This is a genomic window from Krasilnikovia cinnamomea (assembly GCF_004217545.1).
Lineage (GTDB): Bacteria > Actinomycetota > Actinomycetes > Mycobacteriales > Micromonosporaceae > Actinoplanes > Actinoplanes cinnamomeus.
This window is the reverse complement of record NZ_SHKY01000001.1, coordinates 1-461,373: the sequence shown is the minus strand read 5'-3', so window position 1 is coordinate 461,373 and position 461,373 is coordinate 1. Positions and strand designations below refer to the sequence as shown.

The following is a 461,373-nucleotide window of genomic DNA, read 5'->3' as shown; positions in this document are numbered from 1 at the left end:
GCCGGAGGCGGTCGTGACGCACCAGGTCGACCTGAGCGCGTTCTCCGGGCGGCAGACCGTGCTGGCGGTGTGGAACATCGGTGACACCCCGATGGCGTTCTACAACTGCGTCGACCTCAACATCGGTGGCGGCGGATCCGCGCCCGCGCCGACCACCCAGCCGACGACACCGCCCACCACCGCGCCGACCACGCCGCCCCAGCCCGGCACCCCGACCCAGCCCGGCACCCCGACCCAGACCGGCAGCCCGAGCAAGCCCGGTGGCGGGGCGGCGGGCACCTGGGCCGCGGGGACGAGCTACCGCACCGGAGACGCGGTGACGTTCGCCGGCAAGCGCTACCAGTGCCGGCAGGGACACACCGCCCTGCAGGGCTGGGAGCCGTCGCAGTTCACCCTGGCGCTCTGGTTGCCGCTGTGAGGCAACGGAAGGGGTCGCGCCGGGCCGCCCTGCTGCTGGCCGTCGTCGTGCCGTGGACCCTGACCGCCTGCGGCACCGGGTCGGCCGACCGGCAGCCCGCCGGGTCGCCGACCAGCGAGGCCGTGGCGGCCGATCCGGCGACGACCGGGTCGGCGACCACGGTGCGCGCCGACGGCCCACACAACGACACCGACGTGATGTTCCTGCAGATGATGGTCGCCCATGGGAAGCAGGGCGTGGAACTGGCGCAGCTCGCCGGTGCCCGGGCGCAGCGGGAGGAGGTCCGGACGCTGGCCGCGGCCGTGGCGGCGACCCAGACCGACGAGGTCAGCATGATGACGTCATGGCTGCGCGGCTGGTCCAAACCGGTCGCCGTGGACACCGACCCGGCGGCGCATGCCAACCACGGTGGCCTGCCCGCGACCGGACCGGAGCAGATCGCGGCGCTGAAGAAGGCCAGCAAGTCCGAATTCGACGGTCGGCTCCTCAACCTCTTCATCGGCCACCAGCACAACGCGGTGGAGATGGCGACGAAGGAGGCCGCGGACGGGGCGAACGCCGAGACCAAGGAGTTCGCCCGCCGCGTCGTGGAGTCCCGTACCGGTCAGATCCAACAGATGTTGACGCTCCTCAACGAGTAGGTTCCCGGGTCGCCGTACCTGCCTGGAAGGCGGTGCGGCGGCCCGGCCACCATCGCGTCAGAGCCCGCCGTCCAGCGCGGTCATCAGCTCACCGCTCGCGGTGTCGCCCGACATCTCCCAGATCATCGCGCCGAGCAGCCCGCGTTCCCTGGTCCACGCCGTCTTGCGGGCCAGCGACCACGCGTCGTCGTACGTCCACCACTGTCCACCTGGGCCCGTGTAGCAGTAGGTGGACACCGACTGCGCGTCGTGGTGCACCACGCAACCGGGCACGGCGGCCAGCAGGTTGGCGTACCCGCGGGTGCCGGCCTCCTCCGGGAACTGTCCCGGTGCGGCGCCGGTCGCCGACTGCCACTCGCCGTACGCCGAACCGCCGCCCGGTGCCGTGCCGGCGGTGACGCCCTGCCAGCCGCGGCCGTAGAACGCGACGCCGACGGTGAGCTGCCGGGGGTTCACGCCCGCGTCGAGGTAGGTCTGGATCGCCCGTTCGACACTGAACTCGAACGGGTACGGGTCCTGCGCGTCGCGGTAGAGGTTGCCCTGATGGCCCGTGCGGTTCGGTTCCCACGAGTTGTCGCTGCCCGCGCCGTGGAAGTCGTACCCCTGGACGTTCGCGAAATCCAGGTACCGGAAGACACCGGAGGCGCCGATGTCCCAGCCGGCGGCGATCTTCGCGGGGTCCGCCGGGGTGAACGCGGTGAGCAGGTAACGCCGGCCCGTGGTGGCACCCAGCGCGTCGAGCTGCCTGCGGAACTCGGCCAGCAGCGCGGTGTTGTTCGCCTTGTCCTGCGCACCCCAGTGGTTGCCCGGGTGCCCCTCGGCGCCCGGCCACTCCCAGTCCAGGTCGATGCCGTCGAAGATGCCGGCGGCGCTGCCCGCGCCGCCCGCCCCGTTGTAGGCGGGCAGGTTCCCGCGCAGGTACATGTCCACGCAGGAGCGCACGAACTTCTCCCGGGCGGCGGGGGTCGCGGCCGCGTCGGAGAAGAACTTCGAGTACGTCCAGCCGCCGATCGACATGAGCACCTTCAGCCGCGGGTGCTTCGCCTTGAGCTTGCGGAGCTGGTTGAAGTTGCCGCGCAGCGGCTCCCACCCGGTGTCGGCCACCCCGTCGACGGACTGCGCCGCGCTCATCGGCCGGGCGTAGTCGGCGTCCGCGTCACCCGCGCCGGTGCCCTGGTCGGGGTCCTGCGGGTTCCCGGTGGTGCCTCTGGTGACCCCGTTCATGCAGGTGAGGTTCACCGGGTCGAGGTTGGTGAACGCGTAGTTGAGGTGGGTCAGCTTCGCCGCCGCGCCCGAGGTGTCGAGGTTGCGGACGAAGAACTGCCGGCCGTAGATGCCCCACTGCACGAAGTAGCCGACCTTGGCGTAGTTGCCGGTGCCGACCGCGTCGTCGGTCGTCACGGTCACCGCGGCGCTGGGCGGCGAGGCGTTGTCGTAGGTGTCGCGCGCCCGCACGGTGAACGTGTACGCGGTCAGCGGGCTCAGCCCGCCGACCGTGGCGGCCGTGACGGCGGGTCCCACCGTGGTGGCCAGCGTCGCGCCCCGGTAGACGTCGTACCCGGCCATGCCGCTGGCGTCGGTGACCGCGTTCCAGGCGAGGCTCACGCTGGTGGCGGTCCGTCCCGTCGTACGCAGGCTACCCGGCGCCGGGGGAGCGGTGGTGTCCTCGGCCGGGTCACGGGTGGTGGCCGAGACGGCCGCGCTGTCGGCGGACGCGTTGCCGCGGGCGTCCTTCGCCCGCACGGTGAAGGAGTACGCGGTCTTGGGCGCCAGCCCGGTCACCGTCGCGGCGGTGCCGGTGACGCTGGCGGCCAGGGCGCCGCCGCGATACACGTCGTACGAGGCGACCGGGAAGTCCCCGGCCGTGGCCGCCGTCCACGACAGCGCGACGGTCGTGGTGGTCCGGCCCGTCACGGCCAGCCCGGTCGGGGCCCCCGGCGCGCGGTCGGGGCCACCGTCGCACCGGTTGCCGTTGATCCGGCAGTTCAGGGGCGCGGCCGGGGAGCCGGTGGCGACGAACCAGAAGCTGTACGGCTCCGTGGTGCCGCCCGCCGGGACGGTGCCGTTGTAGTGGGCGTTGCCGACCGTGACGTGGCCGCCACTGGTGGTGGCCGTGCCGTTGTAGGCGCTGCCCATCGTGACGCCGGGTGGCAGGTCGAACTCGAGGGTCCACCCGGTGATCGACGCGGAGGTGGGGTTGGCGATGACGTACTTGTCCAGATACCAGGAGCCGTTGTCGGCCGAGGAGAACGTGGCGGTCAGTCCGGCCGCGGCGTGGGCCGGTGCGGCGACACCGACCGCGGCGCCGCTGGTCAGCAGGGCGGCCGCGAGCCCGAGCAGGGCGCGCCGTAGGGGAGTGGGGCGTCGTGGGGTCAACACCGGGACACCTCCGTACAGTTAATAATCCTAACTGAAGTTACAAAGATGTCCGTCGATACGTCAACCCGACGGGGCCCACGCCGTCGGCACTCCGCCGATATGATCAACAGCGGCGCTACGGCAAACGGGGAGGCAGCGTGCCGGATGGAGTGCAGATCGACACGGACGGTGTCGGCGATGTCGCGCACGGGATGCGCGGCCAGGCGAACGGCGGCTTCGCCGAGGCGGCGCAGCGGGGTACGGCACTGCACCGTCACGGCGTGGAGTTCGGTGCCCGGATCACCCCCAGCAGCGTGGTGACCGAGGCCAAGACCCGGTACGCGCAGGCCCTGGAGAACACCGAGGCGAACCTGCGCGCCTACCGCCTGGCGGCGGGCGTGCTGGCCGAGGCGGCGGACGAGATCGCTCGGATGTTCGCGTCGTCCGACATGAGTTCCGCGGCGGCCCAGCGCAAGATCCAGGATGTGATCGCCGGAGCGGTCCGCATGGCGAACGTCGCGATCGACCCGACGACTAGGGGGCCGCTGCTGTGAGCGCGACGAACTGGGACAACTACAACCTGCCGGCCATCGAGGACATGCTGAAGGGCGAGAACGCCTGCACCGGCGCCGACCGGGTGCTGGCCTGGGAGGGTCTGGCCTCCTCCGTGCGCGAACAGCACCGCCGGCTGGCCAAGGCCGCCGAGGACCTGGCCGCGGTGTGGCCGCCGGAGAAGAACGCGTCGGCGCTGGCGTTCCAGAAACTCATCGACGAACTCGGCGCGTCCATGGCCGAGACCCTGACCTGTGCGGAAGACACCCGGGCCGGGCTGCGCGGCGTGCTGGACGCGATCAGTACGGCGCAGACCACGATCCGGACCCTGTCGCAGGGCCGGGCCGAGGTCAGCGACGACCTGACGCCCCGCTTCATCGACCACGCCGAGGACGAGTACGACGAGCAGGCGCAGCAGGTGATGCGCGAGGCGGAGGCCGCGATCCGGGATCACAACCCGCAGATCCGGGCACCTCAGCTGTTCAGGATGGAAATCCGCAAGGGCGAGGACGGAGGCGACTTCCCCGTCGATCCGGGTGACCCGGGTAACCCGGGCGGCGGTTCCGGCCAGGCGGCGATACACGCGCGGCCGTTGCCGGTCGCCGTGCCGCACGATCCGGTCCTCGTCGGCGAGCCGCCGCACAGTGCGGTCACCGCGCCCGGCACGATGCCGGGACACGACCCGTCCCCCGGTGTCGGCCCCGGTCTCGCCGGATCCACCATCACCCCGGCCGGACCGCTGCCGGGCCAGGGCCTGGGCGGATTCCCGGGCGGATCGGCGGCCGGCGGCACCCTGCCGGGCGCGGTCATCGGCGGTGGTGCCGGAAACGCAGCCGCCGGCCTGATCGCGGGCGCGGGTGGCGCCGGAGCCCTCGGCATGCTGGGCGCCGGTGGCCTCGGGGCGTTCGGTGCTCCGGGCGCCGGTGCGATCGGCGGGGCGGCGGGTGGTGGCCTGGGCGTCCCGGGTGGCCTGGGTGTCTCCGGCGGGCCCGGTGCCGCCGCGAGCCGGCAGGCCGTGCCGATGCGCCGCGGGATGCCCTCGGGTGCGGTGATCGGCGCCGACGGACACGGGGCAGGCGGGCGGGGCCAGTCGCCGTTCGGTGTGCCGGGACAGCGCCCTGGCCGGCGTAGCGAGGACGGGGCCGGAATGCCGGAGGGCGAGGCCGATCAGCAGTGGGCGACGGCCGACGGGGTGCAGGCGGTGATCGTCCCGGACGCCACCCAGGCGAGGCACGATCCCGGGCCCGGTGTTCTCGGCTTCCCGCGGTGATCAGGCGTATCGCGGCCGGCGCGGTCACCGCGCTGGTCCTGATCGGGGTGTCCCCGGCGCCGGCCGCCGCCGATCGTGTCCGGGACGCGCAGTGGCACCTGTCGGACCTGAAGATCGCCGAGGCGCACCGGATCACCCGGGGCGAGGGTGTCGTTGTCGCGTTGATCGACACCGGCGTCGACGCGAAACACCGTGACCTTGCCGGGGCCGTGCTGCCCGGGCACAACACGCGGCGAGGCAAGTACGCGGGGGACCCCACCGGCCGGGATGACAGCGATGGACACGGCACCGAGATGGCGGGCCTCATCGCCGGTCGCGGGCACGGTTCCGGCGCGGGCGTGCTCGGCATCGCACCCGCCGCGAAGCTCCTTCCGATCAGCACGCAAATCGGCTCTTGGGGGAACGTGGACCTGAAGGGGGCGGTTGACTTCGCGATTGCGCACCGCGCCGGCGTCATCAACATGTCCTTCGGTGGTCCCGACGACGAGGCGAAGCACGAGGCGATCCGCACCGCCCTGGCCCACGACATCGTGGTGGTCGCTGCGTCCGGCAACCGGGGCCAGGGCGGAGGCGACTACCCCGGCATGTATCCGGAGGTGCTCACGGTCGGTGCGTACAGCGCCAACCGGAAGATCGCCGAGTTCTCGGTCACCGGCCCCCAGGTCGACCTGGTCGCTCCCGGGGACCGCCTCGTCACCACCGGCATCAGCGAGTCCGGGTACCGGCGGGTCGACGGCACCAGTGAGTCCACCGCCGTGGTCAGCGGCGCGGCCGCGCTGATCCGCGCCAAGTACCCGAGGATGAGCGCGGCCGAGGTGGTCCACCGGCTCACCGCGACCGCCGACGACGCGGGCGCACCGGGACGCGACGACACCTACGGGTACGGGCGGCTGAACGTCGTCCAGGCGTTGACCGCCGACGTCGCCCCGCTGCCCGAAGCGCCCCCCGTTTCCGCCGCACCGTCGAGCGCGGCGGCGCCGGCGGAACCGGAGGAGCCGGTCCGGGCGTCCAAGGTCGACCCCCGGGACCTGCCCCGGGCGACCAGCCCGCTGACGGTGTCTCTCATCGCGGCGGGAATCCTGCTGGCCGGTGCCGCCGTGCTCGCCGTGATCTTCTGGCGCCGCCGCCAGCGCTCCTGACCGTCCCCGCCCGTCGCCACGGTGCGGCCGCGCGCGCGTCACCGCCCGGCGATCGCCGCGAACAACAGGCGGTCGCGCCAGCGGCCCCGGACGTACAGATGGTCGTGGAGGTGTCCTTCGCGCCGCATCCCGATCTTCTCCAGGACGCGGCCGGACGCGAGGTTGCCCGGATCGCAGGTGGCGGAGATCTTGTGCAGGTCGAGTCGGTCGAAGCCCAGGCGCAGCATCGCCGCCGCGGCCTCGGTGGCCAGGCCCTGCCCCCACGCGGGCCGGGCCAGCGCGTATCCGGTGCTGGCCCGCCGATGCGCCGCGCTGGTGACGGACAGTTCGACCGAGCCGATCAGCGCCTGCCCGGCGCGGTCGAGCACGGCCAGCGCGAACCGGGTCCGGGGCTGTGCCCCGGCGTCGCGCGCGGCCTCGGCGAGGAAGGCCGCGGTGTCGTCTCGGGTCCGCGCGGCGGTCACCGCGGCAGGATCGTTATCAGGGGTGGCCAACGGTCGCGCCGGGCACCGGTGAGATCACCGGTGCCCGGCATCGATCGGCCGGGATCAGCCGAAGGAGTTGACCACGACCGAGGCGGTGTCCACGGCCGGGCCGTGACCCTGGTCGTGCGGTACGCCGACGGTCGCCGTTCCGGTGCAGGTGCCGCCCTTGCCGTCGCTGACGGAGTAGGCGATCCGGTACACCCGGCCGTCGCCGGTACCGGCGCGCTCGGCACGCAGCTGGACCTTGTCCTTGACGGCGGCGTTGACCCACGCGGCGTCGGGTCCGGTGTCGCCGTCACCGGTGCCGTTCAGCGCCTCGTCCTGGGTCACCCCGGTGATCGTGAGCGCGGTGGAGTCGCCGTCCGGATCGGTGGCGCCGCCCAGCGAGACGGTGACGAACTTGTGGTTCGGCGGCCACAGCGCGCCCTTGTCGGCCTTCACCGCGGTGCACACCGGCGCCTTGTTGATGATCGGCTTGATGGTGTTCTTCTCGACGAAGGCCGGACCGGCCGAAACGCCGTTGACCTGGAAGTCCACTTCGCACTTCAGGTCGGCGTCGCTGGTCACGCCGGAGTCGACGGTCAGCGTCTCGGTGAACGTCACCGAGTTTCCGCTGGGCACCGTCTTCTCCACGGCGTCGAAGGTGGCGGTCAGGCCGGCGTCGCAGGTCGCGACCGGCTTGACCGTCGCCGGCAGGTTGGACAGACCGGAGAGGATGGCCGTCGACACGTCGCCGGGGTTGACGTCCGTGAAGACCAGGCCGCCGGTGGCGCTGGCGATCCGGGAAGCCTGGCCGGGGGTGCCGCCCGGGGCGCCGCACACCCCGTACTCCGTGGACAGGCCCGGGTCTCCGTCGAGACCGTCCGGGGTACCGGTGGTGCTGGACACCGCGATCACCCTGATCCCGGCGGCCTGCAGCTCCGCGGTGACCGACGCCTCGGTGACGTCCGGATCGCCAGCGGGCTCACCGGAGATCGCCGAACACACCGGGTCGTGTCCGGGCGCGTCGCCGAACCAGACCACGATCTTGCTGGAGTCGGCCCGGAATCCGGCCTGGGTCACCAGCTTGTGCAGCGCGTACAGGTTCGCTTCCGGGGCGTCTCCGCCCTCGGCGGCGGACCAGGCGTTGATGGCCCCGTTCGCGGCGGCCCCGTTGTCGTCGGCGGCCGGGATCGCGACGTCGTTCTTGTACCCGAAACTCGACGAGGGGAAGTCGCGGTACTGGCCGGCGCCGAAGCGTGCGTCGGCGGCGCCGCCGTTGACCAGGCCCAGGATGGCACCGGCGTTGAACTGTACGTCGGTCAGCGCCGGGTCCATGCTGCCGGTCGTGTCAGCCAGGAAGTAGACGTCCGGCTTGGGCAGGATCTGCGGCGTGGTCACGGTCTTGGTGACCGTGGTGTGCTCGCCGGGCTTCAGCGACGCCGTGTAGGTCGCCGGCGTCACGCCGTCCGCGGCCAGGGCCGGGGTGGCCGGGGCCAGGACGGTGGCCACGGCCGCGCCGGCCGCCACGGCCCAACGCGGTACTGCTCGAACAGTTGACAATGCGGTCCTTTCGGGGGGCGCCAGGCATCGCCCGACCGGCCACGAAGGCGCGGTGGGGTGCGGGCTGCCGGCTCGGGTGATGTGGGGAACGTCCGGACCGGGAGCCGGGGAGGGTCCGGAGTGGTGTCGAACCGCGTTCAGCTCGACCGTGCGTGACCCTACAAGGGACAGTGAGTCAGCGCGCCCGCCGACACGCCGGCGCCGGACGGGTCACCCGTACGGTGCGGTGCGATCCGGCGGGGCCAGCAGCCGGGCGACGGCGTCGGTGGCCTTCAAGGCCGAGCCGGTCAGCACCGCCACGACCCGCTCGCCGGGGCGCAGCGCGCCACGGCGCACGAACTCGCGGATCGCCGGGAGCACGATCGCGCTGGTCGGCTCCGCGTACAGGCCGCGGTGGGCCAGTTCGGCGGTGGCCGGGCCGATGTCCGTCTCGGCGACCGCCGCCATGTCGCCGCCGCAGGCCCGGACGGCGTGCAGCACCTCCCGGTCCCGCACCGGCCGGGCGATCGCGGTGCCCTCGGCCACGGTCGCGCTCCACTGCCCGGGGCAGACCTCCGCGGCACCGGCCGCGAACGCCGCCACCAGCGGGGAGCAGTTGCGCGGCTGTGCGACCAGCAGCCGGGGCCGGGTGCGGATCGCGCCGGCGGCCAGCAGCTCGCCGAAGCCCAGGTGGCAGCCCAGCACCAGGCTGCCCGCACCGGCGGGCAGCACGACCGCGTCGGGCGCCGCGAACCCCAGGTCCTCCCAGATCTCGTACGCCAGCAACTTCGTGCCCTGCAGAAAGAACGGGTGCCAGTTGTGGCTGGCGTAGAACGTCGTCGCCGAGCGGCGCACCGCCTCGTCCGCGGTCGCCTGCCGGGGGCCGGGCACCAGCTCGACCGCCGCGCCGTGGAACCGGCTCTGCTGGATCTTGGCGGGCGAGGTCGCCTCCGGGGCGAGGATCGTGGCCCGGATGCCCGCGGCGGCCGCGTACGCGGCGACCGACGAGCCGCCGTTGCCGCTGCTGTCCTCCAGCACCGCACCGACCCCCTGCTGGGCCAGCAGCGAGATCATCACGGTGGTGCCGCGGTCCTTGAAGCTCGCGGTCGGGTTGTACCACTCCGGCTTGACCATCAGCTCCAGCCCGTCGACCGGGAGCGGGAGCAGCGGGGTCATCCCCTCGCCGAGGGTCACGGGGTGCCGGATGGACACCGGCAGCGCGGCGGCGTAGCGCCACTGCGACCGTACGGTGGTGTCGAGGTCGTCGCGGGTCAGGCCGCCGAGGGCGGTGACGGCCAGTGGTGAGCCGTCGTCTCCGCGCCAGCGCGGCTCGGCGAGCGGGTAGTGCCGTCCGCCCCGGTCGACCAGGGCCGGATCTCCGGTCATGCGCGCGCGTCCGGACCCGGCCCGGCCCCGGGCGTGGCGTCCGGCGCGGCCGGGGTCTCGCGGGCGACGCGGGCCGCGATGCGGGCCACCTCCTCCACGGTCAGCGCGATGATCGGGAAGTCCGGCCCGCCCGCCGCGAGGCCGCGCTCGGCGTGCTGGACGCTGATCTCGGCGCCGACGCGCTGGTCGAGCGTCTCGTGGAGCCGGGCGGCGATGCGCTGTGCGAGATCCGTCATCATGCGCACCACGGTAGAGGGGGCCGGGGCGGCACCGGAGTGCGCCACGAAATCGGCACAAGGCGAAACTCCGTTGTTCCGTCGCCGATCACACCGGCCGTGAGGGTTCAGCCGGTGCACCTGTTCATCGCCGCGACCGTGGTCGCCGCGGTGACCGCCGGCGCGACCGCCGGCGGATCCGTGGGCGACGCCGTCTACCTGCTCGCGCACGCGGGCATCTGCGTGACCGGGCTGGTGTGCGCGCTGCGCCCGCGTCGGCGCGCGGACCGTCGGCCCTGGCTGTGGATCGTGACCGGGCAACTGTGCTGGCTGGCCGGCAACGCCGCGTACCCGATTGCCCGGCTGCTCGGGCGGGCGGAACCGGCGGCGGCGGAGGCGGTGCTCTGGACCCTCGGGTACGTGGCGTACGGCGCGGCTCTGATCATCATGGCCCGCAGCCGGGCCGGGCGGTGGTTGCGCCCCGCGGTGCTGGACATGCTGACCCTGACCACCGCGATCGGCATCGCGATCTGGGTCGCGTTCATCTCGCCGTACCTGGCGGATCTCGTGGCCGAGCCGATGTACGCCTATCTGGTGATCCTGGGCCCGCTCGGTGACGTCGTCGTCACCGGCGGAGTGCTGCTGCTCGTGCTCTCGCCCGGAGTACGGGGTACCGCGACGCGGCTGCTGCTGGCCTCGGCCGTGGTGCGCATCGCCGCCGACCTCGGCACCACGTACATCCCGGACGACGCCGTGGCGATCATGGTCCCGACCGGGATCATCCTGCTCAGCAACGGGTTGCTGATCGCGTCCGCGCTGCATCCGGGCAGCGCCGAGCTGACCCAGCCCGCACAGGGCACCCGAACCCTGCACCCGGCGCGCATCTGGTTCCTCGGTGTCGGCCTGCTCACCGCGCCCACCATCACCTTCACCCGCCAGGGCTACGTTCCGGCCGAGCGGATCGCCCTGTTCACGGCCACCGTCATCACGCTGGTGTTCGTGTTCATCCGGTTCGCCAGCGCACTGCGCTCCCTGGAGCGTGCCGAGCGGCAGTTGAGCTTCCAGGCGTTGCACGATCCGCTCACCGGGCTGGCCAACCGGGCCGCCCTCAGCCAGGCGCTGGACGGCGCACCGCCGATGACCACGGTCCTCTACCTCGACCTCGACGGCTTCAAGGCGATCAACGACGCGGCCGGGCACGAGGCCGGGGACGCCATCCTGCGCGCGGTGTCGCAGCGGCTGAGCGCCGCCGTCCGCGACGGTGACACGGTCGCCCGGCTGGGTGGTGACGAGTTCGTCGTGGTGCTGCCCGGCCTCGATGAGGCGGCGGCCGTACCGATCGCCGAGCGCATCCTGCGTGACGTGGCCGCGCCGGTGGCGCACGACGGCGCGCTGCACTCGGTCGGGACGAGCATCGGCATCGCGGGCGCGGGCACCGGCCAGGCCGACGCCGCCTGGCGGCCCTCGGCGCTGTTGCGGGCGGCGGACGCCGCGATGTACCGCGCGAAGGGTCTCGGCCGGGGGCGCTTCGTCATCGCCGGCACCGCGGCGTAGGCATCGCGCCCGACGCCTCGGCATGGCGGCACGCGAACGTGTCGGGGCCGGTCAGACCACCTCGGAGCAGCCCGTTCGGCTATCGCGACCTGCCTGTTCGGCTTGGTAGGCTCCCGCGCGGATCATGGCCGGTGCCCCGGCCCGGGCCCGCCTCGGGTTTCCGCGGCGTGTCCGGATCCGACCCCGCGTCCGGCGCGCGCAGCCGCGGGCGACCCACATACGCATGGAGGTCCGCGTGACTGACAACCGGATGAAGGTGATCCTCGGGACGTCGCCCGACGGGGTGACCTCTGAGCACGTCCTGATGGCGCCCACCGCCGGGCACCCCAACCAGGCGTTGCAGGTGCTCACGCTCGCCCAGCGGACCGCCGAGGAGCACGTCGCCACGGCACACCGCCAGGCGGACAAGATCCGTACGGACGCGCTGGCCTCCGCCGAGCAGATCGCCCGCGAGGCCGAGCACCACGCGCACGCCGTGCGGCGTGAGGCCGACCATGTGCTGGCCGAGGCCCGCGCCACCGCGGAACACGGCGCGGTCGAGGCCCGGACCCGGGTCGAGGAGGCGCAGCGCAACGCCGAGCAGATCGTCGCGGACGCGCAGGCGCGGGCCGAGTCGATCGCCGCGGATGCCCGCGCCAACGCCGAGGAGCTGCGGTTGCAGGCCCAGCGCCGCTACGACGACGTGGTGGGCAGCCTCAGCGCGAAGCGGGAGGACCTGCAGGAGCAGATCGAGGCGCTGGAGCGTTTCGACCGCGACTACCGGGCCCGCCTCGCCGCCTTCATGCAGGGCCAGCTGCGCGCGTTGTGGCTCGATCAGCCCGAGGTGATCGGCGAACTGGAACTCCCGGAGGCGGAGGAGCCACGGCACGCCGCCGAGCCCGTGGCGACCGCCGAGCCGGTGCCGGCGGCTGAGCCGGTGGTGCCGGGCCCGCGGCGCAACATCGAGCCCGAGATGGTGCTGGCGGGGCCGCCGCACGGCGGGGAGCCCGAGGCGGTGCTGCGCGGTCTGGAACCCGAGGCGATGCCGCAGCGCGGTTACGAGGCGGAGCCTTCCGCGGCGGGTGGCGATCAACCCGCCTAGGCTGGTCGGGTGACCTGGCTCGACGCGATCGGCTGGGCCGGCTCGGCGCTGCTCGTCTGGTCGCTGCTGCAGAGCCGGCTCCTGCGCCTGCGCGCCCTCAACCTGCTCGGCTGTGTGGTGCTGCTCGGCTTCAACGCGGCGCTGGGCGTGTGGCCCATGGTCGGCCTCAACCTCGTGCTCGCCGTGATCAACATCTTCTACCTGTGGCGGATGCTGGCGACCCGGCACGACGAGCGGGCGTACCGGGTGGTGCAGGTGGGCTCGGACGACGAGATGCTCGAGTACGTGCTGGAGCGCCACCGCGACGACATCGCCCGGTTCAACCCCGGCTTCCGCCCGGCCAAGCCCAGCCCCGACCGCGCGGCGTTCCTCGTCGTCAACCGCGACGAGGTGGTCGGGGCGGTGCTGTTCCGGACCAGCGGCGACGGGGTGGCGCGGGTCGAGCTGGACTATGTGACCCCGCCGTACCGGGACTTCACGCCCGGGGAGTTCGTCTACCGGCAAAGCCAGTACTTCCTCGAACGCGGCTGCCGGACCGTGGTGACCCCGCCCGGCATGCTGGCGCCGTACTACGACCGGCTGGGCTTCCGCCGCTCCGGCGACTCGTACGTGCTGGATCTGCCCGCCTGACGGCGGTGATCGCCTCCCGGGCGCGTCCGCAGCGTGGACAACGCTAAGGACCCGCCCGTCCCGGTCGATGGCATGTGACATCGCGTCCGCGTCGAACGCCCGAGCCCACGGGAGGTCCCCACCGTGCTGCGCCGTCTCACCGCTGTGCTCGCCACCGCGCTCATCAGTGTCCCCCTCGCCGCCGCGCCGGCGTCCGCGTCGACCGGGTACTGCCTGCCGATCTCGGGCAGCGCGCGCTGCCAGGTCTGGACCGGCAAGGTGGCCTGGGTCGCCGACGGCGACACGATGCTGGTCGACATCTACGGCGACGGCACCAGGACCCCCAAGTCCGTGCGGATCATCGGCATGCAGGCCATGGAGCAGAAGGTCTACTCGCCGAACCCCAAGAAGCGGCGCGGCGAGTGCCACGCCCTGGCCGCCACGGCCCGGGCCGAGCAGCTGGTCAAGGCGGGCGGCGGCATCGTACGGATGACCGCCCTGCGCGCCTCCAGCAAGAGCAAGGGACGGCCGCTGCGGTCCATCTCCGTCAAGATCAATGGCCAGTGGCGGGACATCGGCGCCGACCTGGTGCGCCGCGGCCTCACGCTGTGGCAGCCGTTCGCGGGCGAGTGGGCGGCGGACAAGACGTACCGCCGGCTCGAGGCGCTGGCGGCGCGGGACCGGCTGAACCTGTTCGACACCGACAGCTGCGGACGCGGCCCGTACCAGAGCACCGCGCTCAGCGTGTGGGTCAACTCGGACGCCGACGGCGAGGACAGCAAGAACCTCAACGGCGAGTGGGTCCGCATCGGCAACGACTCGGGCGCCAGCATCCGCATCGACGGCTGGTGGGTACGCGACTCGGGGCTGCGGCGCTACACGTTCCCGGCCAACACCGTGGTGCCCGCCCATGGGGCGGTGTTCCTGCACGTCGGCCGTGGCCGCAACACCGCGACGCACAAGTACTGGGGTCTGACCGCGCCGGTCTTCGAGAACGTGGGTGCCGCCGCGCACGTGATCGGCGACGGGGCGTACCTGTTCGACCGCCAGGGCGACGTCCGCGCCTGGATGCAGTACCCGTGCCTGACGGGCTGCACCAGCCCGCTGACCGGCAAGGTGTCGCTGACGGTGCGCGAGCAGACCGTCGAGCACGTCAAGATCACCAACACCAGTGCCGCGGCGGTGGACCTGTTCGGGCACGTGCTGGTCAACAAGCCGTACCGGTACCCGTTCCTCAACCACACGGTGCTGCAGCCCGGTGAGACCCTGACGATGTACACCGGATCGGGTACCAACTCGGGGCTGACCCGGTACTGGAAGAAGACCGGCTCGATCCTCAACGACGACGGCGACGCCGTGTCGCTGCAGACCAAGGCCGAGTACATCGTCGAATGCGTGAAGTGGGGCGGCGTCAGCTGCTGAGCTCCCGGCCGCCGGATGGCGTACCGTTACCGATCTCCGTCGCCGTGTGCCGCGGCGCGGGCGGTAGCTTGTGACGGACGCGGACAAGGGAGCGTGGGCGCGATGACGAGCGGGCGCAACCGTTCGACGGGACGGCCCACCCTGGATCAGGTCGCGCTGCGGGCCGGCGTGGGCCGTGGAACGGTCTCCCGGGTGGTGAACGGCTCGGCGCAGGTCAGCCCGCAGGCCCGGCAGGCGGTGCAGGACGCGATCGAGGAGCTGGGCTACGTGCCCAACCGCGCGGCCCGGGCGCTGGTGACGCAGCGTACGGACTCGATCGCTCTGGTGATCTTCGAGTCGGGGGAGCGGTTCTTCGCGGAACCGTTCTTCGGCCGGATCGTGCAGTCGATCTCCTCGGCGCTGATCGTCCGCAACCTGCAGATGCTGCTCATGATCGCCCAGTCGGCGCAGGAGCGGCAGCGCCTGGAGGGCTACCTGACCCGGCAGCACGTCGACGGGGCGTTGCTGCTCTCGCTGCACGGCAACGACCCGCTGCCGGCCAAGTTGGAGGAGCGGGGCCTGGCCACCGTGCGGGCCGGGCGGGCGACCTATCCCGCGCGCGGCTGCGTCGTCGACGCGGACAACCGGGGTGGTGCCCGCGACGCCGTGCGCTACCTGCACCAGCAGGGCTGCCGCCGGATCGCCGCCATCGCCGGGCCGCAGGACATGGCCGCCGGTGTCGCCCGGCTGGAGGGCTTCCGCGACGTCGTCGGCCACGGCCCGGTGGCGGTCGGTGACTTCAGCGAGGAGAGCGGCGCCGCCGCGATGCGCTGGCTGCTCGAGCACTATCCGGACGTCGACGCCGTCTTCGCGGCCTCCGACATGATGGCGGCGGGAGCCATGCGGGTCATGCGGGAGCGTGGCCTGCGGGTGCCGGGCGACATCGCGGTCGTGGGCTTCGACGACTCCGTGATCGCCCGGCACACCGAGCCGCCGCTGACCAGCGTGCACCAGCCGATCGAGCAGATGGGCCAGGAGATGGTCCGGCTGCTGCTGGCCAAGCTCGACGGTGAGGACCTCGACGACTGCGAGATCGTCCTGCGTACCCGGCTGGTGGTGCGCGGCTCCGCCTGATCGGCCCGGTCAGGCGCGGGCGGCCCGGGCCAGGTCGGTGAGGCGGGACTGCAGGATCTCGGCCCGGTCGGCGGCGATGGCCCCCTCGCTCGCCCGCTGCGTCACCTTGCGCCGCAGGTCGGCGACCCGATCCGCGACGTCACCGGCCGCCGCCCCGGCCAGCGGCCGCAGCAGGTTCGCCAGGTCCGTGGCGACGTCGGGGCGGATCTGGCCGGCGGCCCGGCCGTCGCGCACCGCCGTGTCGACCCGGCGCAGCGCGGCGTCGAGGTCCAGCGGGGTCGGCGGCGGCGTGCTGCGCCGCGCGCGGGGGCTGGTCGCGGACGGTACGGGTGACGGCGGCGCCGCCACCGCCGGTGGTGCCGACGGCCCCGGCTCGTCCATCCGCAGCGCCGCCCCCAGCACCACGAACCCGGCCCCGGCGGCCACGGCCAGCCCGACCAGCGCGGCGCGCAGCGGTCGGCGGCGCCGGGGCGGCCGGGTCAGCGCGACCGTACGGGCCGGGGCGCGACCGGCGGCGAATCCGCCCCCGGTGCTGCCCGCGCCGCCACGCCGCGGCGGGGCCAGCGCGATCAGCCGGTCCCGGACCGGCCCGGCGCCCGGGCGTTGCGCGGGGTCCTCGGCCAGGCACTGCCGCACGAGTTCCCGCAACGGCGCGGGCAGCGTCTCGGGCAGCGGCGCGGGCGGGTGCCGCCGGGCGGCGTCCAGTTCCTCCCAGGTGTCCACCGGGTACGGCGGGTCGCCCGTCACCATCTCGTACAGCAGGACGCCCAGCCCGTAGACGTCCGTGGCGGGCTGGGCGGGACGGCCGTCGAGCCGCTCCGGGGACACGTACGCGGGGGTGCCGAAGGTCCGGCCGCTCTCGTCGTCGTCGGGCTCGCCGGTGGCCGCGCTGATGCCGAAGTCGAGGATCTTGACGCCGGTCGGGGTGAGCATCACGTTGCCCGGCTTGATGTCGCGGTGCACGACCCCGGTCGCGTGGGCCGCGGCCAGCGCGTCCGCGACCGCCGCCGCGACGGTCGCGGCCTCCCGCCAGGGCAGCACGGCGCGGTCCAGCCGGGCCGCGAGCGTCTCGCCCGCCAGCAGTTCCATCACGACGAACGGGGCCAGCGAGCCGTCCGGCCGGATCGCCTCGGTGTAGTCGTGCACCGCCGCCACGTTGGGGTGCGACAGCCGGGCCCCGGCGCGGGCCTCCTTCCAGGCGAGCTGCAGCAGCTCGGCGGCGGTGGAGGTGAGATTCGTGGGCAGCTTCAGCGCGACCGGGCGGCCGAGCAGTTCGTCGTCGGCGCGCCAGATCTCGGCCATTCCGCCGGTCTCCAGGCGGGTCGTGAGCCGGTACCGGGAGGCCAGCAGGGTGCCCGCGGTCGGCCAGTCGTCGCTCACCCGGCAAACCTACGCCGAACGGCGACCGGCGTGTCAACCGTTGCCGGCCGCCCGGCCCGGCCTGTTTGCGGCCTCTTGGCCCGCTCCCGTCCGGCCCGGACCCCGGCGTGGTCTACGCCCCGATCTGCCCTGGTCTACGCCGTGATCTTGCTGGTCGGATGCCGTGCCGACGTGGCGAGCGCCGCCATTTTCGCCCTTGCGGATCGTGGCCGGGGAGCCGACCATAGTCTGTCGCGGTCACCGTCGGCGTTCAGGGATTGGAACTGATGTCCACAGAGGAGGGCGCGCGGTTGCGCCAGGTCACGCTCACCGGCTCCGCCGTGCTGCTGGCCGTCGCGATCGCCGTACCGATGCTGCTGGTCCGCGAGACACGCTCCGCGGCACCCAGCCGCTTCATCGTGCCCTCGACCGCCGCCGAGCCGGTGAGCCCGGTCACCCCCGGGTCCAGCCACCCCGTCGCGGTGCCCGGCACCCGTACGGTCGCGCCGCCGCATACCACCGGCACCGTCGCGCCCGAGTCGCAAGACCCCGCCCGACCCGCGCACGCCACGTCCGCGACCGTGCCGGTGCCCGCCACCGCCACGACGACCGGCGCCACCGCGTCGACCGAGCCGCCCCCGCCCGCGCCTCCGTCGCCGGACGTTCCGGCACTGGTGGCCGGGGCGGTCATCGGCCTGGAGCCGGCCGCCAGGCCGGGGCACCGGCTGGGGCACGGCCGGGCCCACGCCTGGATCGGCACCGTACGGCCCGGCGACTCGGCCCCCGACCGCCTCGCCACCCGCTTCGTGGTCCGCCCCGGCCTGGCCGATCCGGCGTGCGTGTCGCTGGAGTCGGCCGCCCGTCCCGGTCACTTCCTGCGGCACCGTACGTTCCTGGTCCGGGTGGACCGGCAGCGGTCCAGCGACAGCACCTTCCCGGCCGACGCGACGTTCTGCCCGGTGCCCGACAAGCCGGGCGAACGGGTGACCCTGCGCTCCGCCAACTACCCCGACCGGTACGTGACCGTCCGGCGCGGGAAGCTGGTGCTGGCGCCGGCCTCCACCGGGGACGCGGCCACCTTCGTGGTACGCCCGCCGCTGTAGCCGCTCCGGTCACCCCGGCCGGCGGAAGATCGTGATGGAGTGGCCGACCGTGTCGACCGGCCGGCTGCTCTCGATCAGCTCCCGCAACTGTCTGCCGGGCCGGGCGATCCGCGAGTCCGACACCACCAGCAGCCCGCGCACCCGTTCCGGCGGGACGGCCAGCGGGTTGCCGGCGGTGATCCCGTACGCGGCCGGGACGCCACTGCCCTTGTAGACCAGCCACACCGGCTCGCCGGGATACCGCTCGCGCAGCCGGTCCGCCAGCCGCCCCAGGTCCTGCCCCCAGTCGACGTTCGAGTCGTGCAGCCGCAGGTGGGTCTTGGCGGGCCCGCCGAACGCCTCGTTCGAGTACGGCAGGTAGTACGGGAAGGTCCGCAGCGAGCTGGCCGCCACGAACACCACGAGCGCGGCCGCCGCGGCCGCTGCCCAGCGGGGACGGCGCAGGGTCACCACGGTGGCCGCCGCGACCGCCAGGAACATCGGCAGGAAGATCGCGTACCGGGTGCCGAAGTCGCGGGCCCCGGTCATCGCGAACAGCAGCAGCACCCCGGCCGGAAGCAGCACGTACGCGGCGGCGGGCCACAGCCGGCGGGTCGCCACCATCCGCACCGCCCCGGCCGCCCACAGCGCCAGCATGCCCAGCGGCGTCTTCACCAGCAGCGCCGCCGGCAGGTAGTACCACAGCGCGCCGCGGTACTGCCGCCCGAACAGGAACCCCCGGTACGTGTCGTCCTCGAAGCCGAACTGGATCCGCATCCCGTCCGAGTACGCCGCGGGCACCGGCAGCCAGTCCGCGACCAGTCCACGCAGCCCGCCGATGGCCGGTACGCCCGGCGGTGCCACCCAGCGCAGCCGGGGATCCACGGCCAGGTAGCTCGCCCACACCACCGCGATCGCGCACACCGCCACCACGGCCGCGGCCCCGGCGGCGCGCAGCACCCGCCGCGTCCGGTCCTCACCGGGCCCACCCGCCGCGCCCCGTTGCCGCGGGATCGCGCCCGCGTCCGCCGCCGCGTCCGCCGTGCGCCGGATCGCCGCTGCGTCCGCTGCCTCTCCTGTGCGCCGGGTCGCCGCTGCGTCCGCTGCCTCCGCTGTGCGCCGGGTCGCCGCTGCGTCCGCTGCCTCCGCTGTGCGCCGGGTCGCGGGCCAGGCCGACAGCGCGGCCAGCGCCAGCATCACCGGTACGGCCACGAGCGCGTTCATCTTCGTGGCCAGCGCCGCGCCGAGGGCCAGCCCGGCCAGCGGCAGGTACAGCCGCGGGCGTTTCCGGGCCCGCCACAGCAGCCACGCGGCGGTGAGCAGGAAACCCGCGACGGGCACGTCCAGGGTGGCCAGCGAGCCGTGCGCGATGACGTCGGGGGAGAAGGCGTACAGGGCGAGGGCCAGCAGGCCACCCCACCGGCCCGCCAGCTCGGTGGCGAACGCCAGCACCACCAGGCCGAACAGCAGCGTCAGCACGATCACCGGCAGGCGGGCCAGCAGCATCAGCCGGTACGGGTCGTTGCCGGAGGCGTACAGCAGGGTGCGTCCCAGGTTCTCCTGGGTGTCGCGCCGGGTGGGCGCCGCCAGATGCGGCTGGGCGAACGCCAGTCCGGCGCCGATCAGGAGTTTGCCGAGCGGCGGATGTTCGGGGTTGTACCGCAGGCTGTGCTGCTGCTGGTAGACGACCGCGGTCCCGACGTACACGGGCTCGTCGATGGTGGGGGTCTGCTGCACCGCCGTGGTGAGCATCGCGACCGCCATCTGGGCCAGCAGGGCCACCGCCGCCAGCACGAACGGCCATCGCCGCCGTCGCGTGCCGCCCGCCGCGGGCGGGGCGTCGGCCGGGTGTTCGAGGGTCGTCTGCTGGGTCATCGTCCGCGTGGTCGCTCGGCTGGCTGGGGGGCCGGGCCGCGCCGGATGCGTGGACCGTTGCGGTGACGGTACCCGGGCCGGGCCACGGCGAACCCAGACGCGGACCGGGCGAACGTCGGCCCGCCCGCGACAACCCGGGTGATCCAGGACGAACCGGGGTCCTAGCCGAGGGCCAGCAGTTCCACCGGCCGTTCCGGCCGCCAGGTCGACGGGACCACGGCGAGCGCGTCGGCCTGCGCCGCGTCACCCAGATGCCAGGGCGGGGCCGTGGCGTGGCCCAGCACGTACGCGCCCTGCTGGACGACCGGCAACAACCGGGTGGCGCGCGGGTCGGCGCGGACATCGCCCATGAGCAGCGCCTGCGCCGCCGGGGCGGGGGACCGGCCGGCGAGGCCGCCGAGCAGCGGCTCCAGCAGGGTGAGCGCCGCGACCAGCGCCGCGTACGGATCACCGGGCAGGCCGACCAGCCAGCGGTCGCCGAACTGGGCGAGCACCTGCCGCTCGGCCGGTCGGCAGGCCACCCCGTCGACGTGCACGCAGGCGCCGAGCAGGCGCAGCGAGCGGTGCAGCCCGTCGGCGGGTCCGGCCGACGATGCGCCGCACACCACGGTGACCTCGGCGTCGTGGACCGCCCCGGCGATGGCCGCGGTCCCGGCCATCGCGGGCTGGTCGGGGACGTACCGGGGCGCGGCGACCTCGGCACCCCAGCCGCGCAGCATCGGCGCGAGCATCGGCGCGACCGCGTCGCGGACGGCGCCGGGCGGCGGCGTGCCCGCCGCGACGATCTCGTCGCCGGTGACCAGCAGCCGCACCGAGGGGCGGCGGCGCACCGTCACCGTGTCCAGGCCGACCGCGGCGGCCAGGCCGAGGGCGGCGGGGGTGAGCACGGCGCCCGTGGGCAGCACCGGGTCGCCGGCCGCGGCGTACTCGCCGGTGCCGCGGATGTGCCGCCGGGCCGCCACGCTGGCCGTGCAGACCAGGTCACCGTCGCGCTGCGCCTCCTCGTACGGGACCACCCGGTGGGTGCCCTCGGGGATGGCGGCACCCGCGGCGATCTCCACGGCCTCCCCGGCGGCGACGGCGGCGGGGCCGCCGTGCCCGGCCAGGGCACGGCCCACCACGCGCCACGGTGCGATGCCGCGGACCGCGTACCCGTCCACCGCGGCGTCGTCCGTGCCCGGCAGGCTGGCGGCGGCCACGACCGCGGCGGCGAGCGTACGGCCCGCCGCGGCGTCCAGTGGTATCCGTTCCGGGGGCAGCGCCGTGGGCAGCCGCCGCGCCAGCGCGCGGGCCTGCGCCCACGGCGTCAGCGCCGGGGCGCTGCGGCGCAACCGCCGGGGTCGGGACGCCCGGGCGGTCCCGGCCGTCATCGGTGGACGGCGCTGCGGCGCCGGCGCTCGGATGTCCTCATGGCTCGCATGTCCTCATGGAAGGGACCTTCGACGTGCGGCACGCCACGGCCGTGGCGCCCACGGGAGGGAAACCCCCAGAGTCAGGCTCGCGCCCGGGGCCGGAAGGTCAGTAGGGACCTTCGGCCCCTTCGGTACGTCCGGCCCGGAGCCGGCCCCCCTCCTCAGCCGCCGCGACGGGTGGCTGTGGCCCGCCGGGTGGCCGGTACCAGGGGGGCAGGCCGGTGCCGGTGAGCCGCAGGCGGCCCCACGGATCGGGCTCGCCCAGCCGGACGGCGACCGCCGGGCCCGTCCCGATCAGCAGGGTGCCGTCGCGCAGGCCGGAGCGGAACCCGGCGTGCAGGTCGTCGCCGGCGCCGGCCCGGCCGGCCCACCGGTAGCGGCCCTCGACCGGCTCGAAGCGGGCGGACAGCCGGACGGTCACCGGGGTGTCCCGGCCGTCGACCCGCAGCACCGCGACGCCCGCGTACTGCTCGTCCACGCCGGACAGCTCGTGGAGGCCGGTCATCGCCCGGTCACCGCCAGCCCGCCCGGCAGGTCGGCCGCCGCCTTGATGCCGGATACGCCGCTCCACAGCAGCGTGGTCAGGTAGTCGCTGAGCGCCGCCCGGCTGATCGGCTTCTGCCGCCGCAGCCACCAGTCGGCCGTGGTCTGCACGTAGCCGACGACCCCGTACGCCCAGGGCAGGGCGGGCCCGGTGTCGAGGCCCAGGGCGCGCAGCCGGTCGCCGAGGATGCTGGCCAGGCCGCTGGCCACGGTGTCGATGACCTCGGCGACCACGTCGCGGGCGCGGGCGATGCCGGGCTGGTGCACCACGAACAGGTACAGGTGCGGGTCGGCCTCGATGTGCGCCAGGTACGCGTCGATCGCGGCGTGGATGACGTCGCGTTCCTCGCGGACCGCGGCCACGGCCGGCCCGATGGCCGCGATCGCGAATGCGGCACCCTGCTGGCCGACCGCCTGCCACAGCTGCGACTTGTCGGCGAAGTAGCGGTAGAGCACGGGCTTGCTGACGCCCGCGTGCGCGGCGATCGACTCCATGCCGATCTCGGGTCCGAGCTCCCGGATGGCCTCGATGGCGGCGGTGGTCAGCTCGGCGCGGCGCTGCTCGCGGTGATCGGCCCAGCGGCCCCGGCGGCCGTCGTGCCGGGTGTTGACGGAGGCATCGACCGAGTTCATAGTACTAGAAGTAACTGTTACTTCGGGTAACGTCAACCCCCGATCCCGGAGGCTCGTCATGGTGACCCCACCCCCCGCCCGCGACGTGACCGCCACCCGCCTGCTGCGTTCGTCCCCGCCGCACACGTACGACCCGGACGTGGAGATCGACTGGGATGCCCCGCTGGCGCCCGACCGCTACTTCGTCCCCCCGCACCGCTGCAGCCTCTACGGCACCCCGCTGTGGGACTCGCTGACCGAGGCGCAGCGGATCACGCTGACCCGGCACGAGGTGGCCAGCGTGGCCGGCCTCGGCATCTGGTTCGAGACGATCCTCATGCAGCTGCTGCTGCGCGACTACTACCGCCAGGACCCCACCCAGGCCCACGCCCAGTACGCGCTCACCGAGGTCGCCGACGAGTGCCGGCACTCGGTGATGTTCGGCCGGATGCTGTCCAAGCTGGGCTGCCCGGCGTACCGGGTCGGCATGGTCGACGACCTGCTGGGCCGGTTCCTGGCGGCGACCGCGACCGGCCCCCGGATGTTCGCGGCGATCCTCATCGCCGAGGAGGTCCTGGACGCGCTGCAACGGGAGTCCGCCGCGGACGAGTCGCTGCAGCCGCTGGTCCGCATGGTGTCGCGCATCCACGTCATCGAGGAGGCCCGCCACGTCCGGTACGCCCGCGAGGAGTTGGCCCGCCAGGTACGCACCGCCGGGCGGACCCGGCTGGCCTACGACCGGATGATCATCGCCCGGTCGGCGTACCTGACCGGCACCCAGATGGTGTCGCCGCAGGTGTACCGCTGCGTCGGGATCTCGCCCGAGGTCGGCCGCCGGGCCGCCCGGACCAATCCGCACCATCTGGCGACGCTGCGCTGGGCCGGCCAGCGAGTGGTCTCCTACCTGGACGAACTCGGCCTCATCGGCGGCCCGGGCGTCGCCCTGTGGCGCCGCTCCGGCCTCATCTGAGCGGGCGCCTCAGGCGGCCTGCGGGCGGGCGCTCAGGCCCGGCAGCAGGGTCAGGCCCGCGACGAACGGACCGGCCACCATCGCCAGGTACGCCAGCAGCACCACCGGCCCGACCTCGGCGGCCAGCAGCATGCCCCCGAACAGCAGCAGCATCCCGCACAGCGAAGGGGTGGCGGCCAGCACCCAGGCCGCCGCCTTCTGCGCGGGGGTCCACCGCGGTGATCCGCTGACCAGGGCCATCCCGGCCAGCGGCGCGACGAGCGGGAGGAACACCGCGCCGACGATGAGCAGGACGATCGCCACGTAGTCGGTGGTCCCGGCGGCGGGACCCGGGGCCGCGACCGGCATCAGGGCGGGCAGGCGCAGGTGCGGGGGCATCCGTCCCCGGCGTACGGCCGCGGCCAGATCCTCGGGCGGCCCCAGCCGCCGGATGATCCGCTCCGGATGCTCGCCGCCCGCGGCCCGCCGGCGGGCGACGTAGTCGGCCACCGTGGTCATCAGCTCGTCGCGCAGTTCCGGCGTGAGGTCCTCGGTCTCGGCCCAGAGCGCCGCGAGATAGTCCAGGACCAGGACGTCGGTGTGCGCGAGCGGTGCCGTGTCCGCCATCGTTGTCCCCCAGGGTGTCGGTGCGTGGTGGCCTTCCTCAGCCTGCTGGCGCCGGGCCCGGCCGGGTATCTGGCGCTCGGCGGGTTGGCGGGCGGCCGACTCCGCCTTTCGGTGGACCCCCTGACCGCCGAGCTCCACCCGGTGGCGAGCTCGCGGGTTTGCCCGGTGTGGCGCCTGCCCGTAGGCGACGCTGTTGGCGTGGTGGCGCAGCGCAGCGGGCGGCATCCGGAGAGCTGGTGGGCGCAGTTCCCGGCGGCGTCCGAGCGCTTCGACGCGGCGTACACGGTCGACGGGCTCGGTGAGCTGATCCTGCCGCACATCCCGTCGCCGCTGCTGCGCCGCGAGGCGGAGATCGCCACCGACATCGTGGTCCGGCGGCTGGAGCGGCCGAACAGTCCGGAAGCGGCCGAACGGGCGGACAACGCGCTGCAGCGGTTCGTCGCGACCCTGGACCGCATCGCCGACCGGTCGACCGGGACGGGCTCGATCGCCGAGGCAGCGGCCCTGTGCGACGCCCTGCTGGGCCGCTACCCGAAGGCGGCGTCCGCCTGCGAACCGTACGTCGGCACGGTGAAGCTGGCGAAGCTGTTCGTCACCGCGCTGCGCCTGGACTACTTCGACATCCCGCTGGCCCTGCGGTTGCTCGGAGGCGGTCAGGAGCCCGCCCAGGCGGTCCGGTCGGGCCTGCTCATCGGGCGATACAGCTGGTGGCCCGCGTGGCTGCTGAACGTCGTCACGGAACGGGCGCTGGCCGGCACCCTCGACGAGGAGACCATCACGGCGCTGGACAACTGCGCGTACGCGTCGCTCAGTCCCGCGCAGGCCCGGCTGGCGCGTCATCTGCTGGCCGGCGATGCCCGCCTGATCGGTACGGCCGTGACGCGCCTGGAGGTGCTGGGGGAGTCCGAGGCGGCCGCGCGGCTGCGCGAGGGCGACCTCAAAGCGGTGGCGCTGGCGGCCCGGCTCATGCCGATGTGACCGGCGTCGATGGTAAGGACCGGACGCCCCGCGCGGGCGAACGGTTGGTTAACGAGGCCGTCCATTCCCGCCAAACGGTCACCTCCTGTTACTTCACCGTCACTCAAACGAGGAGTTAGGGAAACACTAGGCAAACAAATGCGGAACTCCTTTACATGTGTGGTTCACCCACTGGATCAACGTGGCCCGGGCAGGTCACCATCGCCGCGTGACAACCACATCGGTGATCCTGGCGCTGGTGATCGTCGCCGCGCTCACGTTCGATTTCACGAACGGGTTCCACGACACCGCCAACGCGATGGCCACCTCCATCGCCACGGGCGCCCTGCGGCCAAAAGTCGCCGTCGCCCTGTCCGGGGTCCTCAACCTGATCGGCGCCTTCCTGTCCGTGGAGGTGGCCCTGACGGTCACCAACGCCGTCGTCAAGATCCAAGGCAAGACCGGCGCCCCGAAGCCCGAGTTGCTCTCCGACGGCGGCACCGCGCTGCTGCTGATCATCCTGGCGGGGCTGGCCGGCGGCATCCTGTGGAACCTGCTGACGTGGTTGCTCGGCCTGCCGTCGAGCTCGTCGCACGCCCTGTTCGGCGGCCTGATCGGCGCCACGGTCGCCGGCCTGGGCTGGGCCGGGGTCAACTGGGCCGGTGACGGCAGCAAGCTCGACGGCGTGATCGGCAAGGTCCTGCTGCCGGCCGTACTCTCGCCGATGATCGCGGGGATCGTGGCCGCGGCCGGGACCTGGCTGGTCTACCGCGCCAGCATCGGCGTGGCGCAGCGGTTCACCGACTCCGGTTTCAGGTGGGGCCAGATCGGCAGCGCCTCGCTGGTCTCGCTGGCCCACGGCACCAACGACGCGCAGAAGACCATGGGCGTCATCACCCTCGCGCTGATCGCCGCGGGGCAGTGGCACGACACCGCGAACATCCCGTTCTGGGTCAAGGTGGCGTGTGCGGTCGCGATCGCCCTCGGGACCTACCTGGGCGGCTGGCGCATCATCCGGACCCTTGGCAAGGGGGTCGTGGAGATCACCCCGCCGCAGGGCATGGCCGCGCAGTCCGCTGCGGCCACCGTCATCCTCGCCTCCAGCCACCTCGGCTTCGCGCTGTCCACCACGCACGTGGCCACCGGGTCCATCATCGGTGGCGGCGTCGGCCGGGCCGGTGCCTCGGTGCGCTGGGCCGTGGCGGGCCGGATGGTGGCCGCGTGGCTGGTCACCCTGCCCGCGGCCGGTCTGGTCGGCGCGGTCATGTGGTGGATCGGCCACCTGATCGGCGGCATGGGCGGCGCCCTGGCCATCTTCACCCTGTTGGTGGTCGGTTCCGCGGCCATGTACCTGTGGTCGCGGCGGGCCCCGGTGGACCACCACAACGTCAACGACGAGTGGGAGCCCGCCCCGGCGGTCACCGCCCCGGTCCCCGCCGCCGCGGCGAGCTGAGAAGGAGCCGTACGAGATGCACAATCTGGGTTTCGCGCTGGACGGCGCGTGGCGGGTCCTGCTGGCCGGTCTGCTGCTGGGTGCCGGGCTGCCGGCCCTGTTCACCCTCGGGGTGCGGTCGCTGGCCTGGGGCGGCGGCGGCGACGCCGAGGTGCACGAGACCGGCGTGACCGGGCCGACCCCGCGCCCGCTGGGCACCGCGCTCGGCTGGGTCTGCTTCGGGGTGGTACTGCTCGCCGTCGTCCTGGGTATCGCGTTCATCGTGGCCAGCGGGTTCGGCAAGACGATCAGCTTCGCGGACGTGTTCCCGACGATCGTCGACAAGTGAGGCCGTTCCGGTCCGCGGCGCCGCCGCGGACCGGGCATCCGCGAGCGCGCAACTTTAAGGGAGCCTGAAGAAATCCGGTGCGGTGAACGGTTATGGGAGCGCTCCCGTAACTATCGGGGAAGCCCGCTTCCCCGCACAGGAAGGTTCCTCGCCCTCATGTATACCTCCCGAACGAACGTACGTCGCTGGCAGATCGCCGGCGTCGCCGCAGTGGCCGTGGCAATGGTCGGCGTCGGGCTCGGCGTGGCCGCCGCCGACGAGACCGGCGCACCCACCGTCAACTGCCCCGGAGTCGCCGGCAAACTGCCCGCGGTGCCGGCTCAGGCGCGGGCGGAGATCTCGCGGAACCTGGCGCTGCTGAACACCCAGATCGCCGAGGCGAACCGGCGGCTGGTGACCAGCCGTGGTGAGGGTGGTCCGAACTTCGTGCAGAACGCGATCCTGGGGCCGCTGAAGGACAAACGCGTTGCGACGATCAACCGGATGGCCACGGCGATCGGGCGCAACGCGGCGCGTCCGCAGCTCGACGTGCAGGGGCTCGCCACCTGCTCGCTGAACCAGCAGGGCGGCGGCTCTGCCGCCGAACCCACCACGGTGGCCACCCAGGCGCCCGGCACGGTCGCGGCGCGGACCGTGAACTGCCCGCGCGTGGACGGTGCGCTGCCCGCGATACCGGCGCGGGCCCAGGACGAGGTGACCCGCAATCTGGCCCTGCTGGACACCCAGATCGGCGAGGCGAACCGGCGGCTGGCCACCAGCGTCGGCGAGGGTGGTCCGAACTTCGTGCGGAACGCGATCCTCGGGCCGCTGGAGGACAAGCGGGTCGCCACCATCAACCGGATCGCCACCGCCATCGGGCGGCATGCCGCCCGGCCGAGCCTCGACGTGGCGACCCTCGCGCCCTGTGCCCTCAACAACTGAACCAGGCTGACGGGGCCCGCCCCCCTCTTTCCCGTCAGCCGAACTGCGGTGTGGTCACCGACCCCGACCACACGCCGCCGAACGTCGCCGCCGTCGCCGCGTCGACCTCATAGCGGCACCGCAGCACGAGCGGGCCGGACGGCAACGGTGCACCCCCGTTGACCGGCCGGCCCGCCCAGTGCCGCAGATCGGCCGTGTGGGTCAGTGACTCCCCGGGCGCCAGCCGGGCCCGCTCGACCGCCGACTCGTCGCGGTCGGCGACGAAGCGCAGGCTGCGTCCGCCGTCGAGCAGCACGGTGTACCAGTCCAGGTGGATCTCGCCGACGTCCACGTGACTCAGGACGGTCAGCTGCGCCGGGCCCGCGTTCTGCAGCGTGAACGTCACCGTGTCGCCGTCGGCCGCACCGCCCAGCCGCAGCCCGGCCACCACCGGCGACCACGCCACCTCACCCACCCGTGCCCCCTCAGCGCTCGTAGCCGACCCGTACGTCGTAGTTGGCGTCGTCCATCGACGCCTTGTTCTTGACCGGGCCCATGGCCGGCGACCAGCGCATCGACACGATCTTGTCGTCCGCGTCCGGGGTGTCCTCGTCGAACACCTCGATCAGCACCTCCGACGCCAGCGGCAGCGTGGTGGTGAACGCCTCCAGCGGCACCAGGAAGTCGTGGCTGTCACCGTCGTTGAGCTTCTTCGCCTTCGTCCTGTGCTTCTTCTGGCCGCTGACCCGGACGTACACCTCGTCGGCGCCGGTCCAGTCCTCGGTGCCGCGCACCTTGACCCAGACCTCGACGTTGCGGTGCGCCAGCTCCCGCTCGTACGCGAGGCGGGTGAAGTCGCGCCGTACCCGGTCCGGGCCCGCGGGCAGGCGCGCGACCTCCGCGCGCAGCTCGACCAGCCGCCGGGCCAGGTTGACCGTGTCGAACATGTCGATGTCGTGGGCGATCGGCAGGTCTACCGTGTTGTACACCGTGCCCGTGGTCGGGTCGGTGAAGGTCAGCGCGTTCCACTTCACGGCCGCGTCGCCGAACGCCTCCGTCGGCGGACCCTGCCGCACCAGCGTGATCGCGGCCGGATCCAGTTTGGCCCGGCCCGCGTCGTCGGTGCGCCAGCCCCACGCCACGCTGCCGAGGTACATCCCCGCCAGCGGACCGTCGATGGCCAGCGCCGCGACCTCGAAGCTCTGCTCCCACTGCTGCCCCGCGAAGGCGGGGGTGCGCCCCGGGGTGTCGTCGAGCACCGCGTCGACCGCCGGGAAGAACGTGCCGTCCGGCTTGCGCCGGTGCACGCCCGTGGCGTTGTTCCCGCCGCTGGCGGCCACGTCACCCAGGGCGGCCGACACGACCGCCGGGGCGGCGCCGGCCGGGGCGACGTTGTAGACGCCGTACAGCGGGTTGGTGTTGGGGATCGTGCCACCGCGGCCGAAGTCGCGCCGGTCGATGCCGCGGCCCACGTCGCCCTCGCCGCGCTGCAGGAAGTCCGGCATCGTACGGGCGTTCGACGGCGTGTCCACGGCGCCGCCACGGGCCGTCGCCGACAGCGTCCGGACGCTCTGGCTCAGGCCGATCTGGGTCGCCTCGACCAGGTCGTTCGCGGTGAAGTGCAGCTCGATGTGCGCGCCGATCCGGCCCGGCTGGTTGACCGGCCGGTACGCCGAGGTCGTCCAGGACCCGCCCGCCGTGGCGACCAGCCGGTGAATCAGCGCGGGGGCCGCGCCGACCGACCGGCCGGTCGCTGCCCGCTCCGCCGCGGCCCGCTCTGTCGCTGCCCGCTCCGTCGCGTCGCCGGGGGAGCTCACCCCACTGGGCCGCTCCGGCAGGCTCGCCCCATCGTGTTGCAGGACGTGCGCCAGTTCGTGCGCGACAACCCCGGGGGCCGGGTGTGGGTCGGCGAACGCGATCCGGTTGCCGTACGTCGCGGCGTGCGCGCCCAGCGCCGCCAGCCCGGCCCGCGCCCGTTCGCCGCCCAGGTAGGCGTCGACGTGCCCGAAGTCCTGACCGAATGCCGCCTCCATCCGCGCGCGGTAGGGTACCGATCCCGCCTGGCCCGAGGTCGCCAGCGCAAACGCGTCGGCCGGCTCGCTCCGGTCCTGGTGCGGCGGGACCGTGGTGTCACGGACCAGCCGGTGGATCGCCGCGTTGCCCGCGACGAGGGCGGTCTCCAACGAGAACCGGTCGGGTGGCAACTGGTCCGGGGACAGGCGGCCGGGCCGCGGGGATGGCCTGGTGGGATGGGCAACCGGCACGATCGCCTCGTCGGCGTCACGCCGTGGCTCCAGCCTGGCTCGCATCGCCACCACCCGCTCTCGCCCGCTCATCCCACGGTAGCCAGAGCAGCCCCACCGCGATACGTCTCCCGACGACCGGCGAGTTTGGTGGGGACGGCAGATCTTGAAGAGTTCGGGTTCGGCGCTGACCCGAACGCTTCAAGATCTGCCAGGCGTGGGGTGGAGCCGTCAGAGGCGTAGCTGGGGCCAGTCGAGGAGGGTGGCGCCGAGGTCGCGGACCGTGGCCAGCAGGCCGAGGCGGGCCGCCCGCAGCGCCGGGTCCTCGGCCATCACGAACACGTCCGCGAAGAACGCGTCCACCGGCGCGACCAGCCGCCCCGCGACCCGGGTGAAGCCGGCCAGATCCGGGTCCGGGTCGAGATCGGCACGGACCGCCACGACCGCCTCGTGCAGGGCGACCTCGGCCGGTTCCTTCAGCGTCGCGGGATCGTAGGCGGCCGCGGTGCCCTCCGGCACGATGCGCCGGGCCCGCTGGATCGCCGCCGCGACACCCCGGAACGACTCGTCCTCGACGAGGGTGGCCAGTTCGGACAGCAGGTGGTCGGCGCGCGACGGGCGGTCCGCGTGCGGCAGCACCGCGCGGACCCGGTCGACCGGATGGCCCTCCTCGGTGAGCACCTGTTCCAGGCGGCGGGCCAGGAAGTCGGCGACGTCGCGGCGGACCGGCCCGGGGACCTCGACGGGCTGAAGCTTCGCCGCCTCGTCCAGCGCGCCGGTCAGGCTCAGGGCGCCCAGGGCGGGGTGGGCGCGGTGCACCGCGAGGGCGCCGAGCGCGGCCCGGCGTACCGCGAAGGGGTCGCTGCTGCCCGTGGGCAGGCCCACGGTGGCGGACAGGCCCGCCAGCAGGTCGAGCCGGTCGGCCAGTGACAGCAGCGCGCCGGGCAGGGTACGCGGCGGCGCGTCGCCCGCGTGCCGGGGCAGTTCCACTTCGTACAGTGCGGTGGCGACGTCGCGCGGTTGGCCGGCGTGCCGGGCGTAGTCGCGGGCCATCTCCCCGGCCAGGCTGGTCATCTCGGTCACCAGTTGGGCGCCCAGGTCGAACTTGACCAGTGGGGCGGCCCGGCGCAGGGCGGCCGTGTCGGCGGGGGACAGTTCGAGCGGGGCGGCGAGCGCGGCGGCCAGGGCGGCGATCCGGTCCGCCCGGTCGGCCATCGAGCCCAGCCGGTCGGTGAAGGTCAGCCGGGCCAGCCGCGCCCGCAGCGTGGCCGGGTCGGCGCGCCGGTCGGCGGCGTAGAAGAACGCGGCGTCGGCGAAGCGGGCCCGCAGCACGGCCTCGTTGCCCGCCCGCACCCGGTCCACGTCGACCGGGCCGTTGGCCACCGTCACGAACTGGGGCAGCAGCGCGCCGTCGGCGTCACGCACCGGCAGGTACCGCTGGTGTTTGCGCATCACCGTGGTGAGCACGGCCTCGGGCAGTTCGAGGTGGGCCTCGTCGAACGTGCCGAGCAGCGGCGTCGGCTGCTCCACCAGGTAGGTGATCTGGTCGATGAGGCCGCTCTCGGCGGCCACGTCGATCCGGCCGTCCGGGTAGACGAGATCCTGCGCGCCGGTCACCACGAGATCGCGCCGGTCGTCGGCGTCCGCGACGATGCCGTTGACCGCGATCAGCTCCGCGAACTCCTCGGCCGAGGGCACCGGCACGACCGGTTCGGCGGCGGTGCGCAGCAGGCGGGTGTGCCGTCCGGCGGCCAGCGCCGACACGGTGACCGGCACGACCTGCTCACCCCAGAGGGCCAGCAGCCAGCGGATCGGCCGAATGAAGGACAGCCGGGGATCGTTCCACCGCATGTTGCGGGCGCCGCGCAGCCCGGTGACCACGGGCGCGAGCGCGGCGGCCAGCACGGTGGCTGCCGCGCCGCCGGCCTCGTGCCGCCGCACCACCACATGGGGTACGCCGTTGAGCTCGGCGGTCTCCACGGACTCCACCGCGACGCCCTGGGCGCGGGCGAAACCGGCCAGCGCCGGGGTGGGCTGGCCGGCGGCGTCGTACGCGGCGGACGCGCGGGGGCCACGGACCGTGACGACCTGGTCCGGTTCGTGGGCGGCCACGTCGGCGACGGTCGCGATGAGGCGCCGCGGTGTCGCCGCCACCCGTACCTCGCCGTGCGTCAGCCTGGTCGCGGCCAGCCGCTCGGCGACCGCGCGGCGCACGTAGGCGCAGGCGGCGCGCGCCTCGGCGGGCGGCATCTCCTCGGTGCCGATCTCGAACACCAGGGTCCGGGCCCGGTCGCCGGTCACCTCGACGGCGGGCTGCGGCGTCGCGGGTGCGGGGGGCGCCGAAACCCCGAGCGGATGGTCCAGTTCCGCGCGGCGGGCCACCCAGAGCCGGGCGACGTCGCCGGCCAGGCGGCGCATCCGGGCGAACTCGGCCGCGCGGTCCGCGGTGGACACCGCGCCCCGGGCGTCGAGCACGTTGAAGGCGTGCGAGGACTTCAGCACGTACGTGTGGGCGGGCACTGGCAGTCCCACGTCGACCATCCGCTGCGCCTCGGCCGCGTACTCGTCGAGCAGGCGCCGGTTGGCGGCGACGTCCGCATCGTCCAGGTAGTACCGCGACATCTCGTACTCGGCCTGGCCGAACGCCTCGCCGTAGCTGATGCCGGGCGCGTACGTGATGTCCTTGAAGTGCCGCACCTCCTGCAACGCCATCATGATCCGCTCGATGCCGTAGGTGATCTCCACCGACACCGGGTCGAGGTCGAGGCCGCCGGCCTGCTGGAAGTACGTGAACTGGGTGATCTCCAGGCCGTCGAGCCAGACCTCCCAGCCCAGACCCCAGGCGCCCAGCGCAGGGGAGGCCCAGTTGTCCTCGACGAAGCGCACGTCGTGGGCGGCGACGTCGATGCCGAGGGCCGCGAGGCTGCCCAGGTACAGCTCCTGCGCGTCGCCCGGGTCCGGCTTGAGGATCACCTGGAGCTGGGTGTGGGTCTGCAGGCGGTTGGGGTTCTCGCCGTAGCGGGAGTCGTCGGGGCGCACGGACGGTTCCACGTACGCGACCCGCCACGGCTCCGGGCCGAGTACCCGCAGGAACGTGGCCGGGTTCAGCGTCCCGGCGCCGACCTCGGTGTTCATCGGCTGGACGGTCAGGCAGCCCTGCCGCGTCCAGTACTCGATCAACCGGGTGAGGGCGTCCTGCATGGCCAGCATGGGTCCGAAGTCTACGAGCGGGCGGGGTTGCCCCGTACTCAATTCGCCGCGTGGCTCAGAACGACAACATGCCGCTGATCAGAGCCTGCCAGGTCATCGGGCCGACGATGCCGTCCACCGCCATGGACGGGACGTCCGCCTTGATGGCCTGCTGGAAGTCGCGGACGAAGCGTTCCGTGACGGGCCCGAAGATCCCGTCGATCTGCGGCCCCTTGCTCGGGTCGCCGGACAGGTTGCGGAACTGGAACTCCTCCTGCACCGCGCGCACCGCGTCGCCCTGCGAGCCGCGCCGTACGGTGATGATGAGCGCGCCCCACGTCTGTGGCCCGACGACGCCGTCCACGGTGAGGTGCCGCTGGGTTTGGAAGGTGCGCACCGCGTTCTCGGTGCGCGGGCCGAAGTCACCGTCCACGGTGATGGTCTGCCCGCGTGCCCGCAGCAGGTACTGCAGGCTGGGTACCGGGTGGTCGGTGGCGCCGCGGCGCACGATCGGCCAGGGTGAGAGGGCGGCCATGTCGATCATCCCCTTCGGGCGGCGCTGCGGGGGCCGCCCCTGCCGCCATGGTGACCCGCTCGCGTTCGCCTGCCCACTGGGTGTCACCAGTGCGACACGGGGATCCCCCGTCCGCGTCAACGGCCGGGGAGCACGCCGCGCGTCAGCGGGCCAGGCGCACGCCGCCGCCGTCGCGCTTCGCGCGGTACATGGCCGCGTCGGCGCCGCGCAGCAGGCGGGGCACGTCGCCGGCGTCGTCGGGGAACATCGCGACCCCGATGCTGGCGCCGATCGTGACCGTCCGGCCCTCGATGTCGAACGGCTCGCTGAGTCGCTGGTGGATCCGCTCGGCGGCGGTGGCGGCCGAGGCGTGGTCCGGGTTGCGGGTCAGCAGGATGGCGAACTCGTCGCCACCCAGCCGCGACACCAGGTCGTTGTCGCGCACGGTTCGCAGCAGCCGGTGCGCCACGGCCTGCAGCAGGGCGTCGCCCGCGTGGTGCCCGGCGGTGTCGTTGACCTGCTTGAAGCCGTCGAGGTCGAGCAGCAGCAGGGCGGTCCGCTCGCCGGCGCGTTCGGCCGCGGCCACCGCCTGCTCCGCCCCCTCCAGCAGGTGGGAGCGGTTCGGCAGGCCGGTCAGGGCGTCGTGGAACGCCTGGCGGGTGAGCTCGGCGACGTGCTGCTGCTCGGCCTGGCGCAGCCGGGCGCTGTCGACGATCAGCGCGCCCTCGACCGCGAGCTGGCGGGCCAGGCCGTGGTCGTCGGCGCTCCACCGGCGGGTGTTGCTGGCGTCGCCGCACAGCACGATGCCCACCGGGCCGGTCGCGGACATCAGCGGCATGGCGATGAAGGAACGCAGCCCCATCGTGTGGACGAAGCCGCCCGGGGAGACCCCGACGGTTTCGACGTCGCTGACCAGCACCGGCGAGCCGTCCTGGACGGCCGCCCGCCAGATCGGCGAGTCGTTGGCCATCTTGCCGATCAGGTTGCGCTGCAGGGTCTCGGTGTTGTCGACCGTGGGGCCCACGCCCATGGCGTAGCGGATCCGGCCGTCGGTGTCGACGAGGTGCAGCCCGGAGAACTCGGTGCGGAACGCCTCGGCGGTGGCGCGGGCGACCAGCTCGGCGGCGGTCTCGACGCTGGTGGCGACCGTGCCGCGCTCGAAGAGGCGGCGGATCGTGGTGGTCGCGTTGGCGAGGAACTGCCGTTGCCGTTCCGCCTCGAGCGACTGCAGTGTGGCGGCCAGGTGCAGGCCGGCCGACGCGACGACGTCCTCGCGGACCCGGTCGAGGCGGCCGCCGGTCAGCACGAGCACGCCGACCGTCTGGCCGCCGATGCGCAACCGTACGGTCAGCCGGTCGCCGTTTCGGGTCGGCGGCGCACCGGCCGGAACGCGGAAGACCATGCCGGCGGTACGCAGTTCGCCGGGTTCCGGATCGCCGACGGTGGCGACCGGATAGAGTCCGCCGTCCTCCGAGCTGAGGGTGAAGACCGTGGCGCAGCGCAGTTCCGCGACCTCGCCCAGGTGGCGGTGGACGAGGTCGAGAACGTGCTCGATGACCGGTGTGTCCCGGGTCATGACGTCCACGAGGGCGGCAAGCAGGTCGGTCTGCACGTCGACCGCATGGGCCTGGCTGGGCACGGTGAACCCGTCCCGGCTACCGGCGAGGCGCACGCCACTGCTCACAGTCACGGACCTAAGGTCGGCAGCGACTCCCTGACCTTGAGCCTGGAACCATGGGGGTTTCCTGTGGGCCCCGGTGCATTACCGTGGCGGACCGGGTGCGGCGCAGCGCATCCAGGCGGCGGAAAGGGACACCAGCGATGAAGGTGTGTGTTGTCGGCACGGGGTACGTGGGACTGACCACCGGTGCGTGCCTGGCCTATCTCGGACACGATGTGACCTGCGTCGACCTGGACGCCGCGAAGGTGGAGTCGCTGCGGGCGGGCCGGTCGCCGATCTACGAGCCGCACATGGACGAGCTGCTGGCCGAGGCCGCCGAGCGGCTGCGCTTCACCACGGAGTACGCCGAGGCGGTGCCGGGCGCGGACGTCGTGTTCATCGCGGTGCAGACCCCCTCGCTGCCGGACGGCAACCCGGACCTGCGGTACCTGCGCTCGGCCGCCGAGACCGTGGGCGAGCATGTCGCCGGCCCGTTCACGGTCGTGGTGAACAAGTCGACCGTGCCGATCGGCAGCGGGAACTGGGTGGACGCGATCCTGCGGGAGTCCTTCGAGCGGGCTCACGGGCGGCGCCCGGACGGCGCGTTCGCGGTGGCGTCGAACCCGGAGTTCCTGCGCGAGGGCGTCGCGCTCTTCGACACCCTGTACCCGGACCGGATCGTGATCGGCTCGGACGACCCGCGCAGCCTCCACGTGCTCAACGAGCTCTACCGTCCCATCCTCAACCAGAGTTTCACCCCGCCGACGTTCCTGCCCCGCCCGGGTGAACTCGGCGCGGTGCCGATGGTCTCCACCGACCTGGCCTCCGCCGAGCTCATCAAGTACGCCGCGAACGCCTTCCTCGCCATCAAGATCAGCTACATCAACGAGATCGGCCGGCTGGCGGGCCGGGTCGGCGCCGACATCATGGAGGTGGCCCGCGGCACCGGGCTCGACGCCCGGATCGGGCCGCGGTTCCTGGAGCCCGGGGTGGGCTGGGGCGGCTCCTGCTTCGGCAAGGACACCGCGGCGCTGATCACCACCGCGGGGGAGTACCACCACGACATGCCGATCGTGCAGGCCGCCCGGGAGGTCAACGCGCGCCAGCGCCGCATGGTGGTGGATCGGCTCCTCGACGAGCTGCGCCTGATCAAGGGCCGGCGGATCGGCCTGCTCGGGCTCGCGTTCAAGCCGGAGACGGACGATCTGCGCGACTCTCCGGCGACCGACATCGCCGAGCAGCTGATCGCGCACGGGGCACGGGTGGCGTTGCACGACCCGGTGGCCGCCGAGCGCTTCCGCCGCGAGCGGCCGGACCTGGCCCGGCACCTCTGCGACAGCGCCGAGGCGGTGTTCGACGACAGCGACGCGGTGGTGCTGGTGACCAAGTGGTCGCACTACCTCGACCTGGACTGGGGCAAACTGCTGCCGACCATGCGTACGCCGGTGCTGCTGGACGGGCGGCACTGCCTCGACGCGGAGCGCATGCGCCGCCTCGGCTACCGCTATCTGTCGGTGGGCGGCTGACCGCCCGTCCACTGCGCCCGCTGCTCGCCCCATTCAAGCCTGCGCCCGCTCCCCCGAACGGGTTGGGGTTGGCCCCCCGATCGGCATCCGGGGTGCCCTGGACCGACGCGTCCAGGCGATGAACCGCTCAAAGACCTCCCCGAGCGGTCCGTCGTGACGGTCGCTGCAGTAGGTCTCAAGGTAGGTCCACATCAGTACGGCCAGCCTCGTGCCACCGCCGGTATCGGTCGCCAGCCGTTCTTGGGCCGGATCGCATGGCCAGGGCCTAGCGCACGCGGCGCAGTCCCAGGACGGCCGGGCCGCCTGGTGCTCCCCGCTCACCGGGCGAGCCCGCGGATGCGCTCGTACGCTGCGCGCCGCTCGGCTTCCTCCCGAGCGGCAGCCGCCCTCAGTGCCGCCCGGGCGCGGGCCCTTCCCGTCCTGAGCAATCGCATGGACAGCAACATCAATTCCACCTCCACCGTTGATCGGGGGAGACGGCGGGACTGATCGCGAACCATCGGGTACGGCCGCCGCCTCCCGCTCCGATCGTGGCGGCGCGATCACCGAGTGTGGAGGCGGGGACGTCCGAGCCTTGTCCACCTCCGGAAATGTGGACGCGGACGGAGCCGCGGACAGCCGTCCGCTACCGGGCGGCGCGAGCGGCACGGACCGCGTCCGTGTACAGCTCTGTGGTCAGCTCGCCTGCGGTGACGCCCAGTTCGCCGAGAAGATCCAGAGCTGCGGCGAGCGCCTTGTCGACCTCGTGCGCTTCGGCCATCGTCTCTACTTCGAGGAAGGTGCCAACGATCTCCGGCACCTCGACCACCGTGGCCAGAAAGTCACGGCCGAGGTGGGACAGCCGATAGTTCTCGCATTCCTTGATCAGCTCGACTATTGGGTGATACCCGAGCGAGCGCAGGAGGTGGTCGACGGCCCGCGGCGCTCCCACGGTCGACTCGTGCTCGGGCTTCGACCCGGAAACCTCGTCGACGGCCGGTTCCTTGAAGGTCAGCAGGTGGCTCCGAACTTCACCGGAGTCGACGCTGCGCAGCCGCAGTTCCCGCCCGGTGTGGTCGAGGTCCTCGCCCGCGGTGTCGTAGTAGGTGTCCTGGTAGATCTCGCGGGTCGGCGCTGCCCGGGCGGCCAGGGCGGCACGGACGGCTCCAGGGTTGCTCAGGCGGGCCTTGAGCTCGGCTTCGATCACCGTGGACTCCTCAGATGACGCGGCGGGCGTGGGCGGACATCTCGTCGAACTGTTTGCAGTAGCCTGACCAGAAGCTTCCGCGCGGTGTCTTGGGGATTTCGTAGATCGTCGACTCGTGGCCCTCCCAGCCAGGGGCGAAGCTCGACACCCAGAGGACATCGTCGACACGGATGGTGCGCCAGATCGGCTGGCTGGAGTACAGGGACACGGTCAGGTCGAGGTTCTCCGCGGACGCCGTCAGCTCCTCGAGCCGGGCGAGCGTGAATTTGATGCCGGAGGCGAACGCGGCGGGGTTCTCGCCGATTTCACCCGCCCGGGTGGCGGCCGCCTCGCAGCCGGGTTCGAGCAGCAGGATGCGCGCCTTCAACGGGCAGCCGCGTCGGGCCAGCGTGGGCCGTAGCAGAGAGTCGTTGAGGCCGAGGATGCCGAGGCCGCGAATTGCCAGCACGTCGACTTGCCCGGCGACCTCGGCGCGTCGTCTGATCTCGTCAGCGACCGGGCCCTGGTGAGCGAAGTGGCGGACGACCTCGGACGCGATCCGGTCCGGCGCGTTAGGCGGGCGGGTGGCTGCGGCTGCGGCGGCGAGTCGACCGCCGGCGTCGAGGAGGTGGTCGAGGCGCTTGGCGATGTCGGACGTTGGTACTTTGCGGCCGGTCTCCCAGTCGCCGATCAGGCTCTTCGAGTGGTTGGTGAGCGGCTGGAAGGCGCGCAGCGACAGGCCGCGTGCGAGGCGGAGCTGGCGTAGCAGTTCGCCGAAAGCCGGGGCAGGTCCGTCCACAGTGTCACCTTCCGTCGGCGGTCAGTGGGTCGGGCGGCTCCGATGGCCCTCGCGAAAGTTGAGTCTAGCCAGCAACTCGCACGGCGACGCCGGTCTCCGCCGGCGCGCACGGCGGCGTGATCGACTTCCACCAGTACCTCGGCCCGGCCTACCTGTCGCCCAGCGGCGAGCGGGTGGCCATCGACGGCGAGCACGGCGGCTTCGGCTTCAAGGTCGCCAACCACATGTGGTTCGGCGACGGGCACGCGTACGAGATGGAGCCCGGCGCGGCGACCCTGACCGGCAAGTACGTGGGACAACCAGGAGGACGTGCTCGCCCCGACGCGGGCGTGCGGCATCAGCGCGGCCGTGTACACCCAGCTCACTGACGTCGCGGGGAGGTCAACGGCTTCTTCACGTACGACCGGCGGGTGGCCAGATGGACCTCGACCAGGTCCGGGCGATCAACACCAGGATCATCGCCGAGGCGGACGGCTCGGCCGGTCAGGTGCCCCAGCCGGCACCCGGCACACCCGGGCTCACCGGGATCGCCATCTACCCGCTCGACGGCACGGGCGTGGCCGCTGCCGGTGGCCACGACGCGACCCCGGTCGGTGGCGCCGCCTTCGTCGCCGGTCACACCGGACAGGCCGTGGCCCTGGACGGCGCGACGCAGTACCTGGGCACCGGTGCGCCCCTGCTGAACACGGCATCGGACTACACCGCCGCCGCGTGGGTGAGGCTCGACAAGGCCGACGGCGCCTTCCAGACCGTGGTCAGCCAGGACGGGCCCAGCAACAGCGACTTCTACCTGCAGTACTCCGGGGCCGACCAGCACTTCACGACGAGCTTCGCCGGGGTGCGCGCTGGCGCCCCGGCCGGGCCGGAGCTCGGGGGACTGAGCGCCCCGGCGACCCCGGCCGACACGGCCGGGGTCGCCGGATCGGCCGCGATTAGTTGACCGGTGCGAAATCACCGACAGAACCGCAGGTCAGAGCAGGTTCCGGGGCTAGCGTGGGGCATGGCAGAGCTGCGGGTGGCCACGTTCAACCTGGAGAACTTCGACGAGACCGCGGCCGGGGAGCGGCCCAGCCTCGGCGAGCGGATTACCCTGATGCGCCCGCAGATCGCCCGGCTGCGCGCCGACGTGGTCTGCTTCCAGGAGGTCAACGGCCAGGAGCGGCCCGGCCGCCCGCGCGCGCTGCTGGCCCTGCGCGAGCTGCTGACCGGGACCGCGCTGGAGCGGGCCGAGCTGGTCAGCACCCGCCCGCAGGGCGACGAGGTGTACGACGAACGGAACCTGGTCGTCGCCACCGCCCTGCCCGTGGTGGCCCGCGAGCAGCTCAAACACCAGCTGGTGGCCGCGCCCCGCTATCAGCGGCTGACCGCGGTGCCCGCCGACGCAGCGCCGGTCGAGGTGAGCGTCGAGCGGCCGATCCTGCACGTCGAACTGTCCACCCCCGACGGTCTCCCGCTGCACATGATCAACGTCCACCTCAAGTCGAAGATCCCCACCCCGATCCCGGGGCAGACCGTGGACGCGTACACCTGGCGCGCGGCCGACGCCTGGGCCGAGGGGGTGTTCCTGTCCAGCATGAAACGGATGGCGCAGGCGGTGGAGGTGCGCCGCCTGGTCGACCGGATCCTGGACGCCGACCCGGCGGCGCGGGTCATCGTGGCGGGCGATTTCAACGCCACCCCCGACGACGTGCCCGTGCTGGCCATCCGGGGCAACGTCGAGGACACCGGCAACGGTGATCTGGCGGGCCGGGTCCTCGTGCCGATCGAGAACACGGTGCCGTTGTCGAACCGGTACACGCTGTTCCACCAGGGCCGGGGCGAGATGTTGGACCACCTGCTGGTGACCCGCAATCTGCTGGCCTACTACCGGGGCTCGGAGATCCACAACGAGGTGCTGCACGACGAGAGCGCGTCGTTCGCCACGGACCGCAAGTACCCCGAGTCGGACCACGCCCCGGTGGTGGCCACCTTCGACCTGCCGTAGCACCGCCGGTTACTCAGCTGTTTCCGAGTCGTCACAGAACGATTGCGCTGGGAGCGCTCCCATGCCATGCTGACGGGGCGGTCGCAGTGACCGATGTCCATGTGTCGATCACCGCCGACCGGCCCCGGGTGTCGGCAGTCGCGACCTCGCCGGTCAGCCCGGCCACACTGCCCGGTCGCGCCCCCACTCCATCCCCGAGGAGCCCCCACCATGAGATCCGATCCACCCACCCGGCGCTCACGCCTGGCACGCGGTGCCACCGCGGCCCTCGCCGCCGCCGTTTCGGGCGCCGGCGTCGTCGCGCTCGCCCCCGGCGCGCACGCGGCGGCCGGCTGCCGCGTGGCCTACTCCGTCAACCAGTGGAACACCGGGTTCACCGGGTCGATCAACCTGACCAACCTCGGCGACCCGATCACCGACGGCTGGACGCTGACCTGGGAGTTCGCCGGCAACCAGCGCATCACCCAGGGCTGGAACGGCACCTTCAGCCAGTCCGGCCAGCGGGTCAGCGTGGCCAATCCCGGCTGGTCCGCGTCGCTGGCCACCGACGCCACGGCGTCGCTCGGCTTCAACGCCGACTACTCCGGCACCAACACGGCCCCCGCCACGTTCTCGCTCAACGGCGTCGCCTGCACCGGCACGACCCCGACCACCCCGCCCCCGACCACCCCGCCCCCGACCACCCCGCCCACCACGCCCCCGACCTCGCCGGCCCCCGGGTCGCGGGTCGACAACCCGTACGTCGGGGCCAAGGGCTACGTCAATCCCGAGTGGAGGGCCAAGGCGGAGGCCGAGCCGGGCGGCAGCCGGATCTCGCAGAACCCCACCGCCGTGTGGCTGGACCGGATCGCCGCCATCGACGGCGCCACCGGCAGCGGTTCCAACGGCGCCATGGGTCTGCGCGACCACCTCGACGCCGCGCTCGCCCAGGGCGCCGGCTACATCCAGCTCGTCATCTACAACCTGCCCGGCCGCGACTGCGCCGCGCTGGCCTCCAACGGCGAACTGGGGCCCACCGACCTGCCCCGCTACCAGGCCGAGTACATCGACCCGATCGCCGCGATCCAGGCCGACGCCAGGTACCGCGGCCTGCGCATCATCAACGTCATCGAGATCGACTCGTTGCCGAACCTGGTCACCAACACCGCCGGCCAGGCCGGTGCCACCGCGATGTGCGACACCATGAAGAGCAACGGCGGATACGTCAACGGCATCGCGTACGCGCTGCGCAAGCTCGGGGCGATCGGCAACACCTACAACTACCTCGACGCGGCGCACCACGGCTGGATCGGCTGGGATTCCAGCTTCGGCCCCACCGCCGACCTGATGCTGCAGACCGCCCGGGCCTCCGGGGACGTCCGCAACGTCACCGGGTTCATCACCGACACCGCCAACTACTCGGCGCTGCGGGAGCCGCACTTCACGGTCGCCTCGACGGTCAACGGGACCTCCGTACGGCAGTCGAAGTGGATCGACTGGAACCAGTACGTCGACGAGCTGACGTTCGCCACCGCGTTCCGGAGCAAGCTCGTCTCGATCGGCTTCGACCCGGGCATCGGGATGCTCATCGACACCTCCCGCAACGGCTGGGGCGGCCCGAACCGGCCCACCCGGGCCAGCACGTCGACGGACGTGAACACGTTCGTCAACGAGTCGCGCGTCGACCGCCGCATCCACGCCGGCAACTGGTGCAACCAGTCCGGTGCGGGCCTGGGCGAGCGGCCCACGGCGGCCCCCGAACCGGGCATCGACGCGTACGTGTGGGTCAAGCCGCCGGGGGAGTCGGACGGCTCCAGCACCCTCATCCCGAACGACGAGGGCAAGGGTTTCGACCGGATGTGCGACCCGACGTACACCGGCAACGCCCGCAACGGCAACAACCTGACCGGTGCCCTGTCCGGGGCTCCCCTGTCGGGGGCCTGGTTCTCCGCCCAGTTCCGTGAGCTGATGGCCAACGCGTACCCGCCGCTGTCCTGACCGGGACCGGGCCCCCGCCGCTCCGGAGTGGCGGGGGCCCACCAGGTCACGGGGCCGGGTAGAACGAGGTCGGCATGGGGTGGCGTGCCGCCCGGTTGCGGGTACGCAGCCGCAGCAGCAGGCCCACCCCGGCGAAGACCAGCAGCGCCCCGACGATCAGGCCGGGCCCGAGCAGGCCGGAGGAGCCGTCCGAGGAGGAGGCGGCGTTGTCGGCCGCCGGGGCGGCCGCGCCCGGGTTCCGCCCGGACGGTTCCGTGGTGTCGCCGACGGCCGCGCCGCCGGTGTCGTCCGACTCGTCCGGTGACGGGCTCGGCTCGGCCTCCTCGGACTCGCTCGGCTCCGGCTGCGCACCCTCGCCCTGCACCGTGGCGGTCGTGACGGCGGCACCCAGCGCCCGCACACCCCCTTCGAACGCCTGCACCTCCAGCGTGATCCGGCCCTGCGGCGCGTCCTCGTCCACCGCGATCCGGTACCGCGCTGTCACGGTCTTGCCCCGGCACAGTTCACCCGGGTCGAACTGCACATCGGTCAGGCGGGCGGCGTCACCGGCGGCCTGCACCTGCACCGCGAAGTCGCCGTCGTCCTCGATCCGCTGCACGCGTACCTGATCGAGGCTGGGGCCCTCCGCCCGCAGCACCGCCGACCAGCGCACCTTGCGGCAACGGCCGCCGCGGTCCGTCGTGACGACGGCGGTGACCGTGTCCGCGTCCTCGCCCGCGTCGAGTGTCCGGGGTGCCTCGGTGATGCGGACCTCGGCCCCACCGGGGCCGGGCGCCGCCGAGGCGGCACTGGGCAGGACCAGGAACGCGGCCGCGGCCGCGACCACCGGCACCGCCAAGAGCAGGGCAGCACGATGCCGCACGGCGACCATCTCCTTACGCTCAGGCGTCAGCTTGCTCGCTCACGAGGTAGTTCGGGCGGCGCCGCCGAAAGGTTCACCACGTGTGCGGGATTACCCGCGCGGGGACCTTACTTTTCTCTTACCCGTCGGTTGCGCTCCGATGTCTTCGCAGCTCAGAGGCCATGCAAGCGGGTGCCCTAGCAGCCCGGTGCAAAGTTGCCGACAAAGAAGTTGCGGATCGTTCATCCGCACGCGGCCCGCACACGTAGATGGGGATTGGGCAGGGACTGGCCGCAACGCACGGTGAGAAAGGTAGGTCTGCGGCACCGCCCAACGGAATAGCGCGGGGCATCCCCCACGGGTGCCGGCGTCAAGGAAGGCCCGCCGAGACGCGACCGCTGCGGAGAACGAGGAGTCAATGGCCCGGACGAAGCTGAACCAACGATCCGCCAATCGTGGAAGCGTGCCGATGGACGCCACCGGTGGCCCCACCCCGCCGTCGAAGCTCGCGATCGTGACCCTCGCGGTCTCGATCATCCTGGCGATCTGGGCCGCCGCGATGCTCACGCCGGCCGGCCGTGTCCTGTACGTCTATGTCTTCGCCTATCTCGAGTACTACATGGGTGTGCTCACCCTGGTGTCGCTCTCGATCACCATCATGCTCGGCCTGGTCAGCACCGACCGGCTCGTGCTCTCCATCCGGCAGCGCGTGCTGCTGCAGTCCGCCCACCGCACCTTCGGCGTGATCGCCGTGGGCGCGCTCGGCGTGCACCTGTGGGCGAAGCTGATGGAGCAGCACATCGATGTGATCGACGTGTTCATCCCGTTCCTCCACGGGAACTTCTTCGTCGGCTTCGGCACGATCTCCGCGATCATCATGGTGGTGGTCCTGTGGAGCGGCATCGCGCGGGCCCGGTTCATCGGCCGCGGCAAGCCGTGGATGTGGCGTTCGGTGCACGCCAGCTCGTACCTGATGTGGCCGCTCGCGGTGGTGCACGGCCTGAACGCGGGCCGCCCCGGCGCGGTCTGGGTCATCGTCAGCTACGTCGTCTGCATCCTGCTGGTCGTCCTCGGCCTCGCCGTGCGCGTCTCCGTCAGCCTGAACCGCAAGAAGGACTTCGCCTCCCAGTCCGGCACCAGCACGGGCGCCATGAAGCCGGTCGGCAAGCTCGCACCCAGCGGCGCCGCCGGAATGAGGAAGCGCCGCGACGGCGACCGGTTCGGCTCGCGGATCTCCTCCAACCCGGGCCTCACCGAGACCGCCGTGCTGGAGCCCTGGGTCCCGGCCGCCCCCGCGCCCGCCGGAGACAAGCCGGCGGCCAAGGCGGACAGCGCCCCGCCCGCCAAGGCGGATGGCCGGTCCGAGTACGACGAGGAGGTGTACCGGCGCGAGACCCGGTCGCGCCGCGGCGCCGGCGAGGAGGACCGCGCGCCACGCGGCCGGCGCGAGGACGGGTACGAGGCACCGCGCTCGCGCCGCCACGCCGACTCCGACGGGCCCGCCCGGCGCCCGGCGCCCCGCTTCGACGAGGAGACCCGCGCGATGTCGCAGCGGGCGATCGAGTCGGGCCGGCGCCACTTCGAGGCCGAGGAGGAGCCGGCGCCGCGCTCGCGCCGCCGCACGGGCGAGCAGGAGCAGTACGTGCCGCCCCGCTACGAGCGCGAGACCCGCGCCGGCCGCTACGCCGAGGACGAGCCCGCCCCCCGGCAGCGCCGCGCCATCGAGGCCGCTCCGGCCCGTGGCTGGTACGCCGAGGACGAGCCCCGCCGCGCCCCGCGCGGCGACGACGAGCCCCGAGGCCGCCGGTACGCCGACGACCCGCCCCGCGGCCGCCGCTCCGCCGAGGACGACGGGTACGCCGACCCGCGGCCCCGCCGCGCCGACCGGTGGGCCGATCCCGGCTACGCGCCGGGCCTCCCGGAACCCCGCTCGACCCGGTACTCTGACGACCCCTCGCCCGCGCCCCGCTCCCGGCGCGACCGTGGGGATCGCGGTGGCGACGTCGACCGGGCCGACTCCGGGCGGCACAGCCGCAGCGAGTTCGTCGACCTCGGTGGCCCGCAGTACGACCGTCAGGCGTGGGGCCCCGACCTGGAGCCCGACGAGACGCCCACCCTCGTGGACATGGCGTCGCGGCGGGCCCGCCGGGCGGAACAGCCCGAATCCCCGCGCGGGGCGAGCCGGGGGGCTCGTCGCGGTCGGGGACGTAGCACCGACGATGTGGCCGACGACCAGTACTGGCGTCAGCTGCGAGGAGAAGCGCAGTGAACATGCACCACCACGGCAGGGGTGACGCGGGGCGGCGCCGGGGGGCGCGGCCATGAGCGCGTCCAAGGTTCCACCGGTCACCGCGATCGGGACCCCGCGCATCACCGCGGGTTTCGACGAGTACGGCCGCCTCGACCTGGTCGCCCACCAGGAGGTACACGGCGGCTTCGCGGCGCTCAGCTCGGGGGAGCTGATCGGGCTGGCGGACCGCATCGAGCTGCGCGGCCGCGGCGGGGCGGGGTTCCCGTTCGCCCGCAAGGTGCGCGCGGTGCTGGACTCCTGCCGCCGCCAGGACCTGCCGCCGGTCATCGTGGTCAACGCGACCGAGGGTGAGCCGCCGTCCTGGAAGGACAAGGCGATCCTCACCCGGGGCCCGCACCTGATCCTCGACGGGGCCGCGCTGGCCGCCGCCGCCCTGGACGCCGAGGAGATCGTCATCGGTGTCGCCGACGACGGCATCGGCCAGGACTCGCTCGCGGCGGCGCTGGCCGAGCGCAAGATGCCCGTACCGACCCGGATTGTCACGGTGCCGCACCGGTTCATCTCCGGTGAGGGTGGTGCCCTGGTGCGCGGCATCAACGGCGAGGCCCACATCCCGCCCGGGCGCAAGGTGCGCTCCAGCGACAACGGCGTGATGGGCCTGCCCACCCTGCTGTCCAACGCGGAGACGTACTCGCAGCTGGCCATCGCCGCGCGGCTCGGGCCGTGGGAGTACAACAGCGTCGGCATCCCCGAGGAGCCCGGCACGGTCATGCTGACCGTCGGCGGCTCGGCCACCGCGCCGGCCGTCGTCGAGGCCCCGACCGGGACCCCGCTCATGGACATCCTCACCATGTGCGGCGCGGACATCGGGCCCGGCATCCTGGTCGGCGGCTACCACGGCAAGTGGCTGTCCGCCGAGGCCGCGAAGACCGTCACGATCAGCCGCAAGGGCTTCGCCAAGGCCGGGGCCACCCTCGGCGCCGGCATGCTGCTGCCGATCGGGTCGTCCACCTGCCCGCTCGGCGAGGTCGCCCAGGTCACCCAGTACCTGGCCGGGGAGTCCGCCGGGCAGTGCGGGCCGTGCCGGCTCGGCCTGCCCGACCTGGCCCGCTCGGTCACCCTGGTCTCGCTGGGCGGCAACGCGCTGGAGGACGTGCGCGCCGCCGCGGGTGTGGTCAAGGGCCGCGGCGCGTGCAGCCACCCGGACGGCACCGCCCGGTTCGCGCTGTCCGCGCTGGAGATCTTCCACAAGGACGTCGCGGCGCACGCCAACGGCGAGGGCTGCGGCAAGCAGGTGCGCGGCATCCTGCCGCTGCCCTACCACCAGAATCAGGGCGTACGCAAGCTCGCCCTCGACTGGTCGCGGTGCGACGGGCACGGGCTGTGCTCCGCCGTCGCGCCCGAGATCATCCGGCTCGACGCCAACGGTTTCCCGGCGTTCCCGACGACGCCCCTGCCGCCATGGCTGGAGGACGGCGCCCGCCGGGCCGTCAACGTGTGCCCGGCGCTCGCGCTGCGGCTCACCGAGGCGGCCGGGAAGTGACCCGGCGGGCCGTGGCGGCGGCGATGGCTCTGGCGGTGGCGGCCGCCGGCCTCGCCGCCGCCACGGCCGGCTGTGCCGCCCGCCCGGCAGCCGAGACCGCCGCGAGCTCCGGCTCGGCGGCGAGCGTTCCGGCGAACCTGCGGTTCACCGGCCGCACCCTCGACGGGGCGGCGTACGACGCGGCCACCCTCGCCGGCCGCCCCACCGTGCTGTGGTTCTGGGCCCCGTGGTGCGCGACCTGCGCGGCTCAGGCACAGTCCGTGGCCGACCTCAAGGACACGTACGGCGACCGGCTCGCCGTGCTCGGCATCGCCGGGATGGGCGACAACACGGCGATGCACCGGTTCGTGGCGGACCTGACGGTGGGCACCGTGCCGCACCTGGACGACGGGCAGGGCGTCCTGTGGCGCCGCTTCGGGGTCACTGAGCAGAGCACGTACGTGCTGCTGGACCGCGCCGGGGCGGTGCGAATCTCGGGCTACCTCGACGACCTGCAGCTCACCGCCCAGATCAAGGCGCTGGTGGCCTGAGTCGTGCAGGTGCCGGTGCTCCTCGCCCTCACCGCCGGGATGCTCGGCGCCGTGAACCCGTGCGGATTCGCGCTGCTGCCCGCGTACCTGTCCCTGCTGGTGTCCGCAGACGGCGGACCCGCCGGGGCGGCCCCGGTGGTCCGCGCGCTGCGCTGCACCGCCGCCCTCACCGCCGGGTACGTCGCCGTGTTCGGCGCGTTCGGCCTCGTGGTCGCGCCGCTGGCCGCGCGGGTCCAGCCGCACCTGCCGTGGCTGACCGTCGTGCTCGGCACGCTGCTGGCCGCGATCGGTGGATGGTTGGTGGCCGGGCGCTCGCTGCCCGCGCTCGGCGCCCGGCTGCGCGCCCCCCGGCTGACCGGCTCGCTCACCTCCACTGCACTGTTCGGCGCCGGGTACGCGCTGGCCTCACTCGGCTGCGCCGCCGGTCCGTTCCTCGCCATCGTGGCCGCGTCCCTGCGCGCCGGAACCATCGGCGCCGGGCTGGCGCTGTTCGCGGCCTACGCGCTCGGCATGGCGATCGTCGTCGGCGTCGTCGCGGTCGCCGTGGCGCTGGCCCGGACCTCGGCCGTGACCCGGCTGCGGCGGGCCGCCGCCGTGGTGCCCCGCCTCGGCGGCGCGGTCCTGCTGATCTGCGGCGCATACGTCGCCTACTACGGCTGGTACGAGCTGCGCCTCGCCCGGGACCTGCGGGTCTCGGGACACGACCCGCTCGTCGCCGCCGCCACCGGCCTGCAGCGCCGGATCAGCGACCTGATCGGCGGCGTCGGCGCGGGCTGGCTCGCCGTGGCGCTGCTGGTGCTCGTCGCGGCGGGGCTGCGGTGGCAGCGCCGGGCCGAGCCGGCGGGCGCCGCTGGCGCGGTGGGAGGCGGGGCCCGATGAGTGCACCCGCCGCGCCCCCGGTGCAGGCCCTGCACCGCAACGACCCGCGCCGGCTGGGCCGGTACCGGCTCGTCGGGCGGCTCGGATCCGGCGGCATGGGTGTCGTCTACCTCGGCGAGGACCCCGATGGCGGCCCGGTCGCGGTCAAGCTGGTGCACGCCGTGCTGTCGCACGACCCGGAGTTCCGCCAGCGGTTCCGCAGCGAGGTGCAGCGGGCCCGCCAGGTGCCGTCGTTCTGTACGGCGGAGGTGCTGGACGCGGACCTCGAACACCAGCCGCCGTACCTGGTGGTCGAGTACGTTCCCGGGCCCAGCCTCGGCCAGGTGGTCGAGGAGCGCGGGCCGCTGACCGCCGCGAACCTGCACTCCGTGGCCGTGGGAGTGGCCACCGCACTGGCCGGCATCCACGGCGCGGGCGTCATCCACCGCGACCTGAAGCCGGAGAACGTGCTGCTGGCCCCGGGCAGCCCCAAGGTCATCGACTTCGGCATCGCCCGGGCGTTCGAGGCGACCAGCCAGCTCACCCGCACCGACCAGATGGTGGGCACGGTGGCGTACATGGCGCCGGAGCGGTTCTCCTCCGAGCCGGGCGTGCCGCTGACCGCCGCCGCGGACGTCTTCGCGTGGGGGTGCGTGGTCGGGTACGCGGGCACCGGGCGCACCCCGTTCCGGGCCGACTCGCCGCCGGCCACCGCCGCGCGCATCCTCACCCAGCCGCCGCACCTCGACGGGCTGGCCGAGCCGCTGCGCAGCCTCGTCGAGTTGTCGCTGGCCAAGGACCCGGCGGAGCGGCCCACCGCCCGCGAACTGCTCGACATGCTGCTCGGCGAGGCGCCGGTCCGGCGTCCGGCCGGCCCCGCGACACGCACCGGGCCCCGGCCGCCCCAGGCCCCGGCTCGGCTCGCCGGACCGCCTCCGGCGTATCCGGGCCGGGCGACCTCGGCGGCCCCGGTCCGCCCGCCCGGCGGCCCGGTCGCGTACGCCCGGCGCCCGCGCGGTGGCCGCCTGCTGGCGGCCCTGGCGATGCTGCTGGTCCTCGCCGGTCTCGGGACCGTCGCCGCGGTGCTGCGCCTGGACAGCCTGGCGCGCGACGCGCTCATCTCCGACTCCGGTCGCGGCGGCGACCCGGATGGCTCTGGCGGCGGCTCGAACGGCTCTGGCGCGGACGACGGCGCCGACGGTTCCGGTGCGGACGACGGCGCCGACGGTTCGGGTGCGGAGGCGGACGGCGGTGCCGACGGTTCGGGTGCGGACGCGGACGGTGGCAGCGCGGACGCGGACGGTGGCAGCGCGGGCGGGGACGGTGGTGGCCCGGGCGCCGCTCCGGTCGAGCCGTCCGGCGAGCCGGACCTGCAGGATTCGCTCGACTCGCCCGCCCAGTGGCGCGAGACCGCGCGGCGCGCCGACGGTGCCGGCTGCACCGTCCGCGGGGTTCTGCGCGCCACCCTCCCCGGCCCCGGCACCCTGCAGTGCCCGGGCCCGGCGGAGCAGTTCCCGGGCGACCTCGCCGTCGAGGTGAGCGTCACCCTGCTCAACGCGGGCGGCTGCGCCGCCGTCTGGTACCACTGGGATTCCGAGGCGGGCGGTCAGGTCCTGCGGGTGTGCCAGCGGGAGCTGTCGGTCGCCGCGGACGCCCCCGGGGACCAGCAGGTGTTCGGCACGGTGCCGCTGCCGCGCCCGATCCCGCTGGGCGCCGACACCCGGATCCACCTGGTCGTGCGCGAGGGGCGGGCCGAGCTGTTCCTGGCCGGGGAGTTCGCCGGTGCCCTCCCGCTGCCCGCCGACTCACCCCAGGACGGCCAGGTGGTGCTCGGCGCCAGCGTGGCCGCGCCGGCCGCCCGGGCCGCGACCTCGGTGACCTTCGCGGACGTCGCGATCCAGTCCCTCTGAGGCCCCGCCGCGATCACGGAGTGTCAGTTAGGCGGCAACGCGCGGCAGGGGGTTCGCAGGCACTGACATTGCCCGATAAGGTGCCAGTCGGCCGCGGGTCGGCGGCCGTTCGAGGGCTGGGATGGGCGTGGGGGCACGATGACGAACGAGCGCGCGGCACCGCTGTGGTCGCGTGACCCGCGCCAGCTGGGCAAGTACGAGGTCGTCGGCCGGCTCGGGCAGGGCGGCATGGGCACGGTCTACCTGGCCCGCGACCCCGGCGGGACGCTGGTGGCGGTCAAGGTGGTCCGGGCGGACCTGGCGCCCGACGACGAGTTCCGGCGGCGCTTCCGCAGCGAGGTCGACCGGGTCCGGCAGGTGCCGCCGTTCTGCACCGCGGAGGTGCTCGACGCGGACCCCGACCACGAGCTGCCGTACCTCGTGGTCGAGTACGTCGACGGCCCGAGCCTCGCCGACGTCGTGCAGGACCGCGGCCCGCTGACCTCCGCGAACCTGCACTCCGTGGCGATCGGCGTGGCCACCGCGCTCACCGCCATCCACGGCGCCGGGGTGATCCACCGCGACCTCAAGCCCCGCAACGTGCTGCTGGCGCCCGGCAGCCCCAAGGTGATCGACTTCGGCATCGCCCGCGCGCTGGAGGCGACCACCGGCCTCACCCGCACCGACCAGATGGTCGGGACGGTGGCGTACATGGCGCCGGAGCGCTTCGGCGACGACGTCCGGCACACCCTGACCCCGGCCGCGGACATCTTCGCCTGGGGCGGCGTCGTCACGTACGCGGGCACCGGGCGTACCCCGTTCTCGGCCGACTCGCCGACCGCGACCGCCGCCCGGATCCTGACCCAGCCGCCCACCCTGGACGGACTCTCCGGTCCCCTGCGCGACCTGGTCGCGCACGCTCTGGAGAAGGACCCCGCGAACCGGCCCACCGCCCGCGAGCTGCTCGACCTGCTGGTCAGCGGCGCCCGGCGGACACCGGCCGCGGCGGCCGCCCTGGCCGACCAGCCGGGGCTGCGGGCGGCCACCGAGGAGGCCCAGGCCGCCACCGGGTACGACACGAACCGCCAGCTCACCATGCTGAACCCGGCGCCCGAACTGGCCGGGATCGTCGACGGCGAGGCCGAGACCCGCCCGGTCGCCGCGTTGCGGTCGGCCCCGCCCGCCGAGCCGGACGGGGCGAAACGCGGGCCGGGCCGGGCCATCGCCGCGGCCGCGGCCGTGGTGCTGCTGGTGGCGGTGCTCGGCATCGCCACGCTGCTGGCGATCGGCCCGCCGTGGTACGCCGGCGCGGGCGAGCCCACCACGAGCGCGACGGTCACCGCGCCCGCACCCACCCCGCTCATCACCGACGCGCTGACGGTCCGGTCGTTGTGGCAGTCGACGTCGGACGCCAACGAGAAGGCGAGCTGCTCGTTCGAAGGAGCCCTCGTGGTGCGCCGGGAGAGCTCCGGGTCGTTCCGCTGCCGGGGCCCGCTGGATCAGGTCCCCAACGACCTGCGCACGGAGGTGGATCTGGAGCTGCGCACCCCGGGCAGTTGCGCGAGCATCTGGCTGCGGTTCAAGGCGGTTCGCGGCTACCAGGTGCGGTTCTGCGAGAAGGCCGTGTACGTGGGCGTGCACAAGCGGGCGAATCCGGACGTCTACAAGACGTTCCCGCTCGACGCCGCACCGATCGCCGTCGGTGGCCCGCCCACCCACGTCACGATCACCACCGTCGGCGACACCGTCGAGATCTCGCGCGACGGCACGGCGCTGGGCACGGTGCCGCTGCAGGACCGCGATCTCATCACCGACGGGCGCGTCGTGCTGGGCATCTTCACCGAGGAGGGTGTGCCCGCCGGGCAGGCCTACGAGGTGGCCTTCCGCAACGTCGAGATCTACTCCGCGAGCTGACCGGCCGGGGTGACGCGGCGCCGCGTCACCCCGGCTCCGGCGGATCAGTCCTTGGCCAGGCCCGCCCGCCGCAGGGCGTCCGCCATCGCGCCGCCGTTGAAGCTGCCGCCGGAACCGGAACCGGATCCGCCCGAGCGACCCCGCTGGCCACCCTGCCGCTGCTGACCGTCGCGCGGCTGGCCCTGCCGCTGCCCGCCCTGCCGCTGCTCGCCCTGCCGCTGCCCGCCCTGCTGGCCCTGGCGCTGCTGGCCCTGGCGGGGCCCGTCACCCTGGCGCTGCTGGCCCTGGCGCGGCCCGCCGCCCTGGCGCTGCTGGTCCTGACCGCCCCGGCCGTCGCGGGAGCGGCCGCCCGGCTCCCGGCGCGGGGTGTCCTCCAGCCGCATCGTCAGCGAGATCCGCTTGCGGGCCTCGTCGACCTCCACGACCCGGACCTTGACCACGTCGCCGGACTTCACGACGTCGCGCGGATCCTGCACGAACGTGTTCGACAGCGCCGACACGTGCACCAGCCCGTCCTGATGCACCCCGACGTCCACGAACGCGCCGAACGCGGCCACGTTCGTGACCACGCCCTCCAGGATCATGCCGGGCTTCAGGTCGGCGATCTTCTCGACGCCCTCGGCGAACGTGGCGGTGGTGAATGCGGGGCGCGGGTCCCGGCCCGGCTTCTCCAGCTCGCGCAGGATGTCCGTGACCGTGGGCAGCCCGACCTTGTCCGTGACGAACCGGTCCGGCTTGAGCCCGCGCAGCAGCGGGCTGTTCCCGATCACCGTGCGCAGGTCCGAGCCCGCCGCCGCGAGGATCGTCCGGACCACCGGGTACGACTCGGGGTGCACGCTGGAGGCGTCCAGCGGGTCGTCGCCGTCCGGGATGCGCAGGAAGCCAGCGCACTGCTCGAACGCCTTCGGACCCAGCCGGGCCACCTGCTTGAGCGCGGAGCGGTTGCGGAACGGCCCGTTCGCGTCGCGGTGCAGCACGATGTTCTCGGCCAGCCCGGCGCCGATGCCGGAGACCCGGGTCAGCAGCGGCGCGGACGCGGTGTTCACGTCGACCCCGACCGCGTTCACGCAGTCCTCCACGACCGCGTCGAGCGACTTGGACAGCTTCAGCTCCGACAGGTCGTGCTGGTACTGCCCGACGCCGATCGAACGGGGGTCGATCTTCACGAGCTCGGCGAGCGGGTCCTGCAGGCGGCGGGCGATCGAGACCGCCCCGCGCAGCGAGACGTCCAGGCCGGGCAGTTCCTGCGACGCGTACGGGGAGGCGGAGTAGACCGACGCGCCCGCCTCGGACACCATCACCTTGGTCAGCGTCAGCTCGGGATGCCGCTTGATCAGGTCGGCGGCCAGCCGGTCGGTCTCCCGCGACGCGGTGCCGTTGCCGATGGCGACCAGCTCCACGCCGTGCGCGGCGGCGAGCCCGGCCAGCTTGTGGATCGACTCGTCCCACTGGTTCCTGGGCACGTGCGGGTAGATCGTGTCGGTGGCCACGCACTTGCCGGTCGCGTCGACCACGGCCACCTTCACGCCCGTACGGAAACCGGGGTCCAGGCCCATCGTGGCCCGCGTGCCCGCGGGCGCGGCCAGCAGCAGGTCCCGCAGGTTGGCCGCGAAGACCCGGACCGCCTCGTCCTCGGCCGCCTGCCACAGGCGCAGCCGCAGGTCCGCGCCGAGGTGCACGAGGATCCGGGTACGCCAGGCCCAGCGCACCGTGTCGGCCAGCCACTTGTCCCCGGGCCGCCCGTGGTCGGCCACGCCGAAACGGGCCGCGATCCGCGGCTCGAACGACGACGCGTCCTCGGGCTCCGGCTCCATGGTCAGGTCGAGGACGTTCTCCTTCTCGCCCCGGAACACCGCGAGGATCCGGTGCGACGGCAGCTTCGTGTACGCCTCGGCGAAGTCGAAGTAGTCGGCGAACTTCGCGCCCTCGGTCTGCTGGCCGTCGCGCACCTTCGCGATCAGCCGGCCCTTGGTCCACATGAGTTCGCGCAGCTCGCCGATCAGGTCGGCGTCCTCGGCGAAGCGCTCGACGAGGATGGCGCGGGCGCCGTCCAGCGCGGCGGCGGCGTCCGCGACACCCTTGTCGGCGTCCACGTAGGCCGCCGCCTCGGTGCGCGGGTCGCGGGTCGGGTCGCCCAGCAGCAGCTCGGCGAGGGGCTCCAGTCCGGCCTCGCGGGCGATCTGCGCGCGGGTGCGCCGCTTCGGCTTGTACGGCAGGTAGATGTCCTCCAGCCGCGCCTTGGAGTCGGCGGCCAGCACCTGCGCCTCGAGGGCCTCGTCCAGCTTGCCCTGGGAGCGGATCGACTCCAGCACCGCCGCGCGGCGGTCCTCCAGCTCCCGCAGATAGCCCAGCCGCTCCTCCAGCGTGCGCAGCTGCTGGTCGTCCAGGGTGCCCGTGACCTCCTTGCGGTAGCGGGCGATGAACGGCACCGTCGCCCCGCCGTCCAGCAGCTCCACCGCCGCGGTCACCTGGCGCTCGCGCACCCCGAGCTCCTCGGCGATGCGCTGATGAATCGTGGTCGTCACTCGTTCACCTCTCGTAGGACTGCCGCGACGATTGTGCCCAAGGCCGCCGGGGGTTGTCGCGCCGCCCCGCTCATCGGTGCACGCTGGGGTGACGATCCGGGGTCCCGGCGCGGACCGCCCGCAGGGCCACCTCGGTGCGGGACGAGGCGCCGGTCTTGCGCAACAGGTTCGACACGTGCACCGTCACGGTGCGCACCGAGATCTCCAGGGCGCGGGCGATCTGCTTGTTCGACATCCCTTCGGCGAGGCAGCCGAGGACCTCCCGCTCCCGGGCGGTCAGCTCCTTCGGCGGCTCGGGAGCCGGATCCGGGCCGGCGTCGGGCCGCAGGTAGCCGGGCAGCGGCTCGTCGACCAGCGCCTGCGGGCCCCGCCCGGCCGCCATCGCCAGCAGCTCCGTCAGCCGGTACGGGTTGCCGCCGGTACGCCGCCACACCGCCGACGCCAGGTGCGCCGACGGCGCGTCGTCCGGGTACGCGTGCGCGATGATCTCCGCGACGTGCCCGGCGTCCAGGGCGCCGAGGTGCTGGCGTACCGCGCCGGGCACCCCGGAGAGCCGGGCCAGGCTGCGCGCGGCCAGTTGCGGGGAGACCGCGTCGTCGGGTGGGCGGCTGGTGACCAGCAGCAGGGTGGGCAGGTCCGTGGCGGCCAGCTCGCCGACCAGGTTCAGGCTGGCCGGGTCGAGCGCGTGCAGATCCTCCACCACGAGCACCGCCGGTCCGGTGCCGACCAGCGCCCGCACCGCGCCCACCGCCAGCCGCAGCAGCGCCTCGGGCGTGTACCGCTCCCGGGGGACGTCGGGATGCTGGGCCAGCCACGCGAGGGCGTCCGGCGGCACCGGCAGCGCGCTGGTGTCCCGCCCGGCCAGCACGGCGGCCAGCCAGTCGTACGGCGCGGGGGAGTGCAGCCGCGCCGCGCCCGCCAGCACCGTGCCCGCCCGAACGTCGCGCAACAGCGCCCCGACCAGGGCGCTCTTGCCGGTGCCCGGCTCACCCGTGAGCACCGCGGGCAGGCATCCGCCGCCGTCGTCGACCCGCTGCCACGCCCGCCGCAGCTCGTCGAGCGCGGCGGCGCGTCCCACCATTGGTACCGCCATCACCACCCAACACTACGTAGTAGGTACTACAGACACCGCCGCAGGTTCTTGGCAGTCTGGTGGCATGACGCTGGTGTTACGCGCCGTCACGGCCACCGATCAGGGACTCGTGCGCGACAACAACGAGGACGCGGCGTTTGTCGGCGCCCGGCTGCTCGTGGTCGCCGACGGCATGGGCGGCCTGCCCGCCGGGGAACTGGCCAGCGACATCCTGGTGCGCACGCTCGCGACCGTCGACGAACTGCCCGACTCCGGGGAGCCACTGCAGGACCTGATCACGGCGCTGGGCACCGCGAACGAGAGGATCGAGGCGGCGGTCGCCGACGACGGCGCGCGTGATGGCATGGGCACCACCGTGACGGCGCTGATGCTGACGGGCGACGCGATGGCCGCGCTCAACGTCGGTGACTCCCGCTGCTATCTCAGCCGCGACGCCGTGCTGACCCAGCTCACCCGCGACGACACGTACGTGCAGGCGCTCGTGGACTCCGGGGTGCTCACCCCGGCGGACGCGCGCCGCCACCCGCAGCGCGCGCTGGTCACCCAGGCGGTGCAGGGCGGCCCGCTGCGGCCTGCCGGGCGGATGGTGCCGGTGCGGGCGGGCGACCGGTTCCTGCTGTGCAGCGACGGGCTCTCCGACTACGTCACCGACGACGTGATCGCGTCGACGCTGCGGGACCACCCGGACCGGCAGGAGTGCGCGGCCGAACTGATCGCCCGCACCCTGGAGGCGGGCGCCCCCGACAACGTCACGGTCATCGTCGCCGACGTCGAGGAAGCCTGAGCTGCTCACCACCGAACGGCTGGTGCTGCGCCGCTTCTCCGGCGCCGATGCCGCCGCGCTGTCGGCGTACCGGTCCGATCCGGACACCGCCCGCTACCAGTCCTGGGACGCCCCGTTCCCGCTCGACGAGGCGCGCGCGTTCGTCGCCGAGATGGCGGTGTCCGACCCCGACGGCCCGGGATGGTTCCAGTACGCGGTCGAGCGCACCGCCGACCACGTCCTGGTCGGCGACGTCGCGGTCGGCACGCACCCGAACGGGCGGCAGGCGGAGCTCGGTTTCACCCTGGCGCCGGGGCACCGCGGCCACGGGTACGCCACCGAGGCCGTGACCGCAGTCCTGGATCACCTGTTCCGGGTTCGCGGACTGCACCGCGTCTCGGCCGAGTGCGACGCCCGCAACCTCGCCTCGGCCCGCCTGCTCGCACGCGTCGGCTTCACCCGCGAGGGGCTGCGCCGCCAGCACACCTGGGCCAAGGGTGAATGGACCGACGACCTGCTGTTCGGCCTGCTCGCCACGGACTGGCTGACCCGTCGTTGAGACCGGCGCGCAGGGTCACGCGGTGACGAGGATGCGGCCTTTCAGGCCGGTGGAGTCGTTGAAGTTGCGGACCCGGTCGAGCAGCTGCTCGGTGACGATCTCGCCGCGGGAGACCAGCAGCAGGTCGAGGGCGGAGTGCACGTCGTCGGCGAGTTCGTCGCCGATGGCGAGTTCCTCGGCGGTGACCTCGCGGACGGCCTGGTTCGGCAGCGCGACGCCGGCGTAGCCGGCCAGGGCGGCGACGAGTTCCGGGCGGTGGGTCTTCCGCATGGTGAGCGTGGCCAGGGCGAGGTCGGCGGGGGTGCCGCGGTGGATCAGCGCGTCGTATTCGCGGACCGCCTGCAGCACCAGCGCGCCGTGCGGGGCGTCGGCCGGTAGCGGCCACATCGGGTCGCGGTCCGTGCGTAGCTGGTGCTGGATGATCGTACGGACCGGTGCCAGGCCGGGCACGTGGATCAGCACCGCGGCGGCGCGGTCGAACAGGTCGGCCAGCACCCGCCCTTCCGCGTCGTTGTGCGGGATGCCGGTGATGACGGCCTCGGCGGTGGATTCCGGCAGCGTGACCGCGCCGACCATGGTCAGTTCGGCGGCCAGCTCGATCTGCCACGCGTGGGGCACCTGGAGGGTGGCGCAGACGTGTGCGGCGATGCGGCGCATCCGGTGTGCGCGTTCGACCAGGGCGGGTTGGGCCTGGGCGAGCGTGGCCAGTAGCGCCTGGACACTGCCGGCGAGGGCGGCCTGGGCCTGGCGCGGATCGGTGCGGGTCGCGGCCCGGTGCTGCACGGTGGCGGCGGCGACGGTGTTGTGTAGTTCGACCGGCGGGCAGGGCTTGAGCAGCAACTCGAAGACGCGTCCCTGGTTGATCGCCGCGACGGTGTCATTGAGGTTGATCTCGTCGGCGAGCAGGACCCGGGTGGTGTGCGGGGACACGGCGTAGGCCCGCTGGAGGACCGTGATGCCGCCGACGGTGGGCATGTTCATGTCCGCGATGAACACCTCGAACGGGTCGGCGGCGGCGTCGGCGAGCCGGCCCAGCGCGTCGCCCGGGTCGGTGGTGGTGACCACCTGGTAGCTGGTGCGCAGCATCCGTTCCAGCTCGTTCAACATACGGGGATCGTCGTCGAGGCACAGGACACGGGACGGGGCGGTCATCGGGGTCGATCCTCCATGTGTTCGGCCGGGCGGCGCTCAGCGAGCGGTGCCGGTGTGGTCGGGTGCCGTCCACGGGTGGACGAGGCGGGGTGGACGTGCCGGGCGGTGGCCTGGCGGATCGGCGGCACGGCGCGGATCATCCCCGGCGCCGCGCCGGGGCGGCCGAGGACAAGGGTGCTGATGATCCGTGCCGGGACGCCGTGACGTTGGGCCGCAGCGCGGCTCCGGGTTCCCATCGGCGTCCCCGGCGTGGCACTTCATAGGCCCGGCACGTGACAGGAATTACTGCCCGGGCTCACCGGCGCAGGGTCTGGCCGGGCTGTTCGCCGTAGATCTGCCGGTAGGCGCCGGTGAACCGGCCGACGTGGCCGAAGCCCCACCGGAACGCGACGTCGGCGACCGTCGTACCGTCGCCCGGCTCGGCGGCCCGCAACTGGTCGTGGGCGCGGGCCAGCCGGACGCGCCGCAGGTAGGCCATCGGGGTGGTGCCGAGGTGGCGACGGAAGGCGCGCTGAACGGCACGAACGGTGACCCGGGCGGCGCGGGCGACGTCGACCACGCTGATGTCGAGGTCGGCGTTGGCCTCGAGGAACCCGACCGCGCGGGACAGGGCGGCGACGGTCGCGTCCGTGCGATCGTAGTGGTGCGGCTCGGTCGCGCAGGTATTCGGGAACGTGGTGAGCAGGGTCGCGGCCAGCAGCCGGGCGAACGGGCCGACCAGCAGCGGGTGGGCGATGAAGTCGGGGGCGTTCTGCACGCTGTCGGTGACGTAGTCGACGACGTGCAGCCAGCGGCGGACGTCGGCCGGACGGTCCGGGCTCACGGCGGTGAAGCGCAGCGGCGGACCCGGACACTCGGGGTCGTTGCGGGCGACCTCGACGACGACCTGCGCGGCGATGCCGACCAGCGAGCCCTCCAGGGCCTCCTGCCGCACCCGGTGCAGCCGGCCCGTGTTGACGTGCAGGCCGAGGTCGCCGATGCCGTAGCGGATGCCGCGGTCGAGATCGGTCCGGCATCCACGGTGGACCCGCGTCACCATGATCGGCGTCTCGGTGTCGCACCGGTACTCGATCAGGGCGTGATGTTCCAGGGAATCCAGACAGAACGGGCCGACGCTGAGCCGCCGGTGCTTGAACCGGTAGGTGTCCGGGTGGCTGTGGATGGTGGTGGCCGAGCCGAACGCAGCATTGAGGTACGCCATGGCGCGTTCGGGGTCGGTGGTGGCGAACTCGATCCGGTGCCGGTCCTGGGCCTGGGAATCGTCCGTGAGGGGCACGCAGCCCGTCCGTTGTGGTGGGAGTCCTCGATCGGGATTCGATTCGGAATCTTACCGTGCGCCTGCCGGATCTCGCCGGACGACCATCGGACAGCCCGGCCCGGTCAGCGTTCGTGGCGGAGCCAGACGGCACCCAGCGGCGGGACCCGCAGTGACACGGAGAAGTCGAGGGCGTGCCACGGCTGCGGTTCGGCGGTGACCTGGCCGAGGTTGCCGACGCCGGAGCCGCCGTACAGTTCGCTGTCGGTGTTGATCACCTCGCGCCAGACGCCCGGCCGGGGCAGGCCGATGCGGTAGCCCTCGTGTGGTACGGCGGCGAAGTTGACCACGCACGCGAGGGTGTCGCCGCCCGGGGCGAAGCGCAGGAACGAGAACACGTTGTGTTGGGAGTCCTCGGCGCTGATCCAGCGGAAGCCGCTCGGCTCGGTGTCCTGCGTCCACAGCGCCGGGGTGTCGCGGTACACCCGGTTGAGGTCCTGGACGAGGCGCCGGATTCCGCCGCGCGCCGGGTCCTGCAGCAGATCCCAGTCCAGGCCGCGGGCCTCGTTCCATTCCCGCTCGTCGCCCATCTCGGCGCCCATGAAGATCAGGTGCTTGCCGGTGAACGCCCACATGAAGGCCAGCAGCGCGCGGGTGTTGGCCAGCTTCTGCCACCGGTCGCCGGGCATCTTGCCGGTCAGCGAGCCCTTGCCGTGCACCACCTCGTCGTGGCTGATCGGCAGGATGTAGTTCTCGCTCCAGGCGTACACCGTGGCGAAGGTCATCTGGTGGTGGTGCCACTGCCGGTAGATCGGCTCCTTCTCCATGTAGGTCAGGGTGTCGTTCATCCAGCCCATGTTCCATTTGAAGCCGAAGCCGAGGCCGCCCAGGTGGGTGGGGCGGGTGACGCCGGGCCACGCCGTGGACTCCTCGGCGATCGTCACCACGCCGGGGTTGCGCTTGTAGACGGTCGCGTTCATCTCCTGCAGGAAGCTGATCGCGTCCAGATTCTCCCGGCCGCCGTACTGGTTGGGGGTCCACTCACCGGAGTTGCGGGAGTAGTCCAGGTACAGCATCGAGGCGACCGCGTCGACGCGCAGGCCGTCGGCGTGGAACTCCTCGCACCAGTACAGCGCGTTGGCGACGAGGAAGTTGCGCACCTCGGTACGGCCGAAGTCGAAGACGTACGTGCCCCAGTCGGGGTGCTCACCGCGGCGCCAGTCGCCGTGCTCGTACAGCGGGGTGCCGTCGAAGCGGGCCAGCGCCCACTCGTCCTTGGGGAAGTGCGCGGGCACCCAGTCGAGGATCACCCCGATGCCCGCCCGGTGCAGCGTGTCGACGAGGTGGCGGAACTCGTCCGGGGTGCCGAACCGGGAGGTCGGCGCGAAGTAGCCGGTGACCTGGTACCCCCACGAGCCGCCGAACGGGTGCTCCATCACGGGCATCAGCTCGACGTGGGTGAAGCCGGTGTCCAGCACGTACTCGGTGAGCTGCTCCGCGAGCTCGGTGTACGACAGGCCGGGGCGCCACGAGCCCAGATGCACCTCGTAGATGCTCATCGGGTCCTGGTGCGGGTGCCGGGACGCGCGGGCCGTCATCCACTCGGCGTCGCCCCACTCGTAGCGGGACTCGTACACTACCGAGGCGGTCTGCGGCGGGACCTCGGTGTGCTGGGCCATCGGGTCGGCCTTCTCCCGCCACACCCCGTCGCGGCCGAGGATGCGGAACTTGTACCTGGAGCCGGGCGCGGCGCCCGGGACGTACAGTTCCCACACCCCGCTGGAGCCCAGCGAGCGCATCGGCCAGCCGTCGTGCGGACCCCAGCCGGTGAAGTCGCCCGCGACGCGCACCCCTTGCGCGCTGGGCGCCCACACCGCGAACGCCACCCCGCTGCCGCGGTGCTGCGCGCCCAGCACGGTCCACAGCTTCTCGTGGCGGCCCTCGCCGATCAGGTGCAGGTCCAGCTCGCCCAGGGTGGGCAGGTGCCGGTAAGGGTCGTCACACTCCACCCCGTCGACGTCGAGGCGGTAGTCGAGCACCGTGCCCGCCACGTCGACCGCGAAGATCCCGTCCGGGTGCACCTTGGTCATCGGCGCCTTCTCGCCGCCGAACAGCAGGGTCACCGCGGTGGCGCCGCGCCGCAGCGTACGGATCACGGTGCGCCCGCCGTGCGGGTGCGCCCCGAGGATCGCGTGCGGGTCGTGGGTGTCCCCGCTGATCACCGCGCGCATCGCCCGCTCGTCGGCGGCCGAGGAGGCCGAGGTGCTGTGCCCGATCATCGATTTCCTCCGCAGTCAGCCGACGAGCCGGGCGATGGCGCGCAGCGGGATCCGCGACCACCCTGGCCGGTGCCGGGCTTCATACACGGCCTCGTAGACCGCCTTGTCCAACTCGTACGCCGCGAGCAGCGGGGCCTGATCACGCGGGTCGATGCCTGCCGCCGCAGCGTACCCGTCGCAGAAGGCGGCCCGGTTGCGGTCCACCCACTCCCGGGCCCGCGCGGCGAGATGCTCCTGCTCGTCGTCGGTGTCCACGAGCAGCTGGTACGCGGCGTACTCGTAGGAGCGCAGCACCCCGGCGACGTCGCGCAGCGGCGAGTCGGGCAGCCGCCGCTCGTCGAGCGGCGCACCCGGCTCGCCCTCGAAGTCGATCAGCAGCCAGGCGGGCGGGGTCCGCAGCACCTGACCCAGATGCAGGTCGCCGTGGACCCGCTGGACGTTCACCTGAGCGCCGGTCAGCTCCCGGAAGCGCGCCTCGATGGCCGGTACGTGCGCGGCCAGCTCCGGCACGGCGGCGGCCGCGGCCCGCAGCCGGGCCAGCACCGCGTCCACCGGGAACGGCGACGGCCCGACGCCCAGCTGTTCGGCCAGGGTCCGGTGCACGCTGGCCACGGCCTCACCCAGCCGGTACGACTCGCCGGAGAAGTCGCCGCCCACCTCGTCGGCGTGCAGCTCCGCGTCCTCGGCGAACAGGTCCCGGGCGCTGGCGGTGGCCATCGCCCATCCTTCGGCCGAGTTGGCCGCGTACGCGGTGACCATGCCGAGGGCGCACGGCTCGCCGCTCTCGGTCGTCTCGAACGAGCCGAGCAGCCGCGCCACGTGCGGGTTGCCGGCGCGGCCGAGCACCCGGTTCAGCTCGATGTCCGGGTTGACACCGCTGGCCACCCGGCGGAAGACCTTGAGGATCGCCGCCTGGTCATAGACCACGCTGGTGTTGGTCTGCTCGGCGTCGAACACCCGGGGCGCCGCGTCGAACGGCAGGGCCACGCCGGGCTCCGGCTCGAACACGACGTCGCCGACCGCCTTGCCCGTGCCGAGCAGCGACAGCAGGTACCGCGTGGCCTCCGGGTCGTAGAGGGCGTCGTAGCCGATGCGCTCGCCGTCGGAGCCGATCGTGGCGATCGCGGCGTACTCGGGGATCGGGCCGGAGTCCCAGGCGACCAGCACCTGGTAGCGCTCCGAGCTCCCGTCGGTGTAGGTGACGTCGACCAGGATCAGGTCGAGGGCGTCGCGCAGCGCGGTGGACGACGCCGGTTTCGCGGACTCCAGGGTGCGGGTACGGCCCGCGTACCAGCGTTGCCGGGGCAGCCAGTCGGCGAACGGCAGCGTCATCACTTCTCCTCGGTTCCGCAGAGCTGGAACCAGTAGAACCCGTGTCCGGGCAGGGTCAGCAGGTACGGCAGGTGACCGATGCGCGGGAAGTTCACGTGCCCGGTCAGCTCGACCGGGGTGTAGCCGTTCCAGTTCTGCAGGTTCAGCTCGATCGGCTGCGGGAAGCGGGACAGGTTGTTGACGCACAGCACCACGTCGTCGCCGACCTCGCGCAGGTACGCCAGCACGGACGGGTTGGAGCCGCCCAGTTCGCGGAACGTGCCGACCGCGAACGCCTCGTGCCTTCGGCGTACCGCCAGCATGGTGCGGGTCCAGTTGAGCAGCGACGTCGAGTTGTCGCGCTGGGCCTCCACGTTGACCGCCTGGTAGCCGTACACCGGGTCCTGGTTGGCGGGCAGGTAGAGCCGGCCGGGGTTGGCGGTGGAGAAGCCCGCGTTGCGGTCCGGCGTCCACTGCATCGGGGTACGCACGCCGTCGCGGTCGCCCAGCCAGATGTTGTCGCCCATGCCGATCTCGTCGCCGTAGTACAGCACGGGGGAGCCGGGCAGGCTCAGCAGCAGCGCGGTGAACAGTTCGATCTGGTTGCGGTCGTTCTCCAGCAGGGGCGCGAGGCGGCGCCGGATGCCGACGTTCGCCTTCATCCGCGGGTCCTTCGCGTACTCCGCGTACATGTAGTCGCGCTCCTCGTCGGTCACCATCTCCAGGGTGAGCTCGTCGTGGTTGCGCAGGAAGATCCCCCACTGGCAGTTCTCCGGAATTGCTGGAGTCTGGGCCAGGATTTCGGAGATCGGGAAGCGGGACTCCCGGCGAACGGCCATGAAGATGCGTGGCATCAGCGGGAAGTGGAACGCCATGTGGCACTCGTCGCCGCCGGTCTTCGGGTCGCCGAAGTACTCGACCACGTCGGCGGGCCACTGGTTCGCCTCGGCCAGCAGCACCCGGCCCGGGTACTCGTCGTCGATGACCTTGCGGCAGTGTTTGAGGAACGCGTGGGTGGCGGGCAGGTTCTCGCAGTTGGTGCCCTCGGCCTCGAACAGGTACGGCACCGCGTCCAGCCGGAAGCCGTCGATGCCCAGGTCGAGCCAGAACCGCAGCGCGTCGAGCATGGCCTCCTGCACGGCCGGGTTCTCGTAGTTGAGGTCCGGCTGGTGGGAGAAGAAGCGGTGCCAGTAGAACTGGCGGCGTACCGGGTCGAAGGTCCAGTTGGACTCCTCGGTGTCTACGAAGATCACCCGGGCGTCGGCGTAGGGCTCGCTGGTGTCGCTCCACACGTAGAAGTCGCCGTGCGGCCCGTCCGGGTCGTTGCGCGACGCCTGGAACCACGGGTGCGAGTCGGAGGTGTGGTTCATGACCAGATCGGTGATCACCCGGATGCCGCGCTTGTGTGCCGCGTCGAGCAGGGCGACGAAGTCGTCGACCGTGCCGAAGTCGGGCAGCACCTTGTAGAAGTCGCGGATGTCGTAGCCGCCGTCGCGCAGCGGGGAGTCGTAGAACGGCGGCAGCCAGAGGCAGTCCACGCCGAGCCACTGCAGGTAGTCCAGGCGCTCGATCAGCCCGCGCAGGTCGCCCGAGCCGTCCGCGCTGGAGTCGTAGAACGCCCGGACCAGCACCTCGTAGAAGACGGCGCGCTGGAACCAGGTGCGGTCCGCGGGCAGCGCCCGGGCGTGGCCGAAGTCGTCCGCGTTGGGGTGCTCGACCACGCCGTGTTCGAGGTGACTGCCCTCCGCCGGGTCGACCTGACTCGCGTCGTCCATCGCTCCCACCTACCCCACCCGCAGGGACTCGAATCGCGTCAGCTCCGCGGCTGCACCACGAAAATGTGCGCCGGTTCGACGTACGGGTCGATGCGGACCGCGTTGTGCTGTCCCCACTCGTACGACGCCCCGGTGATCTGGTCGGTCACCGTGAACCGCTCGTGCCAGTCCATGCCCAGCGCCGGCATGTCGAGCGTGGTGTTGGCCCACTGCACGTTGTTCGCGTCGAACGAGCAGATCGCCAGGATGGTGTTGCCGTTCTCCGGGTCCCGCTTCGACCAGCACAGCAGCGAGCCGTTGTCGACCTCGTGAAAGTGCAGGTTGCGCAGCCAGTGCAGGGCGGAATTCTCCCGCCGTACCTGGTTGATCGTGGTCAGGTACGGCGCCAGGGTGCGCCCGGAGCGCGCGGCGCCCGCCCAGTCGCGGGGCTTGAGCTCGAACTTCTCGTTGTCGAGGTACTCCTCGGCGCCGGGCCGGGCCACGTGCTCGAACAGCTCGTAGCCCGCGTACATGCCCCACGACGGCGACAGCAGCCCGGCCAGCACCGCGCGGAGCTTGAACATCGGCGGGCCGCCGTGCTGCAGGGTCTCGTGCAGGATGTCGGGGGTGTTGGGCCAGAAGTTGGGCCGCATCCAGTCCACCGAGGCCAGCAGCTGGTTGAGGTATTCGCGCATCTCCCAGGCCGTGGTCCGCCACGTGAAGTACGTGTACGACTGGCTGAAGCCGATCTTGCCGAGGCCGCTCATCATGGCGGGCCGGGTGAACGCCTCGGCCAGGAACAGCACGTCGGGGTCGACGTCCTTGACCTTGGTGATGAGCCACTGCCAGAAGTTCAGGGCCTTGGTGTGCGGGTTGTCGACCCGGAAGATCTTGACGCCCTGTTCCACCCAGTGCAGGACGACCCGCAGCACCTCCCTGCGCAGGCCCTGGTAGTCGTTGTCCCAGTTCAGGGGATAGATGTCTTGGTACTTCTTGGGCGGGTTCTCGGCGTAGGCGATGCTGCCGTCGGCGCGGGTGGTGAACCACTCCGGGTGCTCGCGTACCCAGGGGTGGTCCGGCGCGGCCTGCAGCGCGAGGTCGAGCGCCACCTCCATGCCGTTGTCCTGCGCCGTGGCGACGAACGCCCGGAAGTCCTCCAGCGTGCCGAGCTCCGGGTGGATGGCGTCGTGGCCGCCCTCATCGGAGCCGATCGCCCAGGGGGAGCCGACGTCCTCGGGGCGGGCCACGAGGGTGTTGTTGCGGCCCTTGCGGTTGATCTTGCCGATGGGGTGGATGGGCGGCAGGTAGAGCACGTCGAAGCCCATGGCGGCGACGGCCGGGATGCGCTCGGCGGCGGTGCGGAACGTGCCGTGCTTGACCGGGACGGCGTCGGGACCCACCTCGGCGCCCTCCGAGCGCGGGAAGAACTCGTACCACGCGGAGAACAGGGCGCGCTTGCGGTCCACCCAGATCGCGTACGAGCGGGTCGTGGTGACCAGGTGCCGCACCGGGTGCTGCCAGAGCAGCGCCTCCAGGTCCAGCGCGGGGGAGACCCGCTCGTACAGCGGGCGCTGCTCGTCGCGCAGCGCGGCCGCGGCGGCCCGGACGCGTTCCTCCTCGGCCGCCGGGACGATCTTGGCGGCCAGGTCGAGGACCTCGGCGCCCTCGGCGAGATCGTTCGCCAGCTCGCCCGCGCCCTGACCCGCGCCGATCTTCTTGGTGACCGCGTTGCGCCACGTCAGGTACGGGTCGTCGAACGCCTCGATGGTGAAGGTCCACCGGCCGACCCGGTCCGGCTTGATCATCGCGTGCCAGGTGTCCAGCCCCGGCTCGCCCGGCCGCATGCGCGTGAACGGCTCGGGCTGGGCGCCCGGGCCCTGCCATACCACGTTGACGCCCAGCGCGTGGTGTCCTTCCCGATAGGACACGGCGGAGACCGGGACCAGCTCACCCACGACCGCCTTGGCGGGGTAGCGGCCGCAGGACACCGACGGCGTGACGTCTTCGATGGGAAAGCGACCGGTCATGATCTCCACCGTAGTCTTCAGGCGCGGGAACGGGCTCGGCGACCGGGAAATCCACGCCGTGCCCCGGGCCGCGTTTCCGCAGTGGAGCAACGGCGCGATCCGGTGGCGCGCGTCACGGCTCAACCTACCGGAGCGCGAGCGCCGGGGAGCCTCCTCGGGTGCGCGTCGGTTGCCATGCGGTGCCAACCGAGTGATCTTGCTTAGGCTGGGCGGCTCCCCGCCGAGGAACAGGGCGTGTCGCGCCCCGCCCGGGTCGCCTCGACCCTGGGAGGGCCACGTGGCCGGTCCGTCTGCCGCGCTGTCGCCGGTGATCGCCGCCAGCACGCATTGGCTGGCGCGGGCGTACCCGGCCACCGGCGAGGATCACCAGGCGGCCGCGCTGGCGGAGTTGCAGGCGCGCCAGGCCGTGACCGTCGCCGCCTGGCTGCGCTACCCCACGCCGGTGGACGCCGAACTCGTGGCGCTGGCCGGGCCGGGCGGCTCGGCCGTGCTGGACTGGCGGGCCGGCAGCGAACCGGTCGAGGAGTACGCCGAGGACGAGGCGTGGCGCACCTGGGTCGACGAGGTTGTGGTGAGCTGGGGCGCCTGCCTGCTGGCCGACCCCGTGCTCGCGGTGCGCGCCGTGTCCGCCGTCGCGGCGGCCGTGCCCGAGCAGGAGGACCACCGCCGGCCGCGCCCGCGCCGGGCGGGGGACCTGCTGGGGCAGTTCCGCCGGCTCACCACCCCTAACCCGCGCGAGCGCGCGGCCGCGGTGCTGCTGCGCCACCCCGACCTGCTGGACCCGGTGGCGGGCATGCACCGCGACGCGCTGCGCTACCTGCTCGGCGTCGAGGTGCCGAACCCCTGGCTGGGCATCAGCGGCTGACCGCCACCCGCCCAGCCCGCCCGCCCAGCCCGCCCGCCCAGCCCGGCCGCCTGCGCTCAGTCGGCCAGCCGGGCCGGGAATCCGCCCGTGGCAATCGGCCCCCAGCTCTCGATCGAGATCCGGATCAGCGACTTGCCCTGGGCGCGCATGGCGTCGCGGTACTCGTCCCAGTCCGGGTGCTCACCGGAGATGCAGCGGAAGTACTCCACCAGCGGCTCCAGCGCCTCGGGCAGGTCGAGCACCTCCGCCGTGCCGTCGAGGTGGACCCACGGGCCGTTCCACTCGTCGGAGAGCACGCAGAGCGACACCCGGGGATCGCGCCGGATGTTGGCCACCTTCGCCCGCTCCGGGTACGTCGAGATGACCACCCGGCCGTCGGCGTCCACCCCGCAGGTGTTCGGTGACGACTGCGGGCGCCCGTCGCGCCGCGTCGTGATCAGGATGGCGCGGTGCCGGGGCCGCAGGAATTCGAGCAGCTGCGCGCGGTCGGCGCTGGTGTTGGTGGCGATGCTCCTGGCCATGGCGGTTCAGCCCGGGTAGGCGCCGGCGTGGGCGGCGTCGACCGTCAGGGGGCCGGTGTGGCCGGCCGCCTGCGCGGCGGTCACGGCGGCGCCGATGATGCCGGCGTTGTTGAGCAGCGCCGCGGGCACCATCGGGGTGCGGATGTCGATCAGCGGGAAGTACCTGTCCGCCTTCTTGCTGACGCCGCCGCCGATGATGAACAGCTGGGGCGACAGCAGCATCTCCAGGTGCCGCAGGTACTGCTGCACCCGCTGCGCCCACCGCTCCCAGCTCAGGTCCTCCTGCTCGCGGGCGCGGTCGGAGGCGCGTACCTCGGCGTCGACGCCGCCGAGCTCCAGGTGGCCGAACTCGGTGTTGGGCATCAGCACCCCGTCGAGGAACAGGGCGCTGCCGATGCCGGTGCCGAAGGTCAGCATGACCGCGAGGCCGGCCTGCTCGCGCCCGGCGCCGAACGCGACCTCGGCGACGCCCGCCGCGTCGGCGTCGTTGAGCACCGCCACCGGCCGCCCGAGCCGCTGGGCGAACAGGGCCCTGGCGTCGGCGGCGAGCCAGGAGCGGTCGACGTTCGCGGCGGTGCGGATGACCCCGTCGACGACGACGCCGGGGAAGGTGAGCCCGACCCGGTCGTAGCCGGGGAACCGGCTGGCCACCTCGGCGACCGCCTCGACCACGGCGGAGACGTCCGACGGCTGCGGCGTGGGCACCCGGTAGCGCTCGTCGAGCAGCTCGCCACGCACCGGGTCGACCGGTGCGCCCTTCACGCCCGAGCCGCCGATGTCGATGCCGAGGATGACCATCCCTGATCCTGTCTGCCGTCCGATGGTGTTCCTCGCTGTGTATCACGCGGCACCGACGAACGCCCGGCGAGGCCACGGACGACGACGCAGTTCGGTAACGGTCCCCCCGGCGGCCACCCTAGGGGTCATAATTCCCAAAGGCACCACTTGTCCCGGTAGTGCCATCCGGTGCAACCGAGCCGCACCCGGGCTCCCCCTCCACCCGCAACGGCCCCCCGTGACTGTCGAACAGACGCCCGACGCCACCAGAGGGGACCGCTTCATGCTGCACACCGCCCGCCGGCTGCTCACCGCCCCGGCGCTGGCCGTCGTGATTGGCGCCGGTCTGCTCGTCGCACCGCAGGCGGCCGCCGCCGCGGGCGTCGCCGCCACGGTGGACGTGCGGGGCACGCTGCGGATCCGCACCGCCCCGTCGCTGGCCGCCCCGATCGTCGGCGCGGTCCACGACGAGCAGCGCGTCACGGTCGAGTGCGCCACCCGCGGCACCGAGGTGCGCGGCAGCCAGCGCACCACGGACGTCTGGGACCGGCTCGGCGCCGGCCGCTACATCTCCCACGCGTACGTGCGGCCGCTGGGCACCATCCCGTCGTGCGCCGCCGTGCGGGCGCAGGCCCAGCCGGTCAAGGTCCGCCCCGCGGCCGTCAAGACGGCGGCCGTGAAGTACACCGTCGGCCGGATCCGCAGCTCGGACGGCCGGGTCAACGTCCGCGCCGGCGTGTCGCTGACCTCCCCGGTCAGGGCCACCCTGGCCAACGGCGCCCGGGTCAACCTGGTGTGCGGGGTGGTCGGCGCCCGGGTCAAGGGCACCGTCCGCACCACGACCCAGTGGGACCGGCTGTCCAACGGCCGCTACGTCTCCCACGCGTACGTGGTGACGCCGACGTTGCGCCTGTGCCCGGGGGCGCCCCGGCCCGTGCAGACGCCCGCGCTGACCCCGGAGCAGTTCATCGCCCGCTCGGTGGCGGGTGCCCAGCGGGGCTGGCGCGAGTACGGCGTGCCGCCGTCGGTGACGATCGCCCAGGCCATCCTGGAATCCGGCTGGGGCCGCAGCGACCTGTCCGTCGCCGATCGCAACTTCTTCGGCATCAAGTGCTTCAACGGCAAGCACGGCCCGCTGGCCAACGGCTGCCACACGTACAAGACGCAGGAGTGCACGAAGGCCGGCAAGTGCTTCGTGACGACCGCGAGCTTCCGGACGTACGCGTCGCAGGCGAACTCGTACCGCGACCACGGCTACTTCCTGCGGGTCAACAGCCGGTACAAGCCGGCCTTCAAGTACACCCGCAGCGCGAACAAGTTCATCTGGACCGTGTGGAAGGCCGGGTACGCCACCGACCCCAACTACTACACCAAGATCACCGGCATCATGGCGCGGTGGGGTCTGTACCGGTACGACACCTGGAAGTGACGGTGATCGACACCCCAGGGACGGTAATCACGCGGCGCGCAGCGCCCGGGCCGCCTATCCTTGCTCCGCCATGTCGATGCCATCCCCGGACGCCGCCGCGCTGCGCCGTACGCTGACGACCCTGCTGCCCCGCGATGAGCACCGCCTCGGGCGGCGGCTGGAAGGCATCCGGCGCATCCGCGACGAGGGTGCCCGCGCCGTCGCGCTGGCCGAGATCGCCGAACAGGTCACGCAGGCGCAGCAGCGCTACGAGGCCCGGCTGGCCGCCGTGCCCAAGGTCGGCTACCCGGAGGAGCTGCCGGTCAGTGCCCGCCGCGACGACATCGCGGCGGCGATCCGCGACCATCAGGTCGTGGTGGTGGCCGGCGAGACCGGCTCGGGCAAGACCACCCAGTTGCCGAAGATCTGCCTGGAGCTGGGCCGCGGCGTCCGGGGCGCGATCGGGCACACCCAGCCGCGCCGGATCGCGGCCCGCACGGTGGCCGAGCGCATCGCCGAGGAGCTGGGCACCCCGCTGGGCGCCACGGTGGGCTACAAGGTGCGCTTCACCGACCAGGTCAGCGACCAGACCATGATCAAGGTCATGACGGACGGCATTCTGCTGGCCGAGATCCAGAACGACCGGGCGCTGCGCGCGTACGACACGCTGATCATCGACGAGGCGCACGAGCGCAGCCTCAACATCGACTTCCTGCTCGGCTATCTCAAGGAGCTGCTGCCCCGCCGCCCCGACCTGAAGCTGATCATCACCTCGGCGACGATCGAGACGGCCCGGTTCGCGCAGCACTTCGCGGGCCCCGCCGGACCGGCGCCGGTGATCGAGGTGTCCGGGCGGACCTACCCGGTCGAGGTGCGCTACCGGCCGCTGGTGGCCACCACCGGCGAGGGCGAGGACGAGGGCCGGGAGGAGCCGGTCGACCAGGTCGACGGCATCGCCGCGGCGGTCGACGAACTGGGGGCCGAGGGCGACGGCGACATCCTGGTGTTCCTCAGCGGCGAGCGGGAGATCCGCGACACCGCCGACGCCCTGAACAAGCGCGACCTGCGCAACACCGAGGTGGTCCCGCTGTACGGGCGCCTGAGCGCCGCCGAACAGCACCGGGTGTTCGAACGCCACACCGGGCGGCGGATCGTGCTGGCCACCAACGTCGCCGAGACCTCGCTGACCGTCCCCGGCATCCGGTACGTGATCGACCCCGGCACCGCCCGGATCTCCCGCTACAGCCACCGGCTCAAGGTGCAGCGGCTGCCGATCGAGCCGGTGTCGCAGGCCAGCGCGAACCAGCGCAAGGGCCGCTGCGGGCGTACCTCCGACGGCATCTGCGTGCGGCTGTACTCCGAAGAGGACTTCGCGCAGCGGCCCGAGTTCACCGAGCCGGAGATCCTGCGTACCAATCTGGCCAGCGTCATCCTGCAGATGACCGCGCTCGGCCTGGGGGACCTGGCCCGCTTCCCGTTCATCGACCCGCCGGACCGGCGCAACGTCACCGACGGCATCAAGCTGCTCGAAGAGCTGGGCGCGCTGGACGGGCGCAAGCTCACCCCGCTGGGCCGCCAGCTGGCCCAGCTGCCGGTCGACCCACGGCTGGCCCGCATGGTGATCGAGGCCGACAAGCAGGACTGCGTCGCCGAGGTGATGGTGGTGACGGCCGCGCTGTCCATCCAGGACCCCCGCGAGCGCCCCGCCGAGAAGCAGCAGCAGGCCGACGAGAAGCACGCCCGATTCACCGACAAGGAATCCGACTTCTTCAGCTACCTCAACCTGTGGCGCTACCTGCGCGAGCAGCAGCGGGAGCTGTCCGGCAACCAGTTCCGCCGCCTGTGCCGCGCCGAATTCCTCAACTATCTGCGGGTCCGGGAGTGGCAGGACATCTACGCGCAGCTGCGGCAGGTCGCCCGTACCCTCGGCCTGAGCGTGACCGAGCACGACGACGCCGAGCCGCCGGACGCGCAGCGACTGCACACGGCCCTGCTGGCGGGCCTGCTGTCGCACATCGGCCTGAAGGACACCGACAAGCGGGAGTACCTGGGCGCCCGAGGCGCGAAGTTCGCGATCTTCCCGGGCTCGGCGCTGTTCAAGAAGCAACCCCGGTGGGTGATGTCCGCCGAGCTGGTCGAGACCAGCCGCCTGTGGGCCCGGGTGAACGCCCGCATCGAGCCCGAGTGGGCCGAGAAGCTCGCCCCGCACCTGGTCAAACGCAGCTACAGCGAGCCGCACTGGGACCGCCGGCAGGGCGCGGTGCTGGGCTACGAGAAGGTCACGCTGTACGGCCTGCCGATCGTGCCCCGGCGCAAGGTCGGCTACGCCCGGGTCGACCCGGTGCTGGCCCGGGAGCTGTTCATCCGGCACGCCCTGGTCGAGGGGGACTGGGACACCCACCACGCCTTCTTCGCGCAGAACGCCAAGCTGCTGGAACAGATCGAGCAGATGGAACACCGGGCCCGCCGCCGCGACATCGCCGTCGACGACGAGACCGTGTACGCCCTGTACGACGCCCGCATCCCGGCCGACGTGGTGTCCGGGCGGCACTTCGACGCGTGGTGGAAGAAGGCCCGGCGCGCCGAGCCGGAACTGCTGACCTTCACCCGCGACCTGCTGGTCAACGCGGGCAAGGACGCGGTGGACCCCGGGGCGTACCCGGACGCCTGGCTGGCCGACGGGGTGCGGCTGCCGCTGAGCTACCAGTTCGAGCCGGGCGCGGCCGCCGACGGGGTCACCGTGCGCATCCCGCTGGCGCTGCTGAACAAGGTGGACGCCGAGGACTTCGGCTGGTCGGTGCCCGGCCTGCGCAAGGAGGTCGTGGTGGCGCTGATCCGGGCGCTGCCCAAGGCGCTGCGCACCCACTTCGTCCCGGTGCCGGACTGGGCCGAGGCGGTGCTGGCCCGGGTGCCCGCCCGGCGCGGACCGCTGCCCGACGCGATCGGCACCGAGCTGCGGCGCCTCACCGGCACCGTGGTGCCGCGCGACGCCTGGCGGCCCGACCAGGTGCCCGACCATCTCCGGATGAACTTCCGGGTGGTGGCCGAGGACGGCGCGGTGCTGGGCGAGGGCCGCGATCTGGAGGTGCTGCGCCGCAGCCTGGCCCCGAAGGTCCAGGCCACGATCTCCGCGGCGGCCGGGAACGTCGAGCGGCGCGGCATCACCACGGCGGAGATCGGTACGATCCCGCGCCACGTCGCCCAGAACCGCGGCGGCTACGCGGTGACCGTCTTCCCGGCGCTGGCCGACGAGGGCGACAGCGTGGCCGTACGGGTCTTCGAGACCGAGCCGCAGCAGCGCGCCGCCATGCGGGCGGGTACCCGGCGGCTGCTGCTGCTCACGTTGCCGCAGGCCGCCCGCTACCTGCAGGGGCGGCTGGACAACCGGGCCAAGCTGGAGCTGAGCCGGGGCAACCCGTACCGGTCGATCGCGGAGCTGCTGGACGACTGCGCGGGGGCGGCACTGGACCGGCTGGTCGCCGAGGCGGGGGGCCCGGCCTGGGACGCCGAGGCGTTCGCCGTGTTGCGCGACGCGGTCCGGGCCGACCTCGTGGACGCGGTCGCGAACGTGGTGACCCAGGTGCGGGCGGTGCTGGCCACGGCGTACGAGATCGACCAGCGGATCGGCGCCACGAAGGACCCCGCGCTGCTGCCGGCGCTGGCGGACATCCGGGCGCAGTTGCGCGCGCTGGTGCATCCCGGCTTCGTCACCCAGACCGGCTGGCGGCAGCTGCACCACCTGCCCCGGTACCTGAAGGCGATCGCGTACCGGCTGGACCGGCTGCCGGGCACCCTGGCCCGGGACCGGCAACTGATGGCTCAGGTCCACGAGATCGAGGCGGAGTACCGGGAGCTGCGCGCGGAGCTGGCCCCGGGCGGGGAGGCCGACGAGGGCCTGGACGAGATCCGCTGGATGATCGAGGAGCTGCGGGTCAATCTGTTCGCCCAGTCGCTGGGCACCGCGTACGCCGTGTCCGACAAGCGCATCTACCGGGCGATGGACCAACTGCCCGGCTAGCCCGTTCTGTCCTTTCCGCCCCCTTGTGCCCGACGGTCGTGCGACCGTGAGGAACGGGCGGAAGGGGGCCGCCGGTGGACCAGTCAGGGCGATCCGGGAGCGCAGCACGCCGGTGGTGGCCGTGGTGCCTGTGCGCCTGCGTGCTGCTGGCCGCGGTCGGCGCGGCCGCCGGGGGACCAGCCGGGCGGCTGGTCATCGGGCTCGCCGTCGGCGGTGCCATCGCGGCCGGGATCCAGCTGCACCGCCCGCCCCGGCCCACGCCGTGGTGGTTGCTGGTCGTGGTGGTCGGCGCGGCCACCGTGCTCGGCGTGACCGGGCAGGTGCTCGCCGGGCGGGACGGCACCCCACCGCCTGTCCTGGACTACTTCTACTACCCCGTCTACCTGGTACTGGCCGCGGCGCTGGCGATGCTCGGCCCGCGCGGCCGCGACGACCGCTCCACGGCCGGGGGGATGGCCGAGGCCGGGATCCTCACCTGCGGCGCGGCGGTGCTCTGGTGGATCCTGGTGATCGACCCGCTCAGCGACGCGGGCCGCCTGCCGGTGCACGGCCGCCTGCTGGCGTTCCCGCTGCTCGACTTCGCGATGCTCGCCCTCGCGGTGCGGCTGGTCCGCGGTCGGCGCAGTCCCTGGACCGTGCTGATCGCACTCGCCACGGCCATGCTGCTGGTGGCGGACACCGCGTACTTCGTGTCCGCGACCGGGAGCACTCCGCCGCTGAGCGCAGTCTGTTCGCTGCTGGCCAACCTGCTGCTCGGCGCCGCCGCCCTGCACCCGTCGATGGCCCGCGACGCACCGGCCGAACCGGCGCCGGCCGGGCCGCCGGAAGTGACGGCGACCGGGCCGGAGCAGGTCACCGCCGCGCCCATGTATCTGGTGATCGTCGTGCTGGCCCCGCTGGTCACGGCCACATACCTGATGTACGAGCGGATCGCCGGCACCATCCGGCCGGGCGACATCGGGGTGCCGTTGCTGATCACCACCCTCGCCGCGGCTCTGCTGCTGTGGCGCATCCAGCAGCTCAACGGCGTCGCCCGCCGCCACGCCGCCCGGCTCGAACAGGCCCTGCGCGCCGAGGCCGAGCTGCAGCGGGAACTGCGTCACCGGACCCAGCACGACGCGCTCACCGGCCTGCCGAACCGGGCGCTGCTGTATGAGCGGATCGACGCCGCGCTGGCCGCGGCCACCCCAGGCGCGCTGATCGTGCTCGACATCGACGACTTCAAGGACGTCAACGACCGGCTCGGGCACGCGGTGGGCGACGACCTGCTGGTCGCGGTCGCGGACCGGATCACCGGCATGCTGGCGGGCCGGGCGATGGTCGCACGGCTGGACAGCGACGAGTTCGCGGTGCTGCTGGAGGAGGCCACCGACCGGGAGGCGATCGGCTGGGCCGAGGAGCTGCTGGTCGCCATGCGCCGTCCGGTCACCGTGCAGCACCACGCGCTGTTCGGCGCGATCAGCGTCGGGCTGCGCGGGCTCGACCCGGACCTGCTCACCGCGGACATCCTGCGCGACGCGTACGTGGCGCTGCACGCGGCCAAGGCGGCCGGGCGCGACCAGCTCGCGACGTTCGATCAGCGGATGCGCGAGCAGCGGCTGGCCCGGGCGCGGACCGTGGAGCGGCTGCGCGGCGCCCTCGACCGCGACGAGTTGCTGCTGCACTTCCAGCCGCTGGTCCGGCTCGCCGACGAACGCTACGTCGGTGCCGAGGCGCTGCTGCGGTGGCGGCCCGCCGGGGAGGCGATGGTGCCGCCGGACGCGTTCATCCCCGAGGCCGAGGACAGCGGCCTGATCGTGCCGATCGGGTCGTGGGTGCTGCACGAGGCGTGCCGGGTCGCCGCCCCGTGGCACCGGGACAACGGCGCGGTGGTGTCGGTGAACGCCTCGCCGCGCCAGCTGCGCGAACCCGACTTCGCGACCCAGGTCCTCGACGCGCTGCAGCGGGCGCAACTGCCGCCCCAGGCGCTGATCCTGGAGATCACCGAGGGGGTGCTGGTGGGTTCCGGCCCCGTCGCCGAACAGGCCGTACGGCATCTGGGCGCGCTGCGTGAGCGCGGCGTGCGGGTCGCCGTCGACGATTTCGGTACGGGCTACTCGTCGCTGGCGTACCTGCGTGACCTCCCGATCGACCACGTGAAGATCGACAGGTCGTTCATGCCGGGACCGGGCGAACCGGATCCGACCGCACGAACCCTGGTGAAGGCGATCATCGACCTCGCGACCGCGCTGGGGCTGGGCACGATCGCCGAGGGGGTGGAGACCGCCGAGCAGGTGGCGCTGCTGCGTGCGCTGGGGTGCGAGCGGGCCCAGGGGTTTCACTTCGCCCGGCCGGTGCCCGCCGCCGAGGCGGGCGAGCTGCTGGCCCGCTCCCACCGCGAGGCCCGGGTGTGATTCGCGACTTTGGCCGTGCGCCCGACCGAGGGGTCGGCCGGGGCGCTCGGATAAAAAGGCCGAAACGGCAATAGGGGCACTTTGCTCGCCAAGAGCATCTAAGTAACTTCAAGCCCCATGAAGGTTCCTGCCAGACTCCTCACCCTCCTGCTGATCACGACCCCGGCCGTCCCTGCCCTGGCCGCGAGCGCCACGGCCGCACCCCGGACCGTCATGCGGTACACGTTCGACGCCGGCCCCACCGCGACCGGGCGGATCGCGGACACCTCAGGTGCCGGCGCGCCGCTGGTCAAGCGCACTGTGGACGGTGGCACCATCCGCTTCCTGCGCACCGCCACGGGCCGGTACGTCGGCTTCCCGGCGCCCTGCGCCCGTACCGCGACGAGGTGCCCGCGGGCCCTGTTCGAGGCGCCGGACGACAACGATCTCGACCCGGGCACCGCCCCGTTCCGCTGGGGCGCCACGGTCTACGTCAAGCAATGGCAGGTCCTCGGGTCGTCCAACATCATGCAGAAGGGGGTGTCGGACACCGAGAGTCAGTGGAAGCTGCAGGTCGGGGCGAACCGCGGCAAGGCGCACTGCGTGGTGGTCGGGCGCGGTTCCAGCCAGGCCTACGTCGCGCGCTCCACGATCTCGGTCGCCGACGGCGTCTGGCACCGGGTGCTCTGCCGCCGCTCCGGCGGCGTCCTGACCGTCTACATCGACGGGGTGGACCGCGGCCACGTCATCATCCCGCCCACCCTGGAGATCGGCAACAACATGCCGATGCGGATCGGCGGGCCGAACTTCAACACGACCTCCGACATGTACCACGGGTACCTCGACAACGTGGTCGCCGTCGCCGGATGAGCGAACGTGGCCCGGGACGACCGTCCCGGGCCACGCCCCTGCCGGCTCAGCTACGGCGGAACGCGTACGAGCGGCTCTGGCCGGACCGCGACGCCCGGCCGGAGCGGACCTGCTCGGAACGCTGGCGGGCGGCCAGCCGCGAATCCCCGGCGCCGTGGTGCGCTGCCGGGGAACCGGCCCCGGTCGGACGGCCGTCGCGCGACGCGGCGGCCATCTCCTGCCGGGCCAGATCGTCGCGGTCGACGTGCACGGTGAACGGTTGGTCAGGCATACGAAGTCCTCCTGAGTCGAGGAGCGAGAACCGTGGAAGGAGCGCCGCCACGGCGGCGCGCGGTCGGACGTCCCGGGCGGCGGGAAGGCGGTTCCACGGCAGACGACACCGCCGCGGCGCCCGGAACCGGAGAGGCCGGCGCACGGCCCGGGCCTGCTGGCCCGGGGGCGCGGAAGCCCGCGGAGCCGGACCGGCGCGAGGCACGGGCCCGGTGCGGGCGGCGACGTCAGGAGATCATGCGGGCACGCTACCGAGGCGGCGGCCCCGGGCGCCACCCCTTTTTCGCGGGACTTCGCGCGCGATCCGGTCTACCCGGCCACCGGATCGAGATCGACGACGATCGGCGCGTGATCGGACGGGCCCTTGCCCTTGCGCGCCTCCCGATCCACCACCGCGTCGCGCACCGCGGCCGCGACCGCCGGCGTGCCGTACACGAGGTCGATGCGCATGCCCTTGTTCTGGTGGAACATGCCCGCGCGGTAGTCCCAGTACGTGAACGGGTGGTCGCCCTTGAGCGGGCGCGGCACGATGTCGGTCAGCCCGACCGCCAGGATCTCGGCCAGCGCCTGCCGCTCCGGCGCGGTGACGTGGGTGGCGCCGACGAACAGCGCGGGATCCCACACGTCGTCGTCGGTCGGTGCCACGTTGAAGTCCCCGGCCGCGACCGTCGGGCCGGCGGCCACATCCGTGGCGAGGGCGTCCCGGAACGCCGCCAGCCACCGCAGCTTGTAGTCGTAGTGCGGGTCCTGCGGGGTCCGCCCGTTCGGCACGTACACCGAGGTGAACCGCACGCCGCCGCAGATCGCGCTGATCGCCCGGGCCTCCGGCTCGGGGAAGCCCGGCTCGCCGGGGAAGCCGTGCCGGACGTCGTCGAGGCCGATCCGGGACAGCAGGGCGACCCCGTTCCACCGGCCCTGGCCGTAGGCGGCGCATGCGTAGCCGAGCGCGGCGACCTCCTCGGCCGGGAAACCGTCCGCCGCGACCTTGGTCTCCTGCAGGCAGACGACGTCCGGCCCGGTGTCCGCGAGCCACTGCAGCAGGCGGGGGAGCCGGGCCTTGACGGAGTTGACGTTCCACGTGGCGAAGCGCATCTGCACAGCCTGCCCGATCCGGGCGGGCGCCGCCGCTACCGGCCGCGGCGTGGCCCCGGCGCGCCCGGCCCGCCGTCATCGGCTACGGTCGATCCCGCTGAACAGGGGGAACTCATGCGGGTGGATGTCGTGGCGGAGCTGCCGCCGACGTTGCTGGATGCGGCCTGGCGGTTCTATCACGACACGTTCGACGAACTGCGCACGCGCGCGGTGGCCCGGCACGTCATGTACCGCCACGAATTCGACGAGCTGATGGCCGACAAGCGCGTCATGAAGTACGTGGCCGGCGACGGCGACGCGATCGTCGGGCTCGCGGCGCAGACCGACGACCTGCACGCGGTCCCGCTGATCTCGCCGGAGTACTTCGCCCACCGCTGGCCCGACCGGTACGCCCAGCGCCGGATCTTCTACGCGGTGTTCGTCGGCGCCCGGCCGGGCCCGCGCGGCATGGGCGTCTTCGTGACCCTGCTGCGCGAGATGATGCGCCCGATCACGGCCGTGGCGGGCATCGTCACCATCGACGTGTGCACGCACAACGAGGCCGTGCACGCGCTGCCGCAGCGGGTGGAGCTGATCCTCGGCCGGATCGCCGGTGCGGCCCGCGCGCAGCGGGTCGACAGCCAGTCGTTCTGGTGCTACGAGTTCCCCGCCGCCAGCTGATCCCGGTTGATCGCCGACGCCACGGCGCGGACGCTCGCGACGAACTCGTCGGGCGCCATCGCGCGCCCCCACAGCCAGCCCTGGCCCTGCCGCACCCCGACCGCGGCCAGGGCGTCGCGCTGCGTCGGGGTCTCCACGCCTTCCGCGACGATGCTCAGCCCCAGGGCGCGGCTCATCGCGACGACCGCGCGGACGATCTCCTCGTCCTCCACGCTCTCGCCGAGCCCGGACACGAACGACCGGTCGATCTTGACCCCGGTGACCGGGAAGCGGCGCAGATACCCCAGCGCCGAGAATCCCGTGCCGAAGTCGTCGACCAGCAGGCGCAGCCCCAGCTCGCGAAGCTCGAACAGGACCTGGGAGGTCACGCTGGAGCCGTCCACCATGACCGACTCGGTCATCTCCAGCGCGAGGGCGCCGGCCGGGACGCCGTACCGCAGGAGCTCGGCGGAGACGATCAGGGGCAGGTTGGCGTCGGTGAGCTGGCGCGGGGAGACGTTGACGGACAGGTAGAAGTCGTCGGCCACGGTGCCGTCTGCCCGCCAGCGGGCCAGCTGGCTCATCGCCTGGTTGCGTACCCAGGTGCCGATGGAGCCGATCAGCCCGGCGTCCTCGGCGATCGGGATGAACGTGGCCGGCGAGATGTTCCCGCGCTCCGGGTGCTCCCAGCGGACCAGCGCCTCCGCACCCAGCGGCTGCCCCGTCTCGAGATTCACGATCGGCTGGTAGGCGACCCGCAGCTCGCCGCGCGCCAGCGCGGTGCGCAGCGCCGCCTCCAACTCGATGCGCTCGCGGACCCGGTTGTGCATCGAGACATCGAACAGGGTCGACCGGCCGGGCCCCTCGGCCTTGGACCGGTACATGGCCGTGTCGGCGTCGCGCAGCAGGGCCTCGGCGGTCACGGCCGGGTTGGGATCGCCCGCGGCGTGCGCGATGCCGACCGACGCCGTGATCACGACCTCGGTGTCGCGGACCGGTAGCGGCCGGGCGAAGCAGACCTGCACGTCCTCGACCATCCGCAGCGCGCCCGCCTGCTCACCCACGTACGCCAGCACGAACTCGTCGCCGCCGACCCGGGCCAGCGTGACGGTCGGGGGCAGGGCGGCCCGCAGCCGGGTCGCGACCTCGATCACGAGCTGGTCGCCGGTGTCGTGGCCCCAGGAGTCGTTGACCCACTTGAAGCCGTCCAGGTCCAGGTAGTACACCCAGACCCGGTGCGGCCCGTCCGGCGGGGTCTGTTCGACGAGGTGGGCGATCCGTTCGGAGATCATCCGCCGGTTCGGCAGCCCGGTCAGCGGATCGGTCACGGCCTGGTGCTCGGAGTGCAGCTCCGCCGCCACCTGGGCCTGGACCGCGGACACGGCCCGGGCCAGCAGCAGCACCACGATGGCGGCGCCGCCGACCGCGATGGTCAGCCGATGCCACGGCGAGCGCGCGCCGACCGCCACGAGCAGCACGAACGGCACGCAGATCGCGGGCGCCAGCAGCGCCATCCGGTGCCCGGACCAGGCCTGCACCGGGCGCCGGGCGGCCCGGCTCAGCTGCACCACCGACGGATGCAGCGCGGTCACCCCCAGCAGCACGTACGCCAGCAGGAACGGCACGTCCATCAGCGGTGAGGTGTACGTCTTACCGGCCACCCCGATGATCGCGTACGCCAGGTCGCCGGTCATCATCAGCACCATCGTGCCCAGCAGCGTGACCAGGCTGACCGGCCAGTTGGTGGCGGTGAAGGTCAGGTTCACCACGAGCAGCAGCAGCACCACGTCGAACAGCGGGTACAGGCCCGCCAGCACCGACTCGATCGGCGGGCGCCCGGCCACCGCCGCCGCGGGCGCCGCCAGCAGCAGCGCGCTGGCCAGCCCGCCGGCCAGGCAGACGATCAGCCCGTCGAGCACGGCGTGGCGTTCGACGCTCTGCCGGGCCCGCAGCAGGATCACGAAGAACACCCCGAGCAGCAGATACCCCGGGATGGTCGCGGCGTCGCCGAGCAGGTCCTGCGGGTGCGGCTGGGTGGCCGCCCATGGCCGGACCACGACGCCGACGAGGAAGGCCAGGCAGGCCGCGCCCATCAGCAGCCAGGCGGCGCGCGGTTCGGCGCCGAACCGCCGGGGGCCGGCGAAACACGCGGTGACCGCGCCGATGCCGATGACCGCGAACGCCAGCAGGCTCGCCGTCTCGGAGAGGTCGGCCACGTAGACCGCCGTGGCGGTGAGCCCCGCCACCGCGAACAGCAGCCATGGCGCGTACCGCCGACCGGTGGTCGGCGGAACCGTGGATTGCACCCCGATCGCCCCCTGGCAGGACCGTCTCCTGGCCGCCTGTGGCCGGTGGAGAACTTTGTTGCACGTGCGTTGCCAGGTAACCCTGCCAGGACCAGGTGGCACCTAGGGTCTCGCCAGGTGGCAATTAGGTCGCAGTCAGGAGGCCGGCACCCCCGCCGAAGGCACCGTACCCGCAGTGGTGTGCTCATTGGCAATGCCGCCGTGAACAAACAACGTGGGGCTCACGCATCGACGGAGCAGTTCGTGGGCCACCGGGCCGAGCAGTGGGCTGCCGTCGGCGCCGCGCGGCCCGACGATCACCATGCGGGCGTGCCGGGAGGCGCGGACCAGCTCGGCCACCGGATCTCCGGTCAGCAGCAGGACCCGGTGGGCGGGCAGTTCGGGTACGGCCGCGACGGCCGCGTCGAGCAGGCCCCGCGCGCGGGCCCGCGCCGCCGGGTCGGGCCGCTCCACCACGTGCGCCACCTCGACGGGCAGGTGCCGGCGGCGCGCCTCGGCGGCGGCGTGCCGCAACGCGGCCAGCGAGGCGGCGGAACCGTCCACCCCGGCCAGCAGCGGCCCGGTCGGCGGCCGTACGCCGCGGGCCACGACGACCGGGCAGCGGGCCCGGGACACCGTCTGCAGCAGCACCGAGCACTCCGTCAGGTGCGGCACCCTGGCCAGGTCGTCCTCGCCGAGGACCAGCAGCTGGGCGGCGCGGCTCTGCTGCAGCAGGACCCGTGCGGGGGGCCCGTCGACGACCAGGCCACGGACCCGGGGTGCCGGGGTCGCGCGCCGCGCGACGGTGACCGCGTGCTCGACCATCCGGGCCGCAGCGTGCCGCGCGGTGCCGTAGTCTTGGCCTTCCGGGTTCTGTCCTGGTGGGGCGGTTTCCGGCCACGTGAATGCGTGCACGATCCGTAGCGCGCACCCGCGGGCCACCGCCTCCCGGGCACCCAGCCGCACCGCGGCGAGGCCGGCCGCGGTCCGGTTCACGCCTACCACCACACCCGTCGAGCCCGGGGTCGCCATTGACTCCCACCTCCACAACCATTATCCAGCGGTGTGTTCTTCGTCGCACAGGTGATCAATGCCTCAGCAGGCGGGCAGCTAATGACCCATTCAGGTCGAGGGTTTACGGTGAAGTTCACGTTCTAGGGGACATCTGCCGGTGAAGCGAGGGAAATACATGACGGATGTCAAGCTTGACCACCCCGGTGGCCAGTTGACGATGCCGGTGCGCGAGGCGGTCGAGGGCCCCGGAGGCATCGAAGTCAGCGCGCTGCTGAAGGAAACCGGTTTCGTCACCCTGGACCAGGGTTTCGTCAACACGGCCTCCTGCTCGTCCGCGATCACCTACATCGATGGTGACGCCGGGATCCTGCGTTACCGCGGGTATCCGATCGAGCAGCTGGCGGGTCGGGCCTCCTTCCTCGAGGTGTCCTACCTGCTGATCCACGACGCGCTGCCGACTCCCACCGAGCTCGCTGACTTCGCCGACAAGATCCGGGTGCACACGCTGCTGCAGGAGGAGATGCGGACGTTCTTCTCCGGTTTCCCGCGTGACGCGCACCCGATGGCGGTGCTCTCCTCGGCGGTGACCGCCCTGTCGACCTTCTACCAGGACGCGCTCGACCCGACAGACCCGGATCAGGTCGAAATCTCCACGATCCGGCTGATGGCGAAGCTTCCGACGATCGCGGCGTACGCGTACAAGAAGTCCATCGGGCACCCGCTGCCGTACCCCGACAACTCCCTGGACTACGTCGAGAACTTCCTGCGCATGACGTTCGGCCTGCCTACGGTGCGGTACGACGTCGACCCGACCCTCGCCAAGGTCCTCGACATGCTGCTGGTGCTGCACGCCGACCACGAGCAGAACTGCTCCACCTCCACGGTCCGGCTGGTCGGCTCCAGCCAGGCCAACCTGTACGCGTCGGTCTCGGCCGGGGTGAATGCCCTGTCCGGCCCGCTGCACGGCGGGGCGAACGCGGCGGTGCTGGACATGCTGGAGCAGATCCAGCGTGCGGGTGGCGACGTCGACACGTTCGTCAACCGGGTGAAGAACAAGGAAAAGGGCGTCAAGCTCATGGGCTTCGGCCACCGGGTCTACAAGAATTACGACCCGCGTGCCGCGATCGTGAAGAAGGCCGCCCGGGACGTGCTGTCCACCATGGACAAGCCCGACCCGCTGCTGGACATCGCGTTCAAGCTCGAGGAGATCGCGCTCGCCGACGACTACTTCGTCTCGCGCAAGCTGTACCCGAACGTCGACTTCTACACCGGCCTGATCTACAAGGCCATGGGCTTCCCGACGAACCTGTTCACGGTGCTGTTCGCGCTGGGCCGCCTGCCGGGCTGGATCGCCCAGTGGCGCGAGATGACCGCCGACCCGACCACCAAGATCGGCCGGCCCCGTCAGCTGTACACCGGTTCGCCGGAGCGCGAGTTCATCCCGATCGACAAGCGCTGACCCCGCTCGCTACTCCGCCCCGTCGGCCCGGCCGGCGGGGCGGTGGTGTTTCCGGCGACCGTACCTCATTGTTTGCCTTGACGGTTATATAACGGCGGTGGAATAGTCGGGGTCGTGCCCGTCGACGCCCTCGCCGTACTGGCCGAACCGGCCCGGCGCCGCATCCTGGACGAGCTGCGCCACGCCGACCTCAGCGTCGGTGCCCTGGTCGGCGCGCTCCAGATGAGCCAGCCCGCGGTCTCCAAGCACCTGCGGGTGCTGCGCGACGCCGGCTTCGTCACCTGCCGGACGGCCGCCCAACAGCGCATCTACCACCTGGAGCCGGAACGCTTCCGGGCCCTGGACGCCTGGCTGGCGCCCTACCGCGCGCTGTGGACCCGGCACCTCGACGCTCTCGAACGCCACCTCGACTCCGAGGAGCAGCCATGAGACACCCCACCACCGATTTCGACCCCGGCCCGCCCGGCGACGCCAGCGTCGTTCCTGACGGTGACGCCTGGACCCTGGTGTTCGTCCGCGACCTGCGGCAGCCGCCCGAGCGGGTGTGGCGCGCCCTGACCGACCCCGGCGAACTCGACCAGTGGGCACCCTTCGCCGTCGCCCGTGACCTCGGCGCGCCCGGCGACACCACGCTCACCATGATCGACGGCGATACCCGCCTGGAGCAGCCCGTCACCGTGCTGCGCGCCGAGGCACCCCGCGTGCTGGAGTACACCTGGGGCGAGGACCGGTTGCGCTGGGAGCTCGACGCCGAGGGCGGCGGCACCCGGCTCACCCTGCGGCACACCCTGGCCCAGCCCGGCATGGACGCCATGGTCGCGGCCGGCTGGCACCTGTGCATGGCGGTGCTGCGGCGGCTGCTCGACGGCACCCCCGTCGGTGTCATCCGCGGCCGCGACGCCCTCGCGTACGGCTGGGACGACCTGCGCGACGGGTACGCGCGACGCCTCGCCCGCTGACTAGGCTCGGCGGCGTGACGTCGACTCTGGACGGGCGCCCGCCGTGCCTCGCGCCGCCCCCGGCCTGACACGTGGACGTCATCGTCGGCATCGACACCGGCACCACCGCGACCAAGGCGGTGGCCCTCGGCGCGGCCGGTGAGCCGAGGGCGCCCGCCAGCGTCGCCTATCCGCTGTCCGTACCCGCGGCCGGCCGGGCCGAGCTGGAGCCCGACGGCCTGCGCGACGCCGCGATCCACACCCTCGTCGACGCGGCCCGGCAGTCCCGCCAGCGCGGCGACCGGGTCGTCGCGGTCAGCCTCAGCGCGTTCCTGCACGGGCTCGTGCCGATGGATCCCGTGGGGCGCCCGCTCGGCCCGATGATCACCTGGGCCGACGGCCGCGCCGCGGCGCAGTCCGCGGCGCTCGTGGCCGCCGGGCGCGCCGGGGCCCTGCACGCCCGCACCGGCACCCCCGTGCACCCGATGTCGCCGCTGGCCAAGCTCGCCTGGTGGCGCGACACCCACCCGGCGACGCTGCGCGACACCCCGCGCTGGGGCGGGGTCAAGGAGCTGGTGCTGGCCGCGCTCGCGGACGCGCCGTTCGTCGTCGACCTCTCCGCCGCCTCCGGGACCGGGCTCTACGACATCCACCAGCGGCGCTGGGACCCCGAGGCGCTGGAGATCGCCGGGGTGCGGCCCGCGCACCTGGCCGAGGTCGTGCCGACCACCGCGCGGTTCACGCTGCGCCCGGACATCGCGGCCGCTGCCGGGCTGCCCGCCACCACGCCGGTGATCGTCGGCGCCACCGACGGGCCGCTGGCCACCCTCGGCGTGGGCGCCACCGCGCCCGGCGTGGCCGCGGTGTCCCTGGGCACCAGCGGCGCCCTGCGCACGGTCGTAGGCGCGCCCACGGTGGACCGGGCGGGCCGGCTGTTCTGCTACGCGCTCACCACGGACCGCTGGGTCGTCGGCGGGGCGGTCAACAACGCCGGGTCGGTGGTGCGCTGGGCGCGGCAGACCTTCACGGGCTACCCGGGGACCGACCGCGCCGAGATGGACCCCCTCGGGGCCGACGTGGGTGACGCGGCGCTGCTGGCCGAGGCGGGCCGTGTCCCGGCGGGCAGCGACGGCCTGCTCTGCCTGCCCTACCTGCTGGGGGAGCGGGCGCCGTGGTGGCGGCCGGGGCTGCGCGGCGCGTACCTGGGGCTGGGGCGCGAGCACGGCCGAGCCCACCTGGTCCGCGCCGCCGTCGAGGGGGTGTGCCAGCAACTGGCCCTCGTCCGCGACACCTTCGCCGACGAGGGGATCGCGGTCGCCGAGGTACGGGCCACCGGCGGCGCGGTCGCCTCCGCCCTGTGGGTGGACGTGCTGGCCGCCGCGCTGGACCTGCCGGTCGCGGTCGCCGGTACCCGCGAGGGCACCGCGCTCGGCGCCGCCCTGCTGGGCTGGCACGCCCTCGGCACCCTACCCGACCTGGATCACGCCGGGGCCCTTGTCGGCGTCGGCGAACCCACCCGGCCCGACCCGGACGCCGCGGCCCTGTACCGCCGGATGCGCCCGCTCGTCGAGCGCGCCGTCCACGCCGTGACCGACGTGCACACCGAACTGCGCGGGCTCACCGGCCGGTGAGGACGGCCGGCGCCGTGAAGGGCGGCACGTCACGTTGACGACCGGTGGCGTGGTAGGAAAGCATGACCGGCGAGCGGTAGCGGAGGAACCCGGTGCGAGACCGGGGCGGTCCCGCCACTGTGACCGGGGAGTGACCCGCGACGACGCCACGGCCGGAGACGGCCGGAAGGCCGCGGCGAGCGCCGATCCGGGAGCCAGGAGACTCCGGCCGCTCGTACCTTGAGGATGCGGGCGTGGACACCCGCGGAAGGGATCTGCCGCGTGCTGCCTGCGTACCCGTTCTCCGCCGTCGTCGGCCTCGACGACCTGCGGCTCGCCCTGTTGCTGACCGCCGTGTCACCGGCCGTGGGCGGCGTCCTGGTCCGAGGCGAGAAGGGCACCGCCAAGTCGACCGTGGTCCGCGCGCTCGCCGGGCTGCTGCCCGAGGTCGACGTGGTGCGCGGCTGCCGCTTCGCGTGCGATCCCGCCGGACCAGACCCGGACTGCCCCGACGGGCCACATGAGATCGACGCACCGCACGGGCACCGGCCCGCCACCCTTGTGGAGCTGCCGGTCGGCGCCACCGAGGACCGGGTGGTCGGCACCCTCGACATCCAGCGCGCCCTCGCCGACGGGGTCAAGGCGTACGAGCCCGGACTGCTGGCCGCCGCCCACCGTGGCGCCCTGTACGTCGACGAGGTCAACCTGCTCCCGGACCACCTCGTCGACCTGCTCCTCGACGCGGCTGCCATGGGCCGGGCACACGTCGAACGCGACGGCGTCTCCGTCAAGCACGCCGCCCGCTTCCTGCTGGTCGGCACCATGAACCCGGAGGAGGGCGAGCCCCGCCCCCAGCTGGTCGACCGGTTCGGGCTGGTGGTCACGGTCGCCGCGCCCCGCGACGCCGGGCAGCGCGCCGAGGTGGTGCGACGCCGCCTCGCGTACGAGGCGGATCCCGCCGGGTTCACGGCCCGGTTCGCGGACGCCGAGCGGACACTGGCCCACCGGATCGCCGAGGCCCGGGCCGCCCTGCCGGGCGTGGCGCTGCCCGACGCCGAGCTGGACCGGATCGCCCGGGTGTGCCTCGCGTACGGCGTCGACGGCATGCGCGCCGACATCGTGGTCGCCCGGTGCGCGGTGGCGCTGGCCGCCTGGCACGGACGCGACCGGGTGACCGGCGACGACGTCAAGGACGCGGCCCGGCTGGCGTTGCCGCATCGGCGCCGCCGCGACCCGCTCGACCCGCCCGGCACGGACGAGCAGCGCCTCGAGGAGGCCCTGGCCCAGGCGGACCCGGACGACGACCCGCCCACCCCGCCGGACGGCGGCGCCCCACCACCCGACGACGGCCCCGCGCCCGGCGACGGCCCTCACTCAGGGGACACCCAGGGCCCGCCGCCGGGCGACCGAGACCCGTCCGGCGCGGACGGTTCGTCGTCGCCGAGCCGGGCGCAGGAGCACCCCCCGGAGCCGGCGGCCGCCACCGACCGGCCCGGGCCGGCCGCCGGGCACGCACCGCTGGATCAGCCGGGCGAGTCGGCGTCACCCGGCCGCCCACGGTCGGGGACCGCGCGGGCCGGCGCCGCGTTCCGCCCGCGCACGCTGCGGATCGCCGCGCGCGGCGACGGCGGCCACGCGGGCCGCCGCTCCCCGGCGTACGCGCGTCGCGGCCGCGTGGTCGGGGCGCGGGCGCCGCACGGCCGCCTCACCGGCGCCCCCCACCTGCCGGCCACGCTGCGCGCCGCCCTGCACCGGGCCGCCGCGCACCGCACCGCCCGGCCCGGCGGCCTCGCCGTGCAGCCACGCGACCTGCGCCAGGCCGTACACGTCGGCCGGGAGGCCAACCTCGTCCTGTTCGTCGTGGACGCCTCCGGCTCGATGGCCGCGCGCCGCCGGATGACCGTGGTCAAGACCGCGGTGCTGTCCCTGCTGCGCGACGCCTACCAGCGGCGCGACCGGATCGGGATGATCACCTTCCGGGGTTCATCCGCGGATCAGGTGCTGCCGCCGACCTCCAGCCACGAGGTCGGGGTGCTGCGGCTGGCCTCGTTGCGCACGGGCGGGCGTACCCCGCTCGCCGCGGGCCTGCGCGCCGCGGCCGCGACCATCGCCACCGAGCGCCGCCGCGACCCCCGCCGGCGTCCCCTGCTGGTCGTGGTCACCGACGGCCGCGCCACCAGCGGACCCGACCCCACGACGCTGGCCGGCGTCCTGGCCGGGGTCGCCACCGTGGTGGTGGACTGCGAGTCCGGCCCGGTACGCCTCGGCCTCGCCCGCCGCCTCGCCGCCGCGCTCGACGCCGACCTCGTGCCCCTCGAGCACCTGGAACACACCACCACCCGGAGGGCCGCATGAACGAGCCCGCAGCGACGAGCGGAGCAGCCTGATGCCGCAGGGCAAGGTCACGACGGTGCCGGACGACGGCCTGACCACCCGCCAGCGGCGCCGCCAGGCGGTGCTGGCGGTGCACACCGGACACGGCAAGGGAAAGTCGACGGCCGCGTTCGGGATGGCGTTGCGGGCCTGGAGCGCCGGGTGGTCGATCGGGGTGTTCCAGTTCGTCAAGAGCGAGAAGTGGCGGGTCGGCGAGGAGACCGCCCTCAAGGCGCTGGGCGCGAGCGGCGGCCCGCCCGTGGCCTGGCACAAGATGGGGGAGGGCTGGTCCTGGATCCAGCGGGCCGGCACGGAACGCGACCACGCCGCCGAGGCGGCCGAGGGCTGGGCACAGATCAAACGGGACCTGACCGCCGAGACCCACAGGTTCTACGTGCTCGACGAGTTCACGTACCCGATGAAATGGGGTTGGGTCGACGTGGCCGACGTCGTGGCGACCCTGGCCGAACGGCCCGGCACCCAGCATGTCGTGATCACCGGCCGTGACGCGCACCCGGACCTCATCGCGGCGGCCGACCTGGTCACCGAGATGACCAAGCTCAAGCACCCGATGGACGCGGGCCGCAAGGGGCAGCCGGGCATCGAATGGTGAGCGTGCCCCGCCTGGTCATAGCCGCGCCGGCCTCCGGGCACGGCAAGACCACGGTGGCCACCGGCCTGCTGGCCGCGTTCGCGGCGCGCGGCCTCGCGGTCGCCCCGTTCAAGGTGGGGCCGGACTACATCGACCCGGGCTACCACGCCCTGGCCGCCGGGCGGCCCGGGCGCAACCTCGACCCGGTCATGGTGGGCGAGCAGCTGATCGGTCCGCTGTTCGCGCACGGTACGGCCGGTGCGCAGCTCGCGGTCGTGGAAGGCGTCATGGGCCTGTACGACGGCCGCACCGGCGCCGGCGACACAGGCTCCACCGCACACGTGGCGCGCCTGCTCGCCGCGCCCGTGGTGCTCGTGGTGGACGCCGCCGCGCAGGGCCGCTCGGTGGCTGCCCTCGTGCACGGCTTCCGCAGCTTCGGCGACGCCCGCATCGGCGGGGTCATCCTCAACCGGGTCGGCTCCGACCGGCACGAGCAACTGCTGCGCGAGGCGTGCGAGGAGGTGGGCACCCCGGTGCTGGGCGCGCTGCGCCGCGCCGACGCCGTAGCCGCTCCGTCGCGGCACCTGGGGTTGATCCCGGCGGCCGAGCGCCGCGCCGAGGCCGTCGCGGCGGTCGACGCGCTGGCCGCGCTCGTCGCGTCCGCCGTGGACCTGGACGCGGTGCTGGCGCTGGCCCGCGCCGCCCCGCCGCTGGCGGCCACCGCGTGGACCCCGGCGGCGGCCGAGCCCGTGCCGGGCCGCCCGGTCGTCGCGGTCGCGGGCGGCCCGGCCTTCACCTTTTCGTACGCGGAGACCGCCGAGCTGCTGGCCGGTGCGGGTGCCGAGGTCGTCACGGTCGACCCGCTGCGCGCCGAGGCCCTGCCCGCCGGCACCGGCGCCCTGGTGGTCGGCGGCGGCTTCCCCGAGGTGTACGCCGAGCAGCTGTCCGCCAACGAGCCGCTGCGCCGCGACGTGGCCGCCCGCGCCGCGGCCGGTCTGCCGATCGTGGCCGAGTGCGCGGGCCTGCTCTGGCTCTGCCGGGCCCTCGACGGCGCGCCGATGTGCGGCGTGCTCGACGCGGAGGCGGCCATGACCCCCACGCTGACCCTCGGCTACCGCGACGCCGCGGCGCTGACGGACAGCCCCCTGGCCGTGGCCGGGACCAGGGTGACCGGGCACGAGTTCCACCGTACGGTCGTGCAGCCCCGCTCCGGGCTGCTGCTTTCCCCGGCGGCCGGGGCGGCGTGGGGGTGGCGCGGCGCCGACCCGGAGGGCTTCGCGACCCCGAGCCTGCATGCGTCGTATCTGCACCTGCACTGGGCGGGCCAACCGGCGATGGCGCACCGCGTGGTCACCGCGGCCGCCGCCCGCGACGCGCCGCTGGAGCGTGCCCCGTGACGGCGCGCGGCCGGGATGCCGCTACGCCGTTCACCGAGGACAGTGGGGTCGTCGGCGCGGGTGACGACGTCCGGTGCGGCGAACCGGTGGCGGTTCACGGCGGGCGGGTGGCGGTGGGCGTCGGGGCGCGCAGCGACCTGCTCGAAGCGGAGCTGGACTGGGCGATCCGCGCCGCGCTGACCGCGGCGGGCCTGTCGCCCGGGGACGTCGGCGTGGTGGCCACGCTGGACCGCCGGGCCGGCGCGACGCTGAGGGCCGTCGCGGACCGTCACGAATGGGCGGTGCGGTCGTACCGGGCGGACCAGCTCGCCGTCGTGCCGGTGCCGCATCCGAGCGCGCGGGTCGCCGCGGCGGCCGGGACACCGAGTGTGGCCGAGGCCGCCGCCCTGCTGGCCGCCGGGCCCGGCGCGCGACTGATCCTGCCGAAGTCGGTGTGGTCAGGCCTCACCGTGGCGGTCGCGGATCGGGCCGTCACGACGGCCCTGCCCCGCACCGCTTCCGCGCAGCCGGGCGGAGAGGCCGGACAACCCGGCTAGCCGGGCAGCGGCCACTCGTGGACGGGTACGTTGCCGTGCATGAGCGGCAGGTACCGCTGCAGCATCTCGTGCAGGGCCTCGCGACGCTCCCGGCCGTCGGCCTCCAGCGCGTGCAGCGTGTCCACCTGCCACTGCGCCCCGTTGCGCCCGGCCAGGCAGCGGCGTTCGATGATGCCGAGCAGGCGGTCGCGTTCGGCGGCGGGCACTGCCCAGCGGTCCAGCCCGTCGTGGGCGAGCGGCAGCAGCCGGCGCAGCACCAGCTCCGTGACCGGGACGTATCCGAGGCCGGGCCAGAACACCGTCGCGGCGATGCCGTGCCGGGCACCGGCGTGGAAGTTCTCCTCGGCGGCGCTGAACGACATCTGCGTCCACAGCGGACGCTCCGCGTCGGCGAGGCTGCGCACGAGGCCGTAGTAGAAGGCCGCGTTGGCGATCGTGTCCACCACGGTGGGTCCGGCGGGCAGCACCCGGTTCTCGACGCGCAGGTGGGGACGGCCGTTGACCACCGCGTACACGGGCCGGTTCCAGCGGTAGACGGTGCCGTTGTGCAGGCGCAACTCGCTGAGCTCGGGAATGTCGCCGCGCTCCAGGTCCTGCTCGGGGTCGGCATCGTCGCAGATCGGCAGCAGGGCGGGAAAGTACCGTACGTTCTCCTCGAACAGGTCGAAGACCGAGGTGACCCAGCGCTCGCCGAACCACACCCGCGGGCGTACCCCCTGCGCCTTGATCTCCTCGCTGCGGGTGTCCGTCGCCTGTTCGAACAGCGGGATGCGGGTCTCGCGCCACAGCTCACGCCCGAACAGCAGCGGCGAGTTGGCGCCCAGTGCCACCTGGACGCCCGCGATGGCCTGCGCCGAGTTCCAGTACGCGGCGAACTGCCCCGGGCTGACCTGCAGGTGGAACTGGGTGCTCGTGCAGGCCGCCTCGGGCGCGATCGTGTCGGTGGTGACCGCGAGCCGGTCGATGCCGTCGATGCGGATGTCGAGGTCCTCGCCGCGCGCCGCGAAGATCTGCTCGTTGAGCAGCCGGTACCGCGGATTCGCGGACAGCGACTCCATGGTGAGGTGCTCCTTGCGCAGCGTCGGCAGGATGCCGATCATCACCATGTGCGCGCCGGCCGAGCGGGCGTGCTGTTCGGCGTTGTTGAGGCTGGCCCGCAGGCCGCGTTCCAGATCGGTGTTGCCGTCCCCGGCCAGCAGGCGCGGCGGCACGTTGATCTCGATGTTGAACTGGCCCAGCTCGGTCTGGTAGTCGGGGTCCGCGATGGCGCCGAGCACCTCGGCGTTGCGCATCGCCGGGTCGCAGTGCTCGTCGATGAGGTTCAGCTCGATCTCCATGCCGGTCAGCGGCCGTTCGAACTCGAACCGGGACTCCCGCAGCATTGACGCGAACACGTCCAGGCTCCGGCGGATCTTCTGCCGGTACCGCGCGCGGTCGTCGCGGGTGAACGCGTGCTGCTCGACCTCTTCACCCACTGTGCATCTCCCTCTCCACGCACCGTCACCGTCTCACCGCATCATCGGACGCGCAACTCCCGCGCGGGCGCGGCGGGCCGCGCGCCGCCCGATCGATTCCGGTACGGCGCGAGCGCCGTCCCGAATGGACCGGGCGGATGGCGTGCCGGTTCGATCCGTACCCGGGTGTGCCCGTGCGTAGTCCCGGCGGGGTCAGTGGAGCCAGGCCGCCGCCAGCAGCCCGACCAGTACGAGGCCCGCCCCGGCCTGGATGAGCAGCCCCGGGCCGAGATGCGACCACAGTGTCGGGACGCGCGGGGTCAGCGGCTGCAGGGTGGTGAGGTTGAGGACCTGCCGCACCTTCACCGGCAGCTGGGGGTCCTTCTGCTGCTGGGTGCGCAACTGGACGAGATCGCCCCGGTGCAGCGCCGAAACCGGCAGGTACCCGTGCATCTCAACCTCGTACGTCTGACCCAGATCGTCGCGGACCCGCAGCGGGGTCACCAGATACTCGGGGCCCTTCTTCAGTTCCCTGAAGCTCCGGCGGGCACCGAGCGCGCCGCCGCGCAGCTTGGCGAGGACCAGCGCGACGAGGCCCTGAGCGATCCCGGCGGTGACGAAGACGGCCAGCAGCAACGGCTGCCCGACCTTGACCTCCCGGGTGTAGGAGGCCTGGAACCCGACGAACCGGCCGGTGATGACGGGACCGGCGTGCCGGAGGATCTGCTCGCGGTACAACCCGGCGTCGTCCATGGGTCACCCCCGGGGGGAGGAGATGGATGTCCCCTGATGGTACGGAGAGCGACGTCTAGCACACAGTGAGTGAATTCTGGTTCATTGCGTCCTCCTGTCGCAGCCCACCGGTGATCCACTCGCGGTCCGCTGTCCGGCCCGCTCCACGGCCATCCGCCGAAGGTCTTCCGATTGCGCGAAACCGCTCCAAACCCGCCCCGGTCGCGGTGAACTTGTGCTGACCACGCGTCCCGGCGCGCGGCGGACCGACGGGGGACCACGATGGCTACAGGGTCGACGGCGTACATCCGGCCGGACAGCGTCCTGGCGCGCACCGCCGCGGAAGTGATGAAGGCGCACGCCGATGGCGCCGGTCCCACCGTCGGTATGACCACCTGCCCCGTGTGCGGCGAACCGCTGCCCTGCTCGACCGGCCTCGCCGCCGCCGAGGTACTCGTCGCCGCCGGGCTGGCCGAGTCGTCCGGCCTGGTCGAGGCGGCCCGGCAGGGGCGGGGCGCGGCCCCTGGCCCGCTCATGCCGCCCGGCGGGCCGACCACGTCGCGCACCAGCGAGCCGGTACCGGACTTCGACATCCCGGGTCTGCCGACCGCCACGGGGCCCGCAAACCTGGGGCAGGCCGCGCCCTCCACCGACGTCCCGGCCACCCACGACCTGCCGGGGCCTCTTCGGTATCCGGCAGAGACTGCAGGCCATGAGCTGCCCTCGCCGATGCGGGCGGATCCGCCCGGGACCGCCCCCGCCCCGGCTCTGGGGCTTCCCCCGACCTCCGGGTTGCCGCCCACCGTGGGGTTGCCGCCGGCGCCCACCTCGGGCCTGCCACCCGCCGCCGAGCCTCCGGCCGAATCGTCCACTCCCGGCCCGGCCGCGCCCGAAGCGGCGGGCCGGGTCGCTTCTACGCCGGGCTTCACCACCCCGGCCCCGGGCCCGGCCGGTGCGCCGTCCGGCCTGTCCGGACCCGCACCTGCCGGACCGCCTTCCGGGCTGGCGCCGCTTCCGTCTCCTGGTGGGCCGTCGGGTTTGTCGGCGTCGCTTCCGTCTCCTGGTGGGCCGTCGGGTCTGTCCGCGCCGCTTCCGTCTCCTGGTGGGCCGTCGGGTCTGTCCGCGCCGCCGCCTTCACCTGCGGCGCCGTCCGGTCTCTCCGCGCCTGTCTCCGCGCCGCCCGCCCCGCCGTCCGGGCTGTCTGTCCCGCCGCCGCCCGCCGCGCCGTCGGACGCGCCGCCATCGTCGTCGGCCGGGGGCGCGCTGTCGGGTCTGTCGCGCCCCGGGGCGGGCGACCCCGCCTCCAGGGAACCGGGCAGCCACGAAACCGCCGGTCAGGCGGGCGGGACGGGGCAATGGGGCACGCTCAGCGGGAGCGGCGCGGCCACCCCGCCGTCCGGGCTGTCGGGCGCGATCAGCGGCGCACCGGCGGCGCCTCCGCAGGGCGGGAGCCCGGTGAGCGGATGGGATCCCACGGCCGCACCGGCCGAGCGGGCCGAGGCCCCGGCCGCCGGACCCGGCGCGGGCCCGCTGAACGGGGCACCAGTACCGTCCGGGCCGCCCACGCCGACCGGCACACCGCCGGCGGCACCGGGATTCGCGCCCGGAGGCCGTACGGACGCCGCCCGAGGCGACGCGCCCGGCACCCAGCCCAGCTGGGCGCAGCCGTCGCCGGAATGGTCCGCCACGGGAGCGCAGACCGGTGGGGCCCCCACCGCGCCGCACGGCATGGGCTCGCCGTCCTCCCCGGGGGGAAGCCCACTCACGCCGCCGGCCGGCGCCGGCCCCGTCGCTGGGGGCGCGCCACCGGCCGTGCCGCCGACGCTTCCGCCGGACTTCGATCCGCTCCTGCTCGGGCCGCCGATCTACGTCCAGCAGAACCGGCCCCTGGACGCACCGCAGTTCACTCCCTCGCGCCCGCGGACCGACCAGCCGGGCGGCACCCCGAGCGGTCGGGAGACCGTGCCCGGGCAAGCGGGCCTGATGGGGCAACCGGGGCGTCCCGGCCCTGCGGGCCAGCCCGGCGTGGGGCAGCCCGGCGTGGGGCAGCCTGGCGTGGGGCAGCCCGGCGTGGGGCAAGCCGGGCAGCCAGGCCCTCCTGGACAGCCGGGCGCGGCGGGACAGTCTGCTCCCGCTGCACAGGCGGCCCCCGGTCAGTCGACGCCGGGCATGGACCTCCCGCGCACCGAGCGCCCGGACCACTTGGCCACGCCGGCAGCCCAATCCGGCGGCCTGCCGGGAACCCAGCCTCCAGCCCAACCGCCCTTGGACACGCCCCAGCTCGGACAGGCCCCGCTCGGGCAGCCGCAGCTCGGGCAGCAGAACCCCGCCGGACCGGCAGGGCAGGCGCCGAGCGGGCCGTCGCTGGAATCCCCGCAGCTGGGCCAGCAGAACCGGCCCCCACTGGCCGGTCAGGCGGGTGGTCCACCTCCGCTCGGACCGCAGAATCAAGGTCAGGAGCAACCCCGGCCGCCGCTGCAGGCCCCGCAACTGGGTCAGAACCGGCCGCCGCTGCAGCCGCCGCAGATGGGTCAGAACCGGCCGCCGCTGCAGCCGCCGCAGATGGGGCAGAGTCGCCCCCCGCTGGAACCCCCGCAGCTGGGTCAGAACCGTCCCCCGCACGAGGCGGGCGAGCCGGGCCAGCGCAACCGGCCTCCGCTGGCGGGCCAGAGCCCGGCGCGACCGCCGTTGGAGCCACCGCAGCTCGGCCAGCACAATCCACCACCGTCGGCAGCCCCGTCCGGGCTTGGCCGCCCGGGCGACACGCAGTCAGCGCAGCAGCCCTGGGCGCGGCCGTCCACGGGCGGAGCGTCCGGCCCGGCCTCGTTCGGTGCGGGCACCGCGGTGCCCGGCCAGGAACCCGCACCGGGCCCCGCCGCGAACCCGCTCCAGGGCACCGGTCCGACTCGATCGCTGGGGCCCATTCCGACCCCTGCCGCCCTGCAGACCCCGGGCCACGAACCGACCGTTTCCCCGGGTGGCCAACCGTCGACGCAGCCGCCTGAACGGCCGCGGCTGGAGCCGCCCCAGCTCGGTCAGCACAACCGCCCGCTGCAGGGCGGACAGCCGGGGCCCGGCGCCCCGTCCGGACTGCCCGGCCAGGCAGCCACCCCCGCCGGTGCGCCGTCGGGACCGTCCGGCCCGGCCCCGTCCGGAACCGGGATGCCGTCGGGACTGCCCACGCCGGGATACGCCGCCCCGCCTTCGGGACCCGCCTCGGCGGGATATGCCGCTCCACCGTCCGCAAGCCCGTCCGGCCACGCGGGTGGCCTCCCGTCCGGTCTGCCCGGGCCGGGCGGTGGCCCGCAGTCCGGTCTGCCCGGGCCGGGCGGCGGACTCCAGTCCGGCCTGCCGGGCGGGACCGCGGGCGAGCCGCCGCCGTCCGGGCCGGCGGACACCGGCGCACCCTCGTGGGCCCTGCGCCGCGACGAGGACGACGAGAGCACCGGCCGGGACTCCAGCGGCTGACACCGAGGCCGCAGCGGGACGACACACCCGGTGACCGGACGCGGGACGGAGGCGCGAATCGGAGGCGGGCGCGCCACGATTTCGGTCGATGCGTTTGAGTCCGGCAGACGGGGCAGTAACGTCGCTCGAAGGGGCCGATCCGGGGACGGTGGGGACCGGGCGCTCGAGGCGCCAGCGGGGCGATGGTCTCCGCCTCGCCCTCCGGCCGAGGGTGGCTTCGCCTGTCGGGGCGAGGCCGCGCGAGGGAGAGACGATGCCCGCACCTGAGAAAGTGCAGACGCTGGAGTGTCCCCCGGCGGATCTCGACGCCGCCGCGGTCGTCTACGCGCGACGTTGCGCCGGCGCGCCGCCCGCCACACGTCAGGTCCTGCGCGAGGAGCTCATCGCGGCCTGCCTGCCGTTCGCGGGCAGGCTCGCGCGGCGTTACCGGGGCCGCGGCGAGCCGATGGAGGATCTCACCCAGGTCGCCCGCCTCGGCCTGGTCAAGGCCATCGACCGGTACGACCCGGGGCGCGGCTCGTTCACCGCGTACGCGGTCATCACCATCACCGGCGAGATCAAGCGCCACTTCCGTGACAAGACCTGGGGTGTGCACGTGCCTCGCCGGATCCAGGACCTCAGCCTTGAGGTGGCGCACGCCTGCACCGTGCTGACCAGCCAGCTCTCGGGTAGCCCCACGGTGGCCGAGATCGCCGAGTTCCTGCGGGTCGACGAGGACGCCGTGATCGAGGCGATCGAATCGGCGGCCAGCTACTGCCCGGCGTCGCTGAACGCCCCGGTCGGTGCCGGCGGCGCGGGTGAGCTGGGGGACCTGCTGGGCGGCGTGGACCTGGATCTGGAGGCGGTCGACGACAAGATCACCGTCGCGGACCTGCTGCTGCGGATGCCGGCCCGGGAGCGGCGGATGCTCGCCCTGCGGTTCTACGGCAACCGGACCCAGGCCGAGATCGCCCACGAACTGGGCGTCTCGCAGATGCACGTGTCGCGGCTGCTGAGCCGGGCGCTGAGCTGGCTGCGGGAGGCCATGCTGCGCGACACCCTGCCCCGGTGGGAGGGCGCCGCGGACGCCGGGAACGACATGCGCGTGTCGGTGGCCCGGGTGCCGGGCGGGCTGACCGTGCGGGTGCGCGGGGAGGTCGACCGGGACACCGCCGAGCGGTTGCGTGCGGGGCTGCGGCAGGCGGTGGCGGCGGCGGCCGGCCAGCGGGTCGTCGTGAATCTCTCCGGTGTGCCGCTGATCGACGCCGCGGGGGTGGCGGCGTTCGTGGACGCCCGCGCGGGCGCGGCCCGCGCCGAGGTGCCGCTGATCCTTCGCGGCGCGCAACCGTACGTGGCCCGCATCCTGGCGGTCTCCGGCCTGGCCCCGATGCTGGCGCCCGAGTAGCCGTGCCGGGCCGCTTGAGCGGTGCGCGGCCGGCGCCGGCCGGGGAGCAGGAGTGATGCCCCGGCCCGGCGCCGGGGGCCGACACCAGCCGGCATATCGGGCGTCCGGGGCGGGAGTCGGGCGCAATCGGCGGCCGACATCAAGTACCGTTGCCGGCCATGGGTGTGTCGCAGCGGCTGAAGAGCCGGTTCCGTAAGTTCCTGCAGCGTCCGGGCACCACGGTCGATCTCGCCCCGCTGCGCCGTCGGCTCCCGGAGATCGAGGCGCGTGAAGACGCGCTGGCGGCTCTCGACGACGCGGAGCTGACCGCCGCGGCCGCCGAGGCGCACGACTTCACGGAGATCTGCGCGGTCGGCCGGGAGGCCGCCAAGCGGGCTCTGGACCAACGTCCGTACGACGTGCAGCTGCTCGGCGCCATGGCCCTGCTGTCCGGCAAGGTCGCCGAGATGGCCACCGGTGAGGGCAAGACCCTGACCGCCACCATCGCCGCCTACGGGCACGTCCGGCGGGGCAACGGGCCGGTGCACGTGCTCACCGTCAACGACTATCTGGCCCGCCGCGACGCCACCTGGATGGAGCCGGTCTACACCCTGCTCGGGTTGACGGTCGCCTGGGTCACCGAGGCGTCGACGCCGCAGGAGCGCCGCGAGGCGTACGCGGCCGACGTCACGTACGTGTCGGTGAGCGAGGCCGGCTTCGACTACCTGCGCGACCAGCTGGTCACGGACATCGCGGACCGGGTGCAGAGTGAGCTGGCCACGGCGATCGTCGACGAGGCCGACTCGATCCTGATCGACGAGGCCCGGGTGCCGATGGTGCTGGCCGGCAGCATCCACACCGAGAGTGACCCGGTGCACGAGGCCGCCGAGCTGGTCCGTGACCTGCGTCCCGGCAAGCACTTCGAGGTGGCCGACGACGGCCGCAGCGTCGCGTTCACGGCCGCGGGTCTGGCGGAGGTCGAGCGCCGGATGGGCCTTGATCTGTACGCCCACGAGAACGTCGAGCAGCTCTCCGCGGTGAACGTGGCGCTGCATGCCCGGGCCCTGCTGCGCCGCGACGTCGACTACATCGTGCGCGAGGGCTCAGTGGAGCTGATCGACGAGATGCGCGGCCGGGTGGCCCAGCGTCGCCGCTGGCCCGACGGTCTGCAGGCCGCGGTGGAGGCCAAGGAGGGTCTGAGCGCCACCGCCGAGGGCGAGGTGCTGGACACGATCACCGTGCAGGCGTTCATCGCCTCGTACAAGACGGTGTGCGGGATGACCGCGACCGCGGTGCACGTGGGTGAGCAGCTGCGGGAGTACTTCAAGCTCGAGGTCGCGGTGATCCCGTCGAACGCCGAGAACATCCGCGTCGACGAGCCGGACCGGATCTACTCGGCGCACGACATGCGCGACGAGGCGCTGGTCGAGGAGATCAAGCTGGCCCACGAGAAGGGCCGCCCGGTGCTGGTCGGCACGCTGGACGTGAAGGCGTCGGAGCAGCTCGCGGCGCAGCTGGCCGCGGCCGGGGTCCCGTCCCAGGTGCTGAACGCGAAGAACGACGCCGAGGAGGCGGCGATCATCGCGGAGGCGGGGGCGCTGGGCGCGGTGACGGTCTCCACCCAGATGGCGGGACGCGGTGTCGACATCCGCCTGGGCGGCAGCGACGAGAAGGACCGCGAGCGGGTGGTCGAGCTGGGCGGGCTGTACGTGATCGGCAGCGGCCGCCACGACAGCCGACGGGTGGACGACCAGCTGCGCGGCCGGGCGGGCCGGCAGGGCGACCCGGGTGGCTCGGTGTTCTTCGTCAGCCTGGAGGACGACCTGATCGTTCGGCACGCGGGCGACATCCTGCCCGCGTCGCCGCGGATGGACATCGACGGCGTGGTGCACGACGAGACCGTGGACTACGCGGTCGAGCACGCCCAGCGGGTCGCCGAGGGCGTCAACCACGAGATTCACCGCAACACGTGGCGCTACAGCGTGGTGATCGAGCAGCAGCGGGTGGCGCTGGCCGAGCGCCGGGAACGGCTGCTCACCAGCGAGGTCGCCGCGATCATGCTGCTGGAGCGTTCGCCGGAGAAGGCGAAGGCGACCGACGAGGACGTCCTCAGCGACGCGGCGCGCGCCATCGCCCTGTTCCACCTCGACCGGCTGTGGGCCGAGCACCTGGCGCATCTCAACGAGGTCCGCGAGGGTGTGCACCTGCGGGCGCTGGGCAAGCTGGACCCGCTGGACGAGTTCCACCGGGCGGCGGTGCCGGCCTTCCAGACGATGTTCACCGAGATCGAGCGGCGCACCATCGAGACGTTCGAGGAGGTCGACCTCTCCGACGGTTGGCAGCCCGAGCAGGCGCAGATCGTGCGGCCCAGCGCGACGTGGACGTACCTGGTGCACGACAACCCGTTCGGTTCGGAGCTGGACCGGCTCATCGCGGCGGTGGGCCGCCGCCTCACCTCCGGCGGGGAGTAGCTACGGGGTGTGCCCCGGGCCCGCGCGGTGGGCGGCGAGCACGTCGCCGCCGAAGTCGCCGCGCGGGCGGCGCAGCACGGTGTGCGCGTGGTTGCCGTCGTCGGTGGTGTTGTCGTACTCGATGAGCAGGTCGTCGGCCTGGACGCGGTAGTAGTGGCGGCCGCCCGGTCCGGGCGGCCCCTCCCACGCGAAGTGCACCTCGGCGCCGAGGGTGTCCGCGTACGCGGCGGCCAGCTCGTCGGGCAGCCGTCCCAGGTAGAGCGCGACCAGCTGATCGAGCAGGGCGCGCTCGCCCGGGCGCAGGTCGGCGCGGGGCACCCCGGCCGGTGGGATCGGTCCCGTCGACGGCGCGGTGCCGCTGCGGATGTCGTACGGTGCCTCATCGGCGACGACGGCCCGCCGCCGTGCCGTGGGTGTCATGGCCAGCAGTAGTTCGCGCCCGAGGTCCTCCTCGGCGGCCAGGGGTCGCAGCACCACCCGCCCGGCGGTGTCCACCCGGGCCGGGTTGGCGCCGAGGAAGACCGGGGCGGGGGAGACCACGTCGTCGGCCACGGTCATGCTGACCGACAGGTGGTGGCCCTCGAACCGCCAGCCCCAGCGGTCGTCGCCGGGGGTGCCGAAGACCACCACCCGGTAGTCCTCGCTGTGCCGGCCACGGCGCCAGTCCTCCCGGCGGTCCAGCACCTCCTCCAACGCCAGGACGGCCATGGCCTGGGCGTACGCGGGCGGGCTCAGGGCGGTGGCCAGCAGCCGGTGTGCCGCCTTGCGGGCGGTCACGCCGAGGTCGGCCAGGCTGAGCCCGGGGCGCGGCTCGGGCCGGTACTCGATCCAGCGGCGGGCCGCGTCGTCGAAGCCGCGGGTCGCGGCGGCCTCCTGCTCGTCGGTCAGGGCGGCCAGCAGCGTGTCCGCGGTGGCTCGCATCTCGTAGGCGAGGATCATGTCGGGACTCCCGTGGCGGCGCGCGGTGCGCGGGGCTCGTCACGCATCCTGGTGTGAACGCGATCGTTTCGCCGTCCCGCGCGCGGATTATTTCGTCGGCAACCACCTGAGCGTACGATGCCAATCTCGGCCCACATTCGCGGAAGGCGTGGATGTGACGTGCGGCGCGGCTGGCCGGACCCGCCGCCGCGTACCGGCCGGGAGGTCGCATGGCCATTTCTCGCCTGCGCTGACGTACCGCCCGGCGGGCGGGCCCCGGTGCACCGGCGTGGGCGGGCCCCGCAGCCGCCGATGACTGCCGCGGTGGTGGCCCCGCGGCGGGGTCCAGTCTGCAGTACCCCTTGTTGTGCTGGGGAAACTCAGCGGAGAGCGCGTTCTTCGGGCGCCTTCCGGCGACGCCCCGCGGGGCTGCGGAGCGCCGCAGGCGGTACGCATCGTAAGATGTCCATCACTGCCTGGGTGGCGGGCCTCGCCCCGCCACGGTAGTTTGACGTGAGGAAAACTGTTCTTTCCCGAGGACTCCAACGAATGGATGCATGCTGTTAACCCGTGACGGGAATCGCATTTCCAGTGCGGAAATCTCTCATGTGGAACGACCTTCCCACACTGTGGTTGCCGCCTTGACCGGACAACCCGCGAACCGACAATATCGACCCCGTTTACGAATGTATTGATTTCGTCGCCGCTGCGGGGTGCGGCCTATCCGTATCGCAATTGGGGGGCATTCATGCCGGTCACGGCACTGTCGGCACGCGCCGGACGGCGCGGTTCGCACGCGACGGGAGCGAGGAACGTCGCGACGATCCGCCGCGCCCCGGCCGCGCTTGCGGCCGATCCCGCGCTGACCGTCACACTGGCGATCCCGCTTACCGACGAAGGGCTCACGCCGCAGGCACACCGCCTGCTGGACGCCGTCCGCGAGCTCGTCGAGCTCGGTCAGGGCGCGGTCTCCGTCGCGCCGCCGGATCCCGAACCCGCGCTGCCGGTCACCGCACACAGCGGTCCCGAGCTGCGCCTGCTCACCGCATCCCGGCAGGTCATGCTGGACGGTGAGGTCCTGCCGCTCACCCGGCTCGAGTTCGATCTGCTGCTGTTCCTGGCGGAGAACCCGCGCCGGGTCTTCAGCCGGACTCAGCTGCTGTCGGCGGTCTGGGGCTACGAGCACACCGGCGAACGCACGGTCGACGTGCACGTCCGGCGGCTTCGGGTCAAGCTGGGCGGCAACGTTCCACTGATCACCACCGTCTACGGCGTCGGGTACCGCCTCTCCGACGAGGCCCGCGTCGTGGTGCAGCCGCAGGACTGAGACGCGCACGCGGCTATCGTGGCCGCATGCGCGCCCGTCCGGTGTCCACCGCCGCCCTGGTCGAGGAGCTGGCCGACCGCCTCGCGGCGGCGGACCCCGACCGGTGGCTGCGGGTGGGTGTGGACGGGGCGCCGGCCGCCGGCCCCGGGGAGCTGGCGGACGCGCTCGTCGACCCGCTGCGCTCGCGTGGGCGGGCGGCCGTCCGGATCGATGCCGGAGACTTCCTGCGGCCCGCCTCGCTGCGCCTGGAGTTCGGCCGGACCAACCCGGACTCGTTCTACGCCGGCTGGCTGGACGAGTCCGGGTTGCGCCGGGAGGTGCTCGACCCGGCCGGTCCCGGTGGCAACGGGCGCGTGCTGACCAGGCTGTGGGACACACGTACGGACCGGTCGGCGCGCGAACCGTACCGTGCGCTGCCGGCGGGTGCGGTCGTGCTGGTGAGTGGGTCGCTGCTGCTCGGTGGCTCCCTGCCGTTCGATGTCGCGGTGCATCTGGCCCTGTCGCCGGCCGCGCTGAACCGGCGGACGGCGCCCGAGCTGCGCTGGACCCTGCCCGCGTACGCGCGCTACGACGCCGAGGTCGATCCCGCCGCCTTCGCCGACGTGGTGGTCCGCGTGGACGACCCGCGCCACCCCGCTGTGCTGCTCGAACGCGCCTGAATCCCGGTACGCGGGATGGTCGGCGACCTTGCAAACCGCCTCTGACCTGCGACGCGAAAGCATCCTCGAGCAGTCCGTGGCGGTTTCGAGCACTGACAGTTATGCTCCGATTACTTTTCAGCGAAGATCCCGTTTGAGATCTTCCGCGGTGGGTATCAGCCGGCTTCACGGAGGCCATGCCGGCCCGGGGGACCCCACCGGCAGGCAGGGGCAGAGCAGACCGGCAGGGTCACAGGCGAAGGGCAGGGGAGCGCATGCTCGTCAACAGCACGGTGATCGCGGGAAAGGGTGCGGAGACCGCCACGGGGCGTTCAGCCGAGGAGGTCGAGCAGATCCGGTCGGTGCTGCGGTCCCGCTACGAGGATCTGAATTCCGAGTACGAGGACGCCGTGGCCGAGAACCAGAAGCTGCGCCTCGTCGAGATCGGTGACGCCGCGGGCGACGACCAGGCCGACAGCGGCTCCAAGACGGCGGAACGGGACGCCGCCACGTCCCTGCTGCGTACCCTGCTCGACCGGCGGGTGCAGGCCGAACTCGCGCTGCAGCGCCTGGAGGACGGGACGTACGGCTACTGCGAGGGTTGCGCCAACCCGATCCCGGTGGCCCGTCTCGAGGTGTTCCCGTCGGCCACCACGTGCGTGAGCTGCAAGTCCAACCGCGAGCGCCGCGCGGGTTGATGCCCCGTACGCCACCGGTCCGTCGTCCCGTCCGGGCGGCGGACCGGCCGCATCCTCCGCTAGCGTGAGCCGGTGGGCACGATCGAGGTCGGCACGGCATCGTGGACCGACCGGACCCTGCTCGACTCGGGATGGTATCCGCAGACCGCGAACACCCCGGAGAAGCGCCTGGCCTACTACGCCCGGCAGTTCCCCGTGGTGGAGGTCGACGCCACCTACTACGGCCCGCCCGCCGAGCAGACCACCCGGCTGTGGGCCGAGCGCACCCCGCCGCACTTCACGTTCAACATCAAGGCGTTCAGCCTGCTCACCGGCCATCCCACGAAGGTCTCCGCGATCTACAAGGACCTGCGCCCGCAGACCGAGAAGAAGAACGTCTACCCGGGTGACCTGCCCCCGCAGACGTACGAGGAGATCTGGTCCCGGTTCCTGTCGGCGCTGGACCCCTTGCAGCAGGCGGGCAAGCTCGGCGCGGTGCTGTTCCAGTTCCCGCCGTGGTTCGGCATCCGCCGCTCCAACAAGGAGTATCTGCGGGAGGTCGCCGCCCGGTGCGCGCCGCTGCGACCGGTCATCGAGCTGCGCAACGCCTCCTGGTTCGAGGGGGCCAACCGCAACGAGACGCTGGACTTTCTGCGCGCGTACCGGCTGCCGTTCGTCTGCGTGGACATGCCGCAGGGCCACCGCAGCTCCGTCCCGCCGGTGCTGGCGGCCACCGCGGACCTGGCGGTGGTGCGGTTCCACGGCCACAGCGACAAGTGGACCAGCAAGGACATCCACGAGAAGTACGGCTACCGGTACTCCCGCGACGAACTGGCCCAGTGGGCGCCCAAGCTGCGCGCCCTCGCCGACGACGCCCAGCACACCCAGGTGTTCATGAACAACTGCTACCGGGACTACGCCCAGAGCAACGCGGCCGACCTCCAGGCGCTCCTAGCCGCCGAGACGTGACGCCGACCCGCGTGCCCGGCGAGTGAAGTTCGCCGCGGCGATGCCGACAAGGTCGGCAATCCACGCGGGCGCCAGCCGCCGGGCGCGCCAACGATGCCGCGCATCAGGGCTCTGCCCGAATTCGGCGGCCCCTGCCACGTTTCCGGCCTCCGGCGTCACCGGGCCGGGCGGCGGTTGCGGCGAGCCGGGTACCACGGGCACCAGGTAGGCGTACCGGATGCGCTCCGGGTCGTCCGGCGGGTGGTAGGTCACGGTCCGGCTCCGTCCGCGCTGGACGTGACCCGGAAGGGCGGCCGGCCCCCAGCCCAGAACCGGCCGCCCGCCCACTGTGGCCGGTGCGCCGCGCCCGGCATAGCCGTCGGGCGCCATTCCGGATGATCGGTGTCCCGATCCGCCGCGACGGGTCACCACCACGCGCCGACGTCCGGCAAGACCGAGCGAGCGGACGAATCCGTTCGGCTGGCCTGACGTCGGTCGTGAGTTGGTTGTGGTGTGCGGGTCGCGCTGCGTCGCGGCAGCCGAGTGCTACCTGCCAGGCCCTCGCCGGAGCGCGGAACTACCCGTCCCTGCTCTCATCCGGACCAGCGGGTCGACCGCGTCCACGCGAGGAACCGCTCGAACGCCACGTGCAGCGGCGCGTCACGCCGGTCGCGGCAGAAATCCTCGAAGTACCTCGCCATCAACACCGCCAGCGCCGTGCCGCCGCCGGTGCCGGTCGCCAGGTGCCGGCGGGCCGGATCGCACGGCCAGGGCTGCGAGCACGCGACGCAGGTCCATGACGGCCGGATCGGCAGATGCTCGGCCCTCAACTGCCCGACCGCCAACGAACGGGGCACGGGGGGTTGCGTTGCGCGGTCGGCGGTTGCCGTCGCGCCATCGCGACCGGGCACGGGTGTGCCGCCAGGCCGCATCGGCAGATGAGGCGGAACGGGTATCGCCAGTGCCAGCGCGGCCCGTGCTGAAGTGCGAATGGATATCTACTTCTGCTCACCTGCCGACCACCCGGTCTCTACAGCGTGGGGCGTTTCCCTCCGAGAAGACCTTTCCACTGAATGCACATGCGTGCAAGTGCACATGCGATGATCCGCCATTCTGCTGATCGAGTTCCCTCAAAGGCGCCGATATGGGATTCTCGGCGCAGAGCTCTTGCATGCACGTGCGCTTGGTGCGAGGATGCGCGGAGCGGTACCGGATCTGGGGAGGAGACCTATGCGGACCTTGAAGTTCATGTGGAAAGACGGTGTCTCGGTCGGCGGCAACTGCCCCGCCCTCTACGAGGTCGAAGACGGTTACGTCGTGCAGGGCAAAGTGCTCGGGCCGGGCGAGATCGCCCAGCTACGTGACCTCGGCGAGGACGAGGTCGCCGTGTTCGTGCCCGCCAACGTGCTCGACCGGCTGGCCGATCGCTGATGTCGGGTCCTGTGTGGCGGGAGATCGACGGCGAGGAGTTCTTCGCCGCGCTGCACGGTGCCGCTCGGTCGGCCTTCCGGCTTGAACTGCAACCCACCTACATCGAAAGCTACGAGCAGGAACTGGTCGACCGCTGGTCAGCCGGGGAGTTCCGCGCCCCGACGGCGGTACCCGAGCTGGCGGACTGGTTCGCCCGGATCGGCGAGCAGACCAGCCGTGGGGTTCAGGTGGGGCGCGTCCGCATCCAGGAGGACCAGCCGACGTCCTACCAGCGGTTCGAGCGCTGGTGTGACCCGTGGAACCTGCGAGCCGGCGAGAATATCCGCTACATGACTCGGCAACGCGCTCTGGAGGTCGGCCTGCTTCCGGCCGCCGGCGCCAAGGGCGACTGGTGGCTGATCGACGTTCAGCGTCTCATCCTCATCACCCACGACCCCGACGGCCGCCGGCTGCAGTACCTCAGCACGACCGACTCGGCAACCGTCAAGCAGGCAGCGACGTGGCGGGATCTGGCGATCCGACACAGCGAGCTGAGCGACGCCCGGCCCGCAGTCGCCTAGCGATCAAGGACACCATCGCACCGTGAATCCCCTGCAAAAGGCTCTCGACGGGCCCGAGGGACTGCGAGCCCGCCTGCGCGAACTGCGTGTGCAGGCGGGCAAGCAGCAGCAAGAGATCGCAGCCATCACCGGGTGGAGTCACTCGAAGGTCAGCCGCATCGAGTCCGGCAGAACCAAACCCAGCGCCGACGACATCCGACGATGGATCACCGCGGTGAATGGGCCCAGGGAGCTGGCCGACACGCTCGTCGACGTCCTGGTCGACGCGGAATCCGAGCACCGCAGCTGGAAGAGCGCGATGCGAGCCGGGCAGGAACCGGTGCAGGCGGGCTACCTCGAGCTGGCCCGCAGGTCGCACACCATCAAGGACTTCGAGCTGACGGCCGTGCCCGGGATGCTGCAGACCCCGGCGTACGCGCGCGCGATGTTCGACGAGATGGTCCGGCTGCACCAGCTGACCGTCGCCGACGTCGACAAGGCTTTGACCGCGCGCCTCGAGCGCCAGGAGCTGCTCTACACCGACCGCCGCTTTGAGTTCCTGCTCGCCCAGCCGGTCCTCGAGTGGCTGCTCTGTCCGCCTAGCGTCATGCGCGCGCAGCTCACGCGGCTTCTGCCCGTGATCGCAATGCCCAACGTCCGGTTCGGCATCCTGCCGACCGGGGTGCGGCTGCGCAGGATCCCGCAGAACACCACGGCTGCCTTCATCGGCGATGACGAGACCGTCGTCGCGGTCGAGACCTTCGCGACCGACATCCACTACTACGGCACGCAGGCCGCGCAGTTCGTCGCGGCGATCGACGAACTCTGGGCGGACGCCGTCGAAGGGGAGGTAGCGATGCAGCTGGTCGTCCAGGCCAGAGACGCGCTACCCAACGACTGATCGGCGACTTGCCGGCCGCCAAGTCCATCAGCTTCGTGCCGTGTCGCCGCGAGCAGCAGCCGTCACCGTGACTTCCGCGCCCCGGGGGCCGGACCCGCCACTATTCGGACCGGTGGGCCGACCGCGTCCACGCGAGGAACCGCTCGAACGCCACGTGCAGCGGCGCGTCACGCCGGTCGCGGCAGAAATCCTCGAAGTACGTCGCCATCAACACCGCCAGCGCCGTGCCGCCGCCGGTGCCGGTCGCCAGGTGCCGGCGGGCCGGATCGCACGGCCAGGGCTGCGAGCAAGCGACGGCGATCCAGGAGGGCCTGGCGGGCAGATGCTCGGCCGCCACCTCGTGCTGAGCACGGGAGACTCGCATGGGGTATGCCTTTCACCGCGGTGGCCGGACGATCGCCCGGGACGGCGGGCCCGTTCCGGCCCGCCGCCTCCCGATCGTCGAGGAGGGCACACCGCGGGTGAAGGTACGTGCCGGACCGTCGCTCGTGCGCGATCCCGCAGACGTCGTACGTGGCGTACCAGCTACGGATCCAGGCCGACCAGCGCGGCCAGTGCGGCGACGTCGCGGCTCATCGCGCGCCGCTTCCCGGCCACGATCATCGCCACGACGTCCCGTGCGTACCGCTGATGGCGAAGCCACCTCGGCGCGTCGTCCTTCAGTGCCAGCAGCACAGTGCGGGCCTCGTCGTACGCGCCCAGCTGGGCGTGTGCGGCGGCCACGTCGAGCCGATGACGATTGCGGTTGTTCGATGTCGGCCGGGTGGAGTCCGGGATGGTACGAGACAGCGCCAGCGCCCGGTCCGGCCGGCCGGCGATCAGCTCGGACTCGATGCGCTTCCACCCCACCGTCGTGGCACAGAACAGCCCGATCGTCGCCGGCCCCGGCGACAGCAGGGCGTCGGGTACCCGGTCGCCGAGGCGCTGCGCTGCGGCGGCGGCACCGTTCAGCATGTCCTCGGCGTCGTCGTCGCGGTTGTCCCGCACGGCCGCCGCCGCGGCTCGCAGCAGCAGCCAACCCCAGACGGCGAGCTGCGCAGGCACTGATCTGGAGAAGCTCGGCTCCACCAGATCGGCCGTCGTGACCGCCAGCTGCTCGGTTTCTTCGAACCGGGCTTGCCGCAGCAGAAGCCAGCACATCGTGGTCACCGCGGACGCGCCGATGATGTCGTTGCCGGAGGTGTCCGCGGCGTCCAGCGCGTCGGTGAGCGCCCGGTGCGCGAGATCGAAGGCGCGAAGCTGGATGAGGACGGTGCCCGCCAGCTGGTACGTCTGCGCCAGCAGCTCGTACGCCGAAGGTCGCTGGTCGTCCGCGGCCTCCGCGACGCCGAGCCGGGCCTCGTCGATCAGCAGGGGTAGACCGGTCAGCGTCGTCGCGTAGTCGTCCGCGTGGTAGGCCCGATCGAGCGTACCGATCGAATGCCGGATGTCGTCCAGGACCGGTGCCTCGTGCTCAGGCCCGGTGGGGATCGTCCCGCGCAGGCCGCGCGCGGGCGTCAGCGCCCGGCGCAGGTCGATCAGGGCGAGCTGGTCGATGTCCGGCGATCCGTCGGCCACGGCCCGCGCGGCGCCGCCGACGAGCCGGGAGGTGGGCACGCCCAGAGCCCGGGCGATGCGGTGGAGTGTGGACATCCGCGCGGAGGTGTTCTTGTTCTGCTCCAGCTTGCGGATCGTTTCGACACTCACGCCGGCCGCCTCGGCGAGGCCTTCCTGCGTCATGGGCCTGGCCCGGCGCAGCCGAGCGATGGTGTCACCGATGGTCGGCTGATCCATGGACGGGCTCCCTCAGCGGCGGGCTCGTCGTCGACGTTACCGCGCCCTACCGGCTCGGCCGGGGACTGATCTGCGGCGTGCGGGTGACCTCGAGGCCGCGGCGCCGGGCCTGCCGGGCCAGGGCGGCGGCGTCGATCACCGCGGCGCCGCCGGGGTCGTTGTTGAAGAAGACGTACGTGGGCAGCCCGGCCAGCCGCTGCGCGACCCGGTCCAGCCAGCTCCCGAGGGCCGCCCTGCCGTAGCGCGGCCGGGGCTGCGCCCGCCCCTCGTGCAGCCGCAGGTAGCCGAACCCGGCGGTCACCCACAGCGGAGTCACCGGGCGCCCCCGGCGATCGGCCCAGCACAGTGCGGCGCCGCGCCGCGTCAGCAGGTCGCGGATCTCCGGCACGAACCACGACTCGTGCCGCGGCTCGACCGCGACCCGCACGTGTGCCGGGAACAGGGCCAGTGTCGCGTCGAGGGCGGCCGGGTCGGCCCGCAGGTTCGGCGGCAGTTGCAGCAGGACCGGGCCCAGCTTGTCGCCCAGTCCCTCGGCCCGGCTCAGGAAGCGGGCCACCGGATCGGCGGGCTCGCGCAGCCGCCGGATGTGGGTCAGGTAGCGGCTCATCTTCACGGCCACCACGAAGTCGTCCGGCGTGCGCTGGCACCACTGCTGGAAGGTGGTGCGCTCCGGCAGCCGGTAGAACGCGTTGTTGATCTCCACGGTGGCGAAGTGCCGCGCGTAGTGCTCCAGCCAGAGCCGCTGCGGCAGGCGGGCCGGATAGAGGTACCCGGTCCCGTCGCCGTCGCCGGGTGGCCGCCAGTCCCGGTACTGGAAGCCCGAGGTTCCGATCCACAACACGTGGTGGTGGTTACCCACCGGGCCCCGGCCGAAAGCCGTTCGCCGGGTTAGCCGTGGCGATGTTGGGTAGATCGAAGGCCCGACGGGCCCGGCGAGCGAGGGCCGGGAAGATCGAAGGAGATTCCATGCGACTCAGCGACGACGACATCACGGGCGCCAGCGGTGCGGGCGGCGAGGGCGTCGCGGACGGCGGCGCGAACGCCGGCGGCCAGGACGGTGGCGCCGACGGCGGCGCGGTCCGCGGCGGCGAGGGGCCGGCCGACGGCGGCGCCAACCCGGCGGGCAACGACGGCGGTGCGGACGGCGGCGCGGGCGGCGAGGGACCGGCCGATGGCGGCGCGAACCCGGCGGGCACCGACGGCGGCGCCGATGGCGGCGCGCGCTGACCGGCCAGGCGGCGGGCGCGGGTCACGGATGAACACGGACACGGGTACGGGACGGACGGCGCCGGGCGGGTCGGACCGCCCGGCGCTGGCCCGCTGCGTCGCGATCGAGACGGCGAAGTTCGCGGCCGCGTACTGGGGCCGGTCGCCGCTGCTGTCGCGGGCCGGGGAACTGGCCGGCCCGGACGCCTTCACGGATCTGCTCGGCGCGGCCGCGGTGGATGAGCTGCTCAGCCGCCGCGGCCTGCGCACGCCGTTCCTGCGGGTCGCGGACCAGGGCACGGTGCTGCCCGCGGGCCGGTTCACCGGCGGGGCGGGCGCCGGCGCGGAGATCGGCGACCAGGTGCACGACGACAAGGTGCTGCGACTGTACGCGGGCGGCGCCACGCTCGTGCTCCAGGGACTGCACCGGATCTGGCCCCCGCTGATCGACTTCGCCGGTCGCCTCGGCGCGGAGCTCCGCCAGCCGGTGCAGATCAACGCGTACCTGACGCCGCCGGGAAATCAGGGTTTCGCCACCCACTACGACACCCACGACGTGTTCGTCCTGCAGGTGGAGGGCGCCAAACGGTGGCGGGTGCACGAGCCGGTGCTGCCCGACCCGCTGGAACGCCAGCCGTGGGGTGGCCGCGCCGACGAGGTGGCGGCGACCGCCGAGGGAGCGGCCGCGCTGGACACGGAGCTCCACCCCGGTGACGTCCTCTACCTGCCCCGGGGCTGGCTGCACTCCGCCGCCGCCGTGCACGGCCGCAGCCTGCACCTGACCGTGGGCGTCCGGGCGCTGACCCGGTACGCGATCGTCGAGGAGCTGCTGGCGCTGGCCACGGAGGACCGCCGGCTGCGTGCCAGCCTGCCGTACGGCCTGGACGTGACGGACCCGGACGCGGTCGAGCCGGAGTTGACCGAGACCGTGGAGGCGCTGCGGGACTGGCTGTGCGCCGCCGAGCCGCAGGCCGTCGCCGAGCGGCTGCGTTCCCGGGCCTGGTCCGCGGCGCGTCCCGCCCCGGTCGCCCCGTTGGCTCAGCTCGACTTCGCGGAGCGGCTGGGCGCCGCCGACCGGATCGCCGGGCGGGCCGGGCTGCGCTGGCGGCTGTCCGGCGACGGCGGCGACCGGGTCGTGCTCCAGCTCGCCGACCGCACCCTGCGGTTCCCGGCGTACTGCGCGGCCGCCGTCCGGGCCGCACTCGGCGGCGAGCCCGTACGGGTCGGGGACCTGCCCGGCCTCGACGACGACGCGGACCGGCTGGTGCTGGGCCGCCGCCTGCTGCGGGAGGGCCTGGCCGTACCGGCCTAGCCGCCGCCGAGGGCCGCGACGAGCAGCCCGGCGGTCACCAGCCCGCTCACCAGCACCGTGGTGATCGCCGCGGCGTTCAGTTCCGCGCCGCGGCGATCCGCCACCCGCTTCGCCGCGAACACCGCGACGACCGGGCTGAGCACCAGCGCGATCAGCGCCACCACCGGCAGCCCCGCCGCCCAGTCGCCACCGGCGGCCGTGCCGGCCCAGCGCAGCAGCTGGTGCGCCGCGACTCCCAGCAGCCCGCCGACGACCCCGAACATCGCGAACACCGTGGTGGTGGCGCCGGTCAGCGGCCGCGCGGGCGGCGTGTACGCGATCTTCGCGGCGACCTCCCGCAGATAGTCGTCGGTGGTCAGCTCGCCGCGCTGGCGGGGTACCGCCGGCTGCGGCACGGTACGGCCGAACCGCTCGGCGGCCGGGCCGACCCGGTGGACGAAGTCGGACCACAGCCCGGCCGCCCGGGCGTCGACCTCCTCCAGATCCCGCTGCGCCGCGCGGACCGCGCCCGCCGCCTCGCGTACGGCGTCGTCCGCGGCGCGGACCGCGTCGTCGGCCGCCGCGACCCGCCCCTCGTGCCAGGCCACCGCCTCGGCGCGGTGCGCGGCCGCCGTGGCGTCCAGTGCGGTCAGCCGACGCAGCACCGCCCGGTATTCGTCGCCGTTCACCGTGCACCCGCGCTCACGGCGCACCGTACGGAATGATCACCTCGGCGCCGCGGTGCACCGAGCGGTCGAAGTGCAGTGCCCGCCACGGTCGCGGATACCACACCGGCGCGCCCGCGCCCGGGTAGTACGGCGCCAGTTCGCTGCCGTGCACGTCGAGGGCCACCCAGGCGCCGATGGCGTCGGTGCGCGAGCCCTGCCCGCCGAGGGTCTCGCGCAGCAGTGCCGCGCCGCGCCACCAGCCGAGGACGTGGATGCGCCGTTCGGGGCCCTGGCGCAGGATCCGCCGCAGCCGCTCCGCCGTGCGGGCCCCGCCGGGCGCCGCGTCCACCGCGTACAGGAACAGGAAGTGGGGGCGGACGGCGGCGAGGTCCGCGTCGGCGGCCTCGGCGGCGTCGTCGAGCAGCCAGCCCACGCTGTCCGGGCCGTACCAGCCGGAGTCCTCGGGCAGGTGGGGGCGCAGCGCGTCGACCGCGGCGGTGGCGTCCGGGTCCAGGCAGGCCACGGAGAAGCGGGCCGCGCCGGGCGGATACTGCGCGGCCAGGGCCCGGGCCGCGGTGCCCAGCACCGCGCAGGCCTCGTCCACCCGGGTGCCGAGCACGGCGAGGTTGCGGCCGGGCGCCCGGCGCAGCACCGTACGCGCGGAGCGGGCGGCGACGTCGATCGTCTCGCCGAGCAGCACCACGGGGGCGGGCACGGTGGGCGCCGGGGCGAGGCGGGCGAAGTCGGGGCTGTCCGCGAGCCGGGGCACCACGTCGCCGTCGAACAGCCGTGGCGCGCTGAGCTCGGGCGGCCGACGGCGCCACAGCCGGTGCTGCAGCGCGCTCCACTGTTCCCGGTCGCCGGCGGCGGGCACCCGCACCACCCGGTTCGCCTCGAGGGCGCCGGAGTCCGCGTTGACCACGGCGTGGAAGCGGGGCAGCGCGTCGGCGGCCGGGTTGGTCTCGGCCAGGACGCGGCGGGCCCGGGGCAGCGCGATGCGCAGCGAGAACTGCGCGACCAGCGCGGGCCGTCCCCACAGTGCCTCGATGCCGGAGACGTCCTGGCTGGCCAGGATCAGGTGGATGCCCTGCGAACGACCCCGCCGCGCCAGGTCCTCCAGCAGGTCCACGGCCTCGGCGGCCAGCGCGTCGCGCCCGGCCAGCAGCACCTGGAACTCGTCGACCACGGCCACGATCCGCGGCCAGTGCCCGTCCGGGTCCTCGGCGCGCAGCTCCGCCAGGTTGGTGACCTCGTGCCGTTTGGCGGCGTCCGCGCGGCGGCGCAGCTCCGCGCCGAGGAAACGCAGCAGCGCCAGCCCGAACTCGCGGTCGGTGTTGACGTTGACCCCGACCAGGCGTACGTGGGGCAGCCAGCTCGGGTCGCGGCGGCCGGGCGCGAACCGGGCGAAGGACACCCCCTCCTTGAAGTCCAGCAGGTAGAAGGCGAGTTCGGCGGGGGAGTAGCGGGCCGCGAGCGCGCCGATCCAGGCGTAGATCAGGTTGGTCTTGCCGGTGCCGGACGGCCCCGCGATCAGCGCGTGCGGCGGGTAGTCGCTCAGCGTCACGGTGACCGGCGTCCCGTGTGGACCGTCGCCGAGGGGGGCGCTCAGCCCGGTCGCCGAGTGCTCGCGCCACTCCTCGTCCGGCAGCAGGGTGTCCAGGGCCACCGGACGTGGTCCCGCCGCCACCTGTTCGGCGATCCGGCGGCTGGTGGCGGTGACCAGCGCCGGGGGCGGACCCTCGTCCAGCCGTACGGGCAGGTCGCCGCAGCCGGACAGGCGGGCCGTGCCATCCCGGGCGGCGTCGATCACCTCGACCCCGGCGGGCGGCTGCGGCACCGCGACGCCGCGCAGCACCAGGTGCACCCCGCAGGCCGCCCCGGTACGCAGCAGCCGGTCGAGGTGCCCGCGTTCCTTGCGCGACAGTTCGTCGCCGTGCCCGCCGCCCAGCAGCACCGCGACCCGCCACGGCTCGGGCCGGCGCCCGGTGGCGTCGGCGAGCGCGCCCAGCGACGGGTGTTCCCCGGCCAGCACGGTCTCGTTGATCCGCCGGACGTGGTCGACCAGCTCGTCGAGCAGGGCACCCAGCGCGCCCGGCCCGGCGAAGGTGAGCACCCCGGCGGTGGCCAGCCCGGCGAACCCGGCCAGCCCGCCGCCCAGCTGCTCCGGGTCGTATCCGGTGAGCCGCACCGTGCCGGGCGCGGTCGTGCCGAGCGCGCGCAGCAGCAGGCCCGCCACCACCTCGTCGCTGGCGGCGGCGTCGCCGCGCACCACCACGTGACCGCGGTCGAGCAGCGGCACCAGCGCGGGCACCTCCCCCTCGTACGGCAGCAGCAGGCGCCCGACCCGCACCTCGGCCGCGCCGACGCCCGGGGTGGGGGCCCAGCTCGACCAGGGCGCCCCCGCCGCTCCCGGCGCCCCGCGCCGTCCCGCGTCGGCGGCCGCCCCGGCCAGCGCGGCCAGGTCGTCGTGGTGCTGGTGGTCGATGTCGCGCAGCCGGGTGTCGCGTTCGACGGCCAGCCGGACCTTCTGCGCCTCGGCCGCGGCGGCGACCCGGTTGCGGCGTTCGACCGCCGCGAGGTGGCGGTCCCGGGCCGTGTCCAGCGCGGACTGCGCGGCGCCGAGCGCGTGCGCCAGCCCGGCCCGTACGTCGAGCACCTGCTGGGTGGCGGACTCAGGCATCGCTGTCGCGGGGGCGCCGCGGTTCGGGGGCCGAGGGCAGCAGGGCCGCCGGGTCGCGGCCGAGGCGGGCGAGGAGCACGCCGGTCAGCACGCCCGAGGTGACCGCGGTGTCGGCCGGGTGCGGCTGGCCGCGATCCTCGGCGGGGGCGCGGCAGACGCGGGCCAGCAGGGTGTCCAGCACGGCGGGCGCGACGCCGGGCAGCAGGCTGCGGACGGGCCCGGCGGCCGCGTTGCGCAGCCGCTCGACGTCGGCGGGCCGGGGTTCGTGGCCGAGCAGGTCGCCCGCGAGGCGGTGCAGCACGGGCGGGGTGACCGCGGACAGCGCCAGCCCCGAGGAGGCGTTCACCGCGTGCAGGTCACGGCCCAGCCGCGCCCGGTCGCCGCTGCGGACCCCGGCGGCCACCCGGCGCAGCAGGTCGGCGGCGTCGGTCGCGGCGGGGGCGGTGTCGCGCTCCGGGGCCTGTCCGGTCAGCTCCGCGACCCGCTGCTGCCACCACGGGCCGAGCCGCTGCGGCGGTGCGGTACCGGCGTCGGGCGCCGGTGGCGGTGCGACCTCGGTCAGCCCGGCCCGCCAGCCCGGGTCCGGCCGGGCGGCGTCGCCCGCGAGTCCGAGCACGTTCAGGTAGGTGGCCAGGGCCTCCTGGGCGACCCGCAGCGCGGCGGCGGCGTGCTCGGCGTGCTCGGTCGCGTTTCCCAGCTGCGGCACACCGAGCGGGTCCACGGAGGTCTGCCGGACCCAGTTCAGCAGTTCGGTGGCGGCGCCCAGCCGGGCCAGAGCCACGTCGACCAGGCCGGTGGGCAGCTCGTCACCGGCGGCACGCAGCTGCGCGCCGAGTTCCTGCAGGATGGACATCGCGGACTACAGCGTGGCGGTGTAGGTCTGGGCCTGCTCGACCGCGACGAGGGTGGCCGAGAGGCACTCCTCCAGCTGCTGGTCGGCCTGGGACAGGGCGGCGTGCGCGGCGCCGACGGCCTCGTTGGCGCTGCCGTCGAGGGCGGCCGCGAGGCTCTGCTGGGCCTCGCCGAGCTTCTCCCGCGCCGCCTGGATCGCCGCCTGCCCCTCGGTGACCTGTTGCAGGGCGGCATCGACAGCCGCTCTGAGCTCGGCGACGCTGGCCACGGCGGCAGCCTCCTGGGGGGTTTGGGGGGTACGCCGCCGACCAGGATAGTCGTCCCCGATGGGGCGCTCGTGCCCGCACGTCCGATTCCGCCGGGCGGCGTCCGGTCAGCGCGGGTCCGGCCGGGGCAGCGTGGACGGGCCGCGGGTCTCGGCGCCGAGGGAGCTGACGCGGGCGCGTAGCTCGCGGTCGGCGGTCACCACGATGACCCGGCGGCCGGGCTGCGCGGCGCCGACCAGGTCCACGATGGTGTCGTCGCCGGAGCCGGCGGCGCGCTCGACCCGTACCGTGTCGGCGGCGGGGATGTCGCGGGCCTTGCCCTCCACGACCAGCACGACCTCGACGGGGGCCGGGAGGTCGGGCAGGCCGGCGGCGGCCAGCGGCGCCAGCCGCTCGCGCAGCCGGACCGCCGCGGCGGCCCGGTCGCGCCACCACCCGTCGGGTACGGAGCCCACCACGTTGGCGCCGTCGACGATCAGCAGCGGTTCGGCCATGCCCTCAGCCTCGCACGCCCGCTACGCCGCCGCGAGTTGGTGGTTGCCGAGCGCGGGATAGTTCACCAGCCACTTCACGTAGCGCGGGTTGCGGGCCACCGCCTCCTGGTACGCCTCCACGGCCATGCCGATCAGCCGTGGGGCGACGGCGGCCGCGGGGCTGTCCGGGTGCCACCCGAGCACCTGCCGCCAGCGCAGCGGTGCCCCGGCCAGTGGCCGGTGGGTGAGCCCGGTCGGTGGGCGGAACGTGGGCTGGCAGATGCCGATGGCCAGGCCCATCTCCACCATGTCCACGACGCCGCGCACGTCGGTCTCCAGCACCCGGCGCGGGGTGAAACCGGCCCGGGCGCAGGCGGCCGCGAAGCAGTCGGCCATGCAGCCGTCGCCGGTGCCGGCCGCCCACTGTTCCTCGGCCAGCTCGGCCAGGTCGATGTCGTCGCCCTCGGCCTGCGGGTGGCCCTCGGGCAGCAGGATGCAGACCGCGTCCACGGCGATGGTCTGCCACATCAGGCCGTAGTCCGCCGACGGCATCGCGTCGCCGCAGACGCCGACCTGCGCGTAGTCCAGCTTGCCGGCGACGACCATGTTGGCCAGTTCGTCGACGTAGTAGGACGCCTGGGTGGAGATCTGGGCGTCGGGCTGGGCCTCGGACAGCCGGTGGACCAGACCGCCGATGACCGGGCCGCCGATGGTGCCGATCCGGTACCGGCTCATGCCCTGGTCGGTGCCGGCCCCGGCGAGCCGGGCGGCCTCGTCCTGCAGGCCTTTCATCGCGGGCAGCAGGACGCGGGCCCGGGAGAGCACCAGCTCGCCGAGGGCGGTGGCGCGGGCGCCGCGTCGGTCGCGTTCGAACAGTGGACCGCCGAGGGTCCGTTCGATGCGTTGCAGTTGGGCGGTCAGGGCCGGTTGGGCGAGCCCCAGCAGCGACGCCGCCTTCGTGACGCTGCCTGTCTCGGCGATGGCGCAGACCACCTTGAGATGCCGCAGCTCCAGGTTCATAGCGTGACGGTAGGACGTTCATGGGATCGACGGGAAGACCTTTGGACAGTGAGAGATCCGCTACATATGACAAACGGGTTACACAAATGGACAGATCCGAATAACTAGTGCGCAAGATCTGAACTTTCCGTGCAGGAGTAGGCACATTCAGTAAGATCAACGTCTACTTTGTACGTTGTTTACATATCGTGCGGATACCTCGCGCGGCATCGACGGCCGTGTCGCCGCCCGCCGGCCCCGCACACCGGCGAACGGGCAGACGATTGCCGCCTGGTATGAAGGGCCCATGGACGCCACCGCCGCCGACGAGGTCGTGGAGATCTGCCGCGACCTGCTCCGGATCGACACCACCAACACCGGTGATGCCCGTACCACCGTGGGCGAGCGCACCGCCGCCGAGTACGTGGCGGAGCGCCTCGAGGAGGTCGGCATCGCCTCCGAGCTTTTCGAGTCGGCCCCCCGCCGGGCCAACCTGGTGGCCCGCATCCCCGGCGCGGACCGCTCCCGCGGCGCCCTGCTGGTGCACGGCCACCTCGACGTCGTGCCCGCCGACGCCAGCGAGTGGTCCGTCCACCCGTTCTCCGGCGCCGAACGCGACGGCTACCTGTGGGGGCGCGGCGCGATCGACATGAAGGACTTCGACGCGATGATGCTGGCGGTCGTCCGCCAGTGGCAACGCACCGGCGTGACGCCGCCGCGCGACATCGTGCTGTGCTTCACCGCCGACGAGGAGGCCGGCATGGAGTACGGCTCCCAGTGGCTGGTCCGCCAGCACGCCGATCTGTTCACCGGCTGCACCGAGGCGATCGGCGAGGTAGGCGGCTTCTCCTACACGGTCAACGACGACCTGCGCCTGTACCTCGTGGAGACCGCCGAGAAGGGCCTCGACTGGCTGCGCCTGCACGCCCGCGGCCGCCCCGGGCACGGCTCGTTCGTACACGACGACAACGCCGTCACCGCGCTCGCCGAGGCGGTCGCCCGGGTCGGCCGGCACCGCTTCCCCACGGTCGTCACCCCCACGGTCGCGGCGTTCCTGGAGCAGGTGTCCGACGCGTTCGGTATCGAGCTGGACCCGGCCGAGCCCGAGATCGCCATCGCGAAGCTGGGCCCGATCGCCAACCTCATCGGCGCCACCCTGCGCAACACCGCCAACCCGACCCGCCTGGACGCCGGATACAAGGACAACGTCATCCCGAGCCGGGCGTCGGCCACGATCGACTGCCGCACCCTGCCCGGCCAGGCCGAGGCGTTCCTGGAACAGTTGCGCGAGGTCATCGGCCCGGACATCGAGATCGAACACATCTCGCAGCAGGGCGCGGTCGAGACCGGCTTCGACGGCGCGCTGGTCGATGCGATGGCCGCCGCGCTGCGGGCCGAGGATCCCGGCGCGCGGGCGGTGCCGTACATGCTCTCCGGCGGCACGGACGCGAAGGCGTTCAGCACGCTGGGCATCCGCTGCTTCGGCTTCGCGCCGCTGCGGCTGCCCGCCGACCTCAACTTCTCCGCGCTCTTCCATGGCGTCGACGAGCGGGTGCCGGTGGAGGGACTACAGTTCGGCGTGCGCGTGCTCGACCGACTTCTGCAGACCAGCTGAGTTCATATTTTTCCGAAGGGACGCCGTCACCATGTCCGACCAGTATGCGGAGCTGGACAAGGCCCTCGAACGGGTCTTCGACGCCGCCCGGGCCCATCTCGCGGCGGTCAAGGCCGCCGAGGGCCGAGTCGATGACGACGAGGTGTGGCAGGCGTACGTCACCCTCAACAACACCTCTTATGCGTACGACGAGCAGCTGCTCGACACGTTCGGCGAGGTCACCCCGTGGGACGTCGAGTCGATCGACCCCGACGAGGCGGACCGGCGCTTCGGGCTCGGCGTGGACGGGCTCGGCGGCACGGGCACCAGCGACCCGTACCCGCAGGTGATCTCGGTGCGCCAGCGGCGCGACTACCGGGTGCCCAGCGTCGCCGCCCTGCTGCGGATCGCCGAGGTCGCCCGCCGCGAGGCGGTGCCCGCCGACGAGGACGCGGGCAGCGTGGAGAGTGTGGGGGAGGCCGTCCTTGAGCTGCTGCAGGCCGGTGACGGTTCGCTGGCCTCGCTCGACGTGCCCGAGCTGGAGCCGCTCGACGGTCTGCTGACCGTCAGCGAGGTGGCCAAGCCGCTCGACCTGGAGGCGTACGACGACGCCGACGGCACCGGGCCGTTCACCCCCGAGGCGGGTGACCTGCTGGTGGGCCGCCTCGACGAGCACCCGTTCTTGCCCGACGAGGACGAGGAGCACGACCACCAGCACTGAGCTGATCGGCGCCGCCCGGTCAGGCTCGGATTCAGTACGACAGACCTGGCTGGGCGGGGCCCTGCACCAGGCGGCGCAACATCACCCGCCGGGACCCGTCCGGGAAGAGCTGGACCCGGGCCAGCTCCCAGCCTGAGAACTCCGCCCGGATGGCCAGCTGCGCCGCAGCGGTCAATCGATCGACATTCGACGGCAACCGCAGCGGCGCGTATTCGTAGTCCATGCGTCCTAATATGCGCCAGCCTGCGGGGCTTTACCAGTACCCTCGCGCTCCGGGTAACCCACGGAAATGGCCGACACGTCGTCCAGCGCCGCCGCGATCTCGGTGGGCAGGGTGAGCCGGTCGCTGGCCAGCGCGCCCTGCAATTGCCCCGCGGTGCGCGCGCCCAGGATCGGCGCCACCACCCCGGGCCGGTCCCGGACCCAGGCCAGCGCCACCTCCAGCGGCGACACGCCGAGCCCGCCCGCCGCGATCACCGCCGCCTCGACGATGCTGGAGCTGCGCGGCTCCAGGTAGGTCTGCACGAACGCCGCCAGGTGCTCCGAGGCGGCCCGCGAATCGGCCGGGCGCCCGTTGCGGTACTTGCCGGTGAGCACCCCGCGCCCGAGCGGCGACCAGGGCAGCACCCCGATGCCCAGCGCCGCGGCGGCCGGCAGCAGCTCCCGCTCGATGCCGCGCTCCAGCAGCGAATACTCCATCTGGGCGGCCACCACGGGCGCCCGCCCCGGGTACGCGGCCTGCCAGGTCGCCGCCCGCGTCATCTGCCACCCCGCGAAGTTCGACACCCCGACGTAGCGGACCCGGCCCGAGTCCACCGCGTGATCCAGGGCCGACAGCGTCTCCTCCAGGGGGGTCTGCGGGTCGTACCCGTGCACCTGCCACAGGTCCACATAGTCGGTGCCGAGCCGGCGCAGCGACGCGTCCAGGGCGCGCAGCAGGTGCCCGCGCGAGCCGTCGCGGCGCCGGTGCGGCCCCCGGGCCAGGCCCGCCTTCGTCGCGATGAGGATCTCGTCGCGCGGCACGAGCTGGTCCAGCAGGGAGCCGATGACCGCCTCGGCGTCGCCGTCGCCGTACACGTCGGCGGTGTCCAGCAGGGTGCCGCCGGCGTCGAGGTAGAACTTCAGTTGCGCGGCCGCGTCGTCCGGGTCGGTGTCGCGTCCCCAGGTCATGGTGCCGAGCGCGAGCCGGGAGACCGCCAGCCCGCTGCGGCCGAGCGGTCGTTGCTGCATGGGTGAACCTTATTCAGAGCAGGTCATCCGCGAAATCCTTGCGGCAGGTCAACCGCGTCGGGAAGGCGACCGAACACCGCGAAGATCACCGAGCGTGGTTGCGTAGGCTTCCTGACGGGAGCAAGGCGGCTCCCGCGACTCTCGGGAGGACCCGTGCGGCTCGGACTCAGCCTCGGCTACCAGACCTCGTGGACGACCCCTGCGGACCACCTCGCCCTGGCCCAGGAGGCGGACCGGCTGGGGTTCTCGGTGGTCTGGGCGGCGGAAGCGTACGGCTCGGACGCGCCGAGCATGCTCGCCTGGATCGCCGGGCAGACCCGGCAGATCGACGTCGGCGCGGCCGTCATGCAGATCCCGGCCCGCAGCCCCGCGATGACCGCGATGACCGCCGCCACCATCGACACCGTCTCGGGTGGGCGGTTCCGGCTGGGCCTGGGCGTCTCCGGGCCGCAGGTCTCCGAGGGCTGGCACGGCGTCCGGTTCGCCAAGCCGCTCGGACGCACCCGCGAGTACGTCGACATCGTCCGGCTGGCCCTGGCCCGCAAGCCGGTCGCGTACGCCGGGCAGCACTTCCAGTTGCCGCTGCCGGACGGCGCGGGCAAGGCGCTGCGGCTCGGCTTCCACCCGCCGCGCGACACCATCCCGATCTACCTGGCCGCGGTGGGCCCGAAGAACCTGGAGCTGACCGGCGAGATCGCCGACGGCTGGCTGGCCATCTTCTTCGCCCCGGACGCGTCCGGTGAGTACCTGCAGCACATCGAGCGCGGCCGGGCCAAGAGCGGCGCCGGGCTGAGCGGCTTCGACGTCAACGTCACCGCCCCGCTGGTGCTGGGCGACGACATCGCCGCCGCCGCCGACGTGGTCCGCCCGCACGCCGCCCTGTACGTCGGCGGGATGGGCAGCCGCGACCAGAACTTCTACAACCAGCTCGCGGTGCGGATGGGCTACGAGCAGGAGGCCGCGAAGGTGCAGGAGCTGTACCTGGCCCGCCAGATCCGCGACGCGGCGGCCGCGGTGCCGCAGGAGTTCATCGAACGGGTCTCGCTGATCGGCCCGCCCGCCCGGATCGCGGAACGCATGCGCGAGTACGCGGCCGCCGGTGTCGGCACCCTGTCGGTCGAGTTGCACGCCCCGGACCGGGAAACCGCTGTGACGGCCCTGCGCGTGGCGGCGGAGGCGTACGAGGCCTCCGGCGTGGCCGTCTGACCGTGGCGACCGTCCTGTTGTTGCGCCACGGGCGCACCGCCGCGAACGCGACCGGCGGGCTGGCCGGGCGCCAGCCCGTGGAACTCGACGACACCGGCCGTGCCCAGGCGCAGCGGGTCGGCGAGCGGCTGCGGTCGGTGTCGCTGGCGGCCGTGGTCACGAGCCCGTTGCGCCGCTGCTGGCAGACGCTCGAACTGGCCCTGCCCGGCACCGACCCGGCCGTCGACGACGGCCTGATCGAGTGCGGGTACGGCGACTGGGAGGGCCAGCCGCTGAAGAAGCTGGCCAAGGACCCGCTCTGGCCGGTCGTCCAGCAGCATCCCAGCTCCGTCGTCTTCCCGAACGGCGAGGCGATGGCCGACATGTCGGCCCGGGCCGTGGCCGCGGTGCGCCGGTGGGACGCCGCGGTGACCGCGGAACACGGGCCCGAGGCGGTCTGGCTGGCCTGCAGCCACGGCGACGTGATCAAGGCGATCGTGGCCGACGCCATGGGGCTGCACCTCGATCAGTTCCAGCGCATCGTGGTCGATCCCGCCTCGATCACGGCGATCCGCTACACGTCCACGCGGCCGTTCCTGGTCCGGCTGAACGACACCGCGGACCTGGCCTCGCTCGTACCCCCGAAGCCGGACCGGCGAGGCCGGTCGGCGCGCGCGGCGCAATCCTCGGACGCGGCCGTGGGTGGAGGCGCCGGGGCGGGGGTCTGAGCACGGCCCGTGACCGGGGTGTTACGCCTGCGTGTACCCGGTTGCGCCCTCCGCGAACCCGCCCCCGTGCACTGCGCACCCGTGCGCGCGGGCGACTAGGGTCGACGGTATGACCGAGCGCAGCGAGGGCCACCGCGGTATGCCCGGCGGGAGCAGCGGCACACCGGTGCCGCGCCCCGGTTTGCCCGAGGGGGACCGGGCATGACTCACCAGGTGCACGCCTTCGAGCCGCCGGAGCGGTTCGTCGCCGGGACGGTGGGTGAGCCCGGCGATCGGACCTTCTTCCTGCAGGCTCGCGGCGGCGGCCGGGTGGTCAGCGTCGCGCTGGAGAAGGTGCAGGTCTCGCTGCTGGCGGAGAAGCTGGAGGAGTTGCTCACCGAGGCCAGCCGCCGGTTCGGCGTCTCGCTGCCGGAGAGCACAGCGTCCGGGCATGACAACGAGCCCCTGGACACCCCGGTCGACGAGGAGTTCCGCGTCGGCACCCTGGGCCTGGCCTTCGACGTGGACACCACCACCGTGGTGATCGAGGCGATCGAGGCGGGGGAGGGTGAGGCCGAGGCGGAGCTGGCCGGCGACGACGACACGGCCGAGGAGGACGACGAGCCCGACGACGACCTGGACCGGCTCCGGGTACGGCTGACCCCGGAGGCGACCCGGGAGTTCATCGACCGGGCCCGGCGGGTGGTCGCCGCCGGTCGGCCGCCGTGCCCGCTGTGTGGCCAGCCGCTCGACCCGGCCGGTCACCTCTGCCCCCGGCACAACGGCTACCACCGGTGACCACCACAGGACCGGCCGCCGTGCTGTCCGAGGACGATGCCCTGGACCTGCTCCAGCGCGGCGCGATGGAGCTGGAGGGGCGGCTCGTCGAGGCGTCCAACACCACGCTGCGCGCCGAGATCACCCTCGACGGCGTGCGGGCCCGGTGCGTGTACAAGCCGGTCCGGGGCGAGCGCCCGCTCTGGGACTTCCCCGACGGCACGCTCGCCGGCCGGGAGGTCTCGGCGTACCTGGTCTCCCAGGCGACCGGGTGGGGCCTGGTGCCGCCGACCATCCTGCGCGACGGCCCGCTCGGCCCCGGCGCGGTCCAGCTGTGGATCGACGAGCCGGACGACGCCGAGGCCCTGATCGGCTTCGTACCCGCCTACGACGTGCCGTCGGGCTGGTTCGCCATCGCCTCCGCCCGCGACCCCGGCGGCGACGCGTACGCGCTGGCGCACGCCGACGACCGGCGGCTGGCGCAGCTCGCCGTGCTGGACGCCGTACTCAACAACGCCGACCGCAAGGGCGGCCACGTGCTGTACGGCCCGGACGGACGGATCTACGCGGTCGATCACGGCGTCTGCTTCCACGTCGAGAACAAGCTGCGCACGGTGTTGTGGGGCTGGACCGGCAAGGCCCTGCCCGACGAGGCCGTGGAGGTGCTGACCAGGCTCGGCGAGCGGCTGGAAGGGCCGCTGGCCGAGGCCCTGGAGGAGCACCTGACCACCTCGGAGGTGCAGCACGTGCGGCTGCGGGCGCGGCGGCTGGCCCGGGCGGCGCGCTTCCCGAAGCCACCGCGGGACTGGCCGGCCGTCCCGTGGCCCCCGGTTTAGGGCCAGAGGTCTAGCTCACGCCCATGCGAACCCGGCGGCCGTGGCTGGATAGGCTCGGTGACCATGGACGCATGGATGGGGCACCAGGTGCCGACGCTGCCGGGAACCGCCACGCCGCCGGCGCTGTACGACTCGGCCCGCCGGTCGGTGCTGCCCACCACTCCCGGCCTGACCGCGACGATGTACGTCTGCGGGATCACCCCGTACGACGCCACCCATCTCGGGCACGCCGCCACCATGATCACGTTCGATCTGATCAACCGTGCCTGGCGCGACGCCGGCCACCCCGTCACGTACGTCCAGAACGTCACGGACATCGACGACCCGCTGCTGGAGCGCGCCAACCGTGACGGCGAGGACTGGGTGGTGCTCGCCATGCGCGAGACGGCCCTGTTCCGCGAGGACATGGAGGCGCTGCGGATCATCCCGCCGGAGCACTACGTGGGCGCGGTCGAGTCCATCCCGGCCATCGCCGCGCACGTGCGGGAGCTGCTGGCGGCCGGAGCGGCGTACCGGCTCGACGACGGCACCGGGGACGTCTACTTCCCGATCTCCGCCGCCCCCGCCTGGGGCTACGAGTCGCACCTGAGCCGCGAGGAGATGCTGGTGCTCTCCGCCGAGCGCGGCGGCGACCCGGAACGCCCCGGCAAGCGCGACCCCCTCGACCCGCTGCTGTGGCGCGGCGCCCGCGACGGCGAACCCGCCTGGGACGGCGGCGACCTCGGCCCCGGCCGCCCCGGCTGGCACATCGAGTGCGCCACCATCGCGCTGGGCCTGCTCGGCGCCACGATCGACGTCCAGGGCGGCGGCAACGACCTGATCTACCCGCACCACGAGTGCTCCGCCGCGCACGCCGAGCGGCTGACCGGCGCGGCCCCGTTCGCCGGCCACTACGTGCACGCCGGCATGATCGGCCTGCACGGCGAGAAGATGTCGAAGTCCAAGGGCAACCTCGTCTTCGTCTCCCGGCTGCGCGGCGACGGCATCGACCCCATGGCCGTGCGGCTGGCGCTGCTGGCCGACCACTACCGCAGCGACCGGCAGTGGACCGACGACGTGCTCAAGGCCGGCCAGGAGCGGCTGGCCCGGTGGCGCGAGGCCGCCGCGGCCCCCGCCGGGCCGTCCGGGGAGGGCCTGCTGTCCGCCGTACGCGAGGCGCTCGCCAACGACCTCGACACCCCCGCCGCCCTCGCCGTGGTGGACGCCTGGGCGGACGCCGCCCTGGCCGGCACCGGCGACGACCCCGAGGCGCCCGCACTGCTGGCCCGTACGGTCGACGCCCGCCTCGGCATCCGCCTCTAACCTGGCAACCGGCCCTGCTCGTCTGTTAACCCAGTCTGCTGCTGGCGCCTTATGGGGCGTGGGGTGGGTGCAGCGAATCTTGGTTAGTTCGGGTCGGTTGCTGACCCGAACTCTTCAGAGACGCACGGACCGCGCTTGTCCGCCAAGCTGCTTGCGTTTGTGAGCGCGGCTTGCACCGAGATCCTTGGTGAGTTCGGGTCGGCTCCTCGCCCGAACTCTTCACAGATCGCTGGGTGCGTCCGTCTGTCCTGCGGTCAGGCCAGGGTGAAGCCCGGGTCCGGGTCCGGGTCAGGGATCGGCGCGGGGATGCGGTACTCCTCGGTCAGCGTGGTCATCGGCCCGGGCCAGGTCGCCTGGGCCACCTCGATCGGCTTGCGGGCCTCGTCGAACGCGACGTGCAGCAGGTGCAGCACCGGCGTGTCCGGCCGGATCTGGAGGATTTCCGCCTCCTCGCGGCTGGGCTGGCGGGCGCTGATCGTGTCCGTGGCCGAGGCGTACCGGCGCCCGATCGCCTCCTCCGCCTCCTGGTACAGCGGGCGCCCGAACGCCTCCACGCGTTCCAGCGAGGTGCCACTGGCGTCGGTGACCCGGAACCACGACGCCCCCACCTCAACCGGGGCGTCGTCGGTGCGCACGACGTGCCGCCGGACCAGCATCTCCGTTCCGTCCCGCACCCCGAACGCGTCGGCCACCTCGGGCGGGGCGGGCTCGCGGCCCACCCCGGCCAGCTGCTGGCGGTACCGGGCGGCGAGGTCGGCGTGGTAGCCGCGGTGTGCGCCGTACCGGCCGCGGGAGAGGCGGTTGAGGCGGCGCCGGGTGCCGCGCACGTAGGTGCCCGACCCCGGCTTGGTGATCAGTACGCCCTCGACGCGCAGCTGATCGACCGTACGCTGCACGGTCTGCTTGGCGACGCCGAACATCTCCGCCATGGCCGGGATGGACGGCAGCCGCTCGCCGGGCTGCCAGTCGCCGCGCCGGATACGCTCGCGCAGTTGCGCGGCGATCTGCCGGTGCGGGAACTCGGCGGTACCAGGGTTGATCGTCATGGCGCACCTCCGGCTCGCAATGAACCCAGGTTCCTAGGATGCGCCACGCACGGTGCCCCGTGTCGCCGACACGCCGAAATCCGTGGCACGACCACGCCGTCCAGTGTGGACGCCCAGCAGACCTCCGGCCTGCCTGAACCTGCGGGCGGGCGTTACCAGGAACCTGCGGTCGGGCCGGCGGAGCCGCCGCGACGGCGCAGGTACTTCTCGAACTCGCTGGCGATCTCGTCGCCGGTCAGCGGCTGGATGCCCTCATCGCCGACCCGCTCCTCCAGCTCCCGCACGTACTCGCCGAGCTCGGAGTCCTGCTCGGCGGCCGCGCGGACCCGGCGCTCCCACTCACCCGACTCCTCGGCGAGGTCGGCCATCGGCACCGGCAGATCCAGGACGTCCTCAACGCGGTGCAGCAGGGCCAGTGTCGCCTTCGGACACGGCGGATTGTTCGCGTAGTGGGGTACGTGCACCCAGAACGACAGGGCCTCCAGCTCGGCCCGGCCGCACGCCTCCTGCAGCACCCCGACGATGCCGGTGGGGCCGTCGTAGCGGGTCGGCGCGACCTTGTACTTCTCCGCGGTCTCGCGGCCGGTTGCGGTGCCGCTGATCGGCAGCGGCCGGGTGTAGGGCACGTCCGCCAGCAGGGCGCCGAGCAGCACGACCCGGTTCACCTCCAGGCTGTGGCAGACCTCAAGGATCTCCTCGCAGAACGTACGCCAGCGCATGCTGGGCTCGATGCCGCGGATGAGCACCACGTCGCGTTCCGTCCCGGGCGGGCTGGCCACCATGAACCGGGTCGTGGGCCATTCGATGCGGCGGGTCTCACCCTCGGCCATCGTGATCGTCGGGCGGCTGACCTGGAAGTCGTAGAAGTCCTCCGGATCGATGCTGGTGATCTCGCGGGCCTGCCAGACCTGTTCCAGGTGTTCCACCGCGGCGGTGGAGGCGTCGGCCGCGTCGTTCCACCCTTCGAAGGCGGCGATCGCCACGGGGGAGCGCAGCACGGGGAGGCCGTCGAACTCAGTCACATCGCCAACCTTACGTGGCCTGCGGGATACCGGCCCGGCGGCCGCGCCGTGGGGTGACAGGGCCGCAGCCGGCGCTGGTGGAGAGCCCCGTCACACTCCGCGTCCCACGTGACGGTGGGTATTCGGCTGTGCGGCGCCGAACCTTTAGCCTGGGAAGGTGCCGAATGACTTCCTTGCTGCGCTGACCGACCGGGTTCTCGTCGCCGATGGGGCCATGGGGACGATGTTGCAGGCCGCCGACCTCAGCGTCGACGAGGACTTTCAGGGCCTCGAGGGCTGCAACGAGATTCTCAACGTGACCCGGCCCGACGTGGTGCGCAGCGTGCACGAGGCGTACCTCGCGGTGGGCAGCGACTGCGTCGAGACCAATACATTCGGGGCGAATCTCGGCAATCTCGGTGACTACGACATCCAGCACCGGATCCGGGAGCTGAGCGAGGCCGGCGCGCGGATCGCCCGGACCGCCGCCGATGCGTACGCGACGCCGGAGCAGCCGCGCTACGTGCTCGGCTCGATCGGCCCCGGCACCAAGCTGCCCACCCTCGGCCACACCCGGTACGACGTGCTGCGCGACGCGTACCTGGAGAACGCGGCGGGCCTGGTCCTCGGCGGCGCCGACGCGCTGATCGTCGAGACGTGCCAGGACCTGCTGCAGACCAAGGCGGCCGTGATCGGGGCGCGCCGGGCGATGGCGGAGGTCGGCCATACGGTGCCGTTGATCTGCCATGTCACGGTCGAGACCACCGGCACGATGCTGCTGGGCAGCGAGATCGGTGCCGCGCTGACCGCGCTGGAGCCGCTGGGCATCGACCTGATCGGGCTCAACTGCGCCACCGGCCCCGCCGAGATGACCGAGCACCTGCGCTACCTGTCGCAGCACGCCCGCGTACCCCTGTCGGTCATGCCGAACGCGGGCCTGCCGGTCCTCGCGGCCGGCGGCGCCTACTACCCGCTGACCCCCGACGAGCTGGCCGAGGCCCTCGACCGCTTCGTCACCGAGTACGGCGTCCCGCTCGTGGGCGGCTGCTGCGGCACCACCCCCGCCCACATCGAGGCCGTGGTGGCCCGGGTGCGCGGCCGGCAGGCCGCCGCGCGCCACCCGGAACACGCGGCCGGCGCGGCGTCGATCTACCACGAGGTGCCGTTCCGGCAGGACGCCGGCGTGCTGATGGTCGGCGAGCGGACCAACGCGAACGGCTCCAAGGCGTTCCGCGAGCCGATGCTGGCCGGCGACTGGCAGGCGTGCGTGGAGATCGCCCGCGGCCAGGCCCGCGACGGCTCCCACATGCTCGACCTGTGCGTGGACTACGTGGGCCGCGACGGCACCCAGGACATGCGCGAGCTGGCCGGCCGCTTCGCCACCGCCTCCACCCTGCCGATCATGCTGGACTCCACCGAGCCGCCGGTCATCGAGGCCGGACTGGAGATGCTGGGCGGCCGCTGCATCGTCAACTCGGTCAACTACGAGGACGGCGACGGCCCGAACTCCCGCTTCGCCCGGATGATGCCGATCGTCAAGGAGCACGGCGCCGCCGTGGTCGCGCTGACCATCGACGAGGAGGGCCAGGCCCGCACCGCCGACTGGAAGGTACGGGTGGCCGCCCGGCTCATCGACGACCTCACCGGCAACTGGGGTCTGGCCCGCGCCGACATCCTCATCGACTGCCTGACCTTCCCCATCGCCACCGGCCAGGAGGAGACCCGCCGCGACGGCATCGAGACCATCGAGGCGATCCGGCGCATCAGCGAGCTGTACCCGGGCGTGAACTTCACCATCGGTCTGTCGAACATCTCGTTCGGCCTCAACCCGGCCGCCCGGCAGGTGCTCAACTCGGTCTTCCTGCACGAGTGTGTCCAAGCTGGACTGACCAGCGCGATCGTGCACGCCAGCAAGATCCTGCCGATGTCGAAGATCCCCGACGAGCACCGCCAGGTCGCGCTCGACATGATCTACGACCGGCGCACCGAGGACTACGACCCGCTGCAGAAGTTCATGGCACTGTTCGAAGGGGTGGACGCCACCAGCGCCCGCGCCACGCGCGCCCAGGAACTGCTCAGCCTGCCCCTGGACGAGCGGCTCAAGCGGCGCATCATCGACGGCGAACGCAACGGCCTCGAGGACGACCTGCTGGCCGCACTGAGCGACAAGCCCGCGCTGACCATCGTCAACGACGTGCTCCTCGACGGCATGAAGACCGTCGGTGAGCTGTTCGGCTCCGGCCAGATGCAGCTGCCGTTCGTGCTGCAATCCGCCGAGGTGATGAAGGCGGCCGTGGCGTACCTCGAACCGCACATGGAAAAGCACGAGGAGGACGCCGGCAAGGGCCGCATCGTGCTCGCCACGGTCAAGGGCGACGTGCACGACATCGGCAAGAATCTCGTCGACATCATCCTCAGCAACAACGGGTACGAGGTCGTCAACATCGGCATCAAGCAGCCGATCAACGCGATCATCGACGCCGCGGAGCAGCACCAGGCCGACGCCATCGGCATGTCCGGCCTGCTGGTCAAGAGCACCGTGGTGATGAAGGAGAACTTGCAGGAGATGGCCGACCGCGGGGTCGCCGACCGGTACCCCGTGCTGCTCGGCGGCGCGGCCCTGACCCGCTCCTACGTGGAGGACGACCTGCGTTCGGCGTACGACGGGGACGTGCACTACGCGCGCGACGCGTTCGAGGGCCTGACGCTGATGGACAAGGTGATGACCGCCAAGCGCGGCGGCGCCACGGTCGTCGACGCCGAGCGTGAGGCCGTGCTGCAGGCCCGGCGCGAACGGCGGGCCCGGCAGCGCGCCATCGTCACGGACAACTTGCCGCCGCTGGACGACACGTCCGTGCGTTCCGACGTGGCGCGGGACGTCGACGTGCCCACGCCGCCGTTCTTCGGCACCCGGGTCATCAAGGGCATCCCGCTCGGCGACTACGCGGCGATGCTCGACGAGCGGGCCACGTTCCTCGGCCAGTGGGGCCTCAAGGGCTCCCGCGGCGGCAGCGGCCCCACGTACGAGGAGCTGGTGGAGACCGAGGGCCGTCCGCGGCTGCGGTACTGGCTGGACCGGCTCGCCGCCGACCACGTGCTGGAGGCGGCCGTGGTCTACGGGTACTTCCCGGCGTACTCCGAGGGCAACACCCTCGTGGTGCTCGACGAGAACGGGGTCAGCGAGCGGGCCCGGTTCACGTTCCCCCGGCAGCGCCAGGAGCGGCGGCTGTGCCTGGCCGACTTCTTCCGCCCGCGCGGTGAAGGCCTCGACGTCGTCGGCCTGCAGCTCGTGACGGTCGGCCAGCCGGTCAGCGAATACACCGCGAAGATGTTCGCCCGCAACGAATACCGGGACTACCTCGAGGTGCACGGCCTCTCGGTGCAGCTCACCGAGGCCCTGGCCGAGTACTGGCACCGCCGGGTGCGCAACGAACTGATCCTGCCCGGTGGCGGGTCCGTGGGCGCGGGCGACCCGGCCGACCTCGCGGGCATCCTCAAGAACGACTACCGGGGCTGCCGGTACGCGTTCGGTTACCCGGCGTGCCCGGACCTGGAGGACCGGGCGAAGGTCGTGGACCTGCTCGACGCGGAGCGCATCGGGGTGACGCTGTCGGAGGAGTTCCAGCTGGAACCGGAACAGTCGACCGACGCCATCATCGTCCACCACCCGGAGGCGAACTACTTCAACGCCAAGTGAGCCAGACACCCATCCTGACCTGCGGAAACGTCCGCGTGGAGCAGCCGGTGGGACGCTTCGGCGCCGTCGGCCGGTGCCGTTTCCGTCAACCGCACCCCGGCCGATCGTCAGCGTCCCTGGTGCCCGCCGTGCCAGGTTCTGCTGAACTCGCCACCATCGCTTAGTAATCGATGCCCGGGGCCGATGGCAAATCGTATCGCTGGGACCCGGAGGTGGGGCCGATGGACGGTAGCGTCATGGGTGCTGAGGCGTTGTCGGCTGCCCTGCTGGCGATGGAAGAGCAGTTCGTCACGGACCCCGCGGCCAGCCTGGCCGCCGCGGCCCGGCTGGAGCGGCAGGCCATGGCGCTGGGCGACGAGGCGCTGGTGATGCGCGCCCGCCTCCGGCGGGTATGTATGAGCTTTAGGACCGGCGAGACCGCGGGGGTCGCCCGGGAGTTCTACGACATCCTGCACTGGGCCGCCCGCCACGACGAGCGCCTGCTGGAAGCCCGCGCGCACGGGGCCTGCGCGGACATCCACCAGTACGCCGGCGACGGGGCCAGACAACTGGAGCACGCGCTGAGCGCGGTCCAACTGCTCGACGAGACCGCCCCCACGGACCTGCAGATCACGCTCCGCATCCGGCTGTGCGACGCACTCGCCGCGACCGGCGCGATGGATTCGGCACGGCAGCGCTACCGGCAGACCGAGGACCAGGCGCGCAAAGAACAGCGGTGGAACCTGCTGGCGGTGGTGCTCAACAACTGGGCGTACTACGAGTACGAGCTCGGCAATCTAGCCCAAGCCCGCGAAGTCACCGACCGGATGGCGGCAGCCGCCGACGCGCACAGCATCGAACTCGATCCCGTGAAACTGCACACGATCGCGGAGATCCAGGCCGCCAGCGGGGATTACGCCGCAGCCGAGCAATCGATGCTGACGTGCATCGCCCGGCACGAAGCCGGACACGTCGAGAACGCCGCTGATCTAGCCTTCTACCAGCTCACCCTGGCGCGCGCCCGGCGCGGCCTCGGCGACCTCGTCCAGGCCCAGCAGAACCTGGACGCCTGCCGCGAACTGTGCGCCGAACGTGGACTCCAAGAACTCCTGGCCCAGATCCACGAGGAACAGGCCGAACTGCACGCCGCCCGCGGCGAGCACACCGCCGCATTCGCCGAACTGAAAGCGTTCACCACCGCCAAGGAAAACCTGGCTTCAAGAGAGCGCGAAGCCCAAGCCCAGGCCCGGCATGCCGTGTTCGAAACCACCGAGGCCCGCCAGCAAGCCGACCAATACCGCGAACAAGCCCGCCGCGACCCCCTCACCGGTCTGCCCAACCGCCGCTACGCCGACGAAAAACTGCCCGCCCTCATCACCGGCGACCCTCACCTCACGCTCGCCATCGCCGACATCGACCACTTCAAACGCATCAACGACACCCTCTCCCACGACACCGGCGACCAGGTCCTCATCCAGGTCGCCAAGATCCTCGAAACCGAACTCACCGCCGCCATCCCCAACGGGTTCACCGCCCGCCTCGGCGGCGAAGAATTCCTGCTCGCCCTACCCGGCACCCCCCTCGACGTCGCGGCCAGCATCCTCGACCACATCCGGCACACCATCAGCACCCACGACTGGCACCACACCACCGCCGGCCTGCCCGTCACCGTCAGCATCGGCGCCGCCGCTACCAGCGAAACCGCGCCCCCCACCCAGGCAGCCACCCTCGCCAGCGCCGACCGCAACCTCTACGCCGCCAAACACCAAGGACGCAACCGCGTCGCCACCGGCACCCCCCGTGAACACCTGCCCCGCGCCTACCGCGACCGCGACATCACCTGAACGCCCCAGCATCACCCCGCGGACACCGGCCAGGGGCACCACTGGACCCGCAGCGTGCTCACGCGGCTAAGCTCCTCAGTGGGCACAGGTACCTGCCGGTCAATGGTCGCCGTGGTCGACCGGCTCCCGAAACGCCATCCGAATGTCACCCAGCACCTGGTTGAGCGTCGCCGTCCGCGCGGTGATGTCGGGACCGGGCGACCATGGCACCCCGGTCAGCCAGTCAGGCGCGGTGTCACGGCTGAGTCCAGTCCACTCCTTCCAGCGCCGGGCCACGAGCAGCGGAGCCAGCTGGTGCAGCTCGGGCAGCTCCTGCGCCGCGGCCAGCGCGTCCCGGCCCGCCGCAGTGGGACGGATCCGTTGACGAAGGATGTCGTACAGCACCCAAGCCAGGGACAGCACACACAGCGCGATGAACCCGCCGGCGATGAGCCGGCCACCGTCGCCGTCGCGGGCAACCCAGACGGCGCTGCCGAGTCCGGCGACGACGGCTACCGCCAGCGCAATCTTCGTCGGGACCGTCGGCCGGGCCTTCAGCAGCCCCGCCGCCCGCAGTTCAGCGCGAGCCCGCCCCGCCAGTCGGCGGCCGATGCGACCGAACCGGTGCCTGCTCAACTGCCACTCGCCAGCTGCCGCCCGGGACGCCGACGCCAACTCGACCAGCAATACTTGGTCAGTGGCCGACAACCCCGCCGCGTCGGCCGGGCCACGCCGGGCAAGGATGAGAAGGCCATCGTCGCGGCGAACCGTCACCAGTCCCCGCTCCGCCAAGCCGACCACCTGCGCGGCTACGCCAAGATCGACCGGAAAGTCGGCGAGAACAGCCTGGCGTACATAATCGACCATGGCCAAGAGACTAGAACGCCGAGCCGTCCGGGCGCAGGTGTCGGCAGTCCGCGAAGCAAAGCGTCCGCGGCATCCGGAGCTGCCGCTTCCGCGCTCGGTCATGGCGCCTCGCTGTGGCCGCGTACGCGGCGAGCTCGGTGGATCGGCCTCGCTGCGTACGCGGCGATACCGGTGGATCGGCCTCGCTACTGTGCCGGAATGAGTATTGATAGACCTGGATTCGGACTGATACCTACGACTTTGCGGACTACAACGGCACTCGTGGCATTAGGTGCTGCGCTGCCGCTGGTGGGGGCGACCGTAGCGACTCTCCATCGGGGAGACGACCTCTTATCTTTGCTGCGATTCGCCGGTCCTGCATTGGTGGGGTATCCGGTCGCGTTGTTGCTATGGAATCGCTCCCGTGCGGCTACCACGCCACGGCGGGCATCTGGGCTCGCTTCGGTGGGGCTGGTGATGACTGTCGCTGGGTCGGTGCAGCCGCTGATGAGCTGGCCTCTTCTGACGTTCGACTAACGGTCGCTGGTCAGTACGTGCGTCAGCAGCGTTGCCCGTCATCAGTCCACCCCACGCCCGTCATGAGCAAGCACCCACCAGCCCGCCGATGCGATCATGAACTGGTGACACTCGACCTCGGCCAGATCACCGACAGCACGGCCTGGACGTCCCCGGACGCCACGTCCTTCACCCCTCCGTACCTATCGACGTATGCGTACGACGGGCCGTTCGCGGACGGCCTTCCCGCGTTCGACGTGACCCACGACGAGACGTCGTTGATCTACGCCACAAATTGGGGCTTCACCTGCACGATGCGCGGTGTCGAAGAGCCCTGGGGCCACGACATCGCCGTCCCGATGGGTCACACGCAGCTGTACACCCTGGAGAAGCGTGCCGTGGTCGCCGCAGGCGGCGCGGTGATGCGGATATGGCCTGCGGCCCATCCGTCGGACAGAAATCAGGCCTGGCGGCTCATCGTGCCGCAGACCGCCGAGCAGAGGTTTCGTAACCAGGAAGCCGCCCCGGGCATCGAGGCCGGGGTCAACGACGCGGTGAGTCTCGCCGCCCGGCTGGGTAGCCCGGTGCTGCTGGCCCGACAGGTCTACGAACGCTACTGGCATTGAGAGGCGAAGGACGGCCGCGGACGCGCTCGGCTTGGCCGACAGCCGGACCGACAAACCCGGCCGCGGCACGGCGCCGACAGCCGTAGCGGGCCGGTGACGGCTCGACAGCCGGACGGACGAGCAAGGCAAGATCACCGGTCGGGCCTCTTGCTCTCGGATGGCAAGCTCGTGTCCCGTGATCGATGATCTCGCGAAGGACGATCCGTACGGCCAGCTCGGGTCGACGCTCCGGGTTCTCTGGGACGCCGGGAGAAGTCCGGATCCCGTGGAGGCTAGACCGTGAGGGCGGTCATCGTTGCGGCGGCGGTTGCCTTCGTCATCTCGCTGTTCGGCACCCCGGTCGCGATCCGGGTCTTCGCCGCGTTGAAGGCCGGGCAGCCCATCCGGGTCCTCGGGCCGGCGTCCCACCAGGGCAAGAAGGGCACGCCCACGATGGGCGGGGTGGCGTTCATCGCGGCCACCGTCATTGCGTACGTGGCCGGGCACGTCGCCCTGACCACCTTGCCGGAGCGGCAGATCGCCCAGGAACGCCCGACCATGACGGCGCTGGTGCTGCTCGGGTTGTTCGTCTTCTGCGGCGTGGTCGGCTTCCTCGACGACTTCCTCAAGGTGCGCCGGCGCAACTCGGACGGGCTGAGCGCGAAGGGCAAGCTGCTCGGCCAGTTGATCGTCGGCGGCGGCTTCGGCGTCGCGGCGCTGTACGTGCCGAGCACCAACGGCGAGACGGTGGCCAGCGAGTACATCTCGTTCATTCGGGACGTCAGCCTGCTGGACGTGGGCAAGGTCGGCTCGGTGCTGGTCTTCGTCTTCGTGATCATGTCGATGTCGAACGGGGTGAACCTGGCTGACGGCCTCGATGGCCTGGCCACGGGTGCGTCGATCCTGGTGCTCGGGGCGTACGCGCTGATCGGCTTCTGGCAGTACCGGCACTGGTGTGGTGACAGCGACTACGCCCGGGTCAACGACTACTGCTACCAGGTGCGGGATCCGCTGGAGATCGCGATGATCGCGGCTGCGGCGGCGGCCGCGTGCGTGGGTTTCCTGTGGTGGAACACCTCGCCCGCGCGGATCATCATGGGGGATACGGGCGCGCTCGGGCTGGGTGGGCTGATCGGCGGCCTGGCCGTGGCGACCCGGACCACGCTGCTGTCGGTCATCATCGGCGGCCTGTTCGTGATCGTCACGATGTCCGTGGTCATCCAGATCATCTCGTTCAAGACCACCGGCAAGCGGGTGTTCCGGATGGCGCCGCTGCACCATCACTTCGAGCTGGCCGGCTGGAGCGAGGTCAACATCGTGGTCCGGTTCTGGATCGTGGCCGGCATCTGCGTGGCGATCGGCCTGGGCCTGTTCTACTCGGACTTCCTGGCGGCCGTGGGATAACGCCACGCGACACCTGAAGTGATCGACGCCCACGTCCAGAGGCATCGACATCCATGGCGTTGCCTCGTCATAGGGCAGGGAGTCGGGATGGCGGGCTGAAACTCGCCAGCACGTCGGGCGTCCACCGGGGGCGGCCTGTTTCGCCTGCCGAGCTCTCGACAGTGGCCAGCAGGTCGGGTCCTTTGGCCTGACCTCGGCTCGAAGGGCCGGCGAGTTCGACCGTACCCGGCTCGTGTTCTGCGGTGTTGTTGTTGATCTAGGCTTCGTCGTCATGGGTGGGATAGCGCCATGGCAGCTGTTGGTCTGCCTGTTCTTGGTCGCGTTGATCGGATTCGGCGCGTTGGTGGCGGTGGCCGCGTTGCGGCAGGAGCGCAAGCGCTAGCCGCGTGCCGGTCGCACGTACGCGTCACGCGGGTTCGCGGCGGGCCAGAGGCCGGCCCAGTGATGCGGCCCGCCGGGCATTCGGCGGTCTACGCTGACGCCGAGCACCTGAGGGGGTAGGCGCCATGACTGATCGTGAGCTGTCGGACCTGCGGGCGCGGGCCGCGAACGGGGATCGAGACGCGGTGGACCAGTTGGTTGAGCTGGCCGGCGAGCGCGGTGACCTGGCGGAGCTGCGCCGTCTCGCGGACGCCGGCAGCAGCGACGCCGTCGATGAGCTCGTCCAGCTCGCGGGCGAGCGTCGCGACACCGCGGAACTTCGTCGGCTCGCCGGTGCCGGCAGCAGCGACGCGGCGGATGTGCTGGCCGAGCTGGCGGCGGGGGATGACGAAGAGCCGGCTTAGAGGCTGTGGTCCCAGCTCGCGGGTGGTTTGACGGCCAACCTGCCCTCGTCCATGCGCATCAGCAGCAGGGGCAGCCGGGTTTCCTCCAGCCATTCGTCCACGGCCTGGCGGGCGCCGTCCCACCAGCCGTAGTCGTCGAGCAGGAGCACGCCGCCGGGGACCAGGCGGGGCCAGAGGTGCTTCAGCTCATGCCGGGTCGACTCGTACCAGTCCGTGTCCAGGCGCAGGATGCTGATCCGGTCGGGGATGTGCGCCGGGATGGTGTCCTCCACCTTGCCCTTGTAGAAGTGGACCCGGTCGGCCGGGTACGCGGACTCCCGCATCCCCTCCTGCACGTCCTCCAGCGACGCGTACGCCCAGATCCCCGCGCTGCGGTCCGCCGCCGACAGCATCTCCGCGGCTGGGCGCCCGTCGAAGCGCCGGTCGTGTTCGGTCGGCTCGCTCATTCCCTCGAATGTGTCGTAGAGGTGCAGATGGCGGTCCGTGTCGCCGGCTTCGATGAGTGTTTTCGCGATTGCCATCATGCTTCCGCCGCGCCACACACCGCATTCGACGATGTCGCCGGGAATCTGGTGGCGAACGACGTAACGCACGGAGTTGACGAGTGCGTTCAGCTTTTCCGGCGACGTCATCGTGCGCGGCTTGACCGCGCGGATGGTGTCTTTTGTGGCCTCGTCGAAGTCATGGGGGAGCTCGAGCTGCGGCTTGGGCGCCGGCTTCGGAGCGGGCTTGACCACCGGCGGTTGGCTCCGCGGGGGTACCTTCACGCTTTGGCCACCAGCTCCATTGCGTGGGGAACCTGCCGGGCGAAGTTCATAGCCGGTGACCGATCGCAGCATTCGATTGATTGATTTCCGCAAGGTCACGGCGGGCACGGTACCACAAACATTTGCCAGTTGACCTTGTTCCGCGAGTGTTTCTGTTGAGCGGGCCGTGCGGCATTGCGCTAATGCGGCGAGAAGCGGTCACTTCGGCGCAAGTCGATTCACCGTCGTCACCGTGTGTCGGGCGCCGGCTGCGCTCGTGGTGCCATTACGGGCGGCGGGAACCCGCGTCCGGCGGCAGGCCGATGTGGAGGGTGCCGCGCGACCGGGGCGGCCGGCCGCCGACGACCCGGCGGCCCTGCCGGCCGCGGGTTATCGGGGGGTCCGCCTGCGTCGGGCCGCCGGAGCTAGTCCTCGTCGTCGTTGTCGCTGGCCACCGGCCGCCGTCGTTCCTTGATCCAGGCTTCGACGTCCTCGGCGAGCCAGACGTTACCCATCGCCAGCTCGGCCACCGGTGCGGGGAAGTCCCGGCGGCTGGTGAGCTGGTAGGCCCGCTGGCGGCTGATCCCGCCGAGGCGCACCCGAATCTCATGTGCACCCATGAGGTTCAGCTTCTTACCCATGATCGCAGGCTAGGCAGCCGCATAGGCGTCGTGTGCGAACTTAGCGGACGATCAGCACATACGCTATGGTCGTACGAAATAGGCTATTGCCTAGTAGAGGGGCGTGGGCATGCGCATCAAACTCTGGCTGCGGGGTCCCGGCGACGACCCGCGGGTCGAGATCGTCACCGAGTTCGAGGGGTGGGAACCGGAGTACCTCGCCGCCCGCGCCCACCGCTCGGTGCTGGCCGAGGCGCTGCCCCAGGACGGCACCAGCCGCCGGCCCGTGGCCGACGGCTGGTGGTTCCTGCCGCGCTCCTGACGCTCAGGGCTTGGTCGGCGCCACGATCCGGCCGTCGTACAGCTGCTGACGCAGCTGGTCCAGTTCCGGCTGCAGCCCGGCGATCTGGGCCGAGTTCGACGTCGCGTAGCCGACGCCGTCGGTCTTCAGGTCGAAGCGGCGCACCCCGCCCGCGCGGTCACCCTTCACGAACGCCTGGATCTCCTGGAACACCGCGTTGTCGACGCGCTTGAGCATCGAGGTCAGCACCGCGGACTTCACGGCCCCGTCAGCACTGGCGTACTGGTCGGAGTCGACGCCGACGAACGCGGCGCCTTCGGTGGCGGCCACCGCCTGCAGCGCGCCCGCACCGGAGCCACCGGCGGCCGCGTAGATCACGTCCGCTCCATCGTCCAGCATGTCGGCGGCGATCTGCTTCGCCTTGTCCGGTGCGCCGAACCCGCTGAAGTCCGGCGGGGCGCTCAGGTACTTCACCTTTACCTTGATCTTCGGGTTGACGTGCTTGGCGCCCGCCGTGAAGCCCGCCTCGAACTTCTGCAGCAGCGGGATCTGCACCCCGCCGATGTAGCCCACGACGCCGGACTTCGACTTCAGCGCGGCGGCCGCGCCGACCAGGAAGGACCCCTGCTCCTCGGCGAAGACCAGCGACACCACGTTGTCGGCGGCGATCGAGTCGTCGTCGACGATGGCGAACGTCGTCTCCGGGTGCTCGGTGGCGATCTTCTTCAACGCGTTGACGTACTGGAAGCCGACGGCGAACACCGGGTTGTTGCCGGCGGCGACCAGCTTGCGCAGGGTGTCGAGGCGTACGTCGTCGCCCTCCTTGGCGGGCGCCGTCTCGGTCACCTCGATCTCGAGCTCCTTCTTGGCCCGGTCCAGCCCCGCACCGGCCATGTCGTTGAAGCTCTTGTCGCCGCGCCCGCCGATGTCGAACGCCATGCCGACCTTGACGTGCTCGGCGCCCAGCCCGGCGATCGCCGCGGCGGCCGCCGAGTCGGCCGGTGCCACCGGCGTATTCGCACACCCGGCGAGGGCCAGAGCACCCGCGGCGGCCGCGGCCACCAACATTTTCGTACGCATGTCCTCGTCGCCTCTCAGTACCGGAACTGTCCGACGGCCTCGCGCAGCTGCCGCGACATGCGGGTCAGCTCGGCGGCGGCGGCCCGGGAGCGGGCCACGTCGTCGCTGGCCGCGCTCGCGGCCGCGGCGACTGCGGCGATGTTTTCCGCGATCTGCGTGCTGCCCCCGGCGGCCTCGGCGACGCCCCGGTTCATCTCCGTGGTGGTCGCGGTCTGCTCCTCGACCGCGCTGGCGATCGTCGTCTGGTAGCCGCTGATCCGGCTGATGATCTCGCCGATGCCGGAGATCGCCGACGCGGCCGCCGCGCTGTCGCTCTGGATGTCCTGCACCAGCCGGCCGATGTCCTCGGTGGCCTTGGCGGTCTCCTGGGCCAGCTCCTTGACCTCGCCCGCCACGACCGCGAAGCCCTTGCCGAGCTCGCCCGCCCGGGCCGCCTCGATGGTGGCGTTCAGCGCCAGCAGGTTGGTCTGTTCCGCGATCGCGGTGATCAGCTGCAGCACGTCACCGATCCGCGCCGACGAGGCGCCGAGGCTGGCGACCGTGCTGTTCGCGACCCCGGCGGCGGCGACCGCCTCGGAGGCGACGTGGGCCGCCTGCGACGCGCTCTCGGCGATGTCGGCGATCGCCGAACCCATCTCCTCGGCGCCCATGGCCACCGAGTTCACGTTGGCGCTGACCTCCTGCGAGGCGTCGGCCACGATCCGGGCCTGGGTGGAGGTCTCGGAGATGTTGGTGGCGAAGGTCTGCGCGACCTCGTCCAGCGCGGCCGAGGTCTGGTCCAGCACCTCCGCCTGCGCGGCCACGTCGACGACCACCCGGTGGATCGAGCCGAGCGCGTCGCCGAGCGCGGCGGCCATCTCGGCGGGCTCGTCGGTGCCGCCGCGCGGCAGCTCCACCCTGAGCTCGCCGTCGGCGACCCGGCGCAGGGCGTCGCGGGCCGCCACGACCGGCCGGGTGATGCTGCGCGTCACAACCAGGGCCAGCAGGCAGCCGAGCAGCAGCGCCAGCGCGCTGCCGACCAGGATGATCCGCTGCGCGGTGTCGGCCGCCGCGGCCGACTCGGCGACCGCCTGGTCGCTGCGCTGGTCGACCGACTCCACCAGCCGCTGCGTGGCGGTCATGATCCGGTAGTAGGAGTTCCAGCTGTCGTACTGGGCGAGCTGGTCACCCTTGCGCACAGCCGCGGGCGTGCCCGGCTTGTACGCCGCCACCACCTGCTCGTTGACCCCGAAGTAGGTGGCGGCTTCCTTCTGCACCTTGGCGAACAGCGCCTGCTCGGCGCCGTTCATGTCGGCCTTGTGCACCGCCTTCAGGTACGCCTGGAAGCGGTCGCGTTCGCGCTGCCAGGCGCGGTAGTTGACCGAGTCGCCACCGAACGCGCGAGCCGCGCCGAGCCGGTGGATGTCCGCCACGTACGCGCTCTGCCAGCCGTTGAGGCTGGCCGCGTAGAACCGGATCTCCTTCGCCTCGCTGGTGAGCACCTGCAGGGCGCGCACCTCGCTGGCGGTGGCCTTCTGATTACGGATCCCGGTGAACGCGACCGCCGCCACCACCCCTAGCAGGGCGAGCACGGCCACGAACGCGGCTGCCAGCCGCGTACCGATCCTGACTCTGCGCATGCGTCTCCTCGACCTCCCCAACATGGAGCACATCGGCCGCGGCGGCGCTCGCTTAATGAATTGCGAGACGGCGGTCCGACGTTTCGCAGGTCGCTCGACGGGCCGGGTTCAGCCGGTGGTCACCCGCGCGTGGGTCGCCGTTCACCGGCGTTTCGCACCATTGCGAGGCATGAGCCTGGCCCTGACGACGCTCACCGAGGCCGCGCAGCAGACCGCGTACGCGCTGCTGGGGGGCATGGGCGCGCGGTGGCGGCACAGCCGCGGGGTGGCGCACCGGGCGGCGGAACTGGCCGGACCGCTGGGGATCGACGCGGACCTGCTGGTCGCGGCGGCCTGGCTGCACGACATCGGGTACGCGCCGCCGGCGGTCGTCACCGGCTTCCACCCGCTGGACGGGGCCGGCTACCTGGCGGCCCGGCGGTGGCCGCCGCGCGTGACGGGGCTGGTCGCCCACCACTCGGGTGCGGTGTTCGTGGCGGCGGCGCGCGGGCTCGGCGGGGCGCTCGCGGCGTTCGCCGACGAGGGCGGCGTGGTGGCGGACGCGCTGACGTACGCCGACCAGACCGTCGGGCCCGAGGGCCAGCGGGTCACCCTGGCGGACCGGCGTACCGAGATGCTGTGCCGGCACGGCGCCCACTCGTGGAACGCCCGGGTGGACCACGTGCGCTGGCCGCACCTGCGCGCCCTCGCCGAGCGGGTCGAACGGCGCCTCGCCGCCGCCGAGCCGGTCCGGCACGCCCGCGACGGCGTGGCGGTGCCGGTCTGAGCCCGCCGACCCGGCAGGCCCGGATGCGCTGCCGCCCGGTCCGGCGTGCGCCGAATCCGCGCGCCGCCCGGCCCGGGCTCGCAGACTGGCCGTATGCGTCCGGGTCTGGCGTTTCGCGCCGCGACCGCCGTGTACGTGGCGGCCGTCGCGGTGCTGGCCGCGGCCGGCAGCGGGGTCGCCGCCCCGCTGGTCTTCCCCACGGGCCTGCTGTACGTGCCGGCCGATCGGTGGCTGACCGGGCCGGGCACGGCCCCGCCGCTGGCCCGGATCGCGGTGCTGTGCGTGTTCGCGGTGGCCAACGCCCACCTGGTGCGCGCGATGCTGCGCCTGCTGCCCGCCGACCCGGCCGAACGAGCGGTGGCGCGGCGGCTCGCGCGCGCGCTGGTCGGCTCGGGGGTGCCGGTCACCGCGGCGGCGGGCGGCGCCGGGCGGATCCGTACCCCGGGCGGGCAGCTGCGCCGGCAGCGCAGCCTGGACCTGCGCGACCTGCCGGTGTCGTACCCGGAGCTGGTGGCGGTGTATCGGGGGATGTGGCGGCGGGCGGGCCTCACGGTCCAGCAGCGGCCGGATCCGCCGGGCCTGCGGGCCCGCGACCCGCAGGGCTACGAGTACGTGATGGAGCCGGGACCGGCCGGTGCGGCCGTGCTGCGGGTGTCCGGGCCGGTGCGCCGGTTCCGGGGGCTGGCCCGGGCCGCGCTGGCGGTGTCCGTCCCGGCGCTCGGCGTCGCCCTGTGGCTCGTGCTGCCACGAATGTTCTGATCGGGACCACCGGCTCACGGCCGGGCCGATGACTCAGCCGGGCCTCGCCGCACCCGATTACCCAGGCGTGAAGCTCAAGCCCCTGGCGGACGACTACGACGTCGAGTTCTGGGCGCGTCAGGTCCGGATCTGCGCGTGGGTCGCCGTCGGGATCTCCCTGCTGGCCGCCCTGCGCATGGCGGTGGCGTGGGAGTCCGGCATGCGGTGGTGGGCCGTACCGATGGGTGTGGTGACCCTGGTGCAGGCGGCCGCGACCCGGCTGCCGTGGGCGCGGATCGTCCGCCTGCCGCACGCGCGCGAGGCTCTGCTCACCTGGTTCCTCGCCGAGCTGGCGATCATCTACCTGTTCGAGGTCGTCGACGACACCGGCCGGATGCGCTACGTCCCGGCCGTCATGCTGGTCGTCACGGCGTCCGCCGCGCTGTACCCGCCGCGGTGGGTCATCGGCGTGGGCGTGCTGGCGCTCGGCGGGTTCTTCGCCCTCGTGCCGATGCAGCCCGGCATCGACGTCACCTTCATCGCCGGGATGGCCGCGATGCTGGCCTGCGTCGTGGGCCTGTGCGCGCTGACCGCGGGCAGCCGCAGCCGGCTCGACGACCGCCGCCGCACCGCGGAACGGCGCATCGAACTGCTGCTGGAGAACTCCTCCGACGCCGTGCTCGCCATCGACCCCGCCGGACGCCTGCGCTACGTCAGCCCGTCCGCGCGGACCCTGTTCGGCCCCGACCAGCCGTGGCAGATCGACGGCAACCTGGGCGCCCTCGCGCACCCCGACGATCTGGCCCGGACCCGGGAATGGCTCAACGCCCTGGCCGCCACGCCGGTCGGGCACACCAGCCGGATCGAGGCCCGCCTGCGGTGCGCGGACGACGCGTGGCTGTACGCCGACATCATCGGCACCAACCGCGTCGAGGACGCTGACCTCGGCGCGCTGGTGCTCAGCGTCCGCGACATCGGCGCCCGCCGCTCGCTGGAGGAGGAACTGACCCGCCAGGCGTTCCGCGACTCGCTGACCGGGCTGGCGAACCGGGCCCTGTTCCACGACCGCCTGGAGCATGCCGTGGCCCGGGCCCGGCGCGGCGGCGAGCACGTCACCCTGCTGCTGATCGACCTCGACAACTTCAAGATGGTCAACGACACCCTCGGGCACAGCGCGGGCGACGATCTGCTCACCACGGTGGCCGAGCGGCTGAGCGCACAGGTACGGCCCTCCGACACCCTCGCCCGCCTCGGCGGTGACGAGTTCGCCCTGCTGGTGGAGGGCGTCGACGAGCGGGAGGCGGTGGCCCTGGCCGAACGCATCCTGGCCGTCGTCCGGGAGCCGGTGAACCTGGCCGCCCGCGACGTCGTCTGCACGATGAGCATCGGCATCGCGATCGCGGCCCCCAGCGACGGCACCGCCGACACCGAGGAGCTGCTGCGCGACGCGGACCTGGCCATGTACGCCTCGAAGCGCAACGGCCGGGACCGCTACGCGGTCTTCGACCCGGCCATGTACGCCGACGTGCTGCGCGAGGCGCGGGTGCGCACGGAGCTGGAACGCGCCGTCGCCGAGGAGCAGTTCTTCGTCCTGTACCAGCCCATCGTGGACATGCCCAGCGGGCGCCCCACCGGCGTCGAGGCGCTGGTGCGCTGGCGGCACCCGACCGACGGGGTGCTGGGACCGGACACGTTCATTCCGTACGCGGAGGAGTCGGGTCTGATCGTGCCGCTCGGCCGGTGGGTGCTGCGGCAGGCCTGTGACCAGCTCGCCGAGTGGCGCCGGGAGCTGCCCTCGGCGCGGGAGCTGCACATGAGCGTGAACCTGTCGGCGCGCCAGTTCCAGAACCCGAACCTGGTCGAGGAGGTCGCCGACGCGGTGTCGCGTTCGGGCATCGAACCGTCCTGCCTCGTCCTGGAGATCACCGAGACGACCCTGATGCGTGACTCCGATGTCGTGCTGGCGGCGCTGCACGGCCTGCGCCGCCTCGGGGTGCGGGTGGCCGTCGACGACTTCGGCAGCGGGTACTCGTCGCTGGGCTACCTGAAGCGTTTCCCGGTCGACATCCTGAAGATCGACCGGTCGTTCGTCCAGGGCGAGGAGGACGCGGACGCGGCCACCCTCACCGAGGCGGTCATCGGCATCGGCCGGGCGCTGCGGTTGCAGACGGTCGCCGAGGGGGTCGAGACCAGCGCCCAGTGGTCGACGCTGCGGGAACTCGGCTGCGACCTCGGGCAGGGCTTCTACTTCGCCCGCCCGTCCGAGGCGGACGTCATCGCCCGCCTGCTGGCCGGGGACATGCCGTCGGTGGCCCTGCTCGACGCGGGCTGATCGGGGGTACGTCGGGCGGCCCGAAGACGACCGGGACGCCGGGGGAGTACAGCACGCTGACCGGTGGACCCGAGGGATCCGGCAGCCCGGCGGCCCGTACCAGGGTGTCGTCGAGGCTGAGCAACTCGGCGCGGTGCAGCGGCCAGACGGGATGGTCGTTGGGCAGGTGCAGGGTGCGACCCCACGCGCGGGTGTGCAGTCCCCACCGGGCGGTCACGAACTGCTCCAGTGGCGTCGGCGCGGCGATGGGCGCGCCGACCCGGACCGCCATGGCGTTGACGGCCGGGCGCGGGCCCGGCCACCGGCGCCGGCTGGTGTAGCGCAGCACGTCACCCTCGCGGGCCAGCCGCATCCGCGACCACATGTACGGCAGCCGCAGCAGCGCCCGCGCGACCAGCACCGGCAGCAGCCGTTCCGCGTCCAGCGACCGGAACACCACCGCCCGCCGCCCCAGCCGGTCGACGCTGTACAACCGCACGTTCGTCTCGCAGAACGTGCCCAGGTACGGCACCGCGGGCCCGCGCAGCGGACCCACCCCGACCATCCGGAAGCCGATCAGCCCCACGTAGGTTGCCCCGTCGAGGGTGTCGGGCACGGTGCCCGCGGGCAGCAGCGGTGCCACCGCCGACGGCGGCACCGCCCAGTGCAGGAAGGTGAGGTCGTGCCAGCGCTGGCTCAGCAACGGGCGCCGCACGGGCCGTACGGTCAGCGGGGTCACGTCCTCGACGAGCACGCCAACCATCATGCCGTGCCCCGCCACCCCACCCGGCCGCGCCAGCGGCCCCGACGAACCTGGAGGCTCATCCTGAGCGCACGACAACCGGCGGCGGTGCTGTTCGACATGGACGGCACCCTGGTCGACAGCGAGAAGGTCTGGGACGTCGCGTTGATCGAGCTGGCCCGGCTCGCCGGTGGGGAGCTGTCCCGCTCCGCCCGGCACGCGATGGTCGGCACCACGATGACGCGCACGATGCAGCTCCTGCGCGACGACCTGGGCCAGCCCGACCGCGACGAGGCCGCGGATGTGGCGTGGCTGACCGGCCGGGTGTTCGAGCTGTTCACCGACGGTCTGGTGTGGCGCCCCGGCGCGTGGGAACTGCTGTGCGCCGTGCGGGCCGCGGGCGTGCCCACGGCGCTGGTCACCTCCACCGGCCGCAAGCTGGTCGAGGTCGCGCTGGACACGCTGGGACGGGCCAACTTCGACGTCGTGGTCTGCGGCGACGAGGTCGAACGGCCCAAGCCGGATCCGGAGCCGTACCGAACGGCCGCCCGGCTGCTCGGCGTGCCGATCGCGGCGTGCGTGGCCGTCGAGGACTCGCCGGCCGGGGTGAGCAGCGCGCTGGCGGCCGGTGCGGCGGTCCTGGCGGTGCCCGTCGAGCTGGAGCTGCCGCCGATCGACGGCGTGCACCTGCGTGAGTCGCTGGAGGGGGTGGATCCGGCGTACCTGGCCGCACTCCTGCGCGACCGGTGCTGAGCCCGCGGTGCGCGGTTGACGGCGGAGTGGCGTCAATCTGACGCTTGACTGACGTCACCAGTGACGTCAGTATGGAGTCATGGACCTGACCCCGTATCTGGAGACGCTCCGGGCCGATCTCGCGGCCGCGGCCGCACCCGGCGGCTCCGAGACCCAACGCGCCGCCGACCTGCTCGGCCACGCACTGGAGGCGTCCGCCCGGCTGGCGCTGCTGGAGGCGCTGTCCGACGCGGCCGCCGAGATCACCACCCGGCTGCACGGCGCCGGCGTCGAGGTGCGCCTGCGCGGCCGGGAGGCCGATCTCGTCGTCACGGAGGCGGTGACCGAGCCGGCGCCCGAGCCGCCCGCACTGGACGGCGGTGACCTCGCCCGGCTCACCCTGCGCATGCCGGAGGCGCTGAAGAACCACGTCGAGCAGGCCGCCGCGGCCGAGGGCATCTCGGTCAACGCGTGGCTGGTCCGCGCGGTCACCGCGGCCGCCACCCAGCCGCCGCGCTGGGCCCGGCCCGAGCCGCCCGGCTGGCCCGCGCCGCCCGCGCCCCCGGCGCCGCCCGGGCCGCCCGGGCGCTCGGGCAAGCGCATCACCGGGTTCGCCCAGGCCTGACCTCGCCTTCACCCGCAAAGGAGCAGCACCATGCCCGAGTACGAATTCACCCACGACGGCCCCCTCGACATCCGGCTGGAGATGCACCGCGGCGCCGCCGAGGTCACCGCCGAAGCGGGCGACGCCGTCCGTGTGAACGTCACCCCGTACGACGACAGCGCCACCGCGCGCCAGGTCGCCGAGAACTTCCGCGTCCAGCTCGACGGAGATCAGCTGTCGGTGCGCCCGTCCGAGGAGACGGGGTGGCCGTGGCGGCGCTCCGCCAAGGTGCACGTGGTGGTCCAGGTGCCGGTCGGCAGCGCGCTGAACGCCCGGACCGCCTCCGCCGACCTGCGCACCCGGGGTGAGCTCTCCGTCCTGCGCGCGGACCTCGCCTCCGGCGACGCCTTCGTCGAACGGGTCACCGGCGCGGCGCAGGTCAAGGCCGCCAGCGGCGACATCACGCTCGACCGCGTCGGCGGCAGCCTGCACATCGGCAGCGCCTCCGGCGACCTGCGCGTCGGTGACGTCACCGGTGACGTCATCGCGAACACCGCCAGCGGTGATCTCACCGTCCGCAGCATCGGCGGCTCCCTGCAGGCCAGGACCGCGTCCGGGGACATCGAGGTGGGCTGCCTCGCGCGCGGCCAGGCGAACGTCCACTCGGCCTCCGGCGACGTGACGATCGGCGTGGCCCGCGGCACCGGCGTCTGGCTCGACCTCAACACCGCGTCCGGCTCCACCAGCAGCGACCTCGCCATCGGCCAGGCCGACGAGGGCGGCCAGCAGGTCGGTCTCGAACTGTGCATCCGCACCGCCAGCGGCGACATCCACGTGCACCGGGCTGCCGATGACGCTTCACGGGCCGCCGACGACACCGCGCGGGCCGCCTGATGCTGCCGCACGACAGGGCCAGCGTCGAGACGGCGGCCCGCCACGTCCAGGACCGTCTCGGCACACGTCGCGCGGCGCGGTTCGCCCCGGCCGCCAGACCGCAACGGCGCGGGCGCACCCCGCCGACCTGAGCACCGCCGGGCACCCGGGGAGGCCACGTCGCCCCGGGTGCCCGCCTGCGCCTCAGACGCCCCGGGCCACGAGGCCGGTCTCGTACGCGAGCACGACCGCCTGGACCCGGTCACGCAGGCCGAGTTTGCCCAGCACATGCCCGACGTGGGTCTTGATCGTCGTCTCGCTGACCAGCAGGGCGCGGGCGATCTCCGCGTTGGTGTGGCCGCGCGCGACGTGCACCAGGACTTGGCGTTCCCGCTCGGTCAGTGTGCCCAGCGTCGGCGGGGCCGGTGCCGCGGGCGCGGGCGCCGTGTCGGCCAGCCGGGGCAGCAGGCGGGCCAGCAGCCGCGGGGCCACGACGGCGCCCCCGTCGGCGATCGTGCGGATCGCCGAGATCAGCTCCTGCGCGGGCGCGTCCTTGCCGAGGTAGCCGAACGCCCCTGCGGCCAGGGCGCCGACCACCAGTTCGTCGCCGTCGTCGGCGGTGAAGACGAGCACCCGGGCGACCGGGGCGGCGGCCGCCGCGATGGCCCGCGTCACGGCCAGACCGTCGAGGCGGGGCAGCCGCACGTCCAGCAGCACGACATCGGGCAGCAGCCGGCGCGCGAGCTCCACCGCCTCGGTGCCGTCGGTGGCCTCCCCGACGACGGCCACGTCGCCGGCCTCGGACAGCGCCATGCGCAGGCCGGAGCGTTGCATCGGCGCGGGATCCGCCAGCAGCACGCGGATCGGCGGCCGCCTCGGTGCCGTAGCTGCGCCTGCGCTCACCCAGGCCTCCCCGCGCCGGTGGCGTCCCGGGTGCCCGCCGGGTCTCCCGTGCCGGTGGCGTCCCGGGTGCCCGCCGGGTCTCCCGTGCCGGTCGAGGTGACCGCGACCGCGCTGCCGGGTACGGGGTCGTCCGGCTCGGGATACGGCGGTGGGGTGCCGCCGAACTCCGGGCACAGCTGCTGGTGGCGGCACCAGCCGCACAGGCGGCTGGGCTTGGGCCGGAAGTCGCGGTCGCGCTTGGCGCGCTCGATCGCCTGCGACAGGGCGACCAGCGTGCGTTCGAAGCGCTCCAGCTCCTCGGCGTCCGGGCGGTAGTCACACACCTCGGCGTCCTTGAGATAGAGCAGGCGCAACACCTTGGGCACCAGGCCGCGGGTGCGCCAGAGCACCAGGGCGTAGAACTTGAGCTGGAACAACGCCCGGCCCTCGAACGCCTCCCGGGGCGCGCCGCCGGTCTTGTAGTCGACGACCCGCAGGTCGCCCGCCGGGGAGACGTCCAGGCGGTCGATGTAGCCGCGGATGAGCAGCTCGTCGTCGACCAGCGTGGAGATCAGGCTCTCCCGCTCGGCCGGCTCCAACCGCTGCGGATCCTCCACGGCGAAGTAGCCGTTCACCAGCTCACCGGCCCCGGCCAGGAAGTCGGCGAGCAGGTCCGCCTCGTCCGGCACGGGGCTGGCGGTGGGCGTGAAGAGCTCGGCCAGCGCGGGCTCCTCCGCGACGAGGCGCTGCCACTGCGGGGTGATCAGGGCGGCCGCCGCGGCCGGGGTGCGCTGCTCTGCGGGCAGGTCGAACAGCCGCTCCAGCACCGCGTGCACCAGCGTGCCGCGGAGCTGGTCGGCGGACGGCTGCTCGGGTAGCCGGTCGATCGTGCGGAACCGGAACAGCAGCGGGCAGGTCTTGAAATCCGCCGCCCGCGACGGCGACAACGACGGGCCGGTGGTCCGATCGGCCGGCTCGGCCGCCGAAGCGTCGCCCGACGGCCCCGAAGCGGTGGTCCGGGTCGCGGTCGGTGGGGCGGGGGACGCCGTCTGTGCCGTCATGGGGGACAGGCTAGGGGAGAGGTACGACGAAACGGCGCATCGGTACGCAGCGGGCGTTCCGTAGCATCGATGCCGTGGACGACAGCTCACCGCGCCCGCGCCGGCCTTCCGCGCGCCGGGGACGGCGAATCGGCCGGGTCCTCGGCGTGCCGGTCTACGTCAACCCCTCGATGGTTCTGCTCGCCCTGGTCGTCACGGTCGTCTACGGCGGCTACGTGCGTACCGAGCTGGGCCTGCCGGATCCGCTGGGCTACCTGGTCGGCTTCGGTTTCGTGCTCTGCCTGCTCGGCTCGGTGCTGCTGCACGAGCTGGGCCACGCCCTGACCGCCCGCCGCTACGGCATCGGCGTGCGCGGCATCACCCTGGAACTGCTGGGCGGCTGGACGGAGATGGACGCCGACGCCCCGAACCCCCGGGTCGACGCGCTCGTCTCGCTGGCCGGCCCCGCCGTGTCCCTGGTGCTGGGTGCGGTGTCCACCGCCGCGGCGCTGGCGTTGCCCGACCGTACGGTGCTCGCCCAGATCGCCTTCCAGCTCGCCGCCAGCAACCTCATCGTGACGGTCTTCAACGTGCTGCCCGGCCTGCCGCTGGACGGCGGCCGGGCGCTGCGCGCCGGGTTGTGGGCCCTGCTGCGCGACCGCAACCGGGCCACGGTCGTGGCCGGCTGGGCCGGCCGGGTGATCGCCGCGGGCACCGTGCTGCTGGCGCTGAGCCTGTACCAGCTGCGGCTGCTCACCCTGTTCGGGCTGGCCTTCGTGCTGCTCGTGGCGTTCACGCTGGGACACGGCGCGGGCCAGTCGATCCGGCTGGGCCGGATGACCAGCCGGTTCCCGCTGGTGGACCTGGAGGAGCTGGCCCGGCCAGTGCTGGCGGTGCCCTCGGGCACCCCGCTCGCCGAGGCGCAGCGGCGCGCCGGTGCGGCGGCCAAGCCCCACACGCTGGCCGTCGCCGACTCCGCCGGGCGCCTGGTCGCGGTGGTCGACAGCGGCTCGGCGGCCCGCGTGCCGGCGCAGCGCCGGCCGTGGGTGGCGGTCGACACGGTGGCCCGCGGCCTGGCCGGCGTGCCCGCGCTGCCGGTGGGGCTCAGCGGCGAACAGGTGGTCCGCGCGGTGCAGGCCCACCCGGGTGCGCACTACCTGGTGACCGCAGGCGAGGATGTGCTCGGCGTCCTGCACGTCGGCGACCTGGCCGAGGTGCTGGAGCCGCACCGCGGCCGGCGGCGCGACGTTCCGCGCTGACCCGCCCGGAAGTGCCCGACCGAGATGCCGACCCGGCCGGGGACGTGCCCGACCGAGGAAGTGCTGAACCGGCCGGACGTCCCCCACCGAGAGAGAAGTGCCGTGACCGTCCACTCCACCGCCGCCGTCGACGAGCCGGCCCCCGTGCACCGCGGGCCGTTCCAGCCCGGAGACCGGGTGCAGCTCACCGATCCCAAGGGACGGATGCACACCGTCGTCCTGGAACCCGGCAAGGCGTACCACACCCACCGCGGCGCGCTGGCGCACGACGAGCTGATCGGGCTGCCCGAGGGCAGCGTGGTGACGTCGACGGGCGGCACGGCGTACCTGGCGCTGCGGCCGCTGCTGGCCGACTACGTGCTGTCCATGCCGCGCGGAGCCCAGGTGATCTACCCCAAGGACGCGGCCCAGATCGTGGCCATGGGCGACGTTTTCCCCGGCGCCAAGGTGCTGGAGGCCGGCGCCGGCTCCGGCGCGCTGACCTGTTCGCTGCTGCGGGCGGTGGGCCCCTCCGGCGAGCTGCACTCGTACGAGCTGCGCGACGATTTCGCGGCGATCGCCCGGCGCAACGTGGAGTCGTTCTTCGGCGGCCCGCACCCGGCGTGGCACCTGCACAACGGTGACGTCGCCGAGGCGACCCAGACCGGTTTCGACCGGATCATCCTGGACATGCTGACCCCGTGGGAGGCCCTCGACATGGTCGAGCGGGCGCTGGTGCCCGGCGGCGTGTTCATCGGGTACGTGGCGACCACCCCGCAGCTGTCCGAGCTGGTGGAGGCGCTGCGCGAGCGCGGCGGCTGGACCGAGCCGCGCGCCTGGGAGTCGCTGATCCGCGACTGGCATGCCGACGGACTGGCGGTCCGCCCCGACCACCGGATGATCGCGCACACGGCGTTCCTGGTGTCGGCCCGCAAGCTCGCCCCCGGGGTGATCGCACCGCCACGGCGGCGCAAGCCCAGCAAGGGCGCCGAGGCGTACGCGCTGCGCCGGGCGGCGCAACAGGTCCCGGCGGCCACCGGCCCGCGGACCGTGCCCGATCACGCGGAGATCGACGCCGATCCCGGGGTGTGAGCGCGGGGCCCGCGTCGGGTAGGTTCCGTCGCGGACCCCTGCAATCGCCGGGTGTCAGCGGGAGGCAGGGCCCCAGCGAGGGGCAGGGCCTCAGCGAGGGGCAGGGCCTCAGCGAGCGCCAGGGCCCCAGCGGGAGCAGGGCCAGCGGGAGGATGGGGTGGGCGCGATGAGTTCACCGCCGTTCGGCGGCAGCAACGACATGCCGGCGGTGTTCCCGGACTGGTCGCCGTACGAGGACCTCGACTCGGCCGCCCGGGCGTATCTGCGTGACCCCGAAGTGGCCCTCGACGCGCTGTTCGGGGTGCTGCGCGGCGCCTCGGTGTTGTGTTTCACACTCGAGCGCTTCGTCAACGAGGTGAACGGCGTCTGGCAGGAGGTCGTCATCTGCGACGGCAGCCGGCTCGTGCTCTGGCACGGCGAGGACGTGGCGCCCGGGGACGGTCCGGTCGGCTCGATGACCTCCTCGCTGCGGGTCGTGCCGCTGTCCACGGTCACCGAGGTGGGCTGCCGGCGGCGGCTCACCCGTACCCCCACCGGGCAGGCGCGGGTCGACAGCATCGACGTGTATCTGCTGCTCAGCTCCGTCGACGACGCGGTGCCGCCGCCCGGGCTGGAGGAGGAGGGCCGCCCCGCGCTGCGGCACGACGCGCTGCGCTTCGGCAAGACCCTCGACGACGGCGGCCCGGGCCAGATCGCCCGCCTGGAGGAGTTCTCCCGGGTGGTCGCCTCCCTGGTCGGGCGCCCGACGCTCTGAGGGGCCGCCTCAGTCCGCGTCGGGGCCGGCGACCTCCACGTCATCGGTGCGGCGCACCACGTGGATGCAGTCGCCCGGGCACTCCTTGGCCGCGTCGATCACCTCGAGCCGCAGCCCGGCCGGCACGTCGGTGCGCACGCCAGGGTCCTGCAGCAGCTCACCGGCGCTGTCCTTGACGTACGCGAGACCGTCGACGTCGAATTCGAAGACCTCCGGCGCGTACTGCACGCACAGGCCGTCGCCGGTGCACAGATCCTGATCCACCCAGACCTGGAGCTCGTCTGTCCCCGTCTGTGTCGACATGGTGGGCCTCCCACAGTTCTCCCGCACCGACCGTACCGGAGACCTCCGACCGGGTGGCGCGGCAGTCCGGCTCAATGGATCAAGGTTCAGTGACGAGGGTGTTGCACCGGTCGAAAACCGCCCCGCAACGGCTAGTGTTATGTGCAAGACGTTCGAGCCCCCGGGGAGGTGGGACGTGGCACGTAGCGACGAGGCGGATTCACGCGCCGCACGTTGGGAGAAGGAAGCCAACGATCTCTCCAGCCAGGTCGCGTTCCTGCAGGAGGAACTCGCTCTGGTACGGCGCAAGTTGACCGAAAGCCCCCGACACGTCCGGCAGCTCGAAGAGCGGCTCGCGGCGACGCAGGCGCAGCTGGCCCGACTGACCGAGAACAACGACCGGCTCGTGGCGACCCTCAAGGAAGCCCGGGCTCAGATCGTCACTCTCAAGGAAGAGATTGACCGGCTCGCCCAGCCGCCCAGCGGCTACGGCGTGTTCCTCACCGCACACGAGGACGGCACCGTCGACGTGTTCACCGGCGGCCGCAAGCTCCGCGTGGCGGTGTCCCCGTCGCTGGTGGTGGAGGATCTCAAGCGCGGCCAGGAGGTGCTGCTCAACGACGCGCTGAACGTCGTCGACGCCTTCGGCTACGAGCGGGTCGGCGAGGTCGTCCTGCTCAAGGAGGTGCTGACCGCGCCGGGCGGCGAGCTGCCCGACCGCGCACTGGTCGTCTCGCACGCCGACGAGGAGCGGATCGTCCACCTGGCCGAATCGCTGCAGGTGTCGGCGTTGCGCGCGGGTGACTCGCTGATGATCGAGCCGCGCTCGGCGTACGCCTACGAGCGCATTCCGAAGAGCGAGGTCGAGGAGCTCGTCCTCGAGGAGGTCCCGGACGTCGACTACGGCGACATCGGTGGCCTGCACGCGCAGATCGAGCAGATCCGCGACGCGGTGGAGCTGCCGTTCCTGCACGCGGACCTGTTCCGGGAGCACCAGCTGCGCCCGCCGAAGGGCATCCTGCTCTACGGCCCGCCCGGCTGCGGCAAGACCCTGATCGCCAAGGCGGTCGCGAACTCGCTGGCGAAGAAGATCGCCGAGCGGCGCGGCGAGGAGAAGCACACCAGCTACTTCCTCAACATCAAGGGCCCGGAGCTGCTGAACAAGTACGTGGGTGAGACCGAGCGGCACATCCGCCTGGTCTTCCAGCGGGCCCGGGAGAAGGCCAGCGAGGGCACCCCGGTCATCGTGTTCTTCGACGAGATGGACTCGATCTTCCGGACCCGCGGCTCCGGCGTCTCCTCCGACGTGGAGAACACGATCGTCCCGCAGCTGCTCAGCGAGATCGACGGCGTGGAGGGCCTGGAGAACGTCATCGTCATCGGCGCCTCCAACCGGGAAGACATGATCGACCCGGCGATCCTGCGCCCGGGCCGGCTCGACGTGAAGATCAAGATCGAGCGTCCGGACGCGGAGGCGGCCAAGGACATCTTCGCCAAGTACATCCTGGCCGAGCTGCCGCTCTCCGACGACGACCTGGTCGAGCACGGCAACGACCGCGACGTCACGGTGGCCGCGATGATCGAGGCCGTCGTGCTGCGGATGTACACGGAGTCCGAGGAGAACCGCTTCCTGGAGGTCACCTACGCCAACGGTGACAAGGAGGTCCTGTACTTCAAGGACTTCAACTCCGGCGCGATGATCCAGAACATCGTCGACCGCGGCAAGAAGATGGCGATCAAGGAGTTCCTCACCTCCGGCAAGAAGGGGCTGCGCCTGCAGCACCTGCTGGACTCGTGCGTCGACGAGTTCCGCGAGAACGAGGACCTGCCCAACACCACCAACCCGGACGACTGGGCCCGGATCTCCGGCAAGAAGGGCGAGCGGATCGTCTACATCCGTACGCTCGTCTCCGGCGGCAAGGGCGCCGAGGCCGGCCGCTCCATCGACACGGTCAGCAACACCGGCCAGTACCTGTAGCACCGCAGCGCCCGGCGCGGGCGGGGCGATTCGTCGCCCCGCCCGCGCCGCGTCGTTGCACCCGGTGTGACCGTCGAGACCGCCGCCTCCGGCCGGTCGCCGGGCTCCACCACCGGCCCGGCGCCCGGCACCCACCCCGGCTCCTCGGGCCCCGGCTCCTCGGGCCCCGGCTCTCCGGGCCCCGACTCTCCCGGCTCAGCCGGGGCCCGGCTCGGCTGGCTGGACGCGCTGCGCGGGTTCGCGGCGCTCACGGTCGTCTGGTTCCATCTCAGCCCCGTCGTGCTCGGCCCCGAACGGCACCTGCGCATCCACCACCACATCGACCTGGGCAAGTACGGGGTGCTGCTGTTCTTCCTCGTCAGCGGGTACGTGATCCCGATGTCGCTGGAGCGGCACGGTTCGCTGCGCCGCTTCTGGGTCGGGCGGTTGTTCCGGGTGTACCCGGCGTACCTGGCCACGATCGCGGTCACCGGGGTTCTGGTGGTGGCCGGTCTGGGCGGGCTACGGGCCTCGCTGCGCGCCGATCCGGTCACGGCGGTGCTGGCCCACGCCACGATGCTGATGGACCCGCTGGGGCTTCGTGGGACGGTGCGGGTCTTCTGGACCCTGTCGTACGAAATGATCTTCTACCTGGTGGTGGCCGGGCTGTTCGCGTGGCGGCTGCACCGGCACAGCGGCTGGTGGGCTGCCGGGCTCGCGGCCGTGGCCCTGATGGCGGGCCCCCGCCTGCCGGACGGGCTGTTCGCCGCGGATCCGGGCGGGCGCCGGATCACGGCGGCGGTGCTACTGGTGCTCGTCGCCGGGGTCGTCGCGGCCTGCCTGAGCGGCCGCCGGCGCCTCACCCTGGCCGCCGGGACGGCCGGAATCTGCTTTCTGGCGCTGCCCGCGCTCGACGGCCATCCGAGCGCCGACAGCACGGTTGCCGCGTCCTGGCAGGGTCTGCTGCTGCTGGCGGTCATGTTCGCCGGGACGGTGGTGTTCCGGGCCCAGCACGGGCAGCTGGGGCGGTGGCCGGCCGCGTCGGCTCTCGCGGCCGTCGGCGGCGGCACCGTGGCGGCGCATGCGGTGTATCTGCCCGGGCGCAGCACCGAGGTCTGGCTGACCACGGTGGCGGCCGTGGCGGCCACTTTCGCGGTGGCGTACGCGCTGCGGCGGCGCGCCGTTCCGCGCATTTTCGCTTGGCTGGGCACGATCAGCTACTCGCTGTATCTCCTTCACGTCGTGGTGCTCGGTCAGGTGGTGCGGTTCGTGCCGGATCTGGCCCACCGGCCGGCGCCGCAGCGGTGCCTGGTGGGTGCCGTGTTCCTCCTGCTGGCGCTGGGTGTGGCCGCGGTGTCGCAGCGCGTGGTCGAGCGGCCCGGTCAGGCGCTCGGGCGGCGGCTGCTGCGCGCTCTCGAGGGGGCGCCGGGCCCGCCACGGAGCGTGCCGTTCACCACCGAGCGTGCCGCGCCGCGTACCCGCAGACGACAAGACACGCGGCGAAGCGTCTAGGCTCGATGCATGGGCTCGGGGAACGACGTGGCGGGCGGAGTGGCGGGATGAGCGTTCGACGGATCATGGGCACTGAGGTCGAGTACGGAATCTCCGTGCCCGGCCAGCCCGGGGCCAATCCGATGGTCACCTCATCGCAGGTGGTGAACGCGTACGGGGCGCGGCCGGAACTCAACCGGGGCGGGCGTGCGCGCTGGGACTACGAGGAGGAGTCGCCGCTGCGAGACGCCCGCGGCTTCACCTACTCGGGTGCGGCCTACGACCCGGCGGACGCGCTGGCGGACGAGGACCTGGGCCTCGCGAACGTGATACTGACCAACGGGGCGCGGCTGTACGTCGACCACGCCCACCCGGAGTACAGCACCCCGGAATGCACCAACCCGATGGACGTGGTGCGCTGGGACAAGGCGGGCGAGCGGGTGATGGCCGAGGCGTCGCGCCGGGCCGCGACGATCCCCGGTGCGCACCGGATCCAGCTGTACAAGAACAACACCGACAACAAGGGCGCCAGCTACGGCTCGCACGAGAACTACCTGATGCGCCGGCAGACCCCGTTCGCGGACATCGTCGCGCACCTGACGCCGTTCTTCGTGACCCGGCAGGTGTTCTGCGGCGCCGGTCGGGTCGGCATCGGCCAGGACGGCACCGGGGCCGGTTTCCAGATCTCCTCACGGGCGGACTTCTTCGAGGTCGAGGTAGGCCTGGAGACGACGCTGAAGCGGCCGATCATCAACACCCGCGACGAGCCGCACGCCGACGCCGACAAGTACCGGCGGCTGCACGTCATCATCGGTGACGCGAACCTGTCCGAGATCGCCACGTACCTGAAGGTGGGCACCACCGCGCTGGTGCTGGCCATGATCGAGGCGAAGATCTTCACCGGTGAGCTGGGCATCGCGGATCCGGTGTCGGAGCTGAAGGCGATCAGTCACGACCCCGGCCTCAAGCACCTGGTGCGGCTGCGCGACGGGCGCCGGTTGACGGCGCTGGACCTGCAGTGGGCGTACTTCGAGCGGGCCAAGCTGTTCGTGGACGACCGCTTCGGCGACGATGTGGACGAGCAGACCACGGACGTGCTGCGCCGCTGGGAGGCGGTGCTGGACAAGCTGGGCCGCGACCCGATGCTGTGCTCGGACGAGCTGGACTGGGTGGCCAAGCTGCGGCTGCTGGAGGGCTACCGCGAGCGGGAGAACCTGGGCTGGTCGTCGCCGAAACTGCAGTTGGTCGACCTGCAGTATTCCGACGTGCGTCCGGAGAAGGGGCTGTATCACCGGCTGGTGGCGCGCGGTTCGATGAAGACGCTGCTGGACGAGGACGAGACCCGCAGCGCCATGGTGGAGCCGCCGGAGGACACCCGGGCCTACTTCCGTGGCCGGTGCCTGGCGCAGTACGCGTCCGAAGTGGTCGCGGCCAGTTGGGACTCGGTCATCTTCGATGTCGGCCGGGAGTCGCTGGTGCGGGTCCCGATGATGGAGCCGGAGCGGGGCACCCGCAAGCACGTGGGCGCGTTGTTCGACCGGTGTGAGAGCGCGAAGGACCTGCTCGAGGTCATCACGAGTCGCTGAACGGACAGGCGGGGCAGAGAAACACCCGGTGCGACAGGGGTTTTCGTCGTACCCGCGAGGTAGGTTTTTCCCAACCCGATGGTGCGGGCGGGCTTGCTGGTCAGGGGCCTCCGCACCGGGGAGGCTCGGCTGGGCGATGCCGGGCGACGAGGGCGATGAAGGGGGACTCAGATGGCAACCCGAGACACCGGCGGCCAGTCGCAGTCCGGCAAGGGCCGCCGCGACGAGGAGATCGAGGACGTCACCACAGAGGCCAGCCCGGAGGTCGCCGAACGGCACGCCGAGATCACCGAGGATGTTGACGACCTGCTCGACGAGATCGACTCGGTCCTGGAGGAGAACGCGGAGGAGTTCGTCCGCGGATACGTACAAAAGGGCGGCGAGTAGCGCTTAGGGGAGCGAATCGGACATGCCACGGGGGCTGGACGACCGCGACGGAGAGAACTCGGTCGAGTTCGACGAGTTGATGTTGGCCCAGGAGGGTCGGTGCGCCATCTGCCGGGCGCCCGACCCCCAACACCTTGATCACGATCGTCGCACCGGATGGGTGCGCGGGATATTGTGCTTGGACTGCTTTGGTGGCCTCGGGCGGTTTCGGGACAGCCCGGAACTGCTGGCCGAGGCGATCACGTATCTGAAGGGAACCACGTGGCATCGGGTTTTGATCCGTCCGGGCGTCTTCCAGATGTGTTCACCAATGCGGGGACGTCCTCCTTCACGCAGTTCCTGAGCTACGCCGCGCCCGAACTGCTGCCGGGTCGCCGGCCGCTGCCGCCCGGCATGGCCGCCGAACTGGCACCGCACGCCACCACGATCGTGGCCATTGCGACCGCCGAGGGCGTCGTCATGGCCGGCGACCGGCGCGCCACCATGGGCAACCTGATCGCCAGCCGGGACATCGAGAAGGTGCACCCGGCGGATGCGCACTCGTTGATCGGCATCGCGGGCACCGCGGGCGTCGGCATCGAGCTGATGCGGCTGTTCCAGGTGGAGCTGGAGCACTACGAGAAGATCGAGGGCGCGATGCTGTCCCTCGACGGTAAGGCCAACCGGCTGGCCTCCATGGTGCGCGGCAACCTCGGCGCGGCCATGCAGGGGCTCGCGGTCGTGCCGCTGTTCGCCGGGTTCGACCTGACGCCCGGCGATCCGGCCCGGGTGGGGCGCATCTTCAGCTTCGACGTGGCGGGCGGTCTCTACGAGGAGACCGGCTTCGACGCGATCGGTTCCGGCTCGCTGTTCGCCAAGGCGGCGCTGAAGAAGCGGTACCGGCCCGGCGTCAGCACCCCGGACGCGATCCGGCTGGCGGTCGAGGCGCTGTACGACGCGGCCGACGACGACACCGCCACCGGCGGCCCGGATCTGACCCGCAAGATCTACCCGGTCGTCATGACCGCGACGGCGGAGGGCACCCACCGCCTCGCCGATTCGGAGATCACCTCGGTGGCCGAGGACGTGGTCGCCGGGCGGATGGAGAATCCGGGCGGCTGAGCGCCGGCGCCCGTTCGCAGGACACCCGCCATCCGGTCATCGAAGGAGTAGCCACCCGTGGCAATGCAGTTCTACGCCTCGCCCGAGCAGGTCCAGCGCGACCGCTCGGAGTACGCCCGCAAGGGCATCGCGCGCGGCCGCTCCGCGGTCGTCCTCACCTACGAGGGCGGCATCCTGCTGGTCGCCGAGAACCTCACCTCGCTGCGCAAGATCAGCGAGATCTACGACAAGATCGGCTTCGCGGCCGTCGGCCGCTACAACGAGTTCGAGAACCTGCGCCGCGCGGGCGTACGGATGGCCGACCTCAACGGCTTCAGCTACGACCGCCGCGACGTCACCGGCCGGGGCCTCGCCAACGCCTACACCCAGACCCTGGGCGCCATCTTCAGCGAGACGCAGAAGCCGTACGAGGTCGAGATCTGCGTGGCCCAGGTGGGCGCGACTGTCGAGGCGGACGAGCTGTACCGCATCACCTACGACGGCTCGGTCATGGACGAGCCCGGATTCATGGCCATGGGCGGGCAGGCCGAGGCGATCTCGAACGTGCTGCGGGAACGCCACGACGTCGCCGCCGACCTCGGCGCCGCGCTGAAGCTGGCGGTCGAGGCGCTCGGCAGCGTCGGCGGCGAGAACGGCGCCGCCCGCGAACTGGGCGCCGCCCAGCTGGAAGTGGCGCTGCTGGACCGGCGCCGCAAGGGCCGCGCCTTCCGGCGCATCGCCGGGACGGCACTGATCACCCTGCTCGAGGGCGGCAAGGACCTGCCGGAACCGGAGAAGGGGGCTCCGACCGGGGACGCCGCGCTGCCCGCCCCCGCCGAAGCCAAGCCGACGGTCTCCGCGGCCTCCGAGGATCTCGAAGGCAACGCCGACAGCGGTGACGCCGACGGCTGACGGACCGCGCCGCACACCCGCCTCGCCGGATGTGCGTCAGTCGATGACCAAGGGAGCCCACCACCGCTCGTTGTCGCGATACCAGCGAACGGTGGCGGGCAGGCCCTCGGCGAAGCTGACGCGCGGGCGGTAACCCAACTCGCGGCGGATCTTGCCGTCGTCGAGGGCGTACCGCTGGTCGTGTCCCATCCGGTCGGCGACCATGACGACCGACTTCTCGTCGGCCCCGCATTCACGCAGCAGCATGCCCGTGAGCTCCCGGTTGGACAGCTCGGCGGTGCCGCCGATGTGGTACACCTCGCCGGGCCTGCCGTGCAGCAGCACCAGCGCCGTGGCCCGGCAATGGTCGTCGACGTGGACCCAGTCGCGGACCTGCAGGCCGCTGCCGTATAGCGGCACGGTGCGGCCGGACAGCAGGTTCGTGACGAACCGGGGGATCAGCTTCTCCGGATGCTGGTACGGGCCGTAGTTGTTGGCGCTGCGGGTCACCGCCACGGGCAGCCCGTAGGTGCGGTGGTAGGCGAGCGCCAGCAGGTCCCCGCCCGCCTTGGTGGCGGCGTACGGGGAGGTCGGCGCGAAGGGGGCGTGCTCGTCCCAGGCGCCGGTGTCGATCGAGCCGTAGACCTCGTCGGTGGAGACGTACACGAATCTGCCGGTGCCGTGGCGCAGCGCGGCCTCGAGCAGCACCTGGGTGCCCACCACGTTGGTGACCGCGAACGGCGCCGCCGCCAGGATGGAGCGGTCGACGTGCGACTCCGCGGCGAAATGCACGATCGCGTCGTGCCCGGGGAGGGTGGAATCCACCAGCGCGGCGTCGCAGATGTCGCCGGGCACGAAGTCCAGCCGCGGGCTCTGCGCGACCGGGCCGAGGTTGTCGAGGTTTCCCGCGTACGTGAGCTTGTCCATGACCGTGACCCGGGCCCCGGCCAGGCCGTCCAGCGCGTCCGTGAGCACCGACCGCACGAAGTGGGAGCCGATGAAGCCGGCACCGCCGGTCACCAGAAGGTTCATCAAAGCGGCAGTTTACCGCCGGGTCCAGCGCGCGGACGGTACGTCGCGACCGGGCGGACACGCTGCGTGGTGGTGATTTCAGGGATCTGTGAGCGTCGAGGCGGTTTGTGACTGCCGCTGACGCCCCTCGGGCGGCTAGTGTTTCGTCATGGAACGGCGAATTTTCGGCCTCGAGACCGAGTACGGCGTCACGTGCACCTACCGGGGTCAGCGGCGGCTTTCTCCGGACGAGGTGGCCCGCTACCTGTTCCGCCGCGTGGTGTCCTGGGGACGCTCCAGCAACGTCTTCCTGCGCAACGGTGCCCGCCTCTACCTCGACGTCGGCTCCCATCCCGAGTACGCCACCCCCGAGTGCGACTCGGTGACCGACCTGGTCGCCCACGACCGGGCCGGTGAGCGGATCCTCGAGGGCCTGCTCGTCGATGCCGAGAAGCGCCTGCACGACGAGGGGATCGCGGGCGAGATCTACCTGTTCAAGAACAACACCGACTCGGCCGGCAACTCGTACGGCTGCCACGAGAACTACCTCGTCAGCCGGCACGGCGAGTTCGGCCGCCTCGCGGACGTCCTCATCCCGTTCCTCGTCACCCGCCAGCTGATCTGCGGCGCCGGAAAGGTGCTGCAGACGCCGCGCGGCGCGGTGTTCTGCCTGTCCCAGCGCGCCGAGCACATCTGGGAGGGCGTCTCCAGCGCCACCACCCGCAGCCGCCCGATCATCAACACCCGCGACGAGCCGCACGCCGACGCGGAGCGCTACCGCCGGCTGCACGTCATCGTCGGCGACTCCAACATGAACGAGGTCACGACGCTGCTGAAGGTCGGCAGCGCGGACATCGTGCTGCGCATGATCGAGGCCGGCGTGGTGATGCGGGACCTGACGCTGGAAAACCCGATCCGGGCCATCCGCGAGGTCAGCCACGACATCACCGGCCGCCGCAAGATCCGCCTGGCCAACAACAAGGAGGTCAGTGCGCTGGAGATCCAGCAGGAGTACCTGGCCAAGGCCACCGAGTTCGTCGAGCGGCGCGGCGGCGACCAGGTCGCCAAGCGGGTCGTCGAGCTGTGGGGCCGGGTGCTCAACGCGATCGAGAACGGCGACCTCACCCCGGTCTCCCGCGAGATCGACTGGGTGAGCAAGCTGAAGCTCATCGAGCGGTACCAGGCCAAGCACCAGATCCAGATGTCGCACCCGCGGATCGCGCAGCTCGACCTGGCCTACCACGACGTGCGGCGTGGGCGCGGGCTGTACGCCCTCATGGAGAAGCGGGGACAGATCGACCGGGTCTCCAACGACCTGCAGATCTTCGAGGCGAAGGAGACCCCGCCGCAGACCACCCGGGCGCGGCTGCGCGGCGAGTTCATCCGGCACGCCCAGGAGAAGCGGCGCGACTTCACGGTCGACTGGGTGCACCTGAAGCTGAATGACCAGGCGCAGCGCACCGTGCTGTGCAAGGACCCGTTCCGGGCGTACGACGAGCGGGTGGAACGGCTCATCGCCAGCATGTGACCGCGGACGGATACGCTGGTCGGGCCATGGCCACACCCCCGCCCGACCAGCAGCCATCCGACCGGAACCCGCCCGGGCCGGCTCCGGACGAGCGCCCGGAGCGTACGGCCGAGGACGTGCTGTGGAGCCGGGTGCGGCGGCGGCAGGAGAAGATCCGCGCCGAGGTCCAGCGCAACCGGGCGGGCGGTCACCGCATCCCCACCTGGGTGCTGGCCACGCTGCTGGGCCTGCTCCTGCTCGGCTGGCTGTACCTGATCGTCACCCGGTGACGAGGGTCGCGGCGTGGCGGCCCGCCGCGGCGGCGGTCAGGAAGTAGGCGTGGTCGGCGTCCAGGCCGCGGCCCATCGTGGACAGGGTCACCGGGCTGGCGCGCAACGCCTCGTCCAGGCCCGCCACCGGCACCCGGATCAGGCGGTGCCGTTCGGCCAGCGGCGCCACGGCGGCGGCCACGTCGGCCGCGAGTTCGGCGGGTAACTCCTCGGGCAGCACGAGATCGGCGGGGGCCAGCGCCACCCGCCCGTACGCGGTGAGGCTGTGGTGCGAGACGCCGCGGTGGCGCGACCGCTGGTCCCCGGCCGAGACGCGCAGCGAACCCACCGGCCGCCCGCCCAGCGCCGCCACGGCGTTGACCGCCTCGCCCACCGCCACTCCCGAGAAACCCCAGGTCGTGCCGGTGCCGAGGTTGCCCGGCCCCTGCGCCACCACGGCCACGTCGGCCCGTAACACGTGCCGCGCCGCCAGCAGCCCGGTGTGGACGGTGCTGGCCTCCAGGTCGCCGCCGAACGCCTGCCCGGTCGTCACCGTGCCCGCCAGTTGCCCGCGCAGCCCGTCCAGGGTGCGGGAGAACCAGGCGGGCAGCGCGCCGCCGTCGGTCATCACGTACGCCACCCGGGCGTCGGGGCGCTCGGCGCGCACCCCGGCCAGGATCGCGGGCAGCGCGGAATGCAGGTCGGCCGTGACCACCGGCAGCGCGTCGAGGCCGTCGGCCGCGGCCATGACGGCACGGTACGGGGAGGCCTCCTCGTCGACGCCGAGCAGGATCGGCTGCAACGGGGTGTACCGGGCCTTGACCAGGTGCCCGGCGTCGCGGGTGGTGCCGTCCTGGGCGGGGTCGCCCGGCAGCCGGTCGGGCAGCGCCACGACCAGGGCGTATCCGCCGGTGCCCAGCCCCATGACCAGGGCGCCCACGTTGAGCAGCACCCGGTCGCCCGGCTCGGGCTCGCCCGTGAGGTCCGGGTACGCCAGGGCCCGCAGTTCCCCGTCGGGGGTCCGTACCTCAAGCTCGACCGCGCCCCGCCAGCGCCGCCGTACCCTCGTCACCGTCCCGGACCGCCAGCGCACCATGGCGGCCAACCTATCGGTCGGCGGTGCCGCCGCCGGGAAGCGGACTCGGCGTGTACCGCGAAGGTCCGTCGAGGCTGCTAGCGTTTCTGCCGTGTCGCGGACCCGTACCGAGCGCCTGGTGAACCTGGTGATCTGTCTGCTGTCCACGCGACGGTTCCTGACCGCCGCGCAGATCGCCGCGACCGTGCCCGGCTACGAGCACAACCCGGCCGATCCGCGCGACCACGAGGCGTTCCAGCGCAAGTTCGAGCGGGACAAGGCCGAGCTGCGCGAGCTGGGGGTGCCGCTGGAGACCGGCACGGCCAGCGCCTTCGACAGCGAGCCGGGCTACCGGATCGCGCACCGCGAGTACGCCCTGCCGGACATCCCTCTCGAACCGGACGAGGCCGCCGCGGTCGGCATCGCCGCCCGGCTGTGGCAGCACGCCGGGCTGGCCGCCGCCGCCTCCTCGGGCCTGGCGAAGCTGCGCGCCGCCGGCGTCGACGTCGACCCGCAGGCCACCCTCGGGGTGGAGCCCGTCGTGACGGTCGACCCGTCGTTCGGCCCGCTGACCGCGGCGGCCCGCGACCGCCGCGCGGTCACCTTCGCCTACCGGACCCCGGAGAACGACACCGCGGCCACCCGCCACCTCGAACCGTGGGGCGTCGTCTGCTGGCAGGGCCGGTGGTACGTGGTCGGCCACGACTCCGACCGCGCCGCCACCCGGTGCTTCCGGCTGTCCCGGATCGTCGGCAACGTCCGCGCCACCGGCCGCGACGGCGCCTTCACCCCGCCCCCCGACGTCGACCTGATCAGCCACGTCGCCCGCTGGTCCGGCCCGGTGGTGCACACCGGCCGGGCGAGCGTGCTGGCCCGGCCCGGCCGCGCCGCCGGGCTGCGCCGGATGGCCGAGCACACCGAGCCCGGCCCGGACGGCGACCAGCTCACCATCGCGTACGCGGATGTCGAGCGGCTGGCCGCGACCCTGGTCGGCTACGGCTCCGACGTGCGCGTCGAGGGCCCGCCGGAGCTGCGGGAGGCGGTCATCCAGCAGCTCAAGGAGGTCGTCGCCCGGCACGAGGGCACCGCCCGCCCGGCGGGGGTGCCGACGTGACGCCGCAGCCGCGCACCCCCGCGAACCGCGCGTCGGCCGACCGGCTCGGCCGGCTGCTCAACCTGGTGCCGTACCTGCTGGCCCGGCCGGGGATCCGGGTCGCCGAGGCGGCCGCCGACCTGGGGGTCACGGAACGCCAGCTGCGCGAGGACCTGGAACTGCTCTGGGTGTGCGGCCTGCCCGGGTACGGCCCCGGGGATCTGATCGACATGGCGTTCGACGGTGACCGGGTCACCATCACCTACGACGCGGGCATCGACCGTCCGCTGCGGCTCACCCAGGACGAGGCGCTGGCCCTGGTGGTGGCGCTGCGGATGCTGGCCGAGACCCCGGGCACCGGCAACCGGGACGCCATCGAGCGGGCCCTCGCGAAGATCGAGGGGGCGGCCGGGGACCTGGCCGACGCGCCCGTCGCGGTGCGGCTGCCGGTCAACGCCGAACGGCTCGACGCGATCCGTACGGCGGTGGCGGGCGGGCGCGCGCTGCACCTGACCTACTACACCGCGGCCCGCGACGAGACGACCGAGCGCGTCGTCGACCCCATGCGCGTACTCATGGTCGGCGCCCGCGGCTACCTGGAGGCGTGGTGCCGGCGGGCCGAGGCGACCCGGCTGTTCCGCATCGACCGCATCGACGCGTTCACCGAGCTGGCCGAGCCGGCCGCGCCACCCGCGCGGGCGGTGCCGCACGACCTCACCGGCGGCGTGTTCCACCCGGGCGGCGACCTGCCGCTGGTCACGGTCCGGGTGGGCCGCGGCGGCCGGTGGATCACGGAGTACTACCCGGTCGAGGACGTGCGCCGCGACGGCGACGGGTGGGTGGTGGCGATGCGGGTCACCGATCTGGGCTGGGCGCAGCGGCTGCTGCTCGGGCTCGGCGCCGACGTCACCGTGCTCGGCCCGCCGGAGCTGGTCGACCGCATCCGCGCGCAGGCCGCGACGGCTCTGGATCAGTACGCCGCGCCTCATCCCGCACCGCCGCCCGCCGCCCGCTAGGCTGGCCGGGTGATGTGGCAGATCTGGGGCCTGGTCGTCATCGTCGCCGTGTTCGTCCTCGGGGCGGCCCTGTTCTCCCTCGGTGGCCGATTGGCCGGGCTGCAGCGGGCCGCGTTGCGGCTCCAGCGGCGCCAGCAGGAGGCGGCCCGCCTGCAGGAGAAGGCGCTGACGCTGCAGCGTACGGTCGCCGAGGTCCAGCAGCAGGCGGAGCAACTGCAGCTGCGGGCCGAGGCGATCAAGGCCGGACGCGGATAAACCAGTCGTCCGGCCAGGGGCATGTGAAGAATCCGCACGTACGATGGACCTGCTAACCGCCAGGACCGCTGTCAGAACCGACTGGAGTCACCACCATGGGCGCCCTCAGGCCAGTGCACCTTCTCATCTTCGCGGCCGTCATCCTGCTGCTGTTCGGTGCGAAGCGGCTGCCGGACGCCGCGCGCTCGCTGGGCCGGTCGCTACGGATCATCAAGGCCGAGACCAAGGGCCTGATGGACGACGACGCCAACGTCGCGGACAAGGCCGACGCGCAGCACTCCCGCCAGCCGCTGCACCCCACGGAGATCCAGCAGCCCGGCGCTCAGCAGCCGCAGCCGGGTTTCCAGCAGCAGCCCCAGGGTTACCAGCAGCCGCAGCAGCCGATCGTCGACCCGGTTCAGCGCACCAACGACCGCTGACCGCCCGGCATGGCTCTCACCCTGCGCCGTCGGGGGCCCAGCGGCTTCGCGCGGGCCGCCGACGGGTCCATGACGCTGATCGAACACGTACGGGAGCTGCGTAACCGCCTGTTCTGGGCGTCGCTGGGCATCATCGCCGGGCTGATCGTCGGCTTCCTGGTGGCCAACTGGGTGTTCCACGTCCTCAGCGGGCCGTACTGTTCGCTGAAGAGCTCCTGGGTGCCCAACAGCGCGGGCGTCCCCGAGTGCCGGTTCCTGACGCTGGGTGCCACCGACTCGCTGGTCCTGAAGCTGAAGATCGCGCTGTGGGTGGGCCTGGTCATCGGGGCGCCGGTCTGGCTCTACCAGCTCTGGGCGTTCGTCGCCCCCGGCCTGCACCGGCACGAACGCAAATGGGCGTACGTGTTCGTGGCGATCGCCGCGCCGCTGTTCATGGGCGGCGCCGTGCTGGCCTACTACGTGGTCGGCCACAGCCTCAGCTTCATCATGGAGGCGGGCGTCCTCCAGGAGTCGCAGCAGCTCGAGGTCACGGCGTACATCGACTTCGTGACGACCATGCTGCTGCTGTTCGGCGTGGCGTTCGAGTTCCCGCTGATCCTGCTGATGCTGAACTTCACCGGCGTGGTGTCGGGCCGCAAGCTGCTCAGCTGGTGGCGGATCGTGGTGTTCCTGTCCTTCGGCTTCGCGGCCATCGCCACCCCGGACCCCGGTCCGTTCGGCATGACCCTGCTGGCCGCGTGCATGTCGCTGCTGTACTTCCTCGCGGTGGGTGTGGCGTTCCTGAACGACCGGCGCCGCGGCCGCGGCCGCGAGATGTACGCCGACCTGGACGACGACGCGATCTCCCCGCTGGCGGACGAGCACCAGGCGGTGGGCGCGGCCGACCGGATCGAGGCACCGGCTCCGGTGGACCTGCCCGCGCCGGTCAGCAAGCCGCTGCCGCTGGACGGACGCTACGACGACATGACCTAGCGGGCTCGACCGGCCGGAGCCCTCCGGCCGGTACGCTGCCCCGATGGTGACCGGTGACGCCGTCGCGGTGCTGGCCAACCCCGGGGCGGGCCGGGGCCGGCACCGCGCCGTGCTGCCCGGCCTCGTCCGCCGTCTCGGCGACAGCGGGTACGACGTCCAGGTGCTGCACGCGCCCACCGCCGAGGCGGCGGAGGCGGCCTGTCACCGGGCCGTGGCCGACGGCGCCGCCGCGCTGGTGGCCCTCGGCGGCGACGGCACGGTGCACCTGGCGCTGCAGGCCGTCGCGGACACCGCGGTCGCCTTCGGTGTCGTCCCCACCGGCACCGGCAACGATTTCGCCGCGGCGGTCGGCGTGTCCGCCGTACCCCTCATCGCGGCCGACGCCGTCGCCGCCGCCCTGCGCGACGGGCGGCACACCCGGATCGACCTCGCCCGGGTGAGCGACGCGACCGGCCGTAGCCGCTGGTTCGGCGCGGTGCTGGCGGCCGGGTTCGACGCCATCGTCAACGAGCGCGCCAACCGGATGCGCCGCCCGCGCGGCCCGCGCCGCTACGACCTGGCCGTCATGCTGGAGCTGGCCCGGCTCCGTCCGCGCTCCTACACGCTGGAGCTCGACGGCCGGACACAGCACTTCCCCGGGGTGCTGGTGGCGGTCGGCAATTGCGCCAGCTACGGCGGCGGGATGCGGATCTGCCCGGACGCCGATCCCACCGACGGCCTGCTCGACGTCGTGGTGGCGGATCCGCTAAGCCGGGTCACCCTCGCCCGGCTCAAGCCGCGGCTGCGCAAGGGCACCCATGTCACCGACCCGCGGGTGCACTCGTACCGTGCCCGCGAGGTGGTCATCGCCGCGGCGGGCATCGTCGGCTACGCCGACGGCGAGCGGGTCGGGCCGCTTCCGCTGCGGGTCGGCTGCGTGCCCGGTGCGCTGCGGTTGCTGCGCTGAGGACGGCGTCAGCGACCGGGCGGGCGCACCGAAGGGTACGGGCAGGAGCCGCCGCGAAGGAGAGCAGATGTCGATCGGATCGGTCAGCCCGGCCACGGTGACCGCACCGCCCGGCTTCGCGGCGCCCGGCCCCGCACCGGCCGACTCCTCGCCCGCCGGATCTCCGCCCGCCGGATCTCCGCCCGCCGGATCTCCGCCCGCCGGATCTGCGCCCGCCGGATCTCCCGCCGCCGGATCTGCGCCCGCCGGATCTCCGGCTGCGGGCCCGGACGCGGCGGCCCGGGGCGGTGAGTCCGGCGCGGTCGCCGAAGCGGCCGTGGACCGGCCCCGGGGCGGCGGCGAGGAACCCGCACACGACCCCTGGGTGACCCTGGGCACCGTCGTCGACATCTACCTCTGAGGTCCCCCGGCCGGTTCGGCTGCCGGTGGGGCGGGGTTCCGCTCAGGGGCGCGCGCCGGTCAGCTGGCGCAGCCCGCGAGCGCCAGGGTGGCACTGAGCCCGTTGGCCCGCCCCGGCTCGGCGGCGGGCAGCACCAGCGCCGCGCAGCCCGCCTTGACCGCCCCGGCGTCGGCGGGCGTGTCGCCCACCATCAGGGTGCGCTCCGGATCGGCGCCGAGCATCCCGCAGGCGCGCAGGAAGATCGCCGGATCGGGCTTGCAGCGGCCCACCTCGTACGACAGCACGAACGCGTCGACCAGGTCGGTGAGGCCCCAGGCGGCGAAGATCGGCCGGATGTCGAAGCCGATGTTGCTCACCACGGCCACCTTGATCCCGGCGTCGTGCAGGGTGCGCAGGGTCGGCTCGGTGTCCGCGTACGGCAGCCAGCCGTCGGGGCCGAGCAGCCGCTCGTACAGGGCGTCGGCGAGGCCCTCGACGTCGGTGCTCACGGTCTCCGCCAGGCCGGTGTACGCCGCGCGGTGGCTGTGTTCGTACAGGTCACGGTCTGCCCAGTGCTCCGCGAGATGCGGCGGCACCCGGTGCGGCAGCGGGCCCCCGGCGCGGCCCGCCATCACCAGGCGGTCGGCCAGCCCGGTGGCGCGGCCCCGGTCCAGCTGCGTCCCGCACACCGCCGCGGCCGCCTGCACCCAGGCGACCGGGTCTTCGACCTGGGCCAGCGTGCCGTGGAAGTCGAACAGCACGGCGTCGACCTGACGGCGCGGGGAATCCGGCGTTTGACGGGTCGAGTCGTGGGCATCCGGCACGCCGTGCACGATACCGACCGGGCCGGACGCGCCCGCCGCCAACCGCCGCGGGTACTTGTCACACGGACGAATTAGCCTTGGTGCCATGACGAGCCCCGCCGAACGGTATGCGGAGTCGAAACGGCGGGCGGCCCGCGCGGCGCAGTTCCCCGCCCTCGACGATTTCATGCTCGATGTCGGCTTCGATCTGGACGATTTCCAGCGGGAGGCGTGCGAGGTCCTGGAGCGCGGCAGCGGGGTGCTCGTGTGCGCTCCCACCGGGGCCGGCAAGACCGTGGTGGGGGAGTTCGCGGTGCACCTGGCACTGCGTGCGGAGGCCGCCGGCGGGGCGCCGCGCAAGTGCTTCTACACCACCCCGATCAAGGCGCTGTCCAACCAGAAGTACCACGATCTGGTCGAGCGGCACGGCGCCGACCAGGTCGGGCTGCTGACCGGTGACAACGCGATCAACGGCGACGCCCCGGTGGTGGTGATGACCACCGAGGTGCTGCGCAACATGCTGTATTCGGGCTCGGCCAGCCTGCGCGGGCTCGCGTACGTCGTGATGGACGAGGTGCACTACCTCGCCGACCGGTTCCGGGGCGCGGTCTGGGAGGAGGTGATCATCCACCTGCCCGCGTCGGTGACCCTGGTGTCGCTGTCGGCCACGGTGAGCAACTACGAGGAGTTCGCCGACTGGCTGGTCACGGTGCGCGGGCGGACCGAGGTGGTGGTCAGCGAGCACCGGCCCGTCCCGCTGTGGCAGCACATGCTGGTCGGCAAGCGCATGTTCGACCTGTTCCACGACGCCGACGCGGCCCGCAAGCACGACGTGCACCCGGAGCTGCTGCGCTACACCCGCGAGATGATGCGCCGCCTCGAGCTGGGCGAGCGGTCCACCGGGCCGGGATACCGGGGCGGGCGCTCGCGCCGCTGGCTGCCGCCGCCGCGCGCCGAGGTGGTGGATCGGCTGGAGCACGCCGGGCTGCTGCCCGCGATCCTGTTCATCTTCAGCCGCAACGGGTGCGACGCCGCGGTGCAGCAGTGCCTCGCGGCCGGTCTGCGGCTGACCAGCGTGGAGGAGCGGGCCGAGATCCGCCGCATCGCCGAGGCGCGGGTCGCCACGATCCCCGCCGAGGACCTGTCCGTCCTCGGGTACTGGGAGTGGCTGGACGGCCTGGAGCGGGGCATCGCGGCGCACCACGCCGGGATGCTGCCCGCCTTCAAGGAGGCGGTCGAGGAGTGTTTCGTCCGCGGCCTCGTCAAGGCGGTCTTCGCGACCGAGACGCTGGCGCTGGGCATCAACATGCCGGCCCGCTGCGTGGTGCTCGAACGCCTGGTCAAGTTCAACGGCGAGGCCCACGTCGACCTCACCCCGGGGGAGTACACCCAGCTCACCGGGCGGGCCGGGCGGCGCGGCATCGACGTCGAGGGGCACGCGGTGGTGCTGTGGAGTCCCGAGGTGGATCCCCGGCACGTCGCGGGGCTGGCCTCCACCCGGACGTATCCGCTGCGCTCCAGCTTCCGGCCGTCGTACAACATGGCGGCCAATCTGGTCGGCACGGTCGGCGCGGAGCGGGCGCGGGAGCTGCTGGAGTCCTCGTTCGCCCAGTTCCAGGCGGACCGTTCGGTGGTGGGGCTGGCCCGGCAGGTGCAGCGCAACACCGAGATCATCGAGTCGTACGGCGCGGAGGAGACCTGCCACCACGGCGACTTCGAGGAGTACTTCGCGATCCGGGTCGCGATCGCCGAGCGGGAGCGGGCGCTGGCCCGGCAGGGCGCGTCGCAGCGGCGCGCGGCGGCGGTGTCGTCGCTGGAGCGGCTGCGGGTGGGCGACGTGATCCGGGTGCCGCAGGGCCGCCGGGCCGGGCTGGCCGTGGTGCTGGACCCGGGCACGGGCGGGTTCGGTGAGCCGCGCCCGCTGGTGCTCACCCAGGACCGCTGGGCCGGGCGGGTCAGCCCCGCGGACTTCCCCGGCGCGGTGGACGTGCTGGAGCGCATCCGGGTGCCGAAGCATTTCAACCACCGGTCGCCGGCGGCCCGCCGGGACCTGGCGTCCTCGATCAGCGCCACCGGGCTGGACCGGCACGGCGGCGGCCGGCGCAACCGCAACCGCGGCGCCAACAACGGCGAGGACGCGGAGATCGCGCTGCTCAAGGTGCGGATGCGCCAGCACCCCTGCCACGCCTGCCCGGAGCGCGAGGAGCACGCCCGCTGGGCGGAGCGGCGGCACCGGCTGCAACGCGACACGGACGGGCTGCGGGCCCGGGTGGCGGGCCGGACGGGGTCGCTGGCCCGGACGTTCGACCAGGTGTGCGCGGTGCTGGCGGACCGGGGCTACCTGAGCGCGGACGGGGAGGTCACCGAGGCGGGCCGGATGCTGGCCCGGATCTGGACGGAGGCGGACCTGCTCGTCGCCGAGTGCCTGCGCCAGGGCGTCTGGGAGGGCCTGGCCCCCGAGGAACTGGCCGCCGCGGTGTCCGTGGTGCTGTACGAGTCGCGCCGCGAGGGCGACGAGCGGGCCTCGATGCCCAAGGGCCCGACCACCGCCGCGGTGGACGCCTGCGGGAAGCTGTGGTCGGAGATCGAGTCGGCCGAGGCCGCCCGTGGCCTGTCGCTGACCCGCGAGCCGGACCTGGGGTTCGTCTGGCCGATGTACCGCTGGGCCCGGGGTGAGCCGCTCGCCAAGGTGCTGGCCAGCGGCTCCAACTACGACCAGGACATGCCCGCCGGTGACTTCGTCCGCTGGGCGCGGCAGGTGCTCGACCTGCTCGGCCAGCTCAAGGACGCGTCGGGGGTGTCGCCGACGGTGCGCGACACCGCCCGCCGGGCGATCGGTGCGGTCAACCGGGGGGTGCTGGCCCACCAGCCGACCCTCTGATCGGGCCGTGCCGTCCGGAGGCGGCGCCCGCAGCGGCGGTGGTCGAGCCGTCCGCTGCGGGGCTCACCGTGCTGTGTGGACGGCCCGGCCGGGGACGGTCCGAAGTGGTGCGACTCCGGGCTACGCCGCGTCGATCATCGCGTGGTCCGGCTCGGTGTGCTGGGGCACGCGCTGCGGCGAGATCCGGTGCGTCAGCACCGGTGCGGTGAGGCCCTTGAGGCGGGTCCGCGCGGCCCGCGCCGGTCCGAAGCGGCGCCGCACCTGGGCGAACGCGCGCGGCCCGATCTGCAGCTCGCCCGGCCCGGCGAGGTCACACAGCCGTGCCGCGAGGTTCACCGGGCGGCCCCACACGCCGTACCCGGCGGGGGGCCAGGAGGCGGTCACGTAGATCTCGCCGGTCTCCACCCCCGCGTGCACCGACGGCCGGCCCAGCCGGGCACCGCCCGCGGCCACGAGTTCCAGCCCGGCGGCGACCGCGCGTTCCGCCTCGTCGCCGCGCGTCGTGTGCAGGCCGAAGACGCACATGAAGCCGTCGCCCAGCACCTGCTGGATCTCGCCGCCGTGGCGGCGGGCGATGTCTACCAGGTCGTCCATGAGCGGCCGGACCACCTGGTAGACGATCTCCGGCTCGACGGACTCGACGAGTTCGGTGAAGCCGGAGAGATCGGCGAACAGCACGGCGGCGTCCCGCCGGTGTCCCGTCGTGCGGTCGAGGTGGTGCTGCTGTCCGACATCCACGTTGAGTCAGAGTTCCGGCGATCAGTGGTGATACATCACCGGGTTCAGCCTTTAGGCTGCTCCGTACGCGCTGAACGTGCACCAGTTGACGTACGCCGCCGGATCCGTGGGGTCCAGGGCGGCCCGCGCGGTGTGCAGAGCGTGCGCCAGCGTACGGCCGGTGGCCACCTGCTCGTGCAGGGCCACCATGAGCTCCACGGCGGCCACGTCCGGCACGGCGGCCACGCTGGCCACCACCCCGGCCGTCCCCCGGGCCAGCAGGGAGCTGATGAACCCGACCACCTCGTCGCCCGCGTAGCTGACGTCCGCGCCGGACTGGCACGACGCCAGCACCAGCCGGTGCGGGGCGACCCCGCTGGTCTGCAGTTCCTGCACGGTCAGCGGCCCGTCGCTGAGCACCAGCGAGGAGAACAGCGGGTTGTCCGAGCGCAGCCAGCCGTGGCAGGCCAGGTGCACCAGATCGGCGCCGTCGAGGCGGCGCAGCACCCGCGCGGTGGTGCTTTCCGGCGGCACGATGGTCACCGCGCCGGGGTAGCGCTCGGACAGCCGCCGCACCTCGGTGGTGGCGCCGGGCAGGTTCGGCCCCTCGACGAGCACGGTGGGGCCCGGCCCCGGGTGCGCCAGCGCCGCCTCCCGGGTGCGGGTCCACAGCGCGGCCGAGGGCGCCAGCGACAGCGGCGCGTCCCACAGCGCCGACCACGGCAGGGCGTGCAGGTGCCCGGCGGGCACCACCACCAGCTCGGCGTCGCCGGGCACGCCCAGCGGCCCCAGCAGCAGCTCGCGCAGCTTGGCGACCCGGACGTCGGCGCTGAGCCGGGCCGCGTCCAGCGACGATTCCGGCAGCGCCCGGGTCAGCCGGCGCAGTGCGAAGAACAGCGCGCGGACCTGCTCCAGCACCGGCGCGCCGGGCCCGAGCGCGACGAGCCGGCTGCGCCGCGGCTCGACCACCACCGCGACGATGTCGTCGTGCAGCACGGCGTACTCGACCAGGATCCGGCCGTCGAGGGCGGCGCGCAGCCGGGCGGGCCGGATCGTGGTGGTGACCTGCCGGTTGTCCGTACGGCGGCGCCAGCTGGCGCGCCGGATCCGGTCCTCGATGGCCTTCTGCCGGGCCAGCAGCGGATCGCGCAGGCCGACCGTACGCTCGCCGGTGGTCAGGCCTTCCAGCTCCGCGTGGATGCCGCGCAGCGCCTCCAGGTCGGCCACGTCGGTGCCGCCGGGGGGCTCGACGGCCAGCAGGGCGGCCGCCCGGGTGCGTTCCATCCAGTCCAGCACCCGTGGCGGCGAGCCGCCGCGCACCATCACCTCCAGCCCGAGCTGGCCCAGCTCGGTGCCGTGCCCGGAGGCGAGCGCCCGCAGTTCCACCGAGGGCAGGGCGGTGCGGTGCCGGGCGAGGTCGTTCAGGCCGCGCCGGCAGTGCGCCAGCACCCCGGCGTCGTCGCCGAGCAGCGCCGCGGCGGTCGCCCCGGCCACGCTGCCGCGCATCCGGACCAGTACGGGCGTGCGCCGGGCCAGCTCGACCGCGTGCTGCAGCGCCGCGACGGCCTCCCGGCGGCGGCCCAGGGCGGCGGCGATGCGCCCCGCGATGTCGTACGCGCCGACCGCGTACGCCCAGGTGCCCTGGCTTTCCAGGGTGCGGCAGACCCGGCGGGCCGCGCGCAGGTCGGCGGCGGTGGCCCGGCCCGCGTCGAGCCGGGCCTGCGCGTGCACCAGGGCGGCCCGGGCCTGCCACGCGCGGCGCCCCTGCCGCTCGAAGCTGCGCGCGGCGGCGGCCGACGCCTGTTCGGCCTCCCGTGGGTCGCCGGTGAGCAGGGCGAGCTGGGCGACCCGCAGCTCCGCCTCGGCGCCCATCAGCGGCACCCCGTGCCGTTCGAACTGTTCGGCGGCGGAGCGTGCGGCGGCGGTGGCCTCCGGGATGAGCCGCAGGTCCATGAGCGCGTCCGCGTACTCGACGTAGTGCTCGCCCAGGGGGAGACCGGCGGCCTCGAAGGCGTGCGCCGCGTCGTCGAACAACCGGACGCCATCGGCGAGGCGGCCCGCGTGGACCGTCGCCCAGGCCCGGGTCTCGATCACCATGGCGACCAGGGCCGGGCCCACCTTCCGGGCCAGCGTTCCGGCGTCGTCGAGGCGGCGCAGCGCCTCGGGGTGGCGGCCGTACTGAGCCTCGATGATGGCGAGGTTGTTGCCCGCGATGACCCTGGTGCGGTCCGGGGTGCCGGTGCCCGACAGCAGGTCGCGGTAGGCGACGGCGGCCGGGGCCAGCAGCCCGATGTTCTGCTGCAGGACCGCCCGCTGGAAGGTCAGCTCGACGGCCCGGTCCGGGGCCACCAGGGGTTCGGCGGCGTCGAGGTCGTGCTGGGCGCTGTCGAGGCGGCCCAGCTCCTGGTTGACCGCGGCGCGGCTCATCAGGACGTCGGCCAGGACGTGTTGCAGCTTGTGCCGGCGGGCGATCCGGGCGGCCTCGTCGAGCAGTTTGCGGGCCGGGGCGGCGGCCAGCCGGGCCCGTTCCGCCCAGGCGTACGCGCGCAGCGCGAGCGCGAGCGCCTCGGGCGGCCCGGAGCGGCGTACCGTTCGGACGAGTTCGGCGGCGATCGGCCCGTAGCGTCGGGGATCCGCTATTACGCCCTCATGAACTCGCCTAGCGTGTATCACAAGGTCGTCAGGCGTCTCTATTTCCACTGAGGGTTCCACTTCCACCGCGCGTGCGACCGCCCGTCGCTGTGCCGATCTATCACAAAGGCCAGGAACCGCTATGAATCTGACCGATGCGCCCCTGGGCTATGCCTTCGAGGGCGACTATCCGGAATCTTACGGCTCCGAGCTGCTGCGCCTGCGTACCATCGTGGCCCAGCAGGTGGTCCGGCTGGCCGACACCCGGCCGTCCGCCGAGGGCCGGTTGCTCGGCGTCCTGATCGGGCGCCGTTCGAGCGACCGCGAGCGGGCCCAGATCGAGGTGGCGCTGCGCCGCGACGGCGCGCCGAGCCTGCTGGCCCGTGGCGAGCTGCTGATCTCGGCGAAGGATCTCGCCGCCGTCGGTGCGCTGGTGCAGGACTACGGCGACCGGACCGTCGGCGACCACGTACGCCTGCGCCGGTTCGCCGCCGGGCGCGTGGAGCTGGACCGGGTGATCGACGACTGCGCCGTGCACAATATCGCCGCGCACCCGAACTACATCGCCTCGATGGCCGCGGTCGGCAAGGGCGTCGGCGGCCCGGAGAACGCACCCTGGCTGGGCGACTTCGCGAACTACCGCATCCCGAACGCGCCGAGCGACGGCGGGCCCGGGCCACGGCCGCCGGTCGCGGTGATCGACACCGGTGTCGAGGAGACCATGCGCGGCGACCACTGGCTCGGCAAGGTGACACGTACCCCGGAGAACCTGGACCTGCTCGATGTGCTGCCCCGGGGCGGGGACGGCTTCCTGGACTACGAGGCCGGGCACGGCACGTTCGTGGCCGGTGTGGTGCAGCGGGTCGCGCCGAGCGCGGACATCCGGGTCTACCGCGCGGCCGACACGGACGGCTTCGCCACCGACGACGACATCGCCGCCGCGATCGTGCAGGCTCACCGGGACGGCGCGGAGATCATCAACCTGTCGCTGGGCGGCAAGACCCTCGACGACCAGCCGCCGCTGCTCATGCAGCAGGCCGTCGAGACGGTGCACGCCGAGGCCGGGCGCGACAGCAAGGGCCGCTTCAACAAGGTGATCGTGGCCGCCGCGGGCAACTACGGCGACCGGGGGATCGTCTGGCCCGCCGCGCTCGACGGTGTCGAGGCGGTCGCCGGGCTCACCGCGTACCTGTCGCCCGCGTCCTGGTCCAGCTACGGCGCGGTGCGCTTCTCCACCGTGGGTGAGGGCATCCGCTCGGTCTACCCCGAGGGCGCCGAGTCGCCGCTGTTCGACCCGGAGCCGGACACGTTCGGCCCGAACGCGGCGGCGGTGTGGAGTGGCACCTCGTTCGCCGCACCGCAGATCGCGGGCGCGGTGGCCCGCATCTCGGCCGAGCAGAACGTCTCGCCGCGCGACGCGGTGGATCTGCTCGACGCGCGCGGCAAGTCCGTCGTCGGCTTCGGCAAGGCGATGCGGATCCTGCAGGGAATCGGATGATGCGACCCGGCGAACGGGCCGCGACGTGACACTGGCCGGCCCGGGCACCGCCCTCCGGCGACGTGACGAAGCGGGGACAACATGGCAGACATGCTGGAGTGGGAGCTACCGGCGCTCGTCAAGGCCAGCGTCGAGCGCGACGAGGACGCGTGGAACGAGATCGTGCGCCGGTTCGCCGGCCTGGTGGCGTACGTGATCCGGCACTACCGGCTCTCGCCGGCCGACACCCAGGACGTCAGCCAGCTGGTCTGGCTGCGCCTGGTGGAACACCTCGGCCAGTTGCGTGAGCCGTCCGCCCTGCCGGGCTGGCTGACCACCACCACCCGGCACGAATGCGAACGGTACCTGCGTACCAACGGCCGCAACGTGGCCATGGACCCGCAGACCATGCCCGCGCTGGACCGCGCCGACTCACCCGAGATCGACGAGCTGCTGATCGCCGCCGAACGCCGCCAGGTTTTGCTGGACGGCCTCGGGGAACTAGCCCCCCAGCAGCGGGAGCTGTTGCTGATGCTGACCGCCGACCCGCCGTACTCGTACCAGGAGATCAGCCGGGTGCTCGGGCTGCCGATCGGCAGCATCGGCCCGACCCGCAGCCGCGTGCTGGGCAAACTGCGCGACACGGACGCCGTCCGGGCGTACCTCGGGGAAGACGAATCCGCACACATCGGGAGGTGTCCGTGATGCCTTGGCGCAACTGGAGTGATGACGAGGAGTTGTTCCTCGACGTCCGCGACGCCCTGCATCCCGATCCGATCGAGGCCCAGGTCATCGAGGCGGCCCGCGCCGTACGGGCCTGGCAGACCGCCGACCCGGACCGGGAGCTGGCCGCCCTGCTCTACGACTCCTACGTGGACCAGACCGTCGGCGTGCGCGGTCCGCAGCCCAGCGCCGCCCGCAACCTCGTGTTCGGGCGCGACGAGCTGCGGGTCGAGATCGAGCTGTCCGGCGCGGGCATCGAGGGCCAGCTCATCCCGCCGGAACCGGCCACGGTACGGCTGTTCACCGTCGCCGGCCTGGCGGCCGAGACCACCGCGGACGAGGTGGGCTGCTTCACCTTCCCGGCCACCTCGCCCGGCCCGATCCGCATCGAGTGCTCCGTGGCGGGGCGTCAGGTCGCCACGGAGTGGATCAGCGTCTGACTAGTTCGCGGGCGCGTGCAACGTGATGGTCGTCCACGCGCCGACGTGCACCCGGTCGCCGTCACCGAGCGTACGGCTCTGCCCGGCGCTCAGCGGCGTCGCCTCGTCGTTGACGTACGTGCCGTTGGTGGAGCCCAGGTCCGACACCAGCCAGCCGCCGTCCACGTTGACCGTCAGCAGCGCGTGGCTGTGCGAGACGCCCGGGTCCAGCGGCGCCGCCGACAGGTCGATCTCCGGGTCGGTGCCCTTCGACGTGCTCCGGCGGCCGATCCGGGCCTGCGGGGTCGGCAGCACGTAGCGCCGCTCGGGGCAGTGCGCCGGGAACTCCACCCCCTCGATCGCGTTGGCGTCGAAGTAGGTCCGGTCCGCGGTCACCGTCGCGGTCCACGGTCCCGCCGGGCGCGCCGCCGCCGGTGGGGTGTCCAGGGCGGGCACCTTGCCGGTCGTGTGGTCGAACCCGCAGTCCTCGCAGAAACGCCACATCGCGGTGCGCGGCGTGCCGCAGTTCGGGCACGGCGTGCCGCGCGCCGGGGACGGGGGAGCGGCGGCCGGGGGCGCGGAGGCGGGGGCGCTGACCGGTACGGTGCCGCCGATCCGGGCGCCACACGTGTCGCAGAAGTCGTCCGTGCTGGACGCGTGGCCCTTCGGGCACAGGTACGTCGTCATTGCGCGCGTCCCACCCGGACCGTCTTGGTGGAGCGGGTGTCCAGCGCCATCTCGTCCGCCGCCTCCACCTTGCGGCGCAGCCGCACCGTACCGGTCGCCGGGTCCTCGATGTCGACCACCGTGGCCAGCAGCTCCTCGGTGGCCTTGTTGCCGCTGGCGTGGGCGAGCTGCGCGGCCCGACCGAACTTCAGGGTGGCCGTACGGTCATCGCCGGCCTTGCGCGCCTCCAGCCCGGCCTGGATCGCGTCGGCCAGCTCCGCCTGCCCGGTGTAGTGCGCCACCTGCCGGTTGATCCGGGTGGACAGCGCCGTGTCCTCGGTCCACACCGCGCGCACGAGGCACTGGGTGAGCACATCGTCGCCCTCGACCACGGACACCCGGGCGGCCAGCATCTCGTCGCCGGCCGCACCCGCCGTCACGTCCACGCAGATGTGGTAGTCGCGGCTCTCGGCGCCCCACGACCCGAGGGGGTAGCGCCCGGCGCGGGGACCGTCCTCGGTCCGCTTGCCGGTCAGGTCGACGACCTCCGGCTCGACCTGTTTGACGAAGCGGACCGTCGAGTTGACCGGGGTCCACACCTTGAGCTGCACGTCCGCGCTGGTCTTGCCCATCGCGGCGGTCATCATCTGCTCGAACGCGGCGGTCAGGTCGGCGGGGCGGGCGACGATGTCGACCGTACCCAGCAACGCCGTGGCGATCTTGCGCAGCTCGGAGACCTGCCAGTTGGTGCCGACGCCCCGGCAGTCGCACTGGAACTTGCCCGCGATCTGCTGCAGCACCTGCTCCAGGTAGCCCTGGTACTCGCCGTTCTCGCCGTCGGTGAGCAGGATCGCGTGCGCGATGTCGCCGGGGCGCTGGGCGAACAGCTGCGCCGCCAGGGTGAGCCAGGCGCCCATGGCCGTACCGCCGTTGGCCTGCAGGCGGTCGATCGAGCGGACCGCGTCGGCCCGGCTCTGCGGCGACGCGACCGCGAGCTGGCCGGGCGCGGGGAACAGCTGCTGTGCGGTGCTCACCCCCGCGATGATGGCGAAGTGGACACCGTCGTCGATGCATTCGATCGCCGCCTTGGCGGCCTGCCGGGCGGCCGCCATCCGGCCCTCGGCCTGCATCGAGCCGGACGCGTCCACGATGATGATCTCGGTGGCACCGGCGGTGCGCCGGCCACCCTCGCTGCCGGTCGACGCGACCGTCACGATCGCGTTGACCTCGGTGGCGCCCAGCGAGAGGAACTCGTTCTGGAACGCCTCGGCGGTGTACGGCACGGGCCTCTCCTTCAGGACGCGGGGGTGAGTTCGACGGGGATCAGGGCGACCGTGATGTTGTCCGCGCCGCCCGCCTCGTTGGCGAACGCGGTCAGCGAACGCGCCGCGGCCAGCAGCGGGTGCGGGGCGCCGGCCGCGGCGGCCAGGTGGGCGCGCACGGTGTCGCCGAACGTCGTGGGCTCGGCCAGGTAGTTCCACAGCCCGTCGCTGCAGAGCACCAGGTGGCCGGGGCCGGGCGCGGTGAACCCGTCGGTGCGCGGGGTGACCGGCCCGGCGTCCGCGCCCAGCCACGCGGTGATGGCGTGCGCCTTGGGGTCGCGCCACGCGGCCTGCGGGTCGGCGCCGAGCGCGATGGCGTGGGCGGCCCACGAGTCGTCCTCGGTCAGCGCCACGATGTCACCGGACGCGGGCAGCCAGTACGCGCGGCTGTCGCCGACCCAGCCGTAGCCGACCTCGGCGCCGCGCACGCACGCCGCCACGACCGTGCAGGCCGGGTTCGACGCGGCGCGCCGTGGATCCCCGGTACGGGCCAGCGCGGCGACCGCCGTGGCGGCCGCGGTGAGCGCCGCCGCGACCCGGGCGGGCAACGGTTGCGTGGACCCGGTCAGTAGCTGGCCGGCGGTCTCGGCGGCCAGTTCGGACGCCACGTCCGGGTCGAACGAGGCGGACACCCCGTCGCAGATCACGACGTCGATGCCGCCCGCCGGGCCGCCCAGGAACACCGCGTCCTCGTTGCGGTGGTGGCGGCGTCCCCGGTCGGTGACCGCGGCGGCGGCGCCCGCCACGGATTCGAGGTGGTCGCGGGGCCGCCCGGCCAGCATCCCGCAGTGCCCGCAGTATCCGTCCACACCGATCGCGGCGGGCGTGCCGCACGCCGGGCACGCCCGGTCGTCAGCCGCGCCGCCCTCGCGGCGCCCGCCCCCGTCGCGTCCGCCCTCCCCGCGCCCGCCCTCGCCGCGCCCGCCCTCGCCTCGACGAGGCTCGTCGTGCTGGTCAACCTGGTCGACCTCGTCGAGCGGCCGGTCGGCCCGGTCCGGCCGGGCCGCGGTCAGCGGGCGGCCGCACGCCTCGCAGAACGCGGCGCCCGCGCCGCGCTCATCCACACAGGACGCGCACTCGGTGATCGTCACCCCGGGGGCCTCCTCGGACTTCATGTACGGGTCCGCGGGCGCGCCGCGTTGGCCAGGTCCACCAGGCGGATCTTCTCCGCGCCGTGCGCCGCGCGCGCCAGCTCCCGGTACGCGGCCTCCAGCGCGAACCGCACGTCGCGCTCCTCGGCGGAGCCGTTGGCGCCACCGGAGCGCGCCGCCGCACCGGCGCCACCCAGCACCGCGGCCGGAACGGCGGCGCCACCGGCCAGCGCGTCGAGCGCCTGCTCCAGCAACTCGGCGCGCAGCGCGGCGAGCTGTGCCGCCTCCACCTCCAGCCGGTCGATCAGCGCCGCCGCGGCGGCCAGCGCGGCCACGTCAGTGGCGGCGGAGGCGTGCGGGCGCACCAGCGCGCGTACCGCGCCGACCTGGGAGCTGCGGTACGCCGACGAGGTGCCCGGCACCCGGTTGTACGCCTCCACGGCCCCGCCCCGGTCGCCCGCCGCCAGCCGGCACCGGGCGAGCCCCGCCGCCGCCGTCGTGTACGCCGGATCGGTGCGGCTGACCACGTCGTAGCGGGCGGCGGCGTCACCCGGCTGCCCGGCCAGCTCGTACGCCAGCCCCAGGGCCAGCTTGGGCGCCAGTTCCCCCGGAAGTGCCGAGTAGACCGCGTCGAACTGGACTACCGCCTGGGCGGCGTCGCCGCTGGCCAGCGCCAGCACCCCGTCGTACCAGGCGAGCCGCCAGTCCGCGGCCGCGCCCGCCGCGATCGTGTCGCGCATCGTCCGCGCGTCGGCGAACGCGTCGGGGCCGGAACCGGCCGCGCCGAGGTCGATGAGCGCCCGCAGCGCCCGCAGTTGCACCTCGATGGTGTTCTCGGGTGCCTTGCCGAGCAGCGTGAGGACCTCCTGCGGGTCGGTCACGGTGACCGAGGCGAGGAAGGCGGCGGCCGGGTCGGTGAGGTCGATCAGCGGGGCGGGCAGGAACCGCCAGTTCGGTTCGTCGTCGCGCGTGTCGGTGCGCAGTTCGCCGGTGAACAGCCGCGACGGCGCGGGGTGGGGTTGGCCGTCGGCGGCGAGGACCTCGCGCAGCACGCCGAGCAGCTGCTCACTCATCTCGGCCGCGTCGACGAACCGCTCCGCCGGATCGGTGCGGGTGGCCCGTTGCAGCAGCCGGTAGTACGACTCGTTGCGCCGGTACACCGCGAACGCGTCGCGCTCCGGCAGGCTGTCCGCGTACGTGCTCTGGTAGCCGCGGAAGTCCGTGGTGAGCACCGCGAGGGTACGCCCGATCGTGTACAGGTCCGACTGGATCGAGGGACCGGCGGTGGCCATCTCGGGCGCCTGGTAGCCGACCGTGCCGTAGATCGCGGAGTCGAGGTCGTCGACGCGCACGACACCGCCGAGGTCGATGAGCTTGACCTGGTCGCCGGTCTGGATGACGTTGTCGGGCTTGAAGTCGCAGAAGACCAGGCCACGGTCGTGCAGGTAGCCGAACGCGGGCATGATCTCCAGCACGTACGCGAGGGCCTGGTCGACCGGCAGCGGGTCGGGGTTGCCCGCGTTGGCCGCCATCCGGGCCTTGAGCATGGACTTGAGGGAGTCGCCGCCGACGTACTCCATGACGATGTAGCCCGCGCCGTCGTGCTCGACGAAGTTGTAGATCTTGACGATGTTCGGGTGTTCCACCTCGGCGAGGAAGCGCCGCTCGGCCACCGCCGCGGCCAGCGCGTCCTCGTCGCCGGAGTTGAGCAGGCCCTTGAGCACCACCCACCGGTCGGAGACGTTCTTGTCCACGGCCAGGTAGATCCAGCCCAGGCCGCCGTGCGCGAGCGGGCCCACGACCTCGTACTGGCCGCCGACCAGGTCGCCCTTGGACAGCTTGGGGGTGAAGTCGAACGGCTCGCCGCAGGACGGGCAGAACCCGGCCGTGCGCCCGGGGCGCTCGCCGCGGGCCCGACCGACCGGCTGGCCGCACTTGGCGCAGTACCGCTTGTCCTCGGGCACCTGCGCGACCGCCATCACCGCGGTCGACGGGTCCCGCTGCGGCAGCGGCGCCACGTCGACCAGGCCACCACCGAAGCGGCGCCGCCGGCTGCCGCTGGCGCTGCCGCTGCGCCCCGACCCACCGGTACGGGTGGACAGCGCGCCCGTGCGCACCGACGGCGCGGTGGCGGTGCGCTGGGCCGGTAGCCCGCTGGAGCCCGTCGCCTTCGCGGCGGCCGGCGGCGCCATGCCGCAGGTGTCGCAGTAGCCGTCCTGGATCGTCCCCGGACAGTCGCGTGGGCACGTCATAGCTTGCCATCCCTGGTGTGCGTGGCGGTGAGCGCGGTGACCGCGTCCTGGTACGCGGCGACCGCCGTGCGCGCGGCGGACAGGTCGCACGGCGCGGTCCACAGTGCCGCCCGGGCGGTCTCGGTCAGCGGGGTCAGCGTGGGGTCCTCGGCGAGGCCGCGCCGCGCCGCCTTGGCCTGGTACGCGTCGAGCCGTCCGCGCAGCTCGTTGCGGGTGGCCAGCAGGCCCCGGTTGTGGTCGGCCGCGTCGCGCAGCGCCGCCAGGCGCTGCCGGGCGCGGCGGTTCCAGTCGGCCAACCGCGGGCTCAGCAGCGACCAGTGCCCGGCCGTGGCCAGCGCGTCGATCGCCGCCAGGCCGGCTACCAGGTCGGAATCCCCGCCGGTGACCGCGGCGATGTCGGCGTCGGCGAACCGGCCGGACACCGCGTCGGCGGCGGCCCGCGCGGCCCGCTCGGCCTCGGCCAGCTCCCCGGCGAGGGTGCGCGCGTCGGCCAGCCGCCGGCTCAGGGCCTCGCGCAGCTCCGCCGCCGAGGTGCGCTCGGCGTCGGCCCGGTCGATCAGCGCCTGGACCGCCGTGAGGCCGTTCTCGTCGCAGCCCAGCGGATCCGTGGCCAGGGCGGCGGTGACCTCGCCGAGCCGCCGGTCGGCCTCGTCCAGGGTGGCGTCGGGGTCGGCCAGCGCCCGGACGCCGGCCAGCGCGGCGGCGAGTTCGGCGGCGCGGGGCAGCAGCCGCTGCCACACCTGTCCGGCCCGGGTGGCGACGTCCACCACGGTCGCGAACGCCGCCTCCATCGCGGCCAGCAGCTCCGCCGGGGTGCAGGTCGTGCTGACCTGCCCGGCGCCGAGCAGGCCGCGCTGGGCCAGCGGCACCGTGGCGACCGACAGGGTGATCGAGCGGCCCAGCACCTGCTCCACGTACGCGGCCTTCTCCGCGTCGCTGAACCGGCGCTGGTCGCGGGCCGCGCGGGCGCCGGTGGTCAGCGCGGTGAGCAGGCCGTAGCCGTCCCACAGCTGGGCCAGCGCGGTGGTGGCGTCGGCCCACGCGGCGGCGGTGGCGCCGGTGAGCCGGGCGCCGTCCAGCTCCTTGCGGGCGGAGTTGTCGTCGAGGTCCACCAGGTTCGCGGCGACGGTGGTGGCGGCGGCCTCCAGGCGCCGCAACTCGGCGTCGGCGCGGGCCAGCAGCTCGGCGGGGGGTGCGGTCATCGCCGGTTCAGTCCCGGTACTCGGGGGCGGGCGGCTGCGGCGCCGCGCCGAACCGGCCGAGCCACCGGTCGTACGTGCGCTTCCAGGTGCCGTTGGCGCGGTTGCGTTCCAGCACGGCGTTGACGAAGCGGGTGAACTCCGGGTGCTCGGGCGACATCGCCAGCCCGTACGGCTCCTCGGTGAACTTCTCGCCGACCACCTGTGCGTACGGGTCCTGGGCGGCCAGCCCGGCGAGGATCGTGTCGTCCGTACTGATCGCGTCGACCTCGTTCTGCTGGAACGCGACCAGGCAGTCGCCGAAGCTGGCCCGGCCCACCGGGATCGGCTTGGCGGGGTGCTTGGCGATGTTCTCCAGCGACGTCGAGCCGTTGGGGGCGCAGACCCGTTGATCGCGGAGGTCGGCGATGCCCTTGGCCGGCGACGTCGTGGAGACCAGGACCTTCTGCCCAGCGTCGTAGTAGACCGTGGAGAAGTTCACCCGCTTCCACCGCGCGCAGTTGATCGTCATCGTGTACGCCACCAGGTCGACGGTGCCGTCGGCGGCGTCGTCCACCCGCTTGTCGTTGGGGATGACCTTGATCTTCAGCTTGCCGGGGTCTCCGAAGATCGCCTCGGCGATCTGGCGGCCCATGTCCACGTCGAAGCCCTCGACCGCGCCGGTGAACGGGTTGCGTGAGCTGAACAGCAGCGTGTCCTGGCTGGTGCCGAGTACCAGCCGGCCCCTCTTCTGGATCTGCGCCATGTAGCTGCCGGCCGGCATCTTGCCCGGCTGCGGCAGGGCGCCGGTGGGTCGCAGGCTGCGCCGGGGCTGGCAGGAGGTGTCCACGGGGGCGTGGGCGGCCGGCGCGGTGGTGGCCGCCGCCTGGGCCGCCGCGCGGGGGCGGGCGTCCGGGGTGCATCCCGCGAGGGCCGCCGCGGTGCACAGGACGGCCACGGCGAGCGCGGCGCGGGCGCGGGTCGGACGGGTCACCGGTACTCCTCCAATCGGGGGCGTACGCCGACGACGGCCAGGGCGCAGACCAGCAGGGCGAGCAGCGGCCCGAGCACGGCCAGCACCCCCAGGCCGCGTCCGGCCGTACCGATCTCGGCGGTGAACGCGGCCTTGCGGTCGTCCATCGCGGCGCCGATGGCACCGGTCGCCGCGCCGAACGTGCTGGAGGTGTCGTCCCCGATGGCCAGGTCGACGGCGTCGTCGTAGTCGCCGTCGTCGTCCAGCGCACGCACCTTGCGGTGCGCCGCGCCGTAGGCGGTCAGCAGCCGGGTGGCGTCGCCCACCGCCGAGGCGGCCGGGCCGTCCAGCTCGACGGCGAGCTGGTCGAGCAGCTCGTGTACCTGCCGGTCGGCCGCGCCGAAGTCGTCCTCGTACGCGCCCTTGCCGCTGCGGGCCACCAGGGTCAGCGCCTCGTCGCCGCGCTGGCGCAGGGCCAGGATGCGTGCCTCGGCGAGCCGGGCGACCGGGGCCGACCCGTCGGTGTCCGCATTGTGCAGGTGTGCCCGCTGGTGGGCGAGCAGCCCGCCCGCGCCGAGCGCCAGCACGGCGGCGACCACGGTCGCGGCGACCAGCGGCAGGTTGAAGGTGCGGTGCGTGGTGCGGCTCAGGTACCGCTGGGCCAGCAGCAGTGTGACCAGCAGCGTCGCCATCAGCAGCACCAGCAGCGTCACCCAGACGGAGCTGCGGGCGTCGCCGTACCCGGCGTCGACCTCGTCCTGGGCGGTGCGGAACAGCGTCTGCGCCTGGGGCAGCAGGGTGTCGCGGTTGAGGGTGGAGGCGGCCGACAGGTACGCCGCGCCGACCGGCAGCCCCTGCCGGTTGTTGGCGCGGGCCGTGGCGACCAGGGCGGCGTACCGGGCGACGCCGGTGGCCAGCTCGTGCACCGCGTCGGCGCTGGCGCTGCCCGCCGGGACCCGCCGGGCCGCCGAGGCCAGCGCGGCCGTGGCCAGGCGCAGGTCGTCGTCGTAGCGGGCGGTCAGCGTGGTCGGCTCCAGCCCGCCCGCGAGGAACGCCTGCGCGGCCGTGGTGTCCGCGTCGGCCAGCTTCGAGTAGATGGTCTCGGCCTCGATGAGCAGCGGCTGGGCGCGGCCGCCGAGGTCGGCGGTGCCGGTCTGCGCGGCGCGCGCGGCGAGCCCGCTGACCAGCCCGGTGAGCAGGCCCAGGGTGAGCAGCGCGGCGAGGATCAGCTGCAGGCGGCCGGGGGAGGTGTGGCGCAGGGCGCCGACCCGGCGCAGGACCCGGGCGACACGGCTGCCGACCGGCGGCGTGACGTCCGGCGTGGCCCTCGGCCGGTCGAGCTGGGCGGTGGGCAAGCTTCCTCCGTCGATGCCATTGGGGAACGACCCGTCACCCTCACACTGTGCGGCACCGCCGCAACAGATGATCTTCGCGGAGACCGGCCGAATCCCGGGTGGGCGCCGAGTCTACGGACACCGACGCGCGCCCGGCGGGATGGTCCCCCCGGGCGCGTCGTCCGTACGGATGAGTCAGCTCAGTTGGCGCTTGAGCAGCTTGCCCGTGGCCGTCATGGGCAGTGTGTCCACGAAGGTGACGATGCGCGGGTACTTGTACGCCGCCATCTGTTCCCTGGCCCAGCCGACCAGTTCCTCCTCGGTGACCGTGGCGTTCGGGGTGCGGATGACGTACGCCTTGACCTCCTCGCCGTGCTGGGGGTGCGGCACGCCGATGACCGCGGCCAGCGAGACGCCCTCATGGGTCATGAGGACCTCCTCGATCTCGCGCGGGTACACGTTGAAGCCACCACGGATGATCATGTCCTTGGCGCGGTCGACGATGTAGTAGAAGCCGTCGGAGTCCCGGCGGGCCAGGTCACCCGTACGGAACCAGCCGTTGTTCATCACCTCGGCGGTGGCCTCGGGCCGGTTGTAGTAGCCGCGCATGATGTTGTGGCCCCGGATGGCGATCTCGCCGACCTCGTCGGCGCCCTCGACGGTCTTCCAGTTCTCGTCGATGAGCTTGAGTTCGACGCCCCAGATCGGGATGCCGATCGACCCGGGGCGCGGCTCGCGGTCGGGGTCGGAGAACGTGGCCACCGGCGAGGTCTCGGACAGGCCGTAGCCCTCCAGGATCTGCACGCCGAGCCGCTCCTTGACCTGCTTGATGATCTCGACCGGCAGGCTCGCGCCGCCGGAGACGGCGACCCGCAGGTTGCGGGCGATCCGCTCGACGTCCACGTCGTCGGTGAGCGCGTTGAGCAGCCCCCAGTACATCGTGGGCACGCCCGCGAAGTAGGTGATCTCCTCCTGCTCGAAGATCTTCACGGCGGCGGCGGGCTCGAAGCGCGGCAGCAGCACCAGGGTGGCCGCGACCGCGAAGCCGCCGTTCATCTGGACGGTCGAGCCGAACGAGTGGAACAGCGGCAGCACCAGCAGGTGGGTGTCGGTGCCCGGCGTGCTCTGGAACAGCCGGTTGCAGGTCAGCGCGTTCACCAGCAGGTTCGAGTGGGACAGCTCGGCGCCCTTGGCCTGCCCCGTGGTGCCGCTGGTGTAGAGGATGACGGCCGGGTCGGTCTCGGCGGCCAGCACGGACTCGAAGGCCGGCGACTGCCCGGCGACCGCGGCCCCGAACGTCTCGGCGCCCTCGATCGGTGACGCGGCGGCCGGGTCGGCGGTGACGAGGAAGAAGTGCTCGCAGCCCGGCACCTGGTCGAACCCGGCGTGGCCCTCGGCGCCCATGGCCAGCTCGGCCGTGCCCTCGAAGCAGAAGTACGCCTTGGCCTCGCTGTCGGTCAGGTGGTACGCGACCTCCCGGCCCTTGAGCAGCACGTTCAGCGGAACCACCACGGCGCCCGCCTTGAGGATCCCGTAGTAGATCACCGGGAAGTACGGCAGGTTCGGGCAGGACAGCGCGACCTTGTCGCCGGGGCGGATGCCGCGCGACACCAGCAGGTTCGCCACCTGGTTCGCTGCCGCGTCGACCTGCGCGTACGTCAGGCGCTGCGGTCCCAGCACGACCGCGGCCCGGTCGGGGTAGTGGCGGGCGCTGTCCTCCAGCAGGACGGAGAGGTTGAGCATCGCGGCGGTCTCCTCGCGGTGTCCGGGGGTGTGACGACCGTCCCATCCCAACATGCCGAACCCGCTGGCGAAACCATCGCGCCGCGCAAGTTTCCCTAGGTCTTCGCAGGCGGAAAAGTTTCGCCGGCCGCCCGCCTCCCGGCGGCCGGCGAAACGACTCAGCCGGCCAGATTCAGCCGGCCAGATTCAGCTGGCCAGGACTCAGCTGGCCAGGACTCAGCTGGCCAGCGCGAACCGTTCGGCGTGCACCTGACGTCTGGGCACGCCGAGGGTGCGCAGGCTGGCCAGCACCGCATTCGTCATGGCGTTGGGGCCGCACACGTACACGTCGCGTTCGGTGATGTCGGGGACCAGGGCGCGCAGCCCGTCCGGGCTCAGCGGCTGGTTGCCCGGCCCGGTGCGGCCGGTGAGCAGGTGCAGCCGCGCGCCCCGGGTGGCGGCGATCGCCCGCATCTCGGCCAGCAGCACCGCGTCGGCCTCGGTGTGCACCCGGTACAGCACGACGATGTCGCCGGTCAGGGTCGGGTCGTCGAGCAGTGCCCGGATCGGGGTGACGCCGATCCCGCCTGCGATGAGCAGCGTGGTCTCGCGGGTGCGCTGCAGCGCGGTGAACGCGCCGTACGGGCCCTCGGCGAAGACCCGGGTGCCGACCGGGAGGTCGCGCAGCCCGGCGCTGCCGGTGCCGACGGCCTTGGCGGTGAGCCGCAGCGAGCGGCCGTCGGGCGCGGCGGACAGGGAGAACGGGTTCACCTGCCACCACGAGCGGAACCCGGGGAACCGCCAGATCATGAACTGTCCCGCCAGGGCGGGCATCTCGTCGAGGCGGCGGCCGGTCACGTGCACCGAGACGGTGTTGTCCGACTCGGGCACGACCGCGGCGACGCGCAGCTGGTGGCGGCTGTTGCGCCACAGCGGCATGATCACCCGGCCGGTGAGGAAGGCGCCGACCGCGAACACCCACAGCGTCCACCAGTACGCCGTCGTGAGCGCCGAGGTGCGAAACGTCGTGCCCTCCAGGAACTGGTGCACCAGGGCGAGCGCGAGCGCGAAGTACAGCACGAGGTGGATGGCGTGCCAGGTCTCGTACTGCACGCGGCGCCGGGCGGCCCGGATCGACGCGGCGACCGCGACCATCATGAGGAACAGCGCGAGCATGCCGATCAGCGACGCGGGCACCCCGGCCAGGGCGGCGTAGGTCTTGAACGGCGAGACCTTGTCGAGGACGGAGAAGCCCGCCACGATCAGCATCGCGTGGGTGACCAGCGCCCAGAACAGCGTGAAGCCGACCCAGCGGTGCCACGAGGTGAGCCGGTCCATGCCGATGCGCCGGTCCAGCCACGGCACCCGGGCCACGAGGATCAGCTGCAGGAAGATCAGCAGGGCGGCGTGCAGGCCGATGAACTTGCCCGCGGCCAGCACGCCGTTCTTCGACGGCGGGGCGGCGAAGAACATCACCCACACGATCAGCACGTTGACCGCGAGCGCGGCCCACAGGACCGCACGGGCCAGCGTGGCCTGGGGCAGGGAGGAGGTGCGGGTCGGGTGGCGGGTGACCGTCATGTCTAACTCCGGCGCTCGTGGTCGTCCCCAGTGTGTACACCACCGGTGGGCTGGCGGTTCGACACACAGGCTAGGAGCAGCGAGGAGTCGGCGGGCAGATATGTAGGGTTTCCGTCCCCCGGCGTGGGGACAGTCGGATTTTTCCGGCGGGATGATGTGGCAGTGATCATCCCGGGTGGCGTCCCCCTGCGGCATTGACCGATGTCGAACCGACGGGCAGTGTTGGTCCGGTCACCTTCTGTCCGTACCTTGTGGAGGGTCCGATGAAGGTCGCCGTGGACACCAGTCTGTGCATCGGGTCGGGGATGTGCGCGCTGACCGCTCCGGCCGTCTTCGACCAGGATCCGGACGAGGCGGTCGTGGTGCTGCGCGACCCCGCGCCGCCGGCGGAGCAGCACGAGGCGGTCCGGCAGGCGGTGCTGCGCTGCCCCGCCGCGGTGATCTCGGTGACCGACGACTGACCCACCACGCATCGATGAACTCCGATAGGTTCGGGATGACCCTCTGACCTGTCGGACCGCGATCCGGTCCGCCGACGGAAGGACCTGGCACCGTGCGACGAGCGCTCGTGGCCCTGATCGCCACAGCCGCCACCCTCGCGGGGACCACCCTGCCCGCCCTGGCCGCCCCCGCACCGGGCGCGCCCGGCCTGGGAGACGAGTACTTCCCGGACTACGGCAACTCCGGGTACGACGTCTCGCACTACGACATCCGGCTGCGCTACTACCCCGACACCGACACGCTGACCGGCACCACCACCATCCTGGCCACCGCCACCCAGGACCTGAGCAGCTTCAACCTGGACTTCATCCTGGACGTCACGAGCGTGCGGGTGAACAACCGGGTCGCGACCGCCGCCCGCACCGGCGACCACGAGCTCGTCGTCACCCCGCCGCGCGGACTCGCCGCCGGGCAGCCGATGACCGTCGTGGTGCAGTACTCGGGGGTGCCCTCCAGCAAGCGGGCCGCCGGGTCCACCGCGTGGACGAAGACCCCCGACGGCGCCCTGGCCGTCGGCGAGCCCGAGATGTCCTGGTGGTGGTTCCCCGCCAACGACCACCCGGCGGACAAGGCCACCTTCGACGTCTCCGTCAGCGTCCCGGACGGGGTCGAGGCGATCAGCAACGGCGTGCAGTCGCGGCCGCCGTCACCCGAGATCCTCGGCTGGACCCGGTGGAGCTGGCGCTCGGTCAAGCCGATGGCCACCTACCTGGCCTTCCTCGCCATCGGCCAGTACGACCTGCGCACCGACACCGCCCCGAACGGCCAGCCGGTGCTCACCGCGTACTCCCAGCTGCTGGCGCCGGACTACGCCGACGCCGCCCGGGCCAGCGTCGAACGCACCGCCGAGGTGATCGACTGGGAGAGCGGCCTGTTCGGGCCGTACCCCTTCGAGGCGCAGGGCGGGGTCGTCGCGCCGCCCGGGGCGATCAGCTTCGCCCTGGAGAACCAGACCCGGCCGGTGTATTCGGCCCGGTTCTTCCGCGGCGGCTCGAACACGTACGTGGTCGTGCACGAGCTCGCCCACCAGTGGTTCGGTGACTCCGTCTCGGTGGCCCAGTGGAAGCACATCTGGCTCAACGAGGGCTTCGCCAGCTACGCCGAGTGGCTCTGGTCGCAGGCCCAGGGCGAGGGCACCGCGCAGGAGATCTTCGACTACACGTACGCCCACTACCCGGCGGACAGCCCGTTCTGGTCGGTCAAGCCGGGCGACCCGGGCGCCGCGGACGTCTTCGACGGCGCCGTGTACGACCGGGGCGCCATGACCCTGCACCAGCTGCGGCTGGCCGTCGGCGACACCGCGTTCTTCGACATCGTGCGCACCTGGACCACCACCCACCGGTACGGCAACGGCACCACGGACGAGTTCGTGGCGCTCGCCGAGCGGATCTCCGGCAAGGAGCTCGACGCGCTGTTCCAGACGTGGCTGTTCACCCCGGCGAAGCCGGACGTGGCGACCGCCCCGGCGGCCTCGGCGGCCTCGCTGCGCGCGGCCGCGCCGCACCAGCCGAAGTCCTGGGCGGCGATCCAGCGGGCGCACGCCCTGCTGTCCGGTCACTGATCCACCCTGCGCCGCCGGGCCGGGCCACGGCCCGGCGGCGCCCCCGGGGTCATCCGCCGACCCTGAGGCGGCGGCGACTCAGACCACCGCGGTGACCTCGGCGGTGCCGAAGTCGGGCTCGGCGACCGGCTTGCCGAAGTGGTACCCCTGGGCCAGCCGGTAGCCGAGCCGGTGCAGCTCGGCGGCCTGCTCGGCGGTCTCCACACCCTCGGCCACGGCGGTCAGCCCCAGGCCGGTGCTCACGTTGATCAGGGCGGTCGCGATGACCGCGTGGCGGCCCGCCATGGTGATGTTGTCGACGAACGACTTGTCGACCTTCAGCACGTCCACGGGGACGGTCTGCAGCAGGCCGAGCGACGAGTGCCCGGTGCCGAAGTCGTCCAGCGCGACCAGCACACCCAGCGCGTGCAGCTCGTGCAGCGTCTCCAGGGCCCGGCCGCCCTCGAACACGGCCGTCTCGGTCACCTCGACCACCAGGCAGGACGGCGGCAGCCCGCTGTCGGCCAGCGCGGCCGACACCACGTCGGCGAAGCCCGGCTCGGCCAGCTGGCGCGCCGACACGTTGACGTTCACCCGCGCGGGGGCGCGCGTCCCCAGCCGGGCCCGCCAGTCCGCGGCCTGGGTGCAGGCGGTACGCAGGATCCACGCGCCCAGCTCCACGATCAGCCCGTTCTGCTCGGCCACCGGGACGAACTCGGCGGGCGAGACCCAGCCCCGCTCGGGGTGCACCCAGCGCACCAGCGCCTCGACCGACGCCAGCGATCCCGTCGGCAGGGACACGATCGGCTGGTACACGAGCTGGAACTGGTCCGCGTCCAGGGCGGCCCGCAGCTCGGCGCCCAGCCGCGCCTGCTCGGTGGAATGCTGGTCCAGCTCCGTGGTGAAGCGGTGGAACGGCTTGCCGGTGCCCTTCGCCTCGTACATGGCGACGTCGGCGCGGCGCAGCACCTCCATCGGGCCGTCCGCGCCCTCCGCACCGGCGATCCCGATGCTGGCGCCGACCAGCAGGTCCTGCTGCCCGGCGTGCACCGGGGCGTGGAACGTGGCGGCGAGCCGGCGTACCACGGCGTCGCCCGCGCGGTCGGAGGCGTTCGGGATGAGCACGGCGAACTCGTCGCCGCCCATCCGGGCCACCATCGCGTCGGGGCGCAGCACGCTGGTGATCCGGCTGGCCACGATCGTCAGCAGCTCGTCGCCGACGGCGTGACCGAACCGGTCGTTGACGTCCTTGAAGCCGTTGAGGTCGAACAGGGCCACCTGCGGCAAGCCCGTGGCGAACTCGGCGCGCAGCGCCTCCTCGAACCGGCGCCGGTTCGCCAGCCCGGTGAGGTCGTCGCGCATCGCCAGCTCCTGCAGCTGGCCGGACTGGCGCTGCACCTCGGCCACGAAACCGGACATGCGCAGCACGACGAGCAGGAACAGGATCCCGGCGGAGAAGGCGATGGCGATCCGGTCCCGGCCGTTCGCGGCGACGTCGGGCACCAGCAGCATGGCGGGCGCGATGAGGGAGCAGGCGCCGAGCAGCCAGAGCCGGCGCCGCCCCACGTGGATGGTGCCGGTGACCGGCGCCTCCCCGGTGGTGCGCATCGACGGGTGCAGCGCGGCGGCCGCCCACAGCACGTAGGACAGCAGCCAGCCCGCGTCGATGAACCCGACGTCGTAGTCGGTGTGCAGGCTGATCACCGAGAACGCGACGTCGGCGGCCAGCAGCGCCAGCGCGGCGCCGCCGAGCAGCCGGGAGCTCATGGTGGGTTTCGCACTGCCGAGGAACAGGCGGGCCAGCAGCGCCAGCATCACCGCGTCCATGGCCGGGTAGGCGTCGCTGACCGCCTGCTCCAGCAACGACGCGGAGGTGCCGGCCGCGATCGGCTCCATGACGAAGACCCAGAACACCAGGCCCAGACCGGTGCCGACGATCCCGGCGTCGATCAACCCGGCGACGTCGCGGCGGGCCAGCCGCTGGCCACCGCGGACCAGCAGGATCAACCCGAAGATCATCATCGGGTACGCGAACAGGTAGAACACGTCCGCCAGCGACGGGTACGGCTCCTCGTCCAGCGCCAGCCGGTAGTAGTCGAAGACCACGTCCCCGACGACCCAGATGAGCTGTCCGACGGCGAACCAGATCCAGATGTTGCGCCGCTGCGGCTTGTGCAGCCGCACGGCCAGCAGGATCAGGACGCTGGAGATGAAACCGGTGAGATTGTACGCGATGCTGCGCGGCAGGCTGTGGTCGGGCAGCAGGAAGTAGCCGCCGATGGACAGCACGCCCACCGCCAGCCACCAACGCCACAGGCCGCCGAACCGCACATCGTGCCATCGGCCCGGCGCCTGCTCAGTTGAGGTTCCCTTGAGCGCGTGTGTCGTGCTCCCGGCTACACGGGGACGGCCTGCTCCACCAGCGCAGCCGTGTCGATGCCTCGCGGCAGGGTGCCGAAGGCCAGCCCCGCGTCCCCGGCCAGCCGGCTCCGGCAGAACGCGTCGGCCACCGGGGCCGGGGCGTGCCGCACCAGCAGTGACCCCTGCAACACCAGCGCCATGCGTTCCACCACCCGCCGGGCCTGGCCCTCCGGATCCGCCCGCTCGGTGAGCATGTCGCGCAGCCCGGCGGCCGCCTCGTCGAGCCGCCGGTCGGCGCCGCCCGCCGCGTCCACCTCCGCGAAGAACGCGCCCAGACTGTCCGGTTCGCGCCGCAGCGCCCGCAGCACGTCGAGGGCCTGCACGTTGCCGGAGCCCTCCCAGATCGAGTTCAGCGGGGCGTCACGGTAGAGCCGGGGCAGCCCGGAATCCTCCACGTACCCGTTGCCGCCCAGGCATTCGAGGGCCTCGCCGACGACCGCCGGCTGGCGCTTGCACACCCAGTACTTGCCGACCGCGATGGCCAGCCGGCGGAACGCCTGCTCCCCGGCGTCACCGCGGCCGGCGCGGTCCACGGCACCGGCCAGCCGTACCGCCAGCACGGTCGCGGCCTGCGACTCGACCGCCAGGTCGGCCAGGACGTTACGCATCAGCGGCTTCTCCGCCAGCGGCCCGCCGAACGCGCTGCGGTGCCGGGCGTGGTGCACCGCCTGCACGAGCGCGGCCCGCATGCCCGACGCCGAGCCGGTCACGCAGTCCAGGCGGGTCATCGAGACCATCTCGATGATCGTGCGGACCCCGTGGCCCTCCTCGCCGACCAGCCACGCCACCGTGTCGTCGAACTCCGGCTCGCTGCTGGCGTTGCTGCGGTTGCCGAGCTTGTCCTTGAGCCGCTGGATGCGGAACGTGTTGCGGGTCCCGTCCGGCAGCACCCGCGGCACCAGGAAACAGGACAGCCCGCCCGGCGCCTGCGCCAGCACGAGGAACACGTCGCACATGGGCGCGCTGGTGAACCACTTGTGCCCGCGCAGCCGGTAGCTGCCGTCCCCGGCCGCCGTGGCGGTGGTGGTGTTGGCGCGTACGTCGGAACCGCCCTGCTTCTCCGTCATGCCCATGCCCGCCAGCAGGCCGCGCTTGCCCAGCGGCGCCCGCAGCCCCGCGTCGTAGACGCGGCTGGTCAGCAGCGGCTCGTACGCGGCGGCCAGCTCGGGCGCGTTGCGCAGGGCGGGCACCACCGCGTAGGTCATCGAGATCGGGCAGGAGTGGCCCGCCTCGGCCTGGCTCCACACGTACATGCCGGCGGCGCGGGCCACGTGGGCACCCGGGCGCTGGTCCGCCCAGGGCGCGCCGGCCAGGCCCTCGGCGACCGCGACGTCCATCAGCCGGTGCCACGACGGGTGGAAGTCGACCTCGTCGACGCGGTGGCCGTACCGGTCGTGGGTGAGCAGCCGCGGCTCGTACCGGTTGGCCTCGTCGCCCCACCGCTGCGCCTCGGCGCCGCCCGCCAGCCGGCCCAGCCGGTGCAGGTCGTCGACCGCCCACCCGGCCCCCTCCCGGGTGACGGCGGCCAGCAGCGCGGGGTCGGCGGCGACGTCGTGACCCACCAGCGGCGGCGGCTGGTTCAGCACCTCGTGGGTCCCGGTCACGGCGGGCACCGGCGGCGTCGTGGTGGTCATCGGCCAAATCTACGGCCGCCCCGAACGCGGCGACCATGACCCGACCGCTCGGCCGGGGTGACCGTACCGTCCGGCGGTGCCGCGGCCGCCACCCGTGATGCCGCGGCGCCGCCCGGACGCGCCGTGATCGGCCATCGGTCACTCGCTGGTCCGCCGTCGTCCCCGGCGCGTAGGGTCTGAGCAGGGCCGCGTCGAGGGGATTGTGGGGGATCGGTTGGCCACGGTGACGCCGACGGCAGAGCGGCGCGGCACGGCGGTCGCCGACCTGCTCGCCGAGTTCTCCGACGCCCAGCGGCTGGCCGCCGAGGCGGACCGGCCCGACCTCGCCGAACGCCTCGCCCAGGCCGCGCGGCGGCTGCGCGCCGACGACGTGACCGTCGCCGTGGTGGGCGAGTTCAAGCAGGGCAAGAGCACCCTGGTGAACGCGCTGCTGCGCACCGACATCTGCCCCGTCGACTCGGACGTCGTTACCGCCGTGCCGACCGTGCTGCGCTACGGCCGCCCACCCGCCGTGCTGCTGCGGGTGCCCGGCCCGAACGGCGCCCACACCGAGGTGCCGGTGCCCTTCGACCAGCTGCGCCGCTACGTCACCGAGGGCGCGGCCGCCGGGCCGGACGCCGAGGCGCCGCGCAGCGTCGAGGTCCGCCTGGACCGGCGGCTGCTCGGCGCGGGTCTCTCGTTCATCGACACCCCGGGCGTGGGCGGCCTCGACTCGGCGCAGGGCAACCTCACCCTGTCCACGCTGCCGCTGGCCGCCGCGGCCCTGTTCGTCACGGACGCCGCGCAGGAACTCACCGCCCCCGAGGTCGACTTCCTGCGCCGCGTCAAGGAGCGCTGCCCCCAGGTCTTCTGTGTCGTCACCAAGACCGACCTGTACGCCGAGTGGCGCCGCATCGTCGAGATCAACGAGGGGCATCTGTCGCGCGCCGGACTGGACGTACCCATCGTGGCCGTGTCGTCCTTCCTGCGCATGCGGGCCCAGGCCCGCGACAGCACCGCCCTCAACACCGAGTCCGGTTTCCCGCCCCTGGTGGAGATCCTGCGCCGCGACGTGCTCGGCGCCGCCCGCGCGAACGCGCTGGCCACCGCCCGGACCGAGCTGTCGTTCGTGGTGGCGCAACTGCGCGAACGGGTGCACGCGGAACAGGCGGCCGCCGCCGCGCCGGCCACCGCGCCCCAGCTGGAGCGGCGCTACGCCGAGCGCAGCCGGCGCAGCGCCCGGCTGTCCGGCGGCACCTGGCAGACCGTGCTCAGCGACGGCATCCAGGACCTGGCCGCCGACGTCGACCACGACCTGCGCGAGCGGCTGCGGCTGATGGTGCGCCGCGGCGAGGAACTGCTCGACGAGACCGACCCCCGCGACACCTGGCGCGACTTCCAGGCGTGGGCGGCGCGCGAGGCCACGGCCGCCGCGGTGGACAACCTCATGCTGCTGGTGGGCCGCACCGAGCAGTTGGCCCGCGACGTCGCCGAACGCTTCGACATCGAATACGACAGCCTCGACGTCGACCTGCCCGCGCCCGAACTGGCGCTGCGCAAGGTCGGCGAGCTGGACGTCAGCTTCGAGAAGTCCGGCATGGCGCAGTTCCTCGGCGCGTTCACCGCGGCGCGGGTCACGTACGGCGGCTTCTACATGCTCGGCGCGCTCGGCGCGCTGTTCAACGTGGCGCTGGCCGCGCCGCTGGGGCTGCTGGCCGGGATGACGCTGGGGCGCCGGCTGATGAAGGCGGAGCGGGAACGGCAGGCCCAGCAGCGGCGCCTGCAGGCTAAGGCGGAGCTGCGCCGCTACGTCGACGACGTGACGTTCCACGTGGGACGCGACTCGCGCGAGGCGGTCCGGCGTACCCAACGTTTCCTGCGCGACGAGTTCGCCGCCCGCGCCCAGGTGATCGAGCGCTCCGCCGCGGCGACCGCGGCGGCGGTGCGCCGCACCGCCGCCCTGCCCGACGACGAGCGGGCCCGCCGCGCCGACGCCCTCGCCGAGCAGCGCCGCCGCCTCGACCGGCTGGACCGCTCATGACCCTGCTGGATCAGGTACGCACCCTGCTCGACCGGGCGCAGGCGGAGCTGCCCGACCCCGCGGCCCGGGCCCGCCTCGCCGACGCCCGCCGCCGCGTCGACGAGCCGCTGCGCGTCGCCATCGCCGGCAAGGTCAAGGCCGGCAAGTCGACCCTGCTCAACGCGCTCGTGGGGGAGGAGCTGGCCCCGACGGACGCCGGCGAGTGCACCCGCATCGTCACCTGGTACGCCGACGGGCACACCTACGAGGTGACCGCGCACCTCACCGACGGCACCGCGGAGCAGCGCCCGTTCCGCCGGGTCAGCGGCGCCATCCGCATCGACCTGGGCCGCCCCGCCGACCAGGTCGACCACCTCAAGGTACGGGTGCCCAGCGCCCGCCTGCGCCGGCACACCCTCATCGACACCCCCGGCATCGCGTCACTGTCCACGGACGTGTCGCTGCGCACCATGGCGTTCCTGGAAGCCGAGGGTGAGCGCGCCGCCCAGACTGACGCGGTGATCTACCTGCTGCGCCACATGCACGGCAGCGACGTACGGTTCCTCGAATCGTTCCACGGCGACGGGCTGTCCAGCGGCACCCCGGTCAACGCGGTCGGGGTGCTCTCGCGCGCCGACGAGATCGGCGGCTGCCGCCTCGACGCGATGGCCGCCGCCGCCCGGGTCGCCGACCGGTACGCCCACGACGAACGGCTGCGCCGGCTGTGCCCGGTCGTGGTGCCGGTGGCGGGGCTGCTCGGCGCGGCCGGCGCCACCCTGCGGGAGGAGGAGTTCCGGATCCTCGCGGCGGTCGCCGAACAGCCGATGGACGAGGTCGTGGACCTGCTGCTGACCGCGGACCGGTTCGCCGGCTCGGGGTCCGCCCGCGCGGCCGTGCTGGCCCGGCTGGGCCTGTTCGGTGTGCGGCTGTCGGTGCGGCTGGTCCGCGAGGGCGCCGTCGGTGACGCCGCCGACCTGGCCCGCGCCCTGACCGAGCACAGCGGCATCGACCGGCTGCGGGAGGTGTTCGCGGCCCAGTTCGTGGGCCGCAGCGAGGTGCTCAAGGCCCGTTCCGCGCTGGCGGTGCTCGACGAGTGCCTCGCCGGCCGGTCCGCCGACGGCCTGGCCGCCGACGCGGAACGGATCCGGGCCAGCGCTCACGAGTTCGTCGAGTTGCGCCTGCTGCACCTGCTGCGCTCGGGGCGGCTGCCGGGTTCCGCGGAGCAGCTGGCCGAAATGGACCTGCTGCTGGGCGGGGCGGGCGGTGCGCCGTACCAGCGGCTCGGCCTGCCCGCGGACGCCCCGCCGGAGCGGATCGGCGCCGCGGCCACCGCGGCGCTGGCCCGCTGGCAGGCGGCGGCGGAGCATCCGTTCTCGCCGCGCGAGCTGCGCACGGCGGCGCGGGCGGCGGCCCGCAGTTGCGAGGGCATCCTGGCCGGGTCCGCCCCGGGTTGATCGCAGGCCGGCTCAGGACCAGCAGGGATGGCCCTCGCGGGCGTCCGCCGGGGTCAGCGTCTGCTCCTGCGAGCCGTCGGCCTTGACGACGGTGATCCGGGGTTTGTTCAGCTCGCCCCGGGTGAACGCCAGCCACGTGCCGTCCGGTGCCCAGGTGGGGTCCATCTCCCGCGCGGGGTCGTTGGTGACCTGGTGCGCGTCCGTGCCGTCCGCGTCGACCGCCCAGATGTCGGACACCCCGGGGCCGGTCTGCTTGGTGTACGCGATCGTCTTGCCGTCCGGCGTCCACGCCGGATCGACCGCCGGGCCGTCGTCCCCGGACGTGACGGCCTGCCCCGGCTCCTGCGGGTCGTCGACCGACAGCAGGTAGATCTGCCGCACCCCGTCCACGTCCACCCAGTACGCGATGGACTTGCCGTCCGGAGACCAGGCCGGGTCGTCCTTCGCCGCCGACGAGCGGGTGAGCTGGCGTGGCTTGCTCTCGCCGAGGGTGATGACGAACATCTGCGGCACCTTGTCGACGACGCGGATGAACGCGAGCTTCTTGTCGTCGGCCGACCACGAGGTGCGGCCGCCCGTGACGTTCCCGATGACCTTCTGCTGGTCGCTGCCGTCGGCGTTCATCACCCAGATCTCGTTGGTGTCGCCGAGGTTGCGGGTGATGGCGATCCGTTTGCGGTCGTGCGACCACTCGGGCAGCACGTCGGAGCCCGTGTCGACGACCTTCGTCCGGGCGTCGCCGCCGGGGGTGAGCTGGTAGACGCCGGACTTGCGGCTGGGCGGCAGGTCGCCGCCGGTGTCTACGCGGATCAGCATGGCGTCGGTCGGGAACGGCTGCGCGGATACCGCCGGCGGGTTCTGCCCGGTGCCGCTGGAGTCCTTGTCACGGTTGAGCGCGATGGCCGTGGCGGTGCCCGCCGCCAGCACCGCCACCACGATCGCCCCGGCGGTGATGAGCAGCTTGGTCCGCCGCCCGGACCGGCCGCCCGGCACCGTCTGGACCACCGTGCCCGGCGCCGCGAACGGGTTCGGCGCCGCCTCCGGTGACCAGGCCGCGGTCGGGCCGCTGGGGTGCGCGGACAGCCCACGCCGCCCGAGCGCGCCACCGCCGACACCTGCCGCGCCGCTTGCCGGTGTCGCGGTCGCCGCACCTCCCGCCGCGCCGCTTGCTGGTGTCGCGGTCGCCGCACCTCCCGCCGGCGCCGCCGCGCCGGTTCCGGGCTCCGGTGCCTTCTCGCCGCTGCCGGGAACCGTGGCCGTGCCCCGGCGGAACGCGACCGGGGTCGTCTCGCCGCCCTGCGCCCCGGCCGGGGCAGGGGAGGAACCGGTCTGCGCCGCTCCCGCGTCTGCGGGACCCGGCGTGACCAGGGTGGTGTCCTCCTCGGCTGGACGGGCGCCGCCCACGCCGGGCACGACCGGCGGCACGGCGGTGGCGGCGTGCGCCGTACCGTGGGGCTGCGTCAACGGCTCGACAAGCGTGTCGGCCGGGCCGCGCACCGGCGATACCGGCCCGTCGGACGCCGGCGGTGCCGGCCGTGCCGCAGCCCCCGAGGTCGCCGCGGTGGCGACGGCCGCGCCCATCGCGATGCTGTGCTCGGGGTGCGGGTCGGCGACCACCGGCCGTTCGAACGCGGTCGACAGCAGCTGCGCGACCAGCGGGATCCGGGACGAGCCACCCGCCAGCAGCACCGCGCTCAGGTCGGCGGGCGCGAGCTGCGCGGAGCGCAGTGCCCGGTGCATGGCGGCCACGGTGTCCTCGAGCGACGGTGCGATCATCGCCTCGAGTTCCGACCGGTTGAGCCGGATCCGGGTGTGCAGGCCGGGCAACGCCACCGGGATCATCACCTCGGTGTCGAACGACAGCGCCTCCTTGGCCTCGACGCAGTCGCGGCGCAGCCGGGCCAGCGCGGTGACCACCTCGGGGTCGTTCGGGTCCAGGCCCTCCGCCTTGCTGCCCAGCACCTCGATCACATGGCCGAAGACCGCCTCGTCGAAGTCCGCCCCGCCGAGCTGCTCGACGCCCTCGGGCTCGCCGAGCAGCACGAAGTCGTCGCCGTCACGGCGCAGCACGGCCGCGTCGAACGTGCCGCCGCCCAGGTCGTACACGGCGACGGCCTCGCCCGGGGCGATCCGGCGGGCCGTGGCGTGCTGCAGCGCGGCCGCCTCCGGCTCGGTACGCAGCAGCACCGGCCCCGCGTCGGCCAGCCGGATCGCCTGGTCGAGCTGCTCACGCTTGTACGGACCCCAGTTCGCGGGGTGGGTGACGGTGACCGTGGCGGGCGGTGCGTCCTGCAACTGGGTGACCGTGTCCAGGACGTGCCGCAGCAGCTTCGCGGTCAGCGCGTGCGCCGAGAACGGCGCGCCGCCCACCAGGATCGGCACGGGGTCGCCGATGCGCCGCTTGAACTCGCGGGCCAGCCGGGCGGGCTCGGCCAGACCGCGCCGTTCCGCCGCGTCGCCGACGAGCAGCCCGCCGTCGGGCTTCACGAACACCAGCGACGGGATCTCCGCGCGCCGCCCGCCCAGGCGCAGCACCTCGACCTGGCCGTCGACGCGTACCGCGGCCGCGGTCTGGGTGGTGCCGAGGTCGACACCCAAGCCGTACTGCATCACCACGCCCCAGACCTTAGAGCTCGGGCGCGACCTCGGGCACCGACAGGCGGGTGGTTCGTGAGGCGGCTCATGAGGTGACGCGGCATTTCGGTGCCAGGGTGCGCCACTGGGTGCAGTAGGCGGTCACCGCCGCGGGGGAGGCGAAGCCGTCCTGCAGCAGCACCCAGAAGCCGGCGCCCTCGTCGGCCAGCTGGTCGGAGGCGAGGCTGTCGACCAGCCGCACGGGCATGCCGGCGGCGGCGAGCCGGGCGCGTTCCGCCTCGGCGGCCGCGCGTCCGCCGTCGGTGCCGCGGTGCGGGAACACGTCGACGAGCGCGAACGGGCGCCCGACCACGACCGCGGTCGCCGCGGGCGCCGCCGTGGTGGGTGCGGGGCGGGCCCGGCCGGGCAGCGGCAGCCGTACCCCGGAGACCGCGACCGCCGCCGTGGCCGCCACGGCCAGCAGCACGGCGGCGACGCCCGCGGCCAGCGCCGTGACCCGGGGCGGGCGGCGCCCGGTGCCGGTCGCGGTGAACAGCGGCGGGCGCTGCGGGTCGTGGGCGTCGGTGACGGACAGCAGCACCGCGTACGGCTGGGCCGCGCCCATCAGCGGCCGGGCGGGCCGGGCCCGGACGATCGCGGTGAGGGTGTCGCCGGGCTCCAGCAGCGCGGCGCCCGGCTCGGTGGTGACGTGGCCGGCGGGCGGGTCCAGTTTCGCCTCGAGGCGGATCGCGGCGGCCCGGTCGCTGTCGTTGGCCAGCCGCAGGTCGAACGTGTGTGGCTCGCCGGTGCGCGCCACCAGCTCCCCGACCACCGGGATGGGCAGGGCCACGCTGAGCAGGCCGGTGGCGAACCCGGCCGGCGCGCCGTCGGCGGCCGCCTGCACGGTGAACGGCAGCAGGGTGCCGCTCGGCGGCTGGTCGGCGGGTGGCCGCAGGATGAGGTCGACGCTGACCGTGGCGCCCGTCGCGACGGTGACGCTGTCCGGTTCGACCGACGCCCACGCGCCGGCACGCCCGCGGGTGACCGACACCCGCACCGTGACCTCGGGCCCGTACGCGTTGTGCAGTTGCACGGGCACCCGCGTGGCGACACCGGGCGCGAGGGTCACGGGTTCCGTCGGCAGGATCACCTCCACATCCATGATCATCGCACCCGGTGCCGGATCAAGGCAGGTCGTGGGGGTCGCCGGTCGTCCGGCCGCCCAGCAACTGGGTCTGCCCCAGCGCCGGGCCGGTGCCCGGCTGGCCCGTGCCGGGCGGCGCGCCGGGCACGTCGCCCTCGGCGCCCGGCAGCTCACCGGGCTGGCGCATCAGCGGGTTGTCGCGCGCGTCGAGCGGGTTGCTGCCGGAGTGGTACTCCAGGCCGTCGCTGAAACCGTCCGCGTCGGAGTCGCTGAGGCGCGGGTCCAGGCCCAGCACTCGTTCCAGCGCGTCGTCGAGCCCGTCGAGGTCGGTGTCGGTCTGCGCCGGTGCGAGGCTGCCGTCGAGGTGGCCGTCGTGGTCGGTGTCGGGCGAGCGCGGATCGAGCCCCTGGGCCAGCTCGAACGCGTCGTTGAGCTGGTCGCCGTCGGTGTCGGCCTTGCGGGCGTCGGTCCCGTACGTGACGAGTTCCTGCGCGTCGGTGAGGTTGTCGGCGTCGGTGTCGGCGCGCAGCGGGTCGAGGCCGTAGCGGCGTTCGAGGGCGTCGCTGAGGCCGTCGTGGTCGCTGTCGGCACCGCCCAGGTCGGGCAGCGGCGCGGGCTCGGCCGGGGCCAGCGGTGGTACGCCCAGTTCCGGTGGCGTCGGTTCGGCCAGCGGGGTGGCGCTGCCGTCCGAGATGCCCGGCAGCACGGCGGCGTACTCGAATCTGCTGCCCGCGGTGCTCTCGCGCACCCCGGCGCGCCGGTTGGCGGCCTCCACGATCTTGCCGTCGCCGAGGCTGATGGCGACGTGCGCGCCCGGGGTGCGGCCGTCGCCCGCCCGTGGCTCCCGGTCGAACGAGAACAGGAGGGCACCCGGGGTGTCCTTCGCTTTCTCGACCGGAATCAGCAGACCTTTCTCCTTAAGATCAAGATATTGGGCGGTGGCGCCGTCGGGGATTCGCACCCCGGCCTGATAAGCCGCCCATTGGGTGAATTCCGAGCAATCGAATACCTCGGGATTTGGATCTTTCAACTTGACCTCGGCGCCGAACACGTAACGATCTCCGATTTGCGCCTTGGCCACCCGCAGCAACGTTTCCAGCGCGGCATTGTCGCCGGCCGGCCCGTCGCCCGTCGACGCGGACACGCGGTCGCCGTAGCCCGCCGTGCCGGTCCACACCCCGCGACCCGCCCCGTCGCCGTACGCGATCGCGGCGGACTGCGCCTCCTCCTTGTGCCGCAGGTAGCGCGAGCCCAGACCGCCGTGCGTCACCGTCCAGGGGGAGATGTCGCGGCCGTGCCGGGACACCTCGAACGCCGCCTTCGCGTTGTCCTGCGGGTCGTACAGGTCGTACTTGGTCAGGAAGCTCGGGTGCGCCCGGCCGTTGATCTGCCAGAGGCCACGGGAGTCCTCGCCGTGCGGGTTGTGCGCGCGGCTGTTCCCGCCGGACTCGGCGAGCGCGATCGCGGTCATGGTCGCCGCCTCGTCCGGCGAGAAGCCGGCGCGGCGCGCGAATCCATAGATCTGTTCCGCGGAGTACCTGGGCATGGTGTTGAGCCTAGAACCCTCGATCCACTCTGCAAAGCGCGTTCCATTCTGCCCTTTGCGAGCTGCGAAAACAGCGGCTAAGTCGGACCGGCGACAAAGCCCGAAAGAGCTATTGTTCTGATCGACTTCCTGAGAGCATCATGGTCGGGCGGTCGAGGGGGGCTCGCGCCGCTCGCCAGGGGGAATGATGCTCGCGCAACGGCCGCCTACGGTATGGATCGATGACAGTCATGCCATCGTCCGGCGCGGAATGGCCGCCTGCCTGCAACAGGCCGATTTCGTGGTCCGCGGCGAAAGCGCCACGCTCGCCCCCGTGCCGGTCGTCGCCGACCTCGACATCCTGGTCTTCGAGTACGGCTCGACCGCGCTGCGCCGCGCCGTGCGGCTGGCCGACGGCCGTGCCACCCGCCTGGTCGCCACCGTCCGCGACGTCAGCGAGCAGGCCGTGCGGGAACTCGTCGACGCGGGCGTCGGCGCGGTGCTGCCACACCGCACGCTCACCCCCGACACCCTGATCGCGACCGTACGCGCGGTCGTCGCCGGCACGGTCGCCCTGCCCGGCGACATGCTGGCCCGGCTGCTGCTGCACGTCACCCAGACCTCGCATCTGGGCCCGGCCGGGCTCAACGCCCGCGAACGTTCCGTGCTGCGGCTGCTGGCCGACGGCCTCGACACCCGGGGCATCGCCGAGGACCTGTGCTTCTCCGAACGCACGGTGAAGAACGTCGTGCACGACGTCCTCACCAAACTGAACTGCCGGACGCGGGCACAGGCGGTCGCGGTCGCCACCCGCGAAGGCGTGATCTGACCGGCCATGGCCGCACCGGCGGAACCCTGGATCACCCTGGCCGACACGCTGCTGCAGCGTGAGGCGCTGGTCTGCCGGCTCGCCGACGGCCGGCCCCCACGCGACTTCGCCGGCCTGTACGTCGGCGACGAGGAGGTCGAGCGGGTCCTGGCCGGGCTGCCCGGCCTCGACGGCCCCGGCCCCGCCCGGGTCGCCGCGGTCCGCGCCGGCTCGGCGACCGGCGTCGGGCGGGCCCGGGAGGCGTTCCGCGCGGCGCTGACCGGCACCTCCCGGCTGGCCGCCCTGGCCCGCGCCGCGCACCTGAGCACCGCCGAGGCGGAGGTGCTCGCCCTTGTCGTGGCGGTCGAGTTGTCCCCCGCCCGGCAACGGCTCGTCGCGTACCTGCAGGACTCGGTGCAACTGCCGAGGCTCACCCTCGCCACGCTGGCGCAGATCTTCGCCGACGACCCGGGACATCCGGCCGAGCGGGCCCTGGCACCCGGGGCGGGTCCGCGCCGCGCCGCGCTGGCCCGGCTCGGCGGCGACGGCCCGTGGGCCACCCTGGTCGCCGAGCCCGCCGCCCGGCTCGTCTGGCATCTGCGCGGCGACGCGTCCCCCGACCCGGCGCTGCCGCCCGGCACCGTACGCATCCCCGGCGACGCGCCGCAGCGCCCCGGCGGGCTGCTGCTGGTGCACGGCGGCGACCGGGAGAGCCGGTTGCGCGCGGTCCGCGCCCACTGGCCCGGCGCGGGGCTGCTCGTCTGCCCGCCGCCCGAGGCCGCAGCGGGTTGGGAGGCGGTGGTGCGGGAGGCCACGATCGGCAACCTCGTGGTCGTTCTGGAACTCACCGCACCGCTGAGCGCCGCCGCCCGCGACGCGGTGAGCCACGGAGCTCACCTCGACTGGGTGCTGTCGTCGGCGGGGGAGCAGCCACTCGAGGCCGTACCCGACCGGCCCTGGCGGGAGATCCGGGTCGGCGACGGGGAGGCCGACGCCGACGACTGGCAGCGGGTGCTGGGGCGCGCGCCCGATCCGGCGTACCGGCTCAGCCGGGAGCAGTTGCGGCTGGTCGCCGCCGCGGCCTCCGCCGACTCCGGCCAGGTCGCCCCGGCGGTGCGGCGGCTGGCCGGGGGACACCTGGACGGCGTCGCCGTACGCATCCGCCCGCGCCGGGGGTGGGACGACCTGATCCTGCCTGCGGACGAGACCGGTCAGCTGCACGAACTGTCCGCCCGCCATCTCGGCCGCGACACCGTGTACGGCCGGTGGCGCTTCAGCCCCGTGCCCTCCACGGGGGTGGTGGCGCTGTTCGCCGGCCCCTCCGGCACCGGCAAGACCCTCGCCGCCGAGGTCGTCGCGGGCGAGCTCGGCCTGGACCTGTACAAGGTGGACCTGTCCGCGGTGGTCAGCAAGTACATCGGGGAGACGGAGAAGAACCTGGAGCGCATCTTCGGCGCGGCCGCCGCCGGGGACCTCGTGCTCTTCTTCGACGAGGCCGACGCCCTGTTCGGCAAGCGCTCCGAGGTCAGCGACGCCCACGACCGGTACGCCAACATCGAGGTGGCGTACCTGCTGCAGCGCCTGGAGACCTACGACGGGCTGGTCGTGCTCGCCACCAACCTGCAGCGCAACATCGACCCGGCGTTCCTGCGCCGCATCTCGGTCGCCATCGACTTCGTCGCTCCCGAGGAGCCCCAGCGGCGCGCCATCTGGGCCCGCGCCTTCCCGCCCACCGCCCCGCTGTGCGACCTCGACCTGGACTTCCTCGCCCGGCAGTTCAAGGTCACCGGCGGGGTGATCAGCAACGCGGCGCTGGGCGCGGCGTTCCTGGCCGCCGCCGAGGACAGCCCCATCACGATGCGCCACGCCGTGCTCTCCATGAAACGCGAGTTCCAGAAGCTCGGGCGGCTGCGCACCGAGAAGGAGTTCGACCGCTACTTCGACCTGGTGAATCGAGACGCCGATGCTGCACCTGCTCGATGAGACCCTGGAGGCGTTCCTGCGCGCCGAGGTGCCGCTGCCGGCCCGCGACGTCGATGTGGCGTTCGACGCGCCCGACTCCGACTGGTCCGCGGCGCTGTCCTCGCGCCCCACGGTCGACCTGTACCTGTGGGACGTCCGCCCGAACCTCACCGAACGCGACTTCGGCGAGTTCATCGTCGAGGAGGAGGACGGCCGCCGGTTCCGCCGCGATCCGCTGCCCCGCGTGGACTGCCGCTACCTGGTGACCGCCTGGACGAGCGAGGTGCGCGACGAGCATTCCCTGCTCGGCGACGTCCTGTCCACCGTGCTGCTGCATCCGGTGATCGCGGCCGAGCACGTGCAGGGCGTGTTCAGCGCGGTGCGGCCGCTGCCGGGCCTGCGGCTGCGCAGCGGCGACGGCAGCGAGAACTCCGACTTCTGGTCCGCCCTGGGCGGTCAGCTCAAACCCGGCCTGGACCTGGTCGTGACGGTCACCCTGGACGCGGCGCTGCGCGCCGCCGCCGGACCACCCACCGAGAAGATATCGGTACGGACGGCCAGCGGCGTCCCGACGCCCTGAGCCACAATCCTCCTCGACGTTCAGGTTCGTTGAGACAGCAGCCCGGCGCGTTGCAGGTGCGCGCGGGCGTGGGCGATCGCCTGCGGCGTGTTCGGGAAGATCCGGCCGGTGTCGTGGAGGGTGTCCAGGACGCCCAGGGCGTCCATCCGGTGGAGGTGCTCCGCACGGACGCCGGAGACCAGCACAAGGGTGCCGCGCCGGGTGAGTTTGTCGATCGCGTCGCCGAGGACCTTCGCGCCGGAGGCGTCCAGGGCGGAGACGCGGGACAGCCGCAGGATGACCACCTGAACCTGCGCGGCCTCGGTGAGTTCCAGCAGGAAGCGGTGGGCGGCGGCGAACAGCAAGGGGCCGTCGATCCGGTAGGCGACGATGTGCTCGGCGAGCAGGGCCTGCTCTTCCTCGTGGTGGTCCGCGGGCGGCAGGTCCGCGTGCAGCGGCACCTGTTCCAGCCGCGCCGCCTGCGCGACCTGGCGCAGCGCGAGCACCCCGGCGACGAGCAGGCCCACGACGACCGCGTTGACCAGCGTGGAGGCGACGGTGACGATGGCGGTCAGGGCAATGATCAGGGCCTCGCCGCGCCCGGAGCGGGCCAGGGCGGTGAGGGAACCGACCTCGACCATCCGGATCGCCGTAGCGATCAGCACGCCGGCCAGCGCGGCGACCGGGATCCCGGCGACCAGGGGCGCGGCGGCGAACACGATCACGGCGAGTACGGCGGCGTGGACCAGGGCAGCCAGCCGGGACGCGGCACCGGTGCGGACGTTCACGGCGGTGCGGGCGATCGCCCCGGTCGCCGCGACGCCGCCGAACAGCGGGGCGGCCAGGTTGGCGACGCCTTGGCCGAACAGCTCCCGGTTGGAGTCGTGCCGCTCGCTGACGCTCATGGCGTCGGCTGCCGAGGCCGACATCAGTGACTCCAGCGCGGCCAGCGCCGCGACCGCCAGGGCGGCGGGCAGCAGGGCGGCCACCTGCCCGGCCTGGACGAACGACAGCGACGGGGCGGGCAGGCCTGCCGGCAGTGCCCCGATCGTGGCGACCGGGAGGTCGGCGAGGGCGACCAGCAGGGTCGCCGCGACCACGGCGAGCAGCGAGAACGGGATGCCAGGGCGCAGCCGCGCGCCGGCGAGCATGAGCGCGGCGACGCCGGCCGTGATGGCGGCCGTGGCCCAGTGCGGATGCGCGGCGAAGTCCCCGGCGGCCCTGACCGCGACCACCGCCGGATTGGCGCCGGACGGGGCCGGCACGCCGAGCGCGGAAGGGATCTGCTGGAGTGCGATGACGGCGGCGATGCCGAGGGTGAAACCTTCCACGACCGGGACGGGCACGTAGGCCATCCACCGGCCGGCGTGCAGCAGCGCCAGCCCGATCAGGAGGACGCCTGCGATGAGCCCCACGGTGAGGACACCGTCCACGCCGTACTGGTGCACGATCGGCACCAGGACGACGGTCATGGCACCGGTGGGACCGGTGACCTGCAGGTTCGACCCGCCGAACGCCGCGGCGAGGGCGCCGGCCACCACGGCGGTGACCAGTCCGGCCGCGGCGCCCGCCCCGGAGGAGATCCCGAAGCCGAGCGCGAGCGGCAGTGCGACGATCGCCACGGTCAGCCCGGCGAGCAGGTCCCGGCGGGGGCTGCGGCCCATTGTGGCGAGGGTGTGCCGGTCGGGCAGCACCGACGCGGTCCGGGCGGCGAGGGAGCGGGCCAGGTCTGCGGCGCTCACCCGGCCCGGCCCGTCCGCGCCCGCTGCTCCGGAACACCATCGACGTCGCGGAGCTCGGTGAGCAGATCCTGCTGCCCGGCCAGCAGTTCGGTCAGGATCCGCCGCGCGGCGCGCATCAGCTCCGCGACGTCGGGCCCGGCGAGCTCGTACATGACGGTGTCGGCGGCGCGGGTGGCCGTGACGATGCCCGAGCGGCGCAGCACGGCGAGCTGCTGCGACAGGTTGGAGCGTTCCACGTCGATGGTGGCCAGCAGGTCACGCACCGCCATCGGCCCTTCCTGCAGCAACTCCAGGACCCTGATCCGCACCGGGTGGCCGAGCATCCGGAAGAACTCCGCCTTGGCCTGATACAACGGGACCGGCACCGGCCTCTACCTCTCTCGCCGCTCGTCCCGCCGCGCGGGGCCTACCAGCACTTCTCCGACCGGCGACGGCCTGTCGGATCGACCCATCAGCCCGCGAAGCGCGACCCGTCACGACGATAACGCCAATTGAAAAAGTATTCAATTGAAAGTCAAGCCCCTACGCCGCGCCGCCGCATGCCAGGAACCTCCGCGACCCGGGAACACGGCCGTTCCGTACACCTGGGCCTTTTCCGCTTCAAGAGTCGGAGACCACGCGCCGGACGAGCTCCCCGTCGCAGTTGCCACCCGTCATGATCACCGCGGCCGCCGCGCCGTCGGGGCGTGCCGTGTCCGCGATCAGGCCGGCGAGCGCGATGGCACCGGCCGGCTCGGGCATCTGGTGCGTGGTCTGCCACAGCAAGCGCATCGCCGTCTCGGTCGCCTGGTCGCTGACCTGCACGAAGCGGGCCGCCCCGCGCAGCATCACCGCGACGGCCTCGTCGTCGGGCACCCGGGTGGCGACGCCGTCGACGAACGTGTCGGCCTCGGGCGTCGTGACCGGATGTCCGGCCCGGAAGGACAGGGCGTACGCGGGGGCGCCCTCGGCCCCGACAGCGACGACCTCGGTGCGGCGGCCGAGCAGATCCCGGACGGCGATGTTGGCGCACAGCCCGGAGCCCTGGCCGACCGGCACGTAGACCACGTCCAGTTCGGAAGCCTGCTCGTGCAGCTCGGCGGCGTAGGTGGCCACGCCGGCGACGAGGTCACGGTGGAACGCCGGCACCATCGGCAGCCCGCGCTCCTCGGCAAGCCGCATCGCGTACTCACGCGCCTCCTGGAAGTCCCGCCCGTACACGATCAGCTCGGCGCCGAACCCGCGCATCGCGGCGTTCTTGTCCGGGCTGTTGCCCTCGGGCACGACGATCGTGACCGGGACGCCGTGCGCGCGCCCGGCGTAGGCCAGCGACTGGCCGTGGTTGCCGCGCGTGGCCGAGATCATTCCGCGTACCTCGGGTTCGGCCGCGAGCAGCCGCGCCACGTAGACCAGGCCGCCGCGCACCTTGAACGCGCCGGTCGGCGTGGCGTTCTCGTGCTTGACCCAGGTAGGTGTGCCGGTCACCTGCTCCAGCAGCGGCCAGCGGTACGCCGGAGTCACCGGCACGTGCGGCCGCACCAGGCGCACCGCGGCGTCGAGTTCAGCGCGCGTGATCACGGGACGAGCCTAGACATCGTCGGGGATTCGATGTGCGGAAGGTCCAACAGAGTCGATATCGTCGCCTGCTGCGGCGGGGCCGTGCCGTCGATTGCGGCATCACGGTCGGGACGTCTCGCACGGCTCCCGGCCGACCACTGTCACAGGGGTAGGAGGGAGTGATCAACGCCGAGCCAGGCAGCGATGCCACCGGTGAGTTACGCGAGAAGATCGAGCGAGCTGAGGCACGGCTCGCGTCCTTGAACGCTCAGTTCCCGGAATATCGGGAACTCCATCGGCAGGTCGGTCGCGCCTCGGTGCGACTACGTGAACGAGAGAGGGCCGCCGCGCGGCGCGCCGCCGAGGTCAGGGACGCTCGACTGTTCTCCCTCGTACCGGGCGGCTTGGTGATCCTCGCGGGGTGGGGCTCATGGATGTGGATCCTGATCGGCCTTGGTGTGGCGCTGTTCGGCGTGTGGATCGCTGATCGGCTGCCCGACCACCTCTACAGCAGCGGCCTCGGAGGCGAGACAGAGCCCGACGCTGGCTAGACTCGAATGCCCGGGCGGTCGCTGCTATCAGCATGCGGCTCCGCCCGACCGCTTCCAGGGATGTGGAGCCGATGACCTCGGAGCCCACCAGTTTCGGCCTGCGGCTTCGTCAGTTTCGCCAGCGGCGCGGCCTGTCCGTACGACAGCTGGCCGCGCTGTCGCGCTACGGCAAGTCCTACGTGCACGACCTGGAAACGGGGCGCAGGGTTCCGAATCCCGCTGTCGCGCGGCGTCTCGACGAGGCGCTCGATGCCGGGGGCGGCCTCGTGCATCTTGCCGCGCCCCACACCGAACCGGCACTGGTCCACGCCCTCACCCTGCCGGTGGCCGCGTCACCCGCCGACCAACCCATGACCGACGAACACGTCCAGCAACTGCACGAGACCGTGAAGCATCTGGTCGCGCTGGACACGCTGCACGGCTCCGAGAGCCTGTACGCGACCGCCGTCCGCGCCTTCCGCAACGCCCACCGCAGACTCGCGACCGCAGGTGCGGAACAGGCGGCGCGCAGCGACCTGCAGGTGGTCATCGCCGAAGTGGGGGAGGTCGCCGCCTGGCTGGCCTACGACAGCGAGCATCAGGACATCTCGCGGCAGATCGCGAACGAAGCCATGCTCATCGCTCGGATGGCCGGCGACAGCAGCATGCAACGTTTCCTGCTGTCGCATTTGTCGATGCAGGCCACCTACCTCGAACGCGGCAGCGAGGCCCTAGACCTGGCCAACCGGGTGATCGCTGAGCGGCCCCGGTCACGGCGGGTCGTCGGCATGATGCGAGTACGGCGGGCGCGGGCGCTGGGCCAGCTCGGTGACGGCACGCGTGCGCTGGCAGAGCTGCAGCGGGCCAGCGGCGAGCTGGCCGGCGGCGTCGGACCCAACGATCCCGCCTGGTCGTGGTGGCTGCACTCCGCCGAGCTGGCGGTGCACGAGGCACGGATCCGATCCGCTGCCGGCGACGGTCGCGGATCGGTGGCCGCGTCCGAGCGCTCCGTGCGTGAGCTTCCGGCCGGTCAGGGTCGTGACCAGGCGCTGTATCGGGCGTGGCTGGTGTCCGACCTGGTCGATGTGGGGGCGTGGCGGGATGCCGGCGAGGTTGCCGAACAGCTGATCGCCCGGTCCGCGGTCGCGGGCTCGGCCCGGGTGCCGCGCATCCTGCGCCGAGCGGAACGGCGGGCGGGACGAGCGGGAGCTCCGATGTGGCTCGTCGACGCCGTACGGGAAGCCGGCGAGGCGTCCGCCCCGGCGGCCTGATTTCCCGTCCGCAGAATTTGCGGACAGTACGCCGCGTTGCGGACGCCCGCGCGGACTTCCTTCTACTCCTCTCCGCATGATCACCCCGCGAGGATCGGAGAACAACGCGGCGGCTCGGTCGAGGATCCGGATCTCAGGCCTGCCGCCTTCCCGAGCGACGGCGGATGGTGTGTGTCGATGATGTGGTTCTCCCGGCGACTACCGTGGATGCGCAAGGCCCGTGCCCGGGCGGTGCTGGCTACCGCGGCTGCCCGGGAGGACGCCGAACGTCGCGCGGCGTATGAACGTATCCGCGGGCTGGCCCGGTGACTGCCGGGCACCAGCCGGACCGGCCTTCATGGGAATGCGGCGCATGCGGCAAGCCATGGCCGTGTGATCCAGCCCGCGCGCACCTGGCGGCCGATACCGGCGGAGGCACGCGGTTGGCCATCCTGATGTGGATCTACCTTGAGGAGTACTGCTCTGACCGCCACGAAGGGTCGCTCAATGCGGTCTTCGAACGGTTCATTGCCTGGACGCGGCATGGCCCTGCGAGCGGAGCCCTACACCTCCGCCCGCCAGGAGATCGCAGGCCCTTACCTGCACCACCGCCTGATCCTGACTGAGGCCATGCCGGACGGCACCGCCGTCCCCTACACACAGTCGGCGTTGCAGGCGACCGGCTTCCGGTCGACCTGGAATTCTGGAGCGGCGAGGCCGAGTCGTGCCGCCCACCGAATCCGCCGCAGCCGGGTATCAACGCCTAACCGATAGGGATGTCCCTTGCGCAGTGATTGGACCGCCTTGCCGGAGGCTGTCATCACCGAGATCGCCGACCGAATCGGCGGAGCCTTCGAGGTGACCCCGGCGGTGCCCGGCGACCGTGCGGAGATCGCCGCCACTGTCACGGGGCCGAACGGAACGGTGTTCATCAAGGCTGCCTCAGCCGCGACGAACGTTCTGACACTGCGCTACGAGCTGGCCGTCACGAAGACCGTTGGTCGGTACCCGGCCGTAGTCCTGTGAGACTTCGAGTCTGCCGGTTGGTTGGTGGTGGGGACCGAACATCTCGATGGTCCCCACGCCGATCTGTCCCCCGGCAGTCCGGATCTCGATCTGCTCGCCGCGACATTGAAGGAACTACAAGAGACTCCTGCACCGGGCCAAACCGTGGTTCACCCCGGAAGCCAGATTCGGATTCGGGCATCCGGCGATGGCCGGTGGGACGTTCGTCCACTCTGACCTCAATCCGGCCAACCTGATCGTGACCGCGGACGGCCTCCGGATCGTCGATTGGGCATGGGCGACCAAGGCCGCTTCGTGGGTCGAACTCGCATTGCTTGTGCAATGGCTGATCGGCGGTGGCCACGATCCCGAGCAGGCCGAGGACTGGCTCGCGAGATTCCCCGCGTGGACCCAGACTGATCCCGAGATAATGGACGAATTCGCGGCGAGGAACGCCGCGAAGTGGTCGGCCAAGTCCCAGCAGAGCCCGCACGAGTGGGTGTACGACCTTTGCGGCCTGGACCGGCACGTAGGCGGCCCACCGGCGCCTTCGTTCCCCCCGGACGGAGCTGGGTGAGGCGGACGCATCGGCCGGACTTTCCGGCGCCGCGGAAACCGCGGATCCGGTCGTCGGTGGGTATCGAGTCTGGCAGGCGATAGGCGTGCTGGTGCGTCGGTCGGACGCTGATGGTGATCGACAGTCGTGAAGGCGGCACGGAGCGTGAGCGGGGGGCCCGTGGCAGGTGGCTGAGGTCCGCTAAGCCGGTGTCCGTAGCCGTCACGGGGAACCTATCCGGCAGGTCTGATCGCTTAGACTTCCCCGACACGGGAGGACGCCGATGACCATGCCAGATGACTGGATTCGCACGTTTGAGCTGCGTGCTCAAGAGCAGGCAGCACGGGCGCACGAGCTGAGTCGCCAGCTACAGGAGCGATCAGTGACGGTCGCATCGGCGGACGGTGAAGTGCGGCTGACCGTGGACTCGGCTGGTGGACTCGCGGGTCTCGAGTTCGGTCGCGGCGCAAGTGAGCTTTCACTGGAGGATCTCGCCGCATTGGTTCTGCAGACTTCGCGACGGGCCCAGGCTCGACTGGCTGAGTCGATGAGCGAGGCGGTGGCGCAGGTGTTCGGGCAGGGGTCGGAGACGGCATCGTTCGTCAGCCAGGCGTACGCCGAGCGCTTTCCGCGCCCGGATGACGACGCCGACGGGGACCAGCGATGACGCAGCCGGACATCAGGATCAACTCGGATGCGGTGCGGCGGCACGCGGGCATGGTCGACGAGTTCGGAACGATGATCGACGAAGCGGCACAGGCTGGTGGCTGGGTGCGGGCCAGCAATGACGCGTACGGGTTGCTGTACGGATCCGTGTTCACAGGTGTGCTCAATCCAATCCAGGACGGCACTATCGGTGCGATCCGCGACGCCGTCACGGCGACCCAGTCGCTGGCCGACCTGTTGCGAGCAACCGCCGGGGACATGGACACCAGCGACGACAACGCGGCTCGCCGGCTGGGGGGCCACTGATGACCGACGCGGTGGTGACTCGAGGCAGCCTCATCGCGCCGGAAGGCGACACCAAATGGTACGAAGGTGCGGGCATCCTAGAGTCCGTGATGGGCATGAGCGATGCTCTTGGCGAAGCCGACTATTGGGGTTTCGGCGGTAACTTGGTCGCCACCGGCCTCGGTGCGATCGGCGCGATCATGGATCCGTTCCAGGCGATTTTCGCCGCCGGCGTGAGTTGGTTAATGGAGCATGTCTCCTTCCTGCGGGAGCCACTAGACGCGCTGTGTGGTGATCCCAAGGAGATCGAGGGCCATGCGCAGACCTGGCGCAATATCCAGGGCCGGATCTTCGAGTCGGTTACCTTCTTTGCCGACGAGGTGAACCGCGGTACCGCCGAGTGGACCGCCAAGGCGGCCGACGCCTACAAACACCGGGCGGGGCAGCATGCCGAGGCGGTGCAGGCGCTCGGGGCATCGTGCGAGTTCATGGCGAAATGCACCCTGATTGCTGGCGCGGTGATCGGAGTGGTGCGAAACACGATCCGGGATCTGATCGCCGAGGTAGTCGGCGCTGCAGTGTCGAAGGCGGTACAAGCACTGCTCGTGGTGACGATTCCAAAGATCGTTGCCGAAGTGGCCGTCCTGGTCGCCGAATGCACTTCGAAGATCGTGAACATGTTGCAGAAGCTGACCAAGGCGATCTCCAAGCTCACGTCGCAGCTCGGCAAGCTCGGGAACATGGTGGACAACATCGCAACCTCGCTGCGGGAAGCATCGCACGGCGCCACCATTCTGGGTGCGTACCGTGCCGAGGCGGCAGGCGCGCGACTGGCTGCCCCCGGTACCGGCTTGAAGAACTACGCTGGGGCATACCGGGACGCCTTCAAGACGGTCAGCGCCGGGCACACGGCCGCGCACGGCACTCTGCCGACGGTCCTGAAAGAGACTGCGATCAACTCCGCGCGGTCGAACACGTCGCAGAATGCGGGATCGACGGCTGACAAGGCGGATGGCGAAGGCCCGCCGCCGATCGAGCTGCCACTTTAGATCACTTCGGGGCCAGAGGATGTGTGACGGTGGCTGACGACGATCTCGAACGTGTTCGGGAGCTGCAGGGGCGACTCGAGAAGCTAAGGCGAGAGAACGAGGCGTCTCCACCACGGCCTGCCCCGGAACCCCAGGCGGCGTCGCCCGTTCAGCCGGCGGGCCGGCGTCGGGGCCGGCTGCGCTCGATAGCCGGGCTTCTCGCGCTGGTGCTGGGCATCATCGTCGTCCTACAGATCGCGGCGACGGTCGCCACATACAACGGCAACGACTTCAACGACGCCAGACGGGTCGGACAGGCCAAGGTGGAGTCGTGTGACCGGCGCGGCCCGGTTGGCGCCGTGCTGGGCTACTGGTACGAGTGTGTCCTGTCGATCACCTGGAACGACGGCAATGTGGAACGTGGGACAGTGGGTGGCCCTCGCCTGGTTCATGCCGACGACGTGGGCAAGTCCATCCAGATCGGCGACAACGGGACGTCCCGCAACGGCCGGGAATACTCGCGCCCCACCCTGCCTCCCCGACCAGCGCTGGGCGTGCTTGGCGTCGTTCTCGGGCTGATCGCCGGCATCCCGGCGCTGATTCTGCTCTGGTCACTGTGGATGCTCGTGCGCGACAGCATCGCCCGCATTTTCCGGCGCCGCTGAGCGCGGCGCCTCATCGTCGGCGGGCGTCGGGGCGGCCCGGCACGGTTCTCGATTGCGTTTGTGCTCATGTGCTCACATTGGTCAATGTGTGCCAACGGGGGGCCTGATTCTTCAGGCCGCCTCTCTGTGGCGTCTGCATCGGCGATGAAATTCTGCACCTCAGCTACGGACGTGGACCAGTTCATCGGGTCAGACATGTGCCGTCGGGCAGTCTTCCTCCGATCTGCGTCGACCCGACACCAGTGGAATTCGGGGACAGATAGCCCAGCACGCACGCCGGACCGGACCCGACCGCATAGACCACTGCGCCGGCCGGTGCGGGATCATCCGGCCGCGCCGTGCGCACGACGGCGTCCGTGAAGCCGGCCGCCGCCAGCGAACGGCGGACCTCGCCGACCTCGGCTGCGGAAGCGACGCGCCGGCACACGGCCGTCGCGGAGTCGCACTCGGTACGCGACTCCCGTGAGGAACTGGCGGCCCGGTCGACCGCTGGCGCGAGTTGCGCTGCCACCTGCTGTTGCCTCGGCGTCAGACCGGTTCGCCGAATGAGATCGGCGCTGATCCGGGCACAGTGTCCGTTGTCCATCCTGCCAGCGGGCGGGGCGGCGCAGACCACGGCACGTCGCTCGCTGGCCGAGCCGTGGTCCTGCGCATTCGTGCGCGTGCCGTCGGCAGTCACGGAGTTCTCTACCGGCGCTGACGGCGACCTCATCGAGATCAGCCAGGGCACGCCGGCCGCGGAAGCGCAGGCCGCAAGGAAGGCCAGAAACATGACCAGCCAGATTCGGCGGGTGTGCGGCTTCTTTCCGGGGTTCTCGGAAAGCCCTCCAACGGTGCCTTTCATCATGGTTGCCTCCCTGAGAGCGCCAGGGTTGGGGCTGGGATTGCGCAGTCACCCTCCCCGTGCTCGTTCGCCATCGAGGACGGTATAGACCGAGATTGATCGACTCAATCGCCCTGCCGGAGCCGGCACGACCAACGCGCGAACTGTCGGTCGTTCGTACCGGCTCAGCCGGTTCGGAGGCGTTCGAGGGTCTGCGCCACCCGTCGGGCGCGGGTCTCCGCGCGCTTCGCCTCCGTGATCCACTCGACGTATTCGCGGCGATGGCTGAACGACAGGCGCTCGAACGCCGCGGCGGCCGCCTCGTCCCCGGCAAGAGCGGTGGCCAGATCATCCGGCACGGTCAGCACGCGCGGACGGTCGTCCCGCTCGACCGTCACCTCGACCACGTCGCCGATGGCGACCCCGGCGGCCTCCCGTGTCGCCTTGTGCAGCCCGAGACACACCTTGCCGCCACCCATTCCCATGGTGGAGCTGGCGAATTCGACCCCGTTGAGAGTGCCGGTCACCCGCATCCGGCTTCCGCCGCCCAGTGCGGACCGGACGTGCTCCGGAAGCATGACGAAGGCGCCGCCGCCGCGACCGGCCTCCAGCTCAGCGGCGAACTGCTGACCAGACTGGTTCATCCGAAGCTCTCCTCCTCGGCCGCGGCGCGCGAGCCGTAGAGCTCAGCATCGGGCAGTCACGCTGTCGAAGCGAGCACTGAACGATGACGGCTTCGCCCCCTGCTGTGCCCGGTTCAGCACGGCCACCCCCACGGGTACGGTCTGCGGCAGGTTCACCTGGATGCTGCCCAGGTCCTTCGGCTGGGCGTCGAGTGCGGACCGGGCCTTGGCGGTGATCGTGTCGCCCTTGCGGATGAGCTGCAGGATCCCGCGTTGCGCGTCCGTCTCGACCAGGGTTCCATCGCTGCGCACCGGCGAGTGCACCTTCACGTGGGGAGCATGGTCCTTGTACTCGAACACGACGGCCCCGGTGTCGCCATAGCCCCGCTCCAGCCGGACGTAACTGTCCGGGCCGTTCCACAGCACCAGCCCCGCACCTTGATAGAACTGGGACGGCGCCGCCGTCACGTCCGTCTCCAGGGTGAAGTCGCCCGTGACCGGCCGCAGCAGCATCGGGGCGGCGAGGTAGGTCTCGAAGATGTCGGAGCCGTCGGGCGCGTCCATGGTGACCGCGCCGTCCGCCACGGTGACGTTGGTGTCGGTGCGTTGACGCTGCCAGGCCGGATCCAGGGTGTCACCGTCGAACGAGTCCGCGAAGCCGCACGCCGCCGCCGAGGAGCCACCGCTGTCGCGGCCGTCGGGGCGCAGGGCTGCGACGGTGGCCGCCGCGCCGCCCAGGGCGAGGACCGCGGCGACCGCCAGCACGGCCCGCCTCCACCGACGCCGGGGCGGGGCACTGTCCGTGGTGCCGGGCTCTCCAGGCCCGCGTCGCACACCGACGGGCGAGGTGTCTGCGCTGTGTGGCCCGGGCATGCGGTCGGCGTGCCCGGCACCTGCGGCACTGCCGAATGCCGCAACCGGTAGGGCCGCGTCCGGTGGAGCCGCGTCCGGTGGCCCTTCGTCCGGCAGGGCCGCGCCGGGTGGGGCTTCGTTCGGCACGGCCACGCCCGGTGCGGCTTCGTCCGCAAAGGCCGCGTCGGGTGGCGCGTCGTCCGGAACGGCCACGCCCGGTGCGGCTTCGCCCGGCACGGCCGTGGGCGTTGTCGCTTCGCCTGCGGCTCCGACCGGTTTCCCAGAGGCCGACGGTGGCGCGGTCAGGGGCGGCGTGGTGACGGTCTGGCCGGCCGTGCGGGGCCGCCCGGCGGCGACCATGGGCGGCTGCGCCGAAGGACGGAACGTCTCGGGCGCGGACAGCCGGGCCGCACCGAGCGCGATGCTGTGCTCGGGATGCGGATCCAGCGCGGTCGGGCATCCGAACGCCGTGCCGAGGACCTCGGTGACCAGCGGGATCCGGGACGACCCGCCGGACAGCAGGATCGAGCGCAGCTGGTCGGCGGGCACCCCGGCCGAGCGCAACGCGCGCCGCATCGCGCCGACGGTCTCCTCCAGCGCCGGGAAGATCATGGCCTCGAACTCGCGGCGGGTCAGCCGTACCCGGGTATGCAGGCCGGGCAGCGCGACCGGGACCAGCACCTCGGTGTCCTCGGACAGGGCCTCCTTGGCCTCGACGCAGTCGCGGCGCAGGCGGGCGAACGCGGCCTGGACGTCCGGATCCTCCGTGGTCAGGATCGCCGCGTCGCCGAGGGTGGCCCGAACGTGGTCGAAGACGGCCTCGTCGAAGTCGACGCCGCCGAGCTGCTCGATGCCCTCCGGTTCGCCGAGCAGCTCGAATCCGGTCGCGGTGCGCCGCAGCACGGCCGCGTCGAACGTGCCGCCGCCGAGGTCGTACACGGCGACGATCTCGCCGGGCGCGACCCGCTCGCCCGAGGCGAACTGTACGGCCGCCGCCTCCGGTTCGGTGCGTAGCTCGACGGTCTCCAGGTCGGCGAGCCGGGTGGCCTGGCGCAGCAGGTCCCGCTTGTACGGACCCCAGTTCGCCGGGCAGGTCACCACGACCGACCCGGGTGGCTCACCCTGCGTGGTGACGGCCGTGCCCAGGACGTGGTCGAGCTGCCGGGCCAGCAGCGCGTGCGCGGAGTACGGCGCGCCGCCCACCAGCAGCGGCACCGGGTCGCCGAGGCGCCGTTTGAACTCGCGGGCCATCCGTCCCGGATCGCTCTCGCCGCGCCGGGCGGCGGGCTCGCCGACCAGCACCGGCCCGTCGGCGGGCAGGTAGACCAGTGAGGGCACCTCGGGTCGGCGGGCGCCGAGCCGCAGCACGTCGACACCGTCGGTGCCCCGCACCGCCGCCGCGGTGTAGGTGGTGCCCAGGTCGACACCGAGCCCGTACCCCCTGTGGATGACGTCCGCGCGCACCATGGGCCGTCACTTCTTCGCGACCGCGAGTTTGCCCTGCTTCTGCGGGGCGGGACTGGTGCCCTGTGGCCACGCGGCCCGGACCAGCGCCCAGGAGGCGTCCGTGGTGGACAGGTCCTTGTTCGCTCCCTTGCCGACGTACCACTTGTCGGCCGAGAGGACGAGCTTGATCGTCTTTCCGGGATCCTTGGCGTCGGTCAGCATCTTGGCGATCTCCACGACGTTCTCCGTGCACATGGTGCAGGGCGTCAGGGTGATCTTGATTTCCACCTCGATGACCCGGCCCTTCCACTCGCTCGTGGTCTTGTCGCGGATCCACCGGTGCAACTGGGGTTCGGCATGCGAGCTGTTGGTGGCGAAGTCGTACGGCCGCTCGCCCGTGTTCCATGCCTCCAGCTTGATGGTGTTCGGATCCTCGGCCGACGGCGGGACGAGTATCCCCCCGGTACGCAGGCGCGGCTCCCGCGTCGGTTGGCCGGGGAAGCGGGCCGCGTTCTCGACCTGAACGGGATCCAGGGTGGTCCGCACCGGCGTCGGTGCGGCCGTGCGTGGGTCGCTGACCACCTTGCCCTCCTCGTCGACCCACTCGCCTGCCGCATTGGGCCGGCGAATGGTGTTGAAGGGGGCCAGGATGCCGGCGGTCGCCGGCTGGTCGCCTTCCAGCTTGATGGTCACGTCGATGCGGCAGGCGACCTTCTCGGGTGCCAGGTTGAGCAGGTCGTCGGTGGGGCTGGCCGTCGCCACGACGGCCGTCTGCTCGTTGCGGTCGACCGCACGGAGGTCGTGCAGGCCTTCGGGCCGGAGCCGGGTCAGGATCTCGGCGAGCGCGACGTCCAGGTCGTCGCGGCCAATGCCTTGACCGATCCGGGCGGTGACCTCCTGCTCCGCCTTGCCCTTGACGCCCGTGGCGGCGGGGGGTGGCTGCCCGTCCGCGCCGCCGCCGACCCCGAGCGCGTTCAGCGCCGCCTGGCCCATCGACTTGGCCTTGGCGAACAGCCACTCGACCGCCTCGTCGATCACCTTCTGGAGTTCCTTGACGTGCTCGGCGAGCTCCTCGGGGACGCTGCCCAGCCCGGCCTGGTTCGCCAGGAACCCGATCGCCACCGGCACGGCGTTGGCGAGTCCCTTCTCGACCTTCGCGGCGCCGGACTGGATGTCGCCCTTCGCGATGGCCGCCAGCGTGGACACGTAGTCGTTGATGATCTGCAGGATCTCGCGGACATAGTCGATGACCGACTGTACGGCCTTGAAGAACGCGATCGTGCTGTTGACCACGGCCATGATGCCCGTGGGGTCCAGCATGGACAGCAGCTTGGCGGTGGCCTTCTCGACGATCTCCTTGGTGATCCAGTCCATCACGATGCCGAGCAGCGTGTCCCACAGGTTGCCCAGCTGGCTCTCGACGTGCTTCCAGATCGCGGCGACGCCGTTCTCCTGGACGTCCTTGATGAACTCCCACGCCTCGCCGGCCATCGCGAGACCGGCCCGGATCTTGCGTACGTTCTCCTCGCCGATCGTCTTGCCCAGCTTCTGCCAGAGCATCTCGGTGGTGATGCCGAGGACCTGCAGCACTAGGTTGAGGATGGACTTCAGCGACAGGTCCGGCGGCTTCTGGATGCCGATCTTGGCGAGTCCGCGGAACAGCCAGTCGGCCAGGCCGTTCAACAGGTACGTCAGCACCTTGTCGAGGAACGCGAACAGGCCCGTCTTGAGCGCCTGCAACAGGTTCAGGAAGAACGCCACCGGGTCGCGCTTGATGTCCTCGATGGCCGCCATCGCATTGGCCACGATGCTGCCCAGCAGCTCCGACGGGAACTCCATCAGCTTGAGGATCAGGGTCACGACGACCTTGAGCACCTCGCCGACGAACGCGACGATGCGCCCCAGCGGCTCACCGAACTTGTCCAGCACCCGCAGGAACGCGCCGAGGGGGTTGAGCAGGTCTTCGAGGGTGAGCATGTTCCACACGCCGAGGAACGTGTTCTTGATCATGTCCGCGGAGATGCCGAGGCGCGTCATCGCGCCCTCGATCTGCGCGGCGGCGTCCGCGATCACTCCGGCCTCGGCCAGCTTCTGGTACGTGGCCTCCCCGTTGGGCAGCAGGGTGATGAATCCCCCGATGAGGTTCTCCGCGCTCCGCGGCACCGGCGCACCCGTGAACGGATCCATGCCGATGATCACGGTGAGCAGCTTGAAGCCCCGGGTCTGGTGCGCGTGCCTGCTCAGCCAGTCCAGCAACGCGTCCTTGATCAGGCTCAGCACCGTGCCGATGACGTCGTACGCGAACGCCCCGATCCGTTGCACCAGGCCGATCGCGTCGCGGGCCAGCTTGCTCAGGTTGTCGGCCAGGTTCGCGATGTTCTCCGGCTGGATCGCGTTCCACCCGGCCTGGAACAGCGCGATCAGGTCGTTGATCAGCCCCAGGAACCGGGGGACTTGCAGGTCCAGCCAGTCCGCGGTCTTCTGCAGGGTGCCGCGCTCCTGCATCTGCGCCAGCGCGTCCTGCTTGCCGATCAGCTTGAGGAAGTCCGCGAGGATCTCGACGGTCGGCGCGTTCACCGGGGTGCCGCGCAGCGGATCGGTGTGCAGCACCTTCTTCGTCAGATCCCACACCGGCGTGCCGACCAGGTACTTCTCGGCGAAGCCGACCGCGGCGTCGCGGATCAGCTGCACCACCGCGTCGATGATGCCCCGCACGAACCCGAGCGCGTCGTTGTACAGGCCGTCGACGTGCCTGGTGACCACGGCGACGTTACCGTCGATCCCCTTCGTCACGCTGATCTCGGACCACGCCTGGTCGACCTCGGTCTGGAACCTGGCCAGCGTCAGGTTGTGCGCCGCCAACCCACTGTCGATCATGCGGAAGGCGTCCTGCAGGACCCCCATCTCCTGCAGCTTCCCGGCGACCACCCCGCCGAACGGGACGAGGCCGAGCACGCCGCGCACCAGGTTCTCCGGGGTGCGTTCGACGTTGCGGTTCGCGATCGGGTCGTACCCGGCGACGACCGTGAGCATGTCGTAGCCGGGGATGGCGTGCACCGCGGAGCGCAGCGGGGCCAGGGCCCAGTCCGGCAGCAGGCTGTCGGAGTCGCGTTGCAGACCGAGCCGGTACACCCCGACCGACTGCTGCTGCACCACGTGGGTGGCCTCGTGCGCCATCAGCGCCAGGTCGCTGGCCGACTCCCCGGCGCCCAGGAAGATGTGCCCGCCGGTGGTGAACGCCCGCGCGTTGAGCTGCGCCGCGCCCGCCGCCGCCCGCTCGGACGAGTGCACCTGCACCCCGCCGAGGTCGAACCGCAGCGTCGCCTCGACGCGCGCCCGCACGTCCGGCGGGATGGGCACGCCCGGCCCCGGGTCGGCCAGCAGGGCGCTCAGCCCGGGCGGGGCCTCCGCGCCCGGGTCCCCGGGGGCCGCCGCCGGGGTGGCCAGCCGGGACAGGCCCGGCGCCGGTCCGGCGGACGCCTGCGCGTCACGGCCGAGCCCCACCTGTGTGGCCACCGCGTCGGCCTCGCGTTCGAACCGGTCGCCCGGCTGGCTCACGGTCAGCTTGGGCTGTGCGTGCAGGCGGCGCAGCGCGTGCCCGCCGCCGGGGGCGAGCACGCCGAGGTGCACCGGGTGCGGTGCCCGGCCGGTCGCCAGGCGGGCGATCGCCGCGTTGCCGCCGGCGACCGCCGGATCCCGGACGGGCGCCGCCGACGCCCCGGTGTCCGCGGCACGGGCCAGCAGCGCGGGCTCCGCGGTGTCCGTGGCGCGGGCCGGCAGCGCGGCCTCCGGCCCCGGCCCGGGCCGCGCGGCGCGGGCCACCGTCAGAGCCCCGCTGGGCACGGCCGGACCCACCGACCCGCTCTGCGCGTCGGTCTGCGGCTCCTCGCGCGTAGACAGCTTCACCGGCGACCCCCGACCCAGCATCGGGGCCGCCGCCGTGCCGGGGCAAGGTGCCCGGGACGTCGCTGCACCTTCGGCTGCACCGGCGCACCTTCTCCCGTGCGAGGGGCGGGCGCACGCTCACAGGGTCGGCGCGACGCGGAGGTGAGGCGATGACGCGGGTCCTCATGGGGGACTTCAGCGCCCTGCACCGCCTCGGCCTGGAGGACATCCTGCGCCGGGAGGGCATCGAGCTGATCGACACCGCGGGTACGGACGTGCTCGCCCGGCTGCTCGAGGCGCTGCCCGACGTGATCGTGCTCGACCTCGACAAACACGGAACCGGTGACCTGGTGCACGTCATCGTCCACCGGTTCCCGGCGGTGAAGGTGGTCGCCTGCTCGTCGCGCCGCCCGCGGATGCGCGTCTTCCCGCCGCTGCACTACGGCGAGTTCTACGAATCCGATTGCGATCCCGCGCTGCTCACCAGCGCGGTGCAGGCCTGATGAAGGGGTGCCAGCATGGCCGCGTCATATGGAGCACCGGGCGTCTACATCGAGGAGCAACCCAGCGGCTCCATGCCCATCGAGGGGGTGGGTACGGCCGTCGCCGCGTTCGTGGGCTTCACCGAACGCTACGACACCGAGCAGGGTGACCCCACCGACCCGGCCGGGGTGAAACCCCAGCTGGTCACAAGCTGGCCCCAGTACGAACGGGTGTACGGCGGGTTCGTGCGCGGCGCGATGCTCCCGCACGCGGTGCGCGGGTTCTTCGAGAACGGTGGCAGCGCCGCGTACATCTGCCGGGTGCCGGGGGCGAGCGGCGAGGACGGCGGTGGAGCCGCTCCCACGGTGACGCTGGCGGTCGCCGACCAGCCGGAGCTGCCGAGCCTGCGGGTGTCCGCGCTCAATCCGGGGGGCCGCCTGGAGGTGGAGGTGGTCCCGCCGCCCCCGCCCGCCGAGGGCGCCGAGGGCTCGGAGAGCGGCGGCGGGGAGTACACGCTGCGCGTCTACGAGGACGGGACGCTGCGCGAGGAGCTTGGCGGCCTGCAGTTCAGTGGCCGAAGCGCGCGCTCGGTGGAACGTGCGGTCAATGAGCGCTCTCGGCTTCTGCGCATCGAGCTGCAGCCGCTGCAGGGCGCCTCGCTGGCCGAACGCGCCCCCGCCCCGGGCCGCTACGAGCTGCAGGCCCCGCCGGTGTCCGCGAAAGCGGTCACCCCGGCCGACCTGGTCGGCTCCGAGTCCGAACGGACCGGCTACCAGGGCCTGGCCATCGCCGAGAACGTCACCATGGTCGCCATCCCGGACCTGGTCACGGTGGCCACCCGCCGCGACGGCACGGTCGACGAGGAGATGTTCCTCGCCGCCCAGCAGCAGCTGCTGGACTACTGCGAGGCCAGCCACACGAAGATGGCGATCCTGGACACCCCGCCCGGCCTCAACGCCACCCGGGCGCTGGAGTGGCGGGCCCGGCTGGCCCGTGACAGCGCGTTCGCCGCGCTGTACTACCCGAACGTGGTGATCAGCAACCCCCTCGCCCGGCCCGGCGCCACCAACGGCGAGCTGTACCTCACCGTGCCCCCGTCCGGGCACGTGGCGGGCGTGTGGGCGCGTACCGACGGCGCGCGCGGGGTGTGGAAGGCGCCCGCCAACGAGGCGCTGCGCGGCGCGGTCCGGCTGGAGACCGACGTGACCAGCGGCGAGCAGGACCTGCTCAACCCCGAGGGCGTCAACTGCATCCGCTCGTTCGGCAGCTACGGCACCAAGATCTGGGGGGCGCGCACCCTCGCCAAGACGGACCCGAGCTGGCGCTACATCAACGTGCGGCGGCTGTTCAACTACGTCGAGGAGTCGATCCGGCGCGGCACCCAGTGGGCGGTGTTCGAGCCGAACGACTTCGACCTGTGGCAGCGGGTCAAGCGCAACATCACCTCGTTCCTGCGTGGCCTGTGGAGCCAGGGCGCGCTGGTCGGGGCCACCCCGGAGCAGGCGTTCTACGTGCTGTGCGACGAGAGCAACAACCCCGCGTCGTCGGTGGACGAGGGCAAGCTCATCGTCGAGGTGGGCATCGCTCCGAGCAAGCCCGCCGAGTTCGTCATCTTCCGGATCAGCCAGTGGCAGGGCGGCGGCGCCGCGACGGAGTAAGGGGAGACCGACATGCCAGACCTCACGACCACGTTCAACTTCGTCCTGGAGATCGGCGGAGTCGAGATGGCCAGCTTCCGCAAGTGTTCGGGCGTCGAATCGGAGACCGAGACGATCGAGTACAAGGAGGCCACCAAGGAGGGCAAGATGATCATCCGGAAGGTGCCCGGGGCGATGAAGTGGAGCGACATCACCCTGGAACGCCGCATCGACGCGTCCAAGGCGCTGTGGGAGTGGCGCAAGCAGGTGGAGGACGGCGACGTCGACAAGGCCCGCCGGGACGGCTCGATCGTCATCAAGGACTCGATGCACAAGGAGGTCGCCCGCTGGAACTTCGAACGCGGCTGGGTCTCCAAGTGGACCGGCGCCGAACTCGACGCGGGCGCCAACGATGTGGCCACGGAGAAGGTCACGATCACGCACGAAGGGCTGCACCGGGGATGAGCGGGCTGCGGACCGAATTTCCGTTCACGCTGCCGAAGGGCTTCGTGGACGACAACGGCACCCTGCACCGTACGGGGGTGATGCGGCTCGCCTGCGCCCGCGACGAGATCGAGCCGCTGCGCGACGGCCGGGTCAAGGAGAACGACGCGTACGCCACCGTCATCGTGCTGTCCCGGGTCGTCACGGAACTCGGCACCGTGCAGCGGGTCACCACCAAGACGATCGAGTCGCTGTTCGTCAGCGACTTCGGCTACCTGCAGGACCTCTACCGGATCATCAACTTCCAGGACCCGAGCATCCTCGACGCCCTGGAGCCGGGCACCCCTTTCCCGACGGCGTCCGTGGAGGTGGGTTAGGGCACTACGCCCACGACGAGTTGTGGCAGGAGATCGCCTTCCTGGCGTACCACCTGCACTGGGACCTCGACCGGTTGCTGGACCTGGAACACGGGGACCGGATCCTGCTCCTGCGCGAGGTCGGCGGCCTGAACGAACGCGCATGGCAAGGGGTGCAGGGTGTCTGACGCACGCACGATGGATCCGCCGTTCGTCGGCAAGTTCACGCTGGAGATCGGGGCGACCGTGATCGGCTCGTTCACCGAGGTGTCCGGGCTGTCCGTCCAGCTCGACGTGGAGGAACTCGCCGAGGGCGGGCAGAACGCGTTCACCCACAAGCTGCTGGGCCGGATGAAATGGCCCAACCTCGTGCTCAAGCGCGGCCTCACCGACACCGACGCGCTGTTCGAGTGGGTCATGGAGTGCTCCGGCGAGGGGCTGACCGCCAAGAAGAACCGGATCAAGCCGCGCGACGGCAAGATCAGCATCCGGAACGCGAAGGGCCAGCCCGTACGCACGTGGACGATCCTCGAGGCCAAGCCGGTGAAGTGGACCGGCCCCCGGTTCGCCGCGTCGTCGCGCGACCTCGCCGTCGAGGAGCTGGAGGTGTGCCACAGTGGCTTCCGCACCGGCAAGTGAGCGCCGCCCGCGTACGCTGCGCCGGGTCGTGCGCCGCCTGTTCACCGACCGGTGGGCGGGCCGCCGCCGCGCGCCGGGTCCCCGGGTCGGAGCGGACCTCGCCGCCACCCTGCCGGTGCGTGCCTCCTGGTCGCTGCTGCGCTGGTGGCGACGGTGGCGCCCCCGGCACACCGGTCCGGCCCCCGCGCCCACGGGCCGGGAGATCGGCGCGGCCCCGGTCATGCTGCGCGACTCTCCGGCTCGGAGCCGCGCGGTCGCCGGCCGGGGCACGCTCGCCCCACTCGGCACGCCTCGCCCGCCGCTGACCTCCGGACCCGCCACCGGTCCGGACGTGCGCCCCGGCCACGAGCTGACGCTGCGCCCGGCGTTCGGAACGCGGGGGGACCGCCGGGACGGCGACGCGGGCATCGTCCGTTCGCTCCACTCCGGAGCCTCGGACAGCCACCCGCATCCCTGGGCGGACGTGGGCGCCGGGGCGCCGTACCGGGAGGGACCGCTGGGGGTACGCCCGGTGCTGGCCCGCGCGGGCGCGACCGGCGGGCCCGGGGTGCTCGGTGCGGGCCCGGGCCGTGGCGGCGACGCGACCGATCGGACGGGTGGCGCGTGGCCTGTCCGTAGTGGGGACGCGGCGAGCTCGGCCGCCGGCCGGGGCACGGGATCCTCCGGCCGCGCCGTGCCCGGAACCGGGCCGGGACTCGTGACCGGTCTTCGGCCGCTCGGCCGGGCGGGGTCGCTGACGGCGCGGCCCGGGCCCGGCCCGTCCGTGCGCAACCCCGAATCCGCCGCCGACCTGCGCGTGCTCGGCGGGGGGCCGCAGCCCCCGGGGACGGGACCGGACATGTTGGGCGCCGTGACCACGCTGCGGCCCGACCACGGGCGGGGGCTGATCGGCGGTTACGGGATGCCCGTACCTGAAAAGCCCGGATCCGAACGGCCAGGATCCGGACGGCCCAGATCCGAGAAGCCTGGATCCGAGAAGCCTGGATCTGAGAAGTCCGATCCCCGGGCCCGGTGGGAGGCGGCGGTCGCCGCCCGGCCGCTGGAGGCGCCGCGGCCGCTGCCCGGTGCCCTGCACGCGATGGCGTCCGCGCTGACCGGCCGGGCGCATCCGCCGCTGTTCACCACCGGCCCGGCCACCCGGCACGCGCTCGCGGCCGCGGGTGCGCGCGGCGCCACCACCGGCACGGTCGTGCACCTGCCCGAGGCGCCGGCGAACGTGCCCGTCATGTCGGAGGTCCTGGCCCACGAGCTGACGCACACCCGCAGCCCGGTGCGGCGGCCCCGGTTCCTGCTGGAGCACGCGGCCGGTCTGCTCGACGACGACGAGCGGCAGGCGCTGTCCGCCGGCCGGCAGCGGCTGGCCGACGCGGGGCAGGGGCTGCTGTCCGCGGGGCGCGACCGGCTGGCCGAGGCCGCGCCCAGCGCGGCGGGGATCGTGGACCAGTTGCCCGTGGGCGGGGGCCTGGGCGCGGTCGGCGACGTCGCGACGCGCGCCGCCCGGGCCGCCGTCCTGGAGGCCACGTCCGGTCCGATGTCCGGGCTCACCGGCGCCGTGGGTGACGCCCGGGACGCCGCGAGCGGGGCGCTCGCCTCGGCGGGCGGTCTGGCCGCCGAGGCGGCATCCGGCGTCACCGGCGCGGTGGACGCCGCCGCCGGGGCGGTTTCCGGCGCCGCCGGCCAGGCCGCCGCCACGGTGGCGGGGGCCGCGAGCGGTGCCGCTGGGGCGGCGAAGGCGGCGCTGGACCCGGACAAGGTCGTGGAAATCGTCGAGGCGCGGCTGCTGCGCGAGATCGAGCGCCGTGGCGGGCGCTGGGCAGGAGTGTTCTGATGACCGCACCCACCGCACCCGCGAAGGCGTTCCTGCTCACCGAGAAGAAGGACCGGATCGACTTCCTGTTCAACCCGGCCGAGCTGACCATCACCAAGGCCAACACCTGGAACGCGGCCGAGAACAAGGGCGGCAACGCTCCCGAGCTGCGCTTCCAGGCCGGTCAGTCCGGCACCCTCGCGCTGAGCATCACCCTGGACACCACCGCGACGGGCGAGGACGTCACGGACTACACCAACAAGCTGCTGGACCTGCTCAAGGTGGATTCGAGCCTGCCCGGCTCGGACAAGCAGCGCAACAAGGCCCGGCCGCCGTGGGTGGAGTTCCACTGGGGCAAGCTGCACTCGTTCAAGGCGATCGTGGAACGGCTGCAGCTCAAGTTCACGTACTTCGCCAGCAACGGGATGCCGTTGCGGGCCAAGGCGGACCTGGCGCTCAAGCAGTACAAGGATGAGGGCAAACCCCTGCTGCAGAATCCCACCTCGCACACGCCGACCCTGCACACGGTGCACCGGCTCGGGTTCGGCGAGACCCTCGACCGGGTCGCCGCCCGGCACTACGCGGACGCCACCCGGTGGCGGCTGATCGCCGCCGCCAACGGCGTGGTCGACCCGATCGGGCTCGCCCCCGGCACCCTGCTGGTCATCCCCGAGCTGCCGGTGCGTCGCCGTGGCTGAGGCGACCAAGCGCCTGGACGGCGTGGTGCTCACCGTGGACGGGCGCCCGCTGGCCGCCGACCTGTACCCGAGGCTGGCGATGGTCCGGGTCGAGGAGTCGGTGCACCTGCCGGACTACTTCGCGGTGCACTTCGACGACCCGCACTTCGAGCTGTTCGACCGGGGCACCTTCACCCTCGGCACCAAGCTGGACATCGCGTTCCGCGCCGAGGGCGATCCGGTGGTCGTCACCTCCGGGGAGATCACCGCGGTGGTCGTGGAGCCGGGCGTCTCCGGACGGCACGAGCTGGTGCTCACCGGGTTCGACCTGACCCACCGGATGGCCCGCGAGCCGAAGTCGCGCAGCTTCCAGCGGGTCACCGACGCCGACATCGCCAGCCGCATCGCGGGCGAGTACGGCCTCGACACCGACGTGGACGCCACCGGTTCCGTGCACGACTACGTGCTGCAGGCCGGAGAGACCGACTACGCGTTCCTGCGCCGCCGCGCCGCCCGCATCGGCTACGACGTGTGGGTCACCGAACGCAAGTTCTCCTTCAAACGCGCACCGCGTTCCAAGGTCACCCCGCCGAAGCTGCGTTTCGGGCAGAACCTGAGCCGGTTCACGGTGCGCTTCTCCGCCGCCGAACGCAGCGACGAGGTGCAGATCCGCGGCTGGGATCAGCTCGGCAAGCAGGCCATCGCGGGCCGCGCCGACCAGCCCGACCCGGGTACGGACGCCCCCGCCGCCGACGAGCTGACCGGGGCGGCGCGGCGGGCGTTCGGGCGGGTCAAGCGCAACGCCGGGCAGTTCCCGGTCACCGACCAGGCGGAGGCGGACAAGCTGGCGGCCGCGCTGCTGCTGCGCGCCTCCGGTGAGGAGGTGGTGCTGCGCGGCGAGGCGGCCGGTGACCCGAGCATCGCCGCCGGGGCCAAGGTGCACATCGAGGGGGTCGGCTCCCGGCTCACCGGCAACTACCGGGTCACCGGCGTGGAGCACACGTACGGGGCGGGCCGCCCGTACGTGACCCGGTTCGTGTGCGGCGGCAAGGAGCCCGGCGGCCTCGCCGACCTGACCGGCCCCGCCACCGCCGGGGGCGACCGGCGCGGCTGGGGCGGCCTGGTCATCGGCATCGTCACCAACAACGACGACCCGGAGAAGCTGGGCCGGGTACGGGTCACGTTCCCCACCCTGTCCGCCGACGACGAGAGTGCCTGGGCCCGGGTGGCCGCCCCCGGCGCGGGCCGCCAGCGCGGCATGCAGTGGCTGCCCGAGGTGGACGACGAGGTGCTGGTCGGCTTCGAACTCGACGACCACGCGCGCCCGGTGGTGCTGGGCGGGCTGTGGAACCGCGACGACAACCCGCCCCAGCCGGACGCCGCCTCCGGCGGGAAGATCAAGCAGCGCGTGCTGGTCAGCCGCAAGGACTCCCGGCTCACCCTCGACGACGACGTGCCGTCGGTGGCGCTGACCCTGGGCGGCAGCCCGTGCACCCTCAAGCTGGCCCAGAGCGAATCCACCCTCACCGGCGACCAGAAGCTGGTCATCTCCGCCAGCCAGGTGGAGATCAAGGCGACGCAGAAGCTGAGTCTCAGCGGCGCCCAAGTGGAGATCACCGCGTCCGGCGGGCTGACCGCGTCCGGCAAGCCGATCAAGCTCAACTAGGGAGGCCGCGGATGGCGTACGACTTCATCGGCAACGGGTGGGCGTTCCCGGCCGCGATCTCGCGTACCGGGTCGGTGCGGCTGGTCAGCGGCGTCGACGAGGTGGACGCGGCGATCCGCATGATCCTGTCCACGGTGCCGGGGGAGCGGGTGATGCGTCCCGAGTTCGGCTGCGCCATGTGGGAGCAGCTGTTCGCCCCGATCACCGCGGGCACGCTGGGGCTGATCGAGCAGGCCGTCCGGGAGGCCCTGGAACGCTGGGAGCCGCGGATCGAGCTGGAATCGGTGCTGGCCTCGGGCGAGCAGGGCACCGGCACCGTACACATCGTCGTCGCCTACCGCATCCGGGCCACCAACGACGTACGCAACCTGGTGTTTCCGTTCTATACCATCCCGACCGAGGAGCCGGCATGAGCGAGTGCACCGAGCGTAGCGAGGGCCGCGAGCGCATGCCGAAAGGAGGCGCGGCATGAGTCTGCCCGCGCCGGACCTGGACGACCGCCGCTTCCAGGACATCGTGGACGAGGCGAAACGGCGGATCAACCGGCTCTGTCCCGAGTGGACCGACCACAACGTCTCCGACGCCGGGGTGGCCATCGTCGAGTTGTTCGCCTGGATGACCGAGATGACCCTGTACCGGCTCAACCAGGTCCCCGACCGCCTGTACGTGAAGTTCCTCGAACTCGTCGGGGTCGAACTGTTCTCCGCGGTGCCCGCCCGCGCCGACGTGCTGTTCCGCCTCACCACGCCCCGCGAGGACGTGGTCCGGGTCCCCGCCGGCACCCAGGTCAGCACGGAGCGCCGCGAGGACGAGGAACCGGTCGTCTTCCTCACCGACACCGAGTTGCAGGTCACCCCGCCCGAGCTGACCGCGTGCCTGACCCACACCGGCGACCGGTACACCGACCACTGGGACAGCCTGCGCACCGAGGCGTCGTCAGTGCGGCTGTTCCCGAGCCTCAGCCACGACGAGGCGGTGTACTTCGGGCTCGCCGAATCCGCGGCGGGCAACCTGCTGCGCCTCGACGTGCACACCGGCCCCGAGGGCGCCGGGGTGGACCCGCGCCGCCCGCCCCGCGTCTGGGAGGCGTGGGACGGCCAGCAGTGGCACGACGTGCGCATTCTGGAGGACACCAGCGCGGGTTTCAACAGCCCGGGCCAGGTCACGCTGCTGCTGCCCGCCCGGCACGAGGCCCTCGCGATCGGCTCGCGCCGGGCGCACTGGCTGCGCTGTCGCCTGGTCCGCGCGGTCGAGGGCCAGCCCGAGTACACCAACCCGCCGGAACTGGAGTCGCTGTCGGCGGTCGCCCTGGGCGGGGCGGTGCCCGCCCACCACGCCGAACCGGCCCCGGCCGAGCTGCTCGGCGCCAGCACCGGCCGCCCCGGCCAGGTCTTTCAGGTACGGCGGGTGCCGGTGCTGCCGCGCCGCCACGACGAACACGTACGGGTGGTGCTGCCCCGCCACGAACGCACCGGCGAACCCGAGGAGCAGGACTGGATGGAGGTCGCCGACCTGGCCGACGCCACCGAGGACGACCGGGTCTACACGTGGTCGGGGGCGACCGGGGAGATCCGGTTCGGGCCGCGCGTGCTGGACCGCAACGGCCAGGTGTGGCAGCACGGCGCGATCCCGCCCATCGACGCGCAGGTCTACGTCACCGGCTACCGGTTCGGCGGGGGCCGCCGCGGCAACGTCGCCGCCGACCGGCTGACCGTGCTGCACACGTCGATCCCGTTCGTCGCCTCGGTCACCAACCTGGATCCCAGCGCGGGCGGGGTGGACGCCGAGACGGTGGAGAACGCGAAGGTGCGCGGCCCGATGCTGCTGCGCGGCGGCCGCCGCGCGGTCACCGCCGAGGACGTGGAACGGCTCACCCTGGACGCCGCCCCGAGCGTGGCCCGGGCCCGCTGCCTGCCCCCGGCGTCCCCGGACGAGCCGGCCCGCCTTCTGGTGGTCCCGCGCGTCGACATCGCCCCGGAGGCGCTGACCCTGGACGACCTGGCGATCTCCGACGAGCTGGAGGAGCAGATCAAGGCGTACCTGGAGCCGCGGCGGCTGCTCACCATGCGGCTGCGCATCGACTCGCCCCGCTACCAGGGGGTCAAGGTGGTCGCCGAGGTGCGGGCCGGGCCGGGGGTGCGCACCGAGACCGTCCGGGAACGCGCCGAGCGGGCGCTGTACGCGTACCTGAACCCGCTCACCGGCGGACCGAGCGGGCAGGGCTGGCCGTTCGACACGGACCTGCGCCTCGGCGACGTGTACGGCGTGCTGCACGGATCGTTCGGCGTGCAGGGGGTGGAGGCCGTACATTTCTTCTCCGCCGACCTGCGCCGCAAGCGCACCCTGGACCAGGTGGAGCAGCGGCTGCGCCTCATGCCGGAGGCGCTGTTCATGTCGTACGAGCATCGGGTGGTGGTGCAGCAGTGACCGTCACGACCGGTTGGCTGGTGGGCCAGTTGCCCCGGGTCATGGCCACCGACCCGGTGCTGCGCGGGTTCGTGTCCGCGTTCGAGGAGGTGGCCGACACCGTCCGGGAACGCATCGACAGCGTCGAGCACCAGATCGACACCGGCCTGGCCAGCCCGGAGATGTTGCAGTACCTGGGCGCCTGGCTGGGGGTGGAGCTGGAGCCCACCGACCCGGCCGAGTACCGGCGTTCCATGGTCCGCGAGGTGGGGCGGCTGCTGGGCTGGCGGGGCACCCGGTTCGGGGTGGAGGCCCTGCTGGAGGCGGCCACGGGCGCGCGGGTCACGGTCCTCGACGCGGGCGGGGTGTACGGCCGCAACGACACCGTTCCGCCCACCGACCCGGTCGTGGTGGTGCAGATGGACCACACGGGCCACCTCACCGAGCGGCAGGTCCTCGGCTTCCTGCAGAGCGAGCTGCCACTGGGCGCCCGGGTGCGGCTGGACGTCCGGTTCCAGCCGCAGACCGCCCGCGGCCGGGCCCGCCCGGTGGACGGCGGGGGCGGCAATGGTTGAGCGCGGCGGCGGGGTGCGGCAGATGCCGTGTCCGGACTGCGGCTCCCCGGTGCGCCCCGACGTCGAGCAGTTGTGCCCGCGCTGCGGCTACCCGCTGATGTTCCTGCGCGCGCCCGCCGAGGACGACGCCCGCGCGGTGCCGCGCGCCCCGAACGAGAAGGACGACCCGACCGGCCTGCTGCGTTCGGCCCCCGGCCGGGCCGACACCCGCCAGTTCCCGGCGGCAACGTATGGCCGCCCGCCCGTCGCCCCGGGCCAGGTCGCCTGCCCCCGCTGCGGCTTCGGCAACGAGGCGGTACGGATCCGCTGCGAGCGGTGCGGCCACGAGCTGCAGCCGGCCCGGCCGGAGCCGGTGGTGCTCGGGCCGCCCATGCCACCCCAGCAGCCGCACCGCGACAGCTGGGGCTGGGTGATCGCCCTGATCGTGCTCGCGGTGCTGGCGCTGCTGGTGCTCGCCGGCGTGCTCGTCTGGACCTATTCGCGCTGACCAACCCGGTGCGGGACGATCGGCGAGAGCCGCGCCCCATCGCGGCGGTCACGCGCCAGCAGGTCGAGTGGATCGTGCCGCCAGGGTCCGTACCGTGAGGACACCCGGCTGTTAGCTGCCTGCCTACACGTCGGCGAACGGGCTTGCCAGCAACCGGCCCTGGTGCGAGGCGGTGTAGGTCGGGTGCGACATGGTGGGCAGGGCCAGGTCCGTGGCGCCGGGGAGGGTGAAGCGCATCCGGGTGCCGCCGCCCGGATTGTCGGACACCGTGATGGTGCCCTCGTGCCGGTCGACGATCCGCTGGCAGATGCTCAGGCCGAGCCCGGTGCCGGCGTAGCCACGATGGCTGGCGGAGCGGTGGAACGACGTGAACACGTGGGGCTGATCCGCGGCGGGGATGCCGATGCCCCGGTCGGCGATCTCGATGACGGCCGTGCCGTCAGCCGTTGCCTGGCTGGAGATGGCGATCTGGGCGGGCTGCCCCGGCCGGGTGTACTTGAGCGCGTTGCCGATGAGGTTGTCGAGGAGCTGGCGGATCATCGCCGGGTCCGCGTGGACGACCGGCAGCGGGCCGGTGTGGATGGTCGGCAGCTGAGCCTCGGGGGTGCCGCTGGCGCGCAGCGGGGCGGTGCGCTCGTTGACGACCTCGGCGACGAGGGCCCGCAGGTCGACCGGTTCGCGGTGCAGTTGGGCGTCGCGGGCGGTGGCGTAGGCCAGGAGATCGTCGATCAGCCCGCGCATCCGGTCGGTGCCGCTGCGGATCCGGTCCAGCGCGGGGCGCAGCTGGGTCGGCTCGGTCGTGCCGGCGTCGAGGTGGTCGTCCAGGATTTCGGCGAATCCCGCGACCCCGCCGAGCGGGCCCTTCAGGTCGTGCGCGACGACACCGGCGAAGGCCTCCAGGTCGGCCTCGCGGTCACGCAGCACGGTGATGTCGGAGGCGGAGCAGACCGCGCCGATGATGCGTCCGGTGTGGTCGTGCAGCGGCCGGGCGTCGACCAGGAGGTTGCGCCGGGGCCGCCCGGCGGGCTCGATGGTCATCTCCTCGCCCCGGACGGACTGGCCGAACAGGGCGCGGGCCAGCGCCCGGTCCAGATCGTCGGCACCCGGGTTTCCGGCACCGGTGCGGTCGTCCACCCGGGTCCAGTCGTAGACGGCGTGGTTGGCATGCACGATGGCGCCCGTGTTGTCGCAGGTGAGCACCGCCGTGTCGAGGGTGTCCAGGACCTGCATCAGGTAGGTCTTCTGCCCGAGGAGTTCGTCGCGGGCCGTGCTCAGCCGGGCGGTGGCGGCGCGGACCCGGGCCTCGGCGCGGGCGCGCCCGGTGGCCAGGACCCACACCAGGCCGGCCGAGAGCAGGCCGAGCAGCGTTCCGACGGCGGTGACCAGCAGCGGTAGCCGGGTCACGCCGCCCGGCAGCCGCTTCGCGACGGAGTCGACCGTCAGCGACCAGGTCCGGTCGGCGACCGAGACGTCGGTGGTGCGACTGAGGTCGCGCTTTCCGGGCAGGCCGGCGGTCAGCGCGGCGACCCCGAGCTGGGTGCCGTCCACGCCGGGGGCGTGCAGGGTGACGTCGATCAGGTTCTGGGAAAGCCGGGTCAGGGTGGCACCCATGAAGTCCTGCCCGCGCATGGCCATGACCACCCAGCCGCGGAACTGGCGCTCCCCGGCCGTAGTGGCGGGCCCGTACACCGGGGCGGTGAGGGCGAACGAGAGCTGCTGCCGCGTGGCGGGCAGTTGCCGGTCCGAGAGCAACTGGTACGCGTCGGAGACGGTGACCTGGCCGGTGCGGCGGGACCGGGCCAGCGCCTGAGCCGGTGCGGAGGCCGTGGAGAAGTCGGTGCCGGTCGTGGTCGGCCGACCGTCGAAGCGCCGGCTGACGACCGAGAAGATGTGCTCGCTGGACCCGTCGGTGGGGCGCAGGCTCAGCTTCGGGACGCCGCGGGCACGCCAGCGCGCCTGCGTCGCGGCGACGTCGTCGTCGGAACTGGGCACGAGGAAGCCGACCGAGGCGGCGCCGGCCAGCCGCATGTCATCCAGCGGCTGCACCGCCTGCTCAAAACGGGCGGCGGTCAGGGTCTCCGAGCCGCCCAGGCCCGCGGCGACCATGCTCAGCGTGTCGACGTAGCGGCCGGCCTCGGCGGTCACCGCCGCCGCCACCAGCGAGGCACGCCGGTCCAGCTGCTGCTGGGCCGCGTCACGCTGCTCGCCGGCCACCAGCGTCGCCACGCCCGCGGACCCGACGAGACCGGCCACCGCGACGAGCGCCGCGAGGATGCCGGCCGTGCGAAGCTGCTTGGTCAACCGCGCGGGCGTAAGTGTCACACCACCCGCGTCGGCGGGGCCCGCGATTCACTGATAGCCGGTTCCCGATTCGCTCCCGAGCGATCACCGGGCCGAAACCCCACCGGCGATCGTTAGCTTCCCTCGGGCACCTGGTCCTTGACGTCGTCGTAGCCGACCTTGGCCGGGGCCTCGGCCGGCGTGTAGATCACCCGGATCACGCCCGTCGGGAACGCCTCGGTCGCCAGCACCTTCAGGTGGTAGGGCGCGTCGCCGTCGTCGAACAGCCGGCGGCCCTTGCGCGCCGCCACGGGGTGCACCAGCAGCCGCAGCTCGTCGATCAGCCCCGCCGCCAGCAGTTGCTGCACCACGGAGATCGACCCGGGGATGAGGACGCCCTTGACGCCCGCGTCGGCCTTGAGCGCGGTGACGGCCTCGACCAGATCGCCCTTGATCAGCTCGGAGTTCCGCCAGCTGAGCTCCAGCGGCTGGCGGGACACCACGATCTTGCGTACGTCGCCGAGCTGCTTGGCGAACCCGGCGTCGTCGCCGCCGGCCGCCTCGCGCTCGGGCCACGCCCCGGCGAAGCTGTCGTACGTCTCCCGGCCGATGAGCAGCACGTCCGCGGTGCCGTAGTCCTCGGTGACGGCCCGGCCCATGTTCTCGTCGAAGTACGGGAAGTGCCAGTCGGGGTCGATCTCGGCCACACCGTCGGCCGAGATGAACAGGGTGGAGATGACCTTTGCCATCGCGGAGATCCCCTCGAGTCGGGTGTGGTGCGAAGTGGACCGGCCCAGCATCCCGCACGATATCGCCCGGCCACGGATCCCGCCCGCGACCGCGGTGACCTTCACGCGGCGGGAGTGTGAACGTCAGCGCAGCGGGCCGATGCGGATTCCGGTGAGTGCCACGGCGGCGGGAGCCGCCCCGCCCGTGGCGGCGCGGGGCCGCACCAGCACGTAGTCGATGCCGCCGTGCCCGGACGCGTCGGCGACCGCGAGGTCGGACTTCACCTCGCGGGTCAGGTCGCGGTACGCGACCTCCATCTCGAGGGTGTCCGGGTTGAGCGGGGTGAGCTTGATGGACCCGCCGAGCGCGTCCGCCCCGAAGTCGATCATCATGGGGACGGTGTTGCATTTCGCCGGGTCGTCGGCGCTGGAGGAGGTGAGGACCTTCCTGCCGTCCGGGCCGGCGACGATCGCGACGCTGCGCGCGTCCTCGCACCCCGCGACGATCACCGTGCCGGGATCGGCGCTGGCCAGGAAGCCCTGGTTGCGGAACGCGTCGCTGGCCAGCACCCCGGGCCCGACGCCACCCAGGTCCACGTCGCGGGCCCCGTCACCGGTGGCCGACGCGGACGGCGACGGCGGCGCCGACGACGCCGGGGCGGAGGACGGGGCCTCGCTGGCGCTCGCGGACGCGGACGGCGCCGCCGCCGACGACGCGGCCACGCTGGGGGCGGGCGGTGGCGCGGCGGCGCTCTGCGGGGCGTTGGCCGCGCCGTTCTGGGGTGTCTTGTCGTCGTGCTTGTTCGCGTTGACCACCAGGGCGGGCACCGCGATCGCGGCGGCCACCAGGGCGACCGCGGCACCGATGCCCGCCACTTTCGCGAACTTCGACGCGAAGCGGGGCTGCTGGACGAAGGTGGCCGTACCGGTGCCCGCGGCGGCACCGGGCAGGTCCGGCGTCGCGGTGATGGTGAGCTGCCGCTGCTTCTCCCTGTTCCACGGCAGGGGAGCCTGCACCGACAGCAGGGCCTGCGCGGACGTGCCGGGCGGCAGGTCCACCCAGGCGGGCTGGAACTCAGGCCGCACCCGGCGTTCCGGGTCGGTGGCGGCCAGGTACAGCCGGACCGGGGCGTTGCCGCCGTTGGCGATCTCCAGCGTGTAGCGTCCGGTCCGGCCCCCGGTCACCACCTCCGGGGTGGCCCGCACGGTGATCTCCTCGACGGCGGCCAGCTGCAGCGGCACCTCGACGCAGCGCGACACGTCGTCGCGGTACCGCGACTTCACCAGCGCCCCGAGCACGTACGTCCCGGCGGGCGCGGGCGGCTGCACCGGCAGCGTCACCCGTACGGTGAGGGTGCCCGTCTCGGACGGGCGCAGCTTGGCGACCTCCGGCTCGGTGCGGACCGTGGCCCCGTCGGGAAGGCCGAGCAGTTCGAGGCCGTAGTGCTCCACGATGTCGCTGGCGTTGCGCACGGTCACGTCGAAGGTGAGGGCTTCGCCGGGTGACGCGTCGGCCCGCTCAGGCGCCACCGTCACCCGCAGCGGCAGGGTCATCGCGCCTCCCGTGACTGCGTCCCGTGCCCACCAGGGTAAACGTCATCCTGGCAGCGCGGCGGCGGCGCCACAATCACCGCCCGTCCGGCGCGGGAGTCCGGTACCCGACGGGCACGCGAAGCGGCCCGGGGGCTTGCACCCCCGGGCCGCAGCTGCCACCGATCAGGCAGCTATCGCGGGCTGGGTGGCGGGCGTCGCCACGCCGCCGCCCATGTGCCGCAGATACGCCGGCAGCGTCAGGAACTCCGGACACGTACGCTCACTGAGCAGCACGGTCAGCAGCGTGCGCGCCTGGCCGAACAGCCGCGCCGACTCCTCGTCCAGTGCTCCCGTCTCGCTGAGCACGTCGAGTTCCTCCCGCAGGAACCGCATCACCAGGCCCGCCGTGACCGGCACGCCGTAGTCGGTGGGGGTGCCCTGCGCGATCCACTGCCACAACTGGGCCCGGCAGATCTCCGCCGTGGCCGCGTCCTCCATGAGGCCGTTCAGCGCGACCGCGCCCCGCCCGCCGAGCCAGGCCGCCACGTAGCGCAGCGCGACACTGACCGACGTCCGCAACGCCACCTCGCTGACCGCGACCGAGCCGAACCGGACGTCGAGCAACTGCTCCGCGGTGACCTGAACGTCGTCGCGGCGCCGCACGATCTGGTTCGGTTCGTGGCCGAGCCACTGGTCGAAGACCTCCTTGCAGGTCTCCACCAGGCCGGGGTGGGCCACCCACGAGCCGTCGAAGCCGTCGCCGACCTCGCGCCGCTTGTCCTGCCGGACCTGGTTGAGCGCGCGCTTGGCGGCCACCGGGTCGCGGCTGGGCACGACGGCGGCCATGCCGCCGATCGCGTGGGCCCCGCGCCGGTGGCAGGTGCGCACGAGCAGTTCCGTGTACGCCCGCATGAACGGCGCGGTCATCGTCACCTGGGCGCGGTCCGGCAGGACCACGTCCGGGCGATTCTTGATCATGCTGAACAGGTAGTCCCACCGGCCCGCGTTCAGGCCGGCCGAGTGCTCGCGCAGCTCGTAGAGGATCTCCTCCATCTCGAACGCGGCCGTGATCGTCTCGATGAGCACCGTCGCGCGGATCGTGCCGCGGGCGATGCCCAGCCGTTCCTGGGCGAAGACGAACACGTCGTTCCAGAGGCGGGCCTCCAGGTGACTTTCCAGCTTCGGCAGGTAGAAGTACGGCCCGGAGCCCCGGTCGAGCTGCTTCTGTCCGCAGTGGAACAGGTACATCCCGAAGTCGAACAGCGACGCCGACACCGCCCGGCCGCCGATGCGCACGTGGCACTCCGGCAGGTGCCACCCGCGCGGGCGCACCATGATGGTCGGCAGGGTCTCGCCGACCCGGTACTCCTTGCCGTCCGAGGCTGTGAAGTCGATCTTTCCGTCCAGCGCGTCCTTGAGGTTGAGCTGGCCGGTGATGATGTTGTCCCAGGTCGGTGCGGTGGCGTCCTCGAAGTCGGCCATCCACACCTTGGCACCGGAGTTGAGCGCGTTGACCGTCATCTTGCGCTCCGGCGGACCGGTGATCTCGACCCGGCGGTCGGTCAGATCCGGCACCGGCGGGGCCACCTGCCACGACTCGTCATCGCGGATGACCTTCGTGGACGGCAGGAAGTCCAGCTCCGTGGTCCGGGTGGCCCGCCGCCGGCGGCGCCGGTCCAGAAGCTGGACCCGGCGCGCGCCGAACTCGCGATCCAGAGCGACGACGAAGTCGATCGCCTCCGGAGTCAGGATCTCCGTGTACCGGCCCTCGGCCGAGCCGGTGATCGTGATCTCCTCCTGGGTACGCATGTCAGAACTGCTCTTCCTCAGTGGAGCCCGACAGCGCGGTGGTGGAGGAGTCCGGGTTCAGCGCGGTGGAGACCGCGTCGAAGTACCCGGTGCCGACCTCGGCCTGGTGCTTGGTGGCGGTGTAGCCGATCGCCTCGTTGGCGAACTCCGCCTCCTGCAGCTTCACGTACGCGCTCATGCCGGTCTCGGAGTAGCCCTTGGCCAGCTCGAACATCGAGTGGTTGAGGGCGTGGAAGCCGGCCAGCGTGACGAACTGGAACTTGTACCCCATCGCGCCCAGCTCGCGCTGGAACTTGGCGATGGTGTCGTCGTCGAGGTTGCGCTTCCAGTTGAACGACGGCGAGCAGTTGTACGACAGCATCTTGCCGGGGTGCTCCTTGTGCACCGCCTCGGCGAACTGCCGCGCGAACTCCAGGTCCGGGGTGCCGGTCTCGACCCAGATCAGGTCGCAGTAGTCCGCGTACGCGAGGCCACGGGCGATGGCGGCCTCGGGGCCGCTGCGGACCCGGAAGAAGCCCTCGGCGGTGCGCTCACCGGTCACGAACGGCTTGTCGCGCTCGTCCACGTCCGTGGTCAGCAGGTCCGCCGCGAGGGCGTCGGTGCGGGCGATGATGAGCGACGGCACGCCGGCCACGTCGGCCGCCAGGCGCGCCGCGTTCAGCGTACGGATGTGCTGCGCGGTCGGGATCAGCACCTTGCCACCGAGGTGGCCGCACTTCTTCTCCGAGGCGAGCTGGTCCTCCCAGTGCACGCCCGCGGCGCCCGCCGCGATCATGCCCTTCATCAGCTCGAACGCGTTGAGCGGGCCGCCGAAGCCGGCCTCCGCGTCGGCCACGATCGGGGCCAGCCAGTCACGCTCGTCGCGACCCGCGGCGTGGTCGATCTGGTCCGCCCGCAGCAGGGCGTTGTTGATGCGCCGCACGACCGCGGGCACCGAGTTCGCCGGGTAGAGGCTCTGGTCCGGGTAGGTGTGCCCGGACAGGTTCGCGTCCGCGGCCACCTGCCAGCCGGACAGGTAGATCGCCTTGAGCCCGGCGCGGACCATCTGGACCGCCTGGCCGCCGGTGAGTGCGCCCAGCGCGTTGATGTAGTCCTCGTTGTGCAGCAGATCCCACAGCTTGCGGGCGCCCCGCTCGGCCAGGGTGTGCTGCTCCTGGACGGTGCCCCGCAGCTTCACCACGTCCTGCGCGGTGTAGCTGCGCTTCACGCCAAGCCAACGCGGATCGCCGGCCCACGCCCGAGTGAGGTCCGCGGCGGTACCGCCCCTGACTTCGGTCGACTGATCGCTCATCAGATGGTTCCTTTCCCGTGTTTCTTCCTGCTGATCGGTGGAAGAACTCGACTGTTGCGCACCGCGCAACCCCCGAAGAAGGGCGATGTGAGGAGAAGAAGCGAAGAAATTCTGATAGCGTGAAACGCGTGTCCGCTTCGCCTCTCGCCGCCACCCCGTCCCCCGACGGTCAAGTTGATCTCGTCACACTTGGCCAGCGGTTGCGCCACCTCCGCCGCGCCAAAGGCATGACCCTCGACCAGCTCAGCGCCGCCGTCGGCCGCGCCCCGTCGCAGCTGTCGCTCATCGAGAACGGCAAACGCGAACCCAAGCTCAGCGTGCTGCAGGCCATCGCCGCCGCCCTCGGGGTCGGCGTCCAGGACCTGCTGCGCCCCGAGGCGCCCAGCCGCCGCGCCGGGCTGGAGATCGAGCTGGCCCACTTCCAGCGCCAGGGCGCGTACGCCGCCCTCGGCCTGCCCGTGGTGCGCGGCGGCCGGCGGCTGCCCGCGGACGCCCTGGAGTCGCTGATCGGCCTGCACCGCGAGCTGACCCGCCTGCTCACCGAGCAGAGCGCCACCCCCGAGGTGGCCCGCCGGGCCAACCAGCAGCTGCGCGCCGACATGCGCCGCCGCGACAACTACTTCCCCGAGATCGAGCAGGCCGCCGCGCGCGTCCTGGAGTCCGTGCGGCACACCACGGGCCCGCTGTCCCAGCGGGGCATTCTGGACATCGCGGAACAGCTCGGCTTCACGCTGAGCTACGTCAGCGACCTGCCCGGCTCCACCCGGTCCATCACCGACCTGCGCAACCGGCGTATCTACCTGCCCCAGGTGGCCAGCGGCAAGGGCCACGACCCCCGCGCGGTCGTGCTGCAGACGCTCGGGCACTTCGTGCTCGGCCACCCCGAACCCGCCGACTTCGGCGACTTCCTGCGCCAGCGGGTCGAGGCGAACTACTTCGCCGCGGCGCTACTCATGCCGGAGAAGTTCGCGGCGGACTTCCTGGCCGCGGCCAAGGCCGACAAGGCCCTGGCCATCGACGACTTCCGCGACGCGTTCGGGGTGTCGTACGAGACCGCGGCGCACCGCTTCACCAACCTGGTGACCCACCACTTCGGCATCCCGGTGCACTTCACCCGGGTGCACGAGAGCGGCACCATCTACAAGGCGTACGAGAACGACAACGTGCGTTTCCCGTCGGACGTGACCGGGGCCATCGAGGGCCAGCACGCCTGCCGCAAGTGGGCGTCGCGCACGATCTTCCAGGCCGAAGACCCGTACTCGTCGTTCTACCAGTTCACCGACACCGTGTCGGGGACGTACTGGTGCACGGTGCACATCGAGTCGACCCGCTCGGGGGAGTTCTCCGTGACCGTGGGCACGCCGTACGAGCACGCGCGCTGGTTCCGTGGCGGCGACACCACCCGGCGTACCGTCTCGACCTGCCCCGACCCGCAGTGCTGCCGGCGGCCCCCCGCGGAGCTGGTGGCCCGCTGGGCCGGGCACGCCTGGCCGAGCGCCCGGGTGCACGCCCACCTGCTGGCCGCGCTGCCGCCGGGCACCTTCCCCGGCGTCGACGCCCAGGACGTGTACGAGTTCCTCCAGCGCCGCTCCGTCAGCTAGCCGGGCGTCCGGCCGGCGCTCGTCGCCGCACCGCTGACGGCGGCAGCCACCTACCGGGTCGCGTGCAGGGCCGCCCGGCACAGGGTCAGCAGCTCCTCGTCGTCGCGCACGCCGGTGAGGCTGCGGGCGTTGTCGGCCGCCGTGTGGCGGCGGCTGCGGCGCAGCTCGGCCAGCAACAGGGGACGGGCCGTCGCGGCGTCCGGTCCCATCTGCGCCCACACCGTCGCGGCGACCCGGCGGCTGAGCGGGTTCGTCCGCCACAGCCGCTCCAGCACGGGCATGGTCGCGGCGCCGTCACCGGCCGCACACCACAGGGCCTGGGCGGCGGGCTCCTGCAACCAGACGTCGTCCTGCCGGAGCAGGTCGCGTAGGTAGGGCGCGAAGTCGGCCAGGGGAGCGCCGACCTCGGCGATGAGCGACGCCAGGTCACGGCGGGCGTACTCGTCGTCGCGGAACCGGGCGAGCACCGTCCTCGCCGCCGCGTCGTCGGCGCACACTCGCCAGCTCGCCCGCGCGGCGGCGATCGCGTCGATCCGGGGCCCGGTCGCGGCGGCGTCCCGCAACTGCCCCCGCGCTTCCCGCGCCGCCGGCCCGAATCCGGCCAACGCCCCGATGCTGCCCCGGTCGAGCGGCGCGGCCAGCAGGTCCGGGGTGGCCACGGCAGCCGCGGAACCGATCCGGCCGAGCGCGCCGACCAGATCGTGCCGACGGCGGTCGCCGACCGGTAGCTCCCGCCAGCGCCGGACGATCAACGGCACGAGTTCCGCGGCACCCTCGCCGAGCCGGCCCACGTACTCGCCCACGTCACGAGGCAGGTTCTCCACCTCGAGCGCCCAGGCGAGCATGGGAACCGCACGTAGGTCACCCGTGCCGACCAGCGCCCGCAACGCGGGACCGATGCCCGTCGAGCCGGAGTCGAACGCGACCACCCACGGCGCCTTCTTGTTCATCGCGGCCTGACCGACCATCCGGTCGGAGCGTTCGAGCGCGCCGACGAGCGCGTCGGCCGCCGGAGCCGCCAGGACATCCATCCGTTCGAGCACCTCGACGGCTGCCGCCCGGCAGGAAGCTGGTCCGCGCGTGACCTCGTCGCCGACCAGGCCGACCAGGGGCGCGAAGTCCGCACGCCACCCCTCGACCAGGTAACGGGCGGGGGCCAGGGCGCTCAACCGGTACTTGCGCTCGGGCGAGCTCAACAGCGCGGTCAGCAGATCGATGCGCGCCCCGACCTGGTCTCCCATCGAGTGGCTCAGGCCCAGTACCTCGTCGCCCAGGTTGACCCGGCGCCGCGGTGCGGTGCCGAGCTGGGTCAGCAGCGTGAGCGAATCCGCCACGGTCACCGGCGGCCCGCCGAGCGGCGTCAACGCGATCGCCTGCGTCAGCGCCGCCACGCGCACTCCCGGGTCCGGGTCGGTGATGGGCACCTCGGCGAGCCAGGCCCCGGTTTCGGCGCCGGCACCGCTGCGCCGGGCGAGCTCCGCGACGGCACCGACGATGGCCGTCCGGGTCCGCGCGTCGGCTTCCTCGGTGAAGCGCTTCCGGAGCGCGCTGTGCACCTCGCCCGCGTGATCCCGGCAGGCGAGCAGGGCGGTGCAGGTGGCCGCGCGGACCGCCGGCACGTGGTCGGTCAGCAGCCCAAGCCACATTCGGTACGCGGCGGACACCGCCCGGTTGGCCCGCGCCTCGGCGTCGGTCAGGGTGCCGGCGTACCTGGCGTTGCCGATGCTGGCCAACAGCTCCACCAGGTCGGCCCGTCCCGGTCGCCGCCGGTCGGCCACCATGCGCAGCAGGAACGGGACCGCCGCCACCGTGCAGTCGTACACGTCGCCCTGGTGGTGCACGGCGCCGTACAGGAAATCCAGCGCGCCCTCGCGCACGGCCGGATCGGTGTCGACGAGTTCGCGCAACCGCTCCGGCATGGTGGTCGCGGCGCCGTAGGCATGGCTCATCCGCCCCCACGGCACGTCGTCGACGCCGGCGAGAAGATCGGCGGACTCGGTCATGGGACCAGATCATGCCATCCACGTGACGCCGTCGGCCGGGCTTGGAAAGCCGAGCGCCGTCGCGGCGCGGCGGTCCCACTCATCGCAGCCAGACGACGTCGTCCCGGCCCGGCAGTTCATGCGCCGCCAGCAGCTCGTCGAGGGCCTTCTCGAGCCGGTGCAGCCCGGAAGCCGTGCGGGGAAAACGCCGGCTCGACACGAACCTGATCCCGGCGTGACCGGATCCCTGCTGGGCCAGGCGCGCGAAGTCGCCGACGTTCTCCGTGACGACGCACCGGTTGTTTCGCGCTGCCCACGCCAGTACGTCGTCGTCGGTCTTCGCCGCCTGCCCCGGCTCGACCCAATGGTGAACGCGCTCTCTCGGACCAGCGTGGGCTGTCGTGGCACGAAATGGCTCCGACCTGGGAGGGACAGCCATCGAAAATCTTGATTAACATCGCTTTAGCCCGGCATGCCACCAGTAACTCGGAGTACTTCATCGGCGGCACGTTGCTGGACTCGTCCAGCGGCGGGGGAGCGCAGCCCGGTGTCACCACCACGCACACGGTGAACATAAGGGATTCAGTGGGCGACAGACCGTGCTCGCGCGGTGGAACAACGCCGACACGGTCAACGCCCTCTACTCCTGTGTGGACCTCAACATCGACTGTGGCGGCAGCAGCCCGCCGAGGACCCGCGGGGGTGGGCGCTCGCCGCCCGGCTGCGCACCGAGTGGCGTGCCGAGTCCGAGACCATGCGGCACTGGTTGCTGGGCTGGCGGCAGCCGCTCACCGCGGATTCGGCGGACCGGGCAGGGTGACCGCACTCACTGCGGGCCGCCGACGTGGCGGAACCGCGCGTCCCGGTCCGCATGACCTGGACCGGGCGCCTTTGCCGGTGTGCATTTCGGATGGATCGGGCGTGGTGCCACGGACGGTTTCCGGTCGGCTCCCAGCCACGATCACGGCTCGGCTGCGTCATCGTTTTGTGGCGCGTGTGTTACGCGCATACTTCGCGTCACAGTGATCTATTCAAGTTTGCCGACATCCCTTATGCTTCCGCTCCTGTGAACACGACCTCCCTGCCGATTGCCGGCGCGAACGGCGATGTCTACATCCCGGTGCCGCGGCGCCCCGATGCGGGTGCCGTCGCGATTCCGGCGCAGCCGCCGAATTCAGGCGAGGCCGCAATCACCGGCAGCCCGGCGTGGCGGGCCGTGGCGTGGGTCGTGCCGGCAATCGTCACGATGGCGGCTGCCAGCGTCGGGATCACCGGTCCCGGGCTCTGGGCGGACGAGCTGGCCACCTGGGGGATGACCGGGGTCTCGTGGCCGGAGACGTGGCGCCAGCTCGGCGGCACCGACGCCACGTTGGGTGCGTACTACGTGTTCATGCACCTGTGGTGCGCCGTGTTCGGCGACTCGGACCTGGCCCTGCGTGTGCCGTCCGTGCTCGCGATGGCCGGCGCCGCGGCCGTGGTCGGCCGGATCGGCACCCGGCTGCTCAGTGCCCGGGGTGGGTTGGTCGCCGGGCTGCTGTTCGCCGTACTGCCGGTGACCGCCCGCTTTGCGCAGGAGGCGCGCCCGTACGCGATGGCCGTGTTCTTCGCCGCCGTCGCGACGCTGCTGTTGGTGCGCCTGCTGGACGGCCGCACGTTCCCGAATGGCCTGGCATACGCGCTGTGCCTCACGGTCCTCTGCTATGTGCACCTCATCGGGGGACTGCTCGTCGTGGCGCACGGACTGGCCGTGTGGATCCTGCAGCGCCCGATGCTGTGGCGGTGGATTCGTACCGCTGTTCTCGGCATCATCCCGGTCCTTCCGTTGGTGGTTCTCGGCCGTCGGCAGAGCGCCCAGACCAGCTGGATCGAAAAGGACCCATGGGGTGCGATGGAACACTACGTCCAGTCATTCTTCGGTTCCGCTCTGCTGACCGGTGCCGTTCTCATCATCGGTCTGGTGGGGCTTGGCCGTCAGCGCGCGTCGATCGTCGGCGGTGCCGTGGCGCTGATTCCGACGGCCACCCTGCTCGCCGTCGGCACGATGATTCCGCTGTGGCAGCAACGCTACATTCTGTTCACCGTTATCGGCTGGGTCCTGCTGGTGGCGACCGCACTGGAGCGCCGTGGCACCGTGGTGGTGCTCGCGGTCAGCGCCTGCCTGGCCGCCGCGGCCATTCCCGGCCAGCGTGAGGTGCGCACGCCCGCCGAGCGGCTGCAGGACACCAAGGCCGCGGTCGCGCTGATCAACCGGGACTTCCGGCCGGGCGACGGCATCGTGTACGGCCTGACCGACCGTGGACCGGGCGTGCTCAACCGCGACATCATCGCGCACTACCTGCCGGCCGAGCGCCGCCCCAAGGACCTTCTGGTCCAGCGTCCGATGCGGACCGCCGGTTACATGGTGGCGAGCGAGTGTGCCGACGTGGCGCGCTGTCTGGGCACGACCCGACGGATCTGGGTGCTGCGCCTGGGCATCTACCCCGACCCGATCGCCGAACTCGACGGCACGAAGACCACCGTCCTGCGTCGGGACTACACGATCGCCGGCGCCTGGCAGACGACCGGGCTGACCATCGCTCTACTGCAACGCAACGGGGGAAGTTGATGACACACACGACCGAACCGCCGACCGTCCGCATGCCCGTGCCGCGCCAGGCGGCGCCACGCCCGGCCGATCCGCCCGTCCCAGCCCGGGGGCGGGCGGCACCGCAGAGCCCGGCGCCGTCCGGAAGCGTGCCGCCGCGTCCCGTGCCGCCGACTCGGGTCGTGCCGCCGCCGCGGGCCGCGCCGCAGAGCCCGGTACCGGCTGCGGGCATGCCGCCGCGCGTGACGCCGCCGCCGGCCGTGCCGCAGCGGGCCGTGCCGCAGCGTCCCGTGCCGCAGCGGGCCGTGCCGCAGCGGGCCGTGCCGCAGCGCACGGCGGCGCCTGCGATGAACCGGCAGGGACGGCATCCGCAGGCGGACCGCCCGCCGGTGGGCGCACCGCAACCGCCTGCGACGGCCCCGCCCCGCTCGGGCCGGCCTGCGCTCCTCGACGCCATGACCGAGATCATCCGGATGCCGGCTCCGTCCGAGACGAGCGTCCTGCCGGCGACCCGGTTGCCGGTGAGCGCCTCGGCGAGTCGCATGGCGCGGCGACACGACGCATGGCGTCCGCGGTTCTGGATCCTCTTCGTGACGTTCCCGATCGTCCTCGCCGCCACGCTGGCGCAGAGCGTGCAGTCCACCGGGCCGCTCGGGCCGATCGTCACGGTGCTCTGGACCTACCCGATCATCGGCACCCTGGTGGGCCTGTGGGGCGCCTGGATCACCCGGCGGCGCCTGACCAACGCCCCCGCGGACGACGTCGCGGCTCCGTGCCCGGACCGGCTGGTCGTGGTCGTGCCCACCATCGGCCGCCACGACACCTACCCGGCGCTGGAGCGGGCGGTCCGGTCCTACATCACCTATCTCCCGGAGTGCTTCCCCCGGCTCCGCGTCGACGTCGTCATCGAGGAGGGCTGCGAGGCCGCGGAAAGCATCGCCGAGCTCGGCGCGGTCAGCCGCTACATCCGCGTCGTCACGGTGCCCCGCAGCTACCGCACGCCGAACGGCACCCGGTTCAAGTCGCGCGCCAACCACTACGTGCACGAGCTGCGGCTGGCCCAGCACGAGGACCGCGACGACGTGTGGATCCTGCACATGGACGACGACACCGGGGTCGGCCTGGACACCGCGGTCTCGATGGCCAACTTCATCCGCCGGCAGCGGGCTGCGGGCGCCGACGGCAAGCACCTCGCGCAGGGCATCCTGACCTACCCCCGGGAGAACGCGCGGAACCGGCTGACCTGGCTGGCCGATGCGCTGCGACCGGTCGCCGACGTCACCACGTTCTCCGCGTTCACCGGCAACGGCACTCCGCTTGCGGGTGTGCACGGGGAACTCCTGCTCGTCCGTGCCTCCGTCGAGGCGCAGATCGGTTGGGACTTCGGCCCGGACGCCATCGTGGAGGACGCGCAGTTTGCCCTCATCTTCAGCCGGCTGCACCCGGGCCGCAGCGCATGGTTCCCCGGCCGCTGCTACGGCGCGTCGCCGGCCAGCGTGCGCGACTTCCTCAAGCAGCGGGAACGCTGGGCGTGGGGCCTGGTCGGGCTGGCGTTCAACGCGAATGTTCCGCTGCGCGACCGGCTGTTCATCGGGTACTCGGTGCTGTCGTGGATGATCGGCCCGTTCGGGCACATCGGCTTCGTGCTGCTGCTGGGCGCCGCGCTGGGATCCGTCGACACCGTGCCGATCACCCTGGCGGTCCTGCCGATCTGGGCGCTGAACATGGCCTATGCCGTCTGGCTCTACTGGGAGGGGCTGCGGATGAACGTCGCCGTGTCCCAGCGTGGCCGGCGCACCTGGTGGGAGGGCCTCGTGGTGATCGCACTGATCCCGGTCTTCGCCCTCATGGAAGGCATTGGCGGCCTGCGTGGCCTGTACCGCTACCTGCGCCGTACCGAGAACACCTTCGTCGTGATCGCGAAGCCGGCATGAGGTCGCGCGGACTGGCCCGCCTCGTCTCGGTGGTCATGCTCGGCACGATGCTGAGCGCCTGCAGTGGCGAGGACGATCCGCTGTCGCGGATCCATGCATACGATCCCAGCCGGCCGGGGGCGCCTACGGCGTCCGGCGGCACTCAGGAGCCGCCGCCGAAGCCGGTGGCGCGGCCCTGGCGGGCAGGCATGCGCCAGTACGGCATCGCCGTCTACTGGGAGCGGAACACCAAGGACAGTGACCAGACGGTGCGGGCGAAGGCGCGCAGGATTCTCGACTGGGTGGTCTCCACGGGCGCGAACTCGGTGTCCTTGTCATACCCGTTCACGATGTCCGGCATCACCAGCAGCAGGATCAACGACGACGGTCCGATGACCCCGACGGCCGGCCAGATCGGCATTGTCCTCGAGGAGGCCCGCGCGCGCAGGCTGCGAGCCGCCCTGCGTCCGATCCTCAGCGAGAAGAACCTCACCGCCAAGGATCCCAAGGCGTGGCGTGGCACCATCGCCCCGGCCGACCGGGACGAGTGGTTCGCCAGCTATGCGGCCATGATCTCGAAGTACGCCAAGCCGGCACAGACCTTCGGCGCGGCCAGCATCATCGTGGCCACGGAGCTGAACTCGATGGAACGCGACCGGCGATGGAGCCGGGTGACCAAGGCCGCCGCCCAGGTCTTCCGAGGGGAGCTCGGCTACTCGGCCAACCACGACCGGCTGCCTGGTTCGATGCCGATCAGCGGTGTGGTGAAGTCGGTCGACGCGTACCCGCCGGTGAACCTGCCGGACAGCGCGACCGTTGCGCAGCTCACCGCCGCGCTGGACGCCTGGCTGGAGGCGAACACCGTCGGCGCCACGCCCGAGCTGGTGCTCGCCGAGGTGGCCATCGGTGCCCGCCGGGGTGCGTACAAGAAGCCGTTCTCGACGGCGCCGAACGGCCCGCTCGTCCCCCGGATCCAGCAGCGCTGGTTCGACGCCACCTGCGAGCTGATGCGCCGGCGCGACCTCGGCGGCATCTACTACTGGATGATCAACTTCGACGCGGATCCGCGCACGGTGAAACCCACCGCTGCCGCGCCGATGGACTTCGTCGGAGGCGAGAGCGTGGGCAACGTACGTGCCTGCTTCGCGCGGCCGGCCGAGCGGAAGTCCGGAACCTGAATGCGCTGCGTACGGCCGTCCGCGGTTTGCTGAACGCCGGCTCCGGCGGCGAACCGTTGCGGCGACCGGTGCTCGCGACCGCGGGCACGGCACTGCTCGCGACGATTCTGTGGCTGCTCGCACCGCCGATGGGGGTGGATCTGGCGGCGCAGGTGGCGCGGGCCGACTTCTGGGCCCGGCACGGCCCGGCCGTCCTCGACCTCGGCTGGTACGGGGGCGGCTCGCCGTACCAGTACAGCCTGGTGACGCCGCCGCTGATGGCGTGGCTGGGCGGTGGTATCTCCGGAGCCCGCTGGCTGGGTGCGATCGCGGCCGTCGTCGCGGCGGTGCTGCTCGCCGCACTTCTGGTGCGCACCGGCGCGAGACGGCCCGTGCTGGGCGGCGTGGTCGGCGTGGTCGGCATCGTCGGCAACCTGGTCTCCGGCCGGATCACGTTCACGGCCGGTCTGGCCGTCGGCCTGGCGACCCTGCTCGTGATGACCGCGCGGCACACCGGCGTACGCCGGGCCGGCGCGGTCGTCGGCGGCGTCCTCACCGCCGCCACCAGCCCGGTGGCCGGACTGTTCTGCGGCCTTGCCGGCGCCGCGCTGCTGCTGGCGTCCCGCAGGCGCCGCCCGGAGGGCTTCCTGCTGGCGGCCGGAGCGGGGCTGGCCATCGGAGCCGTGTCGGCGTTGTTCGGTTCGGCCGGCCCGATGAACCATATTCCGTCCGACACGCTGCGCTCCGCCACGGTGAGCCTGCTCGTCGCGGTGCTGGTGGCGCAGCCGGTGATCCGGGTGGGCGCGCTGCTGTCCGCGGCCGGGGTGGTGGCCGCCGCGGTCCTGCAGACCCCGGTCGGACTCAACGCCGGACGGCTCTCCGCCACGTTCGCCCTCGCCGTGCTCGCCGCCCATGTGATCCCGCCGCGCTGGGCCCGCCCGCGCTGGGTCCGCCCCCGGCTGCGGCGGCCCGCCCTGGGGCTGACCGCGATGCTCGTCGCGGTGGCGGCCTGGCAGCATCCCGTGGCGTTGCGCGAGTTCAGCCACGCCGGTGACCCGATGGCGTCGCCCGGCCGGTACGAATCGCTGATCGCGCAGGTACGACGGTTCGCCCCGGTCGGCCGGATCGAGGTCGTACCCACCCGTGCCTACTGGGAGAGCGCCCGGCTCGCCGGCGAGGTCCCGCTGGCCCGCGGCTGGCTCCGGCAGGCCGACATCGCCCGCAACGGGTTGTTCTTCGAGCCTCGCCTGACCTCGGAGGGGTATCGGCGCTGGCTTCAGGGCAAGGGTGTCTCCCTGGTGGCGATCTCGGAGGGTCCACACGGCTCGTTCGGCATGCAGGAGGCGCGGCTGGTCCGTCAGCGTCCGCCGTACCTGAGGCAGGTCTGGCACGGCGACGGATGGACCCTGTTCCGGGTGGACGGGCCCCCGGCAGTCGTCGAGGGCGCGACGCTCCTGTCGTCCACCGACGCGGAGCTCGCCGTGTTCGCGCCGACCCGGGGTGACGTCCTGGTCCGGATCGCCTGGTCGCGATGGCTCAGCGTGCGCGGGCCGTCGGCCTGCCTGACCCCCGGTGCCGACGGCTGGAGCACGCTGCGGGTCCGCGAGCCGGGAACGTACGCTCTGACCGGTTCCTTCAGCCCCGGCCCCAGGTGTGCGGCGGCGCAGGGGACCGGCAGCGCGGCCGCTCGCCCGTAGGTCCGTCAATTGTGAACTCCCGCAATCGTCCGCTGTTCCGGTGTGGACCGTCCGAGCTCGACGATGATGCCGCTCTACCTGCGGGGCATCGTTGTATCGAAAATCTTGGTTAAGTCTCTTTACTGTTAACACTGTTTAACTTATGTTTGTGCGCACACCTCGAGGACGGCGTCTCCAATCGCCGCACGTCGATGTGAAGAACCCGTCCCTCACCCACCCGCGGTGGGCCGGGCGCCCCCACGCCCGGCCCGCCGACCCATGAAGCAGCCCATCCCCCCACGCTCGAGGAGCACTTCATGAGACGCCGGATCGCCCTACCCCTGTTGACCATCGGCGCGGTCGTCGCGTCGTTCTTCGTCGCGGTGGCACCCGCCGCCGCGCACGGCTACGTCTCGTCGCCGCCCAGCCGGCAGGCCAACTGCGCCAGCGGCGCCGTGACCAACTGCGGCGACATCATCTACGAACCCCAGAGCGTCGAGGCCCCCAAGGGCTCGATGCAGTGCAACGGCGGCGGCGCGCGGTTCGCCGTCCTCAACGACAACAGCAGGAACTGGCCCGCCGCCTCGGTCGGACAGAGCGTGACGTTCAACTGGGTGTTCACCGCCCGGCACGCCACCAGCAACTGGGAGTACTTCATCGGCAACACGTTGCTGGCCTCGTTCAGCGGCGGGGGAGCGCAGCCCGGTGCGACCGCCACGCACACGGTGAACATGAAGGGCTTCAGTGGGCGACAGACCGTGCTCGCGCGGTGGAACATCGCCGACACGGTCAACGCCTTCTACTCCTGCGTGGACCTCAACATCGGTGGCGGCAGCACCCCGCCGCCCACCACGCCCCCGCCGACGACGCCGACCACCTCGCCGACGACCCCGCCCACCACCACGCCGCCGGCCGGCGGCACGTGGGCCGCGGGCACGGCGTACGCGGTCGGGGCCGTCGTCACGTACGGCGGGGCGTCGTACCGGTGCCGCCAGGCGCACACCGCCCTGGCCGGCTGGGAACCGCCGAACGCCCCGGCGCTGTGGGAACGCATCTGATCCCACGCCGCGGCGGGGCGGGGCCACGGCCACGGGCGTGGACCCGCCCCGCCGGGCGACCGCCGCCGGGCTTGCGTGTCCTCGGCGCCATCATGCTGACCTTCCTCGTGCTCACGGGATGTCGCCCGGCCGCCCCGGCACCGGCCCCCGCGCCGACTGCCGGCAACGCCACCGACGTGATGTTTTTGCAGATGAGCCTCGCGTACGCGGATCAGGGTGATCAGGTCGCGGCGGTCGCCGAGCAGCGCGCCGAAGACCCGCGGGTGCGGGCCCTCGCCGCCCGGCTGCGCGCCGAGTGGCGTGCCGAGTCCGAGACCATGCGGCACTGGCTACTGCGCTGGCAGCAGCCGCTCACCGCGGACCCGGCCGAGGGTGCGCATGCCGGGCACGGTGACCCGCACTCGCTGCGGGCCGCCGACCTGGCGGAACTGCGCGGATCCCGGCCTGCCGACCTGGACCGGACCGCACTGACGCTGCTCATCGGCCATCTGCACAACTGCGTCGCGGTCAGCCGGATGGAGTCCGCGGGTGGCGGCTACCCGCCCGCCCGTGACCTCGCCGCGGCCATCACCCAGACCCGCCAGGAGGAGATCCGGCAGATGCTCCAGCTCGTGGCGTGACCCGATCGGGTGAACTTGAAGCTTCAAGAGCGCCCTACACTGGAGGGGTGAGCGCTGCCCCCGCCGACCCGCCACGCTGGCTCGACCACGCCGAACTCGGCTCCTGGCTGCCGGTCGGAGGCCTGCTGCTGCGCCTGCCCGCCGCGCTGGACACCCAGATGCAGCGCGACTCCGGCCTCAGCCACTTCGAGTACCTGGTGCTGGCCAGCCTCTCCGAGGCGCCCGGCCGGACCCGCCGGATGAGCGCCCTCGCCGCCCTCGCCAACGGCTCGCTGTCCCGGCTCTCGCACGTCGTCAAGCGCCTGGAGAGCCGGGGCTGGGTGACCCGGACGGCCTGCCCCGAGGACGGTCGGTACACCAACGCGGTGCTCACCGACGCGGGATGGGACAAGGTCGTGGCCAGCGCACCCGGGCACGTCGAGGCCGTCCGTACGCTGATCCTCGACGCCCTGAGCGACCGTGAGCTGGAGCAGCTCGGCGACATGGCCCGGCGCATCCTCGCCCGCCTCGACGCCGCGTCCGAGCCGTAACCCCCGCCGTGGAGCGCTAAATCGCTGCCGTCCGCGAAGCGGCGCCGTTAGCGTCGGCGGCATGCCCGAGCTGATCAGCCCCACCACCCGCCTGCATGACGCCTGGCTGGCCGCGCGCGACGAGTGGGGGCGCGGGGTGCACCAGGACGGCTCCGGCCTGCACGCCGAGGACGATGTCGATTCGCCGGCTGGCTTCGCCGCCTGGGTGGACCGGCTGCGCCGCTCCGCCGACCCGGCCGTGGAGCCCGAACCGGGTCGGGTGCACTGCACCTAGTGGTGGATCGTCGAGGACGACACCGAGCTGGGCCGGATCCGCCGGTACTGGATCACACTGTAGGCGGGCTCAGCCCACCAGGCGGCGCTCCCACACCCACGCGGCGATCTCCACCCGGTTCCGGGCACCCAACTTCGTCTGCACACTGCCCAGATGGGTCTTGACCGTCCCGACGGAGATGAACAGCTGCGTAGCGATCTCCGCATTGGTCAGACCACGCGCGGCCAGCTTCACCACGTCCAGCTCGCGCGGAGAAAGCCCGCCGTCGTCGCCGGTGGGCGCGGGCGGGCTCAGATGCTCCAGCAGCCGTACCGTGATCGACGGGCTGATCAGCGCGTCACCCGACACCGCCGCGCGCACCGCCTCCACGAGCAGCGCGGGGCCGGAGTCCTTGAGCAGGAAACCGCATGCCCCGTTGCGCAGCGCGGTGTGCACGTACTCATCGAGGTCGAAGGTCGTGACGACGACCACCTTGACCGGCTCCGCGACCCCCGGCCCGGCCAGCAGGCGCAGCGCCTCCAGGCCGTCCATCTTCGGCATCCGGATGTCGAACAGGGCGACGTCCGGCTTGAGACGGCGGGCCAGCGCGACGGCCTCGACCCCGTCGGCGGCCTCACCGACCACCTCCATGTCCGGCTGCGCTCCGATGATCATCCCGAAGCCCGTGCGGACCATGGCCTGGTCGTCGGCGATCAGTACGCGGATCACTGCGTCACCTCCTGAACCACCGGCAGGGCCGCGTCGACCACCCAGCCGCCGTCGATGCCCGGCCCGGCGGTGATGCGCCCGCCGACCGCGCGGACCCGTTCCGTCAGGCCCACGAGACCGTACCCCGGGCGCTCGCGGGGCGCGGTGGGCCGGGGGGCCGCGCCGTCGTTGGCCACCCGGACCAACAACCACTCCGGGGTACGCCGGATCCACACGTCCGCCACCCGCGCCCCCCGCGCGTGCTGGCGGATGTTCGTCAGCGCCTCCATCACCACCCGGTACGCCGAGGTCGACACCTCCACCGGCAGCCCCCCGATGTCCCCGTCCACGTGCAGCCGGGCCAGCGTGCCGCCGGAGGAGCTGAACTGCTCCAGCAGCGGGCCCAGCTCGTGCACCCCGGCCAGCGGCGCCAGCGGCGCGTCCGGGTGCGCGTCCGGGTCGCGCAGCACCCCGACCATGCGCCGCATCGACGCCATCGTCTCCGCGCCCGCCTGCTCGATCTGTTCCAGCGCCAGCAGCACCCGCTGCGGATCCTGCTCGGCGATGAACCGGGCCCCCTGCGCCTGGACCACGATGCCGGTCACGTGGTGGGCGATGAAGTCGTGCAGGTCCCGGGCGAACTCGGCGCGCTGCTCCGCCCGTACGGCGTCCATCGCCCGTTGCCGGGTCGACTCGATCGTGCGCAGGTACACCCCGCCGCCGATCGCCGCCGTCGACACCAGGGCCAGCATCAGCCCGGCGATGACGTACTCGGGGGTGAGCCCGCCGCGCACCGGCAGCAGACCCACCGCGACCACCGTGGTCACCACGGCGGCCACCGCCAGCTGCGCCTCGGCGCGGCGGCACACCACGTACAGCATGCCGAGCAGGCCCAGCGCCTCGGCGATGCCGAAGCTGCCGTCGGTCGGGCCGGTCAGCACGACCAGGACCGTCACGACCAGCGAAAACCCGGCCACCAGGAGTGCGACTTTCGGCAGACGTGTCGAGCCCTGCTGGTGCCGGGGCAGCCACACCACGGCGGTCGCCATGGCGGCCAGCACCTGCAGGAGGACCACGCCACCGGCGCCCGCCATGCCCGCCTGCAGATCGACCAGCCCGAGCAGCGCCATCAGGCCCAGCAGGGCGAGCTGGCCGAGGCGGAACAGCAGGTTCCGGTTTTGTTGCGTCAACATCGTGACCCAGCGTAGTGGGCGCCGAACGGACCCTTCATCGGCCGAAAGGCAGAGCCGGTGCCGTCTCAGGTCCCGGCTGCGGGCCGATGCGGGCGTTGATCGGCGTCGAACAGGATTCTGTCCAGCTTTCGACCCCGACCGAAGAGGACCCACGATGAGAACGCAGTTCCCGGCCGCCGCGCCGATGCCGGCGGACACCACCAACTCCGCGGTGGCGGCCGTCGACCTGGTCAAGGTCTACGGCAGCGGCGACACGGCCGTACGGGCGCTCGACGGCGTCACCGTGGGTTTCGCCCGGGCCGCGTTCACCGCCATCATGGGGCCGTCCGGCTCCGGCAAGTCCACCCTCATGCACTGCCTGGCCGGCCTGGACACCGCCACCTCCGGGCGCGCGCTGCTCGGCGGCACGGACCTGACCACCCAGCCCGACCGGGTGCTCACCAAGGTGCGCCGCGAGCGGATCGGCTTCGTCTTCCAGTCGTTCAACCTGCTGCCCCAGCTGACCGCCGAGCAGAACATCACCCTGCCGCTCGACCTGGCGGGGCGCCGCGCCGAGCGGGGCCTGCTGCAGCACCTGGTCGAGGTGCTCGGCATCGCCGGGCGCCTCAACCACCGGCCCAGCGAACTGTCCGGCGGGCAGCAGCAGCGGGTCGCGCTGGCCCGGGCCCTGGTGTCGCGGCCGGAGGTGGTCTTCGCCGACGAACCGACCGGCAACCTGGACTCCCGTTCGGGCGCCGAGGTGCTGGCGTTCCTGCGCAACTCGGTGCGCGAGCTCGGGCAGACCGTGGTGATGGTGACCCACGACCCGGCCGCCGCCGCGTACGCGGACCGGGTCGTGCTGCTGGCCGACGGCCGGGTGGCCGGGGAGATCGACCGCCCGGACCGCGCCAGCGTCGCCGAGGCCCTGCAGTCGCTGGGCAGCGCCCGATGAGCCCGGTGCTGCGTACCCAGCTCGGCGGGGCGGCCCGCCGGCCCGCCCGGCTGCTGCTGACCGGTCTGGCCATGCTGGTGGCGTCGTTCGTGGTGTATGCCACCGTCCTCGCCCAGCAGATCACCCTGCGCACCGCCCTGGACACCCTCAGCGGCACGCCGGAGGCCGTGGACCTGGTGGTCGACAGCCCCGACACGGAGAACGCCGTCCCGGTCACCACCACCCAGCTCGGCAAGATCAAGGCGGTGCCGGGGGTGGCCGAGGCGGTCGGCCGGGTCGAGACCGGCGGCGAGATCGGCGGCCAGTACCTCGGCGTGACCGGCGATCCGGGCACCGGCCCGCTGTCCGTCGTCCGCGTCACTCAGGGCCGCTACCCGGCCGCGCCGAACGAGATCGCGGTGACCCCGCGCACCGCCAGCCGGATGAGTCTGCCCGTCGGCACCCGGCTCGGGCTGAAAGTCTTCGGCGGCGACGACAAGGACAGGACCGTCCAGCTCCAGGTCGTCGGCATCGTCGCGCCCGCCGACGACTACGGCTCTGTCGCGTACGCGCCGCAGAGCAGCGTCACCGCCCTGACCGGCGGCGACACCCTCCAGCAGATCGACGTACGGCTGGACGCGGGCGCCGACGCCGACGCCGTCCGGACCGCCATCGCCGCGACCGGCGGCAAGCAGGCCCCCGAGGTCCGCAACGGCGCCGACGTGCGCCTCGAGGAGGCGAACCGGGCCGCCGCCGACCTGAACGCGCTGTTCGCGGTCGTGGGCATGTTCATCGCCATCGCGGTGGTCGCCGCCGGACTCGTCGCCGCGTCGACCTTCCGGATCGTGTTCGCCCAGCGGATGCGCCAGCTCGCACTGCTGCGCGCCGTCGGTGCCGGGCGAGGTGCCATCGTGCGGGCGCTGGCCGCCGAGGGGGTGCTGACCGGCCTGGCCGCGGGCGTCGCCGGGGTGCTCGGGGCACTGGCCGTGGGCTCCGCCGTGCCGCCCATCCTGCGGCTGTTCGACATCACCGTGGCCGGTCCCGGCGTGCCCGTGCTGCCCGCGCTCGGCGTGGTGGCCCTGGCCGTGGTCGTCACGCTGCTGGCGGTCATCGCGCCGGCGGCCTCGGCGTCGCGGGTGGCGCCCCTGGAGGCGCTGCGGGCGGCGGCCACCACCGCGGGCAAGCACGGCATCGGCAAGCTGCGCTGGGTGTTCGGCCTGCTGCTGGGCACCGGGGCCGCCCTGTCCGCCGGGTACGTCGCGACCAACCTGCCCGGCCGCGACACCAAGGACTACCAGCCCGACCTGATGCTGCTGGCCATCGTCTTCTCCGGCGCCCTGGCGTACTTCGCGCTGATCGCGCTCGGCCCGGTGCTGATGCGCCCGGTGCTGGCCGTCGTCGGCCTGCCGCTGCGCCGCCTCGGCCCGGTCGGCCGGCTCGCCGTGGGCGGGGTCGGCGGCGCCACCCGCCGCGCCGCCGCGGTCGCCGTGGTGGTGGCGCTCGGGGTCACGCTCATCGCCGGGGTGGTGGTCAGCGGGGCGTCGCTGCGGGTGCTGGCCGACCGGGAACTCGCCTCCTCCGCGCCGGCCGACTTCGAGCTGACCGCGGGCGAGGGTTCGGCGCTGCCCGCCGACCTGGTCACCCGGGCTGCCGGCAGCTCGCAGCTGCGGCATGTCACCACGTACCGGCGGCTCAACGAGGTGCAGGTCGGAGCGGCGCCGTCACTCTTCGACGCCAACGACCTCGATCCCGCGGCCCTGCCCGAACTCAGCAAGATCGACGTCGCCGAGGGGTCCCTGGCCGACCTGCGTCCCGGCACCGTCGCCCTGTCGGGCTGGGCGAACGAGGGCGCCGGGGTGAAACTCGGTGACCGCGTCGAGGTGAGCACCGGCAAGGGCAAGCACAGGCTGACCCTGACCGTGGCGGCGATCCTGCCCGACTCCGCCCCGCTGGGCTCCAGCGTGCTGCTGCACCGCAGCGACCTGGACAAGCTCGGCGCTCCCGCCCTCGCCTCCGGCCTGCTCGCCGACGCGGCCCAGCCCGGCGAGGACGGCCGTACGGCCGCGCAGCAGGCGCTGCGCCAGGTCATGGAGAACCGGTCGGGGCTCGGCCTGAACGTGCTCGCCGACCAGCGCGACGAGGCCAACGAGGCGATCGACGCGGTGCTGGCGATCGCGCTGGGACTGATCGGGCTGACCGTACTCATCGCGGTCGTCGGGGTCGGCACCACCGTCGCGCTGTCCGTGGTCGAGCGGGCCCGCGAGTCGGGGCTGCTGCGCGCCGTCGGGCTGACCCGTGGCGGCCTGCGCGCCATGCTCACCACCGAATCGGGCCTGTACGGCGTCATCGGCGCGGTGCTCGGCCTGCTGCTCGGCGTGCCGTACGCATGGCTGGCGGTCAAGGCCCTCGGCGTGAACGCGCCGCTGCGCCTGCCGGTGCTCCAGCTGCTGGCCGTGTTCGGCGCGCTGGTGGCGTTCACCGCGCTGGCCGGGGTGCTGCCCGCCCGCCGGGCGGCCCGGGTGAGCCCGGTCGTGGCGCTGGGCACCGAGTAACGCTGCGGGGCCACGCCGGGCCGGTTCGGCCGGCGTGGCCTTGCGGTCGCTGAGACGTCAAGCGGCTGGATCTAGCGGGATCCGGCAACCCGGTAGTGCGCGGCGGCCGTGGCCGCCATGCTCGCTGCATGACGATGGCTGACTGGCCGCTGTTCGGGATCCGGCTCGCCTGCCGGACGGTCACCCTGCGGCCGGTCCGCGAGGACGATTTGCCACAGCTCGCGGGCGCGCTGCCCGGCGACGTCGGACACGACCCCCGGCTGGAGCTGTTCGACGAGCAGTCGGCGGCGCAGAACGAGCGCCGGCTGTTCTGCCAGGGGTACTGGCGCGCGCTGGGCACCTGGTCACCGTCGTCGTGGGTGCTGCACCTGGCGGTCCGGCACGCGGGGGAGCTGGTGGGGGTGCAGACCGTCGAGGGCGACAACTTCGCGGTGCTGCGTACGGTCGACACCGCCTCCTGGCTGGTGCCCCCGGCGCGCGGGCGCGGGCTGGGAGTGGCGATGCGGATGGCCGCGCTCGGGCTCGCGTTCGACCATCTCGGTGCGCTCGCCGCGGTGAGCTCCGCGGTGGTGACCAACGCCGCCTCGCTCGGGGTGTCCCGGCGGCTCGGCTACGCCGACAACGGGCTGGGGTTCGTGGCCGAGACGACCGGCCGCGCCGAACTGCGGCATGTACGGCTGACCGCCGAGGCGTGGCAGGCCACGGGGTACGGCCGCGAGGTGACCGTGTCGGGCGTCGACGCGTGCCGCCGGTGGTTCGGGGTGTGAGCCTGGCAATATCATCCGTTCGGCCCCAATCGATCTGGCCGAACGGTGGAGGTTCCCGAGGTCCCGGACGTTCGTCGACTGTGGAGGGACCGGGAGCGGCCCGCGCGGCCCCCACCCGAACCGGTAGCCTCACGGCCGATCCGGACGCGCCCGCGACCGGCAGGTACGGGGGTGAGCGTGAACCGGCGCCAGGTCATCGGTGTGCTCGTATCCACCGCAGTCGTCGCCGTGGGTACGGCGGCGATCGCGCTGAACCGGCCCGGGGCGTCACCCCACCAGGCCGCCGCCGCGGACCCGGTAGCCGCACGTCCCGCCGCCGACCCCGCCGAGCCGGCCGCTCCCAAGGGGCCGCCGCTCAAGGTGGCCCGGCAGAGCCTCGACATCGCCCCGGCCGACCGCCGGGCCCACACCCTGAAGGTGTCCGAGCGCCGCACGGACAGGTTCAGCCTGCTCGGTATCACCTGGACCGATCCCGCTGCCCGGGTGGCCGGCACCGTCCAGGTCCGGACCCGCGCGGTCGCCACCGGCGCGTGGTCGCCGTGGCGCACCCTGGACTCCGACGACAGCCTCGGGCCGGACACCGCCGCCGAGCGCGGCGGCCACCCCCGCGGTGGCACCGAGCCGCTGTGGGTCGGCCCGGCCGACGGCGTGGCCGCCCGGGTGGTGGACGCCGCCGGTGGGGTCACCCGCGCGTTGCCCGCCGGGCTGCGCCTCGAACTGCTCGACTCCACCGCGAACGCCCGGGGGGCCAGCGGTGGCCAGGGCGGCGGCGAGGAGGCGGCCGACCCGAGCTCACCGGCGCCCCAGCCGTCCGCGTCCGAGGAGACCAGCGCGCCACCACCACCGGCCGCGCCCGCGAGCACCCCGCCCGCACCCGCCGTGACCACGACCGCCCCGACCAAGGCGGCGACCACGCCCGCCGCGCCGCGCAAGGCGGCCCGGGCGACGCTGCCGGGCGGCCTGCCACCGTACGTCAGCCGGGCCGGATGGCAGGCGGACGAGGGCCTGGTCAAGAACGCGCCCGACTACGCCGGCAACGTCGGCGTGCTCTTCGTGCACCACACCGCCGGGACCAACGACTACCAGTGCGCCGACTCACCGTCGATCGTCCGGGGCATCCTCGCGTACCACGTGCAGAGCCGGCGCTGGAACGACATCGGCTACAACTTCCTGACGGACAAGTGCGGCACCCTGTTCGAGGGCCGCAAGGGCGGGGTGGACAAGCCGGTCATCGGCGCACACACGTACGGGTTCAACACCGGCTCGGCCGCCATCGCGGTGCTGGGCACGTACATCAAGGACCGGGCGCCCGCCACGACCCAGACGACGATCGCGCAGCTGGCGGCGTACAAGCTCGGCATGTACGGCTTCGCGCCCACCAGCAGCACGAAGATGACCGAGGGCGTCTCCGACGGCAAGTTCCCCAAGGGCACCGTGGTCACGTTCGCGCGGATCTCCGGGCACCGCGACGGCGTCGCGACCGAGTGCCCCGGCGACGCGCTGTACGCCCAGCTCGCCGACATCCGGGCCGAGGCCGACGCGGGGATCTACGGCCTCACCGCCAAGCCGGGCGGCGGCGCCGGGGTCTCCGGCGGGACCTACTACACCCGGGGCCCGGTCACCATGACGTGGGCGATCGCCAACCCGTCCACTGTGCTCACCCGCTTCGAGTTGCTGGTCGACGGGTCGGTCGTGGGCACCGCGGGCCCCGCCGACCGGTCCGCCACCGTTCAGGTGCCGGGCGGCGCCCACAAGTTGCAGGTCCGGGCCGTGCGCGACAACGGCGCCACGGGCACCTCCACGGCCTCGACGGTCGTGGGGGACACCACCGCCCCCACCTTCCCCGGCGCCCCGGCGGTGGTGCTGCGCGGCGGCACCGTCTCGGCCAAGTCCGTGCCGGTGACCCTCACCTTCCGGGCCGCCGACAACGCCAAGCTGGCGTCGGTGGCGGTCACCGCGCCGGCCGCGCGGACCTTCGGCCCGACGACCACCTCGTGGGCCACCGCGGTCAAGCCGGGCGGCACCTACTGGAAACTCGCGGCGAAGGACGTGGCGGGCAACACCGGCGCCGCGACGGTCGGCCGGACCGTGGTGCTGCTGCCGGAGACCAAGGCCAAGCGGGGCGGAAAGTGGCGTACCGCCTCGAAGAGCGCCCACCTGGGCGGCAAGGCGCTGACCACCGGCACCCGCAACGCGAAGCTGACCTGGACCTTCACCGGCAGTTCGGCGGCTCTGCTGTTCGCCCGCAGCACCAAGTCCGGCAAGGTCGACGTCTACCTGGACGGCCGGAAGGTGGGCACCCTCGACCTCAAGGCCGGCAAGAACAGCTACCGGCAGGCGTTGTGGACCCGCACCTTCGCCAAGGGCCGGCACACCGTCGCCATCGTCGTCCGCGGCACGGGCGGCCGCCCGACCGTCACCTCCGACGGCCTCGTCTACCTGCGCTAGGCCAGCCGGGCAGCGCACCGCGGACCGCCTGGTCAGTGGTAGTGCGCCCGCCGAGGTCACGGTTTCGTGCCACGGCCGGCCGGAGGATCCTGCGCCACACAGTCCTGTGCTTCTATGTCGGGACACATCTGTTCGGGGAGGAAGATTTGCAACAGCGAGTTTCCGTGCGCCTGGTCACCGCCGCTCTGGCGGCGGGCCTCGGCGGCGGTCTCGGCGCCGTCGCGCTGACACCCGGCGCGGCCGTTGCGGCGGGCCCGGTGGCCGCTGCCGCACCGGCGGCCGTGGTGGTTCGCCAGGCCGCGGCGGCCTCGTGTTCGACGGGCAAGTACCAGCGCCAGGTCGAGGGCTACCTTAAGAAGATCGGCGGATTCGGCGCGGTCACCGTCGACGGCAAGCAGTCGGCCGCGGACTGCGCGGCAATCAAGAAGTTCCAGCGGCGCTTCGGCATCCAGCCGGCCGCCGGCCTCGCCGGCCCGACCACGCGCGGGGTGGCCAAGCGGATCGCCGCCACCAACACCAAGGCGTGCAAGGCCAGCAAGAGCCGGACCACGGTCTGCGTCGACCTGTCCCATCAGACCATCTGGGTGATGAAGAACGGCAAGGTGTACACCAAGCCGAGCGTCACCCGCACCGGCATGAAGGGCTACCGCACCCCCACCGGCACCTACCGCATCTGGCAGCGGGCGTCGAAGGAGTACTCCGAGAAGTACAAGGTGTGGATGCCGTACTGGCAGCGTTTCGTGGGTGGCATCGGCCTGCACCAGACCACCACCTACCTGCACGACGCGTGGCGCGGCTCGCACGGCTGCGTCAACATGCTGCCGTCGGACGCCAAGAAGTTCTACGGCATGCTCAAGTCCGGCACCACGGTCAAGGTGTTCGGGCGCCGTCCCGGCACCTGATCCGCCGTACCGTGAGCGCGGCCCACCGGCGACGCCGGTGGGCCGCGTGTCGTTTCCGTGCTCTCACAGGCGGCCAGGTCCGGATCGCGGCGGCGTTCGATCCGGTGCGCCGCGTCGGCAACCCGCCCTGTCGGCGGCGCGACAGCGCCCGAAACCAGGCATCGTGTATCAGGCCTGGGCAAGCCGGGCGGAGGTCGTACACGGATCGGTCGACGCTGATCCACCGGCATAGCATGGCCCCGTGCCTGCCGCCCAGCGCCGACCTGCCGACCCGCGCGGTCTTGATCTCCCGCGCCGACCCGCATCCGAGGACCGCCCCGCGTCGACGGGTCGCCCTGCTTCCGGGGGCCCTGCCGTCAAGCGCCGCCTCGATTCCGGGCGACGAGCTGTTCCTGGGCGCCGGCCAGTCGTGCTGTTCGCGGCGGCCGTCCTGCTCGCCTGCCTGACCGCCGCCTCGTGCGGCGACAAGGCGACCGGCGTCACGCTCGGCACCGCCGCCCAGGGCACGGTCGCCGAGATCGTCGAGGCGCCCGGTTCGGTGACCGCGCGGGCCGCCGCCACCGTCAACGCCCCGGCCGACGGCACCCTCGCCGAGCTGCGCGTCGACGCGGGCCACCGGGTCCGCAAGGGGCAGGTCGTGGCCGTCATCGACTCGCCCGCCACGCAGCGGCGGCTGCGCGACGCGCGGCGGGCACTCGAGCGGTCCTCCGGCGGCACCGGCGTGCCGGCCGGCGGCAGCTCGGGCGTCGCGGCGGCGCAGCGCCGTACCGACGCGTCCGCCGCGGACGCGTTCGCCGCCGCCCGGGACGCGGCCCGCCAGGTCAGCGACCCGCAGTTGCGTGCGGCGCTGCTGGCCCAGCTCGACGCCGCCCGCCGCCAGTACGCCGCGGTGTCGCAGACCGCCTCGGCCGCCGTGCGTTCCGTGCAGCGTGGCGTGGCGAGCCTCGGCCAAGCCGTCGGCGCACTCGGCGCCGCCCAGCGGATGCAGGCCCAACAGGCGTACGAGCTGGCCGACGCCGCCGTCGACGCGCTGACCCTGCGGGCCCCGGTCTCCGGGGTGGTGCAGCTCGGCGGTACCCCGTCCGGCGGCGCGACCTCCCTGAACGACCTGCTGTCCGCCGGCGCGGGCACCGCCGCCGGAGCCGGGGCGGGCGCCGCGACGGGTGCCGCCGGTCCGGCCCTGCCGGGGGTCGACGCGGCCGTGCCCGAAGGTGCCGCCGTCAGCGCCGGTACCCCGATCCTCACGGTGGTCGACGTGGACCGGCTCGGCCTCGCCGCGGACGTCGACGAGACCGACGTGTTGCTCGTGCGGCCCGGCGTCCGCGCCGACGTCGAACTGGACGCCGCCACCGGTGCCACCTACCGGGCCACGGTACGGGCGGTCGACCTGCTGCCCACCACCTCCTCGCGCGGCGGCGTCTCGTACCGGGCCAGGCTGGAGCTCGGCGCGGGCCGCTACCCCGACGGCCGACCCGCCCCGACCCCGCGGCCCGGGATGAGCGCGGTCCTCCGCCTGCGGGTCCGGCAGGCCACCGACGCCGTGACCGTGCCCGCCGCCGCGATCGTCACCGCCGACGGGCGCGACACCGTCTGGGCGGTCCGGTCCGGCCGCGCCGAGCGGGTGCCGGTCACCCTCGGCGTCCAGGGCGAGGACGTGGTGCAGGTCGTCTCCGGGGTACGGACCGGCGAACGGATCGTGATCGGCGGCGCCGACCAGGTCCGGCCCGGCCAGGAGCTGCCCCGGTGACCACACCCGCGATCGTGGCCACCGGCATCACCCGCACGTACGAGCTGGACGGGGTGTCCGTGCCGGCGCTGCGCGGGGTCTCGCTGACCGTCGAGCCGGGCGACTACGTGGCGATCGTCGGCACCTCGGGCTCGGGCAAGTCCACCCTCATGCACCTGCTCGGCGCCCTGGACCGGCCGACCAGCGGCCAACTGCTCATCGGTGGCCGGGACGTGGCCACGCTCTCGGCGGGCGAGATGGCCCGGCTGCGCAACGAGACCATCGGCTTCGTGTTCCAGTCGTTCCACCTGCTGGCCCGTACCACCGCGCGGGACAACGTGGCGCTGCCGCTGGTGTACCGCGGGATCGGGCGCCGCGAGCGGCACCGCCGCGCCGCGGCCCTGCTCGACCGGGTCGGCCTGGGACACCGCGTCGGGCACCGCCCCAACCAGATGTCCGGTGGCGAGCAGCAGCGGGTCGCCATCGCCCGCGCCCTGGTCACCGAGCCGTCGGTGCTGCTGGCCGACGAGCCCACCGGCAACCTCGACTCGGCGACCGGCCGGTCGGTGCTGGCGCTGCTGGAGTCGCTCAACGCGGACGGCGTCGCCGTGGTCCTGGTCACCCACGACCGCGACGTCGCGGCCCGGGCCCGCCGCCAGATCGTCATGCGCGACGGCCTCATCGTCGAGGCTCCACCGCCCACCCCGCCCTCGGGCGAGGCTCCGGACGTACCTCACGGCCTCGCGCCCGACGGCCGCATCGTGGACGGTCGCGTGGCGGACGGTGGTGCGGCGTGAGGGTGGCCGAGGCGTGGCGGGTCGCCCTGGACGCGCTGCGCGCCAACCGGTTGAGAAGTGTGCTCACCATGCTCGGCGTGGTCATCGGAGTGGCCGCCGTGGTGGCGCTGGTCGCGATCGGCACCGGCACCAAGCAGCTGATCGAACGCCAGGTCGAGGGGCTCGGCTCCAACCTGCTCATCGTCGTGCCGGGCCGGCTCGCCGCCGGTGCCGCCCCCACGGTCTCCACCCTCACCCTGGACGACGTCGACGCGGTCACCCGGGTCGTCGGCGACCGGTCCCGGGTGGCGGTCACCGTCCAATCCGGCCAGACCGTCCGCGCCGGCAGCAGGTCCGCCTTCGCCAGCATGCAGGGCGTCCTGGAGAGCACCCCGGACGTCTTCGTCCGGCGGCTGGACCGCGGTACGTACCTGACCCAGGCGGACGTCAGCACCGGCCGCCGGGTGGCGGTGCTGGGCGCCGGCACCGCCCGTACGCTGTTCGGCGACCGGGACCCGATCGGCCGGCAGATCACCCTGGGCGGCGTGCGGTTCCGGGTCGTCGGCACGTTCGCGCCGCTCGGGCAGAGCCTCGGCGTGGACCGCGACGGCGAGGTGCACATCCCCGTCACGGCCGCGCAGCGGCTACTGGGCACCGACCGCATCGACGCGCTGGCCATCCGGGCACCCGACCGGGACCGCATCGACGCGCTCGGCGACGCGGTCGTGGCGGCGCTGGTCAAACGGCATCCCGACACCGACTTCAGCGCGGTCACGCAGCAGCAGATCCTCGGCGTGCTCGGCGACATCCTGGGCGTACTCACCGGGGTGCTGGCCGCCATCGCGGGCATCAGCCTGCTCGTCGGCGGGGTGGGGGTTTCGAACATCATGCTGGTCAGCGTGCGGGAGCGGACCCGGGAGATCGGGTTGCGCAAGGCCGTCGGCGCCCGGCCGCGCGACATCGGCGTGCAGTTCCTGCTGGAGGCGGTGCTGCTCACCACGATCGGCGGGGTGGTGGGGATGGCCCTGGGTGTGGGGGTCGCGCTGCTGGTGGATCGACTCTCCCCGGTGCCGGCCGCGATCACCTGGTGGTCGTTGACCCTCGCGTTCGGAGTGTCCGCCGCCGTCGGGATCGTCTTCGGGGTGGTCCCGGCGCAACGTGCCGGCCGGCTGGACCCGGTGGTCGCGCTGCGGACCGAGTGAGCCGGGCCTATCCTGTCGCGGCGGTGGCGGCCGGTCGCTCGGCCGGCTCGCCGAGGATCTCCCGGCGCAGGCGCGGGTACGGCCCCCACCCGTCGCGGAGCACGTGGATGTAGACCGCCTCCAGGGAGACGTCGACGCGTTCCACCAGGTCGAGGTCCTCGGGGTCGCCGAGCCGGATCGCCCGCGCGAAATGATCCAGGGCCTCCATGTGCCGTCCCTGGTCGAAGCAGCTGCGGCCGGCGTTCTCGTGCACCACGCTGCGCAGCACCGGCGGCGCCTCGGAACTGGCCGCCACCTCGAACAGGCGGTCCGCCTCGGCGTGGTCGCCGCGCAGCCGCAGCACGTGTGCCAGCTCGGCCTGCGCGATGACGATCGCCTGCACGTCGCCCGAGGACTCGGCGTGGCTGAGCGCGAGCCGGCTGGCGGCGGCGGCCATGCCCAGCTCGTCGAGCAGGCGGTACACCTCTGCCCGTACGGACAGCAGCCCGGCCCGGGTCGCGTGGTCCGCCTCGCCGGCCAGCGGCTCGTCGAGGCGGACCCCCAGCTCGCGCAGGGCGTCACGGTCGTCGACGACCTCGCGCAGCGTTCCCCCGTCCAGCCGCCAGCGGATCGCGGCCAGGTCCTCGGCGGACAGTGGCTTGAGCGGGCGTACGGGGGTTTTCGGCTCGACCGGCTCCGGGCGGGACATGACCGACGGCTCCGGCCGCTCCGCCGTGGTGTTCCCGGCGGCGTCCTCCGGTTCCTCGTCCGCGGGCAGCGTCGGGTGCGGCACCACGACCGGCTGCTGGCCGGTGGCCAGGTTCGTCAGCATGTCGGTGATGTCGAGGTCGACCACCATCCCGGGGGCGCGGTCGGCGCCCGACGCCGCGTCGGCGGTGACCGTGGCCGGCGCGCCACCGGCGTCCGGGCCGGGGGGTGGCGCGTCGGCGTGCGGCGTGAACCAGCCCCCGGACAGGCCCGCGTCGGCGTACTGACGGGGTGCGGTGTCCGGGCCTGAGGTGGCGAGCCGGGCGATCGGCTTCAGCGGGCCGTCGCCCGCGGTCTGCGCGGACGGCCGTCCGCCAGGGGGCGGAGGAGTCCTGGTCGGAGCCGGGTGGGCCGGTCCGCCCCCGGCCGCCGCGGGCTGCGGCGCCGGTGCGGTGCTGCCGGTGGCGGGTCCCGGTGGCACCGCGCGCGGGGGTGCCGCTGCCCCGGGGGCCACCGGCAGGGGAGCGGCGGCTGCGGGGACCGGGGTCGGGGGAACCGCCGGTGGGGCGGGAGCGGGCGCCGGAACGGCCGGCGGGGGAACCGCGCGCGGCGCGGCGGCGGGCGGCGCGGTGGCCGACCGGGGCACTCCGGGTACGGACGGTCCGGCCGCCGGGGTGGCGGACGGTGGCGGCACGGGCGGCCGGACCCGTGGCGCTGACGTGCCGCCCGGAACGCCGGAGGCGCGCCGGGGATCCGACGACCCGGGAGCCTGGGCCGGGGTCGCGGGGGTCTGGCCGGATGACGCGGGCGCGTGGGCGGACGACGCGGGAGCCTGGGCCGGTGGCGCGGGGGCCGGGGACATGGGGGACCGGGGCGGCGCGCTCGCCTGCGCGGGCGACACCGGTGCGGATGTACCGGCCGGGGCGACCGTGGCGGCGGGCATCGCCGCGGGTGAGGTGGGTGCCGCGACGGGGCCGGTGCCGGACGGATCCGTCGTGGCGGCCGGGCTCATGCCGGGCTGGACCGTCGGCGGCGCCGGTGGGATCACCCGAGCCGGTCCCACCTGCGGCGTGGTGCCGACGACCCGGGGCATCGCCGGCGGTTCGGCCTTCTTGATCACCCGGGGCGCGGGCGGCGGGGTGGCCTTGCTGATGACCCGCGGCGCCGTCGGCGGATTCGCCTTGCTGAGCACCCGGGGGCCCGTGTCGGCCGGCCCGGACTCGGCTCGACGCTCGTCACCGCGCGCGTCCTCGTCGCCGCGCTCACGGCGCACCCGTGCGGCGGGGTCGAGGGGCTGGCCGTACTCGCGTGCGGCGGGGTCGAGGGGCTCGTCGTACTCGCGACCGCCGCGCTCGTCGTACCGGTCGGGATTCGTGCCCTGCTCGTGCCGGAAGGCGCGTTCTTCGTCCCAGCGACCGGAGTACGGCGCCCGGTCGTCCCATGTCTCGGCGTCGTCGGTGCGGTCGCGGCGCGTGTCCTCGACCGCGGCGCCGCCCCGGGCAGCCGGGGACGGCGACCAGTCCTCGTCCTCGTCCGGTTCCACGGCGGCGGGGCGATCGGCAAGCGGGGTGGCGTCACGCTGCGCGAACTCCCCGGGCCGGCCCGATTCGGCCCAGCCCGGCGCGCCGTGCCCCTGCCGCTCCCACGGCGGTCCGTCCCACCCTGGGCCAGCGGAACCGGGACCCCACGGGCCGGGGAAGCCGGGGCCGGTCCAGCCGGGGAAGCCGGGTCCGGGGAACGGTCCGCCGGTCCACCCCGGCAATCCCGGCGCGGGGAACGGGGCGCCGTACTGCTCCGGAGTGGTCCCGGGGCCGCCCGCCGGAGCGCCCGGTTGCGGCCGGTGACGGCGCGGGTCGGGCGGCAGCAGTTCGCCGTGCAGCACGTCGTCGCGACGATCGCCAGCGGGCGGGCCGTCCCGCCGGTCGCCCGCGGTCCCCCGCCCGGACCGGGCATCGGCACCGTCGACACTGGCGTGGCCCCGCGCGGCGGGGAGGTCGTCATCCGGCCAGGTCCGGCTGTCCGGCCGGTCGCGGCGCGGCTGGCTGGCATCCCGCCACCCGGTCCCGCGCCGCTCTGTCCCACGCCGGTCGCGCTCCGATCGATCCGCCCACCCGGTCTCGCGGCCGCTCCGCTCGCTGTCCCAGCCGGTCTCACGGTCGTCCTGCTCGCTGTCCCAGCCGGTCTGGCGGTCGCTCTGCTCGCTGTCCCAGCCGGTCTGGCGGTCGTCCTGCTCGCGGCCCCAGCCCGTCTGCCGGTCGGCTGGATCCGTCCAGCCGGGCTTCCGGTCGACCTGCTCCGTCCAGCCGGGCTTCCGGTCGACCTGCTCCGCCCAGCCGGGCTTCCGGTCGGCCTGCCCGGTCCAGCCGGTCTCGCGGTCGGCCCGGCCCGGCCGCCCGCTGGCGCGCCGGTCGCTGTCGAGCCGGTCCGTCCCGTGCCCGTCGTCGCCCGCCCAGCCGACCGCGCGCTGGCTGTTGTCGGCCCAGCCCACAGGCCGTGGCGTCGCGTCGCTGCGGCGTGAGCCGTCGCGGCCGGGGGCCGGGTGGCGGCCCGGCTCGTCCGCCCAGGCCGCCGAGTCGTCGCGTCGCGCCCTGCCGTCCCGCCACGCCGCGTCGTCCGCCCAGGCGATGTCGTCGTCGGCCCAGGCGGCCGCGCGGGCGGCGCCGTCGCCCGAGCGGGGATCGCCGGACGGTACGTCGGCCCGCCGCCGGCCGTCGTCCTCGCCACGGCCGGAGTCGTTCCTGCGGGACGGAGGCCGGTAGAGGTCCAGCGGCGCGTCGCTCACCGGCTGTTCGGGGACCCGCGCGCGGCCGGACGCGGGCCGGTCCGCCGGGCGTGACGGCACGCCGTCGTACGCGCCGGGGCCACCGCCGGTACGCCGCCCGCCGGGCCGTCGGATCGGGCCGTCGTCGTCGGGCTCCCAGCCGGCGCCGTCCGCTCCGGTAGCGCGGCGCCGTGGCTGCCGGTCGCGTGGCTCGTCCCAGTCGGCGGCGGGCGCATCCCACTCGTCGTCCGCCGCGTCCCAGTCGTCGCCCTGCTCGTCCCAGTCCGCGGTGTCGGTGTTCCAGCCGGGACCGGCGGGCGCCCGCCGGTCCCGGTCGCGGTCCTGGTCACCCGTGCGCTGCCCGCCCCGGGCCGCGAACGCCGGGTCGTCGAGCCAGCTTGGACGTTCGGCGTCGAACGCGGCCCGGATCCGTTGTTCCCGGCTCGCTGACTGTGCGTTATTGCGCTGGCGCCGTTGCCGACGGACCGCGAGCTCGTCGTACGCGGCCTCCCCGTCGGCGTCGTCGGCCCATTCGTCGCGCCCGCCCGAGCCGTTGCGGCGCGACGGGACGGGCCGGTCCACATACGCATACCGGTCGTGGGCGATCGCGGTGTTGTCGGCGTACCCGACGGCCTGATCGGAGTATTCGGCGTCCCAGTACTCGTCGTCTTCGAAGCTCATCGGGCCCCCTCGGCGCGGTGCCCGCCGCGGGGGCGGCCGCCGGTGGGCAGGCGGTCGCCGGGAAGGCGCCGTCCGCTCCGGTGCCGCATCCCTGCCCCCAGTCCTCGCCGCGTCCCTGTTCGCGCCTGTCCGCGCGCCCGATACCACCTTCCCACGCGGTCGAGACGGAAGGTTAACCATGGGTTTGTGGCGTGCGCCAGGGCCCCTGGAAGCGCTTCACCCACCCCGTGGACGTCGGTGGTATGCGGGTCGGCCCGGCGCGGTGGTACGCCGGGAGGTGTCCCGTCAACGGACTGTACGCACGGGCGTGCGCTCTGGTTCACCCGAGCGGCCAGCCCGTACACCCGGTCGGTGGCAATTGACCATCCGTTGATGTGGTGCGGGTATGTGAATGCGTTTCTTGTCATTGACCCGTTCGCGGGTCCCGCAGGGGGCGTACTGAAATTAAGCAACATTTAATGCAACACCCGCTGCCGAGGCGTGGCCCGGCCCGGCGACGGTCGTGAATCCTGAACCCCGATGTGACCGTACGTGATCACAGTAGATGTGCGCAGGGTTACGAGTAGCGGGCCCGGGCGCGGGGCAGCAGCCGGGTGATCGGCATCGGTGGCGCGGGCAGCGGGTCGCCGTCGTACCCGTGCACCACACCGAAGCCGCCGTCCACCCACCGCTGTCGCGCCTCGACGATCTCCTCGTGGTCGCGCGCGACGAAGTTCCACCACATCACGAGTGACTCGTCGAACGGCTCGCCGCCCAGCAGCACCAGCCGCGCCGAGCCGTCGCCCCCGGTCAGCCGGACTTCGGAGCGGCCCGTGCCCAGGTACAGCAGGGGGCCCGGCTGTAGCGCGGTCCCGGCCACGGTCGCGGCGCCGTCGAGCGACAGGACCGCGTACTCGAAATCCGGCCGCAGCGGCAGCCGCGCCGCCGACCCGGCGGCCAGCGTCAGCTCCGCGCCGACCAGCGGGGTGTGGCACGCGGCCGGGGAGGCCGCCCCGGCCAGCTCGCCCATCAGCACGACCGCCCGCAGGCCGCCGTCGGCGACCACGGGCAGGTCGGCGTGGTGCGCGAAGCCCGGCGCCATCGTCCGGTCGCGGTCCGGCAGGGCCACCCACAGCTGTACGCCGTGCAGCACGCCGGAGTGCCGCGCCGGGGTCTGCTCCGAGTGGGCGATGCCCCGCCCGGCGGTCATCAGGTTGAGCTGCCCCGGCCGGATCTCCTGGACGTTGCCGAGGCTGTCGCGGTGCAGGATCTCCCCGGCCACCAGCCAGCTGACCGTCTGCAGCCCGATGTGCGGGTGCGGCGCGACCCGCATGCCCGGCGCGCCCGCGTCGAGGTCGTCCGGCCCGTACGCGTCGATGAAGCACCACGCGCCCACCATCCGCCGGTCCCGGTTCGGCAGGGTGCGGGTAACCGCCATCGCGCGCGGGCCGCCCAGCGCCACCGGCATCCCCGCCAGCAGCTCGACCGCGCCGGGATCGGGGTCGCGAGCACTCACCGCGCCACGGTAACGCCCGAGTCCGGGCCCGTTCCAAACCCGAACTCTTCCGCGACCATCCTCGAGCCGCTGGTCTGCGCCCATGGGTGGCGTGTGCGCGCGTCCGCGCTTCGGTGTCGTTCGATCTTGATGAGTTGGGGTCGGCTGCGGACCTGAACTCACCAAAGAGTCTCGCGCCGCCACCCCCGAGCGGTCGCTCCCGCCATGGGCGGGCACATCGCCGCGTCAGGTTCGCCAAGCCCCATCCAAGCGGGCGCGGCTGAACCGGGCGACCAGCGGTCGTCCGGCACGCGACGCCGTGCTGGGTGGTGTGCTGGCGGACCGGTTCGGGGCCGCGAGCGTTTCACCGTGCCGCGGTGGCCGGCGCGTCCGGTGCGGGGCGCAGCAGCATCGCGCCCGCCACCAGCAGGGCCAGCGCCGCCGGAGCGGTCACCGGCACCACCAGCAGGGTGGCGGTCCGCCCCGCCAGCAGCCCGCCGAAGCCCACCGCCGAAACCCCCAGCACACCGAGGGTGCACAGGACCATCCCCAGCGCCGACCGCAGCGGGTGCCCCCCGCCCGGCACCACGGACGCCCGGGGCGCGTCGAAGCGCCGGAAGACGCTCACCAACACGGCCGTGAACAGCGCGGCCGCGCCCAGCCACAGCGGCCGCGTCAGCCACCACAGCACCCCGCCCGGCGCGCCGAGATCCCAGCCGCGGGCCGCGACGACCCCGACGACGGCGAACGCGGCGCCGAGATGCCACAGGAACGCGGTCATCGCCAGGCCGTTTCCGGCCACCACGGCCCGCCACACCCGGGCCCGGGCCAGCCAGCGGGTCGCGGGCCCGCGCAGCAGCAGGACCAGACCGGTCAGCCAGACCGCGTGCGCGGCCAGCGCCAGCGTGGGCGGCGACATGTTCGACACCGCCTCGCCGGGCACACCCACCATGGACACCGGGTACGGCCCGACGCTCGTCAGCACCACCAGCGCGAGCAGGCCCCCGCCCGCCAGCCACGCGCCCAGTCGGCGGCCGCCGCGCTGCAGCGTGCCGTCGGCGTACAGGAAGCCCAGCTGGTGCACCCCGGCCCAGACCAGCAGCAGGTTCAGGGTGGCCAGGCGGGTGTGGCCGCCGGTGAAGCGCAGCACGTCGACGACGGCGGTGGCGGCCAGCAGCGCGGCGGGCAGTGCGGGCGCCCACCGGCCCAGCATGCGGTGCAACGCCCACAGCGGCGGCGTCAGCGCCACCAGCGCCAGGTAGACGCCGAGGAACCACAGCGGCTGGGTCACCGTGCGCAGCGCCACCTTCACCAGACCCGCGTCCTGTCCAGCCAGTCCCGCCACGGCGGCGAGCGCCAGCCACACCGCCAGGAACACGGCCGTGGGCCGCAGCAGCCGGGCCGCGCGGGTGCGGGTGAAGTCGGCGTACCGGCCGCCGCGGCGGCGCAGCGACGCCCAGGCCGTGCCGTGGGCGAACCCGCCGACTAGGAAGAACACCGGCATGACCTGCAACAGCCAGGTCAGCGGCCGCAACGCGGGCACGGCGGAGAGCACGTTGCCGACCTCGACCGACCCGTCGGCCGCCACGACGGGTACGGCCATCAGCCAGTGCCCGAAGATCACCGCGGCCAGGGAGAGGACCCGGAGCAGGTCGACGTACCGGTCCCGGCTCGCCGGGGTACGCGCGGCCAGGTCGGCGGCGCGGGCGGCCGCAACGGGCGTACGGGATCCGAGGGTGACGTTCATGTCGGGCAGCCTGCCGCCTGGCGGGCCCGCCCGGATGAGTGTGCGTACGCAGAGCGGCCGAGTACGGTGCCCCAGCGGCTCAGGCGTCGAGGAGCCGGTTCGAGCCGAGCACCCGGGTGATCCGTACCTCGATCACCACCCGCAGCGGATTCGGCCGGGGCTGGCGGTAGCGGGCCGCGTACCGGTGTTCCGCCTCGGCGACGGCGGCGGGTTCGGCGCGGATCACCGCGACGCCCTCCAGGGTGCTCCACCGCGCCCCGTCGACCTGGCAGATCGCGACCCGTGCCCCGCCCGGCCCGGCCGCCGCGACGTGGCGCACCTTGGCGGAGGTCCGCGAGCTGATCACCCGGGCCAGTCCGGCGCCGGCGTCCAGGGTGGCGCCGACCGCGACCACGTGCGGCGAGCCGTCGGGCCGCAGCGTGGTGAGCGTGCACAGGTGCCGCTCCGCCCAGAACGCCCGCAACGCCGCCCCGCCGAGGTCCAGCCGCCCGCTCATGCGGCGCCTACCTGCCGCATGCGCTCGCGGCACTCGCTGCGCTCGGTGCACTCGCTCATGCGGGCTCGGCCGGGAGGATGCCGCGGCGGACCGCGGCGACCAGCCGGGCGTGGTCGCTCTCGACCTGGTCGGCGTAGGCGCTGGCGAACCGGCACAGCATCTGATCCATCTTGTCGCTGCCGCCGATGTACCCCGCGATCATGGACGCGCCACTGGTCCGCGCGTGGCTACGGGCCAGCAGGTAGCCGCACACCCCGGCGTAGTCGGCCAGCGCGGGGGCGTCGATGCCCTCGACCGTGATCGCCCCCTTCATGTCCCGGAACTGCCGCACGTAGTACTGCTGCTCGCCGATCGTGGCCCAGCCCAGCAGCGGGTCGCTGACCGTCTGCAGGGCCTGCTGGTACTCCACCACCCGCTGCCCCTGATGCCGGTGCCAGGCGGCGTCGCCGTGCTGGTGACGGGCCACCACGGAACGCCGGGCCTGCTTGAGCTGCAGGAAGATCACATCGTCGGGGCTGCTGCCCTCGCACAGGGCGACGTACGCGCGCAGCCCCACCGAACCGACCCCGACGACCTTGTGCGCGATGTCGACGATCCGGTACCCGCCCAGGATCCGCGCCCAGTGCGGCGGCAGCGTGTTCAGGTAGCCGTCCAGCGCCGCGGCCAGCCGGTCCTGGTCCGCCGCGCTGGGCCGGGTGATCAGCGGTGGCTCCTCGACGATGCGCCGGGTGCCGTCGCGTTGCTCGGTGAAGCGCGGCAGCGCCCGGTCGCTGGTGCGCCGCCGGGCCCGCCGGGCCGCCCGTTCGATCTCGTCCCGGAAGCTGGGCTTGCTGGCCACGGCCCGCAGCCGGTCGACGTCCAGCCGGTCGAACGAGCGGGCCAGCAGCGGCTGCTCCGCCAGGTGGCCGATCTGCTCCCGGTACTGCTCGATGCAGTGCAGCACGGCGTCGCCGCACGCGGTGTCCGCGAAGCCGTTCTGGCGGCCGGCGATCTGCACGCTGGTGGCCAGCCGGCGCAGGTCCCACTCCCAGGCGCCGGGATGCGCCTCGTCGAAGTCATTGAGGTCGAAGACCAGCTCCCGCTCGGGGGAGGCGTAGAAACCGAAGTTGCCCAGGTGGGCGTCGCCGCAGATAACCGGCGTGATGCCGGTGTACGGCAGGGTGGCGAAGTCGTCGGCCATGATGTTCGCCGAGCCGCGCAGGAACGCGTACGGGGAGGCGATCATCCGGCCCACCCGGATCGGGATCAGCTCGGGCACCCGCCCGGTGTGCGCCGCCATGAGCTGGTGCACCGGATCGATCCGGCCGGGTCCGGGCGCCCAGTGGCCGAGCCCGCCGCGCGGCGAGCGCTCGCGCAGGGACCGGCCCAGGCCGTAGCGCTCGGCCCGGGGGCGGGCGTCCAGCCGCAGCGAGGCGAAGCCCTGCTCCCGGCGGGTGCCCAGCACGACGTGGCCGGTGCCGGAGTCGGGTACCGCGTCAACATGCATCCGCCTGAGCTTACGGCCGCGAACACCGGGCACCGGTTACCGCCCGCCGCGGCACCGACGTACGCTCAGCGCGTGGATCTCAACGAGTCGGTGCGCACCCCCGCGTCGTGGGTCGTGGTGGGCCTGGACAACGGCGGCACCTGCAACAACGCGACGGTGCTCGACGCGACGGGCCAGTTCCTCGTCGAACACATGACGGAGAGTCCGAGCCGGGTGCAGGAGGGCCCCGAGCTGGCGGTCGAGGCGCTGGCCGAGGCGTTCAACGCGGTCCTCGACCTCACCAGCACCCCGCTGACCCTGGTCCGTGCGGTGGGCCTGGACACGCCGGGCCCGGCCAGCGCCGGCGGGGTGATCTCGTCGAAGGGCTCGACGAACTTCTCCCAGGAGGCCTGGCGCGGCTTCGACATCCGCGGCGCGCTGGAGAAGCGCATCGGCCTGCCGGTGATCTACAACAACGACGCGAACGCGGCCGCCCTGTACGCCCACCACCGGCACTTCGGCCCCGTGGCGGCGCAGCACTCGTCGGTCGCGGCGATCGTCGGCACCGGCCTGGGCGGCGGGGTCGTGGAGGGCGGCCGGGTGATCCGTGGCGCGGCGGGCATGGCGGGGGAGCTGGGGCACGTCCAGATCCCGATGCACGGCGTCCTGGAGGACGGCCAGCCTCTCCCGCAGTGCAACTGCGGCTTCGCCGGTGACGTGGAGAGCATCGCGTCGCTGACCGGCATCACCAACAACCTGCTGCCGTACTGGCTGACCCGGTTCCCGGACCACCCGCTGGCCGCCGAGCCGATCGCGCGGGCCGCCAAGCTGCTGCGCGGCTACGGCGAGCAGGACGACCCCCTTGCCCTGGCGGTCTTCGGCCAGCAGGCGCGGGCGATTGGCAAGCTGTTCACGATCGCGGCGAATTTCACCGACCCGTCGGCGTACTTCCTGGGCGGCGGGGTGGTGGAGGCCGCGCCGGCGTTCCGCGCCTGGTTCCTCGACACCGTGCGCGAGCACACCCAACTGCGCCGGGAGCAGGCGGCCGCGGCGACGTTCGCGCTCGTCCCGGACCTCGACATGGCCGGTGCGCGGGGGGCCGCCGTGGCGGCGTTGGAGTCGGTGCAGTCCGCGTAGCCCGGTGCGCTCGTCGTAGCAGGTGTGAAGCCTCATCGACATCTATGGATCTCGCACGCCCTCTTCAGTAGCGTCGGCCGTGCCCGTGCGGGGCATCGGCCCCGGACGTTCGAAGGGGGACACCTGATGCGTCGAAGCATCGCAACCGTCGGAGCCGTCGTGCTCGCGTTCGCCGGGTTCGCCCCGGCCGCGCCGAGCGCCGCGGCTCCCTCCGATCCCGGGCTGAGTGCCGCCGACCGCGCCTCGCTGGCCGCCGGTTTGCCGGTGGCGCCCAAGGCCGCCCTCGGCACCAAGCCGGCCAGCCCGAATCCGTATCTGGCAATGCTGCCGGACGCGGCCAAAGCCGACTACAGCGGCTGGACCAACTACCTGCAGCGCCAAGCGTCCGCGCGGGCCGCTGCCCGATTGAAGGCGCTGGCCAAGGCGCCTGCCGCGGCGCGCCCGGCCGCCTCCGCCGTGGTCGTCGACGAGGACGAACCGGACGGCAACCGCGGCTCCAATGACGACCCGGCGTCGGCGCAGCTGATCCGCAACTTCGGCACCGGCTCCGGGCAGGACTCGCGGCTGCGCATTCTCGGCAGCCTCGATCCCGAGTTCGTCAGCCCGACCACGATCGCGCCCAACCCCGAGGACGACGGCGCGATCCCGCTGGCGGGCGACACCGGCGTCGGCGCCGGAAGCGACGGGATCGTGACCGACGCGCAGATCGGCGACGGCCCGCACGGCTCCGCGGGTACGGGCACCAACGACTTCGACTTCTACAAGCTGACCGCCCCGGCCGGCAAGGTGATCACGGTCAAGACCGCGACCCCGGAGGGCGCGCTGGACACGGTCGTCGTGCTCTACGACCCGGCCGGCAACGTGCTGGCCGCCAACGACGACTTCGGCGGCAGCCTGGACAGCCAGCTCAGCTACAAGGTGCCGGCGCAGGGCACGTTCTACGCGCTGGTCGCGGCGTACAGCGGGCTGCCGGCCGACCCGTTCGACCCGGCCAGCGGTGACGGCGGGGCCAGCGAGGGTCCGTACAGCGTCACCATCACCTCGGCGGCGGACGACGCGGACTTCTTCGCGGTCAAGCTCAAGGCCGGTGACGTCCTGGGCGCCGCCGCCAAGGGCGCGAACAACTACCTCACGGTGTACGACACCACGCCGCGCGAGGTGCACGGCTCGCAGCAGGACGCGTCGTTCATCTACCCGATGGCCTCGCCGCTGCCCGGCGGCGCCAGGCAGGTCACCGACTACGTCGCCACCAAGGCGGGCTGGCACTACGTCGGTGTCTCCGGCGGCGCCGGCGGCTACGACATCACGGTCGAGGGCTACCGTCCCGCACTGCAGGGCGCCAGGCCGACCCAGACGCTGTACCTCGACTTCGACGGCGCGCGGGTGAACACCGGCGTGTTCGGCGGCGCGGGCAATGTGGACCTCACCCCGTTCTCGGCGTTCCTCGGCAAGTGGGGCATCCCGCGCGCCGACGAGGACCGACTCATCGACGCCGTCACCGCCAGCGTCACCGAGAACATCAAGCAGGACCTGGTCGCCAGCGGCCTGAACAACCGGTTCAAGCTCAAGGTGCTCAACAGCAAGGACGACCCGGACCCGTGGGGCAAGGCGAACGTGAGCCGCATCGTCGTGGGCGGCACGATCGCGGAGTCGGGCGTGCCGACGATCGGCATCGCGCAGAGCATCGACCCGGGCAACTTCGAGACCGAGGAGACCGCGCTGGTGCTGCTGGACGTGCTCAGCAACCCGGCGGGTGACCCGGCGTCGCTGAACACGTACCTGACGTCGGGCAGTGACCGGGTGGCCTTCGTCGCGCAGGCGCTGGGCAACGTGATCGCCCACGAGGGCGGGCACTTCTTCGGCAACTGGCACACGGACAACTCCGACGAGCACGCCAACCTGCAGGACTCCGGCGGCGCGAACTTCGACGTGCTGTTCGGGGTGGGCCCGGACGGGGTGGGCGGCACCGCCGACGACCCCGACGTCGACTTCGGCGAAGACCGGTTCAGCCCGGCGGAGGGCTTCGTCGGCACCGAGGACACGCTCGGCCGGATCGTGTTCGGCGTGACCAGCTGATCCGTACGCTCTGATCCGGCGGTGGCCGGGGACGCCCGTCGTCCCCGGCCACCCGCTTCGCTGCCAGGCGGTTTCGCCCCCGGCAGTACGCCTTACGCGTCACCGACATCGTGGAGCTTGATCGTTTGCTTCAGTAGCGTCAGGAGCGCTGTCCGGGGCGGGGGCCCCGGACGCTCAAAGGGGGACTCCTGATGCGACGAAGCATCGCCACCGTCGGGGCTATCCTGCTCGGACTATCCATCATCATCCCCGGCGCCGCGTCGCCCATCGGTGCCGCACCGCCCGATCCCGGGCTGAGTCCGGCCGACCGTGCCTCGCTGGCCGCCGGAATCTCGGTGGCGCCCAAGGCCGCTCTCGGTGCGAAGCCGAGCGGACCCAACCCGTACCTGGCGATGGTGCCGGACGCGGCCCGGGTCGACTACAGCGGATGGAACCACTACCTGCAGCGCCGCTCCCCGGCGCAGGCGGTCGCCCGGCTGAAGGCTCCGGGCGCGGTACGCCCGTCCGGCAGCACCCTGGTCGTCGACGAGGACGAGCCGGACGGCACCCGCGGTGCCAACGAGTCCCCGGCGACCGCGCAGCGGATCACCAGGTTCGGCACCGCCCCGACGAAGAAGCCGCGGATCCGCATCCTGGGTAGCCTGAACCCCGAGCTGGTCGTCCCGGACACCGTGGACCCCAACGCGGAGGACGACGGCGCCATCCCGCTGGCGGGCAACACCGGCATCGGCGCGGCGGGCCGCAAGGGCATCGAGACCAGCGCCCGGATCGGCGACGGCCCGCACGGCTCCGCGGGTACGGGCACCAACGACTTCGACTTCTACAAGCTCACCTCGACGCCCGGCAAAGTGGTCACGATCGCCACCGACACCCCGACGGGTGACCTGGACACGGTCGTGGTGCTGTTCGACCCCGCCGGTCAGGTGCTGGCCGCCAACGACGACTTCGGCGGCAGCCTGGACAGCCGCCTCGCGTACAAGGTGCCCGCGAGCGGCACCTTCTACGCGATGGTGGCGGCATACCGGGGTTTGCCGGCCGACCCGTTCGACCCGGCCAGCGGCGACGGCGACCCCGGCCGTGACGGCGACGATGAAGCCAGCGAGGGCCCGTACACGGTGGCCATCACCTCGGGCGACGACGACTCGGACTTCTTCGCGGTCAAGCTCCGGGCCGGTGACGTGCTGGGCGCCTCCGCCAAGGGCGCGAACACGTACCTGACCGTCTTCGACACCACGCCGCGAGAAGTGCACGGCTCGCAGCAGAACGCCTCCTTCATCTACCCGATGGCCTCGCCGCTGCCCGGCGGCGGCAACCAGGTCACCGACTACGTCGCCACGAAGGCGGGCTGGCACTACGTCGGGGTGACCGGCGGCTCGGGTTCGTACGCCGTCACGGTGGAGGGGTACCGGGCCGTCCTGGAACGGGTGCGGCCCATCCAGACGCTGTTCCTGGACTTCAACGGTGAGCGGGTGAACACCGGTGTGTTCGGCGGTACGGGCAACGTGGATCTCAGCCCGCTGGCGGCGTTCCTCGCCAAGTGGGGACTCACCCGCGCCGACGAGGGCAGGCTCATCGACGTCGTCACCGCCACGGTGGTGGAGAACCTCAGGAAGGATCTGACCGCCCGAGGCCTGAACAAGCGGTTCAAGCTCAAGCTGGTCACCAGCAGGAGCGGCGCCGACCCGTGGGGCGGGCGCAACGTCAGCCGCGTCGTGGTGGGCGGCACGATCGCCGAGTCCGGCGTGCCGACGATCGGCATCGCGCAGAGCATCGACCCGGGCAACTTCGAGACCGAGGAGACGGCCCTGGTGCTGCTGGACGTGCTCAGCGATCCGGCCGGTGACGACGCGTCGCTGAACACGTACCTGAGGCCGGCCAGCAACCGGATCGCCTTCGTGGGGCGGGCCCTGGGCAACGTGATCGCCCACGAGGCCGGGCACTTCTTCGGCAACTGGCACACGGACAACTCCGACGAGCACGCCAACCTGCAGGACGCGGGCGGGGCCAACTTCGGCGTGCTGTTCGGGGTGGGTCCGGACGGCGTCGGCGGTACGGCCGACGACCGGGACGTCGACTTCGGCGACGACCGGTTCAGCCCGGTCGAGGGTTTCGTCGGGATCGAGGACACCCTGGGCCGGATCGATTTCGGTGTGACCAGCTGAGCTGACCGGCGGCCGGGGCGGGTCTGCCCGCCCCGGCCGTACGTCAGTCCTTGAGCGCGGTAGCGACGTCCGGATGCAGCGACAGGTGCTCGGTGAGCCCGAGCGTGTCGAGCAGCCGGCACAGGAACCTCGACGGCGCGGCCAGCCGGACCCAGCCGCCGCGCTCCACCGCGCTCCGGTGGGCGGTGACGAGCACCCCGACGCCCATGGAGTCGCAGAAGTCCAGGCCACCCAGGTCGACGACGACCCGGGGCCGGGGTCGCTCGACGAGCCGGGTCAGGTTGGCTTTCAGCGACGGCGCCGTGTCGATGTCGAGGGAGCCGCGCAGCACGAGGACAGCCGTGTTGGGCGGATGGTGCGCGACGGAGACCTGCATTCCGGTGGTCGCTTTCGGTGTCGAGCGACGGGCACGGCCGGTCGGGGCCGCCTAGGGTGGATCCCTCCACCCTAGGCGGTATCGCCCCGACGGCCGAATCCGCGGCGTCAGACCGCGTTGCGCCACCGGCGACCGCTGCGCCCGATCAGCCGGTCGGCGTCGGTCGGGCCCCACGACGCGGCCTCGTACGTGGGGATCGGCGACGGATCGTTCGCCCATTGCTCGATGATCGGGTCGACGATCCGCCAGCACTGCTCGACCTCGTCGGTGCGGATGAACAGCGTCGGGTCGCCGAGCAGCGCGTCCAGCAGCAGCCGCTCGTACGCCTCGGGCGACTCCTCGCGGAACGTGGCGTCGTACGAGAAGTCCATGCTGGCGGTGCGCACCCGGAACGAGTGGCCGGGCACCTTGGCGCCGAAGCGCAGCGAGATGCCCTCGTTGGGCTGGATCCGCAGGATGAGCGCGTCGGCCTCCAGCCCGGTGAGCTGGTCCTGCGGGATCGGCAGGTGCGGCGGGCGCTGGAACTCCAGAGCCACCTCGGTGACCCGGGCGGGCAGCCGCTTGCCGGTACGCACGTAGAACGGCACCCCGGCCCAGCGCCAGTTGTCCACGTCCAGGCGCATGGCCGCGTACGTCTCGGTGCGCGACAGGGGGTCCACGCCGGGCTCGTCGCGGTAGCCGGCCATCAGCTCCTCGCGGGTGCCACCGCGGGTGTACTGGCCGCGCACCGCGGTGTCGGCGATGTCGCGGTCGGTGGGCAGCCGGATCGCCTGCAGCAGCTTGACCTTCTCGTTGCGCAGCCCCTCGGCCTCGAACGAGGCGGGCGGCTCCATCAGCGCGAGCGCCAGCACCTGCAGCACGTGGTTCTGCACGATGTCGCGCATGGCGCCCGCGTGCTCGTAGAAGCCGCCCCGGGTGCCCACGCCGAGGGTCTCGGCCACGGTGATCTGCACGTGGTCGACCCAGGTGCGGTTCCAGATCGGCTGGAAGATCGCGTTGGCGAAGCGCAGCGCCAGCACGTTCTGGACGGTGTCCTTGCCCAGGTAGTGGTCGATCCGGAAGACCTGGGGCTCCTCGAACGCGGCGTGCACGATCCGGTCGAGCTCGCCGGCGGTGGCCAGGTTCCGCCCGTACGGCTTCTCGATCACCAGGCGGGCGAAGGAGCCGGGGCGGGCGTGGTTGAGCCCGGCCCCGGCCAGGCCGTTGATCACCGGTTCGAACGCCTCGGCGGGGGTCGAGAGGTAGTAGAGCCGGTTGCCCGCCGTGCCGCGCTGGGCGTCCAGTTCGTCGAGCACCTCGCCGAGCCGTTTGTACGTCGCCGGGTCGTCATAGCCGCCCGATACGTACCTGATTGCACCTGAAAGGCCAGGCATGTTCCGCAGACCTCGCTCGCCCAGGGCGCGCTCGATGAACTGTTCGTCCGTCATGCCGGTGCGGGCGACGCCGACCAACGCGAACTCGGCCGGCAGGCGGCCGTGCCGGGCCAGGCTCTCGACGGCGGGGATCAGCTTGCGCCGGGTCAGGTCGCCCGACGCGCCGAAGATCACCAGAGTGGCGGGCGGGGCGTTGCGATCCTGCGTTAGCTGAGGGGCGATGTCCATCGTCTCGTTCTTCCTCCGGGCCACGTCTCTGGGCGTCTGTCAGAACCTTACGCAGCGCGAGCCCTCCCTGGTTCAGGTCGGTAGGTCGATGCGATGGGTGAATTCCCGCAAAAGTGGCAAACTGGGGTGGACCGGCATGGCGACAGGGAGGGAACTCGCGTGAAGTACCGGCTCGTGACCCGTAGTGACTTCGACGGCCTGGTCTGCGCCGTGCTGCTCAAGTTCATGGACGTCATCGACATCGAAGACATCAAGTTCGTGCATCCCAAGGACGTCCAGGACGGCACCGTCGAGATCACCGACCGTGACATCCTGACGAACCTTCCGTACGCGCCCGGAGCGCATCTGGTCTTCGACCACCACCACTCCGAGACGCTGCGTAACACGGGGGAGCGGCCGAACCACATCATCGACCCCGACGCCCCGTCCGCCGCGCGGGTGGTCTTCGAGTACTACGGGGGCGCCGAGCGCTTCCCGGAGGTGCCCCAGGACCTCATGAAGGCCGTCGACCAGGCCGACTCGGCCCAGTACGACATCGACGACATCCTCAACCCCGACGGCTGGACACTGCTGAACTTCATCATGGACAGCCGTACCGGGCTGGGCCGCTTCCGCGAGTTCCGGGTCGCCAACTTCGACCTGATGGCCACGCTCATCGACGCCTGCATCCAGATGGACATCTCCGAGATCCTCAAGATGCCCGACGTGGCCGAGCGCGTCGACATGTACCGCGACTCCTCGGCGATGTTCGTCGAGCAGCTCAAGCGGGTCTGCAAGATGGATGGCGACGTCGTCGTCGTGGACCTGCGCAACGAGGAGACCATCTTCGCCGGCAACCGCTTCATGGTCTACGCGCTGTTCCCCGAGGCGCGGGTGTCGGTACACATCATCTGGGGCTTCAAGCAGCAGAACACGGTGTTCGCCTGCGGCAAGTCGATCCTCGACCGCACCTCACCGGTCGACGTCGGCGCCGTGATGCTCAAGTACGGCGGCGGCGGCCACCAGGCCGCGGGCACCTGCCAGGTCCCGCACGCCGATGCCGCGCGGGTGCAGCGCGAGATCATTCAGGCGCTGCGTACGCCCCGTACCGTCAGCGTCTGAGAGCCCGGCGGGCGGCGGCCCGCGAAAGCCCGGCGGGGCGGGAAGGTGATCCTTCCCGCCCCGCGCGCCGCGAGTCGTGGGCCGTGCCCTGAGGCCCCACCCGCTCGTCGTGTTCCGCGCCCCACGCGCATCATCACGACAACCCGCGCCCACCTGCGCGGGGAGTCTGGTCACGGGCCGTCGCGGTAGCTCCAGCCGGTGATCCGCGCCCGGCTGGCCCCGGCACCGACCGGCTCGTTCGCCGAGTCCGCGCCGTTCGCCGCGCCGTCCTTCGTCGTTCCGTCCTTCGTCTTGCCGTCCTTTGCCGCACTGTCGGCGGCCGCGCCCTCCGGGGTTCCGGCGGTGGCGTCGGCGTCCCGGGTGCCGCGCGCAGCGCCATCCCGGCCCGCTCCACCGTCGCGTCGCCGGGAGCGCCGCAGCGCCCACACCGCGCCCGCCCCGGCCAGCACCGCGACCACCCAGCCCGCGATCGTCCAGAAGCCCGGCCCCTGGTCCGCCTGGCTGACCACCTTGGCGAACGCGGCGTCGTCGGCTTGCGTCGGATTCGCCGCGGTGCCGCCGTGCCCGGTGTGCCCGGCGGGCGCCTGCCCCGGTGCGGCCGGCGTGAGCGTGAGGTCGGCGGCCATGGCCGGGGCCGGTGTCCCGTCGGCGTACGTGGCCTGCACGGTGAAGCGCATCGAGCTCAGCGTGGGCAGCGGCCCCAGGGCCACCGCCAGGTCGGCCGACTTGCCCGGCGCCAGGGACTTCCCCCCGACCGCGATCCAGGAGATCGCCGACGCGGTCTCCGTGACCGGGGTGCCGCCGTGGATCGACTCCAGCGGGGTGTCCAGGTGGCGGGGATCGATCCGCGGCGCCCAGTCGTCCACCGACAGCGGGTACACCTCGGCGACCGGGGTGTCCGGCGGCAGCACCAGCCGGACCGTGGAGATCTGCTTGCTGCCCGGGTTGGTGACGTGGAACGTCAGGTTCTGGCCACTGCCCTGCGGGACGCTGGCCGGGCTCACCGTCACGTCGGCCGCCGCGGGACCGGCCGCGCACAGCACGCCCGCCGTCGCGGCGGCCACGAGGACACCCGCCCGGCGCGTGTCGAGGAGTCGGCTCACATCCGGTAGTTCGCATCCGGCGCCCGAATGGTTCAACCGCCGGGCGGAACTTTTTCGCCGGTCCGGCAAGATGAACGCATGCACGACGTGGCGATCGACGCAGACATGATCCGGCTGGGGCAGTTTCTCAAGCTGGCGGACCTCGTCGACACCGGCGGCGAGGGGAAGATCCTGATCGCCTCCGGCGACGTCACGGTCAACGGCGAGGTCGACACCCGCCGGGGCCGCCAACTGCGCCGCGGTGACGTGGTCCGGGTCCTGGGCCGCGCGGCGCGGGTGGCCTGAGGCGTACGGATCTCGGCCGCGCCGCCCGTCGGCCGTGATGAGCGTCACCGCTCCGCAGAAAGATCCAGATCGTTTTCGGCGGGGGCGGAACCGTCGCGCGGCGCCCGGCGTCGTACCCGGCATGACCAGACTCCGCGGCACCTGGACGGCCGCTGCCGTGACCCTGTTCCTGCTCAGTGCCTGCGCCCGCACCACGGCGGGCCCGGCGGCGGAGGATGCCGCCGCCTCCGGAGCGTCCGGCAGCCCCACCGCCCCGGCCGGTGACGCGCTCGTCCTGCGGGTCGAGCACTACGGCGGCTTCGCCGGGGGCAACCAGCGCGCGGGCCGCATCCCCGACGTCAGCGCGTACGCCGACGGCCGGGTCATCACCCAGGGCCCGCAGGTCGCCATCTATCCCGGCCCGGCCCTGCCCAACCTGGTGGTCCTGCAGACCTCCCCCGAGCGGGTCACCGAACTGGCCCGCAAGGCGCAGGACTCCGGGGTGCGCTCCGGCGTCGAGCTGGGCCGCCCCACCGTGTCCGACGCGACGACCACCCGGATCACCGTCGCCACCGACGGGGCGAAGTACAGCGTGGACGCGTACGCGCTCAGCGAGGGGCAGCCGCAGGACGCGACGCTGACCCCGGCGCAGAACGCCGCCCGCGCCAAGCTGTCCGAGTTCGTCCAGGAGTTGACCGACCTGTCCACGGCCACGGGCACGGCCAAGCCGCAGCCGTACGTGGCGCAGCGCGTGGCGGTGCTGGCCAGCCCGTGGGTCAAGCCGGGCAACGACCTGCCCAAGCAGCCCGGCCCGCAGGCGTGGCCCGGGCCCGCCCTGCCCGGCGAGTACCTGGTGCCCGCGGTGAAGCAGGGCTGTCAGACCGTCACCGGTTCGGAGGCGCAGGCCGTCCTGGCCGCCGCCGCGAAGGCGAACGCGAACACGCCGTGGGTCTCCGGCGGCGAGCAGTGGCGGGTCTCGTTCCGGCCGCTGCTGCCGGACGAGCCGGGCTGCGCCGCCCTGCGGACGCGCCAGTGACCCCGATCGGGGAACCGGTCGACCCCGCCGGGTGGCCCCCGCCGGACGAGGCGCGGGCCGAGAACACGGACGGGCCGCGGCGAGCCAAGCCCACCGCGGCCCGTCCGGCCTGCCGTCCCGCGCTCAGCGCACGCCGAGCAGATCCACCACGAAGATGAGTGTCTCGTTCGGCTTGATGACACCGCCGGCGCCGCGGGCGCCGTAGCCCAGCTGCGGGGGGATCGTCAGCTTGCGGCGGCCCCCCACACGCATCCCGGCCACACCCTGGTCCCAGCCGGCGATGACCTGCCCGCCGCCGAGGTTGAACTCGAACGGCTCCCCGCGGTTGTACGACGCGTCGAACTCCTTGCCCGACGAGAAGGACACGCCCACGTAGTGCACGCTGACGACCTGACCGGGCGTGGCCTCGGGGCCCGAGCCGACCGTCAGGTCCTCGACCTGCAGGCTGGCGGGCGGCTCACCCTCGATGGGACCGACGTCGGGCTTGTCCATGTGTTTCTCCTTGTGTCCGCGTTACCGGTGACATGCAATCACACCGGTGCCGCCTTCTCCCGCATCGACGCACGGTAGTGAACGACTCACGGCGCATCTTCGTATCTTCGCCGTGGGGCCTGCTGTGGCCGCCGAGCCCGCTGGGGGCCCGCGCGGGCTCCGAGCCGCCGCGCCCGAGGAGAGTCGCATGACGCACCGCACCGCCACAGCGCAGCACCGCCCGGCCCGCCGGCCCGTGACCTCCACCGGAACCCGGATCGCCGCGGTCGCCGCCGCCGGTGGGATCGCCGTCGCCGCGGGGCTGCTGCCCGCCGTGCCGGCGTTGGCCCACGGCGCGCCGGCCCTGCCGCTGAGCCGTACCGCCGCGTGCGCGGCCGGCGGCACGGACACCGGCTCGGCGGCCTGCGCGGCGGCGCGCAAGGCCAACGGGCGCGCGTTCGGCACCTTCGACAACCTGCGGGTTCCCGGGGTCGACGGCAAGGACCGCCAGTTCATCCCCGACGGGGAGCTGTGCAGCGGTGGGCTGCCCGAGTTCAAGGGCCTGGATCTGGCCCGGGCGGACTGGCCCGCCACCAGGATGACCGCCGGCGGTTCCCTGACGATCCGGTACCGCACCACGATTCCGCACGAGGGGCTGTTCCGGGTCTATCTCACCAAGTCCGGCTACGACCCGGCGCGGCCGCTGCGCTGGTCTGACCTGGGCAGCCAGCCGATCCTCACCGCGGACAACCCGCCGGTGCGCGACGGGGCGTACCAGATGAGGGGGCGGCTGCCGGCCGACCGTACCGGGCGGCACGTGCTGTTCACGATCTGGCAGACCACCAGCACCCCGGACACGTACTACTCCTGTTCGGATCTGGTGCTGGCGGCGGGTGCGGGGACGGGCGCCGCCGCGACGCCCCGGCCGTCGGCCTCGTCGTCCACGGCGAAGCCCGCCACCTCGGCGCGGCCGCTGGCGTCGCGGTCTCCCGAGCCGGGGGCCGTGGCCACTCCTGACGAGGGCGACCCGAAGGCCGCGGCCCCCGTGGAGAAGGACTACTTGGTGGGTCCTGCCGAGGACCAGACCGCGCTCGGACGTGGGCTGCTCACCGCCGCGCTGATCGTCGGTGTGGGCGTCACGGCGGCCATCGGCCTGCGGCGGCTGCGCGGTAAGCGCTGAACCGCATCCGCGCAAGCGCATTGCACGTCGTGCGAAAAGCGTTGAACCACTTCCGGGTTCTGTTCCGTACTGATGGGCGTCAACGACGTTGTCCGCGCATCACAGACCCGCGCTTTCGGGTGGCACCACCGCCCGAGAGCTTTCCGAAAGGCCGAGCATGAGTCGTGTCCAGTACGGCAGCCGGGCGGTTTCCCGCCTGTCGCGTCGCAAGGTCCTTACCATCGCCGCCACGGTCGGGGTCGGCGCCACCGCCGCGAGTGTCGCCGGGCTGAGCCTCGCCGGTGAGAACTCCTCGGCGAAGAACGACAGCGAGCCGCTGGTGCTCTCGCTGCGCGACGCCAAGAAGGGCACCTTCGACCTCTTCTCCGGCGGCTCCAGGGTCACCATCACCGACCAGAAGCTCTGCGCGCAGCTGCTCAAGGCCGCCAAGCGCGGCTGATCGCCGCCACTCGCCCCTCAATCCCCCATTCCCCGAAGGACGACGCATGTCTTCGCACCGTGAAGCGCCGGAGATCAGCAAGGACCCGGTAGCGGACAGCTCCGACCTGTACGCGTTCGTGAGCCCGGATCACCCGGACACCGTCACCATCATCGCGAACTACGTGCCGCTGCAGCTCCCGGCCAGCGGCCCGAACTTCTTCGAGTTCGGCGACGACGTGCTGTACGAGATCCACGTCGACTCCAACGGCGACGGCCGGCCCGATCTGACGTACCAGTTCCGGTTCCGTACCGAGCTGCGCAACAACAACACGTTCCTGTACAACACGGGTCCGATCGAGTCGCTGGACAGTGAGAACTGGAACCGGCGGCAGTTCTTCTCGGTGACCAAGGTGGACGCGAACGGCAAGCACGAGGTGCTGGCCCGCAAGCTGCCCTGCCCGCCGTGCAACGTGGGCCCACTGTCCATTCCGGACTACAACAAGCTCGCCGACGACGCGGTGCACAAGCTGAAGAGTGGCGAGAAGGTGTTCGCCGGGCAGCGCGCCGACGCGTTCTTCGTCGACCTCGGCGCCATCTTCGACCTGGGCACGCTGCGGCCGTTCCAGGACAAGCACCTGGTGGGCAAGAAGCTGTTCAACTACGCGGGCAAGGCGGTCAACGCCACCGACGAGCTGAACGTGCACAGCATCGCCATCCAGGTGCCGATGCACATGGTGCGCCGCGACGGCAAGAAGAAGGTGCGCGGGCGTGACCCGGGCGCGGTCATCGGCGTGTGGACCTCCGCCAGCCGCCGCCAGGTGCAGATCCGTGACGGCCGCAAGGCCGGCGAGGACGTCGAGGTCGGCCCGCAGGTGCAGGTGTCGCGGCTGGGCAACCCGCTGTTCAACGAGGTCATCGTGCCGATGGCCGAGAAGGACAAGTGGAACAGCCTGCCACCCACCGAGGACAAGCGCTTCGCCAAGTTCGTGGAGAAGCCGGAACTGGCCGGGCTGCTGCCGGTGCTGTACCCGGGACTGTTCGACAACCTGCAGAAGCTGAACGAGGGCGGCACGCCCCGCGCCGACCTCGTCGCGATTCTGCTCACCGGCATCCCGGACGGGCTCATCGACGACTTCCAGAACACCACCGGCGCGGTGCAGGCGGACATGCTGCGGCTCAACACCGCCATCCCGCCCACCAAGGACGAGAACGCGTTCGGTCTGCTCGGCGGTGACCTGGCCGGCTTCCCGAACGGCCGGCGCATCGCCGACGACGTGGTGTCCATTTCGCTGCGGGCCATCGCGGGCGTCACCGTCCCGCTGGTCGACGAGAAGTTCAAGCCGGACGACGCCGCTGCCCTGGTGGAGCAGGGGCTGAACATCAAGGACGTGAGCGCCAAGCTGCTCAAGCGCTTCCCGTACCTGCCGGTTCCCTTCGACGGCTTCAACCGCCCGAAGTGAGCGCCGGCGCGCACCACCACCACACCCTGGCCCCGTCCGGGCAGGGCACCGTGGTGCTCAACATCGGGGCGGACATCGGGGCGCTGATCATCCACACCCCGGGCAGCCTGCACGGGCACGAGATCGAGGTCAGCCCGGTGGACGCGCCGGAGGTCCGCACCCACGCGGCGGTCCGTGCCCGGTACGTGCACGACGGCGTACGGTTCAGCGTCGTCATCGACAGCCTGCGCGCCGGACGGTACGTGATCTGGCGGGACGCGGTGACCCCGCTGGCCGAGGCGGACGTGATGGGCGGCTCGGTCACCGAGTACGAGTGGCCCCAGGAGGGCGCCGCCGCCGCGTAGTGACGACCGGCCGGGCTCACCCGCGGACTGCGACCCGCGGCGGGCCCGGCCGGACTGCTGTGTCGGCCGGGCCCCGCCCGTCGAATCCACCTGCGAGGACTGCGCAGGCGGGCGCCCGGCCGGTCACAGTTCCACGTGCTGGTTCTTGCCGACCACGACCACCCCGCCGTCGGAGACGGTGTACAGCTTGCGGTCCCGGTCGAGGTCCACGCCGATCTGCGCGCCCTCGGGGATGATGACGTTCTTGTCGATGATCGCGTTGCGGATCACCGCGCGGCGCCCGACCGAGACGTTGTCCATGAGCACGGAGCCCTCCACATGGGCCCACGAGTTGACCCGGACGCTGGGGGAGACGACCGAGCGTTCCACGTACGCCCCGGAGATGACCACGCCGGGGGAGATCATCGACTGGACCGCGCGGCCCTGCCGGTCGTCGTGCGAGTGCACGAACTTGGCGGGTGGCCACGAGCCGTAGTTCGTGAAGATCGGCCAGTCCATGTTGTAGAGGTTGAACACGGGCAGCGTCGCGATCAGGTCCATGTGGGCGTCGTAGAACGAGTCCAGGGTCCCCACGTCGCGCCAGTAGCCGCGGTCGCGGTCGGTGCTGCCGGGTACGTCGTTGTCGCGGAAGTCGTAGACGTTGGCCTCGCCGCGTTCCACCAGCATCGGGATGATGTTGCCGCCCATGTCGTGCTTGCTGTCGGGGTCGCGGGCGTCGGCGGTCACGGCCTCGCACAGCGCCCGGGTCGTGAACACGTAGTTGCCCATCGACGCGTAGATCTCGTCGGGGGCGTCGGGCAGCCCTTCGACCTCGCGCGGCTTCTCCCGGAACGCGCGGATGCGCCGGCCGTCCTCGGCCACGTCGATGACGCCGAACTGGTCGGACAGCGACTTGGGCTGGCGGATGCCGGCCACGGTGACCGCGGCGCCTGACGCGATGTGGGCCTTGACCATCTGCTTCGGATCCATCCGGTAGATGTGGTCCGCGCCGAAGACGATCACGTAGTCGGGGGTCTCGTCGTTGATCAGGTTGAGGCTCTGGTAGATCGCGTCGGCGGAGCCGGCGAACCAGCGCGGTCCGAGGCGCTGCTGCGCGGGCACCGGGGTGACGTAGTTGCCGAGCAGGGTGGACATCCGCCAGGTCTTGGATATGTGCCGGTCCAGCGAGTGCGACTTGTACTGCGTCAATACGACGATCTTGAGGTAGCCGGCGTTCGCCAGGTTGGACAGCACAAAGTCGATCATGCGGTAGATCCCGCCGAACGGAACCCCGGGCTTGGCCCGGTCCGCGGTCAGCGGCATCAGCCGCTTCCCTTCGCCGCCTGCCAGCACGATAGCGAGGACCTTGACACCCATGCAGCGACGCTAACTTTCCCCGTGCCCGAACACCAGCCAAAGCGGCTATTCTGCGTCACGTGACCGACTCGGGGGCCCTGCGCGTGGATCTGCTGACCCGGGAGTACCCGCCGGAGGTGTACGGCGGCGCCGGCGTGCACGTGGAGTATCTCGCCCGCGAGCTGCGTCCCCTCGCCGACGTGCGGGTGCACTGCTTCGGCGCCAAGCGCGACGAGCCCGGGGTCACCGCGTACCCCGAGCCGGAGCAGCTGCGCGACGCCAACGCCGCGCTGCGCACCATGGGGATCGATCTGGCGATGGCCGCCGGCTGCGCCGGCACCGACATCGTGCACAGTCACACCTGGTACGCCAACTTCGCCGGCCACGTCGCCAAGCTGCTGTACGGCGTCCCGCACGTGCTGACCACGCACAGCCTGGAGCCGCTGCGGCCGTGGAAGGCCGAGCAGCTCGGCGGGGGATACGCGCTGTCGTCGTACTGCGAGCGCACCGCCGTGGAGAGCGCCGACGCCATCATCGCGGTCTCCGGCGGGATGAAACGCGACGTGCTGGCCGCGTACCCGGGGGTGGATCCGGAGAAGATCCGGGTGGTCTACAACGGCATCGACACCGAGCAGTACCGGCCCGACCGCGGCACCGACGTCGTCGAGCGGCTCGGCATCGACCTGGCCCGGCCCAGCGTGGTGTTCGTCGGCCGGATCACCCGGCAGAAGGGCCTGCCGTACCTGATGCGGGCCTGCCGGGAGCTGCCGCCGAAGGCGCAGATCGTGCTGCTGGCCGGCGCGCCGGACACCCCGGAGATCGCCGCCGAGGTCGAGGAGCTGGCCGCCGAACTGCGCGCCGCCCGCGACCCGCGGGGGGTGATCTGGGTGCAGGAGATGCTGCCCAAGCACGAGGTCGTGCAGGTACTCACGCACGGCACGGTCTTCGTCTGCCCGTCGGTGTACGAGCCGATGGGCATCGTCAACCTGGAGGCCATGGCCTGCGAGACCGCCGTGGTGGCCACCGCGACCGGCGGCATCCCGGAGGTGGTGGCGGACGGCGAGACCGGGCTGCTCGTGCCGATCGCGCAGGCCGACGACGGCACCGGCACCCCGGTGGACCCGGACCGCTTCGTCGCCGACCTCGCGGCCGCGCTCACCACGCTGCTCGAGGACCCGGACCGGGCCCGCCAGATGGGGCTCGCGGGACGGCGCCGGGCGGTCGAGACGTTCTCCTGGGCGAGCATCGCGGAGGACACCGCGCGGGTGTACCGCTCGGTGCTGGGCCGCTGACGGCGGAAGCCCCCCAAATAGTGCATTCCGGGTCCGGTGGGGCCTCCGGGGGCCGCATACTGCCGATGTCACATCCGACGATGCCACATCGGTCAGGTCTGCGAGGTCGCCATGGCTCGTGCCGCTTCGGACGGCCGCCGGCGCTCGCCGCTGCAATGGTTCGCGGACCTGCGGGTGGGCGGCAAGGTGTTGACCGCCGTCGCGGTCCCGATCGTCGGCATGCTCGTCGTGGGCCTGGTCAGCCTGGTGGGCATCAACCAGCTCAAGGCCACTCGGTCCGATGAGGTCCAGCGCCAGGTGCCGTACATCACGAACCTCAACCTGGCGGCCCTGATGGCCTCGGCGGCCGCCACCGACGAGCGGACCTACCTGATCGAGGGGGACGAGAAGTTCCGGGTCGCCACGCTCAACCGGCAGGGCACGGTCAACAACGCCCTCAACGCCGCCGCCAAGTACGCCGACACCGCCGCGGAGAAGAAGGCGGTCACCACCCTCAACGCCGCCGCGAACCAGTGGTTCACCGCCATCCGGGCCGAGTTCGACCTTTTCCAGACGGATCCGGCCGCGGCCCGCGCCGCCGCCCTCGGCCCGAACCAGGCACTGCGCGCGAAGATCTCGGTCCAGATCCTGGCGGAGCTGAAACGGGCCAACGACGAGCTGGTCAGCGGCACCGACTTCGACTCGGCCGTCACCAAGACCCAGGTCCGCACCGCGGTGGTGCTGGCCGTCGCGCTGATCGCCGCACTGGTGCTGGCCTTCTGGGTCGCCCGCCTGATCGTCGCGCCGCTGCGCCGGGTCAAGACGGTCCTCGATTCCGTCGCCGACGGTGACCTGACCCAGGAAGCGGTCGTGACCCAGCGCGACGAGCTGGGCGCGATGGCCTCCGCGCTGCGCCGGGCCACCATCAACCTGCGCCACACGCTCGCCTCCATCGGCGCGCACGCCGGCACGCTGACCAGTTCCTCCGACGAGCTGACCCGGATCAGCGCGGACAGCGCCACCAGCGCGGAGCGCGGCTCCCGGCAGGCCAACGAGGTCGCCGACGCCGCCGCGGCGATGTCGCGCAACATCCAGACGGTCGCGGCGGGCGCGGAGCAGATGGGTGCCAGCATCCGGGAGATCTCGCACAGCGCCGCCGAGGCCGCCTCGGTGGCCGCCCGCGCGGTCGACGTCACCGGCACCACCAGCGGGGTGATGGCCCAGCTCGGCGAGTCCTCCGCCGAGATCGGCAACGTCATCAAGGTGATCACCGACATCGCGGAGCAGACCAACCTGCTGGCGCTCAACGCCACCATCGAGGCCGCCCGCGCCGGTGACGCCGGCAAGGGCTTCGCCGTGGTGGCCAGCGAGGTCAAGGACCTGGCCCAGGAGACCGCACGGGCCACCGAGGACATCAGCCAGCGGATCGCCGCGATCCAGTCGGACACCACCGGCGCGGTCAGCGCGATCGAGGAGATCAGCACGATCATCGGCAGCATCAACGAGTTCCAGACCACGATCGCCTCGGCCGTCGAGGAGCAGACCGTGACCACCAACGAGATGACCCGCAACGTCGCGGAGGCGGCCAACGCGGGTACCCGGGTCGCGGACAGCATCACCGACGTCGCCGACGCCGTGCGCGACACCACGGTCGCCTCCGCGCAGGCGAACCAGTCCGCCACCCAGCTCGCGGACCTCTCCACCGAGCTGCGGCGGCTGGTCGCCGGATTCCGGGTCTGAGCGGGGTTCAGCCCAGCTCGGCCGCCAGCGCGGCACCCACGGCGCGTCCGGACAGCCAGGCCGTCTGCACCCGCGGCCGTCCGAACGCGTCACCGGCCAGCGCGATCCCCGCCCCGCGGACGAACGGGGCCGCGTCCGGTCGCGCCCCCGGCTGGGCGTACGGCCAGGGATGCACGTGTACCTCGGTGGCCGGGGCGGGCAGGCCGAGCAGCTCGCGGGTGGCGCGTTCCACCTCGGGTCCGGCGTCGGCGGGCCGGTCCAGGTGCGCCGCCGCGAACTCGGCGCTCGTGTGGACCACCAGCACGGGTGCGCCGTCGCCCCGGCGGTCGCCGTCGTCGAACACCCTGTCCAGCACCGGGTGCTCGTTGACGAACGCGCCGCGAAAGGACGGCCAGGATCGCCGCGGGTACGTCAGCACCGTCGCGAGCACGGCCGACCACCGCTGCAGCCGCGCGGCCTCGACCACCGGCCCGGCGGCGTCGGAGCTCGTGGTGAGCAGCCGCAGCGCCTGCGGCCCGGGCATCGCGAGGACGACCGCGGAAGCGCGCGGCAGCTCGGTCACCGCGCACCCCAACGTCACGTCCAGCCCGGTGGCGAGGTCGTCGGCGAGCATGCGCAGCCCGCCCCGGGCGGTGAAGCGCACCGGCCCGGACGACGGGTGCGGCGGCCCACCCCGGTCGTACGTCATCAGGGTGTCCGTCCACGGCCGGGCCAGGCCCGCCGACACCCACTGCCGCACCTGCGCGACGAACGCCGGATCGTCGGCGGTGAAGTACCCGGCCCCGACGTCCGCGCAGCGTCCGGCGACGCAGGCCGCGCCCAGCCGCCCACCGACGACCGGTTCGCGCTCGAGCACCCGCACGGCCACCCCGGCCCGGACCAGTTCGCGGGCGCAGGCGAGCCCCGCCAGGCCCGCACCCACCACGACGACCCCCACCCGCGGAACTGTACGACCGTGCGCCGATCGATGGACCGGCACACCCCAAATCGGATGAAACGCCTGGTTGACGCCGTGATCATTTGGTGGGCCGCACCGGCCTGGGCACACTGTGGGGCGTGCCTCGTGTTCCCGCCCGGGCCCTCGCCCTCGGCCTCGCCCTCGCCGCCGCCCTCGGTGGCGTCGGGTCGGGGCTGCTGCGCGCCGCCACCGCCGAGCCGCCGTCGGCCCCACCGCCGGTGAGAACCGCGGCGGGCGGATCGTGCGCCGGGGTGCCGGTGGCGGCGCCACGGCAGCTGCGCGGGATGTGGCTCACCACGGTCAACAACATCGACTTCCCGAGCCGCCCCGGCCTGAGCGAGGCCCGGGTCAAGGCCGAGTACCGCGCCTGGCTCGACCTGGCGGTGGCACAGCGGCACAACGCGGTCTTCGTGCACGTCCGGCCCAGCGGGGACGCGTTCTGGCCGTCGGCGTACGCGCCGTGGTCGCAGTGGCTGACCGGGCGGCGCGACGGCCGGGGCCCCGGCTGGGACCCGATGGCGTTCATGGTGGCCGAGGCGCACGCCCGCAACCTGCAGTTCCACGCCTGGTTCAACCCGTACCGGGGCAGCCAGCCGGCGCCCGCGGGCACCGGGGCGGACCTCGCGAAGCTGCCCGCCACGCACCCGCTGCGCAAGCATCCGGACTGGGCGCTGGCGTACCCGACCGGACCCACCGGGCGGCTCTACTTCGACCCGGGCAACCCGGACGCCCGCCGCTTCGTCGAGGACTCCATGCTGGAGGCGGTCGGCAAGTACGACGTCGACGGGGTGCACTTCGACGACTTCTTCTACCCGTACCCGGAGCGGGGCCAGGACTTCCCGGACGACGCGAGCTACGAACGGCGGGCCCGGCCGGGGCAGAGCCGGGCCGACTGGCGGCGGGAGAACGTGGACACCCTGGTCCGCGAGATGAGCGAACGCATCCGGGCACTCAAGCCGTGGGTCCAGTTCGGGATCAGCCCGTTCGGGATCTGGCGCAACGCCGCCACGGACCGCGCCGGGTCGGACACCCGCGGGCTGCAGAGCTACGACGAGATCTACGCCGACACCCGGCGCTGGGTCCGCGAACGCTGGCTGGACTATGTGGTGCCCCAGCTGTACTGGGCGATCGGCTTCGACCGCGCGGACTACGCGAAGGTGCTGCCCTGGTGGGCGAAACTGGTCGAGGGCACCGGGGTGCGGCTCTACATCGGCATCGCCGACTACCGGGTGGGGGAGAAGGGCCCGTGGCGCGACCCCGCCCAGCTCGACCGCCAGCTCACCCTCGCCGCCCGGCACCGCGTCGACGGCAGCGTCCACTTCAGCGCGAAGCAGGTGCGCGCGAACCGGCTCGGCGCGGTCACCCGCTACCGCGACCACCACTTCGCCGCGCCCGCCCTGCCCCCGGTTGCCAGCCGTCTCGCCGCCGCCGGGCCCGCCGCACCGCAGCTGAGCGCGGCGCGGCCCGCCGGATCGGGAGCGGTGCGTCTCGACTGGCGGCCCGGCACCGGAGCGTCCCCTGCCGCCTGGGCGCTGTACCGGGTGACCGGCGGCCGAGCGGTGCTGGCGGCCACCGGCAGCCCGGGGGTCCCCGTGACGGATCCGGCGCCGCCGCCCGCCCCGGTGACCTACTGCCTCACCGCCCTGGACCGGGCCGGGAACGAGGGCCCCCCGTCGAACCCCGCCGGAATCTAGCGATCTTGGAGACCTCGGGTTCGGACCTGACCCGAAGTCATCAACTTCGCGCCGCCTGCGGCGTGACGAGCCCGCGGACCTCGCTCACTCCGTGACGCGGCCGTCGGTGACCGTAAAGCGGCGGGTGGTGTGCACCGCCGCCAGCATCCGGCGGTCGTGGGTGACCAGCAGCAGCGTCCCGGCGTAGCTCGCCAGCGCCGACTCCAGCTGCTCGATCGCGGCCAGGTCCAGGTGGTTGGTCGGCTCGTCGAGCACCAGCAGGTTCACCCCGCGCGCCTGCAGCAGCGCCAGCGCGGCCCGGGTCCGTTCACCGGGCGACAGCGTGCCCGCCGGGCGCAGCACGTGCGCGGCCTTCAAACCGAACTTCGCCAGCAGCGTACGGATCTCCGCGTCCTTGAATTCCGGCACCGCCGCCCCGAACGCGGCCAGCAGCGAGCTGTCGCCCAGGAACAGCCCGCGCGCCTGGTCGACCTCGCCCACGACCACACCCGGGCCGAGTGCGGCCGCGCCCGAGTCCAGCGGGATCCGGCCCAGCATCGCGGCCAGCAGCGTCGACTTCCCGGAGCCGTTGGCGCCCGTGATCGCCACCCGGTCCGCCCAGTCGATCTGCAGCGTCACCGGTCCCAGCGTGAAGTCGCCGCGGCGCACCACCGCGTCGCGCACGGTGGCGACGACCGCCCCGGCGCGGGGCGCCGCGGCGATCTCCATCCGCAGCTCCCACTCCTTGCGCGGCTCCTCGACCACCTCCAGGCGCTCGATCAGCTTCTCCGTCTGCCGCGCCTTGGCCGCCTGCTTCTCGCTGGTCTCGCCCCGGAAGTGCTTGATGTTCTTGTCGTTGTCGGTGGCCTTGCGGCGCGCGTTGCGCACGCCCTTCTCCATCCAGGCGCGCTGCGTGCGGGCCCGCTCCAGCAGGCTCTCCTTGCGCTCGGCGTACTCGTCGTACTCCTCGCGGGCGTGCCGCCGGGCCCGCTCCCGCTCCTGCAGGTACGACTCGTAGCCGCCGCCGAACAGGTTGACCTGTTGCTGGTGCAGGTCCAGTTCCAGCACCGCGGTCGCGGTACGGGCCAGGAACTCGCGGTCGTGGCTGACCAGCACCGTGCCCGCGCGCAATCCCGTGACGAACTGCTCCAGCCGGGCCAGGCCGTCGAGATCCAGGTCGTTGGTGGGCTCGTCGAGCAGGAACACGTCGTAGCGGCTGAGCAGCAGCGACGCCATCTGGGCGCGGGCCGCCTGGCCGCCCGACAGCGCGGTCATCGGATGGGTGGGAGCCACCCCGAGCCCGATCTCGTCGGCGACCTGGAGCGCACGCTCCTCGAAGTCCGCGCCGCCCAGCGCCAGCCAGCGCTGCAACGCCTCGTCGTAGCCGTCGTACGCGGCCGCCACCCCCGCCGCCATCGCCTCGGCCGCCGCCTCCATCGCGTCGTGCGCGGGCCCGACCCCGGTGCGCCGGGCCAGGAAGTCGTGCACCGTCTCGCCGGGGCGGCGCTCCCGCTCCTGCGGCAGGTAGCCCACGGTCGCGGTGGGCGGGCTCAGCGACACCGAGCCGGACTCGACGCTCAACAGGCCCGCGAGTGTACGAAGTAGGGTCGTTTTCCCGGCGCCGTTGACACCGACCAGCCCGATCACGTCGCCCGGCGCGACCACCAGGTCGAGCCCCGTGAACAGGGTGCGGTCGCCGTGCCCCGCGGCGAGATCCCGGGCGATCATGGTGGCGCTCATAGCGGCCTGATCGTATCCGGGACCGGTCAGCACTGCGGGATCGCCTGGTTCGCGGGGTAGCGTTCGTACGGTGACTGCTGCTTTTCCGCCGCGCGTCCCCGAAACACCCGCCCACCTGCCACGTACCGTCGGCGAGCTGCGCGCCGCCGGCCACGAATTCCGTACCGTCAAGCAGGAGCTGCGCGACAACCTGCTGGACCGGCTGCGCTCCGGTGCCCCCCGCTTCCCCGGCATCGTCGGCTACGACGACACCGTGCTGCCGGAGGTGGAGCGGGCCCTGCTGGCCGGGCACGACATGGTCCTGCTCGGCGAGCGGGGCCAGGGCAAGACCCGGCTCATCCGTGGCCTGGTCGACCTGCTCGACGAGTGGACCCCGGTCATCGAGGGTTCCGAACTGCGCGAACACCCGTACGAGCCGCTGACCCCGGCGTCGCGGCGGCTGGCCGCCGAGCTGGGCGATGAGCTGGGCGTGGCCTGGCTGCACCGCTCCCAGCGGTACGGCGAGAAGCTGGCCACCCCGGACACCAGCGTCGGCGACCTGATCGGCGACGTCGACCCGATCAAGGTGGCCGAGGGCCGGGCGCTGGGCGACCCCGACACGATCCACTTCGGACTCGTGCCGCGCACCAACCGCGGCATCTTCGCCGTCAACGAGCTGCCCGACCTGGCCGAGCGCATCCAGGTGTCGCTGCTCAACGTGCTGGAGGAACGCGACATCCAGGTCCGCGGCTACCAGCTGCGGCTGCCCCTGGATCTGCTGCTGGTGGCCAGCGCCAACCCGGAGGACTACACCAACCGGGGCCGGATCATCACCCCGCTCAAGGACCGGTTCGGCGCGGAGATCCGTACCCACTACCCCCTCGAACTGGAGCTGGAGACGGCGCTGATCCGGCAGGAGGCGGCGCTCTGCGCCGAGGTGCCCGAACACCTCGTCGACGTGCTGGCCCGCTACACCCGCGCCGTACGCGAATCCCCGGCCGTGGACGCCCGCTCCGGCGTGTCGGCCCGCTTCGCGATCGCGGCGGCCGAGACGGTCGCCGCCTCCGCGCTGCGCCGCGCCGGGTTGCGCGGCGACGAGCCGGTCGCCCGGGTCTGCGACACCGTCTCGGTGACCAGCACGCTGCGCGGCAAGGTCGAGTTCGACAGCGGCGAGGAGGGCCGGGAGCCCGAGGTGCTGGCCCACCTGCTGCGGGTGGCCACCGCGGAGACGTTCCGGTCGCGGCTGGGCGGGCTGGACCTGTCCGGCTTCACCGACCTGGTCGCCGAGGGCGCGATCATCGAGACCGGTGAGCTGGTCTCCGCGCAGGAGCTGCTGGCCCAGATCGGCACGGTGCCCGGCCTGGCCAAGGTGCTGGACCGGCTCGGCCTCGGCGACGCGCCCAGTCCGGGACAGGCGGCCTCGGGGATCGAGTTCGCCCTGGAGGGCCTGCACCTGACCCGGCGGCTGGCCAAGGAGATGACCGACGACGGCCGCACCCTCTACGGGAGCTGATCATGCCCGCTACCGACGGCTGGTCCCGCGGGCGGTGCGGACAATCATGAGAGCCAACCGCTTCCGGTACGGCGCGTGGCGCGAGGGGCCGGACCCGCTCGCCCCGCCGTACGACGTACGGGCCGCGGTCGACGAGGTTGGCGAGCGGGTGCTGGCGGGGGAGAGCCTGCGCGACGCCCTGCGCGACCTGGTGCGCCGCGGTCCCCAGGACGGCCGGGGCCTGGACGACCTGCGCGCCCGCGCCCGCAGGCTGCGCCGGGAGGCGCTGCGCCGCGGCAACCTCGACGGCGCGGTGACCGGCGCCCAGGCCCTGCTCGACCAGGCCGTCGCCACCGAACGCGACGAGCTGCGCGGCCGCGACGACGAGACGGCCCGGTTCAACGAGGCGGTTCTGGACGCGCTGCCCCGCTCCACCGCCCAGGCGGTGCGCGAGCTGGCCGGCTACGAGTGGGCCAGCGACGAGGCCCGGGCCCTGTACCAGCAGATCCTCGACGGGCTGCGCCGCGACGTGGTGGAGCAGCGCTTCGCCGGCCTGCGCGACGCGCTGCGCGGCGGCGACTCGGCCACCGACGCCCGGGTCGCCGACATGCTGCGCGACCTCAACGACCTGCTGGCCCGGCACGCCCGTGGCGAGGACACCCAGGACGCGTTCGCCGAGTTCATGAACCGCCACGGCGAGTTCTTCCCGGAACGCCCGGACACCGTCGAGGACCTGATCGACGCGCTGGCCCGCCGCGCCGCGGCGGCGGAGCAGCTGATGCGCTCGCTGAGCCCGCAGCAGCGGCAGGAGCTGGGCGAGCTGATCGACCAGGCGCTCGGCGACGGCCCGCTGCGCGGTCAGCTCGCCGAGCTGACCGACAACCTGCGCGCGCTGCGCCCCAACCTGCCGTGGGGACGCGGCGAACGGATGCGCGGCCCCGACGATCTCGGGTACGGCGACGCCACGGCCGCGCTGGGCGAGCTGGCCGAGCTCGACGACCTGCTGGAGCAGCTGGGCCAGGAGCACCCCGGCGCGACCCTGGACGACGTCGACGTCGAAGCCGTGGAGCGCCGGCTCGGCCGCTCGGCCGCCGACGACGTACGGCGGCTGCGCGAGCTGGAGCGGGAGCTGCGCCGGCAGGGCTGGGTGAGCCGCGACCCAGGCGGCCTGACCCTGTCGCCCAAGGCCCTGCGCCGGCTCGGGCGTACCGCCCTGGCACGGGTGTTCGCCGACCTGGCCGGGCGGCGCCGCGGCGAGCACGACCTGCGCGACGCGGGCGCGGCCGGGGATCTGGTCGGCTCGTCCCGGCGCTGGCACTTCGGCGACGAGCAGCCGATCGACGTGGTCCGTACGATCGGCAACGCGGTCCGCCGCCGGGCCGCCGAGGGGTCCACGGCCACCCTGCCCGTACGGCTGCACCCGGAGGACTTCGAGGTGGCCGAGACGGAACGGCGCGCCTCGGCGGCGGTGGCGCTGTGCGTGGACCTGTCCTACTCGATGTTCGCTGACGGCCGGTGGGGCCCGATGAAACAGACCGCGCTGGCGCTGTCCCACCTGGTCGCGACGCAGTTCCCGCAGGACTCTCTGCAGATCATCGGCTTCGGCCGGTACGCGCTGGCGCTGTCGCAGGGCGAGCTGGCCGCGATCGAGCCGGACCTGGTGCAGGGCACGAACCTGCAGCACGCCCTCAAGCTGGCGGGCCGCCACCTGCGCCGCCACCCCGGCTCCGAGCCGGTGGTGCTGGTGGTGACGGACGGCGAGCCCACCGCCCACCTGGAGGACGACGGCGAGGCGTACTTCGCCTGGCCGCCGCTGCCCGAGACGGTCCGGGCGACGGTCGAGGAGGTCGACCACCTGACCCGGTACGGCGCCACCCTGAACCTGTTCATGCTCGGCGAGGACCCGTCGCTGCGCCGCTTCGTGGACGCGGTGGCCCAGCGCAGCGGCGGCCGGGTGTTCAGCCCCGACGTCGCCGACCTCGGCCGGTACGTCGTCGACGACTACGTCCGGGCCCGCCGAGGCCGTCGCCCCGCCGGAAGCTAGGGTCCTAGGACGGCCGCGCGGTGTGCGTGACGCAACCGGTGGTGAGGGGACCGCCACGCGCCTGGTTATAGTTGCTCCGCGTTGACCGGCCATCGGGGGAGAGGGAGTCGCGATGCCGCAGCAGCCTGCGCCCGTCGCCCCGCGCCCACCGGCCGCCTCCGACCGGATCTGGACGATTCCGAACGTCATCAGCTTCGCGCGCCTGCTCGGCGTGCCGCTGTTCCTCTATCTTCTGCTCGTCCCGCACGCCGACGTCGCGGCGCTCGTGGTGCTCGCGCTGGGCGGCACCACCGACTGGGTCGACGGGTACGTCGCCCGGCGCACGGGCACGGTCAGCCGGCTGGGTGAGCTGCTCGACCCGTTCGCGGACCGGCTGTACATCCTCGCCACGCTGATCGGCTTCACCGTCCGCGAGGTCGTGCCGTGGTGGCTGACGGTCGCGCTGCTGGCCCGCGAGGTGGTGCTGGGGGTGGCGCTGCTGGTGCTGCGCCGCCACGGCTACGGGCCGCCGCCGGTGCACTACGTCGGCAAGACCGGCACGTTCGTCCTGCTCGGCGCGTTCCCCATGCTGCTGCTGGCGCACGCGGTGCCCGCGACCGCCGCCGTCGCCGGGCCGATCGGCTGGGGGCTGGCGTGGTGGGCGCTGGGCCTGTACTGGGCGGCGGCCGCGCTGTACCTGATGCAGACCGCCACCGTGCTGCGCGCCGACCGCGCCGCGCGGGCCGGGGCGGGCGCCGGATGACCTCGCCTGTAGGCGGCGGCGAGCGCCGGACCTTCACCCCGGACTTCCTGACCGAGCTGTTCCGCAATCCGCTCGACCCGGGCTACGCCGACGCGGCGGCCCGCCGGGCCCGCGAAGGCCCGCGCAGCGCCCCGCGACGGCGCCTGATCAGTACGGTCAGCGCGTTGACCCTGATCGGCGTCGGCTTCCTGCTGGTGGTGGCGTACCAGCAGACCGTCGCGGACGAGCCGGGGCGCACCAAGGCGCGGGCCACCCTGGCCGAGCAGGTGCGGCACCGGCGCGACGGCACGGTCACCCTGCAGAACCGCGCCGACGAGCTGCGCGCCGAGGTGGCGACGCTGCAGGAACGCGAGCTCGGTGGCGCCGCCGTGGCGCGGCTGCGTGACCTGGAGGCGCAGACCGGCCTGGCCCCCGTACACGGTCCCGGTGCCAAGATCACGATCGGCGACGGACCCACCGCGGTCAATCCGGTGACCGGCAAGCAGTCGAGCGACGCCCGCGTCCGCGACAGCGACCTGCAACTGGCGGCCAACGCGTTGTGGGCGGCCGGGGCGGAGGCGATCGCGATCAACGGCCAGCGGCTCACCGCCACCTCCACGATCCGGCAGGCGGGCGAGGCGATCCTGGTGGACTTCCGCCCGGTGGCCTCGCCGTACGAGGTGGTGGCGATCGGCCCGGACTCCCTGGCCGGCGACTTCCGCGACGGCTACGCTGGGCGCTTCTTCCGTGAGCTGGTCGCCCGGTACGGCATGAGTTTCGACGCGACCACCGTGCACGACGTGACCCTCGACGCGGCCACCGAGCTGAAGCTGCGGGTGGCGGTGCCGTCGACCCCACCGCCCTCCGGTGGCCCCCCGTCCCCCGGCCCGGACTCGCCCCCGCCGGCCGGCACCCCCACGAAAGGCGGCCGATGATCGCCGTACTCGCCCTGGCCGCCGGTGTCGTTCTCGGCATCGTGCTGCACCCGACCGTGCCGCCGGGCCTGCAGCCGTACCTGCCCATCGCCGTGGTGGCGGCGCTGGACGCCGTGTTCGGCGGCGTCCGGGCGAAGCTGGACGGCATCTTCGACGACAAGCAGTTCGTGGTGTCGTTCATCGCCAACGTGGTGGTGGCCGCGCTGATCGTCTACCTGGGTGACCAGCTGGGCGTGGGCGGGCAGCTCTCCACGGGCGTGGTGGTGGTGCTCGGAGTGCGGATCTTCGGCAATGTGGCGGCCATCCGCCGCCACCTGTTCCGGGCCTGAGGACCGGCGATGAGCGACCAGCACCGACCGCGCCCGGCAGACCCGGCCCAGGACACCGCGCGAGACGACGAGCCGACCGTCGTCACGCCGCGCGATGAGCCGGGGGTGCCCACGCCGGGCGACGAGCCGACCGTCGTCACACCGCGCGATGAGCCGGGGGCGCCCACGCCGGGCGACGAGCCGACGGTCGTGACGTCACGCGACGAGTCGACGGTCGTGACGCCAGGCGACGAGTCGACGGTCGTGGCGTCCGGCGATGAGCCCACGGTTGCCACGCGGCGGGAGGAACCGTTCGCGGCTGCGGCGGAGGACGAGCCGGTCGTGGCGGGGGGCGACGAGCCCGCGGCCGTCATGTCGCGCGACCGGGTCGGCGCTGCCTCGGCCTCGGCGGATCGGGCTCCGATCGCCGCGCCGGAGGCGCAACCGACCGCGGTGTCACTCGATCCGGTGGAAGTCGACCGGATGGCATCAGCCCCGGACGCGGCTGGCGCGGAGGGCACTGGCGCGGAGGGCGCTGGCGCGGACAGCGCGGGCACGGAGAGCACTGGCACGGAGAGCACCGGCACGGAGAGCACCGGCACGGAGAGCACCGGCACGGAGAGCACCGGCACGGAGAGCGCTGGCGCCGGGGACGCTGGCGCGGTTCCCGCGCGGCGGCCGGCGCCCTGGCGGCGGGTGTCGTCGGCGGGCGCGTTGATCTGGGTCCTGCTGGCGCTGTTCGGCTTCACGCTGGTGGTGCAGTTGCGCAGCAACGGCAGCGACGAGGGGCTGGCGACCGCGCGGCAAGAGGACCTGGTGCGCATCCTGTCCGACCTGGAAGCCCGCGACACCCGGCTGCAAGCGGAGATCAACGCGCTGGAGCAGAGCCAGCGTCAGCTCACCTCGGGCGTGGCGGGGCGGCAGGCGGCGCTGGCGGAGGCCGACAAGCGCGCGGACGAGCTGGGCCTGCTGGCGGGCACCCTGCCGGGCCGGGGGCCCGGTCTGCGGATCACGATCGATCCGAAGGGGCAGGGGGTCAAGGCGTCGGCGATCCTCAACGCGGTGCAGGAGCTGCGCGGCGCGGGCGGTGAGGTGATGGAGCTGGCCGGGGCGGGTGGCGCGCCCGTCCGCATCGTGGCGGGAAGCTACTTCGTGGACTCCGACGGTGGCGGCATCACCGTCGACGGCGTGCGGCTCACCGGGCCGTACACGTTGTCGGTGATCGGGGTGCCGCAGACGATGCAGACCGCGTTGCAGATCCCCGGTGGGGTGGTCGCGTCCGTGGAGGGCGCCGGCGGTAGCGTGACCATGGAGCAACGCGCCATGGTCGAGGTGACCGCGGTGCGCAAGGCCACCAATCTGCAGTACGCGCGTCCGGTCTCCTGACCGGGTGCGGAGCGATTCGCCGGGTTGTGACAACGGAGGAACTGTGATTCCTGAGGACCTGCGGTACACGTCCGAACACGAGTGGGTGGCGGGCGACGGGAGCGGACCGGTGCGGGTGGGCATCACCCACTTCGCGCAGGACGCGCTCGGCGACATCGTGTACGTGCAGCTGCCCGAGGAGGGCACGGCGGTGCGCACGGGTGACGCGCTCGGGGAGATCGAGTCCACCAAGAGCGTGTCGGAGATCTACGCGCCGATCTCCGGGACGGTGGTGTCGCGCAACGCGACGCTGGCCGACGAACCGGAGCTGATCAATGCCGAGCCGTACGCGGCCGGCTGGCTGGTGGAGATTGCTCCGGAAGATCCGGATTCGCTCCAGGGCCTGCTGGACGCGGCCGCCTACCGTTCGCTCACCGAGAGCTGACGCGGCGTATCACACACTCCGCGCGTCCGGTTGCCGCGCTTTTTCGCGCTGACTAGGCTCGCGGGGCACATGAAGTAGACCGTTATTCATTCGCAACCGATAGTCGTCCGTCTGGAGCCTCCGGGCAGCGGCGGGGGGTGCCGCGCTCCGGGCGTCGTGTCCGGTTCCGCTCACCCCTTGTGGCCACGGGCGGCGACCGACCAGATCCGTGAGGTGGTCCGATGACGCGCCCAGACGACGAGTTTCCCCCGCTCGACGTCACGTCCACGCTCAACCTCGGCGCTCTCGACGAGGTGCTCGAGGGTCCCGAGACCGATGTGGTGCCGAGCCGGATGTCCGGTTCGCTGCCGCCCGGCATGGCGCTGCTCGTGGTGCGCCGTGGCCCGAACGCGGGGGCGCGGTTCCTGCTGGATCACGACGTGACGACCAGCGGCCGGCATCCCGACAGTGACATCTTCCTCGACGACGTGACCGTGTCGCGGCGCCACGCGGAGTTCCACCGCGACGGCGGCACCTTCACGGTGCGCGACGTGGGCTCGCTCAACGGCACCTACGTCAACCGGGAGCGGGTCGAGTCGGCCACGCTCAGCAACGGCGACGAGGTGCAGATCGGCAAGTTCCGCCTGGTGTTCATCGCCGGTCCCCGGCCGGAGAGCGAGGGCGGCGGGGCGTGAACCCGTCCGGGGCGGCCGCACGCGACCCGGGTGCCCATGAGCTGGGCGCCCGGGACAGCGCGCTGATGAGCATCGGGGAGGTGCTGGCCCACCTGCGGACGGAGTTCCCCGACACGACGATCTCGAAGCTGCGATTCCTCGAGGCGGAGGGGCTGGTCGATCCCCAGCGCACCGCCTCCGGCTACCGCAAGTACACCTGGAACGACGTGGCCCGGCTGCGGTTCGTGCTCACCGCCCAGCGCGACCAGTACCTGCCGCTGCGGGTGATCCGCGAGCAGTTGGAGGCGGTGGAGCGGGGGGAGGGCGAGCCTCCGGCCGCCGGACGGCCCGCCCTGGTGGCGGTCGGCCCCGAGGGTGACGTGCCGGTGGAGACCGGCGACGTGCGGGTCTCCCGCGCCGATCTGGTCGCGCGTACCGGGGTCGCCGATGACCTGCTCACCGAGCTGGAACGGCTGGGCCTGGTGCTGTCCCGGCCGCCCGGCTGGTACGACGGCGACGCCGTGGTCATCGTCGAGGCCGTGGTGGGGCTGACCCGGCACGGGCTGGAGCTGCGGCATCTGCGCGCGTTCCGGGTCGCGGCGGACCGCGAGGTGGGTCTGTTCACGCAGTTGCTGGCTCCGCTGGTGCGCCAGCATGATCCGGGCGCCCGCGCCCGCGCCGCCGAGACGGCCCGCGAGCTGCAGGCGCTGTCGCAGCGGCTGCACGCGGCCCTGGTGCGGGCCGGGCTGCGCGCGACGCTCGGCCGCTGAGCGGTTCGTCGTAGGCTCGGAGGGTACTGCCGGTGGTGCACGGACACGGCCCTCGTGTGGGGGTACGCCCGACAGCGCCGTGTACCGTGCAGGTGAGGGCGCGGGAAACAGCCTGAAGGCCACCTCGGGTGGTCATTTGGGGCGGGGACGACAGCGACACGGAGGCGGGCGGTGCGCGAGCTGAGCGTGGTCGGAGTTCGGGTGGAGCTGCCCAGCAACCAGCCGATCGTCCTGCTCAGGGAGGTCGACGGTGATCGGTACCTGCCGATCTGGATCGGCGCGGTGGAGGCGACCGCCATCGCGTACGAGCAGCAGGGCGTCAAACCGGCCCGGCCGCTGACCCATGACCTGCTGCGGGACATCCTCGCGGCGCTGCAGGCGCCGCTGAAGGCCGTGGAGATCACGGAGCTGAAGGAGAACGTGTTCTACGCTGATCTGCTGATCGGTGACGATCTGCGGGTCTCGGCGCGGCCCAGTGACTCGATCGCGCTGGCGCTGCGGGTCGGCGCGCCGATCCGCTGCGCGGACCAGGTACTCACCGAGGCCGGCATCGTCATCCCGGACGAGCAGGAGGACGAGGTGGAGAAATTCCGCGAGTTCCTCGATCAGGTCCGGCCGGAGGACTTCGCGGGCTGACCCATCGACGGTCACCACAGGTTTCGTCGCCCACACGCGGCGTGTCGCGGCATTACCTCCCTGTTCGTCGGCCCGGTGCGATATACGCTCGGGGCATCCAGATGAGGTGGCCGCGCAGCGGGGAGGTAGTCGCGTGCACGAGTCAGATCCTCTCGAGGGTCCCCGGGTCGGCGAGGACGGCGACGTCGGCTATCGCGGCGTGACGGCCTGCCACGCGGCGGGCATCAGCTACCGCCAGCTCGACTACTGGGCGCGTACCGCGCTGGTCGTGCCCAGCATCCGCGACGCGTCCGGCTCCGGCACGCAGCGGCTCTACTCGTTCCGTGACCTGGTGGTCCTCAAGGTCGTGAAGCGGTTGCTCGACGCCGGGGTGTCGCTGCAGAACATCCGCAAGGCGATCGAGACACTGCGCTCGCGCGGCGTCGAGGACCTGGCCGGGATCACCCTGATCTCCGACGGCACGACCGTCTACGAATGCCGCTCCCCGGAAGAGGTCGTGGACCTGCTGCAGGGCGGCCAGGGCGTGTTCGGCATCGCGATCGGCGGCGCCTTCAAGGAGATCCAGGGATCGCTGTCGCACCTGCCGGCCGAGCCCGCCAGCGCCCCGCAGCCGGTCGGCGCGGCCGCGCCCGCCGAGCCGGCGGCGGGCGACGAGCTGGCCGCCCGCCGGGCCCGCCGCCGCGTCGGCTGACGACTTCCGTACGCGAGCGGCATCTCAGGCCGCGCGGAACCCGCGCAGATCCCGCGCCTGGGCGGCGGAGCGGACCAGGCGGTGCACGGTGCGTGGCCCGGCCACCCCGTCCTCGGCGAGGCCCGAGCGGGCCTGAAAGGACCGGACCGCAGCGGACAGGTCCCGCTCGTCGGGCCCCACGGCGACGCCGAGATCCCCGAACAGCTCGCGGAGCGCGTCCGGGTCGGCCGGCGGTGGCTGGTCGGCGGGCCAGCCGATCAGCCCGCCGACCGCCGTGCCGACCACGCTGAGCATTCCTCGTGCGGACATCGCGAACCTCCCCGGACGGTGTGCGGCCCAGCATGTCCGGCAACGAGGCACCCGCACCTCCGCCCGCGGACCCGAACTCCCGCGGGTCCCTGCGACTTTCGGCCGAGGCGGCAGGTCAGCCCGCCAGGTGCCCCCACTGCTCCTCGAGGTCCTGCCAGGTGCCCTGCGCCACCGCGCGGCCGCCGTTCAGCACGACCACCCGGTCCGCCTGGCTGAGCGCGGCCCGCTTGGAGGTCGAGCCGACCACGGTCACCCCGTGCCCGCGCAGTGCCCGCCACAGCTCCAGCTCCGTCGTGACATCCAGCGCGGACGACACGTCGTCCGCGATCAGCAGCTCCGTACGGGGCGCCAGCGCCCGGGCCAGCGCCAGCCGCTGCAACTGCCCGCCCGACAGCCGGGTGCCCTTGTGCCCGATGAGCAGTTGCAGGCCGCCACCGGCCGCGGTCAGGTCGTGTTCCAGCTGCGCGGTGGAGACCGCGTCCGCGGCGTCCACCGGGTGACCGAGCTGGATGTTGTCCGCCACCGTGCCGGACAGCACCCGGGGCAGCTGGGCGACGTAGCCGACCTGGTTGGGCCGCAGGAACAGCTCCGGCTCGTCCACCGGGTGGCCGTTCCAGCGCAGCGTGCCGGTGTGGTGCACGATGCCGGCCAGCGCGCGCAGCAGCGAGGACTTGCCCGAGCCGACCGGTCCGAGCACCAGCACCAACTGGCCACGTTCGACGGCCAGGTCGACGTCGTGCACCCCGACCGTGCCGTTCTCGTGCACGGCGCTGAAGGATTGCAGCTCCAGCCGGGTCAGCGGGTTGCGCGGCGCGGTGGCCGGCGCCGGGGCCGTGCCCGCCGAGATGTCCACCCCGGGCACGGCGGCCGAGTACTCGGCCGTGCCGGCCATGGCGACCGTACGGGCGGTCCAGACCCGCGCCGAGGGCAGCTGCGACACCAGCGACGCGGTCGTCCACGCGAACCACCGGGCCGCGCCCAGGGTGGCCACCGCGATCAGCGTCGCCGCGGCGGACAGCGAACCCGCCAGGTACAACGCCCACGCCGCGATCGGCAGTAACCCGCTGACCAGCGACGGCGTGGAGCGGGCCCACACCTGGGTGGTGATCTCGCGGCGCTGCCGAACGCTGCGATCGGTGTCGAGGCGGGCCAGGTGGGTCAGCACCGGCCGGGTCGCCCCGGCCAGCTTCACCGTGCGGGCCGCGGACAGTGACGAGACCAGCGCGGTCGCGAACGCGGCGCGGGCGGCGACGGTACGCCGGGCCGCCTTCTCCAGCCGCGGCCCGAACAACGTGGCCGCCAGCCCCGACAGCAGCATCGTGCCGCCGAAGAACAGCGCCGGTACGACCGAACCGGACGCCCACGTCATCGCCACGATCATCACGAGGCTGGTGGCGTTGTCGACGACGTTGTCCGCGAGCATCACGACCCGCTCGGTGTCGCCGCCCTGCGCGACCACCTCGGCCGGGGTGTGTTTGCTGACCCGGCGCGGCCCGACCTGTCCGTGCACCAGCCGCAGGCTGATCCGCAGCATCTGCCGGACCCACCACTCCGGGAACCACGCACCGGTGTAGTACAGCGCCGGGGTGGTCAGCAGCAGGGCCGCCGCGATGGCCAGGGCGGGCCACATCGGATCGCCGATGCCGTCGACGACGTGCGACCACAGCAGCGGCAGGATCGCGCCGTCCAGCCCGAACAGGACCAGCACGGCGAAGAGCGCGACCGCGGCCAGGCCGTACCGTGGGTCGTTGGTGGTCAGCCGCACGATCTCCCGGAACGTCCGGGCGGGCGGCGGGTCCGGCAGCGGCGGCGCCTGCGCCGTCGGCGGCGCGTCGGCGAGCACCGCGCCCGCGTCAGCGGCGCGGCCGTCCGAGCCGTTGGCGTGCTCCGGGTCGCGGTCGTCGGTGTCGGCGGAGCCCTCCCAGTCGTCGCGCTCGGCCAGCAGCACCCCGCCCGGGGCCGCCTCGCCCGGTCCCGCCGCGACATGGCTGGCGGCCAGCAGCTCGGCGAAGCGCCGCGAGGAGCGCAGCGGGCCCGCCTCCAGCACCCGGCCGTCGGCCAGCACGACCACCTCGTCGCAGCGGCGCACCGAGGACAGCCGGTGCGCCACGATCACACCGATGCGGCCGGTGAGTAGCCGGTCGGTGGCCCGGTGCACCCAGCCCTCGGTGACCGGGTCCATCCGGGCGGTCGCCTCGTCCAGGATGACCACGTGCGGGTCCCGGACGAGGATCCGGGCGAACGCGACGAGCTGCTCCTGCCCGGCGGACAGCTTGTGGCCGCCCTCGCCGAGCTTGGTGTCGATGCCCTCGGGCAGGCCCTCCACCCAGCTCGTCAGGCCCAGCTCGGCCAGCGCCTGCCCGGCGCCGGGCAGCAGCTCCGGGTCGAACAGGGCGATGTTCTCCGCGAGGGTGCCGGCGAGGATCTCGGTGCGCTGCGGGACGATCGCGGTCCACCGGCGCAGCAGTTCGATGTCGATGTCGTTGAGGTCGACCCCGCCCAGCGTCACGGTGCCGCGCGGCACCTCGACGGAACGGGTGAGCACCTTCGCCAGGGTGGACTTGCCGGAGCCGGTACGCCCGATCAGCGCGTACGAGCGGCCCCGCGTGAACGACAGGCTCACCTCGCGCAGCGCCGGGGCCCGGTCGGGGTCGGTGCCGTACCGGAACGTGAGGTCGCGCACGATCAGGTCGCCGTCGGCCGGTGGGGCACCGCCGGCGGGCTCCTGCGGCACGTCGCGCAGCATCTGCACCCGGCTCCACGCGCCGAGCGCGTTCTGCAGCTCGGGCACCATCCGGGTGACGTGTTCGAGGGTGCCGCCGAAGCCCAGCGCCAGCAGCCACACGGCGGTCAGCCGGGCGCCGTCGACGTGCCCCGTGGTCAGCGCCCACGCGCCGGTCACCACGAGGACGGCGATCAGGGCCCGGGTGATCGTGCCGGCCTTCAGGGTCACCTTCGCCGAGGTGCGCCACACGCGGCGGCCGCGCCGCAGCACCGCGCGGGCCCGTTCGGCGTAGAGCCGCCGCACGTACGGGGCGGCGAGGCTGGTGCGGACGTCGTCCTGGCCGTGGATCGCCTCCTCCATCACCGCGGCGAGGTCGCTCCACGCCTCCTCCTCGGCGATGCGCAGCGGCGAGATGCTCCGGATCGGCCCGCTCATCGTGGCGACCAGCAGCCCGGAGACCAGCACCATCGCGATGGCGGCGGGCCACCACACCAGGAACGCGGTGACGATGGACAGGGTCGCGACGGCCATGGACTGGGCGATCCGTACGCCGGGCCCGCGAAGCTCCGCACCGACCTGGTAGACGTCACTGTCGATGCGGTCGAGCAGCTCACCGACCGGGGTGTTCTCCAGGGTGGGCAGATCCTGCCCGAGGGCCACCCGGCACAGGCCACGGCGGACCGCGGCGGTCCAGTCCGCGGTGAGCCGCGCCACGATCAGCCCGATCGCCAGGTCGGTGAGTACGGCGGTGACCAGCGCGGCGGCCAGCACCGCGAACAGCGGCACCGAGCGGTTCACCAGGACGGGACCCGCCAGGGCGAGGGCCCCCGCCTGGCCGGTGGCGCCGAGCACGATGAGCGCGGCCACCAGCGCCGTACGGCGGGGGGCGGTGGCCCACAGGTCGCGGAGCAGGCGCATGCGAGGTCCTCACGATCGGGGGGGCGGTTCCTCCATCCTGCGGGGCGTCCGATGGCCGGACAAACCAATTACGTTGCAGCGCGGTATGAGGATGGTGATCATGCGGCGCCCGGACGATCAGGCGCGGCGCAGGGTGATCAGGCGCGGCGCAGAGTGATGAGGGTGATCTCGCTCGGGGCGAAGACGCGGAACGGCGGTCCCCAGAAGCCGGTGCCACGGCTGGTGTAGAGCTGCGTGCGCGGGCCGTGCTGGCTCAGCCCCTGCAGCACGGGCTGGTCCGTGCGGACCAGGTAGTGGAAGGGCCAGATCTGCCCGCCGTGGGTGTGCCCGGACAGTTGCAGGTCGACGCCGTGCGCCACGGCCCCGCCGATCTGCTGGGGCTGATGGGCGAGCAGCAGCACCGGCAGCGCCGGGTCGGTACCGGCCAGGGCGGCCACGTGGTCCGCGTGGTGGCCCGGCACCCCGGAACCGCCCGCCGTCCGGTCGTCGACCCCGGCCAGCACCAGCCGATCGCCGCCGCGCTCGACGACGATGTGCCGGTTGTGCAGGGCCTCCCAGCCCAGGGTGGCCATGTGTTCCACCCACCGCTGGGCGCCGCTGAAGTACTCGTGGTTGCCGGTGACGTACACCCGGGCGAGGGCGGCGCGGACGTCGGCCAGCGGGGCGGCCTGCGCGCGCCGCGCGGCCACCTCCCCGTCGGCGATGTCGCCGGTGTGGGCCACCACGTCCGGATCCAGTGAGTTGATCACTTCGGTGACCCCGGCGGACCAGCGGGCCCGGTCGATCGGGCCGTAGTGGGTGTCGGTGATAAGCACCACCCGCAGGCCGTCCAGGGCCGGGCCGAGCCGGTCCAGCCGCACGTCGACGCGGCGCACCCGGGGCACCCGCATCGCCTCGACGTACCCCCAGCCGAGCAGGACCAGGGCGACACCGACCACGGCGACGGTGATCAGGCGCGAGCGCAGCGGGTCGGCGACGCCCGCCAGCTGCAGCACCGGCCGCAGCAGGTTGCCGAGCACCGCCCAGGCGAACAGAACCCAGATCACGCCGAGTTCGGTGTCGGACACCCGGGCGGCCCAGTCGAGGTGGCGGCCGTGCCCGGCCATCATCAGCGGCGGGAAGCTGACCAGCGCCGCGACGAACAGCACGGTGCCGCCCGTGACGACCGCCGTGGGCCAGTGGTTGCCGGCCAGCAGCAGCGTCCACCAGGGGACCCCGAACAGCAGCAGAGTGATCGCCGTGATCGTCGCCGCGAACCGCATGGCGCGGGCGACACGGCGTCGCGGCGTCGCGGCCTGCACCGCTTCCTCGACCGACACGCTACGAGGATGCCACGCCGGGCCCGGTACCGTCCTGCCCGGCCCGGGCGGCGCCGCTACGACGACGGTCACGCCGCCGTCTGCGCGACACCGCCGGTCAGTCCGGCGGCATGCCCACCCGCCGCATCAGGCCGGCCGGGACGACCAGGTCGGCACGGTCGCGGGTCGCGGCGATCAGGGCGGCGTTGCGCTCGTCCGTGCCGGTGGCCCAGGCGAGCGCGGCCTCCTCGGCCTTGCCGAACCGCACGTGCCGCGCGATCAGGCGGCGCAGCCGCTCGGCGTCGGGCAGTTCGACGAACCACACCTCGTCGAACAGCGGCCGGGCCGCCGCCCAGCGGGGGTCGTCGAGCAGCAGGTAGTTGCCCTCGGTGAGGATCAGGCGGGCGCCGCGGGGCACGGCGATGGCGCCCGCGAGCGGTTGTTCGAGGACCCGTTCGAAGCCGGGCGCGTAGACGATGTCGTCCGCGTCCTCGCGCAGGCGGCGCAGCAGGGCCGCGTACCCGAGCGGGTCGAACGTCTCCGGGGCACCCTTGCGCTCGCGCAGGCCCAGCCGGTCCAGCTCCCGGTCGGCCAGGTGGAAGCCGTCCATCGGCACGTGCGCGACCCAGCCGTGCGCGGGCAGCCCGGGCGGCGGCGCCGGGGCCAGGGCGGCCAGCAGGTCCCCGGCCAGCGTGGATTTGCCGGCGGCCGGGGCGCCGGTGATCCCGAGGACCGCCCGGCGCCCATCGGCCGCGAGCGCGCGGGCCCGCTCCACCAGCCCCGCGAACGTCAGCACGCACCAGAGTCTGTCACCGGCCGCGCGCGGCGCGCCACGACGCGGCTACAGGCCGAGGCGCAGCGCGGCCACCCCAGCCGGCGAGAGCGGCCGTACCGTTGATCGCCGCAGGTCGGCGCGGACGCCGACCGGCAGCTGGGTGCCCAGGGCACACAGCGCCGGGAACAGGTCCAGCACGTCGCGGTGGCTCAGCGCACCGACCCCGATGATCAGCCCGTTGACCGCGGGTGGGGTACGGGCCAGCTCCGCGCACAGCTCCATGCGCCAGATCGGGTCGGCGACGTGCGTGGGGAACTCGCGGGCGATCCGGGTGCTGGCCGCGCATCCCGATTCGGGTGCCGCGTGCCGCCCGGAGGTCGCCAGCACCGGTGCCGGGCGTACCGCGACGCCGAGCCGCTCGGCGAGCTCGGCCACGGTCAGGGTGGACAGCCCGTACGCGCAGGCGTCGCAGAGCCGCCGGAAGGTGTGGGCGTCGACCACCATGGCCGCGCTGGGGCACCCGCCGGGGGCCTCGCAGATCGCGTCCATCACCACCTCGGCGAGGCGGCCGCCGGTGTCGAAACGCCCGACACCGAAGTACGGACCGGGGGTGGCGCGGCACGCCTGCAGTGCCGCCTCTTCGCTGGAATAGCCGTCGGGGTCCACACCGATGCGCGGGATGCCGTGGTGTGGGTGGAGGTGGATGAGTCGGTACATCCTGTCGCTCCCGGGGTCGTGCCTGGCGTCGTCGCCCCGGGGTACGGCCGCGATGGCCTCGTCGGTTCAGTCCTCACGCTGTGTGTAAGAAAATTGCCTGCGATCCCGGTGACCTGTGAGCCTGAAGCAGTCGAATGTCACGGCGTGTAACGCGTACGTGCCTGCCGTGAGCAGCAACAACACCACCGCCAGGGCGGCCACGACCGAGGTGTCCAGCACCCGCCACGCGGCGGGCAGCGTCACCACCCCGAGGATCGCGGCGGCCTGCGCGGCCGCCTCGGTCAGGCGCAGCGGGTCGAGAACGCGTCGCTCTGTCATGGCGGACAGCCTCCCGCCGGGGCCCCGGCGGGCGCTTCCCTCCGCAGCGGGAACGATGGCTATGACTTTCGGCCGAGCCCGGCCGCCGCCCCGTGCGACTCGCCGACAGCGGCGGCGCGCCGGGCCTTCCGCGTGCCACGTAGCCGACGTTTCGCCCAAAAGAGCAGAATTCCGGGCGGATCGCGGAAACGGGTGGTCAGAAACGCCCGGTGGGATGGTTGCCAAGGATCTCCGCAACCCCGAAGCTTGCCAAGGCACCGGCCGATTGTCGTCGTGACCGGCCGATCGGGGAGGAAGCCGCAGTGACCGTCACGGCGTCGCCGACGTGGAAGACCATGCCGGCACTCATGTACCACTCCGTTTCCGCGGTGGCCGGGCCCATGCGGGACCTCGCCGTACCCCCGGAACGCCTCGCCGAACAGCTCACCGCGCTCTCCGCGGCGGGATACCGCCTGGTCGGCCTCACGGAAGCGCTGGACCTGCTGGACTCCGGCTGCACGGACAACCTGCTGGCGGTCACCTTCGACGACGGCTACCGGGACTTCCTCACCGAGGCCGTGCCGGCACTGGCCGCCGCGGGCGCCCGCGCCACCCTGTACGCCTCCGTCGGCCACCTGGGCGCGCACGCCGACTGGCTGGGCCGCTGGTCGCCGGACTTCGGCCCGATGCTGACCTGGGACGAACTGGCCGAGGTCGCGGCCGCCGGGATCGAGATCGGCAACCACAGCCTCGTACACCACCCCCTCGACGTGCTGCCGCCCGCGCAACTGCGCGAGGAGGTCGTGCGCAGCCACGGCGAGCTGGAGCAGCGGCTGCAGCTCAAGGTGCGCAGCTTCGCCTACCCGCACGGCTACAACGGCCGCCGGGTACGCGACGTCGTCGAGGCCGCCGGGCACGACAACGCCACCGAGGTGGGGCGGCGACTGCACCGGCCCAACGAGCGGCGCTTCGCCGTACCCCGGTTGCAGCCGACCCCCGACCACACCGGCGCCGACCTGGTGGCCCTCGTCCGTGGCGGCGGCAGCGCGCTGCTGCCGCAGGCCAAGCGGCTCGCCCAGCCCGCGTGGCGCCTGGTGCGCCGCGCGGCGCGCAGCACCGGCCGGAACCTGACGTGAGCGCCGCGCACCGCCCGTCGCCCTGGCTGACCCGCCGCCGGGTGCTGGGCCTGGGCGCCCTGGCCGCCGTGCCGGCGGTGACCCTCGCGGTACGCGGGGCCCGGTCGCCGGATGCGCCCGGCGCGGGCGCCGCCCCGGCTCCGGCCGTGTCGTCGCAGCCGCCCACCTCGGCGCCGGCGCTGCGGGTCGTCACCGACGGCGGCGGGCCGGTCCCGTTCGTCGCGGGCAAGGCGATGCTCGGCTCGTACGTCGGGCTCAAGGGCAAGACGCTGGAGCAGAGCCTGCGCCTGCGCCGCCAGCAGCTCGGCCGGGACCAGCGGATCGTGAACCTGTTCTACGACTGGACCGACATTCTGCTGAGCGCGGCCCCGGAGCTGCCCGCCCGGACCGTCCCGATGATCTCCTGGGCCGGCACGAAGTACGCCGACATCACCAGCGGCGCCTCGGACGCGCTGATCGCCCGCGCGGCCCGCCGCGTGGCCCGGTACGGCAAGCCGGTCATGCTGCGCTTCGCCTGGGAGATGAACGGCGGCTGGTTCGAGTGGGGCGGCGCCAAGAACGGCGGTCACTCAGAGGGCTACGTCAAGTCATGGCGCCGGATCCACAAGATCTTCCGGGACGCCGGGGTGCGCAACGCCTCCTGGGTGTGGAGTCCCAACTGGAACTCCAGCCCCACCGCCGCCTGGAACACCCCGCAGTCCTACTACCCGGGCGACGCGTACGTCGACTGGGTCGGCGTCTCCGGCTACAACCTGCACCGGGAATCCCCCGAGGCGCTGTTCGACGGCATCTACCAGCTGTACGCCGCGAAGAAGCCGATCGTCGTCACCGAGGTCGGCGCGGTGGACCGGGGCGGGCGCACCAAGGCCGACTGGATCACCGTGTTCGATCAGTGGGTGCAGGACCGCCCCGGGGTGGGCGCCGTGGTCTGGTTCGACACGGACACCCATCCCGGCTACGACGAGAAGTGGCGCGTCGACACCGACCCGCAGTCGCTGGCCGCGTACCGCGAGATGGCCACGGGGCCCCGCTTCAGCGGCTAGCGCGCCGCCGCGATGTACAGCGTGCGGTACGGGGAGGTCTCGCCCGCGCGCAGCAGGTTCACGGTCATCCGCTGGCGGCCCGGCATGCTGATGTCGGCGCGCCACGTGCCGTCCCCGCTCACCGGGATGGTCCGCTGCTCGGCGGTCTTGCCCGTGGGCCCGACCACGGCCAGCGTGTACGGCCCGTACTCGGGGACCAGCCCCGTGGCCGTGACCGGCACGAGCCGGTTGCCCGAGGCGGTGACCGGCCCCGGCTCGCCCGCCGACAGCGCGGTGACCGTCGTCTCGTAGCTGCTGTGCGAGCTGCTGTAGGACAGCCAGCTCGCCCCGCCCAGCACGGCCAGCACGAGGACCAGCGGCAGCAGCTGCCACGCCAACCGGCGCGGCCCCGCGGCGTCCGTGGCGTCGGCGGACGGCCCGTCGTCGACGACCCTCGGCAGCAGCATGGTGGAGACCTGGTCCTCGGTCAGCACGGGCGTCGGGGCCGCGACGGTGGGTGCGCCGACCGTCGGCGCGCCGGCGGCGACCGCCACCGGCGGCGCCACGGCGTCGGCCGGCTCCGGCTCCGGTTCGTCCTCCTCCTCATCCCACAGCTTGCTGACCAGGCGGTGCAGGGCGCTCACCCACCGGTCCGGCAGGCCGGCGGGCACCAGCGCCACCAGGGTCACGCCGGCGGTCGCGACGGTCCAGGACGTCCGGCCCAGGGAGAAGCCGAGGACGTGGATCACCAGGCCGCCCAGGATGAGTACGCCGAGGCTGAGCGCGGAGGTCAGCACCGTACGCTCCACCCCGCTCAGGTCGCGGCCACGCAGCAGCGCCCCGGTCAGCGCCGCGCCCGGCAGCAGCAGCGCCAGCAGCACCCCGCCGGCGATCATGAGCGGCTGCGAGCCGAACAGCACCGCGGCGGCCGCCGCGACCGTCACCACGGCCAGCAGAATCGCCAGTTTCGGCTTCACTGTGCCCCCATGTGGTAGATGCGGACGGTGCCGTTGTCGTACACCCGGCCGACCTCGGTCAGGGTGTCGAACTTGCCGATCTGCGCCGCCGTCAGCGGGGCGGTGATCTGCCCGGCGCGCGGGTCGTTCTCGAAGTAGGCGTCGCTGACCGGCAGCCGGGTGGTCAGCCGCTGGTCGACCACCAGGTATTCGAGGTGCACCCGGGTCACGAGATCGTCCTCGGCCAGGCCCCACTGGTCGGCGTAGAACAGCGGGCCCACCTCGCGGACCGGGTCCTGGCGGCCGTACGTCGAGGCCAGTGACACCGACGTGACGTCGCCACCGACGCGGTTACCCGGTCCGAGCGTCTCCCGTTGGAAGTTCGCGGCCGCGATCCCGTACGCGTCGACGGACCGCTCGAAGCCGCCCGGCAGGTACGGCCCGGGCAGCAGCGACACCAGCGGCGGCCAGCCGCCCGCCCGGGCACCGATCATGAGCAGGGTGATCAGCGCCGAACCGGCCGCGACGCGGGTGAACCACGGCCAGCCCACCGGCGCGGGATAGTCGAACGTCGGGGCCGCGGCCCGCCACCGATGACCGGCGGCGTCGCGCATCGGGATGATCTGCACGCCGCGTACCAGCGCGATGGCGACCAGGATCGCGATCGGGATGTACGTGAACGTCTGCAGCCGCCCGGAGATCTCCGGCCCGTTCTGGCCGAGGAAGCGGATGCCGTTGCCCGCGAAGAACAGGAAGCTGCCCACCACGGCGGCCCAGCGCCAGGCGTCCCGGTCATGCCGGTGGATCATGTCCCGGACGCAGGCCAGGTAGAGCACGAACAGTCCGAGCAGCCCGGCACCCTGCACCACCAACTGCCCCACGGACACCGCCGCCGAGGCCTTCTCCGGCGTGGTCTCGTTGTTGATCAACTGGTTGACCGTCGTGATCACCTGGTTGATCGGGGCTTCCAGGTAGGCGATCACGTCGGTGGCGACGAACAGGATCCACCCCGCGACGACCGCGAGGGCCACCACGGGCATGACCAGGGCCGCCCAGCGGCGCGGCCGCTCGGCGACCAGCTGGGCCACGGCCAGCAGGGTCAGCGTGGCGACCAGCGCGAACGCCGTCACGTGGTGGCTGACCGTGGTCGCCACGATGGACCCGACCGCGATCATCGCGAACGGCCGTCCGCCCTCGGCCAGCCAGCGGCGGGTCGCCCAGATCGTCAGCATGAAGAACGGCAGCGCCGCGGTCTGGTACAGGAACATCGAGTTGAAGAACAGGTAGTGCATCGCGGTGGCGTACAGCGCGCAGGCGACACCGGCCACGGCGGGGGAGTTGCTGGCCCGCAGCGCGGTCACGAACAGCACGCCCACGAAGACCAGGTGCGCGACCCCGGCGACGACCACCCCGGACGCGGTGACCGGCACGCCGGTCATGCTGGACAGCGCGGCGGCCATCTCCGCCAGGCCGGGGAAGTGGACGGCGGGCGGCAGCGCCGTGTTCGGCTGGAACAGCTCGCCGGTCTGCATCAGGATCGTCGTGGCCAGCCAGTGCTGCAACTCGTCCGGGAAGCGGAACTGGTCCGGGCTGTACATCCACTTCAACAGGTACTGGTTGACGGCCAGCCCCATGACCAGCAGGAACGACTCGCCGACCCCGGCCATGCGGCGGCTGAGCAGCCGCACCACGACCGGGGTGAAGACCACCACCTGCCCGATCCAGTACGCCGTCATGGCGCTCTGGGCGCCGTTGCGGCCACCCTGGTACGCGAACGCGACCAGCAGCACCCCGAGGCTGGACAGCACCAGCACCAGCGGCGCGTGGCCCAGGTCCAGCGGCTGACGGCGGGCGCGGGCGGGCTTCGGCGGCCGGGCCGGGTCCGGGGCGGGCGCGGGTGCCGGACGCGTCGCGCCCGGGCGTCCCGGCACGACCGGGATCTGCGTCGGCCGCAGCTCCACCGGGGGCCCGGCGACGGTCGGCGGCGGCAGGGTCGGGTTGTCCTGACCGGCCCCGGGCACGACGGCGGCACCGCGGGCCCTGGGCTGGACCCGGGCCCTTCCCTGTGCCTCGGCGCTCGCCGGTTGCTCTGCCGTCACCCCTGCCTTTTCGGTCGCCGGGCCGGGCTCGGCAAGCCTCGCGGCCCCGTCAACTGCGGGCCGGGCCTTCTCGACGACCTCCGCGTCGGCCCGGACCGGCTCGAGCTTCCCGGCCTGGGCCGGCGGTTGGGCCGGTGGTGCGGGTGCCGGCGCGGGCGCGGGCACCCGGGCGGAGCCGGCCTGCGCGGGCGCGGGCACCTGGGCGGAGCCGGCCTGTGCGGGCGGCCTGGCGGCTGGCGCCTGGGCTGCTGCGCTCGGGGCTGCTGCGCTCTGGGCTGGGGTCTGGGCGGCTGCGGCCTGAGTTGGCGGCTTGGGCGCTGGGGTCTGGGCGGCTGCGGCCTGGGTTGGCGGCTTGGGCGCTGGGGTCTGGGCGGCTGCGGCCTGGGTTGGCGGCTTGGGCGCTGGGGTCTGGGCGGCTGCGGCCTGGGTTGGCGGCTTGGGCGCTGGGGTCTGGGCGGCTGCGGCCTGGGTTGGCGGCTTGGGCGCTGGGGTCTGGGCGGCTGCGGCCTGAGTAGGCGGCTTGGGCGCTGCCGGCTGTCCGGCGGGGTGGGGCGCTGCGGCCGGGGTAGGGGGCTTGGGCGCTGCGGCCGGTCCGGCAGGTTTGGGCGTCCCGGTCGGCGCGGCCCCGGCGGCCGGCGTCTCGGTGGAGCCCGCCGTACCCCTGGCCGGGCCGGCGGGCTTGCGCGGCGGGAAGCCGGGCGTGCCCAGCGTGAGGCCGGGTGGCGCGGGGATCGGGGTCTTCGGCACCCCGGTCGTGGTCTGGATGTCCGCCCCCGCGGAGCCCGCCTGCACCCGCGCGGTGCCGCGGGCGCGGTCGGGCTGCACCTGAGCGGTGCCTCGGGCGGCGTCCGCCTGCGCCGGGGCGGCACCTCCGGCGGCGTCCGCACGCACCTGGGCGGCACCTGGGGCAGTGTCCGGTTTGTCGCTCTCGCGCTCGTCTGACCGTTGCGCCGAGCGCTGGTCCGCCGCGCGCTGCGCCTCCGCGTCTTCGGGGGACTCGAACTGTTGGATGGACTGCATCACGCCGGTCGGGCGCTCCTTCGCCTGGTCGTTGCCGGGTTCCGGCCCGTCGCCGGGTGCGACGGCATGGTGCGGAGAGGCGCCGCCTTCGGGCGGCGGCTCGGGTGGGCGCGCTATCGGCATGCGGTTATCCCCGTGAGGCGTGGACCGGGACGGCGGGGCGCGGGCCGTACGGCCCGACACACCATGGTCCCCGATCCGGCCGGAAACGAGCAGTCCGGCCGGGCCGCGCCCATGAGCTGATGGCCGACCATCAGCGTGATACGAGTCCGGCCCGCCGGGAATGCCCCTTTTCGGGGGAACTTCCCGGCGAACGGAGGAGTCACGCGCTCAGCGGCCGGCCTTCCGGTTCTTGGCCTTGGCCGCGCGACGACCCTTCAGGTACGCCCGGGGCCCGGCGATCATGCCGCGCCGGTTCGCCTTGAGCAGCTCCCGTGGGAAGTCGTCCTGCAGCGTGGAGACCCGCAGGCTGTCGCTGCCGGTGAGGTCGCGCAGCGCGCTCGGTACCAGCTTGAGCAGCGGCCACAGCAGGCCGGGCCGGTGCATCAGCAGGCTCGTGTACGCCGCGGTGAGCCCCGCGCCGTACCCGACCATCTGCTTCTCCAGGCCCGCGAGGTCGCGCCGGTGGTAGTGATGGGTGACCGCCGTGGGCTGGTAGACGATCGTGCCGCCGTCGACCAGTACCTGGGTGAAGGCGAGGGTGTCCTCCGAGCCCATCGCGGGGGTGCCGGCGCCCAGCGCGGTGTCGAACCCGCCGATCCGCTCGATGACGCCCGCCCGGAACGTCATGTTCGCGCCCGTGCCGAACGGGGGCAGCGGGTACAGCGGGCTCTGCCGGTGCGCGGTGGCCGGGCTGAACACGTCCGGCTTGAAGCCGCGGCCCTTGCTGTGGCCGCCGAACTGCTCGAACCACAGCTGCGCCTGGGTCTCCAGCTCGGCCGGGACGATCACGCCGGAGACGACGTCCGCCTCGGGGTGCTCGGCCAGTGCCCGGGCCACCTCGGCCAGCCAGTTGGGGTCGGCGTACTCGTCGTCGTCGATCCAGGCGAGGATCTCGCCCGGCGCGGCCGCGACCGCGGCGTTGCGGGCGAACGACAGCCCCGCCTTCGGCTCCAGCAGGTAGTCGACCGGGCCGCGCCGGGCCGCGGAGCGGACCACCTCGGCGGTCGCGTCGGTCTCGGGCGCGTTGTCGACCACCAGCACCCGGAAGTCCGGGTAGTTCTGGGTGATCAGGCTGTCCAGGCAGCGGGCGAGCGCGCCGGGGCGTTCCCGGGTGCAGATCACCACGGTGATCGGTGGGGCGTCCGCCAGCACCTCGCGGCGGCGGGCCAGGAAGGCGGGCTCGGTCTCCGGGGTGATCCCGTCGACCGGCAGGGCCTCCAGGCCGAACTCGGCCAGCCGCGGCCGCAGGCTCGCGCCCAGCTCGGCGTCGATCGCGGCGGCCAGCTCCCCGGGGCGCAGGCCCGCTTCGGGTACGTCGAGCAGCAGCGTACCGATCGGCTCGGTGAACAAGCGGACCAGGAACCACGTCTTGGCGATGCGCCGCCCGTCCTCGCCCACGGCGCCCACGGTGGGCAGCGGGTCGGACAGGTCGACGTCGTACACGGCGGCGGGTAGCACCTCACCAGTGTGCTCGATCGCGGGCCGGGTCAGGACCTCGTCGGCGCGTGGCGCGGGCACCCGTACCTTGCCATTCACTCCGGCGGTCACTGGGCCGCCTCGGCGGCGGCGACGGGGGCCGGGCGCCGCGCCGCGCGGCGGCTGGCGACGGTCTCCACCGCCCCGCCCCAGCCCGCGGCGGCCACTCCGGCGACCACGCTGCCGGCGCGCAGGGCGTGCGCGACGCCCCGGCCCCGGCTCGCGGCGGCGAGGTTGCGGACCACCGCCTTGGGCAGGGACCACAGGTAGTCACGCTCGGCGCCGAGGCTCTCCGAACCATCCAGCAGGCCCGCCATCTGCACCTTGCCGCGCCCCTCGGCGTAGCAGCGGCGCAGGAAGAAGCTGAACGTGGACGCCTGGGCGGGCACCTCGTGCCGGATCACGGCGTCCGGGACGTACATCCAGCCGCCACCGGCGTGGGCGCTCATCCGCAGGCACAGCTCGGTGTCCTCGGGACGCGCCTGGTTGCCCTTCTTCCCGAAGCCGGTACGGAAGCCGCCGACCGCCATGAACGTCTCCCGGCGCACCACCATGCTGGCCGACCAGACGTTGCGGATGGGCGCCGTGGCGGTCGGCATGCCGGTGTACGAACCGCCGACAGCCCAGAGGAACTCGTCCGGCATCCACCGGGGCCGGGTGGTCTCCCACGCCGGGTTGATCCCACCGCCCGCGCCGACCACGGCCGGGTCGGCGAAGGGCGCCACGAGCTTGCGCAGCCAGTCGGTCGCGGCGACCACGTCGTCGTCGAGGAACGCGATCAGCGGCGTGTTGGTGTGGAACGCGCCGGTGTTCCGGTTGCCCGAGACGCCCTGGGCGTACAGGTTCTCCAGCACGGTCACGCCGGGCAGGTCACGCCGGGCCCGGCGGTACAGCTCCGGGTTGTGGTCGACGACGACGACCACCTCGGCGGCCGGGTAGTCCTGGGACCTGGCGGACGCGACGGTCCGGACAAGCATCGACCAGCGCTTCTCGCTGTGGGTCGGGATGACGATGCTGACGGCAGGGCGGAAGGTGGGGTTCTCCACGCGAAGAGCTCCTCGACAGGCGGCGGGACCGGGGGGCAGGGGCGCGGTGAGGGATCAGTCCTCGAGCGTCGCGCGGGCCCGCCGGGCGTTGATGTCATCCGTACGGCGGGTGCCGACCTCGCGGGTGCCACGGTTGATGCGCGCCACGTGCGGACGGCTCTCCGAGCGGTTGCGGCCCGGCGTCGCCGGCCGGTTCACGATCTGCTCGAGGCTGGTCTGCGCCGGGATGCGGGCGGAGGTGGTCTCGGTCGTGGCGGTGGTGGCGCCGTCGGCCTGGACCTGCTCGGCCGCAACCTGCTCGGCCGCAACCTGCTCGGTCTGGACCTGCTCCACCGGGACCTGCTGGGCCGGGACCTGCTGGGCCGGGATCTGGGCGGCGGTGCCGCGGTGGCGGGCCTTGTGCTGGCCGCGGGCACGGCCGTACTCGCTGAAGATGGTCCGCAGCACCCGGAAGCCGTCGCGGAAGGTGTTGAGGTTGGTCTCGCCGTGGATGCGCTCGTGCTCGATGCTGCCGACCTCGCCGACCTTCATGCCGTCCACCGCGGCCCGGATGTTGATCATCGTCTCGATCTCGAAGCCGTCGCCCCACAGCTTGCTGCCGTCGGCCGGGCGGGGCAGGTTGACGTCCGGCAGGTCCAGCACCGGGACGACCCGGCGCCAGAACGCGTTGTAGCCGTAGCACAAGTCGGTGAACTTCGTTCCGAAAAGGACATTTACCACGAGGTTGAGGCCGTCGTTGCCCAGCTTGCGCAGCCGGGTGATGTCGTGGCTGTGGCCGCCCTTGGCGAAGCGCGAACCCTTCACGAATTCGGCGCCGCCGACCAGCTCGGCCACGAAGAGTGGGATCTCAGCCGGGTCGGTCGAGCCGTCCGCATCGATCATCACGATGATGTCGCCGGTGCAGGCCGCGAAGCCGCACGCGAGTGCGTTGCCCTTGCCGGTACGGGTCTGCTGTACCACCACGACGTCCGGGCGCAGTTCCCGGGCCACCTCGACGGTGCGGTCCACGGACCCGCCATCGACCACGATCACCTCGTCCACGCCCTCCGGCAACTTCCCGAAGACGTGCGGCAGGTTCCGTTCCTCGTTGAGGGTAGGAATGACGACGCTTACCTTCGGTGATGAATCTCCGTTACGAGGCGTGTTGCCCGAGCTGGAGGAAAGCTGCATGTCGGTCCCTTTCCGGGGCGGCAGATGCGGTCGAATCAGGCGCTTTCGGTGGTGAAAACGCAGGCGACTTGTCACTGCTGCCAAATCTAGCAACCCGCTACGTAGCGTCAACTAACCAAAGGGACAGCGTGACCCCATCGGCGCGGGCTGCCGCCGCCAACCGGATGAGCAGGGGGTATGCTCTCGGGCAACAATGGTGGCCATAAGCACTCATCCGTCACATCCAGTAGCGGACGCGGGATGCCACGAAGGCATTGCAAAGGGCAATTCGGACATAACCGATATTCCCCTACAGTCGTGGTTGTTAAAAGACAAAAAAATAATGTCGGATTCCTCCGTGTGAAACCCATCACGCGGGGCGTTCATTACAGAGGGTGTTGCTGCGGGTGCAGGACGGTTGCAGGGGCCGTCAACGCCCGTCACCTACAGAGAGATGGATAGGTTGATCCGGTGACCCATTGGCCCGCCTGGAGTCAGAGAGTGTGCGAACCAACACCTTGGGTAACCCGGTGAACCGGCAGGACGCGCTGTGTGTCTGCGGCCATCAGCGTCGCGCTCACGAGCATCACCGCAGGGGGACCGACTGCACGTTCTGCGGGGCGGACCGCTGCGCCCGCTTCCGCCCTCCCCGCTGGTGGCGCCGGGCCGCATGATCCGGATCACGCCCCGGCGGGCCGCGCGGCGTCGCACCTTTCCGCTGGCCTAGCGTCACCGCACACACTCCGGTTCCCGGCGCCCGCCGTCATCCCCGGCCGGGCAGCAGCCGCGGTGCCGTCCATGGCGGGGCCCGTCCCACGAGGACAGGCTCCGTCATGCCCACACTTCCCGGATCCGCCGCCCGGATCCGCCGCGCTTGCGCGGCCGGCGCGCCCGACCGCCCAGTTCGGACTCAACGCGGCCAGCCGCATTCGTTGTCCGTCGCCCGTACCCGAATGGGCGGCAGCCTGCGGACTACAACGGCACCGTTGTACCGTGATCGCACGGGCAGGTCGCCAGGGCGGAGGTCGCGATGGGCGAGGCCGTGATGACGACACGCCGGCAGGCCGACGGGGCGATCGTCGTCGACGTGCGGGGCTCGCTGGACGCCGCCACGGTCGACGCGTTGCGGGCCACCCTGCTGGCTACTCTGCACGGTGAGCGCCCGGTCAGCATGATCGTCGACCTGACCTTCGTCACCTTCATGGACTCGATAGGGGTGGGCGCGCTGGTCACCGGGGCGAACGCGGCGCGCGAGGTGGGTGCCCGGTTCACGCTGCGCAACCCGAGCGAATTCGTCCACCGCCAGTTGCGGGTCACCGGGCTCGCGGAGGTCTTCGGCCTGCCCGGCACCCCCTGGGCGTCGCAGGCCCACCCCGGCTGACGCCGTACGGTGCGCCCGGCGATCCCCGCCGTCGCGCGGTTAGCGCGGCGCGCCGAACCGGGCCAGGTAGTGCCAGACCTTCTTGAGGTCCTGGCCGTCGTAGCGGCCGGTGCGCGCGGCGTCGCCGATCACGCGCGGGGTCAGCCGGTCGTCCGCCGCGAGTTCGGCGCCCAGCTCGACGTACTTCCGACCGCGATAGCCGGGATGGCGCCGCAGCTCCGCCACGGTGAGGTGAAAGCCGTGATGCCACTCCAAAGGGCAGGGCAGCCGCGCGGCGGCGGCCTCGACGTCGGTGCCCCGGTAACTCGGATCCAGGACGAGCGCCTCGACGTCACCGTCGAGCCGGACGGGCTGGTGCACCTGGGCCTCGATGTAGTCGTCCAGCCGGTCCGGCCAGTCGGCGGCGGCCAGCTCGATCAGCGACATCCGGTCCGCCACCGCGAAGGCCGTCGGCTCCAGATGGCTGTCCGGATAACAGAACGTGGCCCGGGACACGGCCGCCCCGGTCAGGCGCAGGTGCGCCGATCCGAAGCGGGGTGCGGCGCCCACCGGGCTACGCCGGACGTTCAGTGCACCGTAGACGGGTCGTAGGTGGGCGGGAGCGGCGTCATAGGCGCCGCCGAAGATGCGGCTCTCCCAGCGCCACCGGTCGCCACCCGGATAGGCGGTCAGCCCGCCGTTGCTGGTGCCGGTGACGAATTGGGAGACGTACGTACCGTCGGCCGCGAGGGCCGCCAGGATCGGGGTGCCGCCCACGAGGCGATCCGGATGGAAGTTCAGCGTGATCCGCAGCGCCGGGTCCACCGGCGCTCCGCGGGACCGGGCCGCGACGTGGCGCAGCGCCCGCTGCCACGGTTCCTCGCCGTCCCGTCCGGATCGCACCGGGCACATGTACCACGATCCGCATCGGTCCACGTATGGAGTTCGGCTGAACACGTCTGTACCGTTGTGAACATGAGTGTTCGCGTGGCTCGGCGGCGCTCCGCCGTACGTCTGGCCACCGCGGCCGCCCTGCTCGACGTCGCGGTCGAAGTCCTCGTCGCCGACCCCGCCGCGTCGCTCGCCGAGGTCGCCGAGGCGGCCGGCATCGGCCGCACCACCCTGCACAAGCACTACGCCACCCGCGACGACCTGCTGCGCGCGGTCGGCCACCGGGCCATCGACCTGTGGGAGCAGCGGATCGGTACGGCCGTGCGCGCCGCCGACGCCCCCGACGGCGGGCTGCGCGCGCTCGCCGAGGCGATGATCGCGGTGGGCCCGCACCTCGCGTTCCTGTGGCGCAACCCGATCTTCGACCACGCCGAGGACATCGGCCGGCGGTGGAAGAGCGTCGAGCCGCAGGCCCTCACCGTCCTCAAGCGGGCCCGCGACCGGGGTCTGCTGCGCGCCGAGGTCGCCGACCACTGGCTGCTGCAGACCTTCTACTCCCTCGTGTACGTCGCCGCCGAATCCGTCTACTCCGGACACCTCGCCCCCCGCTCCGCCCCCGACCTCGTGGTGGACACCTACACCCGGGGACTGGGCGCACCCTGACGAAAGGGCCCCGCACATGGCCGACCTGCGTCGCACCGCCGCCTTCGCCGCCGCTCTCTACCGCCGCCGCCTCGAATTCGCCTACCACGGATACGTACGCCGCGACCCGATGTCGCTGCTGCACCTGCGGGCCGGGCGGGAGAACCCGTACGCCGTGTACGACGGGATGCGCCAGGCCGGTCCGCTCGCCCCGACGCGGCTGGGCAACTGGGTCACCGTCAGCCATTCCGTCTGCGGCACGGTGCTGCGCGACCGGCGCTTCGGCGTCAACGCCACCGAGCTGACCGTGACCGCACCCGGCGACGAGTTCGACATGTCGTTCCTCGACCGGGACCCGCCCGACCACACCCGGCTGCGCCGCCTCGCCCAACCCGCGTTCAGCCCCCGGCAGATGGCCGGCTACCGCCCCCGCGTCGAAGCCCGCGTCGACGAGCTGCTCGACCGGGCCGGGGACGACTTCGACCTGGTCTCCGCGTTCGCGGCCCCGCTGCCGATCGCGGTCATCACCGACCTGCTCGGGGTGCCCGACGCCGACGCGGACCGGTTCACCCGGTACGGCGCCGTCATCGGCAGCGCCCTGGAGGGCATCCACTCCCTGCGCCACGCCGCCCGGCTCAAGGCCGCCAACGACGAGCTGCGCGCACTGTTCGAGAGCCTGTTCGCGTTGCGCCGGCGGGAGCCCGCCGACGACGTGATCAGCCGGATCGTCGCCGCCGAGGGCGACCAGATCCAGCCCGGCGAGATGCTGCCGATGTGCTCGCTGCTGCTGGTCGCGGGCTTCGAGACCACGGTCAACCTGATCGGCAACGCGGTGCACGCGCTGCTGGGGCACCCGCGGCAGTGGGCCGACCTGTGCGCCGACCCGGCCGGGCTGGCCGGCCCGGCCATCGAGGAGACCCTGCGCTGGGACCCGCCCGTGCAGCGCACGGCCCGGTGCGCGCAGCAGGACGTCGAGCTGGAAGGCCGCACGGTCGCCAAGGGCAAGTTCGTGGTGACCCTGCTCGGCGCCGCGAACCGCGACCCCGAGGTGTGGCGTGAGCCGGACCGCTTCGACATCCACCGCGAGCAGACCGCCGACCACCTGGCGTTCTCCAGCGGCATCCACTACTGCGTGGGCGCGCCGCTGGCGCGGCTGGAGGCGACCATCGCGCTGCGGCGCCTCGCCGAGCGCCTGCCCGGCCTGCGCCGCAACGGCCCGCTGCGCCGCCGCGCCTCCAGCGTCGTCCGCGGCCCGCTGCACCTGCCGGTACGCACCTCGGCCCCCGCCCGCCGCGTGGACCACGGCCTGAGCGCCTGAACCGGGGCGTCGTGATCCCGGTCCGCCCGACATTCCGGGCGGACCCGTCGAGCGCCGGCAGGACTGTCGGAGGTGGTGCCTAGAGTCGGGGAGTGCTCGTCCGGATCGAAGGCGTCGACCTGCCCGGCCGCGGCGGCGGTGCCGAGGCGGCCGCCCTGCGCCTGGGCAATGTGCACGTCGGCCTGCAGCGCCGCGCCGAGGTGGTGGCGCGGGTGCGCGCCGACGCCGCCTCGGCGAGCTGGGAGCTCGACGTCGCCACCCGCGAGGTCGACGGCCTGCTCGACGTCTCCGGCCCGTACGTCCACGGGCGGCCCGGCGCCCGCTTCCTGTACCTGAGCTGGGGCGGAGTCGACGGCGACGAGTTCGCCATGTTCCGCCGCGCCAAGCTGATGTTCGGCGACGTTCCCGGTGCGCTGCTGCGCGCCGCGCACGCCGGTGCCGGGGTGCTCGCGGGGCGTCTGGGCCTCACCGATCCGGCGGGCGGGCCGCGCTGTGCCCGGGTCCGCCCGCCGGACATCACCTGGCGGCTGGCCGAGTCGTGACGGACCCGATGGCGCACGGCCACGACCCGGACGCCGTGCGGGTGGTGCACGGCTTCGTCGCGCGTGACGGCAGTCTCGGCGTGTGGGCGGAGGCCGGCATCATCGGCACCGAACCCGGCGCGGGAAACGACACCGGCCCCGAGGTGGTGCCGCCACCCGCCGACGGCCGACCCACCGGATCCCGATCCGTGTCGCACGGCCGGGCGCGGCGGGCGCGGGGCGCCAGCCCGCCACACCCGTTCGCCGTGGACCCCGGGCCGGTCCCCGGCGGCGGCCCGGTGCCGGACATGCCCCCGACCGGTCCGACCCGGCCGGTGACCCTGCTGCTGCCCTCGACCGGGGCCGGACCCCTGCCCTCGCCGCAGCTCGGCCTGCCACCGCGCCGGGGGACTGCGCGGCTGCGCCCGTGGGCGGTGCACGCCGTGACCGTGCCCGCCGTGCCGGACGACCTGGCCGACGCGCTCGGCGCCCGCCCCGCCCCGTCGCTGACCTGGCTGGCCGAGCTCACCACGTTCGCCGCCGACCTGGTGACCCGGGGGCGGGTCCTGCCCGCGGTGATCGCCGACGGAGCCCGGCCGCGCGCCCGCTGGCGGCCGGTGCTCGCCGGTGCCGACACGGCCCGGCACGCCGACCTGTTGCGCCGCATGCCACCCGCCTGCCGCGCCGAGCGGGTCCGGCCCGGCGAGGTGGCGGGGCTGCCGGCCGCCGACACGCTGCACGCCGCGCTGGGGCGACTCGTCGACTCCGACGTCCGGCGGCGGCTGGCCGGGTGCGGGCCCGCCGGCGCGCCGTGGCTGGCCGCGCTGACCGGTGACCCCGAGTTCGACGCGCCACCCGACGAGCTCGACCGGCTCACCGCGGCACTGGACGACTGGCACGCCCAGGCCACCAGCGGCACCGCCGTGCGGGTCTGCTTCCGGCTGTCCCACCTGCCCGACCCGGACACCCTGCCCGACCCGGACACCGCCGGCACGGACCGCTGGCTGCTGGAGTTCCTCCTGCAGGCCCGCGACGAGCCCAGCGCGCTCGTACCGGCCGCCGAGGTGTGGCGTGACCGCACGGCCCCGTTGCGCCGCTGGACGCACCACCCGCAGGAACGGCTGCTGGCCGGCCTGGGCCGGGCGGCCCGGCTGCTGCCCGAGCTAGACCCGGCCCTGGACGCGGCGCGGCCCACCGAGCTGATCCTCGACACGCCGGGTGCGTACCGGTTCCTCTCCGCCGCGCCCGTGCTGGAGCAGGCCGGGTTCGGGGTGCTGGTGCCCGCCTGGTGGCGGGAACCGCACGGTCTCGGCCTGTCGCTGCAGGTGCGCACGCCCGACCAGATCAGCCCGGTGCTGCGCGACGACGCGGTCGACCTCGCCACCATCGTCGAGTACCGGTGGGGGCTGGCGCTCGGAGGCCGCACCCTGACCGAGGACGAACTAGCAGACCTGGCCCGGGCCAAGGTGCCGCTGGTACGGCTGCGCGGCCGCTGGGTCCACCTGGACGCGCAGCACCTGCGGGCCGGACTGACCTTCCTGCGGCGCGGCGGCGGCACGATGACCGCCGGGGACGCGCTGCGCCTGGTCCGGCTGCTGCCGCCCGAGGAACTGCCGCTGCCGGTCACCGCCACCGGCGGCACGGGGTGGCTGGCCGACCTGCTCGGCGGCGAGGCCGAACAGCGGCTGGAGCTCGTCGAGGCGCCCGCCGCACTGGTCGGCGAGCTGCGGCCGTACCAGCGGCGGGGGTTGTCCTGGCTGGCGTTCCTCGACCGCCTGGGCCTGGGTGCCTGCCTCGCCGACGACATGGGACTCGGCAAGACCGTCCAGTTGCTGGCCCTGCTGCTGCACGCCGGGACAGGCCCCACCCTGCTGATCTGCCCGCTGTCCGTACTGGGCAACTGGCAGCGCGAGGCGGCCCGGTTCGCCCCCGGGCTGGTCGTGCGGGTGCTGCACGGCGCCGACCGGCCCGACCCGGCACACCTGGCCGACGGGTGCGACGTGGTGCTGACCACGTACGCCACCGCCACCCGCGACGCCGCCGCGCTCGCCGCCGTGGCCTGGGACCGGATCGTGCTGGACGAGGCGCAGCACATCAAGAACAGCGCCAGCGCGGTCGCCCGGGCGGTGCGGCGCATCCCGGCCCGGGCCCGGGTCGCGCTCACCGGCACCCCGGTGGAGAACCGGCTGGCCGAACTCTGGTCCATCCTGGACTTCCTCAACCCCGGAATGCTCGGCCCCGCACACACCTTCCGGGCCCGGTTCGCGGTGCCGATCGAGCGGTACGCCGACGACGGCGCCGCCGACCGGCTGCGCCAGGCCACCCGGCCGTTCCTGCTGCGCCGGGTCAAGACCGACCCGGCGGTCCTGTCCGACCTGCCCGACAAGCGGCACGTCCGGCACCTGTGCGGGCTCACCCCCGAGCAGGCCACCCTGTACCAGGCCGTCCTGGATGAGCTGCTGGGCCGCCTCGCCGAGGCGCACGACAAGCGCCGCAAGGGCATCGTGCTGGCCGCCATGACCAAGCTCAAGCAGGTCTGCAACCATCCCGCCCACCTGCTCGGCGACGGCTCGCCGCTGCCCGGCCGTTCCGGCAAGCTGGAACGCCTGGAGGAGATCCTCGACCGGGTCCTCGCCGACGGGGAACGGGCCCTGTGCTTCACCCAGTACGCCCGCTTCGGAGCCATGCTGGCGCCGCACCTCGCCGCCCGCTTCGGCGTGCCGGTGCGCTACCTGCACGGCGGCACCCCGCGAGCCGCCCGCGACGAGCTGGTCGCCCACTTCCAGGCCGACCGGCGGCCGGGGATCCTCGTGCTGTCGCTGAAGGCGGGCGGCACCGGCCTCAACCTCACCGCCGCCAACCACGTCGTGCACGTCGACCGGTGGTGGAATCCGGCCACCGAGGCGCAGGCGACCGACCGGGCGTTCCGGATCGGACAGGACCGCGACGTCCAGGTGCACACGCTCGTCTGCCTCGGCACGCTGGAGGAGCGCATCGACCGTCTCCTGCTCGACAAGGGCACCCTCGCCCAGCGGGTCGTCGGCACGGGGGAGGGGTGGCTCACCGCACTGTCCACTGCGGAGCTGCGTGACCTGCTGGCCCTGGACCCGGAGGCGATCGGTGACTGAACCCCGCTCCCGGCAACGCTTCTCCGCGCCGTTCCTCACCATGGTCGAGGCGCTGCGGATGGGCCCGACGTTCGCTCGGGGGCGCCGCGACGCCCGCGCCGGGCACGTGCGCAGCCTCACCATCTCCAGCAGCCTCGTGGTGGCGCAGGTCCGCGCGGGCGAGGAGCCCACCGCGCACCGGGCCAGGATCGCGGTGCGGGCCTTCGGCGCCGCCGAGTGGGCCCGCGTCGAGGACGAGCTGGCGACCCAGACCCGCTACGTCGCGGACCTGTTCGCGGGGCGCATGCCCGACGACGTCGCGGCGGTGTTCGCCGGGGCCGGGCTGAGCCTGCTGCCGCTGGCGCTGGACGAGGTGGCGATGGACTGCACGTGCGAACGGTGGCCGATGCCGTGCGTGCACCTCGCCGCGACCTGCTACGCGCTGGCGGACTCGCTGGACACGGATCCGTTCGGCGCGTTCGCCTGGCGCGGGCGCGGCCGCGACGAGTTGCTGGAGCGGCTGCGGCAGTTGCGCGGTGCCGCCGCCCACGCCGATCCCGAGCCCCCCGCCGAGCCGCCGGACGACGGCGACCTCGGCGACCTCGCGGACTTCTGGGGCGCCGGTGGCCCGCCCGCGACCACCGAACCGTCGCCCTCCGGTCCGGGCTGGGCGGGCACCGGAGAGGTGTGGCTGGGTACGGCGCCGCTGGCCGGTGGGCGGCCGGACGCGCTGCTGGACGAGTTCGACGCCCCCGCGCTCGGATCCGGCGGTCGTACCCTCACCGACGTGCTGCGCGGCGCGTACCGGGCGCTGGGGACCGACCCCGCGGAAATTCGCCATGCGTACGGCCAACCGCCCGGCCACACCCTCGGTCACTGACCGCGCCTTTCGGCCCGGCCCACTGTGGAGGGTGACGCTCCGGCCCGCCTGGAGGGTTGGGATCGCGGCAGCAGGGTAGTCGACGGCTACGGCGCATTCATCGAAGTGTGAGGAGGCCGTGATGCAACCGTTCACGTTCAACCCTTGGAACTGGCGCGATCCCGCTCTGCTTGGCGGCTACTCCGACGCGGGCGCACGCACGCCCGACGCCGGACCGACCAGCGACCTCCGCGCGGACCAGCAGGCCAGCCTGGATCTCACCGGCTACCACGTCGAGGCCCTCGATGGCCGGATCGGCTCGATCGACGAGGCCAGCTACGACGTCGGCAGCGCCCTGCTGGTCGTGGACACCGGCCCGTGGATCTTCGGACGGAAGGTGCTGTTGCCCGCCGGCACGGTGCAGCGGGTCGACCACGAGGACCGCAAGGTCTACGTCGACCGCACCAAGGAACAGATCAAGAGCTCTCCTGAGTACGACAAGGACACCTTCAGCACCCCGGAGTACCGCGAGCAGGTGGGCGACTACTACGTCGGCAGCTACCGCGACGCACCGCCGAGGTGAGCGCGCGAAACACCGCCGCCGGCCCCCGTGGGGGCCGGCGGCGTGTGCCGGTGATGGCCGGTCGCCACGCGTCGGCGGCCCGGACGGTGCGGAGCAGGAAGCCGCGCAGCAGCAACCGCTCGCCGGACAGGGAGGTATACGAGTGGTCGCCGCCCGCCGTCACGGCTGTCGCGCCGGGCCCGCCGTCACGGCTGTCGCGCCGGGCCCGCCGTCACGGCTGTCGCGCCGGGCCTGCCGTCACGCGCTGTCGCGCTGGGCCCGCCGTCACGCGCTGTCGCGCTGGGCCTGCCGCCGTGCCCCCGAGGCGGCGCTGGCCGCCTGCCGCTTGCGGGCGGCCTGACCGGCTGCGGGAGACGCACGCTTCGGGGTCGCCGCACGCTTGGCGGGCCCGGCCGGGCGGGTCGCGGCCGGGCGCCGGGACGCCGTCGGCGGCGCCATGTTGCGCGCCTGCCGGGCGGCGGCCAGGCGTTCGGTGCGCAGCAGCTGCGCGCTGCGCCGGGCGGCGGCCGCCAGTTGCCGGCTGACCCGGGCCAAGGCGTCCTCGAAGACCTCTGCCTTCTCCGCGTTGCGCGTGTTCTTCGGCCGGGCCTTGCCCCGTCCGCCGAACTCGGCGACGCGGGAGCTGGCCTCGCGGCGGTACAGGCCCACGTACTTGTTCCGGGCCCGGCGGATCCGCTCGTGCAACTGCACCAGGGCGTCCTCGTCGGCGTTGATGATCTGCTCGCGCTCGGTTTCGCGGACCAGCGCCAGCTCAGCCTCGGTCAGGGAGTTCAGAAGCGCCTTCATATCCCAGACCATATGGCCGCGATCGGCTCCGTTTCCGCAGATTGCCGGTCATCAAACAGAAATCCTCAGAAGGCGCGTACCACGGCGGCGACGCGTTGCCGCAGCTGCGGCAGCCGGGCGTACAACTGGTCGCCGGGGCACAGGGTCGCGCCGGCCGCCGGGTTGGCGGTGTGCCAGTCCTGGTGGCCGGCGATCGTCGCGATCGTGGCCGTGGCGCCGGACACCGGGTTGACGTACCGCGTGGTGCCGAGCGGGTCCAGCCCGGTCGCCGAGGCCAGCAGCGCCAGCACCACCGTCAGCGACCGCAGGGACGCGGCGGACGGCGGCGTGACCATGTAGTTGCCGAGCAGGCAGATCCCGATGTTGCCCGCGTTGAACCCGCCCACGTGCGCGCCGTTGACCATCAGCGGGTGACCGTCCGGGCCGCGCTGCGGCCCGAAGACCGGAATCCGGTCGGGATCGGAGTACGTGCCTTCGTACACCCGGCCGTCGGCGTCGATGAGCAGCTGGTAGCCGATGTCGCCCCAGTCCATGGCCACGGCCTGGTTGTAGTAGATCCCGCGGATGTGCGCGATCGGGTCCGGCTCCGGATCGTCCTCGCCGCTGTGGTGCACCGTCAGGGTCTGCACACCGTAGAACGCGGGCGGGGTGTCCAGGGTGCCGTCGGGGTTGTAGCGGTACGACTCGTCGGCGCCCCACGCGGCGCGGCTCAGGTAGCGCGGGCGCCACGCACAGCCCGCGGCCCGGGGCAGCGGCAGGAGGGGAGCCACCGGCGCCGCCGTGGCCCGGACCGGGCCGGCCACGGTGTTCAGCTCGGTGACCTCGACCGGGGCGCCGTCGCTGCGGCGTACCTGATACTCCACGGCGCCCGCGGCCGGGACCAGCGCGCGAGGTTCGGCGCCCGGGTGGTCGGGGCCGCCCGGGCAGCCGGACGCCGGGCGCCACGGCTGCCAGCCGTCGGCGGTGCGCAGCCGGACCTGCGCCGGCCCGGAGACCACGAGGTGGGTGGGCGTCAACTCCGGGGTGATCACCTGGCCGCCGCCGAGCGGGCCCCGCGCCGCCCGCACCGTCGCCGCCACCGTGCCCGCGCCCCCGGTGGTCGCAGGCGTGGCGGTGTCATCGGCGTGCGGGGGCGTGGCCGGACTGGCGCTGGCCCGGGCCGCCGGTGCGGCGGACAACGGCAGCGCGGCGGCGAGACCACCCGCGCCGCGCAGTACGGATCGACGGGAAACCATGTCCGTCAACCTACCGGCAGGCCGCAAACCCGGCCCGGCCGGACCCGCGGTTTGCGGGCGCCGCTGACGGCGTGCCGGTGGCAGGACCGGGCGCAACGGCACCGTGGGGTGGCGGCGCTGCGGTAGAACCGTCGCATGCGTACGCCGTTGCCCGGGCTTGACCTCGCCGTCCCCCTCATCGCCGCACCCATGGCCGGTGGTGCCTCCACCACGGCGCTGGTGGCCGCCGCCGCCCACGCGGGCGGTGCCGGTTTCGTCCCCGGCGGATACCGCACCCCCGACGAGCTCGCCGAGCAGATCGCCGCGGTCCGCGCGGCCGGCGTGCCGTTCGGGGTCAACCTGTTCGCGCCGCCGCCGGTGCCGGTCGACCCGGACGCGTTCCGCCGGTACGCCGACGACCTGGAGCCGGACGCCGAGACGCTGGGCCTCACCCTGCGCGGCAACACGCCGGTCGAGGACGACGACCACTGGCGGGCCAAGCTGGACCTGCTGCTGGCCGACCCCGTACCCGTGGTGAGCTTCACCTTCGGCATCCCGGAGCGGCGCACGGTCACCGCGTTGCGCCGGGCCGGGACGCTCACCTGGCAGACCGTGACGGATCCGACCGAGGCGCTGGCCGCGGCGGACGCCGGGGTCGACGCGCTGATCGTGCAGGCCGCGGCGGCGGGCGGCCACTCGGGCACGCTCAGCCCGCACCGGCCGCTGCCGGAGCTGCGGCTCACCGACCTGCTGGCGGCGGTCCGCGCCCGCACGGGGTTGCCGACGTTGGCGGCCGGCGGCATCGGCACGGCCGCGGACGTGGCCGCCGCCGGGCGCGCCGGTGCCGCCGCGGTGGTCGTCGGGACCGTGCTGCTGCGTACGCGGGAGAGCGGCACCTCGGCGACGTACCGGGCGGCGCTGGCCGAGGGGCGGCGGGACACCGTGCTCACCCGGGCGTTCACGGGGCGCCCGGCGCGCGGGCTGCGCAACGACTTCATCGACCGCAACACGGCCCGCGCCCCGCTCGGCTACCCGGCGATCCACCACCTGACCGCGCCGGTGCGCCGCGCGGCGGCGGCCGCCGGGGATCCGGAACGCCTGCACCTGTGGGCGGGCACCGGCTACCGGCACGCCCGCGAGGAGCCGCTGGCCGAGACGTTCCGGCGGCTCTACCAGGGCGCGGGGGCGTAGTCCTTGAGGAAGCAGCCGTACAGGTCCTCGCCGCGCTCGCCGCGCACGATCGGGTCGTAGACCCGGGCCGCACCGTCGACCAGGTCCAGCGGGGCGTGGAAACCCTCGTCGGCCAGGCGGGACTTGGTCGGGTGCGGACGTTCGTCGGTGATCCAGCCGGTGTCCACACTGGTCATGAGGATGCCGTCGGTGAACAGGTCCGCCGCGCTGGTGCGGGTCAGCATGTTCAGCGCCGCCTTGGCCATGTTGGTGTGCGGGTGCCCCGCACCCTTGTAGCCGCGGTTGAACACGCCTTCCATCGCGGAGACGTTCACCACGTAGCGGCGGGGGAAGCTCGACGCGGTCATGGCCGCGCGCAGGCGGCTGACCAGCACGAACGGCGCGGTCACGTTGCACAGTTGCACTTCGAGCAGTTCCCGCGCGTCGACCTCGTGCACCCGGTCGCTCCAGCTGTTGGTGGCGGCCAGGTCGGGCACGAGGCCGCCCGCGTCGATCGCGGTCGACCCGGCGACCAGCGCCAGCGCGGTCACCGCCTCCGGGGTGATCGGCACGGTCGTACCGGCCGACGGGTCGCCGGGCGAGGACGGGCCGGTCAGCGCGGCGGCCGCGGAACGGCCGCCGAGGAACTCCAGCTCCGGCAGGGGCCCGTCGGGCAGCGCCGCGGACTCGGCGGCCACCAGCGCGGAGTAGGCGCCGGCGGAGCGCCGTACCGTCTGGGCCGCGTTGTTGATCAGGATGTCCAGCGGCCCGCGGGCCGCGACCGAGTCGGCCAGCGCCACCACCTGGGCCGGGTCCCGCAGGTCGATGCCGACCACCCGCAGCCGGTGCAGCCAGTCCGCGCTGTCCGGCATCGCCGCGAAGCGGCGCACGGCGTCGTTCGGGAAGCGGGTGGTGATGGTGGTGTGGGCGCCGTCGCGCAGCAGCCGCAGGGCGATGTACATGCCGATCTTGGCCCGGCCGCCGGTGAGCAGGGCCCGCCGCCCGGTCAGATCGGTACGGGCGTCGCGGCGCTCGTGGTGGCGCGCCGCGCACTCCGGGCACAACTGGTGGTAGAACGCGTCCACCTCGCGGTACCGCTGCTTGCACACGTAGCAGGCGCGGGCGCGGTGCAGCGTCCCGGCGCTGCGCCCGGCGGTGATCGTGCTCAGCGGCAGCCCCGCCGTCTCGTCGTCGATGCGGCCCGGCGCGGCGGTCGCGGTGGCCGCGTCGACCGCCCCGTCGGCGCGGCGGATCGCGTCCCGGCGCTCCTCGCGGCGGCGCTGCTTGACGACCTTGAACATCCCGGCCGTGGCCCGCCGGACCGCGACCGCGTCCGGGTGCTCCACCGGCAGCTCCTGCACCTCGGCCAGGACCTCCAGGCACAGCGCCAGGCGGTCCGGGTCCACCCCGGCCAGGCCGGGATCAGCGGCGGTCGTCATCAGCTTCCCTCCGTGGCCACGCGGGGCCGGGGCCGACCCGGCTCAGCGCAGCGTGGCCGCCTCCAGGGCGACCCCGCCGCAGTCGTCGTTGAACGACTGCTCGGTGATCCAGGTCAGCTTCAGTGTGCCGTCCTTCGGGGCCCGGTACGTCACCGTGAACACCGCCGTGGCGAGATCGCCGTCGCGCTGCTCGAACGTGGCCGTCCCACTGGCCGCGCCCGTGGTCAGCTTCGCGGTGAGGCGACCGCGGGCGGCGACCGCGCCAATGTACAACCGCAAGGTTCGGCTGGTACGGGTGGCCGGAGCGGAGATGGTGAAGCCGTTGCCCTTGTCACAGGTGCGGATGCCGGTGGGCGTACCGTCGGAATTGTCGACCGGTGAGCCGTCCGTCCAGGTGAACCGCTGCGGGCTCAGCGCGTGCCGGAAGCGGGGCGCGGTCGGCGCGCCCTCCAGGATCTGGAAGTCGCCGTCGCGGTCGCGCTCCAGGGAGAACGTGCCGGCCTCGCCCCAGTGCACCCAGTCCCGCGATCCCTCGTCGGACAGGTCGACCTCGTCCGGAACCCCGGAGCGGTTGATGGACACCGAGCCGCGGTCGGGCGGCGGCGACGTACGCGCCGGGCTCCTGCTCGGCGACGGGGTCGGCGAGCTCGACGGGCTGGGCGACCCGCTGGGCAGCGGGATGGTCTGCTCCGGGGTGGGTTCGAGCTGCACCCCGCCCAGCGCGGGCGGCTGCGGCCCGGTGATCGCGGCCTTGTCCTCGCGCCGGGACCCGCTGATGATGAAGGCAAACGCCACCACCAGCAGCACCCCCGCGAGGATCACCGCGGCGGGCATCAGGAATTCGCTGAGGCGGCGCTGCGAACGGCCGTCGCTGAGCAGGATCGACGGTACGGCCGGGCCGCGGCGTCCCGCGCTGCGGTAGCCGTAACTTGTCTGGCGGCCGGTGCCCGCGGCACCGTACGGCCGCTGCCCTCCTGCCTGCCCGCGCCCTTCTGGGTGCGGCCGGCGTACCGGCCCGCGGTCGTCGTCGGGCAACCGACCCTCCTCGGTCGTCCGTGGCTGGCCGTCGTGGCCGTCGTGCGGCCGCGCGGGCAGCCCGTGTGCTGCTGTGCTGGCTGGTCGGCGGTGTGTGCGCCGCCACCCGTGGTCCGGGGGCTACACGATCTCATTTCGATGGGTCACGAACCAGAGCGGAATCGGTTACCGAGCCAACGGTCGATCTTTGGGTACGGTGGACCGGCGGTGTCCGCCCTGTCCCGGCTGCCGCCCGATGCCCGGAAAGCCGCGTCACACCTCGGCGACGACCAGGTCGAGCTGGCGGGGCCGGCCGGTGGCCGCGGGTGCCTCCTCGACGGTGTGCCCGAGGTCGCGCAGCGCGGCGACCAGCTTGTCCACGGTGCGTGGCGCCGCACCGGCGGCGGCCAGGGTGCGCACCAGCCGGCCCTTGGTGGCCTTGTTGAAATGGCTCACCACGCTGCGCCGGGTGACGCCGTCGACCGTACGTTCGTGCAGCACCCGCACCGTGGCGGTCCGCCCGGCGACCGGCCCGGTGGGTGCCCACATGGCGCCGTACGCGCCGGAGCGCAGGTCCAGCACGGGGCCCTCGCCCGCCGCCCGGTCCAGCGCCGGGCCCAGGGCCTTGCGCCAGTACGCACCCAGGCCCCCGATCGTCGGCAGGCTGACCCCCACCGAGCACCGGTACGCGGGGATCCGGTCGCCCGGCCGCACCACCCCCCACAGCCCGGAGAAGACCACCGCCCGGGAGTCCGCCCACGCCCGCGCGGCCGGGTCCAGCCCGGTCAGGTCCAGCGCCTCGTACAGCACCCCGGTGTAGACCTCGGCGGCGGGAGCGGCGGCCGCCTGCGCCAGGCCCGCGTTGCGGCTCACCTCGGCCCGCTGTCCGGCGCTGAGCCCCAGCGTGGTCAGGGAGTCGGCGACGCCGCGCGCGCTGCGGCGCCGGCACAGGGCGACCAGCCGGTTGAGCACCCGCCGGCGGGCCGGGGCGAGCTCGGGCAGCCACAGGGTGGACAGGTTGACCGGGTCGCCGGCGGCCGGGGCGGTCTTGCCCTCCGACGGCGGCAGCAGGATCAGCACCCGGCAGAGGCTACCGTCGGGCGGAGATCCCGGGCCGGTCAGGCGGGCGGCCCCGCCCCCGGCACGGTGATCGTGGTGGTGACGGTGGCCTGGTCGATGTCGGACACCCGCACGGTGAACCGGACCTCGTAGGTGCCGGCCAGCGGGAAGGTGAGCGCGCCGACCGCGTGGTGGCGTGGCAGCAGCGGCAGCATCGGCGTACGTACCGGCTCGATGTCCGTCCCGTTCAGCCGGGTCGTGATCGTCCACTCCTCGGCGGGCAGCGGCGCCCCCGCCGGGGTGTACACGAACGCGTGCACCGTGTTGTTCTCGCCGACCTCGACGGGATACACGTTGAACTGCAGGGTGAACAGCGGGCTGCTCAGCGTCTGGGAGACTCCGGAGTCCGACGCGGCGGCCCGTTCGGCCGCGACGCTGCGTCCCGGGGTGACCTGCACCAGCACCGCGCTGAGCCCGAGCACCACGCAGGTGGCGGCGGCCTCCACGGCCACCGTGCGGCGCAGCCGGGACAGCCCGGCGGCGGGGTCGCGGCGGACCAGCCGCCGCGCGTACGCGGCGGCGCCGAGGGTGAGCGCGAGCACCGCGACCTTGGCCAGCAGCAGCCGCCCGTGCTCCGTGCCCCACAGCGCGGGCAGCGAGCCGACCTGCACGACGGACTGCACCACGCCGCCGCCGACCAGCCACACCACGGCGAGGGCGGCCCACCGGGACCAGACCGGCAGGAGCACCCCCAGCACCCGGGGATGGGCGCGCCGCAGCAGGAACACGGCGAGGGTCGCGAGGCCCCCCAGCCACACCGCCATAGCGGCCAGGTGCACCACGCCGGCGGCGGCGACCACGCCGGCCAGGGGGGCCGCCATGGCGTGCCCGGTCAGCGGCCAGGTGACCAGCGCGGCCAGGGCGAGCCCGGTCACGGTGAGCGCCCGGCCCCGGCCGGCGGTGCCGCGCAGCACCGGGGGCAGCAGTGCCGCGACCACGGCCAGCAGCGCCAGCCGGGCGGCCAGCGCCAGCCCGTACGGGCTGGCCAGGACCTGACCGAGCTCGCCCGGCGACACCTGCCACAGCGCGTCGCCGCTGGAGTTGGGGGCCTGCGTCCACAGCCCGGCCAGGGTGCCCGCCACCAGCAGGCCCAGGCCGGTGCGGACCAGCAGGATCGGGCCGCGCCGCGACAACCGGCGGGGCCACAGCAGGGCCAGCAGCAGCGCGGGGCCGACGGCCAGGGTCAGTCCCGCGTACCCGAGGAACCGGGCGGCCGGGACCGCGACCGAGACCGACGGATGCACCCCGGCGGCGGGCGGCTCGGCCGGGCGCGCCGACGGCGCGCCCACCGAGAAGGTCAGCGCGCCGCCGACCGGATGGCTGTCCGCCGAGATCACCCGGTAGCTGACCAGGTACGTCCCGAGCGGGCGGTCCGCGCGACGCACCGGGATGCGCAGCACGGTGCCCTCCGCGCGGGCGGCACCACTGATCCGGGTGCCGTCCGGCGCGAGCACCTGCACCCGCCCGGTCACGGGCGTGACCGGTTCGCTGAACACGACCGTCACCTCGGTGGGCGAGGCACCGACGACGCTGCCCGCCGCCGGTGCCGCGGCGACCATCGCGGCGTGCGCGTACGCCGGGGCGGTGGGCAGCAGCAGCACGGCGGCGCCGGCCAGCACCGCCACGATCCAGGCGGGCAGCACCCGGGCACGCGAGGCTCGGGTGGTCGGCGGCCCCCCGGCCGCGTCGTCACCAGTCACGACCAGTAGTTCGCAGCGCGGGGCGCAAAGGTTCAACGCGCGGCGAAGCCGCGGCGCCCTGATCGGCGACGATACGATCCGGGCAGGTCCATGACACAGGAGGTCATCGATGTCCGTGCACCCCCGCGCCGGCCGCCCCGCCGAGGCACCCGACGCCATCGACGTGCCCCGGGTGGTGCTCAACTACTACACCGAGCACCCGGATCCGGCGGTCGCGGAGCAGCGGGTCGCGTTCGGCACCTCGGGGCACCGGGGGTCCAGCCTGAAGGTGGCCTTCAACTCCGACCACATCGTGGCGACCAGCCAGGCCATCGTCGAGTACCGCCGGGCCCAGGGCACCGACGGCCCGCTGTTCCTCGGCCGGGACACCCACGCGCTCAGCGAGCCGGCCATGGTCAGCGCCCTGGAGGTGTTCGCGGCCAACGACGTGACGGTCCTGGTGGACAGCCGCGACGGCTACACCCCCACCCCGGCGCTGTCGCACGCCATCCTCACCCACAACCGGGGCCGCACCACGGGACTGGCCGACGGGGTGGTGGTCACGCCGTCGCACAACCCGCCGGACGACGGCGGTTTCAAGTACAACCCGCCGCACGGCGGCCCCGCCGACACGGACGCGACCACCTGGATCCAGGACCGGGCGAACGCGCTGATCGCGGACGGGCTCAAGGAGGTACGCCGGATCCCGGCGGCGCGGGCCCGCACCGCGCCCACGGTGTCGGGCTACGACTTCCTGTCGGCCTACGTCGACGACCTGCGCTCGGTCATCGACATGGATGCGATCCGTACGGCCGGGGTGCGCATCGGCGCGGACCCGCTGGGCGGCGCCAGCGTCGCCTACTGGGGCGAGATCGCCCAGCGGTACGGGCTGGACCTGACCGTGGTCAACCCGCAGGTGGACCCGACGTTCAAGTTCATGACCCTGGACTGGGACGGCAAGATCCGGATGGACTGCTCGTCGCCGTACGCGATGGCGTCGCTGATCGCCCAGAAGGACCGGTTCCAGCTCGCCACGGGCAACGACGCGGACGCGGACCGGCACGGCATCGTCACCCCGGACGGGGGCCTGATGAACCCGAACCACTACCTGGCGGTGGCGATCTCGTACCTGTTCCGGGCGCGCTCCGACTGGCCCGCCGCCGCGGCCGTGGGCAAGACCCTGGTCTCGTCGTCGATGATCGACCGGGTGGCCGCGGATCTCGGCCGCCCGCTCGTCGAGGTACCGGTGGGCTTCAAGTGGTTCGTGCCGGGTCTGCTCGACGGTTCGGTCGGCTTCGGCGGCGAGGAGAGCGCCGGGGCGTCGTTCCTGCGCCGCGACGGCAGCCCGTGGAGCACCGACAAGGACGGCATCCTGCTCGACCTGCTGGCCGCCGAGATCGTCGCGACCACCGGGCGTACCCCGAGCGAGCACTACCGGGACCTGACGGCCCGCTTCGGTGAGCCCGCGTACGCCCGCATCGACGCGCCCGCGACCCGCGCGGAGAAGGCGGTCCTGGCGAAGCTGTCGCCCCAGCAGGTCACCGCGACCGAGCTGGCCGGGGAGCCGATCACCGCGGTCCTGACCACCGCGCCGGGCAACGGCGCGGCGATCGGCGGGCTCAAGGTGGCCACCGGGTCGGGCTGGTTCGCCGCCCGGCCGTCCGGCACCGAGGACGTGTACAAGATCTACGCCGAGTCGTTCCGCGGCCCGGACCACCTGGCCACGATCCAGCAGGAGGCTCGCGCGGTCGTCGCCGCCGCCCTGCAGGGCTGACCCGCCCCAGCGCCGGTCTCCCACTGCACGGGCCGGTTCTCAGCTTCGTCCCAGCCGGGCCGACAGGTCATCTAACGATGCCGACAGGGGGCCGGGGCGAGATGAGTGCTGCGCAGAGACGGCGGGTCAGGGGCGGTCATGCCGCGCCCGCGGCCCGCCGCGGCCTGGCGCCGGTGGCCGGCGCGGCCGCCACGGTCGCCGGTGCCCTCGCCTGGCTGGCGCTGCGCGACCCGCACGGTCCCGTGCCGCCCGGCTACGCCGCGGGTCTGGCAGCGACGGCCGTGGCGGCGTTCGCCTGCCACCGCATCGGCTCGATGATCGTCCTGCCCCGCCCCGTGCGGTCCTTCTGGAAACGCCTGTCGCACACCGCGATGGCGCTGTTCCTGGCCAGTGCGACGGCGATCTGGGAGATGCCGGACACCCACCAGCGGGGCATGCCGCCGTTGGTCGCCGCGCCGCTGCTGGTGGCGGTCGCGCTGGCGGTGATGGGCTTCCTGCAGCTGCCGCGCGTGGCCACCTCCGCCCTGCGCCGGACCCAGCTGGCGCTGGACGGCGCCACCGTCGCCATGGCCGGGGCCCTGATCTTCTGGTTCGGGGTGCTGGACCTCGCGCCCGCGGGCATCGCGCGCAGCACCCAGGTCGGGGCCGCGCTGGTCGGAGTCGGTGGCCTGCTGGCACTCGTGGTCATCGGCAAGGCCGCGTCGAGCCACGACAGCCTCGTGCCGATCCCGTCGCTGCGTACGATCGCGGTCGCGCCGCTGATCGCGGTCATCGCCGCCGCGGTGCAGGTCGTGGGCGACGACGCGAGCCGCCTGATGCTCCTGGCGCTCGGGATGCCGACCGTCGGCACCATGCTGAGCGTCGCGGCGTACCTGCAGTTGCGGGGGCTGGACCGCCCCGCACCGCCCCCGGGCCGCGCGCGCTGCGTGCTCAGCTCGGTCCTGCGGGTGATGCCGCTGGTGGCCGTCGCGGGCACCGCCATCCTGGTCATCACGGTCTCGGCCCGGCAGCTGAACTGGCACCAGCGGGCGCTGGTCACCGGCGCGGTGCTGATCGTCGCGTGCGTCGCCGCCCGGCAGCTGCTCGGCCTGCGGGAGCGGGCGCGGTTGCTGTCCGGGGTCCGGGCGAAGCAGGCCGAGCTGGAGCACCTGGCGATGCACGACCCGCTGACCGGGCTGGCGAACCGGGCCCGGTTCAGCGCGGTGCTGGCCGAGCGGCTGGACGCCCACCTGCCCGCCAGCGTGCTGCTGATCGACCTGGACGACTTCAAGATGGTCAACGAGACGCTGGGCCACGCCGTCGGCGACCAGCTGCTCTACGAGGTGGCGCAGCGGCTGCTGTGCGACAGCGCCCCGGGTTTCGTGCCCGCCCGGCTGGGCGGCGACGAGTTCGCGTTGCTGCTCGACGTCGACACCCCCGACGCGGCCGAGCAGGCCGCCGCGCGGATCGTCGCGGCGCTGGCGGTGCCGTTCCGGGTCGGCGAGCATCACCTGCTGGCCCACGCCAGCGTGGGTGTCGCCCCGGCCGAGCCGGGCGAGCGCGCCGACGAGGTGCTGCGCAACGCCGACATCGCCATGTACGCGGCGAAGGACGCCGGCAAGGCGTCCTGGGCCCGGTTCGAGCCGCGGATGCGCGCCGAGGTGGTCAACCACGCCCGGCTCGGCTCCGAGCTGCACAACGCGCTCGTCCGGCGCGAGCTGTACCTGCTGTACCAACCCGTGTACGACATCGTGACCGGGCAACTGGCCGGGGTGGAGGCGCTGGTGCGCTGGGAGCACCCGCAGCGCGGCAACGTCCCGCCGGGCGACTTCATCGGGGTGGCCGAGCGGTCCGGGCTGATCGTGCCGATGGGCTCGTGGGTGCTGCGTACGGCCTGCCGCCAGCTGTCGCGCTGGCAGGCCGAGTACGGCGGCGCCGCCATCGCGCGGATCAACGTCAACGTGGCCGCCCGCCAGCTGCGCGAGGCCAGCTTCGTCGACGAGGTCACCGCGGTGCTGCGCGACACCGGACTGCAGCCGGGCAACCTGGTGCTGGAGGTCACCGAGTCGTCGGTGCTCGACGGCCCGCACGTACGGGAGACCCTGGAGGCCCTGCACGAGCTGGGGGTCCGCCTCGCGCTGGACGACTTCGGCACCGGGCAGTCGTCGTTGAGCCTGCTGCGGGCCGTGCCGGTGGACGTGCTGAAGCTGGACAAATCGTTTGTCGACGGCATCTGTGAGGGGGCGGACCGGGGCCGGCTGGCGGTCGCCGCGGCGGTCGCGCAGCTCGCCGAGTACCTGCAGCTGTCCGCGGTCGCCGAGGGCATCGAGAGCGCCGACCAGATGAACCGGCTGCGGGAGATGGGCTACCGGCTCGGGCAGGGCTTCCACCTGGGCCGGCCGCTGCCCGCCGACGAGGTCGGCGCGATCATGGCGCGTTCGGTGCCCGCCGACGGCACGCTGGACGGCACCGCTGGGGTCGTGCGGGTGGCCTGAGCAACGCCGGCCGTCCGGCCCGCCCGGCGTGGGCGGGCCGGACGTCCGGGCTCAGGCCGGTACCTCGTTGCGGTCGCCCGCCCACAGCGTGTGGAACGCGCCGGGCTTGTCGACGCGGTGGTAGGTGTGCGCGCCGAAGAAGTCACGCTGGCCCTGGATCAGCGCCGCGGGCAGCCGTTCGGCACGCAGGCCGTCGTAGTACGCCAGCGCCGACGCGAAGCCGGGCGCCGGGATGCCCTGCTGCGCGGCCGTGGCCACCACCCGCCGCCAGGCGTCCTGGGCGCCCGCGACGGCGTCCAGGAAGTAGTCGTCGACCAGCAGGCTGGCCAGGCCGGGCTGCTTGTCGTACGCCTTGCGGATGTAGTCGAGGAACTTGGCGCGGATGATGCAGCCGTCGCGCCAGATCTTCGCCATGTCGCCGGGGTCGATGTCCCAGCCGTACTCGGTGCTGGCGGCCTGGATCTGCTGGAAGCCCTGCGCGTACGCGACGATCTTGGAGGCGAACAGCGCCTGCTCGACGTCGGCCTGCAGGTCGGCGCCGCCCGCACCGGCCGTCGCGGACGGGCCGGGCAGCCCGGCGGCCGCCTGGCGCACCGCCGGGTCACCGGAGAGCGCGCGGGCGAACACCGCCTCGGCGATGCCGCTGACCGGCACCCCGAGATCCAGGGCGGCCTGGACGGTCCACCGGCCGGTGCCCTTCTGTTCGGCCTGGTCGACCACCACGTCGACGAACGGCTTGCCGGTCTCGGCGTCGGTCTGGCTGAGTACCTCGGCGGTGATCTCGATCAGGTACGACCCGAGCCTTCCCGCGTTCCAGCCCCGGAAGACCTCCGCGATCTCGGCTGGCGAGTGCCCGCCGGCCCGCCGGAGCAGGTCGTACGCCTCGGCGATGAGCTGCATGTCGGCGTACTCGATGCCGTTGTGCACCATCTTGACGAAATGCCCCGCGCCGTCCGGGCCGACGTGCACGCAGCACGGCTCGCCGTCGACCTTGGCCGCGATGTCCTCCAGCAGCGGGCCCAGCGCCGCGTACGACTCCGGGGAGCCGCCGGGCATGATGCTCGGGCCGTGCAGGGCGCCCTCCTCGCCGCCGGAGACGCCGGTGCCGACGAAGTGCAGCCCGCGCTCCTTCAGCGCGGCCTCCCGGCGGCGGGTGTCGGCGAAGTGCGCGTTGCCCGCGTCGATGATCATGTCGCCGGGCTCCAGCAGCGGCGCGAACTCGTCGATCACGGCATCGGTCGGCTTGCCCGCCTTCACCATGATCACCACGCGCCGGGGGCGCTCCAGGCTCGCCACGAACTCCTCGGCACTCTCCGCGGGCAGAAACGTCCCCTCGTGGCCGAACTCCTCGACGAGTTCCTTCGTCCGGCCATAGCTGCGGTTGTGCACGGCGACCGTGTGGCCGTGGCGGGCGAAGTTGCGGGCCAGGTTGCGCCCCATCACCGCCAGGCCGGTTACGCCGATCTGAGCCTTCTCCGTCATGAACGTCCTTCCTCCGCGCGAGCGCCCGGACACCGACACTGACTCCGGGCTGCTCGCAGGCCACTCGACGCCGGTGCGTCGGGACACGCTCATTCTTACGTGTCAGCCGCGCCCACAGTTCGAGTCTGCCCGCCTGGTGGACCGCCGCGCCCGGCCCGAGCGGGGGGCCGGGCCGGGCGGGGCGGCCCGATCAGCCGCCGGGGCCCGCGCTCACTTGGCGCGGGTGCGCGACGCTGCCGAAGGCGAGGCTGCCGAGCGGGGTCACGACGCCCGGCTGGGGCGCGCCCAGCTCGGCCAGCGCGGCCACGTAGTAGCGGACCAGGCCGCGGCTGGTGCCCGGCTCGCGCGAGACGCCCGCGTCGAGCCGCGCCCGGGCGGCCTCCGGGTCGGCCACCGCCAGGTCGGCGGCGAACAGGTCGCCCCAGATTCGCGGCGGTCCGCCCACCGCCGCCCGCAGCTCCTGGTCGCGGGCGGCGGCGGCCGTGGGCGACGCCCGGTACAGCGACCCGAAGGTCAGCGGCAGCAGCTGGATGCCCACCACCGACTCGGGTCGCGGGTCGAACCACGTCGCGTAGTCCACCTTCGCGTCCCAGACGATGCCCGCCGGGGTGTGCGCGTACCCGGCCGGTCGTTCCAGGTTTTCCCCGAGCCAGTACAGGCGCGCGGTGGCCGCCTCCATGGCGTAGTGGGTGGCGCCGAAATCGGTCAGCGCCGCGTCGCCGCGCACCTGGCCCCAGCGGGTCACCGCCTCCCACGCGGCCACCGCCTCGCTGGACGACTCCTGGTTGTTGCCGTCCGCGAATGGCGCGAAGCCGGACGCGGCCGAGCTGCCGAGGTAGGCGTTGAACGAGCGGAACGGCGGGAACCCGCCCCCGGCCTTGGGCACCGCCCGGCTCCCCGCGAAGTCCTGGACGAGGAGGTCGACGACCCCGCCGTAGTCGCGGGCGAAGCCGGGGTCGGCCGCCGCCAGGACGGCGGCGGCGCGGACCAGGTAGCCGTACTGGAAGTGGTGGTCGTTGTAGTCCTGGCTGCCGAACTCGGCCGGGACGGCGATCAGGCCGCCCCAGCTCCGGTCGTAGCCGAGATACCGGGCGTCGGCCGGCCCGGAGTAGGTCAGCCAGTCGACGAGTTGCGGCGCCAGCCGCCCCAGCGCGGCCTGCCGCTGGCCGGTCGCCCCGATCGCCTGGGCCACCTCCGCGATCGAGGCGAGCCGCCCCAGCTCCTTGAGTCCGAAGTAGCTGCCGCCCGCCCCGGGCTTGTCGGCCAGGTCGCGGTCGAGGTCGGCGAGGACGGCGCGGCGTTCCCGCGTACCGACGTCCACCCGCGGTACGCCGGTGAGCAGTCCGGGCAGTGGCACCCGGACCCGCACCCGGTCGGCCTCGACGAGCGAGAGGGTGCCCCGGGCGTCGGGGTACGTACCGGCCAGCGGTGCCGGGCCGGTCACCAGGCCCGCGCGCTGGTGCGGCAGCAGCGCCCACAGCCCGCCCCGGCCGGACGCCCGGGTGGCCGTGAGGGTCTGGGTGACCGTCCCGGACCCGGCGTCGTACGCCATCGCCGCGCTGGTGTCCACCACCGGTTCGGCGGCGGCCGTGACGGCCTTCTCCCAGCTCGCCGCGTCCGCCCCGTCGGGCACCCGGGCCACCGCGACCTGCGGGTCCTTCGCGGTGAGGGTGCCACCGGACAGCGTGAGGCCCGAGCCGACCACGTCCCAGCGCTGCCCGGCGATGTCCAGCCGGGCGAGCCCGCCGCTGCTGCCCACGTCGCGGACGGCGCCTCCCGCGCTCAGCCGGGCGGTGGTGCCCCGGAACCGCAGCCAGGCGACCGGGCTGCCGGACGCCACGGTCAGCTCCACCGTGCCGCCACCGGCCAGGGCGACGCGCAGCACGACGTGGAACGCCCCGTATCCGACGACGCTGGTGGCGCCGGCGGCGTCGGTGCCCAGTGCCGGGACGAACGGCGTGGTGATGGCGTTCGCGCTGGCCGTGACCGGGGCGCTGCTGAGCTGTACCCCGTCGCCGGTCACCCGGGCGGCCAGCGGGTGCGCCCACATCGGCTGGGTGCCCGGGCCGGTCAGCGCCGAGCTCCACCACTGGTTCGTCGGCAGGGCCCGCCCGTGCAGCTCGCCCGCCTGGGCCGGGGCCTTGCCCGGCGTCGCCGCGCCTGGCAGCGTCGCGGCCACGCTGCCGCGACCGGTGCCGCCGGGCACGGCGACCCGGGTGTCCGCGGCCGCCTCGGTGACCGGTCCGACGGCCGCCACGCCCGGCGAGGGGCCGCGGCGCGCGGTGCCGCGGTCGGCGGTGCAGGCGGTCAGCAGGCCGAGCGCCAGGATCGCGGTGAGCAGGCGGCGGCTCACGCGCTGTTCACCGCCGGGGTGTGACCGACCGCGGTCGTGGTGTCCACGACCACGTCGAAGCGCAGGCCCGGCACCAGGGTCCGGACCGTGTCCAGGTCGTCCTGCGCGGGTTTGAGCACCACCGTGATCAGGCCGGCGGTGTCGGTGGGCGCCGCCGCCGCGGTCACCTTGGGCTCCACCCGGTCCAGCGTGGTGGTGATCCGGCCGGGCAGGCCCGGACCGTCCACGTAGGCGGTCATGCCGAGCCGCAACCGGCGCAGGACCTGCGCGGGCACCTCGACCACGAAGGACATCGCGGCCGGGTCGTAGAGGGTGACGACGGGCTCGCCGCCGCGCGCCACCTGGCCCTGCGCCACGTTGATCTCACTCACCAGGCCGGTGGCCGGGGCGCGCAGCTCCTCGATCCGGGGCGGGCTGCCCGGGGTGGTGGTGACGGCGAGGCTGGCCAGCCGCGCACCGCCCGCGACGGCGGAGCCGTCCTGCACGTACACGTGCTCGACGATGCCTGCGGCGGCGGAGCCGACCGGGATGGGCTCGGCGTTCAGCACGGCCGTGCCCACGTCCACGAACGCCCGGTCGGCGAGGCGCTGCCGGACGAGGTGGGTGCCACCGATCCCGGCCGCGGCCAGCAGGATCAGCACCACGACGATGGTGCGGATCACCCGCAGGGCATGCCACAGGCGTGGCCGGCGCGGGCCGGTGGGCGGCGGAGCCCCGGTTTCGCTCGGTTCGGCGTTCTCGGTGGCGGCGTCCTCGGCGACGGGGGTCTGATCGAGTCCGGTGTCGCTGATGATCGTGCTCATGACAACGTCCTTCTTGGCCGGACGAGCGGCCCGGCCGGGTGTCGGGTGAACGGCGGCCCGCGGGCGCCGCTCGGGGGAGGGGGTGGGACCCCGGGTGGCGGCGCTGCCGCCCGGGGCGTCTCAGGCGGCGCTCACGCCGGCCGGCACGGGGGTGTTCGCGCTGCTCACACCGGTCTGCCGGGGAAGGGCGGGCGCCGGGGGCGGCGGCGCATGCCGGATGCGCCCGCCGGTCACCGATTCGAGGATCATGCGGCCGAGAATCAGGACGATCATCGTGGCCCACCCGACGGAGAGCCAGGTCGGCGGCGGGTCGGCCATGACGATCAGGCCGACCGTGATCGCGGTGACATTGAGTACGAGCAGAGCGACGTGGGGCATGACCGCCCACAGGGATCGGGTACCCGTGCCGGCCGAGTTCGTCACCTTCCACGTCGCGGGTTTGTTGCGCACCACCGCCCACAGTGCCCGCAGGTGCACCGGCGCCGCGCCGATGCTGGCCACGATCGCCGAGGGTTTGAACCCGCCGGACTGCAGCCACGTCACCAGCAGCACCATCGCCTGGAAGGGCAGGTAGTGGGTGGCCCACACGAAACCGTCCGCCCGGATGGGGCTCAGCGCGAACAGCAGGTACAGCGCCGGGAACAGCATGAAGGTCATCATCGCCAGCGACAGCAGGTAGTGCGTGCCGCAGAACAGGTACTGCAGCCGCTGATCCAGGGTCAGGCCGGAGCCGCGCTTGAACAGCCTTCCGCGCAGCAGGATCTCGAAGCCGCCGCTGGCCCAGCGCAACTGCTGCTTGAGGTACGACGACACGTCGTAGGGCGCCAGCCCCCGGGCCAGCACCTGCGGCACGTAGATCGACGTCCAGCCGCGTTTGTGCAGCTCGATCGAGGTCCAGATGTCCTCGGAGTTGCTGCCGGTCCAGATGCCGCCGATCTCGTCGAGCGCCGCGCGCCGGAACATGACGTTGGTGCCGACGCAGAAGGCCGCGTTGAAGTGGTTCTTGCCCGGGCAGACCAGCTCGTAGAAGATGCGCTGCGCCTCGGCGGAGCCGGTCGCCACGAGATTCACGTGGTTGGTGTACGACTGCGGCGACTGCACGAACGCCACGTCCGGGTCGACGAAGTGCGGCAGCACGCTGAGCAGGAACCCCGGCTCGGGCACGTGGTCGGCGTCGAAGATGACCGCGAACTCGCCGTCGGTCCGGGCCAGGCCGGCGTTGACGTTGCCCGCCTTGGCGTGCTGCCCGCCCGGGCGGCGGAAGTAGCCCGCGCCCTCGGCGGCGGCGATGTCGCGCAGCTCGTCGCTGTCACCGTCGTCGAGCAGGTACGTCCGGTGCGGCAGGTCCATGGCCAGCGCCGCGCGCACGGTGCGCCGCACCAGCTCCGGCTCCTCGCCGTACGCGGTGATGAAGACGTCGATCGAGGGAACCTCGGCGCCCGCCCGCAGCCGGTTTCGCCAGACCGTGACGTCCACGGGCTCGCTGCGGTCGTCGTGGGCGAGGATCGTCCACCAGGTGCCGATCAGGTGCAGCGCCGTGAGTCCCTCGGCGGTCAGCATCGCCAGCCACAGCCAGGTAGGTCCGCGGTAGGCCGGGTTCAGCAGGAACAGCTGATAGAAGACCGTGGCGACCAGCGCGCCGATGATCGCCACCCGGGTGGAGCGCTGCAGCGGCCGCCAGGCCAGTGCGGCGCCGGGGCGGCTCGGGGGTGCTGATGGGGCCGGCATGTCGAAGCTCCTGGGACATCGGGAGGGGCGCCCGGGGGTTCGTGCGCCACCAACCAGCGAACAGGAATCTCCGCGCATTCGCGAGCGGTGCGACACACATTTCTTTCAGGTGACATTGATCGATCTATTCAGCCTGTTTTCGAGCGCGTGAACAAAGGCACCGTCGAGTTCGCACCGTCCATCGCGGACCGGCCGATGAGCAGCGAGTTCGTCGCTGACATTGACGTTAAACCGAACCGACGAGTAACAAATTTTCACGATGTGCTGGTCGTCGCTCGTGAGGCAGCTAACACGGGGCTCCCAGGGGTTGGAACACAGTTTCCGCGTACTCGAAACATGCCCTTAATCGAATGCCCGCCGAACTGTGATCCGCCCGCCCCGGGCGGGCCAGCGCAACCCGAAGATCTGCCCGGCGGTACGCTCACCGGCATGGCCGCCGGGACCGGGCCGCGATGAAGCGCGGCGAGATCTGGACCATCGGCAACCGCACCGACCTGCGCTACCGCGTCCTCGTTCTCTCCGCGGACAGCTACAACGAACGCGGCAATGCCTCGCCGTTCTGCGCGCCCATCGTGCGCCAGCGGGGCGCCACCCAGCTGCCGCCGTATGCCGTGGCCCTCACGGAGCAGGACCCCATCACCGGCGTGGTCGTGGTCAACCGGATGCGCCGGCTGCCCGCCGCCGTCGGCGCGGAGCGCATCGGCATGGTGACCGGAGCCAGCATGGCCCGGCTTGCCGAAGCCATGCGCGAGCTCTTCGAGATCTGAGCGCCCGCCCGCCAGATCCGGCCCCGCCCGCCCGATCGGGCTGCCCGATCCGTCGCCCGGTTGGGTGATCGGCGCCGAGGACCCACCGCAGGTCGACCGTGCTTGCGTGAAAGGGGGATGTCGGCGAGGTCCGCGCAGGCGTATGCAATAAGCCGATACCACCGAGGCAGGAGGGGCATGAGAGGCGCTCACACGTACGCCGGGCCGGCGGACACCAGGTCAGCTGGCTGGCACCCGGCCGCGGAGCCGCCGCGCGCGACCCTCGACCGGGCCGCCGTCGGCGTCGCCGCGGTGCGCCGCCGCGAGCCGTGGCTGGCCACGGTCCAGCAGGTGCTCGACGCCATCCCGGGCGCCGCCGCGTTCCTCGCCCCGGTACGCGACCGCTCCGGCCGTCTCGCGGATCTGGTCGTCGCCGCGGTCACCCCCGAGGCGGTCAGCCCGGGCGGGCGGCGCGGCGCCCAGCTCGTCGGCACCCGCGCCGCCCTGTACTCCCCGCAGACCCTGGCCAGCGACCGGTGGCCGATCTACCAGCACGTCCTCGACAGTGGTGAGCCGGCCACGGTCGGCCCGTTCGACCACACCGGCGGCCGGTACTCGGTGCGGGTGCACCGCCTCGGCGACGGGCTGCTGATGACGTGGCTACGCCACGACGCGCCCGCCCCGCCGGACCGGGAGGCCAGCACCGAGCTGCGCCTTGCCGAGATGGAACGCGAACTCGCCGAGCACCGCCGCGACCTGGCCGCCGAGCACGAGATGGCGGTCCGGCTACAGCACATCATCCTGCCCATCCCGGAGGGGCCGATCGAGCTGCCCGGACTGCGGGTCGCGGTGCGCTACCTGCCGGCGGGCCAGCAGAGCCGGGTCGGCGGCGACTGGTACCACGCGGCGGCGCTGCCCGACGGCTCGGTGCTGCTGGCGGTCGGCGACGTCGCCGGGCACGGCACCCCCGCGGCGACGTTCATGGCCCAGCTGCGGCATGCGCTGCGCGCCCTGGCCGTGACCACCACGGACCCGGCGCGACTGCTCGGCCACCTGAACCGGCTCACCTGCGACCTGGAGCGGGAGAACCCGGAGATCTCCGCGACCGCGGTCATCGCCCGCTACGAACCGCAGCGACGGGTGCTCACCTGGGCGCAGGCCGGGCACCCGCCGCCGGTGTTCAGCCACGCCAAGCGCGCGGCGGCGCTGGAGCGCCCGCCCGGCCCGGTGCTGGGGGTGGTCGAGGACGCCCGCTACGTCAACGCCACGCTGGAGCTCGACTTCGGCGACATGCTGCTGTTCTACACCGACGGGCTGATCGAGGACCGGCAGCGCAGCCTCGACGAGGGGCTGCAGGCGGTGATCGCCACTGTGGACGAGGCCGTGGCGGCCTCCTCCACCCACCCGCTGATCCAGCTCTTCGACCGGTTCCGCCGGCCCAACCCCGAGGACGACACCTGCATCCTGGCCATCCGGCCGCTCACCGGCCTCACCCGGGATCTGCGCCGATTCGCCACGCCGCAGATAGTCTCGGGGCCGACCCGGTAACGTCGCCGGTGTGGGTCATGACCTGGCACGGTTCACGGCCGCGCAACGAGACGTGTACGCCGGTGCGCTGGCCGAGCTGCGTGCCGGCGCCAAGCGCGGCCACTGGATGTGGTTCGTCTTCCCGCAACTGGCCGGGCTGGGAAACAGCCCCACCGCGCAGCGGTACGCGATCGCCTCGCTCGACGAGGCCCGCGCGTACCTGGCCGATCCCGTGCTGGGTCCCCGCCTGGCCGAGTGCGCCCGTGCCCTGCTGGCCGTCGAGGGCCGCACCGCCACCCAGATCCTCGGCTACCCCGACGACCTGAAGTTGCGCTCCTCGATGACCCTGTTCGCGCGGGCGGCCGACGACCCGCGGCCGTTCCAGGCGGTGCTGGACCGCTTCTACGACGGCGCGCCGGACCAGCGCACCCTGGACCTGCTCGGTCAGACGGGTTAGGGCGTCGGCACCTTGAACGGGTCGTGGCCGGTCAGCAGCTGGTCGATGCGGGCCTGGTCGACGCGGCGCACCACCGTGCTGCTCTCCTGCTGGTCGCGTACGACCTTGGCCAGGGTGAACGCCGAGGTCACCAGGTACAGCATGCCGACGGCGAGGAACGCGCGGATCCACGCGCCGACGGGCAGGTACACGATGCCGACGCTCACCGCGACCATCGAGAGTCCGAACGAGGCCGCGGCCTGAACGAAGAACGCCGGGGTGGACTTGCTCTGGGAGTTCGTTTCCATGACGGGGAGTCTGGTCCGCCGCGCGGCCCCCGCGACTGAGTCCGGGTACTCAACACGGTTGCGTACCCGGGACCGGGATACGGCAGCATGGGCGGATGGCGGACGTCATCGTGCTGGGCGGCGGCATCATCGGGCTGACGGCCGCGGTGCGGCTACGTGAACGCGGCGCCACGGTCGCGCTGTGGTCGCCCGACGACCCCGCGGCTACCACCTCCGCGGTCGCCGCGGCCGTCTGGTATCCCGTCCGCATCGACGGCGGCCCGCGCGTGCTCGCCTGGGCCACCGCCACGTACGCGGAGTTCAGCCGGCAGGCCGACGCCGGGGTGCCCGGGGTGATGCTGCGTGCCACCCGCAACCTGGAGTGCGGCCCGGACACCGGCCCACCGTGGTGGGCGCCCGCCGCCGGGCAGGTGACCTCCGGTCCGGCGCAGCCGCCGTGGACCCGGGAGATCCGGTTCGTGGCGCCCCTGGCCGACATGGGCAGCTACCTGCCGTGGCTGCGGCAGCGCTTCGTGGACGCGGGCGGCCGGATCGTCCGGCGCGGCGTCCGGCACCTCGACGAGGCCCTGGTGGAGGCGCCGGTCGTGGTGAACGCCACGGGACTGGGCGCGGCCCGCCTGTGCGGCGACCCGGCGCTGTGCCCGGCGCGCGGGCAGGTCGTCCTGGTCGCCAATCCCGGCCTGGACACCTCCGTGCGCGCCGCGGGCGACCCGGGCACCTATGTGCACCCACGCGCACACGACGTGGTCCTCGGTGGCACGTGGGACGTCGACGAGTGGGACACCCGGCCCGACCCGGCGGTCAGCGAGGCGATCCTGGCCCGGTGCGTCGCGCTGGTGCCGGAACTGGCCGGCGCGCCGGTGGTGGGGGAGCGGGTCGGTCTGCGCCCGACCCGGCGGGGTGGCCCCCGGGTGGTGGCACAGGACTTTCCGCTGGGGACGGTGGTGCACGCGTACGGTCATGGCGGTGCCGGGATGACGCTGTCGTGGGGTTGCGCCGACGAGATCGCCGCGCTGGCCCTGCCGGCCTGACCGGCGTCAGGCCGGGGAGCGCAGGCCCGCGAACGTCACGGGCGTGCGCAGCGCGAAGCCCAGCTTCTCGTAGAGCCGGATCGCGTTCGTGTTGTCCGCGGCCGCGTGCAGGAACGCGGTGTCGCCGCGCTGCCGGATTCCGGCGGCGACCGCCCGCACCAGCCGCGCCGCGAGACCCTGACCCCGGTGGGCCGGGTCGGTGCAGACCGCGGTGATCTCCGTCCAGCCGGGCGGGCGCAGCCGTTCACCGGCCATGGCGATGAGCGCCCCGTCGCGGCGCAGCCCCACGAAGCGGCCCATCGCGAGGGAACGGGACCGGAACGGTCCGGGCCTGGTCCGGGCGGCCAGGTCGAGCATGTCGGGCACGTCCGCTGTGCTCAGCACGACCGCCTCGGGATCGTCGTCGGCCGCCATCCCGGCGTCGACCAGCTGGACGCCGGGCAGCGTGAAGGTGGTCGCCCAGCCCGGCGGCGGGGCCAGCCGGAGGCCCGCCACGAACACCTCCGCCTCGGGTCCGGTCAGCCGGGCGAGGTCGGCCCAGGCCGCCGGGTCGGTCAGGTCGGCGGCCCCGTGGAACGGCGCCACGTCCGCCGGGTAGCGGCCGGCGCGGCCGCGCACCTCGGCGAGGTGGGCCTGCGGGCCGCGCAGCGCGGCCCACACCGGGTTGTCCAGTACGGCGTCCTCGATCCGGGGCTGGGTCACGACGTGACTCTACGGAGCCCGCCCCGCCGGGTTCACGCTTCGGCCGGTGGTGAGCAAACTCGCCGGAACTTTTCCGTGCCGGCCGCCGACAGTCTGATTGGTGGTCCCGGCCCTGGGGACCGCACGAACTCAGGAAGGCGGTCCCTCGGGTGCGCAACGGATCCCGGTTGATGACGGTTTGTGCCATGGTCGGCGTTGCCGTGGCGGGTGTTGCCGGTCCGGCGCTCGCCCACGTGGAGGTCAGCGCCGACAAGAAGCAGGCCGGCGCCACCGACGTGACACTCACCTTCCACGGCGAGGCGGAGTCGAGCAAGGCCGGGATCGTCAACGAGCGGGTGGTACTGCCCAAGGGCATCGCCCCGGCCGACGTGTCGCTGGTCAAGGCGCCGAGCGGGTGGACGTACCAGGCGACCCCGGACGGCTTCACCGTCGGCGGCAAGGCCCTGCCGGTCGGCAAGGACGCCGAGTGGAAGGTCAAGATCGCCAAGCTGCCGGACGGCGAGACCCGGCTGTCGTTCCGGACGTTGGAGAGCTACAGCGACGGCTCGGTCGACCGGTGGATCGAGATCCAGGAGCCGGGTGCGGAGGAGCCGGAGCACCCGGCGCCGCTGCTGACCCTGCAGCCCGCGCCGAAGTCGGCCACCGGCAGTGCCCCGGCCCCCAGCGCATCGGCCCCCAGCGGCCCGGCCCCCAGCGGCCCGGCCCCCACCGCGTCGGCGCCGGACGGGGCCACCGCGGTGGCGGCCTCGCCGAGCATCCCGGCGGCGGACCCGGCCGGGCGCAGCAGCTCGACCTGGTGGATCTGGCCCGCCCTGGTCGTCGCGGTCGTCGTCGCGGGCGGCGCGGTCTTCGCGTACCGGCGGCGCGGCGACGCCAGCTGACTGTCACGCGTACGGTGCGCCCGATCGCCGCGAACGTCGAGTGTCCGTCGCTGTCGCCGGACGGCACCCGGGTGGTGTTCCAGGCGGCCCGTGGCGCAGACCCGGACCGGGGCTGGCGGCTGACCGTGCTCGACCTGGTGACGCTGTCCTGTACCGCGCTGGCGGAGCCGCGCAGCGTCGACGATCAGGCCGGCTGGCTCGACGACCACACGGTCAGGTACGCGGTCCGCCCGGGCATGCGCTCAGCCGACGTGTGGTCGGCGGCGGTCAACCGTCGTTGCTGGTGCCGGACGCCGAATCCCCGTCCGCGCTGTGGCTGTGACGCCCGGACCGCTGCGGCCCAGGCACACCACCACTCACCCACCCCGGCGGGCGGAACGCGTGAGGTCAGGGGCAGGCGCTGCCGACGCAGGTGCGCTGCGCCTTCAGCGCCGTGGACAGCGGTGCGATCGCAGGTTCGTTGCCCGGTTTACCGTCGTTGAACACGTTGGTGAGTTGCCACGGGTCGGTGGCGAGGTTGTAGTACTCGCGGAAGACCACAGCGCCGCCGGTGCCGTAGGTCTCGGTGTACTGGTAGCGGCCGGCCACATAGGTCGCCGCCCAGGTTGGGATGCCGGCGCCGTTGTCCGGGTCGCGCCAGTACTCGAACAGCAGTCGGTCCCGGCCGCCGGGGGCCAGCAGGTTGCGGCCGTCGTAGCGGTAACTCGGGGTGAGCCCGGCGGCGGCCAGCGCCGTCGGCGTCAGGTCGATGTTCGCGGCCAGCCGGTTGTCCTGCGCGTTCGGCAGGTGCCCGGGCCAGCGCATGTAGAACGGCACCTGTGCCGCCTGCAGGTACGGCATGAACTTCTCCAGCAGCTTGTGCTCGCTGAAGAACTTGCCGTTGTCCGACAGCAGGAACACCAGCGTGTTGCTCTCGCCGAGCGCGTCGAGGCGCTGGTGGATCACATCCACCGCGTCGTCGACCGAGCGCAGCGTGCGCAGCATCGCCTGGCGGGTCGCGGCGCCCTGCGCCAGCGTCTGGTTGAAGTTGCGCACGTACGCGGGCTTGTCCGAGCGGTCCGTCTCGGCGACGGCCGGATTACCGGACCACGGATACGAGAGGTTGGCGTACTTCGGTTCCGGCGTGAACGGGGCGTGCGGCGCGGTGAATCCGGCGAAGATGAACCACGGCTTCGAGTCGGTCCTCTCGTACGCGTCCAGGTACCGGTTGACCTGCTGACCGATGAAGGTGGTGCCGTACGGCGCGGTAACGCCCTTGCCGTCGACGTCGAAGAAGGCGTTGTTGTAGCCGGCGCCGAGCGCGTAGTTGTCGAAGTGGGGCGGCTTGAGGTGGATGTTCCAGTTGTTGAACAGCTTGCCGACCGCGGCGGTGCGGTAGCCGGCCGCCTTGAGGTCGTGCTGCAGCGTCTTGTTGTGGTCGTAGTTACCGATGCCGGACTGCTGGATGACCCGGGTGTTGTGCGCGTACCGGCCCGACAGGATGGACGAGCGGCTCGGGCAGCAGGAGGGCGTGGTCACGACCGCCTTCGGGAAGTACGTGCCGCCGTCGGCCATCCACGCGGTGGCCTTGGGCATTACCCAGGTCATGCCGGTGCGCGTGTCGTCCATGAGCAGGATCAGGATGTTCGGCCGCGTGTTCGGCGCCTGCGCGGTGATCGCGCCGGCCGGTGGGGGACCGGTCAGGGCCGCGACGCACGCGGCGGCGGCGCACCCGGCCACGGCGCGGCGAACGATGCGAGCCGCGTTCCCGTTTTGCACTAAATGCCCCATATATACCATTGTCCCAGATCCTGACGCTGGAGGCGGGCAGGACCCCGACACGGCGAGGCGGTCGTCGCCGGCCACAGACGGGGCCCGGCGGTCTGGCTTCCAGTCTGCACCCCGGCGGGACGCCGTGAGCGGGGTTTCACCACCCTCCGCCGACCGCGACCGGGCCGGGATTCCGCCGCGACCAGGTCGGGATTCCGCCGCGACCAGGTCGCGGTGCCCGCCCGCCGGAGCGGTTCTGGAGCTTTGCGCAGGTGTTTACGGCGGCCTGAGGTCGCATTGAGCTTGGCGGCCGAACCTGATTGGCATGACCACCACCGTTGCGAACCTCATCGCCGCCCCGCCCGTCGTCGTCCCGGCCACTGGCCCGAGCGCGGTCGACTTCACCGTGATCATCCCGTTCCACCGCCCGGGTGTCGCCCTGCGCCAGACCGTGCAGCGGCTGACTGAGGTGCTGCACGCGCAGAACATCACCTTCGAGATCATCGCCGTGTCGGCGGGCTGCATCGACGGCACCGTCGCCACCCTGGAGGAGCTGCCGCACACCCGGCTCATCGCCAGCCGCGACATCCAGGACAAGGGTGCCGCCCTGCAGGCCGGCTTCACCGCCTCCACCGGCGCGTGGATCGGCATCGTCGACGTCGACGGTGACACCGAGATCGACCCGTACGAGGTCGTCGAGAGCCTGCACCTCGCCCGGGACCGGCACGACCTCGCCGCCCGCGGCCCCGCCCTGGTCTGCCGGGAACTCGTCAACGTCTGATCCGGGCCGGTGGGGTCCGACGGGGGTTCCGGGTCGCGTCGACCCGGGCCCCAGGCCGCTCAGGCGGCAAGGGCGTCCACCAGACGGCGGGCCGAGCCCGCCAGATTCCACCGCTCGGCCAGCGTGAGCAGAGCCTCCGGAGCGACCGGAGCGGTGGGCAATGCCGGCTCGAAGTCGGGCAGCTTGACGTCACGAGCCACCTGGCACACCGGCAGCGCGGCCGTCAGGTAGTCACGGGCGCCCACCAGCTTGGTGCGCAGGCCGGGGGCGAAACCGGCCGCCGGGTCGTCCAGGGCGGCGAGGATCTCCGGGACCCCGCCGTAGCGGGTGACGAGCCGGGCCGCGGTCTTCTCCCCGACGCCCGGCACGCCGGGCAGGCCGTCGCTGGGATCACCGCGCAGGGCGGCGAAGTCGGCGTACCACCGGGCGGGGACGCCGTACTTGGCGGTGACCGCCGCGTCGTCGCTGTCCTCCAGCTTGGCGACGCCCCGGCCGCAGTAGAGCAACCGGACCCCGCGGGCGTCGTCGACCAGTTGGAACAGGTCCCGATCGCCGGACACGACCTCGACCGGGGCGGGCTGCGTGGTGGCGAGGGTGCCCAGCACGTCGTCGGCCTCATACCCGGGCACCCCGAACGCCGGGATCCCGATCGCCTCAAGCACCTCCAGCAGCACCGGAATCTGGCGTTCCAGCGCCGAGGGCACCTCCTCGACGTCGCCGTGCGCCACGCGGTGCCGCTTGTAGGACGGGACGAGCGCGACCCGCCACGCCGGGCGCCAGTCCGCGTCCAGCGCGCACACCACCCGCCCGGGCCGGCGGGTGCGCACCAGCTGGGCCAGCATGTCGAGGAACCCGCGGATCGCGTTGACAGGCTCACCGGCCGCGGTGCGCGCGGCGGACTCCGGAATGCCGTGGAAAGCGCGGAAATACAGGCTGGGCGCGTCGACGGCGAGCATCGGTCGGTCGGTCACCGCATCACCCTGGCACAGCGGTACGACATCGCCCACCCACACCGCGCCGGACGGGCTGCGGGCCGTCGCGGATCCTGATGAGTTCTGGCGCGGAGCCGACCCGAATTCTTCAGGTTCGCCCGGAGATCAACTTGATCCGGGGCGCGCAGCGAACCCTGGCCGCACAGAGCGCCGACATCGACTCCATCTCCGGTGCCACGGTGACCAGCGACGGCGACCGCCAGTCCCTGCAGTCCGCGCACCTTGGCGCCCACCCGCACGTCCGCGAACCACCGCAAGCAGCGCGAGCCCGGCCACCGCGGCGGCCAGCTCCGGCGCTCGACACAGGCACAGCGGCGGCAACCGCCCGATCCGGCGCCCTCAGCGGGACGCCGCGAGTACATTCTCCGGGTTGAGCAGGCCGGCCTTGACGACCGTCCGGCTCAGCGGCCGGGTCAGCTCCGCCAGCCGGGCGCAGCCCGCCTCGCCCAGCCCCGCGTACGCGGGAACGGCCAGCCGGTCCGTGCTCGCCTCCAGCTCGGCGCGCAGCGCCCGGCCCTGCTCGCTGAGCACCGGCGCCCCGCCGGGCTCCCCCTCGGGTTCCAGCAGTCCGCGACCGCGCAGCGCGGCGACCGCGCCGGCCCAGTCGTCGCGGCTCCAGCCCCGGCTGATCCGCAGGAACCGGGCGTCGACCTCACCCGACGCGCCGTGCAGCACCAGCGCCTCCAGCCCGGAAAGGCCGGCCACCAGCAGCGCGGCGACGTGCCCGTCACCGCGGAACTCGCGCAGCAGCATCTGCGCGTGCCACAGGACCGTGTGCGGCGTCTCCGGCCAGGGCAGCTCAGCGTGGGCCGCGTACAGCGCCCGGCCGCCCGCGTGCGCCGCGGCGTCCTCGGCGGCCCGCCGGGCCAGCTGGGCCGCCTCGGCGACCTCGGGGCCGTGGATCGCGTCGCCGAGCCCGCGGGTCAGTGCGGCGTCCGCGGCCGCCAGCCTCGCCTCCACCGCGGCCGCCGGGGTGGTACGCGACCAGGCCGCCGGCAGGGCGCGGGCGACCAGGGCCGGGTTGAAGTTGTAGAACGCCGCCGCCACCGGGCCGGGGCCGACCGCGCCGAGGGCGGCACCGCGCGACGCGAAGTACCCCATCGGCTCGGGGATGCCCAGGGCCGCGTACCGCTCGTGCGCCTCGGGTACGAAGAAGATCAGGCCGTACAGCGGCTCAGTGGCGCGCCAGGCGAGCCGGGCGGCGGCCGGGTCGAGCCCGGCGGACTGTTCTGCTGCCATCCGGTCATGCTGTCACGCCGCCGCGTACGGGGCGACCGTGAGCGCGGACACCCCGGCCACCGCGTCCACATCGATCCGGTCGACCGCGTCGTCCCATCCGTCCACGGTGAACAGTGCGCCCGCCGCGACTCTGTCGTGGGCCCGACCGGCCAGCACCACCTGTCCGGCGCCCGCGCCGACGCGGACCCGCATCGGCACCCGGGCCGCGGTGTGCACGTCGAAGCGGCTCACCCCGCCGGTCATCCGTACGGTCAAGGTGCCGTCGGGCCGGGGCAGGGTCAGGTCGATCTGGCTGGCGCCGCCCGCCAGATCCACCGTGCCGAGCCGGCCCTCCCGCAGGTCCAGCACACTGAGCGAGGTCCCGCCGGCCACCCGCAGGTCCCAGCGCACCCGGGCGCTCAGCGCCACCTCCAGCTCGGCGGGACCGCCGCCCGCCGCGCGGTCCAGCGCGAGCCGGACCCGGGCGCCGTCGTCGCTGATCCGGGGCAGCACGCCGGAATCGGCCGGGGTGCTCACCCGGTACAGGTCGCCGCCGAGGTCGGCGGTGCGCAGCCGGATCGCGGTGGCCGCGTCCACCAGGTCCAGTCCGGCCGTGGTGCGCCCGTCGAGCGGAGCGGTCGCCGCGCCCTGTGCCTGCTCGGGAGTGCCCGTGCCCTGTGCCTGCTCGGGAGTGCCCGCGCCCTGTGCCTGCTCGGGAGTGCCGGTGCCCCACCGCCCGGCCGGGGCGGCCGTCCCTGCTGATGGCACGGGCCTGTCCCCGCGCCCGATCGCGACCACGGCGCCGGCCATCAGGGCCAGCGCGACGACCGCCACCGCGAGGCGGGCGGTCCACCGGCGCGGGTCGGGGCGGGACGTCAGGACGGGCAGTTCGGCGGTGGGCTCGTCCAGCACGTCCGCCAGCGGCGAGCCGCCGACCGGGTCGGCGGGATCACCCGCCACGACGCCGCCGGACTCCGCGCGGCCCGCGGTCCCCTCCGGCGGGCTCTGGCGGGCGGCCTCCACGGCGGGCACCTCGTCGGCGGCCGGTGAACGCTCGCCGTCCTCGCCGAGGTCTGCGGCGGGCTGGTCTCCGATCGGCTCGTCGGCTGCTCGCGCCGGGAGAAACGGGTACGGCTCGGTCGGCTCGTCGGCTGGTTGCGCTGGGGGAAACGCGTCGTGGGTCCAGTCTGGCGATTCGGCGCCGTGGATGCCGGGCCGTGCGGACTCGTGCATGGCGTGCCCTCCGATCGTCGCGCGCGCCCGATCGGGCGCCGCCGATGGATACGGGCGCGCCGGGGCGGATCGCTCAACGCCGGGGCGGGCCGAGCAGCCGTTCCAGCAGGGCCGGCTCGCCCGGCCACGCCGCCAGCAGTACCTCGCGCGGCACCTGGCGCCCGGCGTACCGCAGGGCCAGCGCCACCACCACGATGTCGTCCAGCGGGCCGATGACCGGCAGGAACTCGGGGATGAGGTCGATCGGGCTGGCCACCCACAGCCCGGCGAACACGATCGCGATCTTGGCGCGGCGCGGCACCCGCGGGTCCTTGCGCAGCCGCCGGACGGTGGTCACGCAGGCCGGGATGAAACCGGCCAGGTCCCGCAGGATCCCGGGTGGCAGGCGCCGGGCGAGCAGTACGAGCACCGCCCAGCTCAGCACCAGCAGCGCCGCGCCGACGGCGAGCCCGATCAGCCAGGAACGCATCGCCGTACCACGTCCTCAGCGGCGGCCATGCCCGGATCGTAGGCACCTGTGAGTCTCTGCCCCAAACCCCCAACGCTGGATCTTGGTGCCTCACTGGTGAACTGGGGTTCCGGTGACAAGCGGTTTGCATGTTGGTAACACGTACTACTCCGACGGGTAACGACCGCTGGGGAGCCTGTTGCCCATGGACGAGCCCGACGGTGCGGCCCCGCTGGCCGGCTTCACGGTGGCGGTGACGGCCGAGCGTCGGCGCGACGAGCTGGCCGCGCTGCTGGAACGCCGGGGTGCCCGCGTGGTGCAGGCCCCCGCCATCACGATCGTGCCGCTGCAGGACGACGAGGCGTTGCACGCCGCTACCGCCGCCTGTGTCGGGCTCGCGCCGGACATCGTCATCGCCACCACCGGCATCGGCTTCCGGGGCTGGCTGGAGGCCGCCGAGGGCTGGGGGATGGGTGACGCCCTGCGCACCGCGCTGGGCCGCGCGCGGCTGATCGCCCGCGGCGCCAAGCCGTGCGGGGCGATCCGGGCCGCCGACCTGAGCGAGGAATGGACGGCGGCCTCGGAGTCCTCCGAGGAGATCCTGGAATGGCTGCTGGCGGAGGGCATCGCGGGGCGCCGCATCGCGGTGCAGCTGCACGGTGGCCCGCAGGCGGATTTCATCGCGGCGCTGCGTGGCGCCGGGGCAGCCGTGGTCGAGGTGCCGGTCTACCGCTCCGCCCTGCCGCCGGACCTCGCGCCGATCCGCCGCCTCATCGGTCAGCTCACCGCGGGACAGGTGGACGCGGTGACGTTCACCAGTGCCCCCGCGGTGCTGTCGCTGATGGAGATCGCGGGCACGGCCGCCCCCGAGGTCCTGGACGTCTTCCGGATCCGGACCATGGCGGCCTGCGTGGGGCCGGTCACCGCCGCGCCGCTGGTGAAGCTCGGTGTGCCGGTGTCCACGCCGCACCGGTCCCGGCTGGGGGCCCTGGTCAAGATGGTCACGGACGAGCTGCCCCAGCGCGCCGCCCGGATCCGGGTCGACGGCAGCGTGCTGGAGGTGCGCGGGCACGCCGTACTCATCGACGGCCGCCTGCAGCCGCTCGCGCCCGCCGCCATGGCCATGCTGTCCGCGCTGGCCGCCCGCCCCGGCGCGGTGGTGTCCCGGGCGCGACTGGCCGCGGCGCTGCCGCGCGGCGACGACGGGCACGCGGTCGACATGGCGGTCGCCCGGCTACGCGCCGCGCTCGGCGCCGGAAAGCACGTCGAGACGGTCATCAAGCGCGGCTACCGCCTCCGCGTCGACGAGGTCGCCTCATGAGCGAGCGCACGCGAGAGAGGGGCAGGGCATGAGCCGGCCTGTTCTGGTGGGTGTCGCGCACGGGACCAGGTCGCCCGCCGGGCAGGACCAGATTCGGCGCCTCGCGGCCGACGTCGCGCTCCGCCGGCCCGGACTCGACGTGCGCCTGGCGTACGTGGACGTGCAGGAACCCCGCGTGGCGGACGTCGTCGCGGGTCTGGGCGGCGCGCCCGCCGTGGTCGTGCCGCTGCTGCTGTCCACCGGTTATCACGTACGTGTCGACATCGGCGCCGCCGTCGAGGGCGGAGCTGCTGTCATCACCGCCCCGCTCGGCCCCGACCCGACGCTGGTGGAACTGCTGGCCCGGCGGTTGGAGGCGGCCGGTCCCGCCGACGCGGTGGTGCTCGCCGCGGCCGGTTCCGCCGATGCCCGCTGGCGGGCGGACGTGGCCGCGGTGGCCCGGGCACTGCCCGGACTTCCCCGGATCGGGTACGCCTCCGGCAGCGGCCCCCGAGTGTCCGACGTGGTCGCCGGGCTGCGCGCCGCCGGCGCCCGCCGGATCGCGGTCGCCACGTATCTGCTGGTGGACGGGCTGTTCTACCGGACCTTGCGGCATGCGGGCGCGGACGTGGTCACCGCCCCGTTGGTGACCTCGGGGCGCATCGCCGACCTGGTGCTCCGCCGCTACGACGCGGCCGTGGCGAGCAGCGACGCCGCGCACTGCCCCGCGCCCGCCGCGACCTGCGGCCGCTAGCCACCGTGGCCCGGACCACGCCCTTCCAGATCCTGAAGAGTCCGGGTCAGCTCCTGACCCGGACTCTTCACACAGCCGTGCCCGTCCCGGGCGGCCCGGAGTTCTCACAATCACCGTGGTGCGGTTGACGGAGGAACTGTACGGCCGCGAAATGACCGGGGACCAGGGCAGAAACAGCGCCGGTCGAGCATTTCCGGTGTGAGCACATCACGCACCGTCGAGACGCACTGCCCGTACTGCGCCCTGCAGTGCGGCATCACGCTGAGCCCCCGGCTCGGCGGGGTGGAGCTGAGGCCGGCGGACTTCCCGGTGAACCGGGGCGGCCTGTGCGCCAAGGGCTGGACCGCGGCGGACCTGCTCGACCACCCCGACCGCCTGCTCACCCCGCTGGTGCGCAAGAACCCCGCGGACCGCACCAGCCCGCTGCGCGAGGCCACCTGGGACGAGGCACTGGAGCGCATCGTCGCCGGGATCCGCCGCGCCCAGGACACCTACGGTCCGGACTCGGTGGGCGCGTTCGGCGGCGGCGGGCTCACCAACGAGAAGGCGTACGCGCTGGGCAAGTTCGTCCGGGTGGCGTTGCGGTCCGCGTCGATCGACTACAACGGCCGGTTCTGCATGTCCTCGGCGGCCACCGCGGGCAACCGCTCCTTCGGCGTCGACCGGGGCCTGCCGTTCCCCCTCGCCGACCTGGCCGAGGCGCGGACCGTGCTGCTGGTCGGCGCCAACCCGGCCGACGCGATGCCGCCGTCCATGCAGTACCTGGACGCGGGCCGGGCCGCGGGCGCGAAACACATCGTGGTGGACCCGCGCCGCACGCCCACCGCGGCGGGCGCCCACCTGCACCTGCAGCCCCTGCCCGGCACGGATCTGGCGCTGGCCAACGGCATGCTGCACATCGCGATCCGCGAGGGCCTGGTCGACGAGAAGTACGTCAACGACCGCACCACCGGCTTCGACTCCGTCCGCGCGGCGGTGGCCGCGTACTGGCCGGACCGGGTGGAGCGGATGACCGGGGTCAGCGCGGCCGACCTGCGGGCCACGGTGCACGCGCTGGCCGAGGCCGAGTCCGCGATGATCCTCACGGCGCGCGGCGCGGAGCAGCACAGCAACGGCACGGACACCGCCCAGGCGTACCTGAACCTGGCCCTGGCGCTGGGCCTGCCGGGCCGCCCGAACTCCGGGTACGGCACGATCACCGGTCAGGGCAACGGGCAGGGCGGCCGCGAGCACGGCCAGAAGGCCGACCAGCTGCCCGGCTACCGCAAGCTCGACGATCCGGCCGCCCGGGCGCACGTCGCCCGCGTGTGGGGCATCGACCCCGACGAACTGCCCGGGCCGGGCCGCTCCGCGTACGAAATGATCGACCGTCTCGGCACGGACGGCGGCGTGCGCGTCCTGCTCGTGCTGGCCAGCAACATCGCGGTCTCCGCCCCGCACACCAACCGGGTCCTGGACCGGCTGCGTGCCCTGGATCTGCTCGTCGTCTCCGACATCTTCCTGTCCGAGACCGCCGCCCTCGCCGACGTCGTGCTGCCGACCGCCCAGTGGGCGGAGGAGGAGGGCACGATGACCAATCTGGAGGGCCGGGTGCTGCGCCGCCACCGCGCGCTGCCCCCGCCGCCGGAGGTCCGTACGGACCTGCAGGTCATGGCCGAGCTGGCCGAGCGGCTGGGCCGGGGCAAGTACTTCACCGCCGACGAGCGCGCGGTCTTCGACGAGCTGCGCCGGGCCAGCGCGGGCGGCATCGCCGACTACGCCGGCATCACCTGGGAGCGCATCGAGGCCGAGCAGGGCGTGTTCTGGCCGTGCCCGGCCGAGGACCATCCGGGTACGCCGCGACTGTTCGCCGAGTCGTTCCCGACCGCGGACGGCCGGGCCCGGTTCCACCGCGTCGAGCACCGTGACCCGGCGGAACTGCCCGACCGCGACTACCCGTACGTGTTGACCACCGGCCGGACGATGCAGCACTACCAGTCCGGCAACCAGACCCGCCGGGTCCGGGCGCTGACCACCGCGCTGCCGGACCCGCGCGCCGAACTGCACCCGGATCTCGCCCGGCGCCACGGCATCGGGGCGGGCGACGTGGTCGAGCTGCGCACCCGCCGGGGCCGCGCGTTCTTCCGGGTCAAGCTCAACGACGGGATCCGGCCCGACACCGTGTTCGCGCCGTTCCACTGGGGCGGCAGCTCCGCCGCGAACGGACTCACCGACCCCGCGCTGGACCCGTATTCGCGGATGCCCGCCTTCAAAGCCTGCGCCGTGGCGATCGCCCGCGCGGGCGGGCCGGACGACACCGGCCTGCTCACCACGGACGCCCCCCGTCTGCCTGTCAACGAAAGGGACCGTTGAGTGCATACGTCAAAGCCATCCGAGCGCGAGCGCCTCGTCGTCGTCGGTAACGGCATGGCCGGCGCCCGCACGGTCGAAGAGATCCTGCAGCGCGACCCGGACCGGTACGCCATCACCATGTTCGGTGAGGAGCCGCACGGCAACTACAACCGCATCATGCTCTCCAACGTCCTCGCGGGCGTGGAGGACGAGGCGGGCATCTTCCTCAACGACCTGCAGTGGTACGCCGACAACGGCATCACCCTGCACGCGGGCTGCAAGGTCGACAAGATCGACCGCAAGCACAAGCTGGTGCACGCCGACGACGGCACGCAGACCCCGTACGACAAACTGATCATCGCGACCGGCAGCACCGCGTTCGTGCCGCCGATCACCGGGGTGCACCGCCCCGGGCGCGGCTACCACCAGGGCGTCTTCGCGTTCCGGACGCTGGACGACACCCGCAACATGATCCGCTACGCCCGGGACCACGAGCGGGCGGTCGTCATCGGGGGCGGCCTGCTCGGCCTGGAGGCGGCGCGCGGCCTGCAGCAGCACGTCAGCCACGTGACCCTGATCCACGCGATGGGCCACCTGATGAACACCCAGCTCGACGAGCCCGCCGGAAAGACACTGCAGGCCAGCGTCGAGAAGCTCGGCATCGAGGTGATCTGCGACGGCCTCACCACGGAGATCCTCGGCAAGCACGCGGTCACCGGCGTCAAGCTGAAGAACGGCCGGGTCATCGACTGCGACGTCGTGGTGCTGGCGGCCGGGATCCGCGCCAACACGGAACTCGCGACCACCAGCGGACTCTCCGTCGAGCAGGGCGTCGTCGTGGACGACCAGATGCGGGTGGCCGGCGAGACCGACATCTACGCGGTGGGGGAGTGCGCCCAGCACCGCGGCGTCACGTACGGGCTGGTCGCGCCGCTGTGGGACCAGGCCCGGGTGCTGGCCGACCACATCACCGGCAGGAACCTGGACGCGGCGTACCACGGGTCGCAGGTGGCCACGAAGCTCAAGGTGGCCGGGGTGGACGTCGCCGCGATGGGCCTCAAGGAGCCCGAACTCGACACCGACGAGACGGTGACGTTCGCCGAGCCGCGCCGGGGTGTCTACCAGAGCCTCATCATCCGCGACGACCGCCTCGTCGGCGCCACCCTCGTCGGTGACGTTCGCAAGGTCGCGTTCCTCATGCAGGCGTTCGACCGGGGCCTGCCGCTGCCCGAGGAACGCGCCGGGCTGCTCTTCGACCTCGGCGGTCCGCCCGCTGAGGTCAGCGCGGCCGAGATGGCCGACGACGCCCAGGTGTGCAACTGCAACGGTGTGTGCAAGGGCGACATCGTCGAGGCGGTGCAGTGTGGGGTCAAGTCCGTCAGCGGGGTGATGGACAAGACCCGGGCGGGCAAGGGCTGCGGCTCCTGCAAGGGCCTGGTGCAGCAGATCGTGGAGTGGGCCGCCGGCGGCGAGGTCGAGGAGGACCCCGCGGCGAGCTGGTACGTCCCCGGCGTGCCGATGCCCAAGCCGGAGCTGATGGAGGCCATCCGCACGCACGGACTCAAGAGCGTCTCGTCGGTGTTCGCGCTGCTCGCCCCCGGCGGCGAGGAGGACGCGAAGAGCAAGATGGGTCTCGCGTCGCTGCTGAAGATGATGTGGGGCGCCGAATACGACGACGAGCGGGACGCCCGGTTCATCAACGACCGGGTGCACGCCAACATCCAGCGCGACGGCACGTTCTCCGTGGTGCCGCAGATGAAGGGCGGGGTCACCACCCCGGCGCAGCTCAAGCGGATCGCCGAGGTCGCCGAGAAGCACGACGTACCCATGGTGAAGCTCACCGGTGGGCAGCGCATCGACCTGCTCGGGGTGCCGAAGGAGAACCTGCCGCAGATCTGGGCCGACCTCGACATGCCCTCGGGCTGGGCGTACGGCAAGAGCTTCCGCACCGTGAAGACCTGCGTCGGCTCGGACTTCTGCCGCTTCGGCGTCGGCGACTCCACCGCGCTGGGCATCGCCATCGAGGAGCGCTACCAGGGCCTCGAAGGGCCGGGCAAGATGAAGCTCGCCGTCACGGGCTGCCCCCGCAACTGCGCCGAGGCGTACGTCAAAGACCTGGGCGTCGTCGCGATCGAGGGCGGCAAGTGGGAGATCTACGTCGGCGGCGCGGCGGGCGCCCACGTCCGCAAGGGTGACCTGCTGGCCACCGTGGACTCCGCCGACGAGGTGCTCACCCTGACCGGCCGGTTCCTGCAGTACTACCGGGAGAACGCGAACTGGCTGGAGCGCACGTACGCGTTCGTGCCCCGCATCGGCATCGACGTGGTCCGGGCGATCGTCGTGGACGACGCCGAGGGCATCGCCGATCGGCTCGACGCGGCCGTCGCGGAACACGTGGCGACCTACCGCGACCCGTGGCAGGAACGGTCCACACCGGTCACCCCGGGCCAGTTCCGCAGCTCCCTGCCCCTGACCGTGCTGCCCCAGGTGCCCGTCCGCGAGCCGGTCGCCGCCGCCCAGGAAGGACGCGCATGACCACCCAGTCACTCGCCGAGTACCGGCTCGGACCGGTCGACGAGATCCCGGTCGGTGAGGCCCGCGCGTACGCGGTCGGCGGGGAGATGGTCGCGGTGTTCCGGCTTCGCGACGGGGGGCTGCGGGCGGTGTCCGCGGTCTGCCCGCACGCCGGTGGTCCCCTCGCCGACGGCCTGGCCGACCAGCGCGTCGTGGTCTGCCCGCTGCACCAGCACGCCTTCGACCTGCGCACCGGCTGCTCCACCACCGGCGCGCCACCGATAACCGTCTATCCCGTTCGGGTGGACGACGACAACACCATCATCATTTCGGGAGGCCTGCCATGACAGCCACCTTGCCCGTTGCCCCCGCAACCCGGCCGACCCTGACGATCCGGGGCCACTGGATCGACGACTGGCGGCCCGAGGATCCGGAGTTCTGGAAGGCGCACGGCGCCCGGATCGCCCGGCGCAACCTCATCTACTCCATCTTCAGCGAGCACATCGGCTTCTCGGTGTGGACGATGTGGTCGGTGCTGGTGCTGTTCCTCGGCCCCGCGTACGGCATCGACCCGGCCGGCAAGTTCCTGCTCACCGCGGTGCCCGCGCTGGTCGGATCCGCGCTGCGGATCCCGTACACGTTCGCGGTGGCCCGGTTCGGCGGGCGCAACTGGACGATCGTCAGCGCCGCGCTGCTGCTGATCCCGTCGATCCTCGCCGCGTTCCTGATCCAGCCCGGGGTGTCGTACACGACGCTGCTGGTCATCGCGGCGATCGCGGGCGTCGGCGGCGGCAACTTCGCCTCCTCCATGGCCAACATCAACGCGTTCTACCCGGACCGGCTCAAGGGCTGGGCGCTGGGCATCAACGCGGGCGGCGGCAACCTCGGGGTGGCCGCGGTGCAGTTGGTCGGGCTGTTCGTGCTGGCCACGCTCGGTGCCGGGCACCCGGGCGTGGTGGCGGGCATCTACATTCCGCTGATCGTCATCGCGGCGCTGTGTGCGGCGCTGTTCATGGACAACCTCAGCCACGCCCGAAACGAGAAGCGGGCCATGCGCGACGTGACGAAGGAACCGCACACCTGGATCATGTCGCTGCTGTACATCGGCACGTTCGGCTCGTTCATCGGCTTCGGCTTCGCGTTCGGCCAGGTGCTGCAGGTGCAGTTCGCGGACACGTTCAGCACCCCGGTCAAGGCGGCCTACCTGACGTTCCTCGGCCCGCTGCTCGGCTCGCTCATCCGGCCCGTGGGTGGCGCGCTGGCCGACCGGCTCGGCGGCGCCCGGGTCACGCTGGTCAACTTCGCCGCGATGGCGCTCGGCGCCAGCATCGTGCTGGTCGCCTCGCAACAGCAGTCGCTGCCGCTGTACATCGTCGGATTCATCTCGCTGTTCGTGTTCAGCGGGGTCGGCAACGGCTCGACGTACAAGATGATCCCGGCCATCCTGCGGGCCAAGTGCGCGGCGCGGGCCCTGCCGGGCGCCGACCCGCGCGCGGCCGAGCACGAGGCGCGGCGGCTGTCCAACGCGCTGATCGGCATCGCGGGCGCGGTCGGCGCGTTCGGCGGGGTGCTGGTGAACCTGGCGTTCCGGCAGTCGTTCCTGGAATACAAGAGCGCCGACGCGGCGTACCTTGCCTTCATCGCCTTCTACATCGTCTGCCTCGTGGTCACCTGGGCCGTCTACCTGCGGCCCTCGGCCGGCCGCCTGCAGGGCGTCTGACCACTCACCGTCCACGGGGTGCTGCTGCTCCGGGGGTGTCTGAGGCCGTCCGGCAGGTTCTGCCGGGCGGCCTCGCCGTGCCCGCCCCGCCGACGGTCACCCGGCAGAGGACGGGACCGGCCGCCTATCCTGCCGGGATGGACGTCGCCGACGATGGTGCCCGCCTGGCCGCCGACCTCGCTGCCCGGCTCGCGGAGCTGACCTTCGCCGACCTGGACCAGCAGCAGGTCACCGGGCAGCTCGTCGACGCGGCGGTGGCGTGGGCGCGGGGGCACGGCTGGCGGGCGTACCGGCGGGCGGCCAGCGTCGTCCCGCTGCCGCCGCCGCTGCAGCACCGGCAGTCCGTCCTCGACGTGGCCTGTGCCCGTCCGGACGCGCCGCCGGTGGTCATTGAGGTGGACCACACAGACCGCAAACGTACGGTCGAGAAGCTGCTCGCCGAGGCGCGGGCCGGTCGCGTGGCGATCTGGATCCGCTGGGGCACGGGCCGGTTCGCGATCCCGCCCGCGCCTGTGCACCTGGTGACGCTGGAGGTGGTCCGGCGCCCGGGCGCCCGGTTCAGCCGTTCGCCGGCCGCCGATCCGCCACCGCCGCCCCGGCACTCCGGGACCGCTGCGGTGGCCGGCGAGGCGCCGCCGCTCCCGCTGCCCTGAACGGCATCCCGTCGCGTTCGGCGGTCCAGTCGAGCCCCGGGCGCCTCATCGAGGTCGGCGTCCACGAGGTGCGCCACCAGGGGTGAGAGAGTCAGATCCGCCCGGGCTGGTCGCCGTTGTCCGGCGGGGTGCGCGGCAGAAGCCGCATCAGCGTGTCGGCCAGCGTGACCGCGGTGGTCTCCGGCGCGGCCGACGGCAGCACGACGTGGCTCACCACCAGGCGCACGATCGACTCGGCGGCTGGGGCGAGTGCCGCCTCGGTGACGCCCGGCAGCCGGGCGGCGGCCCACTCGCGGACGACCTCGCTGGCCAGGACCAGCACGACGTCCGCCCGGGTCGTCAGGTACGGCAGCAGGTCGTCGGGGGCGCTGGTGAGGATCGTCTTGACCAGCGGGTTCTCCGCGGCCGCCGTGAGGGCGTGCCGGATCGCGGTCTCGGCGGCGGCCCGGAGGTCGTCGCCGGGAGCGGCGAGATCCTCGCGTACGGCGGCGACGAACTGCTCGATCTCGCGGGTGGCCACCGCCGCACCGAGGCCGGCCTTGTTCTCGAACTCGTTGTAGAGCGTCTGCCGGCTCACCCCGGCGGCCTCGGCGACGTCGGCCATCCGCACGCTGTCCCAGCCACGGGACGCGGTCAGCTCCCGCGCGGCCGCGATCAGCGACCCGCGCAGCAGCCGGCGATTCTGCTCACGCATCGAGCGGACAGGCTCTATCACGCCCCGACCGTAGACAAAGAAGGCGCCTCTGTCAAAAGTCTTGACATTCGACGGAGCCGTGTAAAGCATCGAGTGATGGAAATCGCTGCCGCTGCGTGGCGGGACACCAAGCGTCCGCTCTGGCCGCTGGCGCTGGTTGTGCCCGCCCTGCCCTTCGTCTCCCTGCTGCTCGCCACCGTCACCAACGGCGCCTGGGCCTGGTGGCTCACCCCGGTCGTCATCCTCGGCGTCATCCCCGCCATCGACCTGCTGATCGGCGACGACCGCGCCAACCCGCCGGAGGACGCGGTGCCGGCCCTGCAGGCTTCCCGCTACTACCGGTGGATCACGTACCTGTTCCTGCCCGCGCAGTACGCCGCCCTGATCGCCGCGTGCGGGGTCTGGGTCGCGGGCCCCGGCCCGGCCGGCGCGGCCGCGCTGGTACTGACCGCGGGCCTGGTCAACGGCGTCGCCATCAACACCGCGCACGAACTGGGCCACAAACGCGAATCCGTGGAGCGCTGGCTGTCCAAGATCGCGCTGGCCCCGACCGGCTACGGGCACTTCTTCGTCGAGCACAACCGCGGCCATCACGTACGGGTCGCCACGCCCGAGGACCCGGCCAGCTCGCGGCTGGGGGAGAGCTACTACCGGTTCTGGGCCCGCACCGTGCCGGGCAGCCTGCGCTCGGCGTGGCGGCTGGAGACGGCCCGGTTCCGGATCCGCTCCCGTTCACCATGGACGTGGCGCAACGACATCCTCAACGCCTGGGCCATGACGGCCCTGCTGTACGCGGCACTGACCGCCGGCTTCGGCCCACGGGTCCTGCCGTTCCTGCTCCTGCAGGCCGTCGTCGGCTTCTCCCTGCTGGAGGTGGTCAACTACCTGGAGCACTATGGGCTGCTCCGGCAACGCACCGCCACCGGCCGGTACGAGAAGGTCGACCCGCGGCACAGCTGGAACAGCGACCGGCTGGTCACCAACGTCTTCCTGTTCCAGTTGCAGCGGCACAGCGACCATCACGCCAACCCGCTGCGCCGCTACCAGAGCCTGCGCACCTTCGAGGAATCGCCGCAGCTGCCCGCCGGATACGCCACCATGGTGGTGCTCGCCCTCATCCCGCCACTGTGGCGCCGGATCATGAATCCCCGGGTGCTGGCCCACTACGGCGGCGACGCCACCTTGGCCAACACCATGCCCGGCTTCCGCCCGCCCGGGTAACCGATCCGGTGCGACGGCGCCACGAGCTCCCGATCGTGCCAATTCGGTCCCCCGAGTTGCGCGGACTCTTGCGTTCATGGGGCTGTGTCTGCGTTTGATGGGTAGGCCATGAGGAGCCGCCCTTGATCCGTATGTTCGAGACGACCGACGCGCAGGTCGCCGAGCAGATGCTCAACGACAACATCGCGCGATGCCGGCTGGAGTCGGTCGGCGACCGCCACCACATGCGCGTCGCGCAGACCAGCCTCGGCCCGGTGATCCTGGACAGCGTCTGCTTCGCGATGCGCTTCACCGCCCACGGTGACCCGGTCCGGTTCATCCCGATCGGCCGCGTCGTGTCCGGCACCGTCACCTACCGCAGCGGCACCGCCGCCGCCGACCACAGCCCCGGCGACCTCTTCATCGCGTGCCATCCAGGCCAGGACTGGCGGGCCACCGTGCACGACCTGCACGCCGAGTCCGCCCACCTCGATCCGGACCTGCTCGCCCAGGTCGCCGCCACCTCGCCCGACCACATCGCTCAGCCGTTGCGATTCACCGGCTACCGCCCCGTCTGCGCACAGGCCGCCCGCCGATGGAACACCGTCTTCACGTACGTGCGGGAGGCCGTCGCGGGTCTGTCCGCCGTGGATCAGCCCTTGCTGACCGGCCGCCTCGCCCGGTTACTGGCCGCCACCGCCCTGGTCGCCTTCCCGAACAACGCCCTGCTCGACCCCACCCTCGAGGACAGCCGTGACGCCCGTCCGGCCAGCCTGCGCCGCGCCGTCGCCTACATCGACGACAACGCGCACCGCGACGTCAGCCCCGCCGAGATCGCCGCCGCCGCCCGCGTGAGCATCCGAACGGTGCAACTGGCCTTCCGGCGCCACCTCGACACGACCCCCATGGCCTACCTGGGCCGGGTCCGCCTCGAACACGCGCACCGCGAGATCCAGGCCGCTGATCCCACCCGCACCACCGTCGGCGAGATCGCCACCCACTGGGGATTCGCCAACCACAGTCGCTTCACCACCATCTACCGCGCCACCTATGGCATCACCCCCTCCCACGCGCTGCGCGGCGGGCGCGCCTGAGGGCTCTGGCGATGTCCACACCCCTCCCGCCGGTAGGGAGCTGCCGGAGCGATCAGAACCGGAACTGGCCGACGAGGGAGCGCAGGTGCGCGGAGAGCCCGGCCAGTTCCCGGGCGGCCTGGTCGGTGGTGCCGCTGCCCGCGTTCATCTGGTGCACGGATTCGGCCACGCCGCCGATGGTCTGCGCGATGTCGGTGGTGCCGGTGGCGGCCTCGGCGACGTTGCGGCTCATCTCCCGGGTAGTCGCGGTCTGCTCCTCGACGGCGCTGGCGATGGTGGTCTGCAGCTCGTTGATCCGGTCGACCACCTCGACGATCTCGTCGATCGCGGCGACCGCCGTCGCGGTGTCGGTCTGGATCATCTGGACCCGGCGGGTGATGTCGTCGGTGGCCCGGGCGGTTTCCTGGGCCAGTTCCTTGACCTCACCCGCGACGACGGCGAAGCCCTTGCCCATCTCGCCGGCGCGGGCGGCCTCGATGGTGGCGTTGAGCGCCAGCAGGTTGGTCTGCTCGGCGATCGCCGTGATGACCTTGACGACCTCGCTGATCTCGGTGGAGGACTCGCCGAGCTTGGCCACGCTCTGCGTGGTGGCCTGGGCGACCTCCGCGGCCCGCTTGCCGACCCGGGCGGCCTCGCTGGTGCTGTGGGCGATCTCCCGGATGGAGGCGTCCATCTGCTCCGCGCCGGCCGCGATCGTCTGGACGTTGCCGCTGACCCGGTCCGCGGCTTCGGTGACCGTCGCGGCGCGCTCGGCGCCGTGCTCGGCGGTGCCGCGCATCTGCTCGCTGGCGGTGGTCAACGAGCCGGCGGAGATGGCGACGCGTTCGGCCTTGTCGTCGATGTGCCGCACCACGTCGGCGATCTTGGTGGTGAATCGGTTGAACGCGGCACCGAGCTGGCCGATCTCGTCGCGGCGGGCGTCGTCGACGCGCTGGGTCAGGTCGCTGTCGCCGTCGGCGATCTCCACGAGGCGGTTGCGCAGCCGGTGGATCGGCCGGGTCAGGCCGGTGCCGAGCATCCACACCAGGGCACCGGCGACCAGGAACGCCACGATCGCGGCGATGAGCAGGCTGCGGACCATGCCGTTCGCGGCCGCGGTGATCGTCCGGTCGGGCACCGCGACCAGCAGCGCCCAGGCGTCGCCCGTGGCCAGCTTGACGCTCGCCACGACCTCGGTGGCCTCGTCGCGCAGGTAGTCGTCGTGCCCGATCCACCGTACGGCGTTGCCGCCGTGCACGGCGGCGCGCACGCTACCGGCGACCGCGCCGGGCAGCGGCTTGCCGAGCAGCTCGGCCCGGGGGTGCGCCACGACCGCGCCGCCGGCGGTGACCAGGGCCTGATACCCGGTGCCGTAGGGCTTCTCGGCCGCCAGCGAGGTACGCAGGTCGGCCAGCGCCAGGTCGACGGTGACCACGCCCGCGAACCTGCCGTCCACCAGGATCGGGCTGGTCGCGGTGGTCATCAGCACGTCCTGGCCGTTGACCGGGTACACGTACGGGTCGACGACCATGCTCTTGCCGTTCGCGCGGGGCTGGAGGTACCAGTCGCCGGCGCCGGGCTTGTCGTAGTCGACCAGCGGGTCGTTGCGCAGCTTGTCGCCGTCGCGGTACCAGTACGGGATGAACCGGCCGGTGGCGTCGCTGGGGGCGACGTTGCGGAACTTGCTGTCGCGCCCGTCGAACGCGTTGGGTTCCCAGCCGGTGGACATGCCGAAGAACTCGGGATGCCGCTGCAGCGTGGCCCCCACCAGGCCGCCGACGAGCTTGCGGTCGGTAATGCCGTCCTTCTTCAGCTGTGCCATGGTGCCGGCCAGCTCCTACGTGACGTGCACCGCACGGTCGATGACCTGGCTCACACCGCCGGCCTTGCGCATGGCCAACTGCTCGGCGTAATCACCGGCCTGCCGCAACGCCAGCGACCGGGTCTGGGTCACGGCGATGCCCAGCAGCACCACCATGGCAACCAGCACCGTGGCTACCACGCTTGCGACCAACCGCGTCCGGATTCCGCGCACAGTTCCTCCCTCACACCTGACCGGAGTAGGGATCGGTCACTCGACAGAGGACCTGAGTGCCGCATTCGGAACGACGCGCGCGCCGTGACGTCCGCCACGAACGGCTGATGTGGTGACCCCGCCGGGAGCCACAAGGGACACCGGGACCGCCACCGGTCGCCGCTTTCTCAGGAAACGCTCAGGATGCGCCGCGAACGGCAAGATCACCGCTGGCCGGTGTCGCCGACCTCCAGCGAGATCACACCCCGCTCGGTTCCGGCCACGACCCAGCCGTCCCGTGCGGCGACGGACAGCGGCGGCGTGTCCAGCACGATCTCGCGCTCCACCTCGGCGCCGAGCCGGCAGAGCAGCAGCGCGTGCCCGGCCGCCACCACCAGCCGGCCCTCGCCGAGATGCGCCAGCCCGCGCACCGGCGCACCGAAACGCAGGTCGGGCACGTGCAACGCGGGCGGTTCCTTCCGCAACGACCAGCGGCGCCGGTGCAACCCGGCCTCCAGATCCCAGGTCCGGACGGTCCCCTCCTCGTCGCCGGTGACCGCGACGAGGTGTCCGTCGAAGCGGGCCAGAGTGAGGCAGGTGACGGCGCCCGTGTGCCCGGTCAGCGGCTCCCCGAGCGGCTGGCCGCTCGCGAGGTCCCACCGCCGTACGGTGCGGTCCTGGCCGCCGGTGACCACGACGGTGCCGCCCTCGAGCTGCGTGACCGCGACGCAGCTCACGGCGCCGGTGTGCCGGGTCAGCGGCTCGCCGAGCGGATGGCCGGTCGCGAGGTCCCACCGCCGTACGGTGCGGTCCTGGCCGCCGGTGACCGCGACCGGACGGTCGTCGGCCAGGCCGGCGGCGACGCAGCAGACGCCGCCGGTGTGCCCGGTCAACGGCTCGGCCAGAGGCCGCCCGTCGGCCAGGTCCCACAGCCGGACGGTCTCGTCCGGCCCGGCGGACACCACGACACCGCGGCCGTCCACCTCGGACAGCGCCAGTGCCGTGACCGCGCCGGTGTGGCCGGTGAACGGCGAACCGACCGGCCGCCCGGTGCTCAGTTCCCACACCCGGACGGTGTGGTCGGTGCCGCCGGAGACCGCCACGGCGGTGCCGTGCAGGTCGCCGATCGCGACCGCCCGTACGGCGTCGCTGTCCGCGGTGTAGTCGATGGGCGCGCCGGTGGCGAGGTCCCAGACGCGGATGGTGTTGTCGTGCCCGCCGGAGACGATGAGCGGGGTGCCGTGGCGTTCGGCGACCACGACCGCCCGCACGCCGTCGTCGTGCCCGAGCAGGGGCTTGCCGACCGCCTTGCGGGTGGTCAGGTCCCACACCCGTACGGTCTTGTCGTCGCTGCCGGAAACCGCCAGCGGGCGCCCGTCGAGTTCGCCGAGGGCGAGGGCGGTCACCGTGTCCCGGTGTCCGCTCATCGGCAGGCCGAGCGCCTCACCCGTGGTCGGGTCCCACACCCGCAGGGTCTGGTCGGCGGCGCCGGACACCACGACGGGCTGCCCCTCCACCTCACCGATCACCACCGCCCAGACGGCGCGGGCGTGGCCGGTCAGCGGTTCGCCGCTCGGGCGGCCGGTACGCAGGTTCCACATCCGCAGGTTCTGGTCGCGGCCGCCGGACACGGCCACCGGCCGGTCGCCGAGCCGGCCCACGGCGAGTGCGGTGACGCCGCTGCTGTGGCCGGTGCCCTCGTGCAGCTCCGTCAGGTCGTCCAGGCCCCAGACGCGCACGCTGTGGTCGTCGCCGCCCGACACCGCGACCAGGCGACCATCCACTTCGGTCAGTGCCACGGCCCACACCCACGCGGTGTGGCCCGTCAGTGGCTCGCCGATCGGCTCGTGAGCGATCAGGTCCCACAGCCGCAGCCGCTGGTCGGCGCCGGCGGACACGGCGACCGGGCGGCCGTCGCGGTCGCCGGTGGCGACCGACCAGACCCCACCGGTGTGACCGGTCAGGGGCCGGCCGATCGGATGGCCGGTCGTGAGGTCCCACACCCGTACGGTGTGGTCGGCGCTGCCGGAGACGACGACGGGTGTCCCGGCGATGCTCCGCGCGGCCAGCGACATCACCGAGTCGGTGTGCCCGCCGAACGGCCGGCCGACGCGCCGCTCCAGCGCCGAGTCCCACAGCCGTACCGTGTGGTCGTGGGCGCCGGACACGGCGACCGGCCGCCCGTCGACGTGGCCGACGGCGACCGCCGAGACGCCGCGGGTGTGCCCGGTGAGTGGCTCGCCGACGGCGGCGCCGGTCGTCAGGTCCCACAGCATCAGCGTCCGGTCGGCGGAGCTGGAGATCGCGACCGGGTAGCCGTCCAGTTCGGCCAGGGCGACCCCGGTGACGGCCTCGGCGTGGCCCTCCAGGGGGGTGCCGACGGGGCTGTGGGTGCCGACGTTCCACCGCCGGATGGTGTGGTCGAGGCTGGCCGAGACGGCGGTGGGCACCCCGTCGCGGGTCTCGAACGCGATCGCGGTGACCGGCGCGGTGTGTCCGCTGATCGGCTTGCCCAGCGCGGTCCCGGCGGCCAGGTCCCACACCCGGACGGTGGTGTCGTGCCCCCCGGTGACGGCGATCGGCGACCCGTCGAGTTCGCCCAGCGCCAGCGCGGTGACCGGCCCGGTGTGCCCGGTCATCGGCGGCCCGTCGGGGCGGCCGGTACGCGGGTCCCACCGCCGCACCGTGCCGTCGTGCCCCACCGAAACCAGCCATGTACGCCGGGCCCAGGTGCCGAGGGCCAGCGCATGGACGCCGCCCGTGTGCCCGGTGAGCGGCTCGCCGATCGGCGCGCCGGTGCCGAGGTCCCAGAGCCGGACCGTACGGTCGTCGCTGCCGGAGACGACGACCGTACGGTCGTCGATCCGGCCGACCGCGACGGCGGTGACCCCGGCGGTGTGCCCGCGCAGCGGCGGACCGATCGGCTCACCGCTGGTCAGGTCCCACACCCGCAACTCGCGATCGTCCGCTCCGGTGACGGCCACGTCCACGCCGTCGCGCTGGCCGACCGCGACGCACAGGACGGCGCCGGTGTGCCCGGTCAGCGGCCGGTGCAGGACGGCCACCTGCCAGGACACCCACCGCGTCGACCATGGACGCGGGACGCCGCTGGCCGCCACGGCGTCGGCCAGCGCTGTCGCCCCGCCGGACCGGGCGGCCAGTTCCAGGTAGGCGGCGTGCGTCCCGGCGGGTGCGGTGCGCAGCCGTTCCTCGGCGCGGCGGTACACGTCGGCTGCCGCCCGAGCGGGTTCGCTGCGGGCCGCCGGCAGCGCGGCCACGACGGCCGGGTGTGCCGCGACCATCAGGAAGCCCGCGTCCGTCAGCAGGCCGTCCACGTCCGGCACGGCCGCGGCGTGGGTGATGAGGTGGGCGCGGACGTACGGCTGCGCGAGCGCCCAGTCGGGTCGGCCGTCGGCCGTGCCGGGCACGCGGGCGTACAGCGCGGTGGTGATCGCCTGCTGGTCGGCGGTCTCGTCGCGGCCCGCGCGCAGGACGGTGGCGAGGGCGGCGTGGCGCAGCCGGTACACCGACTGGTCACCGCTGAGGTCCTCGACCAGGTAACCGCCGGCGGTGTGGCACAGCCAGCGCAGGTCGTCGTGGCCGTACCGGGCGCCCGGGTGCAGGGCCGTCGCCAGCGCCGGCCAGGTGTCCTCCCACGGCAGTCCGGCGCCCTGGGCGTAGGCCAGCGGCAGCAGCAGCGCGCGGGCCCGGTCGGCCTCCTCGCCGATCCGCGCGGCCAGGTCGGCGGAGACGGCGGCGGCCAGGTCGCCGGGCAGCCCGGCCCGCCACCGCGGATCGTCGACGGCGGGGGTGGTGGCGCTGTTCGCGGCGGCGGTGCTCGCGGTGGCGGCGACGATCAGGGCGGTGAGGAACGACGGCCCGGTCGCCTCGACGATCGCCTCGGCGGCGCGGGCGCGCACGTCGGGCTCGGCCGCCGCCAGCGGCCCGCCCGATCGCGCCAGCTGTTCGCGGACGAGGGCGCGGACCGTCTCCCGGTCGGCGTACGGGTCGGCGTCGAGGTCGATGACCGCCGCGTCGTCGCCCAGCACCGGCAGCAGTTCACGCCGCGCGCCCAGCAGCATCCGGACGGCGCCGCCGCCGTACACGGCCAGGGGGAGCAGCACGGCGCGGACCAGCTCGGGCGGATCCACCGCCTCGTCCACCCCGTCCACCAGGATGGTCAGTGGCCGCGCGCGGGTGGCCAGGTGCGCCAGCAGCGCGTCCACGGTGCCGGTTGCGGCGCCCGCCGCGTCGCTGATCCGGGCCAAAATCTCGTCCTCGGTGCGGCCCTTGGCGTCCAATGTCACGTCGGGGCGGGCCATGCCGGAGGAGGCGCGGTCGGGATCGGTCAGCATCCCCAGCACCGCCGACTTGCCGGAGCCGGCGCCGCCCGTGACCACCTGCACGGCCGGGGCGCCCCGGCCGGCGGCCAGCCAGTCGGCGACGGCGGCCAGAGCCGTGGCGCGGCCGGTGAGCCGTACCGGCTCGGTCCGGTCGGCGGGGTCGCCGGCCACCGGCTGACCGGCGCTGCCCGGCAGGTGCCGGGGATTCGGCAGGGTCAGGCCCACGGCGTCGGTGGGACCGAGGCGGTGGTAGGTGACCGTCAGCGGCGCGGCGGGGGGCAGGGGCAGGTCGGCGGCGAGCGTACGGACGATGCCGGCCAGGGTCAGTGCCGGCTGGGCGGGGCCGCCGCTGGCGGGCAGGTCGGCGGCGCGCGCGAACCGGGCCGCGAACTCGTCCGGGCCGCCACCGTCACTGGGCGCGGTCGTGGTGAGGACGATCTCCAGGACCGTGCCGTCACGGTTGTCGGCGCCGCGCAGCCATGCGGGTATCGCCCGTCGCGCCGCCACGGCGGTGTCCGGGTCGCCGCGCATCTCGAGCAGCATGGCGATCCGGCGTGGCGGTGCCGCCGCGAGCCACCGCACGAGCTGTCCCGCGGGCACCCCGGGCTGCTCCGGGTCGTCGTCGGTGTCGGGTCGCAGGAACAGCTCGTCCTCGACGATCGAGCCGTGCGCCCGCACGGCGACGACCAGGTCCTCACCGGTCAGGTCCCGCAGCGCCGCCTGGATCTCCTCGGCGCTGTCGCCGAGGTCGAGGTTCGGCCGCTTCTGGAAGCCGAAGGACGTGGTGAGAAGCGTGGCGAGGGGGTCGTCGCCGCTCTGCCGCGCGGCCGTACCGGTCGTCAGCAGCAGCCGGACCGCACCGTCGCGCGCCGGGGGGCGAGGCTCACCGGACGACGTGCCTTGCGATGCGGTCACGGGAAAATGCTACGTTTTGTACACCTTCCAGGTGGTTGGAACCGATCACCCGGCTCTGATCGGCCGGGCGGAAGCGACAGCGGCTATTCGAACAGGGTCGGGTCGCCGCCGCCCACCCGGACGATCTCGGCCTCGCCCGTGGACAGGTCCACCACCGTGGTGGGAATGGTGCCGCACTCACCGGAGTCGATGACCGCGTCGACGGCGTGGTCGAGGCGTTCCTTGATCTCCCAGCCCTGGGTCATCGGTTCCTCGTCGCCGGGCATCAGCAGGGTCGTGGACAGCAGCGGCTCGCCCAGCTCGGCCAGCAGCGCCTGGGCGACCGTGTGGTCGGGGATGCGGACGCCGACGGTCTTCTTGCGCGGGTGCAGCAGCCGCCGGGGGACCTCGCGGGTGGCCGGAAGGATGAACGTGTAGTTGCCCGGCGTGACCGCTTTGAGCGTACGGAAGATGTTGTTGTTGATCTGTACGAACTGGCCCAGCTGCGCGAAGTCGCGGCACACCAGCGTGAAGTGGTGGTCGGGGCCGAGCCGGCGGATCTCGCGCAACCGGTCGAGGCCGTTCTTGTCGCCGAGGTGGGTGCCGAGGGCGAAGCAGGAGTCCGTCGGGTACGCGATGACCCCGCCGTTGCGGACGATCCCGACCACCTGGTTGATCGCCCGGGGCTGGGGGTTGTCCGGGTGCACGTCGAAGTACTTCGCCATAGCCCGAGCCTACGGTGGTGACCGCACCGTGCGTGGTTCAGCCACCCGGGCCCGTCGCGTCGCCGGTCAGGTCGCGGACCGCAACGCCGATTCGATCACCGCGACCACCGGTGCGACCACGGCCGCGCTGACGGCCAGCGCCAGCCGCAGCCGACCGGTCAGCCCCGGTGGCCCGTGGGCGGCGGCCGCACCCCGCACCGGCGCCGAGGCGGTGCGGGCGCGCGCCACGCAGCCGCCGCGCCGCGCGGAGACCAAGCGCAGACGCGGTCCGGCGACGCACCAGCGCCGACGCCGCTCGGCGCGGCCCGCCGCGCGGTTCGTCGGCGCGCCGCGACCCACGGCGGGCGGCGGATCGTCGAGCCGTCGCGGCACGTGCCGCAGGTGCACGGTGGTCCGCACGTCGGCGAGGCGGCGCAGCCGCCGTTCCGCCTCCGCGATGCTCATCCGCGCCCGCGGGTCGGGCCGCAGCAGCCCGGTGATCACCGGGCGGAGCGGCCCGGCCAGCCTGATCGGCCCCGGCCGCCCCGCCGGCAGGCGGTGCCGCCCCGCAGGGCGGACGAACGGCTCGCGCCCCTCGACGGCCGCGTACAGGACGGCGCCCAGCGACCACCGGTCCGCCTCCGGGGTGGACGCGCCGGGTTCGGGCAGCGCGTCGTCCATGGTGGCCGGACCGAATCCGGTCAGCATGACCCGGCCGTCGTCGGCCAGTAGCACGGTGCCCGGGGAGACGTCGCGGTGCCGCACCCCGGCCCGGTCCGCGGCGTCCATGGCGGAGAGCACCGCCAGGCCGATGGCGGCCACCTGCGCGACCGGAAGCGCCCCGGTCTCCGCGACGACCTGCGGCAGGGGACGGGAACGGACGTACTCCGAGATGATCCACGGCTGGTCGTCGCCGGATCCCACGTCGTAGATCTGGATGATGTTCGGGTGGCTGAACCGGGCCGCGCTGCGGGCTTCGCGCAGGGCCCGCAGGCGCGGCCCGGCGTCACCGTCCGGCAGCGTCAGCTCCTTGATCGCGACGTCGCGTTCGAGCATCTCGTCGCGGGCCAGCCAGACCGGGCCCGTGTCCTCCGTGCCCAGTGCCCGGACGATCCGGTAGCGCCCGTCGAGCAGTGCCTGCGGCTGCGGCATCGGTCCCCTTCCGGTTGCGCCCGCCCCTGGCCGGGGCCGTGGCGGTCGCGCGGTGGTGGATCTGCTTCGGAACCTAACCGTCGTAAGGACTGCGCCACATCCACCGTTTCGGTGACGTGGCCGTCACTCAGGGTTCACTCACCGGGGGCGGGCGGGGGAGCGGCCCTTGAGGTGGCGGCCCATCGCCCGGGCGATCTCCTTGTCGGCGTCGCGCTTGGCGATCACCTGCCGCTTGTCGTACGACCGCAGGCCGCGGGCCAGCGCCAGTTCCACCTTGGCCCAACCTCCCGCGAAGTACAACGACAGCGGGATCAGCGTGAGCCCGCTGCCGTCGCGCAGCCGCTGCCGGATGCGGTCGATCTCGACGCGGTGCAGCAGCAGCTTGCGGGTACGCCGGGGAGCGTGGTTGGTCCAGGAGCCGAAGCCGTACTCGGCGATGTGCAGCTGGTAGAGCATCAGCTCGCCCTCGTGCTCACCGGCGAACGCGTCCGCCAGCGAGGCGTACCCGGCGCGCAGCGACTTCACCTCCGTGCCCGCCAGCACCAGCCCCGCCTCGTACGTCTTGAGCACCTCGTAGTCGTGGCGCGCCCGGCGGTTGGACGCGATGACGGTGCGGCCGGTCGGCTTCGCCACGCCGATCCCCTCATCCTCGGCCGAGCAGCGACTTCCGTACCTTACCCATGGCGTTGCGGGGCAGTTCGGCGACGAACCGGACCTCGCGCGGCCGCTTGTGCGCCGACAGGGTGCGCGCCACGAAGTCGATCAGCTCGGTGCCGCCCACCCCGTCGGCCACCACGTACGCGGTGATCTGTTCGCCCAGGTCGTCGTGGGGGGTGCCGACCACCGCGGCCTCCCGGACGGCCGGGTGCGCCAGCAGGGCGTCCTCCACCTCACCCGCGCCGACGCGGTAGCCGCCGCTCTTGATGAGGTCGGTGGAGCGGCGCCCGACGATGCGGTGCCAGCCGTCGGGCCCGATCGCGGCGATGTCCCCGGTGCGCAGCCAGCCGTCGGCGGTGCGCGCGGCCGCGGTGGCTTCGGGACGGTTCAGGTAGCCGTCGAACAGCATCGGCCCGCGCACCCACAGCTCACCGATGGACGCGCCGTCGCGGGGCAGGTCGTGGCCCTCGTCGTCGACCACCCGGGTCGCCACCCCGGCCAGGGGCAGCCCGACGTGGCCGGGGCGGCGCTCGCCGTCGGCGCGGCCGCTCACGGTGATCAGGGTTTCGGTCATGCCGTACCGCTCGACGGGGCGGTGCCCGCTCAGCGCGGCGAGGCGTTCGAACACCGGCACGGGCAGCGCCGCGCTGCCCGAGACGAGCAGGCGGGCACCGGCCAGCGCGGCGGCCACGGCCGGGTCGGCGCACACCCGGGACCAGACCGTGGGTACGCCGAAGTAGAGGGTGCCGCCGGCCGCCGCGTACGCCCGCGGGTGGGGCCGTCCCGTGTGGTGCAGCCGGCAGCCGGTCCGCAGCGCGCCCAGCACGCCGAGGACCAGCCCGTGCACGTGGAACAGCGGCAACCCGTGCACCAGCACGTCGGCCGGGGTCCAGGCCCACGCGTCGGCCAGCGCGTCCAGGTCGGCCGCGACCGCGGCGTGCGAGAGCACCACCCCTTTCGGGGCGCCGGTCGTCCCGCTGGTGTACATGATCAGCGCCGGGTCGTCGGCCCCGGTGGCGTCGGGGCCGGGCGTGCCGGTGCGCGAGGGGTCCACCGGCACGACGGGCAGGGTGGTGGGCGGCGGTTCGGCGGCACCGCTCAGCAGCAGCGTGGCGCCCGAGTCGGCGAGGATGTGGCCCGCCTCGGCCGGGCCCGAGTCCGGCGGCAACGGCACCACGGCCGCGCCGCCCAGCAACGCCCCGGCGACGGCGACCACGGTGTGCAGGGTCGCGGTGGCGTGCACGGCGACGACCCCGGCGCCGCGCACGTCCGCGGCGACGGCCGCGGCGGCCCCCAGCAGCCGCTCGCCGGACATCGCGTCGCCGCCGACGCGGACCGCGTCGGCGGCGTCCATCTCGGGTCGCGACAGCCCCGCCAGCAGGTCCATCCGATGTCCTCTCGGTCGGCGGCCACATCCGGGCCGTCGGTCAGTCCGCTTCCACGGTCACGGCGGTCAGGATCAGTCCCTCGTCGACCAGGAACCGGCCGCGCAGCTCGGTCAGCGGCGCCCCGCCGTCGCGGCGGGTACCGGAGACGAGCAGGTCGGCGCGGAACGTGCCCGCGACCGGGTCGATGCTCAGCCGGGCGTCCTCGAATCCCAGCCACCGCCCGGTGAGCGGGAACCACGCCTTGTACACCGACTCCTTGGCGCTGAACAGCACCTTGCCCCACGGCCCGGCCGGGTGGTCGGCGGCCAGCCGGTCGAGCATCCGCTCCTCGCCCGGCACGGTGATCAGCGGTTGCACCCCGTCGGGCAGGGGACCGGCCCGTTCGGCGTCGATGCCGACGCTGACGAGCTCACCGATTCCGACGACCGCGGCGGCGCGGAACCCGGTGCAGTGGGTGATGCTGCCCGCGACGCCGGGCGGCCACACCGGCGACCCTTTGGGTCCGCGCCGGATCGGGGCGGGGGCGTGGCCGAGCCGGGCCAGCGCCTCGCGGGCGCAGCGGCGGGCCGTCACGAACTCGCGGCGCCGGCCGGCCACCGCGTCCGCCACCAGGTCCTCCTCGCCGGGGAAGACCGGTTCGGTGCCGGCGTCGCCGTACGACTCGACCGCCACCACCGTTTCCGGCAGCAGCCGGGCGAAGGTGGGTGGCGGCACCCCTGGATCCTGCCACGCCGCCGTCACCGCCTCGGCCCGGCCCGGGCGGCGGGCAGAATGAGGACCACCGCACCTGAGGAGAGGGCAGTCCACATGATCTTCATTACGGCGAAGTTCCGGATCAAGCCGGAGGAGGCCGACCGCTGGCCCGCGATCGCGGCGCCGTTCACCGAGGCCACCCGCGCCGAACCGGGCTGCCTGTGGTTCGACTGGTCCCGCAGCATCGCCGACCCGACCGAGTACGTGCTGGTCGAGGCGTTCCGCGACGGCGAGGCCGGGGCGGCGCACGTCAACAGCGCACATTTCCAGCAGGCCCGCCAGGAACTGCCCCGGCACCTGGCCGAGACCCCACGCATCATCAACACCACCCTGGACCAGGACGACTGGTCCGAACTGGGCGAGATGGCGGTCTCGTAACACTTGAGCGCTCAGGCAGGCTGTCTCCAGGCGCGGCACCAACATCCACGCTCGACCTACCAGGCGAAACAGCGCCCCTGACCAGCCGAGAGCCGGGTCAGGGGCGCTGCTGGGTCGGCCTACTCGAAGAACACGTTCACGGAGTCGGCGTACCCGTCGTTTCGGTTGATACCGACGAAGAACTCGCTCCCCACGTGGGTGATGTCTTCGATCTCGTTTCTCAGGTAGTTGCTCGGAATTCCGATGTCGCTCTCCACATCGCCTCCAGACCAGTTGTACTGGTATACCCAGTTCCACCCGGTAGTGGGCGTGGAGTCGTTGATTGACTTGGTGTTCCAGATGTTGTTCTCGGAGCAGTCCAGGCCTTGGTCGGAACGATTATCGTGACTCGTCAGGTTGCTCTTCACGAGCGTCCATCCACTCGTCAGCGCACCGGAACCGGCATGGGTCCACAAGCTACCCAGCCGTCGGGCGGCATATTTGCCGCCGGTGCCCGCCGTCGCGCTGTAGCAGAGGCCGCTGATGTTCATCGGCAGACTCACTTCGCTGGCCGTGCCAATAGACCCGTTGGCGTTCAGGCGTATGATCGTCACCTTGTTGCTCAGGTATGTGGACTGGCTGCCTTGGGTGGCGATCAAAGCCGGACCCTGGCCCAGGTAATTCGCGTTGTAGGCGAGGTCGTTACCGTGGCCGAGGATGGAGATCGGGACGGTGTTCCCGGCGCAGACCCAGCTATCGCCGCTCCAGGTCGAGCCGTTACGCAACCACCTGGACAGGACGGGCTCAGCGCCGCCTGCCTTCGTGAAAACGATGTAGAGCTGGCTGCCTGGCCCCACCACCATGCCCTGCATGACCGTGCGGCCCAGCCTGCACGGATCGCCGTTCGGGATGAACAGCCGTTCGGGTCCGGTCCTGTCCGTGGCAGCGAAAGAGGATGCTGCCGGAACAATAGCGATTCCGATTGACAATGCGAGCACGGACGCGACAACGGCTAGTATTTTCTTCACTTCGATGTCTCTCCTTTGGGGGTAAGGCGAGAGCAGCGTAGCAATAGTGTCAACTTGCCACTGTTGCCTATTAATGCTAGCGTGCCGCGCTTCGCATACCGTACAAAACCGTGCCTCGATACCGTGCCGGCCGAAGGCGGGCACTAACCCCAATTCCTTCTGTCAATCGGGCAGTGCCGCCGTGGCGTTCGCCTGACCACCCGTGCCGATTCGGCGCACGGTCCCTACCCCAAGGGCGCTTGCACCCGCTGGCGGTTGCGCTAGTCCGTCAGCGCGGCGGCGGGCAGCCCGCGGATCGCGGCGTCCAGTACCACCGCGGTGTGCGCCAGCCCGATCGTCGCGCCCCGCCGCCGCAACGCCGCGGCGACCTGCATGAGGCAGCCCGGGTTCGCCGTCACCAGCAGCTCGGCGCCGGTGGCCAGGACGTCGCCGGCCTTGCGGTCGCCGAGTTCCGCGGCCGGTTCCGGGTTCAGCACGTTCCAGATGCCCGCCGAGCCGCAGCAGATCTCCGGGTCGGCGATCTCCCGCAGCGTCAGCCCGGGAATCGAGCGCAGCAGTTCGCGGGGCTGCGCCCGGACCCCTTGCGCGTGCCCGAGATGGCAGGCGTCGTGGTAGGCGACCGTCACCGCCAGCCGGTGCCGGGGCGCGGCGGGGCCCAGCTCCACCAGCACCTCGGACAGGTCCCGGACCCGGGCGGCGAACTCCGCCGCGCGCCCCGCGTACGCGGGGTCGTCGCGCAGCAGGTCGCCGTACTCCTTCAGCGACGACCCGCAGCCCGCCGCGTTGACCACCAGGTAGTCCATGCCGGTGCCGGTGAACGTGTCGATGAGCGCGCGGGCGAACCGCCGCGCCTCCCCGGTCCGTCCGTTGTGGACGCTCAGGGCGCCGCAGCAGCCCTGCCGCGCCGGGATCAGCACGTCGCAGCCCTCGGCGGCCAGCACCCGTACGGTCGCCGCGTTGACGTCCGGGAAGAACGCGCTCTGCACGCACCCGGTCAGCATGCCCACCACGGCCCGGCGCGGCCCGCGGGCGGGCACCCGGCGCGGCGGGCGCGGCACCTTCGTCAGGCGCGGCGTGAGCGATTCGAGCGTGGCCACGGTGGGCGCCAGACGCTCCAGCAGCCCGGTACGCGCCACCAGGCGCCGCAGCCCGCTGGCCCGGTACGCCCGCAGCGGGCCCCGCAGCAGCCGCAACCGGTTCGGGTACGGGAACAGCGCGAACACCGCCGCGCGTAGGGCCCGTTCGCGCGCCGTGCGGCTGTGCCGCCGTTCCACCTGCGCCCGGGTCGCCTCGATGAGCCGGTCGTAGCGCACCCCGGACGGGCACGCGGTCATGCACGCCATGCAGCCCAGGCAGCGGTCGACGTGGCTCACCATCGAGCCGGTCAGCGGCTCGCCGTCCAGCCCCTGCTGGATCTGGTGGATGCGCCCGCGCGGGGAGTCCGCCTCCTCGCCCCACAGCACATAGGTGGGGCAGGTGGTCAGGCAGAAGCCGCAGTGCACGCAGTCGGCGGCGAGATCCCGGGACGGCGGCTCGTGCGCGTCGAACGCGCCCACGACCGGCCCGAGCACGTCACGGCGGGCCGGGTCGGTCGCCTCGGTCATCAGATGCCTCCCACGAAACGTCCCGGGGCCAGCCGGGCGTCCGGGTCGAACTGCTGCTTGACCCGCCGCATCAGCGCCAGCCCGTCCACCGGCCCCCACATGTCCACCCCCGCCCGCACCTCGGCGGGCGCGGTGAGTACGACCGCGTGCCCGCCCGCGTCACCGGCGGCGGCCCGCAACTCCGCCACCGCGTCGGCCGCCTCGTCCGGCGCGGTGTCCGGGGGCAGGCCCGCGTACAGCACCCCGGTGCCGGCGGAGCCGCGCACCCGCGCCAGGGCGGCGGCGCGGACCACCAGCGCGGGCACCCGCGACAGCGCGGCGGTCAGCTTCAGGCCGGTGCCGCCGGGCTCCCACGGGTACGTGCCCCACCAGTGCGGGCGTCCCGCGTCGTCGCCGAGGATCCGGACCAGCGTGGCGGCCCGGTCCCGTACTCCGGCCGGGGTGCCCTCGACCAGGACGGCGACCTCGCCGGTCTCCCCGTCGACCTCCACGGCGCTGGGCACCACCTGCGCCGCGCGGATCGCGGCCAGTGCCGCGCCGAGGTCGGGCGGCGCCGCGCGCACGACGGCCTCGGCGCCGGGCCGCGGGTGCAGCCGGAACGCGCACCGGGTGATCAGCCCGAGCGTGCCGTACGCGCCGGTGAACAGCTTGGCCAGGTCGTACCCGGCGACGTTCTTGACGACCTTGCCCCCGGAGTGCGCGACGGTGCCGTCGGCGCGGACCACGGTCATGCCGATGACCAGGTCCCGGGCCGTGCCGTACAGCTGGCGGCGGGGGCCGCTGGCGCTGACCGCCACGGTGCCGCCGACCGTGGCGCCCGCCTCCGAGGTGTCCAGCGCGAGCTGCTGCCCGGCCGGGCCGAGGTGTTCGCGTACCTCGGCCATGGGGGTGCCGGCCCGGACCACCGCGATGAGATCGCCGGCCGCGTGCTCGACCACCCCGGTCAGGCCGCGGGTGTCCACGATGAGGTCGAGCCGTCGCGGTGGCGCGCCCCAGTCCAGTTTCGTGCCGCCGCCGCGGAACGCCACGGCCAGGCCCGCGTCGGCGGCCGCCCGCAGCACCGCCGAGGCCTGCGCGGTCGAGGTGGGCGCGGCGACCAGCCGCGCCGGTACGCCCGCGACGGCGTCGTCGTCCTTCGCGGGCTCCGTCAGCTCGTCCAGGGCGGTCATCAGAAGATCTCCGCGAGTCCGGCCTCCTGGGCCGGGTGCGTCCCCTTGCGCCGTCCGGGGACCTCCCCGCACAGTCGCGGGGTGGGGAACACCTTGCCCGGATTGGACAGTCCGTCGGGGTCGAACGCGCACCGCACGAGCTGCATCGTGTCCAGGTCGTCGGCGGTGAACATGCGCGGCATGTAGCGCGCCTTGTCGACGCCGACGCCGTGCTCGCCGGTGATCGAGCCGCCGTGCTCGATGCACAGGTCGAGGATCGCGCCGGAGACCTGCTCGGCGCGTTCGGCCTCGCCGGGCACGGCGTCGTCGAACAGCACCAGGGGGTGCAGGTTGCCGTCGCCCGCGTGGAACACGTTGGCCACCCGTACGCCGTGCTCGGCCGACACCTCGCCGATACGGCGCAGCACCTGCGGCAGCGCGGTGCGGGGGATCACCCCGTCCTGCACGATGTAGTCGGGGCTGATCCGGCCGACCGCCGCGAACGCGGACTTGCGCCCCTTCCAGAACAGGGCCCGTTCGGCGTCGTCGGCGGCGATCCGGAGCTCGAACGCGTCGTTCTCCTCGCACAGCGCGGTGACCTGCGCGAACTGGGCCCGCACCTCGGCGGCCGGGCCGTCCAGCTCGACGATGAGTACGGCGCCCGCGCCGGGCGGGTAGCCGCAGTTCACGGCCGCCTCGGCGGCCTCGATGGCCAGCGCGTCCATCATCTCGACCGCCGCCGGGACCACCCCGGCGGCGATGATCGCGGAGGTCGCCGCGCCGGCCTGGTCGGTGGTGTGGAACGCGGCCAGCAGCGTCCGGATGGTCTCCGGCGCCCGGACCAGCCGCACGGTCACCTCGGTGGCGATGCCCAGGGTGCCCTCGGAGCCGACGAACGCGCCGAGCAGGTCGTAGCCGGGGGTGTCGGGGGCGCGCCCGCCGAGCCGTACCACCTCGCCGTCCGGGGTGACCACGGTCGCGCCGGTGACGTGGTTGGTGGTGAAGCCGTACTTGAGGCAGTGGGCGCCGCCCGAGTTCTCCGCGACGTTGCCGCCGATCGAGCAGATCTGCTGGCTCGACGGGTCCGGCGCGTAGTAGTAGCCGAACGGCGCGGCCGCCCGGCTGACCTGCACGTTGATCACGCCGGGTTCGACGACGGCCCGCTCGTCGTCCGGGGCGACCTCCACGATGGCCCGCATCCGCGAGGTCACCACGAGGACCCCGTCGGCGTGCGGCAGGGCGCCGCCGGACAGCCCCGTGCCGGAGCCGCGCGCCACGAACGGCACCCCCGCGTCCGCGCAGGCCCGTACGGTGCGGGCGAGTTCGGTGTGGTCGCGGGGGAGCACCGCCAGGGCGGGCACGACCCGGTAGTGCGTGAGGCCGTCGCACTCGTACGTGCGCAGCTCCTGGCGGTCGCTGATGACGCGGTCCGGGCCGAGTTCGGCGCGGAGCCGCGCGGCCAGCGGGCCGATCCGGTCCATTCAGGTCCTCCCGTCGACGCCGCCCCACCGCCAACCTAGCGGTGCCGTGTCGGGTTGGGGAACCTGTCGACGTGAATGTCCCGGCCGCGCCCGCACCGCGGTCAACCGACCACGAGCGTGGCGGAGTACGCGGTGAGGATCTCCCCGAGCGGCTGGAAGAACGTGGTGCCGCCGGAGGTGCAGTTGCCGCTTCCCCCGGAGGTCACCCCCTGCGCCTGCCGGGTGCTGCTGACGAACGGACCGCCGGAGTCACCCGACTCGGCGCAGACGCTGGTGCGGGTCAATCCGGACACGGTGCCCTGGGGATAGTTCACCGTCTGGTTGCGGGCGGTGACGGTGCCGCAACGGTATCCGGTGGTCGAGCCGGACCGGCACACCGAGCTGCCGACGGGGGCGACGGCCGAGCCGAGAACGGGCACGCCACCTTTGATCTTGGGGGTGGGTGTCCAGGCGGCCAGGTTGACGTTGATTGCACCGTAGTCGTTGGTCGGGAACGACGTGCCGAACCGGGTTCCGATCACGACCCGGTTGAATCCGGACCACGTGGTCGCGATGTTGGTGCAGTGTCCGGCGGTCAGCACCAGGTACGCACCGGTGGTGCGGCGGGCGTTGAAGCCCAAGGAGCAGCGGGAGCCCCCGCCGTAGATGGCGTCTCCGCCGATCAGCTCGGCCAGGGTCCGGACCGCGGGCGCGCGGTGGTCCACCCGGATGTTGTTCAGCCCCGCGACGAAGGCGCGCACCGGCTTGGTCGGGCCGTGGCCGGCGGCCGTCACGACGACCAGGTTGGCGGTCTCGTCGACGCGCCATCCGGTGACGTCGCGGGGCGCGGTCCGGGCGTCGAGCACCCGCATGGTGCGTTCGAGACTGGCGAGGCTGTGCGGGACCAGTCTGGCGGCGGCCCCGGTGCGACGGACCTGGGCGAGGGCGGCCGGGTCGGTGACCCCGACGACGAGATTCGCTCGCGCGGGGTCGAAGACCGCGCCGCCGTACGCGGCGCCCGCGGCGCTGCGGGCCGGGGCGACGATCAGGCTCGCGCGGTACTCGGCGCGGATCCGCGCCCCGGCCTGCGCCGTGGTCAGCCCGAGATCGGCGGCCAACTGGTCGACCATCTCCCGCGACGGTACGGCGCCGGGATCGGCCGGGCTCGCGCCGGACGCGGGTGCGCCGAGCAGGCTGGCGGCGGTGACCGTGGCCAGGGCGGCGCCGGCGATCCTGGCGAGCGGGCGGCGGACGGGCTTGGTTGCGTGGCTCATGGTGCCTCCTCGAATGGCCCGCGTCGGGCCGCGCCGGGCGCCGGGCACGTCGGGATCCGACGCTGTTCATCCTAAATGCGTATTTTGATCATTTTGTCGTAATCACCAGACCCTGGCCCTGCCGGAAAGCGGCGGAGTTGTTAACTATTTCGTTCATCTATGAACGTCGATGGGGACGTATCGTCCGACGATCGGCATCGATCGATCCACGGAGGTACGCGTGCGCAGACCCAGAAGGTCCGCCGTCGTCGGAATAATCGCCACCACACTGGTTGTCACCGCGCCGATCGGCGCCGCCGCCAGTCCGCAGGCCCCACCGCCCGCCACCCCGCTGACCGGCGCACCCACCGGCTCGGAATACGACTTCGTCGACAACCGTCCCGGCACCGCCGCGCCCTCCGCCGCCCAACGGTCGCTGGTGCCCGGCGACGGGGTCGTCGCCCGCTGGAACCGGCTGGGCACCCCCGCCTCGCTCACCCCCACCACCCGCCGGGCGCTGGCCGCCGGGCCCGCCGCCGACCCCGAGACGGTCGCCCGGCGCTACCTCAAGGGCAGCCAGGCGCTGTTCGCGCAGCGCACGACGGACGTCGACAGCATGCAGACCATCGCGCAGACCAAGGTCGGCGCGGGCACGGTCGTGCTGCTGCGCCAACGCTACGGCGGCCTGCCCGCCGCCCACGACGGCCTGGTGGCCGTGGCGGTCAAGGGCGGTGACGTCCTGCGGGTCACCTCGTCGCTGAGCCCGCGCACCGAACGCCCCGCCCCGGCCACCCTCGCCCCGGCCGCCGCGCTGGCCAAGGCCCTCGCGGACGCCCGGATACCCCGGGCCGAACTCGCCCAGCACCGCATCCGCCCGGTGGCCGTGCCGATGCCCGGCGCCGCCCCGCGCGCCGCGTTCGAGGTGGTCGTGCTCTCGAGCGAAGCGGACCACCCGCTGGGATACACCACCTACGTCGACGCGCGCAGCGGCGAGGTGCTGATCCGCGAGAACCTGGTCAACTTCGACGCCGACAACCCGCGCTGGAAGGTCTTCCCCGCCACCCCGACCGGCACCTCGGACACCCGGCAGACCTGGTGCGCCCGGACCGCGACCGACTGCGCCCGGACCGTGCTCGACCCGGCGACCGGCCGGGACTGGGACATCGACCCCGCCACCGGCGCGTCCTCGTCGACCACCGTCGGCAACTCCGCCGAGACGGTGCGGTACTGGGGCAACGGCACCCCGCAGATTCCGGCCGCCGCCCGCCCCGACCGCGAGTACACGTACCCGTTCACCAACCAGTGGAACGCCACCAAGTGCGATCCGGCGTCGCTGAACTCCCCGGAGCAGGCCGACGCCGACGCCGCCACCGCGAACCTGTTCGCGATGCACAACCGGATGCACGACTGGGCGTACCACCTGGGCTTCACCGAGGCCACCTGGAACCTGCAGAAGACCAACACCCGGTACGGCAAGGGCGGCGACCCCGAGCACGGCAACGCCCAGCAGGGCGCCGCCACCCAGAACATCCGCAACAACGCCAACCAGTCCACCCCGCCGGACGGGATGCTGCCGGTCACGAACATGTACATGTGGCAGCCGTTCGCCGGCTCCGCGTACCCGCCGTGTGTCGACGGCGACTTCGACATGACCGTGATCGGGCACGAGTACACCCACGCGATCTCGAACCGGATGGTCGCCGGGCCGGACGCCAATCTCAGCTCGTCCCAGGGCGGCGCGATGGGTGAGAGCTGGTCCGACCTGATGGCGATGGAGTACCTGTTCGAGAGCGGCTACACCCCGCGCGGCAACACGCCGTTCGTCACCGGGGCGTACGTCACCGGCGACAACGCCAGCGGCATCCGCAACTACGACATGAGCAACAGCCCGCTCAACTACAGCAACTACGGCTACGACCGCTTCCCCGGGGTGCACCCCGACGGCGAGATCTGGAGCGCCACGAACGTCGACGTCCGCCGCGCCCTGATCGCCAAGTACGGCGCCGGCACCCGGGCGCAGCAGGAGAGCTGCGCGAACGGCACCACGCCGGTGACCGAGTGCCCCGGCAACCGCCGCTGGGTGCAGCTCGTCTTCGACTCGTTCCTGCTGCAGGCCACCGGCCAGGTCAGCATGCTCGACATGCGCGACAACATGATCACGGCGGACGCGCTGCGCTTCGGCGGCGCCAACGCCGACCTGTTGTGGAACGCGTTCGCGGCGCGCGGTTTCGGCGCCGGTGCGGCCAGTGGCCCGTCCGACACCGACCCCGTGCCCAGCTTCGCCTCACCGGTCGTCGACAACATCGAGGCCACGTTCAAACCGCTGGGCGACGCCACGGGCAAGCCCGTGCGGCTGTACATCGGCGACTACGAGTCCGGTGTGGTCCCGGTCGCCGACACCGATCCGGCCACCGCGATCCCGGACACGGTGACCCTGGCCCCGGGCACGTACCGGTTCTACGCGGTCGGCCGCGGCTTCGGCGGCAAGCGGTGGACCCAGACGCTGTACCCGGGCGGCAGTCCGGTCCTCGGCGTGGTGCTGCCCACCAACCTCGCCTCCTCCGCCTCGGGTGCCACGGTCACCGGTGACGGTACGGGGCTCGGCGCGCTGGCCGACGACGCCGAGGCGAGCGCGTGGAGCGCGGGCGGCGGCGCGGCCGGCCGGCAGGTCACCGTGGACCTGGCCGGGGACACCGCCAAGCTGGTGTCCCGGGTGCAGCTGAGCACGTTCGGCGGCGGGTTCAGCGGGCTGCGCCAGTTCGAGGTGCTGGCCTGCGATGCCACCCGTGGCCAGGACTGCACCACCGACGCCGGGTACCGCAGCGTCTTCACCAGCGCGGCGGACGCGTTCCCGGCCGGGCAGTTCCGGCCGAAGGTGCCGCAGCAGATCCTGCGCTCGTTCCCGGTCCGGCCGACCCCGGCCACCCACGTGCGGCTGCGTACCCTGCAGAACCAGTGCACCGGTAACCCGCTCTACGCGGGCGAGCAGGACAACGACCCGCGCGCCGCCACGGACTGCGCTACCGCGTCGGCCGCCGCCCAGTCGGTGAACGCCACGGAGTTCCAGGTCTTCAGTAGCTGAGCACTCCGGGCCCGCCCGTCGATCCCGGCGGGCGGGCCCATTCCTGGCGGCCGGAAATTGACCGGCAATGGTCGGGCCGCGAAAGAACCGCGATTCTTCCACTCATCCTCCCCTTCCATTTCCACCGCCAATGCGTCAGGCCTGCACCGCGCTGACCTGGGGCCTTGCGTGTTCGTGCGCGGTTGAAGCGCTTTCCGAGCAGCCAGTGAAGGTCGCCTGTGCAGTCAGTCTCAAAGCATTTCGGGCATGTTTGAACGATGCCTAACATGCGGAATCCCGTGGGACGCTCACCGGGAGAAAACGCGGCGCTGCGGAGGAGGCAATCATGGCCGAGACGTTCGTGTACGACTTCGCCGACGGCAACCGGGACCTCAAGGACCTGCTCGGCGGCAAGGGCGCGAACCTGGCCGAGATGACGAACCTGGGCCTGCCCGTGCCGCCCGGTTTCACCATCACGACCACCGCCTGCCGCCGCTACCTCGCCGACGGGCACCGCCCCGCCGGGCTCGACGCCCAGATCGCCGAGCACCTGGCCACCCTGGAAGCCGCCATGGGACGCCGCCTCGGCGACGCCGCGGACCCGCTGCTGGTCTCCGTACGCTCCGGTGCGGTGCACTCCATGCCCGGCATGATGGAGACCGTCCTCAACGTCGGCCTCAACGACGATTCCGTGATCGGCCTGTCCGCCCAGGCGGGCGGCAACGACCGGTTCGCGTGGGACTCCTACCGCAGGCTCATCCAGATGTTCGGCAAGACCGTGTGCGAGGTCCCGGGCGAGGACTTCGAGGAGGCCATCTCCGAGGTCAAGCGCGCCAAGGGGGTCCGCGACGACCTGGCGCTGGACGCCGACGACCTGCGCGGGCTCGTCACCGTCTTCAAGAAGATCTTCGCCAAGCACACCGGGCACGACTTCCCGCAGGACCCGCGCGAGCAGCTCGACCTCGCCATCGAGGCGGTGTTCCGTTCCTGGAACGCCGAACGCGCCGTGCTGTACCGCCGCCAGGAGCGCATCCCCGCCGACCTGGGCACCGCCGTGAACATCTGCTCCATGGTCTTCGGCAACCTGGGCGCCGACTCCGGCACCGGCGTCGCGTTCACCCGCGACCCCGCCACCGGCGAGCCGGGCGTGTACGGCGACTACCTCGCCAACGCCCAGGGCGAGGACGTGGTCGCGGGAATCCGCAACACGGTGCCCCTGCAGGACCTGGAGCGGCTCGACAAGAAGTCCTTCGACGAGCTGATGCGCATCATGTCCACGTTGGAGGAGCACTACCGCGACCTGTGCGACATCGAGTTCACCATCGAGCGCGGCAAGCTGTGGATGCTGCAGACCCGGGTCGGCAAGCGTACGGCGGCGGCCGCGTTCCGGATCGCCGCCGGGCTGGTCGCCGAGGGCCGCATCGACCTGGACGAGGCGCTGCGCCGCGTCTCCGGCGCCCAGCTCGCCCAGCTGATGTTCCCCCGCTTCGACCTGTCCAGTGAGCCGACCCCGCTGACCCGTGGCGTCGGCGCCTCCCCGGGCGCCGCGGTCGGCCAGGCCGTGTTCGACTCGCGCCGCGCGGTGGAGCTGGCCGCCGACGGCGTACCCGTGATCCTGGTCCGCCGGGAGACCAACCCGGACGACCTCGCCGGGATGATCGCCGCCCAGGGCATCCTCACCTCGCGCGGCGGCAAGACCAGCCACGCCGCCGTGGTGGCCCGGGGCATGGGCAAGACCTGCGTCTGCGGCGCCGACGAGCTGGAGGTCGGCCGGGACGCGTTCACGGTCGGCGGCACCCGCATCGAGGAGGGCCAGGTCGTCTCCATCGACGGCACCACCGGCCGGGTGTACCTGGGCCCGGTGCCGGTGCGCCCGTCCGAGGTGGTGCGCTACTTCGAGGGCGAGCTGGACGCCGGGTACAGCGACGACCCGCTGGTCGCCGCCGTGCACCTGATCATGTCGCACGCGGACGCTCAGCGGCGGCTGCGGGTGCGCACCAACGCCGACACCGGCGCGGACGCGGCCCGGGCGCGGCGCTTCGGCGCCGAGGGCATCGGCCTGTGCCGCACCGAGCACATGTTCCTCGGCGACCGCCGCGAGCTGGTGGAGCGCCTGATCCTGGCGGCCACGGACACCGAGCGCGCGGACGCGCTGGCCGCCCTGCTGCCGCTGCAGCGCGCCGACTTCGTCGACATCCTGCGCGAGATGGACGGCCTGCCCGTCACCGTGCGGCTCATCGACCCGCCGCTGCACGAGTTCCTGCCCTCGCTGGAGGACCTCGCGGTGCAGGTCGCGGTGGCGCACGAGCGCGGCGAGGACGCCGGGCGCACCGAGGAGATGCTGGCGGCGGTGCGCCGGATGCACGAGCAGAACCCGATGCTGGGTCTGCGGGGCGTACGTCTCGGTCTGGTCATTCCGGGCCTGTTCGCGATGCAGGTCCGCGCGATCGCCGAGGCCGCCGCGACGCTGGCCCGCGAGGGCCGCGACCCGCGGCCCGAGATCATGGTGCCGCTGGTCGGCGCCGTGCAGGAGCTGGAGACGGTACGGGCGGAGGCCGAGAAGATCATCGCCGAGGTGATCGGCGATGCCGGGGTGACCGTGCTGATCGGCACGATGATCGAGGTGCCGCGGGCGGCGCTGACCGCCGGGCAGATCGCCGAGGCCGCCGAGTTCTTCTCCTTCGGCACCAACGACCTGACCCAGATGGCGTGGGGCTTCTCCCGCGACGACGTGGAGGGCGCCTTCTTCTGGAAGTACCTGGAGCTGGGCATCTTCGGCATCTCGCCGTTCGAGTCGCTGGACCGCGACGGCGTCGGGCGGCTGGTCCGCATCGCCGTCCAGGAGGGCCGGGCGGCCCGTCCGGACCTGAAGCTCGGCGTGTGTGGCGAGCACGGCGGCGACCCCGAGTCGGTGCACTTCTTCCACGAGGCGGGGCTGGACTACGTGTCCTGCTCCCCGTTCCGGGTACCCGTGGCGCGGCTGGAAGCCGGACGCGCCGCCCTGTGACTGAGCGGGCCGCGGTCAATGGCGACCGCGGCCCGTTCATCTTTCCGGCGTCTCAGCCCTTCACGCTGCCCGCCAGCAGGCCGCGGACGAAGTAGCGCTGCAGCAGCAGGAAGATCGCCACGGGGACGAGGATCGACACGAAGGCGCCCGCCGACAGCAGGTGCCAGGCGGTGCCGCGGGTGCCGCTGAGGTTCGCCAGCGCCACCGTGACCGGCGCGACCTCCGTGCCACCCCCGGCGAAGGTGAGCGCGACCAGCAGGTCGTTCCACACCCACAGGAACTGGAAGATGGCGAACGCCGCCATCGCGGGCAGCATCACCGGCAGCAGCACCCGGAAGAAGATCGCCACGTGCCCCGCGCCGTCGATCCGGGCCGCCTCGAGCAGCCCCGCCGGCACCTCCCGCATGAAGTTGTGCAGCAGGTAGATGGCCAGCGGCAGCGCGAACGCCGAGTGCGACAGCCACAGCGTCCAGAACGTGTTCGACAGTCCGCTGCTCACGTACAGCCTGAGCAGCGGGATCAGGGCCACCTGCAGGGGGACGACCTGCAGGGCGAACACGGCCAGGAACAGCAGGTTGCGGCCCGGGAACTTGATCCAGGCGAACGCGTACGCGGCCAGCGAGGCCAGGAACAGCGGGATCAGTACGGAGGGGATCGCGATGACGATCGAGTTGACGAAGTAGTCGCCGAGTCCGACGCCGGTCTCGGGGTCCAGGACCGCCCGGTAGTTGTCCAGCGTGACCGTGGGGTCGCTGAAGAACATCCACCACCCGGTTGTCTTGATCTCCTTCTCCGGGCGGAACGACGAGATCAGCAGCCCGAACGTGGGGATCGTCCACACGACCGCGATGATCACCGCCGCCAGCGAGGCCCACGGGGAGGTGAGCCGCCGTTTGGCGACCGCCGCGGCGGTCGGCTTCTGTGCGGTCAGCGGTGCGGTCTGCGCGTCAGAGGTCGTGCTCATCGTGACTCCGAGGCTCGCAAGTGCCGGACGTTGTAGACGACGATCGGAATGACCAGGATGAACAGCAGCACCGCCAGCGCGGCGCCGAGCCCCTGGTTGTCGCTGCGGAAGCTCTGGCTGTAGAACTCGTTGGCGATCACGCTGGTGTCGAACTGGCCGCCGGTCATGGTCCGGACGATGTCGAAGACCTTCAGGGTTCCGATGCCGATCGTGGTGAGCACGACGACCACGGCCGGGCGGATGCTGGGCAGGGTCACGAACCGGAACATGCCCCACGGGCCGACCCCGTCGAGTCGCGCCGCCTCCACGATGTCGTCGGGGATGGCCTTGATGGCCGCCGACAGCACGGTCATCGCGAACCCGGACTGGATCCAGATCATCACCACGATCAGCAGGAACGTGTTCAGCGGCGACTCGACCAGCCACTGCTGAGGCTCGCCGCCGAACCAGACGATGATCTGGTTGAGCAGCCCGATCTGCTGCACCCCGGGCTGGTCCGGACGGTACGTGTACACGAACCGCCAGATGATCGACGCGCCGACGAACGAGATCGCCATGGGCAGGAAGATCAGCGCCTTGGCGAACGACTCCATCCGGGCCTTGTCCACCAGGATCGCGTAGAGCATGCCGATCGCCGTGGCCACGAACGGTGTCACCACCACCCACAGGACCGTGTTGCGCAGCACCACGAGCTGATCAGGGTCGGTGAAGATCGTCTTGTAGTTGTCGAGGCCGATGAAGCTCTGCAGGCTCGCGTCGAAGAACGACTGGTAGATGGTGCGTATGCCGGGATAGACCAGGCCGACGGCCAGCATGAGCAGTGCGGGCGCCAGGTAGGCGTACGCGACGACCCGGTCGTTGCGCCGCCCGCCGACGCGCCCGGCGACGAAGAGGATCACGCCCATGACCGCCGCGAACATTCCGATCGCGACGAGCATCTGCGTGAGCTTCTCCGAGGTGGTCTGCGCCGTGGTGAACACGGACCCTTACCTCCTTGGGGATGAACGGGCCGGCCGACGGCGGAGCGCTCCGCCACCGACCGGCCCGGACGGCACGTCAGACCATGCGGTCGTGCCTACTTCGGCCAGGCCTTCTCGATGTTGTTCACCGTCGTCTGGGTGTCCTGGCCGGTGATCCAGTTCGTCGCCTGCTTCCAGAACGCGTTGGAGCCGATGGCCGCCGGCATCTGGTCGGAGCCGTCGAAGCGGAACACCGCGGCCGGGTCCTGCAGCAGCGTGGCGGCGAGCTTGTCGATCGGGCTGCCCAGCTTGCTGATGTCCAGTCCCTTGTTGGCGCTGACCCAGCCCTGCGAGACCGAGGCCTTCACGTTGGCCCAGGTGTCCGTGGACAGGTACTGCTGGAACGCCTTGACCTCGGGCCGGTCCGCGAACGCCAGGTTGAACTCGCCGCCGCCGAGCAGCGGCTTGCTGGCGGTGTCCTTGCCGGGCAGGTAGAACGCGAAGACCTCGCCGTCCTCGGCGACCTTCGTCCCCTTCGCGAAGTTCGCGGCGTAGAAGCTGGCCTGCCGGTGCAGCGCGCACTGGCCCTCCAGGATCGGCAGACCCGCGTCCTGGAAGGTGGTGGTGGCGATGCTCTTGACGTCACCCAGGCCGCCGTTGACGTACGCCGGGTTCTTCAGGTACTGCCCGACCGCGTCGAGCGCCGCGGTGGATTCGGGGCCGTTGAACGGGATCTGGTGCTTCACCCACTTGTCGTAGGTCTCCGGGCCGGAGAGCCGGAGCACGAAGTCCTCCATCCAGTCGGTGACCGGCCAGCCGGTGGCCTCACCGCTGGAGATGCCCGCGCACCAGGGCTTGGGGATCTTCTTGTCCGCGACCATCTTGTCGGTGAGCGTCTTCAGCTCGTCGAGGGTCTTCGGGACCTGGTAGCCGTTGTCCTTGAAGAAGGTGGGGGAGTACCAGACCAGGCTCTTGATGCTGGCCCCGGACGGCGCGGCGTAGAACTTGCCGTCGACCGTGCCGTACTCCCTCCAGTCCTTGCTCCAGAACTTGTCGACGTTGGCCCCGACCTCCGGTGACGCGGGCACCGCCTTGCCGGTGGCCACGAGCTGTTTCAGCAGTCCGGGCTGCGGCACGATCGCGATGTCGGGCGGATTGCCGGCCTGGGCCCGGACCAGGACCTGGGTCTCGAAGGACTTGTCGCCCTCGTATTTGATCGTGACCCCGGTGCAGTTCTCGAATGGTTTGTAGGAATCCTTGTACGCCTGGTCCTCCGGCGTGACGATGCTGGCGAACACCGACACCGACTTGCCCTTGAGGTCGCCGTACTTGGTGTATGGAGAACAGTCGATTGCCTGGGCCGACGCGCCGGAGCCGCCGCTCTTCGTGTCGTCGCTGCTACCGCACGCGGCCAGGCTGAACGCCAGCCCCACGCCGAGGGTTCCGGCGAGGGCGACCCGGAATGCGGGTCTGGTTGGTTGACCGGACATGCCTCTCCCTATGTTCGCGTTTCGGATGTGACAGCACGTGCCCCTTCCCGGGCGCTACCCGGAACTCAGTCAATGCGTGAAGGCGGGGTTTCGCAACGATTTCCGGTTGATCGACTGGATAACAATTGGGCCTACGTCGTGGGAAGCAAAACGTTAAGTTTGTTTACGGTTCCTGGTCGACTCCATTAGTCCATGATCGCTCTAGGGACTTACCCCCGCAGCCGGACGGCGAACCTTCGCGCGGGGGCCGTACATGCGAGCGGGGCCGCACGCCGTTTCGGCGCGCGGCCCCGGAGGGCTTGCGGCAGGGTCAGCCCACGCTGACCGCGGACCAGGCCGCCGCGGTGGCGTTGTACTGCGCGCTGCCCGTGCCGTACAGGTCGCGGGCGGCGTTCAGGGTGGCGGTCCGGGCCGCCGCGTAGTCCGTGTTGGAGGTCATGTACGTGGTCAGGGCCTTGTAGAAGATCGCCCCGGCGGCGGCGTTGCCAATGCCGGTGACCGTGCCGTTGTTGCAGGTCGGGCTGTTGTACGTCACGCCGTTGACGGTGTGCGTGCCGCTGCCGACCGCCAGCAGGAAGAAGGCGTGGTTGCCGACGCCGGAGGAGTAGTGCACGTCGAGGTTCTTCACCGTGCTGCTCCAGCACTTCGCCGACCGGCCGTCCTTGGACGGGTCGTCCATGTACCGCAGCGGCTCGTGGTCGAGCGCGACGTTCTCACCGATCAGGTAGTCGGCCGGGTCCTGGGCGTTGTTGGAGTGGAACTCGACCAGGGTGCCGAAGATGTCGCTCATCGACTCGTTGAGGCCGCCGGACTCGCCGCTGTAAATCAGGCCCGCGGTCCGCGAGGTGACGCCGTGGGTCATCTCGTGGCCCGCCACGTCCAGCGAGGCGAAGGGGCCGTAGTTGGTGCCGTCGCCGTCGCCGTACGTCATGCAGAAGCAGGCGTCGGACCAGCTGGCGTTGTTGTACCCGGTGCCGTAGTGCACCCGGTTGTAGCTGCCTTTGCCGTCGTTCGCGATGCCGCGGCGGCCGAAGTTCTCCAGGTAGTAGTCCCACGTCTCGGCGACGCCGTACTGGGCGTCGACCGCGACCGTCTGGCGGTTCGACAGCGCGCCGGTGCCCCAGGTGTTGTCGGCGTCGGTGAACAGCGTGCCCTTGCCGAAGCGCCGGTTGTTCATGTCCACGGTGTATGTGCCGCCCCGCTCGGGGTCCTTGAGCTGGTAGGTGCTGCCGGACTGCGTGGTGTCCAGCGCGACCGTGCCCACGTTGAAGCCGTTGCCGGTGCCTTCGATGGTCTGCTCCTCGGCCCAGCTGTCGACCACCTTGCCGCTGGCGGCGTCGATCAGGACGTGGAACTGTCCCTTCGCGGTGTCGACCTTGGTGCGCCAGACCAGTATCGGGACGATCGGGATCGCGTCGACCGCGAGGGTGGCGGCGCCGTTCGGGGTGCCCTTGAGGGCGGCGGCCGCGGCCCGGTTCGCCCCGGCGGCGCTGAGCTTCGGGGTGGTGGCCAGGGTGAGGGGTGCCGCCTGGCTGCGGGTCACGTCGCGCAGGGCGCCGGTCTCGCTCAGGTGCGCGATGACGTCGCCGCCGATGACCGGCAGTCCAAGGTAGCTGCGGTTGAGGTGAACGTGGCTGGTGCCGTTGGTCTCGACGATCACCCCGCGCGAGGCGAAGGTGTCGCCCGCGCCGGCGGCGAACGCGGTGGCGTGGCCCCGCACGGCGCTGGTGGCGTGGTCGACCGCGAAACTGGGGGTTACCGGTCCGACGGCGGCCTGCGCCGGGGCGGCGGCTGCGGCCAGCACCACGGACGCGGCAAGCGTCGTGGCGCTCAGAATGGCTTTGATGCGCACCGTTGCTCCTCTCCTTCCCGGCCGGGGTCGGGCCGGGACGTGAGATAGATTTTCATGAATACGATTCCGAATGTGAAGTGGTCGCGCGTAACAAATATGTGACACATCTGGCATTTACTTCGCTCTACGAAAAGAGCGATGATGTTCGATTGGCTCTCACCAGGTGGTATTGCCCGCCAACCATGGGAATCGGCCGTACGTGCCATCAGCCCTGGCCACAACGGACCCTTGCGCGCGGCCCGTTCGCTCGCCCACCGACGCCTTCGGCTCCTGGTCCGCGCCCGTTCGCGTCTGCTCGGACCCTTTTTGCGTATAGCGAGAACGAACCGGTGCGACCAGGCTGCGATAGGCGGCCCGCGTCGGTGGGGCGATTTTGTCGGATTTGCGAAAGGCGGGCAAAAATGACCGAAGGTAGCGTCGGAATTCTTGGTACCGGCTCCTACCTTCCCGACCGCGTGGTCACCAACGAGGAGTTGGCGACGTTCACGCGTGACGCGGATCCCGCCTGGGTGGTGCGCAAGACCCGGATCGAGGCACGCCGGTTCGCGGCCCCGCACGAGGCGACCTCCGACCTGGCGACCGGCGCCGCGCTGGCGGCCCTGGCCGACGCCCGGATCCCCGCCGACCGTGTCGACTACCTGATCGTCGCCACCTCGACCGGCGACTCGCCGCAGCCGCCCACCTCCAACCTCGTCCAGGCCGCGATCGGTGCCACCCGCGCCGCCTGCCTCGACATCAACGTGGTGTGCGCGGGCTTCGTCTTCGGCCTCGCCCTCGCCCGCGGCCTCGTGGTCGCCAACCCGGACGCGGTGGTGCTGGTCGTGGCCGCCGACGTGTATTCACGAATCCTGGACTTCAGCGACCGCCGCACCGCCGCCCTGTTCGGTGATGGCGCGGGCGCCGCGGTGGTCGGCGCGGTCGCCGAGCCGTACGGCCTGCTCGATGTGGAACTGGTCAGCCGCGGCGACGCGCACCGGCTGATCCGCGTCGAGGCCGGCGGCAGCCGGATGCCCGCCTCGCACGAGACCGTAGCCAGTGGCGCCCACTGGTTCCGGATGGACGGCCGCGGCGTGCGCGACTTCGTCGCCGACGGCGTCCCGCCGATCCTCGCCGACCTGCTCAAGCGCGCCGGGCTGACCACCGAGGACGTGCACCACTTCGTGCCGCACCAGGCCAACGGCGTCATGCTCGACGAACTCGTCGGCGCCTGCGGCCTGCGGGACGCGCGCACCCACCTCGTCCTCGACCGGTACGGCAACACCGGCAGCGCGTCGGTGCCCATCGCCCTGGACGCCGCGGCCCGCGAGGGAGCCCTGCGCGAGGGCGACGTGGTGCTGCTGGCCGGCTTCGGCGGCGGCATGTCCGTCGGGGCGGCCGTGCTGCGCTGGTCACGTACCCCGCGCCCGGCCTAGCTGGCCGACCACCCACACCCGGCCCGGCCCGCGTCGCCGTGCGTCGATAGAGTTTCGCCCATGAGTGTGCCCGCCACCCGGCGCCTGCCCCCGCTGTCCATGTTGGAGGTCGCACCGGTCGAGCGGGGCCGCTCGGCGCGCGAGGCGCTGGCCATCACGGTCGCCACGGTGCAGCTCGCCGACCGGCTCGGCCTGCGGCGCGCGTGGTTCGCCGAGCATCACGGCGCCCCGCTGATCAGCAGCGCCGCCCCGGCGGTGCTGGCCGCGCACACGGCCGCGACGACCACCCGGATCCGGGTCGGCTCCGGCGGAGTGCTGCTGCCCAACCACGCGCCGTGGGCGGTCGCCGAGCAGTTCGCCACGCTGGACGCGCTGCACCCGGACCGGATCGACCTGGGCATCGGCCGGGGGCCCGGCACGTTCGACCCGGCGATCGTGGCGGCGCTGCAACGCGGCGCCCCGCCGGCCACCGACGACAGCTACCGGGCCGGCATCGTCGAGCTGCTCGGCTACCTGACCGGCGAGGGCCCGGCGCCGGTGCTGCCCGAGCAGTCGCCGACGGTCGAGCCCTGGCTGCTGTCGTCGAGCACCGCGGGTGCGGCGCTCGCCGGTGAGCTGGGCCTGCCGCTGGCGTTCGCCCACCACATCCGGCCGCAGAACACCGCCGAGGCGGTGGACCGCTACCACGCGAGCTTCCGTGCCTCGCGCTGGCGGCACCTGCCGTACGTGCTGGTCGCGGTCGAGACGACCTGCGCGGATACCGACGACGAGGCGGCCCTGCTGGGGCGGCCCCTGGACGTCGTCCGGGCCGGACTGTTCGAGGGGCGGGCCGACCAGCCGCTGCTGCCGCCGGACGTCGCCGCCGAGGTGAAGCTGCCGGACGAGGTCGAGCAGCAGCTGGCGCAGTACCGCGCGCAGCAGGCACTGGGTTCTCCCGCCACGGTGCTCGGGCGGCTGGCGAACGTGGCCGCCGAGACCGGCGCGGACGAGCTCATGCTGGCCACCACGATCTACGAGCCGGCCGCCCGCCGCCGGTGCCTGGAGCTGCTGGCCGAGGCCATCTAGTCACGCAGCGCGATCGTCCGGTCACCGCATTTCCGGGTCTGCAAAGATGGCCGGATGCTCGTGACCCGACAGGCCTTCCGGGGCGCCGCCGCCACCCTCTGCGCCGCCGCGCTCGCCGCCGGATGCAGCTCCGGCGGCGACGACAACCCGGCACCCAAGGGTGGCGTCATCAGCGCCGCGACCATGCGTGCCGCCCTGCTGCAGGGCAAGGACGTCGGCCCCACCTGGAAGGCACCCGACGCCTCTGCGGCGCCGCCGCAACTGGTCAGCCTCTGCGGCGCCGACAACCCCGCCCCGCCGCTGCCGGGCAGCCCCCAGGAGGTGGTCACCGCCCCGCTGGTGGACGAGGGGACCGCCGGGGCGCAGGCGCTGACCCAGACCGCCCTGGTCTACCCCGACGCCGCGGCCGCGCAGGCGGCACAGTTCGCGCTGAAGGTGGTTGCCGAGGCGTGCCCGCCCACCATCGACATGGCGGCCCGCGACACCGGCGAGGCGCAGGAACCGGCGTACACGGAGACGGTCAGCACCACCCCCCTGACCCGGGGGGAATGGTCCGGATTCGTGGTGCTGCGCCACAAGCAGTACGAGCCGAAGCACCCGAGCACCGCCGACACCGCGGTCGCCGTGCTGGTCAAGCGCAACGTGCTGCTGTTCGACGCGTACGCCATCTACCGGCTGAACAACAGCAGCCAGAGCCCACAGTTCACCTCGGACTGGCAGAAGCTCGTGGGTTCGGTCATCTCCCGGGTGGACGGGCAGCCCGCCAGCGGCTAACCTTTCCCCAACGCCGTTGCGAGTTCTTCCCCCGTGGAATTCGCAGCGGCGCCTTATTTTGTGCGACCGCCGGCACCGGACACGAAGAGGGACCGGATGCGTCGCACGCACCCGGCCCCCCTCGTCGATCAGGTCATCGCCAGCTGTCGCTCCACGTCGCCGTGCACGGCGACGATCCGGTGGTGCGGCTCCGGTTCGGGTCGCTCTCCCAGATCACCTGCGAGCCGTCCTTCTTGATGTACTTGTACTGCACCGCCGTGCCGGTCGGCAGGTGGGCGGTGCCGCGCCACACCGGGTACGTCGCCGAGGACAGCGGCACCGCCCGGTCCGGGTCCCAGTTGCCCAGCGCCGCCGTGTCGCCGACCACGAACACGTTCTGACCCCAGGACGTCGTGGCGTTCACCTCGAACCCGGTGGAACAGAACGCCGCACCACCGGTACGGGCGCCGATGTGCAGCGCCAGCGCCCCGTTGGCGGGCACCGTCGCGGAGACCTGCCCCGAGCTGTTCACCTGGTACGTGGTCCCGCCGCAGGCCCCGTTGCCGAAGTCGCCGCTCATCACGTCGCAGTACGTGCCCGCGGGAAGGTTCGTCTGGAACGTGCGGGTCAGCGCCGACCCGGCCCGGTTGAAGGCGACGAACGCGGCGCTGCCCCGGCTGAACGCGATCTGGTTCGAGCCGTTCGACCACCAGCCGGTGGCCCCGGCGCCCGCGGCCGCGTTGCGCAGCCCGACCATGTTCTGCGTGGTGCGCCAGCGGTGCTCGCACACCCAGCCGTCGCCGCAGTTGACGGCCGTGGTGGTGCCGCTGTCGGTGGCGGGCGGCCCGGCCTCCTTGTTGCTGAAGGTGAAGCTGGACATCACCTGCGGCACCCCGTACGGCCAGGCGAGCATGAACGCCTCGGCCAGCGCGTACGACGAGCCGTTCTTGTAGGTGAGCTTGGCGCCGCCGTTGCGCTGGGTGTCGTGGTTGTCGACGAACGCGATCGCGTCCTCGGTGCCCACCCGCATGGAGCCGGCGAGGTTGTTGAGGTTGGCCAGGTTGCCGTCGCGGAACGCGGAGCCGACCACCTCGCCGTAGCGGAACTCGGTGACGTCACCGATCCCGGCGTACTCCTCGGGCGTGGGCCCGCCCGGGTCACCCTCGATGGTCTCGGAGTAGACGTACGGGTCGCCGTTGACCGGATCGATGATCGCGGCCAGGTCGCTGGCGGGGAGGTGCTTGGCGGCGTCGACCCGGAATCCGTCCACGCCGAGCGACACCAGGTCGTTGAGGTACGCGGTCAGCTTGCCCCGCACGGTGCCGGACTCGGTCTTGAGGTCGGACAGGTCGTCGAGCTCGCAGTTGTGCACCTCCCACTTGTCCTTGTAGTTCTTGATGTTGTCGTTGCCGTTGCGGCCGCAGTGGTGGAAGTCGGAGTCGGTGTAGGGCACGGCCGGGTAGTCGTACTGGGTGTAGCTGGAGCCCGCGCTGCCCGGGCCGGTCGATTCGCCGCCGGCCATGTGGTTGACCACGGCGTCGACGTAGATCTTCACGTGCGCGTCGTGGCAGGTGTCGATCATCCTCTTGAACGCGTCCCGGTCGCCGCGCCGGCTGGTGATCTGGTAGCTGACCGGCTGGTAGTCCTGCCACCAGGGGTGACCCTTGCCGGGCAGCACGACGTGCTCCTGCGGCGGCGAGACCTGCACGGCGCCGAAGCCCTTGGGGCCGAGCACGTTCGTGCACTCGCTGGCGACATCGGCCCACGGCCACTGGAACAGATGCACGATGACGTCGCGGGCGCCGGGCGAGGCGGACGACGCCTCGGCCTGGTCACCCTGTCGGACGGCGCCGACGGCGGCCAGCGCCGCCGCGAGGACAGCGGTCGCGGCGCCGGCGACGACCTTTCGGGTACGCATGGGAAGCCTCCAGGGCACGGGAGCGGTGGGCTGGTGGGAAGCCCGATGCAACTTCTTGCGCAAGTGTGAGGCAAATTACCATCGTGTTACCAAGCGGTAAAGAGACCGCACTCGATTGCCTGGTACGATTTGCCCAGTTCAGTCCCGGTCTGTGTTACAGAAAAGATCGTTACCCGATGGTGCCGGGGAGGCAGAACCCCTGCTCGGCGGCTTGCCCGGTCGTGTCTCGTGCCGCAAGAACTTTCAACGACCAATCTGAAACGGCGTTCCCGGCTTGCCGGAAACGCCGTTCACATCGATGACCGCCGCGCGCGGTCCGCAGCTCAGGCGGCCGAGAAGGACGCCGCGGTCGGGGTGCGCCGCCCGGGCGAGACCGCCGTGGAGCCGCGCACCACCAGTTCCGGGGTGAAGACGTACTCGGATCGCGGGGTGGCGTGCCCGTTGATCTCGTCGACGAGGGCCCGCACGGCGGCATTGCCCATGGCGGCGACCGGCTGCCGCATCGTGGTCAGCGGCGGGTCGGTGAACGCGATCAACGGCGAGTCGTCGTAACCCACCACCGAGACGTCGCGGGGCACGTGCAGGTCGTGGCGGCGGGCCGCGCGGATCGCGCCCAGCGCCATCAGGTCGGAGCCGCAGACCAGGCCGGTCACCCCGCGCTCCAGCAGGCGGCTGGCGGCCACCTCGCCGCCCTCGACCCCGAACAGGGTCAGCGCGATCAGCTCGTCCAGCTCGCGGTCGGTGGCGCCCAGTTCGCGGGTCATGGCGGCCCGGTAGCCCGCGAGCTTGCGCTGCACCGCCAGGAACCGGTCGGGGCCGGAGATGAAGCCGATCCGCTGGTGGCCGAGCGCCACCAGGTGCGCGACGGCCGCCTCGCCGGCCATCCGGTCGTCGGCCGAGACGAACGGCGCGTCGAGGCCCTCGGCGTACCCGTTGATGAAGACGATCGGCAGCGGGCGCGCCAGCAGGCGGGCGTATCGCTCGTGGTCGGCGGAGGTGTCGGCGTGCAGGCCGGCGACGAAGATGATGCCGGAGACCTGACGGTCGAGCAGCATCTCGACATATTCGTCTTCCGTGACACCGCCGGGCGTCTGGGTGCACAGCACGGGCGTGTAGCCGGTCTGGGCCAGCGACGACTCGATCACCTGGGCGAAGGCGGGAAAGATCGGGTTGTCCAGTTCGGGTACCACGAGACCGACCAGCCCGGCGCTGCGCTTGCGCAGCCGCTCCGGGCGCTCGTACCCGAGCACGTCGAGGGCCGTCAGGACCGCCTGCCGGGTCTCGGCCGAGACGCCGGGCCGGTCGTTGAGGACGCGGGACACCGTCGCCTCGCTGACTTGGGCTTGGCGGGCGATGTCGGACAATCGTGCGCGCATGGCGACACTGTAACGCTTCAGCAAACTCTTTCCGCAGTTCTGAAAGCCCTTCCAATCCCTGAAATCGCTTGCTAACGTCTGCGCACCCTCACAGCGCAACGTCCTGCGTGGACCGCCGCCCGCCCCCCTGTGACCCAGGTTCCCGGCGCCGGGCGAGCCCCCCTTTTGCATGGCCATACCCTCCGGCCCCCGCCGCCTCGCGGGGTGCCGTGGTCCCCTCGTACAGATCAGGAGCAACCGATGCGCATCCGTACCGCGGGTGTCGTCGCCACCCTCACCCTCGCGCTCGCGGCCGCCGGCTGCGGCACGGGCGGCAGCGACAAGCCCGGCACGTCGCAATCCGCGGGCCCCGCCGCGGCGGGCGGCAAACTGGTGATCTGGGCCGACGACAAACGCGCCGCCGCCCTCAAGCCGTTCGCCAACAAATTCGGCCAGGAGAACGGCGTCACCGTGCAGGTCCAGGCCATCTCCAAGGACCAGCAGACCGCCTTCGTCACCGCCTCCCAGCAGGGCAGCGGCCCCGACGTCACGGTCGGCGCGCACGACTGGATCGGCAACCTCGTACAGAACGGCGCCATCGACCCCGTGCAGCTCACCGCCGAGCAGAAGAGCGGCCTCGCCCAGAACGCCCTCAAGGCCGTGACCTTCAACGGCCAGGTGTACGGCGTGCCCTACGCCACCGAGAACCTGGCCCTGATCCGCAACACCGACCTGGCGCCGGACGCCCCGAAGACCATCGAGGACCTCGTCGCGACCGGCAAGAAGCTCAAGAGCCAGAAGAAGGTCGCCGAGATCCTCTGCCTGCAGGTCGGCCAGAACGGCGACGCGTACCACCTGTACCCGCTGTACACCTCCGCCGGAGGCTACCTGTTCGGCACCACCGCCTCGGGCGACTACGACCCGAAGGACCTCGGCGTCGGCAAGCCGGAGTCGATCGCGGCCTTCACGAAGATCTCGAAGCTGGGTGAGAAGGGCGACGGCGCGCTCAAGCGCTCCATCACCACCGAGAACTCGATCGCCACCTTCACCGCCCGCAAGTGCGCGTACCTGGTCTCCGGGCCGTGGGCGATCACCGACGCCAAGAAGGCCAACGTCCACTACGACGTCTCGGCCGTGCCCGGATTCGCCGGTGCCAAGCCCGCCCAGCCGTTCCTCGGCGTACAGACCTTCTACGTCGCGGCCAAGGGCAAGAACAAGGCGCTCGCGCAGGAGTTCGTCACCAACTACGTGACCACCGGAGAACTGGCCGTCGCCCTGTACCAGGCCGAACCGCGCCCGCCCGCGCTGACCGCCGCGCTCGACCAGGTGAAGGGCTCCGACCCGGATCTGGAGAAGTTCATCGACGCCGGCGCGAACGCGGTGCCGCTGCCCGCCATCCCCGAGATGGCGACCATCTGGGACCCGTTCGGCAAGGCCGAGTCCGCCGTCGTCGGCGGCGCCGACCCGAAGACCGCCGTCACCGCGGCGGCGAAGACCATCTCCGGGCAGATCAAGTAGATGTCGACACAGGTACGGGGGCCCGCTCGCGGGCGGGCTCCCCACCCGTCACCGCCGCCGGGGCCGCGCCACTCCGAGCGCTCCACCAGCGCCACCGGCCTGCTGGTCAAGGCCGTCATGCTCGGCCTCACCATCGGCATCGCGATCTTCGCGGCGTTCCCGCTGATCGAGAACGGCCACTGGCTCGGCCTGACCGTGCTCGCCGCCACCACCGCCGGGCTGTGTTACCTGTACGGCACGCGCCGGCACATCCCCGCCAAGTACCTGGTGCCCGGCACGCTGTTCCTCATCGTGTTCCAGCTGTTCCCCGTCCTGTACACGGTCAGCACCGCGTTCACGAACTTCAGCGACGGGCACCGCGGCGACAAGCAGGACGCGATCGTCGCCATCCAGACCGCGTCGGTCACCCAAGTCCCCGGCTCCACCCAGTACGCGCTCACGGTCGCGACCACGGGTGACCCGGCCACCGGCCCGTTGACGTTCCTGGTCACCGACCTGAAGACCAAGGTGGTGTCGGCGGGCGACGCCAAGGGACTCCGCCCCCTGCCCGGCTCGCGGGTGACCGTCAACACCGCCGGGCGGGTCACCGCGGCCAGCGGCTACACCCTCCTCAACGGCGCACAGGCCAGCGTCCGCAGCAAGGAGATCACCGCGTTCGCCGTGCCCACCGCCGGGGGCGCGATCCGCTCCCAGGGGCTGTCCCGTGCCTACGAGGGACGGGCCGGGCGCGCGTACGAGACCGCCTGCGACTGCATCCGGGACAACAAGAGCGGCAAGACCTGGGCCGCCGACGAGACGGTCGGTGCGTTCGTCGCCAGCGACGGTGAGCGGCTCGCCCAGGGCTGGAAGGTCGGCGTCGGGTTCGACAACTTCACCCGGCTGCTCACCGACTCGGACATCTCCGGGCCGTTCCTGCGCACCCTGGTGTGGAACCTGGCATTCGCGCTGCTCTCCACCGGCGGCACGTTCGTGCTCGGGCTGCTCTGCGCGCTGGCGCTGCACTCGCCCCGGGTAAGCGGCCGCTCGTGGTACCGGATCCTGCTGGTCCTGCCGTACGCCATGCCCTCGTTCGCGATGCTGCTGGTCTGGCGCGACATGTTCAACACCGACTTCGGCCTGATCAACAACCTGTTCGGGCTGGACGTGGACTGGTTCGGCGGGGTGGCCTCCGCCCGGATCGCGGTGATCCTCGTGCAACTGTGGCTCGGCTACCCGTACATGTTCCTGGTGGCGACCGGGGCGTTGCAGGCCATCCCGCGCGAGCTGACCGAGGCGTCCAGCATCGACGGTGCGACACCGTTCGCGGCGTTCCGGCGGGTCACGCTGCCGCTGCTGCTGGTCGCGCTGACCCCGCTGCTGATCTCGTCGTTCGCGTTCAACTTCAACAACTTCAACGCGGTGTACCTGACCACCGACGGGGCGCCGTTCCCGGTGGACAACCCCATGAACGGGGCGACGGACCTGCTCATCACGTACACGTACCGGCTGGCGTTCGGCGGGTCCGGTGCGCAGTACGGCTTCGCCGCGGCCGTGTCGGTGTTCATCTTCATCATCGTCGCGGTGCTGTCGACGATCAGCTTCCGCCGTACCCGAAAGCAAGAGGAGGTGTACTCATGAGCCGGTGGTTCACCCGGGTCGGGTGGCGGCACCTGGTCGGCGTGCTGGCGGTGGCGTTCTCGCTGTTCCCGATCCTGTTCGTGCTGTCCGCGGCGCTCAACCCGCTGGGCACCCTGTCGTCCACCGAACTGGTGCCGCAGGGCGCCTCGCTGGACAACTTCGGCAAGCTGTTCACCGACACCGAGTTCCCGCGCTGGTTCGCCAACTCGGTGCTCATCGCCGGAGTGGCGGCCGCCGTGTCGGTGTTCCTGTCGGCGCTGGCCGCGTACGCGTTCAGCCGGATGCGCTTCCACGGCCGCCGGGTCGGGCTGCTGGCCCTGCTGCTGATCCAGATGTTCCCGCAGTTCCTGGCGATCGTGGCGATCTTCCTGATGTTCTCCACGATCACGGACCTGTGGCCCGTGATCGGCTTCAACAGCCCGTGGGGCCTGATCCTGCTCTACCTCGGTGGGGCGCTCGGCGTGAACACCTGGCTGATGAAGGGCTTCTTCGACACCGTGCCACGGGAGCTGGACGAGTCGGCCACCATGGATGGTGCCTCGCACGCGCAGGCGTTCTTCCAGATCCTGCTGCCGCTGGTCGCGCCGATCCTCGCGGTGACCGGGCTGCTGGCGTTCATCGGCACCATCAACGAGTTCCTCATCGCGAACGTGTTCCTCACCGACACCCACGCCAAGACCCTCGCGGTCGGGATGTTCGGCCTGGTGGCGGGGGAGCGGAACAACAACTTCGGGATGTTCTGCGCGGGCACCCTGCTGACCGCCGTGCCGACCGTGGTGGTGTTCCAGTTCCTGCAGCGCTTCATCGTGGGCGGCCTGACCTCGGGCGCCGTGAAGGGCTGAGGCGTCCCCGGCCGGACCGTTCGTGTCCGGGCAGGGCCGAACGGCCCGGTGCGGGGTCCCGCTCGCCTCTGGCCCCGGGCTCCGGGGGACTCGACGCTGGGCGGCAGGGGGAGCGCCGGGGGTCGGCGCCCCGCACCGAGACGCCGAGGAGAAGGAGCAGCGTCATGACCCAGACGATGACCCGGGACGCGGGCGTGCTGGCGACCCTGCGCGAGGTCGTGGATCAAGCCTCGGCCGGACGCGTGTTCGGCGAGCCCATCACCACCGCCGACGGCACCATCGTGCTGCCCGTCGCCCGGGTCGGCGGCGGTGGCGGCGGTGGCGGGGGCACCGCGCCCGCCGAGGACGGCAAGGAGAACGGCGGGGCGGGCGGCGGTTTCAGTATCTCGGCCAAGCCGCTGGGGGTCTTCGTGATCCGTGACCGCGGCGTTTCGTGGCGCCCCGCCGTCGACGTCAACAAGATCATTCTCGGCGGGCAGCTGGTCGCCGTGACCGCGCTGCTCGTCGCCCGCGCGGTGGTCAAGGCCCGCGCCGCGCGGCGGCGCTGAACGCCGCGGGCCCGCGCTGATCCCCTCCGGGTGACCGGACGCTCGGCGCTCATTCGATGTCAGGGGGTGGGTCTAGCCTGCGGGTGCAACGACGTCCACGACTGAAGGAGAGCCCGATGTCCTCTCGGCTCAACCCCTATCTGACGTTCGCGGGCAACGCCCGCGAGGCGATGGAGTTCTACCACGACGTCTTCGGCGGAAATCTGGCGGTCAACACGTTCGGCGAGTTCGGCTCGCCCGATCCCGCGACCGCCGACAAGGTCATGCACGCCATGCTGGAAACAGACGACGGCTACACGCTCATGGCCTCCGACACGGCACCCGGGATGGATTTCAACCCCGGCAACACGGTCACCATCAGCCTCAGCGGTGATGACCAGGGCCTGCGGCGCCACTGGGAGCGGCTGTCGGAGGGCGGCACCGTGACGGTGCCGCTGGAGAAGCAGATGTGGGGCGACGAGTTCGGCCAGTGCACCGACCGGTTCGGCGTCGCCTGGATGGTCAACATCGGCCAGCCTGCGGGCTGACGCGTCGGGTCCGTCCCCGCGGTCGGTTCACCCGCCCGCGGGGCCAGCCTCGGCTGACCTCACGTCGTCGCGAGCACGTGCGGGGCGGCGCTCAATGTCCGCGCGGGCCCGTGCGGGGCGGCGCTCAATGTCCGCGCGGGCCCGTGCGGGGCGGCGCTCAATGTCCGCGCGGGCCCGTGTGCGGCGCCGCTCATGTCTGCGCGGGCCCGTCCGCGGCGGCTCGCGTGTCGGCGAGCACGTCGAGGACCTGCTGGCCGAACCGGGCCAGCTTGTTCTCGCCCACGCCGCTGACCGTACCGAGTTGTTCCAGCGAGGTGGGGTGCAGCGCGGCGATCGCGCGCAGCGTGGCGTCGTGGAAGATCACGTACGCGGGCATGCCCTGCTCCTTGGCTACCCCGGCCCGCCAGGCCCGCAGCCGCTCGAAGACCGGCTCGGCGCCCTCCGGCAACTGCGCCGCCGCTGTCTCGCGGGCGCGTGCCTGCCGGGGCGCACGGACCCGCTCCGCCTCGCGGCGCAGCCGCACCGGGTGCGTGCCGCGCAGCACGTCGGCGCTGCCGTCGGTGAGCGCCAGCGTGCCGTAGTCACCCTCGACCGCCAGCAGCCCTCGGGCCAGCAACTGCCGGACGACGCCCCGCCACTCCTGCTCGCGCAGCTCCGTGCCGATGCCGAAGACCGACAGCTCCTCGTGGCGGAACTGGGTGACCTTCGCGGTGGTGCGGCCCAGCAGGATGTCGATGGACTGCCCGGCGCCGAACTTCTGGCCCCGCTCGCGCTGCAGCCGCAGCACCGTGGAGAGCAGCTTCTGCGCCGCGACCGTGCCGTCCCAGGACTCGGGCGGCGCGAGGCAGGTGTCGCAGTTGCCGCAGGACTCGGGCGCCGACTCGCCGAAATACCCCAGCACCTGGCCACGGCGGCAGGAGACCGTCTCGCACAGCGCCAGCATGGCGTCCAGGTGCGCGGCGGCGTTGCGGCGGAACGCGAGGTCGCCGTCGGAGGTCTCGATGAGCCGGCGCTGCTGCACCACGTCCTGCAGCCCGTACGCCAGCCAGGCGGTGGAGGGCTGGCCGTCGCGCCCCGCGCGGCCGGTCTCCTGGTAGTAGCCCTCCACGGACTTGGGCAGATCCAGGTGGGCGACGAACCGGACGTCGGGCTTGTCGATGCCCATCCCGAACGCGATCGTGGCCACCATCACCAGGCCGTCCTCGCGCAGGAACCGGGCCTGGTGCGCGGCGCGGGTGCCCGCGTCGAGGCCCGCGTGGTACGGCAGCGCGGTGATCCCGTTCGCGGTGAGGAACTCGGCCGTCTTCTCGACCGAGGCGCGCGACAGGCAGTACACGATCCCCGCGTCGCCGGAGTGCTCGGTGCGCAGCAGCTCCAGCAGTTGGCGCCGGGGCTCGTTCTTGGCGACGATGCGGTACTGGATGTTGGGCCGGTCGAAGCTGGCCGTGAAGTGCCGCGCCTCGGTCAGCTGCAGCCGGCTGGCGATCTCGGCCCGGGTTGCGGTGGTCGCGGTCGCGGTCAGCGCGATGCGCGGCACGTCGGGCCAGCGTTCGTGCAGCATCGACAGGCCCAGATAGTCGGGGCGGAAGTCGTGACCCCACTGGGAGACGCAGTGCGCCTCGTCGATGGCGAACAGCGCGATCCGGCCCGACTCCAGCAGCCGCTGGGTGGCGGGCACCCCCAGACCCTCGGGGGCCACGTACAGCAGGTCCAGCTCGCCCGCCACGAACTGCCGCTCGACCAGGCGGCGCTGCGAGAGGTCCTGGGTCGAGTTCAGGAAGCCCGCCCGCACGCCGAGGGTGCGCAGCGCGTCGACCTGGTCCTGCATCAGTGCGATGAGCGGGGAGACCACCACGCCGACGCCGTCGCGGACCAGGGCGGGGATCTGGTAGCACAGCGACTTTCCGCCGCCGGTCGGCATGAGCACGAGCGCGTCGCCACCGGCGACGACATGGTCGATGATCTCGCGCTGCCGCCCCCGGAACGCCGGGTAGCCGAAGACCTTGCGGAGCACGTCCATGGCGGCGTCCGTGCCGACCGGTGCTGACGTCATCATGCGATCCTAGAGACCCGGACGAGTGTCCGGCCGACCCTGTGGACGACGCCCGCCCCGGACGGGCGACCCTGCGCACGACGACCGCTGCGGGGCGCCGCGCCGGTGCCACCCGTCGCGGCGCCCGGGATCAGTCCGCGCTCGGCAGCTTCAGCGTGTGCGCGGTGTGCGACACCTTCGTGGACAGGTACCGCACGTTGGCGGGGGAGACGTGCACTCCGGTGGGGATCCGCTCCGAGACGGCGACGCCGCGCTCCTCCAGTTGTTCCGCCTTGTCCGGGTTGTTGCTCAGCAGCCGTACCCGGTCGGCGCCCAGGGCCAGCAGCATCTGGGCGGCCGCGGAGTAGTCCCGCTCGTCCTCGCCCCGGCCCAGCGCCACGTTCGCCTCGTACGTGTCCATCCCCGCCTCCTGCAGGGCGTACGCGTCGAGCTTGGCGTACAGGCCGATGCCGCGGCCCTCCTGCCGCAGGTAGAGCAGCAGGCCGCCGGTGTCGGCGATGCGCTCCACCGCCTCGCGCAGCTGCGGCCCGCAGTCGCAGCGCTGGCTGCCGAACACGTCGCCGGTGAGGCACTCGCTGTGCGGACGCACCAGCGGCGCCGGGCCCCCGGCCGCCCCGCGACGCAGCGCGCGCTGCCACTCGCCGAGACCCAGGGCCAGGTGCTCGCGGCCGTCGACCAGGCCGTCGAAGGTCAGGACCCGGGCGGTGGTGGAGTATCCGTCCGCGAACCGCAGCGGAACGGTCACCTGCCGCCGTACCGTGGCCGGCGGGGGCTCCGCCACCACGACCGAGCGCTCCACCACCCTGCGCAGCGCTGCTTCTGACATCGGCCCTCCTCGTACGTGAACCCGCGAATCCGTCGTGCCGCACGGTGCCCCAGGATCAAGATCACCATGCTCCGACACGTGGTCTGTGTACCGGTACCCCGAGACCGGATTATCTTGGACGCATCTATTCGACCGGGGTGACGATCGTCGCTCTACTGGAGGCGTCATCGGTGGTTGAGCGTCCTTACGTTCTGTTGAGCTGCGGCATGTCCATCGACGGCTACGTCGACGACGCCACCGACGAGCGTCTGCTGCTGTCCAACGACGCGGACTTCGACCGCGTCGACGAGGTCCGGGCCGGCTGCGACGCCATCCTGGTGGGTGCCGGGACGATCCGCCAGGACAATCCGCGACTGCTCGTGCGCTCCGCGCGGCGTCGCCGCGAGCGCGTCGCGGACGGTCACGAACCGACTCCGGTGAAGGTCACCGTCACCAGCAGTTGCGGGCTGGACGCGGCCGCCCAGTTCTTCACCGCCGGCGACGTGGACAAGCTGGTCTACTGCGCCAGCCCCGCGGTGGAGGAGGCGCACAAGCTGCTCGGACACGTCGCCACCGTGATCGACGGCGGCGAACCGGTGGACCTGCGCCGGGTGACCGCCGACCTGCACGCCCGCGGGGTGCGCAAGCTGATGGTCGAGGGCGGCGGCACCATGCACACCCAGTTCCTGTCCGCGGGCCTGGCCGACGAGCTGCAGCTGGTGGTCGCGCCGTTCTTCGTCGGTGACTCGCGGGCGCCACGCTTCGTCTACGACGCGGCGTTCCCGTGGGGACCGCAGCGCCGCGCCACCCTGGCCGAGGTGCGGCAGATCGGCGACGTGGTGCTGCTGCGCTACGCGCTGTCCGACCGCTTCCCGGCGACCTGAGGCGTCACGCACCGGAGTGCGCCAGCAGCCGGACCGGCACCGCGACCGGTTCGGGCACGACCCGCACCGCCGCCGGTGCGGGCACGGGGACGGAGATGGGGACGGCCGCAGCGGCGTCCGGCAGGGCCGGCGCGGCCGACCGGGCGCGCCGCACCGCCCGGGACAGCAGCACCGCCGCGCCCGGCAGGCTGGCCACGAACGCGAACAGCCCGTACACCACGGCGATGGTGAGGCCCTGGGTGGCGCTGAGCCCGGCGGCGCCGAACGCCCACGCGGTCACGCCCTCGCGGGGACCCCAGCCACCGATGTTCACCGGCAGGGTCATCGCCAGCAGGGCCAGCAGCATCAGCGGGGCGAGCCGCAGCAGCGGCGCCGACGACCCGGCAGCGCGGGCCGCCACCACGAACGTCGCCAGGTGCCCGGCCAGCACCACGACCGAGGCCAGCAGCACGCCGGGCAGGTTGCGCCGCGCCAGCAGGCCGTCGCGGACCTCACCCAGGCCGGTGCGGGCCGCACGGGCCCACCGCGAGGTGCCGCGGCGCACCCGGGCGCAGGCCGCCAGCACCACGGCGGCGGTGCCCAGCACGGTTGCGGTGGTCACCGCGACCGCGGTGCTGTGCGCTTTGAGCTGCGTCAACACCGGAGACGGTACGGTCAGCAGCACCGTGACGCCGACGCCGACGAGCACGATCTGTCCCGCCGTACGCTCCAGCACCACGGCCCGGACGCCCCGGCCCACGTCGCCCGCGTCCCGGCCGTGCCGGACCGCCCGGTCGACGTCACCGAGCACCCCGCCCGGCAGCGCCGCGTTGAGGAACAGCGCCTTGTAGTAGTCCGCGACCGCGGCGCGCAGCGACAGCCGCAGCCCCAGCCCCCGGGCCACCAGGCACCACCGCCACGCGCTGAACACCGTGGTCGCCACGCCGATGAGGAACGCGACCAGCAGGGTGGGTCCGTCGATCACCCGCAGGCCGTCCAGGAACGCGCTCGTGCCGAGCCGCCACAGCAGCAGCGCGATGATGCCCGCACCACCGAGCACCCGCGCCCATGCCCAGACCGTTCTCGCCACGTTGCCCCCTTCGTCGTCCTCCAGGCACTAGTACGCCGAGTCCGCGCGCGAGGTTCAGTTGAAGATCGCGAGAAGGTCCGCATGGCCGACCGTGGCGCGCAAAGTTCCGGCCCGCACGGCGTCCAGCCGCGCCTCCAGGTACGCGTCGAACTCCAGCTCAGGCCGCTGTTCGGCGGCTGCGGACACCCAGCCCCGCAGCCACTGCTCGGTCAGCGTCGCCTGCTGCGGCCCCAGCCGCCACGGGCTCGGCCGTACGGTCACCTCGGCGCCGAGGGCCGCGAAGGCGTCCGCGGCGACCGCGGGCGCGTCCGGGCCCAGCAGGCGCCGCCCGCCGACCGTGCGTCGCTGGTGGGCGTTGAAGGCGTCGACGACCGCGGCGTCGCGCGGGTCGGCGGGTTCCAGCGTCACCTCGCCGAGCACCGACAGCGTGAACAGGGCGGTGCACCGGGCCTCGGCGCACACCCGCGCCAGCTCCGCCACCTCCGCCTCGGTGAGCAGGTCGAGCAGGGCGGAACAGGTGACCAGGTCGGTGCCGTCCAGGTCGGCCGCGGTGAGCCGGGTGACGTCGCCCACCCGGGTCTCGACGCTGGCCCCGGCGGGCGGATGGGCCGCCGCGTACGCCAGCAGGTCGGGGTCGCGGTCCTCCAGTACCCAGTGCTGCGGGCCGTCGAGTCGCGGGCCGAGCCAGCGGGCCAGCGACCCGGCGCCGCAGCCGAGGTCCCGCACGACCGGCTTGGCCCGGCCGGCGAGGGCCGCGCGCAGCGGCGTGAGCAGGTCCTCGGCGCGGGCGTCGGCGTCGGCCGGTTCCCGCAGCGTCAGCCATGCCGTACTGAACTCGCCGCTCATGCGCAAACCACCTTCGTCAGTTCCCGGACCGTCACATCCCAGCCGGGCAACGCCGCCCGGCGCGCGGCCGCCGCCGCCCGCAACCGCTCGCGCAGCTCGGCGTCGGTGAGCCAGTCCCGCAGTGCCGCGGCCAACGCGGCCGGATCCCCGGGCGGCACCAGCAGCCCGGGCGCCCCGTTGAGCGCCTCGGCGCAGCCGATCGCCTCGGCCACGCCGTCCAGGTGGGAGGCCAGCACCGGGACGCCGCGGGCCAGCGCCTCGGTCACCACCATCCCGTAGGTCTCGGCACGCGACGGCAGGATCAGCAGGTCCGTCGCGGCGTAGGCGGCGGCCAGCGCGGACCCGTTGCGGGTGCCGAGCAGCTGGAATCGCCCGGGCCCCAGGTCGGCGGCCCGGGCGCGGACCTGCGCCGCGAACTCGGGCTGCCGGTCCATGTCCCCGACGCAGCGGCACTCCCAGGCCAGGTCGGCGACCCGGGCCAGCGCCTCCACCAGCACGTCGTGACCCTTGCGCGGGGTCACGGCGGCAACGCACAGCAGCCGCGTCCCCGCCGAGGAAGCCGACGCCGCGGGCGCGGGTTCGACGCCCGGAGCGGCGACCTGGACGTGCGCCGGGTCCAGGCCGTGCACCGTGGCCACCCGGCGCGCGGCCGCCCTGCTGGTGGCCACGACCGCCGACGCGGCCTGCACCGTACGCCGCTCGCGTTCGGTCAGGATGGCCGCGTCCGCGGGCGCCAGCCCGGTCTCGTCGCCGAGCGGCAGGTGCACCAGCACGATCAGCCGCAGCCGCCGCGCGGCCGGCACCAGCACGTCCGGCACCCCGGCCAGCAGCCCGTCCAGCAGGACGTCGGCACCGTCGGGAAGCTCGTCCAGCGCGTCGGCGAGGGCCCGTTCCGCGGCCGGGCCGGGGCGCGGCCAGGCGCCCGGGAACGCCAGCTCACGGACGTCGAAGTCGGCGGCGAGCCCGTCGCAGACCCGGCGGTCGTAGTGGTTGCCGCCGCTCGGTGCGGCGGGGTCGTCGATGTCGCCGGGCAGCGCGACGTACAGGGCGGCCCGGCGTGGGCGGCTCACAGGGTCCGCTCGTAGCTCGCCCACGCGATGTGCGACTCGTGCAGCGTGACCGCGATGCCGGTCAGGTCGCGGGCGCCCGCGCCGAGCCCGCCCGCGCGAGCCTGGTCGGCCAGCCGGTCCGCGATCACCTTGGCGAGGAACTCGGTCGAGGTGTTGACGCCGGCGAAGTCGGGCTCGTCGTCGAGGTTGCGGTAGCTGAGCGCGCCGCAGATGGCGTGCAGCTGCTCGAGGGCGCGGCCGATGTCCACGACGATGTTGTCGGCGTCCAGCTCGGCGCGGCGGAAGGTGGCGTCCACCACGAACGTGGCGCCGTGCAGCCGCTGCGCGGGCCCGAACACCTCGCCGGTGAAGCTGTGGGCGACCATGATGTGGTCGCGGACGGTGACGCTGAACACAGGGTTCACTCTCCGGAATCGTCGTAGGTCACGAGGTGGCACAGGGTGTCGATGTCGCCGCGGGCCAGCCGGGGCATGACCTCGGGCAGCTCGGTGAACCGGCACCGGCCGGTGAGCAGCGCGTCGAAGGCCGGTTCGCGCAGCAGGCCCAGCGCCAGCGCCAGCCGGTCGGCGTAGCTGCGCCGGGCGCGCCGGGCCGGGGCGACCGCGCCGACCTGACTGCTGCGTACGGTGAGCCGCCGCGAATGGAACTGCTCGCCGAGCGGCACGCTCACCGGCCGGTCGCCGAACCAGCTCAGTTCCACCACCGTGCCCTCGAACGCGAGCAGTTCCAGGGCCCGGGTCAGCCCCGCCGACGTGGCGCTGGCGTGCACTACGAGGTCGCAGTCGCCGGCCGCCTCGGCGGGCAGCGCGAAGCCCACACCGAGCGCGTCGGCGATCTCCGCCCGGGCCGGGTTGGCGTCGACGAGTTCGACCCGGGCGCCCGGGAACCGGGCCAGCACCGCCGCCACCGCGCAGCCGACCATGCCGCCGCCGATCACGGCGATCCGGTCGCCGACCAGCGGGGCCGCGTCCCACAGCGCGTTGACCGCGGTCTCCACGGTGCCCGCCAGCACGGCCCGGGCCGCCGGCACCCCCGCCGGCACCACGGTGACGGCGTCGGCGGGCACGACGTAGCGGGTCTGGTGCGGGTACAGGCAGAAGACGGTACGGCCGGTCAGCTCGGCGGGGCCCTGCTCGACCACCCCGACGTTGAGGTAGCCGTACTTGACCGGCGCGGGGAAGTCGCCCAGCTGGTAGGGGGCGCGCATCGCGGCGTGCTGGCTGTCCGGGACCCCGCCCCGGAACACCAGCGTCTCCGTGCCGCGACTCACCCCGGAGTACAGCGTGCGGACCAGTACCTCGCCCGGACCGGGCTCGGGCACGGCCTCGTTGCGCAGCTCACCGACGCCGGGGGCGGCCAGCCAGAACGCGCGGGCGGTGCTCACGGCGTCTCCTTCGCTCGGGGTACGGCCCGATCGTGGTGGATGGGACGGGCCGGGCGGCGCTGTCCGGGGGCCACCATAGCCGCCAGCGATCATGGCGGCGGGTGAACCGGCTCACGGCGGCCGGGGCGGGCATCCGGCTCACTCGCGCAGGGGAACGGGGGAACCGGATTTCTCGCCCGCCCGCTGAACCGTTCGCCGGATGCGAGCGTGTTCTCTCAGGACGGCGGCAGGAGGCCGCGCCAGACATCGGAGGAACCGTGACGATCGGAAGAGCAACGGCCCCGGACGCACCGTCTCGAGGTGCCGCCGCTGGGCTGGTCGTCCTGTTCGCCCTGCTGGCGGCGTTGTCGGCCACGGTCGGCATCGGCGCCGTGGGCTGGCTGGCGGGCCTCGCGTACGGGGCGGTCCTGACCGGGGCGCTGGTGGTCGGCGCGCGCCGGACCGGGCTGCGCCGGCTGGGCGCGGCGAACCTCGTCACGTTGAGCCGGGCGCTGCTGGTCGGCGGGGTGACGGCCCTGGTCGCGTACTCGTTCGAGCGTCCCGCGCCGACCGCGGTGCTGGTCGCCCTGGTCGGGGTGGCGCTGGCGCTGGACGGTGTCGACGGCCAGGTGGCGCGGCGTACCGGCTCGACGACCGCGCTGGGCGCGCGGTTCGACATGGAGGTCGACGCGTTCCTCATCCTGGTCCTGAGCGTGTACGTGGCGGGGCCGCTGGGCTGGTGGACGGTCGCGATGGGGGCGTACCGGTACGTGTTCGTGGCCGCCTCCTGGGCGCTGCCGTGGATGAACCGCGCGCTGCCCCCGCGATTCTCCCGCAAGGTCGTGGCGGCCGCCCAGGGCGTGGCGCTGGTCGTGGCGACGGCGGGCATCCTGCCCGCCTCGGTGAACCTGGTCGTGGTCGCCGCCGCCCTCGTGTCGTTGACCTGGTCGTTCGTCCGTGACTCGGCATGGCTGTGGCGCGCCGAGCGGGCCCACCGCGCGACCGTCGCCGCCACAACCCACACCACCCCGCTGGCCGTCCCGGTTCGGCGTCGCCAGCCCGCCCCCATCCCCGCCTCCGTCAGCGCCTGACCCACCTCGTCGCCGCTGCCCGCAGCGCGCGGCGGCAACTCAGCACACCTGTCCCCTTCCGTGCGGGGATGCGTGACAGGCGCGCGGCCGCTCTCGGTTTGGAAAGTTGGGGCCTTCAAGTCCCACCGGGACCACAAGTCTCCAAGGTCTGACAGCGCGCGGTCAGACGACGCGATTCGGTGGCCGGGGGTCAGGCGATGCGGGTGATCGCGGACGGGGGTGGGGTGGGGACGGTGCCGGGGTGCAGCGCCGCCGCGATCGCCTCCACGCCGTCGACCAGTCGCGGGCCGGGCCGCACCACCAGCGCGTCGCCGTCGACCGCCCACACCTGAGCGCCCGGGAAGTGCGCAACGACGTGCCGCGCCTGGCCGGCCGCCCCGTCGAGATGGAACCCGCACGGCGTGACGAGCACGACGTCCGGCGCGGCGGCGGCCAGCTCCGCCCAGGTGGTCTCGACGGACTTCGCGCCGGGGCGGGCGGCGACCGGCTCCCCGCCGGCGGCCGTGACCAGGTCCGGGACCCAGTGCCCGGCGGTGAACGGTGGATCCACCCACTCGACGACCGCCACCCGGGGCCGGGGGCGCCCCGCCACGGCCGCCGCGACGGTCGCCAGCCGGGCGCGCAGCGCCGTGATCAGCGCCGCCGCGCGTTCGGGCACGCCGGTGCGGGCGCCGACCTCGGCGATCGTGCCCAGCACCTCCTCCAGCGTGTAGGGGTCGAGGGATACGACGTCCGCCCGGCAGCCGAGATGCGTCAGCGCGTCGGAGACCTGCCCGGACGGCAGCGCGCACACCCGGCACAGGTCCTGCGTCAGGATCACGTCCGGATCCAGGCCGGCGAGGGCGTCGGCGTGCAACGTGTACAGGTCACCGCCCGCGGCGAGCTGGCTCTTCACGTACGTGTCGATCTCGGCCGGGTCCATCCCGCGGGTGTCCCGGCCCCCGACCACGACGGCCTTGTCGGCGCGGGCCCGGGGCGGCTCGTCGCACTCGAAGGTCACGCCGACCAGGTTTTCGTCGAGCCCGAGCGCGTAGACGATCTCGGTGGCGGACGGCAGCAGGGACACCAGGCGCATGTCCGGCAGTCTGCCCCACCCTTACTCCCGGCGCGGTGGCGGTGGCGGGTGGGTCGCCGTCAGCGGGCCAGGGTGCGGGCGATGAAGTCGAACGCCTCAACGCGATTGTCCGGACCGCGAAACGGTGGCCGGGCCCAGCCGCTACCTAGATGACACAGAGTAATGATCGTTTGCCCGACCGGACCATTGAACACTCAGCGTCATGATGCCTAGCCTGATGATCGTTCGCGTGCCGCCGCCCGGCTGCACCGTGACGAGCGGAGTTTCTGTGAGGCTGAGCGAGCTGGCCATGGCGGCGGTGATCACGGTTGGTGTCGGGGGTGCTTCTTACGCTGCGGTGGATGTCCAGGGGTTGACCCGGTCCGCCGAAGCGGTCGCGCAGCGGGCCACCTGCCGGGCCGTCGACCAGGCCATCGTGGCGTACTACGCGGAGCGCGACCGGGTGCCGCAGCGGCTGGCGGACATCGAGCCGTACCTCACCGGCGACATCTCGGCGTACCGGATCCGCGACGGCCGGGCCGCGGGCCCCGGCTGCCCGCCGCGCACACCGCGCTGACGCCACCCGCGCGGCCGGTTGGCGCGGGCCGGGACCTGGGCCGCGCGGAGAATGGCCGGCGGTGCCTGTGGGGCGCGGCGTCGTTCGGTCAGCGCGGGGTCATACGATCGGCGGCGACAACGACGGTCGAGCACAGGAAAGGTCTCATGGAGACGCTCGAGTTCCAGGCCGAAGCCCGCCAGCTGCTGCAGTTGATGGTCCACTCGATCTACTCGAACAAGGACATATTTCTCCGCGAGCTCATCTCGAACGCGTCCGACGCGCTCGACAAGCTGCGCCACGCCGCGCTCGTCGACGGCCTCGAGGCCGACACCTCGGATCTGCACATCGAGCTGGTCGTCGACGCGGACGCGCGGACCCTCACGGTGCGCGACAACGGCATCGGCATGACCCGCGAGGAGGTCGTCCAGCTCATCGGCACGATCGCCAAATCGGGTACGGCGGAGCTGCTGCGCAAGCTCAAGGAGAGCGGCGCCGACTCGCGGGAGCTGATCGGCCAGTTCGGCGTGGGCTTCTACTCGACGTTCATGGTCGCCGACCGGGTGTCGCTGGTCACCCGCAAGGCCGGCACGCACGACGCCACGAAGTGGGAGTCCGACGGCACAGGCACGTACACGATCGACACCGTCGTCGGCGCGGAGGTCGGCACGACGGTGACGCTGCACCTGCGCCCCGCCGACGAGCAGGACGCGCTGTACGACTACACCGACGAGTGGAAGATCCGCCAGATCGTCAAGCAGTACAGCGACTTCATCGCCTTCCCGATCAGGATGGGCGACAGCGTCCTCAACTCGATGAAGGCGCTGTGGGCGCGGCCGCGCTCCGAGGTCTCCGACGAGGAGTACAAGGAGTTCTACCGCCACGTCAGCCACGACTGGAACGATCCGCTCGAGATCATCCAGATGAAGGCCGAGGGCACCTTCGAGTACGAGGCCCTGCTGTTCATCCCGTCCCGCGCGCCGTTCGACCTGTTCCAGCGCGACGGCCGGCGCGGCCTGCAGCTCTACGTTAAGCGCGTGTTCATCGCCGACGACAGCACCGAGCTGATGCCGGACTACTTGCGCTTCGTCAAGGGCGTGGTGGACGCGGCCGACCTGTCGCTGAACATCTCCCGCGAGATCCTGCAGCAGGACCGGCACATCCAGATGATCCGCCGCCGCCTGGTCAAGAAGGTCCTGTCCACGGTCAAGGACCTGATGACCAACGACGCGGAGAAGTACGCGACGTTCTGGCGCGAGTTCGGCCGGGCGGTCAAGGAGGGCCTGCTGGCCGGCGACGACAACCAGCGCGCCATCCTCGACATCGCCTCGTTCGCCACCACCGTGGGCGCCGAGCCGACCACCCTCGCCGACTACGTGGGCCGGATGAAGGAGGGCCAGGACGCCATCTACTTCATGACCGGCGAGAGCCGGGCGCAGGTGGAGAACTCGCCGCACATGGAAGCCTTCCAGGCCCAGGGGTACGAGGTGCTGCTGCTCACCGACCCGGTCGACGAGATCTGGGTGGACCAGATCACCGAATACGACGGCACGAAGCTGCAGTCGATCGCCCGTGGCGCCGTCGACCTGCCCACCGACACCCCGGCCGAGCCGGAGAAGGAGCAGGAGCTGACGCCGCTGCTGACGTACCTCACCGAGGCGCTCGGCGAGCACGTCAAGCAGGTACGCCTCACGCACCGGCTGACCACCTCACCGGCCTGTTTGGTCAGCGACGCCGACGACATGACCCCCACATTGGAGAAGATGTACCGGGCCATGGGGCAGCAGGTGCCCCCGGTCAAGCGGATCCTGGAGCTGAACCCGGAGCACCCCCTGGTCACCGGCCTGGGCTCCGCGCTGGCCGACCGCGCCGACGACCCGGCCCTGAAGGAGACCGCCGAACTGCTGTACGGCACGGCCCTGCTGGCCGAGGGCGGCGACCTGGCCGACCCGGCCCGCTTCGCCAAACTGCTGGCGGACCGGCTGGCCCGTACGGTGTGACGACCGTCGCCGTGACGGCCGTCGCGACGGCGGCCGTCACGGCTACCCGTGAGTAGGGTTGGCGGCGTACCCCTCGATCCCTGGAGGCACGTTGTCCACCCGTTCCACAGAGGTCCGGCTGGCGGCCCGGCCGCACGGCTGGCCCACGCGAGAGACGTTCGAGTTCGCCGAGACCAAGGTCCCCGATCCCGGCCCCGGCCAGGTGCTGGTCCGCAACCTGCTGATGAGCGTCGACCCGTACATGCGGGGCCGGATGGACGACCGCGAGTCGTACGTGGCGCCGTACGAGGTGGGCAAGCCCCTGGAAGGCGGGGCGGTCGGTGAGGTCGTCGCGTCCGGCGACGAGCGGATCAAGCCCGGCACGACCGTGCTGCACGGGCTCGGCTGGCGCGACTACGCGCTGCTGGACGCGAAGCACGTCAACCCGGTCGACCCGTCGGTGGCGCCGCTCGGGGCGTACCTCGGCGTGCTCGGCATGCCCGGGCTGACCGCGTACGCGGGGCTGTTCGAGACCGCCGAGTTCAAGCCCGGTGACGTCGTGTTCGTCTCCAGCGCGGCCGGGGCGGTCGGGCAGGTCGTGGGCCAGCTCGCCAAGCTCAAGGGCGCGGGCCGGGTCGTCGGCAGCGCCGGTTCCGCCGCCAAGGTGGCGTACCTCACCGATGAGCTGGGCTTCGACGCCGCGTTCGACTACCACGACGGGCCGGTGCGTGACCTGCTGGGCGCCGCCGCGCCGGACGGCATCGACGTCTACTTCGACAACGTGGGCGGCGAGCACCTGGAGGCCGCGATCGGCGCCATGCACGTGCACGGCCGGATCACGATCTGCGGCATGATCAGCGTCTACAACGCGACCGAGCCGACCCCGGCGCCGCGCAACCTGCCGATGCTGATCAGCAAGCGGCTCACGATGCGCGGCATGCTGGTCCGCGACCACGCGAAGCTGCAGGGCCGGTTCCTCGCCGAGATCGCCCCGCTGCTGGCCGAGGGAGGCCTGCGCAACCGGGAGACCGTGCACGAGGGACTGGCGCAGGCACCGGAGGCGTTTCTCGCGATGCTGCGCGGCGACGGCGTCGGCAAACACCTCATCCGCATCGCCTCCTAACGGCACACGCGCCGAAGCCGCACGAAGCCCCACCCAGATCTTGAAGAGTCCCGGTGCGGACCGGACCCGAAGTCTTCGACATTGCCTTGGTTGATGGCGTGGGTGGCGTGGGCGTGCTGGCTGGATCTTGGTGAGCTTCGGTGCGGACCGGGCCCGAAGTCTTCGACATTGCCTTTGTCGGTGGCGTGGGTGGCGTGGGACGCGGGGGTGCTGGCTGGATGTTGGTGAGTTTCGGTGCGGTCCGGACCTGAAGTCTTCGACATTGCCTTCTTGGGGTCGTGCCTGGCGTGGACATCGGAGCCAGGGGGCCGCCAGCCGGATCTTGAAGAGTTTCGGCGCGGGGTGGACCCGAAGTCTTCGACGTTGCCCTTGTTGATGGCGTGCGTAGCGTGGCTGCGGGGGCCAGTCGGATCTTGGAGGGTTTGGGTGCGGGGCGGACCCGAAGTCTTCGACATCGATTCTTCGGCCGGTCGGACGGCTTAGGGCGGCCCCCGGCGTCGATGTCGGGGCCGCTGCGTGACGCGCCGACCGTGGCTCCGGCGCCGTGGCTCCGTGGCTCCGTGGGTCCGGGGCTCCGGGGCTCCGTGGGTCCGTGGGTCCGTGGCTCCGTGGCTCCGTGGCTCCGTGGCTTCTGGGTCCGTGGCTCCGTGGCTTCTGGCTCCGTGGGTCCGTGGCTTCTGGGTCCGTGGGTCCGTGGGTCCGTGGCTTCTGGGTCCGTGGGCTCGCGTGCGAGGCGGGAGGGGCTGTGGCTGTGGTGTCGGTTGGGTTGGGGGGCTCGCTGCGGTGGTTAGCGGGGTGAAGCGGTGAGGGACAGGGTGGCGAGGCGCGGGTCGGCCAGCCAGGCGCGGGGACCGGCGTGGCCGACACGGATCCCGGCCACCGCGACCGCGTACCCCAGAGACCCGGGCAGGTCGGACAGCGCGCCGTCGCGGGCGACCGCGACCGCGAGCGCCCCGTGGAACACGTCACCAGCACCCGCGGTGTCCACCGCGGCGACCGGCGGCACGGGCACCTCACCCGCGGCCCCGGGTGCGAACCACCGCACCGGCTCCGGCCCGGCGGTGACGGCGACGTGCCGCGCGCCGAGGTCGAGGATCGCGGCGGGATCGGGCAGTTCCGGGTGGCGGAACGTCGCCGAGCACGCCACCACCTCGGCGTGCGGCAGGACGTCGGCGAACACGGGACGCCAGCTGCCCGCGTCCACGATCAGCGGGCGTCCGGCGCGCGCCGCCGCCGTGGCCAGCGCGGGATGGTGACCGTCGACCAGCACCGCGTCCGCGCGCGACAGCACCCCCGTCAGCGCGGCGGGGGCGGGAGCGGACAGCCCGCCCGCGTTGCGGCTCACGATGCTGCGCTGGCCGGTGGCCGCTAGCACGGTCACGGCGGAGACCGGGGGAGGGGTGCTCGCGGTGGGGGTCGCGTCGAGCACGCTCACCCCGTACGTGGAAAGGTCGGCGCGGATGACCGCCGCCAGCGGATGCGTCCCCACGGCCGTGACCAGGGTGACCTCGGCGCCGAGCGCGGCCGCCGCGACGGCGGCGTTGGTGGCCGGGCCGCCAGCGGCCAGCTCGGCGGAGCCGGCCTCCACCTTCTCGTCGGCACCGGGTATCCGGTCGACCCGCTGAATCAGGTCGACCGTGGCCAGACCGACACAGACCACGCGTACGGTCACGAAGCGAGGTCGGAGACGAACACGCCGATCCCCTGGGCGAGGTCCGCGGCGGTGTTGCCGATTCCCTGCGCGATGTCCGCCGCGGGACCGGGATGCGTCCCGATATAGAACACCAGCAGTATGGCCAGGATCCAGCCGATGAGCTTCTTCATCGCCAAACGCTTCCTTCCGAGGTCGCGCCGGTGGTCCTCAGTTGATCGTCACATGAAAACCCGGCCGATGCTGGGTACCTCGGGAGGCTGCCGGATTGGCAACGACGGGGAGCGGCGGTCCGGTCCGGCTCGATCCGAGCTGGTCCGAACCGGCGGGCCCGGAAGGACGGGAGCGGCGGCGGGCGCGGAAGGACGGGAGCGGCGGCGGGCGCGGAAGGACCGGAGCGGCGGCGGGCGCGGAAGGACCGGAGCGGCGGCGGGCGCGGAAGGGCCGGAGCGGCGGCGGGCGCGGAAGCCGTCGCGCTGGGCGGCTTCCGCGCCCGGGGCGGTCAGCCGCCGGTCCGGCCGTTCTCGGCGTCGCGCCAGGCGAGCCAGGAACGCAGCGGGCCGAGGTCCGGGTCCGGGCCGCCCACCCCCACGGTGAACAGGGATACGCCCAGCTCACGCAGCCGCCCGCCCAGTTCGGCCGGGTTGCCGCGTACGCCGGTGGACAGTTCGATCTCCGCCGGGTCCCGGCCCACCTCCGCGCAGTGCCGGTGGAGAATCTCGACCTTGCGGGCAACGGTGTCCGGGTCGCCGAAGCCGTGCCAGATGTCCGCGTGCCTGGCCACCAGCCGCAGCGTCTTGCGTTCGCCGCCGCCGCCGATCAGCACCGGGATCTTGCGGGTGGGTGGCGGGTTCAGCTTGCCCAGCCGGGACTCGATGCGCGGCAGCGCGGCGGCCAGGTCGTCCAGGCGGCCGCCCGCCGTGCCGAACTCGTACCCGTACTCCTGGTAGTCCTTCTCGAACCAGCCGGAACCGATGCCGAGGATGAGCCGGCCGTCGCTGATGTGGTCGACCGTGCGGGCCATGTCGGCCAGCAGTTCCGGGTTCCGGTAGCTGTTGCAGGTGACCAGCGCGCCGATCTCCACCCGGGCGGTCGCCTCGGCCCACGCGCCCAACATGGTCCAGCACTCGAAGTGCAGCCCCACGGGGTCACCCGATAGGGGATAGAAATGGTCCCAGTTGAAGATGACATCGACGCCGAGATCCTCGGCCTCCGCCGCGGTGCGGCGGATCGCCTTGTAGTCCAGATGCTGCGGCTGAAGCTGCAGTGCTATCCGCACCGGTCGATCGATCATGGGGCTCAGCCTAGTGCCGGACCGCCAGGATGTGATTCAGCCCTCGCAGCACGGGCAGGTTCCTCCCAGCTACGGTCCGGACAATGGGCACCATGCGACGACGGAATCTGCTGCTCGGAGTGCTGGCCGCTGCCGCCGGAGCGGGCGGCGTGTCCGCCTGCTCGAACGGGGGCTCGACGGCGACCACGGGCTCCGGCACGGTCGCGCCGACCGCCACCCCCGGCAGCCCGCCCCCCGTGCCGGCCTCGGCCGAGCCGATCCTCGCCTCGACCACGGCGTCGTCGCTGGCGCCGCGCGAGGTCACGCCGTACACGCCGCCGACCGGCAGCGCGCCCGCCCAGGCGTACGCGGTGGGCCGGCGTGACATGTCGTTCACCCGCGGTGACCGGCCGCTGCCGACCCGGGTGTGGTATCCGGCGTCGGGCACGCCGGGCAGTCCCACGCCGGTGGTCGACGCCGAGCCCGCCGCGGGCCGGTTGTTCCCGCTGGTGCTGTTCAGCCACGGCCTGACCTCCACGCCCGAGGCGTACGCCGACATCCTGTCCCGCTGGGCGCAGGCCGGGTTCGTGGTCGCCGGGCCCGCCTACCCGCACACCTCGTACGGGGTGCGGGACTTCCAGCCGACCGACATCGTCAACCAGCCCGCGGACGCGTCGTTCCTGCTGGATCAGCTGCTGGGCATGGGCGATCCGCTGCGCGCGATCATCGACCCGGAACGGCTGGGTGCCGCCGGGCACTCGGGTGGGGGCATCACGACGGTGGGGCTGTTCAGCGCGGTCCGTGACCCCCGCCTGAAGGCGGGGGTCGTGTTCGCCGGTACGGACTTCCGGGGCCAGCCGTTCGCCGGCCCGCCCGCCGCGATGCTGTACGTGCACGGCCGCCACGACAAGACGGTGACCTGGCAGGCCGGGCACACGGTCTTCGAGGCGACCCCGTGGTCGCGGGCGATGCTGTCGATCACCGACGGCGGCCACGTCACGGAGCCCGGCGACCTGGCGCCGACCGCCGGGACCAGCACGGAGTTCCTGCGCTGGGCGCTGTACGGCGACACCGCCGCGCGGGACCGCATCCCCGCTGCCGCGGCCCTCGACGGGGTGGCGACCCTGGAGAGCCAGCTCTAGGCGGTGCTCTCGCGCACGACCAGTTCGGCTGCACAGCAGGTGCCGGGGCCCGGCGACCAGGCCGATCCGGCGGTGCCCGAGCGAGGTCGGGTCACTGCCGGGTCGCGGCGGAGCGCCGTTCCACACCCGCGGCGCCTCGGGCGTCCGGCATTATCACCCCGTTCAGCGGCACCGGCCTGGCCGTCCGGATTACCCCCGGACGGGTGATCTGCGCGGGCGCCCAGCCCTGCGGGGCGATCACGGCGACGGTGCTCGCGTCCTCCGGAGCCCCGTGCCGTTAGTTCCCGATGTGCGCAGCAACCGAATTCGACTGAAATCATCAGCGCGCCGGATCCTGGTCGGCGCGGTCTCGCTCGGCCTCATGGCGGCCGGCAGCGTGGCGATCGCGGCGGTCGTGGACAGCACCCCGTCCACATCCCCCAGCTTCAACGGCTCCGTCTTCGCGATCGCCTACCGCGGCGACACCGTGTACGTGGGCGGCGCGTTCACCAAGGCCGTGGTGGCCGGCAAGGCCGTCGTCCGCAACCGGCTCGCCGCCTTCGACGGGCGGACCGGGGCGCTGCTGCCGTGGAACCCCGGCGCCGACAAGACCGTCCGGGCCCTCGCCACCGACGGCACGATCATGTACGCGGCCGGAGACTTCGGCGTCATCGGCGGCCAGAACCGTGACTCGCTGGCCGGTCTGGACCCGACGACCGGCGTGCCCACGGCCCTCAAACACGGCATCCTCGGCCAGCCCAACGCGCTGGCGGTCGCCGGTGGGCGCCTCTACATGGGTGGCCGGATCACCGGAGTGGACGGCGTCGCCCGGGCCAACCTGGCCGCGTTCAGCACCGCCACGGGCGCGCTGGACACGGGGTGGGCCCCGACGACGGACGACGCCGTCAACGCGCTCGCGGTCGCGAACAACAAGGTCTACCTCGGCGGGCGCTTCCACCGCACCAACAACGTCCCCTCCACCCTGCGGCTGACCGCGGTGGACCCGGTCACCGGCGTGCTCGACGCGGCCTTCAAGCCCAAGCCCGTCTCGCAGGTCTTCGCGCTCGCCACCGACGCCACCGGGGTGTACGCCGCGCTCGGCGGCAAGGGCGGGCGCACCCTCGCCTACACCTTCGCGGGCGCGACCCGCTGGACCCGCGTCTTCGACGGCGACATCCAGGCGCTCACCGTGTTCGGCGGCAACACGTACGTGGGCGGGCACTTCGACAACGCCTGCACCACCACGAACAACGGAGCCCAGGGCGTCTGCACCGACGGCTCGATCCCACGGGTCAAGCTGGCCGCGATCGACGGTCAGGGAAACCTGCTGCCGTGGGCGCCGCAGGCCAACGGCGTCGTCGGTGTCCGGGTGATGACCAGCTCGGAGGGCCTGGGCATCGTCTCGGTCGGCGGCGACTTCACCCTGGTCAACGGCATCACCCAGAAGCGCTACGCCGCGTTCGTCGATCCGACGGCACGCTCGGCGGGGCCGCCCGCGCCACCGTCGCCGTTCGTCGCGTCGTACAACTTCGACTCGACGGTCGCCGACGGCACGTTCGACGACGGTTCCGGCAACGGGCACCTGCTCAAGGCGTTCGCCACCAACGGGGCCAAGGCCACCCTCGTCGCGCACGGCACCGGCCAGGCCGTCCTGTTCCCGCCGAAGTGCGCCGTCGCGGCGACCTGCGGGCGGCTCAACCTGCAGGCTGCGGACTCCGCCGACCTGAACCCGGGTACGCGGAACCTGCGCTTCGGGGCGGCCGTGCGGCTGTCCGCCACCGAGACCTCGTCGGGCGAGAACATCGTGCAGAAGGGCTACTCGACCTCGGGCGGGCAGTACAAGCTGCAGGTGGACGGCGCCTCCGGCAAGCCCAGCTGCGTCATGAGCGACCAGAACTCGACCACGCTGTACGTGGCCAAGAGCGCCCTGTCCATCTCGGACGGCGGCTGGCACACCCTGGAATGCCGGCGCGTCGGCACCTCGCTGACCATCCGGGTCGACGACGTGCAGCGCGGCGCCGCCATCCTGCCGGTCACCCTGTCGGTGGTCACCACCCAGCCACTGCGGATGGGTGGCAAGGGACTGGCCGTCAACAACGACCAGTACCACGGGTATCTCGACGACGTCTGGATCAGCATCGGCTGAGTGACGCGCAGGGCCCCGGCGGCCGTGGGGGACGGTCGCCGGCCGCCGGGGCGGAGGGACGCGCGCCGCGTCGATGGTCGCGGCGCGCGCCGGTCTACCCGGCGTACGCCGCGGTCGCGGGGGGAGTGGACACGGGGGACTCCTTCGGCACCGCCGCGAGGGGGATGGCGGATCGACGACAATCGTTCAGCGAATGTCATCAAAACGCAACACCGGGACCCCATGTGAAACAAGTTTCCCGGTCTCTTCGGACGCCTCGCAGGCGTGAAAATGGTGGGTAGGTCGCCCGCCGACGCCGCGTGATCTTGATCTGGTGAGGTCGTTAACAAGTTTGGCGCCGGGGCCCCGGACCTTGACGGGTCACGCAGTGTTGCTTCGAGCACGCCGGTCAGATTTTCGGTTCCCGACCGAGGCCCCCGGGCGGCCGCCCTGTCAACGGTGGGTCGATCACGGGGGGAAGGGAGGTAACCCGAGATGCGCGCGTTTCCTGAGGAGATCCCGGACGCCGAGTGTGAGGAGGTTTTGGCGCGGGTGTGCGCGATCGATGTGGCCAAGGAGTCCGGGATGGTCTGCACCCGGCTGCCCGGCCCCAGCGGGCGGCGTAGCAGCCGGGTCTGGCAGGTGCCGGCGACCACGAACGCGATCAGTGACCTCGCCGCCGCCCTGGTGGCCGCCGGGGTGCAGAAGGCCACCGTGGAGAGCACGTCGGACTACTGGCGGATCTGGTTCTACCTGCTGGAAGCCGCCGGGCTGGACGTGCAGTTGGTCAACGCCCGCGACGTCAAGAACGTGCCCGGCCGGCCGAAGACCGACAAGCTGGACGCGGTGTGGCTGGCCAAGCTCACCGAGAAGGGCCTGCTACGCCCGTCGTTCGTGCCCCCGGCCGAGATCCGGGTGCTGCGGGACTACACCCGGATGCGGGTGGATCTGGTGCGCGACCGGACCCGGTACTGGTCGCGGCTGGAGAAACTCCTCGAAGACGCCCTGATCAAGGTCACCTCGGTGGCGTCCACAGTGCGCACGATGTCCACCCGGGACATGGTCGAAGCCCTCATCGCCGGTCAGCGCGACCCCCACGCCCTGGCTGATCTGGCCCGGGGTCGACTGCGCGGCAAGCACCCCGCGCTGGTCGAGGCACTCACCGGCCGGTTCGACGACCACCACGGCGAGCTGGCCCGGATCCTGCTCGACCAGATCGACCGGCTCGACACCGAGATCGCTAAGCTCACCGACCGGATCGGGCAGCTGCTCGACCACGTCGACCCGCCCTCGCCCCCAGCGCCCCCCGGCAGTGACAGCGACGCTGCGGCAACGCTGCACGCCCGAGGGCGCCTGGCCGAGATCCCGGGGATCGGCACCGGCTCGGCCCAGCTGATCATCGCGGAAGTCGGGCTGGACATGACCCGGTTCCCCACCGCGGCGCACCTGGTGTCCTGGGCGAAGCTGTGCCCGCGCACCATCCAGTCCGGGACCAGCCTGAGCGCGGGCAAGACCGGCAAAGGCAACCCCTACCTCAAGGGAGCCCTCGGCATGGTCGCCGCCGCAGCGGCCCGCGGCAAGAACACATTCCTGTCCGAACGCTACCGGCGGCTGGTCAAACGCCGCGGCAAAGGCAAAGCCCTGGTCGCTGTCGCCCGGTCCATCCTCGTCATCGTCTGGCACCTACTCGCCGACCCGGCCGCCCGCTTCCACGACCTCGGCGCGGACTTCTACGACCGCCGCGTCAACACCGCCCGCAAGACCAACAGCCTGATCCGGCAGCTCGAAGCCCTCGGCCACACCGTCACCCTGCAACCCACAGCCTGACCACGCACCACCCACGCCCGGGTCGACCCATCGGCACCCGGCCAGGTCCCTGTGCGCAAGAACCGCCGTGGTACAGGTCATTTACCGGTCAGATGAGCGGAGATCGGGTCAGGCGAGGTTGTGCCGGGCCGTCGCGGGCGGCCGCAGACCCAGCATCGCCTCCGTCATCCGGACCGCGTCCACCGCCGCCGGCACGTCGTGCACCCGGACGATCCGGGCGCCCTGGGTCACGCAGAACACCACCGCCGCGACCGTGCCGATCAACCGGTCGTGCTGCGCCGCGTCCAGCGTCTCGCCGATGAAGTCCTTGTTGCTGACGGCGGCCAGCATCGGGTACCCGAGCGCCGTCAGCTCGCCGAGGCGCCGGGTCAGCTCCAGCGAGTGGTAGGTGTTCTTGTTCAGGTCGTGACCCGGGTCGATGACGATCTGCTCGGGGCGTACCCCGCGGTCGAGCGCCAGCTGGACCCGGCGGCGCAGGAAGTCGAGCACCTCGGCGGTCACGTCGTCGTAGGACGGGCGCGGGTACCGGGTCCGGGGCGCCGCCAGGCTGTGCGTGATCACCAGCGTCGCGTCGGTGCCGACGACCGCGTCCGCCATCGCGGGATCGCGCAGCCCCGAGGTGTCGTTGACCACCCCGGCCCCGGCCGCCACCACCGCGCGGGCCACCTCCGGGCGGAACGTGTCCACCGAGACCACCGCCAGGTCGCGGGCGGCCTCCACCACCGGCAGCACCCGCTCCAGTTCCTGCTCGGCGGTGACCTCCGGGCCGGGAGCGAACGGCACCCCGCCCACGTCGATCCAGTCGGCCCCGGCGGCCGCCGCCGCGCGTGCCGCCTCGATCGCCCGGTCGAGGGCGAACGTGGCGCCCCGGTCGTGGAACGAGTCGGGGGTCCGGTTCACGATCGCCATCACCGCGACCCGGCGGGAGAAGTCGAAGGTACGGCCGCCGATCACCCGCCGCGGGTGCGCCAGGTCCGGCCGCGCGACGCCGCCGGAGGTCACGTCGGTCACGGGCATGGCTCCCTGGCTGCGGTTCTGCGGCATCGCGAGACTAACAGCCGGCGCCGTCCGCCGAGGCCGGGATGTCGCTGCCGACCTGTCAGCGGGCAGGCGGGCTTTCGACATCGATAGACACTGATTTATCGTCCAACGGGTGATTGAGGATGGTCTGGGGCCGGGAGACGTGCGCGGACCGGTCCGCTATCTGTGGTGGCTCGTGCGCGGCCAGCGCGCGCGGGTCGCGGCCGGGGTGGCCGTCGGCACCGCGTGGATGGTGGGGCTGACGCTGCCGCCGTACCTGCTGTCGCTGGCCGTGGACCGCGGCCTGCAGCCGCGCCGCCCGGCCGCGTTGGCCGGCTGGGCCGCGGCCCTGCTCGCCGTCGGCGTCGCCAACGCCGTCCTGGCCATCGTGCGGCACCGCACCACGACGAAGATCCGGCTGGACGCGGGCCTGCGGACCGTACGCGAGGTGCTGGCGCACGCGACCCGGCTCGGCGCGGCCCTGCCGCGCCGGCTGCCGCCCGGCGAGGTCGTCACGCTGGGCATCGGCGACGTGTGGGTGCTCGCGCAGGCCCTGACCGTCACCGGCCCGGGAGTCGGGGCCCTGGTGGCGTACGTCGTGGTGGCGGCCCTGCTGGCCGGCATCTCGCCGCTGCTGGCGGTGGTCGTGCTGGCCGGGGCGCCGGTGCTGGCCCTGGCGGTCGGGCCGCTGCTGGGCCGGCTGCACCACGCCGACAGCCGCTACCGCGACCGGCAGGGCGACCTTGCCGCCCGGCTCGTCGACGTCCTCGGCGGCCTGCGGATCCTCGGCGGTCTCGGCGGCCAGCGGGCCACCGCCCGGCGGTACGGGCGCGACTCCCGGCTGCTGCGCGACGAGGGTTACCGGGTCGGTGCGGTGACCAGCTGGATCCAGGCCCTCGGTGCGGGCCTGCCCGCCCTGTTCCTCGCGGTGGTCACATGGCTCGGCGCCCGGCTCGCCGCGCGCGGCGACATCACGGTCGGCGACCTCGTGGCCGTGTACGGGTACGCCGCCGTGCTCGTCGTCCCCGTGGCGTTCCTCATCGAGGGCGGCTCCGACATCAGCCGGGCGCTGGTCGCGGGCCGCCGCGTCGCGGACTTCCTGGCCCTGCGCCCGGAGCACGACGTGGCACCGGCCGTACCCGCCCCGCGCGGCCCGGTGAGCCTGCACGACCCCGCCTCCGGCGTCACCGTGGCCGCCGGCCGGATCACCGCGCTGGCCGGTGCCCACCCCGCCGAGGCCGTCGCCGTGGTCGACCGCCTCGGCCGGTTCGGGCCCACCGCGGCGAGCTGGGCCGGGGTGCGGCTCGACCGGATCGCCACCGGCGGGCTGCGCGAGCGCATCCTGGTCGCCGACAACGAGGCCGAGCTGTTCGCCGGATCCCTGAACGACGTCGTGGCCGGCCGCTTCGACCCCGACGACGCCGCCCTGCTGCGCGCGCTCGACACGGCGCTCGCCCGCGACGTCGCGGACGGCCTGGCGGCGCGCGTGGAGCACCGCGGCCGCAACCTCTCGGGCGGCCAGCGCCAGCGGATCCGGCTCGCCCGGGCCCTGTACGCCGACCCGGAGGTGCTGCTGGCGGTCGAGCCGACGTCCGCCCTGGACGCGCACACCGAGAGCGCCATCGCGCAACGGCTGGCGGCGGCCCGCGCCGGGCGGACCACGCTGCTGGCCACCACGTCGGCGGCGCTGCTGGCCCGGGCGGACGTCGTACTTTTCCTGGTGGACGGCCGGGTCCTGGCCTGCGGCAGCCACCGGGAACTGCTGGCGACCGTGCCGGGCTACCGGGCCCTGGTCCTGCGCGGCGCGGACGGGCCGGTCGCCGCGCGACCCCGCTCGGCCACCCGGTGAGCGCCCCGGCGGCCGTGGGCGGCGGCGCGGCCGGTGGTCGCCGCGCGGCGGGCGGCCGGGTGGACGGCCTGCCGGTCGCGGACGGGCGCCGGGTGCGCCGCGCCATGGCGGGGCTGTTGTCCGCCGAGGCGCGCGCCGTCACCGGCATGGTCGGGCTCGCCGCCCTGGCCGCGGCCGCCGGGCTGGCCCCGCCGCGGCTGCTCGGGCAGATCGTCGACGCCGTCGCCGCCGAGGGCGCCGCCGCGGTGGCCGGGGTGGACCGGCTGGCCCTGGGCATCGTGGCCGCCACGGCGGCGCAGATCCTGCTCACCCGGTGGACGCTGCTGGTCGCGCACCGGTTCGGGGAGCGGACCGCGGCCCGGGTCCGGGAACAGTTCCTCGACCGGGCGCTGGGCCTGACCCCCGCCACGATCGAACGGGTGCCCGCGGGCGACCTGGCCGCGCGGGGCACGGGTGACGTCGGCGCCGTCGCGGCCACGCTGCGCGACGCCGTACCCGAGGTGTTCGTCGCCGCCACCCAGGCGGTGTTCCTGCTCGGGGCGGTGCTGCTGGTCGCTCCGGTGCTCGGCGCGGCCGGGCTGCTTTCCCTCGGCGCGGCGGCGATCGCGGTCCGCTGGTACCTGCGCCGGGCCCGGGCCGCCTACCTGGAGGAAGGCGCCGCCGGCTCCGCCCTCGCCGACGAGCTGGCGGCGACCGTCGCGGGAGCCCGTACCGTCGAGGCCCTCGGCCTGCAGGGTCGCCGCCTCGCCGGCGGCCGGGTCGCCGTCGACCGGGTCCGGCGGGCCCGGCTGCGGACCTTGTTCCTGCGCAGCGTGCTGTTCCCGCTCGTGGACGTGTCCTATGTGCTGCCCGTGGTCGCCGTGCTGCTGCTCGGCGGCGCCCTGCACCGGCACGCCGAACTCAGCCTCGGCGCGGTCACCGCCTGCGCGCTGTACCTGCGCCAGCTCGCCGCCCCGCTGGACATCATCCTGGTCTGGATGGAGCGCCTGCAGGCCAGCGGGGCGGCGTACGCCCGGGTCGAGGGCCTGGCCGCGGTCCCGCCCGCCCCGGCCCCCGGCACCGCCGCCCCCGCCGGGGACCGCATCGAGATGACCGGGGTGTGGTACGCCTACGACGGCGGGCCGGACGTGCTGCGCGGCGTCGACCTCACCGTGCGGCCGGGGGAGCGGCTCGCGGTCGTCGGCGTCTCCGGCGCCGGAAAGTCCACCCTCGTCCGGCTGCTGGCCGGGGTGGACCGCCCGCGCGCCGGTACGGTCACGGTCGGTGGCGTGCCCGTCGCCGACCTGCCCCCGGGGCTGCTGCGCCGCCAGCTCGTCCTCGTCACCCAGGAGCACCACGTCTTCCGCGACTCGCTGCGCGACAACCTGCGGCTGGCGGCCCCCCGGGCCACGGACACGCACCTGCGCGCGGCCCTGGCCACGGTCGGCGTGAACTGGCTCGACGAGCTACCGGCCGGGCTGGACACCGACCTCGGCCGCCACCCGCTCGACGGCGCCCGCGCCCAGCAGGTGGCGCTCGCCCGGGTGGTGCTGGCGAACCCGCACACGGTCCTGCTCGACGAGGCCACCGCGCTGCTGGACCCCCGGACCGCGCGGGGCGCCGAGCGGGCGCTGGCCGCCGTGCTGCGCGAGCGCACCGTCGTCGTGGTGGCCCACCGGTTGCAGACCGCCCGCGACGCGGACCGGGTCGCGGTGCTCGACGCGGGCCGGGTCGTGGAGCTCGGCAGCCACGACGAACTGGTCGCGGCCGGTGGCACCTACGCGGCGCTGTGGCGCTCCTGGCACGGCGACGGCGCGCGCTGACGGCCCCGGGTCCGGCTGTGCACGGCGGGCCGGGGCAGTCGGTGTCTCCGCCCGGCGGCGTGCCGGACAGGCCCGCCGCGGGGCCGTCTACCGCAGCACCGGTTCGGCCAGCGCCCCCTCGGTCAGGACGTGCACGGCGTCGACCGCGTCCAGGCCCTCGCGGCGGTGGGTGAACAGCAGCACGGACAGGCCCGCACCGGCGGCCAGCAGGTCCGCCATCAGCAGTCCGGCCTCGTCCTCGGCCAGGCCTTCGGTCGGTTCGTCGAGGATGAGCACGCGCGGTCCGGCCAGCAGCGCGCGAGCGGTCGCCAGCCGGCGCCGCTGCCCGCCGGAGACGGTGGCGCCGCCGGTGCCGAGCCAGGTGTCGAGCCCGTCCGGGAGCCGGGCCAGCCAGTCGCCGAGGCCGACCCGGGCCAGGACGGCGTGCAGGTCGGCGTCGGTCGCGCGGGGGCGGGCCAGGCGCAGGTTCTCCCGTACGGTGGAGGCGAAGACGTGTCCGGTGTCGTCGCCGACCAGGGCGATCGTGCCGCGGACGGCCTCCTCCGGCAGCGCACGCAGATCCGTGCCGTCGATCCACACCGTCCCTTCGCGCGGGTCGAGCAGCCGGGCCAGCACGGCGGCCAGCGTGGACTTGCCGCTGCCGGACGCGCCGAGCACCGCCACCCGCCCGCCCGCGGGCAGGTCCAGGTCGAGCCCGCGCAGCGCCGGTGGTGCGTCGGGGCGCCAGCCCGCCACGAGCCCGCGGACCCTGACCCCGGCCCCGCCCGCGCCTTCGACCGATGTCGCGGCCCGGTCCGCGCCCTCAGCCCACGTTCCGGTCCCGCCCGCGCCCTCGGCACTCGTCCAGGGGGCCGAGGGGGCGAGTGCGGCCAGCCGGGCCCGCGCGCCCGCCGCCCGGCGGCGGGCCACGGCCGCGTCCGGCAGCCCCGCCACGGGCTCGTTCAGGGCCACCGTGCCGAGCAGCAGCACGGCGGCCCATTCCGGCGCGACACCGGTGACCGCGCTCAGGACGGCGGCGGTGCCCACCACGGCCACTCCCCAGCCGAGGTGCGCCAACGCGGCGGCCCCGCCCGCGCTCCACGCCGCGCGGGCCTCCATCGTGGACAGGGCGAGGCTGCGCCGCTCCGGTACGGCCAGCGCCGCCCGCGCGTCGCGGGCGGCCAGTTCCTCCAGCGCGTCGACGGACTCCACCAGGGCGTCGCGCAGTTCGGCGCGGGCCCGCCCGGTGGCCTCGTCCAGTCGCGCGGCCCGGCGCCCGGCCAGCGCGGGCGCCGCCACGGCGGAAAGGCCCAGCCCGGCGGCGAGGGGGAGCAGGACGGCGGGCTGCACGGCCGCGGCGGCGACCCCGGCCACGCCCACGGTCAGCGCGGCGGCGGCCCGTGGCAGGCGTCCGCGCAGCAGCCCGTCCACCCGGGCGTCCACGTCGTCGACCACGCGGGTCAGCAGGTCACCACGGCGGTGCCGGTCCGGGCCCGGTACGCGGGGGATCAGGTCGGCGTACACGCGGGACCGCCAGGCGCCCAGGCGGGCGAAGGCGACCTCGTGCGACACCAGCCGTTCCAGGTAGCGCAGCAGTGGCCGGGCGATCGCCGTCGCCCGGACCGTCACGACCGCGGCCGACAGCGTCAGCACCGGCGGCATCGTGGCCGCCCGGACGAGCAGCCAGGCGGCGGCGCCGGTCAGCGCGATCCCGGCCAGCCACGCCGCCGCGCCCAGAACGACCGCCGTGCCGGGCCGCCGTACCACCCGGCCGAACCGGCGGCCGTCGACGGCGCGCGGCAACGCGGGTGCCGCCGGGGCGCGCTCCCGGCCGGCCGTGACCCCGCCCGGGCGGCCGGTGGCGGTGTGGATGGTGACGGCGCGGTCCGCCGCCGCCAGCAGCGCGGGCCGGTGCGCCACCGCCAGCACCGCGCAGCCGCGCCGGGCGGCCGCCCGCAGCTCCGCCACCACCAGTTCCTCCGCGGCCGGGTCGAGGTGCGCGGTCGGCTCGTCCAGCAGCAGGGTCACCGGTTCCCGGCGCGCCTGGTGCAGCAGTACGGCCAGGGCGAGCCGCTGCCGTTGCCCGGCGGACACGCCGCCGCCGTGTTCACCCAGCGCAGTGCCGGGGCCGAGTTCGCCGTCGAGGCCCACGACCCGCAGCGCCGCCGCGATCCCGGCCGGGTCGGGGGCCGCCCGCGGGCCGGTGGCGCGGGCGAAGACGTCGGCGACCGTACGGGCGTGCGGCAGCATCGGCCGCTGCGGCAGATAGAGCGGGCGCGGCCCCGTCACGATCGCGGTGCCCTGGCCGGGCGGCTGCAGCCCGGCCAGCACCCGAAGGGCGGTGGTCTTGCCCGCGCCGGACGCCCCGCGCAACGCCACGAACTCGCCCGCCGCCACCGCGAGTCCCGGCAGGACCAGGGCGTCGCAGGTGGCACCGGGGTGACGTACCCGGATGTCGGCTGCCGCGACACCGGGTGCGCCGCCCCGGTTCCCGCTCGCGGCGACGGTCCCGGTGGCGCCCGCCGGGCCGTTCTGACCGGCCGGCGCCGGCCCGGTGAGCACCTCGTCCACGTCGGAGATCACCGCGGTGGCGTCGGTGCTGGCGTGGAAGCGGGCCGCCATCTCCCGCAGCGGCCGGTACGCCTCCGGCGCCAGCAGGATCACCAGCAGGGCGGGTTCCAGCGCCAGATCCCCGGCCGCCACCCGGAGCCCGACGGTGACCGCGATCAGCCCCACGGACAGCGTGCCCACCAGATCAAGCGCGGTCGAGGAGAGGAACGCGACCCGCAGCACCCGCATGGTGGCCGCGCGGTGCCGCTCGGTCATCGCCGCGACGACCGGTACCTGCCGTTCGGCCCGCCCGTACCCGCGCAGGGTCGCCAGCCCGCGCACCACGTCCAGGAAGTGGCCCGCGAGCCGGGCGTCGGCGGCCCACCGCTGCCGGGCGCGCGCCTGGGTGGCCCACCCGATCAGTGCGCCGAGCACCGGTAGCAGGGGCAGGGTGGCGAGCGCGATCAGCGCCGAGGGCGGGTCCACGACGGCGATGGCGGCGACCACCAGCGGGGGCAGGGCCACGCCGAGAACGAGCGCGGGCAGGTACCCGCTGAACCAGGGACGCAGCGCGTCCAGCCCGGTGGTGAGCACGGCGGTCAGCCGCCCGGCGCCGTACCGGGCGGCCCAGGCGGGGCCCCGGCGCAGCGCCGCCGCCAGGACGCCGCGCCGCAGCTCGTCGCTGACCCGGGCCGCGGCGCGCTGGGCGACGACCTGCTCGGCCCAGGCGAACCCGGCCCGCGCGAGGTACGCCCCGGCCAGCAGCGCCACCGTCGCACCGTCGAGGTGTTCCGCGACCGTGCGGGCCAGCGCGACGGCCAGCAGCAGCGTCGCGCAGGCCTGCCCCGCCCCGATACCCGCCAGCGCGGCGATCGGCGTACGGCTGGCGCGGGCGTGCCGCAGCAGCCGCCGGTCCAGCGGGCCACGGGTCACGAGGGGACCCGCTCACTGGCGACCCGCCGCCGGAACACCCAGTACGAGAACCCCTGGTACACCAGCACGCCGGGCAGGATGAGCACCCCGGCCACGGTGAGCAGCCGCAGCGTGGATCCGGTGGCCGCGGCGTCGGCGAGGGTGAGCGACCACGCGGGGTTGAGCGTGCTGCGCAGCACGACGTCGCCGTGCACGGTGAACACCGCGACCACCGCGCCCGCCACCGCGAGCGCGGCGACGGTGAACGCCGCGCCCTCCCGCCGGTCGCGGGCCAGCAGCGCCACCCCGGCACACGGCAGCGCCGCGACCAGCGGGCCCGCCGAGCCGGTGACGGCCGCCGCCGCGACCAGACCCGCGCCGAGCAGCGCCGCCGTGGCCACGCAGACCCGCCGGGCGCGCCGCCGCAGCGGACCGGTGGTGCGCAGGGCCAGGAACGCCGCGCCGAGCAGCACCGCCACCGCGAGTCCGGCCGCCGCCCCGGCCGCCGCGGCCGGGCTCAGCAGCGGACCGAGCGTGCGGGACAGGCCGGTGCCGGTGACCTCGCCGGCGGGTCCGAGGGCGAGGCCGCGCACGAGCACCGCCAGCACCGCACCCCACAGCAGCGCGATCCCGGCGGAGCTGGCCGCCAGCGCGGCGTCGCAACCGCGCCGCCAGCGGACCCCGTCGGACTTGCCGCGGAACTCCAGCGCCACCCCCCGGATCGCCAGCAGCAGCAACAGCGCGACCAGCGGCAGGTACAGGCCGGAGAGCAGGGCCGCGTACCAGTCGGGGAACGCCGCGAAGGTCACCCCGATCGCGGCGACCAGCCAGACCTCGTTGCCGTCCCAGAACGGGCCGACCGTACGGATCGCCGCGGACCGCTCGTGGTCGTCGCGGCCGAGGAACACCGCCAGCAGGCCGACGCCGAAGTCGAAGCCCTCCAGCACGAAGAACAACACCCAGCAGAGTACGACCAGCGCGAACCAGAACGTGACCATCTGCGCTCCTCAGTAGACCGGGGCGGGTTCGGGGGTGTCCCGCTCGGCGCAGGCGGGCGCGGGCGCGGGGTCCAGGGGCTTGCGCGCGAGCCGCCGCACGAGGCGCAGCCAGACGACCGCGAGGACGCCGTACACGGCGGTGAAGCCGAGCAGGGAGGCCAGCACCTCGGCGCGGGTCAGGCCGGGGGACAGGCCGTCGGCGACGGTGGTGATGCCGAACGCCAGCCAGGGCTGGCGGGCCGTCTCGGTGAACAGCCAGCCGAAGGTGTTGGCCGCGGCGGGCAGCAGCGGCAGCACCGGCAGGGCGCGGACCAGCAGCCGGTGCGGGGTGCGCCCGCGCCGCCCGGTCCACAGGTACGCGGCGGCGAGCCCGGCGGCCAGCATCCCGATCCCGATCATGAGCCGGAACGTCCAGAACGCCACGGGGACCATGGGGATGTAGCTGCCGGGGCCGTACTGGGCGACGTACTGGGCCTGCAGGTCGTCGATGCCGGCGACGGTGGCGCCGGGGGAGCCCTTGGCGAGGACGGACAGCAGGTAGGGCACCTCGATGCTGAAGAACGGCCGCCCGTCGCCACCGCCGCCGAGGGCGAAGACGGAGAACGGCGCGCCCGCGGTGGTGGCGTACAGCGCCTCGGCGGCGGCCATCTTCATCGGCTGCACGCCGGTGATGACCTTGCCGAGGTAGTCGCCGGTGAGGGCGGTGAGCGCGCCACCGAGGAAGGTGAGCCAGGCGCCGAGCCGGGCGAGGGTGCCGAACGCCGCCCCGTCACCGGCGGCGGACTTCGCGGCGGACCGTGCCCGCCACGCGCCGATCGCCAGCAGCAGGGCCCCGCCGGCCATCGCGGCTCCGGCCATGGTGTGCGGGAAGGCGGCCAGGTTGACTTCGTTGGTCAGCAGCGCGGTGAGGCTGGTGAGCCGGGCGCGCCCGGTGGCGGGGTCGAGGGCGTACGCGACCGGGTTCTGCATGAACGAGTTGGCGGCCAGGATGATGAAGGCGGACAGCACCGTGCCGACGGCCACGACGACGATCGTGGCGGCGTGCGCCGCGCGGGGCAGCCGGTCCCAGCCGAAGTACCACAGCGCCAGGAACGTGGCCTCCAGGAAGAACGCGAGCATGCCCTCGATGGCCAGCGTGGGCCCGAAGACGTCGCCGTAGAAGCGGGCGAAGTTGCTCCAGCCGAGCCCGAACTGGAATTCCTGTACCAGCCCGGTGACCACCCCGACCGCGAACGTGACGATGAGCAGGGCGCCGACGAAGCGGGTGAGCTGCCGGTACTTGTCGGCGCCGGTGCGCAGCCAGGCGAGTTCCAGTCCGGCGGCGGTGGCGGCGAGGCTGATCGACAGCGGCACGAACAGGTAGTGGTAGATCGTCACGACCGCGAACTGCAGCCGCGTCAGATCGAGCACGTCCACGCGGGGGCCCCTCCTCTACGACGAAACGTAGTAGATACTACGACCCGTAGTACGACGCGGCGAGTAGAGTGGCTCACATGGCCGGGCTGGGCGACCTCGAGCGCGAGGTCATGACGCAGTTGTGGGACGCGGGCGAGCCGCTGACCGTACGGCAGGTGCACGAGCGGCTCAGCCGTGAGCGCGACCTGGCGTACACGACCGTGATGACCGTGCTGGACCGGCTCGCCAAGAAGGGCGTGGTGCGCCAGCAGCGCGCCGACCGCG

General features: G+C 73.1%; 384 protein-coding genes, 2 pseudogenes and 1 riboswitch (1 of these 387 only partly in view). Of the genes and pseudogenes, 215 read left to right on the top strand and 171 right to left on the bottom strand.

What is annotated here, in order from left to right:
- A protein-coding gene (locus EV385_RS01930; RefSeq protein WP_130507880.1) for a lytic polysaccharide monooxygenase crosses the window boundary here: on the top strand, window positions 1-418 show its 3' portion. 389 nt of this gene lie to the left of the window's left edge; the window shows 418 of its 807 coding nt (coding positions 390-807); its start codon lies off the left edge, out of view; it ends in the stop codon at window positions 416-418.
- A 59-nt stretch (window positions 419-477) separates the two neighbouring features.
- Entirely contained in the window at window positions 478-1,059 is a 582-nt protein-coding gene (locus EV385_RS01925) for a DUF305 domain-containing protein (RefSeq protein ID WP_130513010.1), read from the top strand.
- Window positions 1,060-1,116: 57 nt separating this feature from the next.
- On the opposite strand, the gene EV385_RS01920 is transcribed toward EV385_RS01925, so the two are convergent.
- Complete coding sequence (locus EV385_RS01920) at window positions 1,117-3,438, bottom strand: glycosyl hydrolase family 18 protein (protein WP_130507879.1); 2,322 nt, start codon at window positions 3,436-3,438, stop codon at window positions 1,117-1,119.
- 137 nt (window positions 3,439-3,575) lie between these two features.
- Between EV385_RS01920 and EV385_RS01915 the strand changes: the two genes are divergently transcribed.
- From EV385_RS01915 to EV385_RS01905, 3 genes are read left to right on the top strand one after another with little or no spacing between them, the layout of a single operon-like run.
- Entirely contained in the window at window positions 3,576-3,971 is a 396-nt protein-coding gene (locus EV385_RS01915) for a hypothetical protein (RefSeq protein ID WP_130507878.1), read from the top strand.
- A complete protein-coding gene (locus EV385_RS01910) occupies window positions 3,968-5,239 on the top strand; it encodes a hypothetical protein (RefSeq protein WP_130507877.1) in 1,272 nt (423 codons plus the stop codon). Before EV385_RS01915 ends, EV385_RS01910 begins: the two co-directional genes overlap by 4 nt.
- The gene (locus EV385_RS01905) at window positions 5,236-6,378 is read left to right on the top strand and encodes a S8 family serine peptidase (RefSeq protein ID WP_165449363.1); all 1,143 of its coding nucleotides are present in this window, start codon (window positions 5,236-5,238) and stop codon (window positions 6,376-6,378) included. The genes EV385_RS01910 and EV385_RS01905 overlap by 4 nt, the downstream gene beginning before the upstream one ends.
- A 38-nt stretch (window positions 6,379-6,416) precedes the next feature.
- On the opposite strand, the gene EV385_RS01900 is transcribed toward EV385_RS01905, so the two are convergent.
- The 4 genes from EV385_RS01900 to EV385_RS01885 form a co-directional block, all read right to left on the bottom strand.
- Window positions 6,417-6,842, bottom strand: coding sequence for a GNAT family N-acetyltransferase (locus tag EV385_RS01900; protein WP_242624648.1), 426 nt, complete (start codon window positions 6,840-6,842; stop codon window positions 6,417-6,419).
- An 84-nt stretch (window positions 6,843-6,926) separates the two neighbouring features.
- Window positions 6,927-8,372, bottom strand: a complete 1,446-nt coding sequence (locus EV385_RS01895) for a vWA domain-containing protein (protein ID WP_130507874.1) — start codon at window positions 8,370-8,372, stop codon at window positions 6,927-6,929.
- A gap of 243 nt (window positions 8,373-8,615) precedes the next feature.
- Window positions 8,616-9,770 (bottom strand): threonine synthase, encoded by a 1,155-nt coding sequence (locus EV385_RS01890; RefSeq protein WP_130507873.1) that lies wholly within the window; start codon window positions 9,768-9,770, stop codon window positions 8,616-8,618.
- On the bottom strand, window positions 9,767-10,009 hold the full coding sequence (locus EV385_RS01885) for a hypothetical protein (protein WP_130507872.1): 243 nt from the start codon (window positions 10,007-10,009) through the stop codon (window positions 9,767-9,769). Before EV385_RS01885 ends, EV385_RS01890 begins: the two co-directional genes overlap by 4 nt.
- 111 nt (window positions 10,010-10,120) lie before the next feature.
- Here EV385_RS01885 and EV385_RS01880 point away from each other — a divergent pair, with 111 nt between their 5' ends.
- The 5 genes from EV385_RS01880 (at window position 10,121) to EV385_RS01860 (ending at window position 15,764) form a co-directional block, all read left to right on the top strand.
- Entirely contained in the window at window positions 10,121-11,539 is a 1,419-nt protein-coding gene (locus tag EV385_RS01880) for a GGDEF domain-containing protein (RefSeq protein WP_165449362.1), read from the top strand.
- A 235-nt stretch (window positions 11,540-11,774) separates the two neighbouring features.
- Window positions 11,775-12,620, top strand: a complete 846-nt coding sequence (locus EV385_RS01875) for a V-type ATP synthase subunit E family protein (protein ID WP_207229731.1) — start codon at window positions 11,775-11,777, stop codon at window positions 12,618-12,620.
- Window positions 12,621-12,629: 9 nt separating this feature from the next.
- On the top strand, window positions 12,630-13,250 hold the full coding sequence (locus EV385_RS01870) for a hypothetical protein (protein ID WP_130507870.1): 621 nt from the start codon (window positions 12,630-12,632) through the stop codon (window positions 13,248-13,250).
- A 123-nt stretch (window positions 13,251-13,373) separates the two neighbouring features.
- The gene (locus EV385_RS01865) at window positions 13,374-14,651 is read left to right on the top strand and encodes a lamin tail domain-containing protein (RefSeq protein ID WP_130507869.1); all 1,278 of its coding nucleotides are present in this window, start codon (window positions 13,374-13,376) and stop codon (window positions 14,649-14,651) included.
- Between the two features lie 102 nt (window positions 14,652-14,753).
- A complete protein-coding gene (locus EV385_RS01860) occupies window positions 14,754-15,764 on the top strand; it encodes a LacI family DNA-binding transcriptional regulator (protein ID WP_130507868.1) in 1,011 nt (336 codons plus the stop codon).
- Window positions 15,765-15,773: 9 nt separating this feature from the next.
- On the opposite strand, the gene EV385_RS01855 is transcribed toward EV385_RS01860, so the two are convergent.
- Window positions 15,774-17,144 (bottom strand): serine/threonine-protein kinase, encoded by a 1,371-nt coding sequence (locus tag EV385_RS01855; RefSeq protein ID WP_242624647.1) that lies wholly within the window; start codon window positions 17,142-17,144, stop codon window positions 15,774-15,776.
- A 266-nt stretch (window positions 17,145-17,410) separates the two neighbouring features.
- Here EV385_RS01855 and EV385_RS01850 point away from each other — a divergent pair, with 266 nt between their 5' ends.
- Window positions 17,411-18,226 carry an AbfB domain-containing protein gene (locus EV385_RS01850; RefSeq protein ID WP_130507867.1) on the top strand — a complete coding sequence of 272 codons (816 nt, stop codon included), beginning with the start codon at window positions 17,411-17,413 and terminating at the stop codon, window positions 18,224-18,226.
- A 9-nt stretch (window positions 18,227-18,235) separates the two neighbouring features.
- On the opposite strand, the gene EV385_RS34765 is transcribed toward EV385_RS01850, so the two are convergent.
- The 4 genes from EV385_RS34765 to EV385_RS01825 all read right to left on the bottom strand — a co-directional run bounded on the left by EV385_RS34765 (window position 18,236) and on the right by EV385_RS01825 (window position 22,668).
- Window positions 18,236-20,080: an ArnT family glycosyltransferase gene (locus EV385_RS34765; RefSeq protein ID WP_423203005.1), complete on the bottom strand. Its 1,845-nt coding sequence runs from the start codon at window positions 20,078-20,080 to the stop codon at window positions 18,236-18,238.
- Between the two features lie 161 nt (window positions 20,081-20,241).
- Entirely contained in the window at window positions 20,242-21,450 is a 1,209-nt protein-coding gene (locus tag EV385_RS01835; RefSeq protein ID WP_130507866.1) for a molybdopterin-binding protein, read from the bottom strand.
- A 148-nt stretch (window positions 21,451-21,598) separates the two neighbouring features.
- The gene (locus EV385_RS01830) at window positions 21,599-21,997 is read right to left on the bottom strand and encodes a DUF4873 domain-containing protein (protein WP_207229730.1); all 399 of its coding nucleotides are present in this window, start codon (window positions 21,995-21,997) and stop codon (window positions 21,599-21,601) included.
- Window positions 21,994-22,668, bottom strand: coding sequence for a TetR family transcriptional regulator (locus EV385_RS01825; protein ID WP_130507865.1), 675 nt, complete (start codon window positions 22,666-22,668; stop codon window positions 21,994-21,996). Before EV385_RS01825 ends, EV385_RS01830 begins: the two co-directional genes overlap by 4 nt.
- 58 nt (window positions 22,669-22,726) lie before the next feature.
- On the opposite strand from EV385_RS01825, the gene EV385_RS01820 reads away from it, so the two are divergent.
- Window positions 22,727-23,617 carry an AurF N-oxygenase family protein gene (locus tag EV385_RS01820; protein WP_130507864.1) on the top strand — a complete coding sequence of 297 codons (891 nt, stop codon included), beginning with the start codon at window positions 22,727-22,729 and terminating at the stop codon, window positions 23,615-23,617.
- 9 nt (window positions 23,618-23,626) lie between these two features.
- On the opposite strand, the gene EV385_RS01815 is transcribed toward EV385_RS01820, so the two are convergent.
- Window positions 23,627-24,223 carry an HAAS signaling domain-containing protein gene (locus tag EV385_RS01815; protein ID WP_130507863.1) on the bottom strand — a complete coding sequence of 199 codons (597 nt, stop codon included), beginning with the start codon at window positions 24,221-24,223 and terminating at the stop codon, window positions 23,627-23,629.
- 24 nt (window positions 24,224-24,247) lie between these two features.
- On the opposite strand from EV385_RS01815, the gene EV385_RS01810 reads away from it, so the two are divergent.
- The 4 genes from EV385_RS01810 (at window position 24,248) to EV385_RS01795 (ending at window position 27,882) form a co-directional block, all read left to right on the top strand.
- On the top strand, window positions 24,248-25,201 hold the full coding sequence (locus EV385_RS01810; protein WP_242624646.1) for a hypothetical protein: 954 nt from the start codon (window positions 24,248-24,250) through the stop codon (window positions 25,199-25,201).
- Window positions 25,202-25,409: 208 nt separating this feature from the next.
- The gene (locus EV385_RS01805; RefSeq protein ID WP_130507862.1) at window positions 25,410-26,633 is read left to right on the top strand and encodes an inorganic phosphate transporter; all 1,224 of its coding nucleotides are present in this window, start codon (window positions 25,410-25,412) and stop codon (window positions 26,631-26,633) included.
- Between the two features lie 16 nt (window positions 26,634-26,649).
- Window positions 26,650-26,961 carry a hypothetical protein gene (locus EV385_RS01800; protein WP_130507861.1) on the top strand — a complete coding sequence of 104 codons (312 nt, stop codon included), beginning with the start codon at window positions 26,650-26,652 and terminating at the stop codon, window positions 26,959-26,961.
- Window positions 26,962-27,117: 156 nt separating this feature from the next.
- Complete coding sequence (locus EV385_RS01795) at window positions 27,118-27,882, top strand: hypothetical protein (RefSeq protein WP_130507860.1); 765 nt, start codon at window positions 27,118-27,120, stop codon at window positions 27,880-27,882.
- Window positions 27,883-27,916: 34 nt separating this feature from the next.
- Here the strand turns inward: EV385_RS01795 and EV385_RS01790 are convergent, their stop codons facing one another.
- The 5 genes from EV385_RS01790 to EV385_RS01770 all read right to left on the bottom strand — a co-directional run bounded on the left by EV385_RS01790 (window position 27,917) and on the right by EV385_RS01770 (window position 35,497).
- On the bottom strand, window positions 27,917-28,336 hold the full coding sequence (locus EV385_RS01790; RefSeq protein ID WP_130507859.1) for a hypothetical protein: 420 nt from the start codon (window positions 28,334-28,336) through the stop codon (window positions 27,917-27,919).
- 10 nt (window positions 28,337-28,346) lie between these two features.
- Entirely contained in the window at window positions 28,347-30,170 is a 1,824-nt protein-coding gene (locus EV385_RS01785; RefSeq protein WP_130507858.1) for an eCIS core domain-containing protein, read from the bottom strand.
- Between the two features lie 165 nt (window positions 30,171-30,335).
- Window positions 30,336-33,314 carry a glycine--tRNA ligase gene (locus EV385_RS01780; RefSeq protein WP_130507857.1) on the bottom strand — a complete coding sequence of 993 codons (2,979 nt, stop codon included), beginning with the start codon at window positions 33,312-33,314 and terminating at the stop codon, window positions 30,336-30,338.
- 55 nt (window positions 33,315-33,369) lie between these two features.
- The gene (locus tag EV385_RS01775) at window positions 33,370-33,828 is read right to left on the bottom strand and encodes a peptidoglycan-binding domain-containing protein (protein WP_130507856.1); all 459 of its coding nucleotides are present in this window, start codon (window positions 33,826-33,828) and stop codon (window positions 33,370-33,372) included.
- A gap of 142 nt (window positions 33,829-33,970) precedes the next feature.
- On the bottom strand, window positions 33,971-35,497 hold the full coding sequence (locus EV385_RS01770; protein ID WP_242624645.1) for a sensor domain-containing diguanylate cyclase: 1,527 nt from the start codon (window positions 35,495-35,497) through the stop codon (window positions 33,971-33,973).
- A gap of 131 nt (window positions 35,498-35,628) precedes the next feature.
- Between EV385_RS01770 and EV385_RS01765 the strand changes: the two genes are divergently transcribed.
- Window positions 35,629-36,993, top strand: coding sequence for a UDP-glucose dehydrogenase family protein (locus EV385_RS01765; protein WP_130507855.1), 1,365 nt, complete (start codon window positions 35,629-35,631; stop codon window positions 36,991-36,993).
- A gap of 625 nt (window positions 36,994-37,618) precedes the next feature.
- On the opposite strand, the gene EV385_RS01755 is transcribed toward EV385_RS01765, so the two are convergent.
- Together EV385_RS01755 and EV385_RS34760 are read right to left on the bottom strand one after the other, a co-directional pair.
- Window positions 37,619-38,179, bottom strand: a complete 561-nt coding sequence (locus EV385_RS01755) for a class IV adenylate cyclase (RefSeq protein ID WP_207229729.1) — start codon at window positions 38,177-38,179, stop codon at window positions 37,619-37,621.
- 10 nt (window positions 38,180-38,189) lie between these two features.
- Complete coding sequence (locus tag EV385_RS34760) at window positions 38,190-38,957, bottom strand: helix-turn-helix domain-containing protein (RefSeq protein WP_130507853.1); 768 nt, start codon at window positions 38,955-38,957, stop codon at window positions 38,190-38,192.
- Window positions 38,958-39,073: 116 nt separating this feature from the next.
- Between EV385_RS34760 and EV385_RS34755 the strand changes: the two genes are divergently transcribed.
- From EV385_RS34755 to EV385_RS01735, 4 genes are all read left to right on the top strand, one after another.
- A complete protein-coding gene (locus EV385_RS34755) occupies window positions 39,074-39,325 on the top strand; it encodes a hypothetical protein (RefSeq protein WP_242624644.1) in 252 nt (83 codons plus the stop codon).
- A 50-nt stretch (window positions 39,326-39,375) separates the two neighbouring features.
- Window positions 39,376-39,897, top strand: coding sequence for a LamG domain-containing protein (locus EV385_RS34750; protein ID WP_242624643.1), 522 nt, complete (start codon window positions 39,376-39,378; stop codon window positions 39,895-39,897).
- Window positions 39,898-39,957: 60 nt separating this feature from the next.
- Window positions 39,958-40,941 carry an endonuclease/exonuclease/phosphatase family protein gene (locus tag EV385_RS01740; RefSeq protein WP_130507852.1) on the top strand — a complete coding sequence of 328 codons (984 nt, stop codon included), beginning with the start codon at window positions 39,958-39,960 and terminating at the stop codon, window positions 40,939-40,941.
- A gap of 210 nt (window positions 40,942-41,151) precedes the next feature.
- Window positions 41,152-42,918, top strand: a complete 1,767-nt coding sequence (locus EV385_RS01735; protein ID WP_130507851.1) for a glycoside hydrolase family 6 protein — start codon at window positions 41,152-41,154, stop codon at window positions 42,916-42,918.
- Between the two features lie 46 nt (window positions 42,919-42,964).
- On the opposite strand, the gene EV385_RS01730 is transcribed toward EV385_RS01735, so the two are convergent.
- Window positions 42,965-43,780: a hypothetical protein gene (locus tag EV385_RS01730; protein WP_130507850.1), complete on the bottom strand. Its 816-nt coding sequence runs from the start codon at window positions 43,778-43,780 to the stop codon at window positions 42,965-42,967.
- A 448-nt stretch (window positions 43,781-44,228) separates the two neighbouring features.
- Between EV385_RS01730 and EV385_RS01725 the strand changes: the two genes are divergently transcribed.
- The 6 genes from EV385_RS01725 (at window position 44,229) to EV385_RS01700 (ending at window position 52,744) form a co-directional block, all read left to right on the top strand.
- On the top strand, window positions 44,229-46,028 hold the full coding sequence (locus EV385_RS01725) for a translation initiation factor III (RefSeq protein ID WP_242625215.1): 1,800 nt from the start codon (window positions 44,229-44,231) through the stop codon (window positions 46,026-46,028).
- Between the two features lie 52 nt (window positions 46,029-46,080).
- Window positions 46,081-47,553 (top strand): NADH-quinone oxidoreductase subunit NuoF family protein, encoded by a 1,473-nt coding sequence (locus EV385_RS01720; protein WP_130507848.1) that lies wholly within the window; start codon window positions 46,081-46,083, stop codon window positions 47,551-47,553.
- A gap of 23 nt (window positions 47,554-47,576) precedes the next feature.
- Window positions 47,577-48,083, top strand: coding sequence for a TlpA family protein disulfide reductase (locus tag EV385_RS01715; RefSeq protein WP_130513005.1), 507 nt, complete (start codon window positions 47,577-47,579; stop codon window positions 48,081-48,083).
- A 39-nt stretch (window positions 48,084-48,122) separates the two neighbouring features.
- Window positions 48,123-48,962, top strand: a complete 840-nt coding sequence (locus tag EV385_RS01710; protein ID WP_479723875.1) for a cytochrome c biogenesis CcdA family protein — start codon at window positions 48,123-48,125, stop codon at window positions 48,960-48,962.
- Window positions 48,959-50,851 (top strand): serine/threonine-protein kinase, encoded by a 1,893-nt coding sequence (locus EV385_RS01705; protein WP_130507846.1) that lies wholly within the window; start codon window positions 48,959-48,961, stop codon window positions 50,849-50,851. The genes EV385_RS01710 and EV385_RS01705 overlap by 4 nt, the downstream gene beginning before the upstream one ends.
- 138 nt (window positions 50,852-50,989) lie before the next feature.
- Window positions 50,990-52,744 carry a serine/threonine protein kinase gene (locus EV385_RS01700; protein ID WP_130507845.1) on the top strand — a complete coding sequence of 585 codons (1,755 nt, stop codon included), beginning with the start codon at window positions 50,990-50,992 and terminating at the stop codon, window positions 52,742-52,744.
- Between the two features lie 44 nt (window positions 52,745-52,788).
- Here EV385_RS01700 and EV385_RS01695 read toward each other — a convergent pair whose 3' ends face one another.
- Together EV385_RS01695 and EV385_RS01690 are read right to left on the bottom strand one after the other, a co-directional pair.
- A complete protein-coding gene (locus EV385_RS01695) occupies window positions 52,789-55,269 on the bottom strand; it encodes a Tex family protein (protein WP_130507844.1) in 2,481 nt (826 codons plus the stop codon).
- Between the two features lie 70 nt (window positions 55,270-55,339).
- On the bottom strand, window positions 55,340-56,362 hold the full coding sequence (locus EV385_RS01690; protein ID WP_242625214.1) for a helix-turn-helix transcriptional regulator: 1,023 nt from the start codon (window positions 56,360-56,362) through the stop codon (window positions 55,340-55,342).
- A 64-nt stretch (window positions 56,363-56,426) separates the two neighbouring features.
- Between EV385_RS01690 and EV385_RS01685 the strand changes: the two genes are divergently transcribed.
- Both EV385_RS01685 and EV385_RS01680 read left to right on the top strand, forming a co-directional pair.
- A complete protein-coding gene (locus tag EV385_RS01685; RefSeq protein WP_130507842.1) occupies window positions 56,427-57,146 on the top strand; it encodes a PP2C family protein-serine/threonine phosphatase in 720 nt (239 codons plus the stop codon).
- A gap of 22 nt (window positions 57,147-57,168) precedes the next feature.
- Window positions 57,169-57,684: a GNAT family N-acetyltransferase gene (locus EV385_RS01680; RefSeq protein ID WP_242624640.1), complete on the top strand. Its 516-nt coding sequence runs from the start codon at window positions 57,169-57,171 to the stop codon at window positions 57,682-57,684.
- Between the two features lie 15 nt (window positions 57,685-57,699).
- Here the strand turns inward: EV385_RS01680 and EV385_RS01675 are convergent, their stop codons facing one another.
- The 6 genes from EV385_RS01675 to EV385_RS01650 form a co-directional block, all read right to left on the bottom strand.
- Window positions 57,700-58,836, bottom strand: coding sequence for a response regulator (locus tag EV385_RS01675; RefSeq protein ID WP_130507840.1), 1,137 nt, complete (start codon window positions 58,834-58,836; stop codon window positions 57,700-57,702).
- Between the two features lie 295 nt (window positions 58,837-59,131).
- Window positions 59,132-60,112 (bottom strand): helix-turn-helix transcriptional regulator, encoded by a 981-nt coding sequence (locus EV385_RS01670; protein ID WP_130507839.1) that lies wholly within the window; start codon window positions 60,110-60,112, stop codon window positions 59,132-59,134.
- A gap of 104 nt (window positions 60,113-60,216) precedes the next feature.
- A complete protein-coding gene (gene glgB, locus EV385_RS01665; protein WP_130513004.1) occupies window positions 60,217-62,322 on the bottom strand; it encodes a 1,4-alpha-glucan branching protein GlgB in 2,106 nt (701 codons plus the stop codon).
- 63 nt (window positions 62,323-62,385) lie between these two features.
- Complete coding sequence (locus EV385_RS01660; RefSeq protein ID WP_130507838.1) at window positions 62,386-63,702, bottom strand: maltokinase N-terminal cap-like domain-containing protein; 1,317 nt, start codon at window positions 63,700-63,702, stop codon at window positions 62,386-62,388.
- Window positions 63,702-65,456: a maltose alpha-D-glucosyltransferase gene (gene treS, locus EV385_RS01655; RefSeq protein WP_130507837.1), complete on the bottom strand. Its 1,755-nt coding sequence runs from the start codon at window positions 65,454-65,456 to the stop codon at window positions 63,702-63,704. Before treS ends, EV385_RS01660 begins: the two co-directional genes overlap by 1 nt.
- 38 nt (window positions 65,457-65,494) lie before the next feature.
- Entirely contained in the window at window positions 65,495-67,462 is a 1,968-nt protein-coding gene (locus tag EV385_RS01650; protein ID WP_130507836.1) for an alpha-1,4-glucan--maltose-1-phosphate maltosyltransferase, read from the bottom strand.
- A 277-nt stretch (window positions 67,463-67,739) separates the two neighbouring features.
- Here EV385_RS01650 and EV385_RS01645 point away from each other — a divergent pair, with 277 nt between their 5' ends.
- Window positions 67,740-68,327 (top strand): hypothetical protein, encoded by a 588-nt coding sequence (locus EV385_RS01645; protein ID WP_130507835.1) that lies wholly within the window; start codon window positions 67,740-67,742, stop codon window positions 68,325-68,327.
- A 56-nt stretch (window positions 68,328-68,383) separates the two neighbouring features.
- On the opposite strand, the gene EV385_RS01640 is transcribed toward EV385_RS01645, so the two are convergent.
- Both EV385_RS01640 and ppgK read right to left on the bottom strand, forming a co-directional pair.
- Window positions 68,384-68,848, bottom strand: coding sequence for a PPOX class F420-dependent oxidoreductase (locus tag EV385_RS01640; protein ID WP_130507834.1), 465 nt, complete (start codon window positions 68,846-68,848; stop codon window positions 68,384-68,386).
- A 6-nt stretch (window positions 68,849-68,854) separates the two neighbouring features.
- Window positions 68,855-69,646 carry a polyphosphate--glucose phosphotransferase gene (gene ppgK / locus EV385_RS01635; protein WP_130507833.1) on the bottom strand — a complete coding sequence of 264 codons (792 nt, stop codon included), beginning with the start codon at window positions 69,644-69,646 and terminating at the stop codon, window positions 68,855-68,857.
- 217 nt (window positions 69,647-69,863) lie between these two features.
- Here ppgK and gsmA point away from each other — a divergent pair, with 217 nt between their 5' ends.
- The 4 genes from gsmA to EV385_RS01615 all read left to right on the top strand — a co-directional run bounded on the left by gsmA (window position 69,864) and on the right by EV385_RS01615 (window position 78,293).
- Window positions 69,864-71,054, top strand: coding sequence for a sporangiospore maturation cell wall hydrolase GsmA (gene gsmA, locus EV385_RS01630; protein ID WP_242624639.1), 1,191 nt, complete (start codon window positions 69,864-69,866; stop codon window positions 71,052-71,054).
- A gap of 70 nt (window positions 71,055-71,124) precedes the next feature.
- Window positions 71,125-75,051 carry an ATP-dependent RNA helicase HrpA gene (gene hrpA, locus EV385_RS01625; RefSeq protein ID WP_130507832.1) on the top strand — a complete coding sequence of 1,309 codons (3,927 nt, stop codon included), beginning with the start codon at window positions 71,125-71,127 and terminating at the stop codon, window positions 75,049-75,051.
- A gap of 74 nt (window positions 75,052-75,125) precedes the next feature.
- Window positions 75,126-77,444 carry a putative bifunctional diguanylate cyclase/phosphodiesterase gene (locus tag EV385_RS01620; RefSeq protein WP_130507831.1) on the top strand — a complete coding sequence of 773 codons (2,319 nt, stop codon included), beginning with the start codon at window positions 75,126-75,128 and terminating at the stop codon, window positions 77,442-77,444.
- Between the two features lie 117 nt (window positions 77,445-77,561).
- Window positions 77,562-78,293 carry a LamG-like jellyroll fold domain-containing protein gene (locus tag EV385_RS01615; protein WP_130507830.1) on the top strand — a complete coding sequence of 244 codons (732 nt, stop codon included), beginning with the start codon at window positions 77,562-77,564 and terminating at the stop codon, window positions 78,291-78,293.
- Between the two features lie 46 nt (window positions 78,294-78,339).
- Here the strand turns inward: EV385_RS01615 and EV385_RS01610 are convergent, their stop codons facing one another.
- Together EV385_RS01610 and EV385_RS01605 are read right to left on the bottom strand one after the other, a co-directional pair.
- Window positions 78,340-78,564: a hypothetical protein gene (locus EV385_RS01610; protein ID WP_130507829.1), complete on the bottom strand. Its 225-nt coding sequence runs from the start codon at window positions 78,562-78,564 to the stop codon at window positions 78,340-78,342.
- A gap of 308 nt (window positions 78,565-78,872) precedes the next feature.
- Window positions 78,873-79,655 carry an exodeoxyribonuclease III gene (locus tag EV385_RS01605; protein ID WP_130507828.1) on the bottom strand — a complete coding sequence of 261 codons (783 nt, stop codon included), beginning with the start codon at window positions 79,653-79,655 and terminating at the stop codon, window positions 78,873-78,875.
- Window positions 79,656-79,769: 114 nt separating this feature from the next.
- Here EV385_RS01605 and EV385_RS01600 point away from each other — a divergent pair, with 114 nt between their 5' ends.
- On the top strand, window positions 79,770-80,315 hold the full coding sequence (locus EV385_RS01600) for a hypothetical protein (RefSeq protein WP_130507827.1): 546 nt from the start codon (window positions 79,770-79,772) through the stop codon (window positions 80,313-80,315).
- Here the strand turns inward: EV385_RS01600 and EV385_RS01595 are convergent.
- Both EV385_RS01595 and EV385_RS01590 read right to left on the bottom strand, forming a co-directional pair.
- On the bottom strand, window positions 80,291-82,600 hold the full coding sequence (locus EV385_RS01595) for a putative bifunctional diguanylate cyclase/phosphodiesterase (protein ID WP_242624638.1): 2,310 nt from the start codon (window positions 82,598-82,600) through the stop codon (window positions 80,291-80,293). The two genes, EV385_RS01600 and EV385_RS01595, sit on opposite strands and share 25 nt — an antisense overlap.
- A 135-nt stretch (window positions 82,601-82,735) precedes the next feature.
- Window positions 82,736-83,575 carry a universal stress protein gene (locus EV385_RS01590; protein WP_165449360.1) on the bottom strand — a complete coding sequence of 280 codons (840 nt, stop codon included), beginning with the start codon at window positions 83,573-83,575 and terminating at the stop codon, window positions 82,736-82,738.
- 193 nt (window positions 83,576-83,768) lie between these two features.
- On the opposite strand from EV385_RS01590, the gene EV385_RS01585 reads away from it, so the two are divergent.
- The 8 genes from EV385_RS01585 (at window position 83,769) to EV385_RS01550 (ending at window position 92,498) form a co-directional block, all read left to right on the top strand.
- On the top strand, window positions 83,769-85,052 hold the full coding sequence (locus EV385_RS01585; RefSeq protein WP_130507825.1) for a citrate synthase: 1,284 nt from the start codon (window positions 83,769-83,771) through the stop codon (window positions 85,050-85,052).
- Window positions 85,053-85,166: 114 nt separating this feature from the next.
- Complete coding sequence (locus EV385_RS01580) at window positions 85,167-85,481, top strand: ArsR/SmtB family transcription factor (RefSeq protein WP_130507824.1); 315 nt, start codon at window positions 85,167-85,169, stop codon at window positions 85,479-85,481.
- The gene (locus EV385_RS01575; protein ID WP_130507823.1) at window positions 85,478-86,011 is read left to right on the top strand and encodes an SRPBCC family protein; all 534 of its coding nucleotides are present in this window, start codon (window positions 85,478-85,480) and stop codon (window positions 86,009-86,011) included. The genes EV385_RS01580 and EV385_RS01575 overlap by 4 nt, the downstream gene beginning before the upstream one ends.
- A 71-nt stretch (window positions 86,012-86,082) precedes the next feature.
- Window positions 86,083-87,621, top strand: a complete 1,539-nt coding sequence (locus EV385_RS01570; RefSeq protein ID WP_130507822.1) for a gluconokinase — start codon at window positions 86,083-86,085, stop codon at window positions 87,619-87,621.
- 57 nt (window positions 87,622-87,678) lie between these two features.
- Window positions 87,679-87,848, top strand: a riboswitch (cobalamin riboswitch).
- A gap of 34 nt (window positions 87,849-87,882) precedes the next feature.
- Window positions 87,883-89,955 carry a VWA domain-containing protein gene (locus EV385_RS01565; protein ID WP_242624637.1) on the top strand — a complete coding sequence of 691 codons (2,073 nt, stop codon included), beginning with the start codon at window positions 87,883-87,885 and terminating at the stop codon, window positions 89,953-89,955.
- Between the two features lie 31 nt (window positions 89,956-89,986).
- On the top strand, window positions 89,987-90,586 hold the full coding sequence (gene cobO / locus EV385_RS01560; protein ID WP_130507820.1) for a cob(I)yrinic acid a,c-diamide adenosyltransferase: 600 nt from the start codon (window positions 89,987-89,989) through the stop codon (window positions 90,584-90,586).
- Complete coding sequence (locus tag EV385_RS01555; RefSeq protein ID WP_130507819.1) at window positions 90,580-91,962, top strand: cobyrinic acid a,c-diamide synthase CobB; 1,383 nt, start codon at window positions 90,580-90,582, stop codon at window positions 91,960-91,962. Before cobO ends, EV385_RS01555 begins: the two co-directional genes overlap by 7 nt.
- On the top strand, window positions 91,959-92,498 hold the full coding sequence (locus EV385_RS01550) for a cobalamin biosynthesis protein (RefSeq protein ID WP_165449359.1): 540 nt from the start codon (window positions 91,959-91,961) through the stop codon (window positions 92,496-92,498). The genes EV385_RS01555 and EV385_RS01550 overlap by 4 nt, the downstream gene beginning before the upstream one ends.
- Here EV385_RS01550 and EV385_RS01545 read toward each other — a convergent pair.
- Window positions 92,495-93,973 (bottom strand): glutamate-cysteine ligase family protein, encoded by a 1,479-nt coding sequence (locus EV385_RS01545; protein ID WP_130507817.1) that lies wholly within the window; start codon window positions 93,971-93,973, stop codon window positions 92,495-92,497. The genes EV385_RS01550 and EV385_RS01545 overlap by 4 nt on opposite strands.
- Window positions 93,974-94,165: 192 nt before the next feature.
- A complete protein-coding gene (locus EV385_RS01540) occupies window positions 94,166-94,705 on the bottom strand; it encodes a hypothetical protein (RefSeq protein ID WP_130507816.1) in 540 nt (179 codons plus the stop codon).
- A 2,244-nt stretch (window positions 94,706-96,949) separates the two neighbouring features.
- Here EV385_RS01540 and EV385_RS01535 point away from each other — a divergent pair.
- The 3 genes from EV385_RS01535 to secA2 all read left to right on the top strand — a co-directional run bounded on the left by EV385_RS01535 (window position 96,950) and on the right by secA2 (window position 101,986).
- Window positions 96,950-98,152, top strand: a complete 1,203-nt coding sequence (locus EV385_RS01535) for a hypothetical protein (RefSeq protein ID WP_130507815.1) — start codon at window positions 96,950-96,952, stop codon at window positions 98,150-98,152.
- 253 nt (window positions 98,153-98,405) lie between these two features.
- Window positions 98,406-99,536, top strand: coding sequence for a SigB/SigF/SigG family RNA polymerase sigma factor (locus EV385_RS01530; protein WP_130507814.1), 1,131 nt, complete (start codon window positions 98,406-98,408; stop codon window positions 99,534-99,536).
- Window positions 99,537-99,694: 158 nt separating this feature from the next.
- On the top strand, window positions 99,695-101,986 hold the full coding sequence (gene secA2, locus EV385_RS01525) for an accessory Sec system translocase SecA2 (RefSeq protein ID WP_130507813.1): 2,292 nt from the start codon (window positions 99,695-99,697) through the stop codon (window positions 101,984-101,986).
- Here the strand turns inward: secA2 and EV385_RS01520 are convergent, their stop codons facing one another.
- Complete coding sequence (locus EV385_RS01520) at window positions 101,987-102,925, bottom strand: DUF3500 domain-containing protein (RefSeq protein ID WP_242624636.1); 939 nt, start codon at window positions 102,923-102,925, stop codon at window positions 101,987-101,989.
- A gap of 727 nt (window positions 102,926-103,652) precedes the next feature.
- On the opposite strand from EV385_RS01520, the gene EV385_RS01515 reads away from it, so the two are divergent.
- From EV385_RS01515 to EV385_RS01500, 4 genes are all read left to right on the top strand, one after another.
- Window positions 103,653-104,231 (top strand): winged helix-turn-helix domain-containing protein, encoded by a 579-nt coding sequence (locus EV385_RS01515; RefSeq protein ID WP_130507812.1) that lies wholly within the window; start codon window positions 103,653-103,655, stop codon window positions 104,229-104,231.
- A 26-nt stretch (window positions 104,232-104,257) separates the two neighbouring features.
- A complete protein-coding gene (locus EV385_RS01510) occupies window positions 104,258-104,890 on the top strand; it encodes a nucleoside/nucleotide kinase family protein (RefSeq protein WP_130507811.1) in 633 nt (210 codons plus the stop codon).
- A 254-nt stretch (window positions 104,891-105,144) separates the two neighbouring features.
- Complete coding sequence (locus EV385_RS01505) at window positions 105,145-105,567, top strand: TraR/DksA family transcriptional regulator (RefSeq protein WP_130507810.1); 423 nt, start codon at window positions 105,145-105,147, stop codon at window positions 105,565-105,567.
- A gap of 72 nt (window positions 105,568-105,639) precedes the next feature.
- Entirely contained in the window at window positions 105,640-106,515 is an 876-nt protein-coding gene (locus EV385_RS01500; protein WP_130507809.1) for a DUF72 domain-containing protein, read from the top strand.
- Here EV385_RS01500 and EV385_RS01495 read toward each other — a convergent pair.
- Both EV385_RS01495 and EV385_RS01490 read right to left on the bottom strand, forming a co-directional pair.
- Entirely contained in the window at window positions 106,498-106,767 is a 270-nt protein-coding gene (locus EV385_RS01495; protein WP_130507808.1) for a hypothetical protein, read from the bottom strand. The two genes, EV385_RS01500 and EV385_RS01495, sit on opposite strands and share 18 nt — an antisense overlap.
- 320 nt (window positions 106,768-107,087) lie before the next feature.
- On the bottom strand, window positions 107,088-107,351 hold the full coding sequence (locus EV385_RS01490; RefSeq protein ID WP_130507807.1) for a hypothetical protein: 264 nt from the start codon (window positions 107,349-107,351) through the stop codon (window positions 107,088-107,090).
- Window positions 107,352-107,724: 373 nt separating this feature from the next.
- Between EV385_RS01490 and EV385_RS01485 the strand changes: the two genes are divergently transcribed.
- From EV385_RS01485 to EV385_RS01475, 3 genes are read left to right on the top strand one after another with little or no spacing between them, the layout of a single operon-like run.
- On the top strand, window positions 107,725-107,925 hold the full coding sequence (locus EV385_RS01485; RefSeq protein WP_130507806.1) for a lipid A biosynthesis lauroyl acyltransferase: 201 nt from the start codon (window positions 107,725-107,727) through the stop codon (window positions 107,923-107,925).
- Window positions 107,925-108,485, top strand: coding sequence for a DUF6879 family protein (locus EV385_RS01480; RefSeq protein WP_130507805.1), 561 nt, complete (start codon window positions 107,925-107,927; stop codon window positions 108,483-108,485). Before EV385_RS01485 ends, EV385_RS01480 begins: the two co-directional genes overlap by 1 nt.
- Window positions 108,486-108,507: 22 nt before the next feature.
- A complete protein-coding gene (locus tag EV385_RS01475) occupies window positions 108,508-109,365 on the top strand; it encodes a helix-turn-helix domain-containing protein (RefSeq protein ID WP_130507804.1) in 858 nt (285 codons plus the stop codon).
- Window positions 109,366-109,465: 100 nt separating this feature from the next.
- Here the strand turns inward: EV385_RS01475 and EV385_RS01470 are convergent, their stop codons facing one another.
- The 3 genes from EV385_RS01470 to EV385_RS01460 all read right to left on the bottom strand — a co-directional run bounded on the left by EV385_RS01470 (window position 109,466) and on the right by EV385_RS01460 (window position 111,979).
- Complete coding sequence (locus EV385_RS01470) at window positions 109,466-109,729, bottom strand: hypothetical protein (protein ID WP_130507803.1); 264 nt, start codon at window positions 109,727-109,729, stop codon at window positions 109,466-109,468.
- Window positions 109,730-109,890: 161 nt separating this feature from the next.
- Window positions 109,891-111,138: a helix-turn-helix domain-containing protein gene (locus EV385_RS01465; RefSeq protein ID WP_130507802.1), complete on the bottom strand. Its 1,248-nt coding sequence runs from the start codon at window positions 111,136-111,138 to the stop codon at window positions 109,891-109,893.
- Window positions 111,139-111,184: 46 nt separating this feature from the next.
- Entirely contained in the window at window positions 111,185-111,979 is a 795-nt protein-coding gene (locus EV385_RS01460) for a DUF72 domain-containing protein (protein ID WP_130507801.1), read from the bottom strand.
- A gap of 125 nt (window positions 111,980-112,104) precedes the next feature.
- Between EV385_RS01460 and EV385_RS01455 the strand changes: the two genes are divergently transcribed.
- Both EV385_RS01455 and EV385_RS01450 read left to right on the top strand, forming a co-directional pair.
- Window positions 112,105-112,365 (top strand): BatC protein, encoded by a 261-nt coding sequence (locus tag EV385_RS01455; RefSeq protein WP_130507800.1) that lies wholly within the window; start codon window positions 112,105-112,107, stop codon window positions 112,363-112,365.
- A 28-nt stretch (window positions 112,366-112,393) separates the two neighbouring features.
- Window positions 112,394-113,656: a cupin domain-containing protein gene (locus EV385_RS01450; protein WP_130507799.1), complete on the top strand. Its 1,263-nt coding sequence runs from the start codon at window positions 112,394-112,396 to the stop codon at window positions 113,654-113,656.
- Here the strand turns inward: EV385_RS01450 and EV385_RS01445 are convergent.
- The 6 genes from EV385_RS01445 to EV385_RS01420 all read right to left on the bottom strand — a co-directional run bounded on the left by EV385_RS01445 (window position 113,653) and on the right by EV385_RS01420 (window position 119,594).
- The gene (locus EV385_RS01445) at window positions 113,653-114,348 is read right to left on the bottom strand and encodes an ABC transporter permease family protein (RefSeq protein WP_130507798.1); all 696 of its coding nucleotides are present in this window, start codon (window positions 114,346-114,348) and stop codon (window positions 113,653-113,655) included. The two genes, EV385_RS01450 and EV385_RS01445, sit on opposite strands and share 4 nt — an antisense overlap.
- Window positions 114,338-116,983, bottom strand: a complete 2,646-nt coding sequence (locus EV385_RS01440; RefSeq protein ID WP_130507797.1) for an FtsK/SpoIIIE domain-containing protein — start codon at window positions 116,981-116,983, stop codon at window positions 114,338-114,340. Before EV385_RS01440 ends, EV385_RS01445 begins: the two co-directional genes overlap by 11 nt.
- Window positions 116,976-117,836 carry a hypothetical protein gene (locus EV385_RS01435; protein WP_130507796.1) on the bottom strand — a complete coding sequence of 287 codons (861 nt, stop codon included), beginning with the start codon at window positions 117,834-117,836 and terminating at the stop codon, window positions 116,976-116,978. The genes EV385_RS01440 and EV385_RS01435 overlap by 8 nt, the downstream gene beginning before the upstream one ends.
- A 6-nt stretch (window positions 117,837-117,842) precedes the next feature.
- Window positions 117,843-118,103 (bottom strand): hypothetical protein, encoded by a 261-nt coding sequence (locus tag EV385_RS01430; RefSeq protein WP_130507795.1) that lies wholly within the window; start codon window positions 118,101-118,103, stop codon window positions 117,843-117,845.
- A 105-nt stretch (window positions 118,104-118,208) separates the two neighbouring features.
- Window positions 118,209-118,595, bottom strand: coding sequence for an NYN domain-containing protein (locus tag EV385_RS01425; RefSeq protein WP_130507794.1), 387 nt, complete (start codon window positions 118,593-118,595; stop codon window positions 118,209-118,211).
- A 21-nt stretch (window positions 118,596-118,616) separates the two neighbouring features.
- Window positions 118,617-119,594, bottom strand: a complete 978-nt coding sequence (locus EV385_RS01420) for a LysR family transcriptional regulator (RefSeq protein ID WP_130507793.1) — start codon at window positions 119,592-119,594, stop codon at window positions 118,617-118,619.
- A 286-nt stretch (window positions 119,595-119,880) separates the two neighbouring features.
- Here EV385_RS01420 and EV385_RS01415 point away from each other — a divergent pair, with 286 nt between their 5' ends.
- Both EV385_RS01415 and EV385_RS01410 read left to right on the top strand, forming a co-directional pair.
- On the top strand, window positions 119,881-121,188 hold the full coding sequence (locus tag EV385_RS01415) for a M20/M25/M40 family metallo-hydrolase (protein ID WP_130507792.1): 1,308 nt from the start codon (window positions 119,881-119,883) through the stop codon (window positions 121,186-121,188).
- 31 nt (window positions 121,189-121,219) lie between these two features.
- Window positions 121,220-121,888 carry a hypothetical protein gene (locus tag EV385_RS01410; RefSeq protein WP_130507791.1) on the top strand — a complete coding sequence of 223 codons (669 nt, stop codon included), beginning with the start codon at window positions 121,220-121,222 and terminating at the stop codon, window positions 121,886-121,888.
- Between the two features lie 31 nt (window positions 121,889-121,919).
- Here the strand turns inward: EV385_RS01410 and EV385_RS01405 are convergent, their stop codons facing one another.
- Both EV385_RS01405 and EV385_RS01400 read right to left on the bottom strand, forming a co-directional pair.
- On the bottom strand, window positions 121,920-122,111 hold the full coding sequence (locus EV385_RS01405; RefSeq protein WP_130507790.1) for a DUF5703 family protein: 192 nt from the start codon (window positions 122,109-122,111) through the stop codon (window positions 121,920-121,922).
- A 5-nt stretch (window positions 122,112-122,116) separates the two neighbouring features.
- Window positions 122,117-123,118, bottom strand: a complete 1,002-nt coding sequence (locus EV385_RS01400) for an aldo/keto reductase (protein WP_130507789.1) — start codon at window positions 123,116-123,118, stop codon at window positions 122,117-122,119.
- Window positions 123,119-123,271: 153 nt separating this feature from the next.
- On the opposite strand from EV385_RS01400, the gene EV385_RS01395 reads away from it, so the two are divergent.
- From EV385_RS01395 to mshC, 5 genes are all read left to right on the top strand, one after another.
- Complete coding sequence (locus EV385_RS01395; RefSeq protein ID WP_130507788.1) at window positions 123,272-124,324, top strand: LLM class F420-dependent oxidoreductase; 1,053 nt, start codon at window positions 123,272-123,274, stop codon at window positions 124,322-124,324.
- Window positions 124,321-125,031, top strand: coding sequence for a histidine phosphatase family protein (locus EV385_RS01390; protein ID WP_130507787.1), 711 nt, complete (start codon window positions 124,321-124,323; stop codon window positions 125,029-125,031). Before EV385_RS01395 ends, EV385_RS01390 begins: the two co-directional genes overlap by 4 nt.
- A gap of 201 nt (window positions 125,032-125,232) precedes the next feature.
- Window positions 125,233-125,808, top strand: coding sequence for a DUF3090 domain-containing protein (locus EV385_RS01385; protein WP_130507786.1), 576 nt, complete (start codon window positions 125,233-125,235; stop codon window positions 125,806-125,808).
- A gap of 65 nt (window positions 125,809-125,873) precedes the next feature.
- Complete coding sequence (locus EV385_RS01380) at window positions 125,874-126,623, top strand: SCO1664 family protein (RefSeq protein WP_130513000.1); 750 nt, start codon at window positions 125,874-125,876, stop codon at window positions 126,621-126,623.
- 63 nt (window positions 126,624-126,686) lie between these two features.
- A complete protein-coding gene (gene mshC / locus EV385_RS01375; RefSeq protein WP_130507785.1) occupies window positions 126,687-127,925 on the top strand; it encodes a cysteine--1-D-myo-inosityl 2-amino-2-deoxy-alpha-D-glucopyranoside ligase in 1,239 nt (412 codons plus the stop codon).
- A gap of 254 nt (window positions 127,926-128,179) precedes the next feature.
- On the opposite strand, the gene EV385_RS01370 is transcribed toward mshC, so the two are convergent.
- Window positions 128,180-128,971, bottom strand: a complete 792-nt coding sequence (locus tag EV385_RS01370; RefSeq protein WP_130507784.1) for a GntR family transcriptional regulator — start codon at window positions 128,969-128,971, stop codon at window positions 128,180-128,182.
- A 152-nt stretch (window positions 128,972-129,123) separates the two neighbouring features.
- The gene (locus tag EV385_RS01365) at window positions 129,124-129,993 is read right to left on the bottom strand and encodes a PAC2 family protein (RefSeq protein WP_130507783.1); all 870 of its coding nucleotides are present in this window, start codon (window positions 129,991-129,993) and stop codon (window positions 129,124-129,126) included.
- 157 nt (window positions 129,994-130,150) lie between these two features.
- Between EV385_RS01365 and metH the strand changes: the two genes are divergently transcribed.
- Window positions 130,151-133,669: a methionine synthase gene (gene metH, locus EV385_RS01360; RefSeq protein ID WP_278044960.1), complete on the top strand. Its 3,519-nt coding sequence runs from the start codon at window positions 130,151-130,153 to the stop codon at window positions 133,667-133,669.
- 221 nt (window positions 133,670-133,890) lie between these two features.
- The gene (locus EV385_RS01355) at window positions 133,891-135,492 is read left to right on the top strand and encodes a tetratricopeptide repeat-containing diguanylate cyclase (RefSeq protein WP_130507782.1); all 1,602 of its coding nucleotides are present in this window, start codon (window positions 133,891-133,893) and stop codon (window positions 135,490-135,492) included.
- 99 nt (window positions 135,493-135,591) lie between these two features.
- On the opposite strand, the gene EV385_RS01350 is transcribed toward EV385_RS01355, so the two are convergent.
- The gene (locus tag EV385_RS01350) at window positions 135,592-136,338 is read right to left on the bottom strand and encodes a hypothetical protein (RefSeq protein WP_130507781.1); all 747 of its coding nucleotides are present in this window, start codon (window positions 136,336-136,338) and stop codon (window positions 135,592-135,594) included.
- Between the two features lie 620 nt (window positions 136,339-136,958).
- Between EV385_RS01350 and EV385_RS01345 the strand changes: the two genes are divergently transcribed.
- The 3 genes from EV385_RS01345 (at window position 136,959) to EV385_RS01335 (ending at window position 139,627) form a co-directional block, all read left to right on the top strand.
- Window positions 136,959-137,459, top strand: coding sequence for a hypothetical protein (locus tag EV385_RS01345; RefSeq protein WP_130507780.1), 501 nt, complete (start codon window positions 136,959-136,961; stop codon window positions 137,457-137,459).
- 279 nt (window positions 137,460-137,738) lie between these two features.
- Entirely contained in the window at window positions 137,739-138,842 is a 1,104-nt protein-coding gene (gene mraY, locus EV385_RS01340) for a phospho-N-acetylmuramoyl-pentapeptide-transferase (protein ID WP_130507779.1), read from the top strand.
- A 506-nt stretch (window positions 138,843-139,348) separates the two neighbouring features.
- Window positions 139,349-139,627, top strand: coding sequence for a hypothetical protein (locus EV385_RS01335; protein WP_130507778.1), 279 nt, complete (start codon window positions 139,349-139,351; stop codon window positions 139,625-139,627).
- On the opposite strand, the gene EV385_RS01330 is transcribed toward EV385_RS01335, so the two are convergent.
- Both EV385_RS01330 and EV385_RS01325 read right to left on the bottom strand, forming a co-directional pair.
- Window positions 139,624-140,493 (bottom strand): TylF/MycF/NovP-related O-methyltransferase, encoded by an 870-nt coding sequence (locus EV385_RS01330; protein ID WP_165449358.1) that lies wholly within the window; start codon window positions 140,491-140,493, stop codon window positions 139,624-139,626. The two genes, EV385_RS01335 and EV385_RS01330, sit on opposite strands and share 4 nt — an antisense overlap.
- A 305-nt stretch (window positions 140,494-140,798) precedes the next feature.
- The gene (locus EV385_RS01325) at window positions 140,799-141,014 is read right to left on the bottom strand and encodes a helix-turn-helix transcriptional regulator (RefSeq protein WP_165449357.1); all 216 of its coding nucleotides are present in this window, start codon (window positions 141,012-141,014) and stop codon (window positions 140,799-140,801) included.
- A gap of 109 nt (window positions 141,015-141,123) precedes the next feature.
- Here EV385_RS01325 and EV385_RS01320 point away from each other — a divergent pair, with 109 nt between their 5' ends.
- Entirely contained in the window at window positions 141,124-141,315 is a 192-nt protein-coding gene (locus EV385_RS01320; RefSeq protein ID WP_130507777.1) for a hypothetical protein, read from the top strand.
- Window positions 141,316-141,318: 3 nt separating this feature from the next.
- On the opposite strand, the gene EV385_RS01315 is transcribed toward EV385_RS01320, so the two are convergent.
- Window positions 141,319-142,374: a BMP family lipoprotein gene (locus tag EV385_RS01315; protein ID WP_130507776.1), complete on the bottom strand. Its 1,056-nt coding sequence runs from the start codon at window positions 142,372-142,374 to the stop codon at window positions 141,319-141,321.
- A 14-nt stretch (window positions 142,375-142,388) separates the two neighbouring features.
- The gene (locus tag EV385_RS01310; RefSeq protein WP_165449356.1) at window positions 142,389-143,993 is read right to left on the bottom strand and encodes a methyl-accepting chemotaxis protein; all 1,605 of its coding nucleotides are present in this window, start codon (window positions 143,991-143,993) and stop codon (window positions 142,389-142,391) included.
- A 169-nt stretch (window positions 143,994-144,162) separates the two neighbouring features.
- Here EV385_RS01310 and EV385_RS01305 point away from each other — a divergent pair, with 169 nt between their 5' ends.
- From EV385_RS01305 to EV385_RS01295, 3 genes are all read left to right on the top strand, one after another.
- Window positions 144,163-144,759: an HD domain-containing protein gene (locus EV385_RS01305; protein ID WP_130507774.1), complete on the top strand. Its 597-nt coding sequence runs from the start codon at window positions 144,163-144,165 to the stop codon at window positions 144,757-144,759.
- 93 nt (window positions 144,760-144,852) lie between these two features.
- Complete coding sequence (locus EV385_RS01300; protein ID WP_130507773.1) at window positions 144,853-145,518, top strand: hypothetical protein; 666 nt, start codon at window positions 144,853-144,855, stop codon at window positions 145,516-145,518.
- A 67-nt stretch (window positions 145,519-145,585) separates the two neighbouring features.
- Entirely contained in the window at window positions 145,586-147,829 is a 2,244-nt protein-coding gene (locus EV385_RS01295) for a putative bifunctional diguanylate cyclase/phosphodiesterase (protein WP_242624635.1), read from the top strand.
- Here EV385_RS01295 and EV385_RS01290 read toward each other — a convergent pair.
- Window positions 147,771-148,562 (bottom strand): YqjF family protein, encoded by a 792-nt coding sequence (locus tag EV385_RS01290; protein WP_242624634.1) that lies wholly within the window; start codon window positions 148,560-148,562, stop codon window positions 147,771-147,773. The genes EV385_RS01295 and EV385_RS01290 overlap by 59 nt on opposite strands.
- Window positions 148,563-148,658: 96 nt before the next feature.
- Between EV385_RS01290 and EV385_RS01285 the strand changes: the two genes are divergently transcribed.
- The 3 genes from EV385_RS01285 (at window position 148,659) to EV385_RS01275 (ending at window position 150,780) form a co-directional block, all read left to right on the top strand.
- A complete protein-coding gene (locus EV385_RS01285) occupies window positions 148,659-149,303 on the top strand; it encodes an HAD family hydrolase (protein ID WP_130512995.1) in 645 nt (214 codons plus the stop codon).
- A 79-nt stretch (window positions 149,304-149,382) separates the two neighbouring features.
- A complete protein-coding gene (locus EV385_RS01280) occupies window positions 149,383-149,907 on the top strand; it encodes a toxin-antitoxin system HicB family antitoxin (protein ID WP_130507771.1) in 525 nt (174 codons plus the stop codon).
- 30 nt (window positions 149,908-149,937) lie between these two features.
- A complete protein-coding gene (locus EV385_RS01275) occupies window positions 149,938-150,780 on the top strand; it encodes a DUF4097 family beta strand repeat-containing protein (RefSeq protein ID WP_130507770.1) in 843 nt (280 codons plus the stop codon).
- A 183-nt stretch (window positions 150,781-150,963) separates the two neighbouring features.
- Here the strand turns inward: EV385_RS01275 and EV385_RS01270 are convergent, their stop codons facing one another.
- Entirely contained in the window at window positions 150,964-151,662 is a 699-nt protein-coding gene (locus EV385_RS01270; RefSeq protein ID WP_278044959.1) for a response regulator, read from the bottom strand.
- Window positions 151,663-151,739: 77 nt separating this feature from the next.
- Window positions 151,740-152,702, bottom strand: a pseudogene (locus tag EV385_RS01265) (RecB family exonuclease); the annotation flags it as partial.
- Between the two features lie 170 nt (window positions 152,703-152,872).
- On the opposite strand from EV385_RS01265, the gene EV385_RS01260 reads away from it, so the two are divergent.
- From EV385_RS01260 to EV385_RS01250, 3 genes are all read left to right on the top strand, one after another.
- A complete protein-coding gene (locus EV385_RS01260; protein ID WP_130512993.1) occupies window positions 152,873-153,940 on the top strand; it encodes a M50 family metallopeptidase in 1,068 nt (355 codons plus the stop codon).
- Between the two features lie 102 nt (window positions 153,941-154,042).
- The gene (locus tag EV385_RS01255; RefSeq protein ID WP_130507768.1) at window positions 154,043-155,011 is read left to right on the top strand and encodes a tRNA (adenine-N1)-methyltransferase; all 969 of its coding nucleotides are present in this window, start codon (window positions 154,043-154,045) and stop codon (window positions 155,009-155,011) included.
- Window positions 155,012-155,177: 166 nt separating this feature from the next.
- The gene (locus tag EV385_RS01250; RefSeq protein WP_165449354.1) at window positions 155,178-155,765 is read left to right on the top strand and encodes a hypothetical protein; all 588 of its coding nucleotides are present in this window, start codon (window positions 155,178-155,180) and stop codon (window positions 155,763-155,765) included.
- A gap of 9 nt (window positions 155,766-155,774) precedes the next feature.
- Here the strand turns inward: EV385_RS01250 and EV385_RS01245 are convergent, their stop codons facing one another.
- Window positions 155,775-156,068, bottom strand: coding sequence for a ferredoxin (locus tag EV385_RS01245; protein WP_130507766.1), 294 nt, complete (start codon window positions 156,066-156,068; stop codon window positions 155,775-155,777).
- 175 nt (window positions 156,069-156,243) lie between these two features.
- Between EV385_RS01245 and arc the strand changes: the two genes are divergently transcribed.
- From arc to prcA, 7 genes are all read left to right on the top strand, one after another.
- The gene (gene arc, locus EV385_RS01240) at window positions 156,244-158,025 is read left to right on the top strand and encodes a proteasome ATPase (RefSeq protein WP_130507765.1); all 1,782 of its coding nucleotides are present in this window, start codon (window positions 156,244-156,246) and stop codon (window positions 158,023-158,025) included.
- A gap of 66 nt (window positions 158,026-158,091) precedes the next feature.
- Window positions 158,092-159,516 carry an acyltransferase family protein gene (locus tag EV385_RS01235; RefSeq protein ID WP_130507764.1) on the top strand — a complete coding sequence of 475 codons (1,425 nt, stop codon included), beginning with the start codon at window positions 158,092-158,094 and terminating at the stop codon, window positions 159,514-159,516.
- 47 nt (window positions 159,517-159,563) lie between these two features.
- The gene (gene dop / locus EV385_RS01230) at window positions 159,564-161,081 is read left to right on the top strand and encodes a depupylase/deamidase Dop (RefSeq protein ID WP_130507763.1); all 1,518 of its coding nucleotides are present in this window, start codon (window positions 159,564-159,566) and stop codon (window positions 161,079-161,081) included.
- A gap of 171 nt (window positions 161,082-161,252) precedes the next feature.
- Window positions 161,253-161,468: a ubiquitin-like protein Pup gene (locus EV385_RS01225; RefSeq protein WP_130507762.1), complete on the top strand. Its 216-nt coding sequence runs from the start codon at window positions 161,253-161,255 to the stop codon at window positions 161,466-161,468.
- 22 nt (window positions 161,469-161,490) lie between these two features.
- Window positions 161,491-161,811 (top strand): endonuclease VII domain-containing protein, encoded by a 321-nt coding sequence (locus EV385_RS36000; protein ID WP_130507761.1) that lies wholly within the window; start codon window positions 161,491-161,493, stop codon window positions 161,809-161,811.
- Window positions 161,730-162,569 carry a proteasome subunit beta gene (prcB, locus tag EV385_RS01215; RefSeq protein ID WP_130507760.1) on the top strand — a complete coding sequence of 280 codons (840 nt, stop codon included), beginning with the start codon at window positions 161,730-161,732 and terminating at the stop codon, window positions 162,567-162,569. The genes EV385_RS36000 and prcB overlap by 82 nt, the downstream gene beginning before the upstream one ends.
- Window positions 162,570-162,626: 57 nt before the next feature.
- Entirely contained in the window at window positions 162,627-163,460 is an 834-nt protein-coding gene (gene prcA / locus EV385_RS01210; protein ID WP_130507759.1) for a proteasome subunit alpha, read from the top strand.
- Between the two features lie 36 nt (window positions 163,461-163,496).
- Here the strand turns inward: prcA and rfbB are convergent, their stop codons facing one another.
- Window positions 163,497-164,471: a dTDP-glucose 4,6-dehydratase gene (gene rfbB / locus EV385_RS01205; RefSeq protein ID WP_130507758.1), complete on the bottom strand. Its 975-nt coding sequence runs from the start codon at window positions 164,469-164,471 to the stop codon at window positions 163,497-163,499.
- Window positions 164,472-164,619: 148 nt separating this feature from the next.
- On the opposite strand from rfbB, the gene pafA reads away from it, so the two are divergent.
- Both pafA and EV385_RS01195 read left to right on the top strand, forming a co-directional pair.
- On the top strand, window positions 164,620-165,978 hold the full coding sequence (gene pafA / locus EV385_RS01200) for a Pup--protein ligase (protein ID WP_130507757.1): 1,359 nt from the start codon (window positions 164,620-164,622) through the stop codon (window positions 165,976-165,978).
- 26 nt (window positions 165,979-166,004) lie between these two features.
- Window positions 166,005-166,247 carry a hypothetical protein gene (locus tag EV385_RS01195; protein WP_130507756.1) on the top strand — a complete coding sequence of 81 codons (243 nt, stop codon included), beginning with the start codon at window positions 166,005-166,007 and terminating at the stop codon, window positions 166,245-166,247.
- Here the strand turns inward: EV385_RS01195 and EV385_RS01190 are convergent.
- Window positions 166,237-167,322 (bottom strand): DUF3866 family protein, encoded by a 1,086-nt coding sequence (locus tag EV385_RS01190; protein ID WP_130507755.1) that lies wholly within the window; start codon window positions 167,320-167,322, stop codon window positions 166,237-166,239. The genes EV385_RS01195 and EV385_RS01190 overlap by 11 nt on opposite strands.
- Before the next feature lie 91 nt (window positions 167,323-167,413).
- On the opposite strand from EV385_RS01190, the gene EV385_RS01185 reads away from it, so the two are divergent.
- From EV385_RS01185 to EV385_RS33700, 7 genes are all read left to right on the top strand, one after another.
- The gene (locus EV385_RS01185; RefSeq protein WP_130507754.1) at window positions 167,414-168,415 is read left to right on the top strand and encodes a helix-turn-helix transcriptional regulator; all 1,002 of its coding nucleotides are present in this window, start codon (window positions 167,414-167,416) and stop codon (window positions 168,413-168,415) included.
- Window positions 168,412-169,410, top strand: a complete 999-nt coding sequence (locus EV385_RS01180) for a helix-turn-helix transcriptional regulator (RefSeq protein ID WP_130507753.1) — start codon at window positions 168,412-168,414, stop codon at window positions 169,408-169,410. The genes EV385_RS01185 and EV385_RS01180 overlap by 4 nt, the downstream gene beginning before the upstream one ends.
- Before the next feature lie 12 nt (window positions 169,411-169,422).
- Entirely contained in the window at window positions 169,423-169,665 is a 243-nt protein-coding gene (locus tag EV385_RS01175; protein WP_130512992.1) for a hypothetical protein, read from the top strand.
- Between the two features lie 95 nt (window positions 169,666-169,760).
- On the top strand, window positions 169,761-170,084 hold the full coding sequence (tatA, locus tag EV385_RS01170; protein WP_130507752.1) for a Sec-independent protein translocase subunit TatA: 324 nt from the start codon (window positions 169,761-169,763) through the stop codon (window positions 170,082-170,084).
- Between the two features lie 9 nt (window positions 170,085-170,093).
- Entirely contained in the window at window positions 170,094-171,056 is a 963-nt protein-coding gene (gene tatC, locus EV385_RS01165) for a twin-arginine translocase subunit TatC (protein ID WP_130507751.1), read from the top strand.
- Window positions 171,057-171,099: 43 nt separating this feature from the next.
- Window positions 171,100-172,002 (top strand): diacylglycerol/lipid kinase family protein, encoded by a 903-nt coding sequence (locus EV385_RS01160; protein WP_130507750.1) that lies wholly within the window; start codon window positions 171,100-171,102, stop codon window positions 172,000-172,002.
- 67 nt (window positions 172,003-172,069) lie between these two features.
- Window positions 172,070-172,402 carry a hypothetical protein gene (locus tag EV385_RS33700; RefSeq protein WP_165449353.1) on the top strand — a complete coding sequence of 111 codons (333 nt, stop codon included), beginning with the start codon at window positions 172,070-172,072 and terminating at the stop codon, window positions 172,400-172,402.
- Between the two features lie 59 nt (window positions 172,403-172,461).
- Here the strand turns inward: EV385_RS33700 and EV385_RS01150 are convergent, their stop codons facing one another.
- Window positions 172,462-173,214 carry an HAD family hydrolase gene (locus EV385_RS01150; protein WP_423203092.1) on the bottom strand — a complete coding sequence of 251 codons (753 nt, stop codon included), beginning with the start codon at window positions 173,212-173,214 and terminating at the stop codon, window positions 172,462-172,464.
- Window positions 173,215-173,290: 76 nt separating this feature from the next.
- Between EV385_RS01150 and EV385_RS01145 the strand changes: the two genes are divergently transcribed.
- The gene (locus EV385_RS01145) at window positions 173,291-176,065 is read left to right on the top strand and encodes a DEAD/DEAH box helicase (protein WP_130507747.1); all 2,775 of its coding nucleotides are present in this window, start codon (window positions 173,291-173,293) and stop codon (window positions 176,063-176,065) included.
- A 120-nt stretch (window positions 176,066-176,185) separates the two neighbouring features.
- Here EV385_RS01145 and EV385_RS01140 read toward each other — a convergent pair whose 3' ends face one another.
- The gene (locus tag EV385_RS01140; RefSeq protein WP_130507746.1) at window positions 176,186-176,803 is read right to left on the bottom strand and encodes an adenylate/guanylate cyclase domain-containing protein; all 618 of its coding nucleotides are present in this window, start codon (window positions 176,801-176,803) and stop codon (window positions 176,186-176,188) included.
- 51 nt (window positions 176,804-176,854) lie between these two features.
- Window positions 176,855-179,455, bottom strand: coding sequence for a CHAT domain-containing protein (locus EV385_RS01135; RefSeq protein WP_130507745.1), 2,601 nt, complete (start codon window positions 179,453-179,455; stop codon window positions 176,855-176,857).
- 100 nt (window positions 179,456-179,555) lie between these two features.
- Between EV385_RS01135 and EV385_RS01130 the strand changes: the two genes are divergently transcribed.
- The 3 genes from EV385_RS01130 (at window position 179,556) to EV385_RS01120 (ending at window position 182,053) form a co-directional block, all read left to right on the top strand.
- On the top strand, window positions 179,556-180,911 hold the full coding sequence (locus tag EV385_RS01130) for a S8 family peptidase (protein WP_130507744.1): 1,356 nt from the start codon (window positions 179,556-179,558) through the stop codon (window positions 180,909-180,911).
- Window positions 180,912-181,001: 90 nt separating this feature from the next.
- Window positions 181,002-181,595 carry an RNA polymerase sigma factor gene (locus EV385_RS01125; protein ID WP_130507743.1) on the top strand — a complete coding sequence of 198 codons (594 nt, stop codon included), beginning with the start codon at window positions 181,002-181,004 and terminating at the stop codon, window positions 181,593-181,595.
- Window positions 181,595-182,053: a carboxypeptidase-like regulatory domain-containing protein gene (locus tag EV385_RS01120; RefSeq protein ID WP_130507742.1), complete on the top strand. Its 459-nt coding sequence runs from the start codon at window positions 181,595-181,597 to the stop codon at window positions 182,051-182,053. The genes EV385_RS01125 and EV385_RS01120 overlap by 1 nt, the downstream gene beginning before the upstream one ends.
- Here the strand turns inward: EV385_RS01120 and EV385_RS01115 are convergent, their stop codons facing one another.
- The 9 genes from EV385_RS01115 to EV385_RS01075 all read right to left on the bottom strand — a co-directional run bounded on the left by EV385_RS01115 (window position 182,054) and on the right by EV385_RS01075 (window position 194,151).
- A complete protein-coding gene (locus EV385_RS01115; protein ID WP_130507741.1) occupies window positions 182,054-182,719 on the bottom strand; it encodes an FHA domain-containing protein in 666 nt (221 codons plus the stop codon).
- Window positions 182,716-183,981 carry a vWA domain-containing protein gene (locus tag EV385_RS01110; protein ID WP_130507740.1) on the bottom strand — a complete coding sequence of 422 codons (1,266 nt, stop codon included), beginning with the start codon at window positions 183,979-183,981 and terminating at the stop codon, window positions 182,716-182,718. The genes EV385_RS01115 and EV385_RS01110 overlap by 4 nt, the downstream gene beginning before the upstream one ends.
- Before the next feature lie 11 nt (window positions 183,982-183,992).
- A complete protein-coding gene (locus tag EV385_RS01105) occupies window positions 183,993-185,135 on the bottom strand; it encodes a PP2C family protein-serine/threonine phosphatase (protein WP_130507739.1) in 1,143 nt (380 codons plus the stop codon).
- Window positions 185,132-187,363: a serine/threonine-protein kinase gene (locus tag EV385_RS01100; RefSeq protein ID WP_242624632.1), complete on the bottom strand. Its 2,232-nt coding sequence runs from the start codon at window positions 187,361-187,363 to the stop codon at window positions 185,132-185,134. Before EV385_RS01100 ends, EV385_RS01105 begins: the two co-directional genes overlap by 4 nt.
- Window positions 187,360-188,565: a hypothetical protein gene (locus EV385_RS01095; RefSeq protein WP_130507738.1), complete on the bottom strand. Its 1,206-nt coding sequence runs from the start codon at window positions 188,563-188,565 to the stop codon at window positions 187,360-187,362. The genes EV385_RS01100 and EV385_RS01095 overlap by 4 nt, the downstream gene beginning before the upstream one ends.
- A gap of 7 nt (window positions 188,566-188,572) precedes the next feature.
- Window positions 188,573-189,535 carry a glutamate ABC transporter substrate-binding protein gene (locus EV385_RS01090; protein WP_130507737.1) on the bottom strand — a complete coding sequence of 321 codons (963 nt, stop codon included), beginning with the start codon at window positions 189,533-189,535 and terminating at the stop codon, window positions 188,573-188,575.
- Window positions 189,532-190,869, bottom strand: coding sequence for a hypothetical protein (locus tag EV385_RS01085; RefSeq protein ID WP_242624631.1), 1,338 nt, complete (start codon window positions 190,867-190,869; stop codon window positions 189,532-189,534). The genes EV385_RS01090 and EV385_RS01085 overlap by 4 nt, the downstream gene beginning before the upstream one ends.
- 174 nt (window positions 190,870-191,043) lie before the next feature.
- Window positions 191,044-192,645, bottom strand: coding sequence for a long-chain-fatty-acid--CoA ligase (locus tag EV385_RS01080; RefSeq protein ID WP_242624630.1), 1,602 nt, complete (start codon window positions 192,643-192,645; stop codon window positions 191,044-191,046).
- Between the two features lie 162 nt (window positions 192,646-192,807).
- Window positions 192,808-194,151 (bottom strand): ferredoxin reductase family protein, encoded by a 1,344-nt coding sequence (locus EV385_RS01075; RefSeq protein WP_130507736.1) that lies wholly within the window; start codon window positions 194,149-194,151, stop codon window positions 192,808-192,810.
- Between the two features lie 263 nt (window positions 194,152-194,414).
- On the opposite strand from EV385_RS01075, the gene EV385_RS01070 reads away from it, so the two are divergent.
- A complete protein-coding gene (locus tag EV385_RS01070; protein WP_130507735.1) occupies window positions 194,415-194,612 on the top strand; it encodes a ferredoxin in 198 nt (65 codons plus the stop codon).
- 92 nt (window positions 194,613-194,704) lie between these two features.
- Window positions 194,705-196,213, top strand: coding sequence for a M1 family metallopeptidase (locus EV385_RS01065; RefSeq protein ID WP_130507734.1), 1,509 nt, complete (start codon window positions 194,705-194,707; stop codon window positions 196,211-196,213).
- A gap of 78 nt (window positions 196,214-196,291) precedes the next feature.
- Here EV385_RS01065 and EV385_RS01060 read toward each other — a convergent pair whose 3' ends face one another.
- Together EV385_RS01060 and EV385_RS01055 are read right to left on the bottom strand one after the other, a co-directional pair.
- Window positions 196,292-198,487 (bottom strand): putative bifunctional diguanylate cyclase/phosphodiesterase, encoded by a 2,196-nt coding sequence (locus EV385_RS01060; protein WP_242624629.1) that lies wholly within the window; start codon window positions 198,485-198,487, stop codon window positions 196,292-196,294.
- A gap of 101 nt (window positions 198,488-198,588) precedes the next feature.
- Window positions 198,589-200,247: an acyl-CoA dehydrogenase family protein gene (locus EV385_RS01055; RefSeq protein ID WP_130507732.1), complete on the bottom strand. Its 1,659-nt coding sequence runs from the start codon at window positions 200,245-200,247 to the stop codon at window positions 198,589-198,591.
- A 223-nt stretch (window positions 200,248-200,470) separates the two neighbouring features.
- Here EV385_RS01055 and EV385_RS01050 point away from each other — a divergent pair, with 223 nt between their 5' ends.
- Both EV385_RS01050 and EV385_RS01045 read left to right on the top strand, forming a co-directional pair.
- Window positions 200,471-202,267 (top strand): dynamin family protein, encoded by a 1,797-nt coding sequence (locus tag EV385_RS01050; RefSeq protein WP_130507731.1) that lies wholly within the window; start codon window positions 200,471-200,473, stop codon window positions 202,265-202,267.
- Window positions 202,264-203,700, top strand: a complete 1,437-nt coding sequence (locus tag EV385_RS01045) for a dynamin family protein (protein WP_130507730.1) — start codon at window positions 202,264-202,266, stop codon at window positions 203,698-203,700. The genes EV385_RS01050 and EV385_RS01045 overlap by 4 nt, the downstream gene beginning before the upstream one ends.
- Before the next feature lie 12 nt (window positions 203,701-203,712).
- Here the strand turns inward: EV385_RS01045 and EV385_RS01040 are convergent, their stop codons facing one another.
- The 3 genes from EV385_RS01040 to EV385_RS01030 form a co-directional block, all read right to left on the bottom strand.
- The gene (locus EV385_RS01040) at window positions 203,713-206,310 is read right to left on the bottom strand and encodes an Hsp70 family protein (RefSeq protein ID WP_242625212.1); all 2,598 of its coding nucleotides are present in this window, start codon (window positions 206,308-206,310) and stop codon (window positions 203,713-203,715) included.
- Window positions 206,311-206,380: 70 nt separating this feature from the next.
- A complete protein-coding gene (locus EV385_RS01035; RefSeq protein ID WP_130507728.1) occupies window positions 206,381-207,436 on the bottom strand; it encodes a COG1470 family protein in 1,056 nt (351 codons plus the stop codon).
- A 22-nt stretch (window positions 207,437-207,458) separates the two neighbouring features.
- Window positions 207,459-208,964: an NlpC/P60 family protein gene (locus EV385_RS01030; RefSeq protein WP_130507727.1), complete on the bottom strand. Its 1,506-nt coding sequence runs from the start codon at window positions 208,962-208,964 to the stop codon at window positions 207,459-207,461.
- 250 nt (window positions 208,965-209,214) lie between these two features.
- Here EV385_RS01030 and EV385_RS01025 point away from each other — a divergent pair, with 250 nt between their 5' ends.
- Genes EV385_RS01025 through EV385_RS01015 form a run of 3 tightly spaced genes read left to right on the top strand, consistent with a single transcriptional unit; the run spans window position 209,215 to window position 212,293 of the window.
- Window positions 209,215-209,772, top strand: a complete 558-nt coding sequence (locus EV385_RS01025) for a response regulator transcription factor (RefSeq protein WP_130507726.1) — start codon at window positions 209,215-209,217, stop codon at window positions 209,770-209,772.
- A 6-nt stretch (window positions 209,773-209,778) separates the two neighbouring features.
- Entirely contained in the window at window positions 209,779-211,734 is a 1,956-nt protein-coding gene (locus tag EV385_RS01020; protein ID WP_130507725.1) for an ATP-binding protein, read from the top strand.
- Entirely contained in the window at window positions 211,715-212,293 is a 579-nt protein-coding gene (locus EV385_RS01015) for a Pvc16 family protein (protein WP_130507724.1), read from the top strand. Before EV385_RS01020 ends, EV385_RS01015 begins: the two co-directional genes overlap by 20 nt.
- Before the next feature lie 20 nt (window positions 212,294-212,313).
- On the opposite strand, the gene EV385_RS01010 is transcribed toward EV385_RS01015, so the two are convergent.
- From EV385_RS01010 to EV385_RS01000, 3 genes are all read right to left on the bottom strand, one after another.
- Window positions 212,314-214,014 (bottom strand): SulP family inorganic anion transporter, encoded by a 1,701-nt coding sequence (locus EV385_RS01010; RefSeq protein WP_341273914.1) that lies wholly within the window; start codon window positions 214,012-214,014, stop codon window positions 212,314-212,316.
- A complete protein-coding gene (locus tag EV385_RS01005; RefSeq protein ID WP_130507723.1) occupies window positions 214,011-214,379 on the bottom strand; it encodes an ArsR/SmtB family transcription factor in 369 nt (122 codons plus the stop codon). Before EV385_RS01005 ends, EV385_RS01010 begins: the two co-directional genes overlap by 4 nt.
- Window positions 214,380-214,614: 235 nt before the next feature.
- Window positions 214,615-215,571, bottom strand: coding sequence for a threonine dehydratase (locus EV385_RS01000; RefSeq protein WP_130507722.1), 957 nt, complete (start codon window positions 215,569-215,571; stop codon window positions 214,615-214,617).
- A 158-nt stretch (window positions 215,572-215,729) separates the two neighbouring features.
- Between EV385_RS01000 and EV385_RS00995 the strand changes: the two genes are divergently transcribed.
- The 8 genes from EV385_RS00995 (at window position 215,730) to EV385_RS00960 (ending at window position 221,535) form a co-directional block, all read left to right on the top strand.
- A complete protein-coding gene (locus tag EV385_RS00995) occupies window positions 215,730-216,101 on the top strand; it encodes a hypothetical protein (RefSeq protein ID WP_130507721.1) in 372 nt (123 codons plus the stop codon).
- A 71-nt stretch (window positions 216,102-216,172) separates the two neighbouring features.
- Entirely contained in the window at window positions 216,173-217,351 is a 1,179-nt protein-coding gene (locus EV385_RS00990; protein ID WP_165449351.1) for a helix-turn-helix domain-containing protein, read from the top strand.
- A gap of 762 nt (window positions 217,352-218,113) precedes the next feature.
- Window positions 218,114-218,356, top strand: coding sequence for a hypothetical protein (locus tag EV385_RS35900; protein WP_341273913.1), 243 nt, complete (start codon window positions 218,114-218,116; stop codon window positions 218,354-218,356).
- A gap of 187 nt (window positions 218,357-218,543) precedes the next feature.
- Entirely contained in the window at window positions 218,544-218,912 is a 369-nt protein-coding gene (locus EV385_RS35895) for a phosphotransferase family protein (RefSeq protein WP_341273912.1), read from the top strand.
- Window positions 218,913-219,174: 262 nt separating this feature from the next.
- Window positions 219,175-219,558, top strand: a complete 384-nt coding sequence (locus tag EV385_RS00975) for a YbaB/EbfC family nucleoid-associated protein (RefSeq protein WP_130507719.1) — start codon at window positions 219,175-219,177, stop codon at window positions 219,556-219,558.
- The gene (locus EV385_RS00970) at window positions 219,555-219,863 is read left to right on the top strand and encodes a type VII secretion target (RefSeq protein ID WP_130507718.1); all 309 of its coding nucleotides are present in this window, start codon (window positions 219,555-219,557) and stop codon (window positions 219,861-219,863) included. The genes EV385_RS00975 and EV385_RS00970 overlap by 4 nt, the downstream gene beginning before the upstream one ends.
- Entirely contained in the window at window positions 219,863-220,891 is a 1,029-nt protein-coding gene (locus tag EV385_RS00965; RefSeq protein WP_130507717.1) for a hypothetical protein, read from the top strand. The genes EV385_RS00970 and EV385_RS00965 overlap by 1 nt, the downstream gene beginning before the upstream one ends.
- 29 nt (window positions 220,892-220,920) lie before the next feature.
- Window positions 220,921-221,535, top strand: a complete 615-nt coding sequence (locus tag EV385_RS00960) for a DUF6346 domain-containing protein (RefSeq protein ID WP_130507716.1) — start codon at window positions 220,921-220,923, stop codon at window positions 221,533-221,535.
- A 181-nt stretch (window positions 221,536-221,716) separates the two neighbouring features.
- Here EV385_RS00960 and EV385_RS00955 read toward each other — a convergent pair whose 3' ends face one another.
- The 4 genes from EV385_RS00955 to EV385_RS00940 form a co-directional block, all read right to left on the bottom strand.
- Window positions 221,717-222,382, bottom strand: a complete 666-nt coding sequence (locus EV385_RS00955; protein WP_130507715.1) for a hypothetical protein — start codon at window positions 222,380-222,382, stop codon at window positions 221,717-221,719.
- Window positions 222,383-222,543: 161 nt separating this feature from the next.
- Entirely contained in the window at window positions 222,544-223,002 is a 459-nt protein-coding gene (locus EV385_RS00950) for a YdeI/OmpD-associated family protein (RefSeq protein WP_130507714.1), read from the bottom strand.
- 42 nt (window positions 223,003-223,044) lie between these two features.
- Complete coding sequence (locus tag EV385_RS00945) at window positions 223,045-225,300, bottom strand: Hsp70 family protein (RefSeq protein WP_130507713.1); 2,256 nt, start codon at window positions 225,298-225,300, stop codon at window positions 223,045-223,047.
- 6 nt (window positions 225,301-225,306) lie between these two features.
- Complete coding sequence (locus EV385_RS00940; RefSeq protein ID WP_130507712.1) at window positions 225,307-229,185, bottom strand: eCIS core domain-containing protein; 3,879 nt, start codon at window positions 229,183-229,185, stop codon at window positions 225,307-225,309.
- A 149-nt stretch (window positions 229,186-229,334) separates the two neighbouring features.
- Between EV385_RS00940 and EV385_RS00935 the strand changes: the two genes are divergently transcribed.
- From EV385_RS00935 to EV385_RS00880, 13 genes and pseudogenes are all read left to right on the top strand, one after another.
- Window positions 229,335-229,667, top strand: a complete 333-nt coding sequence (locus EV385_RS00935) for a helix-turn-helix domain-containing protein (RefSeq protein ID WP_130507711.1) — start codon at window positions 229,335-229,337, stop codon at window positions 229,665-229,667.
- Between the two features lie 15 nt (window positions 229,668-229,682).
- A complete protein-coding gene (locus EV385_RS00930; protein WP_130507710.1) occupies window positions 229,683-231,305 on the top strand; it encodes a phage tail sheath family protein in 1,623 nt (540 codons plus the stop codon).
- Window positions 231,306-231,317: 12 nt separating this feature from the next.
- Complete coding sequence (locus tag EV385_RS00925) at window positions 231,318-231,749, top strand: phage tail protein (protein ID WP_130507709.1); 432 nt, start codon at window positions 231,318-231,320, stop codon at window positions 231,747-231,749.
- On the top strand, window positions 231,746-232,105 hold the full coding sequence (locus EV385_RS00920; protein WP_242624628.1) for a hypothetical protein: 360 nt from the start codon (window positions 231,746-231,748) through the stop codon (window positions 232,103-232,105). Before EV385_RS00925 ends, EV385_RS00920 begins: the two co-directional genes overlap by 4 nt.
- Before the next feature lie 17 nt (window positions 232,106-232,122).
- Window positions 232,123-232,272: pseudogene (locus EV385_RS33695) on the top strand (DUF6760 family protein); the annotation flags it as partial.
- Entirely contained in the window at window positions 232,265-232,723 is a 459-nt protein-coding gene (locus EV385_RS00915) for a phage tail protein (protein ID WP_207229728.1), read from the top strand. The pseudogene EV385_RS33695 and the gene EV385_RS00915, both read left to right, overlap by 8 nt.
- The gene (locus tag EV385_RS00910; RefSeq protein WP_130507708.1) at window positions 232,701-234,551 is read left to right on the top strand and encodes an eCIS core domain-containing protein; all 1,851 of its coding nucleotides are present in this window, start codon (window positions 232,701-232,703) and stop codon (window positions 234,549-234,551) included. Before EV385_RS00915 ends, EV385_RS00910 begins: the two co-directional genes overlap by 23 nt.
- Window positions 234,551-235,228, top strand: a complete 678-nt coding sequence (locus tag EV385_RS00905; protein WP_165449349.1) for a CIS tube protein — start codon at window positions 234,551-234,553, stop codon at window positions 235,226-235,228. Before EV385_RS00910 ends, EV385_RS00905 begins: the two co-directional genes overlap by 1 nt.
- A complete protein-coding gene (locus tag EV385_RS00900; RefSeq protein WP_130507706.1) occupies window positions 235,221-236,873 on the top strand; it encodes a VgrG-related protein in 1,653 nt (550 codons plus the stop codon). The genes EV385_RS00905 and EV385_RS00900 overlap by 8 nt, the downstream gene beginning before the upstream one ends.
- 11 nt (window positions 236,874-236,884) lie before the next feature.
- Window positions 236,885-237,286 (top strand): GPW/gp25 family protein, encoded by a 402-nt coding sequence (locus tag EV385_RS00895; RefSeq protein ID WP_130507705.1) that lies wholly within the window; start codon window positions 236,885-236,887, stop codon window positions 237,284-237,286.
- Between the two features lie 55 nt (window positions 237,287-237,341).
- Window positions 237,342-239,300 (top strand): putative baseplate assembly protein, encoded by a 1,959-nt coding sequence (locus EV385_RS00890; protein ID WP_130507704.1) that lies wholly within the window; start codon window positions 237,342-237,344, stop codon window positions 239,298-239,300.
- On the top strand, window positions 239,297-239,854 hold the full coding sequence (locus EV385_RS00885; protein ID WP_130507703.1) for a phage tail protein: 558 nt from the start codon (window positions 239,297-239,299) through the stop codon (window positions 239,852-239,854). Before EV385_RS00890 ends, EV385_RS00885 begins: the two co-directional genes overlap by 4 nt.
- Window positions 239,847-240,341, top strand: coding sequence for a zinc-ribbon domain-containing protein (locus tag EV385_RS00880; protein ID WP_130507702.1), 495 nt, complete (start codon window positions 239,847-239,849; stop codon window positions 240,339-240,341). The genes EV385_RS00885 and EV385_RS00880 overlap by 8 nt, the downstream gene beginning before the upstream one ends.
- A 123-nt stretch (window positions 240,342-240,464) precedes the next feature.
- Here EV385_RS00880 and EV385_RS00875 read toward each other — a convergent pair whose 3' ends face one another.
- The 5 genes from EV385_RS00875 to aceA form a co-directional block, all read right to left on the bottom strand.
- A complete protein-coding gene (locus tag EV385_RS00875; protein ID WP_130507701.1) occupies window positions 240,465-242,642 on the bottom strand; it encodes an ATP-binding protein in 2,178 nt (725 codons plus the stop codon).
- Window positions 242,643-242,755: 113 nt separating this feature from the next.
- Complete coding sequence (locus tag EV385_RS00870) at window positions 242,756-243,370, bottom strand: dihydrofolate reductase family protein (RefSeq protein WP_130512985.1); 615 nt, start codon at window positions 243,368-243,370, stop codon at window positions 242,756-242,758.
- Window positions 243,371-243,493: 123 nt separating this feature from the next.
- Window positions 243,494-244,903 carry a COG1470 family protein gene (locus EV385_RS00865; protein ID WP_130507700.1) on the bottom strand — a complete coding sequence of 470 codons (1,410 nt, stop codon included), beginning with the start codon at window positions 244,901-244,903 and terminating at the stop codon, window positions 243,494-243,496.
- Between the two features lie 162 nt (window positions 244,904-245,065).
- Entirely contained in the window at window positions 245,066-246,691 is a 1,626-nt protein-coding gene (aceB, locus tag EV385_RS00860; protein WP_130507699.1) for a malate synthase A, read from the bottom strand.
- A 1-nt stretch (window position 246,692) separates the two neighbouring features.
- Window positions 246,693-247,982, bottom strand: coding sequence for an isocitrate lyase (gene aceA, locus EV385_RS00855; RefSeq protein WP_130507698.1), 1,290 nt, complete (start codon window positions 247,980-247,982; stop codon window positions 246,693-246,695).
- 128 nt (window positions 247,983-248,110) lie between these two features.
- Between aceA and EV385_RS00850 the strand changes: the two genes are divergently transcribed.
- Window positions 248,111-249,583: an XRE family transcriptional regulator gene (locus EV385_RS00850; protein WP_207229727.1), complete on the top strand. Its 1,473-nt coding sequence runs from the start codon at window positions 248,111-248,113 to the stop codon at window positions 249,581-249,583.
- Between the two features lie 50 nt (window positions 249,584-249,633).
- On the opposite strand, the gene EV385_RS00845 is transcribed toward EV385_RS00850, so the two are convergent.
- Together EV385_RS00845 and EV385_RS35890 are read right to left on the bottom strand one after the other, a co-directional pair.
- A complete protein-coding gene (locus EV385_RS00845; protein WP_130507696.1) occupies window positions 249,634-251,586 on the bottom strand; it encodes a hypothetical protein in 1,953 nt (650 codons plus the stop codon).
- Window positions 251,587-251,665: 79 nt separating this feature from the next.
- Window positions 251,666-252,004, bottom strand: coding sequence for a DUF5615 family PIN-like protein (locus tag EV385_RS35890; protein WP_165449348.1), 339 nt, complete (start codon window positions 252,002-252,004; stop codon window positions 251,666-251,668).
- A 471-nt stretch (window positions 252,005-252,475) separates the two neighbouring features.
- Between EV385_RS35890 and EV385_RS00830 the strand changes: the two genes are divergently transcribed.
- From EV385_RS00830 to EV385_RS00795, 8 genes are all read left to right on the top strand, one after another.
- The gene (locus EV385_RS00830) at window positions 252,476-254,170 is read left to right on the top strand and encodes a glycosyltransferase family 39 protein (RefSeq protein ID WP_165449347.1); all 1,695 of its coding nucleotides are present in this window, start codon (window positions 252,476-252,478) and stop codon (window positions 254,168-254,170) included.
- 221 nt (window positions 254,171-254,391) lie between these two features.
- Window positions 254,392-256,083: a glycosyltransferase family 2 protein gene (locus EV385_RS00825; protein ID WP_207229726.1), complete on the top strand. Its 1,692-nt coding sequence runs from the start codon at window positions 254,392-254,394 to the stop codon at window positions 256,081-256,083.
- Entirely contained in the window at window positions 256,080-257,240 is a 1,161-nt protein-coding gene (locus EV385_RS00820; protein WP_130507694.1) for a glycoside hydrolase family 113, read from the top strand. The genes EV385_RS00825 and EV385_RS00820 overlap by 4 nt, the downstream gene beginning before the upstream one ends.
- A 68-nt stretch (window positions 257,241-257,308) precedes the next feature.
- Window positions 257,309-258,916: a hypothetical protein gene (locus EV385_RS00815; RefSeq protein ID WP_207229725.1), complete on the top strand. Its 1,608-nt coding sequence runs from the start codon at window positions 257,309-257,311 to the stop codon at window positions 258,914-258,916.
- A 296-nt stretch (window positions 258,917-259,212) separates the two neighbouring features.
- Window positions 259,213-259,953 carry a lytic polysaccharide monooxygenase gene (locus EV385_RS00810; RefSeq protein ID WP_130507693.1) on the top strand — a complete coding sequence of 247 codons (741 nt, stop codon included), beginning with the start codon at window positions 259,213-259,215 and terminating at the stop codon, window positions 259,951-259,953.
- A 92-nt stretch (window positions 259,954-260,045) separates the two neighbouring features.
- Window positions 260,046-260,573: a DUF305 domain-containing protein gene (locus EV385_RS00805; protein WP_130507692.1), complete on the top strand. Its 528-nt coding sequence runs from the start codon at window positions 260,046-260,048 to the stop codon at window positions 260,571-260,573.
- 47 nt (window positions 260,574-260,620) lie between these two features.
- Window positions 260,621-261,103: a MarR family winged helix-turn-helix transcriptional regulator gene (locus tag EV385_RS00800; protein ID WP_130507691.1), complete on the top strand. Its 483-nt coding sequence runs from the start codon at window positions 260,621-260,623 to the stop codon at window positions 261,101-261,103.
- Window positions 261,104-261,164: 61 nt separating this feature from the next.
- A complete protein-coding gene (locus EV385_RS00795; RefSeq protein ID WP_242624626.1) occupies window positions 261,165-261,377 on the top strand; it encodes a hypothetical protein in 213 nt (70 codons plus the stop codon).
- A 69-nt stretch (window positions 261,378-261,446) separates the two neighbouring features.
- Here EV385_RS00795 and EV385_RS00790 read toward each other — a convergent pair whose 3' ends face one another.
- Window positions 261,447-262,085, bottom strand: coding sequence for a response regulator (locus EV385_RS00790; protein WP_130507690.1), 639 nt, complete (start codon window positions 262,083-262,085; stop codon window positions 261,447-261,449).
- Complete coding sequence (locus tag EV385_RS00785; protein WP_130507689.1) at window positions 262,082-263,257, bottom strand: sensor histidine kinase; 1,176 nt, start codon at window positions 263,255-263,257, stop codon at window positions 262,082-262,084. The genes EV385_RS00790 and EV385_RS00785 overlap by 4 nt, the downstream gene beginning before the upstream one ends.
- Before the next feature lie 154 nt (window positions 263,258-263,411).
- On the opposite strand from EV385_RS00785, the gene EV385_RS00780 reads away from it, so the two are divergent.
- The 8 genes from EV385_RS00780 (at window position 263,412) to EV385_RS00745 (ending at window position 274,540) form a co-directional block, all read left to right on the top strand.
- Window positions 263,412-264,188: an ABC transporter ATP-binding protein gene (locus EV385_RS00780; RefSeq protein WP_130507688.1), complete on the top strand. Its 777-nt coding sequence runs from the start codon at window positions 263,412-263,414 to the stop codon at window positions 264,186-264,188.
- Window positions 264,185-266,719, top strand: a complete 2,535-nt coding sequence (locus tag EV385_RS00775; protein ID WP_130507687.1) for an FtsX-like permease family protein — start codon at window positions 264,185-264,187, stop codon at window positions 266,717-266,719. Before EV385_RS00780 ends, EV385_RS00775 begins: the two co-directional genes overlap by 4 nt.
- Window positions 266,720-266,847: 128 nt before the next feature.
- Window positions 266,848-267,486, top strand: a complete 639-nt coding sequence (locus EV385_RS00770) for a GNAT family N-acetyltransferase (RefSeq protein WP_130507686.1) — start codon at window positions 266,848-266,850, stop codon at window positions 267,484-267,486.
- A gap of 171 nt (window positions 267,487-267,657) precedes the next feature.
- Window positions 267,658-269,934: an N-acetylmuramoyl-L-alanine amidase gene (locus EV385_RS00765; protein WP_130507685.1), complete on the top strand. Its 2,277-nt coding sequence runs from the start codon at window positions 267,658-267,660 to the stop codon at window positions 269,932-269,934.
- Window positions 269,935-270,098: 164 nt separating this feature from the next.
- Entirely contained in the window at window positions 270,099-270,836 is a 738-nt protein-coding gene (locus EV385_RS00760) for a L,D-transpeptidase family protein (protein WP_242624625.1), read from the top strand.
- A 409-nt stretch (window positions 270,837-271,245) separates the two neighbouring features.
- Window positions 271,246-272,583, top strand: a complete 1,338-nt coding sequence (locus EV385_RS00755; RefSeq protein ID WP_130507684.1) for an efflux RND transporter periplasmic adaptor subunit — start codon at window positions 271,246-271,248, stop codon at window positions 272,581-272,583.
- Entirely contained in the window at window positions 272,580-273,359 is a 780-nt protein-coding gene (locus EV385_RS00750) for an ABC transporter ATP-binding protein (RefSeq protein WP_130507683.1), read from the top strand. The genes EV385_RS00755 and EV385_RS00750 overlap by 4 nt, the downstream gene beginning before the upstream one ends.
- Window positions 273,356-274,540 carry an ABC transporter permease gene (locus tag EV385_RS00745; protein ID WP_130507682.1) on the top strand — a complete coding sequence of 395 codons (1,185 nt, stop codon included), beginning with the start codon at window positions 273,356-273,358 and terminating at the stop codon, window positions 274,538-274,540. The genes EV385_RS00750 and EV385_RS00745 overlap by 4 nt, the downstream gene beginning before the upstream one ends.
- A 7-nt stretch (window positions 274,541-274,547) precedes the next feature.
- Here the strand turns inward: EV385_RS00745 and EV385_RS00740 are convergent, their stop codons facing one another.
- The 5 genes from EV385_RS00740 to EV385_RS00720 form a co-directional block, all read right to left on the bottom strand.
- Window positions 274,548-278,669 carry a hypothetical protein gene (locus EV385_RS00740; protein ID WP_130507681.1) on the bottom strand — a complete coding sequence of 1,374 codons (4,122 nt, stop codon included), beginning with the start codon at window positions 278,667-278,669 and terminating at the stop codon, window positions 274,548-274,550.
- Between the two features lie 556 nt (window positions 278,670-279,225).
- Window positions 279,226-280,086 (bottom strand): pirin family protein, encoded by an 861-nt coding sequence (locus EV385_RS00735; protein WP_130512982.1) that lies wholly within the window; start codon window positions 280,084-280,086, stop codon window positions 279,226-279,228.
- 421 nt (window positions 280,087-280,507) lie between these two features.
- On the bottom strand, window positions 280,508-281,890 hold the full coding sequence (locus EV385_RS00730) for an acyltransferase family protein (RefSeq protein ID WP_130507680.1): 1,383 nt from the start codon (window positions 281,888-281,890) through the stop codon (window positions 280,508-280,510).
- A 79-nt stretch (window positions 281,891-281,969) separates the two neighbouring features.
- Window positions 281,970-282,386 (bottom strand): TIGR03618 family F420-dependent PPOX class oxidoreductase, encoded by a 417-nt coding sequence (locus EV385_RS00725; RefSeq protein WP_130507679.1) that lies wholly within the window; start codon window positions 282,384-282,386, stop codon window positions 281,970-281,972.
- Window positions 282,387-282,441: 55 nt separating this feature from the next.
- Window positions 282,442-283,872, bottom strand: coding sequence for a DUF2252 domain-containing protein (locus EV385_RS00720; protein WP_130507678.1), 1,431 nt, complete (start codon window positions 283,870-283,872; stop codon window positions 282,442-282,444).
- Between the two features lie 72 nt (window positions 283,873-283,944).
- On the opposite strand from EV385_RS00720, the gene EV385_RS00715 reads away from it, so the two are divergent.
- The 3 genes from EV385_RS00715 to EV385_RS00705 all read left to right on the top strand — a co-directional run bounded on the left by EV385_RS00715 (window position 283,945) and on the right by EV385_RS00705 (window position 289,226).
- Window positions 283,945-284,988, top strand: coding sequence for an ROK family protein (locus EV385_RS00715; RefSeq protein ID WP_423203004.1), 1,044 nt, complete (start codon window positions 283,945-283,947; stop codon window positions 284,986-284,988).
- A 126-nt stretch (window positions 284,989-285,114) separates the two neighbouring features.
- Complete coding sequence (locus EV385_RS00710) at window positions 285,115-287,064, top strand: PPC domain-containing protein (protein WP_130507677.1); 1,950 nt, start codon at window positions 285,115-285,117, stop codon at window positions 287,062-287,064.
- Between the two features lie 191 nt (window positions 287,065-287,255).
- On the top strand, window positions 287,256-289,226 hold the full coding sequence (locus EV385_RS00705; RefSeq protein WP_130507676.1) for a pre-peptidase C-terminal domain-containing protein: 1,971 nt from the start codon (window positions 287,256-287,258) through the stop codon (window positions 289,224-289,226).
- A gap of 43 nt (window positions 289,227-289,269) precedes the next feature.
- On the opposite strand, the gene EV385_RS00700 is transcribed toward EV385_RS00705, so the two are convergent.
- Both EV385_RS00700 and zwf read right to left on the bottom strand, forming a co-directional pair.
- Complete coding sequence (locus EV385_RS00700) at window positions 289,270-289,602, bottom strand: STAS domain-containing protein (RefSeq protein WP_130507675.1); 333 nt, start codon at window positions 289,600-289,602, stop codon at window positions 289,270-289,272.
- Window positions 289,603-289,709: 107 nt separating this feature from the next.
- Entirely contained in the window at window positions 289,710-291,203 is a 1,494-nt protein-coding gene (zwf, locus tag EV385_RS00695) for a glucose-6-phosphate dehydrogenase (protein ID WP_130507674.1), read from the bottom strand.
- Window positions 291,204-291,362: 159 nt separating this feature from the next.
- Between zwf and EV385_RS00690 the strand changes: the two genes are divergently transcribed.
- Window positions 291,363-292,304 (top strand): exopolyphosphatase, encoded by a 942-nt coding sequence (locus EV385_RS00690; RefSeq protein ID WP_130507673.1) that lies wholly within the window; start codon window positions 291,363-291,365, stop codon window positions 292,302-292,304.
- 170 nt (window positions 292,305-292,474) lie between these two features.
- Here EV385_RS00690 and EV385_RS00685 read toward each other — a convergent pair whose 3' ends face one another.
- On the bottom strand, window positions 292,475-293,407 hold the full coding sequence (locus EV385_RS00685) for a DUF1775 domain-containing protein (RefSeq protein ID WP_165449346.1): 933 nt from the start codon (window positions 293,405-293,407) through the stop codon (window positions 292,475-292,477).
- A 78-nt stretch (window positions 293,408-293,485) separates the two neighbouring features.
- Here EV385_RS00685 and EV385_RS00680 point away from each other — a divergent pair, with 78 nt between their 5' ends.
- Both EV385_RS00680 and EV385_RS00675 read left to right on the top strand, forming a co-directional pair.
- Complete coding sequence (locus EV385_RS00680) at window positions 293,486-293,692, top strand: RNA-binding S4 domain-containing protein (protein WP_130507671.1); 207 nt, start codon at window positions 293,486-293,488, stop codon at window positions 293,690-293,692.
- Window positions 293,693-293,813: 121 nt separating this feature from the next.
- On the top strand, window positions 293,814-294,707 hold the full coding sequence (locus EV385_RS00675; RefSeq protein ID WP_130507670.1) for a hypothetical protein: 894 nt from the start codon (window positions 293,814-293,816) through the stop codon (window positions 294,705-294,707).
- Between the two features lie 123 nt (window positions 294,708-294,830).
- On the opposite strand, the gene EV385_RS00670 is transcribed toward EV385_RS00675, so the two are convergent.
- On the bottom strand, window positions 294,831-295,199 hold the full coding sequence (locus EV385_RS00670) for an FKBP-type peptidyl-prolyl cis-trans isomerase (RefSeq protein ID WP_130507669.1): 369 nt from the start codon (window positions 295,197-295,199) through the stop codon (window positions 294,831-294,833).
- Between the two features lie 187 nt (window positions 295,200-295,386).
- Between EV385_RS00670 and EV385_RS00665 the strand changes: the two genes are divergently transcribed.
- The 4 genes from EV385_RS00665 (at window position 295,387) to EV385_RS00650 (ending at window position 298,582) form a co-directional block, all read left to right on the top strand.
- Entirely contained in the window at window positions 295,387-296,358 is a 972-nt protein-coding gene (locus EV385_RS00665) for a lytic polysaccharide monooxygenase (RefSeq protein ID WP_130507668.1), read from the top strand.
- A gap of 157 nt (window positions 296,359-296,515) precedes the next feature.
- Window positions 296,516-296,797 (top strand): hypothetical protein, encoded by a 282-nt coding sequence (locus EV385_RS00660; RefSeq protein ID WP_130507667.1) that lies wholly within the window; start codon window positions 296,516-296,518, stop codon window positions 296,795-296,797.
- A 46-nt stretch (window positions 296,798-296,843) separates the two neighbouring features.
- Complete coding sequence (locus EV385_RS00655) at window positions 296,844-298,238, top strand: DUF4331 domain-containing protein (RefSeq protein WP_130507666.1); 1,395 nt, start codon at window positions 296,844-296,846, stop codon at window positions 298,236-298,238.
- Complete coding sequence (locus tag EV385_RS00650) at window positions 298,235-298,582, top strand: phospholipase (protein WP_130507665.1); 348 nt, start codon at window positions 298,235-298,237, stop codon at window positions 298,580-298,582. The genes EV385_RS00655 and EV385_RS00650 overlap by 4 nt, the downstream gene beginning before the upstream one ends.
- Before the next feature lie 123 nt (window positions 298,583-298,705).
- Here the strand turns inward: EV385_RS00650 and glgC are convergent, their stop codons facing one another.
- Window positions 298,706-299,938 (bottom strand): glucose-1-phosphate adenylyltransferase, encoded by a 1,233-nt coding sequence (glgC, locus tag EV385_RS00645; protein ID WP_130507664.1) that lies wholly within the window; start codon window positions 299,936-299,938, stop codon window positions 298,706-298,708.
- Between the two features lie 59 nt (window positions 299,939-299,997).
- Between glgC and glgA the strand changes: the two genes are divergently transcribed.
- Window positions 299,998-301,209 carry a glycogen synthase gene (glgA, locus tag EV385_RS00640; protein WP_130507663.1) on the top strand — a complete coding sequence of 404 codons (1,212 nt, stop codon included), beginning with the start codon at window positions 299,998-300,000 and terminating at the stop codon, window positions 301,207-301,209.
- Window positions 301,210-301,320: 111 nt separating this feature from the next.
- On the top strand, window positions 301,321-302,928 hold the full coding sequence (locus EV385_RS00635; protein WP_130507662.1) for a methyl-accepting chemotaxis protein: 1,608 nt from the start codon (window positions 301,321-301,323) through the stop codon (window positions 302,926-302,928).
- A 7-nt stretch (window positions 302,929-302,935) separates the two neighbouring features.
- Here the strand turns inward: EV385_RS00635 and EV385_RS00630 are convergent, their stop codons facing one another.
- Window positions 302,936-303,865: an NAD(P)/FAD-dependent oxidoreductase gene (locus EV385_RS00630; protein WP_242624624.1), complete on the bottom strand. Its 930-nt coding sequence runs from the start codon at window positions 303,863-303,865 to the stop codon at window positions 302,936-302,938.
- A 119-nt stretch (window positions 303,866-303,984) separates the two neighbouring features.
- Here EV385_RS00630 and EV385_RS00625 point away from each other — a divergent pair, with 119 nt between their 5' ends.
- Window positions 303,985-305,580 carry a glycoside hydrolase family 10-like protein gene (locus EV385_RS00625; RefSeq protein WP_242624623.1) on the top strand — a complete coding sequence of 532 codons (1,596 nt, stop codon included), beginning with the start codon at window positions 303,985-303,987 and terminating at the stop codon, window positions 305,578-305,580.
- 84 nt (window positions 305,581-305,664) lie between these two features.
- Here the strand turns inward: EV385_RS00625 and EV385_RS00620 are convergent, their stop codons facing one another.
- Entirely contained in the window at window positions 305,665-307,299 is a 1,635-nt protein-coding gene (locus tag EV385_RS00620) for an ABC-F family ATP-binding cassette domain-containing protein (protein WP_130507661.1), read from the bottom strand.
- 70 nt (window positions 307,300-307,369) lie between these two features.
- Between EV385_RS00620 and EV385_RS00615 the strand changes: the two genes are divergently transcribed.
- The 11 genes from EV385_RS00615 to EV385_RS00565 all read left to right on the top strand — a co-directional run bounded on the left by EV385_RS00615 (window position 307,370) and on the right by EV385_RS00565 (window position 317,338).
- Window positions 307,370-308,791, top strand: a complete 1,422-nt coding sequence (locus EV385_RS00615) for a sigma 54-interacting transcriptional regulator (RefSeq protein ID WP_130507660.1) — start codon at window positions 307,370-307,372, stop codon at window positions 308,789-308,791.
- Between the two features lie 46 nt (window positions 308,792-308,837).
- Complete coding sequence (locus tag EV385_RS00610; RefSeq protein WP_207229724.1) at window positions 308,838-310,814, top strand: vWA domain-containing protein; 1,977 nt, start codon at window positions 308,838-308,840, stop codon at window positions 310,812-310,814.
- Between the two features lie 112 nt (window positions 310,815-310,926).
- Window positions 310,927-311,556 carry a cardiolipin synthase ClsA gene (gene clsA / locus EV385_RS00605; protein ID WP_130507659.1) on the top strand — a complete coding sequence of 210 codons (630 nt, stop codon included), beginning with the start codon at window positions 310,927-310,929 and terminating at the stop codon, window positions 311,554-311,556.
- Window positions 311,553-312,470, top strand: coding sequence for a DUF881 domain-containing protein (locus tag EV385_RS00600; protein ID WP_130507658.1), 918 nt, complete (start codon window positions 311,553-311,555; stop codon window positions 312,468-312,470). Before clsA ends, EV385_RS00600 begins: the two co-directional genes overlap by 4 nt.
- Entirely contained in the window at window positions 312,467-312,799 is a 333-nt protein-coding gene (locus EV385_RS00595) for a small basic family protein (protein ID WP_130507657.1), read from the top strand. The genes EV385_RS00600 and EV385_RS00595 overlap by 4 nt, the downstream gene beginning before the upstream one ends.
- A 9-nt stretch (window positions 312,800-312,808) precedes the next feature.
- Complete coding sequence (locus EV385_RS34740; RefSeq protein ID WP_242624622.1) at window positions 312,809-314,164, top strand: DUF881 domain-containing protein; 1,356 nt, start codon at window positions 312,809-312,811, stop codon at window positions 314,162-314,164.
- A 43-nt stretch (window positions 314,165-314,207) separates the two neighbouring features.
- Window positions 314,208-314,588, top strand: coding sequence for a glycine cleavage system protein GcvH (gene gcvH / locus EV385_RS00585; protein WP_130507656.1), 381 nt, complete (start codon window positions 314,208-314,210; stop codon window positions 314,586-314,588).
- Between the two features lie 221 nt (window positions 314,589-314,809).
- Complete coding sequence (gene odhI, locus EV385_RS00580) at window positions 314,810-315,262, top strand: oxoglutarate dehydrogenase inhibitor Odhl (RefSeq protein ID WP_130507655.1); 453 nt, start codon at window positions 314,810-314,812, stop codon at window positions 315,260-315,262.
- A 65-nt stretch (window positions 315,263-315,327) separates the two neighbouring features.
- The gene (ftsR, locus tag EV385_RS00575; protein ID WP_130512976.1) at window positions 315,328-316,011 is read left to right on the top strand and encodes a transcriptional regulator FtsR; all 684 of its coding nucleotides are present in this window, start codon (window positions 315,328-315,330) and stop codon (window positions 316,009-316,011) included.
- 171 nt (window positions 316,012-316,182) lie between these two features.
- Window positions 316,183-316,647, top strand: a complete 465-nt coding sequence (locus EV385_RS00570) for a bifunctional nuclease family protein (protein ID WP_130507654.1) — start codon at window positions 316,183-316,185, stop codon at window positions 316,645-316,647.
- 133 nt (window positions 316,648-316,780) lie between these two features.
- The gene (locus tag EV385_RS00565) at window positions 316,781-317,338 is read left to right on the top strand and encodes a MerR family transcriptional regulator (protein ID WP_130507653.1); all 558 of its coding nucleotides are present in this window, start codon (window positions 316,781-316,783) and stop codon (window positions 317,336-317,338) included.
- 24 nt (window positions 317,339-317,362) lie between these two features.
- Here EV385_RS00565 and EV385_RS00560 read toward each other — a convergent pair whose 3' ends face one another.
- The 6 genes from EV385_RS00560 to EV385_RS00535 form a co-directional block, all read right to left on the bottom strand.
- Window positions 317,363-317,647: a peptidoglycan-binding protein gene (locus tag EV385_RS00560; protein ID WP_130507652.1), complete on the bottom strand. Its 285-nt coding sequence runs from the start codon at window positions 317,645-317,647 to the stop codon at window positions 317,363-317,365.
- 115 nt (window positions 317,648-317,762) lie between these two features.
- Window positions 317,763-321,290, bottom strand: coding sequence for an ABC transporter ATP-binding protein/permease (locus EV385_RS00555; RefSeq protein WP_130507651.1), 3,528 nt, complete (start codon window positions 321,288-321,290; stop codon window positions 317,763-317,765).
- A gap of 137 nt (window positions 321,291-321,427) precedes the next feature.
- Window positions 321,428-322,609: a metallophosphoesterase gene (locus EV385_RS00550; RefSeq protein ID WP_242624621.1), complete on the bottom strand. Its 1,182-nt coding sequence runs from the start codon at window positions 322,607-322,609 to the stop codon at window positions 321,428-321,430.
- Window positions 322,610-322,706: 97 nt separating this feature from the next.
- Entirely contained in the window at window positions 322,707-323,384 is a 678-nt protein-coding gene (locus tag EV385_RS00545; RefSeq protein ID WP_130507650.1) for a nucleoside/nucleotide kinase family protein, read from the bottom strand.
- 45 nt (window positions 323,385-323,429) lie between these two features.
- On the bottom strand, window positions 323,430-324,080 hold the full coding sequence (locus EV385_RS00540) for a hypothetical protein (RefSeq protein ID WP_130507649.1): 651 nt from the start codon (window positions 324,078-324,080) through the stop codon (window positions 323,430-323,432).
- Between the two features lie 66 nt (window positions 324,081-324,146).
- Window positions 324,147-324,398 (bottom strand): hypothetical protein, encoded by a 252-nt coding sequence (locus tag EV385_RS00535; RefSeq protein ID WP_130507648.1) that lies wholly within the window; start codon window positions 324,396-324,398, stop codon window positions 324,147-324,149.
- A 302-nt stretch (window positions 324,399-324,700) separates the two neighbouring features.
- Here EV385_RS00535 and EV385_RS00530 point away from each other — a divergent pair, with 302 nt between their 5' ends.
- A complete protein-coding gene (locus EV385_RS00530) occupies window positions 324,701-325,513 on the top strand; it encodes a polysaccharide deacetylase family protein (protein WP_130507647.1) in 813 nt (270 codons plus the stop codon).
- Window positions 325,510-326,556, top strand: a complete 1,047-nt coding sequence (locus tag EV385_RS00525) for a glycoside hydrolase family 26 protein (protein ID WP_130507646.1) — start codon at window positions 325,510-325,512, stop codon at window positions 326,554-326,556. Before EV385_RS00530 ends, EV385_RS00525 begins: the two co-directional genes overlap by 4 nt.
- Here EV385_RS00525 and EV385_RS00520 read toward each other — a convergent pair.
- The 5 genes from EV385_RS00520 to EV385_RS00505 form a co-directional block, all read right to left on the bottom strand.
- Window positions 326,553-327,512, bottom strand: a complete 960-nt coding sequence (locus EV385_RS00520) for a DUF1616 domain-containing protein (protein ID WP_165449345.1) — start codon at window positions 327,510-327,512, stop codon at window positions 326,553-326,555. The genes EV385_RS00525 and EV385_RS00520 overlap by 4 nt on opposite strands.
- Window positions 327,509-330,733 (bottom strand): hypothetical protein, encoded by a 3,225-nt coding sequence (locus EV385_RS33685; RefSeq protein WP_165449344.1) that lies wholly within the window; start codon window positions 330,731-330,733, stop codon window positions 327,509-327,511. The genes EV385_RS00520 and EV385_RS33685 overlap by 4 nt, the downstream gene beginning before the upstream one ends.
- Window positions 330,734-330,940: 207 nt before the next feature.
- Window positions 330,941-332,320: a glycosyltransferase family 2 protein gene (locus EV385_RS00515; protein ID WP_242624620.1), complete on the bottom strand. Its 1,380-nt coding sequence runs from the start codon at window positions 332,318-332,320 to the stop codon at window positions 330,941-330,943.
- Window positions 332,317-333,294 (bottom strand): glycosyltransferase family 2 protein, encoded by a 978-nt coding sequence (locus EV385_RS00510; RefSeq protein WP_165449343.1) that lies wholly within the window; start codon window positions 333,292-333,294, stop codon window positions 332,317-332,319. The genes EV385_RS00515 and EV385_RS00510 overlap by 4 nt, the downstream gene beginning before the upstream one ends.
- 54 nt (window positions 333,295-333,348) lie before the next feature.
- Window positions 333,349-334,464, bottom strand: coding sequence for a glycosyltransferase family 2 protein (locus EV385_RS00505; protein ID WP_130507643.1), 1,116 nt, complete (start codon window positions 334,462-334,464; stop codon window positions 333,349-333,351).
- A 1,009-nt stretch (window positions 334,465-335,473) separates the two neighbouring features.
- On the opposite strand from EV385_RS00505, the gene EV385_RS00500 reads away from it, so the two are divergent.
- Window positions 335,474-335,824, top strand: coding sequence for an STAS domain-containing protein (locus EV385_RS00500; RefSeq protein ID WP_130507642.1), 351 nt, complete (start codon window positions 335,474-335,476; stop codon window positions 335,822-335,824).
- Between the two features lie 39 nt (window positions 335,825-335,863).
- Here EV385_RS00500 and EV385_RS00495 read toward each other — a convergent pair whose 3' ends face one another.
- Window positions 335,864-336,610, bottom strand: a complete 747-nt coding sequence (locus EV385_RS00495) for a DUF3626 domain-containing protein (protein ID WP_242625211.1) — start codon at window positions 336,608-336,610, stop codon at window positions 335,864-335,866.
- Window positions 336,611-336,778: 168 nt separating this feature from the next.
- Between EV385_RS00495 and EV385_RS00490 the strand changes: the two genes are divergently transcribed.
- From EV385_RS00490 to EV385_RS00465, 6 genes are all read left to right on the top strand, one after another.
- Window positions 336,779-337,357 carry a TetR/AcrR family transcriptional regulator gene (locus EV385_RS00490; RefSeq protein WP_165449342.1) on the top strand — a complete coding sequence of 193 codons (579 nt, stop codon included), beginning with the start codon at window positions 336,779-336,781 and terminating at the stop codon, window positions 337,355-337,357.
- 16 nt (window positions 337,358-337,373) lie between these two features.
- A complete protein-coding gene (locus EV385_RS00485; protein ID WP_130507639.1) occupies window positions 337,374-338,654 on the top strand; it encodes a cytochrome P450 in 1,281 nt (426 codons plus the stop codon).
- A 92-nt stretch (window positions 338,655-338,746) separates the two neighbouring features.
- Window positions 338,747-339,196 (top strand): DUF5990 family protein, encoded by a 450-nt coding sequence (locus tag EV385_RS00480; protein WP_165449341.1) that lies wholly within the window; start codon window positions 338,747-338,749, stop codon window positions 339,194-339,196.
- An 8-nt stretch (window positions 339,197-339,204) separates the two neighbouring features.
- Complete coding sequence (locus EV385_RS00475) at window positions 339,205-342,303, top strand: DEAD/DEAH box helicase (RefSeq protein WP_130512972.1); 3,099 nt, start codon at window positions 339,205-339,207, stop codon at window positions 342,301-342,303.
- On the top strand, window positions 342,296-343,162 hold the full coding sequence (locus EV385_RS00470; protein ID WP_242624618.1) for an SWIM zinc finger family protein: 867 nt from the start codon (window positions 342,296-342,298) through the stop codon (window positions 343,160-343,162). The genes EV385_RS00475 and EV385_RS00470 overlap by 8 nt, the downstream gene beginning before the upstream one ends.
- Before the next feature lie 121 nt (window positions 343,163-343,283).
- Window positions 343,284-343,724 carry a PRC-barrel domain-containing protein gene (locus EV385_RS00465; protein ID WP_130507638.1) on the top strand — a complete coding sequence of 147 codons (441 nt, stop codon included), beginning with the start codon at window positions 343,284-343,286 and terminating at the stop codon, window positions 343,722-343,724.
- Window positions 343,725-343,988: 264 nt separating this feature from the next.
- Here EV385_RS00465 and EV385_RS00460 read toward each other — a convergent pair whose 3' ends face one another.
- Window positions 343,989-344,510 (bottom strand): hypothetical protein, encoded by a 522-nt coding sequence (locus EV385_RS00460; protein ID WP_130507637.1) that lies wholly within the window; start codon window positions 344,508-344,510, stop codon window positions 343,989-343,991.
- Window positions 344,511-344,575: 65 nt separating this feature from the next.
- The gene (locus EV385_RS00455; RefSeq protein ID WP_130507636.1) at window positions 344,576-345,745 is read right to left on the bottom strand and encodes a peptidoglycan recognition protein family protein; all 1,170 of its coding nucleotides are present in this window, start codon (window positions 345,743-345,745) and stop codon (window positions 344,576-344,578) included.
- 135 nt (window positions 345,746-345,880) lie between these two features.
- Between EV385_RS00455 and EV385_RS00450 the strand changes: the two genes are divergently transcribed.
- On the top strand, window positions 345,881-346,915 hold the full coding sequence (locus EV385_RS00450; protein ID WP_130507635.1) for an NAD(P)H-dependent flavin oxidoreductase: 1,035 nt from the start codon (window positions 345,881-345,883) through the stop codon (window positions 346,913-346,915).
- On the opposite strand, the gene EV385_RS00445 is transcribed toward EV385_RS00450, so the two are convergent.
- The 4 genes from EV385_RS00445 to EV385_RS00430 form a co-directional block, all read right to left on the bottom strand.
- Entirely contained in the window at window positions 346,894-348,333 is a 1,440-nt protein-coding gene (locus EV385_RS00445; protein WP_130507634.1) for an SDR family oxidoreductase, read from the bottom strand. The two genes, EV385_RS00450 and EV385_RS00445, sit on opposite strands and share 22 nt — an antisense overlap.
- Window positions 348,334-348,375: 42 nt before the next feature.
- A complete protein-coding gene (locus tag EV385_RS00440) occupies window positions 348,376-349,368 on the bottom strand; it encodes a hypothetical protein (protein WP_242624617.1) in 993 nt (330 codons plus the stop codon).
- A 252-nt stretch (window positions 349,369-349,620) separates the two neighbouring features.
- Complete coding sequence (gene yaaA, locus EV385_RS00435; protein WP_130507633.1) at window positions 349,621-350,427, bottom strand: peroxide stress protein YaaA; 807 nt, start codon at window positions 350,425-350,427, stop codon at window positions 349,621-349,623.
- A 38-nt stretch (window positions 350,428-350,465) separates the two neighbouring features.
- Window positions 350,466-352,166 carry a copper resistance CopC/CopD family protein gene (locus EV385_RS00430; RefSeq protein WP_242624616.1) on the bottom strand — a complete coding sequence of 567 codons (1,701 nt, stop codon included), beginning with the start codon at window positions 352,164-352,166 and terminating at the stop codon, window positions 350,466-350,468.
- 109 nt (window positions 352,167-352,275) lie between these two features.
- Between EV385_RS00430 and pgm the strand changes: the two genes are divergently transcribed.
- Both pgm and EV385_RS00420 read left to right on the top strand, forming a co-directional pair.
- Entirely contained in the window at window positions 352,276-353,919 is a 1,644-nt protein-coding gene (gene pgm, locus EV385_RS00425) for a phosphoglucomutase (alpha-D-glucose-1,6-bisphosphate-dependent) (RefSeq protein ID WP_130507632.1), read from the top strand.
- 101 nt (window positions 353,920-354,020) lie between these two features.
- Window positions 354,021-356,393, top strand: a complete 2,373-nt coding sequence (locus tag EV385_RS00420) for a putative bifunctional diguanylate cyclase/phosphodiesterase (protein WP_130507631.1) — start codon at window positions 354,021-354,023, stop codon at window positions 356,391-356,393.
- 51 nt (window positions 356,394-356,444) lie between these two features.
- Here the strand turns inward: EV385_RS00420 and gndA are convergent, their stop codons facing one another.
- The 4 genes from gndA to EV385_RS00400 all read right to left on the bottom strand — a co-directional run bounded on the left by gndA (window position 356,445) and on the right by EV385_RS00400 (window position 362,759).
- Window positions 356,445-357,875, bottom strand: coding sequence for an NADP-dependent phosphogluconate dehydrogenase (gndA, locus tag EV385_RS00415; RefSeq protein ID WP_130507630.1), 1,431 nt, complete (start codon window positions 357,873-357,875; stop codon window positions 356,445-356,447).
- A gap of 190 nt (window positions 357,876-358,065) precedes the next feature.
- Window positions 358,066-360,228: a glycosyl hydrolase gene (locus EV385_RS00410; RefSeq protein WP_242624615.1), complete on the bottom strand. Its 2,163-nt coding sequence runs from the start codon at window positions 360,226-360,228 to the stop codon at window positions 358,066-358,068.
- Window positions 360,225-361,031 carry an HlyD family secretion protein gene (locus EV385_RS00405; RefSeq protein ID WP_130507629.1) on the bottom strand — a complete coding sequence of 269 codons (807 nt, stop codon included), beginning with the start codon at window positions 361,029-361,031 and terminating at the stop codon, window positions 360,225-360,227. The genes EV385_RS00410 and EV385_RS00405 overlap by 4 nt, the downstream gene beginning before the upstream one ends.
- 120 nt (window positions 361,032-361,151) lie before the next feature.
- A complete protein-coding gene (locus EV385_RS00400; protein ID WP_130507628.1) occupies window positions 361,152-362,759 on the bottom strand; it encodes a glycosyltransferase family 2 protein in 1,608 nt (535 codons plus the stop codon).
- A 452-nt stretch (window positions 362,760-363,211) separates the two neighbouring features.
- On the opposite strand from EV385_RS00400, the gene EV385_RS00395 reads away from it, so the two are divergent.
- The 3 genes from EV385_RS00395 to EV385_RS00385 all read left to right on the top strand — a co-directional run bounded on the left by EV385_RS00395 (window position 363,212) and on the right by EV385_RS00385 (window position 365,489).
- The gene (locus EV385_RS00395; protein ID WP_130507627.1) at window positions 363,212-363,526 is read left to right on the top strand and encodes a type II toxin-antitoxin system PemK/MazF family toxin; all 315 of its coding nucleotides are present in this window, start codon (window positions 363,212-363,214) and stop codon (window positions 363,524-363,526) included.
- Between the two features lie 177 nt (window positions 363,527-363,703).
- Window positions 363,704-365,053: a PP2C family protein-serine/threonine phosphatase gene (locus tag EV385_RS00390; protein WP_242624614.1), complete on the top strand. Its 1,350-nt coding sequence runs from the start codon at window positions 363,704-363,706 to the stop codon at window positions 365,051-365,053.
- 10 nt (window positions 365,054-365,063) lie between these two features.
- Window positions 365,064-365,489, top strand: coding sequence for a DUF1810 domain-containing protein (locus EV385_RS00385; protein ID WP_130507625.1), 426 nt, complete (start codon window positions 365,064-365,066; stop codon window positions 365,487-365,489).
- Here EV385_RS00385 and EV385_RS00380 read toward each other — a convergent pair.
- Window positions 365,486-365,776, bottom strand: a complete 291-nt coding sequence (locus EV385_RS00380; RefSeq protein ID WP_130507624.1) for a YiaA/YiaB family inner membrane protein — start codon at window positions 365,774-365,776, stop codon at window positions 365,486-365,488. The genes EV385_RS00385 and EV385_RS00380 overlap by 4 nt on opposite strands.
- A 95-nt stretch (window positions 365,777-365,871) precedes the next feature.
- Between EV385_RS00380 and EV385_RS00375 the strand changes: the two genes are divergently transcribed.
- Complete coding sequence (locus EV385_RS00375; protein WP_130507623.1) at window positions 365,872-366,807, top strand: FAD-dependent oxidoreductase; 936 nt, start codon at window positions 365,872-365,874, stop codon at window positions 366,805-366,807.
- Window positions 366,808-366,813: 6 nt separating this feature from the next.
- Here EV385_RS00375 and EV385_RS00370 read toward each other — a convergent pair whose 3' ends face one another.
- Window positions 366,814-367,509, bottom strand: coding sequence for a GNAT family N-acetyltransferase (locus tag EV385_RS00370; RefSeq protein WP_242624613.1), 696 nt, complete (start codon window positions 367,507-367,509; stop codon window positions 366,814-366,816).
- A 185-nt stretch (window positions 367,510-367,694) separates the two neighbouring features.
- Here EV385_RS00370 and EV385_RS00365 point away from each other — a divergent pair, with 185 nt between their 5' ends.
- Window positions 367,695-368,390: a DUF1775 domain-containing protein gene (locus EV385_RS00365; protein ID WP_242624612.1), complete on the top strand. Its 696-nt coding sequence runs from the start codon at window positions 367,695-367,697 to the stop codon at window positions 368,388-368,390.
- Window positions 368,391-368,777: 387 nt separating this feature from the next.
- Here EV385_RS00365 and EV385_RS00360 read toward each other — a convergent pair whose 3' ends face one another.
- Window positions 368,778-370,109, bottom strand: a complete 1,332-nt coding sequence (locus tag EV385_RS00360; protein WP_165449340.1) for a sulfatase-like hydrolase/transferase — start codon at window positions 370,107-370,109, stop codon at window positions 368,778-368,780.
- A gap of 355 nt (window positions 370,110-370,464) precedes the next feature.
- On the opposite strand from EV385_RS00360, the gene EV385_RS00355 reads away from it, so the two are divergent.
- On the top strand, window positions 370,465-370,920 hold the full coding sequence (locus EV385_RS00355; protein WP_130507620.1) for a glycosyltransferase: 456 nt from the start codon (window positions 370,465-370,467) through the stop codon (window positions 370,918-370,920).
- 59 nt (window positions 370,921-370,979) lie between these two features.
- Here EV385_RS00355 and EV385_RS00350 read toward each other — a convergent pair whose 3' ends face one another.
- The 4 genes from EV385_RS00350 to EV385_RS00330 form a co-directional block, all read right to left on the bottom strand.
- Window positions 370,980-371,876, bottom strand: coding sequence for a 5'-3' exonuclease (locus EV385_RS00350; protein ID WP_130512967.1), 897 nt, complete (start codon window positions 371,874-371,876; stop codon window positions 370,980-370,982).
- Between the two features lie 375 nt (window positions 371,877-372,251).
- Window positions 372,252-373,151, bottom strand: a complete 900-nt coding sequence (locus tag EV385_RS00340) for an SCO6745 family protein (RefSeq protein ID WP_130507619.1) — start codon at window positions 373,149-373,151, stop codon at window positions 372,252-372,254.
- A gap of 12 nt (window positions 373,152-373,163) precedes the next feature.
- Window positions 373,164-374,363, bottom strand: a complete 1,200-nt coding sequence (locus EV385_RS00335) for a hypothetical protein (RefSeq protein WP_130507618.1) — start codon at window positions 374,361-374,363, stop codon at window positions 373,164-373,166.
- Between the two features lie 73 nt (window positions 374,364-374,436).
- Complete coding sequence (locus EV385_RS00330) at window positions 374,437-374,832, bottom strand: YkvA family protein (RefSeq protein WP_130507617.1); 396 nt, start codon at window positions 374,830-374,832, stop codon at window positions 374,437-374,439.
- 184 nt (window positions 374,833-375,016) lie between these two features.
- On the opposite strand from EV385_RS00330, the gene EV385_RS00325 reads away from it, so the two are divergent.
- The 7 genes from EV385_RS00325 (at window position 375,017) to EV385_RS00295 (ending at window position 384,083) form a co-directional block, all read left to right on the top strand.
- Window positions 375,017-376,132 carry a uroporphyrinogen-III synthase gene (locus EV385_RS00325; RefSeq protein WP_130507616.1) on the top strand — a complete coding sequence of 372 codons (1,116 nt, stop codon included), beginning with the start codon at window positions 375,017-375,019 and terminating at the stop codon, window positions 376,130-376,132.
- A 28-nt stretch (window positions 376,133-376,160) separates the two neighbouring features.
- Complete coding sequence (locus EV385_RS00320) at window positions 376,161-376,865, top strand: sirohydrochlorin chelatase (protein WP_130507615.1); 705 nt, start codon at window positions 376,161-376,163, stop codon at window positions 376,863-376,865.
- A gap of 189 nt (window positions 376,866-377,054) precedes the next feature.
- Window positions 377,055-379,217, top strand: coding sequence for a molybdopterin oxidoreductase family protein (locus EV385_RS00315; protein WP_207230042.1), 2,163 nt, complete (start codon window positions 377,055-377,057; stop codon window positions 379,215-379,217).
- Window positions 379,218-381,731 carry a nitrite reductase large subunit NirB gene (gene nirB / locus EV385_RS00310; protein ID WP_242624611.1) on the top strand — a complete coding sequence of 838 codons (2,514 nt, stop codon included), beginning with the start codon at window positions 379,218-379,220 and terminating at the stop codon, window positions 381,729-381,731.
- Window positions 381,728-382,057 carry a Rieske (2Fe-2S) protein gene (locus EV385_RS00305; protein WP_130507613.1) on the top strand — a complete coding sequence of 110 codons (330 nt, stop codon included), beginning with the start codon at window positions 381,728-381,730 and terminating at the stop codon, window positions 382,055-382,057. Before nirB ends, EV385_RS00305 begins: the two co-directional genes overlap by 4 nt.
- On the top strand, window positions 382,054-383,430 hold the full coding sequence (locus tag EV385_RS00300) for an MFS transporter (RefSeq protein WP_130507612.1): 1,377 nt from the start codon (window positions 382,054-382,056) through the stop codon (window positions 383,428-383,430). The genes EV385_RS00305 and EV385_RS00300 overlap by 4 nt, the downstream gene beginning before the upstream one ends.
- Before the next feature lie 137 nt (window positions 383,431-383,567).
- A complete protein-coding gene (locus EV385_RS00295; protein WP_130507611.1) occupies window positions 383,568-384,083 on the top strand; it encodes a hypothetical protein in 516 nt (171 codons plus the stop codon).
- 91 nt (window positions 384,084-384,174) lie between these two features.
- Here the strand turns inward: EV385_RS00295 and EV385_RS00290 are convergent, their stop codons facing one another.
- Window positions 384,175-384,777 (bottom strand): TetR/AcrR family transcriptional regulator, encoded by a 603-nt coding sequence (locus EV385_RS00290; RefSeq protein WP_130507610.1) that lies wholly within the window; start codon window positions 384,775-384,777, stop codon window positions 384,175-384,177.
- Between the two features lie 96 nt (window positions 384,778-384,873).
- Between EV385_RS00290 and EV385_RS00285 the strand changes: the two genes are divergently transcribed.
- Complete coding sequence (locus tag EV385_RS00285; RefSeq protein ID WP_130507609.1) at window positions 384,874-385,998, top strand: alkane 1-monooxygenase; 1,125 nt, start codon at window positions 384,874-384,876, stop codon at window positions 385,996-385,998.
- A gap of 131 nt (window positions 385,999-386,129) precedes the next feature.
- Complete coding sequence (locus EV385_RS00280; protein ID WP_242625210.1) at window positions 386,130-387,071, top strand: helix-turn-helix transcriptional regulator; 942 nt, start codon at window positions 386,130-386,132, stop codon at window positions 387,069-387,071.
- Between the two features lie 52 nt (window positions 387,072-387,123).
- On the opposite strand, the gene EV385_RS00275 is transcribed toward EV385_RS00280, so the two are convergent.
- The 8 genes from EV385_RS00275 to EV385_RS00240 all read right to left on the bottom strand — a co-directional run bounded on the left by EV385_RS00275 (window position 387,124) and on the right by EV385_RS00240 (window position 398,916).
- Window positions 387,124-388,872, bottom strand: coding sequence for a methyl-accepting chemotaxis protein (locus tag EV385_RS00275; protein WP_130507607.1), 1,749 nt, complete (start codon window positions 388,870-388,872; stop codon window positions 387,124-387,126).
- 15 nt (window positions 388,873-388,887) lie between these two features.
- Complete coding sequence (locus tag EV385_RS00270; protein WP_130507606.1) at window positions 388,888-389,085, bottom strand: hypothetical protein; 198 nt, start codon at window positions 389,083-389,085, stop codon at window positions 388,888-388,890.
- 203 nt (window positions 389,086-389,288) lie between these two features.
- Window positions 389,289-394,322 carry a WD40 repeat domain-containing protein gene (locus EV385_RS00265; RefSeq protein ID WP_130507605.1) on the bottom strand — a complete coding sequence of 1,678 codons (5,034 nt, stop codon included), beginning with the start codon at window positions 394,320-394,322 and terminating at the stop codon, window positions 389,289-389,291.
- 83 nt (window positions 394,323-394,405) lie between these two features.
- The gene (locus EV385_RS00260; protein WP_130507604.1) at window positions 394,406-395,026 is read right to left on the bottom strand and encodes an L-threonylcarbamoyladenylate synthase; all 621 of its coding nucleotides are present in this window, start codon (window positions 395,024-395,026) and stop codon (window positions 394,406-394,408) included.
- Window positions 395,027-395,092: 66 nt separating this feature from the next.
- Window positions 395,093-396,157: a serine/threonine-protein kinase gene (locus tag EV385_RS00255; protein ID WP_130507603.1), complete on the bottom strand. Its 1,065-nt coding sequence runs from the start codon at window positions 396,155-396,157 to the stop codon at window positions 395,093-395,095.
- A gap of 138 nt (window positions 396,158-396,295) precedes the next feature.
- Window positions 396,296-396,790, bottom strand: a complete 495-nt coding sequence (smpB, locus tag EV385_RS00250) for an SsrA-binding protein SmpB (RefSeq protein ID WP_130507602.1) — start codon at window positions 396,788-396,790, stop codon at window positions 396,296-396,298.
- A 10-nt stretch (window positions 396,791-396,800) separates the two neighbouring features.
- Window positions 396,801-398,201, bottom strand: coding sequence for an AMP-binding protein (locus EV385_RS00245; RefSeq protein WP_130507601.1), 1,401 nt, complete (start codon window positions 398,199-398,201; stop codon window positions 396,801-396,803).
- A 40-nt stretch (window positions 398,202-398,241) separates the two neighbouring features.
- Window positions 398,242-398,916, bottom strand: coding sequence for a 4'-phosphopantetheinyl transferase family protein (locus EV385_RS00240; protein WP_207229723.1), 675 nt, complete (start codon window positions 398,914-398,916; stop codon window positions 398,242-398,244).
- Window positions 398,917-399,009: 93 nt separating this feature from the next.
- Between EV385_RS00240 and EV385_RS00235 the strand changes: the two genes are divergently transcribed.
- Entirely contained in the window at window positions 399,010-399,333 is a 324-nt protein-coding gene (locus EV385_RS00235; RefSeq protein WP_130507600.1) for a putative quinol monooxygenase, read from the top strand.
- Between the two features lie 119 nt (window positions 399,334-399,452).
- Here the strand turns inward: EV385_RS00235 and EV385_RS00230 are convergent, their stop codons facing one another.
- From EV385_RS00230 to EV385_RS00210, 5 genes are all read right to left on the bottom strand, one after another.
- Complete coding sequence (locus tag EV385_RS00230) at window positions 399,453-400,340, bottom strand: hypothetical protein (RefSeq protein WP_130507599.1); 888 nt, start codon at window positions 400,338-400,340, stop codon at window positions 399,453-399,455.
- A gap of 260 nt (window positions 400,341-400,600) precedes the next feature.
- Entirely contained in the window at window positions 400,601-401,944 is a 1,344-nt protein-coding gene (locus EV385_RS00225; RefSeq protein WP_130507598.1) for a (Fe-S)-binding protein, read from the bottom strand.
- Entirely contained in the window at window positions 401,944-403,113 is a 1,170-nt protein-coding gene (locus EV385_RS00220) for an FAD-binding oxidoreductase (RefSeq protein ID WP_130507597.1), read from the bottom strand. The genes EV385_RS00225 and EV385_RS00220 overlap by 1 nt, the downstream gene beginning before the upstream one ends.
- Window positions 403,113-404,573 carry an FAD-linked oxidase C-terminal domain-containing protein gene (locus EV385_RS00215; protein ID WP_130507596.1) on the bottom strand — a complete coding sequence of 487 codons (1,461 nt, stop codon included), beginning with the start codon at window positions 404,571-404,573 and terminating at the stop codon, window positions 403,113-403,115. The genes EV385_RS00220 and EV385_RS00215 overlap by 1 nt, the downstream gene beginning before the upstream one ends.
- A gap of 101 nt (window positions 404,574-404,674) precedes the next feature.
- Window positions 404,675-405,826, bottom strand: coding sequence for a S1 family peptidase (locus tag EV385_RS00210; RefSeq protein WP_130507595.1), 1,152 nt, complete (start codon window positions 405,824-405,826; stop codon window positions 404,675-404,677).
- A 220-nt stretch (window positions 405,827-406,046) separates the two neighbouring features.
- On the opposite strand from EV385_RS00210, the gene EV385_RS00205 reads away from it, so the two are divergent.
- Complete coding sequence (locus tag EV385_RS00205; protein ID WP_242624610.1) at window positions 406,047-408,887, top strand: M36 family metallopeptidase; 2,841 nt, start codon at window positions 406,047-406,049, stop codon at window positions 408,885-408,887.
- 325 nt (window positions 408,888-409,212) lie between these two features.
- On the top strand, window positions 409,213-411,873 hold the full coding sequence (gene ppdK / locus EV385_RS00200; RefSeq protein WP_130507593.1) for a pyruvate, phosphate dikinase: 2,661 nt from the start codon (window positions 409,213-409,215) through the stop codon (window positions 411,871-411,873).
- Between the two features lie 52 nt (window positions 411,874-411,925).
- Here ppdK and EV385_RS00195 read toward each other — a convergent pair whose 3' ends face one another.
- From EV385_RS00195 to EV385_RS00180, 4 genes are all read right to left on the bottom strand, one after another.
- Window positions 411,926-412,837 carry a carbohydrate ABC transporter permease gene (locus EV385_RS00195; protein WP_130507592.1) on the bottom strand — a complete coding sequence of 304 codons (912 nt, stop codon included), beginning with the start codon at window positions 412,835-412,837 and terminating at the stop codon, window positions 411,926-411,928.
- Complete coding sequence (locus EV385_RS00190; RefSeq protein ID WP_423203091.1) at window positions 412,834-413,757, bottom strand: carbohydrate ABC transporter permease; 924 nt, start codon at window positions 413,755-413,757, stop codon at window positions 412,834-412,836. Before EV385_RS00190 ends, EV385_RS00195 begins: the two co-directional genes overlap by 4 nt.
- A gap of 155 nt (window positions 413,758-413,912) precedes the next feature.
- On the bottom strand, window positions 413,913-415,286 hold the full coding sequence (locus EV385_RS00185; protein ID WP_130507591.1) for an ABC transporter substrate-binding protein: 1,374 nt from the start codon (window positions 415,284-415,286) through the stop codon (window positions 413,913-413,915).
- A 310-nt stretch (window positions 415,287-415,596) separates the two neighbouring features.
- The gene (locus EV385_RS00180; RefSeq protein ID WP_207229722.1) at window positions 415,597-417,138 is read right to left on the bottom strand and encodes a M4 family metallopeptidase; all 1,542 of its coding nucleotides are present in this window, start codon (window positions 417,136-417,138) and stop codon (window positions 415,597-415,599) included.
- 401 nt (window positions 417,139-417,539) lie between these two features.
- Between EV385_RS00180 and EV385_RS00175 the strand changes: the two genes are divergently transcribed.
- The 3 genes from EV385_RS00175 to EV385_RS00165 are packed head-to-tail and all read left to right on the top strand — an operon-like array spanning window position 417,540 to window position 420,389.
- Complete coding sequence (locus EV385_RS00175; protein WP_130507589.1) at window positions 417,540-418,550, top strand: 3-oxoacyl-ACP synthase III family protein; 1,011 nt, start codon at window positions 417,540-417,542, stop codon at window positions 418,548-418,550.
- A gap of 60 nt (window positions 418,551-418,610) precedes the next feature.
- The gene (locus tag EV385_RS00170) at window positions 418,611-419,615 is read left to right on the top strand and encodes an LLM class flavin-dependent oxidoreductase (RefSeq protein ID WP_130507588.1); all 1,005 of its coding nucleotides are present in this window, start codon (window positions 418,611-418,613) and stop codon (window positions 419,613-419,615) included.
- Window positions 419,616-419,669: 54 nt separating this feature from the next.
- Window positions 419,670-420,389 (top strand): hypothetical protein, encoded by a 720-nt coding sequence (locus tag EV385_RS00165; RefSeq protein ID WP_130507587.1) that lies wholly within the window; start codon window positions 419,670-419,672, stop codon window positions 420,387-420,389.
- Window positions 420,390-420,522: 133 nt separating this feature from the next.
- Here the strand turns inward: EV385_RS00165 and EV385_RS00160 are convergent, their stop codons facing one another.
- Both EV385_RS00160 and EV385_RS00155 read right to left on the bottom strand, forming a co-directional pair.
- The gene (locus EV385_RS00160; RefSeq protein WP_130507586.1) at window positions 420,523-422,286 is read right to left on the bottom strand and encodes a carbohydrate-binding module family 20 domain-containing protein; all 1,764 of its coding nucleotides are present in this window, start codon (window positions 422,284-422,286) and stop codon (window positions 420,523-420,525) included.
- A 323-nt stretch (window positions 422,287-422,609) separates the two neighbouring features.
- Window positions 422,610-423,662, bottom strand: a complete 1,053-nt coding sequence (locus EV385_RS00155) for a LacI family DNA-binding transcriptional regulator (protein ID WP_130507585.1) — start codon at window positions 423,660-423,662, stop codon at window positions 422,610-422,612.
- A gap of 240 nt (window positions 423,663-423,902) precedes the next feature.
- On the opposite strand from EV385_RS00155, the gene EV385_RS00150 reads away from it, so the two are divergent.
- From EV385_RS00150 to EV385_RS00130, 5 genes are all read left to right on the top strand, one after another.
- Window positions 423,903-425,159, top strand: coding sequence for a sugar ABC transporter substrate-binding protein (locus EV385_RS00150; RefSeq protein ID WP_130507584.1), 1,257 nt, complete (start codon window positions 423,903-423,905; stop codon window positions 425,157-425,159).
- On the top strand, window positions 425,160-426,776 hold the full coding sequence (locus EV385_RS00145; RefSeq protein ID WP_130507583.1) for an ABC transporter permease subunit: 1,617 nt from the start codon (window positions 425,160-425,162) through the stop codon (window positions 426,774-426,776).
- Window positions 426,773-427,618 carry a sugar ABC transporter permease gene (locus EV385_RS00140; RefSeq protein WP_130507582.1) on the top strand — a complete coding sequence of 282 codons (846 nt, stop codon included), beginning with the start codon at window positions 426,773-426,775 and terminating at the stop codon, window positions 427,616-427,618. Before EV385_RS00145 ends, EV385_RS00140 begins: the two co-directional genes overlap by 4 nt.
- Window positions 427,619-427,782: 164 nt before the next feature.
- Entirely contained in the window at window positions 427,783-428,166 is a 384-nt protein-coding gene (locus EV385_RS00135) for a spore germination protein GerW family protein (protein ID WP_242624609.1), read from the top strand.
- Between the two features lie 116 nt (window positions 428,167-428,282).
- Window positions 428,283-428,693: a VOC family protein gene (locus EV385_RS00130; protein WP_130507581.1), complete on the top strand. Its 411-nt coding sequence runs from the start codon at window positions 428,283-428,285 to the stop codon at window positions 428,691-428,693.
- 190 nt (window positions 428,694-428,883) lie between these two features.
- Here EV385_RS00130 and recQ read toward each other — a convergent pair whose 3' ends face one another.
- Both recQ and EV385_RS00120 read right to left on the bottom strand, forming a co-directional pair.
- The gene (gene recQ / locus EV385_RS00125; RefSeq protein WP_130507580.1) at window positions 428,884-430,746 is read right to left on the bottom strand and encodes a DNA helicase RecQ; all 1,863 of its coding nucleotides are present in this window, start codon (window positions 430,744-430,746) and stop codon (window positions 428,884-428,886) included.
- Window positions 430,747-430,876: 130 nt separating this feature from the next.
- Entirely contained in the window at window positions 430,877-431,572 is a 696-nt protein-coding gene (locus tag EV385_RS00120) for a GTP cyclohydrolase II (RefSeq protein ID WP_130507579.1), read from the bottom strand.
- Window positions 431,573-431,742: 170 nt separating this feature from the next.
- Here EV385_RS00120 and EV385_RS00115 point away from each other — a divergent pair, with 170 nt between their 5' ends.
- On the top strand, window positions 431,743-432,435 hold the full coding sequence (locus tag EV385_RS00115; RefSeq protein WP_130507578.1) for a RibD family protein: 693 nt from the start codon (window positions 431,743-431,745) through the stop codon (window positions 432,433-432,435).
- Between the two features lie 4 nt (window positions 432,436-432,439).
- Here the strand turns inward: EV385_RS00115 and EV385_RS00110 are convergent, their stop codons facing one another.
- Genes EV385_RS00110 through EV385_RS00090 form a run of 5 tightly spaced genes read right to left on the bottom strand, consistent with a single transcriptional unit; the run spans window position 432,440 to window position 436,804 of the window.
- Complete coding sequence (locus EV385_RS00110; protein WP_130507577.1) at window positions 432,440-433,504, bottom strand: lysylphosphatidylglycerol synthase transmembrane domain-containing protein; 1,065 nt, start codon at window positions 433,502-433,504, stop codon at window positions 432,440-432,442.
- A gap of 54 nt (window positions 433,505-433,558) precedes the next feature.
- Entirely contained in the window at window positions 433,559-434,350 is a 792-nt protein-coding gene (locus EV385_RS00105; protein WP_130507576.1) for a class I SAM-dependent methyltransferase, read from the bottom strand.
- Window positions 434,347-435,420, bottom strand: a complete 1,074-nt coding sequence (locus tag EV385_RS00100) for a glycosyltransferase family 4 protein (RefSeq protein WP_130507575.1) — start codon at window positions 435,418-435,420, stop codon at window positions 434,347-434,349. The genes EV385_RS00105 and EV385_RS00100 overlap by 4 nt, the downstream gene beginning before the upstream one ends.
- A complete protein-coding gene (locus EV385_RS00095; RefSeq protein WP_130512962.1) occupies window positions 435,417-435,815 on the bottom strand; it encodes a 6-pyruvoyl trahydropterin synthase family protein in 399 nt (132 codons plus the stop codon). The genes EV385_RS00100 and EV385_RS00095 overlap by 4 nt, the downstream gene beginning before the upstream one ends.
- A gap of 5 nt (window positions 435,816-435,820) precedes the next feature.
- Entirely contained in the window at window positions 435,821-436,804 is a 984-nt protein-coding gene (locus tag EV385_RS00090) for a zinc-dependent alcohol dehydrogenase (protein ID WP_130507574.1), read from the bottom strand.
- A gap of 257 nt (window positions 436,805-437,061) precedes the next feature.
- On the opposite strand from EV385_RS00090, the gene EV385_RS35575 reads away from it, so the two are divergent.
- Window positions 437,062-437,874 carry a CDP-alcohol phosphatidyltransferase family protein gene (locus tag EV385_RS35575; protein ID WP_130507573.1) on the top strand — a complete coding sequence of 271 codons (813 nt, stop codon included), beginning with the start codon at window positions 437,062-437,064 and terminating at the stop codon, window positions 437,872-437,874.
- A 190-nt stretch (window positions 437,875-438,064) separates the two neighbouring features.
- On the opposite strand, the gene EV385_RS00080 is transcribed toward EV385_RS35575, so the two are convergent.
- Window positions 438,065-438,949: an ABC transporter substrate-binding protein gene (locus EV385_RS00080; protein ID WP_130507572.1), complete on the bottom strand. Its 885-nt coding sequence runs from the start codon at window positions 438,947-438,949 to the stop codon at window positions 438,065-438,067.
- A gap of 337 nt (window positions 438,950-439,286) precedes the next feature.
- Here EV385_RS00080 and EV385_RS00075 point away from each other — a divergent pair, with 337 nt between their 5' ends.
- The 3 genes from EV385_RS00075 (at window position 439,287) to EV385_RS00065 (ending at window position 442,586) form a co-directional block, all read left to right on the top strand.
- On the top strand, window positions 439,287-439,505 hold the full coding sequence (locus tag EV385_RS00075) for a hypothetical protein (protein ID WP_130507571.1): 219 nt from the start codon (window positions 439,287-439,289) through the stop codon (window positions 439,503-439,505).
- A 146-nt stretch (window positions 439,506-439,651) separates the two neighbouring features.
- The gene (gene htpG, locus EV385_RS00070; RefSeq protein ID WP_130507570.1) at window positions 439,652-441,484 is read left to right on the top strand and encodes a molecular chaperone HtpG; all 1,833 of its coding nucleotides are present in this window, start codon (window positions 439,652-439,654) and stop codon (window positions 441,482-441,484) included.
- A 91-nt stretch (window positions 441,485-441,575) separates the two neighbouring features.
- Window positions 441,576-442,586, top strand: a complete 1,011-nt coding sequence (locus tag EV385_RS00065; protein WP_130507569.1) for an NADP-dependent oxidoreductase — start codon at window positions 441,576-441,578, stop codon at window positions 442,584-442,586.
- Between the two features lie 787 nt (window positions 442,587-443,373).
- Here EV385_RS00065 and EV385_RS00060 read toward each other — a convergent pair.
- The 3 genes from EV385_RS00060 to EV385_RS00055 form a co-directional block, all read right to left on the bottom strand.
- On the bottom strand, window positions 443,374-444,258 hold the full coding sequence (locus EV385_RS00060) for a PfkB family carbohydrate kinase (RefSeq protein WP_207229721.1): 885 nt from the start codon (window positions 444,256-444,258) through the stop codon (window positions 443,374-443,376).
- Window positions 444,255-444,410: a hypothetical protein gene (locus tag EV385_RS33680; RefSeq protein ID WP_165449339.1), complete on the bottom strand. Its 156-nt coding sequence runs from the start codon at window positions 444,408-444,410 to the stop codon at window positions 444,255-444,257. Before EV385_RS33680 ends, EV385_RS00060 begins: the two co-directional genes overlap by 4 nt.
- A 329-nt stretch (window positions 444,411-444,739) precedes the next feature.
- On the bottom strand, window positions 444,740-445,531 hold the full coding sequence (locus tag EV385_RS00055; RefSeq protein WP_130507568.1) for an LLM class F420-dependent oxidoreductase: 792 nt from the start codon (window positions 445,529-445,531) through the stop codon (window positions 444,740-444,742).
- Window positions 445,532-445,623: 92 nt separating this feature from the next.
- Here EV385_RS00055 and EV385_RS00050 point away from each other — a divergent pair, with 92 nt between their 5' ends.
- The 3 genes from EV385_RS00050 (at window position 445,624) to EV385_RS00040 (ending at window position 450,583) form a co-directional block, all read left to right on the top strand.
- Window positions 445,624-446,652, top strand: coding sequence for an alpha/beta hydrolase family protein (locus tag EV385_RS00050; protein WP_130507567.1), 1,029 nt, complete (start codon window positions 445,624-445,626; stop codon window positions 446,650-446,652).
- Window positions 446,653-447,013: 361 nt separating this feature from the next.
- On the top strand, window positions 447,014-448,777 hold the full coding sequence (locus EV385_RS00045; RefSeq protein ID WP_130507566.1) for a LamG-like jellyroll fold domain-containing protein: 1,764 nt from the start codon (window positions 447,014-447,016) through the stop codon (window positions 448,775-448,777).
- A 474-nt stretch (window positions 448,778-449,251) separates the two neighbouring features.
- Window positions 449,252-450,583, top strand: a complete 1,332-nt coding sequence (locus tag EV385_RS00040) for an IS110 family RNA-guided transposase (RefSeq protein WP_130507565.1) — start codon at window positions 449,252-449,254, stop codon at window positions 450,581-450,583.
- A 108-nt stretch (window positions 450,584-450,691) separates the two neighbouring features.
- On the opposite strand, the gene folP is transcribed toward EV385_RS00040, so the two are convergent.
- Window positions 450,692-451,492 (bottom strand): dihydropteroate synthase, encoded by an 801-nt coding sequence (folP, locus tag EV385_RS00035; protein WP_242625209.1) that lies wholly within the window; start codon window positions 451,490-451,492, stop codon window positions 450,692-450,694.
- A 361-nt stretch (window positions 451,493-451,853) separates the two neighbouring features.
- Between folP and EV385_RS00030 the strand changes: the two genes are divergently transcribed.
- On the top strand, window positions 451,854-453,452 hold the full coding sequence (locus EV385_RS00030; RefSeq protein ID WP_130512959.1) for an ABC transporter transmembrane domain-containing protein: 1,599 nt from the start codon (window positions 451,854-451,856) through the stop codon (window positions 453,450-453,452).
- Window positions 453,453-453,556: 104 nt separating this feature from the next.
- Window positions 453,557-455,254, top strand: coding sequence for an ABC transporter ATP-binding protein (locus tag EV385_RS00025; protein ID WP_130512960.1), 1,698 nt, complete (start codon window positions 453,557-453,559; stop codon window positions 455,252-455,254).
- A gap of 87 nt (window positions 455,255-455,341) precedes the next feature.
- Here EV385_RS00025 and cydC read toward each other — a convergent pair whose 3' ends face one another.
- Genes cydC through EV385_RS00010 form a run of 3 tightly spaced genes read right to left on the bottom strand, consistent with a single transcriptional unit; the run spans window position 455,342 to window position 461,109 of the window.
- Window positions 455,342-458,716 (bottom strand): thiol reductant ABC exporter subunit CydC, encoded by a 3,375-nt coding sequence (cydC, locus tag EV385_RS00020; RefSeq protein ID WP_130507563.1) that lies wholly within the window; start codon window positions 458,714-458,716, stop codon window positions 455,342-455,344.
- A complete protein-coding gene (gene cydB / locus EV385_RS00015; RefSeq protein WP_130507562.1) occupies window positions 458,713-459,693 on the bottom strand; it encodes a cytochrome d ubiquinol oxidase subunit II in 981 nt (326 codons plus the stop codon). The genes cydC and cydB overlap by 4 nt, the downstream gene beginning before the upstream one ends.
- 9 nt (window positions 459,694-459,702) lie before the next feature.
- Window positions 459,703-461,109 carry a cytochrome ubiquinol oxidase subunit I gene (locus EV385_RS00010; protein ID WP_130507561.1) on the bottom strand — a complete coding sequence of 469 codons (1,407 nt, stop codon included), beginning with the start codon at window positions 461,107-461,109 and terminating at the stop codon, window positions 459,703-459,705.
- 77 nt (window positions 461,110-461,186) lie between these two features.
- Between EV385_RS00010 and EV385_RS00005 the strand changes: the two genes are divergently transcribed.
- Window positions 461,187-461,373 (top strand): BlaI/MecI/CopY family transcriptional regulator (locus EV385_RS00005; protein WP_165449337.1); only part of this gene is annotated, 187 nt, incomplete at its 3' end.

Bases quoted from the DNA above. Each gene is read 5' to 3' on its own strand.
- EV385_RS01890 (WP_130507873.1), bottom strand. From the start codon at position 9,770: ATGACCGGAGATCCGGCCCTGGTCGACCGGGGCGGACGGCACTACCCG.
- EV385_RS01885 (WP_130507872.1), bottom strand. From the start codon at position 10,009: ATGATGACGGATCTCGCACAGCGCATCGCCGCCCGGCTCCACGAGACG.
- EV385_RS01860 (WP_130507868.1), top strand. From the start codon at position 14,754: ATGACGAGCGGGCGCAACCGTTCGACGGGACGGCCCACCCTGGATCAG.
- EV385_RS01850 (WP_130507867.1), top strand. From the start codon at position 17,411: ATGTCCACAGAGGAGGGCGCGCGGTTGCGCCAGGTCACGCTCACCGGC.
- EV385_RS34765 (WP_423203005.1), bottom strand. From the start codon at position 20,080: ATGACCCAGCAGACGACCCTCGAACACCCGGCCGACGCCCCGCCCGCG.
- EV385_RS01835 (WP_130507866.1), bottom strand. From the start codon at position 21,450: ATGACGGCCGGGACCGCCCGGGCGTCCCGACCCCGGCGGTTGCGCCGC.
- EV385_RS01830 (WP_207229730.1), bottom strand. From the start codon at position 21,997: ATGACCGGCCTCCACGAGCTGTCCGGCGTGGACGAGCAGTACGCGGGC.
- EV385_RS01825 (WP_130507865.1), bottom strand. From the start codon at position 22,668: ATGAACTCGGTCGATGCCTCCGTCAACACCCGGCACGACGGCCGCCGG.
- EV385_RS01820 (WP_130507864.1), top strand. From the start codon at position 22,727: ATGGTGACCCCACCCCCCGCCCGCGACGTGACCGCCACCCGCCTGCTG.
- EV385_RS01815 (WP_130507863.1), bottom strand. From the start codon at position 24,223: ATGGCGGACACGGCACCGCTCGCGCACACCGACGTCCTGGTCCTGGAC.
- EV385_RS01800 (WP_130507861.1), top strand. From the start codon at position 26,650: ATGCACAATCTGGGTTTCGCGCTGGACGGCGCGTGGCGGGTCCTGCTG.
- EV385_RS01795 (WP_130507860.1), top strand. From the start codon at position 27,118: ATGTATACCTCCCGAACGAACGTACGTCGCTGGCAGATCGCCGGCGTC.
- EV385_RS01785 (WP_130507858.1), bottom strand. From the start codon at position 30,170: ATGCGAGCCAGGCTGGAGCCACGGCGTGACGCCGACGAGGCGATCGTG.
- EV385_RS01780 (WP_130507857.1), bottom strand. From the start codon at position 33,314: ATGCTGGCCATGCAGGACGCCCTCACCCGGTTGATCGAGTACTGGACG.
- EV385_RS01775 (WP_130507856.1), bottom strand. From the start codon at position 33,828: ATGGCCGCCCTCTCACCCTGGCCGATCGTGCGCCGCGGCGCCACCGAC.
- EV385_RS01765 (WP_130507855.1), top strand. From the start codon at position 35,629: ATGAAGGTGTGTGTTGTCGGCACGGGGTACGTGGGACTGACCACCGGT.
- EV385_RS34750 (WP_242624643.1), top strand. From the start codon at position 39,376: ATGGACCTCGACCAGGTCCGGGCGATCAACACCAGGATCATCGCCGAG.
- EV385_RS01740 (WP_130507852.1), top strand. From the start codon at position 39,958: ATGGCAGAGCTGCGGGTGGCCACGTTCAACCTGGAGAACTTCGACGAG.
- EV385_RS01735 (WP_130507851.1), top strand. From the start codon at position 41,152: ATGAGATCCGATCCACCCACCCGGCGCTCACGCCTGGCACGCGGTGCC.
- EV385_RS01725 (WP_242625215.1), top strand. From the start codon at position 44,229: ATGGACGCCACCGGTGGCCCCACCCCGCCGTCGAAGCTCGCGATCGTG.
- EV385_RS01720 (WP_130507848.1), top strand. From the start codon at position 46,081: ATGAGCGCGTCCAAGGTTCCACCGGTCACCGCGATCGGGACCCCGCGC.
- EV385_RS01715 (WP_130513005.1), top strand. From the start codon at position 47,577: ATGGCTCTGGCGGTGGCGGCCGCCGGCCTCGCCGCCGCCACGGCCGGC.
- EV385_RS01710 (WP_479723875.1), top strand. From the start codon at position 48,123: ATGCTCGGCGCCGTGAACCCGTGCGGATTCGCGCTGCTGCCCGCGTAC.
- EV385_RS01705 (WP_130507846.1), top strand. From the start codon at position 48,959: ATGAGTGCACCCGCCGCGCCCCCGGTGCAGGCCCTGCACCGCAACGAC.
- EV385_RS01700 (WP_130507845.1), top strand. From the start codon at position 50,990: ATGACGAACGAGCGCGCGGCACCGCTGTGGTCGCGTGACCCGCGCCAG.
- EV385_RS01690 (WP_242625214.1), bottom strand. From the start codon at position 56,362: ATGGCGGTACCAATGGTGGGACGCGCCGCCGCGCTCGACGAGCTGCGG.
- EV385_RS01685 (WP_130507842.1), top strand. From the start codon at position 56,427: ATGACGCTGGTGTTACGCGCCGTCACGGCCACCGATCAGGGACTCGTG.
- EV385_RS01675 (WP_130507840.1), bottom strand. From the start codon at position 58,836: ATGACCGCCCCGTCCCGTGTCCTGTGCCTCGACGACGATCCCCGTATG.
- glgB (WP_130513004.1), bottom strand. From the start codon at position 62,322: ATGCGCGCGGTGATCAGCGGGGACACCCACGACCCGCACGCGATCCTC.
- EV385_RS01660 (WP_130507838.1), bottom strand. From the start codon at position 63,702: ATGACGCTGCCGTTCGCCGACTGGCTGCCCCGGCAACGCTGGTACGCG.
- treS (WP_130507837.1), bottom strand. From the start codon at position 65,456: ATGGACGACGCGAGTCAGGTCGACCCGGCGGAGGGCAGTCACCTCGAA.
- EV385_RS01650 (WP_130507836.1), bottom strand. From the start codon at position 67,462: ATGACCGGTCGCTTTCCCATCGAAGACGTCACGCCGTCGGTGTCCTGC.
- EV385_RS01640 (WP_130507834.1), bottom strand. From the start codon at position 68,848: ATGGCCAGGAGCATCGCCACCAACACCAGCGCCGACCGCGCGCAGCTG.
- ppgK (WP_130507833.1), bottom strand. From the start codon at position 69,646: ATGGTCATCCTCGGCATCGACATCGGCGGCTCGGGCGTGAAGGGCGCA.
- hrpA (WP_130507832.1), top strand. From the start codon at position 71,125: ATGTCGATGCCATCCCCGGACGCCGCCGCGCTGCGCCGTACGCTGACG.
- EV385_RS01615 (WP_130507830.1), top strand. From the start codon at position 77,562: ATGAAGGTTCCTGCCAGACTCCTCACCCTCCTGCTGATCACGACCCCG.
- EV385_RS01610 (WP_130507829.1), bottom strand. From the start codon at position 78,564: ATGCCTGACCAACCGTTCACCGTGCACGTCGACCGCGACGATCTGGCC.
- EV385_RS01605 (WP_130507828.1), bottom strand. From the start codon at position 79,655: ATGCGCTTCGCCACGTGGAACGTCAACTCCGTCAAGGCCCGGCTCCCC.
- EV385_RS01600 (WP_130507827.1), top strand. From the start codon at position 79,770: ATGCGGGTGGATGTCGTGGCGGAGCTGCCGCCGACGTTGCTGGATGCG.
- EV385_RS01585 (WP_130507825.1), top strand. From the start codon at position 83,769: ATGACGGATGTCAAGCTTGACCACCCCGGTGGCCAGTTGACGATGCCG.
- EV385_RS01575 (WP_130507823.1), top strand. From the start codon at position 85,478: ATGAGACACCCCACCACCGATTTCGACCCCGGCCCGCCCGGCGACGCC.
- cobO (WP_130507820.1), top strand. From the start codon at position 89,987: ATGCCGCAGGGCAAGGTCACGACGGTGCCGGACGACGGCCTGACCACC.
- EV385_RS01555 (WP_130507819.1), top strand. From the start codon at position 90,580: ATGGTGAGCGTGCCCCGCCTGGTCATAGCCGCGCCGGCCTCCGGGCAC.
- EV385_RS01540 (WP_130507816.1), bottom strand. From the start codon at position 94,705: ATGGACGACGCCGGGTTGTACCGCGAGCAGATCCTCCGGCACGCCGGT.
- EV385_RS01530 (WP_130507814.1), top strand. From the start codon at position 98,406: ATGCCCGCACCTGAGAAAGTGCAGACGCTGGAGTGTCCCCCGGCGGAT.
- secA2 (WP_130507813.1), top strand. From the start codon at position 99,695: ATGGGTGTGTCGCAGCGGCTGAAGAGCCGGTTCCGTAAGTTCCTGCAG.
- EV385_RS01520 (WP_242624636.1), bottom strand. From the start codon at position 102,925: ATGATCCTCGCCTACGAGATGCGAGCCACCGCGGACACGCTGCTGGCC.
- EV385_RS01515 (WP_130507812.1), top strand. From the start codon at position 103,653: ATGCCGGTCACGGCACTGTCGGCACGCGCCGGACGGCGCGGTTCGCAC.
- EV385_RS01510 (WP_130507811.1), top strand. From the start codon at position 104,258: ATGCGCGCCCGTCCGGTGTCCACCGCCGCCCTGGTCGAGGAGCTGGCC.
- EV385_RS01505 (WP_130507810.1), top strand. From the start codon at position 105,145: ATGCTCGTCAACAGCACGGTGATCGCGGGAAAGGGTGCGGAGACCGCC.
- EV385_RS01485 (WP_130507806.1), top strand. From the start codon at position 107,725: ATGCGGACCTTGAAGTTCATGTGGAAAGACGGTGTCTCGGTCGGCGGC.
- EV385_RS01480 (WP_130507805.1), top strand. From the start codon at position 107,925: ATGTCGGGTCCTGTGTGGCGGGAGATCGACGGCGAGGAGTTCTTCGCC.
- EV385_RS01470 (WP_130507803.1), bottom strand. From the start codon at position 109,729: ATGCGAGTCTCCCGTGCTCAGCACGAGGTGGCGGCCGAGCATCTGCCC.
- EV385_RS01465 (WP_130507802.1), bottom strand. From the start codon at position 111,138: ATGGATCAGCCGACCATCGGTGACACCATCGCTCGGCTGCGCCGGGCC.
- EV385_RS01455 (WP_130507800.1), top strand. From the start codon at position 112,105: ATGCGACTCAGCGACGACGACATCACGGGCGCCAGCGGTGCGGGCGGC.
- EV385_RS01450 (WP_130507799.1), top strand. From the start codon at position 112,394: ATGAACACGGACACGGGTACGGGACGGACGGCGCCGGGCGGGTCGGAC.
- EV385_RS01440 (WP_130507797.1), bottom strand. From the start codon at position 116,983: ATGCCTGAGTCCGCCACCCAGCAGGTGCTCGACGTACGGGCCGGGCTG.
- EV385_RS01435 (WP_130507796.1), bottom strand. From the start codon at position 117,836: ATGTCCATCCTGCAGGAACTCGGCGCGCAGCTGCGTGCCGCCGGTGAC.
- EV385_RS01425 (WP_130507794.1), bottom strand. From the start codon at position 118,595: ATGGCCGAACCGCTGCTGATCGTCGACGGCGCCAACGTGGTGGGCTCC.
- EV385_RS01420 (WP_130507793.1), bottom strand. From the start codon at position 119,594: ATGAACCTGGAGCTGCGGCATCTCAAGGTGGTCTGCGCCATCGCCGAG.
- EV385_RS01415 (WP_130507792.1), top strand. From the start codon at position 119,881: ATGGACGCCACCGCCGCCGACGAGGTCGTGGAGATCTGCCGCGACCTG.
- EV385_RS01410 (WP_130507791.1), top strand. From the start codon at position 121,220: ATGTCCGACCAGTATGCGGAGCTGGACAAGGCCCTCGAACGGGTCTTC.
- EV385_RS01405 (WP_130507790.1), bottom strand. From the start codon at position 122,111: ATGGACTACGAATACGCGCCGCTGCGGTTGCCGTCGAATGTCGATCGA.
- EV385_RS01400 (WP_130507789.1), bottom strand. From the start codon at position 123,118: ATGCAGCAACGACCGCTCGGCCGCAGCGGGCTGGCGGTCTCCCGGCTC.
- EV385_RS01385 (WP_130507786.1), top strand. From the start codon at position 125,233: ATGACTCACCAGGTGCACGCCTTCGAGCCGCCGGAGCGGTTCGTCGCC.
- EV385_RS01380 (WP_130513000.1), top strand. From the start codon at position 125,874: ATGGAGCTGGAGGGGCGGCTCGTCGAGGCGTCCAACACCACGCTGCGC.
- mshC (WP_130507785.1), top strand. From the start codon at position 126,687: ATGGACGCATGGATGGGGCACCAGGTGCCGACGCTGCCGGGAACCGCC.
- EV385_RS01370 (WP_130507784.1), bottom strand. From the start codon at position 128,971: ATGACGATCAACCCTGGTACCGCCGAGTTCCCGCACCGGCAGATCGCC.
- EV385_RS01355 (WP_130507782.1), top strand. From the start codon at position 133,891: ATGGACGGTAGCGTCATGGGTGCTGAGGCGTTGTCGGCTGCCCTGCTG.
- EV385_RS01350 (WP_130507781.1), bottom strand. From the start codon at position 136,338: ATGGTCGATTATGTACGCCAGGCTGTTCTCGCCGACTTTCCGGTCGAT.
- EV385_RS01335 (WP_130507778.1), top strand. From the start codon at position 139,349: ATGACTGATCGTGAGCTGTCGGACCTGCGGGCGCGGGCCGCGAACGGG.
- EV385_RS01325 (WP_165449357.1), bottom strand. From the start codon at position 141,014: ATGGGTAAGAAGCTGAACCTCATGGGTGCACATGAGATTCGGGTGCGC.
- EV385_RS01320 (WP_130507777.1), top strand. From the start codon at position 141,124: ATGCGCATCAAACTCTGGCTGCGGGGTCCCGGCGACGACCCGCGGGTC.
- EV385_RS01315 (WP_130507776.1), bottom strand. From the start codon at position 142,374: ATGCGTACGAAAATGTTGGTGGCCGCGGCCGCCGCGGGTGCTCTGGCC.
- EV385_RS01310 (WP_165449356.1), bottom strand. From the start codon at position 143,993: ATGCGCAGAGTCAGGATCGGTACGCGGCTGGCAGCCGCGTTCGTGGCC.
- EV385_RS01305 (WP_130507774.1), top strand. From the start codon at position 144,163: ATGAGCCTGGCCCTGACGACGCTCACCGAGGCCGCGCAGCAGACCGCG.
- EV385_RS01300 (WP_130507773.1), top strand. From the start codon at position 144,853: ATGCGTCCGGGTCTGGCGTTTCGCGCCGCGACCGCCGTGTACGTGGCG.
- EV385_RS01280 (WP_130507771.1), top strand. From the start codon at position 149,383: ATGGACCTGACCCCGTATCTGGAGACGCTCCGGGCCGATCTCGCGGCC.
- EV385_RS01275 (WP_130507770.1), top strand. From the start codon at position 149,938: ATGCCCGAGTACGAATTCACCCACGACGGCCCCCTCGACATCCGGCTG.
- EV385_RS01260 (WP_130512993.1), top strand. From the start codon at position 152,873: ATGGTTCTGCTCGCCCTGGTCGTCACGGTCGTCTACGGCGGCTACGTG.
- EV385_RS01250 (WP_165449354.1), top strand. From the start codon at position 155,178: ATGAGTTCACCGCCGTTCGGCGGCAGCAACGACATGCCGGCGGTGTTC.
- EV385_RS01245 (WP_130507766.1), bottom strand. From the start codon at position 156,068: ATGTCGACACAGACGGGGACAGACGAGCTCCAGGTCTGGGTGGATCAG.
- dop (WP_130507763.1), top strand. From the start codon at position 159,564: ATGAGCGTTCGACGGATCATGGGCACTGAGGTCGAGTACGGAATCTCC.
- EV385_RS01225 (WP_130507762.1), top strand. From the start codon at position 161,253: ATGGCAACCCGAGACACCGGCGGCCAGTCGCAGTCCGGCAAGGGCCGC.
- EV385_RS36000 (WP_130507761.1), top strand. From the start codon at position 161,491: ATGCCACGGGGGCTGGACGACCGCGACGGAGAGAACTCGGTCGAGTTC.
- rfbB (WP_130507758.1), bottom strand. From the start codon at position 164,471: ATGAACCTTCTGGTGACCGGCGGTGCCGGCTTCATCGGCTCCCACTTC.
- pafA (WP_130507757.1), top strand. From the start codon at position 164,620: ATGGAACGGCGAATTTTCGGCCTCGAGACCGAGTACGGCGTCACGTGC.
- EV385_RS01195 (WP_130507756.1), top strand. From the start codon at position 166,005: ATGGCCACACCCCCGCCCGACCAGCAGCCATCCGACCGGAACCCGCCC.
- EV385_RS01190 (WP_130507755.1), bottom strand. From the start codon at position 167,322: ATGGTGCGCTGGCGGTCCGGGACGGTGACGAGGGTACGGCGGCGCTGG.
- EV385_RS01175 (WP_130512992.1), top strand. From the start codon at position 169,423: ATGTGGCAGATCTGGGGCCTGGTCGTCATCGTCGCCGTGTTCGTCCTC.
- tatA (WP_130507752.1), top strand. From the start codon at position 169,761: ATGGGCGCCCTCAGGCCAGTGCACCTTCTCATCTTCGCGGCCGTCATC.
- tatC (WP_130507751.1), top strand. From the start codon at position 170,094: ATGGCTCTCACCCTGCGCCGTCGGGGGCCCAGCGGCTTCGCGCGGGCC.
- EV385_RS01160 (WP_130507750.1), top strand. From the start codon at position 171,100: ATGGTGACCGGTGACGCCGTCGCGGTGCTGGCCAACCCCGGGGCGGGC.
- EV385_RS33700 (WP_165449353.1), top strand. From the start codon at position 172,070: ATGTCGATCGGATCGGTCAGCCCGGCCACGGTGACCGCACCGCCCGGC.
- EV385_RS01145 (WP_130507747.1), top strand. From the start codon at position 173,291: ATGACGAGCCCCGCCGAACGGTATGCGGAGTCGAAACGGCGGGCGGCC.
- EV385_RS01130 (WP_130507744.1), top strand. From the start codon at position 179,556: ATGAATCTGACCGATGCGCCCCTGGGCTATGCCTTCGAGGGCGACTAT.
- EV385_RS01125 (WP_130507743.1), top strand. From the start codon at position 181,002: ATGCTGGAGTGGGAGCTACCGGCGCTCGTCAAGGCCAGCGTCGAGCGC.
- EV385_RS01120 (WP_130507742.1), top strand. From the start codon at position 181,595: ATGCCTTGGCGCAACTGGAGTGATGACGAGGAGTTGTTCCTCGACGTC.
- EV385_RS01115 (WP_130507741.1), bottom strand. From the start codon at position 182,719: ATGACGACGTACCTGTGCCCGAAGGGCCACGCGTCCAGCACGGACGAC.
- EV385_RS01105 (WP_130507739.1), bottom strand. From the start codon at position 185,135: ATGAAGTCCGAGGAGGCCCCCGGGGTGACGATCACCGAGTGCGCGTCC.
- EV385_RS01100 (WP_242624632.1), bottom strand. From the start codon at position 187,363: ATGACGTGCCCACGCGACTGTCCGGGGACGATCCAGGACGGCTACTGC.
- EV385_RS01095 (WP_130507738.1), bottom strand. From the start codon at position 188,565: ATGACCGCACCCCCCGCCGAGCTGCTGGCCCGCGCCGACGCCGAGTTG.
- EV385_RS01080 (WP_242624630.1), bottom strand. From the start codon at position 192,645: ATGTTGGGATGGGACGGTCGTCACACCCCCGGACACCGCGAGGAGACC.
- EV385_RS01075 (WP_130507736.1), bottom strand. From the start codon at position 194,151: ATGACGGTCACCCGCCACCCGACCCGCACCTCCTCCCTGCCCCAGGCC.
- EV385_RS01070 (WP_130507735.1), top strand. From the start codon at position 194,415: ATGAAGGTCGCCGTGGACACCAGTCTGTGCATCGGGTCGGGGATGTGC.
- EV385_RS01055 (WP_130507732.1), bottom strand. From the start codon at position 200,247: ATGACCACCACGACGCCGCCGGTGCCCGCCGTGACCGGGACCCACGAG.
- EV385_RS01045 (WP_130507730.1), top strand. From the start codon at position 202,264: ATGACCCTGCTGGATCAGGTACGCACCCTGCTCGACCGGGCGCAGGCG.
- EV385_RS01040 (WP_242625212.1), bottom strand. From the start codon at position 206,310: ATGCAGTACGGCTTGGGTGTCGACCTCGGCACCACCCAGACCGCGGCC.
- EV385_RS01035 (WP_130507728.1), bottom strand. From the start codon at position 207,436: ATGGATGTGGAGGTGATCCTGCCGACGGAACCCGTGACCCTCGCGCCC.
- EV385_RS01030 (WP_130507727.1), bottom strand. From the start codon at position 208,964: ATGCCCAGGTACTCCGCGGAACAGATCTATGGATTCGCGCGCCGCGCC.
- EV385_RS01025 (WP_130507726.1), top strand. From the start codon at position 209,215: ATGGCCGCCTGCCTGCAACAGGCCGATTTCGTGGTCCGCGGCGAAAGC.
- EV385_RS01020 (WP_130507725.1), top strand. From the start codon at position 209,779: ATGGCCGCACCGGCGGAACCCTGGATCACCCTGGCCGACACGCTGCTG.
- EV385_RS01015 (WP_130507724.1), top strand. From the start codon at position 211,715: ATGCTGCACCTGCTCGATGAGACCCTGGAGGCGTTCCTGCGCGCCGAG.
- EV385_RS00990 (WP_165449351.1), top strand. From the start codon at position 216,173: ATGACCTCGGAGCCCACCAGTTTCGGCCTGCGGCTTCGTCAGTTTCGC.
- EV385_RS35895 (WP_341273912.1), top strand. From the start codon at position 218,544: ATGGCCGGTGGGACGTTCGTCCACTCTGACCTCAATCCGGCCAACCTG.
- EV385_RS00975 (WP_130507719.1), top strand. From the start codon at position 219,175: ATGACCATGCCAGATGACTGGATTCGCACGTTTGAGCTGCGTGCTCAA.
- EV385_RS00970 (WP_130507718.1), top strand. From the start codon at position 219,555: ATGACGCAGCCGGACATCAGGATCAACTCGGATGCGGTGCGGCGGCAC.
- EV385_RS00965 (WP_130507717.1), top strand. From the start codon at position 219,863: ATGACCGACGCGGTGGTGACTCGAGGCAGCCTCATCGCGCCGGAAGGC.
- EV385_RS00955 (WP_130507715.1), bottom strand. From the start codon at position 222,382: ATGATGAAAGGCACCGTTGGAGGGCTTTCCGAGAACCCCGGAAAGAAG.
- EV385_RS00950 (WP_130507714.1), bottom strand. From the start codon at position 223,002: ATGAACCAGTCTGGTCAGCAGTTCGCCGCTGAGCTGGAGGCCGGTCGC.
- EV385_RS00945 (WP_130507713.1), bottom strand. From the start codon at position 225,300: ATGGTGCGCGCGGACGTCATCCACAGGGGGTACGGGCTCGGTGTCGAC.
- EV385_RS00935 (WP_130507711.1), top strand. From the start codon at position 229,335: ATGACGCGGGTCCTCATGGGGGACTTCAGCGCCCTGCACCGCCTCGGC.
- EV385_RS00930 (WP_130507710.1), top strand. From the start codon at position 229,683: ATGGCCGCGTCATATGGAGCACCGGGCGTCTACATCGAGGAGCAACCC.
- EV385_RS00925 (WP_130507709.1), top strand. From the start codon at position 231,318: ATGCCAGACCTCACGACCACGTTCAACTTCGTCCTGGAGATCGGCGGA.
- EV385_RS00920 (WP_242624628.1), top strand. From the start codon at position 231,746: ATGAGCGGGCTGCGGACCGAATTTCCGTTCACGCTGCCGAAGGGCTTC.
- EV385_RS00905 (WP_165449349.1), top strand. From the start codon at position 234,551: ATGACCGCACCCACCGCACCCGCGAAGGCGTTCCTGCTCACCGAGAAG.
- EV385_RS00895 (WP_130507705.1), top strand. From the start codon at position 236,885: ATGGCGTACGACTTCATCGGCAACGGGTGGGCGTTCCCGGCCGCGATC.
- EV385_RS00890 (WP_130507704.1), top strand. From the start codon at position 237,342: ATGAGTCTGCCCGCGCCGGACCTGGACGACCGCCGCTTCCAGGACATC.
- EV385_RS00880 (WP_130507702.1), top strand. From the start codon at position 239,847: ATGGTTGAGCGCGGCGGCGGGGTGCGGCAGATGCCGTGTCCGGACTGC.
- EV385_RS00870 (WP_130512985.1), bottom strand. From the start codon at position 243,370: ATGGCAAAGGTCATCTCCACCCTGTTCATCTCGGCCGACGGTGTGGCC.
- EV385_RS00865 (WP_130507700.1), bottom strand. From the start codon at position 244,903: ATGACCCTGCCGCTGCGGGTGACGGTGGCGCCTGAGCGGGCCGACGCG.
- aceB (WP_130507699.1), bottom strand. From the start codon at position 246,691: ATGCGTACCCAGGAGGAGATCACGATCACCGGCTCGGCCGAGGGCCGG.
- aceA (WP_130507698.1), bottom strand. From the start codon at position 247,982: ATGAGCGATCAGTCGACCGAAGTCAGGGGCGGTACCGCCGCGGACCTC.
- EV385_RS00845 (WP_130507696.1), bottom strand. From the start codon at position 251,586: ATGACCGAGTCCGCCGATCTTCTCGCCGGCGTCGACGACGTGCCGTGG.
- EV385_RS35890 (WP_165449348.1), bottom strand. From the start codon at position 252,004: ATGGCTGTCCCTCCCAGGTCGGAGCCATTTCGTGCCACGACAGCCCAC.
- EV385_RS00830 (WP_165449347.1), top strand. From the start codon at position 252,476: ATGGATCGGGCGTGGTGCCACGGACGGTTTCCGGTCGGCTCCCAGCCA.
- EV385_RS00820 (WP_130507694.1), top strand. From the start codon at position 256,080: ATGAGGTCGCGCGGACTGGCCCGCCTCGTCTCGGTGGTCATGCTCGGC.
- EV385_RS00810 (WP_130507693.1), top strand. From the start codon at position 259,213: ATGAGACGCCGGATCGCCCTACCCCTGTTGACCATCGGCGCGGTCGTC.
- EV385_RS00805 (WP_130507692.1), top strand. From the start codon at position 260,046: ATGCTGACCTTCCTCGTGCTCACGGGATGTCGCCCGGCCGCCCCGGCA.
- EV385_RS00795 (WP_242624626.1), top strand. From the start codon at position 261,165: ATGCCCGAGCTGATCAGCCCCACCACCCGCCTGCATGACGCCTGGCTG.
- EV385_RS00785 (WP_130507689.1), bottom strand. From the start codon at position 263,257: ATGTTGACGCAACAAAACCGGAACCTGCTGTTCCGCCTCGGCCAGCTC.
- EV385_RS00780 (WP_130507688.1), top strand. From the start codon at position 263,412: ATGAGAACGCAGTTCCCGGCCGCCGCGCCGATGCCGGCGGACACCACC.
- EV385_RS00775 (WP_130507687.1), top strand. From the start codon at position 264,185: ATGAGCCCGGTGCTGCGTACCCAGCTCGGCGGGGCGGCCCGCCGGCCC.
- EV385_RS00770 (WP_130507686.1), top strand. From the start codon at position 266,848: ATGACGATGGCTGACTGGCCGCTGTTCGGGATCCGGCTCGCCTGCCGG.
- EV385_RS00740 (WP_130507681.1), bottom strand. From the start codon at position 278,669: ATGAGCTTCGAAGACGACGAGTACTGGGACGCCGAATACTCCGATCAG.
- EV385_RS00735 (WP_130512982.1), bottom strand. From the start codon at position 280,086: ATGGCGGTTACCCGCACCCTGCCGAACCGGGACCGGCGGATGGTGGGC.
- EV385_RS00730 (WP_130507680.1), bottom strand. From the start codon at position 281,890: ATGAACGTCACCCTCGGATCCCGTACGCCCGTTGCGGCCGCCCGCGCC.
- EV385_RS00725 (WP_130507679.1), bottom strand. From the start codon at position 282,386: ATGAGCGGGCGGCTGGACCTCGGCGGGGCGGCGTTGCGGGCGTTCTGG.
- EV385_RS00720 (WP_130507678.1), bottom strand. From the start codon at position 283,872: ATGCATGTTGACGCGGTACCCGACTCCGGCACCGGCCACGTCGTGCTG.
- EV385_RS00710 (WP_130507677.1), top strand. From the start codon at position 285,115: ATGCGTCGAAGCATCGCAACCGTCGGAGCCGTCGTGCTCGCGTTCGCC.
- EV385_RS00705 (WP_130507676.1), top strand. From the start codon at position 287,256: ATGCGACGAAGCATCGCCACCGTCGGGGCTATCCTGCTCGGACTATCC.
- EV385_RS00700 (WP_130507675.1), bottom strand. From the start codon at position 289,602: ATGCAGGTCTCCGTCGCGCACCATCCGCCCAACACGGCTGTCCTCGTG.
- zwf (WP_130507674.1), bottom strand. From the start codon at position 291,203: ATGGACATCGCCCCTCAGCTAACGCAGGATCGCAACGCCCCGCCCGCC.
- EV385_RS00680 (WP_130507671.1), top strand. From the start codon at position 293,486: ATGCACGACGTGGCGATCGACGCAGACATGATCCGGCTGGGGCAGTTT.
- EV385_RS00675 (WP_130507670.1), top strand. From the start codon at position 293,814: ATGACCAGACTCCGCGGCACCTGGACGGCCGCTGCCGTGACCCTGTTC.
- EV385_RS00670 (WP_130507669.1), bottom strand. From the start codon at position 295,199: ATGGACAAGCCCGACGTCGGTCCCATCGAGGGTGAGCCGCCCGCCAGC.
- EV385_RS00665 (WP_130507668.1), top strand. From the start codon at position 295,387: ATGACGCACCGCACCGCCACAGCGCAGCACCGCCCGGCCCGCCGGCCC.
- EV385_RS00660 (WP_130507667.1), top strand. From the start codon at position 296,516: ATGAGTCGTGTCCAGTACGGCAGCCGGGCGGTTTCCCGCCTGTCGCGT.
- EV385_RS00655 (WP_130507666.1), top strand. From the start codon at position 296,844: ATGTCTTCGCACCGTGAAGCGCCGGAGATCAGCAAGGACCCGGTAGCG.
- glgC (WP_130507664.1), bottom strand. From the start codon at position 299,938: ATGGGTGTCAAGGTCCTCGCTATCGTGCTGGCAGGCGGCGAAGGGAAG.
- EV385_RS00635 (WP_130507662.1), top strand. From the start codon at position 301,321: ATGGCTCGTGCCGCTTCGGACGGCCGCCGGCGCTCGCCGCTGCAATGG.
- EV385_RS00620 (WP_130507661.1), bottom strand. From the start codon at position 307,299: ATGAGCGCCACCATGATCGCCCGGGATCTCGCCGCGGGGCACGGCGAC.
- EV385_RS00610 (WP_207229724.1), top strand. From the start codon at position 308,838: ATGAGAGCCAACCGCTTCCGGTACGGCGCGTGGCGCGAGGGGCCGGAC.
- clsA (WP_130507659.1), top strand. From the start codon at position 310,927: ATGCCGCAGCAGCCTGCGCCCGTCGCCCCGCGCCCACCGGCCGCCTCC.
- EV385_RS00600 (WP_130507658.1), top strand. From the start codon at position 311,553: ATGACCTCGCCTGTAGGCGGCGGCGAGCGCCGGACCTTCACCCCGGAC.
- EV385_RS00595 (WP_130507657.1), top strand. From the start codon at position 312,467: ATGATCGCCGTACTCGCCCTGGCCGCCGGTGTCGTTCTCGGCATCGTG.
- EV385_RS34740 (WP_242624622.1), top strand. From the start codon at position 312,809: ATGAGCGACCAGCACCGACCGCGCCCGGCAGACCCGGCCCAGGACACC.
- odhI (WP_130507655.1), top strand. From the start codon at position 314,810: ATGACGCGCCCAGACGACGAGTTTCCCCCGCTCGACGTCACGTCCACG.
- ftsR (WP_130512976.1), top strand. From the start codon at position 315,328: ATGAGCATCGGGGAGGTGCTGGCCCACCTGCGGACGGAGTTCCCCGAC.
- EV385_RS00560 (WP_130507652.1), bottom strand. From the start codon at position 317,647: ATGTCCGCACGAGGAATGCTCAGCGTGGTCGGCACGGCGGTCGGCGGG.
- EV385_RS00555 (WP_130507651.1), bottom strand. From the start codon at position 321,290: ATGCGCCTGCTCCGCGACCTGTGGGCCACCGCCCCCCGCCGTACGGCG.
- EV385_RS00540 (WP_130507649.1), bottom strand. From the start codon at position 324,080: ATGTACCGACTCATCCACCTCCACCCACACCACGGCATCCCGCGCATC.
- EV385_RS00535 (WP_130507648.1), bottom strand. From the start codon at position 324,398: ATGACAGAGCGACGCGTTCTCGACCCGCTGCGCCTGACCGAGGCGGCC.
- EV385_RS33685 (WP_165449344.1), bottom strand. From the start codon at position 330,733: ATGCCGATAGCGCGCCCACCCGAGCCGCCGCCCGAAGGCGGCGCCTCT.
- EV385_RS00505 (WP_130507643.1), bottom strand. From the start codon at position 334,464: ATGCAGCTTTCCTCCAGCTCGGGCAACACGCCTCGTAACGGAGATTCA.
- EV385_RS00500 (WP_130507642.1), top strand. From the start codon at position 335,474: ATGGGCGAGGCCGTGATGACGACACGCCGGCAGGCCGACGGGGCGATC.
- EV385_RS00490 (WP_165449342.1), top strand. From the start codon at position 336,779: ATGAGTGTTCGCGTGGCTCGGCGGCGCTCCGCCGTACGTCTGGCCACC.
- EV385_RS00485 (WP_130507639.1), top strand. From the start codon at position 337,374: ATGGCCGACCTGCGTCGCACCGCCGCCTTCGCCGCCGCTCTCTACCGC.
- EV385_RS00475 (WP_130512972.1), top strand. From the start codon at position 339,205: ATGGCGCACGGCCACGACCCGGACGCCGTGCGGGTGGTGCACGGCTTC.
- EV385_RS00465 (WP_130507638.1), top strand. From the start codon at position 343,284: ATGCAACCGTTCACGTTCAACCCTTGGAACTGGCGCGATCCCGCTCTG.
- EV385_RS00460 (WP_130507637.1), bottom strand. From the start codon at position 344,510: ATGAAGGCGCTTCTGAACTCCCTGACCGAGGCTGAGCTGGCGCTGGTC.
- EV385_RS00455 (WP_130507636.1), bottom strand. From the start codon at position 345,745: ATGGTTTCCCGTCGATCCGTACTGCGCGGCGCGGGTGGTCTCGCCGCC.
- EV385_RS00450 (WP_130507635.1), top strand. From the start codon at position 345,881: ATGCGTACGCCGTTGCCCGGGCTTGACCTCGCCGTCCCCCTCATCGCC.
- EV385_RS00445 (WP_130507634.1), bottom strand. From the start codon at position 348,333: ATGACGACCGCCGCTGATCCCGGCCTGGCCGGGGTGGACCCGGACCGC.
- pgm (WP_130507632.1), top strand. From the start codon at position 352,276: ATGTCCGTGCACCCCCGCGCCGGCCGCCCCGCCGAGGCACCCGACGCC.
- EV385_RS00420 (WP_130507631.1), top strand. From the start codon at position 354,021: ATGAGTGCTGCGCAGAGACGGCGGGTCAGGGGCGGTCATGCCGCGCCC.
- gndA (WP_130507630.1), bottom strand. From the start codon at position 357,875: ATGACGGAGAAGGCTCAGATCGGCGTAACCGGCCTGGCGGTGATGGGG.
- EV385_RS00405 (WP_130507629.1), bottom strand. From the start codon at position 361,031: ATGAGCACGATCATCAGCGACACCGGACTCGATCAGACCCCCGTCGCC.
- EV385_RS00400 (WP_130507628.1), bottom strand. From the start codon at position 362,759: ATGCCGGCCCCATCAGCACCCCCGAGCCGCCCCGGCGCCGCACTGGCC.
- EV385_RS00395 (WP_130507627.1), top strand. From the start codon at position 363,212: ATGAAGCGCGGCGAGATCTGGACCATCGGCAACCGCACCGACCTGCGC.
- EV385_RS00390 (WP_242624614.1), top strand. From the start codon at position 363,704: ATGAGAGGCGCTCACACGTACGCCGGGCCGGCGGACACCAGGTCAGCT.
- EV385_RS00380 (WP_130507624.1), bottom strand. From the start codon at position 365,776: ATGGAAACGAACTCCCAGAGCAAGTCCACCCCGGCGTTCTTCGTTCAG.
- EV385_RS00375 (WP_130507623.1), top strand. From the start codon at position 365,872: ATGGCGGACGTCATCGTGCTGGGCGGCGGCATCATCGGGCTGACGGCC.
- EV385_RS00365 (WP_242624612.1), top strand. From the start codon at position 367,695: ATGGTCGGCGTTGCCGTGGCGGGTGTTGCCGGTCCGGCGCTCGCCCAC.
- EV385_RS00355 (WP_130507620.1), top strand. From the start codon at position 370,465: ATGACCACCACCGTTGCGAACCTCATCGCCGCCCCGCCCGTCGTCGTC.
- EV385_RS00350 (WP_130512967.1), bottom strand. From the start codon at position 371,876: ATGCTCGCCGTCGACGCGCCCAGCCTGTATTTCCGCGCTTTCCACGGC.
- EV385_RS00340 (WP_130507619.1), bottom strand. From the start codon at position 373,151: ATGGCAGCAGAACAGTCCGCCGGGCTCGACCCGGCCGCCGCCCGGCTC.
- EV385_RS00335 (WP_130507618.1), bottom strand. From the start codon at position 374,363: ATGCACGAGTCCGCACGGCCCGGCATCCACGGCGCCGAATCGCCAGAC.
- EV385_RS00330 (WP_130507617.1), bottom strand. From the start codon at position 374,832: ATGCGTTCCTGGCTGATCGGGCTCGCCGTCGGCGCGGCGCTGCTGGTG.
- EV385_RS00325 (WP_130507616.1), top strand. From the start codon at position 375,017: ATGGACGAGCCCGACGGTGCGGCCCCGCTGGCCGGCTTCACGGTGGCG.
- EV385_RS00320 (WP_130507615.1), top strand. From the start codon at position 376,161: ATGAGCCGGCCTGTTCTGGTGGGTGTCGCGCACGGGACCAGGTCGCCC.
- EV385_RS00305 (WP_130507613.1), top strand. From the start codon at position 381,728: ATGACCACCCAGTCACTCGCCGAGTACCGGCTCGGACCGGTCGACGAG.
- EV385_RS00300 (WP_130507612.1), top strand. From the start codon at position 382,054: ATGACAGCCACCTTGCCCGTTGCCCCCGCAACCCGGCCGACCCTGACG.
- EV385_RS00295 (WP_130507611.1), top strand. From the start codon at position 383,568: ATGGACGTCGCCGACGATGGTGCCCGCCTGGCCGCCGACCTCGCTGCC.
- EV385_RS00290 (WP_130507610.1), bottom strand. From the start codon at position 384,777: ATGCGTGAGCAGAATCGCCGGCTGCTGCGCGGGTCGCTGATCGCGGCC.
- EV385_RS00285 (WP_130507609.1), top strand. From the start codon at position 384,874: ATGGAAATCGCTGCCGCTGCGTGGCGGGACACCAAGCGTCCGCTCTGG.
- EV385_RS00280 (WP_242625210.1), top strand. From the start codon at position 386,130: ATGTTCGAGACGACCGACGCGCAGGTCGCCGAGCAGATGCTCAACGAC.
- EV385_RS00275 (WP_130507607.1), bottom strand. From the start codon at position 388,872: ATGGCACAGCTGAAGAAGGACGGCATTACCGACCGCAAGCTCGTCGGC.
- EV385_RS00260 (WP_130507604.1), bottom strand. From the start codon at position 395,026: ATGGCGAAGTACTTCGACGTGCACCCGGACAACCCCCAGCCCCGGGCG.
- EV385_RS00255 (WP_130507603.1), bottom strand. From the start codon at position 396,157: ATGCCGCAGCCGCAGGCACTGCTCGACGGGCGCTACCGGATCGTCCGG.
- EV385_RS00245 (WP_130507601.1), bottom strand. From the start codon at position 398,201: ATGGACCTGCTGGCGGGGCTGTCGCGACCCGAGATGGACGCCGCCGAC.
- EV385_RS00235 (WP_130507600.1), top strand. From the start codon at position 399,010: ATGATCTTCATTACGGCGAAGTTCCGGATCAAGCCGGAGGAGGCCGAC.
- EV385_RS00225 (WP_130507598.1), bottom strand. From the start codon at position 401,944: ATGACCGAGGCGACCGACCCGGCCCGCCGTGACGTGCTCGGGCCGGTC.
- EV385_RS00220 (WP_130507597.1), bottom strand. From the start codon at position 403,113: ATGACCGCCCTGGACGAGCTGACGGAGCCCGCGAAGGACGACGACGCC.
- EV385_RS00215 (WP_130507596.1), bottom strand. From the start codon at position 404,573: ATGGACCGGATCGGCCCGCTGGCCGCGCGGCTCCGCGCCGAACTCGGC.
- EV385_RS00210 (WP_130507595.1), bottom strand. From the start codon at position 405,826: ATGAGCCACGCAACCAAGCCCGTCCGCCGCCCGCTCGCCAGGATCGCC.
- ppdK (WP_130507593.1), top strand. From the start codon at position 409,213: ATGGCCGAGACGTTCGTGTACGACTTCGCCGACGGCAACCGGGACCTC.
- EV385_RS00195 (WP_130507592.1), bottom strand. From the start codon at position 412,837: ATGAGCACGACCTCTGACGCGCAGACCGCACCGCTGACCGCACAGAAG.
- EV385_RS00190 (WP_423203091.1), bottom strand. From the start codon at position 413,757: ATGTTCGCGGCGGTCATGGGCGTGATCCTCTTCGTCGCCGGGCGCGTC.
- EV385_RS00185 (WP_130507591.1), bottom strand. From the start codon at position 415,286: ATGTCCGGTCAACCAACCAGACCCGCATTCCGGGTCGCCCTCGCCGGA.
- EV385_RS00175 (WP_130507589.1), top strand. From the start codon at position 417,540: ATGACCGAAGGTAGCGTCGGAATTCTTGGTACCGGCTCCTACCTTCCC.
- EV385_RS00170 (WP_130507588.1), top strand. From the start codon at position 418,611: ATGAGTGTGCCCGCCACCCGGCGCCTGCCCCCGCTGTCCATGTTGGAG.
- EV385_RS00165 (WP_130507587.1), top strand. From the start codon at position 419,670: ATGCTCGTGACCCGACAGGCCTTCCGGGGCGCCGCCGCCACCCTCTGC.
- EV385_RS00160 (WP_130507586.1), bottom strand. From the start codon at position 422,286: ATGCGTACCCGAAAGGTCGTCGCCGGCGCCGCGACCGCTGTCCTCGCG.
- EV385_RS00155 (WP_130507585.1), bottom strand. From the start codon at position 423,662: ATGCGCGCACGATTGTCCGACATCGCCCGCCAAGCCCAAGTCAGCGAG.
- EV385_RS00150 (WP_130507584.1), top strand. From the start codon at position 423,903: ATGCGCATCCGTACCGCGGGTGTCGTCGCCACCCTCACCCTCGCGCTC.
- EV385_RS00145 (WP_130507583.1), top strand. From the start codon at position 425,160: ATGTCGACACAGGTACGGGGGCCCGCTCGCGGGCGGGCTCCCCACCCG.
- EV385_RS00140 (WP_130507582.1), top strand. From the start codon at position 426,773: ATGAGCCGGTGGTTCACCCGGGTCGGGTGGCGGCACCTGGTCGGCGTG.
- EV385_RS00135 (WP_242624609.1), top strand. From the start codon at position 427,783: ATGACCCAGACGATGACCCGGGACGCGGGCGTGCTGGCGACCCTGCGC.
- EV385_RS00130 (WP_130507581.1), top strand. From the start codon at position 428,283: ATGTCCTCTCGGCTCAACCCCTATCTGACGTTCGCGGGCAACGCCCGC.
- recQ (WP_130507580.1), bottom strand. From the start codon at position 430,746: ATGACGTCAGCACCGGTCGGCACGGACGCCGCCATGGACGTGCTCCGC.
- EV385_RS00120 (WP_130507579.1), bottom strand. From the start codon at position 431,572: ATGTCAGAAGCAGCGCTGCGCAGGGTGGTGGAGCGCTCGGTCGTGGTG.
- EV385_RS00105 (WP_130507576.1), bottom strand. From the start codon at position 434,350: ATGAGCGGCGAGTTCAGTACGGCATGGCTGACGCTGCGGGAACCGGCC.
- EV385_RS00080 (WP_130507572.1), bottom strand. From the start codon at position 438,949: ATGCGCCTGGTGTCCCTGCTGCCGTCCGCCACCGAGATCGTCTACGCG.
- htpG (WP_130507570.1), top strand. From the start codon at position 439,652: ATGGAGACGCTCGAGTTCCAGGCCGAAGCCCGCCAGCTGCTGCAGTTG.
- EV385_RS33680 (WP_165449339.1), bottom strand. From the start codon at position 444,410: ATGAAGAAGCTCATCGGCTGGATCCTGGCCATACTGCTGGTGTTCTAT.
- EV385_RS00055 (WP_130507568.1), bottom strand. From the start codon at position 445,531: ATGATCGATCGACCGGTGCGGATAGCACTGCAGCTTCAGCCGCAGCAT.
- EV385_RS00050 (WP_130507567.1), top strand. From the start codon at position 445,624: ATGCGACGACGGAATCTGCTGCTCGGAGTGCTGGCCGCTGCCGCCGGA.
- EV385_RS00045 (WP_130507566.1), top strand. From the start codon at position 447,014: ATGGCGGCCGGCAGCGTGGCGATCGCGGCGGTCGTGGACAGCACCCCG.
- EV385_RS00040 (WP_130507565.1), top strand. From the start codon at position 449,252: ATGCGCGCGTTTCCTGAGGAGATCCCGGACGCCGAGTGTGAGGAGGTT.
- folP (WP_242625209.1), bottom strand. From the start codon at position 451,492: ATGGCGATCGTGAACCGGACCCCCGACTCGTTCCACGACCGGGGCGCC.
- EV385_RS00030 (WP_130512959.1), top strand. From the start codon at position 451,854: ATGGTGGGGCTGACGCTGCCGCCGTACCTGCTGTCGCTGGCCGTGGAC.
- EV385_RS00025 (WP_130512960.1), top strand. From the start codon at position 453,557: ATGGCGGGGCTGTTGTCCGCCGAGGCGCGCGCCGTCACCGGCATGGTC.
- cydB (WP_130507562.1), bottom strand. From the start codon at position 459,693: ATGGTCACGTTCTGGTTCGCGCTGGTCGTACTCTGCTGGGTGTTGTTC.